General features: G+C 64.9%; 421 protein-coding genes, 9 tRNA genes, 5 pseudogenes and 1 riboswitch (2 of these 436 running past the window's edge). Of the genes and pseudogenes, 261 read left to right on the top strand and 174 right to left on the bottom strand.

Features of this window, described 5'->3' with window-relative positions:
• The 12 genes from C380_RS16430 to C380_RS16375 all read left to right on the top strand — a co-directional run.
• On the top strand, nt 1–1,168 hold the 3' portion of the coding sequence (locus tag C380_RS16430; RefSeq protein ID WP_015014954.1) for a tripartite tricarboxylate transporter permease. 338 nt of this gene lie to the left of the window's left edge; 1,168 of the gene's 1,506 nt are visible here — the last part of the coding sequence; its start codon lies off the left edge, out of view; its stop codon occupies nt 1,166–1,168.
• A 203-nt stretch (nt 1,169–1,371) separates the two neighbouring features.
• Nucleotides 1,372–2,001 carry a DUF2325 domain-containing protein gene (locus tag C380_RS16425; RefSeq protein WP_015014953.1) on the top strand — a complete coding sequence of 210 codons (630 nt, stop codon included), beginning with the start codon at nt 1,372–1,374 and terminating at the stop codon, nt 1,999–2,001.
• Between the two features lie 135 nt (nt 2,002–2,136).
• Complete coding sequence (locus tag C380_RS16420) at nt 2,137–3,648, top strand: sigma-54-dependent Fis family transcriptional regulator (protein WP_015014952.1); 1,512 nt, start codon at nt 2,137–2,139, stop codon at nt 3,646–3,648.
• Between the two features lie 151 nt (nt 3,649–3,799).
• Nucleotides 3,800–4,993 (top strand): substrate-binding domain-containing protein, encoded by a 1,194-nt coding sequence (locus C380_RS16415; protein WP_015014951.1) that lies wholly within the window; start codon nt 3,800–3,802, stop codon nt 4,991–4,993.
• A 327-nt stretch (nt 4,994–5,320) separates the two neighbouring features.
• Nucleotides 5,321–6,805: a PHB depolymerase family esterase gene (locus C380_RS16410; RefSeq protein ID WP_015014950.1), complete on the top strand. Its 1,485-nt coding sequence runs from the start codon at nt 5,321–5,323 to the stop codon at nt 6,803–6,805.
• An 82-nt stretch (nt 6,806–6,887) separates the two neighbouring features.
• Nucleotides 6,888–7,670, top strand: a complete 783-nt coding sequence (locus tag C380_RS16405; protein WP_015014949.1) for an ABC transporter ATP-binding protein — start codon at nt 6,888–6,890, stop codon at nt 7,668–7,670.
• Nucleotides 7,667–8,404, top strand: a complete 738-nt coding sequence (locus C380_RS16400) for an ABC transporter ATP-binding protein (RefSeq protein ID WP_043565547.1) — start codon at nt 7,667–7,669, stop codon at nt 8,402–8,404. Before C380_RS16405 ends, C380_RS16400 begins: the two co-directional genes overlap by 4 nt.
• 115 nt (nt 8,405–8,519) lie before the next feature.
• Nucleotides 8,520–9,506 carry a branched-chain amino acid ABC transporter permease gene (locus C380_RS16395; RefSeq protein ID WP_015014947.1) on the top strand — a complete coding sequence of 329 codons (987 nt, stop codon included), beginning with the start codon at nt 8,520–8,522 and terminating at the stop codon, nt 9,504–9,506.
• Nucleotides 9,507–9,522: 16 nt separating this feature from the next.
• Nucleotides 9,523–10,596: a branched-chain amino acid ABC transporter permease gene (locus C380_RS16390; protein WP_015014946.1), complete on the top strand. Its 1,074-nt coding sequence runs from the start codon at nt 9,523–9,525 to the stop codon at nt 10,594–10,596.
• 93 nt (nt 10,597–10,689) lie between these two features.
• Entirely contained in the window at nt 10,690–12,846 is a 2,157-nt protein-coding gene (locus C380_RS16385; protein WP_015014945.1) for a D-(-)-3-hydroxybutyrate oligomer hydrolase, read from the top strand.
• Between the two features lie 98 nt (nt 12,847–12,944).
• On the top strand, nt 12,945–14,111 hold the full coding sequence (locus C380_RS16380; protein WP_043565546.1) for an ABC transporter substrate-binding protein: 1,167 nt from the start codon (nt 12,945–12,947) through the stop codon (nt 14,109–14,111).
• A gap of 175 nt (nt 14,112–14,286) precedes the next feature.
• On the top strand, nt 14,287–15,162 hold the full coding sequence (locus C380_RS16375; RefSeq protein ID WP_015014943.1) for an alpha/beta fold hydrolase: 876 nt from the start codon (nt 14,287–14,289) through the stop codon (nt 15,160–15,162).
• 47 nt (nt 15,163–15,209) lie between these two features.
• Here C380_RS16375 and C380_RS16370 read toward each other — a convergent pair whose 3' ends face one another.
• Together C380_RS16370 and C380_RS16365 are read right to left on the bottom strand one after the other, a co-directional pair.
• Nucleotides 15,210–15,461, bottom strand: coding sequence for a DUF2789 family protein (locus C380_RS16370; protein WP_015014942.1), 252 nt, complete (start codon nt 15,459–15,461; stop codon nt 15,210–15,212).
• 249 nt (nt 15,462–15,710) lie between these two features.
• The gene (locus tag C380_RS16365) at nt 15,711–15,953 is read right to left on the bottom strand and encodes a glutaredoxin (RefSeq protein WP_015014941.1); all 243 of its coding nucleotides are present in this window, start codon (nt 15,951–15,953) and stop codon (nt 15,711–15,713) included.
• A 116-nt stretch (nt 15,954–16,069) separates the two neighbouring features.
• Here C380_RS16365 and C380_RS16360 point away from each other — a divergent pair, with 116 nt between their 5' ends.
• The 8 genes from C380_RS16360 (at nt 16,070) to C380_RS16330 (ending at nt 24,271) form a co-directional block, all read left to right on the top strand.
• Entirely contained in the window at nt 16,070–16,636 is a 567-nt protein-coding gene (locus tag C380_RS16360; protein WP_015014940.1) for a lipocalin family protein, read from the top strand.
• Nucleotides 16,633–17,667: an NAD(P)/FAD-dependent oxidoreductase gene (locus tag C380_RS16355; RefSeq protein ID WP_015014939.1), complete on the top strand. Its 1,035-nt coding sequence runs from the start codon at nt 16,633–16,635 to the stop codon at nt 17,665–17,667. The genes C380_RS16360 and C380_RS16355 overlap by 4 nt, the downstream gene beginning before the upstream one ends.
• A 38-nt stretch (nt 17,668–17,705) precedes the next feature.
• The gene (locus tag C380_RS16350; protein ID WP_015014938.1) at nt 17,706–19,277 is read left to right on the top strand and encodes an FAD-binding domain-containing protein; all 1,572 of its coding nucleotides are present in this window, start codon (nt 17,706–17,708) and stop codon (nt 19,275–19,277) included.
• Nucleotides 19,278–19,280: 3 nt separating this feature from the next.
• Complete coding sequence (locus C380_RS24595; protein ID WP_015014937.1) at nt 19,281–19,454, top strand: DUF2256 domain-containing protein; 174 nt, start codon at nt 19,281–19,283, stop codon at nt 19,452–19,454.
• On the top strand, nt 19,451–20,767 hold the full coding sequence (locus C380_RS16345; protein ID WP_015014936.1) for a DASH family cryptochrome: 1,317 nt from the start codon (nt 19,451–19,453) through the stop codon (nt 20,765–20,767). The genes C380_RS24595 and C380_RS16345 overlap by 4 nt, the downstream gene beginning before the upstream one ends.
• The gene (locus tag C380_RS16340; protein WP_015014935.1) at nt 20,764–22,326 is read left to right on the top strand and encodes a cryptochrome/photolyase family protein; all 1,563 of its coding nucleotides are present in this window, start codon (nt 20,764–20,766) and stop codon (nt 22,324–22,326) included. Before C380_RS16345 ends, C380_RS16340 begins: the two co-directional genes overlap by 4 nt.
• 47 nt (nt 22,327–22,373) lie before the next feature.
• On the top strand, nt 22,374–23,111 hold the full coding sequence (locus C380_RS16335) for an SDR family NAD(P)-dependent oxidoreductase (protein WP_015014934.1): 738 nt from the start codon (nt 22,374–22,376) through the stop codon (nt 23,109–23,111).
• A gap of 134 nt (nt 23,112–23,245) precedes the next feature.
• Nucleotides 23,246–24,271, top strand: a complete 1,026-nt coding sequence (locus C380_RS16330; protein ID WP_015014933.1) for a phosphotransferase enzyme family protein — start codon at nt 23,246–23,248, stop codon at nt 24,269–24,271.
• A 44-nt stretch (nt 24,272–24,315) separates the two neighbouring features.
• Here C380_RS16330 and C380_RS25330 read toward each other — a convergent pair whose 3' ends face one another.
• The 3 genes from C380_RS25330 to C380_RS16320 all read right to left on the bottom strand — a co-directional run bounded on the left by C380_RS25330 (nt 24,316) and on the right by C380_RS16320 (nt 25,859).
• Complete coding sequence (locus C380_RS25330) at nt 24,316–24,483, bottom strand: hypothetical protein (RefSeq protein WP_168162370.1); 168 nt, start codon at nt 24,481–24,483, stop codon at nt 24,316–24,318.
• Nucleotides 24,484–24,624: 141 nt separating this feature from the next.
• Nucleotides 24,625–24,861 carry a DUF2805 domain-containing protein gene (locus tag C380_RS16325; RefSeq protein ID WP_043565541.1) on the bottom strand — a complete coding sequence of 79 codons (237 nt, stop codon included), beginning with the start codon at nt 24,859–24,861 and terminating at the stop codon, nt 24,625–24,627.
• 116 nt (nt 24,862–24,977) lie between these two features.
• Complete coding sequence (locus C380_RS16320) at nt 24,978–25,859, bottom strand: LysR family transcriptional regulator (protein ID WP_015014931.1); 882 nt, start codon at nt 25,857–25,859, stop codon at nt 24,978–24,980.
• Between the two features lie 127 nt (nt 25,860–25,986).
• On the opposite strand from C380_RS16320, the gene C380_RS16315 reads away from it, so the two are divergent.
• The 4 genes from C380_RS16315 (at nt 25,987) to C380_RS16300 (ending at nt 29,143) form a co-directional block, all read left to right on the top strand.
• Nucleotides 25,987–26,685, top strand: coding sequence for a class I SAM-dependent methyltransferase (locus tag C380_RS16315; RefSeq protein ID WP_015014930.1), 699 nt, complete (start codon nt 25,987–25,989; stop codon nt 26,683–26,685).
• Between the two features lie 216 nt (nt 26,686–26,901).
• A complete protein-coding gene (locus C380_RS16310; RefSeq protein ID WP_015014929.1) occupies nt 26,902–27,327 on the top strand; it encodes a hypothetical protein in 426 nt (141 codons plus the stop codon).
• Nucleotides 27,328–27,386: 59 nt separating this feature from the next.
• A complete protein-coding gene (locus tag C380_RS16305; RefSeq protein WP_015014928.1) occupies nt 27,387–28,187 on the top strand; it encodes an alpha/beta fold hydrolase in 801 nt (266 codons plus the stop codon).
• Between the two features lie 71 nt (nt 28,188–28,258).
• Entirely contained in the window at nt 28,259–29,143 is an 885-nt protein-coding gene (locus C380_RS16300; protein WP_015014927.1) for an alpha/beta fold hydrolase, read from the top strand.
• 373 nt (nt 29,144–29,516) lie between these two features.
• Here the strand turns inward: C380_RS16300 and C380_RS16295 are convergent, their stop codons facing one another.
• Together C380_RS16295 and C380_RS16290 are read right to left on the bottom strand one after the other, a co-directional pair.
• Entirely contained in the window at nt 29,517–30,581 is a 1,065-nt protein-coding gene (locus C380_RS16295; RefSeq protein WP_015014926.1) for an alkene reductase, read from the bottom strand.
• Nucleotides 30,582–30,797: 216 nt separating this feature from the next.
• Nucleotides 30,798–31,811: a GlxA family transcriptional regulator gene (locus C380_RS16290; protein WP_015014925.1), complete on the bottom strand. Its 1,014-nt coding sequence runs from the start codon at nt 31,809–31,811 to the stop codon at nt 30,798–30,800.
• Between the two features lie 66 nt (nt 31,812–31,877).
• On the opposite strand from C380_RS16290, the gene C380_RS16285 reads away from it, so the two are divergent.
• Nucleotides 31,878–32,180, top strand: a complete 303-nt coding sequence (locus C380_RS16285; protein ID WP_007182542.1) for a putative quinol monooxygenase — start codon at nt 31,878–31,880, stop codon at nt 32,178–32,180.
• Nucleotides 32,181–32,691: 511 nt separating this feature from the next.
• Here the strand turns inward: C380_RS16285 and C380_RS24590 are convergent.
• Nucleotides 32,692–33,028, bottom strand: a pseudogene (locus C380_RS24590) (transposase); the annotation flags it as partial.
• A 195-nt stretch (nt 33,029–33,223) separates the two neighbouring features.
• Between C380_RS24590 and C380_RS16280 the strand changes: the two are divergent.
• The 11 genes from C380_RS16280 to C380_RS16230 all read left to right on the top strand — a co-directional run bounded on the left by C380_RS16280 (nt 33,224) and on the right by C380_RS16230 (nt 45,638).
• A complete protein-coding gene (locus C380_RS16280) occupies nt 33,224–34,102 on the top strand; it encodes an AraC family transcriptional regulator (RefSeq protein ID WP_015014923.1) in 879 nt (292 codons plus the stop codon).
• A 147-nt stretch (nt 34,103–34,249) separates the two neighbouring features.
• Nucleotides 34,250–37,255: a molybdopterin cofactor-binding domain-containing protein gene (locus C380_RS16275; RefSeq protein WP_015014922.1), complete on the top strand. Its 3,006-nt coding sequence runs from the start codon at nt 34,250–34,252 to the stop codon at nt 37,253–37,255.
• Nucleotides 37,252–38,067, top strand: a complete 816-nt coding sequence (locus tag C380_RS16270; protein ID WP_015014921.1) for a xanthine dehydrogenase family protein subunit M — start codon at nt 37,252–37,254, stop codon at nt 38,065–38,067. Before C380_RS16275 ends, C380_RS16270 begins: the two co-directional genes overlap by 4 nt.
• Nucleotides 38,064–38,567 carry a (2Fe-2S)-binding protein gene (locus C380_RS16265; RefSeq protein WP_015014920.1) on the top strand — a complete coding sequence of 168 codons (504 nt, stop codon included), beginning with the start codon at nt 38,064–38,066 and terminating at the stop codon, nt 38,565–38,567. The genes C380_RS16270 and C380_RS16265 overlap by 4 nt, the downstream gene beginning before the upstream one ends.
• A complete protein-coding gene (locus tag C380_RS16260; RefSeq protein WP_015014919.1) occupies nt 38,560–40,107 on the top strand; it encodes an AMP-binding protein in 1,548 nt (515 codons plus the stop codon). The genes C380_RS16265 and C380_RS16260 overlap by 8 nt, the downstream gene beginning before the upstream one ends.
• A gap of 60 nt (nt 40,108–40,167) precedes the next feature.
• A complete protein-coding gene (locus tag C380_RS16255) occupies nt 40,168–40,980 on the top strand; it encodes an enoyl-CoA hydratase/isomerase family protein (protein WP_015014918.1) in 813 nt (270 codons plus the stop codon).
• 68 nt (nt 40,981–41,048) lie between these two features.
• Nucleotides 41,049–42,218, top strand: coding sequence for an ABC transporter substrate-binding protein (locus tag C380_RS16250; protein ID WP_015014917.1), 1,170 nt, complete (start codon nt 41,049–41,051; stop codon nt 42,216–42,218).
• Between the two features lie 22 nt (nt 42,219–42,240).
• Entirely contained in the window at nt 42,241–43,134 is an 894-nt protein-coding gene (locus C380_RS16245; RefSeq protein WP_108499321.1) for a branched-chain amino acid ABC transporter permease, read from the top strand.
• Nucleotide 43,135: 1 nt separating this feature from the next.
• Entirely contained in the window at nt 43,136–44,185 is a 1,050-nt protein-coding gene (locus C380_RS16240) for a branched-chain amino acid ABC transporter permease (RefSeq protein WP_148279983.1), read from the top strand.
• A complete protein-coding gene (locus tag C380_RS16235) occupies nt 44,185–44,934 on the top strand; it encodes an ABC transporter ATP-binding protein (protein WP_015014914.1) in 750 nt (249 codons plus the stop codon). The genes C380_RS16240 and C380_RS16235 overlap by 1 nt, the downstream gene beginning before the upstream one ends.
• Nucleotides 44,934–45,638, top strand: a complete 705-nt coding sequence (locus C380_RS16230) for an ABC transporter ATP-binding protein (RefSeq protein WP_015014913.1) — start codon at nt 44,934–44,936, stop codon at nt 45,636–45,638. The genes C380_RS16235 and C380_RS16230 overlap by 1 nt, the downstream gene beginning before the upstream one ends.
• 63 nt (nt 45,639–45,701) lie before the next feature.
• On the opposite strand, the gene C380_RS16225 is transcribed toward C380_RS16230, so the two are convergent.
• Nucleotides 45,702–48,188, bottom strand: coding sequence for a Lon protease family protein (locus C380_RS16225; protein WP_015014912.1), 2,487 nt, complete (start codon nt 48,186–48,188; stop codon nt 45,702–45,704).
• A 207-nt stretch (nt 48,189–48,395) separates the two neighbouring features.
• Complete coding sequence (gene hemH / locus C380_RS16220; protein ID WP_015014911.1) at nt 48,396–49,508, bottom strand: ferrochelatase; 1,113 nt, start codon at nt 49,506–49,508, stop codon at nt 48,396–48,398.
• 202 nt (nt 49,509–49,710) lie between these two features.
• On the opposite strand from hemH, the gene C380_RS16215 reads away from it, so the two are divergent.
• The 12 genes from C380_RS16215 (at nt 49,711) to C380_RS16160 (ending at nt 59,658) form a co-directional block, all read left to right on the top strand.
• Nucleotides 49,711–50,382, top strand: a complete 672-nt coding sequence (locus C380_RS16215; protein ID WP_015014910.1) for an amino acid ABC transporter permease — start codon at nt 49,711–49,713, stop codon at nt 50,380–50,382.
• A gap of 11 nt (nt 50,383–50,393) precedes the next feature.
• Entirely contained in the window at nt 50,394–51,047 is a 654-nt protein-coding gene (locus C380_RS16210; RefSeq protein WP_015014909.1) for an amino acid ABC transporter permease, read from the top strand.
• Nucleotides 51,048–51,112: 65 nt separating this feature from the next.
• Nucleotides 51,113–51,919: a transporter substrate-binding domain-containing protein gene (locus C380_RS16205; protein WP_015014908.1), complete on the top strand. Its 807-nt coding sequence runs from the start codon at nt 51,113–51,115 to the stop codon at nt 51,917–51,919.
• 151 nt (nt 51,920–52,070) lie between these two features.
• A complete protein-coding gene (locus C380_RS16200) occupies nt 52,071–52,859 on the top strand; it encodes an amino acid ABC transporter ATP-binding protein (protein ID WP_369750456.1) in 789 nt (262 codons plus the stop codon).
• A 61-nt stretch (nt 52,860–52,920) separates the two neighbouring features.
• The gene (locus tag C380_RS16195) at nt 52,921–53,667 is read left to right on the top strand and encodes a sugar phosphate isomerase/epimerase (RefSeq protein ID WP_015014906.1); all 747 of its coding nucleotides are present in this window, start codon (nt 52,921–52,923) and stop codon (nt 53,665–53,667) included.
• On the top strand, nt 53,664–54,614 hold the full coding sequence (locus tag C380_RS16190) for a sugar kinase (RefSeq protein ID WP_015014905.1): 951 nt from the start codon (nt 53,664–53,666) through the stop codon (nt 54,612–54,614). Before C380_RS16195 ends, C380_RS16190 begins: the two co-directional genes overlap by 4 nt.
• Nucleotides 54,611–55,678, top strand: a complete 1,068-nt coding sequence (locus C380_RS16185; protein WP_015014904.1) for a D-glycerate dehydrogenase — start codon at nt 54,611–54,613, stop codon at nt 55,676–55,678. Before C380_RS16190 ends, C380_RS16185 begins: the two co-directional genes overlap by 4 nt.
• A 227-nt stretch (nt 55,679–55,905) precedes the next feature.
• The gene (locus C380_RS16180; protein WP_015014903.1) at nt 55,906–56,982 is read left to right on the top strand and encodes a LacI family DNA-binding transcriptional regulator; all 1,077 of its coding nucleotides are present in this window, start codon (nt 55,906–55,908) and stop codon (nt 56,980–56,982) included.
• 100 nt (nt 56,983–57,082) lie between these two features.
• Nucleotides 57,083–57,790, top strand: coding sequence for an HAD-IA family hydrolase (locus C380_RS16175; RefSeq protein WP_015014902.1), 708 nt, complete (start codon nt 57,083–57,085; stop codon nt 57,788–57,790).
• Between the two features lie 112 nt (nt 57,791–57,902).
• On the top strand, nt 57,903–58,766 hold the full coding sequence (locus C380_RS16170) for a DUF2189 domain-containing protein (RefSeq protein ID WP_015014901.1): 864 nt from the start codon (nt 57,903–57,905) through the stop codon (nt 58,764–58,766).
• Nucleotides 58,763–58,975, top strand: a complete 213-nt coding sequence (locus C380_RS16165) for a DUF2788 domain-containing protein (RefSeq protein ID WP_015014900.1) — start codon at nt 58,763–58,765, stop codon at nt 58,973–58,975. Before C380_RS16170 ends, C380_RS16165 begins: the two co-directional genes overlap by 4 nt.
• Before the next feature lie 251 nt (nt 58,976–59,226).
• Entirely contained in the window at nt 59,227–59,658 is a 432-nt protein-coding gene (locus C380_RS16160) for a nucleotidyltransferase family protein (RefSeq protein WP_015014899.1), read from the top strand.
• A 32-nt stretch (nt 59,659–59,690) separates the two neighbouring features.
• On the opposite strand, the gene C380_RS16155 is transcribed toward C380_RS16160, so the two are convergent.
• The 10 genes from C380_RS16155 to hpnC form a co-directional block, all read right to left on the bottom strand.
• Nucleotides 59,691–60,740, bottom strand: coding sequence for a tripartite tricarboxylate transporter substrate-binding protein (locus C380_RS16155; protein ID WP_051022727.1), 1,050 nt, complete (start codon nt 60,738–60,740; stop codon nt 59,691–59,693).
• A gap of 35 nt (nt 60,741–60,775) precedes the next feature.
• Nucleotides 60,776–62,164, bottom strand: a complete 1,389-nt coding sequence (locus tag C380_RS16150; protein WP_015014897.1) for a sensor histidine kinase — start codon at nt 62,162–62,164, stop codon at nt 60,776–60,778.
• A gap of 3 nt (nt 62,165–62,167) precedes the next feature.
• The gene (locus C380_RS16145; protein WP_015014896.1) at nt 62,168–62,836 is read right to left on the bottom strand and encodes a response regulator; all 669 of its coding nucleotides are present in this window, start codon (nt 62,834–62,836) and stop codon (nt 62,168–62,170) included.
• Between the two features lie 226 nt (nt 62,837–63,062).
• Nucleotides 63,063–64,073, bottom strand: a complete 1,011-nt coding sequence (locus C380_RS16140; protein WP_015014895.1) for a tripartite tricarboxylate transporter substrate binding protein — start codon at nt 64,071–64,073, stop codon at nt 63,063–63,065.
• 159 nt (nt 64,074–64,232) lie between these two features.
• Entirely contained in the window at nt 64,233–65,528 is a 1,296-nt protein-coding gene (gene hpnE, locus C380_RS16135) for a hydroxysqualene dehydroxylase HpnE (protein ID WP_051022549.1), read from the bottom strand.
• A gap of 51 nt (nt 65,529–65,579) precedes the next feature.
• Nucleotides 65,580–66,419 carry a presqualene diphosphate synthase HpnD gene (hpnD, locus tag C380_RS16130; RefSeq protein ID WP_015014893.1) on the bottom strand — a complete coding sequence of 280 codons (840 nt, stop codon included), beginning with the start codon at nt 66,417–66,419 and terminating at the stop codon, nt 65,580–65,582.
• A gap of 111 nt (nt 66,420–66,530) precedes the next feature.
• Nucleotides 66,531–68,042 carry a TRAP transporter large permease subunit gene (locus C380_RS16125; protein ID WP_015014892.1) on the bottom strand — a complete coding sequence of 504 codons (1,512 nt, stop codon included), beginning with the start codon at nt 68,040–68,042 and terminating at the stop codon, nt 66,531–66,533.
• Nucleotides 68,043–68,066: 24 nt separating this feature from the next.
• Entirely contained in the window at nt 68,067–68,600 is a 534-nt protein-coding gene (locus C380_RS16120; protein ID WP_015014891.1) for a C4-dicarboxylate ABC transporter substrate-binding protein, read from the bottom strand.
• Nucleotides 68,601–68,678: 78 nt separating this feature from the next.
• Entirely contained in the window at nt 68,679–70,088 is a 1,410-nt protein-coding gene (locus tag C380_RS16115; protein ID WP_015014890.1) for an L-serine ammonia-lyase, read from the bottom strand.
• A gap of 302 nt (nt 70,089–70,390) precedes the next feature.
• Entirely contained in the window at nt 70,391–71,299 is a 909-nt protein-coding gene (gene hpnC / locus C380_RS16110; protein WP_015014889.1) for a squalene synthase HpnC, read from the bottom strand.
• Nucleotides 71,300–71,542: 243 nt separating this feature from the next.
• On the opposite strand from hpnC, the gene C380_RS16105 reads away from it, so the two are divergent.
• The 10 genes from C380_RS16105 (at nt 71,543) to C380_RS16060 (ending at nt 82,826) form a co-directional block, all read left to right on the top strand.
• Nucleotides 71,543–72,766, top strand: a complete 1,224-nt coding sequence (locus C380_RS16105; RefSeq protein ID WP_043566693.1) for an efflux RND transporter periplasmic adaptor subunit — start codon at nt 71,543–71,545, stop codon at nt 72,764–72,766.
• Nucleotides 72,767–72,774: 8 nt separating this feature from the next.
• Nucleotides 72,775–75,957, top strand: coding sequence for an efflux RND transporter permease subunit (locus C380_RS16100; RefSeq protein ID WP_015014887.1), 3,183 nt, complete (start codon nt 72,775–72,777; stop codon nt 75,955–75,957).
• A gap of 90 nt (nt 75,958–76,047) precedes the next feature.
• A tRNA-Leu gene (locus C380_RS16095) sits at nt 76,048–76,134 on the top strand.
• Between the two features lie 75 nt (nt 76,135–76,209).
• Entirely contained in the window at nt 76,210–77,523 is a 1,314-nt protein-coding gene (gene tig, locus C380_RS16090) for a trigger factor (RefSeq protein ID WP_015014886.1), read from the top strand.
• Nucleotides 77,524–77,657: 134 nt separating this feature from the next.
• Nucleotides 77,658–78,266 (top strand): ATP-dependent Clp endopeptidase proteolytic subunit ClpP, encoded by a 609-nt coding sequence (gene clpP, locus C380_RS16085; protein ID WP_015014885.1) that lies wholly within the window; start codon nt 77,658–77,660, stop codon nt 78,264–78,266.
• A gap of 101 nt (nt 78,267–78,367) precedes the next feature.
• Nucleotides 78,368–79,633 (top strand): ATP-dependent Clp protease ATP-binding subunit ClpX, encoded by a 1,266-nt coding sequence (gene clpX / locus C380_RS16080; RefSeq protein WP_015014884.1) that lies wholly within the window; start codon nt 78,368–78,370, stop codon nt 79,631–79,633.
• A gap of 200 nt (nt 79,634–79,833) precedes the next feature.
• Nucleotides 79,834–82,275 carry an endopeptidase La gene (lon, locus tag C380_RS16075; RefSeq protein WP_015014883.1) on the top strand — a complete coding sequence of 814 codons (2,442 nt, stop codon included), beginning with the start codon at nt 79,834–79,836 and terminating at the stop codon, nt 82,273–82,275.
• A gap of 85 nt (nt 82,276–82,360) precedes the next feature.
• Nucleotides 82,361–82,436: transfer RNA gene (locus C380_RS16070), tRNA-Gly, on the top strand.
• 59 nt (nt 82,437–82,495) lie between these two features.
• A tRNA-Cys gene (locus C380_RS16065) sits at nt 82,496–82,569 on the top strand.
• Nucleotides 82,570–82,750: 181 nt separating this feature from the next.
• Nucleotides 82,751–82,826 (top strand) — tRNA-Gly (locus C380_RS16060).
• Nucleotides 82,827–83,589: 763 nt separating this feature from the next.
• On the opposite strand, the gene C380_RS16055 is transcribed toward C380_RS16060, so the two are convergent.
• The 3 genes from C380_RS16055 to C380_RS16045 all read right to left on the bottom strand — a co-directional run bounded on the left by C380_RS16055 (nt 83,590) and on the right by C380_RS16045 (nt 88,902).
• A complete protein-coding gene (locus tag C380_RS16055; protein ID WP_015014882.1) occupies nt 83,590–84,537 on the bottom strand; it encodes an IS481 family transposase in 948 nt (315 codons plus the stop codon).
• 154 nt (nt 84,538–84,691) lie between these two features.
• Nucleotides 84,692–86,569: a UvrD-helicase domain-containing protein gene (locus C380_RS16050; protein ID WP_043088344.1), complete on the bottom strand. Its 1,878-nt coding sequence runs from the start codon at nt 86,567–86,569 to the stop codon at nt 84,692–84,694.
• A complete protein-coding gene (locus C380_RS16045) occupies nt 86,566–88,902 on the bottom strand; it encodes an ATP-dependent endonuclease (protein ID WP_015014880.1) in 2,337 nt (778 codons plus the stop codon). Before C380_RS16045 ends, C380_RS16050 begins: the two co-directional genes overlap by 4 nt.
• Before the next feature lie 238 nt (nt 88,903–89,140).
• Between C380_RS16045 and C380_RS16040 the strand changes: the two genes are divergently transcribed.
• Nucleotides 89,141–89,878, top strand: a complete 738-nt coding sequence (locus tag C380_RS16040) for an HNH endonuclease (RefSeq protein WP_015014879.1) — start codon at nt 89,141–89,143, stop codon at nt 89,876–89,878.
• Between the two features lie 8 nt (nt 89,879–89,886).
• Here the strand turns inward: C380_RS16040 and C380_RS16035 are convergent, their stop codons facing one another.
• The 28 genes from C380_RS16035 to todJ all read right to left on the bottom strand — a co-directional run bounded on the left by C380_RS16035 (nt 89,887) and on the right by todJ (nt 114,567).
• Nucleotides 89,887–90,105 carry a DUF2274 domain-containing protein gene (locus tag C380_RS16035; protein WP_013721742.1) on the bottom strand — a complete coding sequence of 73 codons (219 nt, stop codon included), beginning with the start codon at nt 90,103–90,105 and terminating at the stop codon, nt 89,887–89,889.
• Nucleotides 90,102–91,388: a TrbI/VirB10 family protein gene (locus C380_RS16030; protein ID WP_015014878.1), complete on the bottom strand. Its 1,287-nt coding sequence runs from the start codon at nt 91,386–91,388 to the stop codon at nt 90,102–90,104. The genes C380_RS16035 and C380_RS16030 overlap by 4 nt, the downstream gene beginning before the upstream one ends.
• A gap of 2 nt (nt 91,389–91,390) precedes the next feature.
• The gene (trbG, locus tag C380_RS16025) at nt 91,391–92,374 is read right to left on the bottom strand and encodes a P-type conjugative transfer protein TrbG (protein ID WP_015014877.1); all 984 of its coding nucleotides are present in this window, start codon (nt 92,372–92,374) and stop codon (nt 91,391–91,393) included.
• Nucleotides 92,371–93,075 carry a conjugal transfer protein TrbF gene (gene trbF, locus C380_RS16020; RefSeq protein ID WP_013721745.1) on the bottom strand — a complete coding sequence of 235 codons (705 nt, stop codon included), beginning with the start codon at nt 93,073–93,075 and terminating at the stop codon, nt 92,371–92,373. The genes trbG (C380_RS16025) and trbF (C380_RS16020) overlap by 4 nt, the downstream gene beginning before the upstream one ends.
• Nucleotides 93,076–93,087: 12 nt before the next feature.
• Complete coding sequence (gene trbL / locus C380_RS16015) at nt 93,088–94,473, bottom strand: P-type conjugative transfer protein TrbL (RefSeq protein WP_015014876.1); 1,386 nt, start codon at nt 94,471–94,473, stop codon at nt 93,088–93,090.
• Entirely contained in the window at nt 94,470–94,790 is a 321-nt protein-coding gene (locus C380_RS16010) for a hypothetical protein (protein ID WP_013721747.1), read from the bottom strand. Before C380_RS16010 ends, trbL (C380_RS16015) begins: the two co-directional genes overlap by 4 nt.
• Nucleotides 94,791–94,802: 12 nt before the next feature.
• Complete coding sequence (gene trbJ / locus C380_RS16005) at nt 94,803–95,528, bottom strand: P-type conjugative transfer protein TrbJ (RefSeq protein ID WP_013721748.1); 726 nt, start codon at nt 95,526–95,528, stop codon at nt 94,803–94,805.
• Nucleotides 95,525–97,978: a conjugal transfer protein TrbE gene (gene trbE / locus C380_RS16000; RefSeq protein ID WP_015014875.1), complete on the bottom strand. Its 2,454-nt coding sequence runs from the start codon at nt 97,976–97,978 to the stop codon at nt 95,525–95,527. Before trbE (C380_RS16000) ends, trbJ (C380_RS16005) begins: the two co-directional genes overlap by 4 nt.
• 15 nt (nt 97,979–97,993) lie before the next feature.
• Nucleotides 97,994–98,266 (bottom strand): VirB3 family type IV secretion system protein, encoded by a 273-nt coding sequence (locus tag C380_RS15995; protein WP_013721750.1) that lies wholly within the window; start codon nt 98,264–98,266, stop codon nt 97,994–97,996.
• Complete coding sequence (locus tag C380_RS15990; protein WP_013721751.1) at nt 98,263–98,646, bottom strand: TrbC/VirB2 family protein; 384 nt, start codon at nt 98,644–98,646, stop codon at nt 98,263–98,265. Before C380_RS15990 ends, C380_RS15995 begins: the two co-directional genes overlap by 4 nt.
• The gene (trbB, locus tag C380_RS15985) at nt 98,643–99,710 is read right to left on the bottom strand and encodes a P-type conjugative transfer ATPase TrbB (protein WP_015014874.1); all 1,068 of its coding nucleotides are present in this window, start codon (nt 99,708–99,710) and stop codon (nt 98,643–98,645) included. Before trbB (C380_RS15985) ends, C380_RS15990 begins: the two co-directional genes overlap by 4 nt.
• Nucleotides 99,707–100,183, bottom strand: coding sequence for a ribbon-helix-helix protein, CopG family (locus C380_RS15980; RefSeq protein ID WP_015014873.1), 477 nt, complete (start codon nt 100,181–100,183; stop codon nt 99,707–99,709). The genes trbB (C380_RS15985) and C380_RS15980 overlap by 4 nt, the downstream gene beginning before the upstream one ends.
• A complete protein-coding gene (locus tag C380_RS15975) occupies nt 100,180–102,207 on the bottom strand; it encodes a conjugal transfer protein TraG (RefSeq protein WP_015014872.1) in 2,028 nt (675 codons plus the stop codon). The genes C380_RS15980 and C380_RS15975 overlap by 4 nt, the downstream gene beginning before the upstream one ends.
• 235 nt (nt 102,208–102,442) lie before the next feature.
• Nucleotides 102,443–102,721 carry an EexN family lipoprotein gene (locus C380_RS15970; protein WP_015014871.1) on the bottom strand — a complete coding sequence of 93 codons (279 nt, stop codon included), beginning with the start codon at nt 102,719–102,721 and terminating at the stop codon, nt 102,443–102,445.
• Nucleotides 102,718–103,662: a LysR family transcriptional regulator gene (locus C380_RS15965; RefSeq protein WP_015014870.1), complete on the bottom strand. Its 945-nt coding sequence runs from the start codon at nt 103,660–103,662 to the stop codon at nt 102,718–102,720. Before C380_RS15965 ends, C380_RS15970 begins: the two co-directional genes overlap by 4 nt.
• A 293-nt stretch (nt 103,663–103,955) precedes the next feature.
• Entirely contained in the window at nt 103,956–105,182 is a 1,227-nt protein-coding gene (locus C380_RS15960; protein WP_043565528.1) for an NAD(P)/FAD-dependent oxidoreductase, read from the bottom strand.
• Nucleotides 105,183–105,346: 164 nt separating this feature from the next.
• Nucleotides 105,347–105,751: an OmpW family protein gene (locus C380_RS25605; protein ID WP_083871620.1), complete on the bottom strand. Its 405-nt coding sequence runs from the start codon at nt 105,749–105,751 to the stop codon at nt 105,347–105,349.
• Complete coding sequence (locus C380_RS25600; protein ID WP_238544030.1) at nt 105,691–106,005, bottom strand: hypothetical protein; 315 nt, start codon at nt 106,003–106,005, stop codon at nt 105,691–105,693. The genes C380_RS25605 and C380_RS25600 overlap by 61 nt, the downstream gene beginning before the upstream one ends.
• 127 nt (nt 106,006–106,132) lie before the next feature.
• The gene (gene bphD / locus C380_RS15950) at nt 106,133–106,993 is read right to left on the bottom strand and encodes a 2-hydroxy-6-oxo-6-phenylhexa-2,4-dienoate hydrolase (RefSeq protein ID WP_015014867.1); all 861 of its coding nucleotides are present in this window, start codon (nt 106,991–106,993) and stop codon (nt 106,133–106,135) included.
• 36 nt (nt 106,994–107,029) lie between these two features.
• The gene (gene bphC, locus C380_RS15945; RefSeq protein WP_015014866.1) at nt 107,030–107,911 is read right to left on the bottom strand and encodes a biphenyl-2,3-diol 1,2-dioxygenase; all 882 of its coding nucleotides are present in this window, start codon (nt 107,909–107,911) and stop codon (nt 107,030–107,032) included.
• Nucleotides 107,912–107,925: 14 nt separating this feature from the next.
• Nucleotides 107,926–108,756, bottom strand: a complete 831-nt coding sequence (bphB, locus tag C380_RS15940; protein WP_015014865.1) for a cis-2,3-dihydrobiphenyl-2,3-diol dehydrogenase — start codon at nt 108,754–108,756, stop codon at nt 107,926–107,928.
• An 18-nt stretch (nt 108,757–108,774) separates the two neighbouring features.
• The gene (locus tag C380_RS15935; protein WP_015014864.1) at nt 108,775–109,104 is read right to left on the bottom strand and encodes a non-heme iron oxygenase ferredoxin subunit; all 330 of its coding nucleotides are present in this window, start codon (nt 109,102–109,104) and stop codon (nt 108,775–108,777) included.
• Nucleotides 109,105–109,121: 17 nt separating this feature from the next.
• Entirely contained in the window at nt 109,122–109,703 is a 582-nt protein-coding gene (locus tag C380_RS15930) for an aromatic-ring-hydroxylating dioxygenase subunit beta (RefSeq protein WP_015014863.1), read from the bottom strand.
• A 170-nt stretch (nt 109,704–109,873) separates the two neighbouring features.
• The gene (locus C380_RS15925) at nt 109,874–111,250 is read right to left on the bottom strand and encodes an SRPBCC family protein (protein ID WP_015014862.1); all 1,377 of its coding nucleotides are present in this window, start codon (nt 111,248–111,250) and stop codon (nt 109,874–109,876) included.
• A gap of 59 nt (nt 111,251–111,309) precedes the next feature.
• On the bottom strand, nt 111,310–111,720 hold the full coding sequence (locus C380_RS15920) for a BphX family protein (RefSeq protein WP_015014861.1): 411 nt from the start codon (nt 111,718–111,720) through the stop codon (nt 111,310–111,312).
• A gap of 18 nt (nt 111,721–111,738) precedes the next feature.
• Nucleotides 111,739–112,797 (bottom strand): 4-hydroxy-2-oxovalerate aldolase, encoded by a 1,059-nt coding sequence (dmpG, locus tag C380_RS15915; RefSeq protein WP_015014860.1) that lies wholly within the window; start codon nt 112,795–112,797, stop codon nt 111,739–111,741.
• 10 nt (nt 112,798–112,807) lie between these two features.
• Nucleotides 112,808–113,758: an acetaldehyde dehydrogenase (acetylating) gene (locus C380_RS15910; protein ID WP_015014859.1), complete on the bottom strand. Its 951-nt coding sequence runs from the start codon at nt 113,756–113,758 to the stop codon at nt 112,808–112,810.
• 2 nt (nt 113,759–113,760) lie between these two features.
• Nucleotides 113,761–114,567, bottom strand: a complete 807-nt coding sequence (todJ, locus tag C380_RS15905; RefSeq protein ID WP_015014858.1) for a toluene degradation hydratase TodJ — start codon at nt 114,565–114,567, stop codon at nt 113,761–113,763.
• A 511-nt stretch (nt 114,568–115,078) separates the two neighbouring features.
• Between todJ and C380_RS15900 the strand changes: the two genes are divergently transcribed.
• Nucleotides 115,079–116,044, top strand: a complete 966-nt coding sequence (locus C380_RS15900) for an IS5-like element ISPsp3 family transposase (RefSeq protein WP_015014857.1) — start codon at nt 115,079–115,081, stop codon at nt 116,042–116,044.
• Between the two features lie 339 nt (nt 116,045–116,383).
• Nucleotides 116,384–117,163, top strand: a complete 780-nt coding sequence (locus tag C380_RS15895; RefSeq protein WP_081033948.1) for a GntR family transcriptional regulator — start codon at nt 116,384–116,386, stop codon at nt 117,161–117,163.
• 107 nt (nt 117,164–117,270) lie between these two features.
• Here C380_RS15895 and C380_RS15890 read toward each other — a convergent pair whose 3' ends face one another.
• The 9 genes from C380_RS15890 to C380_RS15850 all read right to left on the bottom strand — a co-directional run bounded on the left by C380_RS15890 (nt 117,271) and on the right by C380_RS15850 (nt 124,684).
• Nucleotides 117,271–119,244: a relaxase/mobilization nuclease and DUF3363 domain-containing protein gene (locus C380_RS15890; RefSeq protein ID WP_015014855.1), complete on the bottom strand. Its 1,974-nt coding sequence runs from the start codon at nt 119,242–119,244 to the stop codon at nt 117,271–117,273.
• Nucleotides 119,245–119,704: 460 nt separating this feature from the next.
• Nucleotides 119,705–120,301, bottom strand: a complete 597-nt coding sequence (locus C380_RS15885; RefSeq protein ID WP_043565518.1) for a S26 family signal peptidase — start codon at nt 120,299–120,301, stop codon at nt 119,705–119,707.
• Nucleotides 120,298–120,831: a DUF2840 domain-containing protein gene (locus C380_RS15880; RefSeq protein ID WP_015014853.1), complete on the bottom strand. Its 534-nt coding sequence runs from the start codon at nt 120,829–120,831 to the stop codon at nt 120,298–120,300. Before C380_RS15880 ends, C380_RS15885 begins: the two co-directional genes overlap by 4 nt.
• Nucleotides 120,828–121,112 (bottom strand): hypothetical protein, encoded by a 285-nt coding sequence (locus C380_RS15875; RefSeq protein WP_015014852.1) that lies wholly within the window; start codon nt 121,110–121,112, stop codon nt 120,828–120,830. Before C380_RS15875 ends, C380_RS15880 begins: the two co-directional genes overlap by 4 nt.
• Nucleotides 121,109–121,747: a ParA family partition ATPase gene (parA, locus tag C380_RS15870; protein WP_015014851.1), complete on the bottom strand. Its 639-nt coding sequence runs from the start codon at nt 121,745–121,747 to the stop codon at nt 121,109–121,111. Before parA (C380_RS15870) ends, C380_RS15875 begins: the two co-directional genes overlap by 4 nt.
• Nucleotides 121,748–122,000: 253 nt before the next feature.
• Nucleotides 122,001–122,858 carry a replication initiator protein A gene (locus tag C380_RS15865; RefSeq protein WP_015014850.1) on the bottom strand — a complete coding sequence of 286 codons (858 nt, stop codon included), beginning with the start codon at nt 122,856–122,858 and terminating at the stop codon, nt 122,001–122,003.
• Between the two features lie 26 nt (nt 122,859–122,884).
• Entirely contained in the window at nt 122,885–123,166 is a 282-nt protein-coding gene (locus tag C380_RS15860; RefSeq protein WP_013721771.1) for an AlpA family transcriptional regulator, read from the bottom strand.
• Nucleotides 123,167–123,250: 84 nt separating this feature from the next.
• Nucleotides 123,251–124,024 carry a DUF2285 domain-containing protein gene (locus tag C380_RS15855; RefSeq protein WP_013721772.1) on the bottom strand — a complete coding sequence of 258 codons (774 nt, stop codon included), beginning with the start codon at nt 124,022–124,024 and terminating at the stop codon, nt 123,251–123,253.
• Nucleotides 124,025–124,333: 309 nt separating this feature from the next.
• A complete protein-coding gene (locus C380_RS15850) occupies nt 124,334–124,684 on the bottom strand; it encodes a DUF2958 domain-containing protein (RefSeq protein ID WP_015014849.1) in 351 nt (116 codons plus the stop codon).
• Between the two features lie 240 nt (nt 124,685–124,924).
• Between C380_RS15850 and C380_RS15845 the strand changes: the two genes are divergently transcribed.
• Nucleotides 124,925–125,230: a helix-turn-helix domain-containing protein gene (locus C380_RS15845; RefSeq protein ID WP_013721774.1), complete on the top strand. Its 306-nt coding sequence runs from the start codon at nt 124,925–124,927 to the stop codon at nt 125,228–125,230.
• 63 nt (nt 125,231–125,293) lie between these two features.
• On the opposite strand, the gene C380_RS15840 is transcribed toward C380_RS15845, so the two are convergent.
• Nucleotides 125,294–125,608 carry a DUF736 domain-containing protein gene (locus tag C380_RS15840; RefSeq protein WP_015014848.1) on the bottom strand — a complete coding sequence of 105 codons (315 nt, stop codon included), beginning with the start codon at nt 125,606–125,608 and terminating at the stop codon, nt 125,294–125,296.
• A 785-nt stretch (nt 125,609–126,393) separates the two neighbouring features.
• Here C380_RS15840 and C380_RS15835 point away from each other — a divergent pair.
• The 8 genes from C380_RS15835 (at nt 126,394) to C380_RS15800 (ending at nt 131,416) form a co-directional block, all read left to right on the top strand.
• Complete coding sequence (locus C380_RS15835) at nt 126,394–126,723, top strand: helix-turn-helix transcriptional regulator (protein ID WP_003116799.1); 330 nt, start codon at nt 126,394–126,396, stop codon at nt 126,721–126,723.
• A 13-nt stretch (nt 126,724–126,736) separates the two neighbouring features.
• A complete protein-coding gene (locus tag C380_RS15830; RefSeq protein WP_003107243.1) occupies nt 126,737–127,207 on the top strand; it encodes an ArsI/CadI family heavy metal resistance metalloenzyme in 471 nt (156 codons plus the stop codon).
• A 12-nt stretch (nt 127,208–127,219) separates the two neighbouring features.
• Nucleotides 127,220–127,717: an arsenate reductase ArsC gene (locus tag C380_RS15825; RefSeq protein ID WP_013721777.1), complete on the top strand. Its 498-nt coding sequence runs from the start codon at nt 127,220–127,222 to the stop codon at nt 127,715–127,717.
• Nucleotides 127,718–127,727: 10 nt separating this feature from the next.
• Nucleotides 127,728–128,813, top strand: coding sequence for an ACR3 family arsenite efflux transporter (arsB, locus tag C380_RS15820; RefSeq protein ID WP_013721778.1), 1,086 nt, complete (start codon nt 127,728–127,730; stop codon nt 128,811–128,813).
• A 17-nt stretch (nt 128,814–128,830) separates the two neighbouring features.
• On the top strand, nt 128,831–129,253 hold the full coding sequence (gene arsC / locus C380_RS15815) for an arsenate reductase (glutaredoxin) (protein WP_013721779.1): 423 nt from the start codon (nt 128,831–128,833) through the stop codon (nt 129,251–129,253).
• A gap of 98 nt (nt 129,254–129,351) precedes the next feature.
• A complete protein-coding gene (locus C380_RS15810) occupies nt 129,352–129,654 on the top strand; it encodes a PadR family transcriptional regulator (protein ID WP_003107234.1) in 303 nt (100 codons plus the stop codon).
• Complete coding sequence (chrA, locus tag C380_RS15805; protein ID WP_003107233.1) at nt 129,651–130,880, top strand: chromate efflux transporter; 1,230 nt, start codon at nt 129,651–129,653, stop codon at nt 130,878–130,880. Before C380_RS15810 ends, chrA begins: the two co-directional genes overlap by 4 nt.
• A gap of 5 nt (nt 130,881–130,885) precedes the next feature.
• Entirely contained in the window at nt 130,886–131,416 is a 531-nt protein-coding gene (locus C380_RS15800) for a GNAT family N-acetyltransferase (protein WP_003107230.1), read from the top strand.
• A gap of 207 nt (nt 131,417–131,623) precedes the next feature.
• Here C380_RS15800 and C380_RS15795 read toward each other — a convergent pair whose 3' ends face one another.
• Together C380_RS15795 and C380_RS15790 are read right to left on the bottom strand one after the other, a co-directional pair.
• Nucleotides 131,624–133,684: a ParB/RepB/Spo0J family partition protein gene (locus C380_RS15795; protein ID WP_015014845.1), complete on the bottom strand. Its 2,061-nt coding sequence runs from the start codon at nt 133,682–133,684 to the stop codon at nt 131,624–131,626.
• Nucleotides 133,685–133,762: 78 nt separating this feature from the next.
• Nucleotides 133,763–134,587, bottom strand: a complete 825-nt coding sequence (locus tag C380_RS15790; protein WP_015014844.1) for a DUF932 domain-containing protein — start codon at nt 134,585–134,587, stop codon at nt 133,763–133,765.
• A 527-nt stretch (nt 134,588–135,114) separates the two neighbouring features.
• Between C380_RS15790 and C380_RS15785 the strand changes: the two genes are divergently transcribed.
• Entirely contained in the window at nt 135,115–135,783 is a 669-nt protein-coding gene (locus tag C380_RS15785; protein WP_013721782.1) for a hypothetical protein, read from the top strand.
• Between the two features lie 30 nt (nt 135,784–135,813).
• Here the strand turns inward: C380_RS15785 and C380_RS15780 are convergent, their stop codons facing one another.
• Together C380_RS15780 and radC are read right to left on the bottom strand one after the other, a co-directional pair.
• Nucleotides 135,814–136,164: a DUF2958 domain-containing protein gene (locus C380_RS15780; protein WP_013721783.1), complete on the bottom strand. Its 351-nt coding sequence runs from the start codon at nt 136,162–136,164 to the stop codon at nt 135,814–135,816.
• A gap of 281 nt (nt 136,165–136,445) precedes the next feature.
• Nucleotides 136,446–136,952: a DNA repair protein RadC gene (radC, locus tag C380_RS15775; RefSeq protein ID WP_013721784.1), complete on the bottom strand. Its 507-nt coding sequence runs from the start codon at nt 136,950–136,952 to the stop codon at nt 136,446–136,448.
• A 412-nt stretch (nt 136,953–137,364) separates the two neighbouring features.
• Here radC and C380_RS24570 point away from each other — a divergent pair, with 412 nt between their 5' ends.
• Genes C380_RS24570 through C380_RS24565 form a run of 3 tightly spaced genes read left to right on the top strand, consistent with a single transcriptional unit; the run spans nt 137,365 to nt 139,625 of the window.
• Nucleotides 137,365–138,507, top strand: a complete 1,143-nt coding sequence (locus tag C380_RS24570) for a toll/interleukin-1 receptor domain-containing protein (protein ID WP_013721785.1) — start codon at nt 137,365–137,367, stop codon at nt 138,505–138,507.
• Nucleotides 138,508–138,510: 3 nt separating this feature from the next.
• The gene (locus C380_RS15770) at nt 138,511–139,098 is read left to right on the top strand and encodes a hypothetical protein (RefSeq protein WP_043565517.1); all 588 of its coding nucleotides are present in this window, start codon (nt 138,511–138,513) and stop codon (nt 139,096–139,098) included.
• Nucleotides 139,099–139,139: 41 nt separating this feature from the next.
• The gene (locus tag C380_RS24565) at nt 139,140–139,625 is read left to right on the top strand and encodes a TIR domain-containing protein (protein WP_011805825.1); all 486 of its coding nucleotides are present in this window, start codon (nt 139,140–139,142) and stop codon (nt 139,623–139,625) included.
• A 16-nt stretch (nt 139,626–139,641) separates the two neighbouring features.
• Here the strand turns inward: C380_RS24565 and C380_RS15765 are convergent, their stop codons facing one another.
• The 7 genes from C380_RS15765 to C380_RS15735 all read right to left on the bottom strand — a co-directional run bounded on the left by C380_RS15765 (nt 139,642) and on the right by C380_RS15735 (nt 144,634).
• A complete protein-coding gene (locus C380_RS15765; protein ID WP_011805824.1) occupies nt 139,642–140,304 on the bottom strand; it encodes a uracil-DNA glycosylase in 663 nt (220 codons plus the stop codon).
• Nucleotides 140,301–141,437 carry a nucleoside triphosphate pyrophosphohydrolase family protein gene (locus C380_RS15760; RefSeq protein WP_015014842.1) on the bottom strand — a complete coding sequence of 379 codons (1,137 nt, stop codon included), beginning with the start codon at nt 141,435–141,437 and terminating at the stop codon, nt 140,301–140,303. The genes C380_RS15765 and C380_RS15760 overlap by 4 nt, the downstream gene beginning before the upstream one ends.
• A 3-nt stretch (nt 141,438–141,440) precedes the next feature.
• On the bottom strand, nt 141,441–142,067 hold the full coding sequence (locus C380_RS15755; protein ID WP_011805822.1) for a hypothetical protein: 627 nt from the start codon (nt 142,065–142,067) through the stop codon (nt 141,441–141,443).
• Nucleotides 142,067–142,534 carry a TIR domain-containing protein gene (locus C380_RS15750; RefSeq protein ID WP_013721787.1) on the bottom strand — a complete coding sequence of 156 codons (468 nt, stop codon included), beginning with the start codon at nt 142,532–142,534 and terminating at the stop codon, nt 142,067–142,069. Before C380_RS15750 ends, C380_RS15755 begins: the two co-directional genes overlap by 1 nt.
• Before the next feature lie 88 nt (nt 142,535–142,622).
• Complete coding sequence (locus C380_RS15745) at nt 142,623–142,925, bottom strand: DNA-binding transcriptional regulator (protein WP_011805820.1); 303 nt, start codon at nt 142,923–142,925, stop codon at nt 142,623–142,625.
• Complete coding sequence (locus C380_RS15740) at nt 142,909–143,292, bottom strand: type II toxin-antitoxin system RelE/ParE family toxin (RefSeq protein ID WP_011805819.1); 384 nt, start codon at nt 143,290–143,292, stop codon at nt 142,909–142,911. Before C380_RS15740 ends, C380_RS15745 begins: the two co-directional genes overlap by 17 nt.
• Before the next feature lie 139 nt (nt 143,293–143,431).
• Nucleotides 143,432–144,634: a site-specific integrase gene (locus C380_RS15735; protein WP_011805818.1), complete on the bottom strand. Its 1,203-nt coding sequence runs from the start codon at nt 144,632–144,634 to the stop codon at nt 143,432–143,434.
• A gap of 250 nt (nt 144,635–144,884) precedes the next feature.
• Here C380_RS15735 and C380_RS15730 point away from each other — a divergent pair, with 250 nt between their 5' ends.
• A complete protein-coding gene (locus C380_RS15730; RefSeq protein WP_015014841.1) occupies nt 144,885–145,517 on the top strand; it encodes a DUF6806 family protein in 633 nt (210 codons plus the stop codon).
• Between the two features lie 159 nt (nt 145,518–145,676).
• Nucleotides 145,677–146,201 carry a M48 family metallopeptidase gene (locus C380_RS15725; RefSeq protein ID WP_015014840.1) on the top strand — a complete coding sequence of 175 codons (525 nt, stop codon included), beginning with the start codon at nt 145,677–145,679 and terminating at the stop codon, nt 146,199–146,201.
• 101 nt (nt 146,202–146,302) lie between these two features.
• On the opposite strand, the gene murI is transcribed toward C380_RS15725, so the two are convergent.
• The 3 genes from murI to C380_RS15710 form a co-directional block, all read right to left on the bottom strand.
• Entirely contained in the window at nt 146,303–147,181 is an 879-nt protein-coding gene (gene murI / locus C380_RS15720) for a glutamate racemase (RefSeq protein ID WP_015014839.1), read from the bottom strand.
• A gap of 133 nt (nt 147,182–147,314) precedes the next feature.
• Complete coding sequence (locus C380_RS15715) at nt 147,315–148,016, bottom strand: DUF6882 domain-containing protein (RefSeq protein WP_148279982.1); 702 nt, start codon at nt 148,014–148,016, stop codon at nt 147,315–147,317.
• 174 nt (nt 148,017–148,190) lie between these two features.
• On the bottom strand, nt 148,191–149,747 hold the full coding sequence (locus C380_RS15710) for a fumarate hydratase (RefSeq protein ID WP_015014837.1): 1,557 nt from the start codon (nt 149,745–149,747) through the stop codon (nt 148,191–148,193).
• A 170-nt stretch (nt 149,748–149,917) separates the two neighbouring features.
• Between C380_RS15710 and fumC the strand changes: the two genes are divergently transcribed.
• Complete coding sequence (gene fumC, locus C380_RS15705; protein ID WP_043566685.1) at nt 149,918–151,327, top strand: class II fumarate hydratase; 1,410 nt, start codon at nt 149,918–149,920, stop codon at nt 151,325–151,327.
• A 17-nt stretch (nt 151,328–151,344) separates the two neighbouring features.
• On the opposite strand, the gene C380_RS15700 is transcribed toward fumC, so the two are convergent.
• The 6 genes from C380_RS15700 to C380_RS15675 all read right to left on the bottom strand — a co-directional run bounded on the left by C380_RS15700 (nt 151,345) and on the right by C380_RS15675 (nt 157,127).
• Entirely contained in the window at nt 151,345–152,511 is a 1,167-nt protein-coding gene (locus C380_RS15700; RefSeq protein WP_015014835.1) for a DNA topoisomerase IB, read from the bottom strand.
• Nucleotides 152,512–152,699: 188 nt separating this feature from the next.
• Entirely contained in the window at nt 152,700–153,398 is a 699-nt protein-coding gene (locus C380_RS15695; RefSeq protein ID WP_015014834.1) for a response regulator, read from the bottom strand.
• On the bottom strand, nt 153,395–155,074 hold the full coding sequence (locus C380_RS15690; RefSeq protein ID WP_015014833.1) for an ATP-binding protein: 1,680 nt from the start codon (nt 155,072–155,074) through the stop codon (nt 153,395–153,397). The genes C380_RS15695 and C380_RS15690 overlap by 4 nt, the downstream gene beginning before the upstream one ends.
• 6 nt (nt 155,075–155,080) lie before the next feature.
• Nucleotides 155,081–155,359, bottom strand: a complete 279-nt coding sequence (locus tag C380_RS15685) for a hypothetical protein (RefSeq protein ID WP_015014832.1) — start codon at nt 155,357–155,359, stop codon at nt 155,081–155,083.
• A gap of 42 nt (nt 155,360–155,401) precedes the next feature.
• Nucleotides 155,402–156,316 (bottom strand): intradiol ring-cleavage dioxygenase, encoded by a 915-nt coding sequence (locus tag C380_RS15680; RefSeq protein ID WP_015014831.1) that lies wholly within the window; start codon nt 156,314–156,316, stop codon nt 155,402–155,404.
• Between the two features lie 211 nt (nt 156,317–156,527).
• Nucleotides 156,528–157,127, bottom strand: coding sequence for a TIGR00645 family protein (locus C380_RS15675; protein ID WP_015014830.1), 600 nt, complete (start codon nt 157,125–157,127; stop codon nt 156,528–156,530).
• 258 nt (nt 157,128–157,385) lie between these two features.
• On the opposite strand from C380_RS15675, the gene acs reads away from it, so the two are divergent.
• Together acs and C380_RS15665 are read left to right on the top strand one after the other, a co-directional pair.
• Entirely contained in the window at nt 157,386–159,380 is a 1,995-nt protein-coding gene (gene acs, locus C380_RS15670) for an acetate--CoA ligase (RefSeq protein WP_015014829.1), read from the top strand.
• Nucleotides 159,381–159,659: 279 nt separating this feature from the next.
• Entirely contained in the window at nt 159,660–160,133 is a 474-nt protein-coding gene (locus C380_RS15665) for a hypothetical protein (RefSeq protein WP_015014828.1), read from the top strand.
• A 168-nt stretch (nt 160,134–160,301) separates the two neighbouring features.
• On the opposite strand, the gene C380_RS15660 is transcribed toward C380_RS15665, so the two are convergent.
• Nucleotides 160,302–160,607 (bottom strand): c-type cytochrome, encoded by a 306-nt coding sequence (locus C380_RS15660; protein ID WP_015014827.1) that lies wholly within the window; start codon nt 160,605–160,607, stop codon nt 160,302–160,304.
• 115 nt (nt 160,608–160,722) lie between these two features.
• On the opposite strand from C380_RS15660, the gene C380_RS15655 reads away from it, so the two are divergent.
• Nucleotides 160,723–160,965 (top strand): TIGR04438 family Trp-rich protein, encoded by a 243-nt coding sequence (locus C380_RS15655; RefSeq protein ID WP_015014826.1) that lies wholly within the window; start codon nt 160,723–160,725, stop codon nt 160,963–160,965.
• A gap of 195 nt (nt 160,966–161,160) precedes the next feature.
• Here the strand turns inward: C380_RS15655 and ilvD (C380_RS15650) are convergent, their stop codons facing one another.
• A complete protein-coding gene (gene ilvD, locus C380_RS15650; protein WP_015014825.1) occupies nt 161,161–162,864 on the bottom strand; it encodes a dihydroxy-acid dehydratase in 1,704 nt (567 codons plus the stop codon).
• 411 nt (nt 162,865–163,275) lie between these two features.
• On the opposite strand from ilvD (C380_RS15650), the gene ilvD (C380_RS15645) reads away from it, so the two are divergent.
• Both ilvD (C380_RS15645) and lgt read left to right on the top strand, forming a co-directional pair.
• Entirely contained in the window at nt 163,276–165,135 is a 1,860-nt protein-coding gene (ilvD, locus tag C380_RS15645; RefSeq protein ID WP_015014824.1) for a dihydroxy-acid dehydratase, read from the top strand.
• A 255-nt stretch (nt 165,136–165,390) separates the two neighbouring features.
• Entirely contained in the window at nt 165,391–166,218 is an 828-nt protein-coding gene (lgt, locus tag C380_RS15640; RefSeq protein WP_015014823.1) for a prolipoprotein diacylglyceryl transferase, read from the top strand.
• 82 nt (nt 166,219–166,300) lie between these two features.
• Here the strand turns inward: lgt and C380_RS15635 are convergent, their stop codons facing one another.
• Nucleotides 166,301–167,218 (bottom strand): DMT family transporter, encoded by a 918-nt coding sequence (locus tag C380_RS15635; protein ID WP_015014822.1) that lies wholly within the window; start codon nt 167,216–167,218, stop codon nt 166,301–166,303.
• A 117-nt stretch (nt 167,219–167,335) separates the two neighbouring features.
• On the opposite strand from C380_RS15635, the gene C380_RS15630 reads away from it, so the two are divergent.
• From C380_RS15630 to C380_RS15605, 6 genes are all read left to right on the top strand, one after another.
• On the top strand, nt 167,336–168,253 hold the full coding sequence (locus C380_RS15630; protein WP_043566680.1) for a LysR family transcriptional regulator: 918 nt from the start codon (nt 167,336–167,338) through the stop codon (nt 168,251–168,253).
• A gap of 376 nt (nt 168,254–168,629) precedes the next feature.
• On the top strand, nt 168,630–169,298 hold the full coding sequence (locus C380_RS15625; protein WP_015014820.1) for a GntR family transcriptional regulator: 669 nt from the start codon (nt 168,630–168,632) through the stop codon (nt 169,296–169,298).
• Nucleotides 169,295–170,782 carry a malonyl-CoA decarboxylase gene (locus C380_RS15620; RefSeq protein WP_015014819.1) on the top strand — a complete coding sequence of 496 codons (1,488 nt, stop codon included), beginning with the start codon at nt 169,295–169,297 and terminating at the stop codon, nt 170,780–170,782. The genes C380_RS15625 and C380_RS15620 overlap by 4 nt, the downstream gene beginning before the upstream one ends.
• A 67-nt stretch (nt 170,783–170,849) precedes the next feature.
• A complete protein-coding gene (locus tag C380_RS15615; RefSeq protein WP_015014818.1) occupies nt 170,850–171,839 on the top strand; it encodes a tripartite tricarboxylate transporter substrate binding protein in 990 nt (329 codons plus the stop codon).
• Between the two features lie 296 nt (nt 171,840–172,135).
• On the top strand, nt 172,136–172,939 hold the full coding sequence (locus tag C380_RS15610) for an enoyl-CoA hydratase/isomerase family protein (RefSeq protein ID WP_015014817.1): 804 nt from the start codon (nt 172,136–172,138) through the stop codon (nt 172,937–172,939).
• Between the two features lie 82 nt (nt 172,940–173,021).
• Nucleotides 173,022–174,596 carry a malonyl-CoA synthase gene (locus tag C380_RS15605; RefSeq protein ID WP_015014816.1) on the top strand — a complete coding sequence of 525 codons (1,575 nt, stop codon included), beginning with the start codon at nt 173,022–173,024 and terminating at the stop codon, nt 174,594–174,596.
• Between the two features lie 171 nt (nt 174,597–174,767).
• Here the strand turns inward: C380_RS15605 and C380_RS15600 are convergent, their stop codons facing one another.
• A complete protein-coding gene (locus C380_RS15600) occupies nt 174,768–175,211 on the bottom strand; it encodes a universal stress protein (protein WP_015014815.1) in 444 nt (147 codons plus the stop codon).
• A gap of 108 nt (nt 175,212–175,319) precedes the next feature.
• Between C380_RS15600 and C380_RS15595 the strand changes: the two genes are divergently transcribed.
• The 9 genes from C380_RS15595 to C380_RS15555 all read left to right on the top strand — a co-directional run bounded on the left by C380_RS15595 (nt 175,320) and on the right by C380_RS15555 (nt 183,446).
• Complete coding sequence (locus C380_RS15595) at nt 175,320–177,827, top strand: cation-translocating P-type ATPase (protein ID WP_015014814.1); 2,508 nt, start codon at nt 175,320–175,322, stop codon at nt 177,825–177,827.
• Nucleotides 177,827–177,964: a cbb3-type cytochrome oxidase assembly protein CcoS gene (ccoS, locus tag C380_RS15590; RefSeq protein WP_010460651.1), complete on the top strand. Its 138-nt coding sequence runs from the start codon at nt 177,827–177,829 to the stop codon at nt 177,962–177,964. Before C380_RS15595 ends, ccoS begins: the two co-directional genes overlap by 1 nt.
• A 64-nt stretch (nt 177,965–178,028) precedes the next feature.
• A complete protein-coding gene (gene ccoN / locus C380_RS15585) occupies nt 178,029–179,468 on the top strand; it encodes a cytochrome-c oxidase, cbb3-type subunit I (RefSeq protein ID WP_015014813.1) in 1,440 nt (479 codons plus the stop codon).
• Between the two features lie 19 nt (nt 179,469–179,487).
• Entirely contained in the window at nt 179,488–180,120 is a 633-nt protein-coding gene (ccoO, locus tag C380_RS15580; RefSeq protein ID WP_015014812.1) for a cytochrome-c oxidase, cbb3-type subunit II, read from the top strand.
• A 16-nt stretch (nt 180,121–180,136) separates the two neighbouring features.
• Nucleotides 180,137–180,274 carry a CcoQ/FixQ family Cbb3-type cytochrome c oxidase assembly chaperone gene (locus C380_RS15575; protein ID WP_015014811.1) on the top strand — a complete coding sequence of 46 codons (138 nt, stop codon included), beginning with the start codon at nt 180,137–180,139 and terminating at the stop codon, nt 180,272–180,274.
• A gap of 24 nt (nt 180,275–180,298) precedes the next feature.
• Nucleotides 180,299–181,213 carry a cytochrome-c oxidase, cbb3-type subunit III gene (ccoP, locus tag C380_RS15570; protein WP_015014810.1) on the top strand — a complete coding sequence of 305 codons (915 nt, stop codon included), beginning with the start codon at nt 180,299–180,301 and terminating at the stop codon, nt 181,211–181,213.
• Between the two features lie 92 nt (nt 181,214–181,305).
• Nucleotides 181,306–182,751 carry a cytochrome c oxidase accessory protein CcoG gene (ccoG, locus tag C380_RS15565; RefSeq protein ID WP_015014809.1) on the top strand — a complete coding sequence of 482 codons (1,446 nt, stop codon included), beginning with the start codon at nt 181,306–181,308 and terminating at the stop codon, nt 182,749–182,751.
• Between the two features lie 64 nt (nt 182,752–182,815).
• The gene (locus C380_RS15560; protein ID WP_015014808.1) at nt 182,816–183,094 is read left to right on the top strand and encodes a FixH family protein; all 279 of its coding nucleotides are present in this window, start codon (nt 182,816–182,818) and stop codon (nt 183,092–183,094) included.
• A gap of 55 nt (nt 183,095–183,149) precedes the next feature.
• Nucleotides 183,150–183,446 carry a hypothetical protein gene (locus tag C380_RS15555; RefSeq protein WP_015014807.1) on the top strand — a complete coding sequence of 99 codons (297 nt, stop codon included), beginning with the start codon at nt 183,150–183,152 and terminating at the stop codon, nt 183,444–183,446.
• Between the two features lie 100 nt (nt 183,447–183,546).
• Here the strand turns inward: C380_RS15555 and fnr are convergent, their stop codons facing one another.
• On the bottom strand, nt 183,547–184,269 hold the full coding sequence (gene fnr, locus C380_RS15550) for a fumarate/nitrate reduction transcriptional regulator Fnr (protein WP_015014806.1): 723 nt from the start codon (nt 184,267–184,269) through the stop codon (nt 183,547–183,549).
• Between the two features lie 189 nt (nt 184,270–184,458).
• Here fnr and hemN point away from each other — a divergent pair, with 189 nt between their 5' ends.
• From hemN to C380_RS15530, 4 genes are all read left to right on the top strand, one after another.
• Nucleotides 184,459–185,841, top strand: coding sequence for an oxygen-independent coproporphyrinogen III oxidase (gene hemN / locus C380_RS15545; RefSeq protein WP_015014805.1), 1,383 nt, complete (start codon nt 184,459–184,461; stop codon nt 185,839–185,841).
• Nucleotides 185,842–185,846: 5 nt separating this feature from the next.
• Entirely contained in the window at nt 185,847–186,572 is a 726-nt protein-coding gene (locus C380_RS15540; RefSeq protein WP_015014804.1) for a sulfite exporter TauE/SafE family protein, read from the top strand.
• Nucleotides 186,573–186,793: 221 nt separating this feature from the next.
• On the top strand, nt 186,794–188,098 hold the full coding sequence (locus tag C380_RS15535; protein ID WP_148279981.1) for an HD-GYP domain-containing protein: 1,305 nt from the start codon (nt 186,794–186,796) through the stop codon (nt 188,096–188,098).
• Nucleotides 188,095–190,539 carry an EAL domain-containing protein gene (locus C380_RS15530; protein ID WP_015014802.1) on the top strand — a complete coding sequence of 815 codons (2,445 nt, stop codon included), beginning with the start codon at nt 188,095–188,097 and terminating at the stop codon, nt 190,537–190,539. The genes C380_RS15535 and C380_RS15530 overlap by 4 nt, the downstream gene beginning before the upstream one ends.
• Before the next feature lie 60 nt (nt 190,540–190,599).
• On the opposite strand, the gene C380_RS15525 is transcribed toward C380_RS15530, so the two are convergent.
• From C380_RS15525 to C380_RS15515, 3 genes are all read right to left on the bottom strand, one after another.
• Entirely contained in the window at nt 190,600–191,415 is an 816-nt protein-coding gene (locus C380_RS15525; RefSeq protein ID WP_015014801.1) for a sulfite exporter TauE/SafE family protein, read from the bottom strand.
• Nucleotides 191,416–191,819: 404 nt separating this feature from the next.
• Nucleotides 191,820–192,197 (bottom strand): cell division protein ZapA, encoded by a 378-nt coding sequence (locus C380_RS15520; protein WP_015014800.1) that lies wholly within the window; start codon nt 192,195–192,197, stop codon nt 191,820–191,822.
• Nucleotides 192,194–192,418: a hypothetical protein gene (locus C380_RS15515; protein ID WP_015014799.1), complete on the bottom strand. Its 225-nt coding sequence runs from the start codon at nt 192,416–192,418 to the stop codon at nt 192,194–192,196. Before C380_RS15515 ends, C380_RS15520 begins: the two co-directional genes overlap by 4 nt.
• Nucleotides 192,419–192,581: 163 nt before the next feature.
• Nucleotides 192,582–192,821, top strand: a riboswitch (cobalamin riboswitch).
• An 81-nt stretch (nt 192,822–192,902) separates the two neighbouring features.
• Here C380_RS15515 and C380_RS15510 point away from each other — a divergent pair.
• Genes C380_RS15510 through C380_RS15455 form a run of 12 tightly spaced genes read left to right on the top strand, consistent with a single transcriptional unit; the run spans nt 192,903 to nt 204,905 of the window.
• Nucleotides 192,903–194,786 carry a TonB-dependent receptor domain-containing protein gene (locus C380_RS15510; RefSeq protein ID WP_015014798.1) on the top strand — a complete coding sequence of 628 codons (1,884 nt, stop codon included), beginning with the start codon at nt 192,903–192,905 and terminating at the stop codon, nt 194,784–194,786.
• Complete coding sequence (locus C380_RS15505; RefSeq protein WP_043566673.1) at nt 194,783–196,165, top strand: cobyrinate a,c-diamide synthase; 1,383 nt, start codon at nt 194,783–194,785, stop codon at nt 196,163–196,165. The genes C380_RS15510 and C380_RS15505 overlap by 4 nt, the downstream gene beginning before the upstream one ends.
• Nucleotides 196,162–196,764 (top strand): bifunctional adenosylcobinamide kinase/adenosylcobinamide-phosphate guanylyltransferase, encoded by a 603-nt coding sequence (locus tag C380_RS15500; protein ID WP_015014796.1) that lies wholly within the window; start codon nt 196,162–196,164, stop codon nt 196,762–196,764. Before C380_RS15505 ends, C380_RS15500 begins: the two co-directional genes overlap by 4 nt.
• Entirely contained in the window at nt 196,764–197,687 is a 924-nt protein-coding gene (locus tag C380_RS15495; protein ID WP_015014795.1) for an ABC transporter substrate-binding protein, read from the top strand. The genes C380_RS15500 and C380_RS15495 overlap by 1 nt, the downstream gene beginning before the upstream one ends.
• Entirely contained in the window at nt 197,687–198,769 is a 1,083-nt protein-coding gene (locus C380_RS15490; protein WP_015014794.1) for an iron ABC transporter permease, read from the top strand. The genes C380_RS15495 and C380_RS15490 overlap by 1 nt, the downstream gene beginning before the upstream one ends.
• A complete protein-coding gene (locus C380_RS15485) occupies nt 198,770–199,576 on the top strand; it encodes an ABC transporter ATP-binding protein (RefSeq protein ID WP_015014793.1) in 807 nt (268 codons plus the stop codon). It abuts the gene before it with no gap.
• A gap of 21 nt (nt 199,577–199,597) precedes the next feature.
• Complete coding sequence (gene cobO / locus C380_RS15480) at nt 199,598–200,167, top strand: cob(I)yrinic acid a,c-diamide adenosyltransferase (protein ID WP_015014792.1); 570 nt, start codon at nt 199,598–199,600, stop codon at nt 200,165–200,167.
• A gap of 39 nt (nt 200,168–200,206) precedes the next feature.
• Complete coding sequence (gene cbiB / locus C380_RS15475; protein ID WP_043566670.1) at nt 200,207–201,184, top strand: adenosylcobinamide-phosphate synthase CbiB; 978 nt, start codon at nt 200,207–200,209, stop codon at nt 201,182–201,184.
• Nucleotides 201,181–202,245 carry an aminotransferase class I/II-fold pyridoxal phosphate-dependent enzyme gene (locus C380_RS15470; RefSeq protein WP_051022547.1) on the top strand — a complete coding sequence of 355 codons (1,065 nt, stop codon included), beginning with the start codon at nt 201,181–201,183 and terminating at the stop codon, nt 202,243–202,245. Before cbiB ends, C380_RS15470 begins: the two co-directional genes overlap by 4 nt.
• Nucleotides 202,242–203,036, top strand: a complete 795-nt coding sequence (locus C380_RS15465; RefSeq protein ID WP_015014789.1) for a HipA family kinase — start codon at nt 202,242–202,244, stop codon at nt 203,034–203,036. Before C380_RS15470 ends, C380_RS15465 begins: the two co-directional genes overlap by 4 nt.
• Nucleotides 203,023–203,415 carry a DUF3037 domain-containing protein gene (locus tag C380_RS15460; RefSeq protein ID WP_015014788.1) on the top strand — a complete coding sequence of 131 codons (393 nt, stop codon included), beginning with the start codon at nt 203,023–203,025 and terminating at the stop codon, nt 203,413–203,415. Before C380_RS15465 ends, C380_RS15460 begins: the two co-directional genes overlap by 14 nt.
• A gap of 35 nt (nt 203,416–203,450) precedes the next feature.
• Nucleotides 203,451–204,905 (top strand): cobyric acid synthase, encoded by a 1,455-nt coding sequence (locus tag C380_RS15455; RefSeq protein ID WP_015014787.1) that lies wholly within the window; start codon nt 203,451–203,453, stop codon nt 204,903–204,905.
• Nucleotides 204,906–204,936: 31 nt separating this feature from the next.
• Here C380_RS15455 and C380_RS15450 read toward each other — a convergent pair whose 3' ends face one another.
• Nucleotides 204,937–205,725 (bottom strand): class I SAM-dependent methyltransferase, encoded by a 789-nt coding sequence (locus C380_RS15450; protein ID WP_015014786.1) that lies wholly within the window; start codon nt 205,723–205,725, stop codon nt 204,937–204,939.
• Here C380_RS15450 and cobT point away from each other — a divergent pair.
• Nucleotides 205,724–206,788, top strand: coding sequence for a nicotinate-nucleotide--dimethylbenzimidazole phosphoribosyltransferase (cobT, locus tag C380_RS15445; protein ID WP_043566668.1), 1,065 nt, complete (start codon nt 205,724–205,726; stop codon nt 206,786–206,788). The genes C380_RS15450 and cobT overlap by 2 nt on opposite strands.
• 21 nt (nt 206,789–206,809) lie before the next feature.
• Here the strand turns inward: cobT and C380_RS15440 are convergent, their stop codons facing one another.
• Nucleotides 206,810–207,943, bottom strand: coding sequence for a GGDEF domain-containing protein (locus C380_RS15440; RefSeq protein WP_043565505.1), 1,134 nt, complete (start codon nt 207,941–207,943; stop codon nt 206,810–206,812).
• Nucleotides 207,944–208,192: 249 nt separating this feature from the next.
• Between C380_RS15440 and C380_RS15435 the strand changes: the two genes are divergently transcribed.
• The 8 genes from C380_RS15435 (at nt 208,193) to C380_RS15400 (ending at nt 214,816) form a co-directional block, all read left to right on the top strand.
• Nucleotides 208,193–209,254: an ABC transporter ATP-binding protein gene (locus tag C380_RS15435; RefSeq protein ID WP_015014783.1), complete on the top strand. Its 1,062-nt coding sequence runs from the start codon at nt 208,193–208,195 to the stop codon at nt 209,252–209,254.
• Nucleotides 209,255–209,326: 72 nt separating this feature from the next.
• Nucleotides 209,327–210,619: a PotD/PotF family extracellular solute-binding protein gene (locus tag C380_RS15430; protein ID WP_015014782.1), complete on the top strand. Its 1,293-nt coding sequence runs from the start codon at nt 209,327–209,329 to the stop codon at nt 210,617–210,619.
• A 175-nt stretch (nt 210,620–210,794) separates the two neighbouring features.
• The gene (locus C380_RS15425; protein WP_015014781.1) at nt 210,795–211,709 is read left to right on the top strand and encodes an ABC transporter permease; all 915 of its coding nucleotides are present in this window, start codon (nt 210,795–210,797) and stop codon (nt 211,707–211,709) included.
• A gap of 1 nt (nt 211,710) precedes the next feature.
• A complete protein-coding gene (locus C380_RS15420; RefSeq protein ID WP_015014780.1) occupies nt 211,711–212,598 on the top strand; it encodes an ABC transporter permease in 888 nt (295 codons plus the stop codon).
• 12 nt (nt 212,599–212,610) lie between these two features.
• Nucleotides 212,611–213,375, top strand: a complete 765-nt coding sequence (locus tag C380_RS15415; RefSeq protein WP_015014779.1) for a GntR family transcriptional regulator — start codon at nt 212,611–212,613, stop codon at nt 213,373–213,375.
• 23 nt (nt 213,376–213,398) lie between these two features.
• A complete protein-coding gene (locus C380_RS15410; RefSeq protein ID WP_015014778.1) occupies nt 213,399–214,145 on the top strand; it encodes an aspartate/glutamate racemase family protein in 747 nt (248 codons plus the stop codon).
• 54 nt (nt 214,146–214,199) lie between these two features.
• On the top strand, nt 214,200–214,424 hold the full coding sequence (locus tag C380_RS15405; protein WP_015014777.1) for an AbrB/MazE/SpoVT family DNA-binding domain-containing protein: 225 nt from the start codon (nt 214,200–214,202) through the stop codon (nt 214,422–214,424).
• A complete protein-coding gene (locus C380_RS15400) occupies nt 214,421–214,816 on the top strand; it encodes a type II toxin-antitoxin system death-on-curing family toxin (RefSeq protein WP_015014776.1) in 396 nt (131 codons plus the stop codon). Before C380_RS15405 ends, C380_RS15400 begins: the two co-directional genes overlap by 4 nt.
• Before the next feature lie 88 nt (nt 214,817–214,904).
• Here C380_RS15400 and nth read toward each other — a convergent pair whose 3' ends face one another.
• Nucleotides 214,905–215,543 carry an endonuclease III gene (gene nth / locus C380_RS15395; protein WP_015014775.1) on the bottom strand — a complete coding sequence of 213 codons (639 nt, stop codon included), beginning with the start codon at nt 215,541–215,543 and terminating at the stop codon, nt 214,905–214,907.
• Nucleotides 215,544–215,545: 2 nt separating this feature from the next.
• Nucleotides 215,546–216,511: a LysR family transcriptional regulator gene (locus C380_RS15390; RefSeq protein WP_015014774.1), complete on the bottom strand. Its 966-nt coding sequence runs from the start codon at nt 216,509–216,511 to the stop codon at nt 215,546–215,548.
• A 130-nt stretch (nt 216,512–216,641) separates the two neighbouring features.
• On the opposite strand from C380_RS15390, the gene C380_RS15385 reads away from it, so the two are divergent.
• The 3 genes and pseudogenes from C380_RS15385 to C380_RS15375 all read left to right on the top strand — a co-directional run.
• The gene (locus C380_RS15385) at nt 216,642–218,114 is read left to right on the top strand and encodes an amidase (RefSeq protein ID WP_015014773.1); all 1,473 of its coding nucleotides are present in this window, start codon (nt 216,642–216,644) and stop codon (nt 218,112–218,114) included.
• 79 nt (nt 218,115–218,193) lie between these two features.
• Nucleotides 218,194–218,670, top strand: a pseudogene (locus C380_RS15380) (Bug family tripartite tricarboxylate transporter substrate binding protein); the annotation flags it as partial.
• Between the two features lie 274 nt (nt 218,671–218,944).
• Nucleotides 218,945–219,442: pseudogene (locus C380_RS15375) on the top strand (Bug family tripartite tricarboxylate transporter substrate binding protein); the annotation flags it as partial.
• A 51-nt stretch (nt 219,443–219,493) separates the two neighbouring features.
• Here C380_RS15375 and C380_RS15370 read toward each other — a convergent pair.
• Nucleotides 219,494–219,973 (bottom strand): GyrI-like domain-containing protein, encoded by a 480-nt coding sequence (locus C380_RS15370; protein WP_015014772.1) that lies wholly within the window; start codon nt 219,971–219,973, stop codon nt 219,494–219,496.
• A gap of 125 nt (nt 219,974–220,098) precedes the next feature.
• Between C380_RS15370 and C380_RS15365 the strand changes: the two genes are divergently transcribed.
• Both C380_RS15365 and C380_RS15360 read left to right on the top strand, forming a co-directional pair.
• Nucleotides 220,099–221,289, top strand: a complete 1,191-nt coding sequence (locus C380_RS15365) for a PLP-dependent aminotransferase family protein (RefSeq protein WP_015014771.1) — start codon at nt 220,099–220,101, stop codon at nt 221,287–221,289.
• Nucleotides 221,290–221,296: 7 nt separating this feature from the next.
• Nucleotides 221,297–221,524 (top strand): SlyX family protein, encoded by a 228-nt coding sequence (locus C380_RS15360; RefSeq protein ID WP_015014770.1) that lies wholly within the window; start codon nt 221,297–221,299, stop codon nt 221,522–221,524.
• A gap of 24 nt (nt 221,525–221,548) precedes the next feature.
• On the opposite strand, the gene C380_RS15355 is transcribed toward C380_RS15360, so the two are convergent.
• Complete coding sequence (locus tag C380_RS15355; RefSeq protein WP_015014769.1) at nt 221,549–222,181, bottom strand: TetR/AcrR family transcriptional regulator; 633 nt, start codon at nt 222,179–222,181, stop codon at nt 221,549–221,551.
• Nucleotides 222,182–222,308: 127 nt separating this feature from the next.
• Here C380_RS15355 and C380_RS15350 point away from each other — a divergent pair, with 127 nt between their 5' ends.
• Nucleotides 222,309–224,363 (top strand): NADPH-dependent 2,4-dienoyl-CoA reductase, encoded by a 2,055-nt coding sequence (locus tag C380_RS15350; RefSeq protein WP_015014768.1) that lies wholly within the window; start codon nt 222,309–222,311, stop codon nt 224,361–224,363.
• A gap of 169 nt (nt 224,364–224,532) precedes the next feature.
• Here the strand turns inward: C380_RS15350 and C380_RS15345 are convergent, their stop codons facing one another.
• The 3 genes from C380_RS15345 to pstS all read right to left on the bottom strand — a co-directional run bounded on the left by C380_RS15345 (nt 224,533) and on the right by pstS (nt 227,924).
• Complete coding sequence (locus C380_RS15345) at nt 224,533–225,201, bottom strand: 3'-5' exonuclease (protein WP_015014767.1); 669 nt, start codon at nt 225,199–225,201, stop codon at nt 224,533–224,535.
• Nucleotides 225,202–225,221: 20 nt separating this feature from the next.
• Nucleotides 225,222–226,751 (bottom strand): CYTH and CHAD domain-containing protein, encoded by a 1,530-nt coding sequence (locus C380_RS15340; protein WP_015014766.1) that lies wholly within the window; start codon nt 226,749–226,751, stop codon nt 225,222–225,224.
• A gap of 102 nt (nt 226,752–226,853) precedes the next feature.
• Nucleotides 226,854–227,924 (bottom strand): phosphate ABC transporter substrate-binding protein PstS, encoded by a 1,071-nt coding sequence (gene pstS, locus C380_RS15335; RefSeq protein WP_051022546.1) that lies wholly within the window; start codon nt 227,922–227,924, stop codon nt 226,854–226,856.
• 326 nt (nt 227,925–228,250) lie between these two features.
• Between pstS and C380_RS15330 the strand changes: the two genes are divergently transcribed.
• Together C380_RS15330 and C380_RS15325 are read left to right on the top strand one after the other, a co-directional pair.
• On the top strand, nt 228,251–229,900 hold the full coding sequence (locus C380_RS15330) for a methyl-accepting chemotaxis protein (RefSeq protein WP_148279978.1): 1,650 nt from the start codon (nt 228,251–228,253) through the stop codon (nt 229,898–229,900).
• 85 nt (nt 229,901–229,985) lie between these two features.
• Nucleotides 229,986–230,189, top strand: coding sequence for a hypothetical protein (locus tag C380_RS15325; RefSeq protein WP_043566660.1), 204 nt, complete (start codon nt 229,986–229,988; stop codon nt 230,187–230,189).
• 60 nt (nt 230,190–230,249) lie between these two features.
• Here the strand turns inward: C380_RS15325 and C380_RS15320 are convergent, their stop codons facing one another.
• Entirely contained in the window at nt 230,250–231,512 is a 1,263-nt protein-coding gene (locus C380_RS15320; protein ID WP_015014762.1) for a sensor domain-containing diguanylate cyclase, read from the bottom strand.
• Nucleotides 231,513–231,602: 90 nt separating this feature from the next.
• Here C380_RS15320 and C380_RS15315 point away from each other — a divergent pair, with 90 nt between their 5' ends.
• Nucleotides 231,603–231,950: a DUF6172 family protein gene (locus C380_RS15315; RefSeq protein WP_015014761.1), complete on the top strand. Its 348-nt coding sequence runs from the start codon at nt 231,603–231,605 to the stop codon at nt 231,948–231,950.
• A 60-nt stretch (nt 231,951–232,010) separates the two neighbouring features.
• On the opposite strand, the gene C380_RS15310 is transcribed toward C380_RS15315, so the two are convergent.
• Nucleotides 232,011–233,291, bottom strand: a complete 1,281-nt coding sequence (locus tag C380_RS15310; RefSeq protein WP_043565500.1) for a DEAD/DEAH box helicase — start codon at nt 233,289–233,291, stop codon at nt 232,011–232,013.
• Between the two features lie 227 nt (nt 233,292–233,518).
• Between C380_RS15310 and C380_RS15305 the strand changes: the two genes are divergently transcribed.
• The 4 genes from C380_RS15305 to C380_RS25325 all read left to right on the top strand — a co-directional run bounded on the left by C380_RS15305 (nt 233,519) and on the right by C380_RS25325 (nt 234,843).
• Nucleotides 233,519–233,989 carry a DUF2721 domain-containing protein gene (locus C380_RS15305; RefSeq protein WP_015014759.1) on the top strand — a complete coding sequence of 157 codons (471 nt, stop codon included), beginning with the start codon at nt 233,519–233,521 and terminating at the stop codon, nt 233,987–233,989.
• Nucleotides 233,986–234,348, top strand: coding sequence for a translation initiation factor Sui1 (locus C380_RS15300; protein WP_015014758.1), 363 nt, complete (start codon nt 233,986–233,988; stop codon nt 234,346–234,348). The genes C380_RS15305 and C380_RS15300 overlap by 4 nt, the downstream gene beginning before the upstream one ends.
• Nucleotides 234,349–234,361: 13 nt before the next feature.
• The gene (locus tag C380_RS15295; protein ID WP_015014757.1) at nt 234,362–234,574 is read left to right on the top strand and encodes a DUF3820 family protein; all 213 of its coding nucleotides are present in this window, start codon (nt 234,362–234,364) and stop codon (nt 234,572–234,574) included.
• Nucleotides 234,575–234,669: 95 nt separating this feature from the next.
• The gene (locus C380_RS25325) at nt 234,670–234,843 is read left to right on the top strand and encodes a LiaI-LiaF-like domain-containing protein (protein WP_015014756.1); all 174 of its coding nucleotides are present in this window, start codon (nt 234,670–234,672) and stop codon (nt 234,841–234,843) included.
• A 44-nt stretch (nt 234,844–234,887) separates the two neighbouring features.
• On the opposite strand, the gene C380_RS15285 is transcribed toward C380_RS25325, so the two are convergent.
• Nucleotides 234,888–235,364, bottom strand: a complete 477-nt coding sequence (locus C380_RS15285; protein ID WP_015014755.1) for a group III truncated hemoglobin — start codon at nt 235,362–235,364, stop codon at nt 234,888–234,890.
• A gap of 17 nt (nt 235,365–235,381) precedes the next feature.
• Nucleotides 235,382–236,131, bottom strand: a complete 750-nt coding sequence (ytfE, locus tag C380_RS15280) for an iron-sulfur cluster repair protein YtfE (protein WP_015014754.1) — start codon at nt 236,129–236,131, stop codon at nt 235,382–235,384.
• A gap of 90 nt (nt 236,132–236,221) precedes the next feature.
• Between ytfE and C380_RS15275 the strand changes: the two genes are divergently transcribed.
• The gene (locus tag C380_RS15275) at nt 236,222–236,740 is read left to right on the top strand and encodes an Rrf2 family transcriptional regulator (protein WP_015014753.1); all 519 of its coding nucleotides are present in this window, start codon (nt 236,222–236,224) and stop codon (nt 236,738–236,740) included.
• A gap of 92 nt (nt 236,741–236,832) precedes the next feature.
• Here the strand turns inward: C380_RS15275 and serB are convergent, their stop codons facing one another.
• From serB to mfd, 6 genes are all read right to left on the bottom strand, one after another.
• Nucleotides 236,833–237,546 carry a phosphoserine phosphatase SerB gene (gene serB, locus C380_RS15270; RefSeq protein ID WP_015014752.1) on the bottom strand — a complete coding sequence of 238 codons (714 nt, stop codon included), beginning with the start codon at nt 237,544–237,546 and terminating at the stop codon, nt 236,833–236,835.
• 116 nt (nt 237,547–237,662) lie between these two features.
• A complete protein-coding gene (locus C380_RS15265) occupies nt 237,663–237,851 on the bottom strand; it encodes a DUF3149 domain-containing protein (RefSeq protein ID WP_015014751.1) in 189 nt (62 codons plus the stop codon).
• A gap of 101 nt (nt 237,852–237,952) precedes the next feature.
• Nucleotides 237,953–238,750 (bottom strand): type I methionyl aminopeptidase, encoded by a 798-nt coding sequence (map, locus tag C380_RS15260; protein ID WP_015014750.1) that lies wholly within the window; start codon nt 238,748–238,750, stop codon nt 237,953–237,955.
• Nucleotides 238,747–239,001: a ParD-like family protein gene (locus tag C380_RS15255; RefSeq protein ID WP_015014749.1), complete on the bottom strand. Its 255-nt coding sequence runs from the start codon at nt 238,999–239,001 to the stop codon at nt 238,747–238,749. The genes map and C380_RS15255 overlap by 4 nt, the downstream gene beginning before the upstream one ends.
• An 81-nt stretch (nt 239,002–239,082) precedes the next feature.
• Nucleotides 239,083–239,745: a hypothetical protein gene (locus tag C380_RS15250; protein ID WP_015014748.1), complete on the bottom strand. Its 663-nt coding sequence runs from the start codon at nt 239,743–239,745 to the stop codon at nt 239,083–239,085.
• Between the two features lie 72 nt (nt 239,746–239,817).
• On the bottom strand, nt 239,818–243,282 hold the full coding sequence (mfd, locus tag C380_RS15245; protein ID WP_015014747.1) for a transcription-repair coupling factor: 3,465 nt from the start codon (nt 243,280–243,282) through the stop codon (nt 239,818–239,820).
• A 97-nt stretch (nt 243,283–243,379) separates the two neighbouring features.
• Between mfd and C380_RS15240 the strand changes: the two genes are divergently transcribed.
• Nucleotides 243,380–244,294 carry a 2-C-methyl-D-erythritol 4-phosphate cytidylyltransferase gene (locus C380_RS15240; protein WP_015014746.1) on the top strand — a complete coding sequence of 305 codons (915 nt, stop codon included), beginning with the start codon at nt 243,380–243,382 and terminating at the stop codon, nt 244,292–244,294.
• A 120-nt stretch (nt 244,295–244,414) separates the two neighbouring features.
• On the top strand, nt 244,415–244,894 hold the full coding sequence (gene ispF, locus C380_RS15235) for a 2-C-methyl-D-erythritol 2,4-cyclodiphosphate synthase (RefSeq protein WP_015014745.1): 480 nt from the start codon (nt 244,415–244,417) through the stop codon (nt 244,892–244,894).
• A gap of 30 nt (nt 244,895–244,924) precedes the next feature.
• On the opposite strand, the gene C380_RS15230 is transcribed toward ispF, so the two are convergent.
• Nucleotides 244,925–245,962 carry a LacI family DNA-binding transcriptional regulator gene (locus tag C380_RS15230; protein ID WP_015014744.1) on the bottom strand — a complete coding sequence of 346 codons (1,038 nt, stop codon included), beginning with the start codon at nt 245,960–245,962 and terminating at the stop codon, nt 244,925–244,927.
• Between the two features lie 220 nt (nt 245,963–246,182).
• Between C380_RS15230 and kdgD the strand changes: the two genes are divergently transcribed.
• From kdgD to gudD, 3 genes are all read left to right on the top strand, one after another.
• Nucleotides 246,183–247,094 (top strand): 5-dehydro-4-deoxyglucarate dehydratase, encoded by a 912-nt coding sequence (kdgD, locus tag C380_RS15225; protein WP_015014743.1) that lies wholly within the window; start codon nt 246,183–246,185, stop codon nt 247,092–247,094.
• Nucleotides 247,095–247,179: 85 nt separating this feature from the next.
• Complete coding sequence (locus C380_RS15220; RefSeq protein WP_015014742.1) at nt 247,180–248,166, top strand: tripartite tricarboxylate transporter substrate binding protein; 987 nt, start codon at nt 247,180–247,182, stop codon at nt 248,164–248,166.
• Between the two features lie 50 nt (nt 248,167–248,216).
• A complete protein-coding gene (gene gudD / locus C380_RS15215) occupies nt 248,217–249,569 on the top strand; it encodes a glucarate dehydratase (RefSeq protein ID WP_015014741.1) in 1,353 nt (450 codons plus the stop codon).
• A 61-nt stretch (nt 249,570–249,630) separates the two neighbouring features.
• Here gudD and C380_RS15210 read toward each other — a convergent pair whose 3' ends face one another.
• The gene (locus tag C380_RS15210) at nt 249,631–251,160 is read right to left on the bottom strand and encodes a sensor histidine kinase (RefSeq protein ID WP_015014740.1); all 1,530 of its coding nucleotides are present in this window, start codon (nt 251,158–251,160) and stop codon (nt 249,631–249,633) included.
• Between the two features lie 6 nt (nt 251,161–251,166).
• On the bottom strand, nt 251,167–251,898 hold the full coding sequence (gene ompR, locus C380_RS15205) for a two-component system response regulator OmpR (protein ID WP_015014739.1): 732 nt from the start codon (nt 251,896–251,898) through the stop codon (nt 251,167–251,169).
• 217 nt (nt 251,899–252,115) lie between these two features.
• Between ompR and C380_RS15200 the strand changes: the two genes are divergently transcribed.
• A complete protein-coding gene (locus C380_RS15200) occupies nt 252,116–252,829 on the top strand; it encodes an SIMPL domain-containing protein (protein ID WP_043566655.1) in 714 nt (237 codons plus the stop codon).
• A 107-nt stretch (nt 252,830–252,936) separates the two neighbouring features.
• Here C380_RS15200 and C380_RS15195 read toward each other — a convergent pair whose 3' ends face one another.
• A complete protein-coding gene (locus C380_RS15195) occupies nt 252,937–253,719 on the bottom strand; it encodes a 3-hydroxybutyrate dehydrogenase (protein WP_015014737.1) in 783 nt (260 codons plus the stop codon).
• A gap of 115 nt (nt 253,720–253,834) precedes the next feature.
• Here C380_RS15195 and C380_RS15190 point away from each other — a divergent pair, with 115 nt between their 5' ends.
• The 5 genes from C380_RS15190 to rimO all read left to right on the top strand — a co-directional run bounded on the left by C380_RS15190 (nt 253,835) and on the right by rimO (nt 259,587).
• Nucleotides 253,835–254,803: an alpha/beta fold hydrolase gene (locus tag C380_RS15190; protein ID WP_015014736.1), complete on the top strand. Its 969-nt coding sequence runs from the start codon at nt 253,835–253,837 to the stop codon at nt 254,801–254,803.
• Nucleotides 254,800–257,013, top strand: coding sequence for a bifunctional (p)ppGpp synthetase/guanosine-3',5'-bis(diphosphate) 3'-pyrophosphohydrolase (locus C380_RS15185; protein WP_015014735.1), 2,214 nt, complete (start codon nt 254,800–254,802; stop codon nt 257,011–257,013). The genes C380_RS15190 and C380_RS15185 overlap by 4 nt, the downstream gene beginning before the upstream one ends.
• A 115-nt stretch (nt 257,014–257,128) precedes the next feature.
• A tRNA-Val gene (locus tag C380_RS15180) sits at nt 257,129–257,205 on the top strand.
• Between the two features lie 280 nt (nt 257,206–257,485).
• Nucleotides 257,486–258,046, top strand: coding sequence for a polyhydroxyalkanoate synthesis repressor PhaR (gene phaR, locus C380_RS15175; protein WP_015014734.1), 561 nt, complete (start codon nt 257,486–257,488; stop codon nt 258,044–258,046).
• 149 nt (nt 258,047–258,195) lie between these two features.
• Nucleotides 258,196–259,587: a 30S ribosomal protein S12 methylthiotransferase RimO gene (gene rimO, locus C380_RS15170; RefSeq protein WP_015014733.1), complete on the top strand. Its 1,392-nt coding sequence runs from the start codon at nt 258,196–258,198 to the stop codon at nt 259,585–259,587.
• Nucleotides 259,588–259,720: 133 nt separating this feature from the next.
• Here rimO and efp read toward each other — a convergent pair whose 3' ends face one another.
• From efp to C380_RS15155, 3 genes are all read right to left on the bottom strand, one after another.
• Nucleotides 259,721–260,275, bottom strand: a complete 555-nt coding sequence (gene efp / locus C380_RS15165; RefSeq protein WP_015014732.1) for an elongation factor P — start codon at nt 260,273–260,275, stop codon at nt 259,721–259,723.
• 140 nt (nt 260,276–260,415) lie between these two features.
• Entirely contained in the window at nt 260,416–261,564 is a 1,149-nt protein-coding gene (gene earP / locus C380_RS15160; RefSeq protein WP_015014731.1) for an elongation factor P maturation arginine rhamnosyltransferase EarP, read from the bottom strand.
• Nucleotides 261,561–262,463 carry a LysR family transcriptional regulator gene (locus C380_RS15155; RefSeq protein ID WP_015014730.1) on the bottom strand — a complete coding sequence of 301 codons (903 nt, stop codon included), beginning with the start codon at nt 262,461–262,463 and terminating at the stop codon, nt 261,561–261,563. The genes earP and C380_RS15155 overlap by 4 nt, the downstream gene beginning before the upstream one ends.
• Nucleotides 262,464–262,612: 149 nt before the next feature.
• On the opposite strand from C380_RS15155, the gene C380_RS15150 reads away from it, so the two are divergent.
• The 3 genes from C380_RS15150 to C380_RS15140 are packed head-to-tail and all read left to right on the top strand — an operon-like array spanning nt 262,613 to nt 265,689.
• Nucleotides 262,613–263,818, top strand: coding sequence for a CaiB/BaiF CoA-transferase family protein (locus C380_RS15150; RefSeq protein ID WP_015014729.1), 1,206 nt, complete (start codon nt 262,613–262,615; stop codon nt 263,816–263,818).
• Nucleotides 263,815–264,795, top strand: coding sequence for a hydroxymethylglutaryl-CoA lyase (locus tag C380_RS15145; RefSeq protein WP_015014728.1), 981 nt, complete (start codon nt 263,815–263,817; stop codon nt 264,793–264,795). Before C380_RS15150 ends, C380_RS15145 begins: the two co-directional genes overlap by 4 nt.
• A gap of 45 nt (nt 264,796–264,840) precedes the next feature.
• The gene (locus tag C380_RS15140) at nt 264,841–265,689 is read left to right on the top strand and encodes a tripartite tricarboxylate transporter substrate binding protein (RefSeq protein WP_015014727.1); all 849 of its coding nucleotides are present in this window, start codon (nt 264,841–264,843) and stop codon (nt 265,687–265,689) included.
• Here C380_RS15140 and C380_RS25065 read toward each other — a convergent pair.
• A protein-coding gene (locus C380_RS25065) for an IS5 family transposase (protein WP_128654794.1) occupies nt 265,686–266,449 on the bottom strand; the annotation gives its coding sequence in 2 pieces (ribosomal slippage) (nt 265,686–266,134 and nt 266,134–266,449; 765 coding nt in all). The two genes, C380_RS15140 and C380_RS25065, sit on opposite strands and share 4 nt — an antisense overlap.
• Before the next feature lie 49 nt (nt 266,450–266,498).
• On the opposite strand from C380_RS25065, the pseudogene C380_RS25060 reads away from it, so the two are divergent.
• The 10 genes and pseudogenes from C380_RS25060 to C380_RS15085 form a co-directional block, all read left to right on the top strand.
• A pseudogene (locus C380_RS25060) lies at nt 266,499–266,648 on the top strand (tripartite tricarboxylate transporter substrate binding protein); the annotation flags it as partial.
• Nucleotides 266,649–266,726: 78 nt separating this feature from the next.
• Nucleotides 266,727–267,707, top strand: coding sequence for a tripartite tricarboxylate transporter substrate binding protein (locus tag C380_RS15125; protein WP_015014724.1), 981 nt, complete (start codon nt 266,727–266,729; stop codon nt 267,705–267,707).
• A 114-nt stretch (nt 267,708–267,821) separates the two neighbouring features.
• A complete protein-coding gene (gene uvrC / locus C380_RS15120; protein WP_043566649.1) occupies nt 267,822–269,819 on the top strand; it encodes an excinuclease ABC subunit UvrC in 1,998 nt (665 codons plus the stop codon).
• A 45-nt stretch (nt 269,820–269,864) separates the two neighbouring features.
• Nucleotides 269,865–270,431, top strand: coding sequence for a CDP-diacylglycerol--glycerol-3-phosphate 3-phosphatidyltransferase (gene pgsA, locus C380_RS15115; protein ID WP_015014722.1), 567 nt, complete (start codon nt 269,865–269,867; stop codon nt 270,429–270,431).
• Between the two features lie 70 nt (nt 270,432–270,501).
• Nucleotides 270,502–271,596 (top strand): tartrate dehydrogenase, encoded by a 1,095-nt coding sequence (locus C380_RS15110; RefSeq protein WP_015014721.1) that lies wholly within the window; start codon nt 270,502–270,504, stop codon nt 271,594–271,596.
• 301 nt (nt 271,597–271,897) lie between these two features.
• Nucleotides 271,898–272,170, top strand: coding sequence for an HU family DNA-binding protein (locus C380_RS15105; RefSeq protein WP_008906675.1), 273 nt, complete (start codon nt 271,898–271,900; stop codon nt 272,168–272,170).
• Between the two features lie 15 nt (nt 272,171–272,185).
• A tRNA-Val gene (locus tag C380_RS15100) sits at nt 272,186–272,261 on the top strand.
• 60 nt (nt 272,262–272,321) lie between these two features.
• The gene (locus tag C380_RS15095; RefSeq protein WP_015014720.1) at nt 272,322–274,250 is read left to right on the top strand and encodes a SurA N-terminal domain-containing protein; all 1,929 of its coding nucleotides are present in this window, start codon (nt 272,322–272,324) and stop codon (nt 274,248–274,250) included.
• A gap of 49 nt (nt 274,251–274,299) precedes the next feature.
• Nucleotides 274,300–274,375 (top strand) — tRNA-His (locus C380_RS15090).
• 185 nt (nt 274,376–274,560) lie between these two features.
• On the top strand, nt 274,561–274,764 hold the full coding sequence (locus tag C380_RS15085) for a hypothetical protein (protein WP_015014719.1): 204 nt from the start codon (nt 274,561–274,563) through the stop codon (nt 274,762–274,764).
• 136 nt (nt 274,765–274,900) lie between these two features.
• Here the strand turns inward: C380_RS15085 and C380_RS15080 are convergent.
• Nucleotides 274,901–274,977: transfer RNA gene (locus C380_RS15080), tRNA-Arg, on the bottom strand.
• A 189-nt stretch (nt 274,978–275,166) separates the two neighbouring features.
• Between C380_RS15080 and ybaL the strand changes: the two genes are divergently transcribed.
• The gene (gene ybaL / locus C380_RS15075; RefSeq protein ID WP_015014718.1) at nt 275,167–276,906 is read left to right on the top strand and encodes a YbaL family putative K(+) efflux transporter; all 1,740 of its coding nucleotides are present in this window, start codon (nt 275,167–275,169) and stop codon (nt 276,904–276,906) included.
• Nucleotides 276,907–277,096: 190 nt separating this feature from the next.
• Here the strand turns inward: ybaL and C380_RS15070 are convergent, their stop codons facing one another.
• From C380_RS15070 to C380_RS15055, 4 genes are all read right to left on the bottom strand, one after another.
• The gene (locus tag C380_RS15070; RefSeq protein ID WP_015014717.1) at nt 277,097–278,971 is read right to left on the bottom strand and encodes a M14 family metallopeptidase; all 1,875 of its coding nucleotides are present in this window, start codon (nt 278,969–278,971) and stop codon (nt 277,097–277,099) included.
• Nucleotides 278,972–279,109: 138 nt separating this feature from the next.
• Nucleotides 279,110–280,198, bottom strand: a complete 1,089-nt coding sequence (locus C380_RS15065; RefSeq protein ID WP_015014716.1) for an endonuclease/exonuclease/phosphatase family protein — start codon at nt 280,196–280,198, stop codon at nt 279,110–279,112.
• A 45-nt stretch (nt 280,199–280,243) separates the two neighbouring features.
• Nucleotides 280,244–280,948 (bottom strand): nucleoside-diphosphate sugar epimerase, encoded by a 705-nt coding sequence (locus tag C380_RS15060; protein WP_015014715.1) that lies wholly within the window; start codon nt 280,946–280,948, stop codon nt 280,244–280,246.
• Nucleotides 280,860–282,644, bottom strand: coding sequence for a DEAD/DEAH box helicase (locus C380_RS15055; RefSeq protein ID WP_015014714.1), 1,785 nt, complete (start codon nt 282,642–282,644; stop codon nt 280,860–280,862). Before C380_RS15055 ends, C380_RS15060 begins: the two co-directional genes overlap by 89 nt.
• Before the next feature lie 298 nt (nt 282,645–282,942).
• On the opposite strand from C380_RS15055, the gene ettA reads away from it, so the two are divergent.
• Both ettA and C380_RS15045 read left to right on the top strand, forming a co-directional pair.
• Nucleotides 282,943–284,604, top strand: coding sequence for an energy-dependent translational throttle protein EttA (ettA, locus tag C380_RS15050; RefSeq protein WP_015014713.1), 1,662 nt, complete (start codon nt 282,943–282,945; stop codon nt 284,602–284,604).
• A gap of 59 nt (nt 284,605–284,663) precedes the next feature.
• Nucleotides 284,664–287,201, top strand: a complete 2,538-nt coding sequence (locus C380_RS15045; RefSeq protein WP_015014712.1) for a DUF1631 family protein — start codon at nt 284,664–284,666, stop codon at nt 287,199–287,201.
• A gap of 77 nt (nt 287,202–287,278) precedes the next feature.
• Here C380_RS15045 and C380_RS15040 read toward each other — a convergent pair whose 3' ends face one another.
• The 4 genes from C380_RS15040 to C380_RS15025 form a co-directional block, all read right to left on the bottom strand.
• Nucleotides 287,279–288,700 carry a TAXI family TRAP transporter solute-binding subunit gene (locus C380_RS15040; protein ID WP_015014711.1) on the bottom strand — a complete coding sequence of 474 codons (1,422 nt, stop codon included), beginning with the start codon at nt 288,698–288,700 and terminating at the stop codon, nt 287,279–287,281.
• Nucleotides 288,701–288,924: 224 nt separating this feature from the next.
• On the bottom strand, nt 288,925–289,284 hold the full coding sequence (locus C380_RS15035; protein ID WP_238544028.1) for an EF-hand domain-containing protein: 360 nt from the start codon (nt 289,282–289,284) through the stop codon (nt 288,925–288,927).
• A 147-nt stretch (nt 289,285–289,431) separates the two neighbouring features.
• On the bottom strand, nt 289,432–290,229 hold the full coding sequence (locus C380_RS15030) for a lectin (RefSeq protein WP_015014709.1): 798 nt from the start codon (nt 290,227–290,229) through the stop codon (nt 289,432–289,434).
• Between the two features lie 180 nt (nt 290,230–290,409).
• Entirely contained in the window at nt 290,410–290,643 is a 234-nt protein-coding gene (locus tag C380_RS15025; protein WP_015014708.1) for a hypothetical protein, read from the bottom strand.
• A 23-nt stretch (nt 290,644–290,666) separates the two neighbouring features.
• Here C380_RS15025 and C380_RS15020 point away from each other — a divergent pair, with 23 nt between their 5' ends.
• Nucleotides 290,667–291,188, top strand: a complete 522-nt coding sequence (locus C380_RS15020) for a GNAT family N-acetyltransferase (RefSeq protein ID WP_148279977.1) — start codon at nt 290,667–290,669, stop codon at nt 291,186–291,188.
• A gap of 83 nt (nt 291,189–291,271) precedes the next feature.
• Here C380_RS15020 and C380_RS15015 read toward each other — a convergent pair whose 3' ends face one another.
• From C380_RS15015 to C380_RS14980, 8 genes are all read right to left on the bottom strand, one after another.
• Nucleotides 291,272–292,282 (bottom strand): P1 family peptidase, encoded by a 1,011-nt coding sequence (locus C380_RS15015; RefSeq protein ID WP_043565492.1) that lies wholly within the window; start codon nt 292,280–292,282, stop codon nt 291,272–291,274.
• 77 nt (nt 292,283–292,359) lie between these two features.
• Nucleotides 292,360–292,731, bottom strand: coding sequence for a copper-binding protein (locus C380_RS15010; protein WP_015014705.1), 372 nt, complete (start codon nt 292,729–292,731; stop codon nt 292,360–292,362).
• A complete protein-coding gene (locus C380_RS15005; protein WP_015014704.1) occupies nt 292,728–293,276 on the bottom strand; it encodes a DUF411 domain-containing protein in 549 nt (182 codons plus the stop codon). Before C380_RS15005 ends, C380_RS15010 begins: the two co-directional genes overlap by 4 nt.
• A 16-nt stretch (nt 293,277–293,292) precedes the next feature.
• Nucleotides 293,293–293,799, bottom strand: a complete 507-nt coding sequence (locus C380_RS15000; protein WP_043566642.1) for a plastocyanin/azurin family copper-binding protein — start codon at nt 293,797–293,799, stop codon at nt 293,293–293,295.
• 14 nt (nt 293,800–293,813) lie between these two features.
• The gene (locus C380_RS14995) at nt 293,814–295,196 is read right to left on the bottom strand and encodes a multicopper oxidase family protein (RefSeq protein ID WP_015014702.1); all 1,383 of its coding nucleotides are present in this window, start codon (nt 295,194–295,196) and stop codon (nt 293,814–293,816) included.
• Nucleotide 295,197: 1 nt separating this feature from the next.
• On the bottom strand, nt 295,198–296,625 hold the full coding sequence (locus C380_RS14990; RefSeq protein WP_015014701.1) for a TolC family protein: 1,428 nt from the start codon (nt 296,623–296,625) through the stop codon (nt 295,198–295,200).
• Nucleotides 296,622–297,038 (bottom strand): hypothetical protein, encoded by a 417-nt coding sequence (locus C380_RS14985; RefSeq protein ID WP_015014700.1) that lies wholly within the window; start codon nt 297,036–297,038, stop codon nt 296,622–296,624. Before C380_RS14985 ends, C380_RS14990 begins: the two co-directional genes overlap by 4 nt.
• A 155-nt stretch (nt 297,039–297,193) precedes the next feature.
• A complete protein-coding gene (locus C380_RS14980; protein ID WP_015014699.1) occupies nt 297,194–297,697 on the bottom strand; it encodes a hypothetical protein in 504 nt (167 codons plus the stop codon).
• 267 nt (nt 297,698–297,964) lie between these two features.
• Here C380_RS14980 and C380_RS14975 point away from each other — a divergent pair, with 267 nt between their 5' ends.
• On the top strand, nt 297,965–301,489 hold the full coding sequence (locus C380_RS14975) for an EAL domain-containing protein (protein WP_238544027.1): 3,525 nt from the start codon (nt 297,965–297,967) through the stop codon (nt 301,487–301,489).
• Between the two features lie 12 nt (nt 301,490–301,501).
• Here C380_RS14975 and C380_RS14970 read toward each other — a convergent pair whose 3' ends face one another.
• The 3 genes from C380_RS14970 to C380_RS14960 all read right to left on the bottom strand — a co-directional run bounded on the left by C380_RS14970 (nt 301,502) and on the right by C380_RS14960 (nt 303,872).
• Nucleotides 301,502–302,140 carry a YitT family protein gene (locus tag C380_RS14970; RefSeq protein ID WP_015014697.1) on the bottom strand — a complete coding sequence of 213 codons (639 nt, stop codon included), beginning with the start codon at nt 302,138–302,140 and terminating at the stop codon, nt 301,502–301,504.
• A 184-nt stretch (nt 302,141–302,324) separates the two neighbouring features.
• The gene (locus C380_RS25590; RefSeq protein WP_015014696.1) at nt 302,325–303,206 is read right to left on the bottom strand and encodes a DUF3703 domain-containing protein; all 882 of its coding nucleotides are present in this window, start codon (nt 303,204–303,206) and stop codon (nt 302,325–302,327) included.
• Nucleotides 303,207–303,209: 3 nt separating this feature from the next.
• The gene (locus C380_RS14960) at nt 303,210–303,872 is read right to left on the bottom strand and encodes a cation transporter (RefSeq protein WP_015014695.1); all 663 of its coding nucleotides are present in this window, start codon (nt 303,870–303,872) and stop codon (nt 303,210–303,212) included.
• 73 nt (nt 303,873–303,945) lie between these two features.
• Between C380_RS14960 and C380_RS14955 the strand changes: the two genes are divergently transcribed.
• The 4 genes from C380_RS14955 to C380_RS14940 all read left to right on the top strand — a co-directional run bounded on the left by C380_RS14955 (nt 303,946) and on the right by C380_RS14940 (nt 307,131).
• Nucleotides 303,946–304,410 (top strand): Cd(II)/Pb(II)-responsive transcriptional regulator, encoded by a 465-nt coding sequence (locus tag C380_RS14955; RefSeq protein WP_043566638.1) that lies wholly within the window; start codon nt 303,946–303,948, stop codon nt 304,408–304,410.
• Nucleotides 304,411–304,567: 157 nt separating this feature from the next.
• Complete coding sequence (locus C380_RS14950) at nt 304,568–305,368, top strand: ABC transporter permease (RefSeq protein WP_015014693.1); 801 nt, start codon at nt 304,568–304,570, stop codon at nt 305,366–305,368.
• 51 nt (nt 305,369–305,419) lie between these two features.
• Complete coding sequence (locus C380_RS14945; RefSeq protein ID WP_015014692.1) at nt 305,420–306,445, top strand: MlaD family protein; 1,026 nt, start codon at nt 305,420–305,422, stop codon at nt 306,443–306,445.
• A complete protein-coding gene (locus C380_RS14940; protein WP_043565488.1) occupies nt 306,442–307,131 on the top strand; it encodes a hypothetical protein in 690 nt (229 codons plus the stop codon). Before C380_RS14945 ends, C380_RS14940 begins: the two co-directional genes overlap by 4 nt.
• Before the next feature lie 144 nt (nt 307,132–307,275).
• On the opposite strand, the gene C380_RS14935 is transcribed toward C380_RS14940, so the two are convergent.
• Both C380_RS14935 and C380_RS14930 read right to left on the bottom strand, forming a co-directional pair.
• Entirely contained in the window at nt 307,276–307,614 is a 339-nt protein-coding gene (locus C380_RS14935) for a hypothetical protein (protein ID WP_085944693.1), read from the bottom strand.
• 186 nt (nt 307,615–307,800) lie between these two features.
• Nucleotides 307,801–307,986, bottom strand: a complete 186-nt coding sequence (locus C380_RS14930; RefSeq protein WP_015014689.1) for a hypothetical protein — start codon at nt 307,984–307,986, stop codon at nt 307,801–307,803.
• 573 nt (nt 307,987–308,559) lie between these two features.
• On the opposite strand from C380_RS14930, the gene C380_RS14925 reads away from it, so the two are divergent.
• Nucleotides 308,560–309,144 (top strand): recombinase family protein, encoded by a 585-nt coding sequence (locus C380_RS14925; RefSeq protein ID WP_015014688.1) that lies wholly within the window; start codon nt 308,560–308,562, stop codon nt 309,142–309,144.
• A 690-nt stretch (nt 309,145–309,834) separates the two neighbouring features.
• Here the strand turns inward: C380_RS14925 and C380_RS14920 are convergent.
• The 5 genes from C380_RS14920 to C380_RS14900 all read right to left on the bottom strand — a co-directional run bounded on the left by C380_RS14920 (nt 309,835) and on the right by C380_RS14900 (nt 313,315).
• Nucleotides 309,835–310,398 carry a class I SAM-dependent DNA methyltransferase gene (locus C380_RS14920; RefSeq protein ID WP_015014687.1) on the bottom strand — a complete coding sequence of 188 codons (564 nt, stop codon included), beginning with the start codon at nt 310,396–310,398 and terminating at the stop codon, nt 309,835–309,837.
• Nucleotides 310,385–311,629, bottom strand: a complete 1,245-nt coding sequence (locus C380_RS14915; RefSeq protein WP_015014686.1) for a phage integrase — start codon at nt 311,627–311,629, stop codon at nt 310,385–310,387. The genes C380_RS14920 and C380_RS14915 overlap by 14 nt, the downstream gene beginning before the upstream one ends.
• 126 nt (nt 311,630–311,755) lie before the next feature.
• Nucleotides 311,756–311,845 (bottom strand) — tRNA-Ser (locus C380_RS14910).
• A gap of 85 nt (nt 311,846–311,930) precedes the next feature.
• Entirely contained in the window at nt 311,931–312,848 is a 918-nt protein-coding gene (locus C380_RS14905) for an SPFH domain-containing protein (protein WP_015014685.1), read from the bottom strand.
• Nucleotides 312,849–312,889: 41 nt separating this feature from the next.
• Nucleotides 312,890–313,315: an NfeD family protein gene (locus tag C380_RS14900; RefSeq protein ID WP_015014684.1), complete on the bottom strand. Its 426-nt coding sequence runs from the start codon at nt 313,313–313,315 to the stop codon at nt 312,890–312,892.
• A gap of 146 nt (nt 313,316–313,461) precedes the next feature.
• On the opposite strand from C380_RS14900, the gene C380_RS14895 reads away from it, so the two are divergent.
• On the top strand, nt 313,462–315,828 hold the full coding sequence (locus C380_RS14895) for an arginine/lysine/ornithine decarboxylase (RefSeq protein WP_015014683.1): 2,367 nt from the start codon (nt 313,462–313,464) through the stop codon (nt 315,826–315,828).
• 178 nt (nt 315,829–316,006) lie between these two features.
• Nucleotides 316,007–316,567, top strand: a complete 561-nt coding sequence (locus C380_RS14890; RefSeq protein ID WP_015014682.1) for a fasciclin domain-containing protein — start codon at nt 316,007–316,009, stop codon at nt 316,565–316,567.
• Between the two features lie 95 nt (nt 316,568–316,662).
• Here the strand turns inward: C380_RS14890 and C380_RS14885 are convergent, their stop codons facing one another.
• Together C380_RS14885 and fabI are read right to left on the bottom strand one after the other, a co-directional pair.
• The gene (locus C380_RS14885) at nt 316,663–317,526 is read right to left on the bottom strand and encodes a DNA ligase (protein WP_015014681.1); all 864 of its coding nucleotides are present in this window, start codon (nt 317,524–317,526) and stop codon (nt 316,663–316,665) included.
• 93 nt (nt 317,527–317,619) lie between these two features.
• The gene (fabI, locus tag C380_RS14880; protein ID WP_015014680.1) at nt 317,620–318,420 is read right to left on the bottom strand and encodes an enoyl-ACP reductase FabI; all 801 of its coding nucleotides are present in this window, start codon (nt 318,418–318,420) and stop codon (nt 317,620–317,622) included.
• A 104-nt stretch (nt 318,421–318,524) separates the two neighbouring features.
• On the opposite strand from fabI, the gene C380_RS14875 reads away from it, so the two are divergent.
• From C380_RS14875 to C380_RS14860, 4 genes are read left to right on the top strand one after another with little or no spacing between them, the layout of a single operon-like run.
• Nucleotides 318,525–320,351: an extracellular solute-binding protein gene (locus C380_RS14875; RefSeq protein ID WP_015014679.1), complete on the top strand. Its 1,827-nt coding sequence runs from the start codon at nt 318,525–318,527 to the stop codon at nt 320,349–320,351.
• 18 nt (nt 320,352–320,369) lie between these two features.
• On the top strand, nt 320,370–321,401 hold the full coding sequence (locus C380_RS14870) for a microcin C ABC transporter permease YejB (RefSeq protein WP_015014678.1): 1,032 nt from the start codon (nt 320,370–320,372) through the stop codon (nt 321,399–321,401).
• 13 nt (nt 321,402–321,414) lie between these two features.
• The gene (locus C380_RS14865) at nt 321,415–322,470 is read left to right on the top strand and encodes an ABC transporter permease (protein ID WP_015014677.1); all 1,056 of its coding nucleotides are present in this window, start codon (nt 321,415–321,417) and stop codon (nt 322,468–322,470) included.
• A 2-nt stretch (nt 322,471–322,472) separates the two neighbouring features.
• Complete coding sequence (locus C380_RS14860; protein ID WP_015014676.1) at nt 322,473–324,107, top strand: ABC transporter ATP-binding protein; 1,635 nt, start codon at nt 322,473–322,475, stop codon at nt 324,105–324,107.
• A 142-nt stretch (nt 324,108–324,249) separates the two neighbouring features.
• Here the strand turns inward: C380_RS14860 and C380_RS14855 are convergent, their stop codons facing one another.
• Complete coding sequence (locus tag C380_RS14855) at nt 324,250–324,849, bottom strand: lipocalin family protein (protein ID WP_015014675.1); 600 nt, start codon at nt 324,847–324,849, stop codon at nt 324,250–324,252.
• A gap of 277 nt (nt 324,850–325,126) precedes the next feature.
• Between C380_RS14855 and C380_RS14850 the strand changes: the two genes are divergently transcribed.
• Nucleotides 325,127–325,744, top strand: a complete 618-nt coding sequence (locus tag C380_RS14850; protein WP_148279975.1) for a hypothetical protein — start codon at nt 325,127–325,129, stop codon at nt 325,742–325,744.
• Nucleotides 325,745–325,901: 157 nt separating this feature from the next.
• Here C380_RS14850 and C380_RS14845 read toward each other — a convergent pair whose 3' ends face one another.
• Entirely contained in the window at nt 325,902–326,801 is a 900-nt protein-coding gene (locus tag C380_RS14845; RefSeq protein WP_015014673.1) for a LysR family transcriptional regulator, read from the bottom strand.
• Nucleotides 326,802–326,917: 116 nt separating this feature from the next.
• Between C380_RS14845 and C380_RS14840 the strand changes: the two genes are divergently transcribed.
• The 4 genes from C380_RS14840 to leuD are packed head-to-tail and all read left to right on the top strand — an operon-like array spanning nt 326,918 to nt 331,012.
• Nucleotides 326,918–327,943 (top strand): tripartite tricarboxylate transporter substrate binding protein, encoded by a 1,026-nt coding sequence (locus C380_RS14840; RefSeq protein WP_015014672.1) that lies wholly within the window; start codon nt 326,918–326,920, stop codon nt 327,941–327,943.
• A gap of 46 nt (nt 327,944–327,989) precedes the next feature.
• Nucleotides 327,990–328,889, top strand: a complete 900-nt coding sequence (locus C380_RS14835) for an alpha/beta fold hydrolase (RefSeq protein ID WP_015014671.1) — start codon at nt 327,990–327,992, stop codon at nt 328,887–328,889.
• Nucleotides 328,890–328,919: 30 nt separating this feature from the next.
• A complete protein-coding gene (gene leuC / locus C380_RS14830) occupies nt 328,920–330,338 on the top strand; it encodes a 3-isopropylmalate dehydratase large subunit (protein ID WP_043566630.1) in 1,419 nt (472 codons plus the stop codon).
• Entirely contained in the window at nt 330,335–331,012 is a 678-nt protein-coding gene (gene leuD, locus C380_RS14825) for a 3-isopropylmalate dehydratase small subunit (protein WP_015014669.1), read from the top strand. The genes leuC and leuD overlap by 4 nt, the downstream gene beginning before the upstream one ends.
• A gap of 383 nt (nt 331,013–331,395) precedes the next feature.
• Here the strand turns inward: leuD and C380_RS14820 are convergent, their stop codons facing one another.
• Entirely contained in the window at nt 331,396–332,289 is an 894-nt protein-coding gene (locus C380_RS14820) for a LysR family transcriptional regulator (RefSeq protein ID WP_015014668.1), read from the bottom strand.
• A 106-nt stretch (nt 332,290–332,395) separates the two neighbouring features.
• Between C380_RS14820 and C380_RS14815 the strand changes: the two genes are divergently transcribed.
• Genes C380_RS14815 through C380_RS14805 form a run of 3 tightly spaced genes read left to right on the top strand, consistent with a single transcriptional unit; the run spans nt 332,396 to nt 335,178 of the window.
• The gene (locus C380_RS14815) at nt 332,396–333,766 is read left to right on the top strand and encodes an acyclic terpene utilization AtuA family protein (protein WP_015014667.1); all 1,371 of its coding nucleotides are present in this window, start codon (nt 332,396–332,398) and stop codon (nt 333,764–333,766) included.
• Nucleotides 333,767–333,780: 14 nt separating this feature from the next.
• Nucleotides 333,781–334,143: a hypothetical protein gene (locus C380_RS14810; protein ID WP_015014666.1), complete on the top strand. Its 363-nt coding sequence runs from the start codon at nt 333,781–333,783 to the stop codon at nt 334,141–334,143.
• Between the two features lie 42 nt (nt 334,144–334,185).
• Nucleotides 334,186–335,178, top strand: coding sequence for a tripartite tricarboxylate transporter substrate binding protein (locus tag C380_RS14805; RefSeq protein ID WP_015014665.1), 993 nt, complete (start codon nt 334,186–334,188; stop codon nt 335,176–335,178).
• A gap of 168 nt (nt 335,179–335,346) precedes the next feature.
• On the opposite strand, the gene C380_RS14800 is transcribed toward C380_RS14805, so the two are convergent.
• Nucleotides 335,347–336,240 carry a LysR family transcriptional regulator gene (locus tag C380_RS14800; protein WP_015014664.1) on the bottom strand — a complete coding sequence of 298 codons (894 nt, stop codon included), beginning with the start codon at nt 336,238–336,240 and terminating at the stop codon, nt 335,347–335,349.
• 125 nt (nt 336,241–336,365) lie between these two features.
• Here C380_RS14800 and C380_RS14795 point away from each other — a divergent pair, with 125 nt between their 5' ends.
• From C380_RS14795 to C380_RS14785, 3 genes are read left to right on the top strand one after another with little or no spacing between them, the layout of a single operon-like run.
• The gene (locus C380_RS14795; RefSeq protein WP_015014663.1) at nt 336,366–337,232 is read left to right on the top strand and encodes an MBL fold metallo-hydrolase; all 867 of its coding nucleotides are present in this window, start codon (nt 336,366–336,368) and stop codon (nt 337,230–337,232) included.
• Between the two features lie 46 nt (nt 337,233–337,278).
• The gene (locus C380_RS14790) at nt 337,279–337,611 is read left to right on the top strand and encodes a hypothetical protein (RefSeq protein ID WP_238544122.1); all 333 of its coding nucleotides are present in this window, start codon (nt 337,279–337,281) and stop codon (nt 337,609–337,611) included.
• Nucleotides 337,612–337,614: 3 nt separating this feature from the next.
• The gene (locus tag C380_RS14785; protein ID WP_015014661.1) at nt 337,615–338,268 is read left to right on the top strand and encodes a DsbA family protein; all 654 of its coding nucleotides are present in this window, start codon (nt 337,615–337,617) and stop codon (nt 338,266–338,268) included.
• Between the two features lie 167 nt (nt 338,269–338,435).
• On the opposite strand, the gene C380_RS24770 is transcribed toward C380_RS14785, so the two are convergent.
• Both C380_RS24770 and C380_RS25890 read right to left on the bottom strand, forming a co-directional pair.
• Nucleotides 338,436–338,594 (bottom strand): hypothetical protein, encoded by a 159-nt coding sequence (locus C380_RS24770; RefSeq protein WP_193353830.1) that lies wholly within the window; start codon nt 338,592–338,594, stop codon nt 338,436–338,438.
• Nucleotides 338,595–338,694: 100 nt separating this feature from the next.
• A pseudogene (locus C380_RS25890) lies at nt 338,695–338,763 on the bottom strand (hypothetical protein); the annotation flags it as partial.
• 207 nt (nt 338,764–338,970) lie between these two features.
• Between C380_RS25890 and C380_RS25585 the strand changes: the two are divergent.
• Together C380_RS25585 and C380_RS25580 are read left to right on the top strand one after the other, a co-directional pair.
• Nucleotides 338,971–339,804, top strand: a complete 834-nt coding sequence (locus C380_RS25585) for a hypothetical protein (RefSeq protein WP_238544026.1) — start codon at nt 338,971–338,973, stop codon at nt 339,802–339,804.
• A gap of 3 nt (nt 339,805–339,807) precedes the next feature.
• Nucleotides 339,808–340,707, top strand: a complete 900-nt coding sequence (locus C380_RS25580) for a sensor domain-containing diguanylate cyclase (protein ID WP_238544025.1) — start codon at nt 339,808–339,810, stop codon at nt 340,705–340,707.
• A gap of 533 nt (nt 340,708–341,240) precedes the next feature.
• On the opposite strand, the gene C380_RS14775 is transcribed toward C380_RS25580, so the two are convergent.
• Nucleotides 341,241–341,597, bottom strand: a complete 357-nt coding sequence (locus C380_RS14775) for a hypothetical protein (protein WP_043565484.1) — start codon at nt 341,595–341,597, stop codon at nt 341,241–341,243.
• 324 nt (nt 341,598–341,921) lie between these two features.
• Nucleotides 341,922–343,379, bottom strand: coding sequence for a PLP-dependent aminotransferase family protein (locus C380_RS14770; RefSeq protein ID WP_015014658.1), 1,458 nt, complete (start codon nt 343,377–343,379; stop codon nt 341,922–341,924).
• A 141-nt stretch (nt 343,380–343,520) separates the two neighbouring features.
• On the opposite strand from C380_RS14770, the gene C380_RS14765 reads away from it, so the two are divergent.
• The 12 genes from C380_RS14765 to C380_RS14710 all read left to right on the top strand — a co-directional run bounded on the left by C380_RS14765 (nt 343,521) and on the right by C380_RS14710 (nt 360,255).
• Nucleotides 343,521–344,333 (top strand): c-type cytochrome, encoded by an 813-nt coding sequence (locus tag C380_RS14765; RefSeq protein WP_015014657.1) that lies wholly within the window; start codon nt 343,521–343,523, stop codon nt 344,331–344,333.
• 14 nt (nt 344,334–344,347) lie between these two features.
• The gene (locus C380_RS14760) at nt 344,348–345,628 is read left to right on the top strand and encodes a c-type cytochrome (protein ID WP_015014656.1); all 1,281 of its coding nucleotides are present in this window, start codon (nt 344,348–344,350) and stop codon (nt 345,626–345,628) included.
• A gap of 60 nt (nt 345,629–345,688) precedes the next feature.
• Entirely contained in the window at nt 345,689–346,090 is a 402-nt protein-coding gene (locus C380_RS14755) for a thioredoxin family protein (protein WP_015014655.1), read from the top strand.
• Between the two features lie 123 nt (nt 346,091–346,213).
• A complete protein-coding gene (locus C380_RS14750) occupies nt 346,214–349,642 on the top strand; it encodes a DEAD/DEAH box helicase (RefSeq protein ID WP_238544024.1) in 3,429 nt (1,142 codons plus the stop codon).
• A gap of 276 nt (nt 349,643–349,918) precedes the next feature.
• On the top strand, nt 349,919–350,515 hold the full coding sequence (gene rimP, locus C380_RS14745; protein WP_015014653.1) for a ribosome maturation factor RimP: 597 nt from the start codon (nt 349,919–349,921) through the stop codon (nt 350,513–350,515).
• An 80-nt stretch (nt 350,516–350,595) separates the two neighbouring features.
• Entirely contained in the window at nt 350,596–352,080 is a 1,485-nt protein-coding gene (nusA, locus tag C380_RS14740) for a transcription termination factor NusA (protein WP_015014652.1), read from the top strand.
• 24 nt (nt 352,081–352,104) lie between these two features.
• On the top strand, nt 352,105–354,972 hold the full coding sequence (gene infB, locus C380_RS14735; protein ID WP_015014651.1) for a translation initiation factor IF-2: 2,868 nt from the start codon (nt 352,105–352,107) through the stop codon (nt 354,970–354,972).
• 24 nt (nt 354,973–354,996) lie between these two features.
• Nucleotides 354,997–355,368 carry a 30S ribosome-binding factor RbfA gene (rbfA, locus tag C380_RS14730; RefSeq protein WP_008904004.1) on the top strand — a complete coding sequence of 124 codons (372 nt, stop codon included), beginning with the start codon at nt 354,997–354,999 and terminating at the stop codon, nt 355,366–355,368.
• 3 nt (nt 355,369–355,371) lie between these two features.
• Nucleotides 355,372–356,364 carry a tRNA pseudouridine(55) synthase TruB gene (gene truB / locus C380_RS14725; protein ID WP_015014650.1) on the top strand — a complete coding sequence of 331 codons (993 nt, stop codon included), beginning with the start codon at nt 355,372–355,374 and terminating at the stop codon, nt 356,362–356,364.
• Nucleotides 356,361–358,187 (top strand): translational GTPase TypA, encoded by a 1,827-nt coding sequence (gene typA / locus C380_RS14720; protein WP_015014649.1) that lies wholly within the window; start codon nt 356,361–356,363, stop codon nt 358,185–358,187. Before truB ends, typA begins: the two co-directional genes overlap by 4 nt.
• 101 nt (nt 358,188–358,288) lie before the next feature.
• Entirely contained in the window at nt 358,289–359,164 is an 876-nt protein-coding gene (locus C380_RS14715; RefSeq protein ID WP_015014648.1) for a DMT family transporter, read from the top strand.
• Nucleotides 359,161–360,255, top strand: coding sequence for an enoyl-CoA hydratase/isomerase family protein (locus C380_RS14710; RefSeq protein ID WP_015014647.1), 1,095 nt, complete (start codon nt 359,161–359,163; stop codon nt 360,253–360,255). The genes C380_RS14715 and C380_RS14710 overlap by 4 nt, the downstream gene beginning before the upstream one ends.
• Before the next feature lie 134 nt (nt 360,256–360,389).
• Here the strand turns inward: C380_RS14710 and C380_RS14705 are convergent, their stop codons facing one another.
• The 4 genes from C380_RS14705 to smpB all read right to left on the bottom strand — a co-directional run bounded on the left by C380_RS14705 (nt 360,390) and on the right by smpB (nt 362,896).
• Complete coding sequence (locus C380_RS14705) at nt 360,390–361,298, bottom strand: anti-sigma factor (RefSeq protein WP_015014646.1); 909 nt, start codon at nt 361,296–361,298, stop codon at nt 360,390–360,392.
• A 22-nt stretch (nt 361,299–361,320) separates the two neighbouring features.
• The gene (locus tag C380_RS14700) at nt 361,321–361,872 is read right to left on the bottom strand and encodes an RNA polymerase sigma factor (RefSeq protein ID WP_015014645.1); all 552 of its coding nucleotides are present in this window, start codon (nt 361,870–361,872) and stop codon (nt 361,321–361,323) included.
• Nucleotides 361,873–361,906: 34 nt separating this feature from the next.
• The gene (locus C380_RS14695) at nt 361,907–362,278 is read right to left on the bottom strand and encodes a hypothetical protein (RefSeq protein WP_015014644.1); all 372 of its coding nucleotides are present in this window, start codon (nt 362,276–362,278) and stop codon (nt 361,907–361,909) included.
• A gap of 144 nt (nt 362,279–362,422) precedes the next feature.
• A complete protein-coding gene (gene smpB, locus C380_RS14690) occupies nt 362,423–362,896 on the bottom strand; it encodes an SsrA-binding protein SmpB (RefSeq protein ID WP_015014643.1) in 474 nt (157 codons plus the stop codon).
• A 129-nt stretch (nt 362,897–363,025) separates the two neighbouring features.
• Here smpB and C380_RS14685 point away from each other — a divergent pair, with 129 nt between their 5' ends.
• Together C380_RS14685 and C380_RS14680 are read left to right on the top strand one after the other, a co-directional pair.
• Entirely contained in the window at nt 363,026–363,466 is a 441-nt protein-coding gene (locus C380_RS14685) for a type II toxin-antitoxin system RatA family toxin (RefSeq protein ID WP_015014642.1), read from the top strand.
• The gene (locus tag C380_RS14680) at nt 363,459–363,806 is read left to right on the top strand and encodes an RnfH family protein (protein ID WP_015014641.1); all 348 of its coding nucleotides are present in this window, start codon (nt 363,459–363,461) and stop codon (nt 363,804–363,806) included. Before C380_RS14685 ends, C380_RS14680 begins: the two co-directional genes overlap by 8 nt.
• Nucleotides 363,807–363,857: 51 nt before the next feature.
• Here C380_RS14680 and C380_RS14675 read toward each other — a convergent pair whose 3' ends face one another.
• A complete protein-coding gene (locus C380_RS14675) occupies nt 363,858–364,382 on the bottom strand; it encodes a DUF4124 domain-containing protein (protein WP_015014640.1) in 525 nt (174 codons plus the stop codon).
• A 108-nt stretch (nt 364,383–364,490) separates the two neighbouring features.
• Between C380_RS14675 and guaB the strand changes: the two genes are divergently transcribed.
• From guaB to C380_RS14640, 7 genes are all read left to right on the top strand, one after another.
• Complete coding sequence (gene guaB, locus C380_RS14670) at nt 364,491–365,966, top strand: IMP dehydrogenase (RefSeq protein WP_015014639.1); 1,476 nt, start codon at nt 364,491–364,493, stop codon at nt 365,964–365,966.
• 262 nt (nt 365,967–366,228) lie between these two features.
• On the top strand, nt 366,229–366,489 hold the full coding sequence (locus C380_RS14665; protein WP_015014638.1) for a type II toxin-antitoxin system Phd/YefM family antitoxin: 261 nt from the start codon (nt 366,229–366,231) through the stop codon (nt 366,487–366,489).
• Nucleotides 366,486–366,920, top strand: coding sequence for a type II toxin-antitoxin system VapC family toxin (locus C380_RS14660; RefSeq protein WP_015014637.1), 435 nt, complete (start codon nt 366,486–366,488; stop codon nt 366,918–366,920). The genes C380_RS14665 and C380_RS14660 overlap by 4 nt, the downstream gene beginning before the upstream one ends.
• Nucleotides 366,921–366,932: 12 nt before the next feature.
• Nucleotides 366,933–368,549: a glutamine-hydrolyzing GMP synthase gene (guaA, locus tag C380_RS14655; protein ID WP_015014636.1), complete on the top strand. Its 1,617-nt coding sequence runs from the start codon at nt 366,933–366,935 to the stop codon at nt 368,547–368,549.
• 301 nt (nt 368,550–368,850) lie between these two features.
• Entirely contained in the window at nt 368,851–370,107 is a 1,257-nt protein-coding gene (locus C380_RS14650; RefSeq protein ID WP_015014635.1) for a site-specific integrase, read from the top strand.
• Nucleotides 370,108–370,263: 156 nt separating this feature from the next.
• A complete protein-coding gene (locus C380_RS14645) occupies nt 370,264–371,085 on the top strand; it encodes a type IV toxin-antitoxin system AbiEi family antitoxin domain-containing protein (RefSeq protein WP_015014634.1) in 822 nt (273 codons plus the stop codon).
• Nucleotides 371,069–372,016 (top strand): nucleotidyl transferase AbiEii/AbiGii toxin family protein, encoded by a 948-nt coding sequence (locus C380_RS14640; RefSeq protein WP_015014633.1) that lies wholly within the window; start codon nt 371,069–371,071, stop codon nt 372,014–372,016. Before C380_RS14645 ends, C380_RS14640 begins: the two co-directional genes overlap by 17 nt.
• 172 nt (nt 372,017–372,188) lie before the next feature.
• Here C380_RS14640 and C380_RS14635 read toward each other — a convergent pair whose 3' ends face one another.
• The 3 genes from C380_RS14635 to C380_RS14625 are packed head-to-tail and all read right to left on the bottom strand — an operon-like array spanning nt 372,189 to nt 381,672.
• The gene (locus C380_RS14635) at nt 372,189–374,780 is read right to left on the bottom strand and encodes a phospholipase D-like domain-containing protein (protein WP_015014632.1); all 2,592 of its coding nucleotides are present in this window, start codon (nt 374,778–374,780) and stop codon (nt 372,189–372,191) included.
• Nucleotides 374,773–376,422 (bottom strand): hypothetical protein, encoded by a 1,650-nt coding sequence (locus tag C380_RS14630; RefSeq protein ID WP_015014631.1) that lies wholly within the window; start codon nt 376,420–376,422, stop codon nt 374,773–374,775. The genes C380_RS14635 and C380_RS14630 overlap by 8 nt, the downstream gene beginning before the upstream one ends.
• A 51-nt stretch (nt 376,423–376,473) precedes the next feature.
• Nucleotides 376,474–381,672 (bottom strand): RecQ family ATP-dependent DNA helicase, encoded by a 5,199-nt coding sequence (locus C380_RS14625; RefSeq protein WP_216845952.1) that lies wholly within the window; start codon nt 381,670–381,672, stop codon nt 376,474–376,476.
• Between the two features lie 146 nt (nt 381,673–381,818).
• Here C380_RS14625 and C380_RS14620 point away from each other — a divergent pair, with 146 nt between their 5' ends.
• The 5 genes from C380_RS14620 to C380_RS14600 all read left to right on the top strand — a co-directional run bounded on the left by C380_RS14620 (nt 381,819) and on the right by C380_RS14600 (nt 386,065).
• A complete protein-coding gene (locus C380_RS14620; RefSeq protein ID WP_043566625.1) occupies nt 381,819–382,961 on the top strand; it encodes a DUF3883 domain-containing protein in 1,143 nt (380 codons plus the stop codon).
• 6 nt (nt 382,962–382,967) lie between these two features.
• On the top strand, nt 382,968–383,360 hold the full coding sequence (locus tag C380_RS14615) for an HIT family protein (RefSeq protein ID WP_015014628.1): 393 nt from the start codon (nt 382,968–382,970) through the stop codon (nt 383,358–383,360).
• Entirely contained in the window at nt 383,360–384,421 is a 1,062-nt protein-coding gene (locus C380_RS14610) for an HNH endonuclease (RefSeq protein WP_015014627.1), read from the top strand. The genes C380_RS14615 and C380_RS14610 overlap by 1 nt, the downstream gene beginning before the upstream one ends.
• A gap of 48 nt (nt 384,422–384,469) precedes the next feature.
• Nucleotides 384,470–385,321 (top strand): abortive infection family protein, encoded by an 852-nt coding sequence (locus C380_RS14605; RefSeq protein ID WP_015014626.1) that lies wholly within the window; start codon nt 384,470–384,472, stop codon nt 385,319–385,321.
• Nucleotides 385,322–385,417: 96 nt separating this feature from the next.
• Nucleotides 385,418–386,065, top strand: coding sequence for a hypothetical protein (locus C380_RS14600; RefSeq protein WP_015014625.1), 648 nt, complete (start codon nt 385,418–385,420; stop codon nt 386,063–386,065).
• A gap of 37 nt (nt 386,066–386,102) precedes the next feature.
• Here C380_RS14600 and C380_RS24540 read toward each other — a convergent pair whose 3' ends face one another.
• Nucleotides 386,103–386,456, bottom strand: coding sequence for an AlpA family transcriptional regulator (locus C380_RS24540; protein ID WP_015014624.1), 354 nt, complete (start codon nt 386,454–386,456; stop codon nt 386,103–386,105).
• Between the two features lie 301 nt (nt 386,457–386,757).
• Nucleotides 386,758–388,263 carry a restriction endonuclease gene (locus C380_RS14590; RefSeq protein ID WP_015014623.1) on the bottom strand — a complete coding sequence of 502 codons (1,506 nt, stop codon included), beginning with the start codon at nt 388,261–388,263 and terminating at the stop codon, nt 386,758–386,760.
• Nucleotides 388,264–388,763: 500 nt separating this feature from the next.
• Between C380_RS14590 and C380_RS14585 the strand changes: the two genes are divergently transcribed.
• On the top strand, nt 388,764–389,114 hold the full coding sequence (locus C380_RS14585; RefSeq protein ID WP_015014622.1) for a DUF2958 domain-containing protein: 351 nt from the start codon (nt 388,764–388,766) through the stop codon (nt 389,112–389,114).
• A 52-nt stretch (nt 389,115–389,166) separates the two neighbouring features.
• On the opposite strand, the gene C380_RS14580 is transcribed toward C380_RS14585, so the two are convergent.
• A complete protein-coding gene (locus C380_RS14580; RefSeq protein WP_015014621.1) occupies nt 389,167–389,388 on the bottom strand; it encodes a hypothetical protein in 222 nt (73 codons plus the stop codon).
• Nucleotides 389,389–389,951: 563 nt separating this feature from the next.
• Between C380_RS14580 and C380_RS14575 the strand changes: the two genes are divergently transcribed.
• The 5 genes from C380_RS14575 (at nt 389,952) to C380_RS14555 (ending at nt 396,102) form a co-directional block, all read left to right on the top strand.
• On the top strand, nt 389,952–390,776 hold the full coding sequence (locus tag C380_RS14575; protein ID WP_015014620.1) for a DUF932 domain-containing protein: 825 nt from the start codon (nt 389,952–389,954) through the stop codon (nt 390,774–390,776).
• A 65-nt stretch (nt 390,777–390,841) separates the two neighbouring features.
• The gene (locus tag C380_RS14570) at nt 390,842–392,905 is read left to right on the top strand and encodes a ParB/RepB/Spo0J family partition protein (RefSeq protein WP_015014619.1); all 2,064 of its coding nucleotides are present in this window, start codon (nt 390,842–390,844) and stop codon (nt 392,903–392,905) included.
• 56 nt (nt 392,906–392,961) lie between these two features.
• A complete protein-coding gene (locus C380_RS14565) occupies nt 392,962–393,174 on the top strand; it encodes a hypothetical protein (RefSeq protein ID WP_043566623.1) in 213 nt (70 codons plus the stop codon).
• 340 nt (nt 393,175–393,514) lie between these two features.
• Complete coding sequence (locus C380_RS14560; RefSeq protein WP_015014617.1) at nt 393,515–394,870, top strand: hypothetical protein; 1,356 nt, start codon at nt 393,515–393,517, stop codon at nt 394,868–394,870.
• A 917-nt stretch (nt 394,871–395,787) separates the two neighbouring features.
• Nucleotides 395,788–396,102 carry a DUF736 domain-containing protein gene (locus C380_RS14555; RefSeq protein ID WP_015014616.1) on the top strand — a complete coding sequence of 105 codons (315 nt, stop codon included), beginning with the start codon at nt 395,788–395,790 and terminating at the stop codon, nt 396,100–396,102.
• 365 nt (nt 396,103–396,467) lie between these two features.
• Here the strand turns inward: C380_RS14555 and C380_RS14550 are convergent, their stop codons facing one another.
• Nucleotides 396,468–396,761 carry a helix-turn-helix domain-containing protein gene (locus C380_RS14550; RefSeq protein ID WP_015014615.1) on the bottom strand — a complete coding sequence of 98 codons (294 nt, stop codon included), beginning with the start codon at nt 396,759–396,761 and terminating at the stop codon, nt 396,468–396,470.
• A 223-nt stretch (nt 396,762–396,984) separates the two neighbouring features.
• Between C380_RS14550 and C380_RS14545 the strand changes: the two genes are divergently transcribed.
• The 9 genes from C380_RS14545 to C380_RS14505 all read left to right on the top strand — a co-directional run bounded on the left by C380_RS14545 (nt 396,985) and on the right by C380_RS14505 (nt 404,396).
• The gene (locus tag C380_RS14545) at nt 396,985–397,332 is read left to right on the top strand and encodes a DUF2958 domain-containing protein (protein ID WP_015014614.1); all 348 of its coding nucleotides are present in this window, start codon (nt 396,985–396,987) and stop codon (nt 397,330–397,332) included.
• A gap of 341 nt (nt 397,333–397,673) precedes the next feature.
• Nucleotides 397,674–398,423, top strand: a complete 750-nt coding sequence (locus C380_RS14540) for a DUF2285 domain-containing protein (RefSeq protein ID WP_015014613.1) — start codon at nt 397,674–397,676, stop codon at nt 398,421–398,423.
• Between the two features lie 83 nt (nt 398,424–398,506).
• Nucleotides 398,507–398,797 carry an AlpA family transcriptional regulator gene (locus C380_RS14535; protein WP_015014612.1) on the top strand — a complete coding sequence of 97 codons (291 nt, stop codon included), beginning with the start codon at nt 398,507–398,509 and terminating at the stop codon, nt 398,795–398,797.
• Between the two features lie 26 nt (nt 398,798–398,823).
• On the top strand, nt 398,824–399,675 hold the full coding sequence (locus C380_RS14530) for a replication initiator protein A (protein ID WP_015014611.1): 852 nt from the start codon (nt 398,824–398,826) through the stop codon (nt 399,673–399,675).
• Between the two features lie 253 nt (nt 399,676–399,928).
• Complete coding sequence (gene parA, locus C380_RS14525; protein ID WP_015014610.1) at nt 399,929–400,567, top strand: ParA family partition ATPase; 639 nt, start codon at nt 399,929–399,931, stop codon at nt 400,565–400,567.
• Nucleotides 400,564–400,827 carry a hypothetical protein gene (locus C380_RS14520; protein WP_003056186.1) on the top strand — a complete coding sequence of 88 codons (264 nt, stop codon included), beginning with the start codon at nt 400,564–400,566 and terminating at the stop codon, nt 400,825–400,827. Before parA (C380_RS14525) ends, C380_RS14520 begins: the two co-directional genes overlap by 4 nt.
• Nucleotides 400,824–401,357 carry a DUF2840 domain-containing protein gene (locus C380_RS14515; protein ID WP_015014608.1) on the top strand — a complete coding sequence of 178 codons (534 nt, stop codon included), beginning with the start codon at nt 400,824–400,826 and terminating at the stop codon, nt 401,355–401,357. Before C380_RS14520 ends, C380_RS14515 begins: the two co-directional genes overlap by 4 nt.
• Entirely contained in the window at nt 401,354–401,953 is a 600-nt protein-coding gene (locus C380_RS14510) for a S26 family signal peptidase (protein WP_015014607.1), read from the top strand. The genes C380_RS14515 and C380_RS14510 overlap by 4 nt, the downstream gene beginning before the upstream one ends.
• A gap of 460 nt (nt 401,954–402,413) precedes the next feature.
• Entirely contained in the window at nt 402,414–404,396 is a 1,983-nt protein-coding gene (locus C380_RS14505; protein ID WP_015014606.1) for a relaxase/mobilization nuclease and DUF3363 domain-containing protein, read from the top strand.
• A gap of 47 nt (nt 404,397–404,443) precedes the next feature.
• On the opposite strand, the gene C380_RS14500 is transcribed toward C380_RS14505, so the two are convergent.
• The 7 genes from C380_RS14500 to C380_RS14470 are packed head-to-tail and all read right to left on the bottom strand — an operon-like array spanning nt 404,444 to nt 411,974.
• Entirely contained in the window at nt 404,444–405,232 is a 789-nt protein-coding gene (locus tag C380_RS14500) for an enoyl-CoA hydratase/isomerase family protein (RefSeq protein WP_015014605.1), read from the bottom strand.
• A gap of 33 nt (nt 405,233–405,265) precedes the next feature.
• Nucleotides 405,266–406,048 carry an SDR family NAD(P)-dependent oxidoreductase gene (locus C380_RS14495; RefSeq protein ID WP_015014604.1) on the bottom strand — a complete coding sequence of 261 codons (783 nt, stop codon included), beginning with the start codon at nt 406,046–406,048 and terminating at the stop codon, nt 405,266–405,268.
• Nucleotides 406,049–406,078: 30 nt separating this feature from the next.
• Nucleotides 406,079–406,879, bottom strand: coding sequence for an enoyl-CoA hydratase/isomerase family protein (locus C380_RS14490; RefSeq protein WP_043565471.1), 801 nt, complete (start codon nt 406,877–406,879; stop codon nt 406,079–406,081).
• Nucleotides 406,876–408,057, bottom strand: coding sequence for a thiolase family protein (locus C380_RS14485; RefSeq protein WP_015014602.1), 1,182 nt, complete (start codon nt 408,055–408,057; stop codon nt 406,876–406,878). The genes C380_RS14490 and C380_RS14485 overlap by 4 nt, the downstream gene beginning before the upstream one ends.
• 28 nt (nt 408,058–408,085) lie before the next feature.
• Nucleotides 408,086–409,753, bottom strand: a complete 1,668-nt coding sequence (locus C380_RS14480) for a long-chain fatty acid--CoA ligase (RefSeq protein WP_015014601.1) — start codon at nt 409,751–409,753, stop codon at nt 408,086–408,088.
• Nucleotides 409,750–410,826 (bottom strand): CaiB/BaiF CoA-transferase family protein, encoded by a 1,077-nt coding sequence (locus tag C380_RS14475; protein ID WP_015014600.1) that lies wholly within the window; start codon nt 410,824–410,826, stop codon nt 409,750–409,752. Before C380_RS14475 ends, C380_RS14480 begins: the two co-directional genes overlap by 4 nt.
• 2 nt (nt 410,827–410,828) lie before the next feature.
• Nucleotides 410,829–411,974 carry an acyl-CoA dehydrogenase family protein gene (locus C380_RS14470; protein ID WP_015014599.1) on the bottom strand — a complete coding sequence of 382 codons (1,146 nt, stop codon included), beginning with the start codon at nt 411,972–411,974 and terminating at the stop codon, nt 410,829–410,831.
• Nucleotides 411,975–412,168: 194 nt separating this feature from the next.
• Here C380_RS14470 and C380_RS14465 point away from each other — a divergent pair, with 194 nt between their 5' ends.
• Entirely contained in the window at nt 412,169–413,209 is a 1,041-nt protein-coding gene (locus C380_RS14465) for an AraC family transcriptional regulator (RefSeq protein WP_015014598.1), read from the top strand.
• A 335-nt stretch (nt 413,210–413,544) separates the two neighbouring features.
• On the top strand, nt 413,545–414,594 hold the full coding sequence (locus tag C380_RS14460; protein WP_015014597.1) for an MBL fold metallo-hydrolase: 1,050 nt from the start codon (nt 413,545–413,547) through the stop codon (nt 414,592–414,594).
• A gap of 188 nt (nt 414,595–414,782) precedes the next feature.
• On the opposite strand, the gene C380_RS14455 is transcribed toward C380_RS14460, so the two are convergent.
• Nucleotides 414,783–415,214: a hypothetical protein gene (locus C380_RS14455; RefSeq protein WP_051022544.1), complete on the bottom strand. Its 432-nt coding sequence runs from the start codon at nt 415,212–415,214 to the stop codon at nt 414,783–414,785.
• A gap of 113 nt (nt 415,215–415,327) precedes the next feature.
• On the opposite strand from C380_RS14455, the gene C380_RS14450 reads away from it, so the two are divergent.
• From C380_RS14450 to C380_RS14325, 26 genes are all read left to right on the top strand, one after another.
• Entirely contained in the window at nt 415,328–416,695 is a 1,368-nt protein-coding gene (locus tag C380_RS14450) for an MFS transporter (protein ID WP_012436225.1), read from the top strand.
• 24 nt (nt 416,696–416,719) lie between these two features.
• Nucleotides 416,720–418,501 carry an acyl-CoA dehydrogenase gene (locus C380_RS14445; RefSeq protein ID WP_015014595.1) on the top strand — a complete coding sequence of 594 codons (1,782 nt, stop codon included), beginning with the start codon at nt 416,720–416,722 and terminating at the stop codon, nt 418,499–418,501.
• A 24-nt stretch (nt 418,502–418,525) separates the two neighbouring features.
• The gene (locus C380_RS14440; RefSeq protein ID WP_015014594.1) at nt 418,526–419,275 is read left to right on the top strand and encodes an electron transfer flavoprotein subunit beta/FixA family protein; all 750 of its coding nucleotides are present in this window, start codon (nt 418,526–418,528) and stop codon (nt 419,273–419,275) included.
• A complete protein-coding gene (locus C380_RS14435) occupies nt 419,276–420,208 on the top strand; it encodes an electron transfer flavoprotein subunit alpha/FixB family protein (protein ID WP_015014593.1) in 933 nt (310 codons plus the stop codon).
• Between the two features lie 17 nt (nt 420,209–420,225).
• Nucleotides 420,226–421,140 (top strand): LysR family transcriptional regulator, encoded by a 915-nt coding sequence (locus C380_RS14430; RefSeq protein WP_015014592.1) that lies wholly within the window; start codon nt 420,226–420,228, stop codon nt 421,138–421,140.
• Between the two features lie 25 nt (nt 421,141–421,165).
• Nucleotides 421,166–421,396 (top strand): EexN family lipoprotein, encoded by a 231-nt coding sequence (locus tag C380_RS14425; RefSeq protein ID WP_015014591.1) that lies wholly within the window; start codon nt 421,166–421,168, stop codon nt 421,394–421,396.
• A gap of 217 nt (nt 421,397–421,613) precedes the next feature.
• Nucleotides 421,614–423,614: a conjugal transfer protein TraG gene (locus tag C380_RS14420; RefSeq protein WP_015014590.1), complete on the top strand. Its 2,001-nt coding sequence runs from the start codon at nt 421,614–421,616 to the stop codon at nt 423,612–423,614.
• A complete protein-coding gene (locus C380_RS14415; RefSeq protein WP_015014589.1) occupies nt 423,611–424,075 on the top strand; it encodes a ribbon-helix-helix protein, CopG family in 465 nt (154 codons plus the stop codon). The genes C380_RS14420 and C380_RS14415 overlap by 4 nt, the downstream gene beginning before the upstream one ends.
• Nucleotides 424,072–425,109 (top strand): P-type conjugative transfer ATPase TrbB, encoded by a 1,038-nt coding sequence (gene trbB / locus C380_RS14410; RefSeq protein ID WP_015014588.1) that lies wholly within the window; start codon nt 424,072–424,074, stop codon nt 425,107–425,109. The genes C380_RS14415 and trbB (C380_RS14410) overlap by 4 nt, the downstream gene beginning before the upstream one ends.
• On the top strand, nt 425,106–425,489 hold the full coding sequence (locus tag C380_RS14405) for a TrbC/VirB2 family protein (RefSeq protein ID WP_043565466.1): 384 nt from the start codon (nt 425,106–425,108) through the stop codon (nt 425,487–425,489). Before trbB (C380_RS14410) ends, C380_RS14405 begins: the two co-directional genes overlap by 4 nt.
• On the top strand, nt 425,486–425,782 hold the full coding sequence (locus C380_RS14400; protein ID WP_015014586.1) for a VirB3 family type IV secretion system protein: 297 nt from the start codon (nt 425,486–425,488) through the stop codon (nt 425,780–425,782). The genes C380_RS14405 and C380_RS14400 overlap by 4 nt, the downstream gene beginning before the upstream one ends.
• 10 nt (nt 425,783–425,792) lie before the next feature.
• Nucleotides 425,793–428,231 carry a conjugal transfer protein TrbE gene (gene trbE, locus C380_RS14395; RefSeq protein ID WP_015014585.1) on the top strand — a complete coding sequence of 813 codons (2,439 nt, stop codon included), beginning with the start codon at nt 425,793–425,795 and terminating at the stop codon, nt 428,229–428,231.
• Nucleotides 428,228–428,956, top strand: coding sequence for a P-type conjugative transfer protein TrbJ (gene trbJ / locus C380_RS14390; protein ID WP_015014584.1), 729 nt, complete (start codon nt 428,228–428,230; stop codon nt 428,954–428,956). Before trbE (C380_RS14395) ends, trbJ (C380_RS14390) begins: the two co-directional genes overlap by 4 nt.
• Before the next feature lie 12 nt (nt 428,957–428,968).
• On the top strand, nt 428,969–430,312 hold the full coding sequence (gene trbL / locus C380_RS14385; protein WP_015014583.1) for a P-type conjugative transfer protein TrbL: 1,344 nt from the start codon (nt 428,969–428,971) through the stop codon (nt 430,310–430,312).
• Nucleotides 430,313–430,330: 18 nt separating this feature from the next.
• Nucleotides 430,331–431,035, top strand: coding sequence for a conjugal transfer protein TrbF (gene trbF / locus C380_RS14380; RefSeq protein ID WP_015014582.1), 705 nt, complete (start codon nt 430,331–430,333; stop codon nt 431,033–431,035).
• Nucleotides 431,032–432,024 (top strand): P-type conjugative transfer protein TrbG, encoded by a 993-nt coding sequence (trbG, locus tag C380_RS14375; RefSeq protein WP_015014581.1) that lies wholly within the window; start codon nt 431,032–431,034, stop codon nt 432,022–432,024. Before trbF (C380_RS14380) ends, trbG (C380_RS14375) begins: the two co-directional genes overlap by 4 nt.
• 2 nt (nt 432,025–432,026) lie before the next feature.
• Complete coding sequence (locus C380_RS14370) at nt 432,027–433,289, top strand: TrbI/VirB10 family protein (RefSeq protein WP_015014580.1); 1,263 nt, start codon at nt 432,027–432,029, stop codon at nt 433,287–433,289.
• The gene (locus C380_RS14365; protein ID WP_015014579.1) at nt 433,286–433,564 is read left to right on the top strand and encodes a DUF2274 domain-containing protein; all 279 of its coding nucleotides are present in this window, start codon (nt 433,286–433,288) and stop codon (nt 433,562–433,564) included. The genes C380_RS14370 and C380_RS14365 overlap by 4 nt, the downstream gene beginning before the upstream one ends.
• Before the next feature lie 255 nt (nt 433,565–433,819).
• Nucleotides 433,820–435,031 (top strand): ABC-three component system protein, encoded by a 1,212-nt coding sequence (locus tag C380_RS14360; RefSeq protein ID WP_015014578.1) that lies wholly within the window; start codon nt 433,820–433,822, stop codon nt 435,029–435,031.
• Nucleotides 435,032–435,033: 2 nt separating this feature from the next.
• A complete protein-coding gene (locus tag C380_RS14355; RefSeq protein WP_043565464.1) occupies nt 435,034–435,528 on the top strand; it encodes a three component ABC system middle component in 495 nt (164 codons plus the stop codon).
• Complete coding sequence (locus tag C380_RS14350; RefSeq protein ID WP_015014576.1) at nt 435,528–437,510, top strand: DUF3732 domain-containing protein; 1,983 nt, start codon at nt 435,528–435,530, stop codon at nt 437,508–437,510. The genes C380_RS14355 and C380_RS14350 overlap by 1 nt, the downstream gene beginning before the upstream one ends.
• A gap of 282 nt (nt 437,511–437,792) precedes the next feature.
• A complete protein-coding gene (locus C380_RS14345; RefSeq protein WP_142145392.1) occupies nt 437,793–438,818 on the top strand; it encodes a hypothetical protein in 1,026 nt (341 codons plus the stop codon).
• A gap of 46 nt (nt 438,819–438,864) precedes the next feature.
• Nucleotides 438,865–440,589, top strand: a complete 1,725-nt coding sequence (locus C380_RS14340; protein ID WP_015014574.1) for a hypothetical protein — start codon at nt 438,865–438,867, stop codon at nt 440,587–440,589.
• Nucleotides 440,590–440,617: 28 nt separating this feature from the next.
• On the top strand, nt 440,618–442,387 hold the full coding sequence (locus C380_RS14335) for a hypothetical protein (RefSeq protein ID WP_015014573.1): 1,770 nt from the start codon (nt 440,618–440,620) through the stop codon (nt 442,385–442,387).
• Between the two features lie 300 nt (nt 442,388–442,687).
• On the top strand, nt 442,688–443,275 hold the full coding sequence (locus C380_RS24070; protein WP_015014572.1) for a 2'-5' RNA ligase family protein: 588 nt from the start codon (nt 442,688–442,690) through the stop codon (nt 443,273–443,275).
• Nucleotides 443,276–443,380: 105 nt separating this feature from the next.
• Nucleotides 443,381–444,451, top strand: a complete 1,071-nt coding sequence (locus C380_RS14325) for a DUF6352 family protein (protein WP_015014571.1) — start codon at nt 443,381–443,383, stop codon at nt 444,449–444,451.
• Nucleotides 444,452–444,550: 99 nt separating this feature from the next.
• Here C380_RS14325 and putA read toward each other — a convergent pair whose 3' ends face one another.
• Nucleotides 444,551–448,297 (bottom strand): trifunctional transcriptional regulator/proline dehydrogenase/L-glutamate gamma-semialdehyde dehydrogenase, encoded by a 3,747-nt coding sequence (gene putA, locus C380_RS14320; RefSeq protein ID WP_015014570.1) that lies wholly within the window; start codon nt 448,295–448,297, stop codon nt 444,551–444,553.
• 127 nt (nt 448,298–448,424) lie between these two features.
• Here putA and C380_RS14315 point away from each other — a divergent pair, with 127 nt between their 5' ends.
• The 3 genes from C380_RS14315 to rlmD all read left to right on the top strand — a co-directional run.
• The gene (locus C380_RS14315; RefSeq protein ID WP_015014569.1) at nt 448,425–448,898 is read left to right on the top strand and encodes an Lrp/AsnC ligand binding domain-containing protein; all 474 of its coding nucleotides are present in this window, start codon (nt 448,425–448,427) and stop codon (nt 448,896–448,898) included.
• A gap of 92 nt (nt 448,899–448,990) precedes the next feature.
• Nucleotides 448,991–449,287 carry a hypothetical protein gene (locus tag C380_RS14310; protein ID WP_015014568.1) on the top strand — a complete coding sequence of 99 codons (297 nt, stop codon included), beginning with the start codon at nt 448,991–448,993 and terminating at the stop codon, nt 449,285–449,287.
• A 68-nt stretch (nt 449,288–449,355) separates the two neighbouring features.
• Nucleotides 449,356–450,231: the 5' portion of a 23S rRNA (uracil(1939)-C(5))-methyltransferase RlmD gene (rlmD, locus tag C380_RS14305; RefSeq protein ID WP_015014567.1), read on the top strand. 588 nt of this gene lie beyond the right edge of the window; 876 of the gene's 1,464 nt are visible here — the first part of the coding sequence; its start codon is at nt 449,356–449,358; its stop codon lies off the right edge, out of view.

Raw genomic sequence — 450,231 nt, 5'->3', positions numbered from 1 at the left:
GGCGATTGGCTCCTTCGTGGCGGGCACCATTGCAACAGTGGTCGTGACGCTGTTCGCTCCGGGCGTGGCGGAATTTGCCGTCAAGCTGGGGCCGCCGGAATACTTCATGCTGATGGTGCTGGCCTTCACGACCGTGAGCGCGGTGCTCGGCCAGAGCGCTTTGCGCGGCATGACGGCCCTCTTTGTGGGGCTGGCGCTGGGCTGCGTGGGCATGGACCAGATCTCTGGTGCCGCGCGCTACACCGCAGGCCAGATGGAGTTGCTGGACGGTATCGACATCGTGCTGGTGGCCGTGGGGCTGTTTGCCGTGGCGGAGGTGCTCTACGCTGCCATTTACGAAGGCAGCGTGAACGAGACGCAGAACAAGATGAGCCGTGTGCACATGACCGCACGGGACTGGAAACGGTCCTGGCCCGCCTGGCTGCGCGGTACCCTCATTGGCACACCGTTTGGCTGTATCCCTGCGGGCGGCACCGAGATCCCCACCTTCCTCAGCTACGCCACCGAGAAGAGGCTGGCCAAGGGCGAGGACAAGGCAGAGTTTGGGGGCAAGGGCGCCATTGAAGGCGTGGCCGGCCCCGAGGCGGCGAACAACGCCACCGTGACGGCTGCGCTGATCCCGCTGCTGACGCTGGGCATTCCCACCAGCAACACCACGGCCGTGCTGCTGGGCGCGTTCCAGAACTACGGCATCAACCCGGGCCCGCAGCTGTTCACCAGCTCGGCGGCGCTGGTGTGGGCGCTGATCGCCTCGCTGTACATCGGCAACATCATGCTGCTGGTGCTCAACCTGCCGATGGTGGGTCTGTGGGTCAAGCTGCTGAAGGTGCCACGCCCGCAGCTGTACGCAGGCATCCTGATCTTCGCCACGGTGGGCGCCTACGGCATGCGCCAGAGCGCGTTCGACCTGTTTCTGCTGTATGCCATCGGCATTCTGGGGGTGGTGATGCGCCGGTTCGACTTTCCGACCGCGCCGGTGGTGGTGGGCATGATCCTGGGCCCCTTGGCCGAGGCACAGATGCGCAACGCCGTGGCGCTGGGAGAGGGTAGCTGGTGGATCTTCCTGCAGCGCCCGATGTCGCTCACGCTGGTGGTGATCGTGGCGCTGGTGTTGATCGTTCCGCGCGTGATGCGCCGCATGGCGGCACGCAAGCTGGCGTCTTCATAGAGGCCCCTGCGTCTGCGCACTCGTGGCGCACGCTGCACGTAAAAAAACCGCGCTCCAGGGCGCGGTTTTTTCGTTTTCAGCTTGGGTTGTTATGGCAAGCCTGGCACCGGGTTGTAGATCCCGAGCCTTCCCACCAGGAGACTTGCTCAACGGGGCTGGATGATAACATAAAATGCGAATAATTCTTATTTGCAAGGTGGTGCATGGATTCACTTCCCCAGGAATTTATGGCGTTGTGCAGGCAGTGGGGTGAGGCGCAGCAACGCTGCTGCAAGCTGGTGGCCGCTCAGGCCGCGCAACTGGAAGCGCTGTCGGCGGAGGTGTTGCGCTTGCGTGCTGCTGTGATCATTCGGGACACGCGCCTGGCGTGGGCGCAGGATGCCCTGGCACAGTGGCAGGCGGCTCAGCCGGGCCTGCCGCGGCGACAGTCCATGGCCCGCCATATCGGCGTGCTGGCGGAACGCATCACTGCCTTGTCGCGCGAGTGCCTGCGATGGAAGCTGGCTGCATCGGCGCCGGGTGCGTCGTCTCTAGCCACTGCAGCACCCCAGTGCGCGCACCCATGCAAAGAGGTGGCTGTCGAGGAGGACGCGCCAGCCATCAGCGAAGCAGCACTGCATACCAGCCTGGCGGCCGCAGACTGGGTGATTTGCCAGACCGGCTGCATCAGCCATGACCAGTACTGGCGGGTACAGGACCATTGCCGCCGCACCGGCAAGACCTGCATCCTGATGGACCAGCCTCTGGCTGCGCAGCCGGTGCAGCCGCCGTCCGTCGTGGTGCTGCACTGGGGGCATGCCGAAGAGCGTCAGGCGGCTGACAAGGTGCAGTAAATGCTCGATAGCGCAGACAAATAATGCCTTAATTGCTATAAACAATGTAGCAGATCGCTGAGGGCTACGCGCTGTGCTGCCGGCGACCGTGGCTGGGACACGGACCCGCATGCACCTCCGCGCTACCATCCGCCCATGCCCTTTCTCACCGATGACGCCCCCGCCTTGCCGCTGGATGCCCAGGGCATTCTGGAACTGGCGGCGCGCTCCATGTTCCAGCTGTTCTCCAGCGTCAGCCAGGGCATGTTCCTGGTGGACCGCAGCGGGCGCATCGTGTGGGTGAATGAAGGGTATCAACGCTTTCTGCCGGACCTGGGTTTTTCGTCGGTGGACCAGTTCGTCGGCCGCACGGTGGAAGAGGTCATCCCCAACACCCAGATGCGCCGCGTGCTGGAAACCGGCCAGCCCGTGCTGATCGATCTGCTCACCAACAAGGCGGGTACCTTTGTGGTCAGCCGTATCCCGCTGCGTGACGATGCCGACCGCGTGATCGGCGCCATCGGCATCGTGCTGTTCGACCACCCTGAGACCACACTGCAGCCGCTCATCAGCAAGTTTGCGCGGCTGCAGCGCGACCTGGACGACGCCCGGCGCGAGCTGGCCAGCCAGCGCCGCCGCAGCCTTGCCGTGGCGGGCGATGGAGAGCGGCGGTCCAAGTACACCTTTGCCAGTTTCATCGGCTCCAGCCCTGCGGCGGCCGAGGTTAAGCGCCAGGCGCGCCGTGCAGCGCAGTCCACCAGCCCCGTGCTGCTGCTGGGCGAAACCGGCACCGGCAAAGAGCTGCTCGCCCACGCCATTCACGCCGCATCGAGCCGCGCCAGCGGCCCGTTTGTGAGCGTGAACATCGCCGCCGTGCCCGACACGCTGCTCGAAGCGGAGTTCTTTGGCGTGGCGCCGGGCGCCTACACCGGCGCTGACCGCAAAGGCCGCGACGGCAAGTTCAAGCTGGCCGATGGCGGCACGCTGTTCCTCGACGAAATCGGCGACATGCCGCAGAGCCTGCAGGCCAAGCTGCTGCGCGCGCTGCAAGAGGGCGAGATCGAGCCGCTGGGCAGCAACAAGCTTGTGCCCTTCAACGTGCGCATCCTGGCCGCCACCTCGCGCGACCTGGCCGCGCTGGTGCGCGAGGGCAAGTTTCGCGAGGATTTGTTCTACCGCCTGCATGTGCTGCCCGTGCGCGTGCCGCCGCTGCGCGTGCGACGCAGCGACATTCCTGCGTTGGTCGAAGCCCTGGGTGAAGACCTGGCCCTGCGCAACGGCACCGCACCGCCCGAGTTGCTGCCCGACGCCATGGCCCTGCTGGCGGGCCAGCCCTGGCGCGGCAACATCCGCGAGCTGCGCAATGTGCTGGAGCAGGCGGTCATGCGCAGCGACTCGCAGTCCATCGACGCCGCGCAGCTGGAGCGCATCCTGCGCGAGGCCGGCGTGGAGCCCGCCGCCCCCGCCCCGGTGCAGGACCCTGGCCACGCCACCGATGCCGACGACGAAAGCCGCTACCTGCGCCCGCTGGCCGAGCAGGTGGCCGAGCTGGAGCGCAAGGCCATTGCCGCCACCCTCAAGGCCCATGGCGGCAACAAGCTGGCCACCGCGCGGCAGCTGGGCATCTCGCGCGCCACGCTCTATGGACGTCTGGAAAACCCTGAATAAAAATCAGACAAATGTCTGATTATTGGACATTTAATGTGTATTGAAATCAGTCAGTGTTGCCAGGGTGTCAGTAAAAGTAGCTTTGAAATCAAGCACTTGGATGCTGGCACAGACTGTGCAATAAAGAAGCATCACAACAGGAGACATCGCCATGCAACGTCGCACTCTGGTCGCCCTCGCTTCCGCAGCCGTTACCGCCGCCACACTTTCTGCCCCCGCGTTCGCGCAGACCGGTGAAATCCGCATCGCCCACGTGTACAGCAAGACGGGCCCACTGGAAGCCTACGGCAAGCAGACCCAGACCGGTCTGATGATGGGCCTGAACTACGCCACCGGCGGCAGCATGACCGTCAATGGCAAGAAGCTCGTCGTGATCGAGAAGGACGACCAGGGCAAGCCCGATCTGGGCAAGAGCCTGCTGGCCTCCGCCTACTCGGACGACAAGGCCGACATCGCCGTCGGCCCCACCTCCAGCGGCGTGGCCCTGGCCCTGCTGCCCGTGGCTGAGGAATACAAGAAGATCCTGCTGGTGGAGCCCGCCGTGGCCGACGCCATCACCGGCGACAAGTGGAACAAGTACATCTTCCGCACCGGCCGCAACAGCAGCCAGGACGCCATCTCCAACGCCGTGGCCATCGACAAGGCCGGCGTCACGGTAGCCACGCTGGCGCAGGACTACGCCTTTGGCCGTGACGGTGTGAAGGCCTTCAAGGACGCGCTGAAGAACGCGAAGCTGGTGCACGAGGAATACCTGCCCACCACCACCACCGACTTCACCGCCGGTGCCCAGCGCCTGATCGACAAGCTCAAGGACGTGCCCGGCCGCAAGGTCATCTTCATCATCTGGGCTGGTGCGGGCAACCCGTTCAAGATCGCTGACATGGACCTCAAGCGCTATGGCATCGAGATCGCCACCGGCGGCAACATCTTGCCCGCCATGGCTGCGTACAAGAACTTCCCCGGCATGGAAGGCGCTACGTACTACTACTTCGGCATCCCCAAGAACCCCGTGAACGAAGCCATGGTGGCCGCGCACTACAAGGAGTTCAAGACCCCGCCAGACTTCTTCACGGCCGGTGGCTTCAGCTCTGCCATGGCACTGGTCACGGCCCTCAAGGCCACGAACGGCGACACCAACACCAACAAGCTCATCAAGACCATGGAGGGCATGAGCTTTGAGACGCCCAAGGGCAAGATGACCTTCCGCAAGGAAGACCACCAGGCCATGCAGAGCATGTACCACTTCAAGATCAAGGTGGACCCGGCCTTTGCCTGGGGCGTGCCCGAGCTGGTGCGCGAGATCAAGCCTGAAGAGATGCAAGTTCCGATTCGCAACAAGCGATAAGGCTGCGCTGGGCAGGTCTGAGTGATGGCGAGCACCCTGGTTTGGGATGAGCTGCAAGGCGTAAACCGCAGCCATAGCCCGTGCTATGGCGAGGATTTGCAACGCGGCAGATCGCCCAAGGCAGGGATGCTCGACACGCGAGAGACCTGTTCAGCGGAGCCTTAGGGTTTGCGTGGCCCCGCTGGCTGACGATTGTTCAGCCCAGCGGGGATCCATCATCGCGGGGGGGCGGCCGCCCTTTTTTTCCAGTGAATTGATGCATGAACCCCCGGGTGTACACGGGGGCTGGGTCGGTTTTTCTCAAAAATTATTTGGAGACAAGACAACATGGCTTTCAATTTCATCCGGGCGGCTGCAGCAGGGGCTGCGATGGCACTTTGTGGTGCGGGCGGTGTTCACGCTGCCGTCAACCTGCCAGCACTCAAGATCGACAAGACACAGACCACGGTGTCGGGCTTGTCCTCGGGCGGCTTCATGGCGGTGCAACTGCACGTGGCGTACTCGGCCACGTTTGCCAAGGGGGCGGGTGTGGTGGCGGGCGGCCCGTTCTACTGCGCCGAAGGGTCCATCGTCAACGCCACCGGGCGCTGCATGGCCAGTCCTGCGGGCATTCCCACCAGCACGCTGGTCAGCACCACCAACACCTGGGCCAGTCAGGGAGTCATCGACCCCGTGGCCAATCTGCAGAACTCCAAGGTCTACCTGTTCTCGGGCACGCTCGACAGCGTGGTCAAAACCGGGGTCATGGACGCGCTGCGCACCTACTACAACAGCTTCGTTCCCGCCGCCAACGTGGTCTACAAGAAAGACATTGCGGCCGAACACGCGATGGTGACGGACGACTACGGAAACGCCTGCTCCACAAAGGGCGCGCCCTACATCAGCGACTGCAACTTCGACCTGGCCGGCGCCATGCTGCAGCACCTGTACGGCACGCTGAACGCCCGCAACAACGCCACCCTGCCCACCGGCAATTACATCGAGTTCAACCAGAGCGAATTCATCACCAACCATGGCATGGCCACCACCGGCTGGGCTTACGTGCCCCAGGCCTGCCAGGCGGGTGGCACGGCCACCTGCAAGCTGCACGTGGTGCTGCATGGCTGCAAGCAGAACATCAGCGATGTGCAGCAGCAGTACGTGCGCAACACTGGCTACAACCGCTGGGCCGACACTAACAACATCGTGATGCTGTACCCGCAGACCAGCACCGCAGCCACCAACAGCTGCTGGGACTGGTGGGGCTATGACAGCGCCAACTACTCCAAGAAGTCCGGCCCGCAAATGGCGGCCATCAAGGCCATGGTGGATCGCGTTTCCAGCGGCACGGGCGGTACCACGCCCCCCGACCCTGTGGCCCTGCCTGCCCCCACGGGCGTGAGCACTTCGGGCGCCACGGCCAACAGCATGGCCATCGGCTGGGCCGCCGTCACCGGTGCGGCCAGCTACAACGTGTACCGCAACGCCAATAAGGTCAACGCGCTGCCTGTCACCGCCACCAGTTACACCGACACCGGCCTGGCTGCCTCCACCACCTACAGCTGGACAGTGCGCGCTGCCGATGCCAACGGGGCCGAAGGCGCCACATCGGCCGCGGCTTCGGGCACCACGCTGGCCGCATCGGGCGGTGGCACGGCCACCTGCACCACGGCCAGCAACTATGCACACACCCTGGCCGGGCGCGCGTACGCCGCCGGGGGCTACACCTATGCGCTGGGCTCCAACCAAAACATGGGCCTGTGGAACGTGTTTGTGACCAACACCCTGAAGCAGACCAGCACCAACTACTACGTGATCGGCACTTGTCCTTAAAGTGCCGGGGCGCGCTGCCGCAGGGCAGGGCGCCCCACCCATTCCATCGATTGACTCAGACCGTGAAAGTGAACCCCCACCCATGAGCACCTTGGCCACCAAGGACTTGACCATCCGCTTCGGCGGCCATGTGGCGGTCAACGGCGTGACCTGCTCTTTCGAGCCTGGCACGCTGACCGCCATCGTGGGCCCCAACGGCGCGGGCAAGACCACCTACTTCAACCTGATTTCGGGGCAACTCAAGGCCACCAGCGGCAGCGTGATGCTGGGCGGGCAGGACCTCACGGGCCAGTCCGTCTCGGCACGCACGCACGCGGGTCTGGGCCGGGCGTTCCAGCTCACCAACCTGTTCCCCAACCTCAGCGTGCTGGAGAACGTGCGCCTGGCCGTGCAGGCCACGCAGGAGGGCAAGCACCGCCGGGGCATGAACCTGTGGAGTATCTGGAGCGACCACAACGCGCTGACCCAGCGCGCCCGCGTGATCCTGCAGGCCGTGGCCATGACCGACCGGGCAGATACCCCGGTTGCCAGCCTGCCGCACGGCGACCAGCGCAAGCTCGAAGTGGCGCTGCTCATGGCGCTGGAGCCGCAGGTCTACATGTTCGACGAGCCCACGGCCGGCATGAGCCACGACGAGGCGCCCGTGATCCTGAACCTGATCCGCGAGCTGAAGAAGGACAAGACCAAGATCATCCTGCTGGTGGAGCACAAGATGGACGTGGTGCGCGAACTGGCCGACCGCATCATCGTGCTGACCAACGGCACGCTGGTGGCCGATGGCCCGCCAGCCGAGGTGATCGCATCGCCCGTGGTGCAAGAGGCTTACCTGGGCGTCTCCAAGGACGCAGAGAAGGAGGCCGCATGAGCACGACACCAATGACCAACCTGCTCGAACTCAAGGGTGTGCACACGCACATCGGGGCGTACCACATCCTGCACGGCGTTGACCTGGCTGTGCCCAAAGGGCAGCTCACCATGCTGCTGGGCCGCAACGGCGCAGGCAAGACGACCACGCTGCGCACCATCATGGGCCTGTGGCATGCGTCGCAGGGCTCCATCCACTTTGGTGGCAAAGACATCACCGCGATGAATACGCCTGCCATCGCGGGCCTGAACATCGCCTATGTGCCCGAGAACATGGGCATCTTTGCCGACCTCACGGTGAAGGAAAACATGCTGCTGGCCGCACGCAGTGCCCGCAACGCCGCGCAGATGGACGAGGCGCGCTTGCAGTGGATCTTCAAGCTCTTCCCCGCGGTGGAGAAGTTCTGGAACCACCCCGCTGGAAAGCTCAGCGGCGGCCAAAAGCAGATGGTGGCCGTGAGCCGCGCCATCGTCGAGCCGCGCGATCTGCTCATCGTGGATGAGCCCAGCAAGGGCCTCGCGCCCGCCATCATCAACAACATGATCGATGCGTTCGACCAGCTCAAGAAGAGCGGCGTGACCATCCTGCTCGTCGAGCAGAACATCAACTTTGCCAAGCGGCTGGGTGACACCGTGGCCGTGATGGACAACGGCCAGGTGGTGCATGCGGGCAGCATGGCCGCACTGGCGCAAGACGAAGAACTGCAGCGCTCGCTGCTGGGGTTGGCGCTATGAGTCGTATGAGCAATTTCAGGTGTTTTCGGGCGGTAGCGCAGGTATCTATTGCCGTGGCAGCTATCAAATATGTAGCTGATGTGCGTGGTGCGGCAGTGGCTGCTGGAGGTCGGGCATGAGCATCACCCGCGATTTCGACTGGAAGCCGCTGGCGCTGGTGCCGGCGCTGGCGCTGCTGGTGCTGCCCTTCATCGGCTCGCCCAGCACCTGGCTCACGCTCACGGTGGCGGGGCTGGCCATGGGCATGATCATCTTCATCATCGCCTCGGGCCTCACGCTGGTGTTTGGCCTCATGGACGTACTGAACTTCGGCCATGGCGTGTTCATTGCGCTGGGTGCGTTTGTGGCCACCAGCGTGCTGGGCGCCATGGGCGACTACACCCAGAGTGCCGAGCTGTGGCGCAACCTGATGGCCGTGCTGCCCGCCATGGTGGTGGCCATGGCGGTAGCGGGCGCTGTGGGCCTCGCGTTCGAGCGCTTCATCGTGCGGCCCGTGTACGGCCAGCACCTGAAGCAGATCCTCATCACCATGGGCGGCATGATCATTGGTGAAGAACTCATCAAGGTCATCTGGGGGCCTGCGCAGATCCCGCTGCCGCTGCCCCAGGGCATGCGTGGCTCGCTGCTGGTGGGCGATGCGGCCATCGAAAAGTACCGCCTGGTGGCGGTGGCCGTGGGCTTGCTGGTGTTTGGTGTGCTGGCCTGGACGCTGTCGCGTACCAAGGTCGGCCTGCTGATCCGCGCTGGCGTGCAGGACCGCGAGATGGTCGAAAGCCTGGGCTACCGCATCCGCCGCCTGTTTGTGGGCGTGTTCGTGGTGGGCTCGGCCTTGGCGGGCCTGGGCGGCGTGATGTGGGGTCTGTACCAGCAGAACGTGGTGCCCCAGATGGGCGCACAGGTCAACGTACTGATCTTCATCGTGATCATCATCGGCGGCCTGGGCAGCACGGGCGGCGCGCTCATCGGCGCGCTGCTGGTGGGGCTGATGGCCAACTACACCGGATTCCTGGTGCCCAAGGTGGCACTGTTCTCCAACATCGCGTTGATGGTGGCCATTCTCTTGTGGCGTCCGCAGGGCGTCTATCCCGTGGCCAACCGCTGATGAGGAGCCGACTGACATGCTGAACCGACTTCTCTCCGGCGACTATCCGCGCAGCAAGGTGCTGGCGGTGATTCTGGTGGCCATCTTTGTGGGCCTGGCGTTCGCGCCGTTCCTCTTCCCGGGTGTCAAGGCGCTGTCCGTGGCGGCCAAGGTGCTGATCTTTGTGGTGCTGGTCGCCAGCTTCGATCTGCTCTTGGGCTACACCGGCATCGTGAGCTTTGCGCACACCATGTTCTTTGGCATTGGAGCCTACGGCATTGCCGTGGCCACTACCCGCATGGGGCCCACGTGGTCGGCGCTGCTGGTGGGGCTGGCAGGCGCGCTCGTGCTCTCGCTGCTGCTGTCGCTGGCGGTGGGGCTGTTCTCGCTGCGCGTGCGGGCCATCTTCTTCGCCATGATTACGCTGGCCGTGGCGGCTGCATTCCAGACGCTGGCCTCGCAACTGTCGGACATCACCGGCGGCGAAGACGGCCTGACCTTCAAGGTGCCCGAGTTCCTGTCGCCCAGCTTCGAGCCGTTTGACGACCCCTTCCTGGGCGTGAGCATTGATGGGCGGCTGATCTGCTATTACCTGCTCTTCGTCACGGCCGTGGCGCTGGTGCTGGCGCTGCTGCGCATCGTCAACTCGCCCTTCGGCCGCGTGCTGCAGGCCATCCGCGAGAACGAGTTCCGCGCCGAGGCCATTGGCTACCGCGTGGTGGTGTACCGCACCACGTCCAGCGTGCTGTCGGCACTGTTTGCCACCATGGCGGGTGCCATGCTGGCGCTCTGGCTGCGCTACAACGGGCCGGATACGTCCCTGAGCTTCGAAATCATGATGGACTGCCTGCTGATCGTGGTGATCGGCGGCATGGGCACGATCTACGGCTCGGCCATTGGCGCCGTTCTCTTCCTGGTGGCGCAAAGCTACCTGCAGGATCTGCTGCGCCTGGGCAGCGAGGCCGCCTCAGGCCTGCCCTGGCTGTCTGCGCTGCTGTCGCCCGACCGCTGGCTGCTGTGGCTGGGCGTGCTGTTTGTTCTGTCCGTTTACTACTTCCCCACCGGTGTGGTGGGGCGCCTGCGCGCGGCAGCTGCGCGCAAGGTGGGGTGACTGGCCCGGCCGCGCCGGGTGACTGGCGTGGCCTGGGTGTGTGGGTGAGCTGTGCAACAAAGACGCAAAGAAAAAACTCCAGGAGACAAGCACATGAAGATGAGCATGAAGAACCCGCGTTTTCGTCCCTTTTCTCGTCCGTTCGTTCCCGCAGTGCTCGCCGCTGCGGTGTTGGCTGCCTGCGGCGGCAGTGACGGCGACAGCGCCGCACTCAACACCAAGCCCGCCTACCTGGGCGCCATCAGCGAGGCCACGTACGACGGCACCAGCAACGATCTGCTGACGGCTGGCCTGGGCGCCACGGGGCTGGCGGCTGCCGTACCACCGGCCTATGCCGACCCGCTCAAGCCCACCGCAGCCGAGCTGCGCCGCACGGCCATCCACACCAACTACCGCGCCATGCTCGACATGACGGCGGCTGGCGGCTACGGCACGCTCTATGGCCCCAATGTGGACGCGCAGGGCAAGGTCACCACCGGCGAAGGCAAGGTGGCGGGCACCGAATACATTGCATTTGCCGACGACGGCACGGGCCGCAAGAACGTCACCCTCATGGTGCAGGTGCCTGCCAGCTTCGACCCCAAGAAGCCCTGCATGATCACCGCGACGGCATCGGGCTCGCGCGGTGTGTACGGCGGCATCTCCACCGGCGAGTGGGGCCTGAAGAAGGGCTGCGCTGTGGCGTACTCTGACAAGGGCACGGGTGGTGCACCGCACGACCTGCAAAACGACACCGTACCGCTGATGGACGGCACGCGCACCACGGCCACGGCAGCGGGCAAGGCGGCAGCCTTCAACGCGGGCCTCACGGCTACCGAGCTGGCCGCCTTCAACACCGCCACGCCCAATCGCTTTGCCTTCAAGCACGCGCACTCGGGCCAGAACTCTGAAAAGGATTGGGGCACCACCACCCTACAGGCGGTGGAGTTTGGCTACTACGTGCTCAACCAACGTTATGGCGCCACCGATGCAGCGGGCCAGCGCCTCAAGACGCTGACCCCGGCCAACACCATCGTGATTGCATCCAGCATCTCCAACGGTGGCGGTTCAGCGATTGCTGCGGCCGAGCTGGACACGCAGGGCCTGATCAGCGGCGTGGCCGTGTCCGAGCCCGCCATCGAGATGCCTGCCAACCCCGGTGTCACCGTGCGCCGTGGCAGTGCTGAGGTGGCCGTCACCGGCAAGACGCTGGTGGACTTCACGACCTACGCCAACCTGTACCAGGCCTGCGCATCGCTGGCGCCATCGGTCAGCACCAGCCCTTACGCCGCCGCTTTTGCCGCCGGCTTTGGCAGTGCGGCCCTGCCGATTGCGCCCAATCGCTGTGCCTCGCTCAAGGCGGCAGGCCTGCTCACGGCCTCCACCACGGCCACGCAGGCCGAGGAGGCTTTGCAAAAGCTGCGCGCCTACGGCTGGGAGCCGGAGTCCAACGACTTGCATGCGTCGCTGGCTGCGTTTGAAGTCGCTCCGGCGGTCGCCGTCACCTTCGCCAACAGCCTGTCGCGCGCCAGCGTCAAGGACCACCTGTGCGGCTTCAGCTACGCGGCCACGGCGGCTACAGGCGCGGTGACAACATTGGCACCCGCAGCGCTCGCTGGCATGTTTGCCACGGGTAATGGCGTGCCCCCATCGGGCGGTATCAACCTGGTCAACAACCTGGGCAAGCTGGGCCCGGCACGCGACTTCCTGTCGGTGTCGGACGCGGGCGTGGCCGACTGGAACCTGAGCGGCGCGCTGTGCCTGCGCAACCTCGTCACCGGCAACGATGCCGCCGCCAAGAAGCTGCAGGCCGGTGTTCAGGAAACCCGCCGCAGCGGCAACCTGCGTGGCAAGCCTGCCGTCATCGTGCATGGCCGTGCGGATGCGTTGCTGCCCGTCAGCCACACCTCGCGCCCCTACGCGGCACTGAACAAGAAGGTCGAAGGCGCTGCCAGCAAGCTCAGCTATGTAGAGGTGGCCAATGCCCAGCACTTCGACAGCTTCATCGGCCTGCCCACCGTGCTGCCGGGTTATGACAGCCGCTATGTGCCCCTGCACGTGTATCTGAACCACGCACTCGACGCCGTGTACGACCACCTTGCCAGCGGCAAGGCATTGCCCGCCAGCCAGGTGGTGCGTACGGTGCCACGTGGCGGCACACCGGGCAGCGCACCAGCCATCACCGCAGCCAACGTGCCGCCGCTGGCCACCACACCCGCTGCCGCCAACGCCATTGCCATCACGGCGGGCGCCATCTCCATCCCTGACTGACCAGGACGCTGAACGACCTCCGTGGAAGCCCGGGACCCGTGCACTGCAGGTGCATGCCCCGGGCCATTCCAGGCGCAGTCATCACAAGGACGGAAGCAATGAACACTGTGAATAGTTGGGTACGCCGCATGTCGGCCACCCTGCGGTGGGGTGGACCGATGGCGTTGGCACTGGCCGTGGGGGCGTTGGCCCCCGCGCAGGCCGCCGAGGTGGTGGTGGGGCAGGTGGCCCCGCTGTCGGGCGTCCTGGCCAGCACCGGCGCGCAGATGGTGCTGGGCGGCAAGATTTACTTTGACTGGGTCAATGCACAAGGCGGCGTGCACGGCGCCAGCATTCGGCAGGCGGTGGCCGACGATGGCTACAAGGTCGCAGACACGGTGACCCGCACCCGCGAGCTGCTGGCCAAGCCCGAAGTGGTGGCCCTGTACGGCTTTGCGGGCACGGCCAACATCACCCAGCTGCTGGCCGATGGCGTGCTGGAGCAGGGCGGCGCCGCACTGGTGGCGCCGTACACGGGGGGCGAGTCGCTGCGCAACCCGTTCAACCCCTGGATCTTTCATGTGCGTGCCGGTTATGCCGACGAAACCGAGCACATGGTGCAGCAGCTCACCACGCTGGGCATGAACCGTGTGGCCGTGATGTACCAGGACGACGGCTTTGGCAAGGCGGGCCTCGCGGGGGTGGAGGCGGCGCTGGCCAAGCGTGGCCTCAAGCTCGTGGTGTCTGCGGGCTACGAGCGCAATACCGACAAGGTGGACGACGCCGTCAAGGCCATCAAGGCCGCCGATGTGCACGCGGTCATCATGATTGCGGTGAACAAGCCCGCGGCGGCCTTCATCCAGCGCTACCGCGAGCAGGGCGGCGGCGCGCAGCTGTACAACATCTCGGTGGTGGACCCGACGGAGCTGGTCAAGCTCGCGGGCCTCAAGAACGCGCACGGCCTGGGCATCAGCCAGGTGGTGCCCTACCCCTACCGGCCGCAACTGCCCGTGGTGCGCGAGTACCAGACGCTGCTGAAAAAGTACGCGCCCGACGCCGAGGTCAACTACACCAGCTTTGAGCAGTTTCTGGGGGCCAAGGTGCTGGTCGAGGCCCTGCGCCGCGCCGGGCCGGCGCCCACACGTGCCAAGGTCGTGAAGGCGCTGGAGTCACTGCAAAGCTATGACCTCGGCGGCATCACGCTGGGCTATTCGCCCACCAACCGCATCGGCTCGCGCTATGTCGAGGTCACCGTCATCGGCAGCAACGGCCGTCTCATGAAATGAGCGCGGCTTCAAAAACTCTCCTGGCGTCGTTGTTGCGTCTTGCCGTACTTTCAGTACTGTCTGCAACGCAACGCCTAGCCAGGACCGCTTCGCTGAGTTTTGTGAGCCGCTATCCGTCCACAGGTTGTTTTGTCCGCAGCCTGCATCTATCCACCGACTCACAAGGTTGACCACCATGACTCCGTTATCGCGCTACACCACCTGCGCTGGCTATGAAATCCATTACATGGAGTGGGGCGCGCCGGATGCCCCGGTGGTCATTGCGTGGCACGGCCTGGCGCGCACCGGCCGCGACATGGACCCGCTGGCCGCCCACCTGGCATCGCGCTACCGCGTGATCTGTCCCGACACATTGGGACGGGGCCTGAGCCAGTGGGCGCGCGCGCCGCAGGACGAGTACCGCCTGTCGTTCTACGCGCGCATCGCGGCCGACCTCTTTGACCAGCTGGGCATCGATAAAGCGCACTGGGTGGGCACATCGATGGGCGGGGCCATCGGTACGGTGTGCGCATCGGGATTGTTCGAGCCGCAGCTCAAGGGCCGCATCCAGAGCCTGCTGCTCAACGACAACGCCCCGCGCCTGGCCGATGCGGCGCTGGAGCGCATCAAGGCCTATGCCGGCCACCCGCCTGCGTTCGACACGGTGAAGGAGCTGGAGGCGTTCTTTCGGCAGGTATACAAGCCGTACGGCTGGCTCAGCGATGAGCAGTGGCGCCTGCTCACCGAGAGCAGCACCCGCCGCCTGCCAGACGGCCGTGTCACGCCGCATTACGACCCCGCCATGGTGCAGCAGTTCACCCACCACACCAACGACTACCTGATCTGGGATCATTACGACGCGCTCAACATTCCCGTGTTGTGCCTGCGCGGGGCCGAGTCCGACTTGGTGCTGCCAGACGTCACGGCCGAAATGTTGACCCGGGGCCCGGGATCACGTGGCCAGGCGCAGGTGGTGGAGGTGGCCGGCTGCGGCCATGCCCCGGCGCTCAATGTGCCGGAGCACTACGCGCTGGTGGACGGGTTTTTGGCCGGTGCGCAAGGCGGGCAATAGCCCGTTTGCCCGTTTGCCCGTCCGCAGACCCGCCCGCGCTGAGGCCGTTAGCGTGGCACGCCGGGCCCGCAGCCCAAGGCCTGGCTCAGCTGCTCGGCAGGGATGGCCCAGTCGGCATCCGCCGCAATCGCCTCACGCAAGAACTTGGCCTGGGCGGGCGACCACACCGCCACATCCGGCAGCGTGAAATTGACAGCCGTCGTGCGGTGCGTTGCGATGAACGTGGTCATCGACGCCTCGTCGGACGGCAGTCCCAGTTGGTCAAACAGGTCGGACATGGTGTGAATACCGGTTTCCATGGGTGCATCCTTGGTGTGTGGGGTGAAGATCGATCACGCGGCGGCTATCGCCCGCCTCCGTGGCCCGAGCGCTATTGCAGCATGGGCCGGCCCGGCGGAATGTAGGACGGTCTCGGAGTTGTTGGGCTGTCTCCATGCCGCTGAAGAACCTGTTCAAAGGCATAGGGCACATGAGGGGAGCTGGCCCACAGCCAGTGCCAGCACCGCAGCCGCCACGCTGCAGGTGCTGCCGGGGGCTTGCCCGGGCCTTCAGAGGCCCAGTTGTGTCAGCGCAGCTTGCAGGCCAGCCAGACCACCCACACGCTGGTCGTTGATGAAAATCTGCGGCATCTGCCGCACCGAGGGGCCGCACTTGGCATAAAACGCCAGACGCTCGGCCTCGTCATCGATCTTGATTTCTTCGTAGGGCAGCGAACGGGATTTGAGGAGCATCTTGGCCGACTCGCACTGCGGGCAGGCGGACTTGGAATACACGGTGATTTGAAGGGTCATGGTGCGAGTTTACGGGGCGTGGGGCGGGTGCCTCGGCACGGCAACTCACAGGTCCGCACCCTGACGTGGGTGGAGTGGTTTACCATTCGGTTTGTTTTGTGACTGATTGGTAATTTATGTCCTTGCTATTCCCTTGGGTGCGCCGTTCCGTGCTGCTGGTGTCCACAGCTCTGGTGCTCGCGTTGGTCGGTTGCTCCTCCACCACTCCGCCCTCCGGCATTACCCCCGTCACGCCATTTGACCTGGCGCGGTACGAGGGCCGCTGGTACGAGGTGGCCCGGCTTGACCACTCTTTTGAACGTGGCATGACCGATGTGTCTGCCACCTACCAGCGCCAGAGCGACGGCAGCGTGCGTGTGCTCAACCGGGGTTTTGACACCGCTAAAAACGACTGGCGCCAGGCCGAAGGCAAGGCCAAGTTCACCGGCGATACCAACACCGCGTCGCTCAAGGTCTCGTTCTTTGGCCCTTTCTACGGCGGCTACCACGTGGCCGCGCTCGATGCCGACTACCAATGGGCGCTGGTGGTGGGGCCAGACCGCAGTTACTGCTGGATTCTGTCGCGCACCAAGCAGTTGGCCCCCGCCGTGCGCGAGCAGCTCATCGCCCGCGCCCAGGCACTGGGCATCGACACGCAGGCCCTCATCTGGGTAACCCACGACCGCACCGAACCGCAGCCATGAGCGCACCCATTCCCAAACTTCCTATCGCCGTCATCGGCGCAGGCCTGGCGGGCCTGTCGTGCGCACAAGCCCTGCTGCAGGCGGGCCACTCGGTGCATGTGTTCGACAAGAGCCGCGGCCCCTCAGGCCGTATGAGCACGCGCCGTGCTGAAGACGCGGCAGGCCCCTGGCAGTGTGACCACGGCGCGCAGTACTTCACTGCACGCGATCCGCAGTTCCGCGCCGAAGTCGCCCGCTGGCAGCAGGCTGGTGTGGCCGCCCTGTGGGACGCACGCCTTGCCAGCTTTGACGGCGCAGTCTGGACCACGCCCGCCACCCCACTGGAGCGCTTTGTGGGCACCCCGCGCATGACATCGCCCGCCGGCTGGTTTGTGCAGGGCTTGCAGCAGGCGGGTGACCGGGCGCTGGCGCAGTGGCAAACCACCGTGCAAAAGCTGGAGCGCAACGCCGATGGCTGGTCGATCATCTCTGCCGAGCATGGCCTGCACTCGCAGCGCTACAGCGCCGTGCTGCTGGCCGTGCCCGCCCCGCAAGCCGTGCCCTTGCTGCAACCTGTGGCCCCCACGGGCGCTGCGGTGGCTGCCAGCGCACGCATGCGCGGCAGCTGGGCGGTGATGGTGCGTTGCCCCGCACCCGTGGCCTTGGCGTGGGACGGTGCCTTCATCAACACCGGCCCGCTGCGCTGGGTGGCGCGCGACAGCAGCAAGCCCGGCCGCACGGCCCCTGCAGGCACCGAAACCTGGCTGCTGCACGCCAGCCCCGAGTGGAGCGATGCCCACATCGAAGACACCGCCGACAGTGTGACCGCCACCTTGCTCGCTGCATTCCAGGCACTGGGCGGCCCCGCTCCTACGCAGGTGCAAGCCACGGCCCACCGCTGGCGCTATGCCGACACCGAACCCGCCCTCACGCTGGGGTACTGGTGGGATGCCGATGCGCTGCTGGGCCTGTGCGGCGACTGGATCAGCGGCGGCAAGGTCGAGGGCGCATGGCTCAGCGGCCAGTCACTGGCCCGCGCCGTGGCGGGCTGATCGCGGGCTAACGGGGCCAGAGCGGCGCAGGGCAGGGCATGAGCTACACCGTCGTCTGGTTCAAACGCGACTTGCGCGTGCATGACCACGCGCCGCTGCACCACGCTGCCGCCCAGGGCCCGGTGCTGTGTCTGTATGTGATTGAGCCCAGCCTGTGGGCCCAGCCCGATGCGGCCCTGCAGCACTACCACTTTGTGCAAGAAAGCCTGCACGACCTGGCCCAGGCCCTGCAGCGGCGCGGTGCCACGCTGCAGGTGGCCGTGGGCGAGGTGGTGGACGTGCTGGCCCGCCTGCACGCGCTGGCTCCCTTCCACACCCTGGTGGCCCATGAGGAAACGGGCAACGCCCACACCTACGCCCGCGACCAGGCCGTTGGCCGTTGGTGCCGCACGCAGGGCGTAGCCTGGCGCGAATGGCCCCAGCACGGCGTGGTGCGTCGCCTGCGCTCGCGCGATGACTGGCAACAGCAATGGCAGGCCTTCATGCACGCGCCCGTGGTGCCTGCCCCTGTGCCAGAGGCCCTGCACAGCCGCACGCTGCCGTGGCCCGCACAGCCCTGGCCCAGCGCGGCCGAGCTGGGTTTGGCGGCGCACGACCCACCCCAACGCCAGCGCGGCGGCCGCAAAGAAGGTCTGCGCGTGCTGCAAGATTTTTTGGCAGAGCGCAGCCAGGGCTACCGGGGCGGCATCTCATCGCCGCTCACCGCGCCCAGTGCCTGCTCGCGTCTGTCTCCCTATCTGGCCCTGGGCAGCCTGGGTATGCGCGAGGTGGTGCAGGCCACCCAGCGCCGCCAGCAACAGCTTAAAGGCAGCACTGAGCCTGGAGCCGCATGGCAGCGCAAGGGGCTCACCGCCTTCATGAGCCGCCTGCACTGGCACTGCCATTTCATCCAGAAGCTCGAATCCGAACCCGCGCTGGAGCACCACAACCTGCACCGGGGCTACAACGGCCTGCGCGAAGGCGAATGGAACCCCGCCCACTTCGAGGCCCTGGTCGCGGGGCGCACCGGCTGGCCCATGGTGGATGCCTGCGTGGCCATGCTGCGCGAGACGGGGTGGATCAACTTCCGCATGCGGGCCATGCTGGTGTCGGTGGCCTCGTACCCGCTATGGCTGCACTGGCGGACCGTGGGCGAGTGGCTGACCCGCCAGTTTCTGGATTACGAGCCCGGCATCCACTGGAGTCAGATGCAAATGCAGGCGGGCACCACGGGCATCAACACCACCCGCGTCTACAACCCCATCAAGCAGGCGCAAAACCACGACCCCCACGGCCACTTTGTGCGTCAGTGGCTGCCCGCCTTGCGCCGCGTGCCCGATGCCTGGCTGCTGGAGCCCTGGCGCATGCCGCCCGATGTGCAGGCCCGCTGCGGCGTGCGCGTGGGCCACGACATTGCCGTGCCGCTGGTAGACCTGGACACCGCCACCCGCACCGCTAAGGCTCGCGTGCACAGCCTGCGCGCCCAGCCCGCCGTGCGTGCCGCCCAGGCCGCGATTGTGGAAAAGCACGGCTCCCGCCAGTTTCGCGATGGCGGCAGCGCGCAGGCGCCTGCCCAGGCCCGCGCACGCAACGCCGCCCAGCACCCCCAGCAGCAAACCCTGGACTTTTGAACCATGCGCATGCGCAAAAAATCCGACCTTCCGCAAAAGACCTGCCAACACTGCGGCCTGCCCTTTGCCTGGCGCAAGAAGTGGGAAAAGGTGTGGGACGAAGTGAAGTACTGCTCTGACCGCTGCCGCAGCGAACGCAAGCGCAGCGACAAGTCCGCAGGGGAGGGCGCCGCATGAGCACCGTGCTGTTCTGGTTCCGCAGCGACCTGCGCCTGCACGACCAACCCGCGTTGCGCGCCGCACTCACCAGCGGTGCCACCCACCTGCTGCCCGTGGTGTGTTTGCCCGCACCGGATGAGTCCACCCCCTGGGGATTTGCCCGGGTGTGTGCACACCGCCGGGCCTTTACCGCCGCAGCACTGCGCGGTCTGCATCAGCGGATGCGCGCGCTGGGCAACCCACTGCTCATCTGCCAAGCCCCGCCCGCCACCGCCTTGCTGCAACTGGCAAAGGCCGTGGGTGCCACCACCGTGGTGTGCGAAGACATTGCCGCCCCCTACGAACAGGCCCAGGTGGCTGCACTGCGCGCCGCTGGCCTGCAGGTGCGCACCGTGTGGCAGAGCAGCCTGCTGCCCCCGTCGCGGATGCCTTGGCCTGTAGACCAGTTGCCCGGCGTGTTCACCAGCTTCCGCCAAAAGGTGGAGCGCGCAGGCATCACCCCCGCCGTGCCATTGCCTGCACCCGCCCGGCTGCTTCCGCCACCTGACGTACCCGTGTCTGTTTTGCAGGCGGTGGGTGCAGAGCAGGGCGCCGAAGCCATCCAGCTACCCGCGCCGCCGCAGGGCAGCGATGCCCGCTCATCCTTCCCATACGGCACGCCTGGCTGCGATGGCAGCGAGGTCGCCGCACTAGGCCACCTGGCACAGTATCTGGCCCGCAAGCTGCCCCACAGCTACAAGGACACACGCAATGGACTCACGGGGCTGGACTACTCCAGCAAGTTCTCGCCCTGGCTGGCCACGGGTGCGCTATCTCCGCGCCAGATTGATGCCGACCTGAAAGCCTTCGAGCGCGACCACGGCGCGAACGATGGCACCTACTGGCTGTGGTTCGAGCTGCTGTGGCGCGACTACTTTCGGCTGCTGCACCTGCAATACGGCGCGGTGCTGTACCGGGCGCGGGGCCTGTCAGAACTACCGCCCGCCCCGCACAACCCGCGCGGCTTTGAGCGCTGGTGCCGGGGCGATACCGGCCAGCCCCTGGTCGATGCCGCCATGCGCGAGCTGGCCGCCACCGGGTATCTGAGCAACCGCCTGCGCCAGGTGGCAGCCAGCTACCTCATCTACGACCTGCGGGGCGACTGGCGCGCAGGCGCGGCATGGTTTGAATCGCAACTGGTGGACTACGACGTGTACAGCAACCAGGCCAACTGGCTCTACATTGCCGGGCGCGGCACCGACCCGCGCGGGGGCCGCCGCTTCAACCCCATCAAGCAGGCGCAAGACCACGACGCCGACGGCAGCTACCGCCGCCTATGGGGCACAGCATGACCACGCAGCAACCCTCCACCCCACAGCGTGCCCACACGTTGCGCCTGCTGCTGGGCGACCAGCTCAACCCCGAGCATTCATGGTTTGCCACGCAGGACGACGGTGTGGTCTACGTGCTGATGGAAGTGCGGCAAGAGACGGACTACGTTCTGCACCACGCGCAAAAAATCCTCGCCATCTTCGCCGCCATGCGCGACCTGGCGCGCCACCTGCGCGAAGCCGGGCACCGCGTGCGCTATGTGGCCATTGACGATGCCAGCAACCGCCAGTCCATCCCCGGCAACCTGGCCGCCCTCATGGCCCACTACGGCGCGCGTACGCTGCAATACCAGCACCCCGACGAATGGCGGCTGGACGAGCAACTGCGCACATGGGGGTCAGAGCAAGCCTTTGCCGTGCAGGCCGTCAGCAGCGAGCACTTCTACACCACCCGCACCGAAATGGCCGAGGTGTTCAAAGGCTGCAAGCAGTGGCTCATGGAGCACTTCTACCGCCGCATGCGCCAGCGCCACAGCGTGCTGATTGACGAGGCTGGCGAGCCCGAAGGAGGGCAGTGGAACTACGACCACGACAACCGCAAGCCCTGGCCCGGCACACCGGCATTGCCGCCCGACGCCCGCCCCACGCACGACCACAGCGCCCTGTGGGCCACCATCCAGGCCGCAGGCGTGCAAAGCTTTGGCAACCCGCAGGCCCATGCGCTGCGCTGGCCGCTGAACCGGTCCGAGGCTTTGGCTTGGCTTGACCACTTCATCACCACCACGTTGCCCGACTTTGGCGCGTATGAAGACGCCATGAGCACCAAGAGCGCGCGGCTCTTTCACTCGCTGCTGTCCTTCGCGCTCAACACCAAAATGCTCCGCCCGCACGAGGTGGTGCAACGCGCCCAGGCTGCGTACCACGCGGGCACCGCGCCCCTGCCTGCGGTGGAGGGCTTTGTCCGCCAGATCCTCGGCTGGCGCGAATATGTGCGCGGCATCTACTGGGCCCACATGCCCGGCTACGACGAGCGCAACGCCCTGGGCCACCACACGCCGCTGCCTGATTGGTTCTGGACGGGCCAAACCCGCATGCGCTGCATGCAGCACGCCGTGGGCCAGTCGCTGGAGCATGCGTACGCCCACCACATCCAGCGTCTCATGGTCATCGGCAACTTTGCGCTTCTGGCGGGGCTCGACCCTGCCGCCGTGCACCGCTGGTACCTGGGCGTGTACATCGACGCCTTTGAATGGGTGGAAGTGCCCAACACCGTGGGCATGAGCCAGTTTGCCGACGGCGGCCTGCTCGCTACCAAGCCCTACGTCAGCAGCGCCGCCTACATCGACCGCATGAGCGACTACTGCAGCGGCTGCCACTACGACAAAAAGCAAAAAGTGGGTGAGCGCGCCTGCCCGTACAACGCGCTGTACTGGGACTTTTTTGCGCGCAACGAAGGCACGCTGGGCAACAACTTTCGCCTCGGCATGGTGTACCGCCAGCTGCAGAAGATGCAGGGCCCGCAACTGGATGCGCTTCGCGAGCATGCTGCCAGTCTGCGCAAGCGGCTGGATGCGCTGTAGCCCGCCTACCTAACAACCGAACGACACTCTCACCGCAGAGCCGAGCCATGTCTCAACCACAACCCGCCGCAACGCCGTTCACTTCTTTGCAGTCGCTGCCTGATGGCTACCGCGCCATCGTCATTGGCGCCACCGGCGCCATCGGCAGCGCCTTTCTCGCCCACCTGCAGGCCGACCCGCGCTGCGCGCTGGCTGTGGGGCTGGGCCGTCATACCAACCCAGCGGTGGACTTGGACGATGAAACCACCATCGTCGCCGCCGCCCAGCAACTCAAGGCCCAGGGCCCGTGGCACTGCATCATCCACACCGCAGGCCTGCTGCACGGCCCCCACGGCATGCCTGAAAAGCGCCTGGGCCAGTTGAACTACGCGCAGATGGAGGCCACCTTCCGCACCAACACCTTCGGCCCCGCGCTCGTGCTGGCCCACTTTGCACCGCTGCTGCCCAAGCAGGGCCGCAGCCTGTTGGCCGTGCTCTCGGCCAAGGTGGGCAGCATTGGCGACAACCGCCTGGGCGGGTGGTACAGCTACCGCGCCAGCAAGGCCGCGCTCAACATGCTGGTCAAAACGGCATCCATCGAAGTGGCCCGCACCCACCCGCAGGCCGTGCTGGTGGCGCTGCACCCGGGCACGGTCAACTCGGCCTTGTCAGCCCCGTTCAACGGCGCAGAAATTGGCCGCCCGGCAGTGGACGCGGCGGGCGACATGCTGCGGGTGCTGGATGGGCTAACGCCTGAGGAGACGGGCAGCTTCTACGCCTACAGCGGCGCGCCACTCCCCTGGTAAGCGTGGCGCGCGGTGCTATGGTTTTGATATTGCTGCCGCACCAGCAGTAAGCGCTGGCGGGCCTTTTGCTCAAAAGCATGCTATGCCCCACTGTCCATGCGCGCCCTTCGTATGGCTTGCATGCAGAATGCCGCATGCATCCAACCCCATCGCCTGACACGATCCTGTTTGCCTCCCACACCACGGCCACAGCCGCGTCTGTGGCGCAGTGGGTAGAGCGCCACTACGACCTGCCCGTGCAGCAGTGCTACCTGATCCGCCGCAACCTCAATGACAACTATGCGGTGCGAGCCGCGGATGGCAGCCGCTACGTGGCAAGGCTCTGCGCCATCCGACCGCGCGGTCCGTTCAATGTGGATTTTGAGGTCGCACTGCTGGCACATCTGGAAGCGCAGGGCGTGGGCGTGGCCTCTCCGGTGTTGGCTGCGAACGGCGCAACCAGCGTGGCTCTGCCGTTCCCCGAGGGCCCGCGTGTGCTGGTGCTCTTCCGCCACTGCGAAGGCTCCGTGCCTGACACACCCGAAGACCTGCACCTGACCGGCGCCACATTGGCGCAAATTCACAGCGCTGCGCAAAGCTACACCGGCCCCGCCAGCCGCTATGTGTTGGACGGCCACCATCTGGCAGGCCGCACGCTGGACTACCTTGCCGCCCATCCCGAGCTGGCCCCATCCGTGCTGGATGCCTACCGCGAACTGATCCACCGCCTTCTGGGCGAGTTGGCGAATGTTGAAGACACCTTGACCCGCGTGATGTGCCACGGCGACACGCATGGGTTCAACAACCATGTGTACTCTGATGCCGAAGGTGCGCGCCGCGCCGCGTTCTTCGACTTTGATGACGCCGGGCCAGGGTTTCTGGCCTATGACCTGTGTGTGTGGCTGTGGTCGAACCTGCCGCGCAAAGCCCCCATGGAGCCTGACGAAGCCTTGCTCCAGCGTTGGCAGCAGTACCTGGCTGGCTACCGCGCAGGCGGCGGCCATGTCACCGATGCCGACCTCGCCGCCTTGCCGCTCTTTGTGCAGTTGCGGCACCTGTGGAACATGGGGGAGGGCGTGGCGCGCATCCACCACTGGGGTGCCAACATGATGTCGGTCGACTGGATCAAGAAGCAGCTGGAGGTGATGGCCGCCTGGGCCCGCCTGGATTTGCCCGCTTGATGGGGCTTGTTCAGGCCCCCTGTGGGTTGCGTAGGCACCCAGGCTCAGGTCATGTGGCGTGGGGCTGTGGGGTGCGTCAGCTGCTGCGCATCGCTGGGGTCTTGCTCCAGGCTGTACGGCACCGAGACAAAGGCCACGCTCAACACAAAAAGCAGCGTGGCGGATACGGCCCGGGCGATGGGGAGCACAAAGTTCTTGAGGTCGGTGTTCATGGTGGTTCCTGCAGCGGCTAAAGGTGAAGAAGGGGCGGGGGTCACATGCCGCCTTGACCCTTGCCGCCATGTTGCCGGTACCAGGCTGAACGGGCGCTGAACACGTGCTGAAAAGGTGCGGAACGGCGCTTGCTCCATCGCCTACTTGTAGTTCTCCCGGCGCTCCCCAAACTTTCTCACCCGCTTGCGCCACGCCCGGTAGCTGCCCGGCGCCAGGTGGGTGCGCATCAGTGCCTTGACTTCATCGTGGTGCAGACCATGGACGGCGCGGATTTGCGCAAAGCTCACGTGGTCGCTCAGCGCCATCTGGATGATCTCGCCCACGGTAGCAGCGTCAAGTGAGGCGTGTGGCGGGTTCACAGAGTGCGGTGTCTTCATGTTTTTCGGGTGCTGGCGTTGTCCCGAGGGTAGTGCGCCGGCATTCACCTTGCGCTGCGGTGGCCCTTTCTCCGTTGCCTTGCTCGTCCTCCACAGGCTTCGGTGGGTGCGGACGTTTAGTGATCTACCGCCAGCCCCTCGGCCAGCGCCTCAAACACCACCCGAATCCGCCGTGATGTGCGCAGCTCTCGGTGCGACACCAGCCAGACGGGAAAACGCACCGGCGCCACATCGTCCAGCACGCGGACGATGCCCGGTGTATCGCGGGCGATCTCGTCCATCATGGCGCCGATGCCCATGCCCTGGCGCACCAGCGCCCAGTGGGTCACGGTGTGGTCTGCGTAGCAGGTGAAGTTGTCTTCGCTCAGGTTCAAGCCGTAATGACGCAGATAGGCAAGGTACCGGCCAGCGCGGTCTGAACCCACAAACTCCGCATTCACCGCGTCCTCTGCACTGCGCGGGTGGCCGTGGGCTTGCACCCAGCTCTCCGACGCGTAAAAGCACGCCCGGGCCTCGCGCACCAGGCGGGCAATCAGCTCGGGCTGCTCGGGCTGCACGTGGCGGATGGCAATGTCGGCCTCGCGGCGCTGCAGGTCGCTCAGCGCGTTGGACGAGATCACCTCCACGGCAATGCCGGGCGCCTGCGCCCGCAGGCGTTGCAGGATGGGCGGCAGCAAGTGCGTCGCTACGACATCGGTGGCCGACACCGACACCACGCCCCCCACCGCCTGCGACCGCCCGCTGGCGGCCAGGCCCAGGGCCTCGGCGGCGGCGCCCATGGCGCGGGCGTGTTCCAGCAGGTCCAGCCCGGTGGGTGTGAGCACCATGGCCTTGCCCACGCGCTCAAACAGCGTCACGCCCATCTGCTGCTCAATGGCGGCCACCTGCCGGCTCAGGGTGGGCTGGGTCAGGCCAAGCTTGCGTGCGGCGGCCGACAGCGAGCCGGTCTGCGCCGTTTGCAAAAAGGCCTTCAGTTGGTTCCAGTCGAGGTTATCCATGCGTAAACGTATATCTTCACTGCAATTTATCGCAGTTTCCTGCGCTTCAATGCATGGATAGCATCTGTGTGTTGCTCATTGCACCTCTGTACTTCGCTGCTTCAGCACTTCACCCGGTCTGCACACCATGTCGTCTTCTGCCATTGCTCCCGCCTCCCGCGCATTGCCCTCCGCCGCCAACCCGTCGGCTGCGTCCGCCAAGGCACGGTTCTGGGACCGCATTGCACCCAAGTACGCCACCGACCCCATTGCCGACCTCGCTGGGTACGAGGCCACGCTGCAGCGCGTGCAGGGCCTGCTGTCGCCCCAGCATGACGTGCTGGAGATTGGCTGCGGCACCGGCAGCACGGCACTGCGCCTGGCGCCCTTCACCCGCAGCCTGCTGGCCACCGATGTGTCGTCGCAGATGATCGCCATCGCCCACCAGCGGCTGGCCGCGCAGCCGTCGCCCGCCTTGCGTTTTGCCGTGGCCGACGCCGAGGCCATGGCCCCGGGGCCCGAGGTGTACGACGCAGTGCTGGCCTTCAACGTGCTGCACCTGATGACCGACCTGGACGACGCGCTCAGGCAGCTGGCAAAGGTGCTGCGCCCGGGTGGTTTGCTGATCTCCAAGACCGCTTGCGTCGCAGAGATGAACCCTCTGATCCCCTACCTGGCCGTGCCCCTGATGCGCGCCATTGGCAAGGCCCCGCCGGTGCTGTGCTTTGACGAACAGCGGCTGCGCTCGGCCATGGTGCAGCAGGGCCTGCAAATCGTCTGCACCGAGCGGCACGGCACGCGCGGCAAGGACATCCGCGCCTTCATCGTGGCCCGCAAACCGGGCTGATTTTTACCCACTCCCTGCACACAGGCTGGCGGCTTTGCAAGGTCGCCGGGCGGAGCTTTGCCCACGCATGCGCTACCGGTCCCCTGCGTTCATCCCATGGACTGCAGAAGGGCACCCTGGCATTCGCCCTGCTGCAGCCCCGCCGTCATCACCCACCTCATTGCCCACACGGCCTCGCCCGCTCACCCACCACCTCCCATCACTGCCACTCACACCATGAACCATCGCAACCACCCCCTGTCTCTCACATTCGCCGCTGGCTTCGTCGCAGCCGTGGCATTCCTCACCGGCTGCGCATCCACCCTCGACCAGGCGGGCCTGGAGCAGCGCACGGGGCAAGCCATTGGGCGCTCGGCAGGCCAGTTCACCATCACCGACCGGCAAGAGGAAACCGGTGGCCGCATCAACTACACCGTCAACACCCGCGACGGCGCCAGCTATCGGTGCTACGTGTACGGAGTAACGGGCTTTCAGAAGGCCATGACCTTCGGCCAGACGCCACATTCCGACGCCATCTGCACCGCCATGGTGGGCGGCGCGGGCAACGGCGGCGCCCAGGCCCCGGCAGCGGCCGCACAGCCGCAGGGTCGCGGTGCGGCCAAAGAATGCAATGCGCTGCTGCGCACGGCAGGGCGCTGCTGAATGGCCCCGCACCGCTTTAGCCTGCGGGCCACACCCCTGTCTGCAACGGGCCTTGCACCATGAAGCCATGGCACTGGGCCAGCCTGCTGCTGGCAGTCTGCTTGAGCGGTTGCGCCAGCTTGCCCGGCGCCACCACCGACACGGTGGACGGGCGCACGGTGGAGTACGTGCAGGCGGGGCAGGGCACCCCCGTGGTGGCGTTTGAGAACGGGCTGGGCGCCCGGCTGGACTGGTGGTCCAAGGTTTGGCCCGACACCGTGGCAGAAACCCGCGCGCTGGCCTACAACCGCGCGGGCTATGGCCGCAGCGACGCGTCCCCCCAGCCGCGCGATGGGGCGCAGGTGGTGCAAGAGCTGCGGGCATTGCTCAGGGCCCGCCAGCTACCGCCTCCCTATGTGCTGGTCGGCCACTCGCTGGGCGGCCTGTACATGCAGCTGTACGCGCGCCAATACCCCGCCGAGGTGGCGGCACTGGTGTTGGTGGACTCCACCCACCCCGAGCAGATGCGGGGGGCTGGCAACCCCGACCTGTGGCCGACATGGCTGAAAGTGGCCTTTCGCCTGGGCACCTCTGACGTGGTCAAACAAGAGCTGGCAGCGCTGGACGCCACGGGGCAACGCGTTGCCAGCCTGCCGGTGGACCCATCGGTGCCCGTGTTTGTGCTGAGCGCGCTGCAAACCCCAGGGGCTTCATCTGCACTGGCCGAAGACGTGCGCCAAAAGCGCGCCGACTTCGCCCACCTGTACCCCGGCTCCACCCAGGTGTGGGTGGACAGCGGGCACGGCATTCCGCTGGAGAAGCCCGAGGCCGTGGTCAGCGCAATTCGCTCAGCACTGCAGGCAGCCCGCGCGCTTCGCTGAAGGCGGAGGCGGCCACGCCAGTGGCAATTTCATCGTGGCGTGGCAACCAAACCCCGTGCCAGAATGAAACGATGAGCACCACCACATCCTCCTTTCAGTCCAACGCAGACGGCACCCAGGTCACCACCTACACCTGGGCCCAAACCCCGGGTCAACCAGTGGGCGTCGTTCAAATCTCCCACGGCCTTGCCGAGCATGGCGAGCGCTACGACCGCTTTGCGCGGGCCCTGAACGCCGCAGGCTTCATCGTCCACGCGGTGGACCATCGCGGCCACGGGCGCACGGCAGGTGGCAAGCTGGGCGACTTTGGCAGCGCTGGCTTCGGCGGCCTCATTGCCGACGTGGCCCAGTTCGGCGCACTGCTGCGCGCACAGCACGGGCCGCAACTGCCCGTGTTCCTGTTCGGCCACTCCATGGGCTCGTTCGCAGCGCAGGCGGCCATCCTGGACCATTCTTCCACCTGGTCTGGCGTCATCCTGTCAGGCTCCACCGCCCTCGACCTGCTCGCCGCCGCCATGGCCAACGCCCCCGCTGACGCGCCCGCCGGGCTTGCGGCCTTCAACGCAGGTTTTGAGCACCGCACCGGCTACGAATGGCTGTCGCGCGACGCGGCCGAGGTCGATGCCTACGTGGCCGACCCATGGTGTGGCTGGGACGTGCCACCCGATGTGATCCCCTCGCTCTTCGCCCCCGCACCTCGCTTGGCCGACCCAGCGCAACTCGCGCGCATCCGCAGCGACCTGCCCATCCTCATCGCATCCGGCGACGCAGACCCGCTGGCCGCGGGCGGGGTGTTGTTGGAGCAACTGGGGCAGCGGTATCGCGATGCCGGTGTGGCCGATGTGGCGGTCAAGCTGTACCCGGCCGCGCGGCATGAGATCTTGAATGAGACGAATCGGGATGAGGTGACGGAGGATGTTGTGGCGTGGCTGCGGGCGCATACGGGTCTGGCGTAGTCGGTACCCGATCCCTGTGAAATAGGCAGGTTTTGGGCAAGTAACCAGGGGGTAATGTCTGGCTGCTCCCGACCCAAAGCAGAAGATCACGTTTGCATCTTGAGCCGCCGGTAAGTAGCGGCGGCCAGCCGTTCGCGGCCTAACCGTCACATCAGGATGGGAGGATAGTGCGGCCTCGGTACTGTTTGAACCGGAAACGATGTACGTCGTACGAGTTCGGCGGGCGGCGAAGCAAACCGAGGCAACTTATCCATTAAAAATCGTGATGGCGCACAACACTCGGTAGACGCCATCGATTCACAGCTTCGCAAGATCGAAGGGCAGAGCCTTGGGTATAAAGCGGCTCGTTTCTTCGATCTGTTGGGGCGGTGATTTACGCGACCTGCAGTGTCGGATAGTCTGTATAGCCCTTGGCGCCACCTGTGTAGAACGTGTTGGAGTCAGGCGCGTTCAGCGGTGCCTTGGCCCTGATGCGTGCGGGCAGGTCCGGGTTAGCCAGGAAGGCGGTGCCAAAGGCCACAGCGTCAAGCTTACCTTCGGCAATCGCTGCCTCTGCCTCATCAGCGCTGTAACCCATATTGCCCACCAGCACACCCTTGAACTTTTCACGCGCTACGGGCATGACATCGGCCTTTTGCACGCCGAAGAAGTCGGCCCGCATCACGTGCAGGTAAGCCAGCTTGAAGGCGTTGAGCTTGTCAGCCAAGAAACCGATGAGGGCCAGCGGATCGCTGTCCTTCATGCTGTTGTAGCTGTTGAGTGGCGACAGGCGCAGACCCACACGCTCGGAACCGATGGCCTGGGTCACGGCGGTGAGTACCTCGAACAGCAAACGTGCACGATTTTCCAGCGATCCGCCGTAAGCATCGGTACGCTGGTTGGGCGTATCGCGAAGAAACTGGTCGATCAGGTAGCCGTTGGCGCCGTGCACTTCCACACCATCAAAGCCGGCGGCAATGGCGTTGCGTGCGCCTTGGGCAAACGCAGCCACGATGCCGGGAATCTCTTCGGCGGTCAGGGGGCGGGGCACCGCGTGCGGCACCTTGCCTTGGGGGGTGTGAATCTCACCCTCAATAGCGGTGGCGCTGCTGGAGACAATGGGGGCGCCATCGGCAGCGCCAGGGTAGGCTGCGCGGCCAGCGTGCCAGATCTGCATGAAGATGCGTCCACCCTTGGCGTGCACCGCGTCGGTCACCTGCCTCCAGGCTGCAATCTGCGCGTCGTTGTAGATGCCAGGCTCATTGACGAAGGCCGATGTACCGGGCGCCACCATGGTGCATTCGGAAATCAGCAGGCCGCCGGTGGCACGCTGGCCGTAGTACTCGGCCATCAGCGCGTTGGGCATGTGGCCAGCGTCGGCACGGGTGCGGGTCAGCGGTGCCAGAAGGATGCGGTTGGGCAGGGTGAGAGAACCTACTTGAAGTGGATTGAATAGCATGCGAATGAAAATCCAGGTTACTGGTTACTGAACAGAAAGCAGTGGTAAAGGTAACAGTTTCCCAATACTCAGACATTCGAGAGGTCACTGAAGACAGCTTTGGCACGGCTGGTGCTTTTGCACCCAACGCACGATGTAGTGGACACGGGTTGGGAAGGCTTCGCTACCGTCAGTTTCGCGGCGGTCTCCAGCCGTACATGCACCAAACGCCTTTGGTCACCCACCGCGTCGCAACTCCCTGACCCCCCGGCCCAGCTTGCGGCGCAACAGGGTCCGCAGCGTCACCCCATCCGAGTACCCGACCTGTGCGGCGACCTGGTCGACGCTGGCGTTGCCTGTGCGCAAGAGATGGACGGCATGCTCCACGCGCAAGTCCTGGAAATACGACAGCGGTGTCTTTCCCAAAACGCTTTGCAGCCGCCGCGCCAAGGTGCGCTCGCTTGTGCCCGCGGCGCTGGCCGCCTCGGCCAGCGAGAAACCTTGCGCGAGCCGACGTCTGGCCCAGCACTCGAAGCGCTCTACCATCGGGTCGGCATGCGCAAGGTGGTCGGGAATCACGAACTCGGCTTGCGAACTGCGTGTCTCGACCAGCAGATAGCGTGCCACCAGGGCCGCCAGCGCCGGACTGCGCCCGCGGATGATGCGCAAGGCCAAGTCGACGTGGGCCAAAGCGGCACCCGCGGTGGTGAAGCGTGTCGAGTTCACGATCATGCGTGACTCGTCCAGCGTGACGTTCGGATAGCGCTGCCGAAACATCGGCCCCAGCCACCATGACGTCGTCGCACGATGCCCATCAAGCAGGCCACTCTCTGCAAGCAAGAAACTACCGGAGCATGCGGCACCAAGGTGCGCGCCAGCGGTGGACCACTGCTGTAGAGCCACGACCGCATCGGGCACATCGGGGCGTGTGAGCCGAGCCGAGAGCGTGTCAGGCATCTTGTCGCCAAACGCGGGCACGAGCACGACGTCAGGTTCGGGCACACCACGCGCAGTGACCACGGGCACCGTCAAGCCTTGCGCAGTTCGGATGCGACGCCGCACACCCACCAGCGTGAGCTCTATGTGCCCGGGAGCCTGTGGCAGCGAGCCCGCCATCGCATTGGCCAAGCCTATTGTGTCAGTGAGCGCCGCAAGCCCCAGATCAAACACGCCATCACAAATAAGGAGGTGGAGTTTCATGGCAACAATGATACCAATGTTGTCATTATTGCCAATGGAGATGTTTGTCATGAGGCCCTAGACTGCAGTTTCGTCGATCCCTTCATCCACTTTTCCATTTACCCAAAGGAATACAGCATGACCAAGCTCGCCTTGTTTGTTCGCCTCGAAGCCAAACCCGGCCAGGAGGCTGCGCTTGCCGACTTCCTGGCCAGCGCACTGCCGCTCGCCAACGCCGAGTCCGGCACCACTGCCTGGTTCGCATTGAAGTTTGGCCCTTCGACCTTCGGTGTGTTCGATGCCTTCGCCGATGAGGCAGGTCGCCAGGCACATCTGAACGGCCAGATCGCCGCGGCCTTGATGGCCAACGCCGCGACCTTGCTGAGTTCTCCGCCCAATATCGAGAAGGTCGAACTGCTTGCAGCCAAACTGCCTGCATGACAACCCGGCCTTGACCCCATCAGGTCACGCTGCAGGATGGGTGTCACACGGCCCTGCGCGGTGCTACCCCTCGATTGACCGGTGGGGATCAAGGCATGGCCCAGGCTGCTCGTGGCGAAGGACTCAGTCCAGCGTTCGTAGCCGCTAACAAAACCATGTCACCGTCAAACACCTGATCGGCGTTTGACGCAGCATGGCGCGTAACAAAAACAATGAGGTCAGCGCAGCACTGTTGCCGCAGGAACTGGGCTTTGACAGCGGCATGACCTGCTGGCGGCGACTGCGCGATTGGCACGCAGCAGGTGTGTGGCACGAGTTTCACCTGACGAAAGCTGCTCGATGCACTGCGCAGGTCGAGAAGCTGGACTTCATCCGATTCAGCATGTTCGGAGCCAGCGTACTCAGCCCCGCCCGGAGGACTGTACACCGACCCCAAGCCGATGGATTGGGTCAAGCTGGGCAGCAAGCGTCACATCATCACGGAAACCCGAGGTATCGCCGTGATGCTCTGCGTCACCGGGTACAGTTTTCTCATCTGGTGACTCCAGTCGTACCTCGCAGCGTGTCCTGCGTGAAGTACGCCGCGGCTTTTTTGCGATGTCGCGCTCCATGCGAAGGCGAGCATTCTTAGCACGCAATTGGAGTATCTTCATCTGCTCGGGCGAGCGCCTGATGCTCTTGTCCCTACAGCCCGCACCGTCCAATTCTCCCTTGGCTGACACACGTACCCAGTTGCCCAGGCTGGCTTTAGGAATGCCCAGTACCTTGGCCATCACAACAATCGCCTAACCGGAGCGGACCTGCCGAACGGCCGCGTGATTGAACTCTGTCGTGTACTGCGCACGCACCTGCCGCGCAGACTCCTAATAGGTCTCCATCAGGCTCCGGAAAATTAATCGCCACTGTTAATGGCACTCACCGTTCCATGGGTCCGCACGCCAGCGCTTCGAACAGAGTTTTGCTGAATTGCAGGCCTCAGTAACTCCCCGACACTTTCCAAGGGATAGAACTCCGGGTATTGTTTAATCTGCAGGAGTTCGAACTTGTCCTCTGCGATAAAGATTTTTCAAGGCCGCTTCGGACGGGTCGCCCTTCTTGACATGGACGCCCCGCTGGTCGCGCACGCCCATCATCATTGCCATATTCTCATCAAGGCAGGAGGGGCTGACAGCGCCTTTATTGTCCGGGGGGAACGTGCGCCTATCACGGACGAGTTGGCCGTTCTGGTCAACGCTTGGGAGCCACACGCTTACGAGCATGTCGCGCCGACCGATGCGCACACGCTGATACTGGCGCTCTACATCGAGCCAGGCTGGCTCGCAGATCTGCAGCGCTCACTTGCTCTTTCAGCCCATCCACGATTTTTTCCGCAGCGCTGCGTACGCTTAAGTCCCGCAACCCGCAAGATGGTGGAGGAGTTCGTCCTGGAGCTTTGGTGGGACGACGAGGTTTCGCCTTCTCGGCTCGAAGACCTTTTGTTCAACCTCATCATTGCCGTGGTGGAGAGCTATACCGGCTGGCGTGACCTCTCCACCTTGCTGAAGAGTCGGCCGCCCGTTGCCATGGATCCGCGCGTACGCCGGGCAATTGCAATCATGCGTCAGGACGTTGCGCGAGAGCTTGATGTGGACATGCTGGCGACTTCGACAGGTCTGTCGCGGGCACACTTTTTCACGCTCTTTCAGCGCGATACGCAAGTCACCCCTCTGGTCTACGCCAACGTCTTGCGCTTTGAAGCAGCAATTCAACGGCTGACGAAGACGCAGGATGCCGTTGGAGACGTGTCTCACGAGTTGGGCTTTTCTGCGCCCAGCCATTTTTCGCGCTTCTTCCGCTCCCACCTGGGCATCACACCCACCGACTACCGTCGCAAAGTGAATCTTTTCGATCCCCCCTCCGACCGGCGCGTGGAAGAAATTTAGGTTCTATCGAAAAGTCACCAGACTATTTGGATAGTTACCCGACTGGCGGATCAATGGGTGGACTCAAGCGATAACGCTGAGCCGTCTCGTTTCCTGACACTGGCGCTGTAGAAAAAAAGCAGCTGCCAGACAGCTCAGGAGACAAAATTGCATGCAGACCCTTCACTCGCAGAGGCGGCCCGCCGGGCCTGGGTTGGTCAGCGTATCGAGCGCCTGGAAGATGACGCACTGTTGAACGGCAGAGGCGCTTTCGCAGATGACATCGGCGTTCGCCCCGGCACGCTCGAGGCTGCGGTTCTACGCTCTCCTCACCCCCATGCACGGCTGCTTAGGGTCGACGCAACCAAGGCTCTGGCACTTCCTGGCGTGCGCGCAGTTTTGACCGGAGAGGATGTCAAGGCGTGGGCACAGCCTTTCGTGGTGGGAGTGAAGCAACCCATGCAGCACTGGGTTCTCGCCGTGGACCGTGTGCGTCACGTCGGCGAGCCGGTCGCCGTGGTGGTGGCAGAAGACCGCTACATCGCTGAAGATGCTCTAGACCTCGTTCAAGTCGAGTATGAGCCACTGCCCGTGGTCTTGGAGATTGAACAAGCGCTCTCGGAGGCGTCTACGGTGCTGCATGAAGCCGTGGGCTCCAACGTCGTCTCGGACAGGGCGTTCCGATATGGCGACCCAGAGTCGGCGTTCAACGCGCCTGGTGTTCGCACCGTCGGCACCACGGTTCATTACCCTAGAAACACATGCGCTCCGATGGAGTGTGGTGTTGTCATCGCCGAGCACCTGCCGGGCGATGAGGGCTATGACGTCCTCTCCAATTTCATGGGACCGTTCTCCTTGCATGCGGTCATGGCGATGGCGTTGAAGGTGGCGGGCAACAAGCTGCGCCACCGCGTACCGCGCGACTCGGGCGGTAGCTTCGGCGTAAAGCAGGCTGTTTTCCCCTACGTCGTCATGATGTGCCTGGCATCCCGCAAGGCCGGCGCACCGGTGAAATGGGTGGAAGACCGGCTTGAACATTTGAGTGCGGCAACCTCCGCCACCGCACGGCTGACCCACATTGAAGCCGCGGTGACGCCAGAGGGGCGGATCCTGGCGCTCCGGTACGACCAGGCCGACGAGGTCGGGGCCTATCTGCGTGCGCCTGAGCCCGCCACGTTCTATCGTATGCACGGAGCGCTCACGGGTCCGTATGCCATCGACAACCTGTCCGTGCGAAACCGCGTTGTCGTCACAAACAAAACCCCCACTGGGCTCGTTCGCGGCTTTGGTGGGCCCCAGGTGTACTACGCCTTGGAGCGACTGATGGACCGCGTCGCGGTGGCGCTCGCCATCGACCCGGTCGAACTGCGCCTTCGCAACTTCGTGCCATCCGATGCCTTTCCCTACACCGCTGCTGCAGGCGCGGTGCTTGACTCGGGTGATTACACACGCCTTGCGATGATGGCCATTGCCGAAGCGGATGTTCATCAGCTGCGAGAGCGACAAGCAGCCGCCCGTGCGGCGGGAAAGCTGTACGGGATTGGAGTGGCGGCCATCGTCGAGCCATCGGTGTCCAACATGGGCTACATCAGCACTGTTCTCACGCCCGAGCAGCGGGCCAAGGCAGGCCCGAAGAACGGCGCGATTGCCAGTGCCACGGTCGCCATCGACCTGCTGGGCGGGATAAACGTTACCATCGCGTCCGCCCCTGCAGGCCAAGGCCACATGACGGTGTGCGCTCAGGTGGTGGCCGACGTGTTTGGTCTCGAGCCGTCACAGGTGGTGGTTAATGTCGAGTTTGACACCGCCAAGGATGCCTGGAGTGTGGCTGCAGGCAACTACAGCAGCCGCTTTGCAGGCGCCGTTGCCGGAACCGTGCATCTGGCAGCTCAACGCCTTCGCGACAAGGTCTCTCGCATTGCGGCGGCAGGCTGGGGATGTCCCGCTGAAGATGTGTGCTTCGAAGGCGGACAGGTCTTCAATCGTGAGCAGCCATCGCAGAGGCAGCCGTTCACCCGCATTGCCGCCAGCCCGCACTGGGCACCGGGGCTACTGCCTTATGGCGTGGAGCCTGGTCTGCGGGAGACCGCGTTCTGGACGCCGGAAACCCTGCGTGCTCCTGACGCGCAGGATCGTGTCAACACCTCTGCCGCCTATGGATTCGTCTTCGACGTCTGCGGACTCGAAATCGATCCCAATACGGGTGCTGTCGTGGTCGACCGCTACATCACTGCGCACGACGCCGGCCGACTTCTGAATCCGGCACTGGCCGACGGCCAGATCCGTGGTGCCTTCACGCAGGGGCTGGGTGCTGCGTTGCTCGAAGAGTTCCGCTACGGTGCAGACGGCAGTTTTCAGAGCGGGACGCTGGCCGACTACCTGATGCCAACGGCCTGCGAGACGCCTGACCCGGTCATCGTCCACCTGGAGACGCCAAGCCCTTTTACCCCATTAGGCGCCAAAGGTTTGGGCGAAGGCAACAACATGAGCACGCCCGTTTGCATTGCCAACGCATTCAGCGACGCGCTGCGGCCCTTGGGCGATGTGGAGGATGTGAGGCTTCCGCTGACACCTGCTCGTGTTCTTGAGCACCTTCAAACGCCTGACCCAGAGTCGACGAATCCGCTGGCTCGCAAAGCGGCGCCAGCACCCGCTGCAGCTGGCGAGGGGTTATCGCTGTCCGCTCAGGGCACAGTGGAAATTGCCGCCACGCCTGAGCGTGTGTTCGCGGTGCTGCTGGACCCGGTTGCACTTGCTAAGGTCATTCCTGGCTGCCACGAATTGAAGACCGACGGGGAGGGTCGATATCGCGCAGACGTGACCGTCGGCATTGGACTCATCAAAGCCAGGTACGAGGCCCTCATCAAGCTGTCGGACATCCAACCGCCGCACAGCCTGCGTTTGGCAGGCAGTGGCAGCTCAAGCCTTGGCACAGGTGCGGGGGATGGCCTGGTTCGACTGGAAGCAACACCCACAGGCACCCTTCTGCACTACGACTACAGAGCGCAAGTCGGTGGAAAGGTCGCCATGGTGGGAAGCCGGATGATTGAGAGCGCCGCCAGAGTCATCGTCGCTCAACTCTTCGAGTCGCTGGGTCGCCAGGCTTCGGGAGCGGGTGATGCAAACGTCTCATGGTGGCGTCGCCTGCTGATTCGCCTGGGAGTCACGAAATGAAACCACCACTCTTCGACTATGTCCGTGCCGACAGCGCTGAAGCTGCAGCGAAACTTCTGGAACGTTTCGGCGAAGGTGCCCGGATTCTTGCTGGCGGACAGTCGCTGATGGCTGTGCTGAACATGCGGCTTGCGCAGCCCTCTTTGCTGATTGACATCTCGCGCTGCGAATCCCTCTCGATGATTGAGGTCCGCTCCAGGGAAGTGAGGGTCGGTGCGGCAGTGACCCAGGCGCAGCTTCAGGCCCACCCGGATGTCCCCCCGCTGTTGAAGCTGGCCTTTCCCTACATTTCCCACTTTCAGATTCGAAATCGGGGAACGGTCTGTGGCTCGATTGCTCACGCAGACCCATCGGCCGAGCTGCCACTGTGCCTGCTCGCACTCAAGGGGGTTGTCCATCTGCTCAGCTCTCGTGGACGTCGCGATGTGCCTGCCTCCGAGTTCTTCACCGGGCTACTGAGCACCGCCCGCGCCAACAATGAACTGATTGAAGCGGTGAGCTTTCCGCGTCCGGTGGGCGGGCAAGGGTTTGGCTTTGCCGAACACTCGCGCCGCCATGGTGACTTCGCCCTTTGCGCAGTGGCTGTGGTGTCAGATGCAAAAGAACTGCGAGTGACCGTGGGAGGGCTTGGTGACAGACCTCACGCCGAAGTCATTCCTCAACTTGAGGGCGATGCACTTGACAAGGCGTTGAACGAGCTCGCCTGGTCTCTTGATGTGCGCGACGACCCGGCCACCCCAGCAGCGACGCGACGCCATCTGTTACGTCGCCTGGCTGTCCAGGCCATCCAGCAAGCACGGAGACAAACATGAATACCCCAATTCTCGACAAGGGAGGTTTGCACCTGGTCCAGCTCACCCTGAATGGGCGGAGCCGCTCGGGCCGCGCACAACCTCGAACCCTGCTGAGTGATTTTCTACGCCACGAACTGGGCGCAACAGGCACGCACGTGGGATGCGAGCACGGGGTCTGTGGCGCCTGCACGGTCCGGATCGATGGCGTGGCAAGCCGCTCCTGCCTGACGCTTGCGGTGCAAGTCGAAGGTCGTCGTGTTGACACGGTCGAAGACTCGGAGAACCAAGATGATTACCTCGTTCGCCTCAAGGCTGCGTTCAAGCGACACCACGCGCTGCAGTGCGGCTTTTGCACCGCAGGAATTCTGATGTCCAGCGCAGATTGGTTGAAGCGTCAGCACGACGCTGGCCACCAACCCAGTGAGCATGAAGTACGCGACATGCTCAGCGGCCACATTTGCCGCTGCACGGGATACACCCCCATCGTAAACGCCGTCCTGGAGGTGTCCCGTGCTTGACCTTGGAAGAACCTTTTTGCAGAGCGTTGACCGCTCTGCCAACACGACAGCACTTGTCGACGGCTCAGTTCGGCTCACCTGGGGTGAGTGGGCCCGCGCCATCGGCGGCGTCCAGCGTGGCCTGGCAGCCCTGGGATTGCGTCATGGGGACCATGTCCTCAGTGTGCTGCAAAACCGGTACGAAGCGGCCACCCTGCACTGGGCCTGTCAGTTCTCTGGCCTCGTGATGACGCCACTGAACTGGCGCGCCAAGCCCGAGGAGGTTGACTACGTGCTGCGTGACTCCGAGGCACGTCTTCTGGTGTTCGAGGCTGCGTCGGAAGAGTCGCTGGAGAGCTCCGTTCTCGGCAAGACCGTTACGCGCATGGCCGTGGGCACGGTGCATAGTGAGGCGCCCCGCTTTGATGACTTGCTCAAAGAACGCCGAGACCCCACACCTTTGGCCCGCGCCGAAGACCTGTCCTTGATGCTCTACACGTCGGGCACAACGGGCGCGCCCAAAGGCGTCCCACGGCGCCAGCGTACGGAGAGGGTGGCGGCACTCGCCCACGTGGCTCAAAACCGCTATGCGTACGGGGAACGCACCCTTGGCGTGATGCCGCTGTACCACACCATGGGTGTGCGTTCTCTGCTGACAATGGCCCTTGTCGATGGGCGCTTTGTCTGCATGCCCCGATTTGATGCCGCCACGGCGTTGAGAGCCATCGAATCGGAGCGGGTGAGTCATCTGTACCTCGTGCCCACGCTGTACCACGACCTCCTTGCGCACCCAGAGTTCAAGCGAACTGACACCCACTCGGTGCGCAAGCTCGGCTTTGCCGGTGCTCCCATGCACGATGCGCTGCTGCTGCGGCTTCAGCAGGCGTTCCAGCCCGAACTCTTCGTCAACCACTACGGCAGCAGCGAGATTTACACGTTCTCAATCAATCAGGACGCCGTGGGTAAGCCCGGCTCTGCCGGACGTGCAGGCATCAACACACGACTGCGTGTCATCAAGCTCGATGCCAAGAGCCCGGAAGACGTGGCAGCGCCTCTCGAAGAAGGCCAGATTGTGGCCGAGCTCCTCAGCGACGAAGCGTTCGAGGGTTATCACAACCGCCCCGAAGCGAACGCGCGGAGCCTGCGTGACGGCTGGTACTTCACGGGCGACACGGGATACCTCGATGCAGAGGGTGACCTCTTCGTGACCGGTCGCGTCGACGACATGATTATCAGCGGCGGCGAAAACATCTCACCCGTGGACATCGAGTCGGTGCTCTCTTTGCACCCCAGTGTCGATGAGGTGGCTGTAGCTGGCCTGAAGGACGAGCGATGGGGGCAGCGGGTGGTGGCGTTCGTGAAGGCCCATGACGCCGTGGGGGCTGATGCCCTGGATGCCCACTGCCGCGCCTCTGACCTCGTGAACTTCAAGCGTCCTCGCGAGTACGTATTTGTTCGCGAAATCCCCAAATCCCCCGTCGGAAAGGTCCTGCGCCGCAAGTTGGTAGCAGGCGAATTTGAAGCAGCGCGACCTCCGCTGCCTCAGGTGCCACCCGCTTGATGCGTGTCCATCAATCCATTCATTTCTTCAAACCCTCTTTAACCAGTCGCAAAGGAAATCATGCAACTCAATGACCTCAACCATCCTGCGCTCACGCTGAGCTCCACCCTGGACGGCTACCGCGTGGAGATAGACCCATCGCGTGAACGCGCTGACATCGTCCTGTGCCGTCCCCCGTTCAACGTGATCTCCATGACCCAGCGAGAGCAGCTGCGCATCACATTTGAAGCGCTGGATGCCAACGACAGCGTGCGCGTCATCGTCCTTCGCTCGGAAGGAGAGCACTTCTCCAGCGGCGGCAACATCAAGGGCTTCCTTGAGGCCTCTCCCGAGCACGTGAGCAAGCTCGCATGGAACGTTGCAGCACCCGCCCGCTGCAGCAAGCCTGTCGTGACCGCTGCCCGTGGCTACTGCTTTGGTGTGGGCTTTGAACTCTCCCTGGCGTGCGACTTCCGTCTCGTAACACCCACCACGCTGTATGCGCTACCCGAGCAAAAGTTGGGCCAGATTCCTGGCTCCGGCGGCTCTGCACGTTTGCAGAAGATGGTTGGTATCACGCGCACGAAGGACATCGTGATGCGCAGTCGTCGCATCACGGGCCCGCAGGCCTACGACTGGGGTGTAGCGACCGAGTGTGTGCCCGATGCGGAGCTGGAAGCAGCAACCGACGCACTGGTCGACGAGCTGCGTGGTTTCTCCCCACTTGCCCAACGTACTGCAAAGAAGCTGCTCAACGACACCGAGGACTCGCCCCTGTCGATTGCCATCGAACTTGAAGGCCACTGCTATTCGCGCCTGCGTAGCTCTGACGACTTCAGAGAAGGTGTCGAAGCATTCCATGACAAGCGTCGTGCCCGCTTCACGGGCACCTGAGTTTCCTGAATTCGTTCCCCAGCTTCCCCCTGCTGCTTGACCACTAACAACCCAACGAGGAGACATACGTGAAAACCAGAAACACTGCCATCGCCCTGTCGATTGCCTGTATTGCAAGCAGCGCTGCTGCGCAGAACCAGCCCATCCGCATCGGCGTCGTGACGCCACTGTCCGGTACCTATGCAGGCATTGGCCAGCAGGTGAAATGGGGCCTGGACCTTGCCGCGCGCCAAATCAATGCCGCCGGCGGAGTGGCCGGTCGACAGCTCGAGCTGGTCTATGAAGACGAAGAAGCCAACCCGGCTGTTGCTGTGCAAAAGGCAGAGAAGCTCTTCCAGGTCAACAAGGTCGACTTCCTGACCGGCACGGTCAATAGCGGCGCCACCCTTGCTGTGGGTCAGGTAGCAGAGCGCAACAACCGCCTCATTGCAACCACCGTTTCATTTGCCGACTCCATCACTGGTGACAAGTGCTCTCCTAATGTGTTCCGCGTGAACGCACGGGCAGGTATGCAGTCTGCTGCACTGGCCGACTGGATAGCTCGCACACGGCCCAATGCCAACGTCTTTTATCTCGGACCCGACTACGAAATGGGCCGTAGCACGGTGGCAGCATTCAAGTCTGCTGCGGAAGCCAAGGGCGCAAAATCAGTGGGCGAGGTGTTTGCTCCGCTGGACAACAAGGACTACTCCCCGTTCTTCGGTCAGATGCGTTCGTCGCGTCCTGCCGTGATTTACACCTCGGTTGCAGGTAACGACACGGTGCGCCTGTTCTCCCAGATGTCTGAGTTCGGAATCAACCGCAACGTTCAGGTGGTTGGGGCCTCCGGCACCGTGACCTCGCAAAACCTGCCCGCCATCGGCAAGAACGCGGACGGCTTTGTGACCGGCGTGGGCTATGCAACGAGCATCGACAGCGCCGAGAACCGCAAGTTTGTAGCCGACTTCGAAGCCGCCAACAAGAGCGCACCGGACCTCTACGGCGCCGACAGCTATGGCGTGTTGTTCTTCTACAAGGCAGCGGTCGAGAAGGCAGGCAGCACCGACACCGACAAGGTGCGGGCCGCCATGCGTGGGCTGCAGTGGAGCACCCCTCAAGGCACAAAGACCATGCGTGCCGGTGACCACCAGGCCATGCAGGACATGTACGCGATGCGTGTGACCAACGGCAAGTTCGAGCTGGTGGGCCAGGTCAAGGCCGACGCGGCCATCGGCGCCGACGTCTGCACGCGATTCTGAAGCCACGACCGAGTCCAACACCATGAGCAACGCCATGGAATGGCTGCAGTTCGTACTAGCACCACAGATGATTAACGGCCTGTCCATTGGCGTGGCCGTGGTGTTGATGGCATTGGGCCTGACCATCATCTTCGGTCTGCTGGATGTCATCAACATGGCCCATGGCGAGTTCTACGCCATAGGAGCCTACCTTGCCGTCGCCTTGTTGGCGACGGGCATGTCGTTCTGGTGGGCTTTGGTCCTGACGCCGCTCCTGATGGCGGTGTTGGGCTTCGTCACCGAGAGAGGACTAATCCAGCGGGTGTTTCACAGCAAGGACCGGCACACGCTGACCCTGCTCCTGACCTTCGGCGTGGCGGTGGTGCTGGAAGACGCGCTCAAGATTGCGTTCGGCGCCAACCCCCTTCGCCTGGAGGCGCCCATCAGCGGCGCCACCGAGATGCTGGGATTGTTCTTTCCCAACTACCGTCTCTTTGTCATGCTGTTCGGGGGGGCGCTCATCGCTGGGGTATGGCTGCTGGTCTTTCGCACCTCGCTGGGTGCCATCGTTCGAGCGGCCGCATATGACCGGAACATGAGCGCCTCGCTGGGTGTTCCGGTACAGCTCGTCTACGCGGGCACCTTTGCCTTCGGGGTGGCCCTGGCTGGTATCGCTGGCGTTTTGCTGGCCCCCATCTACTCGGTGTTTCCGACCATGGGAAAGGACTTCGTCCTGATCGCCTTCAGCGTGGTCATCATCGGCGGCATGGGCTCCATCAAGGGTGCTTTGCTGGCAGGCCTGTTGCTCACGCAGGTGCAGTCCATCTCCAGCCTTTACATCTCCCCGGTGTGGAGCGACCCCCTGTTGTTCGGCATCATGGTCCTCGTGCTGATGTGGCGCCCGCAAGGCTTGTTCGGAAAACTTGGGAGCGCCTGAAATGAGCACACCAGCATCTTCTTCGACGATTGGCCCACGTGGCGGCGCTGTAGCCACGGCGAGCAGCGAGCGGCCGCGCCGCTCTGCTGCCACCTGGCTAGCCATTTTGTTCTTCGCCGGTGCGCTGCTGTTTGGTGGCATCGCGCTGGCCCTGAGGGACGTCTTCTACCTGCGCCTGGCAACGGAAGCGCTGATTTTTGGAGGTCTGGCCCTGTCCGTGGACCTTCTGCTGGGCAGGGTTGGCCTGCTGCCGTTGGGACAAGCGCTGTTCTTTGGCCTGGGGGCATACGTCTCTGCGTTGGTGCTCAAGAACTGGAGCGATTCCTTCTGGCTGGCTTTGGGCGTCACCCTGGCTTTCAGTGCTGTGGTCGGTCTGATTGGTGGGCTGATTGCCATTCGCGCCAAGGGTGTCTACTTCGCACTCATCAGCTTCGGCCTCGCCCAGGTTCTGTCCAAAGTGGTCTACAACACCCGCGAGCTCGGTGCCTCAGACGGCATCATCGGCGTGCCCTCGGCCCACATCATGTGGGGCGTCAACTCGGCGACGCCATCGGGCTTCTTCCTGGTGGTGCTCGCCTTTATCGGCGCGCTCTACCTGGTGTTGCGCTATCTCATGGACACACCCGTGGGTCGCCAGCTCGACGCCATCCGAACCAACGAGCACCGAGTCTCCTTCTTGGGTGAGGACCCCTGGCGTTACAAGCTGGGGGCCTTCGTTGCAGCCGCGTGCATTGCCGGTTGCAGTGGTGCGCTCTATCCCATGCTGCGCGGCTTCGTCTCGCCTGAACTGATGTTCTTCCAGGTTTCTGGCAACGCGGTCATCAACGTCATCGTCGGTGGCACCGGAACACTTATCGGCCCGCTCTATGGGTCTGCCATCCTCACTGGCCTGCGCTCCGTGGTGGGCTCCTTCACCACGCATCACCACATCGTTATCGGCGTGTTGTTCGTGATGGTTGTGATTCTGATGCCGCGCGGCCTCATCGGCTATGCGATACCTGCCCTAGAACGCAGGCTAGATGCTCGACGCAACCAGAAGGAGAACCGTTGATGAACCCCATTCTGTCGGTCAAAGGCATCAGCGTTCAGTTCGGCGCCCTCAAGGCAGTTCAAGATGTGAGCTTTGAGGCTCAGCCGGGAAAAATCACGGCCGTGATTGGCCCTAACGGGGCTGGCAAAAGCAGCCTGTTCAACCTCATCAGCGGAGCCATACGTCCCTCTTCGGGGTCGGTGCGTTTCGATGGGGAGGATGTGACGGGCCGTGCTCCCCACCAACTTCTAAGATACGGCCTGTCCCGCTCGTTCCAGATTACCAATCTGTTCTTTGAGCTTCCGGTACGCGAGAACCTGCGCCTGGCAGCGCAGTTCCTTGAGCAGGGGCGCGGCCTGTTTCGCCCACTGGCCCGCAGCCAGACTGCTGCTGCGCGCGTGGACGAACTCCTTGAGCAGTTTGACCTTCGTAACAAGGCAGATGAGCTCGCTGGCTATCTGTCGCACGGAGAGCAACGTCGACTGGAAATTGCGGTGTCTCTGGCATCACGCCCGCGCATGCTGCTCCTCGACGAACCAACCCAGGGAATGAGCCACGGCGACACCCGCGAGACCGAATCACTGATTCGGGGGCTCTCCCACAACCATGGTCTTTCCATTTTGCTGGTCGAGCACGACGTGGACCTGGTGATGCAGTTGTCAGACTTTGTGGTGGTGATGCACCAGGGTCAGAAGCTCGCCGAGGGCACTCCGGCACAGGTGCGTGCCAATCCTGCGGTTCAGGCCGCCTATTTCGGGGAGAAACTCTGATGTTGGAACTCAAAGGCGTTCACACCCACTATGGGCTGAGCCACGTTTTGCAAGGAATAGACCTGCAGGTGGGCCATGGCGAAGTGGTTGGCCTGTTTGGCCGCAACGGGGTGGGTAAAACCACGGTGATCAAGACGATTGCCGGCTGGGTCTCGCCCTCCAGTGGGGATGTCATCTTTAACGGCGAATCAATTAACGGCGTCGGCGCAGACCAAATCTGCCGCCGAGGCATTGGCCTTGTGCCTGAGGACAGGCGCATCTTTCCTGGTCTGACCGTTGAAGAAAACCTGCATCTGGGTCAGATGCAGTGCCCGTCGCGCAGCCGCTTGGACGCGCGCAGGCGAATGGAGGAAATCTACCAGCGGTTTCCGCGCCTTGCGGAGCGTCGGCGTCAGATGGGGACCACCTTGTCGGGCGGCGAACAACAGATGCTTGCTATTGCGCGGGTGCTCGTTGGTGAGCCAAAGCTGCTGCTCATCGATGAGCCCACGGAGGGTCTGGCGCCCATGATTGTGGATGAGTTGTTCACCTTGATTGGCAACTTGGCGAGCGAGGGGATTCCCATCGTCCTTGTGGAGCAGAACGTCCATCGTGCCATCGGCTTGGTCAACCGTTTCTATATGCTAGAGCGCGGCTCGGTAGTACTCGATGGTGGCGCGAATCAAGCGGACCGCTCTGCGCTAATGGAACGACTGGCGGTCTGAGCTCAAAGCCCATTGGGCTGCCGATCACTCCAGAGATGGCGTCAAGACAATGGGGAGGCATCCCTAGCGTCTCCGAACGGCGCGCCCCCTGCGCGCACCCCCCGCCACCTGGCAAGCCCTCCGATACGCCCGCAGCGTCACCTCCGCCCGCTGCATCACCGTGTCCTCCACCGTGGCAGCACCTCCGGCCAATTCATCCGCCTGCGCCTGCAGCAACTCCGCCGGGCTCATCCCCGACGCCTCGCCCGTCAGCAACGCAATGCCTTCGCTCACATGCCCCATGGTGTAGACATGGAACAGCCCGCGCTCCACCGCGTCCAGCACGCTGCGGTCCAGCATCAGGTGGCGTTGGTTGCGGGCGGGGATCAGCACGCCGTGGGTGCCGTCCAGCCCTGCCGTCGCGCAGGCGCGGAACCAGCCTTCGATCTTTTCGTTGATGCCGCCCACGGGCAGCACTTCGCCGTGCTGGTTCAATGCGCCCGTCACGGCAATGCCCTGGCGCAGGGGCAGGCCTGACAGGCTGGACAGCAGCGCGTACAGCTCGGCGCACGAGGCGGAGTCGCCTTCCACGCCGCTGTATTCCTGCTCGAACACGATGGAGGCATTGAGCGCCAGCGGCGCCACGTGGCTGAACAGGGCGGTGAGGTAGCTGTGCAGGATGAGCACGCCCTTGTCGTGGATGGGGCCGGACATATCGACCTCGCGCTCGATGTTGAGCAGGCCCTCTTGCCCGGCGAAGGTGCGCGCGGTGATGCGCACCGGAAAGCCAAACCGGTAGTCGCCCAGGTCGATCTGCGTCATGGCGTTGATCTGGCCGGTGATGGAACCCTGCAGCGTGATCAGGCGCTCGCCTTCGGTGATGGATTCGTGCAGTTCTTCTTCGGGCTGGTTGTGGCGCAGGGTGCGGGCGGCCAGGGCGGCTTGCACGTCGGCGGCTTGCACCACGGTGCCTGCGCGGGCCTGGCACAGGGCGGCGCTTTCGATGGCGAGTGCTTCGGTGTGGGCAAAGCGGGCGCTTTGGCGGCCTTGGTCGTCGGCCTCGCGGTGTGATTGCTCCAGCAGCAGGGCCACGGCACCGGCGGCAAAGTGGGGCAGGCCGCGCTTTTTGCAGACTTGCGCGACCAGGATGGCCGAGGACTGGTGGGTGCCGGGAGTGGCGATGAACCGGTCTGAAAAGTCCACCTTCACGCGAAAGCGGCGGGCGGCGTCGGGGTCGGCCTCTTGCAGGGCGTAGTACTCCTCCACCGATCCGATCAGCACGATCTTCACGTCCACGTCCACCGGCTCGGGCTGCAGTGCACCGGCCCCGCCGGGCGCATGGGCGGGGCCGCCGCCGCCACTGCCGTCCTCGATCTGCAGGCGCCCACAGCGCAGAAAGCGGCGCAGGCGCGGCCACAGGCCTTCTTCGGCGGCCAGGTCGTGCAGGTGCAGCAGGATGAAGCCGCCATGCGCTTTGAGCAGGCTTCCCGCGTGGATGCTGGCGTGGTCGGCCTGCACGGTGTCGGCGTCGGCGCCGTGTTCAATGCTGCCAAACAGGGTGCGGGCCGTGGGGTTGTCTTCCACCACCACAGGGGCGCTGGTGCGGCCGTGGTTGTCCACCACCACGTTCACCTGGCAGCGGGCCAGCAGGTCGTCCAGCGCGTCCTTGCGGTCGTCTTCGGCGTCCTGGCCTTGGTCGGCGTCGCCGGGCTCAAAGAGGTCGATGTGGTCCAGCACGGCGCGCTCTACCTGGTCCAGCCACTGCGTGAGCTTGACGGCGTCTTTGATCTGCTTGCGCAGGCCCTGGCGGATGCCGTGCAGTGCGTGCTCCACCAGGGGCTTGATGGTCTGGCGGCGCAGGGCGGCCAGGGCGTCGTCGCGCGTGCGCTCCAGCGGGCGGGTGGTTTCCAGAAACTTGGCGATCTCGGCGCGCAGCTCCAGCTCGGCGGCGTCGATCTCGGCGCGGCGCTCGCGGGGCAGGGCGCGCGCTTCGCCTTCGGTCAGCGGCTGGCCCTTGGGGCCGGTGAGGGTGAACACCATGTGCCCGGCCTCGCGGCTCAGGCGGAACTGGCGCGCTTCGGCAAATGCGTCCAGCGCGGCAAAGGCTTCGTTTTCTTGCGCTTGCCAAGTCTTTTCGATGCGCTCGGCCTCGGCCTTGAAGTCGGGGCTGGTCAGGCGCTTGGGGATGTCGGCTTGCAGGCTGCGCGCCATGTCGGCCATGCCCTGGCGCAGCAGGCGGCCTTCGCCCGCTGGCAGGCGCAGCGCGCGGGGGCGGTCGGGCTGGTCAAAGTGGTGTAGGTAGCACAGGTCGGGGGGCACGGCGCGTTTCGCGGCTTCGGCCTGCATGGCCTGGCGCAGCAGCGATGCCCGCCCGCTGCCCACTTCACCCAGCACAAACAGGTGGTAGTCCGGCTGCTGCATGGCCAGACCAAATTGCGCGGCGGCCTGGGCACGCTCCTGCCCGATCCAGGGCAGGGGCAGGTCTTGCAGCTCGGCGGTGCTGGCAAAGCCCAGCGTGGCGGGGTCAATGGTCAGACGCAACTGGTGGGGGGCAAGGGCAAAAGCGGGCATTGATGTGGGTGTAGGAGGGGGCGGTGCGGAGTGCGTGGCAGGCAGCCGTGCAGCACCTGGCGACCAAAATATGAGCCAAAACGGGCAGATGCGCTAGTGCAATATGCCCTGGGTGCTATCAATAATGTAGTGAGTGACCATGGGCGCGCAGGCCGCTCCGTGCCATTCGCTTTTGCGTTCGCATGCGGAATGGCATGGGCATGCGCATCAGTGCGCCACCGGGCATACCCCGGCAGGTGCACCACCGGTCAGCGCGTGGCTGCGCGCATCGGCCAGTGCGGCGGCGGTGGGGGCCTCGGTGGGCCAGCCCGCCAGGTGCTGTTGGGCCACGCGGCTCAGCGCCGTGATCCAGTGGTGGTTGTCGTTCAGGCAGGGGATGTAGTGAAACTCCTTGCCGCCCGCGTGCAAGAAGGCCTCGCGCACTTCCATGTTGATTTCTTCCAGCGTCTCCAGGCAGTCGCTGGTGAAGCCGGGGCACACCACGTCCACACGGCGGGTGCCTGCCTTGCCCAATGCCTCGATGGTGGGCTGGGTGTAGGGCTCCAGCCACTTGGCCTTGCCAAAGCGCGACTGAAAGGTGATGCGGTAGCGCTCCTCGCGCAGGCCCAGGCGCTCGGCCAGCAGGCGGCCGGTCTTGCGGGCCTCGCAGTGGTAGGGGTCGCCCAGGTGCAGCGTGCGCTCGGGCACGCCATGAAAGCTCATCACCAGCTGGTCGGGCTGGCCGTGGTGCTTCCAGTGCGTCTCGATGGTGCGGGCCAGCGCGTCGATGTAGCCGGGGGCGTCGTGGTAGTGGTTCACAAAGCGCAGCTCGGGCACGTTGCGGGTGGCAGCGGCCCAGGTGTAGACGGCGTCGAACACGCTGGCCGTGGTGGTGGCGGAGTATTGCGGGTACAGCGGCAGGATGAGGATGCGCGTGGCGCCCTCGGCCTTGAGGGCATCGAGCTGGCTGGCGATGGACGGGTTGCCGTAGCGCATGGCGTGGCGCACCAGCACCGCGTGGCCTGCCTCACCCAGCCAGCCGCGCAGCAGCGTGGCCTGCTTGGCCGTCCAGTGCGCCAGGGGCGAGCCCTCGGGCGTCCAGATGCTGGCGTATTTGGCGGCCGACTTGGCCGGGCGGGTGCGCAGGATGATGCCGTGCAGGATGGGCATCCACAGCAGCTTGGGGATCTCCACCACGCGGTGGTCACCCAGAAACTGCGCCAGATACCGGCGCACGGCCGGGGCCGTGGGTTCGTCGGGTGTGCCCAGGTTGCACAGCAGCACGGCAGTGCGGTCGGCCTGGCCGTGGGTGAAAGGGGGTTCGGGGTGGAAGGAAGGCATGCGGCATTTTCACCCACGCGCCGAGCCAGTGCGGGCCGGGAGCCTATTTGCGGCCTGGCGCATCACCGCCGACGAGTTCAGCGCTGGGCATAGCGTCTTCAGGTGTTTTCAGCCCCTTTTTGGGGTGCATCGGGTATTCCCTAATGTGGTTATGAAACCGGTTTCATAAACTGGCGCCACTTTGGAATAACGACTGTCCACCGTGAATTACCAGTTCCAGTTCGATGCCGTGTTTGCCGCGTGGCCCTTGCTGCTCAAGGGCACCTGGATCACCGTGCAGCTGTCGCTCACCGCCACTTTGCTGGGGCTGGTGGTGGCCATCTTTTGCGCCTGGGGCAAGACCGGCGGGCCGGGCTGGCTGCGGTTTCTGATCAACGCGTACATCGAGGTCATCCGCAACACGCCGTTTCTGGTGCAGCTGTTTTTCTTCTTCTTTGCGCTGCCGTCCATCGGCCTGCGCTGGTCGCCCTACACGGCAGCACTCACCGCCATGGTGGTCAACCTTGGGGCGTATGCGGCCGAGATCGTGCGGGCGGGTATCGAGTCCATCCCCAAGGGGCAGATCGAGGCGGGCAAGGCGCTCAACCTCAAACCGTGGGAGATCTTTCGGTTTGTGATCCTCAAGCCCGCGCTCAAGGCCATCTACCCGGCGCTCACCAGCCAGTTCATCTTGCTGATGCTCAGCTCGGCTGTGGTGTCGGTCATCTCGGCGGACGACCTGACCTCGGTGGCGGCCAACCTGCAGTCGCAGACGTTCCGCAGCTTCGAGATCTACATCGTGGTGACGGCCATCTACTTGGCGCTGGCGCTGAGTTTCTCGGCGCTGTTCAAGCTGATCTATCAGCGCGTCCTTAACTACCCCGACCGCCGATAAGGAGACCGACCATGCGTACCTTCGGACTCTCCGAGTTTTTATTCATCGTGCAGGCCGCGCAGTGGACGCTGGCGCTGTCGGCCATTGCCTTCGTCGGCGGTGCGCTGCTGGGGCTGGTGGTGGCGCTGTCGCGCACCTCAGAGAACGCTGCGGCGCGCAATGCGGCGCGGGTGTTCATCCAGGTGTTCCAGGGCACGCCGCTGCTGCTGCAGCTGTTCCTCATCTTCTTTGGCGCGCCGGTGCTGGGGTTTGACATCAACCCCTGGGTGGCGGCGGGCGTGGCGCTGGTGCTGAACAGCGCGGCGTTTCTGGCCGAGATCTGGCGCGGGTGTATCGAGGCCGTGCCACGCGGCCAGTGGGAAGCCGCCCAGGCGCTGAACCTCAAGTACGTGGCCCGCATGCGGTTTGTGGTGTTGCCCCAGGCTTTCAAGATTGCGCTGCCACCCACGGTGGGCTACATGGTGCAGATCATCAAGGGCACGTCGCTGGCCGCCATCATCGGCTTCACCGAGATCACGCGGGCGGGCCAGATCATCAACAACGCCACGTTTCAGCCGCTGCATGTGTTCACCACCGTGGCCGCGCTGTACTTCGTGATCTGCTGGCCGCTGTCGCTGCTGGCCGCACGCATGGAGCGCAAGCGCGCCCGTGCTCTGGCGCGCTGACCCACGCGCCGCAACCCTCTTTTTTCTTTCTGTTCTCGTTCACACCAACCACCAGGAGACATGCGATGACTTTTTCTTTGCAACGCCGCACCGCCACCGCCGCTTTGGCCGCCTTGGGCCTGGGCGCCGCCCTCACGGCGTTTGCGCCGCTGGCCTCGGCACAGTCCGTGGCCGACATCAAGAAGAAGGGTGAGATCACCATCGGCATGCTGGTGGACTTTCCGCCCTACGGCACCACCAACGCACAAAACCAGCCCGATGGCTACGACGCCGACGTGGCCAAGCTGCTGGCCAAGGACCTGGGCGTGAAGGCCAACATCGTGCCCGTCACCGGCCCCAACCGCATTCCGTTTCTGCTGACCAACAAGGTCGATGTGCTGGTGGCCTCGCTGGCCATCACGCCCGAGCGTGCCAAGCAGGTGCAGTTCTCGCAGCCTTATGCGGCCGCCACCATCGTGCTGTACGGCAAGACCGGCGCCAACATCAAGAGCGCTGCCGACCTGAAGACCGTGCGCGTGGGCGTGGCCCGTGCCAGCACCCAAGACGTGGCCGTGACCAAGGCCGCGCCCGAGGGCACCGAAATCCGCCGCTTTGACGACGACGCATCGGCCATGCAGGCCCTGATCTCGGGCCAGGTCGATGCGATTGGCTGCTCGGTCACCGTGGCCGCGCAGATCGCCAAGCGCGTGCCCGCCAACACGTTTGAGAACAAGTTCAACCTGCTGCAGCAAGCCATGGGCATTGCCCTGCGCCCCGGCCAGGACGAGCTGACCAAGGCCGTGAACGACTTTGTGGCCCGCAACACCGCCAATGGCGAGCTGAACAAGCTGTATCAAAAGTGGCTGGGCGCCGACCTGCCCAAGCTGCAGTAAGAGCGGTTAATAAAACTCTTCTGGCGTCGTTGCAGCGTCTTGTCGTACTACCCGTACTGCCTGCGACGCAGCGCCTAGCCAGAACCGCTTCGCTGAGTTTTCTTATCCGCTCTCAGTCGAACAGAGCGAGACATCCCAGGAGCCTTTGACAATGACGGACGCAGTCACTACGACGATGACCACCACCGGTGCACCCCCCATCATCACGATGGAGGGAGTCAACAAGTGGTACGACAGCTTCCAGGTGCTCACCGACATCAACCTGTCGGTGCGGCCCGGCGAGCGCATCGTGATCTGCGGGCCATCGGGCTCGGGCAAGTCCACGCTGATTCGCTGCATCAACCGGCTTGAGACGGTGCAAAAGGGCCGTATTGAGGTCGATGGCATTGACCTGACCGCCGGCGGCAAGAACGTGGACGCCGTGCGCGCTGAAGTGGGCATGGTGTTCCAGCAGTTCAACCTGTTCCCCCACCTGACCATTCTGGAAAACTGCACGCTGGCCCCCATGCGTTCACGCGGCATGAGCAAGGCCCAGGCGGAAGAAGTGGCCATGAAGTACCTCACCCGCGTGCGCATCCCCGAGCAGGCGCACAAGCACCCGAGCCAGCTGTCGGGCGGGCAGCAGCAGCGCGTGGCGATTGCGCGGGCGCTGTGCATGGCGCCCAAGGTGATGCTGTTTGACGAGCCCACCTCGGCGCTCGACCCCGAGATGGTCAAGGAAGTGCTGGACACCATGATCAGCCTGGCCGAAGACGGCATGACCATGCTGTGCGTGACGCACGAAATGGGCTTTGCCCGCAGCGTGGCCGACCGCGTGATCTTCATGGCCGACGGCAAGATCCTGGAGCAGGCGCCGCCTCAGCAGTTCTTTGGCCAGCCGCAGCAAGACAAGACGCGGCAGTTCCTGGGCCAGATCCTGAGTTCCCACCACGCACATTGAGACCTGGCAGGTCGTGCGGTTGATGGCCTCTGCCCTGGTGGGCGGAGCCTGAAAGAAACACATGAAGGTATTGATTTCCCTGTCCTCCTTCGGCGCGGCCGAAACCGGTCGCCACGGCCAGTTGTGGTGCACCGACCTGGCCCAGCAAGCGGGTGCGGACGGCGTGGAGGTGCGTGGCGAACTGCTGCGCGATGCAACCACCGAGCTGCCCGCGCTGGCGGGCCGGGCGGCGGTGTACTCCAGCCCCGAAGGTCTGTGGACCCCGCAGGGCGCGCTGAATGAAGCAGCCCTGGCGCGTGGCGTGCAGGCTGCGCAGGTGCTGCGTGCGCCGCGCCTGAAGATGTCGATTGGCGGCTTTGGTCCTTCGTCGCATGCCTCGCTGCACCGCCTCAAGGACCTGCTGTTGGCCGCCCCGCAGGTGGAGCTGGTGATCGAGAACGACCAGACCGCCACTGCCGGTACGCTGGCCGCGATGCAGGCCTTTTTTGCAGCCCAGGAGCAGGCGGGGCTCGACCTGGGCATGACCTTTGACATGGGCAACTGGCACTGGCAGGGCGAATGCCCGCTGCAGGCCGCGCAGGCCCTGGCGCCCTATGTGCGCTATGTGCACTGCAAGGGCGTGCAGCGCTTGCCCGCCAAGTGGGTGGCGGTGCCGCTGGCCGATTCGGTGGCGCCCTGGCGCGCTGTGCTGCGTGCCTTGCCTGCCGATGTGCCGCATGCCATTGAATACCCGCTGGTGGGCGACGACCTGGTGACCGTCACGCGCGAGCAGGTGGCCATCATTCGCGCCGCACGGGAGGCTGCATGACCGCCCCGGCTTTTGACGTTGCGCTGTTTGGCGAGGCCATGCTGCTGCTGGTGGCCAACGAGCCTGGCCCGCTGGAGAACGCCACCGGCTTTCACAAGCGCACCGCCGGGGCTGAGACCAATGTGGCCATTGGCCTGGCGCGTCTGGGCCTGAAGGTAGGCTGGGCCAGCCGCCTGGGCACCGATTCGATGGGCCGCGCGCTGCTGGCTGCCATGCAGGGCGAAGGCATTGATTGCTCGCACGTGGTGTGCGATGCCACGCAGCGCACGGGCTTCCAGTTCAAGGAGCGTGTGATGGATGGCCGCGACCCGCAGGTGGAATACCACCGCAAGGGCTCCGCTGCCAGCCAGATGGGGCCCGGCGATGTGGATGAGCCCTGGCTGCGTTCTGCGCGCCACCTGCATGCCACGGGCGTGTTTGCCGCCATCTCCGACACCAGCCTGCAGGCCGCCATTCGCACGCTGGAGGTGATGCGCGCCGCAGGCCGCACCATCTCGTTCGACCCCAACCTGCGCCCCACGCTGTGGTCGTCGCCCGAGACCATGCGCCACTGGATCAACACCCTGGCAACCTATGCCGACTGGGTGCTGCCGGGCATGGAAGAGGGCGTGTTTTTGACCGGCGAAACCACCCCCGAGGGCGTGGCGCGCTTTTACCGTGAGCGAGGCGCCAAGCTGGTGGTCGTCAAGCTTGGCCCCGAGGGCGCTTACTACGACAGCGACGTGGCCGGCACCGGCCGCGTGCCCGGCGTGCCCGTGGCCCAGGTGGTAGACACCGTGGGCGCGGGCGACGGCTTTGCCGTGGGCGTGATCAGCGCCCTGCTGGAGGGCCTGCCGGTGCCCGCCGCCGTGCGCCGTGGCGCCTGGATCGGTGCGCGTGCCGTGCAGGTGCTGGGCGACACGGAGGGGCTGCCCACCCGCGCACAACTGCAGGAGGCGGGCCTGTGAGCCTGACGCTACCTTCAACAGACAGCAACACAAGCCCCGCGCGCAAGCAGGTGCTGGTGTTTCGCGAGCTGCCGCCCGACCAGCTCGCGCGGCTGACCGCCGTGCACGATGTGACCGTGGCCGACCCGCGAAAGCCCGATGAACGTGCGCGATTCGATGCCGCGCTGGCACAGGCGCACGGGCTCATCGGCTCCAGCTTTCCCATCGATGCCGCCGTGCTGGGGCGTGCGCCCCGGCTGCAGGTGGTGTCCAGCATTTCGGTGGGCGTGGACAACTACGCGCTGGACGTGCTGCAGTCGCGCGGCATCATGCTGTGCCACACCCCCGGAGTGCTTGACGAAACGGTGGCAGACTCGGTGTTTGCCCTCCTCATGGCCACCAGCCGCAGGCTGGTAGAGCTGTCGCAGCTGGTGCGCGAGGGCCGGTGGACCAAGAACATTGGAGAAGACCTGTTTGGCAGCGATGTGCATGGCAAGACGCTGGGCCTGCTCGGATTTGGCCGCATTGGCCAGGCGGTGGCGCGCCGCGCCGCACTGGGGTTTGGCATGCCGGTGATGTACCACGCCCGCCGCCCGGTGGACTTGGCCACCCAGGCTCCTGAATTGCAGGGCAAGGCCATCCACACGCCGCTGCCCGCGTTGCTGGCGCAATCGGACTTTGTGGTGGCCATGCTGCCCTTGTCGGACAGCACGCGGGGCATGGTCAACGCCGAACTGTTTGCGGCCATGAAGCCCGGCGCCATCTTCATCAACGGCGGCCGGGGCGCCACGGTGGTGGAGCAAGACCTGCTGCACGCGCTGGACCATGGCCCGCTGCGCGCAGCGGGGCTCGATGTATTTGCCACCGAGCCGCTGCCGCTGGCGTCGCCCCTGCGCACCCACCCGCGCGTGACGCCGCTGCCCCACATCGGCTCGGCCACGCACGACACGCGCCATGCCATGGCCGCGTTGGCCACCACCAACCTGCTGCAGGCCCTGGCGGGCGAACGGCCGGCCGCCGTGTACAACACCTTAGAACCTGTTCAAAATCTTTTCAGGGATCGCATTGGAGTGCAATCGGGATGAGTGGATGCTTCGGGTGCGCCGCATGGGCTCGTGCCCATGCAAGCGGCCGGGGCGTCCAATCGCCCGATTTCACTCCAACCCTCGCGGGCAAGTGCCTTGCCGGGCGGTCTGCGGCGTTGCGGCGCTTGCCAATAGCACGGGCTATTGGCTGCACCCCGCGCCTTGCACCCCATCCCGGCAAGGCACTTGTGCGACCCTGAAAAAATTTCGAACAGGTTCTTACCAGCATGAGCCCGCCGACACCCGCACCCTCCGCCACGCTGCGCGCCCGTCCCACCATCGCCGATGTGGCGGCCGAGGCAGGTGTGTCCAAGGCCACGGTGTCGCGCTACTTCAACCACCGCGAACGCCTGCTCAGCCCCGACATTGCGGCGCGCGTCGAGGCTGCCATCGCTAAGCTGGCCTACGTGCCCAGTCCCATGGCCCAGGCGCTGAGTCATGGCCGCTCGCGCCTCATTGGCCTGGTGGTGGCCGACATCACCAACCCCTATTCGGTGGCCGTTTTGCGAGGCGCCGAGAAGGCCTGCCAGGACGCTGGCTACCTGGTCATGCTGTTCAACCTGGGCAACGACCGCGAGCGCGAGCGCGCGGCCATCGACGCGCTGGCCAGCTACCAGGTGGACGGTTTCATCCTCAACACGCTGGGGCAGGGCGAGGGGCAGGCGGATGTGAACACCTTGCACGGCAAACCCGCCGTGCTGGTGGACCGGCGCCACGCCGGGCTGGCGGCAGACTTCGTCTCGTTGGACAACCAGGGCGCCATGCGCGAAGCCTGCGCCCACCTGCAGCAGCAAGGCTGGCAGCGCCTGCTCTACATCACCCAGCCCTTGCTGGGCGTGAGTTCCCGCATCGAGCGCACAGAGGCCTTTCGTGCGCTGGTGTCCTCCAAGCGCTCGGCGGTGCGCGGCACGGTGCTGGAGCTGGCGGCGGAGCAGGGCGACGAGGTGCTGGACCAGGCACTCACCGATCTGCTGCGGCAGGCCCTGCCCGGCGAGCGCTGCGCGGTGGTGGCGGGCAATTCGGTGGTCACGCTGCGGGTGGCTGCAGCCGTCTCGCGCATGGGGTGGACGTTTGGACAACAGCTGGGCTTTGTGGGCTTTGACGACCCTGAATGGGCGTCGCTGATCCGGCCTGGCCTGAGCGCGGTGGCCCAGCCCACCGATGCCATCGGACAACGCGCGGCGCAGTGCCTGCTGGAGCGCATCAACGGCCTGGAAGGCCCTGCGCGCGAGAGCCTACTGCCCGGGCTGCTGGTGGTGCGCGGATCGTCGTTGGGGCCTGCGGGCGCTCCAGACCCCGGTTGAACGCAGTGCACGGCGCAAAGGCCTGCGGTATGCTTTGCGGCCCTCGCCCCGGTGCATCGCCGGGGCCTCTTTTTCCGCCTTCATCCTTCAGGTGCGCCCTGTGCCAAACCCCTCTCTGGACACCTCCCGCATCCGCGCGATCTCCATCGATCTGGACGACACGCTCTGGCCCATCTGGCCCACCATCACGCGGGCCGAAAGTGTGCTGCTGGACTGGCTGACCCACCATGCGCCCGCCACGGCGGCATTGTTCTCGGACACCGAGGCGCTGCGCGCCATCCGCAACCAGATGGTGACCCTGCGCCCCGACCTGAAGGGCGACCTGAGCGCACTGCGGCGCGAGTCCATCCGGCTGGCGCTGACACAGGCCGGTGACGAGCCCGCGCTGGCCGAACCGGCGTTTGATTTGTTCTTTGCCGAGCGGCAGCGGGTGGAGCTGTTTGACGATGCGCACGACACGCTGGCTTTCTTGTCAGCGCGCTACCCGGTGGTGGCGGTGTCCAACGGCAATGCCGATATCCACCGCATTGGCATCGGCCACTACTTTCGCCACAGCATCAGCGCGTCGGACTTTGGCATCGCCAAGCCCGATGTGCGCATCTTCCATGCGGCCGCCACGGCCGTGGATGTGCTGCCCCACGAGGTGCTGCACGTGGGCGACGACGCCACACTGGATGCGCAGGGCGCGCTGAACGCGGGCATGCAGGCGGTGTGGATCAACAGTGCCAACCACCCCTGGCCGCACGACGACACACCGCCCCACGCCACGGTGGACAGCCTTACCGCGCTGTGCCGGCTGTTGGCCTGACGGGTTCTACAGGGTTCGGTTTCTTGCCTCAGGTCAAGGTTTGGGCGCGCGGCGGTTGAAGCTGCGGCCCGATCAGGTCACACTCCATCGTCGCTCAGCGACCCCTCTCACCATGCCCCGTACTCCCCCACCATTACCTGCCATCCGCACCATCGGCCTGATGCAGCCCATGACCTGGCTGGTGCTGGCCTGGCGCGACATGGCGCGGGCGGGCTGGATCAGTTTTGCGCATGGCCTGGCGCTCACCCTGTTTGGCGCTGCCATCTTTGCGGTGGCGCATCACCGCTTCTGGCTGCTGGCGGGTGCGCTGTCGGGGTTTCTGGTGGTGGCGCCGGTGCTGGCCACCAGCCTGTATGCGCTGAGCCGCGCGCTGGAGCGTGGCGAGGCCGCTAACCTGGGCGTGGTGCTCAAGACCTGGCTCAACTGGCAGAACAGCCATGTGAACAAATGGGGCAGCGACTACTGGTGCATGCTGCAGTTCGGGGCGCTGCTGGCGCTGGCCGCCTCGGGCTGGGTCATGACCTCGGCGGCGCTCATCACCTTGCTCGCGCCCGTGCCCATCGAGACGCCGCTCGACTTTCTGCGCCATGTGGTCATGGCGCGTGACGGCTGGTTGTTTGAAATCTGGCTAGCGCTGGGCAGCCTGATGGCTGCGCCCATTTTTGCGTCCAGCGTGGTGGCCATGCCGCTGCTGCTGGACCGCCGCGCCACGTTGCTGCAGGCCGTGCTCACCGGCTGGCAGGCGGTCATCACCAACCCGCTGCCGATGGCGTTCTGGGCTGCCATCATCCTGGGCTTTACCTTGCTGGGCCTGGGCTCGCTGCTGCTGGGCCTGATTGCTGTGATGCCCATGCTGGGCCACGCCAGCTGGCATGCCTACCGCGACCTGGTGGATGCCTCCAGCCTGCCCGAGCGTGACTTGGTGGCCCCCGCTGTACCGAATGCCTCTGTGCGTCGGCCAGGAGGGACATTGTGATTTTTGGATTTACCGAGGCGCAGATCTCGGGCTTCTTCCTCACCTACGGGGTGGGGGCGTTCATTGCCTACATGCTGTTCATCATCGGGCAGCTGGCCTGGGAATCGAAGGCCGGGCGCTTTGGCACGTTCGTGCTCTTCCTGGGCCTTGGCGTGGGTTTTCTGGGGTTCCTGGCCAAGGTGGTGATTCAGTGGTGGCTGGAGAAATGACCCTGCATCCACGTGTTCATGTTGGGCGGCACGTTGGCTCGTCCGCTGTCTTGTTCTGAACCACCGCACCTTCAGTCAGCGCGTGCCTTGTGAATCAGCAAAGTAGTTCCTGGACGGTAAAACATAGCCGTCTGACAGCCTTGGTAGGTGCATCGCCTAAGCTGATGGCAGCGCTGCGTGCGGTTCGTTCACTGGGGTTGGACTCATGGTGCATAGGCGCGGGAGCCGTGCGCTCCCTGGTCTGAGATGATTTGCACGGCTTTGCTGCGCCTACGCCCCTGGACGACGTGGACGTGGTGTATTTCGACTCTGGTCTAGTTCGTACGACGCAAGACGCAGAGTTCGAAAGCTATTTGAGGAAGGTAATGCCCTCCTTGGCCTGGGAGGTGACCAACCAGGCGACAGTACACCGCTGGTTTGCTGAACATCTTGGGCAGACAGTGGCTCCGTTGCTTTCGCTGGAGGATGGAGTGGCGACCTGGCCAGAGGTCGCTACTTGCGTGGGTGTCTTCCTGCGGCCGGATGACTCCATTGGCGTTGTGGCTCCTCATGGGGTGGACGATTTGTTTGGCCTGGTGGTTCGTCACAACCCCGTGCGTGCTGATGCGCAGACCTATCGGGAGCGTGTTGCGTCCAAGCGGTTCGCGGCGCGCCGGCCACTGCTCACTATCCACCCCGCTTGATGCGCATTGGGCGAACCGGCCCGCTGGCTGCTTCAACGCGGCCAGGACCGCAGCCCCAGGTCCTGCGCCAGGCGGCGATAGTCGGCCAGGCTGCGCTGCACATAGTCGTCCAGGGCCGTGCCACTCAGCGCAAAGGGGTACAGCCCATGGCGGGCGCACAACGCGGCATACCCGGGTGCCGCCTGCGCTTCCTGCAGGGCAGTCGTCCAGGCGTGGGCAACGGCGTCGGGCACGCTGGCGGCCATGTAGAGGCCGCGCACGGTGGTCCATTGCAGGTCAATGCCTTGCTCGCGTGCGGTGGGCAGAGCGGCCAGCGCACCGGCTAGCCGCGCGGGGGCCAGCACCGCCAGGATGCGCACCGGCAGACCTTCCGCAGCGGCCCGGGTGGCCTCGGCCGCGTCGCCGGTGAAGATGTCGATGTGTCGGCCACCCAGCGCCTTGAGCGCTTCGCCGCCGCCCTCAAACGACACAAAGCGCATGCGCTTGTGGTCTTGCCCCGCCGCGCGCACCAGCAGCGCGGCCTTCACCCAGTCCTGGCTGCCCAGCGTGCCGCCGGCACCAAACACCACGCGGCCCGAATCTTTTTGCAACGCGGCGACCACATCCTGCAAGCGCTGGTAGGGGGCGTCGCGGTGCACCGCCACCACACCGTAGTCGTTGCCCAGCGTTGCAATCCAGCGCACGGCGCTCACCGGGTGTGGGCCGAAGCGGCCCTGCGCCATGTTGAGCAGCGAGCCGCTGGAGAACGCCACCAGGGTGCCGGGTCCTCCCAGGCGGCCGGTGGCCACCTGGTCAAATGCCACGGCGCCAATGCCGCCGGGCAGGTAGCGGGTGCGCAGCGGCGTGCGGCCAGGGCGCACGGCCTGCAGTGCCTGCGAGGCCAGACCACAGGTCAGGTCAAATCCGCCGCCGGGGCGTGAAGGCGCAATGCATTCCGCCGGCTCACGGGATGCGTCGGCTGCCGCCGGGAAGGGAGCCAGGCCCGCGCCAGCGCTGGCGGCGGCCGCGAGCGTCTGCAGCAGCTGGCGGCGGCTGCAAGGCGCGGTCAGCAGGCGGTCCGTGGCGGGCAAGGGCTGCGGCATGGGGTGTGCAACGTTCAGTGGTTCAGCGGGCTGCGTCAGGCGCGGGGCCACCAGAGTATCGCCAGGAGCCCCGGTCCTTCAGCGCGCGCCTGCAGCCGCAGGCTGCCCCGGTGCCGCTCGGCAATCGACCGCGCAATCGCCAGCCCCAGGCCCGACCCGCCCGCCGTGGCCTGCGAGCCGCGCCGGTAGCGCTGGCCCAGGGCGTCGCGCTCCTCGGCGGGCAGGCCGGGGCCGTTGTCCTCCACGCTGATGCTCCAGCCCAGGCTGTCACCCGCTGCCGACACGGTGACGGTGCCCTGCGCGGGGGTGTAGGCGATGGCATTGGCTGCCAGATTGGTCAGGGCCTCGCGCAGCAGGCCGCTGTCGCCCACGGCCTCGATGCCAGCGGCGGGCGTATGGATGCCAAAGTCGATCTGCTTGGCGCGCGCCTGGGGCAGCAGCTCCAGCGCCACCGTGCGCAGCAGCGCGGCCAGGTCGAACGGCGTCAGCTCCACCGCCGCCGTGTCGCTGCGGCCCAGTGCCAGCAGTTGCTGTGTGCTGCGCGTGGCGCGGGCGATTTCGCCCCCAATGGCGGCCAGCGTGTGCTGCACCTGCGTGCTGTCGCCCTCGCGGCGCGCGTAGTCGATCTGCATCTGCAGCGTGGTGAGGTGGGTGCGCAGCTGGTGCGAGGCGTCGTCCAGAAACTGCCGCTGCTGCGCCACCAGGTCTTGCGTGCGCGCCATCTGCTGGTTGACCGCGTCCACCAGCGGGCGGATGTCGGCGGGCAGGTCGTGGGATGCCAGCGGGGTCATGTCGTCGCTGCTGCGGGCCTGCACTTCGCGCGCCAGCCGCGCCAGTGGGCGCAGCGCCACGGCCAGCAATGCCGCAGTGCCCAGCACCATCAGGGCCAGCACCAGCGCATCGCGCTGCACCGCGCGGCGCACAAAGCGGTCGGTGAAGTCCTGCCGCGACCGGGTGCTTTCAGCCACCTGCACCAGCACGGTGGATGTGGGCTCTGCACGGTCCAGCGCGCGGCGGTAGGCGGCCAGCCGCACGGACTCTCCAAAGTAGGTGGCGTCATAAAAACGTGGCACGCCGGGCTCCAGCGAGCCGGCGGGCAGGGGCAGGTCGGCATTGCCCAGCTCCACCAGCCCGTCGGACGACGCCACGCGAAAGTACACATTGCCGCTGGCCGTGAGTTCAAAGAATTCCAGCATGCTGTACGGCAACTCGGCCGACAGGCCGCCCGAGGCGGTGGAGATGTTGGCGTCGATGGACTTGAGCGCGCCGAGCAGCGAGCGGTCGTAGGCCGCGTTGGCGGCCTCCAGCGCATCGTGCCGGGTCATCCACAGCTCCACGCCCGTCACCAGGGCCAGCAGCGGCAGCAGCAGCATGGCCAGCAGCCGCCACAGGCTGGCGCGGCGCAGTCGTGCGGTCAGGCCCATCGGTCAGTCAGCCTCAAGCGCATAGCCCAGGCCGCGCAGCGTGGTGATGCGCACACCACTGCCATCCAGCCGCTTGCGCAGGCGGTGCACAAACACCTCGACGGCTTCGGGGTGCACGTCGTCATCGTCGGTGAACACGCGGTCCAGGATCTGCTGCTTGGAAAACGGCTCGCCGCTACGCTGCACCAGCACGCGCAGCACGGCGTGTTCGCGCGGGGACAGGGCCAGGGGCTCGCCGCGCAGGGTGAACTGCTTGCGGGCGCTGTCGTACACCAGCGCACCGCAGGCCTGGCGCTGGTGCTCGTTGCCACGCGCGCGGCGCACCAGGGCGTGCAGGCGTGCCTCCAGCTCTGCCAGCTCGAAGGGTTTGGCCAGAAAGTCGTCGGCCCCCGCGTTGAGCGAGCGCACGCGCTCGTCCAGCGAATCACGTGCCGTCAGGATCAGCGCGGGCAGGCGCTGGTCGCGGTCGCGCAAGCGCTGCAGCACTGCCTGCCCGTCCAGCCCGGGCAGGCCCAGGTCCAGCACCAGTGCGTCGTAGTTGTCGTGCTGCTGCAGCGCGCGGTCGGCCAGGCGGCCGTCGTTCACCCATTCGACCTGGATGCCCGCATGCTCCAGCGCACGGCTCAGCCAGGTGCCCAGGTTGTGGTCGTCTTCGGCCAGGAGGATGCGCATAAGGGGATGCTACCGTTTGTGCGGATGACGCAGGGCTTGCCTTCAGCATTGAGCCATTCAACGCGGAGCGGTCACGGCGCGCAAGCGCCAGCAGTCAGCTTGCGAGCACGCACTGCCCAGGCCAGGCAGCCGTGCAAGGGCCGCCCCGCCGCACTGGCTGCGTCCCCCTTCCCGCCCCGCGCAGCGGGGCGAGATAAAGGGGGAAGACGCGAAGCGGCTCAGGGGGTTAGTCTGGCTTCACCTTCGCGCGCAGCAGCACCTTCTTCCAGCGCTCCTGTTCGGACGCAATGAACTGCGCAAACTGCGCGGGCGTGCCGCCAATGGCCTCAGCCGCATCCGCGTTCAGACGCTCCAGCGAGCCTGGGGCCTTGACGGCCTTGGCGGTCTCGGCTGCCAGCTTGTCGAGGTTGGCCGGTGCCAGGTTGGCGGGGGCCAGCATGCCGTACCACTGCGTCATCTCAAAGCCCGGGAAGCCCTGTTCGGCCACGGTAGCCACGTCGGGCAGTTGGGGCAGGCGCTTGGCCGACCCGGTGGCAATGCAACGCACCTTGCCGGCCTTGATGAAAGGCAGCAGGGCGGCAGCGCCCACGGCAGCGGCATCAAGGCGGCCCGAAAGCAGGTCGGTCATCATGGGGCCGGTGCCACGGTAGGGCACGTGCAGCATGAAGATCTCGGCGGTCATCTTGAGGTATTCAAACGCCAAGTGGCCCGCGCTGCCGTTGCCCGCCGAGCCATAGCTGAGCTTGGCCGGGTTCTTCTTGGCGTAGGCGATGAACTCCTTGAGATTCTTGGCGGGCACGTCGGGGTGCACCACGTACAGGCTGGGCACCTTGGCCAGCAGGCTCACGGGCTTGAAGTCCTTGTTGGCGTCGTAGGGCAGCTTGTCGAAGATGAAGGGGTTGACGGCCAGCGTGCCGATGTGGCCCAGGATCAGCGTGTGCTGGTCGTCCGAGCGTGCCACTTCACCCATGGCGATGTTGCCGGCGGCGCCGGGCTTGTTGTCTACATACACGCTCTGGCCCAGCGTCTTGCCCAGCTCGGCAGCGGTGGAGCGGGCCACGATCTCCGAGCTGCCGCCCGGAGCGAACGGCACCACAAACCGCACTGACTTGGAAGGCCAGGCCGCCTGGGCCGATGCACCAGCGGGCAGCAGGCCGCCCAGGGCCAAGGCGCCGCTGGCGCCCAGCAGGTGGCGGCGGGTGGGGGACCAGAGGGCGGGGTGTTCGTGTGAAAGCATGGGGGTGTCTCCGTCAAAACGATAGGCCAGAAGGCAAAAAAGCGAACAAGGCGCATGCGATATGCGTGTGGCGCCATGGTGCCCGGGCCGTGCTTTCGGAATGCTGTCAGCGGGCTTGGTAGTTACCCGGGGGTGGCTGGCTGATCCTGTCGCTGGGTTTCAGCCCGCAGCCGCACGCGCCGCCACGGCGGTGCCGCTGAGCACCGCGCCTTCCAGCGTCGCCGGGTAGGGGCCGTCCACATAGTCGCCGCAGGCCGTCAGCCCCGGCAGCACCTGCATGGCGGGCCGCTGCAGGCCCGGGGTGCACGCAAACGTGGCGCGCTTTTCGACCACGGTCTGCACGGGGCGCAGGCCGGGCAGGCCCAGCTGCGCGGCGGCTTGCTGCAGTACCTGTTGCTCGATGAGTGCCCGGTCGCCATCGCTGGCGCTCACCACAAAGGCCAGCAAGCCCTGCTGGCCGTCAAGCTGGCCCCGGTCGAACACGAACTGCGCCGGGTGCTCTGCCGTGTTGCGCAGCGCCAGCATGGGCAGGGGCAAGCGCGCGCCGCTGGCGTGGGCGTACACGGTGGTGATGGCCTCAAAACGCAGGGCATTGGCGGTGGCGCTCCAGCGGGCGGCAGCGGCCAGGCCCGCCGTGCTGGCAAGGCCATCGACCAGACGCGCGGCCTCCCAGGAGGGGCAGGCCAGGGTGATGTGGTCAAAGGAGTCGGCTGCTTCGGCGCCCTGCGCTGTACCGACGGCGCCCACAGCCCCCACCAATTGCCAGCGCCCGCTGGGCAGGGGTTCAAGCCGCTGGATGCGTTGGCCGGTGACCACCTGGCCGCCTTGCTGCACCAGCCAGCGCACCGCAGCCTCGGGGAACAGCGCGCCCACGTCGGTGCGTGGCAGCAACAGGTTGGAGCCGCCGCGTCCGCTGAACAGGCTGTCCTGCAGCACCCGCAAAAACACCTGGCCGCTGGCCTCGCGTGCGGGGGTGTTAAGTGCCGACACGCACAGCGGGTCGATGAACTCGGCCATCAGCCGGGGCGTGAGCGGGGCACACAGGTCGGCCACCGAGGTGTGGGGCGCGCAGCGAAAGCCGCGCAGCTGCCAGGCGGTGGCAGTGCGCAACAGGGCGACCTTGTCTTGCCAGCCCCAGCCTTTGGCACGCACGATGCCCAGCAATGCATCCAGCGGCGGGGGCAGGTCGGGCAGTTGCAGGCCCTGGCCGTCGGGGAACTGCAGGGTCAGCGGCAGGCGCAGCAGCGCGGTGGTGGGGTCTACGCCCACCAGGCGCATCAGGCGCAGGCTCTCGGTGTAGGCACCGATCAGGATGTGCTGGCCGTTGTCCAGCGTGGCCGCTGTGCCATCGGGCAGCGCGCCCGGCACGGCGCGGGCGCGGCCGCCTACGGTGCGAGCGGCCTCGAACACGGTGACCTGGCGGCCAGCCTGCCGGTGGGCGATCGCCGCGGCCATGCCAGCCCAGCCAGCCCCGATGACAGCGACTTTCTGCAGTGCCACGCCGGGCTACATCCTGCCCAGGGCCTGCATCTTCCAGGCCAGCCAGAACTTGCGCAGCGGCGTGAGGCGGATGCGCTGGTGCAGCACCTGGAAGTTCTCGTGCTCGATCTCGCGCAGCAAGGTGCGGTAGATGCTGGCCATCATCAGGCCGGGCTTCTGGGTGCGGCGGTCTGCGTCGGGCAGCAGGGCAAAGGCCTCGTCGTACAGCCGGTGGGCGCGCTCGGCCTGAAAGCGCATGAGGGCGGTGAACCGGTCGGAGTACTGGCGCTTCAAGATCTCGTGCGCTTTCACGTCGAACTGCTGCAGCTCGCTGACGGGCAGGTAAATGCGGCCCAGCATGGCGTCTTCGCCCACGTCGCGGATGATGTTGGTGAGCTGGAACGCCAGGCCCAGCCGGTGGGCGTATTCGGTGGTGCGCGGGTCGGTCTGGCCGAAGATGCGCGCGGCCACTTCGCCCACGATGCCCGCCACCAGGTGGCAGTAGCCCTTGAGGCCTGCAAAGTCGAGGTAGCGGGTCTGCTCCAGGTCCATCTGGCAGCCGTCGATCACGGCCTGCAGGTGGCGCTGTTCGATGCCGTAGTCGGTCGCCAGCGGCATCAGCGCCAGCATCACGGGGTGTGTGGGCTGGCCCGCGTAGGCCTTGGTCACTTCGGCCTGCCACCAGGCCAGCTTGGTGCGGGCCACGCCCGGGTCGCTCACTTCATCGACCACATCGTCCACCTCGCGGCAAAACGCATAGAACGCCGTGATGGCCGCGCGGCGGGGCGCGGGCAGAAAGAGAAAGGCGTAATAGAAGCTGCTGCCCGAGGCCACGGCTTTTTGCTGTACGTACTGCTGCGGTGTCATGGGGCGAGATTGTCCCATGGCGCACCGGGGCGGTCCGGTTGTCGGGGTTTGAGATGATTTCGGGCGGATGCGCTAGTGCAGCATGCCCTGGTTGCTATTCAAATAATAGCTTTATGGAGGTGTTGCGGAGGCGGCGGGTGCAGGGGCAGGCGCCTCGGGTTGCGACATCTCGCGCATCAGCGCGTCCAGGTCGTCGCCCTGGATCGACATCTCGGGCAGCGTGGCGGGCGTGCTGCGCAGCCACCGCGTGGTGGCGGGCACGGCCATCACCAGGACGATCACGCCGGCCAGGCAGAGCAGGTAGGGCGCCAGCGCACGCGCCACCGCGCCCATGGCAGGCCGGGGCGCCACCTGGGCGCGGGAAAGCACCAGCGCGTAGCCCAGCGGCGGCAGCAGGAACCCCGCCTGCAGCACCAGCAAGGTGAGCGCGGCCACCCAGGCCGCGTCGTCCACCAGCGCCAGCAAAGGGGGCATGACGATGGGGATGATCAGGAAGATCAGCTCGAACGCATCGAGCACAAACGCCGAGCCCAGCAGCACGGCCAGCACCACTCCCATGGCCAGCAGGGGCTGGCCCTGCAGGGCACGCATCCATTCGGCCACCAGCACATCGGTGCCGTAGGCGCGCAGCACCAGCGAGAACGTGACCGCCGCCACCAGCAGCGCAGACAGCGCGCCGGTGAGCGCCATGGCGTCGTCCAGCACCTGTGCCAGCCGCCGGCGCGTGAGCTGGCGCGACGCCACGCCCCACACCAGCAGCAGCACCCCGGCGGTGGCGGCGGCCTCCACCGCCCGCACGCGGCCGGTGGTGACCAGTGCCAGCAGGGCCACGATGAGCGTAGGCACCACGCCCAGCGTCCAGCGCTCGCCGCAGGTCAGCGGCACGGGTGCTGAGGACGCGACCCCTTGATCTGCGATGCGGCCAGTGCGGGGCTGGGCGAGCCACCAGGTCACGCCCATCCACAGCACCAGCAGCAGCGCACCGGGGGCCAGGGCGGCCTGCAGCACGTCCTGGGTGTTGATGATGCGGGTGCCCGCGTGGGCGCTGGCCAGCCCCAGCTGCGTGGCCAGGGTCAGGCCCTCGGTGTGGGCGCGCAGCATGGCATCGCCCAGCAGCAACAGCACCAGCGACGGCGGCACGATGATGCCCAGCGTGCTGGCCACGGCGACCAGGGCGGTGCGCCGGGCGGGCGGCATGCCTTCGTGGGCCCAGGCCTGCCCGGCGGTGTGCGACAGGGTCACCAGGCTGGCCCCCACCGATCCGTTCATGGGCGCCATGAGCATGCCCACGCCCAGGCCCGCCATGTCGGGCGCGGCCCGCTGCCCCACCACGCGCGCCAACAATTTGCGCAGGCCGCTGTACAGGCCGTTGACCAGTGCCAGGTGGTTGAGCAGCGCACCCACCACGGCGTACAGCACCAGCGCCTGCAGCAGGTCGTGTTCGAGCAGGCCCACCACGCGCTCCGGCAGGCTGCGCAGCACGGCGCCATCAAACGCGCCCAGCGCCAGGCCTGCCACCGCGCCCAGGGTGCTGACGCCCAGCAGCACGGCGTAGGTGGCCCAGCCGGTGGTCATCATCAGCACCAGGGCCAGCACCAGCAGCAACAGGCCGATGGCGTTCATGGGATGGCGCTCATGGGACGGGACTCATGCAGGGTCCGCCGGTGCGCCAGTGGGCGCGCGCAGCGTGTGCACGGCCCGCCACAGGTCGGCCAGTGCTTGCAGGGCCAGCAGCACGGCGAGCAGCAGCAAGGCCAGCTTGATGGCGAAGTAGCCGGGGTTGGCGGTTTCAGGAAAGCTCTCCAGCCCCTGCACCGACCGCCATACCGTAGGCGCGGCGGTGATGCACACAAACGCCGCCCAGGGCAGCACGGCCAGGGGCGCGCCCAGCAGGCGCATGGCGCGCACCGGGCCCCGGCCCGCATGGGCAAGATCGGGGCGGCTGACCAGGTGGGCGCCGCGCCGGTCTGCATGGCGCAGGGCCATCGCCACATACAGCGCAAACAGCACCTGCGCGAGGTCGTTGGCCTGGCTGGACCCCGCGCCCCACCCGTCGCGCAACGGCCATTGCAAAAACAGCAGCAGCACGACCAGCAGCGCCAGCGGCATCACCAGTGTGCCCAGGCGGTTGAGCCAGCGCTCCAGTGGCAAGGGGGTGGGCAGGTCAGGCGGCAAATGCATGCAGGTTTAGGGGCTACGAAACGTGCTGCGGAGCGAGGTGCGAGAGGGATTGCGATAGAGGCCGGAGGGCGGCGCGATTCAGCATTCGACCACATTCACCGCCAGCCCGCCGCGCGATGTCTCCTTGTATTTCACCTTCATGTCTGCGCCGGTCTGCATCATGGTCTTGATGACCTTGTCGAGCGAGACCACGTGCTGCCCGTCGCCACGCAGCGCCATGCGGGCGGCGTTGATGGCCTTGATCGCGCCCATGGCGTTGCGCTCGATGCAGGGGATCTGCACCAGACCGCCCACGGGGTCGCAGGTCATGCCCAGGTTGTGTTCCATGCCGATCTCGGCGGCGTTCTCCACCTGCTCGGGCGTGCCGCCCATCACGGCGGCCAGTGCGCCGGCGGCCATGGAGCAGGCCACGCCCACCTCGCCCTGGCAGCCCACCTCGGCGCCGGAGAGTGACGCGTTCTCCTTGTAGATGATGCCGATGGCACCTGCGGTGAGCAAAAAGGTGGCAATGCCTTCGTCGTTGGCCGGGATGGGGCCCTGCAGAAAGTTGACGTAGTAGTGCAGCACGGCCGGGATCACGCCCGCTGCGCCGTTGGTGGGCGCCGTCACCACGCGGCCGCCTGCGGCGTTTTCTTCGTTCACGGCCATGGCGTACAGGTTCACCCAGTCCAGCATGGAGAGCGGGTCGCGCAGCGCGGCCTCGGGCGAGCGGCTCAGGTTCTTGTGCAGCTCGGCCGCGCGGCGGCGCACATGCATGGGGCCGGGCAGGGTGCCGGTACTGGCGCAGCCGCGCTGCACGGCGCCCGCCATGGTCTGCCAGATGGCCAGCAACTGGCGCCGCACCTCGGCCGGGCTGCGCCAGTGCTGTTCGTTGGCGGCCATGAGCTGGGCCATGCTCAGGCCCGTGGTGCGGCACTGCGCCAGCAGCTCGGCCCCGGTGCGGAACGGGTGTGGCAGGCCCTGGCTGTGGCCGGCGGTGTCGGCGCCCGTGCTGGCCGGGGTGTTAAGCACGCGCTGGCCGGCTGCATTGACCACAAAGCCGCCGCCCACCGAGTAGTACTCGCGCATGGCGACGTCGTTGCCCTGCGCATCCTGTGCATGGAATGCCATGCCGTTGGGGTGCAGCGGCAGGCTCTTGCGGCGAAACAGCAGGTGGTCCTTTTCGACAAACGGCACCACATGCTCGCCCAGCAATGCCAGCGTGCCGCTCTGGCGGATTTGTGCGATGGCAGGGGCGATCTGGTCGGGGTCGATATGGTCTGGCTCATGCCCGGCCAGGCCGAGCAGCACGGCGCGGTCGGTGCCGTGGCCCACGCCGGTGGCCGAGAGGGAGCCGAACAGCTCCACCGTGACCTGGTGCACGGCCGCCAGTCCGACGGTGTCGCGCACATGGCAGGCAAACTGCCGGGCAGCAATCATGGGGCCCACAGTGTGGGAGCTGGACGGCCCGATGCCGATCTTGAAGAGGTCGAAAACGCTGACGGACATGGTGGGGGTGACCCTGGCTCAAAAGAAGTGCCGCAGCGCTTGTGGCGCGCGGGCACGGGCCGGCAGGGTGGGGCGCTGGCCGCCTCCCTGCCACGGTGGCCGCGAGGCTAACCGGGTGCGGTGGCCGGGGCATGCTCGCTATCCCTGCCCCGGCCGGGCCGAGGGCGTGGAACATCTCAGCGGATCGCTATGAATTAGATAGCTGTTAGCGCATGTAAATCAAGCGCTACAGGCCATTTTTGCATTGCATGGCACTCTGGAGGGCGAGTGTGTGAGCCCGCCTTGCGGCCCATGAATCTTTCTTACATCAACAGCGCGCGGCCCAGCATCACGCACCAGTCCCACCCACGGAGCTTGGGTCGGGTGTGCAGGCTGCCCCCTTTGAGGGCATCGACCTTGTCGAGGATGCGCAGGCCGCCTTGCACGACCAGCCGCAGCTCCCAGCCGGCGCGGCCGGGCAGGCGGTGCACCAGGGGGGCGCCGCTCTGCATCATGGTGCGGGCCCAGTGGGCGCAGTCGGCAATCAGGCGGGCGTTCTCGCGGGTGCTTTGCAGCGCCAGCAGCTCGGACTGGCAGGCGCCATAGGTCGCGCAGTCGGCGCGGGGCAAATAGTGGCGGCCCCGGGGAATGTCCACGGACAGGTCCTGCCAGAAGTTGATGAGCTGGAGCGCAGTGCAGATGGCGTCGCTCTGGCGCAACGCCTGGGCGTCGTGCACGCCATACAGGTGCAGCAGCAGCCTGCCCACGGGGTTGGCCGAGCGCCGGCAGTAGTCCAGCAACTCGTCGCGGTCGGCGTAGCCCTCGCCGTCCCGGGTTTTTTCCACGTCCTGGGCAAAGGCGCTGAGCAGGTCTTCCAGCAGCGGCATAGGTAACTGGTGGCTGCGCAACACGCCTTGCAGCGGCAAAAACACGCTGGCCCAGCGGGGCGAGGGCGCCTGGCCCTGGGCGATCGCGCGCAGATCGGCAAGGTAAGCGGCCAGGTCTGCCAGCCGGGCGGCGGGCAGGGCATCGCCTTCGTCGGCCATGTCATCCGCCGTGCGCGCAAAGCCGTAGATGGCGGCTATCGGCTGGCGCAGGTGGGGCGGGCACAGCAGGGATGCGACCGGAAAGTTTTCGTAATGGGTCACGGGGGGCGCCACCGCATCGGTCGCAGTGGGCTGTGGCGCGGAGGCTGCGCCGGGGTGGGGAGAGGGGCTGGGACGGTCGTTCACACCCCGGATTGTCGCTTGACAAGCTCAAGGGCTTCTCATAGATTACTAACCGGTCAGTCAGTAATCATAAAAGCCAATCCAGTGGGGGACAAGGCGGCTGGCCCCTGCACCTGTTCACAAGCGCCCTGCATGGCTGCGGGTCGCCGGTTGGCGGGTGCCTGGTGTACCGTCGCTGCGCGGGCGCTCCGGCCTGCGTTTTGCTTGCTGATCCTTGTGGCCCCTTCTTTTTTCACCGGATTTCCCATGCGCACATCCTCCGCCCTGCGGCCCTTTTCACGGCATTCCAGGCTTTTGCTGGTGCTGGCCACCGCTACCGTGCTGGCCGGCTGTTCGCGTCCCGCGCCGCCCGAGGAGCCCGTGCGCTCTGTCAAGCTGATGACGGTGGGCGTGGGCGCGCTGCAGTCCAGCCTGGAGTATTCGGGCGAGGTGCGCGCGCGGGTGGAGTCGCGCCTGGGCTTTCGGGTGGCGGGCAAGATCGTGCAGCGCCAGGCCGAGCTGGGCCAGCGCGTGAAGGCGGGCCAGGTGCTGGCGCAACTGGATCCCAAGGACTACCAGCTGGCGGCTGACGCAGCGCGTGCGCAGGTGGCGTCGGCCACCACGCAGCGCGACCTGGCGGCGGCAGACCTCAAGCGCTACCAGGCGCTTAAAGACCAGAACTTCATCAGCGGTGCCGAGCTGGAACGCCGCGAGGCCACGCTCAAGGCCGCCCAGGCCACGCTCGATCAGGCGCGCGCGCAGCTGTCGTCCCAGGGCAACCAGGCTGCTTACACCACGCTGGTGGCGGATGTGTCGGGCGTGGTGACGGGCATCGATGCCGAGCCGGGCCAGGTGGTGTCGGCCGGCGCCCCGGTGGTGCGCATTGCGCAGGACGGCCCGCGCGACGTGGTGTTTGCCGTGCCGGAAGACAAGGTGGCGCAGATCACGACGGGCTCCGAGGTCGCCGTGCGTGGCTGGTCGGGCGGCACCACGCTGACAGGCCGTGTGCGCGAGGTGGCTGCGAGCGCCGACGCGGCGACCCGCACCTTCCAGGTCAAGGTCGCCATTGACGCGGCCGACGCCCCTGCGTTGGGCGCCACCGTGTACGCCACACCCAAGGCACTGAGCCACGCCGGCATTGCCGCCATCAAGCTGCCCACTAGCGCGCTGCGGCAAGAGGGCCAGTCCACCGCCGTGTGGGTGTACGACCCCGCGACCAGCACCGTCAAGTCACAGGTGGTGCAGATCGCCACGGCCGATGGCAACGATGCCGTGGTGGCCGGGGGACTGACCCCCGGCATGCAGGTGGTGGCTACCGGCGTGCATGTGCTGTCTCCCGGTCAAAAAGTGACGGTATACCAGCCAAAAGTGGCTCAGGCGCCGGTGAATAAAGCGCAAACAGCTCCTGAATCTGTAGCAATGCCAGCGGTGCCATCGGCTCCTGCAACCGCCGCTGCACCCGCCACCGCCTCGGCCTCTGCCGCCAACTGAGGCCCGTCATGACGCAAATCCAACCCAAAGAGGGGTTCAACCTCTCCAAATGGGCGCTCGACCATCCCGCGCTCACCCGCTACCTCATGGTGGTGCTGATGCTGCTGGGCTTTGCGGCCTACTTCCAGCTGGGGCAGGACGAAGACCCGCCGTTCACCTTCCGCGCCATGGTGGTGCGCACCTACTGGCCCGGCGCCACGGCCCAGCAGGTGGCCGAGCAGGTCACTGACAAGATCGAGCGCACGCTGCAAGAGGTGCCGTATGCGGACAAGATCCGCAGCTACTCCAAGCCCGGCGAGTCGCAGATCATTTTTCAGATCAAGGACTCCTCCAAGCCCGGCGACGTGGCCAATGTCTGGTACGGCGTGCGCAAGAAGGTGGGCGACATGCGCTACACCTTGCCGCAGGGCATCCAGGGCCCGTTCTTCAATGACGACTTCGGGGACGTGTATGGCGTGATCTACGCGCTGGAGTCCGAGGGCTTCAGCTACGCCGAGCTCAAGCAGTTTGCCGATGATGCACGCCAGCAGCTGCTGCGCGTGCCCGATGTGGCCAAGGTCGAGCTGTTTGGCGTGCAGGACGAAAAGCTCTTCATCGAGATCTCGCAAAAGCGCTTGTCGCAACTGGGCCTGGACATGAACCAGGTGCTCGCTCAGCTGGGCCAGCAGAACGCAGTGGAGAGCGCGGGCACCATTCAGACGCCCCAAGACCAGGTGCAGGTGCGCGTGCAGGGTCAGTTCAACGCCATCGAAGATCTGCGCGCGATGCCGATCCGCGGCCCCTCGGGCGCGCAGCTGCGGCTGGGCGATATCGCTGAAGTGCAGCGCGGCTACGTGGACCCACCGGGTGTGAAGGTGCGCCACCAAGGCCGCGAGGTGATTGCGCTGGGCGTCTCCATGGCCAAGGGCGGCGACATCATTGCGCTGGGCAAGGCGCTGCATACGGCCACCGACCGCATCGGCGCCACGCTGCCGGCCGGTGTGAAGCTGGTCAACGTGCAGGACCAGCCCAAGGCGGTGTCCACCTCGGTGAATGAATTCGTCAAGGTGCTGATCGAGGCCGTGGTCATCGTGCTGGCGGTGAGCTTCATCAGCCTGGGATTTCACAAACGCCCTGGCAACAACCCGCTGTGGAAGCGCTGGTACATCGACCCCCGCCCGGGGCTGGTGGTGGGCATCACGATCCCGCTGGTGCTGGCTGTCACCTTCCTGGCCATGTGGTACTGGGGCATCGGGCTGCACAAAATTTCGCTCGGCTCGCTGATCATCGCGCTGGGCCTGCTGGTGGACGACGCCATCATTGCGGTTGAGATGATGGTGCTGAAGCTCGAAGAGGGCTATGACAAGGTGCGCGCCGCCACCTTCGCCTACGAGATCACGGCCATGCCCATGCTCACGGGCACCTTGATCACGGCGGCGGGCTTCTTGCCCATCGGACTGGCCAAGTCCACCACGGGCGAATACACCTTTGCCATCTTTGCCGTGACGGTGATTGCGCTGGTGCTCAGCTGGTTCGTGTCGGTCTACTTTGTGCCTTACCTGGGCACGCTGCTGCTCAAGGTGCCTCCCCATGTGCTGGCCGCCCAGGCCAACAAGGGCATCACCGACGACCCGCATGAGGTGTTTGACAGTCCGTTCTATCGCAGCTTCCGCCGTCTGGTGGACTGGTGCGTGCAGCACCGCTGGATCACCATCGGGGCGACCATCCTCACTTTTGCCCTAGGCATCGTGGGCATGGGCAAGGTGCAGCAGCAGTTCTTTCCGGATTCCAGCCGGCCCGAGATTCTGGTGGACATCTGGTTCCCGGAAGGCACGTCGTTTGCGGGCAACGAGGCCGTCACCAAGCGCGTGGAGCAGCGTCTCCTCGCCGAGCCGGGCGTGAACACGGTGAGCACCTGGGTGGGCTCGGGCGTGCCGCGTTTTTATCTGCCGCTGGACCAGGTGTTCCCGCAGAGCAACGTCTCCCAGTTCATCGTGGTGCCGCAGGACCTGAAGGTGCGCGAATCGCTGCGGGTGAAGCTGCCCGCGCTGCTGGCTGAGGAATTCCCGGAAGTGCGCGGCCGCGTCAAGCTGCTGCCCAACGGGCCACCGGTGCCGTACCCCGTGCAGTTCCGCGTGGTAGGCCCCGACCCGCTGGTGCTGCGTGAGCGTGCCGACGAGGTCAAGGCCCAGTTGCGCCAGAACCCCAACATGCGCGGCGTGAACGACAACTGGAACGAGTCTGTGAAGGTGCTGCGCCTGGAAGTGGACCAGGCCAAGGCGCGCGCCCTGGGTGTGACGAGCCAGTCCATCGCCCAGGCGTCCAAGACCATTCTGTCGGGCACCCAGGTGGGGCAGTACCGCGAGGGCGACAAGCTCATCGACATCCTGCTGCGCCAGCCGCTGGATGAGCGCAATGCCATCACCGACATTGCCAACGCCTACCTGCCCACGGCGTCGGGCAAGTCGATCCCGCTCACGCAGATCGCCAAGCCCGTTTTCACCTGGGAGCCCGGCGTGATGTGGCGCGAGAACCGCGACTACGCCATCACCGTGCAGGGCGACGTGACCGAGGGCCTGCAGGGCGCGACGGTGACGGCGGCGCTGCTGCCGTCCCTCAAGGAGATCGAGGCCAAGTGGCGGTCGGCGGGCCAGACGGGTTACCGCATCGAGGTGGCGGGCGCCGTGGAGGAAAGCTCCAAGGGCTCGGCGTCCATCGCGGCGGGCCTTCCCATCATGCTGTTCATCACCTTCACGCTGCTGATGCTGCAACTGCACAGCTTCAGCCGCGCGATGCTGGTGTTCCTCACCGGGCCACTGGGCATGGCGGGTGTCGCGGCGGCGCTGTTGCTGCTCAACCGGCCGTTTGGGTTCGTGGCGCTGCTGGGGGTGATCGCGCTCATGGGCATGATCCAGCGCAATTCGGTGATCCTGATCGACCAGATCGAGCAGGACCGCGCCCGGGGCGTGCCCGCATGGGATGCGATTGTGGAATCGGCCGTTCGCCGTTTGCGCCCCATTGTGCTCACGGCCGCCGCCGCCGTGCTGGCCATGATCCCGCTGTCGCGCAGCGTGTTCTGGGGCCCGATGGCGGTTGCCATCATGGGCGGGCTGGTCGTGGCCACGGTGCTCACGCTGCTTGCGCTGCCTGCGATGTACGCGGCCTGGTTCCGTGTCAAGCGGCCTGCGCCAGAGGTTCCTGGGGCTGCTTGACCGGCAGGGCTTTCGCATCAGGTAAAATAAAAGGTTGACCGATTTCACACAGGCGGCAGCTCAGCTTGCCGCCTGTTTGTTTGTAGAACCGCGCGGGTGGCGAAATTGGTAGACGCACCAGGTTTAGGTCCTGACGCCAGCAATGGTGTGGGGGTTCGAGTCCCCCCCCGCGCACCACCCATGTGAGACTTTGCGGAACACGGCGCTGCTGCGCTGCAGCCAGCACGATCCACATTCATAAGAGGAATAGCCATGGCCGTTACTGTTGAAACCCTTGAGAAGCTCGAGCGCAAGATCACGCTGAGCGTGCCCGTCACCCTGATCCAGTCCGAAGTGGACACGCGCCTCAAGCGCCTGGCCCGTACGGTCAAGATGGACGGCTTCCGTCCCGGCAAGGTGCCCATGAACGTGGTCGCCCAGCGTTATGGCTACTCGGTGCAGTACGAAGTGCTGAACGACAAGGTGGGTGAGGCTTTTGCCGTGGCTGCGAACGAAGCCAACCTGCGCGTGGCCGGTCAGCCCCGCATCACCGAAAAGGAAGGCGCTCCCGAGGGCCAGGTCACGTTTGACGCCGTCTTTGAAGTGTTCCCCGAAGTCAAGATCGCTGACCTGTCGGACGCCGAAGTCGAAAAGCTGTCCTCCGAAGTGACCGACAGCGCCATCGACAAGACCCTGGACATCCTGCGCAAGCAGCGCCGCAGCTTCGCCCAGCGCGCCCTGGACGCTGCTGCGCAAGACGGTGACCGCGTGACCGTGGACTTCGAAGGCAAGATCGACGGTGAACCCTTTGACGGCGGCAAGGCCGAAGACTTCCAGTTCCTGGTCGGCGAAGGCCAGATGCTCAAGGAGTTTGAAGATGCCGTGCGCGGCATGAAGTCTGGCGAAAGCAAGACCTTCCCCCTGGCTTTCCCCGCCGAGTACCACGGCAAGGACGTTGCTGGCAAGACCGCCGACTTCCTGGTGACCATCAAGAAGATCGAAGCAGCCCATCTGCCCGAAGTGAACGACGCCCTGGCCAAGTCGCTGGGCATTGCCGACGGTTCCGTGGAAGGCCTGCGCGCTGACATCAAGAAGAACCTGGAGCGCGAAGTCAAGTTCCGCCTGCTGGCCCGCAACAAGGCTGCCGTGATGGACGCCCTGGTGTCCAAGGCCGAGCTGGATCTGCCCAATGCCAGCATCCAGGCCGAAATCGCTCGCCTGATGGAAGGCGCCCGCGCTGAACTCAAGCAACGCGGCGTCAAGGATGCCGATAAGGCAGAAATCCCTGAAGACGTGTTCCGTCCTCAGGCTGAGCGCCGTGTGCGCCTGGGTCTGGTGCTGGCCGAGCTGGTGCGCGCCAATGAACTGCAGGCCAAGCCCGAGCAGCTTAAGGCCCATATCGACGAGCTGGCTGCCAGCTACGAGAAGCCCGAAGACGTGGTGCGCTGGTACTTCGGCGACCGCCAGCGTCTGGCCGAAGTCGAAGCCGTTGTCATCGAAAACAACGTGACCGAGTTCGTGCTGTCCAAGGCCAAGGTGGTCGAGAAGGCCATTTCCTTCGATGACTTGATGGCGCAGCAGGGCTGATAGGCCCTCGGGCCGGCTGGCCTGCTTCGTGCGACTGCCCGGTTCTGGTCGTCAAGACACACCAGGGGCTTGTGCTTTCGTGCACAAGCCCCAATTCATTTCTGGGTACAGTACCTGCTTGACTGGAGAAATACATGAGCGCATTGGAAACACAAGGCCTGGGCATGGTCCCCATGGTCATCGAGCAGTCGGGCCGTGGCGAACGGTCCTATGACATCTACTCGCGCCTGCTCAAGGAGCGCGTGATTTTTCTGGTGGGCCCGGTCAATGACCAGACGGCCAACCTGGTGGTGGCACAGCTGCTGTTCCTGGAGAGCGAAAACCCCGACAAGGACATCTCGTTCTACATCAACTCGCCCGGTGGTTCGGTGAGTGCCGGCATGGCGATCTTTGACACCATGAACTTCATCAAGCCCGATGTCTCGACCCTGTGCACGGGCATGGCGGCCAGCATGGGCGCGTTCCTGTTGGCGGCAGGCGCCAAGGGCAAGCGTTTTGCGTTGCCCAATTCCAAGGTCATGATCCACCAGCCTCTGGGCGGCATGCAAGGCCAGGCCACCGAGATCGAGATCCACGCCCGCGAGATCCTCAAGACCCGCGAGCAACTCAACAAGATCCTCGCCGAGCGCACCGGCCAGCCGCTGGAGAAGATCCAGCGCGACACGGAGCGTGACTATTTCCTCTCGGCCGACGAGGCCAAGGACTATGGTCTGGTCGATCAGGTGATCAGCCAGCGCGCCTGATCGCCCGAGGGCGGCGAAGCGGCGTTTTCCCGAGGGGAAGACGCCGTTTTTATTTGGTTATCATCCCAACAACTTTCCGAAACAAGCAAGGCATTGCCCCCATGGCCGAGAAAAAAGGCTCTTCCAGCGAAAAAACCCTTTACTGCTCTTTCTGCGGCAAAAGCCAGCATGAAGTGAAGAAGCTGATCGCCGGTCCGTCGGTCTTTATCTGCGACGAGTGCATTGACCTGTGCAATGAGATCATCCGCGACGAACTGCCGGCTGGTGATCTGGCCCGCGAAGGCCGCAGCGACCTGCCCACGCCGGTCGAGATCAAGGCCAACCTGGACAACTACGTGATTGGCCAGGACGTGGCCAAGCGCACACTGGCCGTGGCGGTGTACAACCACTACAAGCGCCTGCGCCACAAGGACAAGGCCCACAAGGACGATGTGGAGCTGTCCAAGAGCAACATCCTGCTGATCGGCCCCACCGGCTCCGGCAAGACGCTGTTGGCACAAACCCTGGCACGCATGCTGGATGTGCCCTTTGTGATGGCCGATGCCACCACGCTGACCGAGGCGGGCTATGTGGGCGAGGACGTGGAGAACATCGTCCAGAAGCTGCTGCAGAGCTGCAACTATGAAGTCGAGCGCGCCCAGCGTGGCATCGTCTACATCGACGAAATCGACAAGATCTCGCGCAAGTCCGACAACCCCAGCATCACGCGCGACGTGTCGGGCGAGGGCGTGCAGCAGGCCTTGCTCAAGCTCATCGAAGGCACCATGGCCAGCGTGCCGCCACAAGGGGGGCGCAAGCATCCGAACCAGGACTTCCTGCAGATCGACACGACCAACATCCTGTTCATCTGCGGTGGTGCCTTCGCCGGGCTGGAAAAAGTCATCGAGAACCGCACTGAGGCGTCGGGCATCGGGTTCGGCGCGTCGGTAAAGAGCAAGAAGCAGCGTTCTCTCACCGAGGTGTTCACCGAGATCGAGCCGGAAGACCTCATCAAGTTTGGTCTGATCCCTGAACTGGTGGGACGGATGCCTGTGGTGACGGCGCTGGCCGAGTTGAGCGAAGATGCGCTCGTGCAGATCCTGACCGAGCCCAAGAATGCGCTCGTCAAGCAGTACAGCAAGCTTCTGGCGATGGAAGGTGTAGACCTCGAAATTCGCCCGGCAGCCCTGAAAGCCATTGCCCGCAAGGCGTTGGCTCGCAAGACGGGTGCGCGGGGGCTTCGCTCCATTCTGGAGCAAGCGCTGATTGGCACCATGTTCGACCTGCCCAATACCAGCAACGTCGAAAAGGTGGTGGTGGACGAGTCCACCATCGAAGAAAACAAGCCGCCGCTGCTCGTCTACCGCGAAGCAGCCAAGAAGGCCTGAAAAGGCCTAAAAAGAGGCGTGCAGGAGTCCGCTGGTGCCTCCATGGATCAGACGGATTTCTTCACGCGGTCTGAGATGACCGGAGCGGGCGCCCTGTGGCCGCCCTTCGAACCATCAACCCTTGTGCCAGCACGGCTGCGCGCGAGGGTTGAAAATCCCCACATGTGGACCCACTTCCGCAGAGCACTTTGAGGATTTCCATGTCCGGACATACCCCCCTGCCAGCTACCCCCCTTGACCTGCCGCTGTTGCCTTTGCGTGACGTGGTGGTGTTCCCCCACATGGTGATCCCGCTTTTTGTGGGCCGCCCCAAGAGCATCAAGGCTCTGGAGATGGCCATGGAGGCCGACCGCCGCATCATGCTGGTGGCCCAAAAGGCCGCAGCCAAAGATGAGCCTTCGGTGGCGGACATGTTCGATGTGGGGTGTGTCTCCACCATCTTGCAGATGCTCAAGCTGCCCGACGGCACCGTGAAGGTGCTGGTGGAAGGCCAGCAGCGCGCGCTGGTGACATCGATTGAAGATGCGGAGTCGCACTTCATGGCCACCGTGACGCCGGTGGAGGCCACGCCGGACGCCAACAAGCCCAGCGAAATCGAGGCCCTGCGGCGCGCCGTGATGCAGCAGTTTGACCAGTACGTCAAACTCAACAAGAAGATTCCGCCGGAGATTTTGACTTCCATTTCCAGCATTGACGATCCCGGCCGTCTTGCGGACACCATCGCTGCGCACCTGCCCCTTAAGCTTGAAAACAAGCAGGTGGTGCTGGACCTGTCGGATGTGAAGGTGCGCCTCGAAAACCTGTTCGAGCAGCTCGACCGCGAGGTGGACATCCTCAACGTCGACAAGAAGATCCGTGGCCGCGTCAAGCGCCAGATGGAGAAGAACCAGCGCGATTTCTATCTGAACGAGCAGGTCAAGGCCATCCAGAAGGAACTAGGCGAGGGCGACGAAGGTGCCGACATCGAGGAGATCGAGAAAAAGATCAAGCTCGCCAAGATGCCAGCCGAGGCGCGCAAGAAGGCAGAAGCTGAGCTCAAAAAACTCAAGCTGATGTCGCCCATGTCGGCCGAAGCGACGGTGGTGCGCAACTACATCGACGTGCTCACCGCGCTGCCCTGGAGCAAGAAGACCAAGATCAAGCACGACCTGGTGAATGCCGAGGGCGTCCTCAACGAAGACCACTACGGCCTCGACAAGGTCAAGGATCGCATCCTGGAATACCTCGCTGTACAGCAGCGCGTGGACAAGGTGAAAGCGCCTATCCTGTGCCTGGTGGGACCTCCTGGCGTGGGCAAGACCTCGCTGGGACAGTCCATTGCCAAAGCCACCGGACGCAAGTACGTGCGCATGGCCCTGGGCGGCATGCGCGATGAAGCCGAGATCCGCGGGCACCGCCGCACCTACATTGGCGCACTGCCGGGCAAGGTGCTGCAGAGCCTTTCGAAAGTCGGTACGCGCAACCCGTTGTTCCTGCTCGACGAGATCGACAAACTGGGTACGGATTTCCGGGGCGACCCGTCCAGCGCGCTGCTGGAAGTGCTTGACCCCGAGCAGAACCACACATTCGGCGACCACTATGTCGAGGTGGACTTCGATCTGTCCGACGTGATGTTCGTCGCCACGTCGAACTCGATGAACATTCCGCCAGCGCTGCTAGACCGGATGGAAGTGATTCGCCTGTCGGGCTACACCGAAGACGAGAAGACCAGCATCGCCATGAAGTACCTGCTGCCCAAGCAGCTCAAGAACAATGGCGTGAAGGACGAAGAACTGCTCATCACCGAGCCTGCCGTGCGCGACATGGTGCGCTACTACACCCGTGAAGCTGGTGTGCGCTCGTTAGAGCGCGAGCTGTCCAAAATTTGCCGCAAGGTGGTCAAGGGCTTGCAGCTCAAGAAGCTGGAACCTCAGGTCGTCGTCACCGCCGACAACCTGCCGGACTTTTTGGGCGTACGCAAGTACACCTACGGCCGTGCCGAACTGCAAAACCAGGTGGGGCAGGTGGTGGGCTTGGCCTGGACGGAGGTGGGGGGCGATCTGCTGACCATCGAGGCGGCCATCATGCCTGGCAAGGGTGTGATCACGCGCACGGGCTCGCTGGGCGACGTGATGAAGGAATCCGTGGAAGCAGCCCGTACGGTGGTGCGCAGCCGCGCACGCATGCTGGGCATCAAGGACGAAACGTTCGAGAAGCGCGACATCCATATCCACGTGCCCGATGGCGCCACACCCAAGGACGGCCCCAGCGCCGGGGCCGCAATGACCACGGCCTTTGTCTCGGCCCTCACCGGCATTCCTGTGCGCGGCGATGTGGCGATGACCGGCGAGATCACGCTGCGGGGCGAGGTAACGGCCATCGGCGGCCTCAAGGAAAAGCTGCTGGCCGCTTTGCGCGGCGGCATCAAGACGGTGCTGATCCCTGAAGAGAACGTGAAGGACCTTGCAGAGATTCCGGATAACGTGAAGAGTGGCCTGGAGATCGTGCCTGTGCGCTGGATCGACAAGGTATTGGAGGTGGCGCTGGAGAGCAAGCCTGTGCCGCTGACGGATGAAGAGGTCGCCGTGGCTGCTGCAGCGGTAGCTGTGTCGACAGACAAAGCCGCAGCGTCGTCTGCTGCCGTCGATGGATTGAAACATTGATGCAAATTTTTTTGGGAGCCCCAAAAAATGCGCTACAATTCACTCCATCGCAGCAAACGTTGTACAATGTAAGGCTTCGATAAATGCGGGAATAGCTCAGTTGGTAGAGCGCAACCTTGCCAAGGTTGAGGTCGAGAGTTCGAGACTCTTTTCCCGCTCCAATTTCCACAAAAAAGGGAAGCAATTGCTTCCCTTTTTTGTCAGAGGAATGAGGGTTCTTGGCGCGGTAGCAAAGCGGTTATGCCCCGGATTGCAAATCCGGTTAGTCCGGTTCGACTCCGGACCGCGCCTCCAGATACGGTCTGCAGCAGGTAAGTGACGAAGCCCTCAGGGCGAAGACGCAAGCAGAGATCGTCTCAAGGGTTGGTAGTTGGATAAAAATTTTTTGGCTTGCAATCGAACACGCTCAAAAAGAGTTATATAATTTGAGGCTTGCTGATAAGCACTAACGGAAACGTTAGAAAAATCAGTAAATGCGGGAATAGCTCAGTTGGTAGAGCGCAACCTTGCCAAGGTTGAGGTCGAGAGTTCGAGACTCTTTTCCCGCTCCATATTTGAAAAGGGAAGCTTAGGCTTCCCTTTTTTCTTGGTGGTACGGGGCGCGCTGTTTTCAAAACAGCGGTCCTGACCAGAGATACGACAGGGCATTGCGCGCATGCGCTGCCCGGGTTACGCTGCAACGCAGGTATGCGCTCAGCAGCCGGCGCCCCGATGGTGAAATTGGTAGACACTGCGGACTTAAAATCTGTTTTGTCAAGTCCTTTCTGCTTTCGCCACCAAGCCGGAAGGTCAATAGTGGCAAGGACTTGGGAGCATCCAAGGCGTAGCTTCGCGGCTCGGCTTGATGGTCAGGAGCCAACTAGGAGCCAGCAGGGAGAGGTGTAGGCTCCAGTGCATCATGTAATGCCCGAGTGGTGAAATCGGTAGACACAAGGGACTTGAACAATTTGAGCCCTCCGGGGGAAACCCCAGAGGTGAAGCCCGTCAAAGTCGGCGAACGCCCTGGATGCCCCGGCATCCGAGCCAACGCCGAGCCAAGCCCAGGCCCAATGCCTGGGAAGGTGTAGAGAGCAGACGGCGGGCACCTACGGCTGCAAGGCTATGGTGAAGGCGTGCTCCAGACCACGAACAGCGCACGCGCTGGCGGCGAAAGCCGAAGTGGTAAGAAAATCCCTCGCCGAAAGGCGTGCCGGTTCGATTCCGGCCTCGGGCACCAATTCAGGGGCCGCTTCTGTTGGCGCAGAAGCGGCCTTTTCATAGGGGGCAATGACACGGCTCATCCAAGCGCGTTCAGTCAAGGTTAACTCCGCTGCGCTAGATGTAGTTTCTCAACACGTTGTTCCCCTCGAAGCCAAGGCGAGTGATAGGAGGACGATGTGAAGTTGCCGAGTGTGGCCGATGGAAGTTGTAGTGGTACATCCACGGCTGCAGTTCCCGCGCTCGATGTTCCGAGGACGGGTAGACGAAGGCATAGGCCCACTCGCGCAGCAAGGTCTGGATGAAGCGTTCGGCTTTGCCATTGGTCCTTGGCGTGTAGGGGCGCGTGCGGATGTGCTTGATGCCCAGGCGACGCAGCAATTTGGTGAAGCGGCGTGACTTGTAGGCCGAGCCGTTGTCGGTCATCACTCGCTCAACGTTCACGCCCAGGCTCTTGTAGTAGCGCAGTGCGGCCAGCAGGAAGGCGCAGGCGCACTTGGCCGTCTCGTCGGCGAGCATCTGGCTGAAGCCCACGCGCGAATGATCGTCGATAGCCACATGCAGCGCTTGCCAGCCGGCACGCGGGGTGTTCTGTGTGCGATCGCCCGTGACACGGTGGCCAGGCTTGTCGAAGCGCCCAAGCTTCTTGGTGTCCAGGTGCAGCAATTCGCCCGCGCTTTGGCGTTCGTAACGGCGCACGGGCACCGTGTCTTGCAACGCGGGCAAGCGCGCCACCGCAGCGGCCTTGCAAGCACGTGCCACGACGCTTATGGACAGGCCCACCCGCTCGGCAATGCACGCGTAGGTCAGGCGCTGATTGCGGCGCAGCGCCACCGCCCGCTCGAGCTTGAGGGCATCGCTGCGTCGCGGACTGCGCTCGGGTCGGGAACTGCGATCAAGCAGGCCGGGCGCGCCCTGGCTGGCCCAGCGACGCTGCCACTTGCGTGCGGTGTGTGCGCTCAAGCCTGCGGCTGCAGCCGCAGGCTTGAGCCCGATGCGATCGATCTCGCGCACCAGATGCTCTCGACCTCTGGGCGTCATTGAGGCATTCTTGTGGATGTTCACACGGGGAGTCCTGAAGAAAGTTGGCCGGCTTGAGAACCTCCATCTTCCTTCACCTCGGGTGAACAACCTCTTGGGAAACTACAGCTAGATCGCGACAAGCCCAGGAGCAAGGTCCAGCGGCCTTCACCGATTGACTGCCCGATGTGTTGAAACCTCAGCCCAGATGCTCCGCACCTCGGATTACGGCCTCGGGGAATAGATTCTGCGCCACGATCGCGGTGCGAGCCGCTGCGACATCGGGCACAAAGGCCACGACTGCCAAGTCCTTCGTTGCACGCGAGCAGCACACATAGAAGAGGCGGCGGGTTCGATCGAGTACGGACTCTTCACCTGCCGCCAGGTTGGCTTCGTCCTTGTCCGAGAGGGGGACGTACCCGAGATACTTCCCGTAAGAATACTGCCGGAAGCCCGCTTCCTCATCGTCGATGACGACCAATACGCGCTCAAATTGGGCACCCTTCACCCCATGATGCGTCGCGAACGGTGACTCCTCTGTAAAGTAGCGCCGGTAGGCCCAGAGTTCGTCGACACCGCATGCCAGATAGGCTTGAACGTTCTCGAAGCCGCTGCTGCCGTCATCCACAGGCTCTGCAACCAGATGCATGGCGAAGCGATCATCGAGGCGCAGCAACTCGTTATCTCGCACATGCGTCAAGACGTCCCGGATAGTCGCCTGCGATCCTGCTGCCAACAGACCGACAAGCCCGTCGAGCGCTTGCTGTAGCGCTGTAAGAACGGGGGCCGTCGCTTGCCCTCGAAGCCGCGCTGGTTCAAGCCTCGGGCATTCGCTGCGCAAGGTCGATATCACTGTGAACCGATCACCCGCTTGCGCCGCGACAACGAGCGGAAGTATGTGCTGGACAAGTGGACGGAGCGGCCAGGCTGTGCCATCGCTCAGCCCTTCACTCAGACTCATGGGGGCTCGGTCATTGAGCGCAGCATACAGATTAGGGAACCCGAGCCGGTTGGCCGCCATGCGGTGCACCAGTACAAGCAGGCGGACATCGCCTTCCCGCACGTCGCTTAGCCACAGACCGTCGCCGGTTTCGGCGGCCAGCCACTGCCTAATGGCCGCGAGGCGCGCACTCCGCTCCGCGTCCGCCGGCAGGATGAACAGATTGGAGGTACCGGCAACCGGCTGCTCGATGCCATCAACGGTTATCGTCCGACCACGCACCTGCTCAAGACCGTCGCCAGGGGCGCGGATTGCATTGATGACCCCGAGCACCGATGTCGGGCACCGGAAGTTCTCGGGCTTTGTGATCTCCGCCCAGCCGTCGTTCAGCGGGACAGTGCCTGCTCCGCTCATATAGATCTTCTGCATCGGGTCTCCGAAGAACCCGACACACAGGCCAGGATGTTCGCCCGCAATGTGCCGTAACGCCTCGACGACCTCCGGATTGGTGTCTTGGCTCTCATCGACGAAGATGTAGGGAAAGCGCTTAGCGACGAGTTGTCTCAGCAGCGGATGCGCTGCGACGCAGGCTGGGGTGAGCTTGAGGATATCGTCATGGCCAAGGATGCCTTCAGCGTAGCTGCTGCCGGTGCCGTAGACGAACTTCTCTACTTCACTGATCGCAGCCAGATCGGCTTCGAGATCTGCGATCTCCTGTTCGAGGCGGGCCTTCGTTTTCGCCTGAGTCCGAGGCTTGTCGTAGTGTGCGCGTCGCTCCGCGATCTTCTCGTCGATGCGGATGGCTACCCAAGCCGCGATATCCGAATGGAACGGCCGGATGACTGACCACAGGAAACTGTGGATGGTCGAGATGTGGAATAGCGGCGAGGCCCCGACATCGGCCGAAATCTCACCGACGGCGACTTCGGTATATGTGATGCAGGCGATTTGTTGCCCGGCGCGGCGCAGGGCAGGACCGCGGGTCTCGGCTAGGTGCGCCATAGCCTTGATCAGCGAGGTCGTTTTCCCCGACCCCGCACCGGCGACCATGACAAACGAGCGTGGCGGCATCCGATCGAGACACGCTCGAACATCTAGATCGGCTTGTGTGTCAGGACTGCCGATCCGGCTTGTCATGCCGCTACCTCGTCGCCGGCGGCGACTGGTGCCCCCTGGGGCGCGTCCTCATGCGGCTGGCCCTCATGCGGCTGGTCCTCGTCCGGTTCCGGCGGCGCAATCTCGGTCTCAAGCCAGCTCAGGCCCTCGGCGATATAGGTTGGGACAGACCAACTGCTCGGATCTTCGGCTAACAAGGCGAGCGCGAAGTCGGTCTTGCTGAAGCTCTTAGCCTGCACGCGCTTGTGGATGCGTTCCGCAAGCGTGGTCAGGTTCTTCTCGTCGGCCTTGGCGATGCGGAGCTGAAGCGGCTTACGGTTCTTGTCCTGACACCATTCAAGATTTTCGAGTGCGAATGCTTCCTCCAGCGTGCGCCCGGCTAGCGCCAGGGTTTCTCCGCCCCAAGTGACATCGGTCCGGCACTGATAGGCAACGCGTACCAAAGCGTCATTGTCGTCCGTCCTCGCCTGGATCTTCTGCTCAGCCGTCGCCTCCCACAGGGCGGCGACCGTGTCGCATTTCGGTAGCCATTGGAGCAAAGTCTGATTGGACGTCGCCGCGCCCGGATGACCGGCTATGCACGCCTTCCCGGGCTTCTCCGCAGCCACAGGCAAATCCTCCTCGTCATCGTCAATGTCCTCAGCGTCAGCGCCGGCAGCCTGCGCGTTCTCGGCGGCTGGTTCCGCGGCTTCCGGTTGACCAGCGGGTGCCGCACCCTCGCCATCCTGCCCCAGTGGACCGAACACGCTGTCGAGATCGGTGATGATGAGCGTTGTCAGTCCGAGAAACTCGATCAGCGTTTTGAATCGGTAGCCGAACGCTCCGCCGATCTCTAGGACGGTGAGATAGGTCGATTGCAGCCGCGGCGCGGCATTGGCGATCATCTGCGGCAATAGCAGCCGTTCGACATTGCCTTCGACCAGCACGGCGCCATCGGCGAAGAACAGATCGCAGTGCGCGAGTTTCAAATAGCGCTCGAGGAAGCTTCGGATGTCCGGATCGGTGCTGTCGTAGAAAACCGAGAGGTTGAGCACATCGGAGGTCGACACATTCTGTGCACGGCTTCGACGAAAATAGCGGATCGGCCGGAAGCCTCGTTCGTAAAGGATATGAGTCGAATGGGTCGTGACGACGACCTGGCTCGTATAGTGCGTGCGGTCCTCGCCCTTGAGCGCTAGGATGTCCATCACCTTGCGTATGAAGGCCTGTTGAAGCTGGGCATGGAGGTGCGCTTCGGGCTCCTCGATGAAGATCAGGTGGACCGGCGGACGGTTTTCCTCGATCGCCAGCCATTGAGCGTGGAGGTCGAGCAGCTCAACGACCATGAAGATGAGGTTTTTGAAGCCAAGACCGTTATACCGATCGGGCAAGGTAGGCGGGTCGGGCTTCCCGTCATCGGCTCCCAACGCATAGTGAACGATCGCGCCATCTCGACCGCTCATGATCTGGGCAGGGTCGAGGGCCGAGCGGATCATCATGCGCGGGTTTGAGAGGCCCGGATAGCCGAGCTTCGACAAGCTCTTGAGCGTCGGTTCGAACACTCGTTCGAGATGCTCATTAAGCGAGACTTCGGATGCTGCGAGGGCGCGCAACGCTTCGATATCTTCGCCTTTCTGTTCGAGGTTGCGCCCGTAGAAGCGACTGAGTACACGGGAGAGATCCTCGGCGCGAGAGCCACCTGGGCCGTCCGAGAGATGGCGCTGTGCGTTCAAGAAGTCAATGTGGAGAAGGCCGTTCAAGATCTCACGGCCGCTCCGGTCGCGTCCGGTGAGAGTGGCTGGGTCATAGCCAGCCTCTGCGACCATCTTCGCATCGAACCGCGCGGGATCGAGTACGAAATAGCGCAGCTCATATTCGTCATGTAGCCTGTCGCGAAGGAACTCCCGCAGGTTACGTGGCGAGGGATCGAAGGCGGGTGCTCCGTCTTCACCCTTAGCGACCGCATCGAGCACGCGCTGGCGCACTTCGACATAGCGTGCATGCGTCGCCGCAGGATTGGTGGGCGCGTAGGCAACACGCATCCCCACCAGCTTGCCTTCCCAAGCAAGGCTGGGAAGAAGATCGATGACGCGGTGAACATCGTCCGGACCGATTTCGAACCAAACGTCGATTTCCATCGTGGGAAGGCTCGCCTCGCCATCGCCCTCACCAAACGCAACGATGTCGGCCCAAAGTTCGGCACTAAAGTCGTGAATGTTGAAGCGGCCACTGCCAGTGAATAACTGGAGTGCGTGCCCGACTGATGTCTTGCCGCTGTTGTTGGCACCGACAAAAATAGAGATGTCGGAAGCAAGATCAATTACAACGTTTCGCAGCCGCCTGAAATTCCGGACGGCCAACTTCTTCAAATGCATCCTAACCTCCCCCGGTTATCGGATCATCTGGCTGGTCAAAAGGCCAGCATTTTTATGCAGATTACTATAACTATAGCGTTTCCCTTAGGGCGACGAACTTGGCGGCCACTGGTTGCTGCCGATCCACAAGGACACTTTCGACTGGTGCTGCATCGGTGGAACGGCCTATCGAACGCGTCGCGGCGTTAGCCGCCCCGATTCGTAAGCTCCGCGATCCCCTTGCCCTTTGGAGGAGGAGATGCATTTCACTGCAATGAGTAGAAACTTGGAGCGCATGCGTGCCGCTCTTACCGAATGGATGATTAAAGAGGAAATCCTGGGGGATGCGTTCTTCGTCGATATCGAGGCTTGGAGAGCTCGAAACGAGCCCTATGGGAACGACTCGCTCTTAGTCTTGGTGTTCGACAGCAGCACGCTTCATACCATGTTGAACTACGGTGGCGACACGATGGAGTTCGACGATCTGGTTGAGTCGTTCGGATTCTGGTACGAGCTTGGTCACTCTTGGAACATGGGCTTCTACCCTATTGAGGGGTATGACTACTCACGGCTTTCAGGCACCTATGCATCCAAGCTGCAAGATGAAAGGTGGCGTAAGAAGGCAGCAACCGTGAAGAAGCGGGCAGGACATCAATGTCAGGACTGCGGAGCCACGAAGCCTTTGGATGCCCACCATTGCTACTACGCAAATATGCGAGAAGGCTTCGAGCCGTGGGAATACCCACTCAGTGCCCTGCGTGCTTTGTGTCGTGAGTGTCACATCCGGCGCGAGAGATCAGAGATCCGGCTACGTGCGTTTGCTGCGTCCCTGACGAGCGAAGAACTTGACGCGCTGCGCCCCGCCATCAGTCACGCCATCTATTGGCACCAAACCGCAGCGGTGTTCTCGTCCCTTTCCGCCCTGGGGCCAGAAGAACGACACCTACAGGCAGCGCTGGAGATTCTCAGAAACGGCCGAAACGATGCCGACCGCTGAAGGGGCGTCTACCTTGCGTGGCGTCTAAATCCCCGGTCCCCCGCCATGAACGCCTCCAGCATATGCGGGATCAGCGTCATGGCGTCGACCGTCTCGCCATACGTCTGTGCGTGCAGCGCGGCGTAACGATCGAGGTCTGCCTTGAGGCTGCCCGAGCAAACAAAGGTCAGCTTGACGCTCTCGGTCTTGGGCAGCGGCCCGAGTCGCAGCTTGCGGGTCGTGCTCATCTCGAACTCCCCCGGTTGAAGAACAGCGGCTGATAGGGGCGGAGAACCAGGTCGCGGTTGACGATGATCCGCACCGGCAAACCCGGCCGTTCGGTCAGCGTCGGCTGGATGTTGAGGTTGCGCCGGGTCATTTCCTGTCCGACCTGGTTCACGCTGTCCTGCAAGCTGTCGCGTCCGGCGATGATGACGCGGTCGCCGTTCTGGCGGTTCCCCGGCGAGGCCAACTCGGCACCGACGCCCAGCAGCGTCGTCAGGGCGGCGCCGGCGAAGATGCGATCCCAATGCCAATCGACACCATCCTCCAGGCCGGCATAGCCGGCCGGGTCGGTGCCGGCCAGGTTGTCCAGCGTCAACGAGGACGTGTCCGGCAGAATGATCCGGTTCCACACCACCTGCACCCGGCTCTGGCCGTAGCTGACCTGGCTGTTGTAGCGCCCGAGGATGCGCGCCCCCTGTGGAATCAGCAGATGCCGGCCCGTAGCCGTGTCGTAGACAGGCTCCGTCACCGTAGCGATCACGTCGCCCGGCAAGTCCGACTTGATGCCCGTCACCAGCGCGCCCGCGATCACGGTTCCGGCCATCACCTGATACGGAGACGCCGGCAGCGCCAGGTTGCCGGAGTTGCGGGTTTCCGTAGAACCGGCTTTCAGGAACGCTTCTTTCTGGTCTTGCCGGTTCTGCACGGTCGTCGGGTCGGCGGGCTGGGCCGCCGTCGAGGCAGGCCCGGCAGCGAGAGGAGCGAAGGCCGCGAGTGTGTTTGCAACACCAGGCGCACCCGGCGCAGCTTGCGCGACCGTGGTGGCGGCCTGGCCCTGGGCGCCCGAGCGGAAGAACACCGACGAGGCCGCCGCCGCGTCCGCCTCCTTGCGCAAGGCATCTTCGGGATCATGGCCTGGCGGCGAATAGCCCGGCGTCACCGGCTGCTGCGAAGCGACGATGGCCGGGCCAAGGTCGCCGGGCAACGGCGGCCCCAGCTCGGGCACATCGGGCGGCAAGGCTGGTGGCAGCTTCGAGTAATCCGTCGGCAGCGCATCCAGTCCTTCGGACTTCGAGACGCGATCGACGTTGTAAAGCTCGGTTTGCTCGCCCGTACCGCGCCGCTGCGGTTGCAGCGACCAGATCGTGGCCCCAAGCACGGCGACCGACAGGCCGCCGACGAGGATGGCCAGCGTGCGCCGGTTCAGGCCCGTGACCGGGCGCGGCTGGGCGCGCAGCGCCACCGCCTCGGGCGCGACCTTGCCCGCCTGCGGCGTGGCGAGGTCGGGGGTGTTGTCCTGGCTCATGGTCAGTTCCTCCGTGCCACGCCATCCGTGCGCTCGATCCGCACCACGTCGCCCTTGTCACCGCCCAGGCGCAGTTCGGCCGCGCCGAACAGCCGATCCACGATGTAGTACGGCGAGCGGAAGCGGTAGTTCACCAGTTGCCCGTCGCCCTGCGCGCCGATGACAAACAGCGGCGGCAGCTCGCCTTGCGCGATGCCCGCCGGAAACTGGATATAGACCTTTTCGCCGTCATCGAACGCACGCAGCGGCTTCCAGGGCGGATTGCTGCCGCTGATCGCGTAGCGGAAGCGCAGGTTCTCCAGCGCCAGCCCGGTATCGACAGGCGCGGCGGCATTGGCCGCCTGCGCCTGACGCTGTAGCGCCAGCATCCGGTCGCGCGGATACTCCCAGGACACGGACGCCATCCACGTCTTCTCCGTCGAAGCCAGCTCCAGCAGGTACGTCCTGCGGCTGGTGGTAATGACGAGATTGGTCTTGAGGCCCGAGCGGATCGGCTTGACCAGCACGTTCACGCGCAGGTCGGCACCGCTACCGCTGGACGTGTCGCCCACGATCCAGCGCACGGTATCGCCGGCGGCCACCGTCACCAGTTCCTCGCCCGGCTGGAGCGAAACCACGGTCACACGGCCGACGGCCGCATAGACCTGATACAGCGCGCCATCGGTGAAGGGCCAGACCTGAATCGCATTGACGTAGCCCTCGCGCGTGGGCGCGACGCGGGCCTCGGCATTGGCGCGCGAGACGCGCACCTTCTCGTCGGCCGGCTCCGGCGCGGGTTTGGCGTCCTCGAGCGGCTTCAACTGCGCCGGCATTGGCAGCACCTCGGGCACGGCCACCACTTCCACCGGCGCGGGCGGCTCCGGCAGCGGCTGCGCCTGCACCGGCTCATCGAGCGAGATGGTTGGCGGTGGCTTGCCCTGCGAGGCGCAGCCCGCGAGGGCGAGCAGGATCGCCGGCAAAGCGGATTTACGGAAAAGATCATTCATGGCTTGGCTCCTTCGGAAGAATCCAGTTCGCGGCTCCACGACAGGCCGTTGACGTAGATGCCCAGGGGGTTCTTGCGCAGGCGTTCTTCGGTGCGCGGCGGCTGGAGCACGATGGACACCACGGCCGTCCATCGCTCCAGCCCAGCCGCGGCGCCGTTGACGTAACGGCGTTCCGTCCAGCGCACGTTGAAAGAGGTGTCGCTGGCGCGCACGACGCTGGTGATCTGTACCGTCACAGACTCCTTGCCGATGCGCGCGAACGGGTCGTTGACCCGCGCGTAGTCGTTGAGCACGGCCGCGCCCTTGTCGGTCGTGTAGTCGTAGGCGTCGAGCCAGTTCTGGCGGACGACGATGGAGTCGATGGACAGCGAGCGCACCAGCGTCACGAAGCGCGCGATGTGGTGCGCGGTCTGCGCATCGTTGGGCCGGTATGGCGTGGCGGCTTCGCCCACGGCGCGTACCTGGCCCGCGTTGTCCACCTCCACGACGTAGGGCGTCACGATGGATTGCGCCGAGCGCCACACCAGCCCGCCGGCCATCAGCAGCGCAAGCGTCAGGCAACCGAAGGCCATCAGGCGCCAGTTCTTCGCCTGGACGCGCGGCGAGCCGATGCGCTCGTCCCACACCTGGCCGGCAGCTTGGTACGGCGTGGCAGGCTGCGGCGTGTCGGCGTAGCGCACCTGCGGTTTCTTGAATCGCATGGTCAGTTCTCCTTATGAATCGGAATCGCGCAGGCTCGGCCCCTGGCCGGAGCCGCCGCCATCGCCACCGCGCAGCGCGTGGGCGGTGGTGGTCGCGGCGTGGGTGAGTTGCTGGCGGCGATGCAGGCGCTTGGCCCAAGCGGGCTGTTCCTGTGTCTGCGCCGTAGCGGCGCCGGATGCGGCCTCGCCTGCGGCACCCTGACCGGATGCCGCGCCCGCGCCGCCATCGGCGGCAGCGCCGTTCCAGCCAGCGCGGAAGGGAGCGGCCATGCGTTGCCCGGCAGCGGATGCACGGGATGCAGCCGCACGTCCGGCGGACTGCGCGCCGGTCTTGGCGACGTTGCCCAAGCCCGCCATCGCGCCCTTTGCGCCGCCGCCAGCGGCGGCGGAGCCGGCCTGGAACGCCGATTTCGCACTGCCAGCCGCCGACGTGGCCGCACGCGCACCAGCGCCGGCCAGCTTGGCGGCAGCCGGTGCCATGCGCGCGCCAGCGGCCACGGCACCGCCTACGCCCGTCGCGGCAGCACCAACAGCCACCGCCGTCCCGGCTGCGCCGATGGCAGCGCCTGCCATCGCACCCGCGCCGAGCTGCGGCGCACCGGACACAAGGCCCGTGGCGATGCCAGGGCCGAAGATCCCCAGCGCCAGCAAGGTGAGCGAGGCCAGCATGATGACCAGTGCGTGGTCGAGCGACGGCTCATCGGGATGGACTTGGAACTGAGTGAACAGGCCCGAGCCGATACCGACGATCACGGCCAGCACCAGCACCTTGACGCCGGAGGCCACCACGTTGCCCAAGACCTTTTCGGCCAGGAACGAGGTCTTGTTCCAAAGCGCGAACGGCACCAGCACGAAGCCCGCGAGCGTGGTCAGCTTGAACTCGATCAGCGTGATGAATAGCTGGATCGCCAGCACGAAGAAGCAGAGCACCACGACCAGCCAGGCGAGGAACAACACCAAGATGGCATCGAGGTTCAAGAACACCTCGGGAAATCCCATCATGTCGTCGAGCTGGAGGAAGATCGGCCCGCCCGCGTCAAGGCCGGTTTTCGCCAGCCGGCCCGGCTGCAAGAAGTTCTCCATCGTGATGGCAGAGCCGGTGGCGGTGATGCCCAATCCCGCGAACGAGCGGAAGACGATGCTCGCCAGCCAGTTGAAGTTGTTGATGATGTAGGCGAAGGCGCCGACGTACAGCACCTTGCGCAGCAGCTTGGCGATCACGTCCTCGCCCTGGCCGGTGGCGTGGCTCATGGCCCAATACAGGCCGGCGATCGTCATGTCGATGACGATCAGCGTGGCCGTGAGGAACGCCACTTCGCCCCGCAGCAGCCCGAAACCCGAGTCGATGTAGGCAGCAAAGGTGTTGAGGAATTGGTCGATGATGGTCACGTCATTCATGGCGTGTCCTCCGGTTCGGCAGGAACGACCGGCGCCACGCCATCGGCCGGCTCATCAAAACTCGGCGGGATCGGTGGCAGCTCGGCCAAGGTCTGGTATTCATCCGGCCCGGCTTGGCCGGAGAAGAAGCGCCGCCGGAAGGCTTCGGCGGCGGCGCGGCAAGCGTCCTCGCCCGTGGCCTGCCGGTCGGCCGCGCATTGCGCGCGCAATGCCTTGAGCCGCACGGGATCAGCGGCCAGGGCATCGGCAAGGTGGTCGGCCGGCTGCTCGCCGCAAGCGGCCAGCAGCGCGGCACACAGGACGAGGACGCATCGCATGGCGGCCTCCCGTCAGTTGCCGTAGAAATCCACGCGCTGCGGCGTGTACGGCGTGCCATCGCCCATGAACCGCCGCCGTACTTCGCGCGCGCGCTCGGTGGCCGCCGCCTGCCGCGCCAGCTCCAGCGCGGCAGCGCGATCCTGCGTGATCTGGAGCCGCTGCGACTGGATCGACTGCTTGGCCTGCAAGGCGAGCAACTGGTTCATGGCCTGCATGGCTTGGAGCGCCCCTTCGGCCGACTGGCTCTTGCCCACGAGGTCGGCCAGCACGCTTTCGTCTTCGCCCAGGTTCTGCGACACCTGCGCCTGCATCTGCATCGTGGTCTGCAAGCCGTTGAGCGTGTTCCGCCAACGCTCCTGCGCGTCGCGGTACATCTGGTCGCCGCTGACGGTGGCGGCGTACTGCTCGGGATACAGGCGCGCGAACTCCCGATCCAGATTCGTCACGTCGTAGGCCAAGCCTCGGGCCTGGGCGATCAGCCGCTCGGTCGTTGCCAGATTCGCGCGCAACTGGCCGACCACGCTGGACGGCAGGCTGGCGAGGTTGCGCGCCTGGTTCATCAGCATCTGCGCTTCGTTCTGAAGCTGCTGGATCTGGTTGTTGATCTGCTCCAGCGTGCGGATCGCGGTCAGCGTGTTCTGCACGAGGTTCGTGGGATCGACCACGACCCATTGCGCATGGGCGGTGGCAGTGCAAAGCATGGCCGCAATGGCGGCGGCGATAAGGCGCTTTTTCATGACAGGTTCTCCAGGGGTTGGTCAGCGAGGGAACCCGGCGCGAGGCCGGGGAACGAGGGCAGCAGGTCGGCCGCCCAATCGAGGCCGCGATGGCGCAGCCAAGCGCCCGCGAAGCCGGGCACGCCGGCGTCCAGCAGCACGCGGCCTATGTCGCGCTGGTCTTGCGGCGTGGACGCGCCCGCGAAGGCCAGGGCCGCCGGCCCCAGGTCGAGGTCGAACAGGCGGTTGCCGAGGCGGGATTGGTAGTAGTAGTCACGCTTGGGCTGCGCGGTGGCGACGATTTCGATCTGCCGCCTGTTGAGGCCGAAGCCCTCGTAGATCGTGCGAATCTGCGGCTCTGTCGCCTGCGGGTTGGGCAAGAAAATCCGACTCGCACAGCTCTCGATGATCGCGGGCGCGATGCTCGAATCCTTGATGTCGGCAAGGCTCTGAGTGGCGAAGATGACGCTGACGTTCTTTTTCCTGAGCGTCTTGAGCCACTGCCGGATGCGCGCCGCGAACACCGGGTCATCGAGGAACAGCCACGCTTCATCGAGGATCAGCAGCGTGGGCGCCCCGTCGAAGCGTTCATCGAAACGCGCAAAGAGGTAAGGCAGCACGGCCATGACGGCGGCCTTGCTGTGCATCAGTTCCTCCATCTCGAAGCACTGCACGTCGGCCATGCCCAGCCGGTCGTGGTCGGCGTCCAGCAGCTTGCCGTGGGCGCCACCCAGCACATAGGGCGAAAGCGCCTGCCGCAGCGTGTTCGATTGCAGCAGCACGGAAAGTCCCGTCATCGTGCGCTGCTCCACCGGCGCACCGGCGAGACTTCCCAGCGCCGACCAGATAGCCGCCTTCTCGTCGGGGCCGACTGCCACGCCTTCGTGCAGCAAGCGGCCTTCGATCCATTCGGCGGCCCAGGTGCGGTAGCCCTCACTGTCGATGCGCGCGAGCGGCTGGAAGGCGATTTCGCCATCCGTGCCCAGGTCGTAGTGCTCGCCGCCCAGGCCGAGGATGGCGGCCCGCATGGAACGGCCCATGTCGAAGGCGAAGATGCGCGAGCCGCGATAGCGGCGGAACTGCATCGCCAGCGTGGCGAGCAAGACCGACTTGCCCATGCCGGTCGGGCCTGCGACCAGCGTGTGGCCCACGTCGCCGATGTGCGTCACCAGCCGGAACGGCGTAGCGCCATCGGTACGTGTCACGATCAACGGTGGGCCGTCCAAATGATCGTTGCGCTCCTGGCCGGCCCATACCGCCGACACCGGCATCATGTGCGCCAGATTCAGCGTCGAGACGATGGGCTGGCGCACGTTGGCGTAAGCATTGCCGGGGAGCGAGGACAGCCACGCATCCACGGCGTTGAGCGTTTCGGGGATGGTGACGAAGCCCCGACCCTGTATGACGCGCTCCACCATGCGCAGCTTCTCGTCGGCCACGGCGGCGTCCGCGTCCATGACGGTGACGGTCGCCGTCAGGTAGCCGAAGGCGACTTGATCGCTGCCCAGCTCCTGCAAGGCAGCATCGGCGTCGGCGGCCTTGTTGTTGGCGTCGGTATCGACCAGCGGGCTTTCCTGCTGGAAGATCGTTTCGCGTAGCAGCGCGATGACGTTCTTGCGCTTGGCGAACCACTGGCGGCGCAGGCGGGCGAGTTCTCTTTCCGCCTCGGCTTTGTCGAGGCAGAGAAAGCGCGTGCTCCAGCGGTACGCAAAGCCCAGGCGGTTGAGGTCGTCCAGAATCCCCGGCCAGGTCGAGGTCGGGAAGCCCCGCACCGACACCACGCGCAGGTGCTGGTCGCCCAGCATGGGCGCCAGGCCACCGACCAGCGGCGAGTCGGTCAGCAGCGCGTCGATGTGGAACGGCACTTCGGGCACGCCGACGCGATAGCGCCGCGTCGAGATGGTCGCGTGCAGGTAGGTCAGCGTCTGCGCGTCATCGAGCCAGTCAATCTCCGGCATCACGCCGTCGAGCAGGTCAAAGACGCGATCCGTTTCCGCGACGAAGGCTTGCAGCCGCTCGCGCCAGTCCACGCCATTCGTCGGCGTGTTCTCGTAGAGCATCTTGGCTGCACGGGCGCGGGATTCTTCCGGCGGCAGGTAAAGCAGCGTCAGGTGATAGCCGCTCTCGAAGTGATTGCCCGATTCCTCGAAGGCGGCCCGGCGTTCTTCCTCCACCACCCAGGAAAGCGGCTCGGGAAACTCCGAGTGCGGATAATCGGCCGCAGGCCGACGCTCGGCTTCGATGAACAGCGCCCAGCCCGATCCCATGCGGCGCAGCGCGTTGTTCAACCGTGCCGACGTGGCGATCAGCTCGCCTTGCGTCGCGCTGTCGAGGTCAGGCCCGCGAAACCGGGCCGTGCGCTGGAAACTGCCGTCCTTGTTCAAGACGACGCCCGGCGCGACCAGTCCGGCCCAGGGCAGCCAGTCGGCAAGCAAGGCCGGCCGCTGGCGGTATTCGGCGAGGTTCAGCATCGCGGCGTCCTCCCCTCACACGTCCAGCAGCGGGCGGTGCCTGATGTGCCGGGCGAACACGGCCATGAACTGCGGATCGACGCGCGCACCCCACACCGCCAGCGAATGGCCGACGATCCAGAACACCACGCCGGGAATCCACAGTTGCAGGCCCAGGCCGACAGCGGCGGCCAGCGTGCCGTTGGCGATCGCCACGGTTCGCGGCGCACCGCCCAGCAGAATCGGCTCGGTCAGCGAGCGATGCAGCGGTACCTCGAAGCCGTCCGCGAAGGTGTCGGGGGCACTCATACGACGGCCCCGCCGGAGAAGCTGAAGAACGACAGGAAGAAGCTCGAAGCCGCGAAGGCGATGGACAGACCGAAGACGATCTGGATCAGCTTGCGGAATCCGCCGGACGTGTCGCCGAAGGCGAGCGCGAGGCCCGTGGCGATGATGATGATGACCGCGACGATGCGCGCCACCGGCCCTTGAATCGACTCCAAGATCGACTGCAAGGGGCCTTCCCACGGCATCGAGGAACCGGCGGCCTGCGCGGTTCCGGCCAGGAACAGCAGCAGCGCGGCCAGCAGCAGCCCTTGCCCCGCAGGGCGGGCCAGGCAGCGCAGCCGCGCAAGACGCAAAGCCGGATTTGCAGAAAAACGGAAAGCAGGAACGTACATCTGCGTCATGGCAGTTCTCCAAGTGAGTGAGGGGATGGGGAAGTCGCCGCAGCGGGTGCGGCATCGGGAAGTGGCGGCAGCTCGGGAAACGGCGTTTCCAGCGCGTCCGCCAGTTGGTAGCCCACGCCGTCGAAGCCGACGACGCGGGCGATGCTCTCGATGCGGCGCTTGCGCCCGCGCCCGGCGATGTGGATCACCACGTTGACCGCCTCGGCGATCAGCGCACGCGGCGGGTTCACCGCCACTTCGAGAATCAGTTGCTCCAGGCGCAGCAGCGCGCCCAGCGCGGAACCGGCATGGATGGTGGAAATGCCGCCCGGATGGCCGGTGCCCCACACCTTCACCAAGTCCAGGGCTTCGCCGCCGCGCACTTCGCCGACGATCACGCGGTCGGGGCGCAGGCGCATCGTGGCGCGCACCAGCTCGGTCATCGACACCACGCCCGCGCGGGTGCGCAGCGGCACATGGTCGCGGGCCGCGCATTGCAGCTCAATGGTGTCTTCGAGCACCAGCACGCGGTCGCCGGTGGCAGCGATCTCCGCAAGCAAGGCATTGGCGAGTGTGGTCTTACCGCTGCTCGTCGCCCCGGCGATCAGGATGTTCTGGCGCTCGCGCACGGCGCGGCGCAGGAAGTCCGCTTGGCCTGTGGTCAGGATGCCGTCGGCGACGTAGCGATCCAGGCCGATGATGCTCACGGCGCGCTTGCGCAGCGCGAAGGCCGGGCCAGGCGCAGCCGGCGGCAAGATGCCCTCGAACCGCTCGCCGGTTTCGGGCAGCTCGGCGGTCAGCAACGGTCGGCCGCGATGCACCTCCGCGCCGACGTGCGCGGCCACCAGTCGGATGATGCGTTCGCCATCGTCTTCGGACAGTTCCACTCCCAGCGGCATGCGGCCCGAGGACAGCCGATCCACCCATAGGGTGCGGTCGGGGTTGAGCATGATTTCCACCACGTCCGGGTCGGCCAGCGCGGCGGCGATGACTGGTCCCATTGCCGTGCGCAGCATCTGGATTCGGCGATCCAGCGAAGCCGCGGTGGATGAGCGTTCGGGCGGGGTCTGCGGAATGGCGCTCATAGGGCACGCTCCCCAGTTCGTTCGTGGGCTTCGGCCAGCGCCGCTGCGTCATCCATCCGCACCGGGTCGGGGTGTAGTTCTTCCACCACGTCGCGCACCAGGCTTCGGCCGCGCAACAGGTGCCGACCCAACTGTTCGACGAACTGCTCGAAACGAGCCTTGCCCTGGGCGCGGGCTGCGTCCTGATGGGCTTCGGGAACCGGCGTGCTGACGGTCAGGAAGTAGCGGATGAACAGCGCCAGCGTTTCGATCTGGATGTTCTGGTCGCGCTCCAGGCGTTCGGCCTGGCGCGACAGGCGATCCAGACGCTTCGCAATCGCCGCCTCACGCTGGTCGCCGGCATCGGGCGACAGCCACGATGCGAGCGCCGCCGCGACGATGGATGACTTGGACACGCCTTTCTTGGCGGCCAGTTCTTCGAGGCGCTTGGCGTGCTCGGGCTGGATGAACAGATTGAGGCGGTACTGGCTCATAGGTCGATTCCGTCGTTGGGGTCGAGGGAAGCCAGCCGGGCCGTGCGCTGCATGGCCGGGTCGAGCTGGCCGGTGAGAGACGCAAAACCAGGCAGCGGCAGGTCGTCGTCGTCATCGAGCAGCGCCAGGTCATTGCCGGCGGGTTGCGGCTCGGAGCTGTATTCGGTGACTTCGGATAGCTCCGGCTGGCGGCGCGGGCCGCCGTCATCGGCGGTGCCGCCCAAGCCATTGGCTGCGGCACTGGTCGGCGCAGTGGGAACGGCGGGAATTGCTAGGCCGCTCCAGTCGTCAGACCGGGTCGGTGGCGCATCGGCATAACGTCCTGTGATTGGCCCGGCCGCGAGCGCGGGCGGCGGCAAAACGCGGTTCTTGAAATTCGCGTCGGCGTAGTAGCGCAGCTTCTTGGCCTTGATCGGTGCCACGCTGGACACCATCACCACGGCTTCGTCATTCGGAAGCTGCATCACTTCACCGGGCGTCAGTAGCGGGCGGGCCGTTTCCTGCCGCGACACCATGAGGTGCCCCAGCCACGGTGCCAATCTGTGCCCGGCATAGTTGCGTTGCGCGCGCAGTTCAGTGGCGGTGCCAAGCGTTTCGGAGATCCGTTTCGCAGTGCGTTCGTCGTTGGTGGCGAACGTCACGCGGACATGGCAGTTATCCAGAATCGAATGGTTCTGGCCGTAGGCTTTGTCGATCTGGTTGAGCGATTGGGCGATAAGGAAGCTGCGGATGCCGTAGCCCGCCATGAAGGCCAAGGCTGTCTCGAAGAAGTCGAGCCGACCCAGGGCTGGGAACTCGTCGAGCATCAGCAGCAGCTTGTAGCGGCGCTCAATGCCGTCACTGCCGTCGAGCGATTCAGTCAGCCGCCGGCCAATCTGGTTGAGGATCAGGCGGATGAGCGGCTTCGTCCGCGAAATGTCCGACGGCGGCACCACCAGATACAGCGACACCGGATGCTCGGATGCGATCAGGTCGGCGATACGCCAGTCGCAACGCGAGGTGACTTCGGCCACCGTGGGGTCGCGGTACAGGCCGAGGAACGACATGGCGGTGCTCAACACGCCTGAGCGTTCGTTGTCCGACTTGTTGAGCACTTCACGCGCAGCGGATGCGACAACCGGGTGTGGTGCATCACCCAGGTGCTTCGTCGTCATCATCCGGTGCAAGGTCAGCTCGAATGGGCTGACCGGATCGGACAGAAAATTGGCGACGCCGCGCAGCGTCTTGTCCTCGCCGGCATAGAGCACATGCAGGATGGCGCCGACCAGCAGCGCATGCGAAGTTTTTTCCCAGTGGTTACGCTTCTCAAGCGCACCTTCGGGATCAACCAGAATGTCCGCGATGTTTTGCACGTCGCGCACTTCATGCGCGCAGCGCCGTACCTCCAGCAGCGGGTTGTAGGCCGCCGACTTCGCATCGGTGGGGTTGAACAGCAAGCAATGCGAGAAGCGCGAGCGCCAGCCTGCGGTGATCTGCCAGTTCTCGCCCTTGATGTCATGGATGACCGCAGAGGCAGGCCAGCTCAACAAGGTGGGCACCACCAGGCCCACACCCTTGCCCGAGCGCGTGGGCGCGAAGGTCAGGACGTGTTCCGGCCCTTCATGTCGCAGGTACTGGCGGTCGTGCTGGCCGAGGAACACGCCGGCCGGTTGCGTGAGGCCCGCCTTGCGAATGTCCTGCGCGTTCGCCCAGCGGGCCGAGCCGTAGGTCGTGACCAAACGCGATTGGCGCGATCGCCAGATCGACATGCCGATGGCGACCGCCACCGCCAGCAAGCCGCTGCCGCCCGCGATGGCTCCGCCCGTGTCGAAGACACGCGGCGCGTAGGCATCAAAGAAGAACCACCACTCGAACAGCCGCCAAGGGTGGTAGATCGGCGTGCCAAGGAGATCGAACCAGGGCAAGCCAAGGCGTAGCTGATAGCCAAGGGCGGAAGCTGTCCATTGTGTGGCGCCCCACACGCCGGCGATCACGATGCCGACCACGACGGCGATCTGCCCGAACAGCACGTTCGTCCCTTGCATGACCTGGCCTCCGATTTCTCCTGCGCTGCTTCCTCTTGGAAGGAGCGGCACAAATGCGTGCCGCATGCCTCAGGATCGGTGCCCCGTCAGTGCCGGTCAAAGACCGTTTTGAGCAGAAAGGTCGAGGAAAGAGAAAGAATTAGTGCGGCGGCGAGCCAAAGAAAAACGCCGCAAGCGCAGGCGCGTTGCTGTGTGTCGGGCAGAAAATGAAGTCGATGAGGCGAGCTGCCAACGATCAGAACTTGGGCGATTCTTTCGGTGGTGTGTATGGCGTTTGACCATCGCCATAGAACCGCTTGCGTGTGGCTTCGGCGGCCCGGTTGCACAGCACGTCGCCCAGCTTGGAGCGGTCGGTCTTGCATTGATGCCGCAGTTCCTTGAGTCGTTCTGGGTTGGCTGCCAGTTCTTCCACCGTCGGGATTTTTGCCTCCGGGTCGGCGGCTTTCTGGGCTGTCTCGGATTGGCCGCATGCGGTCAATGCGGCCACCAGCAAGGGCAGGATGCTTATTTTCATTGCATCAGCTCCTGCGGGGGATCAGGGTTGTGGCCCCGCATGGGCCTGGGGGTTTCAGGTGAGTCGATGGCCTGCACTCGCTCAATAAACCTCGCCAGTTCATCAGATGGATCGCCCTCAAGGTGCAGCAGGTAGGTCGTCAGTGGCGGCACTCGCGATGCCAGCGGGCGGGCCACCACGCCCGATTCTCGGCTGGCGGCAATATGCGAAGCGCCTGCCAAGCCGAGTGCATACCCAGCCGACACCAACACCATCATGAGGTCGCAGGAAGCTACGCGCTCGGCAACCAATGGCTCCATGTCCAAGCGACGCAAGACGCGCTCCACATGTCTTGAATGGCCCTCGCAGACTTGCGGATCAGACAGCACCAAGGGATAGCGCAGCAGTTCTTCCAGGGAAATGCGCTTTTGGGCAAGCAACGTATGTCGCGCGGGCACCGCCACCATGAGCGCATCGCTCCAGGCGGGTATGGTGACGATGCCATCACCTACGTCTTCGGACTGCGCAAATCCCACGTCGTACAGATCGTCATGCAGACCCTTGATCTGCTGCGACAGCGGCACCTCGAAGAAGCGGATTTCGACCTCGGGTTCTTCTTGTCGGCAGAGGGCAAGCAAAGCGGGAAGGCGCGACGGCGTAATGCCGTCGGATAAGGCCACGCGCAGTTGGCCATGAAAGCCATTGGCCGCAGCTTTCACGCTCTCACGGGCTTGTTCAAGGGCCGCAAAAACTCGGCGCACGTGCTCCAAAAACAGCTTGCCGGCACAGGTCAGTCGCGTGCTACGCGTGGTGCGCGCAAATAGCACCACGCCCAGCTCTTCTTCAAGCTCTTTGATGGCTCGCGACAACGGTGACTGCTCGATATGCAGCCGCTCGGCCGCACGTGCGAAATGAAGTTCTTCGGCAACAGCCAAAAAGTATCGCAGGTGTCGCAGTTCCATGCATCGAGCTCCCGTTTGGGGGTACACGGAATGGCGGCGGCAGAGATACACCACCTGCTCGCGTACCCGGTCACGAACTTTTGTCGGAGCACTGCCACCAGCCACTCCGTCCTCCATCTGGCCCCACCTTTCGATCCGTTCGGATCCCCACTGAAATCGCCAACTATCAATGCGCGCATGGACACACGAGGTTGCGACTACGACTGCGGGGCATGCGCATTCTTGACACACCGAGCCGTGCCGTGCAGGGGCACGGCCTTTCTCTGAGCTATGCGCGCGTCATACGCAGGCACTCACGCGGCAACGGCGGCAGCGAGCTTGCGCAAGTCGGTGGCCGGGTCGGCGAGCGCGGCGCGGTCGGGCTTGGCGCCGACCGCGAGCAGGCGCCGCAGCGGTGCGAAGTCGCGCGCGTTGTTCACGCAGGTCGCGCCCACAATGCGGCCCTTTTGCAGCTCGATGAGCGTGAACTTGGGGGCGTCGAGTGAGACTTCGCCACGCACGATTTCCTCGTCGCCGCTCGCAAGCCCCGCCACCTGGATGCGCAGCGCACCCTGGTCGGACCAATACCACGGCAACTCGGCATATCCAGGCGCGGTTGGATCGACCAAGTGGCGCGCCACCGCGATGCCCTGGTTCTGCGCGTTCGACCAGGTTTCGATCCGCTCGAAACGCCCGCTTAGAGGGTTGCGCTGGCGCGTTACGTCGCCAAGAGCATAGACGTCGGGACAGGTGGTACGCCCATAGGCATCGACGAAGATGCCGTCGTCGCAGGCCAGCCCGGCTGCGCGCGCAAGCGCGTCGTTGGCCAACACGCCTATGCCCACAACCACCATGTCGGCCGCGATGCGCGTGCCATCGTCGAGCAGCACCACGCCATCGACAGAGCCCGTGACGCTGCGCTCAAAGCGCAGATCGACCCCTTGCGCCGCGTGGTAGCGCGCGACGAAGTCGGCCAGCGTGGCCGGTGCAGCGCGGCTCATGAGGCGCGGCTGAGTTTCGACAAGGCTCACGTGGACACCAGCAGTGCGCGCCGTGGCGGCGAGTTCGAGCCCGATCACACCGCCGCCTACGATCAAAAGTCGCGACTGCGGGCGCAGCCCGGCCTGGATGCGCCGCGCATCTTCCAGCGTGCGCAGCGTATGTACCGGCATGGTGGCGCCCTGCAAGGTCGGTAGCGCGCGCGGCGCTGCACCCGTGGCCAGCACCAGCGTGCCATAGGGAAGGGTGCGCCCGTCCGACAGCGCCACCGTGTGTGCCTGCGGATCGAACGACTGCGCCGTGACGCCCAGCAGCCATTCGACCTCAGGCGCGCGCTTGCAGTCAAGGCGGATCTTCTCGGCGTCGCCATGGGCCATGAAGTCCTTAGACAAGGGCGGGCGGTCGTAAGGTCGCTCGGCCTCATCGCCGACTACGGTGATCAGCCCCTGGTAGCCCGCCTGGCGCAGTTCGGCCACAAAGGAGACGGAGGCCAAGCCTGCACCGAGAACTACAACGGGGGCTTTCAATGCTTCTTGTGACATAGTGAGGTTACTCGACGACTCAATGGAAAAAAGGGCTGCCCAATTCAGCAGCAAATAGCACTAACGCATCACTTTGCATGTTTGTCGCTTTGCGCCGAACGCTTGCAGCGGAGCATCGAGCTGCAAGCGTTGCGGCGCAACAAAAATCGCTCTCCGGACCAGAATCAGAATTGCTTGCGCACGGCGAGGAAGCTTACCAGCGGGTCCAGTCGCACGTTGGCCGTGACCGGTTGGCCGCCCATGGTGCCGCTGGCAGTGGTCTTGAGGTAAAGTTTCTGCAGCGTGAAGGTGAGGCTGTAGCCGTCAGCCAAAGGCCAGTCGGCGCCGACGATGAAGGCGCCGCCAAAGTTGTCGTCCACCTTGAGGTTCTGCAGAGCACCGTTGCTGGTGCTGAATACCTTGAGGTAGGTCATGCCGCCGCCAAAGAATGGGCGGATTGGCCCCCACATGCCAGGCGAATAGGTGAGTGTCAGAATTGCCGGCCCGCCCTTCACGCCACCGAGACGCCCTAGAGCCCCGAGGTTGCCCGTGCCGGAAAGATTTGTCTTGACGGGTGTGCCGAGGTCCAGCCGAGCCGTGTCCAGTTAGGGTTAAAGGAATAGGCGATTTCCAGGCCCGCTATGGTGTCGCTGCTGGCGTCTACACCAGCACCAGGGACGGGCCCACCGGCATACAGGTCGGCCTTGGTGTTGAAGCCTAAATGCACGGCGCCCACAGCCAGCGACCAGGGCGAAGTTTGGACGTTAGGTGTGGTTTGGGCATGGGCACTGCCAAACAACGCAACGCAGGCCAGCGGTAGCAGGGTGCGGGAAAAGGGTTTCATGGGAGTCTCCTCGCGTTTTTTTAAAGAAATGGACCAAGAGGCCGGTTTTATGGAAAAGCAGGGCCGCGCCTCCCCCTGTGGGGAGGTGGCCTACTGGTTTGCTCTGCGGGAAAAGTGGAAACGGCGCTCAGCCGTTGGCCAGGAAGTCCAGCGTCAGCCGGTTGAAGGCGTCCGCGTGCTCCCACTGCGCCCAATGGCCGCAGCGCGGGAAGACGTGCAGCTGCGCATCCTGCATGTTCGCGATCAGCTTGAGGCCATGGTCCAGCGGCACGAAGCGGTCGTCGCGCCCCCAGGTGACCAGGGTCTTGGCCTTGATCTCGCCCAGACGCGCCGACACGTCCCAAGCCGAGAGCGGCACTTTTTGTGCGCTCAGGATGAAGTTCTTCAGGTGCTCGGGGTTGCGCTGGATGTTGGCCCAGCGTCCTTGCAGCAGCTCGTCGGTGATCACGCTCTGGTCGAACAGGAATACGTTGAGCATCTGCTTGAGCGTTTCGAGCGAGGGCTCGGCGTAAAGCTTGAACAGCAGCTTGATGCCTTCCATGGGCATGGCGGTGAACAAGCTGTTGCCCAATCCGCCCGGCCCCATGAGGATGAGTTTGCCGGTGCGCTCAGGGTATTCCAGAGCAAAGTTCAGCGCGCCTGCACCGCCCATCGAGTTGCCCACGAGGTGCGCTTTTTCGATGCCGAGCACGTCCATCATGCCCTTGACCGAGCGCGCATTGACCAGGCCGCGCTGTTCGTCCATCACGACGGTGTCGGACTTGTTGAAGCCCGGTGCGTCCGGGAGGAGCACGCGGTAGCCAGCCTCGACGAAGGGGCCGATGTTGCGGTAATAGTTGCTCCAGCCCCCCGCGCCCGGGCCTCCGCCGTGCAGCATGATGACCGCTTCGCCCTGGCCTGCATCGTTGAGGTGAATGCGGAAGTTGGAGAGGCCCTTCTCGTTGATGGTGACAAATTTGCTCGTCGAGCTTTCGTTGAGTTCTGACATGGTAATGTCCTGAAAAAGTTAAATAAATGACGCGGCTCAGCGCTGGCCGCGTACCGACTTGTGACCCCACATGGCCGTGCGGCTGTGTCGCGCCACCGTCCAGGAGGAATCCACTGTGCGCGGCCCCCAGCCGAACTCGACCTCGATCATGGGCGACGGCGTGTCGGCATAGAAGGAGAGCGTCTGGTCGTTGGTGTGGCGCCCGAGCAGGGAGGTGATGCGCCCGGCGGCGTCCAGCCGATCGAAGGCGTAGCCCACATCGTCGATGGTGTTGGCTTGCAGCATGAAGTGGTGGATGCGCTTCGGGATCGGGAAAGCAGCCAGGGCGATCGTGTGGTGACGGCCATTGCAGTGCAGAAAGTGCGCGGGCACGCTCGTTTCCGGCCCCATCTGGATGTCAATGATGTCCGACAGCACAAAGCCAAGCACCTCGGTGTAGAAAGCCATCGCCTTCGCCGTGTCGGGCACGCAGCGCACGAAGTGCCCGATGCCCTGGTCGCCCGTGACGAAGCCCGACACGGGGGCGCTAGGCAGGAAGGGCTCATGAAAGATTTCTGCCGGGCCGTAGTAAATCTCGAGCGGCAGGCCGAACGGATCTTGCAGACACAGCAGGCCCATGACCTTGCGCTGCTGCATGAGCGCTTCGTCACCGCGGGTGAAGGCCACCCCTGCCTGGCGCAGCTTGTCGGCCATGCGCTCGAGCGCGGCGGCGTCATCCACTTCCAAGCCTGCGTAGGCCAGGTCGTCGAGTTCGCCCGGCTGCACGGCGATGCGCCAGGCACGCTGATCGGCCCGGTACAGCGCAGCGTCGCCAGCCGAACCCGCAGCCATCAAACCCACGCTCTTGGTCAGAAAGTGGTCCCAGGCGGGTACATCCTTGACGGCGAAGCCGAGGTAGCCCAAACGTTCGATACTCATTGTCTTCTCCTTGGTTATGAAAGCCGCAGTTTCTGCGGCAGGTCTTTGCCCCCGGCAGCCTCGAAAAAGCCGCGCACGCCCATGCCACCATCGTGGTTGAGCAACGCGCCTGTCGTGGGGAAGGTGTCGCCGCGCGTGGCAAAGAACACGTAGGCTCCGGTGTATTCCGCTGCCACAGGCATGCGCCCCACGGGAAGCACAGAGGTCAGCATTTCACCCAGCGGCACGCTCGAAATGGCCTGGTTGGCCATGCCCAGCGAGGCCGGGCCGCGCAGGTCAGTGCTCATGCCGCCGGGCGCCACGCCATTGACGCGCACGTGTGGCGCAAGTTCGTAGGCGAGTTCGCGCACCATGCCCACCACGGCATGTTTGGCCCCTGTATAGAGCGGGCCGCCGCCGTTCGGGTAGAAGCCCGCGTTCGAGATCGTGAAGACCACGCTGCCGCGGCTTTGCACCAGCGCGGGCAGGCAGGCCTTGACGGCAAGCAGATAGCCCTTGACGTTGATGTGGAAGACCTCGTCGAAGGCGGCGTCGATCCTGTCGTCAGGGATGTCCACGAGCGGCATCGAATAATCCCAGATGCCCGCGTTGGGGATCAGGCAGTCGATCTTGCCAAAGGCGGCCACGCATTCGCGCGCGGCCTTCTGGTGGTCGGCCAGCACGCGCACGTCACCTTCGATGCCCAGCACTTTGGCGCCGTGCGCGGCCTGGAGTTCCTGGAGCCTGGCGGCCGATTTGTCGAGCACGGCCACGCGCGCGCCTTCGGCCACGAACCGGTCCACGATGGCCCGGCCCAGGCCCGAGCCACCGCCGGTGACCAGGGCTACTTCATTGTTGAGTTGCATGTTGTTCTCGCTTGGGTTTCAGGCATGCAGCGCGGCTGCAGAAAAATCGACCAGCACGTCCCGCCCCTCGATGCGAATCGGGTAAACCTTCAAAGGCTCGCAGGGCGGGGGCGACTTGACCTTGCCTGTGCGCACACAAAACTTTCCCATGTGCAGGGAGCATTCCACGACATCGCCGTCGAGGTAGCCACCTTCGGACAGCGACCACTCTCCGTGGGTGCACTGGTCCTGTGTGGCAAAAAATTCCCCATCGACATTGAAAATCGCCACCTTTTGCGCGTCATGGCTGACTTGCAAGGCTTCTCCGGGTGGAACCTCGTCCACGCTGCAGGCTTTGGTAAACGTCATCGTGCTGGTTCCTCCGCTTAGAAAAACACGCTGAGGTTGTTGGCCAGAATCGTGCTCTGGTCGATCAGGATGGTGCGGCGTGCAATTTTGAAGCCCAGGCCATTGTTGGCGCGGCGCAGCACGTCACGGCGTTCGCCGGCAAAAATGTCCACTTGCCGCTCGAGGCGGTTGCGATAGACCAAAAAGGCCGAGGCCACTTCGAGTGTGGCGGGTGTGTCGGTCTCGCGCACGATCACGTTCGAGACGATATGCCGCGTGCGCGACAGCGGGTCTTCGGCCCAGTTCAGTTCGGAAGTGCGCTGGCGGATGCGGCCACGCATGGTTTCATGGTTTTCGTCGAAGTGGGCGTTGGCGCCCGCTGGGATGTATTCCTTGTCGTTTTCACGCTTGATGCGCGTGGTGCGGATGGGCATCCAGTAGTGGATGTCCTGTTCGAGTAGGTCGAACCAGGCGTTGTAGTTGTGGTGGTCCAGCAACTGGGCTTCGCGGTAATAAAACTGCTCGACTTCGTGTTGCAGTTGCGGGCTCACGGGCTGGGCGGGCCAGGCAAATTCCTGGATCAATTCGGCCGTTTTCTGGGCCATGGCGACAGCGGTCATGCCATATCTCCTTGAATGGATTGGGGTGCAGGCGCTGCTCAAGGCATCCATGCAATCTGGATGATGAATGCCTGGAGCGCAGGGGCGCCTGCGGGGAGTCAAAACGATGCTGCTTGTTTTTGGCCAAACAGCGTGAAAAGGCTGAGAGTTGGTCTCGAAGCCATGAGAACTCAGGGCTTGAGCGTCTCCCAGTTCGGCTCCGACATCATGCGCGCCCAGTGGTGGTACATGCCCCGCGCGGCTTCTTCGGCATAGACATAGGCGGTCTTGCCGGGGAAATCCGGGTTGCTCTTGTTGGGTACGTTCAGGCCCATTTGTGCGCACAGGGGCGCGCTCTTGGCCTTGTGGCCGCGCAGCCCGCGCTGGATTTCGACCCAGTTCTCGCCGTCGTCCTGCTCGAAAGTGCCGCCGGCGTTGAAGGTGCGGATGTTCTGGCGGCGGAACTCTTCCTTGATGTCCTCGGGCGCATCGGCATCGACGACCACGAAGGCCCACACTTCCACCTCATTGGGGCCACGCGGGTGCCAGCTGCGAATGGTGTTGATGCCCGGCAGGAAGGAGCAGGTCGGAAACACCGTCATGTGCTGGCCGAACATGGTTTGCGTCGGCATCTGGTTCAGGCGCTTGGCGGCCTTCTCGGCAGCGGGCCCCTGCGTCCAGTATTGCGTGATCTTGGGGCCCATCACGGCCATCAGGATAGCTGCGTCGTTGATGAACCAGCCACTGCCATGGCCACCCCAGGCCGCCCGGAACTGCGAGCCATTTTTGGACATTTGCACTTGCGTCAGGTCCATCTCGGGCGGCAGGCTGGACAAAACGCCCGACAGGTGCGCCATCGTGCCTGCGTGGTACATGTCGCTGCAGAACTGCTCGGCGGCGAACTTCCAGTTGCAGGGGATGACCCACTTTTGCATGCCGCCGACGACGGTGGTGCCGGCTTCGGTGCGGTCGAGCATCACGTCCATGTAGGGCATGGCGTCGCTCAGGTAAGTCTTGAGATCAGGGGCCTCGGCGTCCCAGTTCGCGAAGATCAGACCCTTGTAGGTTTCCACGCGCGCCTGCAGCGGTCCCCAGTCGGCCTTGTCGAAGCCGCAATCGCCTTCTTTTTTGTCACAGAAAGCCTCTTTTTCGTAGGGCACATTGACCAGGTTACCGGCAATGTCATACGCCCAGCCGTGGTAAGTGCAGGTGAAGGCCTTGGCATTGCCCGCATCGGATCGGCAAATGCGCATGCCACGGTGGCGGCACTGGTTCAGGAAGACTTTGATGCTGCCGTCTTTCTGGCGCACCATGATCACAGGGTCTTCGCCCATGTAGGTGGTCAGGTAGTCCCCGGTCTTGGGGATGTGGGCTTCATGCCCCAGCAGCAGCCAGGAGCGTGCAAAGATGCGCTCGAGTTCGATCTCGTAGAGATCCTGGTCTGCGTAGATGCGCGGGTCGATCAAACCCTTGTCTTGATCGACCAGTGCGCGGATGGCTTCATCCGTCCAGCGACGCTTGAACGTCATTGGCACGGCTTGCACTTCGCGTTCCGAATATATACCCATGATGCATGTCTCCTAGTACCCAAACTGCCAACATTAAAAGGCCCGGCGAGTGCGCGTACTCACCGAGCCGACTTCAACACTGCACGCCTGGCGTACAGCGCCCAAACGATCCACACAGGGTGGATCACCAAAGTCGTCAACCCGAATGCCGTGGCCAGGTGGCTCCAGGTGATGCTGTAAAAGTCCCACAAGCCATCAACCACCTCGGTGGCAATGACGATGTCGAACACCGCCAGGTAGCGCAGCGGATCGCGCGCACCCCACAAGGCCACGATGCCGATGGCGCCCAGCTGCAGGCCCACAACGGCCCAGGCGTCGCTGAGCAACCGAAAGCCGGGCGTGGCCGCGTCAGGCACGAAGCCTGGGTACATCTGGCTGAACAGCGAGGCCGAGGCAAACGGCAGCGTGCCCAGCAGGTTCGCCAGGTAAAAAAGACCCAGCGCCCACAGAAAGATGCGTCCTTGCTTCATGCGTGCTCCTTGAGGATGTCATCCCGCTTCGCTGGAAACCGGCTGGGCATGGATGCGCTCATGTTCCAGCGACTTGAGCAGGTCAAGAGCGACATCGACGATCATGTCTTCCTGGCCGCCGACCATGCGGCGTCTCCCCAGTTCGACCAAGATGTCCATGGTCTTCAGTCCGTACTTCTGTGCCGCCGCCTCCGAATGGCGCAGGAAGCTGCTGTACACGCCGGCGTAGCCCAGCGCCAGCGTCTCGCGGTCCACGCGCACGGGGCGATCCTGCAACGGCCGCACGATGTCATCGGCCGCATCCATCAGCTTGTACAACTCGGTGCCGTGGTGCCAGCCCATGCGCTCGGCTGCGGCGATGAACACCTCCAGCGGCGCGTTGCCTGCACCAGCGCCCATGCCAGCCAAGCTGGCGTCGACGCGGTCACAGCCTTCCTCGATTGCCACGATGCTGTTGGCCACGCCAAGGCTGAGGTTGTGGTGGGCGTGGATGCCGGTTTCGGTTTCGGGCTTGAGCACGTCCTTGAAGGCTCGAAACCGCATCCGCACGTCATCCATGCTCAAGGCGCCGCCGGAATCTACCACGTAGCAGCAGGTGGCTCCGTAGCTTTCCATCAGCTTGGCCTGCTGGGCCAGGCCTTGCGGCGTGCTCATGTGGCTCATCATCAGAAAGCCGACCGCCTCCATGCCCAGGTGGCGGGCGTATTCGATGTGCTGTTTGGAGATGTCCGCCTCGGTGCAGTGCGTGGCCACGCGCACGATGCGCGCGCCGGCGTCGTAGGCCGCCTTCAGGTCGTGGATGGTGCCTATGCCCGGCAGCAGCAGGGTGGCGATCTTCGCGTGCTTGACCACGCTGGCCACCGCCTCGATCCACTCCAAGTCGGTGTGGGCGCCGAAGCCGTAGTTGAAGCTGGAGCCCTGCAGGCCGTCGCCATGGGCGACCTCAATGGAATCGACCTTGGCTTCGTCCAACTCTTTCGCGATGGTCCTGACCTGTTCCACGCTGTACTGGTGGCGGATGGCGTGGCTGCCGTCGCGCAGCGTCACATCAGAAATGTAGATTTTCTTTGTCGTCATGGGGGCATCCTCAGGCGGTCAGGGTAGCGAGCAGGCGCTCGGCCATCTTCTCGGCGGTGCGCAGCGCGGCGCTGGTCATGATGTCCAAGTTGCCGGCGTAGGCTGGCAGGTAGTGGGCGGCACCCTCGACCTCCAGGAAGACCGAGGTCTTCAGCCCGGTGAGCCGATCGCCCACGCCAGGGATGCGGATCGGCCGGTCGGCCTCGATGCGGTCAAACTGCACACGCTGCTTCAGGCGGTAGCCGGGCACATAAGCCTGCACTGCGGCGGCCATGCGCTGCACCGAGTCCTCGATCTTGGCGGTGTCGGCGAAATCGCTCAGGGTGTAGACCGTGTCACGCATGATCAGCGGCGGCTCGGCCGGGTTCAGGACGATGATGGCCTTGCCCTTGGCGGCGCCGCCCACCACTTCGATGGCCTTGGAGGTGGTTTCGGTGAACTCGTCGATGTTGGCGCGCGTGCCCGGGCCGGCGCTCTTGCTGGAGATGCTGGCGACGATTTCGCCGTACTGCACCTTGGCCACGCGCGAGACGGCCGCCACCATGGGAATGGTGGCCTGGCCACCGCAGGTGACCATGTTCACGTTCAGCGCGTCCAGGTGGTCTTCGCCGTTGACCACCGGGATACAGTAGGGGCCGATGGCCGCGGGCGTGAGGTCGATCACGCGCATCGCGGGTTTGTGATGGCGCAGCAGGGCATCATTCTTTACGTGCGCGCCCGCACTGGTGGCGTCGAACACGATGTCAATGTCGGCGAATACCGGCAGTCGCGTCAGGCCTTCAGCACCCTCGTGGGTGGTGGCGACGCCCAAGCGCTGCGCGCGCGCTAGGCCGTCGGAGGCTGGGTCGATTCCGACCATGGCGCCCATTTCGATGAATCGGCCGTGCCTGATGATCTTGATCATCAGGTCGGTACCGATGTTGCCGCTACCGATGATGGCAGCCTTGAGTTTGCGGGTCATTGTCATTCCTTCGCGAAGACTGCGGTTACCGAACCAAGTCCGGCGATGCGCACATCGAATACGTCGCCTCCAGCCACGGGCACCATTGGCCCCAGCGCACCGGAGAGCACAGTGTCGCCAGCACGCAGCGGACGACCGGCCCGAGCCATGACCTTCGCCAGCCAGAGCGTTGCGTTGAGCGGCGAACCCAGGCAGGCCGAACCCACGCCGGAAGACACCGGCACACCTTGCCGCTCCATCACCATGCCCGCCTGACGCGCATCGAAATCGCACAGCCGTTTCGGCGTGGAGCCCAGCACGTACAGGCCCGACGAGGCGTTATCGGCAATGGTGTCGGTGATATGGATATCCCAGTTGGCTATCCGCGATCCCACGATCTCGATCGCGGGAACCGCGAACTCGATGGCGCGAAAGAGATCTGCCACCGTCAATTGATCGCCTTCAAGGTCACGGCCGAATACAAAGGCTATCTCGGCCTCGACCTTGGGCTGAAGCACATCCTTGAGGGAGACCTCTTCACCCTCGGTACGTGCCATGTCAGCGAACAGCATGCCGTAGTCCGGCTGCCCAACCCCGAGCTGCTTTTGGACGGTCACGGAGGTCAGCCCGATCTTGCGGCCCGACAGGCGTCGTCCCGCCGTCAGCGCCCGCACGGTATTTATCTCCTGCACCGCGTAGGCCACATCAAGATCCTTCTCGCCGATCAGGTTACGTACCGGCGCCACGGCCACCCTGGTGTGGGCGGCCTCATACAACAAGTCGGCAGCTTTACTTGCCGCGCTGGTCGAAACCGTATCTGGTTTGCTCATTCGAGATTTCTCCTTGGTTCATGGTTTCTGCGATTTCCGTGCGCACTGCCCGTCGGTTGTGATCGCATGCATATGCGTGTGCAAGCGAAGGTCAGCCTGGCCCCTGCTTGGCTGATCGCTCATGCAGGCACCCAAAAACTTGTGTCCCCAGATACTGATGCGGTCGTTGCGCACGACCGCATCAGGGAAAAGGGACTGTTGCCGAACACCGCCAAGTGATTGCATGGATGAGCACCGAAGGCGCATGATTGCCCCTGCGCGAACAATCTTTTTTTGAACATATTGTTGCCATTGATTTTAAATAACGTTATTTTTATATAAAATAGATTATATGCATGCCATAATTTTTAAACACTCGTGAAAACCCTATGTTTCACTCACTTCACTCCGCGCACTTGCGCCGGGCTGACACATTGATGCACCTCTCAACGACGACCGCGTTAGGGATGGTGTTCAAAACTCCGGTCAAGCCCGGATGGCGTGAGCGAGTTACGACACGAACAATGGCGTCATGACCCAACAAGACCTCGGCCTGAACCTGAGCACGCGGCGTACTCGCAAAACCGTGTTCCTCGACGAGATGAACCTGGTGGTGCCGTGGACGGAGTTGCTGTCGTTGATTGCGCCGCATGTACCTCGCGCCAAGACCGGACGCCCGCCGTTTGAGCTGGTGACGATGTTGCGCATTCATTTCTTGCAACAGTGGTTCGGCCTGAGTGACCTGGCCATGGAAGAAGCCCTGTTCGAGACCACGCTGTACCGCGAGTTCGCGGGACTCTCCAGCGCCGAGCGCATCCCTGACCGGGTCAGCATCCTGCGCTTTCGCCACCTGCTCGAAGAACACCAGTTGGCCCCGCAGATGCTGGCCGTGGTCAACGCCACCCTGGCCGACAAAGGCTTGATGCTCAGACAAGGCACGGTGGTGGACGCCACCTTGATTGCTGCGCCCAGTTCGACCAAGAACCAGGATGGCAAGCGTGATCCCGAGATGCACCAGACCAAGAAGGGCAACCAGTGGCATTTCGGCATGAAAGCGCACATCGGCGTGGACGCTGACTCGGGACTGGTGCACACCGTGGTCGGTACAGCAGCCAACGTCAACGACGTGACACAGGCCAGTGCGTTGGTCCATGGCGAAGAAACGGATGTGTTCGCTGACGCCGGCTACCAGGGCGTGACCAAGCGCGAAGAAGTCCAAGGCATCGATGCCAACTGGCATGTGGCCATGCGTCCGGGCAAGCGCCGCGCGATGGACAAGAACAGTCCCATGGGCGCCGTGCTCGACCAGCTTGAACACGTCAAGGCCCGAATCCGGGCCAAGGTGGAACACCCGTTTCGGGTCATCAAACGGCAGTTCGGCCACATGAAAGTGCGCTATCGGGGACTGGCCAAAAACACGGCACAGTTGCACACGCTGTTTGCACTGAGCAATCTTTGGATGGTGCGACGCCGACTGTTGCAAGGGCTGCAGGCGTGAGTGCGTCCGCAAGCAGCCGAAGGGCCGCCGCCGAACGGAAAATGGCCTGTGAAAACGCAGAAACTGGGTCGAATTCGCCGATTCCAGGCCGCGCTGTTTCATGTCGTGGCAACCCGCCCGCTATCGGCTGGGGCCAAACGTGTTTTGAACACCATCCTTAGATGTGCAACGATGTGTGACGGTTGCCGCGGCTCCGCACCGGTGCGGGCTACGTTGGCCCTGCAGCACGAGCATGCAACACTATGGTGAGCACGTGGAGCGGGCCTGCGGCCAGCGGCGTCACGCGGACCGGGCTGTCACGTCAGTCCTTGATCGCACAATGCTGTCTACAACCAAACAATGAAACCGAAGACCATGACAAAGCAAGATCAAGCAGTTCTGCCTCGATTGATTGAGTCAGCAAGACTGCCCGAAGGGGCACTGGCAGAATTCAATGTCGGGCCGAAAGAGAAGAAAGCCGTAACCGCCATCGAATCCACCTATGCAACCCTCCGTGACGCAATCTTGAGGGGAAGCTACCCACAGAGCTCTAGGCTCCACCTCGAGACGCTCAAGTCATCGCTGGGCGTCAGCGGCAGCACTCTGCGGGAAGCATTGACGCGCCTGATTGGAGACCGTCTGGTCGTCGCTGAAGGACAGAAGGGGTTCAGGGTGGCCCCAATGTCGCTTTGCGATCTTGATGACCTGACGAGTGCGCGCATCATGTTGGAAAGCGCCGCCCTCGTCGAAAGCATCAACCTCGGTGGGGACGGCTGGGAAGACCAACTCGTCACCAGTTTCCGTCGACTGACGAGGGCGCAGGAACGAGTCGAGGCCAATCCGGCAGAGGCCTTCGACGCGTGGGAAGCGAGGAACTTGGAGTTCCACAACGCACTCATGGCCGCCTCTCCGTCCAAATGGCTCGCGAACTTCAGAGAAATCCTGCTTCGAAACTCTGAGCGCTACCGCAGGTTGTCCGGCACGCAAGGCCCACTTCCTGCCGAAGTGCACGAGGAGCACAAGACAATCTTCGACGCGGCGATGGCCCGTGATGTAGATCGGGCGGTTTCGGCCCTCTCGCAGCATATTCGCCGCTCCGCGAATGTGATTCGAGCAAATGGATTGCTGAGGAAGGTCTGACCTCGACCCGTTTCCCCATGCACCGGGACCTAATGGGCTTCGACTTCACCGCCTCGGTGGTGGACCCAAAGCTGGTTCAGCAACTCGCGACGCTGGAGGTCACCGCCTCAACTGATAGCTGGCCCGCGTGTACGCCCAATATCCCAAGACACCCCGCCACCGCGCACTGTGGCCGCGACTTGCTGCCCCAGCCGCTGTTCGATCACCGGCTTCCAGGGCACCAGGCTGAAACCCATGCCATCATCGACCATGGCGTAGCGTCCGCTGGCGAGCATGACGGAGCGCCGGTAGATGCCAGTCACGCGCTGGCCGTCGGACACGGGCCGATGCTCCAGGCCGGTTTCGGCGGTAATGTCCTTCGCGGCCTGCACCAGTTCCCGGCTTCGCAGCGTACCCAGCAGGTTGCGGGCGAGGATCACGCGCTGCCCGCGCCGCTGCGCCAGCCCCTGTCCTTCGAGGAAGTCGGCGCGCTGCTGCATGGCCTGCTTGGCGTCGCCGCCAAAGCCCATGTCGCCCAGCCCGCGGCCGCCGCCGATCAGTTGCTGGTCAAGCCAGGTGGCCCCGATCACGCGGGCCTGCCGCTCAATTGGAAGGTGCGATTTCAGCTCCACGGCCACGCCGCCCAGCCGCTGCGCGTCGCACTGGCGGCCACGCTCGGCCAGGTCGCCCGGCACCTTCCATAGTCCCTCGGCCACGCGCTCCACGATGCCCGCCCGGCGCAGGGCTTCCAGCCGGCGGACATGGGCCGCCACGACCTCCTGCGGATCGCGTCCGGGCACGGCCTGACCCTGTGCCACGGCCAAGTGATGGTCGGTGCGGTACAGGCCATCGCTCGCCAGCGCGGCGATGTTCCTGTCGGCCGCACGCACGTCGGCCGATCCCTTCACCTCCACCACGGCGCAGGTCGGATAGTTCGCTAGCTCGTCGCGGGCGTTGAGCGCGACGTAGTGGGCCTTGCCGTCCACCCCGTCGATGACCAGATAGCTCCGGTCGCGCAGCTCGTCGGCCAGCCCCTTCGCGGCCACGCGCCCCAGGATGGTTCGGCCATCGTCGCCCGGCTCGAACACCGCCAGTTCACGCGGCTCGCCGCGCATGGCCCGCTGCATGGTGCGGATGACGTCGCCGCGCTCGCCCAGGGCGCGCAGGGTCTTGTCGGCATCGGCGTGGATAGCCCAGGTGCCGGGCTGCGTCTCGTCGACCAGGCCCAGGCGCTGCAAGCGTTGCAGGCGGCCGATCAGCAGCAGGCGCTGGCGCTGCAAGCGGGGTTCGTTGAGCCGTTCGACATGCACCAGGCCATCGTCGCCGGCCTCGCGCTTCAAGGTGCGATCCAGGCTCGTCCACCGCTCTTGCTCCACCTCGCGCTGCAAGGTCTGCTGGATCTCCAGCTCGGTGCGCGGCCCAAGCCATTCGGTCGCCAGCTCGGCGGCGCGGTGGCGGAAGCCATCGGCGATGTAGTCGCCCGCGATGATGAGGTCTTTGCCTGTGTCGTCGCGCCCGCGCACGATCAGGTGGGTATGCGGGTTGTCGGTGTTCCAGTGATCCACCGCCACCCAATCCAGCCGCGTGCCCAGGTCGGCTTCCATGCGGTTCACCAGATGCCGGGTATAGTTGCGCAGGTCTTCCAGCTCCGCGCCATCCTCGGGCGAAAGGATGAAGCGGAAATGGTGCCGGTCGTCGGCGCAGCGTTCCTTGAAGGCGTCGAGGTCGGCGGTGTCGGTCTGCGGCCCGTAGGCTTGGCCCGGCTCGCCGTCGCGGCCCACGCCATCTCGCTCGATGTAGCGCAGGTGCTTGGCGAGCGACTGCGGGCTGGCCCGCTGGTGATTCACCAGCAGCGTCTTGATGGTCACGCGCCGCGACATGGGCGTCAGCTTCGCGCCCGCGAAGCGCGCCGCCGTGTGGCCGCGCCCCAGGCGCGAGCCGGGGCGCTGGCCAGTGCTCCGCGCCGATCCCGGACGGCGCACCGTGGACTTGCCGCTGCTGGCCTTGCCCGCCTGCTTGAGTACCTTGGAAACGAAGCCCTGGCCCCGGTTCTTCGGGGCGCTGGGGCGGATGCGGAAATCGTCATCGCGGCGGTTGGTCATGGCTGGGCTCCCTGCAAGCTCTGGCGTGTCCGGGCGTGCGAAGCACGTGGACATGACTGCATCGGCGCGGGCTTCGCGCCCCAAGCGGCACGGCGGCAAAGCCGCTCCGTGCCGCGCCACCCCCACGTGCAGACAGGCTTTCGACGCGGCCCGGTGCCGCGTCCTTTTGTCTTGCCTTCCGCCTTTGCCCCTCGCTGGCGCTCCGGGCCGCGGCGGCCCGGCGGCGCTGCTGCGCGAGCAGCCAGCGCGCCGGCGAACGCGCGAACCAGCGCGGTGAGGGCCGCAGGCCGGGCGCGTTCGAGGCAAGACGCCTGCACGTGGGACGGCTGCGCCGAAGGCAGCGCGAAGTGCGGCGCGGATGCGCTCGCACTGCACGCGCGACAGCATGGCGACGGACAGCAGAACGACACGCCCGATGGCACGATGAAATGCACGGCAACGTGCAGCGAGTCGGCGGCCATCATGGGCGAGACTCCAGCCAGACCGGATGCGCGACGCCGATCACGGCGGATGCGCTGACCGGCCCGAAATACCGGCTGTCGAACGACGCCGGGTTGGTCACACTGAGCAGGAACAGTTCGCCAGCTTCAAGGCGACGGCACTGCTGCCAGGATGGCAGCGGCCGGCCCCAGCGGTCGGCGGGCAGCGCGGCGGCCGAAGGCACGCCGTCGATGCGGACGATGCGGCCAGTGATGCACACCTCCTGCGGCGCGATGGCGCCCACGCGCTTGAGCAGCGGGACGCGCGCCGGCAGGTAGCCGCGCTGCGCGGCCAGCGCGGCAGCGTCTGGCGGCAGCGTGGTCAGGACGATGCTGCCCACGGACAAGGGGCGTGGCAGCGAGCCGGGCTTACGGCCCAGCGGATCGACGCGATACCAGCCGACCGCCACGCTGTCGGACGGGTTGTAGATCAGGCGCGGCAGCGGATGCACGAAGGACGCCCAGGCCAGCGCAGCGAGGCCCCAGGCGGACAGGCTCGCCAGCACGAGGCGAGCGCGCAAACGTGCGCGGGGCGCGCGAGGACGCGGCTCGGTGCAGGCAGGGGAAACGGCGGTCATGGCAGCGCCCTCCCGGTCAGCCAGGCGGCGTGCCGCTCGGCGGTGTATTCGGGCAACGGCAGGCGCGCGGCGAGCCGGTTGGCGAGCGTGCGCCAGTACGCGGGCGACGCACCGATAGGCGCGATGCCCAGCGCCTCGATGGAGTCGATGCGCTCCAGCACGGCGCGCACCTGGTTCTCCCCTTCGGCGTGCAGCAGCAGGCGCGCGCCAGGCTGCACGCCGGGGATGCGCTGCGCCGCATCGAACGGCGTGCAAGCCTGCATCACCATGAGCTGCCAGCGGATCGTGCCGTAGTCGTTGGCATGCCAGCGGATGCGGCAGAACATGGCACCCGGCAGGAACACCGCGCAGCGCCGCCAGCGGTCGAGCTGGAGCGTGCGCGCAGGTTCGCCGAAGCGCAGGTAGAGCTTGAAGCGCGGTTCGATGTAGGCCAGCGCCACGCGCGTCAGCGGTGCGCTGGCAGGCTGGCCGAAAGATGCTGCGAGCGCAGCCGTGGCCGCGCCAGCGACAGGCGAAGCGGATGTGGTCATGGGGTGTTTTCCCTGCGGTGTTCTGGAAACTCGCGCTCAAGCAGGCCGCGCAGCAGATCGGCCACCGTCACGCCTTGCGTGAAGGCCGACACCTTGATGCGCGCCCGCATCGCGGGCGTGATGTCGAGGGTCAGGCGGGCGGTGTAGAGGTCGCCCTTGCCCAGCGCATCGGCGTCGCCCTGGCGAATCCACGCCTCGGCGTGCGGATTCGCGGGCGGACGCGCGCCGATGCCGACGCGCTTGACCGAGCGTTTGCCGTTCGGTGGCGGCTTTGCGGTCATGGCGTCCACCGCAACAGTTCGTCCACCAGCGCGGTGATTTCGCGCGCGGCGGCGCTGTCCGGCGCCGTCTCGCGTGCAAGCCGTCCAGCGGCCACGCTGTCGGCGAACACGATGCGTTGATGCACTTCCGCGCGCAGCGCAGGAAGCGGCTGGTCGGCGAGTGCCTGGCGCGCTTCGCGTCCGATCACGGTGGTACTGACGCGCCGATTGATGACGAAGGCCGCGCGCAGCGCAGGCCGAAACACCTGCGCTTCGCGGATCAGCGCCACCATCTCCGCGCTGGCCCACAGGTCGTAGGGGCTGGGCTGCACCGGAATCAGCACGCGCTCGGCCGCCAGCAGCGCGGAGCGCGCCAAGGCGGCGATCCTGGGCGGCCCGTCGATGACGACGTGATCGGCCCGCCAGGCGAGTTCTGGCGCCTCCTGATGCAGCGTTTCGCGTGCGAGGCCCACGGCGCTGAACAGCCTTGGCAAGCCTTGCTGGCTTCTGCGCTGCGTCCAGTCCAGCGATGAGCCTTGCGGGTCGGCATCCAGCAGCACGACGTGCTGGCCGCGCATCGCCAACTCTCCAGCGATGTGCGTGGCGAGCGTGGTCTTGCCCACGCCGCCTTTCTGGTTGAGCAGAGCAACGATCATGGCGCGGCCCTCCGTGTTGGAAAGCCGGGCTGTTGCCGCTGCGCTTCGTGCCGCGTGGCGGTTGTCCACCGTGGCGCGGCGCTTCTACTACCAGTTAGAGGTTTTAAGTTAGGGAAGTTAGAGGGGCCGCAAACCCGCGCCGTTATTGGCTTTGCGGCCGATTCGTACTCCTGATAGCACGATAGCCGTACTCCCGATAGCACGATACCTCGTACTCCTGATAGCACGAGCCCGTCCACAAGTTGCGCACCGTTTATCCCCGTGCCGTGTATGGCACGGGCCGAAAGGTCAGCAGCTCGGCGCCGTTGTCCGGCATCCGCTCGATGCCCAGGGCGTAGCCCGGCAGCGACTGCCGCGCGACCAGCGTGCGCAGGTCGTAGGCGAAGTCCGAGAAGCGCGTAGCGCTGCCCGATTTCCGATACAGGTGTCGGAAATCGAACTGCCAGCCGCCCGGCTGTCGGCCACCGTGCTTGCGCACCAGCCGGTACAGCCAGCGCTCGATGCCGCCCGTCAGCCGGAAATACGCCGGGTCGATGGTCAGCACCAGGGCGGCGTCCATGACGCCGGCATAGAACCAGTCCGGCAAGATCAGCTCCAGCCCCAAGGGCGTGCCCTTGGCATCGGCCAGTTCCTTCCACTCGTTGATCCACGAGAAGCGATGCAGGCGCCGTCCGGTCGTCTCGCGGATCGACGTGGCCACCGTGGTCGATTGCAGCCGGTCGAGGGCGGCCTTGAGGCGCTGGTAGTCGCGCAGCGACGTACCGCGCCCGATGAACCGCAGGATCTCGTAGGGCGTGGCCTGCATCAGCCGCGACGAGCGGAAGCCCGCGTCGCGGGCTTCCACGATCTGCGAGGCCGCCCATATCAGCACGTCCGCGTCCCAAATCGTGGCGATGCCATGCTCGGCCGTGCCTTCCACGCGGATCGTGACGTTCCCCGCCCGGAAGTCGATCGGCGCGACGCGCCGCGACTTCGCCAGCGAGAAGAACGGAAAGGCCATCAAGTCCTGGCTGTCGCGCGGCGCCATGTCGCCGGGCAAGGCGCGGAACAGGTCGAGCTGTTCGCGCTCTTGCAACGGCCGCTGCCGGGACGGCAGCGCAGGGCTGGACATGGCGATGGCCTCCCGCGCTCCAGTGGTCAGCGCGCACGGCTGTCGGCCGAGTGGTGCTCGGCGTATTCGGGATCGGAAGTCGTCTCGAAGCTGCGGTCGGCGGCCCAGGCATCGAGGTCGGCCACGGCGTACATGACGCGCCGGCCGAACTTGCGAAAGCGCGGGCCGCCGCCGATCACGCGCTGCTTTTCCAGCGTGCGCGGCGACAGGCGCAGGTATTCGGCGGCTTCGTCGTTGGTCAGATAGCGTTGGGGCTGCGCGGCAGCAGTTGAGACAGCGGCGGCAGGCCGCAAAGGAGCGGGACGCATGAGATGAACCTCCATCGGTTGCAAAGCTCCGGCCACACAGCGCAACCGGATGGAAGCCAGTCTCAGAAAACGAAGCTGCTCTGCTCAGGGACGTTTTGCGTCTCCATCAAAACGTCCCTTCTCAAGCGGCGACAGTTGTGCTAGGCGGCGGTAGCCGCCGCGCATCAACGCATCGCCGCGCCGCACCAGGCGGCGCACGCGGGCACGCAGATCGCCATCGGCGTGCCAGTCGGCGGCCACGGCATCGGCGCCGAACAGACCTTCGGCCACGTCGCGCAAGGACGCACCCGCCAGGGTCGCGTCGAGCGCCTGCAAGGTGTGCAGTTCCAGCAGCGCGGCAGGTGTCGGCCTACGTCTGGCATCGGCCAGTGCCGCGCCGAACACATGACCGCGCGCAGGCGCGGCAGCGCCGCCGCGGTGGGCATAGGCGACGGCCATGCCGTCTTCCAGTCCAGGCGCGAGCGCGAAGCGCAGGCAATGGCCGGGGCTGCGTGCGGTGAGCGCCAGCCCCTTGCCATCGTGGAGCAGTTGCTTATGGCCGGGGATACGCCAGAACGCGAAGGATTCGGCATCCACGGGCGGATCGGCATCGGGGTAGAGTTGCACCACGGCAGCGTGGCCGGGCTGCCAGGCCGGATGCGCGTCGCGCGCATCCAGGGCCGGGTCTTCCAGCAGGCGCAGGCCCCAGCGATGCGCCGCGTCCTGTGCTGCCTGTGACCGGCGACGATGGCGCAGCCAATCGAGCCGGTAGTCGGGGTGCCTGCGCAGGTACTCCCAGGCGAGCGCAAGGCTGTCCAGATGCAGCACGTACAGATACGCGGCAGTCGGATACCAAGACTCGGCGGCGCGATCGGCCATGACGCAACCTCCTGGGAACAGGAATCGCCGCCACGGCCGGGCTACGCGCTACATCGCCATCGTCAGAACGTCATGGGTAAAAATTGTGGCTCGGGTTGTCAAGACCAATTGGCTCCGATGCGTTGCGGTTTCCGTCTCAATGTGGCAGTGGCAGCGCCCCGACCGTGGGACGCCGTACAGGCCAGCCTGCCGCAGCCCAGGCCGGACATCATGACTGTTTCGATCAGATTTGCCGGGGTATGCCGCAAGAGTGCCGATTAAGACCTATCCGGCATGACACCAGACTGAGAAAGCCACAGTAGGCCGTACTCAGTCCGGGATGGCCCCGTCGCGCTCGGCCAGCCGGGTGTATTCCGACAGCGTGCGCGTGGGGCGGAAATAGAGGTCGCGCATCACGGGCTGCTGATGCGGCCCGACGATGCCAGCCAGCTCGGACAGCTTGACGGTTCCTTGCGCCGGCATTCCGATTCCCAGGTCGATGAGGCCCCAGGCGGTGTCGCCATCGGCGGGATCGAGCGCAGCCAGCAGCCAGGTCACATGCGCGTCCGGCGTGAACAGCCGCACCACGGGCACCGGGTCGATGGCCCGGCCAGCGGCGCGGGCCTCGCCGTTGGCGAGCAGTTGCGCGCGCTCCGGGACGGTGGCGAGTGGCTGGGGCATGGTCGGCAATCCCACAAATCCAATGATGCACGGATGCGGTTTCACGCCCAAGCGCAGAACCGCCAAACCGGATTTACGCCTTCGTGCGCAAGCGCGGATGCGCTTGCGTGGCTTTGCTGGAACCCGCCGATGCGGATTTCCGTAAAGGCACAAAAACGTAGAACACCAAATGAACACTATAGATTGTAGCTCTATAGGACGCAATGGGCTGTCATCTTGGTTTTTCGAGGGAAACCATAGGTGGCGGCTGGGAACTCATTGGCGAAGGCGTTGAAGACAGTTAGAAAGGCCCGTGGCTTGAGCCAGGAAGCCTTCTCTGACGTGTCCAGCCGTACCTATATGAGTACCCTCGAACGCGACCTGAAAAGCCCGACCTTGAACAAGCTGGCCGAGCTGTGCGAGGTGATGGAGATCCACCCGCTCACACTGCTGACGCTGGCCTATGCGGGCAATAGCCCGCACAAGGCCGACGAACTGCTGGCGCAGGTGCGCCAGGAGCTGGAGGCGGTGTTGAAGGAACGCGACGCGGCGAAGCCGCGCGCGTGACGTTGTGATGTGCTGCGACCAGCAGCACAGCGCCCCGCCGCGATGGGCGGGGCGCTGCGGCGGTCACGCCGCCTGGGGCTTGCTGCGCGACCAGATAAGGTCGTGCGTGCCGTCCTCGCCTTCGATCAGGCGGGCATAGACCGGAGCCGGGAACGAAGGATCGTCGAGGGTCACGGACAGGTAATCGCGCCCGGCCTCGCTTGTCTTCTTCCACGCCGCGCCGATGTCGTGGCCGGCGGCCTGGAGGCGGAAGTCGGGGGCGTTCTCGCTGCTGCCCTTGTCGTTGGGAACCAGCTTGGCCTTGACGTTGAGTGTCAGGGTGCGAAGCGTGCCGGTGAAGCCGTCTTTGTCTGCGGTGAAGGTGCCGATGTTGGCCATGATGTTTTCTCCTTTCGGTTGAACAAGGTTCGCGCCCATCGCGTCCTTGTTGTGATCCGGCCGGCAGGGGACGGGCTGGCCGCACCGCTTGCGGTCGAAACGCAGTGGAGAGCCGGGAGGCGAAAAGAATTTGCTGCGCGAGGAAGCCGTGCAGCGGCGGGGAAATTGTTTTCGCCGGACGGTTGCAGCCATGAAGCCCGAGGCGCAGCCGCGCCACCGCCAGGATTCACAACGAGACAAGGACGCCTTGGGTCGAACCGCTCCGAAAGGAGATAGGGCCTGCTCGGCATCCCCGCTCGAAGGCTTCTCCGGCTCGCCCGCTGACGCGGGCGAGGTCAACCCCGCAACGACAGGCGAGAACGCCTCCACCACACCTTGCGGCGCCGGTCTTGAGGCGTGGCGTGGAAGCTCCATAGCGATGCCGGGCGGGTTGTCCGTGAACCGTCCTTCGTGACGTGATGGGCAGGAACCGCCAGCGTTGAGGACGGCACGCACCTGCACAACCTGCCGCAGCAAGCGCCAGCGTGTTCGCCAGCGCCCCGTTCATCGCGGCGGGGCGCTGGACGGGCCGATCCGGCGCAGCCGGTTCGGCCACATCGAGGGGCGCCAAGCTGCGCGCGGCGGGGATAGCCCGCAGGGCTTTCCCCTGGAGGCAAGCGAAGCGCGCAGCGCCGCAGGCGCGAAGGCGTGAGCAACTGTCTTGAAAGTCAAGCCTCGCAAGCGCGCAGGCTCCATTCAATTGAAGCGTTTTGCCAATGATTCAATAAATGTTGTATTATCGAATCATGAACGAGACCCAAGCCATTTCCGCCCTCGGCGCCCTGGCCCATACCCAGCGGCTGCGCGTGTTCCGCGCCCTGGTGGTCGCCGGCCCCGAAGGGCTGACACCCAGCGTCCTCGCCGACCAGCTCGACGTGGCCCGCAACTCCCTGTCCTTCCACCTGAAAGAACTGGCCCATGCCGGCCTGGTCACCATCGAGCAGCAGGGCCGCAACCTGATCTACCGCGCCGACTTCACCCAGATGAATGGGCTGCTCGGCTATCTGACCGAGCACTGCTGCCAGGGCGGCGCGTGCGAGGTCACCGAATCCTCCTCTGCCTGTACTTCCTGCTGAAAGGATCACCCCCATGAAGCGCTTTCACGTCCACCTGCACGTCGATGACCTGAACCGCAGCATCGGCTTCTATTCCCAACTGTTCGCCGCGCAGCCCGCGCGCGTCGAAGGCGACTACGCCAAATGGATGCTCGAAGACCCGCCGGTCAACTTCGCCATCTCCACACGTGGCAACAAGCCGGGCATCGACCACCTGGGTATCCAGACCGACGATGCCGAGGAATTGGCGGTGCTGAAGGCCCGCGCCGAGGCGGCCGACATGACGCTGCTGGACGAGGGCACCACGACCTGCTGCTACGCGCGCAGCGAGAAGCACTGGATCACCGATCCGCAGGGCGTGGCCTGGGAGCACTTCCACACGCTGGGCAACATTCCGGTCTTTAACGAAGCGGCGCCTGCAGCGACTTCCGCCGCAGCGTGCTGTACCCCGGTGCGCGGCAAGCCGGTGGGCGTTGCGGTGAAGCCGGCTTCCTCCTGCTGCTGATGTGAGATACCCATGACCACCGACAAGACCTACAACGCCCTGTTCATCTGCACGGGTAACTCGGCCCGCTCCATCCTGGCCGAAGGCATCCTCAATGAATTGGGCCAGGGGCGCTTTCGCGCCTACTCGGCGGGCAGCCACCCCAAGGGCGAAGTCCACCCACTGGCGCTCGCCACGCTGGAGCGGCTGCACATGCCGACCGCCGGCTACCGCAGCAAGAACTGGGACGAGTTCGCGGCGCCCGGTGCGCCGGAGCTGGATTTCATCTTCACGGTCTGCGACAACGCCGCCGGCGAGGTCTGCCCCGTGTGGCCGGGACGCCCGATGTCGGCGCATTGGGGTGTGCCTGATCCCGCAGCCGTCGAGGGCACCGACGAACAGAAGCGCAAGGCATTCACGGATGCGGCGCTGACCTTGCGCCGGCGCATCGAGCTATTCCTGTCGCTGCCGATGCAACGCCTGGATGCCATGTCGCTGCAGCACGAGCTGCGCAGCATCGGCACGAAGTGAGGTCTGCGCGATGAGTGTTGGAACCCAAACGGCCAGCCGCGTGCCGGCCGCCCCCACCATGAGCGTCTTCGAGCGCTACCTGAGCGTGTGGGTACTCCTGTGCATCGTCGCCGGTATCGCGCTCGGCCAGTTCGCGCCCAGCGTGTTCCATGCCATCGGCCGCATGGAGATCGCGCAGGTCAACCTGCCGGTGGGCCTGCTGATCTGGGTGATGATCATTCCCATGCTGCTCAAGGTGGACTTCGGCGCTCTCGGCCAAGTCAAGCAGCATTGGCGCGGCATCGGCGTGACGCTGTTCGTCAACTGGGCCGTCAAACCCTTCTCGATGGCGCTACTCGCCTGGATCTTCATCCGCCAGGTCTTCGCGCAGTGGCTGCCCTCCGACCAGCTCGACAGCTATGTCGCGGGCCTGATCCTGCTGGCCGCCGCACCCTGCACGGCAATGGTGTTCGTCTGGAGCCGGCTGACCGGGGGCGATCCTGTGTTCACGCTGTCGCAGGTGGCGCTGAACGACACCATCATGGTCTTCGCCTTCGCCCCAATCGTGGGCCTGCTACTGGGCTTATCGTCCATTACGGTGCCGTGGGACACCTTACTGGTATCGGTCGGTCTGTACATCGTGATTCCGGTCATCCTGGCCCAGCTCTGGCGCCGCGCGTTGCTGAGCAAGGGCCAAGCCGCCTTCGACCGGGCGCTGGAGCGCATCGGCCCTCTGTCGATCGCGGCGCTGCTGCTCACGCTGGTGCTGCTGTTCGCCTTCCAGGGCGAGGCCATCATCCGCCAGCCGCTGGTGATCGCCATGTTGGCGGTGCCGATCCTGATCCAGGTGTTCTTCAACTCCGGGTTGGCCTACTGGCTCAACCGTCGGCTGGGCGAGCAGCACAACATTGCCTGTCCCTCGGCGCTGATTGGTGCCTCCAACTTCTTCGAGCTGGCCGTGGCCGCCGCCATCAGCCTGTTCGGCTTCCAGTCCGGCGCGGCGTTGGCCACCGTGGTCGGCGTGCTGATCGAGGTACCCGTGATGCTGCTGGTCGTGCGCGTGGTCAACCGCTCGCGCGGCTGGTACGAATGCGGCCCGAACTCCGCCACCCGATAACCAACCAGGTCACTCCCATGAGCACCGTCACGATCTACCACAATCCCGACTGCGGCACCTCGCGCAACGTGCTGGCCCTGATCCGCAACAGCGGCGAGGAGCCCACGGTCATCGAGTACCTGAAGACCCCGCCCGATCGGGCGACGCTGATGGTGCTGATCGCCGCAATGGGCGTATCGGCGCGCGCCGTGCTGCGCGAGAAAGGCACGCCCTATGCCGAACTGGGCCTGGGCGACCCGCAGTGGGGCGATGACCGGTTGATCGACTTCATGCTCCAGCATCCCATCCTCATCAACCGGCCCATTGTGGTCACGCCGCTGGGCACGCGCCTGTGCCGGCCTTCGGAGGCCGTGCTGGACATCCTGCCGCAGCCGCAGCGCGGCGCGTTCCGCAAGGAAGACGGCGAAGCCGTGGTGGATGCGGAGGGTCGCAGGGTCTGAGACCTCCCGCACAAGCGGCAGGCAATCTGAAGTGAGGCTGGTATTATCGAATTTCGTTATCGATATTCGATATGAAAGAGAAACCTACTCCACGTGCCATGGAGCACCACGACCTGCTGTCGGGGCTGATCCGCCTGCATGTGCTGCACCACGCAGCCGAGCAGGAGATCTACGGGCAATGGATGATCGACGAGCTGGCCCACCACGGCTACCGCCTCTCCCCCGGAACGCTGTACCCGATGCTGCACAAGATGGAGCGCGACGGCTACCTCGTCTCCCGCCAGGAGCGTGAAGGGCGCACCGTGCGCAAGCTCTACACGATCACGCCCAAGGGCAAGGAAGGCTTGGCGCTGGCCAAGGACCGCATCCGGGAGTTCACCGGGGAGGCGATGCACAAATGACAGATTCCACCAACACCTTGCAGCATGAGGCCGCTGCCGCGCGCGGCTCACCCGTCGAAGTCTTCGGCGCCTTCCTCAAGCTGGGGCTGACCTCCTTCGGCGGGCCGATCGCGCATCTGGGCTATTTCCGCTCGGAGTTCGTCGAGCGTCGCCGCTGGCTGGATGACCGCAGCTACTCCGATCTGGTCGCCCTGTGCCAGTTCCTGCCGGGGCCGGCCAGCAGCCAGGTCGGTATGGCGCTGGGGTTGGGCCGCGCGGGCTGGCTGGGGCTGCTGGCGGCCTGGGCCGGATTCACCTTGCCATCGGCGATTGCGCTGATCCTGTTCGCCTTTGGCATCGCCGAGTACCAGGGGCTGGCCCAGTCCGGCTGGGTGCACGGGCTCAAGGTCGTCGCCGTGGCCATCGTGGCGCAAGCGGTCTGGGGGATGGCCAAGTCGTTGTGCCCGGACCGGCCGCGCGCCGCGCTGGCCATTCTGGCGGCGCTGCTGACCATGGTCCTGCCCTCGGCCGCGGGACAGCTTGCCGCCATCGCGGTGGCAGGGCTGCTGGGCTGGTGGACATTGAAGATCGCGCAACCCGGCGGCGGCCACGCCCACAGCTACCCCGTCTCGCGCAAGCTGGGCATCGTGGCGCTGCTGCTGTTTGCCGCACCGCTCGTCGGGCTGCCCCTGTGGGCGGCAGCCACGGACTCGTCCACGATAGCCCTGCTGGAAGGGGTGTACCGCTCCGGTGCACTGGTCTTCGGCGGTGGACACGTTGTGCTGCCGCTGCTGCAGGCCTCGGTGGTGCCCAGCGGCGTCGTGAGCAATGCCGACTTCCTGGCCGGCTACGGTGCGGCGCAGGCCGTGCCGGGGCCGCTGTTCACTTTCTCGGCCTACCTCGGCGCGGTCGCCCACGGACCGCTGCATGGCTGGATCGGCGGGCTGGCACTCCTGGGCACGATCTTCCTCCCCGCTTTTTTCATGCTGGTCGGTGCACTGCCGTTCTGGGAAGGGCTGCGCCACCGCGCGGGCATCCAGACGGCCATGGCCGGCATCAACGCCGGCGTGGTCGGTATTCTGGTGTCCGCCCTCTATGACCCGGTATGGACGAGTGCCATCCACAGCAAGGCGGATTTTGGGCTGGCGCTGCTCTCGTTCGGACTGCTGACGGTGGGGCGCGTGCCGCCGGCGCTCGTGGTGCTGTTAGCCGGGCTGGTGGGCTGGGTCATGGCAATGGGCGTCTGAATCTCATGTGGCACACCCTGACCATCCAGCTCCGACACGAAACCGCCGACGACATTGCCGCCATCGAAGCGGTCACGACCGCCGCCTTCGCTGATGCACCACACACCAGCCACACCGAGCAATTCATCGTGCGCGCCTTGCGTGCCGCCAACGAACTGACGCTTTCCATCGTGGCCGAAGAACATGGGCGCGTCGTCGGTCACGTCGCGCTGTCGCCAGTAACGATCACCCATGAGCACAGGCGAAAGACCGAGGGCTGGTATGGGTTGGGGCCGATCTCCGTCCTGCCGCCAAGGCAGGGGCGAGGCATCGGTTCGCGCCTGATGGAACAGGCGCTGTCTGAACTGCGGGCTATGCAGGCCGCAGGCTGCGTGCTGCTGGGAGATCCAACGTACTACACGCGCTTTGGCTTCCAGGCCCATGCGGGCTTGCAACTGCCGGGCGTGCCGCCCGGCTATTTCATGGCGCTGGCCCTGCATGGGACAGTGCCGGAAGGCATCGCGCACTACAGCGATGCCTTCAACGCCGCCGCCTGAGCCAGCGCGAAGGCGGCGGCGTTTTAATTCGGCTATTGGCCTTGAACACCGGGCGCGGCCACTGTCGCACCCGGATTTCGCGTCCACCGCGCCCAGGGCGGAACGGCCTGGGCGCGGTGCTGATCGCGGTTATTCCTTCGTCTCGATGCGCCACCACACAAAGCGAAGCGCCCCGGTCGAGGCCGGGGCGCTTGCCTTCGGCGCGGGTCAAGCGGCCAGTGCCTCGGCGGGTTCATCCGCCATTGCCTCGGTATCCTCCGGGGCGTCCTGCTCCGGGCCTTCTTCCTGCGCGGCCTCCTGCGGGCCTTCGGCCTTGAAGATGGCGGGCATCCAGCCGGTGCCATCGGCCAGCCGCTCGGCCTCACTGGCAATGTCGGCCTTCTTGAGCTTCGCCAGCCGGGTGACGAATTCCGGTGCAAACGCGCCCACGGCATCCAGAATCACGGCCTTGGAAACGTGCTTGAAGTAGCCTTCTGCGGTCGGCTTCCACCATGCGGCCATGTCGAGGCCCACGGCCTGCGCCAGTTCCTTGCCGGGCTGGTGCGGCGTGGCACGGGGCGTCACCACGTCCACCGTGGAAGCCACGCACACGGCCAGCAGCCGCACCAGTTCGTCTTGCGACTTCGCCAGCAGCGCGGCGAACAGTTCGGCGCTGTCCTCCGGCAAGGCTTCACCGGCTACCTGTTGCAGTTCGCGCAGCGCCACGGCGGCAGGCGATTCCGGCCAGTCCGGGGCCATGCCTTCCAGCCGGTCTTGCGCCGTGAGGCGCACGCCGAGTGGCAGTCCATCGCCGTAGGCGTCGGGCTGCAAGACCTTCTGCACCATGCCATGCACCAGCGCGGCCAGCGCGACGTGCGGATGCCGTGCGACTTCGATTTGCAGCGCCGCCGTGCGATGGGCGCTCAACCACTGCGCCAGCCGGTCGGACAGGCTCGCGGCCTTGGGCGCGTCGTCGGCGTCCTCGTGCTCGTCGTTGGCGGCTTCGCCTTCGGTGCTGCCGAAACCGCGCCGCAGCTTTTCAAGCGTGCGCAGCGCCTTCGCCTCGGCTTCGCGCAGCAGGCCGCGATGAATGACGGCCTCGCCGCTGCGGTCGATGGTGACGATGGCACCGGCCACCTCGCGCACTTCGGGGGCATAGCCTTGTAAGGCGTCCTCCGCGTCTTGCAGTTCCCCGACCACCTGATCGCGCCGCTGTTCCAGTTTCTCGGCCTTGGCCTCGTCCTCGCTGCTTTCAACTTGGCAGGCTTCTTCCAGTTCGGCTTCGATCTTTTCGAGGCGGGTTTCCAGCGAGGCGATGCGGCGAGCCTCGCGGCTGGTCGGCTCGCGGCGGTGGCGCGGGGCGTTCTGGAACGCCTGCCGTTCCTCGTAGGCCAGATGCGGCACGGCCTCCACCCATGCCCATCCCTCGGCGCGCACGTCCTCGGCCAGCATTGCCAGCTTGTCGCGCACCAGCGTTTCCAGCACTGCGGTATCGGTGAGGTAGGTTCCGGCATCGCCTTCTGCGAACAGGTCGCGGCGGATGCCGCCGCCTGCCTGCCGGTAGGCGTCCAGCCCGACGAAGCGCACCAGCGCGTGCGCGGCGTCGATTTCGCGCTCGGTCAGGCGCTCGCGCAGCTTGGACGGGCTGCGCTGCCATTCCGGCGCACCATAGAACGCGGCTTCCTGCGCGGTGTGGTCGTCGGTGATGGTCAAGGCCATCAACTGTTCCAGCGTCGCGGCTCCGGCGCGGTAATCGGCCAGCAGGCGCGGCGAGACGTTCGCCAGCTTCAAGCGGCGCTGCACCACCAGCGGGGACACGCCGAAGTCTGCGGCAATGTCCTCCACCGAGCGGCCTTCCTTGACCAGCGCGGCGAAGGCCGCGAACTGGTCGGCGGGGTGCATGTTCTCGCGCTGCACGTTCTCCGCGAGGCTGACGGTGCGGGCGGACGCATCGGCCACCAGCAGGCACGGCACTTCGTAGTCGGCGGGGATGCGCTTCTTCTTCGCCAGCAGCTTCAAGGCGGTCAGGCGACGGTCGCCTGCGACGACTTCGTATTGCTCGCCATCGGCGGCGAGGATGACGATCAGGTTTTGCAGCAGGCCGATGCGGGCAATGCTCGCGGCCAGTTCGGGGATGGATTGGCGCGGGGTCGTGCGGACGTTGCGCTTGGAGCGGCGCGGCAACAACTGCGAGAGGGGGACCAAGATCAGGTTCTTGGTCGGGTCGGCCACTTCCAGCGGTGCGGCGGCTTCGATGGCGACGGCTTCGGTTTTGAGTACGGCGTTCATGGTGATAACTCCTTGCGGTTGGGGTGCAGCAGCGAGAGAAGCGGCAAGGGCTGCTGCCTGCCCCTGCCGCGTGGGGATTCAGGCTTTCAACTGGCGCAGGCCATCGGCCAGCAGCCACAGGGCGCGGTTCAGGCGCACGCTTTGGTCGATGCCCTGCACGGGCCGGGTGGTCTGGCGGCGGCCATTCGCGGCGCGGGCGGACAGGCCGCCTTTGGTCAAGTTCTCCTGCGTGCGGTTGAACACGCTCCACAGGTCGCGGCGGTCGTCGTCATGGCGGCGCGGCCTCAGGATTTGCGATTCCGTGATGGGCGCGGGCTTGTCCTCGTCGTACTTCAACGCCAGCGCAGCGCGGGCGAACACTTCCGATTCCCCGGCGTCCAGCGTGATCGCGCGCATGGCATCGCGCGATTCCTGCGCCCGGTCGAAGCCGTGCAGGACTTCGTAAGCGCCTTCGATCACCTGCGCCGCCACGTCGCCCTTGTGCGGTACGCGCACGTCGGCCACGGTGTCACCGCAGACAAGGCCATTGCTGCAAACGAAGCGGAACATCCCGGCCAGCATCTGATAGCTGCTGGTGCCGTCATGGGAGTTCAGCAGGATGATTTCGTTGGCCTCGCGGCCGTTGATCTGGCTGGCGTGGCGCAGCCGGATCATGTGCTTGGTGTAGTCACGGCGGTCGTCGTGGCGCACGCGGGTTTGCGTCACCATGAAAGGCTCGAAGCCTTCCCCGCGCAGTTCTTGCAGCACGGTGGCGGTGGGGATGTAGCTGTACCGCTCGGAGCGGCTTTCGTGCGGGGCTTCCGCGTAGATGGACGGGGCCACGGCCCGGATTTGGTCATCGGACAAGGGACGTTCCGAACGCAGCACCGGGGAACGGGAAGCGAAGCGGGATGCGAGTTGCATGGCATTTCTCCTGACAAAGAAAAAAGGGTTTGCTGTTCACCGCATACCGGATTCCTAGATTCGGAAGCCCAGCCTTTCGGCTGTTCGGTGCGGTCGGCACGAGGAACCCGGTTGGCCCTGTTGCCACCGTCTTTCCTGAGTTCATCGCCCGCGACGGTCAGGAGCGCGCGGACGGGGGCCGTCAAGGAGGCAAGCGCAGGGTGGGTGCGGCCCGCAGGCGCAGCCGAGGACACGGCCCTGCGCGCCTTGACGGCACACGGCCGCGGGCTACAGTCGCGGTGAAGGTGATGAAGTCAGGGGAGACGGCTGGACATGGCCACGGCCCCTCAATACGCCGACCGCACGGCAAGCGAAGCGCGCAGGCCCGGATCTAGGAATCCGGGCCGGAGGCGTCAGCCGAGCGGAGCGAGGGAACGATGGAAGCCCGAAGGGGGCGAGACTCGCGTAGCGAGGCTCGATGCGCAGCACGACAGCGCGACCGGCCATGTTTCTTGGCCGGGGACGCACGACTGTCCTACGATCCCTCTATGGAGGAAACCATCATCAACAACGACGATCGTTTGGAGCACATGCTCCACCGCTCCAATGCCTTGCACGAACGTCTGGATGAACTACTGGGCGACGCCGATTTCGATGGATCGCCCCGTGGCGAGTCAGCTCTTGGCATGTGCCTGGTCGCTATGGAGCATGCAACAGCGATGCGAGCATTGATGGCGCTGCGACTACCCTCGTCCGCCGTCGGCCTCATGCGCCTGCAGTTCGAGGCCCTGACGCGGGCAATGTGGCTGCTCTACGCAGCCAGCGACGCAGCGATCGACAAGCTGCTGGCGCCACTGACGCTGCAGAGCGAACAGGCGGCCAAGAACTTGCCTGGCGCCAGCGAAATGATTGAGCAGATCGGCAAGCGAGTCGGACAAGGCGCGCCGGCGGCTGCGCACCAAATGCTTTCGCATTTCAAGGATGTGACCTGGCACGGCATGAACTCGTTCGTGCATGGCGGCATTCATCCACTGCGGCGCAGTGCCGACGGCTTCCCGGTCGATCTTGCGCTACAGGTACTGCGCAGCTCGAACGGTCTGACGACCATGACCGGCATGACGATGGCAGTCCTCACCGGCGACGAGGCCGTGGCCAAGCCCGTGAGTAAGATCCAGCCGGCATTCGCCGACTGCCTGCCGGATCTCCTGAAACCTTGAACGAGGCATCTTGCGACGCCCCGCGCGAAATCATTCGATGATCCGCCCGGCCAGCCGCGCATCGCGCGCATAGGCACTCAGGCGCTTCTCGGCACGGAAGTGCAGATCGCGTTCGACCGGCAACCCGAGCCGCCCGCGCACGGCCGCCAGCTCCTGCAGGCTGACCCAGCCGATTTCCGGCATCCCCAGGCCCAAATCGCACAGCCCAAAGGCGTGGTCGTGGTCATCGGGATCAATCTCGGTCAGCAGCCAGGTCGCGCCGGCGTCCGGCGTGAACAGCTTGACCACGGGGGCCGGATCGAAGTCCGGGTTCTCCAAGGATTCGCGGCCGTTGGCCAGCAACACGATGCGCTGCTCGTCGGTGATGAGTGCGTTGTTCATGGTGAACTCCTGAAAGGAAGCCGGGCGGAATTGCCCGACCCTTCCGGGGCACGGCGCAGCGCAAGCAGTCAGGGGTCAACGACGGCCGCCAGGACGCAAGCGCCATCGGCGCGCAGCCCTTGACGGCGAGAACGCCGTGGCACGATGAAGGGAACAGCAAGACCGCCTCCCTCGCACCTCCACGCACCCGGGTTTTCGGCAAGTGCGCAGCACGCGCAGGCCCGCGAGGGCCGGAGTTGCGCCGCCGGGCGCAGCAAAAAGGGGGCCGAAGCCCCCAATGGTCAAAGCAGGCCGCGTTCGGCGAATGACGTGGTGCGAGTCCCCGCAACGATGACGTGATCCAGCGTGCGAATGTCCACCAGCGCCAGCGCCTGCCGAAGCTGCGAGGTCATCGCCTTGTCGGCCGCGCTCGGCTCGGAGTTTCCGCTCGGATGGTTGTGCGAAACGATGACCGCCGCCGCATTGAGCCGCAGCGCCTGCTTCACCACCTCGCGCGGATGCACCTCGGCGGCGTCGATCGTGCCGCGGAACATCTCCACGTAGTCGATCAGCCGATGGCGCGTGTCGAGGAACAACACCGCGAAGACTTCGTGCTCGAAGCCGGCCAGCTTGGCGCGCAGGTAGTCCTTCACCGCCTCCGGCGAAGTGAACGCCTCGCCGCGCTGCATCTTCTGTTCGATGACCTGGCGCGCGGCTTCCAGAATCTGGTCGGCGTCCGCCAGCCGATAGCGCCCACGGCCATCGCGCACCATCAGCGGGGTGTCGAGAGTGAGGGTCAGTTGCGACATGATCGTGCTCCGGTTGCTCGGGCGGAATTGCCCGGAACCGGTGCCAGCACGGCGCAGCGCAAGCAGTCAGGGGTCGCAGACGGCCGCCAGGACGCAAGCGCGCATGGCGCGCGCCGCCCTTGACGGCGAGAACGCCGTGGTACGGTGAAGGGAAACAGCAAGACCGCCCCATGCCATACACGAACCCTGGCAAGCGGAGCGCGCAGGCCCAGCAGGGCCGGAGGCGTCAGCCGAGCGTCGCGAGGGAACGATGGAAGCCCGCAGGGGCGAGACTCGCGCAGCGGGGCTTGATGCGTAGCACGACAGCGCGGCCCGACCGGGGACGCCCGAAATCGGCTATCTTTGAAGGAGATTCCCGCATTGGGTTTCGTAAGGTCAGATAGGCGAGAACACTGAAATCACAAGGAAGAGCATGGCCGCCCTCTATCAACTTGCAGTGCTTGGTTCGCCAACCGACGCCCAGATTTCTGAGCTTGAAGAAATCGTCGGAACTGCCGTAGGCATGTTCAACTTGCGACTAGGACATGAAGTTGGATGGGAGGTGCGCCCGGAAGCGTTTAACCCCGACCAACAGCGCTCATCCGCTGCAGTATTTTTCGGGGGCGACAATCCACCTCTCGCCAACGTGGCGAAGTTGCTGGAGCGAGGCATCCCGCTACTGCCGATAGCATCCGACGTCAATCGAGTTAACGCAGAGATTCCTGAATTACTGCGACCTCTCAACTGCTTAGCCTATGCCGCCAACGGGTCACAGCGTGTCGCGACCGCTTTACTTGAGTGTGCGGGGTTGCTACCTCGCCAGCGTCGAGTGTTCGTAAGTTACCGCCGGGGCGAAGCCCGTGAGGCAGCCTTGCAGCTCTTTGACGCCTTATCTGCTCGGCTATTCGATGTGTTTCTCGATACGCATGGGATTCCACCTGCGGAAGATTTTCAGACGATGCTATGGCATCGCCTTTGCGATTCCGACGTTCTTGTGATGCTTGACACGCCAGGCTACTTTGAAAGCCGCTGGACAAGCGCAGAGTTCGGACGCGCTCTGGCGAAAGGCATCAGCGTCTTACGGGTTGGCTGGCCAGACTGCACGCCATCTGCGCGAACAGCCACCGCCAGTCGCGCAGAATTGTTGCCCGACGAAGTGGATGCGGCCACAGGACGCCTCGCGGACAGCGCTGTGGAGCGAATCTGTCTACAGCTCGAAGAAGTTCGCAGCCAAAGCCATGCGGTCCGTTCCGTCAATCTAGTGAGCAATTTGCGCAACGCTATTCAAACGATTGGCGGTCAACTTGTCGGCGTTGGACCGAACAAGGCGGTCTATATCCGACTGCCGGATGGCCGGAATGTCGTCGTCTACCCAACAGTTGGTGTCCCCACGTCGACCACGTTGCATGACGCATCCACCAATTCGCCAGATCAATCGGTTGCCGTCGTTTACGATCATGTTGGCTTGCATCCCCGGTGGCTGGGGCATTTGGACTGGCTGGGCCAGCATATCCACTCTGCGCGGTGGGTCAAAGCCAGCGAGGCTGGATGGCAATTTGCGGACTGGGAGGCCTGAATCGTGAGCGCAATCTTCCTTTCAGCCAGTGTCCCACTTGTCGGCCGCGGCTCGTATCACGAGACCGCCAATCCATTCCTCATCCAATGCGCTGTGAGGGAACTGGTCATGGCCGTCATTCGTCAGCACAAGATCGTGTGGGGAGGCCATCCCGCTATCACGCCTATGATCTGGAGCATTTGTGAGGATTTGGGTGTCGATTATTCTGGGGCCGTGGTTCTGTATCAGAGCACGTTCTTCAAGGATCGTTACCCGGAAGAAAACGACCGTTTTCACAATGTAGTATTCACCAATGCAGTTGCCGGTGACAGAGAGGCGAGCCTGCTGCTAATGCGGGAAGAAATGCTGTCGCGCGATGATCTCGTTGCCGCTGTTTTCATCGGCGGCATGGAAGGAGTGGAAGCCGAGCATGAACTCTTCAGGAAATTCCACCCCGCCGCCAAAGTTCTGCCCGTACCGTCGCCAGGCGGGGCGGCCTTGAACTTGGCCAAAGATCAAGGTTATTTCGCCGATGCGGATCTTGGTGATGTGGACTTCGCGCAACTCTTTCACACGCACCTCGCATTGAACATTCAAGGTGCAGCGAGTTGAGTCTCCTCTGCAGATTTACATGATCCAACAAAGGACTCGCCATGCCACGGAAAATCTTCTATAGCTTCCACTATCAACGCGACAGTTGGCGCGCCTCCAAGATACGGAATATTGGTGTTGTTGAGGGCAACCAACCAGCAAGCGATAACAAATGGGAAGAAGTGAAGCGAGGCGGCGAGGCCGCAATCAAGCGCTGGATCGACGATCAGCTGCAAGGACGGACATGCACAATTGTTCTGGTCGGAGCCGAAACGGCGAATCGCCCCTGGATTCGATATGAGATTGAGCAGTCATGGAATAGTGGCAAGGGACTCTTGGGGATACGAGTCCATAAGCTGCTGGACCACAACCAGCAACCATCAGTTGCCGGGGCCAATCCATTTGACTCATTTACCTTGAACGACGGTAGAAAGCTATCCACCGTCGTCCGCATGTACGATCCACCAGGGGCCACGAGCAGTGCGGCCTATAACCACATCAGTGACAACCTGTCGGGCTGGATTGAAGCGGCGATCGCTGCGCGCTAAGAAGCCAAGCCTCTCGTCAAAACAACGACCCAGTGCTCATGGGGCGCCCATAGAGCTCCGAGATTTGCCTCTGGAACTGGGTCTGTCCTCCATAGCTAGGATGCCTCACGCAAATCACGGGTACGGAATCCGTGATGCGATGGGCCGCAGCGGCGGCATCGTTGCCGATGGCGACGATGCGAGAGGGACGTAGCAAGACAATGAGCTGTTGGAGCAGTTCTTCGCCGGCTCGCCTCTCACGCGCGTTGTGCTGCCGGTTGGTGAACGGATCTCCTGATTCGTGCGGATGCAGAGGGAAAACGTTCCAGAGGAAGATGCGGGCATCAATATGTTCCAGCATGCCCCATATGACCGCGGCGGTTCGTTCGGCCACAGCACTGCCTATCGTCGGCCGTTCGGCGACCTGGTCGAGATTCCAACGCCTAGCGTGCTGGCTTATGTGAAGGTCGTCGGTCAGGGCTAACCCAGTGCGGCGTCCTCCGCGATATCCGAGGTCTCGTCCAATCCATATCGCGTCTACGGGTTCCTCGGTTGCACGACGCAACATGGCGGACAGTGCAGCAGCACGGCGACGTGGTGCATCGCGTCGATCATGAACTTCACAACGATCCGAATACGGATTGAAGCAGTCTTCGAACTGCAGAGAAGCAACTGCATCAACGAACGGGTGGATCTTCATTTTTCAGACTCAAGTGGCATGTATTTGATGGTGCGTTGTTCTCGGTTTCCAATGATCCAGCCGCCTTGATTTTCCTTGAGCTGGCGAAAGACAGCATAGCCATCCAGGATTGCCTTTTCCCAGAGCTTTAGCGGACATTTCTCCACTTCGTAACCACTCACGAACTCACCAATGGTCTTGAGAACCCCAAGTGAGACCTTTTCCTGATTCTCGAAGAAATTCAGCTCCTTGGCTCTGGAGAAAATCCACGCTGAAAGCCCTTCTTCCACGACGATGGCCCGACCACTGTCCTGCTCTTCATCGTATTTCGGATTGCTCTTTCGCTTGTGCTTGATCAATGCCCGCATCACAGGTGACCAGTGCAGGATTGCTGCATAAGAAAAGTGGAAGACATCATGGAACCGGTAGCCATCGCGATCGGCAATGTTGTCCGTCAGAGGGTCTCCAATGAATACGCCCTTCCATTGGAGGTAACTCTTGCCACTGCCTCGCTGATTGACCCGGATTTTGAAATCCCTGGGTAGCTGTTCCTCAATTCCAAACTCACTGTCGAAATCAAGGCCAGCCAGGTCTTCTGCCTGCGGCTCCAAGAACGCGCCGCGAGCTTTCCGGAGATTTCCGCGAGCCACCTCAGAGAACGCAAGTTCGGCCGCATGAATTGCATCCAGGTAAGCCCGTGCGAAAGCAATCAAGTCTGCGCGTGCAGGCGTACTTCCAAGTAGCGCTGCCGCTGACTGCCCCAAACGCACCAAGGTGGCATCCAACGAAGCAGTCGCGGCGACAGGCACAGCGATATAGGCTAACGCACCTTCGGTGATGTCACTTGCAGCGCCCACATTCTTGAAGTTTCCGTGGTTCGCAGCTTCCGAGAATATCTCTTCGAGAGGAATCTGCAGGCGCCTGCAGATTGCAGCCAAATACCAGAGGGTGTCGCCAAACTCTTCTTCTGCCGCCTTCTTGAAACCCGGGTAAGCCGTTCTCTCTCGAACACTTTTCTTGGCCGTAGCCATTATGCCGCCGACTTCTCCGTATAGACCTTGGAGGACAGGATTGAAGTCATTCGGGTTGAGTACGTCTGTGGCTGCAATTTCCGCAGCGTAATCCGAGAGCAAGAGGGAGCCTTCCTTTTTCATCGGTCACCTGCGAAGAGTCAGCCATTCGAATGGAGCGCCCTGATAACCGCTCACGTCAAAGCTGCGAATCCATTTCTCAAGGTTCGCAATCAGTTGCGCATCGTCAAAGGTGGTTAGACCTATTCCCGTTTTGCATAAGGGCCGATCTTGCTGGTCTTTCAGTTCCTCGGGAAATTCCGGACCCTCGCCCCCGAAGTACACAAAATCATTACTGATCAGGACCCTGTTGACGCCCGTATCACGGGCAACATGGTCCGGGTTGAGCGTGCCATTGGGGCGGGAATGAAATGAGTCTCGCTGCTGCCAAGCGGCTCCAGGCGCGGCCCTGAAGTAGATGTTGTCCCCGCAACTTTGCTTCCGACTCCCATTGCGGTACGGCATCTTGTATTCAAACCGTGGATCTGCGCCATATTCGTCGAATGTCATCGCCTCGGTAACGCGCATCGCGTACACGAGACGCCCGCCACGTCGGACAGTTCTATCATTGCTGCCACTGCCGACCACCCAATCACCGATGTCAGCGGATCGGCGGATATTGGGTTTGCAGGTCGCAAGCGTGCAGTAGCCATAGAAAGGGTTGGGCGCGAAACCACTGTCGTATCGCACCACATAGGAGTGAATGCGAGCCATCAGCAGGGATGCCGCTTGAGTGGAACCGGGTCGCAGGCACCACCGTCTGGCTTTTCCCACGAGTCCTTCCCGTTGATCGCGTCAATGATCGCATCGCCGTTCCACCCAACCAAGGCGTCGGCATATTCTTTCAGGGCCTCTGGAAGGTCGCATTCCTTCTCGCCATGCTCCCAAACACCGACAATGCGCTTGCCCTGTTTGGCCGCATATTCGATTTCCCAGTTCACCCAATCGCTATTCTTGGTCTGGGGCGAAACGTAGCAAATGAACACTCCAGCCCAGTTGATGGCAGGGGCAAGGATCTGCGTCTTTATGTAGTGCTCATCGGTGGCATTGTTGAACTTCCCTGTATGGATGGAGGAATCCCTGACCTCGATCCCTTTTGGAGCTAACAGATCCTTCAGCTTCTGGAGTCCGTGATCGTCCTTATGGACATGGCTGATGAACACGTTCCTTTTCTCTGCCACCTGTCACCTCCATTGTTCTTACATGGTTTGAAGATCGTAACTGTGTTTTCGGCCGCTGTGGCAGGAAATGCTGACCCGTTTGCCTTGATCAAATAATTGCCTGCAAACCCTTGTCGGCGATGACGTTGAGCAGCTTGAGGGCCGGCCCGGTGGGATGGGTTTCGCCTTGCTCCCACTTTCGCACGGTCGACGCGGTGGTGTGCAGGTGAAGTGCGAACACCGGCTGGCTGAACTTCAACCGTTCGCGCAGGTGTTTGATGTCGGCAGCACTGAACTCCCGCACCGGCGGCGGGCAGATCGCGTCGAACTCGCGCATCGTCACCTTGCCGATCGCTCCCGCTTCGTGGAGCGCAGCCAGGTCGCCACGCAGGGATTCAATGATCTTGCTCACAATGCACCTCCAATAACACGCCCGAGTGCAACGCCTTCGACAAAGCCTCGGCGGACAGTTCCAGGAACACCTTGCCGGCGAATTGCAGCGCCTTCTTCTCGTCCTGCGTGATATTCGCCTTGTCGCTCTTGGGGAACCCATGCAGGAATACGTAGCGGCTGCCGATCCGGGCCGACAGCAGCGTGCGGTAGCCGCCGCTCTTGCCGCCGCCGGATCGGGCAACCCGCTTCTTGTAGAGGAAGCCGCCCAAGTCCGCGTCAATCAGACCGCTTTCCATCTCTTGAACCGCCTTGCACAAGGCAGCATCAGGCAGCTTTTCGCCCGCCTGCCACCGTGCAAAGTCCTTCCGCTTGAGGACGTGGGTCATCTTGACCTCCAAACTATACCCGTAACGGGCATACTTTTCCAGTCCCCAGTGCGATGCACGGGCGGGGAGGGCTGCCGAACCGATTGGCGTAACGGCGACACGGCAGTCAGGGCCGACATGCCGAGGCACTGGTCACCGATCATGCGGTCACCTCTTTGGGTTCTTGCCGCGTGCCGACGACCGACTTGCGCCGGCTGGCTACCAACTCGGCTGCCTTACGCACCGGGTCGTCCTCGGTGTGGACGTAGCGCATGAACATCGCCACGGTCTTGTGCGCGGTTAGCGCCATGCCGACCTTGACGGGGATGCCGGAATTGGCAATGTCGGTCGCTGAGCGGTGGCGTATGCCGTGGGTGCCAACCTTCGGCACGCCGGCGCGATCAAGGATTCGGCGCCACGCCTGATAGTAGGAATGGGGGCCGAGCGGCTTGTCATGGTCGAGGATGGCCGGGCATACGTAGGGCGAATTGCCGTAGCGAGGTGCATTCGTCAGCAACCGGCGGGCTTCCTCGCTCAACGGCTTGGACATATCGCCCGTCTTGCTGTCCGGCCAGACAACCCGGCCATTGGGCAAGTCGAGCCAATCCCACTGCAACAGCAGGATCTCCGACATGCGGGCCGCGAACTCGAATTGCAGCCGGACGGCCAGCAGATAGATGGGATGTTCCAGGCCCTCGGCCTCGGCTTTGTCCAAGTAGGCGAACAGGCTGACCATCTGCTCGTCGGTGATAAGGCGGGTCGAGCCTTTCTCCGGGTACTTGGGTACGTGACGGCAAGGATTGGAGCCATCGGGCCGGTAGCCCCACAGTTCGGCCAGGTTGAACATCTTGCGGACGAGCGACAGTACGCGGTTGGCCTGCGTGGGGGACCTCTCCATGCGCTTCATCAGCGCGGTGATGTCGTGGCGCGTGACCTCGTGAACCTTCTTGCTGCCGAAGGCTGGGATGACGAAGTTGTCGATCTGGTACTGGTAGCTGGCCTGGGTGCTGGGCTTGTTGTGCGGCTTGGAGTGGTCATCCATGAACCGGCCGCACAGTTCCTTGACCGTCGGCGCCTTGCGGGCTTCGGCCTTGTCGAGTCCGGGATCGCCCCCGCGCCGGACTTCGGCCAGCCAGTCTTGGGCCAGCGACCGGGCCTGTTCGACCGTCAGCTCGCCGAACTGGCCGAGTGCCGGCTTGCGCCGCACGCCGGAGTTCGTGCGGTACTGAACCATGAAGACCTTGCGGCCCGTTGGTGTTATCTTGCACAAGAAGCCCGGAACGAGCGTATCCCGGAGTTCCACATCGCAGGTTTGCGCCTGCGCCGTGTCAACGACGGACTTGGTGAGTTTGATCTTCGCCATGAGGTGCTCCTGAAAGGCCCCGATTCCAGGGGCCGGCTAGGAGCCAGGCGGAGGGGAACCGGGGCGGTTTGCATCGCGCACCGGGATATGATCGAAGGCACTGGCCTCGGGGAAAACCTGCTACAGCAAGCCTCATCCAAGTCCATCGTTAGCCCGGTGCGGATGCCATGCTCTGGCTTAAAATCCGCCGCTTTCCTGAAAAGGGGCGTGCCGGTTCGACCCCGGCTCGGGGCACCACTACGATTCAATCATGTCAAGTTACAACGCTCCCTTTGAAATCCATGTCCACGGACAGGTCCTCCTGCGGGCTGATGTCGGTTTCGACCAGCTTCAAGAGGCGCTCAAACCGCTGTGGAAGTACGCTGGAGCACGTTCGCTGGCCGACGGTGCCGCCAGTGCCTACGAAGAAGAGCCAGGTATCAAGTACGACGCGCAAGAGCATTTGCTGCAGATGTGTTGGACGGTGCGTGGCGATGAGGATTTCCGCCAGTCGCTCGACGAGATGTGCATGAGCCTCAATGAACTGGCCGAGCAAGGTGCCGCCATTGAGGTCACTTTCTACGACACCGACTTTGATGAAGACGAAGAAGAGCAGGGTGCAGAGTCACGCGATGACTTCGTGATGCTTTTTGTCGGCCCCACGCCCGCTGCCATCATGCAGGTGCAGCGTGACCTGCTGGTGCAAGACGTGGTGAACATGATGGAGCGCCACTTTGATGGCGCCGAACTGGGCGGCGTGGTTGCCGAGATCGACAAGCTGTTCAGCCAGCGCTTCGACGCCCTGGTGAACTCGCTGGAGATTGGCAAGCCCCCGCGTGGCCCTGGCGGCCCCAGCGGTGGTCACGGCGGCGGTGGTGGCCGTCGCCCGCGCCACCTGCACTGATCTGCGCCGCCGGCTTGCGGCGCATGCGCTGCTTGTGGGGGCAAGCCCAGCGGCACACCTCACTCATTTCTTCCAGGCATTGGGTGATTTCTCTCGTCGCTTCAATGCGCATGTGCGTTCGCGCTACCCTATGTCCTGGCCATCGCCGCCTTGTTGCCCATGAGCACTGATCTTCCGTATCTGCGTTCCTACCCCGCTTCGTTGCAGGACCAGGCGCGTGATCTGTTGCAGCAGGGCAAGCTTGGCACGGTGCTGCTGCGCAAGTACCCGCAGGCGCATGCCGTGCGCAGCGACAAGGCGCTGTATGACTATGCGCAGGAGCTCAAGGCTCGCTATCTGCGCAACGCAGGCACGGTCAACAAGGTGCTGTTCGACAACAAGATCCACGTAGTGCGCCATGCACTGGGTTTGCACACCGCCGTGTCACGCGTGCAGGGCAATCGGTTGGCCGCCAAACATGAGATTCGCATTGCCGCGATGTTCAAGCAGGCGCCCGAAGAGTTCTTGCGCATGATCGTCGTCCACGAACTGGCCCACCTTCGCGAGAAGGACCACGACAAAGCCTTCTACCAGCTCTGCACCCACATGGAGCCTCAGTACCACCAGTACGAATTCGACCTGCGCCTGTACCTTACCCATGTGGAGCAGGCGGGTACGCGGCTGTGGGGCTCTGACGCTTCCTGAGGATTCAGGACTGTCAGCGCATCAGGTGCACCAGCTGATGGTGCTCCAAAAAAGATAGCTATCAGCGCATATAAAACCTGCGCTAGCGGTCTTTTTTCCCATCAAGGCACTGACACGCTCTGGCAGAGTCTGGCAGGCAGGTTCAGCCAGCGCTGGGCTGCTGCCTGCATCATGGCGACAGGGCCGGTGGTGAGCAGTTGTACGGGCTCCGAGCCCATAGGGGATGTGGGCTGGCCGGACGGTGGCAACGCGAGGAGACCGGCCGCCTCCAAGAGGCGCCGCGTCTGGCGTGCCACAGGTTCACCCGTTTCGATGAACTGAACGTCCGGCCCCACCAGTGCGCGCAACTCATGGGCCACAAAAATGTAGTGCGTGCAGCCGAGAACCAGGGTGTCCATCTGCCCGGGTCCGGTGCCAAAGCTGCCCATGGCCTGCACATAGCGTTCGCACAGCGCACCGGTCTCTGTGGCATGGACAGGGCTGCCAGGGGCAGCGGCGGGCAGGGCGACGCTGCGCTCAATGGCGTGTGCCAGACCATCGCAGGGCTGCACCACAAAATGGGCCTGGTCGGCCAGCGAGGTCATGAGCTTGCTGAACTTGGCACTGGTCAGCGTGCCCCGGGTGCCGATGACACCCACATGCCCTGTTTTGGTCACCGCCAAAGCAGGCTTCACGGCGGGCTCCAGGCCCACCAGGGGCAATTCTGGGTGGCTGCTTCGCACCTCATGGATGGCGGCTGCCGTGGCGGTATTGCATGCCACCACCAGGGCCTTGATGTGGTGCTGCTGGCACAGATACTCGGTGATGGCGTGTGTGCGGGCCGCCACAAAGGCGTCGCCGCGCTCGCCGTAGGGGGCATTGGCACTGTCGGCCAGGTACACGAAGCGCTCGTGGGGCATGGCGGCCAGCAGGGCGCGGAGCACGCTCAGCCCGCCGACGCCGCTGTCAAACACACCGATAGGAGAAGAGGCCTGCGGCATCAGGAAGCCCGTGATTGGACAAAAGGCTGGATTGTAGGAAAACAGGAAATGCCTGCAGCGTTGGCTTTGGAGCTACGCCTCGGGCTGCGTCGCCGACCGCGCAGCTGCAGAGCACTGGGGGAAAGCAAAAGGCTCAGCGTGCGGGCGACTGGGTCTTGCTGGTGACACCGGTGGGGGCGTCCGTGACTTTCGGGTGCGACAGCAGGTAGTAGCGTTTGACCACGGTCTTTTGCCCTTCTGAGCCCCCTGCGACCAGCTCGCTGCTGATGCTCACCAGCACGCCACTGGCCTGGTTGAGCTGCGCGGTGAGTGCGCACAGATACCAGGCGGCCTCTTCGCTCGCCAATTGCGTGGTATCGGTCTGCAGGATGTCGATGCCGTGCTCACGACCATACAGGCGCGTGAGTGCGCTGCCCGTGGCAAACGATTTGCGCTTCGGGTTTTTCAGGTCGGGCACCCGTTCTACGGCTTCCCATGCCCAGCGCTTGCTTTCGGGCCACCACGTGCCCAGCAGCTCTGCATCAAACACCGTGCGCTTGCCGCCACGGAGCACGGTGAAGGTCTTGTTGAAAAAGTCCAGGGTGCGCAGTTGGCTGCCCGCCAGGTGCTGGCTGTTCAGCAGCTGTTGGCGTTCGATGTGGAATGCGATGCTGGCGTCCAGCAGCGCGGCGTCGCGGGCCGGCAGCGCGCCGCCAAAGGCGGTTTGCGCGTCATGCTGTGGAACCATGGGCGGGTTGGCGCTGGCCGCCAGGGGCAGGGCGCTGATCAGTGTGGCCAGCAGCAAGGTGCGCAGAGGCTGCTGAAGGGGCTGTGCAAACCCGTGGTTCAAAAGCATGGTGGGGGCGGCCAAGGCCGAGAAAGAGGAGTCGGATCGAACCAGCATTTTTGCCGAAGCGGGTGTAGGGATGTGTGTCGGGGCGGCCACAAAAAAACCGCCCGAAGGCGGTTCTTTGTCATTGCACCTTGTGTTGCAGCGGGCACCGTGCGGGCCCTGCCACACCAACGCGCATCAGGCCGCAGCGACGCCGATGCCCTTGAACTCGCCCGAGGCGATGCGCTTTTGCCACTCGGCCGGGCCGGTGATGTGGGCGCTGGTACCACCGGCATCCACGGCCACGGTCACGGGCATGTCCACCACGTCAAACTCGTAGATGGCTTCCATGCCCAGGTCTTCAAAGCCCACGACCTTGGCGGTCTTGATGGCCTTGGAGACCAGGTAGGCGGCGCCGCCCACGGCCATCAGGTAGGCGCTCTGGTGCTTCTTGATGGCCTCGATGGCGACCGGGCCGCGCTCGGCCTTGCCCACCATGGCGATCAGCCCAGTCTGGGCCAGCATCATTTCGGTGAAACCGTCCATGCGCGTGGCGGTGGTCGGGCCTGCGGGGCCCACGGCCTCACCCTTCACCGGGTCTACAGGGCCCACGTAGTAGATGACGCGGTTGGTGAAGTCCACAGGCAGCTTCTCGCCCTTGGCCAGCATGTCCTGGATGCGCTTGTGCGCGGCGTCGCGGCCCGTCAGCATCTTGCCGTTGAGCAGCAGCGTGTCGCCGGGCTTCCAGCTGGCGACTTCTTCCTTGGTCAGCGTGTCGAGGTTGACCTTCTTGCTCTTGTTGTAGTCGGGCGCCCAGTCCACGTTGGGCCACAGGTCCAGGCTGGGGGGCGTGAGGTACACGGGACCCGAGCCGTCCAGCACGAAGTGCGCGTGGCGCGTGGCCGCGCAGTTGGGGATCATCGCAATCGGCTTGCTGGCCGCGTGCGTGGGGTACATCTTGATCTTGACGTCCAGCACGGTGGTGAGGCCGCCCAGGCCCTGCGCGCCAATGCCCAGGGCGTTGACCTTTTCGTACAGCTCCAGGCGCAGCTTTTCGACATTGTCGAGTTCGGCCCCGCTGGCTTGCTTGGCCTGCAGCTCGTACATGTCCAGGTCGTCCATCAGGCTTTCCTTGGCCATGAGCACGGCCTTTTCAGCCGTGCCGCCAATGCCGATGCCCAGCATGCCGGGCGGGCACCAGCCAGCGCCCATGGTGGGCACGGTCTTGAGCACCCAGTCCACCACGTTGTCGCCGGGGTTGAGCATGTACATCTTGGACTTGTTCTCAGAGCCGCCGCCCTTGGCTGCCACGGTGATGTCCACGGTGTTGCCGGGCACGATCTCGGTGAAGATCACGGCGGGGGTGTTGTCCTTGGTGTTCTTGCGGGCGAACTGGGGGTCTGCCACGACCGAGGCGCGCAGTGTGTTGTCGGGGTGGTTGTAGCCACGGCGCACGCCTTCGTTGATGGCGTCGTCCAGGCTGCCGGTGAAGCCTTCCCAGCGCACATCCATGCCCACTTTCAGGAACACGTTGACGATGCCGGTGTCCTGGCAGATGGGGCGCTGGCCGGTGGCGCTCATCTTGCTGTTGGTCAGGATCTGGGCGATCGCATCCTTGGCCGCCGGACTCTTCTCGCGCTCGTAGGCTCGGGCCAGGTGGGCGATGTAGTCGGTGGGGTGGTAGTAGCTGATGTACTGCAGTGCGCCGGCAATGGATTCGATCAGGTCTTCTTGGCGAATGGTCGTCGTGGTCATGGCGGTGGGGGTTTTAGGGAAAACGCGAACCCCGAATTATCTCCCGGCGGGCTTGCGCGGGCCTGTCAGGGGCGATGGGGGGTGGTAGCGCGCCATGGCCTTCGGTGGGTATGCTGCGGGCTGGTGTTTCATTCATTCCCATCCGCTCACCGAGCGCGCAAGGCCCCACCGTGAAGACCTCTACCCCCGACGCGACCGCATACCGCACCGAAAAAGACACCTTCGGCCCCATCGATGTGCCTGCCCAGCGCCTGTGGGGGGCGCAGACACAGCGCTCGCTGCACCACTTCGCCATCTCGGGCGAGCGCATGGCGCCGGAGCTGATCCGGGCGCTGGCCCAGGTCAAGCGGGCCAGCGCCTATGTGAACAACGCGTTGGGCCTGCTCGATGCGGCCAAGACCACGGCCATCGTGGCGGCGGCAGACGAGGTGATCGAAGGTGGTCACCTGCAGGAGTTTCCGCTGGTGGTGTGGCAGACCGGATCGGGCACGCAGACCAACATGAACATGAACGAGGTGCTGGCCAACCGGGCGAGCGAGCTGCTGGGTGGCCCGCGCGGCGAAGCGCGCCTGGTGCATCCCAACGACGAGGTGAACAAGAGCCAGTCAAGCAACGACGTGTTCCCCACCGCCATGCACCTCGCGGCGGTGGATGCGCTGATGCACCGCCTGCTGCCCGCGCTGCACGGCCTGCGCACCACCTTGGCGGCCAAGGCCCAGGCGTTTGACGGCATCGTGAAGATTGGCCGCACCCACCTTCAGGACGCCACGCCCCTCACACTGGGGCAGGAAATTTCGGGCTGGGTGGCGCAGCTGCAGCATGGCGAAGAGCATGTGCGCACCGCGCTGCCGCACCTGTGCGAGCTAGCCCTGGGCGGCACGGCCGTGGGCACGGGGCTCAATGCCCCCGCCGGTTATGCGCAGGCCGTGGCCAAGGAATTGGCCGACCTGACCGGTCTGCCGCTGGTCACCGCCCCCAACAAGTTCGAGGCCCTGGCCAGCTGCGATGCGCTGGTGCATGCCCACGGTGCGCTCAAGACCCTGGCGGCCAGCCTGATGAAGATCGCCAACGATGTGCGCTGGCTGGCCAGCGGCCCGCGCAGCGGGCTGGGCGAGATCACCATCCCCGAGAACGAGCCGGGCTCGTCCATCATGCCGGGCAAGGTCAACCCCACGCAGTGCGAGGCGCTGACCATGCTGTGCGCGCAGGTGCTGGGCAACGATGTGGCCATCAACATCGGCGGGGCCTCGGGCAACTTCGAGCTGAACGTGTTCCGCCCGATGGTGATCCACAACTTTCTGCAGAGTGTGCGCCTGCTGGCAGACGGCATGGCCAGTTTCAACGAGCACTGCGCCGTGGGCATCGAGCCCAACCAGGCGCGCATCAACGACCTGGTGGAGCAGTCGCTGATGCTGGTGACGGCACTGAACCCCCACATCGGCTACGACAAGGCCGCCTTCATTGCCAAGAAGGCGCACAAGGAGGGCACCAGCCTGCGTGCCGCCGCCGTGGCCTCGGGCCATGTGACGGGCGAGCAGTTTGACCAGTGGGTGGTGCCGGGGGATATGGTGGGGCGCTGATTTCCTTGATGCAGGCCCTATGCCCGAGGCTTGCTCAGAAACGCCAGCAGTCTGCGCTCGGCAGCGCTGAGGCCGCGGGGTGATGTGCCGCCGCCAAGGCGGGCCCACACCTGCTGGCTGCGTGGGCTAGGGTCGGACGCGATCTGTGCGCCCAGCGCCAGGACGGCGGGGTGCACGTACGACTTTTTGCACACAGCGGGCGTGTTGCCCAATTGGTAGGCCACCTCGGCCAGGACGGCCTGGGCGCTGTAGCGCAGGCCCTTGTCCGAGGCGTTGGCTGCATCGGTGCCGGTACCGTTACCGGTGCAGGCCAGCCGGGTCAGCTCCAGCGCCTGCGTGGTCCCGTGCCAGGTGCGGAAGTCCTTGGCGGTAAAGCGTTCGCCGGCGGCCTTGCCAGCGGTGCGGGTGATCTCGTTCAGGTAGTCATTCACGTCGCCAGAGCCCAGGGTGCGCAGGTTGCCGTCTTCGTCCGCATACTGAAAAAGCTCTTGCCCCGGCAACTGCTGGCAGCGGCGCACCACTCGGGCCACCTGCGGGTCGTTCAGGGTGGTCTCTTGCTGCACCCCGCTCTTGCCGCGAAAGCGCAGCCGCAGCTCGTTGCCCTGCAGCCGCGCATGCCGCGTGCGCAGCGTGGTCAGGCCATACGAGCGGTTGGTGCTGGCGTATTCCTCATTGCCGACGCGCAGAAAAGTGGTGTCCAGCAGGCGCACCAGCGTGGCCAGCAGCCGCTCGCGCGTGAGCACCGGGCCTCGGCGGGGTGTGGTCAGGTCGCGCGCCACGCGGGCCCGGATGCGCGGCAGCGCCCTGCCAAAGGCCTGCATGTGCTCGAACTTGCCTTCGTCCCGCTGCCGGCGCCATAGGGCGTGGTAGCGGTACTGGCGCCGCCCGCGTGCATCGAGCCCGGTGGCCTGCAGGTGTCCGTTGGGCAGGGGGCAGATCCACACCTGGGTGTAAGCCGGCGGGATGGCCAGGCGCCGGATGCGATCGATCTCGGGCGGGTCTTGCAGCCATTGGCCATCAGGCAGGCGGTAGCGAAACGCCTTGGCGCCGCAGCGTACCCGGGTAATGCCCGGCAGTGTGGGGCTGACGTACACCAAGCCACCTTGCAGTCCGGGTGATGGGGAGGGCGCGGGTTCGGATGAGCGGGCCGAGGATGGGGTGCCGGGCTTGGGGGATGCGGGCATGAGGGGCAGTGGATAAAGCCGGTGAGTGGGCTTTGATCACACCCGCTGGTGCCCGCGAGCGGTGTAGGCCTGTGGCGTGCGCTGCGGTGAGCGACCCGCGCAACCGTGCTGTGGAATCCGTGCCGCGATGTGGTGCAAAAGAGGCTGTAGCGCATATTGAATATGCGCCTGCTGCTATCAAAATCGTATCAATCTGGCGCCGTCGGATCCAGCGCAAAGCCCACGCCATACACCGACCGGATCCAGTCGCTGCCGTCTGTGCTGGCGGCCTTGAGCTTCTTGCGCAGGTTCTTGATGTGGCTGTCGATGGCGCGCTCGTTCACATCCAGCGTGTCGTCATAGGCCTGGTCCAGCAACTGGGCCCGGGAGAAGATGCGCCCGGTCTGCCGCGCCAGCACCTGCAGCAGCTTGAACTCGCGGCGGGTCAGTCCCAGCGGCGTGCCGTGCAATGTGGCTTGCCAGTGCGATTCGTCCAGCATCAAGGCGGCGGTGGTTGTCTGGTGGGCTGGCGGCTCTTGTGCGGCAGCGGTGCGGCGCAGCACGGCCTTGACGCGGGCCACCACCTCGCGCGGCGAGAAGGGTTTGCAGATGTAGTCGTCGGCGCCCAGCTCCAGACCGATGAGGCGGTCCAGCTCTTCCACGCGGGCCGTGAGCATGATGATGGGGTGCTGCGTGTGGCGCCGCGCCTGGCGCAACATCTCCAGGCCGTCCATGCCGGGCAGCATGATGTCCAGCAGCGTGAGGTCGGGCGGCGTGGTGAGCATGCTCGCCAGCGCGGCGCGGCCCTCGGCCTGGTGCTCCACCGCATAGCCCGCGTGGCGCAGGTAGTCCACCACGATGGCGGCGATGTCGGGTTCGTCTTCGACGACAAGGATGCGGGGGCTCATGAAGGGTTGTCCAGCAAGGGCAGTTGCAGTGTGATGCGCAGGCCGCCGAGGGGGGAGGGTTCGGCCGTCAGCGTGCCGCCGTGGGCGAGCACGATGGTGCGGCAGATCGCCAGGCCCAGGCCCGAGCCGCCGTGGTCGCGGTTGCGCGAGGTTTCTGCGCGGTACAGGCGGTCAAAGATGCGGGGCAGCTCGTGCGCGGGCACGCCGGGCGCGCTGTCGTCCAGCTGCACCTGCAGCTGGGGGGCTCCATCGGCCGGTGGCAGCACGCGTGCCGCAATGCGCAGCAGGCCGCCCGCGTCGGTGTAGCGCAGGCTGTTTTCCAGCAGGTTCAAAAACACCTGGTGCAGCTGCTGCGCGTCGCCGCGCACCAGGGGCGCGGGCTGGGCAGTGCCCTGTACGGTCAGGGCATCCAGGCCGCTGGTGTCCACATCGATGCCCGCCTGCGCCAGACGGGGGCGCATGGACGCCAGCGCCTCGGCCAGCAGCGACAGCGGGTGCACGGGCACCTGGGCTGAGGGCGCGCTGGTGCCCGCTGCATCCAGGCTGGCGCGCAGGTCGCCCACGAGCTGGATCAGGCGCATCACCTGCCGGTGCAGGCGCAGCGCGGTCTTGTCGTCAAAAGGGCGGATGCCGTCCTGCACGGCCTCGATCTCGGCGCGCATGGCGGCCAGGGGCGTGCGCAGCTCGTGGGCCACGTCGCCCAGCCACTGGCGGCGGCTGGCCTCGATGCTGCCCAGCTGTTCGGCCATGGTGTTGAAGGTGCGGGCGAGCTGGGCCAGCTCGTCGTTGCCGTGCACGGGCACGCGGGTGTGCAGGTGGCCTTGCGCGATGCCGCGCGCGCCGGTGGCCAGGGCCTCGACCGGGGCCAGCCAGCGCCGCGCGAGCCAGCCCGACAGCAGCAGCGCCAGGGCCAGACCGGCGAGGCCCGTCCACGCCACAAAGCCCAGGTGCTGCGCCAGAAAGGCCTGGTCGGCCTCGCTGCGCACGCCCTGGGGCGGTGCGAGCACGAGGTGGCCAATGACCTGGCCGCTGGCGCCGCGCAATGCCAGGCGGGCGCCCCCGGGCTGGGGCGCGGTGCCTGCGACCAGCTGATCTTGCGCGTCCAGCAGGCCCAGGCGGGGGTAGATGTCATCGGGGTGGCGCTGGGGCGGCGCAGCGCCACGGTCCATGGGGCGCAGGTCGTCGTTGGGCGGGCGCGGGGGCGGGCCATTGCCCGGGTCGGTGCCGCGGGCACCTTGGCTGTCGTTGGCCGCAGGGGCACTGGCCGGGCTGGCAGGCTGCATCAAGAGGCCAGATTGCGCGGAGGGGGGCGGGGACGCAGACGGCGCGGCAAAGGGATTGCTGTGGTCCGGTGGCGGGCCACCGGGCGGGCGGGAACCGCCGGGCCCGCGCGGGCCGCCGCTCGGGTGGGTGAGCCGTCCCCACAGGGAGGGCTGCCCGCGCAGGCTGTCCCAGCCGCCCGTCTGGGTGTGGTGGGCTTGCAGGCGCTCGGCCAGCCAGTCCATGCGGGCCAGCTCGATCTCGGCGACATACGGCCCCAGGCCCCGCTGCAGCCCCAGGCGTGAGAACCCCACAAAGATCAGCAGCAGCGCCAGCAGCAGCGCGGCCAGGGCGATGAAGGCTTTGCGGTGCAGCGTCAGGTGGGGCACGGGGACGAGGGAGCGCAGGGGCGGCATGGTGGGTCAGCGGGCGGGGGGCAGGCCACCCGCGCCGGGGCCACCGGGCCCGCCAGCGGGCATGGCCACCAGGGTGCCGTCCATTGTGCGGCAAGTGCCGGCCAGGGTTTTGCCGTCGGGCATGGTGAGCGTGACGGAGGCGCCTTCGGTCTTGCCCTTGCAGGCGGCGTAGGCCTCTGGAGGCGGCGCGGGCGGTGTGCCGCGGGCGGGCTGGGCGTGGCTGGGGGGTGCAGCGGCCAGGGAGATCAGAGCCAGGCTGGCGAGAAGGGTGTGCATCTGTTGCATGGTGTGCCTTAGAAATGAGCGGAAGAAGCGATGGGGAGGGGCTCAGACCGCGATGGAGATCGTGATGCTGGCGGAGTAGCCACCGCCGGAGTTGGCCTGCATGGTGGTCATCTCCAGATCGGTGCCGTCGCTGAACACGTTGTCAGTGGCGAAGGTGATGGAGGCCAGGTTGCGCACGCTGGCGCTGTAGCCGGAATTGGCGCTGTATATGCTGCTGAGCAGCGCGGTGGGAAAGGCCAGCTGCGTGGTCTTGATCTTGTTGGCGGCCTTCGTCGCCGATGCCAGCGTGGGGTAGATCTCCAGGTGCATGTGGGGCATGCGGCCTGCATAGCAGCCCGGCACGATGGTGGTGAAGGTGACGGTGCCGTTGGCATCCGTGGCCTGCACGCCGCGCAGGTAGTTGTCGGCGATGTTGTTGGAGGAATAGACGGAGTAGTTGCCGTCTTGCGTGCAGTGCCAGAGGTAAATGGCGTACCCCGACAGCGGTGCGCAACTGGCCTTGGTGTTGGTCAAAGTGATGGTGATGGACAGCGGCACACCGCTGACCTGGGTGGACGAACCCACCGAGCTGCGGATGTCCGAACGCACGATGCCGCTGAGCGCGAGCACGTTGTAGGTGTTGTTGCTGGCCGTGGAGCCGTCGGCAGGGTAGGGGCCGGCGGTTTCCTCGGGTACGACGGAACAGGTGGTGGTTGTGCCGGTGCCCGTTCCCGTGCCGGTCCCTGATCCGGTGCCGGTGCCGCTGCCCGTGCCCGAACCGGAGTCTGTGCCAGTGCCTGCGTCGGTGCTGGTGCTGTCTCCACCTCCGCCGCAGCCCCACAGGGTGGCAACGCCCAGGGAGCCCAGTGCGCTCAATGCCAGGCGGCGGCTGGTGGCGGTGGGGGGGGTGAGGGGGGCTGCTGCTGCGGGTGCTGGCGCCGTGGCGGCGGTTGGGACGAGAGAGTGCAGAGGGGGCATGGATTTCTCCTTCGGTTGGGTCTGCACCGCACTGTGCCTACCGATTGAGGAGAAATCTGGGAGCGCCGCCGGGCGCTGCCTGTTGAAGTGTGCTCACTTCAAATTTGATAGCTGTCAGCGCATATTCCACTAGCGCTATGGGCAGTTTTGACTGATATTTTGCCCTGGGCAGGCGCAGCGGCGCCGGGCCGCCCAGGGACTCCCGCTGTGCTCAGTGGCTGTCGGACGAGTGCGACATCAGCCGGTCGGTCAGCGCAATGGCCAGGGCGCTGAGCAGGAACACCACATGGATGATGGTTTGCCACATCAGCACCTTGAGGTCGTAGTTGGCGGCGTTGATGAAGGTCTTGAGCAGGTGGATGGAGCTGATGCCGATGATGGCGGTGGCCAGCTTGACCTTGAGCACCGAGGCGTTCACATGGCTCAGCCACTCAGGCTGGTCGGGGTGGTCTTCGAGGTGCAGGCGCGAGACAAAGGTCTCGTAGCCGCCGACGATCACCATGATCAGCAGGTTGGAGATCATCACCACGTCGATCAGCGCCAGCACCACCAGCATGATGATGGTCTCGTTGAGCGCGGTGACCTGGAAATCGCTTTTGTAGCCAATGCTGGACACCAGGCTTTGCAGGGCAGCGGTGTTGCCGAATGCCGCCTCGATCAGGTGCACCAGCTCCACCCAGAAATGGAAGACGTACACCGCCTGCGCCAGAATCAGGCCCAGATACAGCGGCAATTGCAGCCACCGGCTGGCGAAGATCATCGAAGGCAGGGGGCGCAGTGGCGCGGGGGGCTTGTGTTGGGGAGAGGACATGGCACTCGCAAAGGGTTGCAGGACGCGCGATTTTAGGGGGCGCGAATGTCTTCGCGATGGCATCCTGGGCGGAGTCTGTCGTGCCCGGGCCCGTCGCCGGGAACGACCTCACCGCTGGCGTGGGGGAGGCCGCGCAGCCTGCGCCCGGCGGGCCGCGATAGCGTACTCTGTAAGCTTCGCGCCAGTCAGTGGCCTGTAAGTGCCGCACCCGACAGTACCGCCCAATTCCAATTCCCATTAGATCCAGGAGACAACACCATGAGTGCGCCCACATCCGCCATCGAGTCCGTGCTGGTTGAGAACCGTGTGTTCCCGCCCTCGGATGCCATTGTCAAAGCCGCACGTGTGTCCGGCATGGCGGGCTATGAGGCGCTGTGTGCCGAAGCCGAGAAGGACTTCGAGGGCTTCTGGGCGCGCCAGGCACAGGCCAACCTGCAGTGGACCAAGCCTTTCACGCGCACCTTGGACGGGTCCAACGCGCCGTTCTTCCAGTGGTTTGCCGATGGTGAACTCAACGCATCGGCCAACTGCCTCGACCGCCACATCGGCACCCCCACCGAAAACAAGACCGCCGTCATCTTCGAAGCCGACGATGGCACCGTCACCAAGATCACCTACAAAGAGCTGCTGGCCCGGGTGAGCCAGTTTGCCAACGCGCTCAAGGCCCACGGTGTGGCCAAGGGTGACCGCGTGCTGATCTACATGCCCATGACCATCGAAGGCGTGGTGGCGATGCAGGCCTGCGCGCGCATTGGCGCCACGCACAGCGTGGTGTTTGGCGGCTTCAGCGCCAAGGCCGTGCACGAGCGCATCATCGACGCCGGTGCCGTGGCCGTGATCACCGCCAACTACCAGATGCGCGGCGGCAAGGAGCTGCCGCTCAAGGCCATCATCGATGAAGCCCTGGCCATGGGTGGTTGCGACACCATCCGCAACGTGTTCGTCTACCAGCGTACGGCCACGGCCTGCAACATAGTGGCCGGGCGCGACAAGACCTTTGCCGAAGCCTTGGCTGGCCAAAGCACCGAATGCGCCCCGGTGGCCGTGGGTGCCGAGCACCCGCTGTTCATCCTGTACACCAGCGGCTCCACCGGCAAGCCCAAGGGCGTGCAGCACAGCACCGGCGGCTATCTGCTGTGGGCCAAGATGACCATGGACTGGACGTTCGACCTGCGCGCCGATGATGTGTTCTGGTGCACGGCCGACATCGGCTGGATCACGGGCCACACCTACGTCGCCTATGGCCCGCTGGCGGCAGGCGCCACGCAGATCATCTTTGAGGGCATCCCCACCTTCCCGAACGCGGGTCGCTTCTGGCAGATGATCGAGCGCCACAAGTGCACCATCTTCTACACCGCCCCCACGGCCATCCGCTCGCTCATCAAGGCCGCCGAGTCCGACGAGGCGGTGCACCCCGCGCGCTCCGACCTGTCGAGCCTGCGCATCCTGGGCAGCGTGGGCGAGCCCATCAACCCCGAAGCCTGGATGTGGTACCACAAGAACGTGGGTGGCGAGCGTTGCCCTATCGTGGACACCTTCTGGCAGACCGAAACCGGCGGCCACGTGATCACTCCGCTGCCCGGCGCTACGCCTCTGGTGCCCGGCAGCTGCACGCTGCCACTGCCCGGCATCACGGCCGCCATCGTGGACGAAATGGGCAACGACGTACCCAACGGCTCGGGCGGTATCTTGGTCATCAAGAAGCCCTGGCCCAGCATGATCCGCACCATCTGGAACGACCCCGAGCGCTTCAAGAAGAGCTACTTCCCCGAAGAGCTCAAGGGCTACTACCTGGCCGGTGACGGCGCGGTGCGCAGTGCCGACCGGGGCTACTTCCGCATCACGGGCCGCATCGACGACGTGCTGAACGTGTCGGGCCATCGCATGGGCACGATGGAGATCGAATCTGCCCTGGTCGCCAAGACCGACCTCGTGGCCGAAGCCGCTGTGGTGGGCCGCCCTGATGATGTGACCGGCGAGGCCATCTGCGCGTTTGTGGTGCTCAAGCGCTCGCGCCCCACGGGCGAAGAAGCCAAGCAGATCGCCAACGAGCTGCGCAACTGGGTGGCCAAGGAAATCGGCCCCATTGCCAAGCCGAAGGACATCCGCTTTGGCGACAACCTGCCTAAGACCCGCAGCGGCAAGATCATGCGCCGCCTGCTGCGCAGCATCGCCAAGGGCGAGGCCATCACCCAGGACACCAGCACGCTGGAGAATCCGGCAATTCTGGATCAGTTGGCCCAGACCAACTGATCCAGAAGGCGCCGTGCAACGGCGCCAGCGCGCAGCGCTTGCCGGATTCGGGGACACTCATATCGCGCAGCGATGTGATGTGGCCCCAAAACCCGTTGATCATCACCCCGGTATGTGATCGAAACAGCGGGTCCGCTCACCCGGCGGGCTCGCAGCGCGCTTTGTAGGACGCAATCTCCAATTACTCCTCTGGAGCGTGTGAATCCCTGCGCATGCGTTACAACGACAGCATGGCGTGGCCGGTCATCGTGGCCGGGCGCCGCTGACCGGAGATTTCACATGCAACTGCGTTCCTTCGTTTTGCTGCTGACCGTGCTGGCCATCGCCGCACTGGCCGCCCTGAACTGGCCCACGCTGGCGGCTCCCTCCCTCGTATCCCTGGGTGTGGTGTCGTTTGAGGCACCCTTGGGCTTGCTGATGCTGGCACTCACCACCTTGTTGGGCATCTTCTTTTTGGCGTATGTGTTGTCGCTGCAGGGCTCGGTGCTGCTCGAAACCCGTCGCCACACCAAAGAGCTGCAGGCGCAGCGCGAACTGGCCGACAAGGCCGAGGCGTCCCGGTTCACGGAGTTGCGTGCCTTTCTGGAGGCCCAGCACCGCCAAGCCCACGCAGCCGTGCTGGCGCGTCTGGACCACCTGGAAGCTCGCCTCGCCGCGCGCGCCGAGGAGTCTGACAACACCACGGCGGCCTATGTGGGGCAGCTGGAGCAGCAGCTGCGCTCCCGCCATGCGCTGGGGACGCCTGTCGTTTAGTCCCGCGCTACTGCAGGAACCGGCGCAGGTTCCTGCGCTCTTGGTTCCACCGCTGCAAGCGTCTGAGCACCAAAGCGTCCGGGCACAAAAAAGCCGCGTCACATGGTGCGCGGCTTTTTTCATGGGTTCTATCGGGCGTCAAACCCGGAACCCTTGGGCTTCAGCCAATTACTTCTGCGTCAGCACCCAGGCGGCCAGCTTCTTGGCTTCGGCGTCATTCACTTGGGCATTGGCTGGCATGGGCACCGGGCCCCACACACCAGAGCCACCCTTGATGATCTTGGCTGCCAGCTTGTCCACAGCGTCCTTCTGACCAGCGTATTTGGCTGCCACATCCTTGTAGGCGGGGCCCACCAGTTTCTTGTCCACTGCGTGGCAAGCCATGCAGTTCTTGGAGGTGGCCAAGGCCAGGTCGGCCATCGCGGGTGCCGCAACCGACAGCGTCAAGGCGAGGGTGATCAGGGAACGCTTCATGGTGGGAATTCCTGTGGTTGAGTTACAGTGCTTTTAATGCGATTGTAGTGACTTGGGTTGACACGCAGTTGTCCTTGGTCAATCCCGCTTTTCGCGGCATTTTTTGGAGAGAGCGATGTATCTGCTGGGTCTGTCCCTTCTCATTCTGGCACTCAAGTATTTCGAGATCGGCCCTGTGGCCACATGGTCGTGGTGGTGGGTGCTGGCACCCTTTGCTGCCACGGCGCTGTGGTGGGCCTGGGCTGATTCCACCGGCTACACCAAGCGCAAGGCCATGGAGAAGATGGACCAGCGCAAAAAGGACCGCATCAACAAGCACAAGGAAGCCTTGGGCATTCGCCCACGCAAGCCGCGCTGACACTGGCGCTGGTCCCGCCTCAAGGGGCTCATGGTGGTTTGCGCGATGAGTTTGTTCTCGTCGTCTATTCAACAAAAAGCCCGCAGTACATCGCGTACTGCGGGCTTTTTGTTGTGAACCGACCCCCTGAGGAAAGACGCTAGCCGAAGCCGGAACCGTCTTCTCGCCTCCGGCCGGTGTGCAACCGCAGCGCCATCAATAGGCGTCCAGCACAGCCCCCTTGCTCGCGCTCGACGCGTTGAACGCAAACTTGGCTTGCACACCGCGGGTGTAACGCGGGGCAGGTGCCGTCCAGGCGGCGCGGCGCTTGGCGATTTCTTCGTCCGGCACATTCAGTTGCAGCAGCAGCTGGCGTGCATCGATGGTGATGCTGTCGCCCTCGTTGACGAAGGCAATGGTGCCGCCCGCGGCGGCTTCGGGCGCCACGTGGCCCACCACCATGCCCCAGGTGCCGCCGGAGAAGCGGCCGTCGGTGATCAGGCCCACGCTCTCGCCCAGGCCCGCGCCGATCAGCGCGCCGGTGGGCGCCAGCATCTCGGGCATGCCGGGGCCGCCCTTGGGGCCCAGGTAGCGCAGCACCATCACGTCACCGGCCTTGATCTTGCCTGCCAGGATGGCTTCGAGCGCCGACTGCTCATCGTCAAACACGCGGGCCGGGCCGGTGATGACAGGGTTCTTCAAGCCGGTGATCTTGGCCACCGACCCCTCAGGGCTCAGGTTGCCCTTCAAGATGGCCAGGTGGCCTTGCGCGTACATGGGGTTGCTGATGGGGCGGATCACGTCCTGGTCGGCGCGCGGCTGGTCGGGTACGTCCTTCAGCACTTCGGCAATGGTCTTACCCTCGATGGTGAGGCAGTCGCCATGCAGCAGGCCTGCATTCAGCAAGATCTTCATGACCTGCGGGATGCCGCCTGCGCGGTGCAGGTCCACAGCCAAGTACTTGCCGCTGGGCTTCAAGTCGCACAGCACGGGGGTCTTCACGCGCACGCGCTCGAAGTCGTCAATGCTCCACTCCACACCCGCTGCATGGGCAATCGCCAGAAAGTGCAGCACGGCATTGGTCGAGCCGCCGGTGGCCATGATCACGGCAACGGCGTTCTCGATGGACTTTTTGGTCACGATGTCGCGCGGCTTGATGTCCTTCTTGATGGCCTCGATCAGCACCTTGGCCGACTCCTTGGCCGAGTTCATCTTCTCGTCGTGCGGGTTGGCCATGGTGGACGAATAGGGCAGGCTGATGCCCAGGGCCTCGAACGCGCTGCTCATGGTGTTGGCGGTGTACATGCCGCCGCACGAACCCGTGCCGGGGATGGCGCGCTTCTCGATCTCCTTGAGGTCGAAGTCGCTGAGCTTGCCCGCCGCGTTTTCGCCCACGGCCTCGAACACGCTCACGATGTTCAGGTCCTTGCCCTGGTAGTGGCCGGGCAAGATGGTGCCGCCGTAGACGTAAATGGCGGGCACGTTGGCGCGCAGCATGCCCATCAGGCCGCCGGGCATGTTCTTGTCGCAGCCGCCGACCACCAGCACGCCGTCCATCCACTGGCCGCCCACGCAGGTTTCGATGCAGTCGCTGATGACTTCGCGGCTCACCAGGCTGTATTTCATGCCTTCGGTGCCCATGGCCATGCCGTCGCTGATGGTGGGGGTGCCGAACACCTGGGCGTTGCCACCGGCTTCTTCGATGCCTGCAATCGCCGCATCGGCCAGCTTTTGCAGGCCGCTGTTGCAGGGCGTGATGGTGCTGTGGCCATTGGCCACGCCCACCATGGGTTTCACGAAGTCGCCTTCCTCGTAGCCCATGGCGTAGTACATGGAGCGGTTGGGTGCGCGCGACTTGCCCTGGGTGATGTTGGCGCTGCGGCGGTTGATGGGCGCGGAGGGCTTGCTGGAGTCGGTCATCGTGGGGCGTCCTGGTGTCGGGGTTGGTGGGGCTGGAGCGGAATGGGTCATTCTGCCAGCGCCGTCGCACGCCGTGCGGTCTGCCCCCGCAATCCCCAAAGCCGCCGCCCCGTGGGGACCCAAAGGGCTGGGCGATAATTGACAGGTTTGCCCCCGGCACTGCTCAAGAGGTTGGTTGCACGGGAGCGAGGGGTGCTCTTCACGAATCGAGCGGAAAGTGAGCACTGCGGATCGGGATGGGCTGCAAGGCGCAAAGCGCAGCAATAGCCGGTGCTATTGCGAGCATTTGCAACGCTGCAGACCGTCCGAGGCCGCGGATGCACACGGCGCGATGGTGCGTGAAGAGCATCCCAAGGGGCCTTTATTCCTGCGGCCCGCTTCCTTTTCAGCGATTTTCCAGAAGCCAGCACGATGCCCATCTACCGTTCCAAAACCTCCACCGCCGGTCGCAACATGGCAGGCGCGCGTTCCCTGTGGCGCGCCACCGGCATGAAAGACGATGACTTCAGCAAGCCGATCATCGCGGTGGTCAATTCGTTCACCCAGTTCGTGCCCGGCCACGTGCACCTGAAGGATCTGGGCCAGCTGGTGGCCCGCGAGATCGAAGCCGCTGGCGGCGTGGCCAAGGAGTTCAACACCATCGCCGTGGACGACGGCATCGCCATGGGGCACGACGGCATGCTGTATTCGCTGCCCAGCCGCGACATCATTGCCGACTCGGTCGAGTACATGGTCAACGCGCATTGCGCCGACGCCATGGTCTGCATCTCCAACTGCGATAAGATCACCCCCGGCATGCTGATGGCCGCGATGCGCCTGAACATCCCGGTGATCTTCGTCTCGGGCGGCCCGATGGAAGCGGGCAAGACCCGCCTGGCCAACCCGGTCACCAAGGTCATGGAGTTCAAGAAGCTCGACCTGGTGGACGCGATGGTGATCGCCGCCGACACCAACTACTCCGACGCCGATGTGGCCGAGGTCGAGCGCTCGGCCTGCCCCACCTGCGGTTCGTGCTCGGGCATGTTCACCGCCAATTCCATGAACTGCCTGACCGAGGCGCTGGGCCTGTCGCTGCCCGGCAACGGCACGGTGGTGGCCACCCATGCCGACCGCGAGCAGCTCTTCAAGCGCGCGGGCCGCCGCATCGTGGATCTGGCGAAGCAATACTATGAGCAGGACGACGAACGCGTGCTGCCCCGCTCGGTGGGCTTCAAGGCGTTTGAAAACGCCATGACGCTGGACATCGCCATGGGCGGCTCCACCAACACCATCCTGCACCTGCTGGCGATTGCCAAAGAGGCCGAGATCCCCTTCACCATGGCCGACATCGACCGCCTCTCGCGCGTCGTGCCGCAGCTGTGCAAGGTGGCGCCCAATACCAACAAGTACCACATTGAAGACGTGCACCGCGCGGGCGGCATCATGGCCATCCTGGGCGAGCTGGACCGCGCGGGCAAGTTGCACACCGACGTGCCCACGGTGCACGCTCCCACGCTCAAAGACGCGCTGGACCAGTGGGACATCGTGCGTACGCAGGATGACGCCGTGCGCACCTTCTACATGGCCGGCCCCGCCGGCATCCCCACGCAGGTGGCATTCAGCCAGAACACCCGTTGGCCCAGCCTGGACCTGGACCGCGCCGAGGGTTGCATCCGCTCGTACGACCACGCCTTCAGCAAGGAAGGCGGCCTGGCCGTGCTGACCGGCAACATCGCAGTGGACGGCTGCGTGGTCAAGTCGGCCGGTGTGGACGAAAGCATCTTGGTGTTTGAAGGCACGGCCCACGTGACCGAGTCGCAGGACGAGGCCGTGGCCAATATCCTGGCCGACAAGGTCAAGGCCGGTGACGTGGTCATCGTGCGTTATGAAGGCCCCAAGGGCGGCCCCGGCATGCAGGAGATGCTGTACCCCACCAGCTACATCAAGTCCAAGGGCCTGGGCAAGGCCTGCGCGCTGCTGACGGACGGGCGCTTCTCGGGCGGCACCTCGGGCCTCTCGATCGGTCACTGCTCGCCCGAAGCGGCCGCCGGCGGCGCGATCGGCCTGGTGCAGAACGGCGACCGCATCCGCATCGACATCCCCAACCGCACGATCAATGTGCTGGTGAGCGATGAAGAACTGGCCAAGCGCCGCGAAGCGCAAAACGCCAAGGGCTGGAAGCCTGCCCAGCCACGGCCCCGCAAGGTGTCGGCTGCGCTCAAGGCCTATGCCAAGCTGGTGATGTCTGCCGACAAGGGCGCCGTGCGCGACTTGTCGCTGCTGGACGACTGAGGGGGTTTTGCGGGGCCGGGTGCCCTGCTGCCGCTTGGAAGCCGCGCCCAAAGGGCGCGGCTTTTTTATCGGCGCTCTACTTTTGATAGCTGTCAGCGCATGATGGACTAGCACTTCCTCGGCTTTTTATTCAAAAACGGGTTCTGTGGGTCCTGCGGATCGTTCTGGCGCGGCAGCGGCCACCCGATGGTCTTGCCCGGGGCAAGCGGCCCTGGGTGCGGGGTCATCCCCAGCGCGGGCACAATACCCGCCACCATGTTGACCTATCCCCACATCGACCCCGTCGCCCTGCAGATCGGCCCGCTGGCTGTGCACTGGTATGGCCTGACCTATCTTGCGGCCTTTGGCCTGTTCATGTTGCTGGGCATCCGGCGCCTGCAGCACCCGCCCTTTGCTTCCATCACAGGGCCCGGCGCCTGGACGCGCAAGGATGTCGAAGACATCCTCTTTCTGGGAGTGGCGGGTGTGGTCATTGGCGGGCGGCTGGGCTACTGCCTGTTCTACAAGCCGGGCTATTACCTGAGCCACCCGCTGGAGATTTTTGCCGTGTGGCAGGGCGGTATGGCCTTCCATGGCGGTTTGCTGGGCGTGATCGTGGCCATGCTGTGGTTTGCGCATTCGCGCCAGCGCCCCTGGCTGCAGGTGGCCGACTTTGTGGCGCCCTGCGTGCCCACGGGTCTCGCGGCCGGGCGGGTGGGCAACTTCATCAACGGCGAACTGTGGGGCCGCTTTGCCAGCCCTGATCTGCCCTGGGGCATGGTGTTTGCGCACAGCGGCTCCATGCAGCCGCGCCACCCGTCGCAGGTCTACCAGTTCCTGATGGAAGGGTTGTTGCTGTTCATCCTGCTGTGGCTGTATGCGCGCAAAGAGCGCCGCCCCGGCCAGGTGGCTGCCGCCTTCCTGTTTGGCTACGGCGTGTTCCGCTTCATTGCCGAGTACTTCCGCGAGCCCGATGCCTTCCTGGGCATCCTGTCGCTGGGCATGAGCATGGGGCAATGGCTGTGTGTGCCCATGATCGTGGGGGGCGCTGCGATGTGGCTGTGGGCACAGCAGCGGCCGGTGGGGGCGCTGGTTTCGAGATAAAAAGGGCGATAGCGCCGGTATTATCTGCCCAAGCAGCTATCAAAATGGTAGTGCTGGGGGCGAGGGGCAGGTGGGCAGAGCATCAGTGCTGCGCATCCCCCCGCCGCGCCATCGTCCACAGGGCGGCGCCCACGATGAGCGCACCGCCCACCCAGCCCGTAACGCTGAGCTGCTCGCCCAGCCAGAACACCGCAAACAGCGCCCCAAAGGCGGGCTCGCTGCTGGTCAGCAAGCCCACCCGCGTGGGCGAGCTGTGGCGCAGTGCCCAGTTCTGGGCCACAAACGCAAACACCGTGCAGCCCGCCACCAGGTAAATGCAGGCCCACCAGAAGGCACTGGCCTGGGTGAGCGACGGCAGCGGGGGCAGCGTGCCCGGCAAAGCCAGCGCCAGCAGCAGGCAGCCCACCCCAATGACGCCCGACTGCACCGCCGTGAGGGCCAGCACCGGCGCATTGCGGCTGCGGGTGAGCCGCGTGGTTTGGCACACCGTGATGGCGCGCAGCACAGCCGCCGCCAGCATCAGCGCGTCGCCCCAGCCCCACCGGCCCGTGTAACCCCCACTGAGCAGTGCCGCGCCGAGGAGCGACACGGCGGCAAAAGCAAACATCGCGCGCTCGGGCCGCTGGCGCAGCAGCCACCACTCGGCAAACGGCGTGAACACCACACACAGGCTGATCAAAAACGCTGCATTGCTGGCCTGCGTGAGCGCAAGGCCAAAGGTCTCGCACAGAAAGATGCCCAGCATCAACACGCCCAGTGGCAGCCCGGCCACCAGCCCATCGCGCCGCTCGGGCGCACTGGCGCGCAGCAGGGCCGGGAGCAGTACGGCAAAGGTCAGGAGGAAGCGCACGGCCAAAAAGCCCAGCACCGGGTAGAACACCAGGGCCCCCTTGGCCACGCCGTAGCTCGTGCCCCACACCACGGCCACCAGCAGCAGGGCCAGGTCGGACAGGCGCGGGGCCAGCGGGGAGGGGGTGGACAGGGGCAGGGTGTGTGACATGGGATGCAGACTGGGGTGGAAGCAGTGGGGCGCCGCTCTGGGTAGCGATGGCTGGGCAAATTATCAATTTGCGTCGCTGGATTGATAATCGCTGTCAAAGCACTGCACTTGTTCACCATGCGCATCAATCAACCCATGGACAGCCTCCCCGACATGGCGGTGTTTGCCCGCGTGGTGGACGCAGGCAGTTTCTCGGCTGCCGCCCGGCAGCTGGGCATCACCCCCTCAGCGGTCAGCCGCCAGGTGGCCCGGCTGGAGGGGGCGCTGCGCGTGCGCCTGCTGGAGCGCACCACCCGCAAGCTGCGGCTGACCGATGCGGGCACGGCGGTCTACAGCCGCTGCCAGGACATGGTGTCTGCCGCGCGCGAGGTGTGGGCGCTGAGCGACACGCACTCTGCCGCGCCCTCCGGCATGGTGCGCATGAGCATGGCCAAGGCGGTGGGGCGCCAACTGGTGCACCCGCTGGTGCTGCCGTTTTTGCAGAAATACCCCCAGGTCGATGTGCAGCTGTTGATCACCGACCGCACGGTGGACCTGTTCGAGGAGCCCATCGACCTGGCCCTGCGCGTGACCGACACCCCGCCCCCGGGACTGGCCGGACGGCCGCTGGCCACGTTGCGCCATTTGATTTGCGCCAGCCCGCGTTACCTGGCCGAGCGGGGCCACCCCCGGCACCCGCGCGACCTGGAGCAGCACGCCTGCATCACCCTGGGCGAAGACGAGCGCGACCGGCACTGGCGCTTTGAGCGGGCAGGCGAGACCGCAACGGTGGCCGTGCGCGGCCGCTATGTGGCCAACCACAGCGAGGTGCGGCTGGAGGCCGCGCTGAGCCACCTGGGCATTGCCAGCCTGCCGGGCTTTACCGCGCGCGCTGCGTTGGAGCGGGGTGACCTGGTGACCGTGTTGCCCGACTGGGAGCACAAGACCTCGTACGCGGGCACGGCCTGGGTGCTGTACCCGTCCCACCGCTTTCTGCCCGCCAAGCTGCGGGTGTGGATCGACCACCTGGTGGAAGGATTTGCGGGCGTGGAGTGAAGCGGGAGAGGGGCGCGAGGGCAGGGTGAGCCTGCGGTGGGCTCAGCGGGGGGTACACCCTCGACAGCTCATTTGGCCCGGGGCGGATCAACAAATGACGGCGCCTTAGGGCCAACAGCAAGGTTCGCCACCCTGGCCGTTCTCTGGCACGCGGCGTTGCGCAAGCACCGCAGTTGCCATCTTTTGTGTAACCAAAGCCTCCAAAACAGGGTTTTCATCTTGTCATTTCGCATAATTATGAGAAATTACACACATGGCGAGGCAATCGCCACTGTTGTCAGCTGATAGCGGGGTGTTACAGGCATTCGACCTGCGCAATCCACTAGGAGTTGGCTGCTGATGCCTCGCGGGTTGGTGCCCTGGAGCCTTGTTTCACATGCGTCCTGTCCCGAATTCACTGCACGACGAAGTCGCCTCCCGGCTGCGGGAGCAGATTTTTGCGGGCACCTTGCCGCCCGGCAGCTTTCTGGACGAAGCCGCCCTGTGCGAGCGGCTGGAAATTTCTCGCACCCCGCTGCGCGAGGCGCTCAAGGTGCTGGTAGCCGAGGGGCTGCTGCGCCACGAGCCGCGCCGGGGTTGTTTTGTGGCCGAGGTCACCGAGAGCGACCTGGACGAAATCTTCCCGGTCATTGCGCTGCTGGAAGGCCGTGCCGCGCACGAGGCCACGCGCAAAGCCGTGGCGGCCGACATTGCCGCGCTGGAGCAGTTGCACGATCGCCTGCAGCAATGCGCGGCTGACGGGCTGGTCACCGACTACTACGAAGCCAACTACGCCATCCACGAGGCCTTCATCACGCTGGCCGACAACCGCTGGCTGGCCCAGGTGATTGGCGACCTGCGCAAGATCCTGCGCCTGGCGCGCCACAAGTCGCTGCACGCCCCCGGGCGCATGCAGCAAAGCCTGGCGGAGCACTTGGCCGTGTTTGCTGCCCTCAAGGCCCGCGACTGCGATGCCGCCGAAGAAGCCATGCGCACCCATTTGTTGCGCCAGCGCGATGCGCTGCGCGACGTAGCCCGCAACCAGCAATCGAGGTTGACCCCATGATCAGCAGCACCCCCGAATGGATCGCCCGCAGCGTGTCACGCCTGCGCACTGCCGCACCCGCCGCCGACAAGGCGGGTGACAAGCTCGCCAAGGCCGCGCTCGACAAAACCGTGACCGATGTGGTCGCCAAGGTGGCGGTGCCGCGTTCCACCCACGAGCGCCTGCAGGCCACCCTGCGCCGCGGCCAGGAGGCGCTGTCTCCCCGCGCGCTGCGCCGCCTGCTGGCCGACCTGCAGGAGGTGGTGGCGCCGCAGGTGAGCGAGATCGAAGGTGGCCGCCGCGCCCAGGTGGTGGCCGAGTGGTATGCCAAGGCCGAGCCCGAGGAGCGGCGCGACATGTGGCTGCTGATGTGCGAGCAGTTTGCGCCCGACGCCACGCGCTTCAAGTCCGCCCGCCAGCGCTACGAGGCAGCAGCGGGCACGGCCGAAGAAGGACAGGCCGAGATCAGCCTGCGCCGCGCTTTGGTGTCGCCCCGCACGCGGCTGCTGCAGCGGTTTTCGGCGTTCCCTGAAGGCATGCGCTTTCTGGTGGACATGCGCGCAGAGATCCTGCCGCTGCTCAAGGCCGACAAGCGCCTGCTGCCGCTCGATGCCGAGCTGGAGCACCTGTTCTCGACCTGGTTTGATGTGGCGTTTCTGGAGCTGCGCCGCCTGTCGTGGGACTCGCCTGCATCCCTGCTTGAAAAGCTCATCAAGTACGAGGCCGTGCACGACATCCGCAGCTGGGCTGACCTGAAGAACCGGCTGGACAGTGACCGCCGCTGCTACGGCTTCTTCCACCCGCGCCTGCCCAACGAGCCGTTGATCTTCGTGGAGGTGGCGTTGCTCGACAAGATCTCGTCCAGCATCACGCCGCTCCTGGACGAGGCCGCTGCGCCCGTGGACATCACGCGAGCCACCACGGCCATCTTCTACTCCATCAGCAACACACAAACCGGCCTGCGCGGCGTGAGCTTTGGCGACTCGCTGATCAAGCATGTAGTGGAGACGCTCACGGCCGAGTTTCCGCGCCTGCGCACCTTTGCCACGCTGTCGCCCATCCCGGGTTTCCGTGCTTGGCTGGGCAAACACGCGGGTGCGATGCTGGACCGCCTGGACGATAAGCGCCGCAGCGAACTGGGCCGCGCGGTGGGGTTCGAGCCGCCGCAGGCCACGCATTTTCTCGGGGCGTTGGACAAGGCGCTGGAGCTGGACGCTAAATCCCCTGTGCGCCAGATGCTGCTGGAATGCGCCGCGTACTATCTGGGCCGCGAGCTGCAAGAAGGCAAGCCGGCAGACCCCGTGGCCCGCTTCCACCTGGGCAACGGCGCGCGGGTAGAGCGCCTGAACTGGGCGGGTGATCCGTCCAGCAAGGGGCAAAAACAATCGTACGGGCTCATGGTGAACTACCTGTACGACTTGAAGCGCATCGACAAGCATCGCAGCTTGCTTGCGCAGGGCAAAGTGCCAGTGTCGGGGGACATCGACAGCCTTTGCCGCGACTGACGGGGCGGACGGCATGATGCCGGGTGAACCAGTGACAGCGTATTTTTACAACGACAGGAGACAAGGAATGACTGATTCGCGAATCCAACGCCGGGATGTGTTGCTCGGCGCAGCGGCTGCAGGTTTGGGCCTGGCCAGCGGCAGCAGCTGGGCCGACAGCAACTGGCCGACCAAGCCGGTGACGGTGGTGGTGCCTTTCCCCGCCGGTGGCGGCACCGATGCCTTTGCCCGGCCGCTGGCCGCGCAGTTTTCCAAAAGCACGGGCAAGACGCTGGTGATCGACAACCGGGGGGGCGCCGGTGGCACGCTGGGCGCCAGCATTGCCTCCAAGGCTGCGCCCGACGGCTACACCCTGTTCATGGGGGCGGTGCACCACGCCATTGCACCGTCGATGTACCCCAAGCTCGACTACGACATCGAAAAAGACTTCATCCCGCTGGCACTGTTGGCCAACGTGCCGCAGGTGGTGGTGGTCAACCCCAAGACGCCGTCGGCCAACTTCAAGCAGTTCCTGGACTACGTCAAGCGCAACCCTGCCAAGCTCAACTACGGCTCGGCCGGAGCCGGCACCTCGCACCACCTGGCGGGCGAGCTGTTCAAGCAGCAGACGGGCACCTTTATCACCCACATCCCGTACCGGGGCGCGGGCCCGGCGTTGCAAGACCTGATCGGCGGCAACGTGGACATGATGTTCGACGGCCTGGGGTCTTCCGCCAACCACATCAAGAGCGGCCGCATCAAGGCGCTGATGGTGTCGGGCCCCAAGCGCAACCCCGCGTTCCCCGACGTGCCCTGCGCCTCCGAAGTGGGCCTGCCCGACTACACCGTGACCACGTGGTACGGCCTGTGGGCGCCCAAAGGCACGCCGGCTGATGTGCAGGCCCGCATCGTGGACGAAATCAAGCGCCTGGGCACGGCCGAAGAGCTCAAGGCCGTGTGGGCCAGCAACGGCGCGGACTACGGCGGCATGACGCAGCAGCAGTTTGGCGCGTTTGTGAGCAGCGAGGTCAAGCGCTGGGCGGCCGTGGTGAAGGCGTCTGGCGCCAAATTGGACTAACCCCCAAGATGTTGCAAACAAACCCGCCATGCCCGCTCGCTCCGCAAAAGCGCACACCGTCGTTGTTGCAAATGCTGGCCATAGCCGGTGCTATGGCTGCGCTTTGCGCCTAGACGGAGCACGCTTATGCGGCGCGCTCGGGCACGCCGGGCTTATTCGCTCCGTCTGCGCTTTGCGCCATCCCCCGAGGGGGACGCCACCCGTGGCCTGGCAAAGCCCGTTCCACGGTGGCGCGGCCAGTGGTGCATCGCGGGTGCGAAGGTCGTAGGCGGTATGTGAAGGAAATGGATACCAGGATGTCGGGTGATGTGTTGATGAATGCTGGTGAGGGCGGAGTGGTGCATGTCACCCTGTGCCACACCGGGCGGCTGAACGCCATGTCGCGGCCCATGTGGCGGCAGTTGCGTGCGGTGTTTGAAGACGTGCAGCGCCGTTCCGATGTGCGCTGTGTGCTCATCGCGGGCGAGGGCGGGGCGTTTTGTGCGGGCGGAGACATTTCAGAGTACCCCGGCTTCCGTTTTGATGCGGCGGCGCTGCGCGACTTTCATGAAAACGACGTTTGGGGTGGGCTCAACGCCATGCTTCAGTGCGACGTACCCATCGTGGCCCAGATCAGCGGTGCCTGCATGGGCGCTGGCGTGGAGATTGCCAGCTGCTGCGACATCCGCGTGGCGGGCAGTGGCGCGCGCTTTGGCGCGCCGATTGCCAAGCTGGGTTTCCCGATGGCCCCGCGTGAGGCGCAATTGGTGGCCGGTGCGGTGGGTGACGTGACTGCACGCCAGATGCTGCTGGAGGCCGCCACCTTCAGCGCCCCCGACATGCTGGCCCGTGGCTTTCTGAGTCGCGTGGTGGCTGACGACATGGTGGCCACCGAAGCCCTGGGCAGTGCCCAGCGCATTGCCGCATTGGCACCCCAGGCCGCCCGCATGAACAAGCAGACGTTTCGGGCACTGAAAGCGCCTGTAGCGCTAGAAAATCATGCCCAGTCTGCTATCGAAAACATAGTTAATGGACCTGCCGACCCCTATGCCTACGCCGCCAGTGCCGAGCACCGCGAAGGGATCTCTGCCTTTCTGGACAAGCGCGCGCCGGTGTTCTGACCGACGCCGTCGTCCCCGGCTTCTCCCATTCAGTCCGTCCCAAACTCTCAACCCAGCTACCCAGCCCATCGAAGTCTGAGCCATGAGCCAACAAAACCTCTTCAGCGCCCTGCGCGCCGCGTTCCCGTCTGACCTGGACAGCACCGCCGTCGAGACCACGGCGGCGGACGGTACTCCGCTGTACTACACCTGGCGCGACCTGGACCGCGCCAGCGCCCGCATCGCCAACCTGCTCGCATCGCTCAAGCTGCCCGAAGGCAGCCGCGTGGCCGTGCAGGTTGAAAAATCCGTCGAAGCCATGGCCCTGTACCTGGCCACGCTGCGCGCGGGCTACGTGTTCTTGCCGCTCAACACCGCCTACCAAAGCGCCGAGATCGAATACTTCATCGGCAACGCCGAGCCTGCCGTGGTGGTGTGCAGCCCCGGTAACTTCGGCTGGGTCAGCAAAATCGCCTTCACCCTCGGTACGCAGCATGTGTTCACCCTGGGCGACGACCGCACTGGCAGCCTGCTCGATCGCGCTGCCCACCACAGTGACGAGCACCAGGCCGTGGCCCGCAGCGCCGACGATCTGGCCGCCATCCTCTACACCAGCGGCACCACCGGCCGCAGCAAGGGCGCCATGCTCACGCACGGCAACATGCTCAGCAACGCGGTCATGCTCAAGGACTACTGGGGCTGGACCGCTACCGGGGGGCCTGATGGCCGGGGCGACGTGCTCATCCACGCGCTGCCCATCTTCCACGTCCACGGCCTCTTCGTCGCCATCCACGGCGCACTCATCAACGGCAGCAAGATGATCTGGATGGCCAAGTTCGACCCCAAGGCCGTCATCGCCGCCATGCCCCGTGCCACCGTGTTCATGGGTGTGCCCACTCTGTACGTGCGCATGCTGGCCGAGCCAGGCCTGACCAAAGAGGCGGTGAAGAACATGCGCCTGTTCATCGCAGGCTCTGCGCCGCTGCTCATCGAAACCTTCAAGGAATGGCAGCAGCGCACCGGTCACACCATTCTGGAGCGCTACGGCATGAGCGAAACCATCATGCTCACCAGTAACCCCTACAGCGCCGATAAGCGCTACCAAGGCCAGGACGAACGCCGTGGCGGCACTGTCGGCTTCCCACTGCCGGGCGTCAGCCTGCGCGTGCAGGGCGACGACGGCAAAGACCTGCCCGTGGGCGAGATCGGCGGCATCCAGGTCAAGGGCCCCAACGTGTTCAAAGGCTACTGGCGCATGCCCGAAAAGACGGCCGAAGAGTTCACGAAAGACGGTTACTTCAAGACCGGCGACGTGGGCAAGGTCGATGAGCGCGGCTACGTCCACATCGTGGGCCGCAGCAAAGACCTGATCATCAGCGGCGGCTACAACGTCTACCCCGCAGAGATCGAGGGCTACATCAACGAAATGCCCGGCGTAGCCGAAAGCGCCCTGGTCGGTGTGCCGCACCCGGACTTTGGCGAAGTGGGCGTGGCCGTGGTCATTGCCAAACCCGGCGCCCAACTGGATGCCGACGCCATCGTGGCCCAGCTCAAGTCGCAACTGGCCAACTTCAAGATTCCGAAGAAGTGCTTTGTGGTGGCGGAACTGCCGCGCAATACGATGGGGAAGGTGCAGAAGAATCTGCTGCGGGATCAGTACAAGGGGTTGTTTGCCTGAGCAACTGCGCAGCGGGATGCGCACATAGACAAAAAGGGGCAAGTTGCCCCTTTTTTGTTGGCGGACGCAGACGCAAACTCAGGCGCTGCGTTTGCTCTGATTTTGATAGCTGAAGGCGTTTTCAATCAGACGTCATCAGCATATTTTGGGCTGCTTTAGCAGGTGGTCTCTTCAGCGCAGCACCAGCACCGGAATGTGCGAGTGCGTCAGCACATGCTGCGTTTCGCTGCCGAGCAGCAAACGCTTGAGGCCCTTGCGGCCGTGCGAGGCCATCACGATCAGGTCGCACTTGTGCTTCTTGGCGGCAGCAATCACGGCTTCGGCCACCAGGTCGGACTTGGCGACGACAGCCTTCACGGTCACGCCTTGAGCGCCGCCTTGGGCTTTCACGCCGTCGACCATGGCCTGTGCGGCGTCGCCCCACTGGGCTTCGATGCGTTTGACGTCGTTCATGTCCACCGGCATGCCGCCTTCAAAGTAGCTGCGGGGGTAGCGGGGCACCACCTTGAGGGCGACCACGGTGGCGCCTGACAGGGCGGCCAGGGACAGGCCATGTTCCACCGCTTTGTCCGACAGAGGGGATCCGTCTGTAGCGATCAGGATGCGTTTGTACATAAAAGGGCTCCTCAAAGTGATGGAACAAGCTTAGGATGAATCATGTTCCGGGGCTTGATCCAGGTCAATGTAGTTGTCATGCCCCACAGATAGGCTTGAACCATGTCCATGTTTCAACCCAGTGCGCCGGCTTCCTCTGCGGTGCATCCTTCTGACAGCGTGGCAGATCCGTTGCCGCCGCAGCGGGTAGAGCTGCTGGATGACCCACAGGAATGGCTGGCGTTCGGCCGACCCTGCACCCCTGCAGGTAGCCCCTTGCCGGGTGGTGCCGCTGACCCTGCCACAGCCGACGCTGCAGCCACCGCGTGGGACTCCCATGTGGTGCTGGAGGGCATGCACTGCGCGGCCTGCGCCCTCACGATCGAAGACGCCTTGCGGGCCGTGCCGGGCGTGTTGCAGGCCGATGTGAGCGCCGCCACGCGCCGGGCCCGCGTGGTGTGGCAGCCTGGCCAAGTGAAGCCGTCGCAGTGGATGGAAGCCGTGCGCCACGCGGGTTACCGCGCCATGCCCGCCATGGATGCGTTTGCGCGCGACCAGCGCCTGCGCGAGAGCCGCCGCGCGCTGTGGCGCTGGCTGGTGGCGGGCTTTTGCATGATGCAGGTGATGATGTACGCGTGGCCCGCCTACGTGGCGCAGCCTGGCGACCTGTCGGGCGAGATGGAGCAGCTGTTGCGCTGGGCCTCCTGGGTCATCACGCTGCCCATGGTGGTGTTTTCCTGCGGTCCCTTTTTTACCAGCGCGCTGCGCGACATTCGCCTGCGCCGCGTCAGCATGGACCTGCCCGTGGCGTTGGGCATGGCCATCACGTTCGTGGTCAGTACGGCGGGCACTTTTGACCCTGCAGGCATCTTTGGCGAGGAGGTGTACTACGACTCCTTGACCATGTTTGTTTTCTTCCTGCTCACCGGCCGCTGGCTGGAGCTGCGCCTGCGGGATCGCACGGCGGGTGCGCTGGAGGCCGTGATGAACCGCCTGCCCGACAGCGTGGAGCGGCGCGCGGCGGATGGCAGCTTCGCCCGCGTAGCCACGCGGCGCATTGGGGTGGGGGACACCATCCGTGTGCTGCCCGGCGAGGCGTTTCCGGCCGATGGCCGCATCACGGCAGGCAACACCCATGCTGACGAGGCTTTGCTGACGGGCGAATCCACACCCGTTGCGCGCCCCGTGGGCAGCAGCGTGACGGCGGGCAGCTACAACCTGCAGGCGCCGGTCGAGGTGCTGGTGGAAGGCACGGGCGGGCAGACCCGCTTTGCGCAAATCGTGGCGCTGATGGAAAGCGCTTCACTGCAAAAGCCCCGGCTGGCGCAGCTGGCAGACCGCATTGCGCGGCCTTTTCTGGTGGCCGTGTTGTTGGCAGCGGCGCTGGCCGCCGCCTACTGGTGGCCGTCGGACCCAGGGCATGCGCTGATGGTGGCGGTGGCGGTGCTCATCGTGACCTGCCCATGCGCGCTGTCGCTGGCCACCCCGGTGGCCATGCTCACCGCCGCGGGCACGCTGGCGCGCCATGGCGTGTTGGTGCGCAACCTTCAGGGGCTGGAGGCGCTGGCGCAGGTGGACACCATGGTGTTTGACAAGACCGGTACGCTGACCCGCGACGGTATGGCGCTGCAAGCGGTGCACCCTGCGGACGGTTGCAGTGCACAAGAGGTGCTGGACCTGGCGGCAGCGCTCGCGCGCCAGTCGATGCACCCGGCTTCGCGGGCCTTGGCTGCAGCAGCTTCTGCACGGCAGCTGCCGTTGGGGCGTTGGCAGGTGATGGGCCTGCAAGAGGATGCAGGGCAGGGGCTGACCGCTACGGTGGAGGACGCCACCGGGGCAGTGGCTGCTCGCACGATCCGCCTGGGCTCTGTCCGCCACGCGGGCGTTGCCAACGATGCTGGCGGTGCCGCGCTGCAAGTCGTGCTCTCTGAACAAGCGGCAGACGGAGCCCTGAACGAGCTGGCCCGCTTCGACCTGGTGGAGGACCTGCGGGCCGAGGCGTCGGCCGTGGTGCGGGCCTTGCAGCAGGACGGCGTGGCCGTGCAATTGCTGTCGGGTGACCGCCGGGGCGCGGTGCAACGGGTGGCCACGCAGGCGGGCATTGCCCATGCCCAGGGCGAGTGCACTCCGCAGGGCAAGCTGGCAGCGCTGCAGGCACTGCAGTCGCAGGGGCACCACGTAGCCATGGTGGGCGATGGCCTCAATGATGGCCCGGTGCTTGCGGGGGCCCATGTCTCTTTTGCCTTTGGCCGTGCCGTGCCGCTGGCGCAGTCCCGGGCGGACTTTGTGGTGCTGGGCGACAGCCTGGCGCTGGTGCCGCAAACCGTGCTGCTGGCCCGCCGCACCCTGCGCGTGGTGCGGCAGAACCTGTGGTGGGCCGCTGCCTACAATGCGCTGTGTGTGCCGCTGGCGGTGCTGGGCTGGATGCCCGCCTGGCTGGCCGGGCTGGGCATGGCGCTGAGTTCGCTGCTGGTGGTGCTCAATGCCGCGCGCCTGGCGCGCGACCTGCCTTCCTTGCCAGGCTCGCCCAGCGCGCCGTTGCCAACAGCTGCTTTGCCTGCGCGCCCCGACATCACGGCCGGCGGCACGTCGCAGCCGCCCCTTGATCTTTCGAAGACCCCACTGGAGCCCGTCTGATGGACATCCTTTATTTGCTGATTCCTTTGTCCGTAATGCTGGTGCTCCTGATTCTGGGAGGCCTGTGGTGGGCGGTGTACCACGGCCAGTTCGAAAGCGTCGAACAAGAGGGGGAGCGCATTCTCCGAGACGGTTGACTTGTGTCAATGCCCGATAGCCGCGACTGCAACAAACTCTTACTGCAATATAAAGAGGTGTCCGATGGATTTTCCAAAAACAAATGCTGCGCACTACAACGACACTGTCGTGCGGCAGTTCTCTATCCTGGCCGTGGTGGTGGGGGTGGTCGGCATGCTGGTGGGCGTCATCATCGCCGCCCAGTTGGCCTGGCCAGAACTCAACTTTGGCATTCCGTGGCTGAGTTATGGCCGCTTGCGACCTTTGCACACCAATGCGGTGATCTTTGGTTTTGGTGGTAGCGCGCTGTTTGCTACCAGCTACTACGTGGTGCAGCGCACCTGCCAGGTCCGGCTTTTTGCGGGCCCTCTGGCCGCATTCACCTTCTGGGGCTGGGTGCTGGTCATTGCGGCTGCGGTGGTGAGCCTGCCCATGGGCTACACCCAGGGCAAGGAATACGCTGAACTCGAATGGCCCATCGACATCCTGATCACGCTGGTGTGGGTGTCCTATGCCATCGTGTTCTTCGGCACCATTGGAACCCGCAAGGTCAAGCACATCTATGTGGCCAACTGGTTCTTTGGTGCGTTCATCCTGGCCGTGGCGCTGCTGCACCTGGTGAACAGCGCAGCCATCCCTGCAGGCATGATGAAGAGCTACTCGGCCTACGCCGGTGTGCAGGACGCCATGGTGCAATGGTGGTACGGCCACAATGCCGTGGGCTTCTTCCTGACCGCTGGCTTCCTGGGCATGATGTACTACTTCATCCCCAAGCAGGCGGGCCGTCCGGTGTACAGCTACCGCCTGTCGATCGTGCACTTCTGGGCGCTGATCTTCACCTACATGTGGGCCGGCCCACACCACCTGCACTACACCGCGCTGCCAGACTGGACGCAATCGGTGGGCATGGTGTTCTCGCTCATCCTGCTGGCTCCCAGCTGGGGCGGCATGATCAACGGCATCATGACCCTGTCGGGTGCATGGCACAAGCTGCGTGACGACCCCATCCTGCGCTTCCTGATCGTGTCGCTGTCGTTCTACGGCATGTCCACGTTCGAGGGCCCGATGATGTCCATCAAGACCGTCAACGCCCTGAGCCACTACACCGACTGGACCGTCGGCCACGTGCACTCCGGCGCGTTGGGCTGGGTGGGCCTGATCTCGATGGGTTCGCTGTACTACCTGGTGCCCCGCTTGTTCGGCAAGGACAAGATGCACTCCGTCAAGGCGATCGAGCTGCACTTCTGGATGGCGACCATCGGCATCGTGCTGTACATCGCCGCCATGTGGATTGCCGGCGTGATGCAGGGCCTGATGTGGCGCGCCATCAACCCCGACGGCACACTGACCTACACCTTCGTTGAAAGCGTGAAGGCGACCTATCCCTTCTACGTGATCCGTGTGGCCGGTGGCCTGCTGTACCTGGGCGGGATGATCGTGATGGCATGGAATGTGTGGATGACTGCGATCTCCGGCCGTTCGGTCAAGGTGGCAATCCCTGCCGTGAACGCGGCACACGCCTGAGTCCGAAGGAGCTTTACCCATGTCCAACAACAACACATCTGCTTCGACCGGCTTCACCCACGAAAAGGTGGAAACCAACAACTTTCTGATGATCGTGCTGATCCTGATCGTGATCGCCATTGGCGGTCTGGTCGAGATCGTGCCCCTGTTCTTCCAGAAGTCCACGACCGAGGCGGTCAAGGGTGTCGAGCCATACAACGCTCTGCAGCTGGCAGGCCGCGACATCTATATCCGCGAGGGTTGCTACAACTGCCACTCGCAGATGATCCGCCCCTTCCGCGCCGAGACGTTGCGCTACGGCCACTACTCGGTGGCGGGCGAGTTTGTGTACGACCACCCCTTCCAGTGGGGTAGCAAGCGCACAGGTCCCGACCTGCACCGCGTGGGTGGCAAGTACAGCGACGAATGGCATCGCATCCACCTGAACAACCCCCGTGATGTGGTGCCCGAGTCCAACATGCCCGCATACCCCTGGCTTGAAAAGAACCAGGTGGACCCCGCAGTGATGGCGCCCCACATGAAGGCCCTGCGCACCGTGGGCGTGCCTTACACCGACGAGCAGATCACGGCTGCGGCGGGCGAGGTCAAGGGCAAGACGGAGCAGGATGCGCTCATCGCCTACCTGCAAGTCATGGGCCGTGCGCTCAAGTAAGCAAAGGAGATATCCCATGGACATCACCACCATGCGCATCGTTGCCACCCTGGCATCGATGGCCTGCTTCATTGGCATCTGGGTCTGGGCCTACCGAGGCCGCAACAAGGCCCGGTTCGACGAGGCAGCCCAGCTGCCTTTCGAGACAGATTGACCTTCACCAGAACGAGAACACCCCATGAGTGACTTCACCAGCAATTTCTGGTCGGTCTTTGTGACCACGCTGACCCTGGTCGGCATCATCGCCTGTGGCATCCTGCTTTGGATGGCGGGCCGCAAGAAGGTGGTGGCCACCTCCGACAACACCACTGGCCACGTTTGGGATGAGGACCTGGTCGAGATGAACAACCCCCTACCGCGCTGGTGGGTGTGGCTGTTCGTCATCACCATCGTCTTTGGCCTGGGCTACCTGGCCGCCTATCCGGGCCTGGGCAGCTTCACCGGCAAGCTCAACTGGACGCAGAAGGGCGAGTACGAAGCCGAAATGGCCAAGGCGAAGACGGAGCTGGAGCCGCTGTACGCACGCTTTGCCTCCATGAAGCCTGAAGACGTTGCCGCCGACCCCCAGGCCCATGCCATTGGCGAGCGCTTGTTCATGAACAACTGCGCACAGTGCCACGGCTCGGATGCGCGCGGCAGCAAGGGCTTCCCCAACCTGACGGACAACGACTGGCTGCACGGCGGCACGCCCGAGAAGATCCGCGAGACGCTGGAGAAGGGCCGCATCGGCAACATGCCTCCCATGGCAGCCGCAGTGGGCTCCCCGGAAGACGTGCGTAACCTGTCGCACTACGTGCTGAGTCTGTCGGGCAGCCCCCATGACTCGCTGCGCGCATCGCTGGGCAAGGCCAAGTTTGCCGCCTGCGCAGCCTGCCACGGCATGGACGGCAAGGGCAACCAGGCGCTGGGCGCGCCCAACCTGACCGATGACATCTGGCTGCATGGCTGGGGCGAGGCCGCCATCACCGCCATGATCAACAACGGCAAGGTCAACCAGATGCCTGCACAGGCCGAAAAGTTGACCGAGGCGCAGATCGGCGTACTCTCTGCCTATGTGTGGGGCCTGTCGAACAAGCAGGTGGCTGCACGTTGACCTGGCTGCCGGGCGGTGCGTGAGACGCACTGCCCGGGTTTCCGTTTGAAGGCATCCCTTTTACGCCTTATCTCCGTTCACAAAGCGACACCATGAGCACACCCAGCGAGCCGGCTCGCAAGGTCATCCCGATTACGCCAGTCGCGGCAGATGCGTCTTCTGCGGGCGAGATCATCTCGCTGTACGAAGCGCAAAAGAAGATCTACCCGCGCTCCATCAGCGGCCTATTTGCGCGCTGGCGCTGGGGCATGGTGTTTCTCACACAGCTGGTGTTTTACGGGTTGCCGTGGTTTGAGTGGGGCCAGCGCCAGATGGTGCTGTTTGACCTGGGGGCTCGCAGGTTCTACATCTTTGGCCTGGTGCTGTATCCGCAGGATTTCATCTACCTCACCGGCCTTCTGATCATTTCGGCGTTGTCGCTGTTCCTGTTCACTGCAGTGGCCGGGCGTCTGTGGTGTGGCTTTGCGTGCCCGCAGACGGTGTACACCGAAATGTTCATGTGGATCGAGCACAAGATCGAAGGCGATCGCAGTGCCCGGCTCCGCCTGGACAACGGCCCCTGGACGTTCGAGAAGATCCGCAAGAAGTTTTTCAAGCAAGTGGTGTGGATCGCGGTGGCCCTGTGGACCGGGTTTACTTTTGTGGGGTACTTCGTCCCCATTCGAGAGCTGGGCAGCGAGCTGCTGGCGTTCCAGGGCAGCTGGCAGATTTTCTGGGTGCTGTTCTACGGTTTTGCCACCTATGGCAATGCGGGCTTCATGCGCGAGCAGGTCTGCAAGTACATGTGCCCTTATGCGCGCTTTCAAAGCGCGATGTTTGATAAAGATACGCTGATCGTTACCTACGACCCTGAACGTGGCGAGCAGCGTGGTCCGCGCAAGAAGAACATCGACTACAAAGCCCAGGGGCTGGGCGATTGCATTGACTGCTCGCTGTGTGTGCAGGTCTGTCCCGTGGGCATCGACATCCGCAAGGGCTTGCAGTACGAATGCATCGGCTGTGGCCTGTGTGTGGACGCCTGCAACACCGTGATGGACAAGATGCAGTACCCGCGTGGGCTCATCCGTTATTCGACCCAGAACGGCGTGGCCAAGCACTGGACGCAGTCGCAGATGTTGCGCCGCGTGCTGCGCCCCCGCGTGCTGATCTACAGCGCCGTGCTGGTCACCCTGTGCGTGGCCATGTTGGCCAGCCTGGTGGTGCGCACGCCGCTGAAGGTGGATGTGGTGCGGGACCGCGCTGCGCTCTCGCGCATCGTGGCAGGTGGCAAGCTGGAGAACATTTACCGGCTGCAGATCATGAATGCCACCGAGGGCGAGCAGCGTTATCGCATCAGTGCGCGGGGCCTGGAGGGGCTCGAAGTGGCTTCCGAGGCTGAAGTGGACATTGGCGCGGCAGAGTCTCGCTGGGTGGCCGTGCGGTTGCAGATTCCTTATGGTTCCGCCACGCCCGGATCGCACGCCGTTCAGTTTGATGTGCAGGCCGTAGGAGCAGCGGCCCATGTCACGGAGAAATCCGTGTTCCTTGTACCGCGCTGAGCGGTATTCCGGTGGGGCCCTTCAGGGCCGCACTTTGACCGATATTGTTGAGGAGTAAAGCACCATGTCTTCAAACCCTGCCATTGCAACCCCGGCGGCAACCGTACCCTGGTGGAAGTTTGGCCATGTGTGGCTGGTGATTGCCGGGCCTCTGATCGTGATCGTGGCGGGCTTTGTGACGCTGTGGCTGGCGATTTCGCGGCCCGACCCCGTGGTGGCGGAGGACTACTACCGCCAAGGCATCGAAATCAACAAGACACTGGTGGCGCCGGAAAAGAGTCTGGCGCCGGCCCTCAAGGCCCGCAACCATGCGGCCACCCCTGTGCAAGACCAACCACGCTGAAACCCCAGGGTCGCACACGCTGGCGACCCCGGCAGCACCAGGAGACAGAACCTATATGTGGACGCAACGCCTGATGTGGATTGCATGGCCCGCCTTTTTGATGGCGGGTGTGCTGGAGATGCTGGTTTTTGCCATGGTGGACCCCCAGGACCTGCACTGGTTCGGGCAGCCTCTGGCGCTGTCGAGGCAGGGGGTGTACACCCTCGCATTTTTTGTGTTCTGGGCCATCACCATGGCCACCAGCGCATTGACCACGCTACTGTCCATGTCCCCGTTTGAGGTCAACCGCTGTCCCGTGCCCGACGGGGAGCGCCCTGACGATTGCCGCAAGACATCGTCGTCTTGCTCCTGAGCCTTTTTCGCCGTTCATGCGGGCATGCGCTGCATGCCGTTTTAAAAGGGACCGGCGGACTTTGGTACGGCCCCGACTCTCAGCCGACGAGGGGCCGTAATCAGTGGCAGGTCTGCTGGCTGTTCACAATGCGTCGCAGGGCATCGGTGTCGAGGATGCGCACATGGCGCTGTTTGACTTCCACGATGCCTTCTTCCACAAACTTGGAGAAGGTGCGGCTCACTGTTTCAAGTTTGAGGCCCAGGTAGCTTCCGATCTCTTCGCGCGTCATGCGCAGCACCAGTTCTGATTGCGAGAAACCCCGTGCATGCAGGCGCTGCACCAGGTTGAGCAAGAAGGCCGCCAGGCGCTCCTCGGCACGCATGCTGCCCAGCAGCAGCATCACACCATGTTCGCGCACGATCTCGCGGCTCATGATCTTGTGCACGTGGTGCTGCAGGGCCGTGACTTCGCGGGAGAGTTCTTCTATGCGGTCGAAAGGCATGACGCAGACCTCGGCATCCTCAAGGGCCACCGCGTCACAGGTATGGTGGTCGTTCACGATGCCGTCCAGCCCGATGATCTCGCCCGCCATCTGGAAGCCCGTGACTTGATCGCGCCCGTCTTCGGTGGCTACACAGGTCTTGAAAAAACCGGTGCGGATGGCGTACAGGGACGTGAAGGACTCGCCATTGCGAAACAGCGTGCCGCCGCGCTTGACCTTGCGGCGGACAGCAACGACCTCGTCAATGCGCTGCAGTTGCTCTTCGTTCAAGCCCACGGGCATGCACAGCTCGCGGAGGTTGCAGTTGGAGCAGGCGACTTTGATGGTGAGCGGGTTCATAGACACATGGGCTTGGGTTAGCGGTCAAGCATATCGCGCTTGCCGTACACGAACCTGAATACAGAGCGCGGGCAAGCGGCTGACCTTCATCAAATTGTCGCCGTATCGCTTGCGGGTTCACTTGATGCAGGTCAAGGACATGTCCCGGAGCCTACGGCACAGTCAAGGTGTACGCAAGGAAATTTCCCCATGACTGCTGTTTCGCCAGACCTTCTGCGCCGCTTTGACGTGCCAGGGCCCCGCTATACATCCTATCCAACTGCCGACCGTTTCGTGGAGGCGTTTGGTCAGGAAGACTATGTGCTGGCGCTGCAACAGCGCCGCTCGGGCACGCTGGCCAAGGCCATGCCGCTGTCCCTGTACGTGCACATCCCGTTTTGCGAATCCTTGTGCTACTACTGTGCCTGCAACAAGATCATCACCAAGCACCATGACCGCGCCGAGGTCTACTTGCGCTACCTGAGCCGCGAGATCGACCTGCACACCGCGCACTGTGGCGTAGGACAGGTGGTGAGTCAACTGCACCTGGGCGGTGGCACGCCCACCTTCCTATCCGATGATGGATTGCGGGAGCTGATGGCCATGCTCAAGCGCAGCTTCACGCTGGCGCCTGGGGGGGAATACTCGATCGAGGTGGATCCTCGCACCGTCAATGCAGAGCGTCTTGCACTGTTGGCTGAGCTGGGTTTTAACCGGCTGAGTTTTGGCGTGCAGGACTTTGATGCCGAAGTGCAGAAGGCTGTGCACCGCATCCAGCCTGCCGAGCAGGTGTTTGCGCTGGTCGAATCTGCGCGTTCGTTGGGCTTTGACTCGGTGAATGTGGATCTGATCTACGGCCTGCCGCGCCAGACGCCCGAGTCTTTTGACCGCACGCTGGCCCAGGTGGCGCAACTGCGGCCTGACCGCATCGCGCTGTATGCCTACGCGCACCTGCCAGAGCGTTTCAAGCCACAGCGCCGCATCATCTCTGCGGAGTTGCCCACGGGCGCGAGCAAGCTCTCCATGTTGTCGCGCTCGCTCGATGCCTTCATGGATGCTGGATACGTGTACGTGGGCATGGACCACTTTGCGCTGCCCACCGATGCACTGGCCGTGGCCAAGCGCCAGGGGCGCCTGCACCGCAATTTCCAGGGCTACAGCACGCAGCCGGACTGCGATTTGATCGGCCTGGGCGTATCGGCCATTGGCCGTGTGGGGGCAACCTACAGCCAGAACTCCAAGACGCTGGATGAGTACTACGACTTTCTGGACCAGGGGCGGTTGCCCGTGGTGCGGGGGCTGGCGCTCACGCGCGACGACCTGGTGCGCCGTGCGGCCATCATGGCCCTGATGTGCCAGGGGGAACTGCTGTTCGAGCCGATGGAGCAGGCATGGCTGATCGACTTCCGCCAGTATTTCGCGGCGGAGTTGGCCCAATTGGAAGGCATGCAGGAGCAAGGGCTGGTGCGCGTTGGGCCAGAGGGCATTGAAGTGACTGCGACCGGTTGGTTCTTCGTGCGGGGCATCGCCATGGTTTTTGACCGCTATCTGCAGGCAGACCGCAACCGCGCCCGGTTTTCGCGCATCATCTGATACCTATGCTTGCCACGGTCGGCTGGACTGCTCTGCTCATGGGACTCGCTGGCGGGTCCCACTGCCTGGCCATGTGCTCCGCGCCCTGTGGAGCGCTCGTGGGGCAGGGCGGCGCGCCACTGGCGGAGGGCAGTGCCGAGCGGGTGGTGCGCTGGGCGCCGCGTGGCGGCGTACTGCAGCGCACCGTGGCCTTTCATGCGGGGCGCCTGGTGGGCTATGCCAGCGCCGGTGCATTGGCGGCCTTGGCCATGGACAGTCTGGCATGGCTGACCCAGCAGACCACCGCGCTGCGTCCCGCCTGGACGCTGATGCACGTGGCGGTGATGGCCTGGGGGCTCATGATGATGGTGCAGTCGCGCCAGCCCGCCTGGGTGGAGCAGGCGGGTCGCTCCGTGTGGGCGCGTGTTCGACCGCTGGTCGGAGCGCCAGGCGGCGTGATGGCGGCGGGGGGCCTGTGGGCCCTGATGCCTTGCGGGTTGCTCTACTCGGCTCTGTTGGTCGCGGCGTTCAGTGGAGGGCCGCTGGAAGGTGCTCTGACCATGGCCCTGTTTGCCGTGGGCAGCGGGGTCTGGCTGGTGGGTGGCCCCTGGGCTTGGAGCAGCCTTCGCAACCGGCTGAATCTCGCACGGGCTCAGTGGGGCACGAGGGCCGCAGGCGCCATGCTGTGCGCGGTCGCTGCCTGGGCGTTGTGGATGGATCTCATTTACAAGCCATCACTCTGGTGCCGCTGAGCGGGCGGCGCTGATCCGTCCACATCCCCCCAGTCGCCCCGGGGCTGGAAGGTGGGCGATGCCTTTGTCGCGGGGACTGGGGCGGTCCAGCCAGGCCCGCTTTCAGTCAAGTGTTGCCGGATCGCTGCGCGGCCTGTCGGTTCTTCGCCACGTCACTGGAACTGGTGATAATCTGCGTAACTATTGGTGGCATTGATGTCGCCATGTATCGTGCGCCTGACGTGAACTCATCCATCCTCATCGACATCAGCCAACTGCGTGTCGGCATGTACATCCAGCTCGACGTGGGCTGGATGCACCATCCGTTCCCGATCAGTAGCTTCCGGGTGGCGTCGTCGGAGCAGATCGCCACCTTGCGCGAGCTGGGGTTGACCGAGGTGCGTTACGTCCCCAAAAAGAGCGATCCAGAACTTCAGGAGCTGGTGCCTGCTGCCTGGAGCGTGCCCGAGATGACAGCCCCACCGCCCAACGGCCTGGATGCGCCCGGGCCTGGGACGGCCACTGTCGTGGACCCTGAGGCTCAGCGTCGCCGCGAGCTACTGGAAGCACAAAACCGGACCTTGGCCGCCTGCAATCAGCGTTTCTCAGAAGCCACGCGGCAATACCAGTCTATGGAGCGTACGGTCTCTGAACACCCGGACCAGGCCAAGGCCAAGGGGGAGGCGCTGGTCTCTGGATGCGTGACAGAACTGCTGGAAAACGGCGATTCCGTCATCCGGCTGCTGTCCGAGGGCGTGGGCGAGCGCAACGGACTGCATTCGATCAATGTGATGGTGGTATCGCTATTGCTGGGGCGATCCTTGGGCATGAAGAGCGAGGAGCTGCACGATCTGGGTGTGGCTGCATTGATCCACGACATTGGCAAGCTCAAGCTGCCGCCCAATCTGCGCCAGCCCACCCCTTCCATGATCCCCATGGAGCGGACACGCTACGAGACCCACGTGGCGGAATCCGTTGCCCTGGCCAAACGCATGGGGTTTGCCGATGCAGTGCTGATGGCCGTGGCGCGGCACCACGAAATGTGTGACGGCAGTGGTTTTCCCCAGCGTCTGAAGGGGCCCGATCTGGGGCGCATGAGCCAGGTCCTGGCGCTGGTCAACCAGTACGACCGCATGTGCAACCCGGCCATGGGAGTAACGGCGCTGACGCCCCACGAGGCGCTCTCCGTCATCTTTGCCCAGCTCAAGGCCCGTTTTGATTCGGTGGTCCTGGGGGCTTTCATTCGCATGATGGGGGTCTACCCGCCCGGCTCCATCGTGCAATTGGTCAATGACCGGTATGCCATCGTGGCCTCGGTCAACTCGTCGCGGCCGTTGCGGCCCAAGGTCATCGTGCACGACCCACGGGTGCCCAAGGAAGAGGCGCCGATCCTGGATCTGGAAACTGTCCCTGAACTGGGCATACGGCGCAGCCTCAAGCCCGCACAACTGCCGCGTGACGCGTTGGACTACCTGTCACCCCGGCAGCGGATCTGTTACTTTTTTGAGCGAGCGGTCAGTCCCGGCCCTGACGAGGCTGCGGCGTGAACGATCTCCAATCGCTCGGGTGGCTGGATGGCCTGCAGGAGGCCGTGTGGCTCCTGGATGAGGCCGGCCATCACATCCTGCAAGCCAATGCATGCGCCGAGCGCCTCACCGGGTTGTCTGCCGCCGCCATGCGAGGGCGGTCTGTGCTGGACTTGGCCAGTACGCCCCAGGAGCTGGCGTTCTGGTCGGAGCCTGTCGATGTGATTGCGCAGGGCGTGACTGCCCACACCAGTTTGTTGCGTGCTGATGGCAGCCTGGTGCCGGTGCAGCGTTGTGTCCGGCGTGTGCCATGGGGGGAGGGTGGTAGCACGGTGCTGCTGCTGACCATGCTTGACCGCAGCCTCCAAGAAACTACTGAGCGCGAGCTGGAGACACTGTTGTCCGAGCTGCGTGCCACGCTGGACTCTGCCGCCGATGGCATGCTGGTGTGTGGACTGGATCGCCGTGTGCGTGCATTCAACCAGCGCCTGGCCCAGCTCTGGAACCTGCCGCGCCAGTTGCTGGTCGAGCGCGACGATGCGGCGGTGTACGCCTTCATGGCGGACCAGGTGTCGGACCCTCGTTTCTATGCCGAGCGCCTGGCAGCCATTGACCGCGAGCCCATGGAGGAGAGCACCGACATTGTTGAGCTGCGCAACGGCGTGGTGCTGGAGATGCGCACGGTGCCGCAGTTCAGTCAGGGCCGCGCAGTGGGGCGTGTGTATTCGTTCCGGGACATCACCCGGCAGACCGAGACGCAGGCCAGCCTGCGTTTGGCCGCGCGCGTGTTTGAGTCCAGCCTGGATGCGATCTTCATCGCCGACAGCCAGCACCGCATCATGCGGATGAACCCCGGGTGTGAGCGGCTGGTCGGCCCTACGGCCAAGGGTTTTGAAGGCTGTGTGGCTGCCTCGCTTTTTGGAGGAGGCTCGGACGCCTCGTTCATGGAGCAGGTGTTGCAGGGCTGGGCCAAGGATGGCTTCTGGGAGGGTGAGTTGTGGCTGCCCCGTGACAACGGCGCTTACTGCGCTGTGCAACTGTCGTGGGTGGCTTTGCGTGATGATGAGGGGCGGCTGGTGCAGAGCATCGGCTTCATGCGAGACCTGACACTGCAGCACGCCGCGCAAAAGCGCATTGAAGAGCTGGCTTACAGCGACGCACTGACCGGTCTTCCCAACCGCCTGCTGCTCTCGCAACGCGTGGATACCGCCATCCAGGGGGCGCGTCAGAGCGATACCGGTTTCGCGATCCTGTTCCTGGATATGGACCGCTTCAAGATCATCAATGACTCCCTGGGGCACCCTTTTGGAGATCGGGTGCTGCAGCTGGTGGCTGAACGCCTGCAGACCTGCTTGCGGCAAACCGACATGCTGTGCCGTCTGGGCGGGGATGAATTTGTCATCTACCTGCATGGGGGTGATGCATCGGTGGCCGAAAGTGTGGCGCGCCGGATTCTGGACGACATGCTCAAGCCCTTCATGCTCGACAGCATGGGCTTCTCGATCCAGTGCAGTATCGGCATTGCGCTGTACCCGCAGGATGGCGCCACGCTCGATGACCTCATCAAGCAGTCCGACACCGCGATGTATAGGGTCAAGGAGCGTGGGCGCGGCAGCTACGGCTTTTACCAGCCGCAGATGAACGCCAACCTGCTCGCGCGCATGCAGATGGAGCATGCGATGCGCCAGGCGCTGGGTCTGCAGCGCATGGCCGTGCACTACCAGCCCCAGGTCAATATGGCGACCGGGCGCATCACCGGGGCCGAGGCGCTGCTGCGCTGGACGGACCCCGAGTTTGGCGCGGTATCCCCTGCGGTGTTCATTCCGCTGGCGGAAGAATCGGGCTACATCGTGACCTTGGGCGCCTGGGTGATGGAGCAGGCGGTGCGCGAGGCTGCGCTCTGGATGCACAGCGGCTCGCCCATCATGATTTCTGTGAACGTTTCAGCGCTGGAGTTTCGCCAGCCCGACTTTGTGGACCGCATTACGCGCCTCTTGGCGGTGCACCAGTTGCCACCCACCTTGCTGGAACTGGAGCTGACGGAAACCATCCTGCTGCAGGACGCACAGGAGATGGAGCAGCGTCTGCGCGTGTTGGCCGAACTGGGCATCGGCCTGGCGATCGACGATTTCGGCACAGGCTATTCCAGCCTGGCCTATTTGAAGAAACTCCCCATTCACAAGCTCAAGATCGACCAGTCCTTTGTGCGTGGCTTGCCCGATGACGATGGCGACCGGGCCATTGTCAGCGCCATCATCAGCATGGGCCGTGCCATGCACATCGAAGTGGTGGCTGAAGGGGTCGAGACTGAAACCCAGCAGGCGGTGCTGCAGCAAATGCAGTGCGAGCACTACCAGGGCTTTTTGTGCGCGCCCGGGCTGCCGGCCGACCAGTTCCGCGCCCTGCTGAGCAAACCCTTGCCGCTCAAGGCCCAGGGGCGCCACCGGCCTTTGAACACCTGACACCGAGCGCGCAGATGTTGCGACGCGGCGGGCTGCAAAGAGTCCGCCTCTGTGTCGGCCTCAGGCGGCCGAAACGCCTTTCCACAGCATGTAAGCAGCCAGGCCAAACAGCAGCGACGCAAACACGCGCTTGAGTTGCTTGACCGGCAGGTTATGGGCCGCTTTAGCACCCAGCGGGGCCGTCAGCACGCTGCAGCTCGCAATCACGCCCAGTGCTGGCAGCCAAATGTAGCCGAGGGATGCCGGGGGCAGGCCGCTCACGTTCTGTCCGCCAATGGCGTAGCCGATCACGTTGGCGAGCGCGATGGGGAACCCCAGCGCAGCGCTGGTGGCCACCGCGTTGTGGATGGGCACATTGCACCAGGTCATGAAGGGCACGCTGACAAAGCCGCCGCCCGCGCCGACCAGGCCCGACAGAAATCCGATCACGCCGCCCGCCGCCACCTGGCCTGCGCCACCCGGCATCTGGCGCGTGGGAGCAGGCTTCTTGTCCAGAAACATCTGCGTGGCCGAGAAGCTCACAAACAGTGCGAAGAAGATCGCCAGAAACGAGCCCTTTAGCAGCGCAAACACACCCAGGCTGGCGATGAACCCTCCCAGCACGATGCCAGGCGCCAGGCGCGTGACGATGTCCCACCGCACTGCACCGCGCCGGTGGTGGGCGCGCACGCTGGAGATGGAGGTGAACATGATGGTGGCCATGGAGGTGGCAATTGCCATCTTCACCGCCAAGTCGGGCGACACCTGACGCGCGCCCAGGATGTAGGTCAGGAATGGCACCAGCAGCATGCCCCCGCCAATGCCCAGGAGTCCTGCCAGAAAGCCTGTGGCCAGGCCGAGCACACCGAGTTCAACAATCAGCAGGGGATCGAGCATGGCGGGATGTCAGTCAAGAAAGAACAACAGAGCACGCGGGGAGCCGCGAGAAAATGCCCTGCCACGGGAGCACCAGCGGGTGCTTGCGATAACAGGGCATGGGGAAGAGGGTGTCTGCGAATGCCACCGAACTCTCATCCTGAACCGGGGGTTCAGGTGGGCGAGGGCAGCCTGGCGTTGGGTTCATCTGACGCGAGATGATCACGCTCACCGGACGATGTACCAAGCCCGAGCTCAATGAGCATTGGTTCAAGGAAATATAAAGCCCGACAGCTTCGCAGACCCGTCCATTGTAGGTGCTGCCAGCGGGCGCTGTGCGCTCGGGGGCATGTAAAGCCCGCAAGCGGCTGTGACGAGTGGGTAAGAGGTGCAGCGTGCCTCAGCACACCCACAGCACGCAGGGGCTAGAGCAAGCGCCCGTCATCGCCCAAGGCGTCGTCCAGGCGCTGGACCAGGCTTTGCAGACGCTGCTGGTCGGTATCTGGCAACAGGCTTTCCTGGTGTCCCGCCATGGGGGCGCCAGGGCTGGGGCTTGCGGGCGGCGTGGCCACTGGCTGGGTTGCAGCCGCAAGGTCTGCCGCTTCACGGTCGGCGATCTCGAAAGCCAGGTTCAGGGCCGCCAGCACAGCGATGCGTTCGCGTGCCCGGACCTTGCCTGCATCGCGGATGCGCGTCATGGCGGTGTCCACGCGCTCCACGGCGTCGAGCAGGCGACTTTCGTGGCCCTCGGGGCAGGACAGCAGATAGCTTTGCTGCAGGATCTGCACCTCGATTTGCTTCATTCGGCTTCTTTCGTGAGCGGCGCGGCAGCGGGCAGGCGTTCGAGCAGGGCATCCACCCGGGCGCGTGCGGCGCTCAAGCGGGATTTGAGCGAATCGCGCTCCTGCGTCAGTGCCGCAACTTGATCAGCCAACAGGGCATTGGTGCGCTGCAACTCTGCATGTCGCAGCAGCAGGCGCTCCACGCGCTCGGCGATCTGGTCGGTGGGGGACGGTATTGCCATACAGCCTTGGATTGTAGGCTGTGTGGCTCCGAGCGGACCCTGGCCCCGGTCTGCGGTGGTGTGCGACACGCAACACAGAACAGATCACCGTGCACCACTGGCCGCGCGGGTTCCCTGATGAGTTGTTTGCCTGTTCCGCCGCAAAAATGACGCTTGTAAACGGTCGTAAAATCCCGCTGTTGGTGCTCGCGGCGTGGTTCACATGCCGCAGTTCAACGGGAAGCAGGAAGGCGCGGTACCACCGGTACCCGCCCAGCCTGCGCTGCCCCCGCAACGGTCAGCGGACGAATCGCCCGATTCTCTCTCCATCCATAAGCCACTGGGCGCCTTGAACAAGCGCCTGGGAAGGTATTGGGGGGATGTTCCGCCAGCCCGGATACCGGCCAACACGGTGGCTGCGTGCGCCTTTTTTTTGCGCTGCGCGGCTGTATCACCCACATGCTGGCGGGAGGCCGGCCCGGGTTGTTTGTTGACCTTGATCCCCATGAAAATCCGTACCCTTCGTGCGCGCCCTGTGGCGTCGTTGCGCCTGCCCGCCCCACGCCTGGCCCTGCTGTCACTGTTGGCTGGCAGCGCCTGCGGCGCTTTCGCACAGACCGCCCCGGCCACCGGCGAGCTGCTGGCGCAAAACCTGCGCGCACCGTCGTTGTCTGAAACGGTGGTGGCAGCCACGCGCACCCCGCAGCCGCTGGCCGACCTGGTGGCCGACATCTCCATCGTGGACCGCGAAACCATCGAAAGCAGTGGCGCCACCGGTCTGGCCGACTTGCTGGCCCGTATCCCCGGTGTGGAGTTTTCGCGCAACGGTGGCCCTGGCACCACCACTGGCGTGTTTCTGCGTGGCGCGGAATCGCGCTTTACTGCGGTGTACATCGATGGGGTGCGCATCGACTCGCAATCCACCGGTGGCGCGCCCTGGGAGAGCATTCCGCTGGGCCTTATCGACCGCATTGAAGTGCTGCGCGGTCCAGCGGGTGCTGTCTATGGCTCGGACGCCCTGGGCGGCGTGGTGCAGATCTTCACCAAGCGCGGTGAAAACGGCACGGCGCCTTACGTGGGCGTGGGCGTTGGGAGCCATAACACCACCAAGCTGGAGGCAGGGATCAGTGGTGCCAGCGGCACGCTGGACTACGCCCTGGGACTGGCGCGTGATGACAGCAAGGGCTTCAACGCGCGCCCCATCGCTGGACAGAACCCCGACCGTGACGGCTACCGCAGCACGGCAGGTCACGCGCGGGTAGGCCTGCAGGTGAACGCAGTGCATCGCCTCGAAGGCACCCTCATGCTGAACGACACCAACAGCGGCTACGACAGCGGCCTGGGCAAGGACGACCGCAACCTGCACACCATGCACGCGTTGGGCCTCAACTGGATCGCGCAGTGGAGCAGTGCCTACAAGACGCGCTTTTCCATCACCGACTCGCGCGACGAATACGAAACCCGCCCCTCGCCGTACCTGAGCGACACGCGCCTGCGTGGCTACTACTTCCAGAATGAATGGCGCCAGGGCGCGCACCTGGTCACGGCGGCCCTGGAGCGCCGTGAAGATCGTCTGGAGAACAAGCCCATCGACGCCAAACGCTCGCAAGACGCGCTGGCGCTGGGCTACGGCTACAACGCTGCAGGCCACACGGTGCAGCTCAATCTGCGTCACGACTCGGACAGCGAGTTCGGTGGCAAGAGCACTGGCAGCGTGGCCTACGGCTACGCCATCACCCCGCAGTGGCGCGCTACGGCGTCGGTGGGCACGGCCTTCCGTGCGCCCACGCTGTACCACCGCTTCAGCGAATATGGCGTGGCCACGCTGCGCCCCGAAAGCAGCCGCAATGCCGAAGTGGCGCTGCGCTACGCCCAGGGCAACAGCACCTTCTCTGCCACGCTGTTCCGCAACCGTGTCAGCAACCTGATTTCGTTCTCTGGCCCAGGCACGTGCCTGTCGGACTTCGGCTGCTACGCCAACACGGCCCGCGCCGAATACAAGGGCGTGACGTTTGCGGGCTCGCACCGCGTGGGCGACGTGCAATTGCATGGCTCCATTGACCTGCAACGCCCGCGTGACCTGGACACCGGCAAGCAGCTGGCGCGCCGTGCCAAGCAGCACGCCACCTTCGGCGCCGACACCCGCCTGGCGGGCTGGACCGTGGGCGCCGAAGTGCAGGCATCAGGCCGCCGCTTCGACACCGTGGCCAACACCAATGTGCTCGGCGGCTATGCGCTGGTCAACCTGTACGCCAGCACGCGCATTGCGCGCGATTACACGCTGCTGGCCCGCATCGACAACCTGGCCGACAAGGACTACCAACTGGCGCGCACCTACGCCACCGCAGGCCGTACGGTGTACGTCGGTGTGAAGTGGGCGCCGCAGTGACCCTTGCGACGGCCACTGCTGCCCGCTGCCCGGCGCTGCTGATCGCGGCCCCGGCCTCCGGGCAGGGCAAGACCACCGTCACTGCCGCCCTGGCGCGTCTGCATGCGCGCCAGGGCCGGCGGGTGCGGGTGTTCAAGTGCGGGCCGGATTTCCTGGACCCGCACTGGCACCAGCTGGCCAGTGGTGCGCCGGTGCACCAACTCGATTTGTGGATGAACGGTGAGGCCGACTGCGCGCACCGTCTACACGACGCTGCGCGCGAGTCGGACCTGATCCTGATCGAAGGCGTGATGGGTCTGTTTGACGGCAACCCCAGCGCAGCCGACCTGGCCCGGCACTTTGCGGTGCCGGTGCTGGCGGTGGTCGATGCCTCCGCCATGGCGGGCACGTTTGGTGCGCTGGCCTATGGCCTGCGCCACTACCGCCCGGGCCTGCCCTGGGCCGGTGTGCTGGCCAACCGCGTCGGCAGTGCCCGCCATGCCGACATGTTGCGTGACGGCTTGCACGATGTGGATGACTGGATGGGGGCGCTGATGCGGGTGCAGCCTGGTGCTGCCTCTGCTGCGGGCAACGCTGGCGCCGCGCTGCTGCCCGAGCGCCACCTGGGCCTGGTGGCCGCGCACGAGCTGCACGACAGCCAACAGCGGCTGGACGCAGCGGCCGATGCCCTGGCCGCTACCCCCCTGGGCCAGATGACGCTGGAGGACATGCAGCGCTGGGCCGTGGACTTTCCGGTGCCCGCCTCGAAGATTGCTGCGCCAGCGCTGCTCGCGGGCCGCACCGTGGCCGTGGGGCGTGACGCGGCGTTCTGTTTTACCTACGCCGCCAATGTGCAATGCCTGGAACAGATGGGCGCCCGCGTGGCGTTCTTCTCGCCCCTGCAAGACACGGCGTTGCCGGACTGCGATGCCGTGTGGCTGCCCGGCGGCTACCCCGAGCTGCACACCGCGCAGATCGCGGCCAACACCGGCATGTTGGCCAGCCTGCGCGCCCATGTGGCTGCGGGCAAACCCCTGTGGGCCGAGTGCGGCGGCATGATGGCGCTGTTCGATTCCATCACGCTGGCCGATGGCAGCGCGGCTCCGCTGTGGGGCCTGCTGCCGGGCCGCGTGACCATGCAAAAGCGCCTGGCGGCCCTGGGGCCGCAGCAGCTGACCGTGGCAGGACATACGCTGCGCGGCCACACCTTCCACTATTCGACCAGCGACAGCAGCGCCCCCGTGGTCGCCCGCACGGCGCGGCCCCACGAGGCGGTTGCGCCGGATGAGGGTGAGGCTCTGTACCAGCAGGGCAGCATCCATGCCAGCTACTTCCATGCGTGGTTCCCGTCCAGCCCCGAGGCGGTTGCGCATCTGCTGGGTGGCCAGAGCAAAGCATGACATCCGCGTCACACCCCATCACTACCGAACTCATCCTGGGCGGCCAGAAAAGCGGCAAATCCCGCCGCGCTGAGCTGCTGGCACGCGACTGGCTGGCGCAGTCCGCCGATCACCGCGCGGTGTTGATTGCCACCGGCGAAGCCTGGGACGACGAAATGCGCGAGCGCATCGCCCGCCACCAGCGCGACCGCGCCGAGCGCGTGCCCGGCCTGCAGACGGTGGAAGAGCCGCGCGACGTGGCCGCGGCCCTCACGCGGCTCAGCACGCCGCACACCCTGGTGGTGGTGGACTGCCTCACGCTGTGGCTGACCCAGTGGACCATGCCGCTGGGGTTCGAAACCATGAATTCAGAGCACAAACAGGCGCAAGCGATAGAGTGGCATGCCCAAGCTGCTATGTTTTTAGAAGCGATTCGGCAACCCCCCGGGCCCGTTGTTCTGGTGGGCAACGAAATAGGCCTGGGGGTCATCCCGATGGGGCGCGAGGTGCGCGCCTTTGTGGATGCGCTGGGCACCCTCAACCAGCAGGTGGCGCAGGTCTGCCCCCGCGTTACGCTCATGGCCGCAGGCCTGCCGTTTACCTTGAAAGAACCCCGTTGATGAAACCCACCCCCGTGCGCCGCATCCTCTGGGTGATCGCCATCCTCATCGTGCTGGGCCTGCTCATGGCCGGGCTGGCGCGGGCGCAGCCGGTGCAGGTCACCGACGACCGGGGCCGCGCGGTGACGCTGCCGCGCCCGCCACAGCGCATCGTGAGCCTGCTGCCTTCGCTCACCGAAACGATCTGCGCGCTGGACCAATGCCACCGCCTGGTGGGCGTGGACCGCTATTCCAACTGGCCCGAGTCCGTCACCCGCTTGCCGCAAGTGGGCGGTGGGCTGGACCCCAACATCGAGGCCATCGTGGCCCTGCGGCCCGACGTGGTGCTGATGGCCACATCGTCCCGCGCATCGGCCCGGCTGGAGCAGCTGGGCCTGGCTGTGGTGGCGCTGGAGCCCAAGACCCACGCCGACGTGCAGCGCGTGATGGGCAAGCTGGGCCAGGTGCTGGCCGTGCCCGATGCCCAGCGCGTCTGGCGCCATATCGACGCAGCGGTCGAGGCCGCCGCACAGTCCGTGCCGCCAGCGGCACGGGGCGTGCGCGTGTACTTCGAGGTGAACCGGGGGCCGTACGGGGCAGGGGCCTCGTCGTTCATTGGCGAGACGCTGACCCGGCTGGGCGCGCGCAACATCCTGCCCGCGTCGCTCGGGCCGTTTCCCAAGCTCAACCCCGAGTTTGTGGTGCGGGCCGACCCCGACCTCATCATGGTGGGCGCGCGCAGCGTGGAGGGCCTGACCGAGCGGCCGGGCTGGAGCAGCCTGCGCGCCCTGCGCGAGCAGCGGCTGTGCGTGTTCCCGCCCGAAGACGCCGATGTGCTGGTGCGGCCCGGCCCGCGCATGGCTGAAGGCGCGCGCATCATGGCCCGCTGCCTGGCCAGCAAGGCCGCGCCCGGTGCCAAGGCGCCTGCGGCGGTGCGCCCATGATGGGATCGGTGGTGCTGCGCGGTCGCTGGCTGGCGGGCCTGCTGCTGCTGGTCAGCGCGCTGATGGTGCCGCTGGGCACCGGCGTGGGCAGCGTGGGGCTGGAGAATCTGTGGCCCGCGCTGTGGGATCACAGCACCGACCCCGCCGGCCACGCCGCACGGGACATGGCCTGGCAGATCGTGTGGGAGATCCGGCTGCCACGCACGCTGGGCGCGTGGTGCGCCGGTGCGCTGCTGGGGTTGGCCGGTGCCGTGGCGCAGGGCCTGTTCCGCAACCCGCTGGCCGACCCGTACCTGCTGGGCAGCGCCTCGGGCGCCTCTCTGGGCGTGGCCACGGCGCTGGCGATGATGGGCGGCGCTGCGGGCATGGTGGGCAGCGCCAAGGGCGCGGCGGTGGCCATGGTGTTCTCGGGCCACTGGCTGGTGCGCCTGGGCCTGACCGGCGCGGCGTTTGCCGGGGCCGTGCTGGCGGTGCTGCTCACGCTCGCGCTGGCGCGCGGCGTGCAGCACACATTGCGCCTGCTGCTGGCCGGGGTCATCGTGGGCGTGGTGCTCGGCGCCTTCACCTCACTCATCCTGCTGCTGTCGCCCGATTCCTTGCAGGCCATGCAGGCGTTTTTGCTGGGCTCCACCGGCTTTGTGGGCTGGACCTCGTGTCTGCTGATGGCCGGGGTGTGGCTGCTGTGTGTGGTGGCCGCCTGGGCGCTGTCGCGGGTGCTGGATGGGCTGGCGCTGGGCGAATCCACGGCCCACAGCCTGGGCTTGCCGCTGGCACCGCTGCGCGCCGCGCTGGTGGCGGTGCTGGCCCTGGCCACCGGCACGGCCGTGGCGCAGACGGGGCTGATTGCTTTTGTGGGCCTGGCCGCGCCCCACCTGGTGCGGGCCGTGGTCAAGGTGCCGCACGGCCGCCTGATGGGGCTGGCCAGCCTGATGGGTGGTGTGCTGCTGGCCGGCGCAGACCTGCTGGCGCGGGGGCTCATCGCGCCGCAAGAGCTGCCCGTGGGCGTGCTCACCGCCGTGCTGGGTGGCGGCTACCTGCTGTGGCTGATGCACCGGCGCACCGGACCAGGAGGCGTGCTGTAAATGCGCAATGCTCCTGAAAACATAGCTGTCAGCGCAGAGGGAATCAGCGCCAGCATCGGAAAACACCCCATATTGCACGGCATCACGCTGCACCTGGCGGCGGGCCGCTGGACGAGCATCGTCGGCCCCAACGGCGCCGGCAAGTCCACGCTGCTGCGGGCGCTGGCGGGCCTGCTGCCTTGCACGGGCAGCGTGCAGTTGCTGGGCCGCCCGCTGGCCGCCTGGCACCGCAGCGACCGGGCGCGGGCGCTGTCGTGGCTGGGGCAGAACGAGGTGGCCGCTGATGACCTGCTGGTGTACGACGTGGCCATGCTTGGCCGCCTGCCGCACCAGCCCTGGCTGTCGCCCCCCAGCGAGGCCGACCACGCCGCCGTGGAGCAAGCCCTGCGCGCTACGCAGGCCTGGGACTGGCGCCACCGCGCGCTCTCGCAACTCTCCGGCGGCGAGCGCCAGCGCGTGTTGCTGGCCCGCGCGCTGGCCGTGCAGGCCCAGGTGCTGTTGATGGACGAGCCGTTGGCCAACCTGGACCCGCCCCACCAGTCCGACTGGCTGCTGCTGGTGCGCGAGCTGGTGGCCCAAGGCAAGACGGTGGTCAGCGTGCTGCACGAAGTCTCGTTTGCGCTGCAGGCGGACGATGTGGCTATCGTTGCAGCCGGCCGCCTGTGCCACCATGGCTCCACCCAGGACACGCACACCCACCGCGCGCTGGAGCAGGTGTTTGACGACCGCATTGCCATCCACCCGGTGGAGGGCCAGTGGCTGGCCTTACCCCGTTTGCTGCCCCGCCGCACCCCGGCGGAGCAATGACCTCTGATTGAAAGACAAGCTATGCAGATCGAAGCCGCCCCCACCGAAAAACGCTACGAGAAGGCCGAAGGCGAACGCCGGGGCCTCATCATCGTCAACACCGGCGACGGCAAGGGCAAAAGCACAGCCGCCTTTGGCTTGGCGCTGCGCGCCCATGGCCGGGGCAAGGCCGTGAAGATTTTCCAGTTCATGAAGGTGCCCACCGCGCGCTTTGGCGAGCACCGCATGTTCGAGCAGATCGGCCTGCCCATCGAGGGCCTGGGCGACGGCTTCAGCTGGAAGAGCAAGGACCTGGAGCACTCGGCCCAACTGGCACGCGACGGCTGGGAAAAGGCGCGTGCGGCCATCCTGTCGGGCGAGCATTTTCTGGTGGTGCTGGACGAGATCACCTACCCGCTGATCTACGGCTGGCTGCCGCTCGACGGCGTGCTGCAGACGCTGCGCGAGCGGCCCCGTGACGTGCATGTGTGCCTCACCGGCCGCCGCTGCCCGCCCGAGATCATCGAGCTGGCCGACACCGTGACCGAGATGCAGATGGTCAAGCACGCGTTCAAGGCGGGCATTCCCGCGCAGCGCGGCATTGAAGACTAGGGCCTGGCCCTCGTGTCCACCCCCTGGCTTTTCCTGCTGATGCCCACCTGGGCCTGGCCGGCTGCGGCCGTGGGCCTGGGCGTGCCGCTGTTGGCGCTGGCCATCGACTGGTGGCTGGGTGAGCCGCCAGCGCGCTGGCATCCGGTGGTGTGGATGGGCTCGGCCTTGCACCGGGGGGGCGAGTGGGTGGCCCCGCTACAGCCTGTGGCACGGGACTTTCGGCGTTTTTGGCTGGGGGCGCTAGTGTGGATTGCCCTGGCTGCTATTGTTTTGATAGTTTCCTGGTGGCTGCAGCATGCGGCCTTGATGCTGCTGGCCTGGCTGGCTGTGGTGATGCTGGCGTTTTTGCTCAAGCCCCTGCTGGCCTGGCGCATGCTGCACGACGAGGTGCTGGCGGTGGAGGTAGCGCTGGGCCAGTCACTGCCCGCCGGGCGCGCGCAACTGGCGCGCTTGGTGAGCCGGGACGTGAGCGCACTCACCGCCGTGCAGGTGCGCGAGTCGGCCATCGAGTCGCTGGCCGAGAACCTCAACGACTCGGTGGTGGCGCCGCTGTTCTGGTTTGCGCTGCTGGGCCTGCCCGGCGCTGCGCTGTACCGCTTTGCAAATACGGCCGATGCCATGTGGGGCTACCCCGGCATGCGCAGCGGGCGCTACTGGCAATGGGCGGGCAAGTGGGCGGCGCGGGCGGACGATGTGCTGTCGTGGGTGCCTGCGCGCATCACCGCCTTGTTGCTGGCCGTGGTGGCCAAGGGCCTGCCGTTTTCTGCCCTGGCCCGCCAGGCGCGCAAGACGCCATCCCCCAACAGCGGCTGGCCCATGGCGGCCATGGCGCTGGCGTTGAATGTGCGCCTGGCCAAGCCCGGTGTGTACACGCTGCACAGCAAAGGCCGCAGGGCGGGGCCGCTGGATACGCGGCGCGCTGCGCGTCTGGGCACGCAGGTGGTGCTGGCCATGGTGCCGGTGGTGGCGGCCTTGCAGCTTTTGGTGTTGGTGGTGGTTGCCTGGGCGCACACATGACGTCTCCCCGTTGTTCCTCCGCACCTGTGCATGGCGGCCCCGACGCTGCGGGCGTCCCTCTGTTTGATTTCTCGACCAACAGCAATGCCTGCGGGCCATGTCCCGAGGCGCTGCACGCCGTGCAGGCGGCCGACGCGACGCGTTACCCCGACCCGGCCTACACGGCGCTGCGCGAGGCCCTGGGCGCCTTCCACGGCGTAGACCCCGGCCGCATCGTGCTGGCGGCCAGTGCCAGCGAGTTCATCCACCGCATCACCGCGCTGGCCGCGCAGCAGGGCTCCGTGAAGGTGGTCGTGCCACCTCACAGCTATGGCGACTACGCCCAGGCCGCGCAGGTGCGTGGGCTGGAGGTGCTGAGGGGCGATCGGTCGGCTGCAGGTTTGCAGTGGGCTTGCGAGCCCTCTAGTCCTTTGGGCCTGACAGATCCAGCTTTGCACGCCTGGCGGCAGGGGGACGCGGACGCTGCCTGGCGTGTGCTCGACTGCGCGTATGTCCCCCTTCGGCTGGACCCTGAGGGCACATGGACGGGCGCGCCGTCGCGGCGCACGCCCTCGGCCTGCTGGCAGCTCTGGACCCCTAACAAGGCCCTGGGGCTCACCGGCGTGCGCGCCGCCTATGCGATTGCTCCATCGGACTGCGAGGAGCAGGCGCGTGCGCTCACAGCCCTGGCGCCATCCTGGCCCGTGGGTGCCCATGGCGTGGCCCTGCTGCAGGCGTGGATGCAAGCCAGCGTGCAGCAATGGCTGGTGCACAGCCTGCGCACGCTGAGCGGCTGGAAGGCACGCCAGCTGGCCTTGTGCACCGACCTGGGCTGGGCCATGCACGCGGGCAGCCTCGCCAACTACTTCTGCGCGCAGCCCGCCACCACGACGTTGCAGAGCGATCTGGTGGCGCTGCGCTCCTGCGGCATCAAGCTGCGGGACGCCACATCGTTCGGCCTGCCTGGCACCGTGCGCCTGGGGGTGCTGGCGCCCGCCGCACAAGACGCGCTGCGGGCTGCATGGCAGGCACTGCCGGGCCGTACCATCCCGCATTCCATCGGATCGAGGGAGACCTTGTGAGAACCATCACCGTCAATCGCTACGTCACGCCGCTGCGTGAAGGTGGCTCCATGCCTGCCATCGTCGAAGGCGACGACCTGGGTACCTACGTGCTCAAGTTCCGCGGCGCCGGGCAGGGCGTGCGCGCGCTGCTGTCCGAGATGATCGCGGGCGGTATCGCCCGTGCGCTGGGCCTGCCCGTGCCCGAGATCGTGCTGGCCCAGCTCGACCCCGCACTGGCGCAGACCGAGCCCGACCCCGAGATCCAGGACCTGGTGCGCGCCAGCGGTGGCCTGAACGTGGGGCTGGATTACTTGTCGGGTGCGCTCAACTTCGACCCGGCGGTGGATGTGGTGTCCGATGATTTCGCCTCCCGCCTCGTGTGGTTCGACGCGCTGGTGGGCAATGTGGACCGCACTGCGCGCAACACCAATCTGCTCATGTGGCACCGCCAGCCTTGGCTCATCGATCATGGCGCGGCGCTGACCTTTCATCATGCGTGGAACGGCACGGTGGCGCAGCCCGCGAAACCCTTTGCACCGATTGCCGACCATGTGCTGCTGGCGCGTGCCGCGCTGCTCGCGCAGGTGGATGCGGAGCTGGCCGCACGCCTCACGCCCGAGGTGGTGGCTGGCATCCTGGCCGAGGTGCCCGACGAGTTCTTGTTGCTGGCCGGCGCAGACCACGAAGAAGGCCTGCTGACCGCCGCCGCGACCCACCGCCAGGCCTATGTGGACTACTTCTGCGCCCGCTTGGCCGGGCGCGCCACCTGGGTGAATGCGTTGAAGGAGGCCGTCGATGCACGCGCCTGAGGTGTATGACTACGCCATCGTGCGCGTGGTGCCGCGCGTGGAGCGCGAAGAGTTCATCAACGCGGGCGTGATCCTGTCGTGCCAGCGCACCGGCTTTTTGCAGGCCGCCATTGCTCTCGACGAAGCGCGGCTGCTGGCCTTGGACCCGCACGCCGACATCGACACCGTGCGCCGCCACCTGGCTGCCATCGTGGCCATCTGTGCGGGTGACGAAGCCTGTGGTCCCATTGCCCGCCTGCCGTACCGCCAGCGCTTTCACTGGCTCACCGCCAAACGCAGCGCCATCATCCAGACCTCGCCTGTGCACACCGGCCGCTGCACCGATGCGGCGGCAGCCCTCGAACACATCATGGACCGCATGGTCCGCCCACTGCCGTGACTTTCTCCACCTCTTCCCCACGAGCCCGCTGCGTGATGGTGCTGGGCACCACCAGCGGCGCCGGCAAAAGCTGGCTCACCACTGCACTGTGCCGCTACTACAGCAACCTGGGCCTCAAGGTCGCGCCCTTCAAGGCGCAGAACATGAGCAACAACGCGCGTGTGGTGCCGGGCCCTGCGGGCTTGATGGGCGAGATCGGCAGCGCGCAGTATTTCCAGGCGCTGGCAGCCCGCGCCGAGCCTGAGGTGCGCATGAACCCGCTGCTGCTCAAGCCCGAGGCCGACACGCACAGCCAGGTGGTGCTGATGGGGCAGGTGAGCGCCGAGCTCACGGCCATGCCCTGGCGCGGCCGCAGCGAAAAGGTGTGGCCGCAGATCGCCGCAGCCCTCGATGCACTGCGCGCCGAAAACGATGTGGTTGTGATCGAGGGCGCAGGCTCGCCCGCCGAAATCAACCTGCACGCCAGCGACATCGTGAACATGCGCGTGGCCCGCCATGCCGATGCACGCTGCCTGCTGGTGACCGACATCGACCGGGGCGGCGCGTTCGCCCACCTGTACGGCACCTGGGCGCTGCTGCCCGAGGACGAGCGCGCGCTGATCCAAGGCTTTGTGCTCAACAAGTTTCGCGGCGATGCCAGCCTGCTGGCGCCTGCGCCGCAGATGCTGCAAGACCTCACGGGTGTGCCCACCGTGGCCACCATCCCCATGCAATGGCGCCACGGCCTGCCCGAGGAGGACGGTGTGTTCGATGACCGCACGTTGTCAGCGGGCGCGGTGCACACCACCGTGGCCGTGGTGGCCTACCCGCGCATCAGCAACCTGGACGAGTTCCAGCCACTCAAGAATGTGCCCGGCGTGCGCCTGCTGTGGGCGCGCAGCCCGGCCGACCTGGCGGGCCTCAGGCCCACCGACTGGGTGGTGCTGCCCGGCTCCAAGTCCACCGCCGCCGACCTGGCCTGGCTGCGCGCGCAGGGGCTGGACCAGGCCATCGCCCAGCATGCGGGGCAGGGCGGCACGGTGCTGGGCGTGTGTGGCGGCCTGCAGATGCTGGGCGAGGCGCTGATCGACACCGCAGGTATTGATGGCAATGCCCCGGGCCTGGGCCTGCTACCGCTGGTCACCACCTTCGAGGTCGCCAAGACCGTGCAACGCACGCAGACGCAGTTTGGAGCAGCGCAGGGCGCCTGGGCCGCGTTGGCCGGTGTACCCGCCACCGGCTACGAAATCCACCACGGCCAGACCGCCCAGCACCCGGCCATGGCTGCCAAGGGCGATGTGGCGCGCGAGGTCATCCCTGGCATTGCCTGGCAGAACCCGGCGGGCAATGTGCTGGGGGTGTACCTGCACGGCCTGTTCGAGGACGCGGCGGTGCTGCACGCGCTGTTTGGCGCGCAGGCGCCCACGCTGGACAGCGTGTTTGACGGACTCGCAGGCTTCCTGGGCACCAGCTTTACACCGGGTGTGCTGGATGCGCTGGTGGCGCCTTAGCACGCCGGGCACCGTGGCGCCATTCAGCCCCTCACACCCGTTCGCAGTGGCAGGCGAGGGTGGTGTACGGAAAGCGCACGGTGTCCTGCCCGCGCAGCGCGGGGTGTCGGGCTATCAAAGCCTCGATCTGGGCGCGCACCTTGGCGCGTTCAGCATCCGGCAGGGCCGCGATGAAACTGATCGACATGAAACGGTCCACGATGACCTGCTGCGGTGGCCCCACATGCGCATGGGTCAGCTGGGTCTCGACCAATGGGCCGAAGCCGGGGTGCGGAAAAGGCTTGCGCCAGTCGCCCTTGTAGAAGCGCGGGGCATCGCCCTCGTAGGGCGTGATGATGGTGGTGAGCTCGGCCACCCAGTCCACCGACTCATCGCGCACATTCCACACCAGCCCGAGCTTGCCGCTTGGGCGCAGCATGCGGTGGAATTCGTCCAGGGCTTCGCGGGTGGCAAACCAATGGAAGGCCTGCGCACAGACCACGGCATCGAGTGTGCCGGATGGCAGCGGAATGGCCTGGGCTGTGCCCGCCACGGCGCGCACCGTGGGCAGTTGCAAGGCTTCGATCTTGGCGCGCATGGCGTCCACGGGCTCCACGCCCACCACTGTGGCCCCGGTGGTTGCGAGCAGGGCTGTGAACTTGCCAGTACCCGCACCCACATCGGCCACCTCGCGGCCGGGGCCCAGTCCCAACGGCTGTGCCAGCCAAGCCGACAGCGCCGCCGGGTAGTCCGGCCTGCCGCGCGCATAGGCCTGTGCCTCTTTTTCAAAACCCTGCTGTGCCGCTTTGTGCACGGCGTTCTTTGTGTTTTCCATCACCATGACCTCAGCATTTGTGATTCCCACCGTTGATGACCTGCATGATGCCGCGTTGGCCAGCCGCCTGCAGCACGTCATTGACCACAAGACCAAGCCCTTGGGCTCGCTGGGCCTGCTGGAGCGCCTGGCGCTGCGCTTGGGCGTGATCTTGGGTGCCGAATCCCCCGTGCTGCATGCTCCCCAGATGCTGGTGTGTGCGGGCGACCATGGCCTGGCCGCGCGTGGTGTCTCGGCGTTCCCGAGCGATGTGACTTGGCAGATGGTGGAGAACTTTTTGGCGGGTGGCGCGGCAGTCAGCGTGCTGGCCCGCCAGCATGGCCTGGGCCTCACGGTGGTGGACTGTGGTGTGGCCAGGCCCATTGCTGCGCGCGATGCGGCACCCGGCCAGCCCCGCTTGTTGCTGCGCAAGGTGGCAGCGGGCACGCAGGATGCCTCCGTTGGCCCGGCCATGAGTGCCGAGCAATGTGCCCAGGCGCTGGCCAACGGGGTGGAGGTGGTGCGTGGGCTGCCGGGTAACGCCTTGCTGCTGGGCGAGATGGGCATTGCCAACACCTCGGTGGCATCGCTGCTGCTGGCGCGCCTGGCAGGGCTGCCGCTGGCCGAGGTGACGGGCGCGGGAACCGGGCTGGATGCCGCAGGCATCGAACGCAAGCGCGCGGTGTTGCAGCAGGCGCTGGACGCCAATGCCGGCGCCACCAGCCCGCTGGATGCCCTGGCCGCGCTGGGCGGCTATGAAGTGGCCACGCTGGTGGGCGCGGTGCTGCAGGCAGCGGCCGAGCGGCGCGTGATTGTGGTGGACGGTTTTATCACCAGCGCGGCCGTGCTGGTGGCCAGCCGCATCGCGCCGCAGGTGCTGCAGCGCTGTGTGTTCGCCCACCGCTCGGGCGAGCGGGGCCACAGCCTGATGCTGGAACAGATGCAGGCCGAGCCTCTGCTGGACCTGGGCTTGCGCTTGGGCGAGGGCTCGGGCGCGGCGCTGGCCTGGCCGTTGCTGCGATCGGCCTGTGCCGTGCTGCGCGAGATGGCGAGTTTTGAATCGGCCGGTGTGGCCACGCAGACGGCCTGAGTCGCCTTACTGGAAGAGATTTCAGCCCACCACAGTGCGGTTGCGGCCTTCTTCCTTGGCGCGGTAGAGGGCGGCATCGGCTCGGGAGAGCATGGCGTCCAGGGTTTCTTGTGGCCCGGTCCAGCTGGTCAGCCCTATGCTCACCTCGCAGTCCAGCGGGTGGCCCGTGGCCAGCGTGGCGTGGATGCGCTGGGCCACACCCAGGGCTGCCTCGGCGTCGGCTCCCGGCAGCAGCACCAGGAATTCCTCACCCCCATAGCGGCCCAGGCGGTCGGCGCGGCGCAGCACCTGGCGGGTGCGCTCGGCAAAGTGCACCAGCACCGCATCGCCATGCTGGTGGCCGCGTGTGTCGTTGACTGCTTTGAAGTTGTCCAGGTCCACCATCATGATGGACGGCCCGTTGCCGTAGCGCTGCGCGCGCTCCAGCTCGTCCGCGCAGCGTTGCAGCAAGGCTCGGCGGTTGAGGGCCTGGGTCAGCGAATCGTAGGTGGCCAGGTGTTCCAGCTCGGTGCGCAGGCGGTCCGTGGCCATCAGCACCGCGCCGATGGACAGCATCAGGACGGTGAGCGCATAGGCCCCGATGTACAGGGTCTGGAACAGCGATGGCTCCATCAGGTCATTGCCTGCATGCCCAGCCAGAATAGATCCCAGCCGCATCCCCAGCACCAGCATGTGCAGGCCCAGCATCACCTCCACCAGCCGTACTGGGAAGTTGCGCCCGCCGTGGCGCAGCATGAAGCGCAGTTGCGCGGCATACAACGCCCCCATCACCACGGTGAAAAACCCCACCCGCACCGCATAGTTGGGCCACCCGTAGGTCAGCCAGGCAAACACGACCGTGGTGCCCGCCATCACCCAGTTCCAGGTGCGCCAGGTGGCGGGCTGGCCCATGAACTGTCGCGTGCCCATGTAGTAGGTGACCGAGCCCAGCACCAGCAGCTGGTTGGCCAGCACCAGGCCCAGCCAGTCAGGGATGGCGCCGCGCGCGCCAAACAGCACGGTGGACAGCAGCCATAGCAGCGGCGCCGCTGCCCAGCCCCCCACACCGCGAATGCTGGGCGGGTAGTGCCGCCGCATGAACAGCAGCACCATGGCCATGACGGCAGACATGAAGCCCGCCAGGGCGATCATGGAGCGCGGGTCGAGGTTCGTCATGCGGCAGGCAGGAGAAGGGGGAGGAACGCGCTGACGTAATAAATTGTTTCAGATGCGAAGCCAGTATAGCCACGCACCTGAAAGGCAAAGCGCTGTTTCGGTGCATGGTTTGCCCGGGGTGGAGGCGGAGGCAGGACGGGTGTGGGCCGGTATGGGGCGGCAATCTGCGCCGTGTTGGTGCATTTTGTATGCAATGTGACTAAAAAATTGTGTACAAAGTTGGCATGGGCTTTGCGTAGGGCATACCCCATGCAAAGCACCCACCCTGCGCCTACCCCCGCCGCCATCGAAATCATCGCGCTCACCAAGCGCTATGCCAGCGGCAAGCCTGCCGTGGATGCCATCAACCTGCGCATCGCCAATGGCAGCTACTGCTGCCTGCTGGGGCCCTCGGGCTGCGGCAAGAGCACCACCTTGCGCATGATTGCGGGGCACGAGTCGGTGACCAGCGGCGACATCCTGCTGGAGAACCGCAACATCACCGACCTGCCCGCCGCTGCGCGCGGCACGGCCATGATGTTCCAGAGCTTTGCGCTGTTCCCGCACCTCTCGGCGCTCGATAACGTGGCCTTCAGTCTCAAGATGAAAGGCGTGGCCAAGGCCGAGCGCCAGACCAAGGCGCGCGACCTGCTGGAGCGCGTGGCGCTGGGCCATTTGGCCGAACGCAAACCGGCAGAACTCTCAGGCGGGCAGCAGCAGCGCGTGGCGCTGGCACGGGCTCTCATCACGCAGCCGCGCGTGCTGCTGCTGGATGAGCCACTGTCCGCCCTCGACCCCTTCCTGCGCATCCAGATGCGTGCCGAACTGCGCCGCTGGCAAAAGGAGCTGGGCCTGACCTTTATCCATGTGACCCACAGCCAGGAAGAGGCCATGGCCCTGGCCGACACCATGGTGGTGATGAACCACGGCGTGATCGAGCAGGTGGGCAGCCCGCACGAGGTCTATAACCGGCCCGCCAGCGAATTCGTGGCGCGCTTCATGGGTGGCCACAACGTGATTGACACGCCCGAAGGCAAGGTGGGAGTGCGCACCGACCACCTGCAGATCGCCCCCGCACAGGCCGAGCTGCCTTGGGGCGCCCAGCGCATGCTGGCCGTGGTGACCGATGTGGAGTACCAGGGCACCTACGTGCTGGTGGGCCTGCAAAAGCAGGGCGTGGCCCTGTCGGCCAACGCCACAGCAGCTTATTCGGTGATGGTGTCTGAAGCCGCCTTTGCTGCGCAGCCCTACCAGGTGGGGCAGGGCGTGCAACTGCACTGGACGCCTGAGCAGGCGCATCCGCTGTCTTCAGCCCAGGCCGCCGCCGCCTGATCGCACTGATCTTCCGCTTTTCATCGATTCATCGTTTCCCCGTTCCCTGTCCGCAACCCAAGGAGTTTTCCCATGTCCGATGCTTCCCGTGCTGATTCCCCCGTCGTCGTTCCTGAAGCCACTGGTGTGGCTCGCCGCTCGCTGCTCAAGGGCACGGCCGGCATCCTGGCTGCTGGCATGTTCCCGGCCGTGCATTCGCAAGAGAAGATCGTGCTGCGCTACCTGGGCACGGCGGTGAACCAGGACAAGGCGATTGCCGAAAAATTCAAGGCCGACACCGGTATCGAGATCCAGTACGTGGCCGTGACCACGGACGACGTGACCAAGCGTGCCGTGACCGCGCCCAACAGCTTTGACCTGATCGACACCGAGTATTTCTCGCTGAAAAAGATCGTGCCCACGGGCAACCTCAAGGGCATTGACACCAAGCGCATCAAGAACGCCGACAAGATCACCACGCTGTTCACCACCGGCATGGTGGCGGGCAAGGCCGTGGGCGACCAGGGCACTGCACCCAAGAAGGTGATCTACCTGGAAGGCGAAAAGTCCAAGAAATTTGCGACCGCGCCCACGCAGTTCATGAGCCTCATCCCCACCGTGTACAACGCCGACACGCTGGGCATTCGCCCCGACCTGATCAAGCGCCCCATCAACTCCTGGGCCGAGCTGCTGAACGCCGAATTCAAGGGCAAGGCCGCCATCCTGAACATCCCGAGCATCGGCATCATGGACGCTGCGATGGTCGTGGAAGCCATGGGCATCTACAAGTACCCCGACAAGGGCAACATGACCAAAAAGGAGATTGATCTCACGATCAAGACCCTGATCGAAGCCAAGAAGCAGGGCCAGTTCCGCGCGCTGTGGAAGGACTTCAACGAGTCGGTGAACCTGATGGCTTCGGGCGAAGTGGTGATCCAGTCGATGTGGAGCCCGGCCGTCACCGCCGTGCGCACCAAAGGCATCGCCTGCAACTTCCAGCCCCTTAAGGAAGGCTACCGTGCCTGGGCTGCGGGCTTTGGCCTGCCCACCACGTTGAGCGGCCGCAAGCTCGACGGCGCGTACGAGTTCATCAACTGGTTCCTGGACGGCTGGGCCGGTGCCTACCTGAACCGCCAGGGCTACTACAGCGCCGTGCTGGAGACCGCCAAGTCCAAGATGGAAGCCTACGAGTGGGCCTACTGGATGGAAGGCAAACCCGCCACGCAAGACATCAAGAGCCCGAACGGCGACGTGCTGGCCAAGGCCGGTGCGGTGCGCGACGGCGGCAGCTACGAGTCGCGTATGGGCGGCATTGCCTGTTGGAACGCGATCATGGATGAGAACAACTACATGGTCCAGAAATGGAATGAATTCGTCGCGGCGTAGGGAGTGCACCCCCTGAGGCGCTTTGCGCCTTCACCCGTCTCTCGAACCGCTGCGCGATTCGGGGGGGGACGCCCCCGGTGCGGCGGGGCGGCCCTTGCACGGGGGCACTGGTCTTCGGCCGCGCCAGTTTCGACGACCGTCGTCCGATGCGATGGATATCTGATTTGCAAACACCATGAGCACTACCTCCACACCGTCCTTACCTGCTGCAGCTGTCCCCGGCCGCAGCATTGCCGCCTGGTGGCAGGCCGCACCTTTCACGTTGGTGTTTGCGCTGTTCTTCATCATCCCGCTGGCGCTGATCGTGATGGTCAGTTTCTGGGACTTCAATGAGTACGAGTTGCTGCCCGGCTTCACGTTCAAGAACTACGTGTCAATTTTTGCGGGCTGTGGTGATGCGTCAGAGGGCCTGTGCGTCACGCTCAAGACGTATTACTCCACGCTCAAGTTCAGCGTGCTGGTGTGGCTCATCACGCTGGTGATTGGCTTCACCGTGGCCTACTTTTTGGCCTTCCATGTGCGCTCGTCCGGCATGCAGACGCTGCTGTTCGTGCTGTGCACCATTCCGTTCTGGACGTCCAACGTGATCCGCATGATCTCGTGGGTGCCGCTGCTGGGCCGCAATGGGCTGGTGAACCAGACCTTGATGGGCATGAACCTGGTCGAGACGCCCATCGAGTGGCTGCTTTTCTCGGACTTCTCGGTGGTACTGGCCTTTGTGCACCTCTACACCATGTTCATGATCGTGCCCATCTTCAATAGCATGATGCGCATCGACCGCAGCCTGATCGAAGCCGCCAGCGACAGCGGCGCAAGCGGCTGGCAGACGCTGTGGAACGTGATCGTGCCGCTGTCGCGCACCGGCATCATCATCGGCTCCATCTTCGTGCTCACCATCGTGATGGGCGACTTCGTGACCATCGGCGTGATGGGCGGGCAGCAGATTGCGTCCGTGGGCAAGATCATCCAGGTGCAGACGTCGTACCTGCAGTTCCCGCTGGCGGCGGCCAATGCCGTGATCCTGCTGGCCGTGGTGCTGATGATCATCTGGGGCCTCACGCGCCTCGTCGATATCCGCAAGGAGCTTTGAGATGAGACTGCGCGAAACCCGTCCCGCCAGCTTCTGGCCCCTGGCCATCTTCTTTGCGCTGTTCGTGCTGTTCATGTACGGGCCGATGTTCGTCATCTTCATCCTGAGCTTTCAGGGGCCGGAAGGCGGACTCACTTTCCCCATGCGCGGCGTGTCGCTGCACTGGTTCGCCAAGCTGGCCGAAGGCCTGGGCGTGGTGGACATTGGCGCGGCGCTGTGGCGCTCGCTGGGCCTGGGCGTGGCCGTGATGCTGTGCACGGTGGTGCTGTCGGTGCTGGCCGGGCTGGCGTTTCGCAAGCGGCTGGCGGGCGGTAACACCTTGTTCTTCATCGTGGTGGCCAGCCTCATCATGCCGTCCATCATCGTCTCGCTGGGCATCGGGCTGGAGTTCCGGCTCTTCGACAACGGCATCAAGGCCGTCGTCGAATGGTTGGGCATGGAAAGCGCGCTGGAGGGCTACGGCACATCGCTCGGCCTGTTCACCTCTGCCCTGGGCGCGCACCTGACCTGGACGCTGCCGTTTGGCCTGCTCATCATGTTTGCGGTGTTCAACCGCTTCAATCCTGCGTATGAAGAAGCCGCTCGCGACCTGGGCGCCACGCCCTGGCAGGGCTTTGCGCATGTGGTGCTGCCGCTGATTGCGCCCTCGGTCGTGGGCATTGGCATGTTCGGCTTCACGCTGAGCTGGGACGAGATTGCCCGCACCTCGCAGGCCATTGGCGATGTGAACACCTTGCCGCTAGAACTGCAGGGCCTGACCAGCACGGTGACCACGCCGTCCATCTACGCGCTGGGCACTGTCACCACCGTGGTGTCGTTTGCCGTGATGGGTATCACGCTGGCGCTGGTGTGGGCGCTGGGCCGCAGGCGCAAGGGCCGTTCGGGGTAAAACGGCACCCTTATGACGACCACCCTCCCCAAGCCCCGGCGCACGCGCGCTGCGGTTACCGAACCGCCCGTGCAGCCCGACACCACTGGCCAACTCAGCGACAACGACATGTACGACCGCATGGTGTCGGCCATCCTCGACCACCGGCTGCCCCCCGGAACCAAGCTGGTGGAAGACAAATTGGCTGCTGCATTTGGCGTGTCACGCACGCGGGTGCGCCCTGTGCTGGTGCGGCTGGCCAATGAACAGGTGGTCACCCTCACACCCAACCGGGGCGCCTCCATCGCCCAGCCCACACCGCAAGAGGCGCTGGAGGTGTTCGAGGCCCGCCGCCTGCTGGAGCCGCGTCTGGTGGAACTGTTCATTGCCAACGCCACAGACGCCGACATCGCCGCGCTGCGCACCTGCATCGACGACGAAGAGGCCGCGCGCGCCAGTGGCGACATGCGCCGTGCCATCCGCCTCTCGGGCGACTTTCACCTGCACATCGCTCAGGCAGCAGGGCACCAGACGCTGGGGCGCATCCTGCGCGAGCTGGTCTCGCGCACCTCGCTCATCCTCATGACCTACAGCCCCAGCCATGCCCAGACTCGGGAAGAGGCCACGGCCTGCGGCTGCCGCGAGCACCGGGCGCTGATCGACGCCATCCGCCTGCGCGATGCGCGCGAAGCCCCCCGGCTGATGCTGGCCCACCTGGCGCGCATTGAATCGCAGCTGGAGTTCACGCCGCCTGCGGCGGAGGCGCCTGATCTGGCGCAGTTGCTCGGCGAGGCTTGACTCGCTTTTCACATCCTTCCTCCATGCGCCAACTGCTCGTCATCAACCCCAACATGTCGGCCCATGTCAGTGCCTTGCTGCAGCGGCATGTGCAAGGGGCTGCGGGCTCGCATGTGGCGGTGCGCACGGCCACGGCCCGCTTTGGCGCCCCGTACATCGCGTGTGAGGCGAGCTACGCGGTAGCGGCCCACGCCGCGCTCGATGTGTGGGCGCATGAGATCGCACAGCAGCAGACCGCGCCCGACGCGGTGCTGATCGGCTGCTTTGGCGACCCCGGCCTGATGGCGCTGCGCGAGAGCAGCCCCGTGCCCGTCACCGGCCTGGCCGAGGCGTCATTCATCGAGGCCGCGCGCCACGGCCGCTTTGCCATCGTCACCGGCGGCGAGCGCTGGGGCCCCATGCTGCAGCGCCTGGCCCAGGCGCTGGGCCACGCCCACGCACTGGCAGGCATTCACACCGTGGCGCCCACCGGTGCCCAACTGGCCGCAGACCCCGAAGCGGCCCGCGCATTGCTGGCCCAGGCGTGCCGCGATGTGGTGCGGCAGATGGGGGTGCAGGCCGTCATTTTGGGTGGGGCGGGGCTGGCGGGCATGGCTGCCGCCGTGCAGCCGCAGGTGTCGGTGCCCGTGATCGACAGCGTGGTCGCCGGTGCCACCTGGGCGCTGCGCGCGCACCCCGTGCCTCCGGAGCGCAAGGTGGCGGGGTTTGATGTGGCCTGGGTGGGGGTGTCGAGGGAGATGGCGGCTTTGGGGCTGGCGGGGGTGATTTGACTGCGCCCAGGGGGAAGTTTAGTATTACGTTTGTAATTACTCGGAGTTCTTCCTATGCACATGCTCAAGCTGACCCAGATCGGAAATTCTGTGGGTGTTGTTTTGCCGAAAGAAGCTCTGGCGCGTTTGAAGCTGGGCAAAGGCGAATCCATCTTCCTCACGGAAACGCCCGATGGCTATGCGCTGACGCCGTATGACCCCATTCTTGAGGAAGAGATCAAGGCTGGCCGTGAATTCATGCACGACTTTCGTGACACCTTTCACCAGTTGGCCAAATGAGCTGGCGCTGGGTGAGCAAGCAAGCGCTGGTGCTACTCCACGGTGAGAGTCTTGCCACGCACGGCGGGCGCGAAGGCATGCGCGATGAGGGGTTGCTGGACTCTGCATTGATGCGGCCGCAGAACATCTTGGCTTATTCGGATGCCGACAATCCTCCAGACACAGCGGCTTTGGCCGCAAGCTATGGAGTGGGCCTGGCCAAGAACCATCCTTTCGTGGACGGGAACAAGCGGGCTGCCTTCCTGGCCGTGGGCTTGTTCCTGTACCTCAATGGCTTGCGTTTGCAGGCCACCCAGACAAACGCGACGTTGACCATGCTCGCCGTCGCCGCCGGCGACATCACCGAAGAGGCGTTTGCTGCATGGCTGCGGGAGCACGCGGTAGCCCGTTGAGTGAGGTTTGAAGCTTTTTGGGCTCTACCGCCTATCCAGAAAGCGCTATAAGCTATAAAAATAGTAGCTAAATGCCGCGCCTGCTGACTCAGGGCGCAGGCGTCTTCGGCCGGTACTCGCAATACTCGCTCACCACACATTCCCAGCAGCGCGGCTTGCGCGCCTGGCACACATAGCGGCCCAGCAGGATCAGCCAGTGGTGCGAGTCCACCGCGTAGGCGGCGGGCACGCGCTTCATCAGTTGCAACTCTACGGCCAGCGGGTTCTTGCCCGGTGCCAGGCCCGTGCGGTTGCTCACCCGAAAGATGTGCGTGTCCACCGCCATCGTGGGCTGGCCAAAGGCCACGTTGAGCACCACATTGGCCGTCTTGCGGCCCACGCCGGGCAGGGCCTCCAGCGCTTCGCGCGTGCGGGGCACCTGGCTGTCGTGCTGCTCCACCAGGATGCGGCAGGTCTCCATCAGGTTCTTGGCCTTGGTGCGGTACAGGCCGATGGTCTTGATGTAGCCCTCCAGCCCCTCCAGCCCCAGGTCCAGGATGGCCTGCGGTGTGCCCGCCACGGGGAACAGCCTGCGCGTGGCCTTGTTCACGCCCACGTCGGTGGCCTGGGCCGACAGCAGCACGGCGGCCAGCAGCTCGAACGGCGTGGTGTATTCCAGCTCCGTGTTGGGCATGGGGTTGGCCGCCTTGAGGGTGGCGAAGAAGGGCTCGATCTGGGTGGTTTTCATCATCATCGTTGGCGGGGCGCGGCGGGAGGCTTGCTTCTGGTGGCGGGCGTGGCCGGTGGCGCATTGTCCCGCAGCTGCGCTTGCAGAAACTCCAGAAAAATGCGCACCCCAGCGGGCAGCGTGCGGCCGCTCAGGGTTTGCAGCTCGGCGGCGCGGGCGCTCATGCCGGGCTCGCGGATCTGGGCGGCATGCAATTCGCCGCGCTGCACCCGGTCGCGCACCGTCACCTCGCCTGAGATGGACAGGCCGCCGCCATGCAGCACAAAGTGCATCAGCGTCTCGAAGTGGTTGCACACCAGGGCGGGCTCAAAGACCAGGCCCCACTGGCTGCAGCCGATGTCGAACAGCTGGCGCACGGTGTTGTCGCGCTCGGGCAGGGCGATGGGGTAGGCGTGCATCTGCGCCAGCGTGATGGAGTGCAATCGCGCCAGCGCGTGGTCCGGCCGCATGATGGCGATGACGGGTGCGGCCTGGCGGTGCTGCACCGTGATGTCCCGTTCGGCCGAGCGGCTGTACGTCAGGCCAATGTCTGCATCGCCGTTGAGCACCGCCACGGTCACGGCCGCCGGGCTGGCCACGCGCAGGTGGAACTGGATGCCGGGGTACTGCAGGCGGAACTGCGCCATGACGCGGGGCAGGAACTCGATGGCAAAACCCGCAGAGCTGCAAATGCGCACCAGCCCTGTGCGCAGGCCCTGCAGTGCCTGGATGTCGGAGACCACGCGGTCGGCCTCCAGCGCGCCGCGCCGGGCATGGGCGGCCAGCAGCTCGCCCGCCGCGCTGGGCGCCATGCCGCGCGGGCGCCTGTCAAACAGCGGCACGCCCAGCAGGTCTTCGAGGGCGGCCACCTGGCGGCTTACGGCCGAGGGCGACACATTGAGGCGCGTGGCGGCCTCACTGACCGAGCCGCTGCGCACCACCTCCAGAAAGTAGCGCAGCGCGGTGTCCTGCAAGCGGCTGGAAAGCATGGGAGGCCTTTCGGGCTGTGGATTGCGTAAAACGCAAAGATAACCCCAGTAATCGTTGATTGTCGAAACGCAGAGGGCTGCTTATGCTGACTTGCAAATGACATATTCAACGTCAACGGCCACAGCATCCATGGCTTCTGCAAACCGCGCCACCCCGGGCGACATCCCCAGCCGCATCGTGGACTACACGGCCACCAGCCTGTCACGCTCCATCCATGCACGGGAGGTCTCCTGCACCGAGGTGCTGGATGCCTACCTGGCCCAGGTGGATCGGCTCAACCCCGTCGTGAACGCCCTAGTGGCGATGGTGGACCGCGACGCCCTGCGCGTGCAGGCCGCAGAACGCGATGCGCAGCTGGCACGTGGCGAGAGCCTGGGCCCGCTGCAAGGGTTTCCGCAGGCGCCCAAGGACATCATGCCCGCCGCGGGCATGGTCACCACGCGCGGGTCGCCCATCTTTGCGGGGCAGGTCTCGGCAACGGATGCGGTGGTGTTCGAGCGCATGCGCGCAGGCGGCGCGCTCTTCGTCGGCCGCAGCAACTCGCCCGAGTTTGGCCTGGGCGGCCACACCTACAACCCGGTGTACGGCACCACACGCAATGCCCACAACCCGGCCGTGTCGGCGGGCGGCAGCAGCGGTGGCGCGGCGGTGGCCGTGGCGTTGCACATGCTGCCGGTGGCCGACGGCTCGGACATGATGGGATCGCTGCGCACGCCTGCGGCCTTCAACAACGTCTATGGCCTGCGCACCTCGTTCGGCCTGGTGCCGCACGGGCCGACGGAAGAGGTGTTTTTTCAGCAGTTCAGCGTGGCCGGCCCCATGGCGCGCAACATCCCGGACCTGGCGTTGCTGCTGTCGGTGCAGGCGGGCTTTGATGCGCGACTGCCGCTCACGCGCCGGCACGAGGATGTGGCCCTGCTGGGCCAGCCGCTGGAGCGCGACTGGCGCGGTGCCCGCATCGGCTGGCTGGGCGACCTGGGCGGCCATTTGCCCACCGAGCCCGGACTGCTGGCCACCTGCGAGCGGGCGCTGGCGCACTTTCGCACCGTGGGCTGCACAGTGGAGGCGGTGGTGCCCGCGTTCAATCTGGAACAGCTGTGGAACGCGTGGATCGACCTGCGCAGCTTCAGCGTGGCGGGGGCCAATGCGGGCCTGTATCGCGATGCTCAGACCCGTGCACTGCTCAAGCCCGAGGCGGTGTGGGAGATCGAGCGCGGCATGCGCCTGACGGCCCAGCAGGTGTACGACGCGGCGCGCGTGCGCAGCGCGTGGTACCAGGCGCTGCGCGGCCTGTTCGAACAATTCGACTTTCTCGTGCTGCCCGCTGTGCAGGTCTTCCCCTTCGATGCCCAGCTCGACTGGCCCCACGAGGTCGGAGGCCGCGCCATGGACACCTACCACCGCTGGATGGAGGCCGTGGTGCCCGCCACCATGGCCGGCCTGCCCGCGCTGGCAGCCCCCGCAGGCTTCGGCTCTGGCGGCCTGCCTGCGGGTCTGCAGATCATCGGACCGGCGCAGTCAGACGCGGCCGTGCTGCAGATCGGCCACGCTTATGACCAGGCCAGCGGGTATGCGCGCCAGCGCAGCCCGCTGCTGGATTGATGGGCGCCTGGCCGCTCGCCAGTGCGTCCCACTCCGTTAACCCCTTGTTTCGTCAACGTGCTTTCTGGAGAGCTTCACCATGCTGCGTTCCCGCTTCGTATCGAGTCTTCTGCTCAGCGCCCTGGTGCTGGCCGCGCCTGGCCTGGCGCAGGCGCAGACCTATCCCGACCGGCCCATCAAGCTGGTCGTGCCTTTTGCCCCAGGCGGAGCCACCGACATCCTGGGACGTTTGCTGGCCACGGCCCTGGGGGAGCGGCTGGGGCAGCCCATGGTGGTCGAGAACCGGCCCGGCGCGGGCACCGTGGTGGCGGCGTCCATGGTGGCCAAGGCGCCCGCTGACGGCTACACGCTGCTGCTCGGGTCCAACACCACGCTCACGATGAACCCGGCCATCCGTACTAACCTGCCGTACGACCCCATCAAGAGCTTCACGCCCCTGGCCCTGGTGGCCGACATGGGGTTGCTGCTGGTAGCCCACAACGACACCCCGGGTCAGTCGCTCAAGGACATCGTGGCCCAGGCCAAGGCCGCGCCGGACAAGTTTTCGTATGGCGCTTAGAACCTTTTCAAGGTCTTTTCGGGGATCGCATTGGAGTGCAATCGGGATGAGTGGATGCTTCGGGTGCGCCGCATGGGCTCATGCCCATGCAAGCAGCCGGGGCGTCCAATCGCCCGATTTCACTCCAACCCTTGGGGCAAGTGCCTTGCCGGGCGGTCTGCGGCGTTCCGGCGCTTGCCAATAGCCGAGCTATTGGCTGCGCCCCGCGCCTTGCATCCCATCCCGGCAAGGTACTTGTGCGACCCCGAAAAGACCTTGAACAGGTTCTTCTGGCACGGGCTCGTCGGTGCACTTTGGCGCCGAGATGCTCAAGACCACCGCAGGTTTTCCGATGATGCACGTGCCTTTCAACGGCAGCTCGCCCAGCCTCACGGCGCTGATGGGCGGGCAGGTGCAACTGGCGGTGGACACCGTGGTGGCGTCCACGCCGCTCATCAAGTCCGGCAAGATCAAGGCGATTGCCGCACTCAGTCCGCAGCGCCTGGCCCTGCTGCCCAATGTGCCCACCGTGGCCGAGAGCGGCTACCCCGGCTTTGACATGGGATCGTGGTTTGCCTTTGTAGGCCCGGCGGGCCTGCCCGCGCCCGTGTAGAAGAAGCTGGAAAAGGCCCTGGCCGAGACCCTGGCCTCGGCGGAGTTCAAGAAGAAGATGGTGGACATCGGCCTCACGCCCTTGGGCGGCAACGGCGAAGCGCTGCGCGCACGCATTGAACGCGAGCTGCCGCTGATGCGCGCGGTGGCGGCGCGGGCGGATATCCGGGTGGATTGACGGTTGGCGCTGAAAAGGGCTACCCGGCCCGTCAGCGCAACCCTTTGGGAGTCAGCGCGTCCGTTTGACCGGAATACAGAGCCAGCATGGAAAGCGCCCCGTGGCCGGGTTCACCGCAAAGTCCTCGTCGTAGATCTCCAGCGCGGCGCGGGGCTCCCATTCCCAGCCTTCGGGAATCTGGCCCGGCGCGCTCATCTGCGCCCAGGCGGCGGCGATCTCGGGCCCTGTGCCCACGAAGTGCATGCAGGCGTAGTCGCCCCCTTCGTAGTCCATCACCTGCACATCGGGCCCGGTGCGCAGGCCCACGCCAATCTGCACCGCTGCGTCATAGCGGCACCGCTCGGGCGGCGTGCAGGCCGGGTCGTCGTGGCTGAAGCCGTAGAACTTGGGGCGCGGATCATTCAATCGGTTGGCGGCGCACCACGCGCCAAAGCGCTCCCACAACTCAGTCAGGCCCGGGTGGCCGTAAGCGCCGGTGTGGCGCATGGTGGCAAGGCGCATGCGGGGCAGGGTGCGGATGGTCAGGGTCATGGCGGGCGGGGCTATGGCGGTGGAGGGAAAACCCAGTTTAGAGCCTCTCGGGCGGACACCGCATGAATCCTGCGCCGCAATTGGCGACAATGCACGGTTTGTTGCCAACCACTTCTGTCCACGCCATGCAATTTGCCGACCGCCTGAACAACGTAGAAACCTCCGCCATCCGCGAGCTTTTCAAGCTGCTGGGCAAGCCCGGCATCATCAGCTTTGCAGGCGGCTTCCCCGACAGCGCGATGTTCGACGTGGAAGGCATTCGCGCCGCCAGCAATGCTGCCCTGGCCGAAGAACCCGGCGCAGCACTGCAGTACGGCGCCACAGAAGGCTACAACCCGCTGCGCGAGCAATTGGCCTCCTTCATGACCAGCAAGGGCGCCAAGGATGTCGCGGCCGACCACCTCATCGTCACCACCGGCAGCCAGCAGGCGCTGGACCTGCTGGGCAAGACGCTCATCAGCCCCGGCGACAAGGTGATCGTGGAAGGCCCCACGTTCCTGGCCACCATCCAGTGCTTTCGCCTGTACGGCGCCGAACTCATCAGCGCGCCCATCGACGGCAACGGCGTGAAGACCGACGAGCTGGAAAAGCTCATCGCCAAGCACAAGCCCAAGTTCGTCTACCTGATCCCCACCTTCGGCAACCCCAGCGGCGCCATGCTGAGCCTGGAGCGCCGCAAGGCCGTGCTCGAGATGGCGGTGAAGCACAACACCCTGATCGTCGAGGACGACCCCTACGGCGACCTGTACTTTGGCGATGCGCCTCCTCCCAGCCTGCTCAACCTGTCGGCCAGCGTGCCCGGCAGCCGTGAGCTGCTGGTGCACTGCGGCAGCTTGAGCAAGGTGCTGTCGCCTGGTCTGCGCGTGGGCTGGATGATTGCCCCGGCTGAACTGTTGGGCAAAGCCACCATGTGCAAGCAGTTCAGCGACGCACACACCAGCACCTTTGCCCAGGCCACGGCCGCGCAGTACCTCAAGGCCGGCCGCATGCCCGGCACGCTGGCCCATGTGCGCAAGGTGTATGCCGAGCGTGCCCAGGCCATGGGCGATGCGCTGCGCAAGGAATTGGGCGACGCCATTGAATTTGTGCAGCCCCAGGGCGGCCTGTTCGTGTGGGCGCGCCTCACCGGCGCGGGTGGCAAGGTGGCCGACGGCAACGTACTGGCCAAGCGTGCCATTGAGAAGGGCGTGGCCTTTGTACCCGGCACGCCGTTCTTCTGCGCCAACCCCGACCACGCCACCTTCCGCCTGTCGTTTGCCACGGCCGATGTGGACAAGATCCGCGAAGGCGTCGCGCGCCTGGGCCAGGCGATCTGACGCCTCCATGTCCGACGCCAACGATCTCGCCAACGTTCTCCAGCGCCTCGAAAGCCTGGAGATCAAGGCCAGCTTTACCGAAGACCTGCTGGACCAGCTGAACATGACCATCTACCAGCAGCAGCAACTGATCGACCGGTTGACGCACGAGGTCATCCAGCTGCGCCAGCAGGCGCCCGAAGGCGGCTCGAACGGCCCGCGCAACCTGCGCGACGAGCTGCCGCCGCATTACTGATCGGAGCTGATCCGATCGCTCGATCTACGCCCTGACGGACCGCCAGGCAGCCTCGGCCAGCTCGGTGCGGTAGGTAGTCGGCGAGGGCAGGCCGCCCTGGGCCGCATTGCCCGACAGCCAGGCCCTGCAATAGCTCTGCACCGGCCCCATCACCAGCGATGGCATCAGCTCGCACGGCAGGTCGCGCAGCGCGCCGGATCGGCGGTGCGGCTCAAACCAGGCCACCAGTGCCTGGTTACGGCGCCGCGCGGCCTCGGCCAGGTCTGGCGTGCGCGGGCCGGCGGCCACGGCGCCCCGCGCCTGGAACAGAAAACGCGCCCGCTCAGGCTGTGCCACCACCCAGTCCAGATAGCCCGTGACCAGGGCCTGTACGCCCGCCTCCACGCCCTGGGCGGCATCCAGCTGCGCCTGCACGCTGCGCGACTGGTCGTGATAGATCTCGAAGAACAGCGCCGCCACGATGCCGTCGCGGTTGCCAAAGTGGTGGTAGATGCTGCCCACGCTGGCCCCGCAGCGCGCGCGCACGCCGTCGATGGTGACTGCGTCCACGCCGCCTTCGGCCGCGCAGGCCAAGGCAGCGTTCAGGATGTCCTGGCGGCGGTCGGTGGGTGCTTCGGCCGGGGATGAAGTGAGGGGTGGGGAATTGCGGCTTGCCATGGAATGGGATTCTAGAATAAAGTTCTAGAAAAACATTCTAGTCCACGATCCTCCCATGCATTCCTCTCCTCCAATGGCCGCTCCTGCCGCTCCTGCCGCTCCTGCCGCCCCTGCAGCCGCTGCCTCCATGCCCGGCGCCGCCTTGTACCCGCACCTGCTCGCCCCCCTCGACTTGGGGTTCACCACCCTCAAGAACCGCGTGCTGATGGGCTCAATGCACACGGGGCTGGAGGACGGGCGCGACCTCTCGCGCATGGCGGCGTACTTCCGCGAGCGGGCCGAGGGGGATGTGGGCCTGATCGTTACGGGGGGCTTTGCACCCAACATTGCGGGCTGGGCCAAGCCGTTTGCAGGCACGCTGGCAACGTCTGGCGCGGCCAAGCGCCACCGCGTGGTGACCGAGGCCGTGCATGCAGCGGGCGGCAAGATCGCGCTGCAGATCCTGCACACGGGCCGTTACGCCTACCACCCGCTGGCCGTGGCGCCATCGCGGCTGCAGTCGCCGATTTCGCCGTTCACGCCGTTTGCGTTGTCGGCACGCGGGGTGGATCGCCAGATACGCGCGTTCGTCAATTGCGCAGTCAAGGCGCGCGAGGCTGGCTACGACGGCGTGGAGGTGATGGGCTCCGAGGGCTATTTCATCAACCAGTTCCTGTCGCAGGCCACCAACCTGCGGCGCGATGAATGGGGCGGCGACTACAGCCACCGCATGCGCCTGCCGGTGGAGATCATCGGCCGCATGCGCGAGGCCGTTGGCAAGGACTTCATCATCATCTACCGCCTGTCGATGATCGACCTGGTGCCTGGCGGCAGCGCGTGGGACGAGATCGTCACCCTGGGCAAGGCCGTGGCCACGGGCGGCGCCAACATCGTCAACACCGGCATCGGCTGGCACGAGGCGCGGGTGCCTACCATTGCCACCAGCGTGCCGCGCGCAGCGTTTGCGTGGGTCACGCAGAAGATGAAGGCCGAGTTCGCGGCTGCGGGCATCACCACGCCGCTGGTCACGTCCAACCGCATCAACACGCCCGAGGTGGCCGAGCAGGTGCTGGCCGATGGCTGCGCCGACATGGTGTCCATGGCGCGGCCGCTGCTGGCCGATGCCGCGTTTGTGAAGAAGGCTGCGCAGGGCCGGGCTGACCGCATCAACACCTGCATCGCCTGCAACCAGGCCTGCCTGGACCATGTGTTCCAGAACAAGACCAGCAGCTGCTTGGTCAACCCACGCGCCTGCCACGAGACCGAGCTGGTGTACCGCCCGGTGTCGTCGCGCAAGCGCGTGGCCGTGGTCGGCGCCGGACCCGCAGGCCTCACTGCCGCCACGGTGGCGGCCGAGCGTGGGCACGAGGTGCACCTGTTTGACGCTGCACCCGCCATCGGCGGCCAGCTCAACATGGCCAAGGTGATTCCGGGCAAGGAGGAGTTCCATGAAATGCTGCGTTACCTGGGTACGCGCGTGGAGGACACAGGGGTGCAGCTGCACTTGAATCAGCGTGTGGAGGCCGCCGACCTTGTGGGCTTTGACGAGGTCATCGTCGCGACTGGCGTGGAGCCGCGCGACCCGAAGATCCCCGGCCAGGACCACCCCAAGGTGCTGAGCTACATCGACGTGCTGCGCCATGGCAAGCCGGTGGGCGAGCGCGTGGCCATCATCGGTGCGGGCGGCATTGGCTTTGATGTGGCCGAGTTCCTCACGCACGGCGAGCACCCCTCCACCACGCTCGATTTGGCCGCGTGGAAGGCCGAATGGGGCATCACCGACCCGGCCGAGGCGCGCGGTGGCCTGGCCACCAGCGGCCCGCGCGTGACGGCCCCTGCACGGCAGGTGACGCTGTTGCAGCGCAAGAAGGGCAAGCTGGGCGGCGGCCTCGGCAAGACCACAGGCTGGATCCACCGCACCGTGCTGAAGATGAAAGCGGTGGAGATGGTGGGTGGCGTGAACTACGAGCGCATTGCCGACGAAGGGCTGCTGGTGTCGTATGGCGAGAAGCGCGAAGACCCGACCTGGATTCCCTGCGACACCGTGGTGCTGTGCGCGGGCCAGGTGCCCTTGCGCAGCCTGGCACAGGACCTGGAGGCCCAGGGCCGCAAGCCCCACCTCATCGGCGGTGCGCTGGAGGCGGGTGAGCTGGACGCCAAACGCGCCATCGATCAGGCGGCGCGGCTGGCGGCCCGGCTGTAGGTCGGTGCGTACATCGCCTGCAGGGGCTCACAGGGCCTGTCAGGCGTGTTGTTGAGGTCTTTTTGGCTGGTGGCGCTAGTGGAATATGCCTGAGCAGCTATATTTTTGATAGTGATTATAGGATGGCGACTGCCGTGATGGGTCACGGCGGTTGTGCCCTCCTTATCCCTCAGGCGGACAGATTCAAGGCGTTGAACACCCGCAGCGCTGCCCACGCGTCGTTGGCCGCGTAGACCAGCTGGGCCTCGCTCAGCCGGGCGTTGGCCCAGTTGGAGGTGGCGGCTTTTTTGGACTTGATGAAGCGCCGGTTGAACAGCACCGCCACAGCCCCTTTCACGCCCATGTCCTTGCGGTAGCCGCGTTGGCGGAACACGGTGTTCAGCTCCAGCACATCGGCTGGTTGCACGCCCAGCTTGTGCTGGATGCGCTTCGTGTCGTCGCCCAGCCCAAAGCCAGCCTTGGTCACACCGCGCAAGGCCAGCAGCTCGGCCACGCGCGCGCGGCAGCCGGGTTCGTGCAGCTGGAATACCCAGGCCCGCTCCAGCGTGGCCAGTTGCACGATGTGCGGGCCGTCCGACGCCTCGCCCTGCACAAAGGTGGGTTTGGATTCGGTGTCAAAACCCCAGGCGCTCGCACCGGCCAGCGCATCGCAAGCCTGGTCGGCCTGGGCAGGCGTGGAGACGAGGGCGATGCGGTCCAGGCCCAGGCGTTCAAAAGGCTCCAGCAGCGCGATCTGGTCTTTGTCGGGTGTGGGGCGCTGGGCGGTGCGCGCAGAGGGGTGGCGGGGTGTGGAGGGCGACTGGCGCCGCGAAGGGGGAGAGTCCGTCATGCGGGCCATTGTGCCGTGCAGTTGGCCCTTCAGCGTTTGCCGGTTTTGCGCAGGCGGGGCGCTTGCTCCATCTGCGCCAAGGCCTGCTCGCAGGCGGCCACCGACTGGGCCTGCCGCCCCGCCAGCCAGCCTGCGCCAAACCAGGCCTTCAGGTCGCCGGACTCTGCAAGCTCGCGGTACAGCGCTGCCGCCACACGCTCGTCGTTGAGGCGGCCCAGGGCGGACAGCGCAGGCTGCAGGCTGTCCAGAAACCGGGTGCTGTGCGCATCCAGCGCGGGCTCCACGAACTCTGTGAGGTAGCGCAGGCGTTTGAGGCGTTTGCGCAGCCGGTGCTGTGCCTGGGGCGTGCGCGTGGCAAAACCCCGTGCGCCTTTTTGCACCTGGGCGTGCAGTGCGCGCAGGCGCTGCTGCAGTAGGCGGCGCGTGGCACGGGCGTCCAGGCCTTCTGGGGCATTGCCCGTGGCATCCAGCCCTGGGGTGGTAAAGGCCATCAGATGCACCAGCGCTTCCTGAAAGGCCGCATCGCGCACGATGTGCTGTGCCGCCTGGGCCTCCAGCCCGGTAGCGCCGTTCGGGTGGGTGGACAGGGGCGGCGCTCCGGCATCGCGCAGTTCGGCACCGATGCGCTGCATCACCTGGCTGCGGTCCCGCAGGTGGCCGAGCTGCTGGAACACATGAACCAGGGGCGGCTCCCGGGCGGGGTCCAGGTGGCCCGGGGCCAGGGGCGCCAGCTCGCGCAGGGCGGTGCGAAGGCGGCGGATGCCGATGCGCAACTGGTGCAGTTGCTTTTCATCGTTGGACCCTTCAGCCAGGTCGCTGGCAGGGCCCAGGATCTGCTGCAGGCACTGCGCCACCACGGCGCGCTGCAGGGCCAGCCCGGCGGGCAGTTGCTGGTACAGGGGGGCCGGGGGCCGGGCCTTGCGGGGCGAACTGCGATCGGGTGCGGCCAGCAGGCGCTCGCCCCGCTCGGCCTTGGACACGGTGCTCAGATACAGCCCATGCCGCGTGGCCCACTGCGCGGCGAGTGCTGCAAGGCCCGTCACGGGCCCGGTCTTGAGTTCCAGCTCCAGCTCGCAAATGGGGGCTTCGGCCTGCCGGGCTGTGCCCCGGTGGGCCACCACCCGGCCGGTGTCCAGCGCCAGCTCGACCACGGTTCCCTGGCGGGTGATGTCGCGGGTCAGCCGGTCCATCTCGGTGCCATAGGTCTCGACGAGGGGGCTGCCTGCGGCTTGCAGCGCCTGCTGCAGCCGCGCGCCCGCCACGGTGCCACTGTGCAATTGAGGTTGGGGCTCGGGCGCGCTGCCTTCGGTGGCGGTGCCGCGTGCGACGTTGTGCTCCTGCCGGTCCAGCGGGCCATCGCCCAGCGCCTTGACGGTCTGCACCCACTGGTCGCCTTCGCGGCGCAGGCGAAACGCAATGCCGCGTGACGCCAGTGCGCGGTCGGGTGTGTCGAAGTAGCGGGCCTCCATGCGGATGGCGGTACACCGGCCCCGGCGCAATGCCGCTTGCACAGCGGCCAGGCGCTCGGGCGGGATGCAGAACTTGAATTCGATTTCCATGGTGGCGGCATTATCCTGTGGTATCCCCTTCACAGGGCGATGCCGGATCAAGATGGTGCGCTGGTTATCTGTGAATAATCAATGATTCACGCGAAAGCGGATTTATTGCGATGAGCGATTGAAAGACGATATCAAGCTCATGCCCAACGGTTTTCCTTGATTATCTCGGATGGAGGTAATAATTTTGAATGCCGAAGCCTGAACCCGGTCGGGCAGGCGCACAAAGTTATTTTCTTGCACCAAGGTGTCGCCATTGAGGAACGACCACAGAATGAACCGCAAGGCCTGGGCCGTCTGGTCGGGGTTCTGCGTGACCTTGGGGAACACCACAAACGTGCCCATGGTGATGGGCCACACCGATTTGCCGGGCCGCTGCGTCAAGGTGCTGTTGAAAACCCCGGTGGCCGACCAATCGCTGTTGGCCAGTGCTGCCTTGAAAGCGTCGATGGAGGGTTTGACGTATATGCCGTCGGCATTTTTCATCTGCACGGTGGTCAGTCCGTATTCGGCCACGTAGCCGTGGTCCACATACCCGATGGCGCCCACCGTGTCGCGCACGCCCTTGGCCACTCCGTCGCTGCCCTTGAAGGCCAGCATCCCTGCAGGCCAGGCAATGCTGGTTTTGGCGCCGTAGGTTTTTTTCCATTGCGGGCTCACCTTGCCCAGGTAGTCCGCAAAGTTGTAGGTGGTGCCCGAGCCATCGGCGCGCACCACCACCTTGATCGGCAGGTCAGGCAAGGGCAAATCGGGGTTCAGCGCCGTGATGTCGGCCGCATTCCAGCGGGTGATTTCGCCCATGAAGATGCGACTGAGTACCTCGCCCGTCAGGCGCAGCTGCGCGTTGGATACCTTGGGCAGGTTGACGATGGGGCTGATGCCGGTGATGGCCACGGGCAGCGCCAGCAGGCCGTGCTCCAGCAAGTCCTTCTCTGCGGGGTACACGTCCGTCGCGCCAAAACCGACGGCCTGTTGCTGGATTTTTTTCATGCCCGCGCTGGAACCCACCGGGTCGTAGTCCACCGCGCTGCCAGTGGCCTTGGCATAGGCCTTGGCCCAGCTGCGGTAGATGGGCGCCGCCGCCGACGAACCAGCGCCCGTCACGGTCTGTGCGCTGGCCAGGCCCGCCTGCACAAGGGCCACGGTCGCCAACAAAAGAAAGTAAATATATTTCATGTGTTTTATGTAATGGTTTTTATGAATAACGATATGCCATGCACGATTTCAGGTGCTGTGAAATTCACGCGTGTTCATTGAGTAGACGGATAGATTTCGGTGCCGATCCTAGCAAAATGACAGCGATTTGAAGCATTGGCCTGAACGGCGAAGGTTTCTTGCTGAGTCACTAATCTGTCATTTGAAACAATTAGTATCTTTCGCATCCCATCGGGGGCTTGGTGCACGGCGGGTGGTTGGCTTACCCCCTGCAGCAACACGCGTTCGCTCCCACAAGGCGGCGGCGCCCTGGTGGACCTTCACGAAAGATTCAGATGCTTCAAAAAATGAAAATTGGTACCCGCCTGGCCCTGGCCTTTGCCGTGCTGCTGTTGCTGATATCGGCCCTGGCGGCGGGCGGCATCAGCGGGGCCAAGCGGTTGACCGAGCGCAGCGCTGCCCTGTATGGCGACCGCACCGTGCCCATGGGCGTGCTGGCCGAGATCAGCCACCTGACGCAGCGCAACCGCGTGCTGGTGATGGACATGCTGATGGACCCCGGAACCAGCAACCTGGAGGCCAGCCACGCGGCCCTGACCGCCAATGTCGAGCGCATCCAGGCCCTGTGGAAGGACTACGCCGCCAAGCCCCTGGGGGCCGAGGAGCAGGCCCTGGCGCAGGCCTTTGCCGATGCCAACGCCACCTATCTGGACAAGGGCCTGATCCCGGCGTCGGCCGCGCTGGTGGCCGGCAAGTACGACGACGGCTCGGAGCTGTACATCACCCAGATCCGCCCCAATGCGCTCAAGGTGCAGGACGCCATCGAGCGCCTGGTGGCGCTGCAGATCAACGTGGCTGCGGCAGAGTTTGCCGGGGCGCGCGCCATGAGCGACACCATCCACTGGTGGATGCTGGCCGCCACCGCCCTCGCATTGCTGGCAGGTGCTGCGATGGCCTGGGTCATCACCCGTTCCATCTCGCGGCCGCTGCGTCAGGCCGTGGTGCTGGCACGCACCGTGGCGGGGGGCGACCTGACGGCGCAGATCGATGTGCGTGGCAACGACGAGACCGCCGAGCTGCTGGGGGCCCTGCGTGAGATGAACCACCAGCTGGTGCGCGTGATCACCGAGGTGCGCGCCAGCACCGAAACGGTCGCCCACGAGGCCGTGGTGATGGCGGGCGGCACCGAAGACCTGGCACGCCGCACCGAGGTGCAGGCATCCAATCTGCAGGAGACGGCCGCGTCGATGGAGCAGCTGACCATCACGGTGCAGCACAACACCGACAACGCCCAACGTGCCACCGCCCTGGCGCAGGAGGCCAGCAGCGTGGCCAACGAAGGCGGTAGCGTGATGCGCGACGTGATCGCCACCATGCAGGAGATCAAGACCCAGTCGCAGAAGATCACGGACATCATCAAGGTGATCGACGACATCGCTTTCCAGACCAACCTGCTGGCGTTGAATGCAGCGGTGGAGGCGGCGCGCGCTGGTGAGCAGGGCCGGGGCTTTGCCGTGGTGGCGGGCGAGGTGCGGGGCCTGTCGCAGCGCAGCAGCATGGCGGCCCGGGAGATTCGCGGCCTGATCTCGGCCAGCGTGCAGGGCGTGGAGCGCGGGTCTACCCTGGTGGGGCAGGCGGGTGAACGCGTGGCCAACACTGTGCACCATGTGAACCAGGTGGTATCGCTCATCACCGCCATCAAGGAGGCGGGGCAAGAGCAGGCCCGCGGCATTGCCCAGATCGGCGAGGCCGTGCGCCAGCTGGACGCGGCCACGCAGCAGAACGCTGCGCTGGTGGATGACAGTTCGTCCGCCTCGACCGGCATGAAGAATCAGGTAAGGCGCCTGCTGGAGGTGATTCACCAGTTCCGCCTGACGCCAGATATGCCCCTGCCTGCTGCAGGCGCACCCTTGCTGGAAACGGCAGGGTTGCCCCCTGCTGTGGCTCTGGAGCGCGGGGCTGGCAGTCACGCGCAACTGGCCATCTCGGCCCGCTAGCCCGGCGGCGGCGTGGTCTCTGCATCGCGTGGCCTATGCCGCCAGTGACAGAGACATTGCCACCCACCACGCCAAGTCCTGCGCCATGAACCGCACCGATGTATTGATCGCGATTGCCGAGGTGGCGCGCAGCGGTGGCGCGACCGCGCCCGAAGACGCCATTTCGCAGCTGGCGATGATCATTGATGATCTGGAGTTGTCCTGCAGCGGCTCGGAGCAGGTGATGGAGATGCTGCTGCGCATTGCCGCCTGCCTGTGGAACCTGCAGCAGGAACGCATGCGCCTTTGAATACTGGCCTCGGGATTCGGCGCCGCCCTGATCCGTCGCCGCTCAAGGCGACAGACGCGCTCACTCGCCCAATGTTTCGAGCGAAGCCACCTGGTTGCGTCCCCGGTGCTTGGCCAGGTACAGCGCCTGGTCGGCGCGGTCGAGCATGTCACGCAGGCTGCGGTCGCTCTGGCGGAAGGTGCTCACACCCAGGCTGGTGGTGACGCGGTAGCTGTGGCCTGCATCGTCCGTCAGCTCCAGCGCGCGAATGCTGTGCAGCATGCGCGTGGCAACCTCCAGGCCCTCAGCCAATGTAGTCACCGGCAGCAGCACGCCAAACTCTTCGCCGCCCAGCCGGCCCACGGCATCGCTGGCGCGCAACTGGCCCTTGATGGCCTGCGCAAACGCCATCAGCGCACGGTCGCCCTCCAGGTGGCCAAAACGGTCGTTGATGGTCTTGAAGTGGTCCAGGTCCAGCATCAGCAAGGTCAGGGGCTCGCCGTTGCTCCGTGAATGGGCATAGGCCGACTCAGCACATTCCAGAAACGCGCGGCGGTTGGCAATGCCCGTCAGCATGTCGGTGGTGGCCAGGCGCTGCAGTTCGCGCTCCAGGTTCTTGCGCTGCGTCACGTCGCGGTAAATGCCCTCGACCCCCGCAAAATTGCCGGCATAGTCGTACAGCGCGTGGCTGCTGATGGAGATGTCGATCACCGTGCCATCGCGCCGCACCATCTGGCCCGGAAAGTCCGACACCTCGCCGTGCTCCATGATCGCGGCCTTGAACGCGTCGCGGTCCTTGCTATGGGGGTAGTACGACTCGGCGGTGCGGCCTTCGATTTCATGCGGTTCGTAGCCGAGCACGCGGCGCACGCCAGGGCCTACATGCTGCACGATGCCCTGCGCGTCGGTGCGGTAGTACACGTCCTGCATGTTGTCGAACAGGCGCCGGAAGTTCTGCTCGCTCTCGCGCAACTGGGCCTCGATCTCGCTCTGGTGCGTCATGTCCATGCCGCACATGAGCACGGCGGGCGCACCGTCCCATTCAATGGCCACGCTGCTGATCAGCACCATGCGCAGGTTACCCCGCTCGGTGCGGATGCGGAACTCGGACGACTTGTTGGGCCGTCCGGCATGCTCGGGCACGGCCACCTGCTGGATGCGGTTGGTGGAGCGCACCTGATCCAACGGATGCACAAAGTCGCCGGACAGCCGCCCGATCAGGCTGTCGATGCTGGGCGCCTCCAGCAGCTCCATGCTGGCGGCGTTGGCAAAGCGGATGGCACCCTCTTGTGTGACAAGCACGGCCGCTGGCAACAGGTGCAGCAGGCGCAGGTCGTGGTTCATGGGCTGGTGGGTAACCAAAAGTAATGCACCATTGTGGCACCGGGAAGAGGCGCCATCAAAGATCATCTGTCGCAGGCGGTACTATCGCCCATGAGAAAAACTTTCCAACTCCACGTTGAAGGCAAGAACCGCGACCGCGTTCTCGATGCCGTCAAGCACGAAATCCGCAAATACATCAAGCGCGAACGGCGCCGCGACCTGCCGGAAGGTGCCGACTTCTGGGACTTTGACTGCCGGTTTGGCCGCACCAAAGAAGACGCCGCTGTGGCGCATCTGTCGGCCTTGACTGGCTTGATCAACGGCGTGGCGGCCGAGGGTGGCGCCCAGTTCTATGTGGAAATTCTGGCCAAACCCGCCAAGCGCACACCCCGGCTCTCAGGGCAGGCACCGCAGGGCGGGGCCGATGACTTGGGCGGGGACGAAGAAGACGTCGTGTGAGCCCGGGCCCTGGGTGTGTACCACCCGTGCCCACTCTGTATCCCTACACTGCAGGCCCCTTCAGGGGCCTTTTTTCTGGTCGGCTGGGGTTTGAGCGGCTTGCGCTGCTGCGGCCGCGCGCAGCTTGTCCTTTTTGCTGGGGCGCTTGCCCTTGATGCCACCGGTGCCTTGAGGATCTGCGGGGGGTGCGAGCTGGGGCGTTTCGGTCGGCTCAAAGCCTGTGATCTGCTCACGCGGAATGGTGAGGTGCTGGCGCTTTTCGATCAGCCGGAAATGCGCCTCGGCATCGGCCGTCACAAAGCTCACAGCCATGCCGCTTTCGCCCGCCCGGCCGGTGCGGCCGATGCGGTGGACGTAGTCCACTGCAGAACGGGGCAGGTCGTAGTTCACCACGGCGGGCAGCTGTGCAATATCGATGCCGCGCGCGGCCAGGTCGGTGGTGACCACCACCTGCCAGCGCTCGTCCTTGAACTCCTGCAGCACCTGGTTGCGCGCGCCCTGGCTCAGCCCGCCGTGGAACGGCGTGGCGTAGATGCCCGCCTTGTACAGTTTTTCCGCCACATGCTCGGCAGCGTACTGCGTGGCCACAAACACCAGCACGCGCGACCAGTTGTGCTCCTTGACCAGATGGCGCAGCAGCTGGGTGCGGCGGCTCCCATCCACCGCAATGGCGCGTTGTTCGATGGCAGGCTCGTTGCCCAGGGTGTGAGGCACCTCTACCCGCACGGGGTTCTGAAGAAGGCCATCGGCCAGCGCCTGCACTGCAGCGGGAAAGGTGGCCGAGAAGAACAGGTTCTGCCGCCGGGCAGGCAACAGCGCCAGCACGCGCTGCAGTTCCTCGGCAAAGCCCAGGTCCAGCAGCCGGTCGGCTTCGTCCAGCACCAAGTGCGCCACGGCCGACAGGCGCAACGCGTTGTGGTCCACCAGGTCCAGCAGGCGCCCCGGCGTGGCCACCACAATGTCGGCACCGCCGCGCAAGCCCAGCATCTGCGGGTTGATGGATACGCCGCCAAACACGATGGCGATCTTGAGCGGTTGCTGCAGGTGCTGCGCCAGGCTACGCAGCACTTCGCCCACCTGCGCGGCCAGTTCACGCGTCGGTACCAGCACCAGGGCACGCACCCGGCGCGGCCCGCCGGTAGCGCTGAGCTGCAGCTGCTGCAGCAAGGGCAGTGCGAAGGCCGCCGTTTTGCCCGACCCCGTCTGCGCCGCCCCCAGCAGGTCTACCCCTTGCAGGATGGCCGGAATGGCGCCCGCCTGAATGGGCGTGGGCGCCACAAAGCTCGCCTGGGTGGCAGCGTGGAGAAGGGCGGGGGAGAGACCGAGGGAAGCAAAAGGCATGGAAAGGCGCAGGGGACGCGTTGAGGGAGACACGCGAGGCAGCGCAGACAAAGCAGTAATGGCCCGCATTGTCGCCGCAGTTGCCCGATGCGCTCTTCCTACAGGCCTGCAATGCGTGGTTAGCACCTGCCGGATTGCAGGGAATGCGATTGCCCGTTCTCTGCGTTGGGCAACCGATAATCGGGCCGCTTCGTTTTTCGTTGACAGTTTTCCCGGACCCGAACCCCATGGCTTTGCCCCTAGATACCTCCGCCATCACCCACGGCATCCAGCTGGCGGTGGCGCCCGTGTTTTTGCTCACTGCGGTGTCCGGCATGATCGGTGCGGTGGCCGGCCGACTGGCCCGCATCATCGACCGGGCGCGTGTGGTGGAAGACCGCGCGCGCGTCAACACCGAACCCGAATTCCTGGCCCGTGCCTACAAAGAACTGGGCGACTTGCGCTTGCGCGGACGGCTGGCCAACGGCTGCATTGCGCTGCTGACGTTCTGTGCCTTCCTGATCGGCACGACCATCATCCTGCTGTTCCTGGGCGAAACCACGGACTTCCAGTCCAGCCGCCTCGCGGTGGGCGGGTTTCTGGCGGGCGTTGCCTGCTTTTTGCTGGCGCTGGTGTGTTTTCTGACCGAGACGCTGCTGGCCACGCGCCTGCTCGACTTTCACATGCTGCAGCAAGAAGTGGAGGGGAAGAAGCCATGAAGTCTTTTGCCGACCTGGGTGGCCTGGTGTATTCCACCGAGTCGGGCCGCATGTGCCCCGCCTGCCGGCAGCCGGTGGCGCAGTGCGTGTGCAAGCAGAACAAACCGCTGCCCACGGGCGACGGCATCGTACGCGTATCGCGCGAGACCAAAGGGCGCGGCGGCAAGGCGGTCACCTTGGTCAAGGGCGTGCTGGTGGACGAGGCCGCGCTGGAGCAGCTGGGCAAACAGCTCAAGACCGCGTGTGGCAGCGGCGGCACGGTGAAGGACGGCGTGATCGAGGTGCAGGGCGACCATGTGGAGCGTGTGATGGCCGCGCTGCAGAAGCTGGGCCACAAGGTCAAGCGCGCGGGCGGCTGAGCGGGGCAGGGCAATGGACGCAGAGAAACTGCAGCGCCTGGTCACCACCGAGATGCCGTACGGCAAGCACAAAGGCACGCTGCTGGCCGACCTGCCGGGCAATTACCTCAACTGGTTTGCGCGCGAAGGGTTTCCCAAGGGCGAGCTGGGCCAGTTGCTGGCGCTGATGCACGAGATTGATCACAACGGGCTGTCGGACCTGCTGCGGCCCTTGCGCGGGCGCTGAGAGGCCTGCACCATTGCAAAAACTGGGGCGTTCCTTTGGTTGCTGGCGACCATAATGAACGTCGTCAGACCAACAACCACACCGAGGGAATGCACATGAAGGGCAATATCGCTGCGATCGTTCTGGTCGTACTGGGCGTGTTTTTTCTGCTGACCAACCTGGGACTGATCAGCATCAGCCTGCGCGAGCTGCTGCGCGTGTGGTGGCCGGTGGCGCTGATCGCGGTGGGCGTAGCGCTGTTCTTCACGCCGGGCAACAAGAGCAAATAATCCGGGGAGGGCGCGGACCCTGCTGGCGCGCGATGTGCCAGTCCTCAGCCCTGCTGGGCCCCTTCGCTGCCGCGGGGTTGGGCGCCGTGCCCGCCATGCTCCTCGCGGGGCTGCACAAAACCAGGGTCGTTGCCAAAGTAGCCCCGGAACAGGTTGCGTGCAATGCCATGGGCCGCCACCTGCAGGTCGTGCGCCACCTCCGGCGCAAACAAGCGATTGGTGTGCTGTTGCCACAGCGCCACCCAGGCCGCAAAGTGGGCGGGCGTGACGCCCTCCAGCGCCATGTGTTTGCCGAAGACATCGCCTTTGAAGCTGCGGGCGCCCAACGCGACGGTGCTCCAGAAGTCCACCAGGCGCTGCAGGTGGGCGTCCCACTGGCCGTGCAGGGCCTTTTCAAACACCGGGCCCAGCAGTGGGTCGCGCCGCACATCCCCGTAAAAGCCGTGCACCAGTTGCGTGATGCTCTCCGCGCTGGGGGCGAGCTTGCCGGCGGTCTGTGGAGGGTGGGCTTCTTCGGTCATGGCGGCAGTGTGCCGGCTCACTGGCAGCCGCAGGCTGACGTGGCACAAGCTTGCGCGGGTGCAGCGCTGGCTTCGAACCGTGGAAACAGCACGTTGTTTTCCAGGTGGATGTGGTTGATGAGGTCGTCGCCCAGCTGGGCAATGCCCGCGTAGAGCGCGCGCCAGGTGTTGCATGCACCTTGGGGGGGCGTGGCGTCATTCGTCAGCGCGTTGAGCTTGTCCAGCGCCTCGCCATGGTCCACGTGTTCGGCGCGCATCATGCCGATGGGCTGACCCACAAAGGGATTGCCGCCGTTCTTGAGCATGGGGAACAGCACCTGTTCTTCCTTGAGCATGTGCGACAGCAGCTCTTCGTGCATGACCTCCAGGTGGTCGGCCAGGCCGGCCGGCACCTGCGGGTGGTCGCGGTGCACAGCCTCCACGCGGCGGGCCATGCGGATCAGCTCGGGCAACTGCTGGCGGTGCACCTCGTGGTAGCGCGCCAGGATGTGGTCGATGAGCGCGCTGGGCGACGCTGCCTCGGGCACGGCGTCGCTGCGCTGCAGGGCCGCCAGCTCGGCCAGCACGGCGTCGGCGTCCAGCCCCTTGTCGGCAGCCGCCTTGGCCAGACTCACTTGGCCGCCGCAGCAAAAGTCCAGCTTGAGGCGCCGAAACACCGCCGTGGCGCCCGGCAACTGCACGGCGATCTGGCCGATCTGCTGCTCGGCGCTCAGCGGCAGTGGGGTGGTGGGGGCTGTGGCGTGCAGGGTGTCGATGCGGGCGTTCATGGTGGTCCTTTAAAGATTCATATCGTGTGAATATTTTAGCGAATAAAATTCAGGCTGTATGCATCTTTTTGATTGATCTGCGGCAAACCCATGCGACTGACCCAATGGACCGACTACACGCTGCGCGTGCTGATGTATTGCGCCGCCACCGAGGGGCGGGCGCAGCCCGTCACCATCACGGAGGTGGCCGAGGGCTACGGCATCTCGCGCAGCCACCTGATGAAGATCGTGCAGCAGCTGTCGGCCCAGGGCCTGCTGGAGACCACGCGCGGGCGGGGCGGTGGCATGCGGCTGATGGTGCCGGCCTCGTCCATCCACATTGGCGCAGTGGTGCGTGCCACCGAGACGGACTTCAACCTGGTGGAGTGTTTTGACCCCGCCTCCAACCAGTGCCGCCTGAGCAGCCACTGTCGGCTGAAAGGGGTGCTGGGCCAGGCCATGCAGGCCTATCTGGCGGTGCTGGATGGCGTGACGCTGGCGGACCTGGTGGCGCCCACGTCACCGCAGGGTGTGGCGCTGCAGGCCACGGTGGCCGCCCCGCGTGCCGGCAGTGCCCGCCGCAGGGCCTCGTTGGTGCCCGGATTGCCCGATGCACCTGGGTTTGAATAAAAACGGCGTGATGCGCTAGTGCTACATGCCTGTATAGCTATCAAATTAATAGTGTCCAGAGGCGCCCTGTACGTACTGAGGCGTCACGCCGCTCAGCGCAGCACTTCCAGCAAACGGTCGAGCCCGCCCTGGTTGATGGCCACCTTGGCCTGTGCACGCACGGCGGGCTTGGCGTGGTAGGCCACCGACAGGCCGGCGGCACCCATCATCGGCAGGTCGTTGGCGCCGTCGCCCACGGCAATCGCCTGCTGCGGCGAAATGCCCATCAGCGAGGCCACTTCCAGCAGCGTGCGGCGCTTTTCGGCTCCGTCGCAGATGTCGCCCCAGGCCTGGTCCACCATGCGGCCCGTCAGCTGGCCGTTCTGCACTTCCAGCATGTTGGAGCGCGCAAAGTCGATGCCCAGGCCCGCCTTCACGCGGTCGGCAAAGAAGGTGAAGCCGCCCGAGACCAGCAACGTGGTCAGGCCTGCGGCCTTGGCGGCGGTGATCAGCTCTTTGGCGCCGGGGTTGAAGCGCAGGCGCTCGGTGAACACCTGCTCCATGTGCTGCACCGTCACGCCCTTGAGCAGTGCCACGCGCTGGCGCAGGCTCTCCTTGTAGTCGGTGATCACGCCCTGCATGGCCGCCTCGGTGATGGCGGCCACCTCGGCCTTGCGGCCGGCGGCATCGGCGATCTCGTCCACGCACTCGATGTTGATGAGGGTGGAGTCCATGTCAAAAGCGATGAGCTTGTAGGCAGACAGGGACAGCGGAGGCTCGATGCCCTGGATGACGAGGCCAGGGGCGAATTCGGTTGCGTGGGTCATGGCAGAAAAAAGGGGAACAAATGCGGGGTAAGAACCCGCAATGGTATCCCTGGCGGGCTTCTGCTCCCGCCTTGCCCGTCGTGCTTCGCGCGCAGGTTCTCGTCAGATCCCTTACCTCAGCGCGGATGCGGCAGGTTCTGGCTGCCGCCTTTCAGCGCCTTGGCGGCCGGATTGGGCTGGGGCGGCTCGTTCATCTTGACCAGGAACATGCGCACAAAAAATGCAGCCATGCAGATCATGAACCCGATGCCGATGATGCTCATCAGGCCGTAGTCGGTAGAAAACAGATCGTTCAGCAGCTTCATGGAGACCCTCCTCGTTGTGGTGGTGTTCACCACTATCCGGCGGTCCCTGCGGCGGCTGCTTGTGCTGTGTCAAAGACTGCGGCGTGTGGGCCAGATGCAGGTCAAACCATGGCGGGATAGCGGCCGGTGCCTTCGGGCCAAGGCGTGAGCACCTCGAACCCGTCGGCCGTCACGGCCACCATGTGTTCCCACTGGGCAGAGAGCGAGCGGTCGCGGGTGACTACGGTCCAGCCGTCGGCCAGCTCCTGCGTGTCGCGCTTGCCGGCGTTGATCATGGGCTCGATGGTGAAGACCATGCCTTCCTCCAGCCGCAGGCCCTGGCCGCGCTGCCCGTAGTGCAGCACCTGGGGCTCGTCGTGGTAGATCTGCCCGATGCCGTGGCCGCAGTATTCGCGCACCACGCTGAACCGCTCGCGGTGGGCCACGCTCTGTATGGCATGGCCCACATCGCCCAGCGTGGCGCCGGGACGCACCTGGGCAATGCCCGCGCACATGGCTTCGTAGGTGGTGTCCACCAGTCGGCGCGCCAGCGGGCTGGGCTCGCCCACAAAGTACATGCGGCTGGTGTCACCAAACCAGCCGTCCTTGATGATGGCCACGTCGATGTTGATGATGTCGCCCGACTTGAGCACTTGGCCGGGCGACGGAATGCCGTGGCAGATCACGTGGTTGACCGAGGTACACACCGTTTTGGGATATCCCAGGTAGCCCACGTTGGCGGGGGTGACCTGCAGTTCGTTCACGATGTAGTCGTGGCAGAGCCGGTCCAGCGCCTCGGTGCTGACGCCGGGCTGCACGTGTGGCGTGATCATGTGCAGCACGCGGGCGGCCAGGTGGCCGGCCTCACGCGCCTGGGCGATTTCGGCGGGGGAGCGCAGGGTGACGCGGGACGACTTCATTGAACGCGCCGCCCGCTGTGGCCCGGCTTGGCGGCCACAGAGGCCGCCACCGTGTCCAGATCGAAGCCTCCGGCCTGCTCGGCGCGGATCAGCAACTGGCAGATGTCGCTGTGATCGAGGTTGGGATGCAGTTCGGCCAGCATGCCGATGCGCATCCAGTGCTCTGCCTGTGCGTTGATGGAGCGAGACAGGGCGTTGCTGGCAACGCGCAGGTTCTCGTGCATTTGGTCTGAAATTTTGACAATACCCATGCAGTGAATTGTATGCGAAACATATATGTTTCGTATCGCTGCGTGTCTGCAGTCCTTGTGGTGTGCGTTGGCAACGCTGCGCTACTGCGGCGGCCGCTTCAGATAGAGCTGGTCCGACCAGGTGGCCAGCCACTCGGGCTTGAAGGCCACAAAGATGGCCGCGAGCATGCCCGTCACAAACCCGTCGCCCCAGGCCATGAGCCAGCGGGCCACCAGCGACAGCTCGTTGCCCACACCCGGCAACAGGTGCCCGGTCCATTGCGAGAGCACACCGGCGGCGAACACGCAGGCCACGGTGCCCAGAAAAGCCCGGCCCAGCACGTACACAAATGGCTGGGTGCCCACCCAGCGCCGCAGCAGTGCGCCCAGCGCCAGCGCTAGCGTGGCGGGCACCACACCCAGCCAGATGGCGGCGCCCAGCGCGTCGGCCCAGTCCAGGGCGGGTGAAAGCAGGCCCGCAATCGCGCCCACCGCCAGCAGCACGGGGATGGCCAGCGGCCAGCCCAGCATCAGCACCACCAGACACGCGCCCGACCATTGCAATTGCAGCGGCATCGCATGCAGGGTAGGCAGGGCCCACATCCAGGGCAAAAACACCAGCGTGGCCAGCAAAGGCGTCCACAGCGGAGACGCCGCACCGTGGGACTTATGCACCAGCGGCTTGCGGCTGGCCAGCAGGCGCCAGGGCCGCGTGGCCAGGGCGGCCGTCAGCGTCACCAGCGCGAGAAGAGACTCCAGCCACATTGTTTGCTTCTCTTTTGATAGCTGTCAGCGCATGATTCACTATCGCTTGCAGCCTCTTTGGCTTGTAAAACGCTATGCAGCCACCACGGGTTGCCCCAGGCTGCGCAAAATGTCGCGCACCATCTGTGCGCGGTCCTTGGGCTCCTTCAGCTCGCGCTCGATGCGCAGCTTTTCGTTGCCCGCCAGCTTGATGTGCTTGTTCTTCTGGATCAGCTCGATGATGCGCATTGGGTCGATGGGCGGCTGGGGCTTGAAGGTGATGTTGATGACGCCCGGGGCCGCATCCACCTTCACAACGCCATAGGGCTGGCTCAGCACGCGCAGGCGGTGCACGTCAATCAGGGTCTGGGCCTGCGGCGGTAGCTTGCCGAAGCGGTCCACGATCTCTTCGAGCAGGCCGTCGATCTGGTCGGGCGTCTTGGCGGTGGCCAGCTTTTTGTAGAACGACAGGCGCAGGTGCACGTCGCCGCAGTAGTCGTCGGGCAGCAGGGCGGGGGCGTGCAGGTTGATGTCGGTGGTGACGGACAGGGGCGAAAGCAGGTCGGGCTCCTTGCCCGCCTTGAGCGCCTTGACGGCCTCGTTGAGCATCTCGTTGTAGAGCTGGAACCCGACTTCGAGCATGTTGCCGCTCTGGTTCTCGCCCAGCACCTCGCCCGCACCGCGGATCTCCAGGTCGTGCATGGCCAGGTAGAAGCCGCTGCCCAGTTCCTCCATCTGCTGGATGGCGTCGAGCCGCTGCGCGGCCTGCTTGGTCAGGCCCTCGGTGTCGGGCACCATCAGGTAGGCATACGCCTGGTGGTGGCTGCGGCCCACGCGCCCGCGCAGCTGGTGCAGCTGCGCCAGGCCGAACTTGTCGGCGCGGCTCATGATGATGGTGTTGGCCGTGGGCACGTCGATGCCGGTCTCGATGATGGTCGAGCACAGCAGGATGTTGAAGCGCTGGGCCACGAAGTCGCGCATCACGCGCTCCAGCTCGCGCTCGGGCATCTGGCCGTGGGCCACGGCGATGCGGGCCTCGGGCAGTATCTCTTCGAGCTTCTGGCGGCGGTTCTCGATGGTCTCCACCTCGTTGTGCAGGAAGTAGACCTGCCCGCCGCGCTTCAATTCGCGCAGCACCGCCTCGCGGATCACGCCCGTGCCCTCGTTGCGCACAAAGGTCTTGATCGCCAGGCGCCGCTGCGGCGCGGTGGCGATCACGCTGAGGTCGCGCAGGCCTTCCAGCGCCATGCCCAGCGTGCGCGGGATGGGCGTGGCCGTGAGGGTGAGCACGTCCACCTCGGCGCGCAGGGCCTTCATCTGCTCCTTGTGGCGCACGCCAAAGCGGTGCTCCTCGTCGATGATCAAGAGGCCCAGGTTGTGGAACTTGGTGGATTCGGAAAGCAACTTGTGCGTGCCCACCACAATATCCACCGTGCCGTCGCCGATGCCCTTGATGGCGGCGGTGATCTCCTTGCCCGAGCGAAAGCGCGATACCTCGGCCACCTTCACCGGCCACTTGCTGAAGCGGTCCACCAGGGTCTGGTAGTGCTGCTCGGCCAGCAGCGTGGTGGGCGCGAGGAAGGCCACCTGCTTGCCCCCCGTGACGGCCACGAAGGCCGCGCGCAGGGCCACCTCGGTCTTGCCGAAGCCCACGTCGCCGCAGACCAGTCGGTCCATGGGGCGGGGGCTGATCATGTCCTGGATCACCGCGTGGATGGCGGCGTTCTGGTCGGCCGTTTCCTCGAAGCCGAAGTCGTTGGCAAAGGTCTCATAGTCTTGCGGGCTGTAGCGGAAGGCGTGGCCTTCGCGCGCGGCGCGGCGGGCGTAGATGTTGAGCAGCTCGGCGGCGCTGTCACGTACCTGCTCGGCGGCCTTGCGCTTGGCCTTTTCCCACTGGCCGCTGCCCAGCTTGTGCAGCGGCGCCTCGTCGGCGCTGACGCCGGTGTAGCGGCTGATGAGCTGCAGCTGGCTCACCGGGACGTAGAGCACGGCCTTGTCGGCGTATTCCAGGTGCAAAAACTCCTGCATGGCGGGCGTGCCATCGGGGTTCTTGTTGCCCACGTCCATGTTGATCAGGCCCCGGTAGCGGCCAATGCCATGCTGGCTGTGCACCACCGGGTCGCCAAGCGTTAGCTCGGCCAGGTCTTTGATCAGCGCCTCGACATCGCTGACCTGCTCTTGCTTCTTGCGGCGGCGCGTGGTGGGGCCTGCGGCAAACAGCTCGGTCTCGGTGACGAAGTCGATGCCGTCTTCGATCCAGCTAAAGCCCACGGTGAGCCCGGCGGTGGCGATGCCCACCTTTTCGTCGGCGGTGCCCTGGAACTCGGCCAGCGAGTCGAAGGCCGGAGGGTTCACCCCGCTGGCACGCAGAAAGTCGAGCAGGCTCTCGCGCCGGCCATCGCTCTCGGCCAGCAGCAGCACGCGGTGCTGCGTGTTGCGGATGTGGGCATGCAGGCGTGCTAGTGGGTCCTCGGCGCCGCGCACCACCGACAGGTCGCCCAGCTTCTGGAAGTGCGGGTTGTCATCCACATCCTCCACACCGGGGCGGATGGACAGCTGGGCATGCTCCTTGGCGCGGGTGTAGAACTGGTCGGCCGACAGGAACAGCGCCTCGGGCGGCAGTACCGGGCGCTCGGGGTCACCCTGCACCAGGCGGAAGCGGTCCTTGGTGTCCTGCCAGAAGCGCTGGAAGGCCGGTTCCAGGTCGCCGTGCAGCACCACGGTGGCTTCACCACCCAGGTAGTCGAACACGGTGGCCGTATCGTCAAAGAACAGCGGCAGGTAGTACTCGATGCCCGCCGTGGCGACGCCCGCGCCCATGTCCTTGTAGATGCGGCTCTTGGTCGGGTCGCCCTCCAGCATTTCGCGCCAGCGGCTTCTGAACTTGGCCCGCGCGTCGTCGTCCATGGGGAATTCGCGGCCGGGCAGCAGGCGCACCTCGGGCACGGGGTACAGGCTGCGCTGGCTGTCGGGGTCGAAGGTGCGGATGCTGTCGATCTCGTCGTCGAACAGGTCCACGCGGAAGGGCACCAGCGAGCCCATGGGGAACAGGTCGATCAGCCCGCCGCGCACGGCGTACTCGCCCGGGCTCACCACCTGCGAGACATGGCTGTAGCCCGCCAGCGTGAGCTGGGCCTTGAACTTGGCCTCGTCGAGCTTTTGTTTGACTTTGAAATGGAAGGTGTAGCCCGCGAGGAAGGAGGGCGGAGCGAGCCGGTACAGCGCGGTGGTGGCGGGCACCAGCACGACATCGGCTTCGCCCTGCGAAATGCGCCACAGCGTGGCCAGTCGCTCGCTGATCAGGTCCTGGTGCGGGGAGAAGGTGTCGTAAGGCAGCGTCTCCCAGTCGGGGAACAGTGCGCAGCGCAGGCCGGGCGCAAAAAAGGCCATCTCGTCGATGAGCCGCTGCGCGTCGGTGGCGTCGGCCGTGACGATGGCGGTGGTGTGGCCAGAGGCCTTGTCGCGCTCGGCTAAGCGGGCTAGCAGCAGGGAGTCGGCACTGCCCACGGGGCGGGGCAGGGCAAAGCGTTTTCCGGGGGAGAGTTTGGGGAGTTCCATGCGGACGGTGTCGTCAGTGGGCCCGCCGCATCCCCAGGGGCGCGAAACACGCACGGGTTGGATCGGGGGCAACGGGAGATTTTAGAATGAGCGCTCCATGACTGCTCCTCTGTTGCACCCTTCGCTCACCCCCTTGTCGGCCCAAGGGCGTTTTTGGGCGCTGGTGCCCTGCGCAGGGGTGGGGTCACGGGCTGTGCTGGCAGGTGCAGGCAGCCCCCCTCCAGCACAGCCCGTGCAGGCATCGACCGTGGCGGCGTTCTCGCCTGCCGCAGCGCTGTCTGCCAGCGCTCCTGCAGTGGCGGGCCCGCTGCCCAAGCAATATCACCTAGTGGCAGGCCACCCGATGGTGCTGCACACACTGGCCGCCTTTGCCGGTGTCGGGCGCCTGCTGGGCACGCTGGTGGCTGTGGCACCGGGGGATCGCTTTCTGGATGCCCATGCCCACCCTGCATTTTTTGTGGTCGAGTGTGGGGGGGCCACGCGTGCCGACACGGTGCTGGGCGGCCTCAAGGCGCTGCTGGAGCGTGGTGCGCAGCCTGGCGACTGGGTCCTGGTGCATGACGCTGCGCGCTGCCTGGTGACCTCGGAGCAGATCGATGCGCTCATCGACCAGTGCGCGGGCGACAGTGTGGGCGGGCTGCTGGCGCACAAGCTGGCCGACACGCTCAAGACTTCCATCGACGGCCCGGGCGGCGTGCGCGTAGCTTCTACTGTGGACCGCAGCGACAAGTGGCTGGCGCAGACGCCCCAGATGTTCCGCATCGGCCCGCTGATGGAGGCGATTGACAAGGTGGGCTCCAATGTGACCGATGAAGCCAGCGCCATGGAGGCCATGGGGTTTCATCCCCGGCTGGTGCCCGGGGGGGCACAGAATTTCAAGGTCACCTACCCGGATGATTTCGCGCTGGCGGCTGCCGTGCTGGCCCAGCGGGCGCACAGCACCACGCTGGAGCGTTTTGGGGGCAAGCGGGGGCAGGTGAACACGGCCCCCGGCAAGAAGAATCTTTTTTAAGCCCATCGCACAAGGGCTGCCGGCATCACCGGTCTGCTGCCAGCATTGCGCGGCTTGGGAGTCTGACGGACGGCACCGGCGACCCAATACTCAAACATTCACAAAGACAAAGGCAAGCAGATGAATTTCAGGATTGGAGAAGGCTGGGATGTGCATGCCTTGGTGCCCGGCCGCCGGTTGGTGATTGGCGGGGTGGAGATTGCCCACCCCACGGGCCTGCTGGGCCACTCGGACGCCGACGTGCTGTTGCACGCCATCACCGATGCCTTGCTGGGGGCCGCAGCGCTGGGGGATATTGGCAGCCACTTCCCCGACACCGACGCTGCGTTTCGCGGCGCCGACTCGGGCGTGCTGCTGGCCGAGGCGGCACGGCGGGTGCGCGCTGCGGGCTTTGAGATCGGCAACATCGACAGCACGGTCGTCGCCCAGGCCCCGCGCCTGGCGGCGCACATCCCCGGCATGCGGGCCGCCATCGCCCGGGCGGTGGGCGTGGCCGAGGGCCAGGTCAATGTGAAGGCCAAGACGGCCGAGCGCCTGGGCCCGGTGGGGCAGGGCTTGGCCATGGAGGCACGGGCCATCGCGCTGGTGTACCGGGCATAACCCCGCCTTTTGCCACGGGGCCTGCAGCGCTCAGCTGCTGCCGCGCTCCACGATGGAAAAGCCGATGTCCACCACGGGCTGGGCGACTGCTTTGCCTTCGGCCCGGTCGGCAATCCATCCGGCAGCCGTCTGCCCCATGCGCGTGCCGTCAATGCGCACCGTGGAAAGGGCCGGAGTGACCGTTTCGGCAAAGTCGATGTCGCCAAATCCCACCACCGCGAGTTGCTGTGGTACCAAGATGCCGCGTGCCCTGGCTTCGGTCAGCACGCCCAGGGCCAGCATGTCCGAGCTGCAGAACACGGCGTCGATGTCGGGAACGTCGGCCAACAGGGCAGCCAGCCCGGCACGGCCATCTGCGTGGGTGGTGGGCGATTTGCCCAGTCGCACGGCGGGCGGGCGCAGACCCAGGCGCGCGGCGGCGGCGGCAAAGCCCTGAGCGCGCCGCGCGGCACGCTCATCGCCACCGCTCAGTAGCGCCAGCCGTCGCCGTCCCCTGGCGAACAGGTGCTCGCACACGGCGGCGCCGAGCGCTTCATGGCGCAGGCCGACGAGCATGTCGATGGGGGTGTCGGTGAAGTCCCAGGTTTCAACCACCGGAATGCCCGAGGCCATCAGCAAGCGCCGTCCTTCGGGCGAATGCATGACCCCCGTGAGCACGATCCCGTCAGGCCGCCGGCCCACGATGGCGCGCAGCAGCGCGTCTTCTCTGGAGCGCGCATAGCCCACCTGGCCCACCATGACCTGAAAACCACGCAGTTCCAGAGCATCGGTGAGGGCCTGCACCATTTCACCGAACAGTGGTCCCGTGAGCGTGGGCACCAGGGCCGTCACCACATGGCTGCGCGCCGAGCGCAACCCGCCTGCTACCAGGTTGGGCACGTAGCCCAGGGCCGACACGGCCTCCTGAACCCGTTCTCTTGTCCGTTCAGACACCTGCTGCGGCGTGTTGATGGCGCGAGACACGGTAATCATCGACACGCCCGCCCGTTCGGCCACCTCGCGCAGCGTGACCGCTGAGCGGTCGCGACCGGAGGGCGGGGCGGGGCGGGCCGGATCAGGAGCTTGCATGGGGGTGGAGTCTAAGCGCGTGTGACTTGAGGCCGACAGCGTCTGCGCCCCCGTGTAGCGGCACGTCTAAAAAATTCGAAGAAATAAGGGTTTCTACCGTGTTGTCTGATGATGTTAACGTTAACATTATCGTAATTCGCAAGAATTTACAGTTATCAAGTCAAATTTTTGCGACTTGTATGACCTGTTGAGACGCCGCAACCAACGCCCGCTATTCACCATGACCCCTCAAGAACTCAAATCCATCATGGGCTCCGGCCTGCTCTCGTTCCCCATCACCGACTTCGACGAGCAAGGCAACTTCCGCCCCAAGACCTACATCGAGCGCCTGGAGTGGCTCGCCCCCTATGGCGCCAGTGCCCTGTTTGCCGCTGGCGGCACGGGCGAGTACTTCTCGCTCTCGGGCCCCGAGTACAGCGAGGTCATCAAGACGGCGGTGGAGACCTGCCGGGGCAAGGTGCCGATCATTGCCGGCGCCGGTGGCCCCACCCGCACGGCCATTGCCCATGCACAAGAGGCCGAGCGTTTGGGCGCCCACGGCATCCTGCTGCTGCCGCATTACCTGACCGAAGCCGGGCAGGAAGGTCTGATCGCCCATGTGGAGCAGGTCTGCAAGAGCGTGAAGTTCGGTGTGATCGTCTACAACCGTGACCGCACCAAGCTCACGGCCGAGTCCCTGGCCATCCTGGCCGAGCGTTGTCCGAACCTGGTGGGGTTCAAGGACGGGGTGGGCAATATCGAGACCATGTCTTCCATCTACATGAAGCTGGGGGACCGCTTCTCGTACCTGGGCGGCCTGCCCACGGCCGAGGTGTATGCGGCGGCCTACAAGGCGCTGGGCACGCCGGTGTATTCGTCGGCCGTCTTCAACTTCATCCCCAAGACGGCGATGGAGTTCTACCAGGCGGTGGCGAGTGACGACACGGCCACGCAGCACCGGCTGCTCAAGTCGTTCTTCATGCCGTATCTGGCCATCCGCAACCGGGTGGAGGGCTATGGGGTGTCGATCATCAAGGCGGGGGCGCGCATCGTGGGCCATGACGGTGGGCCGGTGCGGGCACCGCTGGTGGACCTCAAGCCCAGCGAGATGGAAGAGCTCAAGGCGCTGATTGACAAGCTCGGGCCGCAATGAGCGCGGCCTGCTGATTCATTTCCCTCCCCATCCACACCCAAGGCCCCGCAGAGGGTCTGCCATCACCACTTTCGGAGACATCCTCATGTTGATTGCCAAGAAACTGTTGCTCGTTGCTGCCGCTTGCGGCCTTGCGTTTGCCGCGTCCGCTCAGACCAGTGCGCCCGCCGCCACCTGGCCCGATAAGCCCGTGACCATCGTCGTGCCGTTCCCGGCCGGCGGCTCCACCGACATGGTGGCCCGCGCCATGGCCCAACACATGGGCGACAAGCTGGGCCAGAACTTCGTGGTGGACAACCGCCCCGGTGCCACGGGCACGCTGGGGGCGGGGATGGTCAAGCGCGCACCGGCCGATGGCTACACGCTGCTGGTGTCGTCGCTGGGCGCCTTTGTCGTGGCTCCGCACCTGCTGAAGACCGTGCCGTACGACGCCCTCAAGGACTTTGACTACATCACCGTGCCGGTACAGGCGCCCAACGTGCTGGTGGCCGCCCCCGGCCAGAAGGCGCGCACCGTGAAGGAGGTGATCGCCCAGCTCAAGGCCAACCCGGGCGAGGTGAGTTTTGCCAGCTCGGGCAACGGCTCGTCGGACCATCTCTCGGCCGAGGTGTTCTGGCAGCAGACCGGCACGGAAGGCCTGCACATCCCCTACAAGGGCGGCGCGCCGGCCATCAACGACCTGCTGGGCGGACAGGTGGAGTTCTCGTTCCAGAACGTGAACGCCGTGCTGCAGCACATTCGCGCGGGCAAGCTGCATGCGATTGCTGTAACGGGTGACAAGCGCAGCCCCGTGCTGCCCGATGTACCCACCTTGGCTGAGGCCGGCGTGACTGGTGCCGAGGTGTATTCGTGGCAGGGCATGGCCGCGCCCAAGGGCCTGCCCCCTGCGATCAAGAAGAAGCTGTCGGACGCCGCCATCGCTGCCATCAACGACCCCGCCGTGAAGAAGCGCATGCTGGACCAGGGCCTGGAGATTGTGGCGAGCACGCCCGAAGCCTTCACCGCCTACCAGGCGCGCGAATTCGCCCGTTGGAAGACCGTGATCGAGACCCGAAAAATCACCGCTGATTGAGCCCTGCCACGAGGCGCCGGGGTGCGCCTCATCTTCGTTTTCTGACCACCATGACCAACTCTTCCCATCCTTCTGCCACCAGCACCCCCGTTATCACCGAGCTGCGTGTGGTGCCCGTGGCGGGCCACGACAGCATGCTCATGAACCTGAGCGGCGCGCACGGTCCGTACTTCACCCGCAACCTGCTCATCCTGCGTGACAGCGCGGGCAACACAGGCGTGGGCGAAGTACCCGGCGGCGAGAAGATCCGCCAGACCATCGAAGATGCGCGATCGCTCATCGTGGGCCAGCCCGTGGGTCAGCACAACGCCGTGCTCAATGCCATGCGCGCCCAGTTTGCCGACCGCGACGCGGGCGGGCGCGGCCTGCAGACCTTTGATCTGCGCATCACCATCCATGCCGTGACGGCGGTGGAGTCGGCCTTTCTCGATCTGTTAGGCCAGCACCTGAACGTGCCCGTGGCCGCGCTGCTGGGCGAAGGGGTGCAGCGTACCTCGGTGCAAATGCTGGGTTATCTGTTCTACGTGGGCGACCGCGAAAAGACTGACCTAGCCTACCGCGCCGAACCCGGTGCTGATAACGACTGGTTCCGCCTGCGCAACGAAAAGGCTATGACGGCCGAAGGCATCGTGCGCCTGGCCGAAGCTGCATACCAGCGCTACGGCTTTGCGGACTTCAAGCTCAAGGGCGGCGTGCTGCGTGGCGAGGAAGAGGTCGAGGCCATCCGCGCGCTGCACGAGCGCTTCCCCGAAGCGCGCGTGACGCTGGACCCCAACGGCGGCTGGCTGTTGAAAGACGCCATCCGCCTCACGCGCGACCTGCATGGCGTGATGGCCTATGCCGAAGACCCCTGCGGCGCCGAAGGCGTGTTCTCGGGCCGCGAGGTGATGGCCGAGTTCCGCCGCGCCACCGGCCTGCCCACCGCTACCAACATGGTGGCCACCGACTGGCGCGAAATGGCGCACAGCCTGGCGCTGCAGTCGGTGGATATTCCGCTGGCAGACCCGCATTTCTGGACCATGGCCGGATCAGTGCGTGTGGCGCAGATGTGCCAGGCCTTCGGCCTGACCTGGGGCTCGCACTCCAACAACCATTTCGATGTTTCTCTGGCCATGTTCACCCACGTGGGCGCCGCTGCCCCGGGCCGCGTGACCGCGATCGACACGCACTGGATCTGGCAGGACGGCGAGCGCCTGACGAAGCAGCCGTTCCAGATCAGGAATGGTTTCATTGACCTGCCCGAGAAGCCCGGTCTGGGGGTAGAGCTGGACATGGACGAGGTTGAGCGCGCCCACCGCCTGTACCTGCAGCACGGCCTGGGCGCACGCGACGACGCGATTGCGATGCAGTACCTGATCCCCGGCTGGAAGTTCAACAACAAGTCACCTTGCATGGTGCGCTGAGGCGGTTCCAAAACACAAAGCCCTCCAGTGGAGGGCTTTGTGTTGGGGGCAGGGCAGGGGATCAGGCCATCCGGTCTTCCGCCCGTCGCCGGGGCAGCTGGCGCTTGACGGATGGGCGCTGCAGGCGCTGCTTGGGGTCCACGCCCTCGGGCAGGCTGGTGGCACGCTGCAGTTGCAGGTGGGCCACCAGGCCGCCGGTGCTGGAGTTGGCCAGCGCAAAAATGCCGCCCATGCGCTGCACCGTCTTGTCCACAATCGACAGCCCCAGGCCTGCACCTGCCGCCGCCGTGCGTGCCGAGTCGCCCCGGAAGAACGGCTTGGTGAGGTTGGACAGTTGCTCGGGCGGCACGCCCGGGCCATGGTCGCGCAGCTTGATCAGCACCCAGTTTTCGCGGCTCTTGGCGGCGATGTCCACGTTGGTGATGCCCGTGTCCTCGTTCTTGCCGTAGCGCCTGGCGTTCTCCAGCAGGTTGGAGATCACACGGGCCAATTCCACCTCGTCTGCCAGCACGTTCAGGTCCTCAGGCACCGCCATGGTGATCTGCAGCTCGCGGTGGTCCTGCACCGCGTACACACATGACGACACCACCGCATGCAGGTTCACCGGCGTGAGCGTCACGTGGTCGGGCCGTGCGTAGTCCAGAAACTTGTCGATGGTTGCGTCTAGCTGCACGATGTCGGCCACCATGTGCTCGCGGGCCACTTCGTCGGTAACGCTCATTTCCGTTTCCAGCCGCAGGCGCGCCAGCGGCGTGCGCAGGTCGTGCGAAATGCCTGCCAGCATCACGGCGCGGTCCTGTTCCAGCTTGGCCAGCTTTTGGGCCATGCGGTTGAAGCCGATGTTCACCTCGCGGATTTCGCTGGTCACCACTTCTTCGTCGAGGTGGCTGGCGGCAAAGTCACCGTCTTTGACGCGGTTGGCCGCATAGGACAGCTGCTTGAGCGGGCGGTTGATCAGCCGGGCAATGGCTGCGGCACCGGCCAGCGACAGCGCGGCGGCCGTGATCAGCCAGATCAGCCAGGTGCGTCCCCCTGCCGGGCTGAAGCGCGAGCGGTCCATCAGCAGCCAGTTGGGGTCGCCGTTGATGTTGAAGCCGACCCACAGGCCGTTTTCCCCGTTCACGCTTTGCGCCACGATGGTGTCCGGGCCCAGGCGCATGGTCAGCTCGTCGGTCAGGCGGTTGCCCAGGGCCGTCGGATCGAGCAGTGCGTACTTGTCCTTGGGCTCGCGCGGCAGGATGCGCACCCCCTCCTGGTCGGCCATGGTCTTGATCAGCGACACGCGCGCGATGGCGTCGGAATGCACCAGCGCCGCGCGGCTCAGGTTGACCAGCGATGCAATCTGCTGCGCGGTCTGCAGCGTGCGCGGTTCAAACTCCAGCGCGCGCAGGGTCTGCAACCACGCCAGGATGCTGCCCACCAGCAGCAGGGCCAGCAGAAAAAACGTGCGCCAGAAAAGGTTCAGACCGACGCGCGCACGCTGCTCCCGCGCCCGCCGAATGGCCTCCAGCGGGGCAGGGCTGGTGGCGTCGGAGGGGGCGGTGACATGCTTGCGGGACGAAGATCTGGGCTTGCCCTCAGTGTTGGCCATGAACTATCAGCTCGTTCCGTCCGGTACGAACACGTAGCCCACACCCCAGACGGTCTGGATGTAGCGGGGCGCTGCGGCGTCTACTTCCACCAGCTTGCGCAGGCGAGAGACCTGCACGTCCAGGCTGCGGTCAAAGGGCTCGAACTCGCGGCCGCGGGCCAGCAGCGCCAGCTTTTCGCGCGACAGGGGCTGGCGCGGGTGGCGCACCAGGGCCTTGAGCATGGCGAATTCGCCGGTGGTCAGGGGCAGCTCTTCGCCATTGCGCTGCAGGGCGCGGGTGCCCAGGTCGAAGGTGAAGGGGCCGAAGGTGACCACTTCGTTGTCGCCCGAGGGGGCGCCCGGGGCTTCCTGCGCAGGGCGGCGGCGCAGCACGGCGTGGATGCGGGCCAGCAGTTCGCGGGGGTTGAAAGGCTTGCCCAGGTAATCGTCGGCGCCCACTTCCAGGCCCACGATGCGGTCCACGTCCTCGCCCTTGGCGGTGAGCATGATGATGGGGGTGCGGTCATTGGCGGCGCGCAGGCGGCGGCAGATCGACAGACCGTCTTCGCCGGGCATCATCAGGTCCAGCACGATGATGTCCACCGTTTCGCGCAGCAGCAGGCGGTTGAGGGCCTTGCCGTCTTCGGCCACCATGACTTCAAAACCCTCTTGGGTGAGGTAGCGGCGCAGCAGGTCGCGGATGCGGGCGTCGTCGTCCACTACCAGAACTTTGTCGGTGCGATTGGGTGTTGTGGCCATGTTGATCTCAAGTCCAATTTGTAACAGAGCCAATTCTGACCAGTTGGAACGCCGAAGTTCGGGTTTGAAGGCCGGGTTTGACCAACTGTTACAACATTTGCCCAGCTTCGCACCTCGTGCGACATGGCTTTGTCAAGGGCGTCGCGCACAGCGGTTAAGGTGGTGCCCCGCACTCCTGGCAACCAGGACGTGCACCGATGACAAGGACCGCGTGATGATGAAAAACACTACCAAATTGATAGCTGCCAGTGTATTGATTGCCTGCGCTAGCGCCGCTTTTGCTCAAAATACACCCACCCCAGAGCTGCGCAATGTGGTGCAGTTGTCGGCCACAGGCACGGTGGAGGTGCAGCAGGATCTGCTGGTGCTCAACCTCGCTACCAGCAAGGAGGCCGCCGACGCTGCCACCGTTCAGACCCAGCTCAGGCAGGCGTTGGACGCGGCTCTGACGGAGGCCAAGCGCAATGCGCAACCCGGCCAGCTGGACGTGCGCACTGGCCCGTTCGGGTTGTTCCCGCGCTACGGCAAGGACGGCAAGATCAACGGCTGGCAGGGTCGGGCCGAGCTGGTGCTGGAGGGACGTGACTTTGCACGCATCACGGCCACTGCCGGCAAGATCCAGACCCTGGCGATCAGCCAGGTGGCGTTTGGGCTGTCGCGCGAAGCCCGCGCCAAGGTGGAGTCGGAGGCACAGACCCAGGCCATCGAGCAGTTCAAGGCCCGGGCCGCCGAACTGGCCAAGGGCTTTGGGTTTGCCAACTACAGCCTGCGCGAAGTGGCGGTGAACAGCAATGAAATGTCGCCCGGCCCCCGGCCCCGCATGATGGCCGCCGAGGCCAAGGTGGCGTCGTTCTCGGACTCTGCTGTGCCGGTGGAAGCGGGCAAGGCCCAGGTCACGGTGAACGTGTCGGGCTCAGTGCAGATGCGCTGAGGGCGCCCGGGCCGCTGATTTGCCCTGGTTGAGGTGAAAATGGCTGCAAGCGCTAGTGCAATAAGCGCTGGCAGCTATCAAAAGCAGAGCGATTGCTCAGCGCTGGCTTACTGAGCAGCCCAGCCGCCGTCCATGTTCCACGCTACGCCACGCACGTTATTGGCGGCGGGGGAGCAGAAGAACACGGCCAGCTCGCCCAGCTCTTCGGGCTTGGTGAACTGCATGGAAGGCTCCTTTTCGCCCAGCAGCAGCTTCTTGGCCTCTTCGTTCGAGATGCCATGTTCTGCGGCCTTGGCGTCCACCTGCTTTTGCACCAGTGGCGTCAGCACCCAGCCGGGGCAGATGGCATTGCAGGTCACGCCGGTGGTGGCGTTTTCCAGCGCGGTGACCTTGGTCAGGCCCACGATGCCGTGCTTGGCCGCCACATAGGCGGACTTCTGGGCCGATCCCACCAGGCCGTGCACCGACGCCACATTGATGATGCGGCCCCAGTTGGCGCTCTTCATCGCGGGCAGGGCCAAGCGCGAGGTGTGGAAGGCGCTGGTCAGGTTGATGGCGATGATGGAGTCCCAGCGCTCAACGGGGAAGTTCTCCACATTGGCCACATGCTGGATGCCTGCGTTGTTGACCAGGATGTCCACGCGGCCGAACTGGCTGGCGCTGTACTTCATCATGTCTTCGATGTCGGCCACACGGCTCATGTCCGCGCCGTGGTACGCCACCTGGGCCCCTGCGGCCTCACCGGCGGCCAGCACTTCGGCACGCGGGCCATCCACATCGCCAAAGCCGTTGAGCACGATGTTGGCGCCCTGGCGCGCCAGGGCCTTGGCGATGCCAAGACCAATGCCGCTGGTGGAGCCGGTGACGAGGGCAGTTTTGCCTTTCAGCATGGGAGTCTCTCCGAATGAATTACGATGCAACGCAAGAAAAAGTCGGTACCCAAGGGCAAGCAATGGGTGCCAACGACCACGGCATTATCGAGCGCTGCCCCCGGATTTCGCACCCATGATTGAACCTACGCTGAACTACGTACTGTGCCCAGGCCCCGCGGCCGCGCCGGAGACTCCAGACCGCGCACCCGCTCCCGCACAGCAGCACCGCATGGCGTACTGGGAGTGGAATGCCACCGGCAACCCGGCGCACCCGCACGTCATCGTCTGCGTGCATGGCCTGTCGCGCCAGGGGCGGGATTTTGATGCGCTGGCCCGTGTGCTGAGCCAGCATGCGCGGGTGATCTGCCCCGACGTGGTGGGCCGGGGCCGCAGCGACTGGCTGGCCGACCCCACGGGCTACCAGATTCCCCAATACGCGGCGGACATGCTGGCATTGCTGGCGCAGTTGCACCAGCAAGCCCCGATCACCACGCTGGACTGGGTGGGCACGAGCATGGGCGGGCTTATCGGCATGGGCATCACCGGCCAGCCGGGCCTGCCTTTGCCGGTGCCTGTGCGCCGGTTGGTGCTGAACGATGTGGGGCCCGTCATCCAGTGGCAGGCGCTGCAGCGCATCGGGCAGTATCTGGGGCAGCCCGCGCGGTTTGCATCGTTGCAGCAGGCGGCCGATGCGATGTGGGCCATCTCCACCAGCTTTGGCCCCCACACGCCCGCCCAGTGGCTGGAGCTGTCACGCGCCATGGTGCGTGAGCTGCCGCAGTCCGCCGGAGGCGGCTTGGCGCTGCACTATGACCCGGCGATTGCCGTGCCTTTCAAGACGCTGACGCGGGAGGCAGCAGTGGCGGGCGAGGCGGTGCTGTGGCAGCTGTATGACCACATCACGGCCCAGACGTTGCTGTTGCGCGGTGCGCAGTCCGACCTGCTCTCGCGCGAGACGGCGCAGGCCATGGCGCAGCGCGGGCCCCGTGCCCAGGTGGTGGAGTTTGACGGTGTGGGCCACGCGCCCACGCTCGTGGCTGAAGACCAGGTCGCCGCAGTTGTGGATTTCTTGCTGGCGGCAGAAGGTGCTGTGGCCGGATGAAAACCAACCCTCCTGCGCCAGCGTCTCTCACCCCCCAGACCGACGCCGTCCCTCAGCTCATCGCCGCCACGGCGCACACCCTGCCGGAGCAGGTGAACGCACTGGCGCGTGCGCGCGCGTTTGCCGAACCGCTGATGGCGGGCGAAACGCTCGACTCCGGCGAGAACACGCTGGCCCACGCCGATGCGGTGGCCGCCATCCTCAAGGGCATTGGCGGCTCTGAAGCCATGCAGGCGGCCAGCTATCTGGTGCATGCCTGCATCCACCTGAACAAGCCCGAAGAAGTGATCGCCAAGGCGTTTGGCGCCAACTTTGCCGCGCTGGCGGTGGAGACCACCAAGCTGATGCGCGTGCAGCAGCAGGCCCGCGCGGCTGCGCCGCTGGACGACCCGGCCGTGCAGACGGAGAACGTGCGCAAGATGCTGCTGGCGTTCTCGCGCGATCTGCGTGTGGTGATGCTGCGGCTGGCCTCGCGCTTGCAGACGCTGCGCTTTCACGCGGCCAGCAAGCGCCCCGTGTCGCCCAGTCTGGCGCGCGAGTCGTTGCAGGTGTTTGCGCCGCTGGCCAACCGCCTGGGCATCTGGCAGGTGAAGTGGGAGCTGGAGGACCTGTCCTTCCGCTTTCTGGAGCCCGACACCTACAAGGAAGTGGCCCGCCTGCTCGACGAAAAGCGCGGCGAGCGTGAGGTCTACATGGAGCAGCTGCGCGCGCGGCTCGAATCCGATTTGCGCGCCCGCAGCATCAGCGCCACCGTCGCGGGCCGCCCCAAGCACATCTACAGCATCGTCAAGAAGATGCGTGGCAAGTCGCTCAACTTCGACCAGGTGTTCGATATCCGCGCGTTGCGGGTGGTGGTGCCCACGGTGAAGGACTGCTACGCCGCCCTGAGCTGGGTACATGAGCAGTTCAAGCCCATCGTGGAGGAGTTTGACGACTACATCGCCAAGCCCAAACCGAACGGCTACCAGTCGCTGCACACCATCGTGCGGGACGACAACGGCAAGCCCATCGAGATCCAGATCCGCACCCAGGCCATGCACGAACACGCCGAGCATGGCGTGGCAGCGCACTGGGCCTATAAGGAGGCCGGTGCCAAAGGCTACGCAGGTGTGTCTGCGACGGGCGAGTACGACGCCAAGATTGCCGTGCTGCGCCAGCTGCTGGCGTGGGAGCGGGACCTGGCGGGCGCGTTGCCCAACCGTGGCCTGTTTGAAGACCGCATCTACGTGCTGACGCCCGATGCGGCCGTGGTGGAGCTGCCTCAGGGCGCCACCCCGGTGGACTTTGCCTACTCCGTGCACACCAGCCTGGGCCACCGTTGCCGGGGGGCCAAGGTCGATGGTGTGATGGTGCCGCTCAACACGCCGCTGCAGAACGGGCAGACGGTGGAAATCTCCACCGTCAAGGAAGGGCGCCCCTCGCGCGACTGGCTCAATGCGGAACTGGGCTATCTCACCAGCAACCGCGCCAAGGCCAAGGTGCGCGCCTGGTTCAACGCCCAGGCCACGCACGAGACCATTGCCCGGGGGCGTGAGGCGGTCGAAAAGCTGTTGCAGCGCGAAGGCAAGACTGCCGTCAAGCTCGACGACCTGGCGGTGCAGCTGGGCTTCAAGTCGGCCGATGCACTGTTCGAAGTGGTGGGCAAGGACGAGTTTTCGCTGCGCAACATCGAAACGGTGCTGCGCCCGCCCGAGCCCGTGCTGCAGCCCGACGACTACCTGCTGCTCAAGAAAACCCGCACCAACGATTCGGCCCCCAAGGGGGGTGTGCTGGTGGTGGGCATTGATTCGTTGATGACGCAACTGGCCAAGTGCTGCAAGCCGGCACCGCCAGATACCATCCGTGGCTTTGTCACGCGCGGCAAGGGGGTGAGCGTGCACCGTGCCGACTGCAGCAACTTCCGCGAGATGGCGGCACGCAATGCCGAACGCGTGATCGATGTGGAATGGGGAGCGCCCAAGCCTTCAGCATCGACCGCTGTCTACCCGGTGGACGTGGCGGTGGAAGCCGCCGACCGCCAGGGCCTGTTGCGCGATATCTCGGAAGTGTTTGCGCGCGAAAAAACCAATGTGATCGGCGTGCAGACCCAGTCAGTCAAAGGCACGGCCTGGATGACCTTCACGGTGGAAGTGTCGGACTCGGGCCGTCTGAACAAGGTGCTGGGCATTGTGGCGGGCGTGCAGGGCGTCCGCTCTGCCCGCCGCCGTTGAAGTAAGGCGCGCGCGGGCTTGCCTGTGAGCCCGTTCCCCGCGCATTGTGTGATTTGTAGCGCGTCGAGTCTGAAAGGCTGTTTTTTATGGCTATAATCGTGGTCTTGATAACGACAGGCGCGTAGCTCAGCTGGTTAGAGCACCACCTTGACATGGTGGGGGTCGTTGGTTCGAGTCCAATCGCGCCTACCAAGTTTTTTCTGAAAGAGACCAGCTTTCAGTCTGATAAAAACTTGGCACAGCACCGCAGCCGGTGTTCACGCAGCAAGCCACCGCAAGGTGGCTTTTTCGTTTCCGCTTTTACCTTCTTGCGCCCTGGGCTTTTGTTGGGGCACGGAGCGCAAAAGGTTGCACGACATACGGTGCCTCGCGCATCAGTCGCCCACGCGACACATTGGTGCCCGACATCATCAGGGTATTCCTTTGCCGCTGCCGCGCAGCAGTCTCCCTAGAATGTGCTGCACTGCAATACATGGGTTTTGAGCCCGAGGAGTTCGTTGTGTCCGAACCGAAAAGCGCTGCGTCCAAATCGACCCAGCGTGTCATCAAGAAGTACCCCAACCGCCGTCTGTACGACACAGACACCTCCACCTACATCACGCTGGCCGAGGTGCGCCAGCTGGTGATGGACCACCAGAACGTGGTGGTGCGCGACGCCAAGACGGGCGAAGACCTCACGCGCAGCATCCTGCTGCAGATCATTCTGGAAGAGGAGGCGGGCGGCGCCCCGATGTTCACCGAGGCGGTGTTGGCCAACATCATCCGCTTCTATGGTCATGCCATGCAGGGGTTCATGGGCGCGTATCTGGAGAAGAACGTCCAGGCCTTTACCGATGTGCAGGCCAAGCTGGCTGAGCAGTCGCAAAGCGTGACGCCCGAGATGTGGTCGCAATTCATGAGCCTGCAGTCGCCCATGCTCAAAGGCATGATGGGCAACTACGTCGAGCAATCTCAGACCATGCTGGCCCAGATGCAGGAGCAGATGCAAAAGCAGACGGAGCAGATGCTGGGAGCATTTGGCATCAAGCGCTGACCCACTGAGCCGCCGACCCGCAGAGGCAATCTTTCCGGGGTCGCCGCCGCGATTTCACGGGTGCCCCGCCCACGCTCCGACGGTGGCCAGCAGGGAACTGAATGGATCACCTTACCGGCCTTGCGCGGGAACTGGGACAATACGGGGCTATGAGCGAAGCAATTGCCCCCACCAAAACACCCAAAGTCGGATTCGTCAGCCTGGGCTGCCCCAAGGCTTTGACTGATTCCGAACTGATCCTCACGCAATTGAGCGCCGAGGGTTACGAAACTTCCAAGACTTTCCAGGGCGCGGACCTGGTCATCGTCAACACCTGCGGCTTCATTGACGATGCCGTGAAAGAAAGCCTGGACACCATTGGTGAAGCCCTGGCCGAGAACGGCAAGGTCATCGTGACGGGCTGCCTGGGCGCCCGCACCGGTGACGATGGCGGCAACATGGTGCGGCAGATGCACCCCAGTGTGCTGGCCGTGACGGGCCCGCATGCGACGCAAGAAGTGATGGACGCCGTCCACCTGAACCTCCCCAAGCCGCACGATCCGTTTGTGGATTTGGTGCCGGGCGGCTTTGGTGTGGCGGGCATCAAGCTCACACCCAAGCACTACGCCTACCTCAAGATCAGCGAGGGCTGCAACCACCGCTGCACCTTCTGCATCATTCCCTCCATGCGTGGCGATCTGGTGTCGCGCCCGGTTGGCGACGTGCTCAGCGAGGCCAAGGCCTTGTTCGAGGGCGGCGTGAAGGAGCTGCTGGTCATCAGCCAAGACACCTCGGCCTATGGCGTGGATGTGAAGTACCGCACCGGCTTCTGGGACGGCAAGCCCGTCAAGACCCGCATGCTGGAGCTGGTGCAGACGCTGGGCGAGATTGCTGAGCCCTACGGCGCCTGGGTGCGCCTGCACTATGTGTACCCGTACCCTAGCGTGGACGAAGTGATCCCGCTCATGGCCACGGGCAAGGTGCTGCCGTATCTGGACGTGCCTTTCCAGCACAGCCACCCCGATGTGCTCAAGCGCATGAAGCGTCCGGCCAGCGGCGAGCGCAATTTGGAGCGCATCCTGCGCTGGCGCGAGGCCTGCCCAGAGCTGGTCATCCGCAGTACCTTCATTGCGGGCTTTCCGGGCGAGACGGAAGAAGAGTTCCAGCACCTGCTCGACTTTGTGCGCGAGGCGCAGATCGACCGTGCCGGCTGTTTTGCTTACAGCGATGTGAACGGCGCCGCTGCCAACGAGCTGCCCGGCATGCTGCCCATGGAAGTGCGCGAAGAGCGCCGCGCCCGCTTCATGGCGGTGGCCGAGGAAGTCTCGATTGCCAAGCTGCAGCGCCGCGTGGGCGCGACCATGCAGGTGCTGGTGGACCATGCGCCTGCCATGGGCAAGAAGGGTGGCCGAGGTCGCAGCTACGCCGATGCGCCCGAGATCGATGGCGTGGTGCACCTGCTGCCGCCCGAAAAGATCAGCAAGCAGCTCAAGGTGGGCGAGTTCACCAAGGCGCGCATCGTCGGTACGCAGGGGCACGACTTGGTCGCTGTGCCGGTGTGACGGCGCTGTAGGGGCTAAATGCTACTTTTTTGATAGCTTGAGGCGCTTGTACGTCAGGCGCCTGGACCTAAAAATGACCCATAAAAAAGGCTTCCCGAGGGAAGCCTTTTTTGTGGCTGGGACAGAAGGAGCCTCAGACGCGCTTGCGGTATTCGCCGGTACGCGTGTCGATTTCGATCTTGTCGCCCTGGTTCACGAACAGGGGCACGGCCACTTCGAAGCCGGTGGCGATCTTGGCAGGCTTGAGCACCTTGCCGGACGTGTCGCCCTTGACGGCAGGTTCCGTCCAGGTGATTTCACGTTCGATGCTGGTGGGCAGTTCCACGGAGATGGCCTTGCCGTCGTAGAACACCACTTCCAGCGCCATGCCGTCTTCCAGGTAGTTCAGCGAGTCGCCCATGTTTTCGGCTTCCACTTCGTACTGGTTGTACTCGGTGTCCATGCACACGTACATGGGGTCGGCGAAGTAGGAGTAGGTGCACTCCTTCTTGTCCAGGATCACGTTGTCGATCTTGTCGTCGGCCTTGAACACGACTTCGGTGCCGAAGTTGCCGATCAGGCTCTTGAGCTTCATGCGCACGGTGGCTGCACCGCGGCCGCCGCGGGCGTATTCGGTCTTCAGGACCACCATGGGGTCCTTGCCGTGCATGATGACGTTGCCGGCGCGGATTTCTTGAGCGATTTTCATAGCAAGTTGCTTGGGTTGGGGCCGCTCAACGCGCGGGCTGGCAAACCGCCTGGTTTGCGCGCCGGTGCATGTTCTGCGGCGAAAGTGCGCAGGGCGTGGGCACTGACATGCCGCGCCTGATTTGCGCAAAGCCTCGGATTTTACCGTTTTTCGGCGACAAAGCCCAAAAGTTGCGCTACAAGGTTGTCCTGCGTCAGCAGGCGCGCACGGGCTGCGTGGGTGCAAGCGGTCCACTCGGCCAGGGTGTCGTCATCGGGCCATTGCAGGGGCGCAGCGTCCAGCCCGTTCCAGGTGGCATGGAATCGCCGCAGCGACTCTGGTGCCTGCAGCCAGTCCAGAAACGCCCAGAGCTTGTCGTGGTGGGCGTTGTCGTGCTGCGGATAGATGTGCCACACAAAGGCCTGGCCCGCCCACAGCGCGCGCACCAGGGAGTCCTCGCCCCGCACTGCGTTGAAGTCGCAGGCCCACAGCATCTCGTCAAACTCTGGCTGAGGCCGGTGGGGCAGGTAAGACAAGGAAAGTTGCCCCCGCTTTTCATGTTGGCGTGGTGCCGTTGCGCTGTTCACGGGTTCGGCCAAGGCAGCCCGCACTGCGGCGGCCGGGCGGCCGGGCGTGACCAGCAATTGGGTGGGCCGCTGCGCGCACTGCTGCAACAGGTCGGCGAGTGCCGGCGGCTCGTAACAGAACAGCGACACCCAGCGCGTGCCCGGCGCTTCGTCCCCCGCCCCGAACAGCGCCCGGTGCTCTGCACGCCATGTGCTACGGTCAAACGCCTCGCGCTGCTCCATCAGATGGTGCTCGCGCAGCAGGCCGCCGGTGCCGGCGGTAAAGCCGGGGTAGAAAAACCAGCGCGTCCACCCCGACGCCGGGCCCGACAGGATGGGCGAAGGCAAGCGGTGGGTGCGCTCCACGTAAGCCTCGGCAGACAGGTATTCCAGGTTGATCCAGACCGGTTTGGGGCGTTTTTGCCTAGAAGTGCTAGTAGAAATTGCGCTATATGCTATGAATTCAGGAGCGATGTCGCAGCCGAACGCCTCCACCATCACATCGGGGGGGGACTCGTGGGGGCCCGGTGGTGGCGCGCCCCAGGGCCGCACCTCCACGCCAGGGCTTCCTGCAGGGGCCATCCATTCCAGCGCCGAGGCATCGTCCACCCACAAGCGCACGCGGTGCCCCAGGCCTGCAAGTTGCGCCACCAAGCGCCAGCACACGCCAATGTCGCCAAAGTTGTCGATCACGCGGCAGAACACATCCCATTGCAGGGCAGGGAGGGGGCGGGGCTTGGTCATGGGACAGTTGTAGGTGGTTGCGCGCGCAGGTGGTCCACCAGCAGCCGCGCCACGCTGGAGAGAGATTCTTCCGAGCGCACGCACAGCACCAGCTGCCGGTGCGCCCAAGGCTCGTTCAGCGTGACCACGCGGATGGGCTGCGAGCCCTTGTACAGCGCGGCGCTGCCACGCGGCATCACGCCCACGCCCAGGCCGGCGGCCACCATCAGGCACAGCGCGTCGTAGCTGGTGACCTGCATGCGCAGGCGCAGCGGCAGGCCGGCTTCGGAGGCGGCGCGGGTCAGCTGGTTGTTGATGGCGCTGCCCGGGTGCGCGCCCACAAAGTCGTAGGGCAGGGCGTCGGCCAGGCGGGCCGACTTGCGGCGCGCCAGCGCATGGCCCGTGGGCACCACCAGCACCAGCTCGTCGGTGCGGTAGGGCAGCTGCACCACGCGGTCGCCGTACTGACCCTGGTTGAGGATGCCCACGTCGGCCGCGTTCTCGGCCACCGACTGGGCGATGGCCGTGCTGATCTGCTCCTGCAGCCGCACGTCCACCTGCGGGTGCAGCGCCATGAAGCTCTGCAGCTGCGCGGGCAAAAACTGCGTGATGGCCGAGATGTTGGCCACCACCCGCACATGGCCGCGCACGCCCGCGCCGTAGTCGCGCATCTGGCTGGCGATGCCGTCCAGGTCGTTGAGCACACCACGCGCCAGGTTCAGCAGCGCGTAGGCGGCAGCCGTGGGCTCGGTGCCCTTGTTGCTGCGGGTGAACAGCGCCACACGCAGCGCGTCTTCCAGGTCGGCCAGGCGACGGCTCACGGCCGATGCGGCGATGTGCTCGCGCGCGGCGGCGGCGGCGATGGTGCTTTCTTCCATCACGGCCACAAACAGGCGCAGGGAGACGGGGTCAAGTTTCATGGGGGCCTGATGGTAACAAGCGCAGCCACTGCCATGCCGGTTTGCGATGGCATCTTGTTGCTTGAGCGATTTACGGCCCCGCGCGCCCTGCGCATCATTCGCCCCGAGCCGCCCCGGCGTGGGGCTGGCCGCAGGAGACAACCCCACCCATGGATTCCATTGCTTCCCCCGCCGCACTGCAAGGCGTGCGCGTCATCGAAATGGGCCAGCTCATTGCCGGGCCGTTCTGCGGCAAGACGCTGGGCGAGTTTGGCGCCGACGTGATCAAGATCGAGGCCCCCGAGACCGGCGACCCCCTGCGTAACTGGCGCATGATCAAGGAAGGCACCTCCGTCTGGTGGCAGGTGCAGTCGCGCAACAAGCGCTCGGTGGCGCTAGACCTGCGCCAAAAGGAAGGCCAGGACATCGCCCGTCAGCTGATTGCCGAGGCCGATGTGCTGGTCGAGAACTTCCGCCCCGGCACGCTGGAGGGCTGGGGCATGTCGCCCGAAGAGTTGCACCAACTCAACCCCGGCCTCGTGATGCTCCGCATCTCTGGCTACGGCCAGACGGGGCCCTACCGCGACCTGCCAGGCTTTGGTGCCATTGGCGAGGCCATGGGCGGCCTGCGCCATCTGACGGGCGAGCCCGGCCGAGTGCCGGTGCGGGTGGGCGTGTCGATTGGTGACACGCTGGCGGCGCTGCACGGCACCATCGGCGTGCTCACGGCGCTGTACCACCGCAAGGTCAACGGCGGCAAAGGCCAGGTGATTGACGTGGCGCTGCACGAGGCCGTGTTCAACGTGATGGAAAGTCTGATCCCCGAATACAGTGCCTTTGGCGCCGTGCGCGAGGCGGCAGGCAGTGCGCTGCCGGGCATTGCACCGAGCAACGCGTACCCCTGCACGGACGGCTGGGTGCTGGTGGCGGGCAATGGCGACAGCATCTTCAAGCGGCTGATGGACGCGATTGGCAGGCCCGACCTGGGCGCCGCACCCGATCTGGCCAACAACACCGGCCGCGTGGCGCGTGTGGAAGAGATTGACGCTGCGATTGGCGCCTGGAGCGCGCGGCGCACCGTGCAGCAGGTGCTGGATGCATTGGGCGCCGCCCGCGTGCCTGCGGGCAAGGTCTACACCGCCAAGGACATCGCCGAAGACCCGCATTACCGCGCCCGCGACATGCTGCTGACCCAGCAGACGCGTGACGGCTACAGCGTGGAGGTGCCGGGTATCGTGCCCAAGCTCTCGGCCACGCCGGGCACCATCCGCAGCAGCGCGCCGCACCTGGGCGATGACACCGATGCGGTGCTGGCAGAAATGGGGCTCAATGCCGAGCAGATTGCATTGCTGCGCAGCAAAGGAGTCGTGCAATGAACGCACCCAGCACCGTTTGGCAAGGCGCAGGTCGCCGCATCCACATGCAGGAAGTGGGGCTGCGCGATGGCCTGCAGATGGAAAAGGCCTTTGTGCCCACGGCTGACAAGATCGCGCTGTGCAATGCACTGTCTGCAGCCGGGCTGTCCAAGATCGAGGTGACTTCGTTCACATCGCCTACCGCCATCCCCGCGCTGAAAGACGCCGAGATGGTGATGCGCGAGATCACGCGCCGCCCTGGCACGGTCTACACCGCGCTGGTGCCCAACCTGCGCGGCGCCGAGCGTGCCATCCAGTCGCGCACGGATGAACTGAACCTGGTGATGTCCGTCAGCGCCACCCACAACCTGGCCAATCTGCGCATGACGCAGGAACAGTCGTTCGCGGCGCTGGCGCAGGTGGTGGCCCTGGCGCAGGGCGCCAACGTGGCGGTGAATGTGTCGCTGTCGTGTGTGTTCGGCTGCCCCATGGAAGGCGATGTGGCCCAGGCCGATGTGTTTGGCTGGGTGCAGCGTTTTGTGGACGTGGGCGTGTGCGGCATCACGCTGTGCGACACCACCGGCATGGCCTACCCCACGCAGGTGCACCAGCTCACGGCGGCAGCCCGCGCGCGCTGGCCGGGGGTGGAGTTCACCCTGCATTTCCACAACACGCGCGGCATGGGGCTGGCCAATGTGCTGACGGCCATCGACGCGGGTGCTGACCGGTTTGATGCGTCCTTGGGCGGCCTGGGCGGTTGCCCCTACGCGCCGGGCGCCAGCGGCAATGTATGCAGCGAAGAGATCGTGCATGCGCTGGCGCTGATGGGCTATGACACGGGCGTGGACTTGGCGCAATTGGTGGCCGCTGCGCAGCAGTTGCCTGCGCTCATCGGCCACGACATTCCGAGCCAAATCGCCAAGGCGGGGCCGCGCTTGACGCTGCACCCGGTGCCTGCCGATTTCGATGCCATCCGCGAAAGAGCGCTGTCCCGCTGAATGCGGACGCGCCAGTACCCCCCCATCACAACAGGAGACAAAACCATGAGCTTCACCACCCCACTGTCCCGCCGCCTCTTCACGGCCGCTGTGTTGTGCTCTGCCGCCTTCGCGGCGGGCGCGCAGGACAAGTACCCCTCCAAGCCCATCACCGTGGTCGTGCCCCAGGCCGCAGGCGGTGCCAACGATGCCATTGCGCGCGTGGTGGCGCAAAAGCTGGGTGAGCAACTGGGCCAGAGCGTGATCGTGGAGAACCGCCCTGGTGCGGGCGGCACACTGGCGACCGGCGCCACGGCCCGAGCTCGCAACGACGGCTATACGCTGCTGCTCACGGCTGACAGCGCCCACGTGATTGGTCCCGCGCTCTACAAGAACCCCGGCTTTGATCCCGTGAAGGACTTTGCCCCCGTGGCACCCGTGGCGACTGCGGGCTATGTGCTGGTGGCACACCCATCCTTCCCCGCCAATACCGTGGCCGAAATGGTGGCCTTGGCCAAGGCCAACCCCGGCAAGTATTCGATTGCCTCGGCGGGCAATGGCACGCTGAACCATCTGATTGGCGAAATGCTGCAAAAGGCCGCAGGCATCCAGTTGCAACACATTCCCTACAAGGGCTCCGCTGCTGCCGCCACCGACGTGGTGGGCGGACAGGTGCCGCTGTCGGTGCAAAGCCTGCCGTCGGCCATTGCGTTCATCAAGGCGGGCAAGCTCAAGGTGTTGGGCGTGGTCAATGAAAAGCGCGTGGCGGCGCTGCCCGACGCTCCCACCATTGGCGAGACGATCAAGGGCTTTGGCCAGGCGCCCTGGTATGCGCTGTTTGCCCCGGCGGGCACACCCGCGCCCATCGTCGCGCAACTGCAGGCCGAGGTGGCGCGTGCGGCTAGGGCCTGTTAACACATCCGAAGTCCATCAGCGACAAGGACGAAGCTGATGAAGCCCAGGAACATGAGGTCGAGTTTCTCGAACCGCGAGAAGATGCGGCGATAGCCCTTGAGCCGACGGAACAAGCGCTCGACCTCGTTGCGACGCTTGTACATCTCGCGGTCGTACTCCCAAGGTTCGATCCGAGTCCTCATGGGTGGCACAACCGGAATGAAGCCCAGATCAAGTGCCAGCTGCCGCGTCTCGTTGCCTTCGTAGGCACGGTCCATCAACAAGTGCACTGGTCTGCTGGTCGGCCCAAGACTGCTGAGCAGGCGCCGGCCTTCAGGCGCGTCGTGCGCCTGACCAGGCGAGAGGCAGAACGTCACGGCCGTTCGAGCATCCGCGGCAACCATATGAATCTTGGTGTTCCATCCGCCTCGGGACTTTCCGATGGCTTGTGGGCCGTTTTTTTTAGTGCCCCCGTGCCGTCGGGATGGACCTTGATGCTTGTGGAGTCCAGCGAGACCGCCTCGATCTTGATGCGCACGACCTGCGCGCGCTGTAACTCCTCGAACATGCGATCCAGGACGCCTGCTTTGGTCCAGCGGTTCATACGCGTGTAAATCGTGTGCCAGTTGCCGAAGCGCTTGGGCAGTCCGCGCCACTTGCAGCCATGCTCGGCCACATAGAGGATCGCATTGACCACCTGCAGGTTACTCAGGCTGACGTTGCCACGCTGCTTGGGCAGGCAGTGCTCAATAGTGGCGAATTGTGCGGGCGTGATCTCCATGCCCGAGATTGTCCGATGCAATCGCCACGATCGCCATTAGTGTTAACACGCCCTAGAGCACAAGGATGTGGTGGACAAACTAGCCACCGTGGGCTGCGAGCCCTTCAAGGGCACGGCGGCGCAGTTGGCCGCGCTGGTGCAGTCCGACCTGCCCAAGTGGAGCCGCGTGGTCAAGGAGACGGGTGCCACGGTCGATTGACCGCGCACCTTTCTGGGCACCCAACGGTTCCTCGCTTTTCAGATTTTTGACAACAACGACAACGGAGACATCGCTTTCATGAAAACCACCCGCAAGCAGTTCACCACCCTGGCCCTCGCCGCTCTGGCCACGGGCTTTATCGGCCACGCAGCAGCGCAGGGCGCCTACCCGTCGAAGAATGTCACCCTGGTGGTGCCCACCGCCGCCGGGGGCACCACCGACCTGTCGGCCCGCATGCTGGCGCAGGCCCTGGCGCCGGTGCTGGGCCAGTCGGTCATCGCAGACAACAAAGGCGGGGGCAACGGCAACATTGCGGCCAGCGCCGTCAAGCGGGCCGAGGCCGATGGCTACACGCTGCTGATGCAGTACTCGGGCTACCACGTCATCTCGCCCCATATCACCAAACAAAAGCAGTGGGAGCAGAGCGACTTCCAGCCCGTGGCCAATGTGATCTCGGCCCCGCAGATCATCGTGGTGCGGGCCGACCTGCCGGTGAAGACGCTGCCCGAGCTGATCGCCTACGCCAAGGCCAACCCCGGCAAGCTCAACTACGCCTCGTCGGGCAATGGCTCGCTGCAACACGTCACGGGTGCCATGCTGGAGCAGCAGGGCGGCATCAAGATGGTCCACGTGCCCTACAAGGGCACGGGCCCTGCGCTGCAGGACCTGCTGGGCGGCCAGGTGGACCTGACCTTTGGGACAGCGCCGCCCTTCATGCCCCACATCGCCAGCGGCAAGCTGCGCGTGCTGGCCGTGACGGGCAAGCAGCGCCTGCCCAGCCTGCCCGATGTGCCGACCACGGCCGAAGCGGGCTACCCCAAGGTCGATGCCACCTCGTGGTTTGCGGTGTTTGCCCCGGCGGCCGTACCCAAGGCCGTGGTGGACAAGCTCACGGCCGATATCCGCACCGTGGTGCAGAACCCAGCCTTCCAGCAGAAGGCGCAAGAGCAGGGCGCCACGGCCGACTACCAGACCCCGGCACAACTGGGCGATAAGGTGAAGGCCGATCTGGCCAACTGGGCGCAGGTGGTGAAGACCTCGAAGATCGAGGCGGAGTGATCGGGGTGCAGAGGTTTTGATCAAAATGGCTTCTAGCGCTTGTTAGATAAGCGCTGGCAGCTATTTATTTGGTAGTGAATGGGCAAGGCCGTGCCCGAGGCCACAATACGCGCCATGTCCCATTCCGAAGAACTCCTGGCGCAGGTGGCTGCGCTGCCCGCGCTGCCGGGCGTGTACCGCTATTTCGACGCGCAGGATGCGCTGCTGTACGTGGGCAAGGCGCTCAACCTCAAGCGCCGGGTGTCCAGCTACTTTCAGAAGAACCATGGCGGCACGCGCATCGGGCACATGGTCAGCAAGATCGTGCGCATGGAGACCACGGTGGTGCGCTCCGAGGCCGAGGCATTGCTGCTAGAGAACAACCTCATCAAGACGTTGAACCCCAAGTTCAACATCCTGTTTCGCGACGACAAGAGCTATCCCTACCTCAAGATCACCGGCACGACGGGTGCCCACACACGGGGCGATGCGCCGGGGCAGGTGTTTCCGCGCATGGCTTACTACCGGGGCGCGGTCGACAAAAAGCACCGCTACTTCGGCCCGTACCCCAGCGCCTGGGCGGTGAAGGAAACCATCCAGCTGCTGCAAAAGGTGTTCCGGCTGCGCACCTGCGAAGACACGGTGTTTGCCAACCGCACGCGGCCCTGCCTGCTGTTCCAGATCAAGCGCTGCACGGGGCCCTGCGTAGACCTGATCTCGCCCGAGGCCTATGCGGCTGATGTGCTGCACGCCGAGGCGCTGCTGCGCGGCGAAACGCAGGAGCTGCTGCAGGCGCTGGAGGCGCGCATGATGGCGCATTCCGACAAGCTCGAATTCGAGCAGGCTGCTGAGGTGCGCAATCAGATCCAGGCGCTGTCGCGCGTGCTGCACCAGCAGTCCATCGAGACGGTGGACGACAAGGATGTGGACATCCTGGCTGTGCGCGTGCAAGGTGGACGCGCCTGCGTGAACCTGGCCATGGTGCGCGGTGGCCGCCACCTGGGGGACCGGCCGTACTTTCCGGTGCATGTTGAAGATGCGGCGGCGGTGTTTGAGGAAGAGGGTGGCGATGGCGCAGACGAGGCGGTGGCAACCCCGTCTCGCCCCGCGCGCCCGGTGGAGGCGCTGGTGCTCGAAGCCTTCATCGCCCAGCACTACATCGGCGTGCCCGTGCCGCCGTTGCTGGTGACCAGCGTGCCGGTGGACAAAGCCCTGCTGGACGCGCTGACCGAACAAAGTGGCCTGCGCGTGAACGCCATCCACCAGCCCCGCGAACAGCGCCGCGCCTGGCTGGACATGGCGCAGAAGAACGCCGACCTGCAACTGGCCCGCCTGCTGGCCGAAGAAGGCTCGCAACAAGCCCGCACGCGGGCGCTGGCCGAGGCGCTGGACTTGCCGCCCGAAGACCTGGACCAGCTCACCATCGAGTGTTTCGACATCTCGCACACGGCCGGCGAATCTACGCAAGCGTCCTGTGTGGTGTTCCACCACCACAAGATGCAGAGCAGCGAGTACCGCCGCTACAAGATCGAGGGCATCACCGGCGGCGATGACTACGCCGCCATGCGCCAGGTGCTCACACGCCGCTACAGCAAGGTGGTGGAGGCGCAGCGCGAGGAGGGGGGCATCGACTTTGCCGCACCCGACGCGGAAGCTGGCGCGCCCACCCGCAAAGGGGCTGCGCGCCTGCCCGACCTGGTGCTCATCGACGGAGGCAAGGGCCAGGTGGGCGTGGCGCGCGAGGTGTTCACCGCGCTGGGGCTGGATCTGACCCGTATCGTGGGCGTGGAGAAGGGCGAGGGCCGCAAGGTGGGGCTGGAAGAGCTGGTGTTTGCCGATGGGCGCGAAAAGGTCTATCTGGGCAAGGACTCGGCCGCGCTGATGCTGGTGGCGCAGATTCGCGACGAGGCGCACCGCTTTGCCATCACCGGCATGCGCGCGGCACGGGCCAAGGTGCGCGTGGGGGGCGGGCAACTGGAAGAAATTGCGGGGGTAGGGCCCAAGAAGCGAGCGCGCCTGTTGCAACGTTTTGGCGGGGTGCGTGGTGTGGCATCCGCGAGCGTGGAGGACCTGGCCACCGTGGATGGCATCTCGCATGAATTGGCAGAAGAAATTTACAAGGCATTGAGATAAGCCCCATGTGCCGTTCCACGGCCGCGCCGTGACACAATCGCCGCCATGTTCTGGACTATCCCCACCTTGATGACCTGGACGCGCATCGTCGCGATACCTTTGATCGTGGGGGTGTTCTACGCGCCGCTGGAGCCCGCCACGCGCAACCTCATCGCGACGGTGATGTTCATCGTGTTTGCCGCCACCGACTGGCTGGACGGCTATCTGGCCCGCAAGCTCAACCAGACCTCGTCGTTTGGCGCGTTCCTGGACCCGGTGGCCGACAAGTTTCTGGTGTGTGCGTCGCTGCTGGTGCTGGTGCATCTGCAACGTGCCGATGTGTTCGTGGCGCTCATCATCATCGGCCGTGAGATTGCCATCTCTGCCCTGCGCGAATGGATGGCGCAGATTGGTGCGAGCAAGAGCGTGGCCGTGCACATGATCGGCAAGGTGAAGACCACGGTGCAGATGCTGGCCATTCCCTTCCTGCTGTACGACGGGCGCCTGTTCGGCGTGATCGACACGGGCGTGTGGGGCACCTGGCTCATCTGGGCCTCTGCGGTGCTCACTGTCTGGTCGATGGTGTACTACCTGCAGAAGGCGTTGCCCGAGATCCGGGCGCGCGTCAAATAATTTTCAAGTCTTTGATGTCTGAAGCGCTAGTGAGATAAGCGCGGACAGCTATATTTTCAGGAGCATCTGAATGGCGAAGCATCGCATTGCAGTCATTGCCGGTGATGGCATTGGCAAAGAGGTCATGCCCGAGGGGCTGCGTGTGCTGGACGAGGCTGCGCGCAAGTTTGGCATCGACCTGTACTTCGACCACTTCGACTTCTCGAGCTGGGACTACTACGAAAAGCACGGCAAGATGCTGCCCGACAACTGGAAGGACCAGATCGGCGGCCATGAGGCTATCTACTTTGGCGCCGTCGGATGGCCCGAAAAGATTGCGGACCATGTCTCACTCTGGGGTTCGCTGCTGCTGTTCCGCCGCGAGTTCGACCAGTACATCAACCTGCGCCCCGCGCGCCTCATGCCCGGCGTGATCGCCCCCGTGGTGCGCCGCGACGGCAGCCCGCGCCTGCCCGGCGAGATCGACATGTTGATCGTGCGCGAGAACACCGAAGGCGAATACTCCAGCATCGGCGGCCGCATGTACGAAGGCTCGCCGCGCGAGATCGTGATGCAGGAGACGGTGATGTCGCGCCACGGTGTGGACCGCGTCCTGAAGTTTGCGTTTGAGCTGGCCCAGTCGCGCCCCAAGAAGCACCTGACCAGCGCCACCAAGTCCAACGGCATCGCCATCACCATGCCCTACTGGGACGAGCGCGTGGCCGAGATGGCCAAGGCCTATCCCGATGTGAAGGTGGACAAGTTCCACATCGACATCCTCACGGCCCACTTCGTGCAGCGCCCCGACTTTTTTGATGTGGTGGTGGCCAGTAACCTGTTTGGTGACATCCTTTCCGACCTGGGCCCGGCTTGCACCGGCACCATCGGCATCGCGCCCAGCGCCAACCTCAACCCCACGCGCACCATGCCGTCGCTGTTCGAGCCCGTGCACGGCTCGGCGCCTGACATCGCAGGCAAGGGCATCGCCAACCCCATCGGGCAGATCTGGTGCGGCGCCATGATGCTGGACTTCCTGGGATACCGCGCTGCGCACGACGCTGTGCTGGCCGCGATTGAGGCCGTTTTGCAACCCGGTAGTGGTGCTCCTCGCACCCCGGACTTAGGTGGCACGGGCAGCACGCAGGATGTGGGCAAAGCCATCGCGCAGGCGCTCACAGCCCGTTGAGTACGGCTGGCTGCGGGGTGTCAATACGGAGTGCTGCCGATACGGCGTGTTTGAGACAAAAACCCCCGCCAAGCCCTGTCGCAGCGTGAAATACGACTAGAATTCAAAACAACGCTGACGCAAAACAGCGTGTTGTATTGACACTCTGAAACTCGATGGCTTTAATCTGATGCAGCAGCCACTGCTGTGTATGCCAGTCATTCCCCCGCTTGTTCTCCACCAGCCCCCGGCTGTGCTTGCAAGCGTGTGAAGACCAGATATCCGCGAGACATTCCGTTAACTCTTTACCGAGAGGCTTCTTGTGAACAAAACCGAATTGATTGAGCACATCGCTACCAACGCCGACATCTCCAAGGCCGCTGCTGCGCGTGCCCTGGAATCCACGATCGAGGCCGTCAAGAAGACTCTCAAGAAGGGCGGCACCGTGTCGCTCGTCGGTTTCGGTACTTTTGCCGTGGGCAAGCGTGCTGCCCGCACCGGTCGCAATCCCCGCACTGGCGCTACGATTAAAATCAAAGCTGCTAAAGTTCCAAAGTTCCGTCCTGGCAAGGCATTGAAAGACGCCTTGAACTGAGGATCAGTTTAGGTAGGGTCCTTAGCTCAGTTGGTAGAGCGGCTCCTTTACACGGAGTAGGTCGGCGGTTCGAGACCGTCAGGACCCACCACCACCGAACAAAGGCGAACGCAAGTTCGCCTTTTGTTTTTTGTCTTCTGAAAGATCGACCATGTTTGAATCCATCCGCAAGCACTCCAAGATCGTGATGATCTTCTTGTTCTTGCTGATCATTCCTTCGTTTGTGCTGGTAGGCATCGACCGCAACTATTTCTCTGAAAAGAGCCCGGTAGTGGCCCGTGTCGATGGCAACAACATCAACCAGACGGACTGGGACAATGCCCATCGCATGGAGACCGACCGCATTCGTGCCCAGTCTCCCTCGGTCGATCCCAAGTTGCTGGACTCTCCCAGTGCCCGCTATGCCACGCTGGAGCGGCTGGTGCGTGACCGCGTGCTGGCAGCTGCGGCGCAAAAGATGCACCTTGTGACCAGCGATGCCCGCCTGGCCCGCAGCCTGCAGGAAATCCCTGCGATTGCAGGGCTGAAGCGCCCGGACGGCACGCTCGATGCTGACGCCTACCGCGCCCTGGTGGCCGCGCAAGGCCTGACACCCGAAGGGTTTGAAGCCAATGTGCGCCGCGACATCTCGGTGAACCAGGTGATGGGTGGTGTGATGAGCACTGCATTTGGTACCGATGCCCAGGTCAAGCTCGCGCTCGACGCTTTGTACGAGCGCCGCGAGATCCAGGTTGCGCGCTTCAATGCCACCGACTTCGCCAGCAAGGTTACCCCCACGGATGCGGACCTGGAGGCTTACTACAAAGCCCATCCTGCCCAGTTCCAGCAACTGGAACAGGCAGCCATCGAGTACGTGGTGCTCGATCTCGACAGCGTGCGTGCCTCCATCACCCTGGGTGAAGACGACCTGCGCACCTACTACAAAGAGAACGTGGCTCGCATGACGGCGAAGGAAGAGCGCCGCGCGAGCCACATCCTGGTGAATGCTCCCAAGGATGCATCCGCTGCAGATCGCGAGAAGGCCAAGGCCCGTGCCACCGAGCTGCTGGCCCAGGTGCGCAAGGCGCCAGGCACCTTTGCCGAAGTCGCGAAAAAGTCCTCTGACGACAAGGGCTCTGCCACTGCGGGCGGTGACCTGAATTTCTTTGCCCGGGGTGCCATGGTCAAGCCCTTCGAAGAGGCTGCTTTTGCGCTGAAGAAAGGCGAAATCAGCGACCTGGTGGAGACCGAGTTTGGGTACCACATCATCCAGCTCACCGATATCAAGACACCTCGCCAGCCCACGTTTGAAGAACTGCGCCCCACCATGGAGGCAGAGCTCAAACAGCAGCAGGCGCAGCGCAAGTTTGCCGAGGTGGCAGAAGCCTTCACCAACGGTGTGTATGAGCAGGCGGACAGCCTCCAGCCCGTGGCGGACAAGCTCAAGCTGAAGATCCAGACGGCCAAGGGCGTGACGCGGACCCCTGCCGCAGGTGCCAAGGGCCCGCTGGCCAATGCCAAGTTCCTCGAAGCGCTTTTCGCCACCGACTCGCTGCAGAACAAGCGCAACACCGAGGCGGTGGAAGTGGGCCCGAGCCAGATGGCTGCTGGCCGTGTGACCGCTTACACCCCTGCGCTGACACTGCCGTATGACGAAGTGAAGGCCCGTGTCCGCACTTTGTATGTGGCTGAGAAATCTGCCGAACTCGCACGCAAGGAGGGCGAGGCCAAACTTGCCGCATGGAAGGCCGCCCCGTCTTCTGCCACTGGCTTGGCTGCATCGACCGAGGTTTCTCGTGAACAAACCCAGAACCTGCCGCGCGCCCTCATCGACGCCGCGCTGCGAGCCCCCGCCGAGACACTCCCCGGCTGGACGGGCGTGGATTTGGGGACTGCCGGTTACGCCGTGGTCAAGGTCAACCGCGTGGTGCCGCGCCAGGCGCCGGATGCACAGCGTGCGCAGCAGGAGCGCCAACAATACGTGCAGTGGTTGGCCACGGCCGAAGGGCTGGCTTACTATGAATTGCTCAAGCAGCGCTTCAAGGTGCAGATCAAGGCGCCGCGCCCTGAGGCTGTGACGGCAGTCACTGCAGAAAATTAAGCGATTTGATGTCCGGGGCCAAAATCCCGGGCTATAATACAAAGCTACGGTGGCTGTAGCTCAGTTGGTAGAGTCCAGGATTGTGATTCCTGTTGTCGTGGGTTCGAGCCCCATCAGCCACCCCAAAACAGCAAAGCGCTGCAACAGAAATGTTGCAGCGCTTTTTGCTTTGGGGCTCAGGTTGTTGTCGTGCGCTTATCTATTTGCAGCCTCGCGGACTAAATAGGTTTTCTCCATCAATAACCCAGCCTTCAGCGCACCACAGTCCCGCACGGCGCATACTGCGTGCTTAACCTTTCGGGAGTTTCTGATGAGCCTTGTGATTCGCGACGCGTCGCCCAGTGAAAAACGCGGCAACGCCATGTCTGCGGCCTTGGCCAAAGAGCAACTTCAATACGCAGTCCAGATCGTGCGCGACGTGTTGCCGCAAAGCGCCGGCGATACGGCTCTGATCGGCGCCCTGGTCCAGGCCATCGCCATGAATTACGCTGCTGTGCCGCAGCCCAATCGCTAGGGTTGGGGCTGAGCGCGACGAAGTGTTTGATCCGCATCCGTCATCCAGCGGACGCGGGCATTGCCCGGCCGTTCCACGCTCGTCAGAACGGCTTGATTGGTACGTAAGAGAGCTTGAAAGCTGCCAGCCAAGAGGCTGGCCTGCCCGGAGGGACTCGAACCCCCGACCTATAGCTTAGAAGGCTATTGCTCTATCCAGTTGAGCTACGGGCAGATGGAGGTGGTCGGCCGTGTGGCCGACCGGCTTGCGGAGTGTCCGCAACTGCTTGGCGCAGGGCGCTAATCATACCCGCCCTGACCGGTGCTCCTGGCGCTGCCGCCGGGGCGATTTTGCTGCCGGGACGGTGATGCGGTTATAACCGGGTCATCCCCCCGTTTTGCCTGCCCTCTGGAGCATTTTCCCATGCCACACAGCGTCACGCTGATCCACACCATTGCTGCCGCCTTGGGCTTAGCGCTGGTGCTGGGCTTTCTGGCCGCCCGTTTGCGGCTGCCAGCCCTGGTGGGGTATTTGCTGGCGGGGGTGGCCATCGGCCCGTTCACTCCTGGTTTTGTTGCCGATGCAGCCTTGGCCAGCCAGTTGGCGGAGATCGGCGTGATGCTGCTGATGTTTGGCGTAGGGCTGCATTTTTCTTGGGGCGACCTTCTGGCGGTGCGCAAGATTGCCGTGCCGGGCGCCGTGGTGCAGATGATGGTGGCGACGTCGCTCGGTATGGCATTGGCCCTGTGGTGGGGCTGGGGCATGGGGGGGGCTCTGGTGTTTGGTTTGGCGCTGTCGGTGGCCAGCACGGTGGTGCTGCTGCGTGCGCTGGAGACGCTGGGGATTCTGGACAGCTACACCGGACGCATTGCGGTGGGGTGGCTGGTGGTGGAGGACCTGGCCATGGTGCTGGTGCTGGTGCTGCTACCACCGCTGGGGGGATGGCTGGGAGGCGGCTCCGGGGCCGACCTGGATGCTGCGCAGCTCTGGCGCACGCTCGGGTGGACGCTGCTGCAGGTGGGCGGGTTTGTGGCGCTGATGCTGCTTGTGGGGCGCAGGTTGTTTCCTTGGCTGCTATGGCAGGTGGCACGCACCGGGTCGCGTGAACTGTTCACGCTGTGTGTGGTGGCTGCGGCGGTGGGCATTGCGTTTGGGTCGGCTGCGCTGTTTGGCGTGTCGTTTGCGCTTGGGGCCTTCTTTGCAGGCATGGTGATGCGGGAGTCCGAGTTCAGCCACCGTGCGGCGCACGAGTCGCTGCCGCTGCGCGATGCGTTTGCTGTGCTTTTTTTCGTGTCCGTCGGCATGCTGTTCAACCCGGCGGTCTTGTGGGAGCGTCCGCTGCAGGTGCTGGCGGTGGTTGCCATCATCATGCTGGGCAAGACCGTGGCCGCAGCGGGTCTGGTGCTGGCGTTCCGGTATCCGCTCAACACGGCGCTCACTGTGTCGGCCAGTTTGGCGCAGATTGGGGAGTTCTCGTTCATTCTGGTCGCACTGGGCTCCTCTTTGGGCCTGTTGCCGCCGGAAGGGGCCAGCCTGGTGCTGGCGGGCGCTTTGTTCTCCATGGCGCTCAACCCGTTGTTGTTCCGTGCCATTGCACCGTTGCAAGATTGGCTGCGTGCCCGGTCCGCGTGGGCCAGACGGCTGGAGCAGCGTGATGATCCCCTGGCCGAGTTACCCACGACCACCGATTCACGCTATCTCGCGCGGCAGGTTGTGCTGGTTGGTTACGGCCGGGTGGGGCGGCGCGTGGCGGCGACTCTGGCGGCCAACGATATTCCGTTTGTGGTGGCCGAGCAGAACCGGGAACTGGTGGAGGCCTTGCGTGCCGATGGCGTGGCCGCAGTGTTTGGCGACGCGGTGGAGCCCGCCGTGCTGATACAGGCGCACATCGCGCGGGCCGCGATGCTGGTGGTGGCCACCCCCGACGCATTGCAGGTGCGCCAGATGATCGAGACCGCGCAGACTTTGAACCCGGGTGTGGACATTGTGGTGCGCAGCCACAATGAGGACGAGGCCCAGCGGCTGGTGCAGGAATGCAGCCACGCCCAGGTGTTCCTTGCAGAAGATGCCTTGGCGCAGGCCATGACCCGCCACGTGCTGGAGCGTGCCCGGGAGCGTCAGTCCCGCGCCACGCGACCTGCGCCACTGCACGGACCGGCATGATATGAGCCAAATCTGCCGGTTGCGCTAGAAGAATATGCCTAAGCAGCTATTTGATTGATAGCAAATTGATGGCGGCACTCAAGGGGGCAGCGTAGCTTCCGGACGGCGTCTTCACGGAGTGCCCCATCTACCCCCGCCTGGGTGACAAGCCCCGGCATCACGCCGCCAGAGGCCTGCCTCACGGCGAGGGTCAATCCGTTTCTTCAAACACCAGAGAGGGCACAGCCATCACGCGTGCGCTCTGGCCCAGCTCCTGGATCAGATGGTTGGCAAAGTAGCTGTTTTGCGTGTCGGGCTCCAGCGCAGCCACGGCCAGGTTCGCACGCGGCTGATTCAGCGGCACATAGAAGCTGCCAGCGGGCGCGTCGATGGCGCTGCGCAGTGTGGACACCTGCACGCGAACGATGTCGCCGCTGCCAGCAATGGTGCCGATCACGTCCTGGCGGTTGCCGGCTTCGCGCGTGGTTTCGCGGTAGCTCTCGGCCAGCACGGAGCCAGGCTCTGCCACCCGCATGACCTGGATGCCCAGTTGGCGCAGACGTTCCACGGCCGCACTGGCGTCCGCCGACAGCCAGTAGCCGCAGGGCCGTGCACGCACCTTGGTGTTGCGCAGCGTCAGCGATGAGTTCCAGTCCACACGAATACTGCGGTCTGCGCCGGTCTCGGGGTCCAGAAAATCCAGGTCGCGCTGGGTGGGGGTGGCCTCGGCCTCGATGACCACCTGGTCACGACAGGCCATGGCACTCACGTCACGGGCCACGAACGAGCGCACCTGCTCCAGGTTGGCGGCGCGTTCAGCGGTGGTGCGCAGGGCGCTGGTGATGGCCGTGACCTGCGCATGCACGCGGCGCTGGATGTGCATGCGGCCAATGCCCACACCCCGGGTCTCGATCAGCAGGCTGACCGTGTTCTTCAGGCCGTGGACGTTGCGCCCCGTGTCGGGCTGGGTGCCGCCCATGGAGATGCGCTTGTCCTGCAGGTTGGTCGAGGTGGTGTAGTACCAGTCACTCGTCAGACCCTGGGCCTTGAGGGCGGCCACCATGGGCTGGTGAAACCACTCTTGCGACGCCTTGGTGAGGAACTCGGGGTAGTTGGCGGTGGTGGTGTATTGCAGCAGCGCGTCGTAGCGCTGGATGGCGTTGAACTTCTGCAGATAGCGGCCCACCACGGTGTACTCGTGGGCGTCCACGACGAGGATGGGGCGGTAGTCGTTGATGACCTGCGCCAGGGCGCGGGCTTCGGGGGTATTGAGCAACAGGTGGTCGCGGTTCATGTCCACGCCGTTGGCAGTAACTCGCGTGCCCACCTCAGCGCCATCCGGGTTGGCGCGGGGCACCACCACCACGTTGATGCGGTCCAGCAGCGGTTCGAGCAGGCCCTGGGCCAGCTCGCGGCTGATGACCAGCAGGGCTTCACTGCCGGCAGGTTCGTCGCCATGCTGCTGCCCGATCAGCACGACGGTGGGGCGGCCGCTCTTGTCCAGGCTGGCAGGGTCTGTGCCGGCGGCACGTGTGACCAGCAGGCCCTGTATGGGCTCGCCGCGCTGCGAGGTGCCGATCTGCAGCAACTGGGTGCGCGTGCCGCCACGGGGCGCACTGTCGCTCAGGCTGCGCAGCCATTGGCCCACCTCTGCATTGGTCGTGAAGGCCCTGCGGTCGGTCCCCAGACCGGGGGTGCTGTAGACCACTGACGGGTTGGGGAACCGCGCGGCCACTGCATCGCCATAGGGCGGCGCCATGGGCGCTTCGTCGCGCACCAGAAGCGGTGCGGATTGGGGCAGGGGGCTGGCCACCACGGTGGCGCGCTGTGGAGGCACCTGCGCGGGTGTCTGTTGTCCCAGCGGCGCGGGGACCACAGTGCCTTGCTGGACGCGCGGCAGGGGCGCGGGGGCGCTGCGCTGCTGGGCGGTTGGCGCGGAGGGCCAGGGCGGCAGCGGGGTGCTGCCGCAGGCTGTCAGCAGCAGCGCTGCCAGTGTGGCCGGAGCGGCCCAGCGCGTGATCCGTGGTTCAGGGCGTGAAAGCGGGGTGGCATCGGCGCGGCCGCGCTGGAAGTGGTGCTGGGTCATGGTGTGGGCTGCCAGAGAGAACCCCGGACGTGGGGCGAGTAGGGCGCTTTGTACGTGGATGTTACCTGCGCGCACCCGACTCTCCTTGTCAGCGTACATCCCGTTGCAAACGCATGGCGGCTTGGGCTGTCGCGGTGATCAGCGAGGGATGTTGCTGGGTGCAGTGGCGTCAGTGGGCGAAGGGGATGCGCTCTGGATCGGAGGCGAACTGGGCAGCTTCAGCCGCAACAGGGCGCGCACAAAGCCGTGGTCCGAGCGCGTGCGGTCGCGTCCTTCATGCAGGTGGTCATTGAAATAATCCACCCGGCGCACATCACCCACGCTGTTGCGCCCGTTGGGCAGGAACTCCTCGCTGACCAGGATCTGGTCCAGCACATAGGGGGCGCCCTGGTGGATGTGGGAGTAGGCCACGTCCTTTTTCAAGGCGAAATCTCCCTGCAGGTCGTACGCATTGAACAGTGCCACATCGCGGGCCGTCCGGTCGTAGGCAATGTCGTTGGTGGCGCAGATCAGTTGCGTGGTGACGCTGTCGGGGGTGTCGTTGAAGTCGCCCAGGACCACCAGGGGCACGCTGGTGCGGTGCAGCAGATCGATCACCAGGCAGCGCAGGGCCATGGCCTCGGCGCCACGCATGATCAGTGAGCGCAGCGAGGCCAGTGCGACCACCTTGCGGTCGTCCCGGTCCTCGGTCGGCTGGCCCAGGGCATCCTGCAGAAACTTGGGGCGCTTGGATTTGAGATGGGCGGTGAGGACGTTGAGGGTCTGGCCATGTTTCATCCGCAAGGTGGCCACAAGGGGCGGACGCTCAAAGCGCGTGTGTTGGCCAATGCCGGGCACGTCCACCTGAAAACCCGGGGGGAAGTCGGCGAAGGACTGCACAGCCTCCACCTTGAGCCGCGTAGCCAGGCCCACCCGGGGTGTGCCCTGCGCACCTTGCTGGGTGTCGTTGTTCTCGGCTCCAGGTACGGCGACGAAGTCGTAGCGCATGCCGCCCCGGCTCAACGCCCCCTTGAAAGCCGCTTCGTCCCAGACCTCCTGCACGGTCAGCACATCGGCGTTCAGTGCCCGAAAGCGCTCGCCCAGCCAGGTGATCTTGCGCTCAAACTCGGTCTGGCTGTAGGGGTCCTGGTTCTCGTAGAACAGGCGACCCGGGTTGGCCAGGTTGAGCACATTGCAAGTGGCCACCATGAGGGTGTCCAGCGGTTGGGGGAGTTCGTTGGGGCGCATGAAGGGCGTACAGCGTAGGCGGGGTCACGACGGCTGCACCCTGTATCAACTGGCCTGCAGCGCGCGGCCGGACAGCACTTGCAGCCCGGGTCGGCCCAACTGTACGGCACGGACGAGCGCACGGGCCACCTCCGCCCCGGGGCGGGCACGGTAGTTGGCGGGCAGGACCGGGTTCAGCCACTGAAACAGTTTGAGCGACAGGGACTCTGCGGGCCGGTGGGCTTGTTGCAGCGCCCGACGTTCGCCCATAAGCAGGGATGGGCGTGCAATGACCAGCGTCTCAAAACCCAGCTGCTGAAGGTCGCGCTCGACCTCGCCTTTGACGCGGTTGTAAAAGATGCGCGATTGCGCATTGGCCCCCATGGCGGTGACCACGCCACAGCGGGTGGCGCCCGCCGCGCGCGCTGCGCGGGCCGTGGCCATCACGGCGTCATAGTCCACCGCACGGAACGCGCTCTGGCTGCCGGCTGCAGCCATGGTGGTGCCCAGGGTGATGTAAACATCATCGACGTGCGGCAAGGCGGGCATCGCCGCAAAATCCACCGCGTGCAGTTGCAGGCGGGGATGGTTCAGCGCTGGCGCACGCCGCCCTTTGGCGTGCAGCACATGGATGCTGGCGCCCGCTGCGTCCGTGGTGTTGGCAGGGGGCGCTTTGCGCGTATCAGCGGTTAAAAGAGCCGCGAGGACCGCCTGGCCCACGAGGCCCGTTGCCCCGGCCACCACCGCCACCCGCGCCTGATCCGCCGCCATAGCCACCACCTCCAGAGTTGCGATACCCACCGCCACCACCACGGCGACCGCGTTCAGCCATGCTGTCCACGCTGGTGCGCATGGGGTCGGGCTGACCGCCCGCACCATGGCCCGAGCTGCGATGGCCTGGATTGCTGTGACCCAGGTGGGTGCCCAGGTGCGCATTGGCGCGGGGGGGTTGTGCGTCATCGTAGCGATGGCCGCCACCGCCCTCTGGGCGTGGGCCCCGGCTGCGTGCTGGTGCCTGGGATGCGCCGTCGCGCGGGCCGCCGCGACCACCACCTTGTCCGCCACGGCCGCCACCGGCCGGGCCCTGGGCGTTGCGGGGCGCGCCGCCGCCGGAGCGGCCACCGCCGCCATTGCCGGCGCGGGGGCCGCGCTCACCGCCACCCTGGCCGCCGCCTTGGCTGGCCTTGTTGGTGCGGATGCGTTCCATCATTTCGGTGCGGGCGGCCTTGGCGGCCGCCTGCATCACGTCGCGGCTCGGGGGCTTGCCTGCGCCGCCCCAGATGGTCTGGCGGCCCATGGCGATGGGCTCGGCCTTTTCACCAGGCTCGGGGCCAAAGCCTTCGATGACTTGCACGGGGATCTGCTGCTTGGTGAAGCGCTCGATGTCCATCATGAAGCCTTCTTCGTCCATGCAGACCAGGCTCACGGCCTCGCCGGTAGCGCCAGCACGGCCCGTGCGGCCAATGCGGTGCACGTAGTCTTCAGGGACGTTGGGGATTTCGTAGTTGACGACGTGCGGCAGGTCATCAATGTCGATGCCGCGCGCAGCGATATCGGTGGCCACCAGGGCGCGGATCTCGCCGCTCTTGAAGCCTGCCAAGGCCTGCGTACGGGCGCTCTGGCTCTTGTTGCCGTGCAGTGCCATGGCCTGCACACCGTTCTTGGTCAGGAACTCGGCCACGTTGTTGGCGCCGAACTTGGTGCGCGTGAACACGAGCACCTGGCTCCAGTTGTGCTGCTGGATGATGTGCAGCAGCACCTGCTTTTTCTTGCCGCGGCCCACGGGGTGGATCACCTGCGAGATGCGTTGCACCGTGGTGTTGCGCGGGGTGACCTGAATGCTCTGGGGGTTCTTGAGCAGGGTGTTGGCCAGCTCGCGGATCTCATCGCTGAAAGTGGCCGAGAACAGCAGACTTTGCTTGTCATTGGGCACCAGGGCCAGCACCTTCTTCACGTCGTGGATGAAACCCATGTCCAGCATGCGGTCGGCTTCGTCCAGCACCAGCACTTCTACCGTGGACAGGTCCAGGAAGCCCTGTTGCTGCAGGTCCAGCAGGCGGCCGGGGGTGGCCACCAGGATGTCCACGCCACGCTTGATACGGTCGATTTGTGGGTTCATGCCCACGCCGCCAAAGACCACCGTGGAATTGATGTCCAGGTACTTTCCGTATTCGCGCACAGATTCTTCGACCTGGGCGGCGAGTTCGCGGGTGGGGGTTAGCACCAGGGCGCGGATGCCCTTGCCACCAAACTTGTTCTTGGGTGCCGTGCCTTGCGAGAGGCGGTGCAGCATGGGCAGGGTGAACGCGGCGGTCTTGCCGGTGCCAGTCTGCGCGCCGGCCAGAAGGTCGTGGCCTTCCAGAACAGCGGGAATGGCCTGGGCCTGAATGGGCGTGGGGGTTTCATAGCCCGTTTCGTGCACGGCCTTCAGGATGGCAGGAGCCAGGTTCAGTTCGTCAAATGTCATGTCATTGGATGCGCCCGTCCGGGGCGCTGGGTATCCGCCTGTCGTGCAACCGGGAGGTTGCCGAGCCAGTCTCAGGCTGATGAGGTTCAGGATTGGGAGCCCGGAAGCGTGGCTTCCTTCGTCCCCAGCAGTGTGCTGATGTGGCGGGCAACTGGAGCCCACAACGGGGGTATTGTCGCATGGACCGATAATCCAAGGTTTGAGAGCGCGTTCGGCGTCCTTTTGGATTGCTCCAAATGGTCCTCCAAACCCGCTCGGATGCAGACTTCCTGCCCACTTTCGCAAGCTAGAACCCTCCATGGCCCAATACGTTTATTCGATGAATCGCGTCTCCAAGACCGTGCCGCCCAAGCGGCAGATCTTGAAGGACATCTCCCTGAGCTTTTTCCCGGGCGCCAAGATCGGCGTGCTGGGTCTGAACGGCTCGGGCAAATCCACGCTGCTGAAGATCATGGCGGGCGTGGACAAGGAGATCGAGGGCGAGGCCATCCCGATGCCGGGCATCAAGATCGGCTACCTGCCCCAGGAGCCGCAGCTCAACAACGAGCACACGGTGCGCGAAAGCGTGGAAGAGGCCATGGGCGAAGTGTTTGCCGCCAAGGCCAAGCTCGAAGAGGTGTATGCCGCCTACGCCGAGCCCGATGCCGACTTTGACGCCCTCGCTGCAGAGCAGGCGCGCCTGGAAGCCATCATCGCCACGGCCGGCACAGACTCCGAGCACCAGCTCGAAATCGCGGCCGACGCACTGCGCCTGCCCCCATGGGATGCAAAGGTCGGCCTGCTGTCGGGGGGCGAGAAGCGCCGCATCGCACTGTGCCGCCTGCTGCTGTCCAAGCCCGACATGCTGCTGCTGGACGAGCCCACCAACCACTTGGACGCCGAGTCGGTCGATTGGCTGGAGCAGTTCCTGCACCGTTTCCCGGGCACCGTGGTGGCCATCACCCACGATCGCTACTTCCTGGACAACGCCGCCGAGTGGATTCTGGAACTGGACCGGGGCTACGGCATCCCCTACAAGGGCAACTACAGCACCTGGCTGGACCAGAAGCAGGCCCGCCTGGAGTCCGAGCAAAAGGGCGAAGAGGCCCGTGCCAAGGCCCTGAAGAAGGAACTGGAGTGGGTGCGCCAGAACGCCAAGGGCCGTCAGGCCAAGAGCAAGGCGCGTATCGCCCGCTTCGAAGAACTGAGCGACTACGAATACCAAAAGCGCAACGAAACGCAGGAAATCTTCATTCCTGTGGCCGAGCGCCTGGGCACGCAGGTCATCGAGTTCAAGAACGTCACCAAGTCATTTGGCGACCGCGTGCTCATCGACAACCTGTCCATGAACATCCCAGCCGGCGCCATCGTCGGCATCATTGGCCCCAACGGTGCCGGTAAATCGACCCTGTTCAAGCTCATCGCGGGTCGCGAACAGCCGGACAGCGGCGAGGTCGTGATCGGCTCGACCGTGAAGATGGCCTTTGTGGACCAGCACCGTGATGCCCTGTCGGACGACAAGACCGTGTGGGAAGACATCTCCGGCGGCCTGGACATGATCAACATCGGCAAGTTCACCATGGCCAGCCGCGCCTACGCAGGGCGCTTCAACTTCAACGGCGGCGACCAGCAAAAGAAGGTGGGCATGCTGTCGGGCGGTGAGCGCGGCCGACTGCACCTGGCCAAGACGCTGATCGCGGGCGGCAACGTGCTGCTGCTGGACGAACCCTCGAACGACCTGGACGTGGAAACCCTGCGCGCGCTGGAAGACGCTTTGCTTGAATACGCGGGCACAGTGTTGGTTATCAGCCACGATCGCTGGTTCCTGGACCGTATTGCCACGCACATCCTGGCCGCCGAAGGTGACAGCCAGTGGACGTTCTTTGACGGCAATTACCAGGAGTACGAAGCCGACAAGAAGAAGCGACTCGGTGAAGAGGGTGCAAAGCCCAAGCGGATGCGTTTCAAGGCCCTCAAATAAGGGCCGAGGTCAAGTAGGATTGCATCTGGAAACCTCTTGCCCGATTCCTCCCTCCCACCATGTCCCTGCCCGCCTCGCGTCTGAGAACCGTTTTCCGCGCCTGCGTTGTCAACGCCGTTCGCGGGGGCGAGGCACTGATGGGGCAGCTCGTCAAGGTCACCCAGAGTGCCTTGACCAGCGAGGAATCGGCTAGCCGCAACATCCAGCATCGCAATTTGCTCAGCGATGCGCTGCGCCTGCTCAACGAGCACGAGGCAGCGCTGGTCAAGGGCTATCCCATGGCCCTGCTCGAAATCTTTGCCGAAGGCCCTGCAGTCGCTAAAGGACGCAGTTCGGCCGACGACACCGGCATGGACTTTGGCGAGCTTTCGCTCATGGACGAAAGCGAGATGCAGGCCCAGGTGGAGCTATCCAAGGCCCAGCAGTCTGCGCTCCATGCCACAGACGCCGTGCTGGCGGAACTCAACACCCTGGTGAGTGCTGCCCAAGGTTTGCGCAGTGTGCAGCCTGAACGCAACCCGCTGCGGCCCGAGAGCTACATCCGCGCGCTGCAGCAGGTGGTGGGTGAGACCGGCGTTTCCGCAGAGGTCCGCCAGCTGTGGATGCAGCACATGCGCGACCTGTTGGGCAAACTGCTGGCCGAGGAATACAAAAAAACCGCCCAGAGCCTGCGCGAGCATGGCGTGCAGCCGGTGGGCTACGCGGTGCTCGGCACGCCTTCGGGCGGCGGACGCGGCGCAGGCCCGGGCACCGGTTACGGCGGGTCTGGCTACGGTGGCCCCGGCACGGGGTACGGGGGCGGTTATTCGGGCTACGGCCCGTCAATGAATGCGCCCATGGGCGACTACGGCAACACCGGCTACGGGCGTGGCATGGGCCCCAGCACGGGCTGGAGCGGCGAGTCGCAGCAAGGTGCCATGGTGCCCATGCCTGTGGATGCTGCCGAAGAGGCGCTGCTCACCGTCGGCATCCTGCGTCAGATGCTGGCGGGGGGCGATCCCTTTGCCCCTCCTCCGGTCTATGGAGCCGTGCCGGCTCAGGCGGTGGTGGTGCCCAGCGGTGCGGGTCAGCCGGGTTGGGTGGACCCCCGTGCGGGAGCCGTCAGCGCCCAGTCATCGCTGGCCGGGGGCTACTACCCGTCGGGTGCGGCTGCTGAAGCGATTGAAGACATGGCCCAGCTGGAGCGGCTGGTGGGCCGACTGGCCGGGGGCGGCACGGTCAGCCAGCCCGGGTCCTTGCCCGTGCCCTTGGCCGGCTGGCGTGGGCCTGGCGTGGCACCGGTGGTCTATGCCGCCATGCCCATGGAGGCCGCAACCCAGTCCAGCGCCATGGCGGTGGAGGTGGTGGGGCGCATGATGGCCAACATCGCGCAGGACGCCCGCTTGTTGCCTCCCGTGCAGCAGGCGGTCAAGAGCCTGGAGCCCGCGCTCAAGCAACTGGTGCACCACGACGGACGGTTTTTTACCGACAGCAATCACCCCGCGCGCCGCCTGCTGGACGAGCTGACGCAACGCAGCCTGGCATTCACTGCAGAGACGGAGCCTGGTTTCAGTCGTTTCATGCGGCTGGTGACGGAGGCGGTGGGCCACCTGTCCGCCCATGAGGTCAAGGATGCGGGGCCCTTCGATACCGTGCTCAAGGCGCTGCAGTCGGCCTGGGACACCCAGGAGCAAAAGATCAAGGCCCAGCAGGAGGCCGAACAGAAAGCCAAATTGCAGGCCGAGCAGCGCGAACTGCTGGCCGAGAAGATCGCAGCCGATATCCGCAAACTGCCCGATGTGGACAAAGTGCCGTCGGACGTGCTGGATTTTGCGGCGGGCCCCTGGGCTGACGTGGTGGCGCTGGCGCAGGTGATGCGCGGTGACGATAGCCAGGACGATGACCCCAGCGGTTACCTGGCGCTGGTCCCGGTGCTGCTGTGGACGGCGCAGCCGGACCTTACCCGCCAGGAGACGGACCGCCTCAACGAGGCCATCCCTGGCCTGCTGGCCAAACTGCGCAAGGGCCTCAAGACCATCAACTACCCAGCGGTGCAGACCAGCGCGTTCTTGCAGCGGCTGGTGGCGTTGCACCAGGCTGCTTTTGAAAAGCCGGCGCCAGCCGCCCCCGCACCGGCCCTTGCGGCCGAGCCCGAAGCGGTCTCCGAGGTGGCAGAACTGGCTGAACCGCCCGAGGCTTCCGCTCCTGCCCCGCAGGACAGCGCCCAGACCCCGCTGGACACCCCCGACCCTTATGCTGACTTTGTCATCGGGGCGTGGGTTGAACTGGTGACCAATGGCCGGGTGGTGCGCACCCAGCTTACGTGGGCCAGCCCGCATGGCACCCTGTTTTTGTTCACTGCGCCCGATGCCAGCACCCAGTCCATGACCCGCCGCATGCGCGACAAGCTGGCGGCTGAAGGCTCGCTGCGCGTGGTGCCGGCCCAGCTGCCCAAACCCGCCAAGCCTGCGGCCCGCGCTTTGGGCGTTACAGAGACGGGTGGAGCAGACCGCAAGTCGTCTGAGGGTCGTACGGGCTCCAGCTCCAGAATGGCGCCGCTGTCCAAGTCCGCGCCTCTGGCACCGGCCTCGGGTGCCAAAACCCCCAAGAATCGCTGAGCGGAAAGACACCTGCGCTGCGGGCGGCGCTTGGAGTGCTGCCAGCGGCCTCGCGCCACTGGCCAATGAAGCCTGGGTCAATGCCCAGTTCCTGCTGCGCTTCCTGTTCCCTTCATGCTGTTTTCAGTCATCCCCTCGCCCGGGGTGCTGTGGTCGGTCGATCCGCCAGCCCCCTCCGACGCGCGCAGCAGCTTTTTGCGCACCAGGTGGATGTGGTTGCGCAGGGCATACAGCTCGTCCGCATACGACAAAGGCACGCTCACCTTTTCGGCCTGGGCTTCCAGGCTGTCCAGGGTGCGCAGCAGGCTTGCAGGGTCGCTCTTGCCCATCTCCAGGTCGTTCTCGATCTCGCGCAGGCGGCCATACCAGCGGAATACCCGTGATCGCACCCGGAACTGGTAGAGCGGCGGGACGATGCGCGACAGCGGCAGCATGATGGCCAGCAAGATGCCCAGCACCAGCCACATGCGCTCGATTAGGTTGGCCAGCCAGAACGGTAGGTAGCGTTGCAGCATGGGCACCGGCTCGTTCATGGCCCGGTCGCCCTCCTTGGCAATCGGCAGCTCGCTGCCGCGCGTGTTGGGGAACTCACGCGCACGGTTGAACCAGCCTGCGCCGCTGTGCAGCTTTTGGGCGTTCTGGGCAAACAGGGTGAGCAAGGCGGGGTGCGTGCCGTCGCGCGCCAGCAGGGACGTGGTGGTGGCCACGAGCCGGACATCGCGCTGGGGCACGTTGGCTGCAAGGTCCACCACGCCGCGTGGCAGCGTCACGGGGGTGAGGAACGGAAAACGCCGCGCGTAAGCCTCGTGCTGCGCAAAATCCAGCAGTTGCACACCAGGTGTCTGCAGCAGCATCTGCACCATCAGCGATTCGGGCGCCGAGGCAAATACCAGGGCATCGAGCCGGCCCGCGAGGAACTCCACCGTGGCAGGCGTCTGCTCCAGTCTCGACAGCTTGACCGACCCTGGCTCTACCTTGTTGGCCTGCAACAGGCGCTCAATCAGCGTGGGAACGCCGCTGCCCTCTGATCCCACATTGACCCGCCAGCCGCGCAGCTGCCTCAGGCTGTCGAGCCTGGGGGCGTTGTGCATGCGCTCTGCTGCGTCGGTGCGGTAGAAAAGCCACAGCGGCTCCACAAACAGGCTGCCCAGGGACACGAGGTTGTCCGGGTCATCGGGCTGCAGCTCAGCCGTACCGCCCTGCACAAAGGCCACGTCAGCCTGGCCGTCCCTCAGCAGCTGCAGGTTGTGCGACGAGCCCTCGCTGGGCAGCAGTACCACATCAATCCCGTCGACAGCCAGTGCCTTCTGGTAGCGCTTGCCAAACTCTTCATAGGCACTTTGGGCGGGGCCGGTGGCCACGGTCACCGTCTTGGGCGGATTGGGGTTGAGCCACCAATAGGCCAGCACCAGCAGCCCGACCGCCAGGAAGGCGAGGGGGCCCGCCGACACAATCAGATCGCGCAGGGTGAGAAAGGTGTTGCGAAAGGCCTGGGGCATGGGGGATGGACCAACGGGGCGAAAACAGGGCGAAAGTGGCGCGGCAGCCAACCGGGATGACCCGCCAGCGCAACAGGGTCGTTCCGGAGCCCTGTCACGCAATCAGCTAGCCGGTGGATTATCCGGGCAGGAGCTATAGCGCCGCGTATCAGCACTTGTCTTCACGCCCCGGGAGTCGCTCCGACCTGGAATACCTGGGGCGTTGAAGTTGCCAGCCGGGTCGCTTACTGCGGCAGGCGCCTGCGCTGGCGCTCGTAGGCCATGCATTCCTGCAGCGAGAGCATATCGTTCTGGTCCACATCTGCCGCTTCGAAGTAGGCCATGCGAGCCTGCACCACCTCGGTGAACGACAGCCTTCCGTCCCCATCCTTGTCAGCTGCAGCCAGCCGCCTCAGCTGGCCTTTGCTGATGCGGGGCAACTGGCTGAGGTGGGATAGATGGACGTAGCCCTCTGCATCGGGCCCTAGGCTGTGCCAGCCCCGCACGATGTCCTGGTGAAACTCGTCCAGCGACACGTTGCCGTCGTGGTTGAGATCGGCTGCCGAGCAGATGGCTTGCAGCCTGTGGGTGAGGGTTGAGGTCACCGGTTTGTGGGCCTTGGCAGGGCGGGGTGGCGTGGTGGGTGACGATACCGCCGTGTCGGCTGCGTTGGCTGTGTGGGCTGCCATTGCCAGCACGAGGGAGCAGGCGCTTGCAGAGATCCGTTGCAGATTTTTTTGCATGGGGGCTCCTTACCACCACCAGCGTTGGCTGGGGCTGCGGTTGCAGGGCCACACCATCGTGTGCGCCCCGGGGCGAACCTGGCCGGCATCCACATCCAGGCATTTGCCGGTGAGCTGGCTCACGATCTGCCCACCCCGTGTCGACCAGCTCTGGCTGCGCGAGCCCGAGCAGGACCACAGCACCACCCGAGCGCCATCCCGTGGGTCGCCACGGTCCACATCGACGCACAGGTCGCGTACGCGGATCTCGCCGCCGCGCCCCACTGTAAAACGCTGGGATGCCGTACCGTTGCATTCGTACACCTGCAAGGTGGTGCCAGGCTGGAACTTGCCACCCCGCACATCGAGGCACAGGCGGCCATCCACGCGGATCTCGCGCCCCCAGTCGCCACCCTGGCCGGGGTAGCCAGGGTACTCGGGGCGCCGGTCGTCGTCGTGACGGTTGTGGTTGGCCAACAGGGCAATGCCTGCAATGGCGGCCACGGCCGCTACCGCCGCACCGGCATTGGAGCCGCTGTTGTTGCCAGAGGCATAGGTCCGCGTAATCTTGAAGCGACCGCCGCAACCACCGTTGGTCCACAGCTCGCGGTTGGTCAGGTCATAGCCCCAGGTGCGGTTGAAGCGGCACGCTCCCTGGGTTTGTTCCACCAGGTCCACCTGGGTCACATCGTCCGCCAGGCGGTAGGAGGCGTAGCCGCCGCTGGACTGCAAATCCACCAGCTGGTCCTGCGCCAGTGCGGGCGGCGTGCCCACGAGCAAGGGCAGGCACAGCAGCCATGCAAGGCTCTGAAACGAATGGTCTCTCATGGGTTGACTCTCCTTGTTCCGATCCGGGGCCATGGGGATGAGGGTGGGGCAGACGGCCCCGCCCCCTGGGCACCGCCCACCATCTGCATCATAGGGCGGTCAGCCGCCCTTGCGGTGGGTTGTCGGCAGCGCCAACGGTGGAAATACTTTCGTAGCAGCGGTACCTGTTGGGCATGTCGTTCAATCTGCAAGGCATGGGGCGGTGAGGCTCAGGGCACTGGTCTGCAACACCCTCAGCACGGGCGACAGATTGCCGAGGGCGTTGAGGCGCAGGACCAGGTGGTCTTCCTGATCGCTCGGTGCGCGCGCCATGCCCTTGGGTGATCTGCTGCCGCAGCTGCGCGGGAGCGGCCGCGCAATGAAGGCGACCCAGGCACCGGTGTGGCCGGGGTCGCAGCGCTTTTTTATCAGCATAGGCAGCTTGCAAAATGTGGCGCATGCACATTGCGCTTGTAACCCCAGCCCAGCACGAATCCCTGGCAGACCTGCTGTGTGAACTCCATGCCCACTACCGCGCGCCCGACGACCCGCAGCCAGCACCCGCGCGCGAACAAATCCGGGTCCATCTGCGGGAGCGGCTGCTGTCCGAGACCTCACCGCTGCGCCTGGTGGTGGCGGTGCGTGCAGACGGCCGGGCGGTTGGCCTGGCCGCCATCGTGCTGCAGCACTCCCTGGTGGACCCACACCCGCACAGCAGCGGGCAATGCCAGGTGAAAGAGCTCTATGTGGGTGAGCAGGCCCGCAACGCGGGTGTGGGGCACGCGCTCATGGCATGGGTCGCACGCTATGCGCTGGAGCAGGGTTGCGCCCGCATGGACTGGAATGTGAAGGCCGGTAACCACCGCGGGCGGGCGTTTTATGAGGGGCTGGGCGCGACCCGGGTGGCTGACCGACTCAGCTACCGGCTGGAGCGTGAGGGCATGGACAAGCTGGTGGGCGCGACGGGCACAGCCCGTTGAATCTCCCAGGGCGTTGCTCGCGGCAGGGCGACTGCGCAGGCGTCCGGCGAACCTTATCGCATCGCCCCCATGCGGTGGATAGCTTATCGGCCCAGTTCCGCCGCCGATGGCAGGTACAACCCCTCGGCTGTGGTGATCGCGCGCGCAGCGCGTGCTGCCCGCGCCGTGGCGATGGCCGTGGCCTCGGCTGCCATGGTGGCCAGCACCATCATGCCCAGGCTCTTGCCGCTGCGGCCCGTGCCCAGGCTGAAGAGGGTGTCGCCGTCGGACATGGTGTGCACGGGGTTGATGCTGCGCGCCAGCCCGTCGTGCGCGGCCACGGCCAGGCGGTGGGCCTGCACCTTGGTGATCACGGCGTCGGTGGCGACCACGCCGATGGTGGTGTTGGTGCCCGCCAGCAGGGGCTGGGGCGGGTCGCCGCGCAGCAGGGCGCGGCGCGTGTCGCGCAAACGCAGGCCGTCGTCGGTGCGGGCCCCGGCAATCACTTGCGCGGTGTCGGGGTCGATCACGTCGCCCAGCGCATTGCAGGCGATGAGGGCACCTACCGTGATGCCGTCCACGGTGACGGAGGCGGTACCGATGCCACCCTTCATCGCACGCTGAATGCCGAAGATCTTGCCCAGCGCCGCACCGGTGCCCGCGCCCACGTTACCTTCGGCCGGGTCTGCGGTGGAGGCGGCCTCGCACGCCGCGTAGCCTGCCGCGGCATCGGGGCGCACGCGCATGTCGCCCACCAGCAGGTCGAACAGCACGGCGGCGGGCACGATGGGCAGGCGGCCCACGGCCACGTCGAAACCCACGCCGCGCTCTTCCAGCCAGCGCACGGCGCCGGTGGCGGCATCCAGCCCCCAGGCGCTGCCGCCTGCGAGCATGATGGCGTGCACCTTGTCCACCAGGTTGGAGGGGTGGAGCAAATCCGTCTCGCGCGTACCGGGTGCGGCACCGCGCACATCCACCCCGGCCACAGCGCCCTCGCGGGTGATGATGACGGTGCAGCCCGTGGGGCGGCGGGTTTCGGTGAAGTGGCCGACCTCGATGCCGGCCACGCGGGTGATGCTGCCAGCGTCGCCAGCCATTGCGTGTGGAGAACTCATGGCTGGTGATTATGGTGCCCTGGGGCCGGGCGACAGTTGCGCAGCATCAGGGCCCTGGCGCTGCACGTGGAGCCGCGTCAGGGCGCTTTCTCGATCCGTTGGACGTGGTAGGCACCGCTGACCTGTTCGGCCCGAAAGCGCACCTTGTCGCCGGGTTTCAGGTCGCCCACCACGCCGGCGTCCGCCACGCGGAACACCATGGTCATGGGCGGCATCTCCAGGTTCTTGATCTCGCCGTGTTTGAGGGTCAGGCGCAGGGTGCGCGGGTCCCAGCGGGTGATTTCGCCTTCGCTCAGATCCGCCGGTGGCGCGGACGGTGCGGTGGCGGCGGGGTGGTGGCTGCTGTGGCTGTCTGCGGCAGCCCCTGCGGGCGCCTGCGCCAGGGCGGGCCCTGCAACCAGGACGAGCAGGGCGGCAGCCAGCGGGATGGAGAAGAAGTGCTGGGTCATGTGGATGCCTTTTTGTTGTAGCTGTTGAAGATGCGCGTGCTGCCGTCGTGGGCCACCAGCAGCACGTCGTACGGGTCGCGCCGGTCGCCATACACGGCGCCGTCCATGCCTGGCGATCCCACGGGCATGCCCGGCACGGCCAGGCCCAGGGCCTTGGGCTTTTGATGCAGCAGCTTGCGCACATCGCTGGCGGGCACGTGGCCTTCCACCAGGTAGCCGCCCACCAGCGCGGTGTGGCACGAACCCAGTTTTGGCGGCAGTCCCAGGCGGGCACGCACGGCGTTGTTGCCGGTGGCATGCACCTTCACCGCAAAGCCGTTGGCTTGCATGTGGTCCACCCAGTCCTGGCAGCAGCCGCAGTTGGGGTCTTTCCACACTTCCAGCGGTGTGGGCGTGTTGGTGGCGGCGCGGGACCCAACCGGCAGCAAAGCGACGGCCAACCCCGCGCCCAGCAGAGGCAGAGTGGTGGCCAGCCATTGGCGGCGGGCAGGGCTGGGGAGCGCGGTCATGGATGCGGATGCAGCCCGAGGGCGTTGTAGGGTCATGGTGTTTCTCCTGGCGTTATGGATGGCGGGGCAGCACGGTGATGGTGCCGGTCATGCCGGCCTGGTAATGGCCGGGGATGAGGCAGGCAAAGTCAAAGCTGCCTGCGCGGTTGAAGTGCCACACGATGTCGCCGGCCTTGCCCGCCGCCACATGGGCCATGTAAGGCTCGTCGTGTTCCATGCCCGGGTGCTTTTTCATCATCTCGGCGTGCTGGTCCAGCTCCGCCTTGGTGCCGATCACGATCTCGTGCAGCACCTGGCCTTTGTTCTGTGCGCGCAGCCGCACGGTGTCGCCCTCGCGCACTTCGATGTGGCGGGGGCTGAACCGCATGTCGTCGCCCATGCGCACGGTGATCGTGCGGCGCACCTGCTGGGCATCGCCTGCAATGCCCCAGTCTTTTTGCTCTTTGACCACGGGGGCTGTGGAAGTGCGGTGGGGCATGTTTTCATGCCCATAGGCAGCAAAAGTGCCGAATGCGCTAGTGCATATTGCCCAGGCAGCTATGAATTTAATAGTGTTCATGGTGATCGTTGGCATCAATGTTGGTGGCCGCTGGCAGCGGGCTTGCGTGCATTGGCCGCGCCTGGGGCGGTGCCTGGGGTGTCGGTGCGTGCAGGGCGTGGTGTGGCGGCCGGTGCGCCTTGCCATTCAAAGGCCTGGGTGCCGCGTGGCTGCCTGTAGTCGCCGGGGTCGGCGTAGCTGCCTGCGGGCTGGTCGGCACGCACCTTGAGGGTGGTGAACATGCCGCCCATTTCCAGCGGGCCAAAGGGGCCGGTGCCGGTCATCATCGGGAAGGTGTTGGCGGGCAGCGGCATCTCCATGGCACCCATGTCGGCCATGCCGCGCTCGCCCATCACCATGTAGTCGGGCACGATCTTCTGGATCTTGCCCACCAGTCCGCGATGGTCCACGCCGATCATGGTGGGCACGGCGTGCCCCATGGCGCCCATGGTGTGGTGGCTCTTGTGGCAATGCAGGGCCCAGTCGCCGGGTTCGTCGGCAATGAACTCCACCTGCCGCATCTGGCCCACCGCCACGTCGGTGGTTACCTCGGGCCAGCGTGCGCTTTTGGGCACAGGGCCGCCGTCGGTGCCGGTCACTTCAAACTCGTGCCCGTGCAGATGGATGGGGTGGTTGGTCATGGTGAGGTTGCCCACGCGTACGCGCACCCGGTCGCCCTGCCGCGCCACCAGCGGGCTGATGGCGGGGAACACCCGGCTGTTCCAGCACCAGATGTTGTGGTCCAGCATGGTGTTGACCTTGGGGGTCATGCTGCCGGGCTCCACGTCGAAGGCGTTGAGCAGAAAGGCGTAGTCGCGCTGGACCTTGGCGATCTGCGGGTGACTGCCCTTGGGGTGGGTGATCCACAGGCCCATCATGCCCATGGCCATCTGCACCATCTCGTCGGCATGCGGGTGGTACATGAAGGTGCCGGGGCGGCGCGCCACAAACTCATACACAAAGGTCTTGCCCGGCTGGATGGCGGGCTGGGTGAGTCCACCCACGCCGTCCATGCCATTGGGCAGGCGCTGGCCGTGCCAGTGGATGGTGGTGTGCTCGGGCAGGCGGTTGGTGACAAAGATGCGCACGCGGTCACCTTCGACCACCTCGATGGTCGGCCCGGGGCTCTGGCCGTTGTAGCCCCACATGTTGACCATGAAGCCGGGCGCTACTTCGCGCACCACGGGCTCGGCCACCAGGTGGAACTCCTTGACACCCGCATTCATGCGCCAGGGGGCGGTCCAGCCGTTCAGGGTGACCACGGGGTTGTAGGGCCGGCCCGTGGGCGGGTGCAGCGGCGGCGCGGTGTCTGCGCTGGACTGCATTGCGGGCTCGGGCAGCGCGGCCAGGGCCACGCGGCTGACGGAGGCTGCAGCCACGGCCGTGGCGGCGCCAGAAAAGAAATTGCGGCGGTTCATGTCAATGGCCTTGTGGGGTGGTGGAGGCTGCGGCGCCGGATGTGAGGCCCTGCAGGGCACCGGGCGAGGTACCCGTCAGCGCCAATTGCAGGTCGGTCTCGGCCAGCCAGAAGTCGCGCTGCGCTTCGATGGCGTTGGCCACGGCCTGCGTGCTGTTGCGTGCTTCGGCCAGCATGTCCCACACGCTGGCCAGCATGCCGTTGTAGCGCAGCGTGGTTTCGTCGCTGATGAGCTGGCGCAGGGGCACGACCTCCGCCTGCTGTTGGCGCGCCAGGTCCAGGGCGGTGCGGTAGGTGAGCCAGGCGGCACGCACCTCGCTGCGGGCGCGCACGGCGGTGTCTTGCAGCTGGGCGGCGCTTTGCTCCACCTCGGCCTGGGCGCGGGTACGGGCTGCGCCGCCCCAGTCGAACAGGGGCAGGGGCAGTTCGATCTCCCAGCCGCGCTTGATGTCGCTGCTGCCGGTGGCGCGCTCGGTTGCGGTGTTGCGGCTGTAGGCCAGTCCGATGTCGCCAAACACGGCGCTAGCGCGGCTCCAGCCCTGGCGCGTAGCCTGGGTGTCGAGCTGGCGGCGCGCGGCCTGCACATCCAGCCGCTCGCGCAGTGCGGTGGCTTCGATGCCGTCTGCGGGCAAGGCGGTGGCGGGCAGAGGGGGCAGTTGCGGTGCCAGCTGGTATTGCGCCTGCGCGCCCCACACGCCCAGGCGGCGGTTCAGGTCTTCGCGGGCGGTGGCAGCCGCCAGCCGGGCGCGGGCGCGCTGGCTGTTGGCCTCGTGCAGCACGGCTTGCTCGCGGGCCTGCTGCAGGCGGCTCCAGTTGCCCACCTGCGCCATGCGGCGTGCCAGCTCGGCCCCTACCTCGGCGGCTTCGACCATGCGGTCGTGCGTTGCGGCCACCTGCTCGGCCGCTACGGCGCGTAGCCAGGCACGGCGGGTGTCTGCGGCCAGTTGTACCACGTCCTGCGCGGCTTGCAGTGTGGCGATCTGCAGGCGCTCGGCCTCGCGCTGGGTGCGCCAGGGCAGGGTGATCAGATCCATCAGGCCAAAGGCCAGGGTGCGTTCGATCTCACGCTCCTGGCTGTTGGTGAAACGCCCCAAGGTCAGGTGCGGGTTGGGCAAGGTGATGGCCTGCACCCGCTCGGCATCGGCCACGCCCAGTGCGGCCAGCCGGGCTTGCAGGCCGGGGTTGTTGAGCAGGGCAATGCGCACGGCGGCGTCTTGTGTCAGGGGCCGGGCGAGCCAGCCGTCGATGGACTGCTGGGCCTTTGCGCGGGCGCTCGATTCCATCGCGGGCAAGGCCGCCTGCGCCACACCGGCGGTACGGCCTGCAGTCAGCTCTGCGACATCACTGCGCAGGCCGTCGGGCGACACGCTGGCGCAGCCCGCCAGCAGGGCGGCGGCAGCCAGCGCGGAAAGGCGGTGGGTGCTGATCATGGCTTGCCCTTCTGTTCGGGGTGGTGGGCGGGGTGGGCACTCCCTGCGCTGCCGTGGTGCATCTCATGGGCTGTGCCAAGCGGCTTTCCATGGGGCATGCCGTGTTGCATTCCCTGATGGTGGTGTGGCATGGGGGCCGCTGCTGAGGATGCGGGCGCGGGGGGCGGTGCGGAACCGCGCTGCGCCTCCCAGGCCACGATGTCCGCATGGCCGCGCGGGAACGCGCCCACGGCCTCGTGTGCCTGGCGCCAGGCCTGGGGAGTGGGCAGGGCGTCCACCAGCGGGGGCTGCGGTGGCATGGCCGTGTAGGGCAGGGGGGCGGTGGGTGCATCGGCGCGGGTAGCGTCGGGTGCAGATGGGCTCTGGGCTTGCGCCAGCAAGGGCGACAACAGGGCGAGACAAGCCAGTCGCATGGGCCGATGGCCCGGGCGACGGCGAGGAGAGAAAAATAGCAGGGGCGCGCATGGCGATCTCCAGACAACGAACGAAAAACACGGCGCTGCCGCCCGATGGGCCCCGTGTCTCGGGGTCAGTCAGGCAATGGCAGACGCACTTCGGGCGTCGGAGATCAGGCGATGGGTGGTTTGATGGCCAGCGCTGCGGGGGCGCTGTCAAACTGCGCGGAGGCCAGGGGCAGCAGGGCTCCGGCGGGCAGGGGGGTGGGGGTCAGCGATGCGGGCAGGCCCAGCATGGCCGAATGGCAGATTTCGCAGGCCGAGCAACTGGCGCTGTGGTGGTCATGGTTACTGTGAGCCGGACAGCCCGTGCCGTGATCCTGGCACGCTGCAGCATGGCTGGCACTGTGGTCGAGGGCGGGTTCGGCGGCCGGGCTGCCATGGTGTGCATGGGTGTCGGCGGGTACCAAGCCCTCGGCCTGGGCAAGGGTTGCGGAATGATCGTGGGGGTGGCTGTGGTCGTAGGCCATGCCTTCCGCCATGGGCTGATGCGCCGCAGTGTGCTGCGCCGGGCCTGCAGGCAGCAGCGGCGCCACAATGCCCGCCGCCATGGCCGTGCCTGTCAGGCCCCGAAGGACCAGCACCACCATCAGCAGGAAGAAAAAGCCGCGACGCATGCTTCAATGATACGGCGGGGCGGCCCAAGGTTCCACTGGCACGCCCTTTTCTGGCCCGGCGCGCCGGGGCAACCGGCCAAGGACCGTGAGGGCAAACCCGCGCAAATCGTGCATGCCTTTTTGGAACATGGGCAGTACCATGTGATGAAACACGTCGGTTCCCCCCTGTCCATTTTTTCGCAGGTCCCGGCCACTGTGTTTCCAAGCGTCTTTCTCTTGCACAGAAAGGTCGGTATGCCCCCATGGGTCGCTGGAATGTGGAGCACCTTGTCCGCGCGGATTCGCTGGCTGGTGCTGTGGGCCACGCTGCCGGCGGTGCTGCTGGTGGTGTACCAGGCACGGACCCACCGCACAGACGCGATCGCTGCCGCCGAAGAGCGCGCGCTGCAGACCCTGCAGTCGGTGGCCGGTACCCAGCAACGGCTGATTCAGAACACCCGCCAGTTTCTGCAGCAGCTGGCCGCCATGCCGCGGGTGCACGACCCCTCCGCCCCCCAGTGCGGGCGCTACCTGGCCGAAGTGCTGTCGCTCAACACCACCTACGTCAACATTGGCGTGCCTCGGGCGGATGGCGAGCTGCTGTGCAATGCGCGGCCGCTGAAGGCGCCTGTCAATGTGGCCAACCGCCCGTATTTTCAGCAGACGATCTCGGGGCGGGACTTTGCGGTGGGCAGCTTCCAGGTAGACCGCGCTGCCCAGGTGGCCAGTGTCAACTTTGCCTACCCAGTGATTCCGCCGGGCACGCAAGACGTGGTGGCCGCTGCCGTGGCGGTGGTGTCGCTGGAGTGGTGGAGCCTGCGGCTCACCGATCTGGGGCTGCCGGACGGCGCGGTGGCCCGCGTGTCCGACCCCGACGGCCGTGTGTTGGCGCGCTACCCGCCCGATGCCAGCGAGCTGGGGGCTCCGTTTGCCGATGGCGAGTTCCGCGCCCTGGTGCTGCAGACCCCGCAGGGCCAGCGCCAGCGCACGCGCGCGGATGGCACCCCTGAGCTGGTGGTGTTCCAGCCACTCATCGAGGCGGGCGGGAAGCCCGTGGCCACCATGAGCCTGGCCGTGCCGCTGGACAACCTGTACGCCACAGCCAACCGCCGCATGTGGACCGAGATGGCGTTCTTGCTGGGTGGCATGGTGCTGTCCTTTGCCGTGGCGCAGGTGGGGGTGCGGCGCGGCGTGATGCGGCCCCTGCGGCGCCTGCTGCACGCCACGGACGAGCTGGCCGAGGGACGCTATGTGTCGCGCGTGCCCGCCACGGGCCTGCAGGAGCTGACCGAGCTGGGCCGCCGGTTTGACCGCATGGCCCTGACGCGACAGAAAGCCGAGGCCGAACTGCGCCAGAGCGAAGAAAACCTGGCCATCACGCTGCTTTCCATCGGCGATGGCGTGATTGCCACCGATGCGCAAGGCCGCATCACCCGCATGAACGTGGTGGCCGAGCGCCTGACAGGCTGGCCCCTGGCGCAGGCCACGGGGCAGCCCTTGCCCGAGGTGTTTCGCATCGTCAACACCGGCACCCGCGAGCCGCAGGTAGACCCGGTGCAGCTGGTGATGGACCGGGGCCAGGTGGTGGCGTTGAGCAACCACACCACGCTGCTGGCCCGGCACGGCGCCGAGTACCACATTGCCGACAGCGCCGCCCCCATTCGCAACGCACAGGGGCAGATCGTGGGCGTGGTGCTGGTGTTCAGCGACGTGAGCGAGTCCTACCGGGTGCGCCGCAAGCTGGAGGACAACGAGGCGCGCTTTCGCACCCTCACGGCGCTGTCGTCCGACTGGTACTGGGAGCAGGACGCGCAGTTTCGGCTCACGCATGTCGAGGGCCGGGCCGATGACCGGCTGGTGCAGGAGGCCGCGCTGCACATGGGCAAGACCCGCTGGGAGCTGGCCGCACCGGGCATGAGCGATCCGCTGTGGGAAGAGCACCGCTCGCTGCTGGAGCGCCACCAGGAGTTCCGCGACTTTGAGTTCGAGCGCCGCGACCAGCAGGGCTGCTCGTACTGGGTGTCCATCAGCGGCACGCCCGTGTTTGACGACGACGGTGTGTTTTGCGGCTACCGGGGCGTGGGCAAGGACATATCGGCCCGCAAGCGCGACGAGAACGAGCTGCGCATCGCCGCCATTGCGTTCGAGTCGCAAGAGGGCATGATCGTCACCGACGCGGACACGCTCATCCTGCGCACCAACCGCGCGTTCAGCCGCATCACCGGCTACAACGCTGATGAGGTGGTGGGCCGCCGCACCAGCCTGCTGGCCTCGGGCCACCATGACAAGGTGTTTTTTGATGCCATGTGGGCCAGCCTGGCCAGCACCGGCGAGTGGAAGGGCGAGCTGTGGAACCGCTGCAAGAGCGGCGAGGTGAACTTGCACTTCATGGCCATCACCGCCGTCACGGACCAGCACGGGGTGCTAACGCACTACGTGGCCACCCTCAGCGACATCACACAGCGCGCGGCGGCGGCGCGGGAGATCGAGCACCTGGCGTTCTACGACCCGCTCACCCACCTGCCCAACCGCCGCCTGATGATGGACCGCCTGCAACAGGCGTTTGCCACCAGTGCGCGCGCGGGCCTGCAAGGGGCGCTGCTGTGCCTGGACCTCGACCACTTCAAGACCCTCAACGACACCCTGGGCCACGACATGGGCGACGTGCTGCTGCAGCAGGTGGCCCAGCGGCTCACGGCCTGCGTGCGAGAGGGCGACACTGTGGCGCGGCTGGGCGGCGACGAGTTTCTGGTGCTGCTGGAAGACCTGGGCGCCCTTGCCACCGATGCGGCCGAGCAGGCGCAGACCGTGGGCGAAAAGATTCTGGCCGCGCTCAACCAGCCCTACCAGCTCGCATCCCACCATGTGCACAGCACCACCAGCGTAGGGGCGGTGCTGTTCAGCGGCCAGGGGCAGACGGTGGAAGATGTGGTCAAGCACGCCGACCTGGCCATGTATGCCGCCAAGACCGCAGGGCGCAACGGCATCCGCTTTTTTGACCCCCGCATGCAGGCTGCCGTAACGGCCCGCGCGGCGCTGGAGAACGACCTGCGCACGGCGCTGGAACAGGGCCAGTTCACGCTGCACTACCAGGTGCAGGTGGGCTGCGGCAAGCACGTGGTGGGGGCCGAGGTGCTGATCCGCTGGAACCACCCGGCACGTGGCATGGTGCCGCCGTTCGAATTCATCCCGCTGGCCGAAGAGACCGGGCTGATCCTGCCCATCGGCCTGTGGGTGCTGCAGACTGCCTGCACCCAGCTGCGCCGCTGGCAGGACGACCCGGCCACGGCCCACCTGCAACTGGCGGTGAACGTGAGCGCCCGCCAGTTCCGCCAGGCCGACTTCATGGAGCAGGTGGTAGCCGTGCTGCGGCAGACCGGGGCGCGGCCCGACCGCCTGAAGCTGGAGCTGACGGAGAGCCTGGCGCTGGACAACGTGGACGACACCATCGCCAAGATGAACGCGCTGCGCGCGCTGGGCCTGCGCTTTTCGATGGACGACTTTGGCACCGGCCAGTCGTCGCTGTCGTACCTCACGCGGCTGCCGCTGGACCAGCTCAAGATCGACCAGAGCTTTGTGCGCAACATCGGCATCCAGCACACCGACGCGCTCATCGTGCAGACCATCATCGGCATGGCGCAGAGCCTGGGCATCGACGTGATTGCCGAGGGCGTGGAGACCGAGGCGCAGCGCGCGTTTCTGGAGCGCCACGGCTGCACGCTGTGGCAGGGCTACCTGTTCAGCCGCCCGGTGCCCATCGAGGCGCTGGAGCAGCGGCTGCACAGCGGGCTGGGCTGGCAGGTGTCGTCGTAGTACTACACCACCCTAAACCGCCATGTAGCGGCCCGGCCGGTGGTTCATGGCCAGCACCAGGTTGAGCGCCACGGCACCCGCAATGGACCAGGCCACACGTAGGGGCTCCACCGTCCACAGGGCCAGCAGCACGATGACGCAGTCCACAGCCATCTGCACCTTGCCCGCGCGCCAGCCGTAGCGGTCCTGCAGGTACAGCGCGGCAATGCCCACGCCGCCCAGGCTGCAGCGGTGGCGGAACAACACGAGGAAGCCCGTTCCCGTGATCAGCCCGCCCGCAATGGCCGCATACAGCGGCTGCAGCTGCGCAAACTGCAATAGTTGCGACTGCAGTTCGGTCAGCAGCGACAACAGCAGCACCGCGATGAAGGTCTTGACCGTGAACGTCCGGCCCAGCTTGAGCAGCGCCAGCCAGTAAAACGGCAGGTTGAGCACAAAGAAGATCTTGCCAAAGCCGATGCCCGTGGCGTAGTGCAGCAAAAACGCCAGCCCAGCCGTGCCACCTGTAAGCAACCCCGCGCTGGTGAAAAACGCCACCCCCACCGAGATGAGCAACACCCCGGTGAAGATGGCCACGGCGTCTTCCGTCAGGCTGTGGGGCACGACCAGCGGGGCAGGGGTTGCGGGGGCGGCAGGGGCGCGGGAGGGCATGGGCGACAAGCAAAAGGAATGAAGGCTGTGCCTGCAGCCCCCGGGGCAGAGGGCGGCGCACAGGCAGTGGATTGGACCATGCAAGCCCCATGCCGGGCTTGTCGTGCGTCAAATTCCGGGTGCCCGGCGGCAGCACTGTTCGTGGTTGTTTACTCCTGATTTGATAGCTGGTAGCGCTTATAGATCAAGCGCTATCGCCAGTTTTTTGCAGAAATGGGACGAGCTGCAGGCGCGCAGCGGCCATGGCCCCGTCAATCAGCCGCTTGATGTGTGGCTGCGGCCCCATGGGCGCCAAGGCACTCACCCGTGCCCGGCCCGTGTTGCCGATGGGCAGCCGCGCCAGCGCATGGCCCAGCGGCACCAGGGCCAGCCGCAGCACCTGTCCACCGGCCTCGCGCAGGTCGCGCAACTGCAGGGCGTAGCGCAGCATGGCTGAGTGTGACCGCCAATGCAGGGACAGCGTGGTCTGCCCCAGTACATGCGCGGCCTCCAGCCAGCGCCAGCGGGTGGCTGGCGGTGCGCCGGCATCGCTCGCAAATGCTGCCAGCAGGTGGTCGAACGCGCGCTGCGTGTGCAAGGGGTCAGCTATGGGGTCTGCCGCGTGGCGCGCCGCCAGCTGGCGCCAGCGCCGCTGTCGGTGCCGGTAGAACAACTGGGCAAACGCCGCGCTCAGGGGCGTCATCAGCCAGGGCAGGTAGCGCGCGACCACGTCGATGTCGTCGGTATAGAGCGTGCGGCCGTCCAGCATGGGTTGCAGCGTGATGCGGTGGTCCCAGCGCCGCATCAGCGTGCCCTCGCCGTTGTCGCGCAGCGTGGGCCATGCGCCGTCCTGCGCGGCGGGCTCGATGGAGATGCGCACGGTTTGCGAACCCAGGGGCAGCAACCCCAGCAGCCACATCTGCAACAGCAGATCCCCGGGAGACCAGTGGCTGGGCCAGGGCGCGCCGCCGGGGCGCGTGAACCGCACCAGCGGCGCCGTGATGTGGCGAAAAACGGCAGTGCTTTGCAGTTGCGCAGCCACCCATTCGGGCGGTGCATGGAGCGGGGTGGACAGGCGTACGCGCACGGCTCAGTGCCCTTGGGCTGCGGAGGCGCCTGCGGTGCTGGCCAGCTCCTGCCGAGCGTGGCGGATCACGCTCCAGCCGCCGCTGATGGCCAGGCCCGCCATGACGGCGGCCACCACCAGATCGGGCCAGGCCGTGCCCGTGCCCAGCACTCCCAGCGCAGCGGCCATCACGGCCAGGTTGCCCAGCGCGTCGTTGCGCGTGCACAGCCACACGCCGCGCATGTTGGCGTCACCCTCGCGCCATGCGTAGAGCAGGGCGGCCACACCGAGGTTGGCCGCCAGCGCCAGCAGGCCCACGCCACCCATGGTGAAGGGCTCGGGCGGCACCCCTTGCCACACCCCCCACGCCACCCGGCCGATCACGAACACGCCAAAGGCCAGCATGCTGGCCCCCTTGAGCAGCGCGGCGCGTGCGCGCCAGGTCAGCGCCATGGCCAGCACCCACAGCGACAGGCCATAGTTGGCCGCATCGCCCAGAAAGTCGATGGCGTCGGCCAGCAGCGACGCCGAGCCCGAGTGGGTGCCCGCGCCCAGTTCCACCACAAACATGGCGGCGTTGACGACGAGCGCAATCCACAGGATGCGGCGGTAGCGCGGGTCTGCGGTGGCGGGGGCATCGTGGCTGTGGCCGGGGGCGCTGTGGTCGTGATGGCAATGGGCGGACATGGTGTTTTCTCCTGGCGGTTTTGGAAAGCGATGGCATCATTGGAAACCTTGAAGTCACTTGAAGGTCAAGCCCATGGAACCCCACGCTGCACAGTTCCGGATTGGCGAGGCCGCCCAGCAGTCCGGCGTGTCGGCCGCCAACATCCGGTACTACGAAAAAGAGGGGCTGCTGCCGCCCGGTGCGCGCGGCGACAACAGCTACCGCCTGTACAGCAGCGCCGACGTGCACCAGTTGCGGTTTATCCGGCTGTGCCGCGCCATGGACATGTCGCTGGACGAGGTCAGAACCTTGCTGGCGCTGGACTGGGACAGCAAGACCGACTGCCATGCCGCCTGCGACACGCTGGATGCACACCTGGTGCATGTGCGCACCCGCCTGGCCGAGCTGCAGGCGCTGGAGGCCGACCTGCAGGCGCTGCGCAGCCGTTGCGATGGCGCGGACGCCACCTGCCACATCATCGAAGCGCTGCATGCGCGGGCTGACGCGCAGCCCGTGGGCGTCAACGCCCCTCCCAGCCAAGGCAAGCGCCATGTGTGAGCAGTTGTTGTACGGCGCGGCTGCGTGTGTGCCATTTGCTATTTAATTGATAGCTGCTTGGGCATATGTTTGTAGCGCTACTGCCCGAAAATGGCCCAAATATCTCCAGAAGCCTGCCATGGGCTGCCCTGGCGCATGCCCCCGCTATGATCCGCCCATGATCTCGCGCCTTCCCGGCCTCTCCCTGCCCGAACGTGTGTGGAACACGGCGCGGCGCTGGGCGGTGGCCTGGTGGCGCATCCTGTATCTGGGCGCGGTGGTGCTGGTGCTGGTGTTGTCGCCGTCCAGCTACGGCAAGGGCACCCGCCGCGCGCTGGCCCGGCACCTGTACCTGGACACGGCGCCTGTGCTGCTGGGCTTCACGGTGCTGGCGGCGCTCATCAGCCTGGTGCTCACGCGCATTGTGGTGGTCACGGCGCTGAGCTACGGGTTGTCGCGCTATGCGCTGGAGATGGTGATCCGCGTGCTGGTGCTGGAGCTCATCCCGCTCACGGCCGCCTTGTTTGTGGCCATGCGCTGCACCATTCCCAACGGCTCGCAACTGGCTCACCTGCGGCTCACGGGCCGGTTCGAGGCGCTGCGCCGCCAGGGCTCTGATCCGGTGCGCATCGAACTGCTGCCCCGCGTGATTGCCGGGGTGTTTGCCTGCGTCACGCTGGCTGCGCTCAGTTGCGTGGTGGCGCTGGTGCTGGCGTACCTGGGGGTGTACGGCTTCAATATGGCGGGGCTGCCGAGCTACACGCGCATGTTCGGACAGGTGTTTTCGCCCAGCGTGACCATGGTGTTTGTGCTCAAGACCCTGTTCTTCAGCCTGGCCGTGGCGCTGATCCCCATGGCTGCCGGGCTGTATGACAGCGGCGAACGCACCCAGCCCGACTCGGAACTGGGCGGCCTGGCCCGCATGTTTGCCGTGCTGCTGCTGATCGAGGTGGCCTCGCTCATGGGCAACTACTACTGACGGCCTGCGCCAGTCGCACCCACTCGCACCCCCCCCGCACAACCCCACGACATGAACGACCACTCTCCCAAGCCGTCGCAAGGCCCCGCTGCACCTCCCGCCGGGGCTGGCATTCCCCCGGTCGAGACCCTGCGCCCGGTGGCCTATCTGGAACTCAAGGCTGCAGCGCTGCTGCTGTTCACCCTGGCCCTCATCGTGGGTTCGGGCCTGTACCTGCTGTATGCGCGGGGCGCTTTCGAGCCCACGCAGACGCTGGTGCTGACGGCCGATGACTCCGAAGGCGTGGTGGTGGGCATGGACATGACCTTCTCGGGCTTTCCCATTGGCCGCGTGCGGCGCATCGAGCTGGCCGAATCGGGCAATGCCCGCATCCTGGTGGACGTGCCCCGCAAGGACGCACACTGGCTGCGCGAGTCCAGCGTTTTCACGCTGGTGCGCGGTCTGGTGGGGGGCACCAACATCCGGGCGTACTCCGGCATCCCAACCGACCCGGCGCTGCCCGATGGCGCCGTGCGGCCCGTGTTGCGCGGCGACGCGACGGCGGAGATCCCGCAGCTCATGGCCACCGCACGCGAGCTGCTGACCAACCTGAACGCCCTCACGTCGCCCGACGCCGCGCTGGGCAGCACCCTGACCAACGTCAAGGCCCTCACCGAGCGGCTCAATGGCCCGGGCGGTGCCTTGGGCGTGCTGATGGGCAACGAAACCGATGCGAAAAAGATCGTGGCCACGCTGGAGCGCACCAACGCGCTGCTGGCGCGCTTGGACGGCATGGCCGCCCGCGCCGATAAACAGGTGTTTGGCAGCGAGGGCAACAAGGACGCGCTGGTGCCCGAGGTGCGCGCCACCGTGGCACAGCTCAACGGCTTGCTGACCGACACCCGCACCAGCCTGAAGAAGGTGGACGCGGTACTGGTGGAGGCCCAGGCCATCGGTGCCAATGCCCGCGAAGCTACGACGGACCTGGGCGCGCTGCGGGCTGAGGTTGAGAGCAATCTGCGCAAGGTGGAAAGCCTGGTCAACGAGATCAACCGCAAATGGCCCTTTGCACGCGACACGGAGCTGAAGCTGCCATGAAACCCTCTGCTGCACCTCGTTTGCGGGCTGCGTTGCGGCTCCTGTCCATCGGCTGCGCCTTCGCGTTGGCTGCGTGTTCCAGCCAACCCCCAGTGCCTGACTGGCAGATGAACGCCCAGGGCGCGGCTCAGAAGGCCATCGAGGCCTACTTGTCTGGCAATGCGCGCGTGGAAAAGCTCGAATGGGACCGCGCTCGCGCCGAAGTGGCGCGCACGGGCCGCCCCGATCTGCTCGCCCGCCTGGAGCTGATGCGCTGTGCGGCCCAGGTGGCGAGTCTCGTCACCGAACCCTGCGAGCGTTTTGAGGCCTTGCGGGCCGATGCCGCAGCGCCCGAGCAGGCCTACGCCGACTATCTGGCGGGCCGCGTTCAAGCCGGTCAGGTGGCTCTGTTGCCACCCGCACAGCGTGCCGTCGCCACGGCAGGCAACGCTACCAGCTTGGCGGGCATTGCCGACCCTCTTTCACGCCTGGTGGCGGCGGGCGTCTTGTTGCAGACAGGGAAGGCCAGCCCCGCAGTCATCGCCGCAGCCACCGATACCGCGTCGGCACAGGGCTGGCGCAGGCCGCTGATGGCGTGGTTGCTGCTACAGGTGCAACGGGCTGAAGCCGCTGAAGACACAGCTGCTGCCGAAGCCTTGCGCCGCCGCGTGAGGGTGGTGGAGCAGTCGGCGGGCTTGCCCCGTTAGCCAGTCACGCCACGCGGGGGCGATGGGTAAGGCATTGGATACCGGGAGCGAGGCGCCGTCAAAGTGGCTGCTTCAACAGGCGTGCTCGCAGTGACTTTGGGCCCGTAGCAGGGCTCTGGTCGCCGCTGGTAGCAGCCGCTTCTATCAACGCAAGCGAGCCTGCAATTGGGTCTCGATGTCGTCCCGCTCCATGGCGAACTGCTGGGGGCTGATTTCGTTGGACTCCAGCTTGCGGGCTACAGACAGCAGCAGCACGGTGTTTTCAAGGCGCGTGTCCTGCTGCAGCGAAGGGGGCAGGGCGGTCAGGCGGTCAAAGCTTTGCTTGTAAAGCTCGCTCCAGCTCATGGCCCCTGCCTGCGCCTGGGCCCTGGCACCGTCATACCAGCGCGAGAACTCATCCAGGGCGTTGTCGCGGGGGCTGGAGCAGCCAGCCAAAACGGCCAGCAGCGCAATCGATCCCCAGAATTTTGGGTAATGAATCAAGGAAAAACGGTTTGCAGAGATGCGAAAACGTGTGGTCACGATCGTCCTCCATTCCAGAATGCCACCGAAAACTACCGGTGTGCAGCGCCGAATGGTACTCCGATGCTATGCTTTTTGCTACTGTGTTGCTCTTTGGACCCACACACGCTGCAGCGCAGCGCCAACGATGCCGGCTCGCTCCGGCGCTCAGTGGTCCAGAAAGCTGGTGGACAAGATCTGATCCAGCCCCGTGAGCCCGTTCGACATCGAGTCCACAGACTGCACGGCCACGTCCGGCATCAACAACGACACCGCCGCCAGCACTGCCAGCACCACGGTGCCGATGAACGCGACCAGCGCGCGCGCTCCCGGCGGTAAGGAATGGCGTTTCATGATGAAGTCCTTTTCAGCAAAAAGGGGTGAGGGGCCGCAATGACCTCCCAGGGCAACCTCAATGGCTGCTGGCTAGGATTTCAGCAAAGTGCCGCAGTTCCGCGTGTAAGACAAGTGCGATACCGGGTGTCTATGGGCAACTGTTACGGGCTGTTGCCTTTACAAAGAATCCAGAAACCTTCTGCTCCGCCCAACCTGGGGAATTTGCGGTGAAGAGGCCCGCTCACCGGCGGCGGGAGCGCACTGTGGACCTGCTGCGAGTGAGGCCATTGGAGCAACCCACTCGTGTCCTCCCCGCCGGATAGGGTTCAAGGCTTTGGCGCCTGAACCGAGAAGAAAGAACTGGAGCCTGACCGTGACCACGTGAACATGCGGCAATTTGAGCGCGATGCAGCCCAGAAGCGACTGGCTTTGTCCATCAGGGGGTAGCCCACCTTGGCTCAAAAGCCTCTCCCTGTGAGCTACCCATCAACCCGCCCGGATCAAGTGGATCATTGCTGTTGACTTTCATTGAGTCACCCCATACGATATGAGCCATACCTTGTGATCCATATCAAACAGGAGCCAATGCCCATGTCCTCAGTCATCGCTTACGTCCGGGTCAGCACCGATGAGCAAACCACCGAGAACCAACGCAGGGCTATAGAAGCCCGCTACAACGTCTCCAAGTGGTTCGTGGAGGAAGGGGTGTCTGGCAGCATCCCAGCCTCTCAGCGACCCGCTATGAGGGACTTGCTGGCCTATGTGCGTGAGGGTGACACCGTGGTGGTGGTTGCCATTGATCGACTGGGTAGGAACACCATCGACGTACTCAACACGGTGGAGTTCCTCCAGGCCAAGAAGGTCTCGGTGGTCTCGATGCGTGAGGGTTTCGACCTCGCCACCCCTGCTGGCAAGTTCATGCTCACCATGCTGGCGGCGGTGGCCGAACTGGAACGGGAGAACATCAAAACCCGTCAGATGGCAGGGATCGAGAGGGCGAGAGCCGAGGGCAAGAATCTGGGCCGGGAGAAGGTGATCAACGACGATGAAGTGCGTCAGTGGCGACAGGTCAACAGCGCCAGCATCAAGGCCACAGCAGAACACTTCGGTATCTCCACGGCCTCGGTCAAAAGGGCATTCCAGGGGTGCTCAGGAAGGGCCTTGGCAGCCTCATAGAGGCCCCTATAAGGGGTGGTGAAGGGTTGGAGTGTCCAGTCACTTATCACGGGTTCTGGCGTGGTTTTTCACCTTGAGAATCCCCAGAGAGTCCAAGTGAAAAATCCAATGAAATCAACCACTTGCAGATTGCCCGCAGTCCTGGAGGAGATGCAAGTCTCCCCGGAGGAACTCAAGGGAGCGGCTCAGGTGAAAACCGACGACTTCTGCCTCCGTACCAACGATGTTAAGTACCGTGGACAGGACTGCTCTGGATCGCTGGTCATTCACCCTTCACTGGGTGGACGACCCACCGGAGTGAGCTGAACATCCACCAAGACGGTTCAGGAAGTGATGCACCCTGGATGAGGTCGGTACCCTTGATCACCACCCCCAAAGGTGGGGAACTTGGCTCATCGGTGGATGCGGAGGAATCTAAGGGAAACAGCTAGGTGAATACTTAGTTGTCTCCCTCGATGAAATCATCCTTGATAGAACCATAGTGATCTGCACTCATGGGACTACTTCAGTTGATCTTCAGTGAACTTCCATGCACCACACCAGTGGTCACGGAAGACCAGACTGAATGCATGGCTGAAGGGATGCTGGTGATGTGATTCATTCTGGTCACTCCTACCAACACTGACTAAGTCACCGACCGCCCTGGTGGTACAGACCATCCTGGTCACTGGTCGCGATCAAGACCTTGCGTCAGAAAAGCTGAATCCATCTTCCGATGAACTTCCAGGAACCACGGCAGTGGTAACGGAAGTTGGCGTTGTCGGTGCTGGGAATGCCGTAGGAGAACCTGGGATCGTCACTCAACCGCTCCTTGTCCACGCCTGAGACGTTGAACGGCGGATTCGCCATGACAAAGTCAAACTTGCCAAGAGCCTTGTGGGGGTCTTCGTAGTAGGTGTTGGACTCCCGGATGTCACCAGACAGGCCATGCACGGCGAGGTTCATCTTTGCCAACTTCACCGTGTCGTTGGCCTTCTCGGTTCCGAAGACCGTCAGTTCCTCGGCTGCCCGCTTCTGGTGACGGCCAACGAACTCCGCGCTCTGCACGAACATCCCCCCCGATCCACAGGCGGGATCGAAAATCTTCCCGTGGTACGGCTCGATGATTTCCACGATCAGCTTGACGATGCTGGATGGGGTGTAGAACACGCCACCCTTCTGCCCCTCAGCCATCGCAAACTTGCCCAGGAAGTATTCGTAAATCTTCCCGAAGGCATCTCCCTCGATCTCCCCCAGGCCATTAAGCACGCGCATCTGATTCCGAAGCCTCCGTGATGTCGAACACCCAAATGCCATGCTCCTGGCGTATGTCGCACTGCGGGTTCAGCTGGCACACCTCGTTAATTCGTGCCCCGGTGTACAAGCCGATCAGCGGGAGCCAGTAGCAATGGTGCTGCGTTGGATCAGCTGCAAATTGCTGGTACTCGGCGCCGCAGAACAGCCGCTCCAGTTCGCTCTGCTTGAAGGGACGCTGCGCATGGTCACGCTCCTTCCGGTCACCCGTGTACTTGATGCCCTCCACGGTGAGGGCGGCAGGGAAACCCTGGTCACGGAACGTGCGGATAGAGGCGCTGAGGAACGGTCGAAATGCCGCAAGGTAGCCGTCCTTGAAGGTCTTGTAGGAGATGCACTTGTCCCACTCCAATGCCGCCAGTTCTTGCGCGGTGGCCTTGCGAATTCGCTTCTCGTCAAACCAGCGTGGCGGCAGCTTACATAAGAGGTCGAAATAGTTCTCGATGTCCATCTGCCTGATCTGATCGACCGGGCGATCTCCCATGAACTCTAGGAAGAGGTCAAGGGCGGGGCGGTACTTCTTGAACATCGGGACTGAGGAGTCCTGCTTGGAAATGAAGTACTCAATCACCCGCGACAGTCTCGGTACTTCGGGCTTCTGTGTGACGGTAGGCAGTGCAGGCGGTGTTTCGACCCATTCCCCCTCTGACCGTGATTGCATGGTTTGAGTAGCCCGCTGCGTCCTTCTGAAGAACTCGACGGCGAACTGCTTGAACTCCGTGGACGACCGATCCAGGTCGTACCCAGAGGCCAGGAGCCACTCATGGGCCATATCCTCTGCCTCCGCGTCAATTTGGCCTCTGGCGATGACACGCTTTTCCCGTTCTCGACGCGCTGCTATGGACGAATCAAGGCGCTCGAACATGAAGTCGTCTAACCCACTCTGGCGGCTCTCTTCATCTGCGCTGAGTGCGCTACGAATGGCCGCATGAATGATCTCGTCAGCGGCCCCTGGGGGGAGTACGCGTTTGAACTTGGAGCCAGTCTCCCGAACCCTGGTGAATTCTTCTTCCAGTGTTCCCAGCCACACCCAAGCCCTTGAGGCCGCAGCGCGGCGGTCGCTCTCGTCGGTCTTGAGCGTTAGGAACTGGGAGGGGTAGAGGTCAGGGTGCTTGCGCAGCAGGTCTTGCGGAACCCGCTTCTTGATGCGCCATTTGGAGCCATGTAGCTCCATTCCAGGCGGGTAGGCCATGTCGCTGTCGTGAGGTGTACTTGTGCCGGTTGTTCCCAGCTTTGTTCCCATGACGACCTACCGCAAGTGCCTGATTCGCAAAAAACCCTTAAAAAACAACGGCCCACAAGGGGCCGATGTTGAATATGGCGGAGAGGGCGGGATTCGAACCCGCGGTGGGGATTAGCCCACACACGCTTTCCAGGCGTGCGACTTAAACCGCTCATCCACCTCTCCGAAGCCCTCGATTATAGCCACAGGATTGAGGGCATTCCGGTCAGAGGTCGGTATCGCCTGAAAATTTCCGCTGACCGATGCGCCGTCAGCCTGCCTTTTGGGATGTCTGCACCATCTTCATGGCCGAGCCGATCAGCGCTGACACCTCGGTCATGTTGCTGGGCACGATGAGGGTGGTGGTGGCATCCGACGCGACCTGGCTGTAGGCATCCACGGCTCTTTCGGCCACCTTGAGCTGCACGGCCTGTTCGCCGCCGGGCTGGCGGATGGCGGCTGCCACGCGTTCGATGGCCTGGGCGTTGGCTTCGGCCACGGCCTTGATGGATTCGGCCTCGCCCTGGGCCTTGTTGATGACCGCCTGTTTTTCGCCCTCGGAGCGGGCAATGAAGGCCTCACGCTCGCCGGTGGCGATGTTGATCTGCTCCTGGCGACGCCCCTCAGACGCGGCGATCAGTGCGCGTTTCTCCCGCTCCGCCGTAATCTGGGCCTGCATGGCGTGCAGGATTTCCTTGGGTGGGGTGAGGTCCTTGATTTCGTAGCGCAGCACCTTCACACCCCAGTTCAGGGCGGCTTCGTCGATGGCCTGCACCACCTGCGCGTTGATGATGTCGCGCTCCTCAAAGGTTTTGTCCAGCTCCAGCTTGCCGATGACCGAGCGCAGCGAGGTCTGCGCCAACTGCGTCACAGCCATGATGTAGTTGCTGGAGCCGTAGCTGGCGCGCATCGGGTCGGTGACCTGAAAGTACAGGATGCCGTCCACCTGCAACTGCGTGTTGTCGCGCGTAATGCACACCTGGCTGGGCACGTCGAGCGGAATTTCCTTCAGGCTGTGCTTATAGGCGACCTTGTCCACGAACGGAATCAGAAAGTTCAGGCCCGGGGTCAGCGTACCCGCGTATTTGCCCAGGCGTTCTTTCACCCATGCATTTTGCTGGGGCACGACCTTGACCGAGCGGGCGATGAAGATCACGGCAATGATCAGGAGGACGATGGCAATTTCCATGAGAAGCCTTTCTTGACGGTTCGGTGAAGGATTTGCAGTGCTTACAGCGGGTCCACCAGCAGGCGGTTGCCCACCAGTTCGGCGACCCGGTGCATGCCGGTCGAGGGGGTGACCCCGGGGCGGTGGATGGCCGTCCATTGGGCGCCCCGGTACTTCACGGTGGTGGTGCCGTCGGGGCTCCAGCTCTCGATGAGGATGGTTTCGCCCACATCCATGTTCACGCTGCGGTCCGCGCGTGCCGACGGGTCGCCAGGTCGCTTTTTGCGCACCAGGTAGCAGGCCACGACAGCCCCGCCGCCCACGATAGCGGCCGACACTATCTGCAGCGCGGATGCCAGGCCCAGATGGGCGGCCAGGGCGGCGGCTACCAGGCCCAGGGCCACCATCAGCAAATAGAACGTGCCGGTCAGCAGCTCTGCCACGACCACGGCCCCCGCTGCCAGCCACCAGATGGTGGATGCCTCCATGTCGAACCTCCTCGTGTGGTTGTGTTTGTTGCACCACATTCTGGGTCAAAAGAATGGCAGTTCAAAGGCGCGTCAACGTTATTCCTTACACTTCGCGCCTATTTCGTTTTTTGGCCGGGCAGGCCACGGCTCCCTGGAGGCTGCGCATGAAGTTTCGCTTTCCCATCATCATCATCGATGAAGACTACCGTTCCGAGAACACCTCGGGGCTTGGCATTCGTGCGCTCGCGCAGGCCATCGAGGCCGAGGGCTTCGAAGTGGTTGGTGTCACCAGCTATGGCGATCTGTCGCAGTTTGCCCAGCAGCAAAGCCGGGCCAGCGCTTTCATTCTGTCCATCGACGATGAAGAGTTCACGGTGGGCGAGGGGCTGGACCCCATCGTGCTGAGCCTGCGCAACTTCATTGGCGAAGTGCGCCGCAAGAACGCCGATGTGCCCATCTATGTGCATGGTGAGACCAAGACCAGCCGCCACCTGCCCAACGACATCCTGCGCGAGCTGCACGGCTTCATCCACATGTTCGAGGACACCCCCGAATTTGTGGCGCGCCACATCATTCGCGAAGCCAAGAGCTACCTCGAAAGTGTGCAGCCCCCGTTCTTCAAGGCGCTGCTGGACTACGCCGAAGACGGCTCGTACAGCTGGCACTGCCCCGGCCACTCGGGCGGCGTGGCCTTCTTGAAAAGCCCCGTGGGTCAGATGTACCACCAGTTCTATGGCGAAAACATGCTGCGCGCCGACGTGTGCAACGCGGTGGAAGAACTGGGCCAGCTGCTGGACCACAACGGCGCCATTGGGGAATCGGAGCGCAATGCGGCACGCATCTTCAATGCCGACCACTGCTTCTTCGTGACCAACGGCACGTCCACGTCCAACAAGATGGTGTGGCACCACACCGTGGCCCCTGGCGACGTGGTGGTGGTGGACCGCAACTGCCACAAGTCCATCCTGCACAGCATCATCATGACCGGCGCCATCCCGGTGTTCATGAAGCCCACGCGCAACCATTTCGGCATCATCGGTCCGATTCCGCAAAGCGAGTTCGAGCCCAAGGCCATCGAGGCCAAGATCAAGGCCAACCCCTTGCTCAAGGGCGTGGACGCCAAGAAGGTCAAGCCACGCGTGCTGACCCTCACGCAATCGACCTATGACGGTGTTCTGTACAACACCGAGACCATCAAGGGCATGCTCGACGGCTATGTCGACAACCTGCACTTTGACGAGGCCTGGCTGCCGCACGCCGCGTTCCACCCGTTCTATGGCAGCTACCACGCCATGGGCAAGAAGCGCACGCGCCCCAAGCATTCCGTGACCTACGCCACGCAGTCCATCCACAAGCTGCTGGCCGGCATCAGCCAGGCATCGCATGTGCTGGTGCAGGACTCGCAGACCACCAAGCTCGACCGCCACCTGTTCAACGAGGCGTACCTGATGCACACCAGCACCAGCCCTCAGTACAGCATCATCGCCAGCTGCGATGTGGCCGCCGCCATGATGGAGCCGCCCGGTGGCACCGCGCTGGTGGAAGAAAGCATCCTGGAGGCGCTGGACTTCCGCCGCGCCATGCGCCAGGTGGAGGAAGAGTTCGGAAAGAACGACTGGTGGTTCAAGGTCTGGGGCCCTGAAAAGCTCACCGACGAAGGTATTGGCCGGGCGGAAGACTGGATCATCCGCAGCGACAGCAAGAGCAAGAAGGGCAGCAAGTGGCACGGATTCGGCCAGCTCGCCGACGGCTTCAACATGCTGGACCCGATCAAGTCCACCATCGTCACGCCTGGCCTGAGTCTGGACGGCAAGTTCGACAAGACCGGTATCCCTGCGTCCATCGTGACCAAGTACCTCGCCGAGCACGGCGTGGTGGTGGAGAAGACGGGCCTGTACAGCTTCTTCATCATGTTCACCATCGGCATTACCAAGGGCCGCTGGAACACGCTGCTCACGGCGCTGCAGCAGTTCAAGGACGACTACGAGAAGAACCAGCCCATGTGGCGCATCCTTCCGGAGTTCTGCCAGCAGCACAAGCGCTACGAGCGCATGGGCCTCAAGGACCTGTGCCAGCACGTGCATGAGATGTACGCCAAGTACGACATCGCGCGCCTGACCACCGAGATGTATCTGTCGGACCTCACGCCCGCCATGAAGCCCTCGGACGCGTACGCGCACATCGCGCACCGCACCACAGAGCGTGTGGAGATCGACCACCTGGAAGGCCGCATCACCGTGGGCTTGGTCACGCCGTACCCGCCGGGCATTCCGCTGCTGATTCCGGGCGAAGTGTTCAACAAGAAGATCGTGGACTACCTCAAGTTCGCCCGCGAATTCGCCAAGCTGTGCCCCGGTTTCGAGACCGATATCCACGGCCTGGTCGAGGTGGAAGACGAGAACGGCCAGGTGCGCTATTACGCCGACTGCGTGGCAGAGCAAGGCAAGGCCGGCAAGAACCCCAAGCCGCTGGCAACTGCCAAGAACCTGGTGCAGGTGGGCGACGACGGCCCGTACGGACGCAACGTGTAAGCGCTGGTCTTCGCGCTGGTGCTTGGGTGCACCAGCCCCTCAAAAATCGCTCCCCCGGCTTGGCTGGTGGAGCGATTTTTTATGCGCTTGAATCCGTTGTGGTGTTGAGGTCGTATTGACTATCAGCCGCGTGATTCTCATGCGGTGACTGTCTTCACAACCCCCTCAGGAGATCTTCATGACCCTTCGATTCAACGCCCGCTTGGCCACCATCGCTCTGACCGCTGCCATGGCAGCTGCTGCAATGCCTGCCATGGCGCAGGTCATGGTGGGTGGCGCGCCCATGCTGGCCAGCAAGGACATCATCGACAACGCTGTGAACTCCAAGGATCACACCACCTTGGTGGCTGCGGTCAAGGCGGCGGGCCTGGTGGAGACGCTCAAGGGCCCCGGTCCGTTCACGGTGTTTGCGCCCACCAATGCGGCATTTGCCGCACTGCCCGCCGGCACGGTGGACACGCTGCTCAAGCCCGAGAGCAAGCCCACATTGACCAAGGTGCTCACCTACCACGTGGTCGCAGGCAAGTACGACGCTGCCGCGCTGTCGAAGATGATTGCCGATGGCAAAGGCATGGCCAGCCTCAAGACGGTGGCGGGCGGAACACTCACCGCCAAGGCCAGCGGCAATGCCGTCATGGTGACGGACGAAAAGGGCGGTACGGCGACGGTGACGATTGCCGACGTGTACCAGTCCAACGGCGTGATCCACGTCGTGGACAAGGTGTTGTTGCCCAACTGATTGGGCAACGGATAGGAGCGAGGCGGCATGCGCTGCCGCGCTCAGCTCGCGTATCGCCACCTCGTCGAAATCAGCTCGGGTTTGCGGTGGCCCCGTCAGCGGGTGGGCGGCATGTCGTCTCGCACCCGCACAAAACTCGCGAAGCGTGGCACGCCGCTGTCGTGGGTGCCTCTGAAGCGGTACGTCACCCAGCTGCCCACCGGCGGCGGGTGGTCGCGCTCCGCGTCGGTCAACCCTGCGCCCAGTCGAAACCGCTGGCCCGAAGGCATCTCCACCACCAGCGCACCCAGCCGCCCGGCGTGGCGGCCCTGGCCAGGCAGATGGGCGACCACCTTGGCCTCGGCGTCTTCGTGGGTCTTGACCTTGATGAGGTCGTCACTGCGCCCTGCGCGGTACATCGATGCGCCCCGGTGAAGCATCAGCCCCTCGCCACCTGCGCGCACTGTGCGCAGCAGCAGCTTTTGCAAAGCGGCGTCGCTGGCTACGCGCTGCTGGGGCACCGCCTGCACCCATGGCTGGTCCAGCGACTCTACGAGCTTGTTCAATTCGGGCAGACGCTGGTCAAACGTGCCGCCGTGCGCAGGCAGGTCAAACACCATGAAGCGCATCTCGCGCCAGGCGGCATCGTCCGGCTGCTGCTGGCGTACGGTGGACTGGGCGTGGCTGAACCGGCCGCGTCCTGCCCACAGCTCGCCGTCCATGGGCGTGTCGGGCCAGCCGGCGGTGAACCATGCCGGGGCCGTCACGGTCTCTCCACCCCGCGTGCGCAGCGTGTGGCCGTCCCAGTAGCCGCGCACGCCGTCGTATTTTTCGCTCACCCAGTAGTCCGCGAGGCGCATGCCGGGGCGGTACACGTTGGCCAGCAACAGGGCGGGTGCGTCGGCGGCCCAGGCCTGGGGGGTGGTCAGTGCGGCCAGGGGCGCGAGGCCCAGCCAAGCCAGGCAGTGTCTGCGGAGCATTCGATTTGCTATCAAAAAAATAGCTTCTAGCGCATTTTCTATCAGCGCTAGAAGCCTGTTTGGTTCAAAAATGCGGTGAGCCCGCTTGGCGGATTACACCTGGTCGGCGCTCAGGCCAGCGGTCTGGCTGAAGCCGCCGTCCACGTAGGTGATCTCGGCCGTCATGCCCGATGCCAGGTCCGACAGCAGGAAGGCCGCCACATTGCCCACGTCTTCAATCGTCACATTGCGGCGCAGGGGCGAGGCGTCGGCCACACGGCTCAGCAGCTTGCCAAAGTCCTTGATGCCGCTGGCAGCCAGGGTCTTGATGGGGCCGGCACTGATGCCGTTGGCCCGGATGCTGCGGCCGTCTTCGGTGCGGCCCACGGCCTCGGCCAGGTAGCGCACGCTGGCCTCCAGGCTGGCCTTGGCCAGGCCCATGGTGTTGTAGTTGGGGATGGAGCGCAGCGCGCCCAGGTAGCTCAGGGTCAGCAGCGACGACTTGTCGTTCAGGTAGGGCAGGGCGGCCTTGGCCATGGCCGGGAAGCTGTAGGCGCTGATGTCGTGGGCAATGCGGAAGCCTTCGCGGCTCAGGCCGTCCAGAAAGTTGCCCGCAATGGCCTCGCGCGGTGCAAAGCCGATGCTGTGCACAAAGCCGTCAAACTTCGGCCAAGTCTGCGACAGGTCTGCAAACATGCGCGCGATCTGCTCGTCGCTGGCCACGTCGCAGTCAAACACCAGCTTGGAGTTGAACTCGGCTGCAAAGTCGGTGATGCGGTCCTTGAAGCGCTCGCCCACGTAGCTGAACGCCAGCTCGGCACCTTGCTCGTGGCAGGCCTTGGCAATGCCGTAGGCGATGGAGCGGTTGGACAGCACGCCCGTGATGAGCAGCTTCTTGCCGGTCAGAAAACCCATGTGAAATCTCCTTGTGGAATAGCGGAATGCAGGCTTGGCGCCCGGTGCATGTGGATATGCGGCTTTGGCTGCAAGCCCCTGCGAACGTAGTGCAGAATTGTCGCATGCGGTTTTGGCTGGCTTTGTTGCTGATGGGGAGTGCTGTTCCAGCGTGGGCAGCACATGCGTATGCCTTGTGGGGCGCGCCGCGCTATCCGGCGGGCTTTGCGCATTTCGACTATGTGAATCCCGAGGCCCCCAAGGGCGGTGAGTTGCGGCTGGTCAGCAACTTGCGCACGTCCACCTTTGACAAATACAACCCGTTCACCATCAAGGGCAACGCACCGGCCTACCTGTCGTCGCTGATGTTCGACTCGCTGCTGGTGGGCTCCATGGACGAGACCGCAACCGGCTATGGCCTGTTGGCCGAAGATGTGGAGGTCGCCCCCGATGGACTGACGGCCACCTTCCGGCTGCGGCCTGAGGCGCGCTTTCACAACGGTAAACCGGTGCTGGCCCAGGACGTGAAGCACAGCTACGAAACGCTGGTGGGCCCCTTCACCTCACCCTCTTACAAGACCTTGCTGATCGAAGTGGCGGGCGTGGATGTGATCAACGACCGCACCGTGCGCTACCGCTTCAAGCAACCCAACCGCGAGCTTCCCATCACCGTGGGCGGCTTGCCGGTGTTCAGCCGCGACTGGGGCGTGGAAAACGGCAAGGCCAAGCCCTTTGACCAGGTGGTGATGGACATCCCCATCGGCAGCGGCCCCTACAAGATCGGGCCCGTGCGCTTCGGCAAGGACATCACCTATGTGCGCGACCCCCAGTACTGGGCACGCGACCTCAACGTGCGCAAGGGCACGGCCAACTTCGACCGCATCCTGGTCAAGATCTACAAGGACAACACCGCGCGGCTGGAGGCGCTGAAAGCGGGCGAGTTCGACCTGATGCGGTTCTTCAGCGCGGGCGACTGGGCCCGCCGCGTCACGGGCAAAAAGTTCGACACCGGCGAGCTGGTCAAGGGCGAGTTCAAGCACAAGCTGCCGTCGGGCTTTCAGAGCTACGTGCTCAACACCCGCCGCCCGCTGCTGCAGGACGCGCGGGTGCGGGAGGCCCTGGGCCTGGCGATGGACTACGAGTGGATGAACCGCCAGATGTTCTACGGCGCCTACCAGCGTGTGAACGGCCTGTTTGGTAACACCGCCTGCGAAACCAGGGGCAGCCCGTCGCCCGAAGAGCTTGCGCTGATGGACCCCTATCGCAAAGACATTCCTGCGGCCGCCTTCGGTCCCATGACCGTGCCCCCGCGCACCGACGGCGATTCGTCACTGCGGGCCAACCTGCGGCGCGCGCAGGCACTGCTCAAAGAGGCGGGCTGGGAGGTGCGCTATGGCGCCCTGCGCAACGCGAAGGGCGAGGCCATGGTGCTGGAGTACATGGACAGCAACGAAGGCGGCGTGCGCACCATCACCCCCTGGATCCGCAATCTCGAAAAGATCGGCGTCACGCTGCGCTTCCGCTCGGTGGACTTTGCGCTGTACCAGCAGCGCCTCCAGAAGTTCGACTTTGACATCACCACGATTGCCTTCCAGGGCACCAACAACCCCGGCCAGGAGTTTGCCGACATGTTTGGCAGCCAGGCCGCCGACACGGAAGACTCCGGCAACTTCGCGGGTGTCAAGAACCCGGCGGTGGACGCCATGATCAAGGCCATGACCTCTGCCAAAACCGAGGCGCAACTGCTGCCTGCCTGCCATGCGCTGGAGCGCATCATTGCGCACAGCCATTACCTGATTCCGCAGTGGACGGCCGGCACCCATCGCATGGCGTACAACGCCTGGCGCCTGGCCAAGCCCGCCACGGTGCCACCGTACTCCAGCGGTGAAAGCTGGGTCATCGACACCTGGTGGGCACGCATTCCACCGCAGACCGCGCCCGACAAGAAATAACCACCCGCCAGCCCACCCATGTTTGCCTACATCCTCAAACGCGTGTTGCTGATGCTGCCCACCCTGCTGGGCGTGTTGCTGCTGACCTTTGTGGTGATCCAGTTCGTGCCGGGCGGCCCCGTGGAGCAGTACATGGCCGAGGCCAAGGCCGGCGTGGGCGGCGGAGGTGCCGAAGGCGGTGGCCTGAGCTACCGGGGCGCTCAGGGCGTGGACCCCAAGCGGCTGGAGCAGATCAAGGCCCTGTACGGCTTTGACAAGCCGGCGCATGAACGCTTCATCCAGATGCTGGGCCAGTTCGCGCGTTTTGATCTGGGCAAGAGCTTTTTCCAGAACAAGGACGTGTGGCAACTGGTGGCAGAGAAGCTGCCGGTTTCCATCAGCCTGGGCCTCTGGACCTTCTTCATCAGCTACCTAGTCGCCGTGCCGCTGGGCGTGGCCAAGGCGGTGCGGGCCGGGTCGCGGTTTGACCTGGTGACCACGCTGCTCATCTTGCTGGGCTACGCCATCCCCGGCTTTGTGCTGGGCGTGGCGCTCTTGGTGATCTTTGGCGGGCAGCTGCAGTGGTTTCCGCTGCGGGGGCTCACGTCGGCCAACTGGGACGAACTGGGCTGGGGCGCGCGCATCGTGGACTATCTGTGGCACATCACGCTGCCCGTGATCGCCATGGTGCTGGGCAGCTTTGCCGTGACGGCCATGCTGACCAAGAACGCGTTCCTCGAAGAGATCCGCAAGCAGTATGTGCTCACGGCCCGCGCCAAGGGCCTGAGCGAGCGCCAGGTGCTGTGGAAGCATGTGTTCCGCAATGCGCTCATCCCCATCATCACCGGGTTTCCCGCTGCCTTCATCGGCGCGTTCTTTGCAGGTTCGCTGCTCATCGAAACCCTGTTCTCGCTCGACGGCCTGGGCCTGCTCAGCTACGAGAGCGTGATCCGGCGCGACTACCCGGTGGTGCTGGGCACGCTGTATTTGTTCACGCTGATCGGGCTGGTCACCAAGCTCATCAGCGACCTTTGTTATGTGTGGGTGGACCCGCGCGTGAAGTTTGACTAGCCCGAACGCACCGATGGCCCCGATGAGTCCTGCTGCTACCCCCATTTCACTCTCCCCGTCCCGCCGTGCCTGGCTGCGCTTCAAGCGCAACCGCCTGGGGTACTGGAGCCTGCTGATCTTCTGCGCCCTGGTGCTGGTGAGCCTGTGCGCCGAGCTGGTCAGCAATGACAAGCCGCTCATCGTGCGCTACGAGGGGCAGACCTACTTCCCTCTGTTCAAGGACTACCCCGAGAAGACTTTCGGCGGCGACTTCGAAACCCCCACCGACTACCTGGACCCTTTCATCCAGCAGCGGCTGAGCACCGGCAGCAACTGGGCGCTTTACACCCTCAACCGCTACGGCCCCAACACGCTCAACTACTTTGCCAAGGCTCCCAACCCCTCGGCCCCCACGGGCGACAACTGGCTGGGTACGGACGATCGGGGGCGCGATCTGCTGGCACAGCTGCTGTACGGCTTTCGGGTGAGCGTGCTGTTTGGCCTGGCGCTCACCACCACGGGTGTGTTGCTGGGCGTGATCACAGGGGCCATCCAGGGCTTCTTTGGCGGCAAGACCGACCTGGCGTTCCAGCGCTTTATCGAGATCTGGGGCTCCATGCCCGAGCTGTACCTGCTCATCATCTTCAGCGCGGTGTTTGCGCCCAGCATTGCGCTGCTGCTCATCTTGCTGAGCCTGTTTGGCTGGATGGGCCTGTCGGACTATGTGCGCGCCGAGTTCCTGCGCAACCGCCAGCTCGACTACGTGAAGGCAGCCCGCGCCCTAGGCGTGAGCAACAGCCAGATCATCTGGCGCCACATCCTGCCCAACAGCCTCACGCCGGTGGTCACCTTCTTGCCATTCCGCATGAGCGGCGCGATTCTGGCGCTGACCTCGCTCGATTTTCTGGGCCTGGGGGTACCGCCGGGCACGCCCTCGCTGGGGGAACTACTGAGCCAGGGCAAGAACAGCATTGATGCGTGGTGGATCTCGCTGTCCACCTTCGGCGTGCTGGTGGTCACTCTGTTGCTGCTGACCTTCATGGGCGATGCGCTGCGCGATGCGCTGGACCCCAGAAAGGCGGATCTGTGACCATGACGGCATCGGCCATGAAACCCGCGCTGCTCGAAGTCTACGACCTGCATGTGCGTTTTGGCGCCAAAGAGGTGGTGCGCGGCGTCAACTTCTCGTTGGCCGCGGGCGAAAAGCTGGCGCTGGTGGGCGAGTCAGGCTCGGGCAAAACCATCACCGCGTTGAGCCTGCTCCGGCTGGCGGGCAATGCCGCCATCACCGGCCAGGCCCTGCTGCAGGGGCGGGGCGACCTGCTGGCGATGACAGAGCGCGAGATGCGCGGCGTGCGCGGGGGCGACATCGCCATGGTGTTCCAGGAGCCCATGACCGCGCTCAACCCGCTGATGACAATTGGCCAGCAGATCGCCGAGATCCTGCTGCTCAAGAAAGGCCTCACCGGTGCCCAGTGCGCGCAGGCCGCCATCGATCTGCTGGCGCAAACCGGCATCCCAGAGTCCGCGCGTCGCGCCAACAGCTTTCCGCACCAGCTCAGCGGCGGCCAACGCCAGCGCGCCATGATCGCCATGGCCCTCGCCAGTTCGCCCAAGCTGCTACTGGCCGACGAGCCCACCACCGCGCTCGACGTGACCTTGCGCGGCCAGATCCTGGACCTGCTGAGCGACCTGCAGCGCCAGACCGGCATGGCGGTGCTGCTGATCACGCACGACCTGAACCTGGTGCGCCGCTTTGCCGACCGCGTGGCGGTGATGGAGCAAGGCGTGCTGGTAGAGCAGGGGCCGGTGGCCGAAGTCTTCGGCGCACCCCAGCATGCCTATACCCGCCGTCTGATCGCCAGCCAGCCACGCCGCGATGTGATCGAGGCCGACCCGCCCGCAGGCACCGCGCCCGTGGTGCGGACGCAAGACCTGCGCGTGGTCTACCCCACGCCGCTGCCGGGCATCAAGGGCTGGTTCAAAAAAGGCGAGTTTGTGGCGGTGCAGGGCGCCACCTTGCAATTGCTGCCCGGTCAGACGCTGGGCGTGGTGGGCGAATCCGGCTCGGGCAAGTCCACGCTGGCCCAGGCCATCCTGGGGCTGTTGCCCTCGACGGGACAACTGCAGGTGGGTGGGCAGGCGTGGCAGCAGCCCGCCATGCGCAACACGCCCACCAACCAGCAGTTGCGCCGCCGGGTGCAGGTGGTGTTTCAGGACCCGTTCTCGTCCCTGTCCCCCCGCCTCACGGTCGAAGAAATTGTGGGCGAGGGCCTAAAGGTGCACGAGCCCTCACTCAGCGTGGCCGAACGCCGTGCGCGCGTGGAGGCGGTGTTGGCCGAGGTGGGCCTGGCCGAAGCGCAATACCCGCGCCTGCTGGAGCGCTACCCGCATGAATTTTCCGGCGGCCAGCGCCAGCGCCTGGCTGTGGCGCGCGCCCTCATCGTGCAGCCGCAGGTGCTGGTGCTCGACGAGCCCACCAGCGCGCTCGATGTGACTATCCAGCAGCAGGTGCTGGGCCTGCTGCAGCGCCTGCAAAAAGAAAAGGGCCTGAGCTACCTGCTCATCACCCACGACGTGGACGTGATCCGCGCCATGGCGCACGATGTACTGGTGATGAAGGACGGCGCGGTGCTCGAAAGCGGCAGCGTGACAGAAGTGCTGGATGCACCCCAGCATCCCTACACCCAACGTTTGGTGGCAGCCGCCACAGTGCCTGGCGGATAGTTTTTGGGCTCTATGGGCTACAGGCGCTAGTGGAATATGCGCTGGCTGCTATCAAATTTGAATGTTTTGCGTCCGCGTCCCGTGGCGCAGTTTGGTGGGTGAACCATGCATGGGGCCATGCCCCTTATGCTGCGTACGGTGATCAGGTTCTGACCGCTGGGCGCCGCGCATGTTGCTCCACGCCGGGCTGTGCCCAGACGAGCTTGCGCACATCCACGCCCAGGGCCTGCGCCCGCTCCATCAGGTGCTCGCGCACATGCCAGGGCAGGGTGGGTGTGCGGGACAGCACCCACACATACTCGGTGCTGGAGCCCACCACCAGGGCCCACTGGTAGTTCTCATCCAGCGCCACCACGTTGTAGCCGCCGTAAAACGGCCCGAAGAAAGACACCTTGAGCGCTGCGCGGTCGGGGCTGTCCACAAACTCTGCGCGGCCCTCCGCTTCCTTCCACTGCTTGCGCACCGGGTCGTAGCCTCGGTTCACCACCTTGATGGTGTTGTCTGCGTTGCGGCTGTAGGTGGCGGTGGCCTGCGTCAGGCCGCGTTCAAACGAATTTTCGATGCGGGCCACCTCGTGCCATTGCCCTGTGTAGCGGCCCACGTCAAAGCCCGAGACGGGCTGCACGCCTTCGGGTGTGCGCGGCGTGGAGCAGGCCGACAACATCATCACCCCCATCAACGTGGCTGCACCCACGATCCAGGGCCAGGGGGAGCGGCGGGGCGTGGTGTGGATGGCTGGCATGGTGGTTTCTCCTGAGGGCTGTTGTTGTGGGGAGGGGCGCTGGCTGCAGCGCCTGCCTGGCAACCGACTGTAGGTACGGCGCCTGATGCCCGGTGTAGGAAGGCGCTGGCGCGTGGTGTCGGCGGCGCGGTGAACCTCGCGCGGCAGGCACGTCCCTCTGTACCCTTTGAATGGTCACTCGTGCTGCCTGAACCGTGCGGGGTTAGAGTGCAGCAAGGCAATCGCGGGGTGCCTCAGCTCCCTGGCGCATTTGTCCGTCCAGCCGTCAAGGAATCTCGTGAACCATTCCAGCTCTTCATCCCCTTCTGCATCGGCCTCGGTGCAGGCGCTGCGACAAGACCTGCTTGCCGATGACCCGGCAACCCGCAGCTACCTGCAGGCACGGCGCCATGCAGCGCCCCGCGCATGGAGCAGCGGCTTGCATCTGGGGGCGCAACAGGTGCTCTGGGCGGCGGGTGCCGATGCGCCCGAACCTTCCGTGAAGCTGAGCCTTTCCTTGGGCGGCGCGCGCACAGCACGCCAGTTCTTCCGCCATGCCGTGCCCACCCCCCTGGAGCTGGAAAACGCCATTGCGGTCGTGGAGGATGAGGTCTACGTGGCCCATCGGCAGCTACAAGGCTTGTTGCCCGAGGGGCAGGGGTGGGCCCCATGGTCTGCAGATACAGCCCTGCATGAGCTGGCCACCTTGGCAGGCGTGCCGCCGGGGGCTCAACGCGTGCTGACGCTGGAGGCCATGGAGCGCCTGTTCAATCGGCTCGCCGCTGTGGCCGAGGGTCGCCCTGCGGCGCACGAGGGCCTGCCGGAAGACCCCGTCTTTGCCGGCACGCTGCTGGTGCTGCGCGAGCTGATGCACCACCTGCCGTTCGCCACCATGACATTGGTGGAGACGCCGTAGTCGCCATTCTGAAATTCGCCTGAGGGGTGAGGCACCTGGCATGGGCTTGCACGGTGCCAGGGCATACAGCGAAGGTATCGGCGGGCCCTTGCAACCCAGGCAGGCGCCGTGACGCGTCAACGTGATGATCGGCAAAGGCAGCTGGGCCTGTCGTCGGTCATGTGCGCGGCAGTGCGGCGAACCAGTCCCGCAGAAAGTCAGCCAGCGCCCGCGTCTTGGCCGACAGGTCGCTGCGCGTGGGGTAGACCAGCGTCACATCGGCGGCGGGCAGCGACCAAGCCGGCAGCACGCGCACCAGGCGGCCCGCAGCCAGGTGGGCCGCCACGTCCCATTCGGAGCGCATCAGCACCCCGTGGCCTTCCAGCGCCCAGGTGGTGGCGGCCGCGCCGTCGTTGGTGCTGAGCATGCCGCGCACCTTCACGGTCTCCTGCCGCTCGCCCTGGTGCAGGTGCCAGGTGCCATAGGTCTCGTCGCTCTCGCGGATCACGATGCACTGGTGGGCCAGCAGGTCGGACGGCTGCTCGGGCTCCCCGGCCTGGGCCAGGTAGGCGGGCGATGCGCACAGCACGCGCCGGTTGGCCAGCAGCCGCCTGGCCGTGAGGCGCGAGTCCGGCAGGTCGCCAAAGCGCACGGCCGCGTCAAAGCCTTGCTCCACCAGGTTCACGGGGCGGTCCGTCAGGTGCAGCTGGACCTCCACCTCGGGGTAGGCGCGGGCAAAGGCCGACAGCGCGGGCGCGATGTGCACGCGGCCGAAGCCCAGCGTGGAGGCCAGCTTGATCAGCCCTCGGGGCGAGCTGCGTGCGCCAGCCACCGTGCGTTCCAGCGCCTCCAGGTCGCCGAGGATGCGGGCACCGTCCAGCAGATAGGTCTCTCCCTCGGGCGTGAGGCGGATGCGCCGGGTCGTGCGGTGCAGCAGGCGCACGCCCAGGCGGTGCTCCAGCTGCGCCAGGCGCCGGCTGACCGCGGGCGGGGTGATGCCCATCTGCTGCGCGGCTGCGGCCAGGCTGCCCTCCTTCATGAGCAGGGCGAAAAAGCGCAGATCCGAAAAACCGTCCATGAAGATGCCTGATTCGTGCTTTGAATTTATGAATGAAGTAATTTTGACGGTATTTATGGCTTTGAACATCACTCCTAAGATCACATCCACAACAAATATCTGCAGGAGACAAACCCATGACCGCTGCTTTCACCACCACCCACCCGTCCCGTCCGCACCGCGCGTTCCGTCGCCTGGCGGCCGCCGCCGCGGCACTGGCCGCTCTGGCCCTGCTGTCGCCGGCTGCAGCCCTGGCGCAAGCGGCCGGTTATCCCAACAAGGCCATCAAGCTCGTGGTTCCATACGCGCCGGGCGGCAGCGCCGACATCGCGGCGCGCCTGGTGACGGACGAATGGGGCAAGGCCCTGGGTGGTTCGCTGTTCATCGAGAACAAGGGCGGCGCGGGCGGCAACATCGGCGTGGACATGGTCGCCAAGGCACAGCCCGACGGCTACACCATCGGCCTGCAGACGGTGTCGCTGGCCATCAACCCGGCCCTCACCACCAAGATGCCATATGACACCTTGAAGGACCTGGCGCCCATCGACATGGTGGCCAGCTCGCAGCACGTGCTGGTGGTCAACAACGCGGTGCCGGCCAAGGACCTCAAGGAGCTGCTCGCACTGCTCAAGGCCAAGCCAGGGCAATACTCTTACGGCTCGGCGGGCCCGGGCAGCACCTTCCACATGTCGGCCGAGCTGTTCAAGGCTGTGGCGGGAACGCCCATCGTGCACATCCCCTACCGTGGCGGCGGCCCGGCCATGATCGACACCATATCGGGCCAGGTGGCCATGAGCTTCCCGGTGCTGTCGGCCGCACAGCCGCACGTGCAGGCCGGCAAGCTGCGCGCCCTGGGTGTTACTGGCACGAAGCGCTCGGCGCTGATGCCCGATGTGCCCACCATTGCCGAGGCAGGCCTGCCGGGCTACGCCTTCGAAACCTGGTTCATCGTGTTCGCGCCGGCTGGCACGCCCCGGCCCATCATCGACAAGCTCAACGCCACGCTGAACCAGGCCCTCAATACTGCGGCGCTCAAGGAGCGCATGGCCAAGGACGGGTTCGACCCCATCCCCTCCACCCCCGAGCAGGCCCGTACACGGCTGGAGCAGGAAATGCCCCAGTGGGCCAAACTGATCAAAGAGCGCGGCATCACTGCAGAGTGAGCGGGCTCGCCTTCCACATCGCCTCACGGCCATGACCACCTCGCCCATGACCACTTCACTTTTTCCCGGCTTCACTCCTCACCGCGTGCCCACGCCCGACGGCCAGCACATCCACACGCTGGTCGGCGGCACGGGCACTGCCCTGTTGCTGCTGCATGGGCACCCGCAGACCTCGGCCATCTGGCACAAGGTGGCGCCCGTGCTGGCGCAGCACTTCACGCTGGTGCTGGCGGATCTGCGGGGCTACGGCGACTCGGCCAAGCCCGACGGCGATGCCGAACACCTGCGCTACAGCAAGCGCACCATGGCCGCCGACATGCTGGCCGTGATGGCGCACCTGGGCCATGCGCGCTTTGCCGTGCTGGCCCATGATCGGGGCGCCCGCGTTGCGCACCGCCTGGCGGCCGACCAACCCGAGGCGGTCTCGCGCATGGTGCTGCTGGACATCGCGCCCACCCTGGCCATGTACGAGCAGACCAGCAACGCCTTCGCCCGTGCCTACTGGCACTGGTTCTTCCTGATTCAGCCCGCTCCACTGCCCGAGCGCCTGATCGAGGCCGACCCCGCTGCTTATGTGCGCGACGTGATGGGCCGGCGCAGTGCAGGCCTGGCCCCGTTCGACCCGCGTGCCCTGGCCGAGTACGTGCGCTGCCTGGCCCTGCCGGGCACGGCCCACGGCATCTGCGAGGACTACCGCGCCGCCGCTGGTATTGACCTGGTGCACGACCGCGCCGACCGCGATGCGGGTCGCCAACTCGCCATGCCTCTGCTGGCCTTGTGGGGTGAGCAGGGTGTGGTGCATCAGTGCTTTGAGCCGCTCAAGGAGTGGCAGCGCGTGGCGACTGACGTGCGCGGCCATGCGCTGCCCTGCGGCCACTACATCGCCGAAGAAGCGCCCGACGCGCTGCTGGAATCTGCCCTGCCTTTCCTGCTGGCGGGCCAATAGCCCATTCCCCTCACACCCATCACGATGACCATGACCACACACGCAACGCTCTACCAGAAGCTGGTGGCATCGCACACCGTGGCCGTTCTGGACGAACAGAACGTGCTGCTCTTTTGCGACCTGCACCTGATGAACGAATACACCAGCCCCCAGGCCTTCGCTGGCCTGCACGAGGCCGGGCGCGGCGTGCCCGTGCCGGGGCAGAACGTGGCGGTGGTGAGCCACATCATTCCCACGCACCCGGTGCGCCACCGGGTCATTCAAGACCCCCCTTCAGCGCTGCAGGCCAGCAACCTCAAGGCCAATTGCGACCGCCATGGCATCCCGCTGTTCGACACCAACGACCCGCTGCAGGGCATCGAGCACGTGGTCGCGCCCGAGCACGGCATGGTGCGCCCCGGCATGGTCATCATCTGTGGCGACAGCCACACCACCACCTACGGCGCGCTGGGCGCGCTGGGCTTCGGCATCGGAACGTCCGAGGTGGAGCATGTGCTGGCCACGCAGACCCTGGTCTACCGCCGTGCCCTGGACATGCGCATCCGCGTGGACGGCACGCTGCCCACCGGCACTACGGCCAAGGACCTGATCCTTCTCATCATCAGCCGCATCGGCGCACAGGGAGCGCGCGGCTATGTGGTCGAGTTCTGCGGCAGCGCCATCAGCGCGCTGTCGGTAGAGGCGCGCTTCACCCTGTGCAACATGGTGGTGGAAGCGGGTGCGCGCGGCGCACTGATCGCGCCCGACGCCACCGCCACCGACTACGTGCTGAGCAAGGCTCCGGACATCACCGGCGGCGTGCGCGCGCAGGCCCTGGCCCACTGGGCCACGCTGCACAGTGACGAAGATGCCGTGTTCGACGTGGAGCATGTGTTCGACGCGGCCGAGGTGGCCCCCTTCGTCACCTGGGGCACCAGCCCCGACCAGGCCATGGCCATCCACGCCACTGTGCCCCGGCCCGAGGACATCACCGACGCCGTGCAGCGCAGCAGCGCCGAGCAGGCCCTGCGCTACACGGCCCTGTCCGCCGGGCAGCCGCTGGCGGGCGTGCCTGTGCAGCACGTGTTCATCGGCTCGTGCACCAACGCCCGCATCGAGGACCTGCGCGAGGTGGACCGCGTCGTTGGCAGCCGCCGCGTGGCCCCGGGCGTGCGCGCGATGGTCGTGCCCGGCTCGGGCGCGGTGAAGGCCCAGGCCGAGGCCGAGGGCATTGCCGCGCGCCTGGTGGCGGCCGGCTTCGAGTGGCGCCAGCCCGGCTGTTCCATGTGCCTGGCCATGAACGACGACGTGCTGGCCCCTGGCCAGCGCTGCGCATCCACCACCAACCGCAATTTCGAAGGCCGCCAGGGCAGGGGGGCGATCACGCACCTGATGAGCCCGGCCATGGCCGCCGCCGCGGCCGTCACGGGTTGCATCACCAACGTCCGCAGCCTGGAGACCACCGCATGACCACCGACAAAAACACTGCCGACCACCGCGTGATTCGCGGCCAAGCCGCCGTGCTGGCCACGCCCAACCTCGACACCGACCAGATCATGCCCAAGCAGTTCCTGCGGGGCATCGACAAGGCGGGCCTGGCACCGGGCCTGCTGTACGACCTGCGCTTTGATGGCGCGGGGCAGCCGCGCGCAGACTTTGTGCTAAACCGGCCCGCCTTCGCTGGCGTGGACGTGCTCATTGCGGGCTCCAACTACGGCTGCGGCTCCAGCCGCGAGCACGCCGTATGGGGCATGCAGCAGTACGGCTTCAAGGCCGTGGTGGCGTCGAGTTTTGGCGAAATTTTTTACTCCAACGCCCTCAACAACCGGCTGCTGCTGGCCATGGTGGACGAGGCCGACGTGCAGGCCTTCATGGCAGAAGCCGCTGCGCTGCCGGGCCCGCTGGCACTGTCGATTGACGTGCAGCAGCGCGTGGTGTGCAGCGCAGGCCACAGCGCACCCTTCGTGCTGTCGGACCGGCACCAGCGCATGTTCCTGCAGGGGCTGGATGTGATTGGTGCATCGCTGTCGTATGCCGATCAGATAGAGGCGTTTGCAGAAAAGCACTGGGCCGCCCAGCCCTGGGTGAAGGACGTGGCACTGCGCACGCGGGCGCGGCTCAGCGCTGCCAGCCAAGGGGCCTGAGCCGCTTTTGTTCCGCAGGCTGATCTTGCCCCCTGGACCACCTGCGTGGCTTTGCGGGGGGGGGGGCGGGCCACCCTCCCAGGTGATCCCCTTAGAGCCTGTTCAAGATCTTTTCAGGGATCGCATTGGAGTGCAATCGGGATGAGTGGATGCTTCGGATGCGCCGCATGGGCTCGTGCCCATGCAAGCAGCCGAGGCGTCCAATCGCCCGATTTCACTCCAACCCTTAGGGCAAGTGCCTTGCCGGGCGGTCTGCGGCGTTGCGGCGCTTGTTGATAGCCGAGCTATCAACTGCACCCCGCGCCTTGTATCCCATCCCGGCAAGGCGCTTGTGCGACCCCGAAAAGATCTTGAACAGGTTCTAAAAGATCATGAATGGGTTCTCAAGGCCGCTGCGCCATCACCAGCGCATACAGCGCCTGCGCCGCCACCGACAAGCTCTCGTCCCGCCGCCGCACCAGGTAGATCTGCCGTGTCAGCCCCGGCAGCGACAGCGGCCGCGTCACCAGCCCCGGCTGCTCAAAGTGAAACAGCGTGAGCGCCGGCACCACGCTGATGCCCAGCCCGGCGCGCACCATGCCCATCACGGTGGCCAGCTGCTCCACCTCCATCAGCGTGTGCATGGCCTGCGGGTGCAGGGCGGCCTCCAGGTACTGGCGCACGCTGCTGGTGCGCGCCAGGTGGATGAAGGGCCAGGCGGCCAGGTCCTGCGCGGTGATGGCCTTGCGCCTGCGCGCCAACGGGTGGTCGGTCGGGCACACCAGGTAAAAGTCGTCGCTGCAAAACGGCTCGGCCTGCAGCGCGGGCGTGTCGGCGCGGATCGCGGCCAGTGCAAAGTCGGCATGGCCGCTGGCCACGCGGTCGATGCAGGGCTCGGACAGCACATCGGCAATATCGATCTCGATGCCCGGGTGCGCCGTGCGGTACTGCGCCAGCACGCCCGGCAGCCAGCCCGCCGCCAGTGATGGCAGCAGCGCCACGGCCACACGCCCGCGCTGCAGTGTGGCGGCACTGCGCACGGCGGCCAGGGCGCTGGTGATTTCGGCACGGATGCGGCGGGCCGACTCCAGAAAGTTCTGCCCCTCGGGCGTCAGGTCCACATGCCGCGTGCTGCGGTCAAACAGGCGCAGGCCCAGGTCGTCCTCCAGCGCGCGGATGAGGGCGCTGAACGCAGGCTGCGACAGGTGGCACAAGGTGGCGGCGCGCGTGAAGCTGCGCTGTTCGGCCAGCGCGAGGAAGGCGTCGAGCTGGCGGCTGGAGAGGTGAGGGGCGCTCATTCGGGGTGAATGTGATTCATCTGCATTTCCGATGGATTCATCGTAACAATCGATTTCACAGAATACAGCCATATTCCTACAGTCACGCTCAGGAGACAACGGATTCATGCCGAACGACCATAAAACCAAGCTGCTGGTGGGCTGCGCCGCCGGCTTCTCGGGCGACCGCACCGACGCGGCCCTGCCCGTGGTGCAGGCGCTCATCGCCAGCGGCCAGCCCGCGGTGCTCATCTTCGAGACGCTGGCCGAGCGCACGCTGGCGCTGGCCCAGCTCGTGCGCCGCACTGACCCCGATGCCGGTTATGAACCCCTGCTGGTGGACCTGCTGCGCCCCGTGCTGGCGCAGTGCCTGGCGCACGGCGTGCGCATCGTCAGCAACTTTGGCGCGGCCAACCCGCACGGTGCCGCGCGCCGCATCCACGCCCTGGCGGCCGAGCTGGGTCTGGCCCGCCCGCGCATTGCAGTGCTGCAGGGCGACGACCTGAGCGGCCCCGAATACCGCGCGCTGCTGCAGGGTGCGCTGGGCAGCGCCATGCCCACCGAGCCCATCGTCAGCGCCAACGCCTACATCGGCGCACAGGCCATTGCCGATGCGCTGCGCGCGGGCGCCGACATCGTGGTCTGCGGCCGCGTGGCCGACCCCTCCCTGGTGCTGGGCCCCGCGCTGGCCCACTACGGCTGGGCGCTGGACGACTGGGACCGGCTGGCCCGCGCCACCCTGGCCGGGCATTTGCTCGAATGCGGCGCGCAGGTGTCGGGCGGCTACTTTGCCGACCCCGGCTACAAGGATGTGGCGGGCCTGGCGCACCTGGGCTACCCCATTGCCGAAATCGACGCCGACGGCCACTGCACCATCACCAAGCCCCCGGGCACAGGCGGCTGCATCACCGAACGCACGGTGAAGGAACAGCTGCTGTACGAGCTGCACGACCCGGCGGCGTACCTCACGCCCGATGTGGTGGCCGACATCACCACCGCCCGCGTGACCACGGTGGGCGCTGACGCGGTGCGGCTGGAGGGCGTGCAGGGCCATGCGCGGCCCGCCACGCTCAAGGTCAACGTGTGTTTTGAATCGGGCTGGTTTGCCGAGGGCGAAATCTCCTACGCCGGCCCGCGCGCTGAGGCCCGCGCCCGCCTGGCGGGCGAGGTGCTGCGCGAGCGCCTGCAGGGCCTGGGCCCGCTGCGCATCGACCTGATCGGCGTGACCAGCATCTTTGGCGACGACACCAGCCGCTGGCAGGACGACCCCGCAGCGGGCGATGCCCACAATGACAACCGCGATGTGCGCCTGCGCGTGGCCCTGCAGCACCGCGACCACGCCAGCGCCCAGCGCCTGGTGCGCGAGGTGACCGCGCTCTACACCTGCGGCCCCGCGGGCGGTGGTGGCGTGCGCACCGCCATGCGCCCACGCCTGGGCACGGTGTCGTGCCTGGTGCCGCGCGAGGCCGTGGCCGTGCGTTTTGAGATGGTGGATTGAGGAGTACACACACCATGACAACCACCATCACCGTTCCGCTTTATCGAGTTGCTCATAGCCGCACCGGCGACAAAGGCAACCGCTCCAACATCAGCGTCATCGCCTGGCACCCCGCGCTGTGGGATGTGCTGGTCGAACAAGTCACCGAGGCCGCCGTGGCACAGCAGTTTGCTCAGCGCCGCCCGCGCCAGGTCACACGCTACCTGCTGCCCCAGCTGCAGGCCATGAACCTCGTGCTGGACGACGTGCTCGACGGCGGCGTGAACGACTCGCTCAACCTCGACAGCCATGGCAAGGCACTGAGCTACCTGCTGCTCGATATGCCTGTCACCGTGCCCGCACACCTCGCAACGCACTTTGGCGGCCCTTCTGTGTAGCACCGTTTTTCTTTTCTATCCATACCAACACCAGGAGACAACATGACCCCTTCATCCCCCCGCCGCGCTCTGCTCGCCACTGCCGCCGCACTGGCGCTGGGCGCATTGCACGCCCCAGCAGCCTTGGCCCAGGCGGCCGGTGCCTACCCGGCCAAGGCCATCACCTTTGTCGTGCCCTTTGCCGCAGGCAGCGCCACCGACCAGCTGGCGCGCGCGCTGGGCCAGTCCATCACCAACGATACCAAGCAGCCCGTGGTCATCGACAACAAGGCGGGTGCCAGCGGCATGATCGCGGCGTCGGCCGTGGCCAAGTCGGCGGCCGATGGCTACAGCGTGCTCATCACCACCAACACCACCCACGCCGCCAACGAGCACCTGTACAAAAAGCTCTCGTACGACCCGGTGAAGGACTTTGCGCCGGTGACCGGCCTGGGCAAGGGCGGCCAGGTGCTGGTGGTCAACGCCAGCGCACCGTACAAGAACGTGGGCGAGCTGCTGGCCTTTGCCAAGAAGAACCCTGGCAAGCTCAGCTTTGGCAGCGGCAGCTCATCGAGCCGCATGGCGGGCGAAATGCTCAAGCAGCTGGCGAGCGTGGACATCCTTCATGTGCCCTATAAGAGCAACCCGCTGGCCATCACCGACCTGCTGGGCGGGCAGATCGATTTGATGATCACCGACACCTCCACCGGCGTGCCGCAAGTCAAGGCGGGCAAGCTGCGTGCGCTGGGCTACTCCACGCAAAAGCGCAGCGCGCAATTGCCCGATGTGCCCACGCTGGATGAAGCGGGCGTGAAGGGCTACGACATGGGCTACTGGTTTGCGGCCTACGTGCCCGCCAACACACCCGCGCCCGTGGTGGCGCGCCTCAACGAGCTGCTGACGGCTGCTACCAAGAGCGCCGCTGCCAAGAGCTTCTACGACAACGCAGGCTCCGAAGCCTGGACCACCACGCCCGATGAACTCGCCAAGTTCCAGGCCGCCGAAACCCAGAAGTGGGGCAAGGTGATCAAGGCCGCTGGTATCGAGGCGGAGTGAGTTGCGGGTCCTGCATCAGTAGGGGCCACGCCCTGTTGAACCGGGCCGTGTTCTTCCTTTTGCCAGGGGTGGGGGAGATTTCTACCCAAAGTGGCCGGATGCGCTAGAGGAACATGCCTGAGTAGCTATCAAAAGCGTAGTGGCTGTGTGTGGCCTGGCCAGCCACCCTCACCACGGCGCCCCCGCAAACCGCTCCACCAAAAAGTCCAGCAACGCCCGCACCGCAGGCGACAAGTGCCTGCGCGATGGGTACAGCGCATAGATCGTCATCACCGGCAAGTCCCACTGTGGCAGCACGGCCTGCAGTTCGCCGCTGTGCAGATACGGGTTGACCAGATACGTCGGCTGCATCGCAATGCCGCCGCCCGCAAGCGCCGCGCGCATCAGCGTGGTGGCCTCGTTGGCGCTGAAATGGCCGCTCACGCCCACGCGCTCCACCACCTCGCCGCGCGTCAGCTGCCACACGCTTTTGCCAAAGTTCGCATAGCTCAGGCAGCGGTGCTGCGCCAGGTCGGCAGGCAACTTGGGCACGCCGTGCGCGGCCAGGTAGGCGGGCGATGCCACCAGCGCCGAATCGCACCGCGCCAGCGGCCGGCCGATGAGCAGCGGGTCGGGCTCGGCGCTGATGCGGATCGCCAGGTCGATGCGCTTTTCGACCAAGTTCAATGATCCCTCGCTTGCGTCCAGGTCGATCTTGAGCTGCGGGTGCTGCGCCAGAAAATCCGCAATCGCTGCGCCCATCTGCGCAAACGCAAACGACACGCTGCAGGTCAGCCGCAGCTGCCCGCGCAACGCGCCCTCGGTGGTGGTAGCGGTTTCTTCCTCCAGGTCTTGCGACAGCGCCAGCATCTGCTGGCAGCGGCGCAGCGCGTGCTCGCCCGCATCGGTCAGCGTCACGCTGCGGGTGGTGCGCTGCAGCAGGCGGGCCTGCAGCCACTGCTCCATCTCGCCCACGTAGCGCGTGACCATGGCCCGCGACATCTCCAGTTTGTCGGCCGTGGCACTGAAGCTGCCGCTGGTGGCAACTTCGGCAAAAACATGCATGGCGGTCAGGCGGTCCATAAGGGGTTATTTGATCGATTGGTGAAACAAATATGCGCGGATTATCGGGTTTATTAGATCGATTGGTGCAAATAAACTTCATTACGTCCTCTGCACAAACGCTTAAAACCCCTGGAGAAACCACCATGTTCCGCACCACCCTCATCGCCGCCACCCTTGCCGTTGCCTTCACCGGCGCCCAGGCCGCCCAGCCGCTGCAGGTCAAGGTCTACAACGCCGACGGCAACAGCTTCAACGTCAACTCCACGCTGGTCTATGGCGAGAAAGAAGCCATGGTCATCGACGCAGGCTTTACCCGTGCCGATGCGCTGCGCATTGCCGCCAACGTGCTCGACACCGGCAAGGAGCTGAAGACCATCTACGTGAGCCAGGCCGACCCCGACTATTACTTTGGCGTCGAGACGCTGAAAGAAATCTTCCCCCAAGCCGACGTGGTGACCACGCCCGCCGTGCTGGAGAAGATCAACGCTAAGCTCGCCGGCAAGCTCGCCTTCTGGGGCCCCAAGATGGGTGCCAACGCACCGCGCACGCCCGTGCTGCCCAAGGCGATTGCTGGCAACACGTTGAGCGTGGACGGCCAGACGGTCGAGATCCGTGGCACCACCGGCCTGCTGGCGCACCGCCCGTATGCGTGGATTCCGTCCATCAAGGCCGTGGTGGGCACCATCGGCGTGTTTGGCACCAACTCCCATGTGTGGACGGCCGACACCCAAACCGTGGCCGAGCGCAGCGCCTGGGTGGCCCAGCTCGACGAGATGGCAGCCCTGCAGCCCACCGTGGTGGTGCCCGGCCACATGCCCGCCGGCGGCGCGCTGGATGCCGCCAACATCAGCTACACCAAGGTCTACCTGCAAGCGTTTGAGAAGAACGCCGCCGCCACCAAGACCAGCGCCGAACTCATCGAGGCGATGAAAAAGGCCTACCCCGCAGCGCCCATGGGCCTGTCGCTGGACATCGGCGCCAAGGTCAACAAGGGCGAGATGAAGTGGTGAGATGACGTGTTGAAAGCTGTCAAAGCAAGTTGTTGAAAGGAACCAGATCGTGACCACGCACCCGCTCCAACAAGTCCTGCAGCACCTGCACGCCGGGCGCTGGAATGCGGCGCACGATCTGGTGCAGCACGACGGCTCCATGCTCGGCGCCTGGCTGCACGGCATCCTGCACCTGCAAGAGGGCGACCTGGAAGACGCCGAAAACTGGTACGACCGCGCCGCCCGCCATTTCCGCAGCCGGGGCACGCTGGCCGAAGAAATTGCAGCGTTTGAAGCTGCGCTGGCCGCACACCTTACCCAGCTTGCCCAGGCTGCACCCGCAGCGGTACCGGCCGCCGCCACACCGCCTGATCCTGAAGATTCTGAAGAGAGACCCTGATCCATGTCCTCCACGCCCACCGTCACCGTGACGTACCTGTTCGACCCTCTGTGCGGCTGGTGCTACGCCGCCGCACCCGTGCTGGCCCGCTTGCAGGCCACGCCCGGCGTGCAGGTGGTGCTGGCGCCCACCGGCCTGTTTGCAGGCCCCGGCGCCCGGCCCATGGACGCGCAATTTGCCGGCTACGCCTGGGCCAACGACCAGCGCATCGCGCAGCTCACCGGCCAGCCATTCAGCCAGGCGTACCGCGAGCAGGTGCTGGCCCAACCCGCCGGGCGTTTTGACTCAGGCCACGCCACGCTGGCCCTCACCGCCGTGGCGCAGACCGAGCCCGTGCGCGAGCTGGAGGTATTGCAGGCCTTTCAGCGTGCACGCTACGTGGACGGGCGCGACACCACAGCGCCCACCGTGCTGGCCGATGTACTGGGCACCCTGGGCCTGCACGCCGCTGCAACCCTGGTGCGCGACCCCACCGACGCCCTGCGCGCCGCCATGCTGCAGCGCGTGGCCGCCGCCCGGGCCGACATGCAAGCCCTGGGCGCACAAGGCGTGCCACAACTCGCAGTGGGCGACGCCGCCACCGGCCGCCGCGTGCTGGGTGGTCAGGCCTTGTACGGCAACTTTGATGCGCTGTTGCAGCAGGTGACTCGGGCCTGAGCGGCGCGGTGGGGACGGTGCCGCATCGAGGACGCCTTTCCCGTTCAGCACAGCGCTCCTGCCAACGCGCGCCCTCCGCATCGCAGGGCGTTGCGCATACACCACCATGGTGTCTGCCCGCACCCCTCCAATGCGTGCATGAAGCGCCTCGCGCAGGCGCTGGTGAGTCAGGCCCCTTGCCTTGGTCCCCACGCCTTTCGGTTGCCAAACACCAGCGCTTGGTACTCCCCCATACCCTCCAGCACCCCTTCGGTTGACGCCAGCGTGGCGTTGTGCCGCGTCATCGTCAGATCGCCCGCGGCATACACGCCGGGCACGATAGTCATCGTATTGGCATCGGTGCGGATGCCTGGGGCCGTGGGGACCTTGCACCGTACGGATGTCGGTGCCAGATCGCAGCAGGTGCATCGCAATTGCGTCGCGTTGGGCATTTGGCAAGGCCGGCTTGTTGATGCCTGCGGCAGAGACTGCGCGCTTGAAGGCAAGCTGGAACATCTGGTGCGGTATGGGGTGTCGCCGCACAAGACCGCCGACCGGGGTAGTGGTGTGGGCCGCTTTAGGGAATTACCTAGAGCCACGGCCAGGCGGTGACAAACAGTGCAGCCGAGAGCAGGAGAACGGTGCGAAAAACATGCTGGGCGGGAAAAATAGCCGGCATGCGCAAGTACAGGCGCAGCGGCAGCGCCGACAATATTTGCCACCATGCGCCTGATCCGTCTTTTTCTTTGCACCACCGTGCTGCTGCTCGGTCTGGTCTCCTTGATGCTGGTGCGCACGATGTGGACGGACTGGCAGGGCGTGCGCCGCGCTGAATCCGGTCTGGAGGCGATGGAGTTGGCCTACTCGGCCATGCAGGTCGCCGAACACGCATCGGCTGAGCGCGGCCCAGCCATCCCGGTACTTAACTACCCGCCCTCGGACGCGTTGCGCCAGCGCCTGACGCAGTTCCAACAGGCAACCGATGCTGCCTTCGATGTAGCGCTGACGCGGCTGCGCCGACGCGAGGAGGCTGAGCTGCAGACCGCTCTGCCTGTGCTGGAGCGGGCGCGCGCGCAGATGCAGGCGGCACGGCAGGAGCTCGAACGCGTGGCGGCACTACCGCATGCCGAGCGCGCGGCCGTCGACAAGCGCAGCACCCGGCAGGTCATCGACCAGATGTTTGGGGTCGTCGATACGGTGCTGGAGACGGTCACCCTGCTGTCGGCCAGCGCCGAGCGTATCCACCCCAGTCTGTCGCTGCCGCTGGTCGGCGCGCGCTACGCGACCGAGCTGCGCGAGCATGCCGGCCGCCTAGGCTCGCAATTCACCGCGCCGCTGGCTAGCGGCTCGCCGCTCGGCCCGCAAGAGCGTGACGGCATTCCCCGCCTGCTCGGCCGCATTGAGCAGCTCAAGGCCCTGCTGGACGTGAAGGCGCGCACCAGCCTGTCCGACCCGCGCATCGATGCCGCGCTGCAGACCCAGCAGGAACGCTATTTCGGTCAGGGCCTGCCCTTCATCGCCGAGATTACCGCCCGCGGCCTGGCCGGTCAGCCCTAGGGCATGGATTCGGCTCAGTTTGTCTCCCGTTATGTCCCGGCGATGCGCAGCATCGTCGAGCTGCGCGACACGCTGCACGAGGTCGGCCGTGAACAGGCACTTGCGGAGGTGGCAGCAGCCTGGCAGCGGCTGCGCGTTAACGCGCTGATCGGCTGCTGTATCTTGGCGCTGGAGGTCGGCGTGTTCATCACGCTGCGTCGCCGTGTGCTGTCGCCGTTGCTGCTCAGCACCCGGCACATGGTGGAGCTGATGCGAGGCCAGCTGAACCAGCAGCTGCCCGTCATCCAGCGCAGCGACGAGATCGGCGAGCTGCAGGCCGCAGTACATGCATTGCAGGCCAGCCTGCAACGGACCCAGGAGCTGGAGGCCGAGCGCCAGACCCTGATCACCGAGCTGCGCCAGCTCAGCCACCGCGACCATCTGACCGGGCTCATGAACCGCCGCGCCTTTGACGATCTGGCGCCGGCCCAGCTGGCCCAGTCCGAACGCCACCGTTGGCCGCTGGCGCTGCTGCTGTTCGATTTAGACCATTTCAAGCGCATCAACGATCAGCATGGCCACGAGACCGGCGATCAGGTGCTGCAACATGTGGCACAAATCGCGCAGGCGCAGCTGCGCAGTGGCGATCTGCTGGCCCGCTATGGCGGCGAGGAGTTCATCGCGCTGTTGCCCGATTGCGATGACCAGGCGGCGCTGTCCCTGGCCGAGCGCATGCGTCAGGCCCTGCAGCAGCAGCCGCTGCACCTGCCCGATGGCAGCATATTGAACCTGAGCGCCAGCTTCGGTCTGGCGGTGCGGTCGGCCGGCCTCCAGGCCTCGCTGCCCGATCTCTTCGCACGCGCCGACGCCGCACTCTACGCGGCCAAGGCCAAAGGCCGCAACCAGGTGCAGTTGGCGGCCTGATCCGGCTGCTTGTTGCTGCACGAGTCAGTACAGCGTGGTTGGCTCCGGGCGATGGTGCTCGCAGTGGCGTGCAACGCCATGCGGTGCTGGCTGGGGCAGCCGGCCGATGGCTTGCACTATGGGCTCGGGAGGTGGTGAGCCGGAGCGGTCTCAAGCCGTGCGCTGCTCATCCATTGCCCAGAGACCGGCCACTGATGTGTGCCCTCCGACGCAGGACCACCTTCGGCTGTGTCACTTTTGCTGGACTAGGTGGGCCTGCAGGAGTCTTCTGGCGGGCGGCGTGCCGAAGCCCCGGGCGTGGTGATTGGCGCCGACCTGGGCGCCACCAGCATGCGAGTAGCCAGGATGCGGCCCGACAGGATGGTGCTGGCGCGACACCGCGAGCCCATCGATGTGCGCCAGGGGCCAGGCGTGACTTGGCGCGGGTACGGGGCTTATGCGCGAATTGGTGGGCCGCGCTGCGGGCCACATCTGCGTGGATCAGCACAGCCCGTGCGTCCACTGGGGCAACCAGGGCTGCCGGAGGAAGGCAGTCAAGGGTAGCCGTCAGCCAGCTGAAACCGCTGGTCAAAATTCATCTTGCCCAGCAGGCTTAGCGCCGCGTTGCGGGTGGCTTTGTCCACCTTGCTGATGTCCAGGCTGTAGCGCTTGGCGGTGGATACCACGTCCACACATTTGTGGCCCCATTGCACCGCCACCAGCAGGGCGGGGCGCTGGCCGGCCTCGGCGCCGACGGATACGCCGCGTTGCTCGGGCCGCAGCATGAATTCGAGGTGGGGGGTACGCACCAGGGTGAGGCGGTCGGCACCTTGCGGGCCCAGGGCGAACGAGACCACCCAGTCGTCTTCGTCTTCCACCATCACAAACGGTACATGCTGGGGTGCGGCCATGGTGCTGGGCGTTGGGGTTAGGGGGCGGGGCGGGTGGGCCGCCGTGGTGCATTGCCCGGGGTGCGAGCGGGCGCCAGTATGCCGCTGCAAGCGCCATGCCTGCTGCGGGAGAACCCGAGGTTGGGCCTTTCCAACGTGGTGGGTGAGGTGTCAGCGTGGTGCAAGGCTGGCGCGGTGTGGGCTGGCGGGGGTAACGCGGTCAAGTGGCGCCAGGGCCGCGCGCCGTGTGCGGATGCCAGGGTTTTGATGGAAATGGGCCTAAGCGCTACATCCGTATGCCTTTCATGCTATCGTTTTTGATAGTTATTTTGTCTTTGCTGCGCTCTACGGAACGGCTGTCGCCAAATCCGTGGCCAGTTGGCCCACGGTGGCCAGCGCGGCCTCCAGCCGCCCCTGCGCCGGATGCCCGTAGTTGATGCGCACGCAGTGCGCAAACCGCTGGTCGGCCGAGAAGATCTGCCCCGGCGCCAGGCTGATGCCCTGCTGCAGTGCCAGGCGGTGCAGCTCCAGCGCATTCACCTGGGGTGGCAGTTCCACCCACAAAAAGTACCCCCCCTCAGGCTGCGACACGCGGGTGCTGGGCGGGAAGTGCTGCGCCACGGCCGCCAGGGCAATCGCCTGTTGTTGTTCCAGGCTGCGGCGCAGGGCGCGCAGGTGCCGGTCGTAGCCGCCCTGGGCCAGGTATTCGGACAACGCCTGCTGCGACGGCGTGGCGGCCGAGAGCGTGGTCATCAGCTTGAGCCGCTGCACCGCTGTGGCTTGGCGGCCCGCTGCCACCCAGCCCACGCGGTAGCCGGGCGCCAGGCTTTTGCTGAACGAGCTGCAGTGCATCACCAGCCCCTCGGTATCAAACGCCTTGGCAGGCGGCGGCCGCTGGGGGCCAAAGTGCAGCTCGCCATACACATCGTCTTCGATCAGCGGTATGCCGTGGCGGGCGAGCAGGGCGACCAGTTCGCGTTTTTTGCCCTCGGGCATCAGGCTGCCCAGGGGGTTCTGAAAGCTGGGCATGAGCCAGCAGGCCTTGATGGGCTGGTGGGGCTTGTGCGAGGACTGGCGCTCCAGCGCCTCGGCCAGCGCGGTCAGGTCAATGCCATCGCGCGGGTGGGTGGCGATTTCCAGCGCCTGCAGGTTCAGCCGCTCCAGTGCCTGCAGCGCGGCGTAGAAGGTGGGCGATTCGACCACCACCACGTCGCCGGGCTGGGTGACGGCCTCCAGGCAGAGGTTGAGGGCCTCCATGGCGCCGTTGGTGATGATGATTTCTTCCACGTCCACCGCCATGCCGTGTACGCCGTAGCGCAGCGCGATCTGCTGGCGCAGGCGTTCGTCGCCGGGTGGCAGGCTTTGCACGATGTTCCACGGGTCGAGCTTGCGCATGCCGCTGGCAAGGCACCGCGCCAGGCGCTCCAGCGGAAACAGCTCCAGCCCCGGAAAGGCCGAGCCTAAGGGCACCAGGTCGCGGTCGCGCGCCAGACCCAGCACCTCGAACACCAGGTCGCTGATAGCCACCTCGGTGGAGGTGACTGCGGGCTGGGAGGGCTGGGGCTCGGCCGGGCGGGCCTCGGCGGCGCCGGGCAGCCGGGTGCTGACGTAGTAGCCCGAGCGCGGGCGGGCGTGGATCAGGCCCTGGGCCTCCAGCAGGTAGTACGCCTCGAACACGGTGGACGGGCTGATGCCCCGTGTGCGGCTGGCCTCGCGCACCGAGGGCACGCGGTCGCCGGGGCGCAGCGCGCCGCTGTGGATGAGCTGGGCGATGGCGTCAGCGTGGCGTTCGTAGCGCTTCATGGGCGGGGCGAGGTTGATACAGGGCAAACTGATCTGTATTTTTAACTCGAAACTGAATCTGTACTGTTTTTATGGTCGGGCGTAGAGTGGCGGACTGTGTGGGCGTACGCCCACCGACAGTTTCTCCAGAGATAAAAAGCCATGATCGATTGCTTGCGCAGCCTGCTGCGCCCCGTTGTCTGCCTGCCTTCGGCCGCTGCCGTGCTGGCGCTGGCCTTGAGCGCTGGTGCCGTGGCCCAGACGGCGCCTCCCACCACCGCCCCTGCAGCGCCGGTGGCCACCGCATCCGCTGCGGCCACGGTGCCTGCGTCGTCCATGGCATCGCGCGTGCTGGCCTGCACCGCCTGCCATGGCAAAGAGGGCCGCGCCACGCCCGATGGCTACTTTCCGCGCATTGCGGGCAAGCCAGCGGGCTACCTGACCAACCAGTTGCTCAACTTTCGCGATGGGCGGCGCAGCTACCCGCAGATGGGGTACCTGATCGAGCACCTGACAGACGACTACCTGCGCGAGATGGCTGAGTACTTTGCCGCGCAGGACCTGCCGTACCCGCCGCCGCTTGCGCCGCAAGTGCCACCCGCCGTGCTGGAGCGCGGGCGCGTGCTGGTGCAGCGGGGTGACGTTGGGCGCAACATCCCGGCCTGCGTGGCCTGCCACGGTGCGGCCATGACGGGGGTGGCACCGTCCATCCCCGGCCTGCTGGGCCTGCCGCGTGACTACCTCAACAGCCAGCTGGGTGCCTGGAAGACCGGCCAGCGCCGCGCGCATGTGCCCGACTGCATGGCCGACATTGCGCGCCAGCTCACGCCCGATGACGTGAGCGCTGTCTCGGCCTGGCTGGCCGCCCAGCCCGTGGCGGCGGGTGGCAAGCCGGCCCGCACGCTGCCCGCCGCCATGCCGGCGCGTTGCGGCGGTGTGGCGGAGGTTCCCGTCGCTGCTGCAGCTGCACGCTGAGAAGGGATGCACCGATGAAACGCATCCTTTGGACGATTTCTTCCGTTCTGGCCGGCTTGGGCATTGCTGCTGCAGCGCTGATCTCCCTGAACCTGCGCGGCGAAGAGCCGCTGCCCGCCACCGAGACGCTGCAATCCACGCCTGCACTGGTGCAGCGCGGCGAATACCTGGCCCGCGTTGGCAACTGCATGGCCTGCCACACGACCCCAGGCGGCGCGCCGTTTGCGGGCGGTCGCGGTATCGAGACGCCGTTTGGCGTGGTGCACAGCTCCAACCTCACGCCCGACAAAGCGCAAGGCATTGGCAGCTGGACCTCGGCCGAGTTCTGGCGCGCCATGCACCATGGCCGCAGCAAGGACGGGCGGCTGCTGTACCCGGCGTTTCCGTACCCCAACTACACGCAGGTGACGCGCGAGGATTCGGACGCCATCTTTGCCTATCTGCAAAGCCTGCCCGCTGCGCCAGACGCCAACCGCGCCCACGCGCTGCGTTTTCCGTACAACACGCAGGCGGCCTTGGCGGTATGGCGTGCGCTGTTTTTTGCACCCGGAGTGCCCGCCGCCGAACCCACGCAGACGGCCGAATACAACCGGGGCGCCTATCTGGTCAACGGCCTGGGCCACTGCACCGCCTGCCACACGCCGCGCAATGCACTGGGCGCGACATCGGACGCCAAGGCCTTCACTGGCGGCCTGATTCCGGTGCAGAACTGGTATGCCCCGGCGCTCAATGCGGCGCACGAGGCGGGCGTGAAGGAATGGCGTACCGATGACGTGGTGGCGCTGCTCAAAACCGGTGTGGCCCCGCAGGGCTCGGTACTGGGCCCCATGGCCGAGGTGGTGTTCCGCAGCACGCAGTACCTGAGCGACGCCGATGCGCGCGCCATGGCCGTCTACCTGCAAGCCCTGCCGCAGCAGGATCACAAGGCGCCCGCCTCCGTAGCCCCGCCGCCTGCCAGCGCAATGGCACGGGGCGGCAAGGTGTACGAGCAGCAGTGCGCACAGTGCCACGGCGACCGGGGGCAGGGCGAGCCCGGCGCGTTCCCGGCGCTGGCGGGCAACCGCGCCGTCACCTTGGCCGACCCGACCAATCTGGTGCGCGTGGTGCTGCAGGGCGGCTACCTGCCCGCCACGGCAGGCAACCCGCGTCCGCATGGCATGCCGCCGTTTCAGCAGACCCTGTCGGACGAAGAAGTGGCGGCGGTGACCACCTTTGTGCGCAACAGCTGGGGCAACCAGGCGCCGGGTGTGGGTACCATCGAGGTCTATCGCGCGCGCGAGCGGCGCGGCATGTAGCGCCAGGCCCCGGGGCCAGCGCCCGCCGCCCCGCAGCGCGGCCCTCCAGGAGCCTTTTTGATGTCCAGTCCCGCCGCACTGCCCGAACCCACCCCCACGAGCCCGGGGGGCGCCACGCCCAGCGGCTGGTGGGCCGTGTGCCTGTGCGCAGCGTGGTGCGGCACCTGCGGCATCTACCGCCCCTTGTTCGACGAATTGGCCCGTGCGCACCCGGACGTGCGGTTTGAATGGGTGGACATTGAAGACGAGTCCGATCTGGTCGGGGACCTGGACGTGGAAACCTTTCCCACCCTGCTGATTGCCGACGGCGAGCGGGCCCTGTTCCTGGGGCCGCTGTTGCCGCAGGCGCCGGTGCTGACACGGTTGTTGACCAGCCTGCAGGGGGCGGCGCCCGGGGGGGCTGGGGTGGGGGGCGACGCCCAGGGCGTTTTTGACCGGGTGCGTGCTGCGCGCGGCGGCTAGTGGGCGGTCTTGCGGCCTGGTAGCGGTCGTTGCCGTAACTCCGCTCATTGTCTGAATGCTCTTTATTTGATAGCTGATAGCGCATGATTCATTAGCGCTACAGCCACTTTTTGCTCGAAATCCGTGTCCACACCCCGCCCACCCTGGTTCCCGCTCAATTCACTGCAGGCCCAGTGCGACAAGGGCGCGTGGGAGCGGGGCATGGAGCTGTACCGCCAGGCCGACGTGGTGCGCGTGGGTATTCGGCAGCCAGCCGAGGGGCGCTGGGCCCTGGCGGGGGAAGTGCAGGGCAGCTTGCCCCACCCGTATGAGGTGTCTGTGCAACTAGTGCTTGCGCCCAACGGCCAGGTCAAGCAATGGTCGGGCGATTGCAGTTGTCCCGTGGGGGCGGACTGCAAACACGCCGTGGCCCTGACCCTGGAGGCCGCGCACCGTGATCCGGCGCAAGGCCCGTCGTCTACACGCGCTGCCGATGCGCTCAAGGCCATGCAGGAGCGCAAAGAGGCCCTGGCCCGCGCCGAGGCCGAGGCCCGCTTGCTGCACTGGCTGCAGGAGTGGGACCGCGCCCTGGGCGTTGCGGTGCCGCAAGACCCGGTTGCACGGCCCGGGCGGCCCGAGTGTTATCTCTATCTGGTCTCCACCGTAGGGCGGGCGCGCACCAGCGTGCCGCAGCTGCAGCTGGAGGCCGTGGTGTCGTACCCCAAGCTCACGGGCGGCTGGGCCAAGCCGCAGCAGATCCGCACCCAGCCGGCACCTGGCCAGGCCGTGTACGACCGCGCCAGCGATGCCGACCGCCAGGTGCTGCAGCTGCTGCGCGCCATGCCGCGCAGCGTGGGCTACTACTCGGCCTATAGCGTCGCGCCCATCGGGGTGCTGGAGGGCGCGGTGGGCCTGCTGGCGCTGGAGCAGGCAGCGGCCACGGGCCGCCTGTTTGTGGATGCGGGTGGGTCCACTGTGGGCGCGCCTTTGCGATGGGGCGACCCGTTGCCGATCACGTGGGCATGGCAGACGTCTACGCCTGCGCAAGGCGGCGAGGCTGTCTGGGGGCTACAGGCACGGCTGCCGGGCGACACCGCCATGCTGTGCGACAACCACCCGCCGCTGTACCTGGACGCCGTCCAGGGCGTTTGCGGCCCGGTGCACGCCGAGGGCCTGAGCCCTGCGCAGGTGGCCATGCTGCTCAAGGCGCCCGCGCTTGCTGCCGCCGCCCTGCAAAAGCACCATGCCGAGGTGGTGCGCCGCATTGGCGGCGTGTTGCCCTTGCCTCCGGCGCTGGGTCCGCTCACGCTGGTGCGGGGGGTAAAACCCGTGGCGCGCTTGCATTTGGCCCCGTCGCCTGCCGACAGGGTGGCAGAAATGGGGCTCATCACCGCGCACTTGCGTTTTGACTACCAGGGCCATGTGGGCTGGTGGGCAGGGCAGGAGCTCGCGGTGCTGGTGCCCGGTGCCGACGGCGGCGAGGTGCTGCTGCAGCGCGATGCGGTGGCTGAGCGCCATGCTGTCGAGCGTCTGGAAGGTCTGGGTCTCCTGGCCACCGACGACGGCCTGTTCGGCATCCCTGGCGAGCGTGCGCAGGATGACTGGATGCATTGGGCAGACAACGGCTTTGCAGGGCTGCGCGACGCGGGTTTTGATGTCACGCTGGACGCGGCGCTGCAGGGCTGGGTGCAGCACGCCGACCGGCTGGATGTGGTGCTGCAGCCTGAGGGGGATGACGCGACCACATCGCCCTGGTTTGCGCTGTCGCTGGGCATGGAGATCAATGGTGTGCGCCACAACATCCTGCCCTGGCTGCCCGATCTGATTGCCGCCGCAGCGGCGCAGCCGCTGGACCCTGCGACGGGCTTGCCCCAGCTGCCGGGACATGTCTACATGCCCTCGTTGACCGGTGCCGGGTTTGTGCGCCTGCCGACAGATACCCTGCGGCCCTGGATGGCCGCGCTGCTGGATCTGGCGGGCGACCGAGCGCGCGACTTCAACGCCGACAGCCTGAAGCTCTCGCGCCTGGATGCCCTGCGCACCAGCGCTGCGCTGGGCGAGGGCGCGGTGTGGCGGGGCGCCGCTGCCTTGCACGACATGGTGGCCCAGCTGCGTGGCGCCAGCGCCTTGCCCGAGGTGCCGCTGCCCGCCAGCGTGCGCGCCACGCTGCGCCCGTACCAGCAGCAAGGGCTGAACTGGCTGCAGTTTTTGCGGGCCCACGACCTGGCCGGTGTGCTGGCCGACGACATGGGCCTGGGCAAGACGCTGCAGACCTTGGCGCACATCCAGGTCGAAAAAGACGCGGGGCGGCTGACTGCCCCCGCCCTGGTGATCGCCCCTGTGAGCCTGATGGGCAACTGGCAGCGTGAGGCCGCCCGCTTTTGCCCGGGCCTGCGGTGCCTGGTGCTGCATGGCGCGGGTCGGCACGAAGTGGCCGATGAAGTCACCTTGCACGACCTGGTCATCGCCCCGTATTCCCTGCTGCAACGCGACCGCGAACGCTGGCTGGCACACCATTGGCACCTGGTGGTGCTGGACGAGGCCCAGAACATCAAGAACGCCAGCAGCCAGGCCGCGCAGGTCGTGGGCGAGCTGCAGGCGCGCCACCGGCTGTGCCTGTCGGGCACGCCCATGGAAAACCACCTGGGCGAGATCTGGAGCCTGTTCCACTTCTTGATGCCGGGTTTTTTGGGCGGCGCGACGCGCTTCAAGGAAGTGTTTCGCACACCCATCGAAAAGCAAGGCGACAGCGCGCGCATGGCGCAACTGCGGGCGCGCATCACGCCCTTCATGCTGCGGCGGACCAAGGCCCTGGTGGCGGGTGAGCTGCCGCCCAAGGTGGAATCGGTCATGCCCGTGGAGCTGAAGGGCGCGCAGGCCGATCTGTACGAAACCATCCGCCTGGGCATGGAAAAGACCGTGCGCGAGGCGCTGCAGTCCAAGGGGCTGGCGCAATCGCAGATCGCGATCCTGGACGCACTGCTCAAGCTGCGGCAGGTGTGCTGCCACCCGCAGCTTGTGCCGCTAGAGGCTGCTGCCAAGGTCAAGACGTCGGCCAAGCTCGACCACTTGATGGCACTGCTGCCTGAAATGTTGGCCGAGGGGCGGCGCGTTTTGGTGTTCTCGCAGTTCACCAGCATGCTCACCCTGATCGAGGCCGAGCTGAAGGCGCGCAACCTGCCTTGGGTCAAGCTCACGGGGCAGAGTGTCAAGCGCGACGCGATCATCGAGCAGTTCACCAGCGGGCAGGTGCCCCTGTTTCTCATCAGCCTCAAGGCGGGCGGGGTGGGGCTGAACCTGCCGCAGGCCGACACCGTAATCCATTTCGATCCCTGGTGGAATCCGGCAGTAGAGGACCAGGCCACCGATCGCGCCCACCGCATCGGCCAGACGCAAAGCCTGTGGGTGATCAAGCTGGTGGCGCAGGGCACGATTGAAGAGAAAATCCTGGCGCTGCAGGAGCGCAAGGCCGAGCTGGCAGACAGCCTGTACAGCGGCGCGGCCGCCCGCAAGGAGCCGCTCTTCACCGAAACCGATCTGGCAGAGTTGTTGCAGCCGCTATCAGTGTCATAGCTGGTAGCGCATGTGGGACAAGCGCAAGACGCTGATTTGGTGCGCTGCGGCCCCGCAGGCCGCATGAACACTGGCTGGGGCCGGTTGACAACAGTTTTCCGAACCCGTGCCTTTGCAAATCAACAGTTTGCACGCTACAATACGACTCTCACGACCAAACGGGCGGGTACCAACCGCCCGTTTTTTTTGGTCGAACGCTTTTGGAGCTCGAAGCTGTCGGGGAAGAGTCTCCGGGGGTTATCGGGTTTTTTGTTTTTCCGGGATTGAACTGAGCACGTGGCACTACAGCAAGTCGTTGAACAAATTGTGACGGGACTGGGATATGACCTGGTGGAGATCGAGCGCTCTGCCGGCGGCCTGTTGCGCGTCACCATCGACTTGCCCTGGGGGCAGCCAGCCGCTGATGCCCCCCAGCCCGTGATCGAGCAGTTCGTGACGGTCGAGGATTGCGAGAAGGTCACCCGCCAGCTGCAGTTTGCGCTGGAGGTCGATGGCGTCGAGTACAAGCGCCTCGAAGTGTCATCCCCCGGTATCGACCGGCCCCTGCGCCACGAGCAAGACTTCGTGCGCTTCGAAGGTTCGGTCATCGACATCACCCTGAAGGCGCCCATTGGCGCCGCAGCAGCGGGAGGGCAAGTCAATGCCACCCGCAAGAAATTTCGCGGCACGCTGGAGCGGGCCGAGGCTGGTGGCTGGCAGATCGTCTGGAGCGACGAGCCGCCGGTCAAGCCAGGTCAAAGAGTCAGCAAGAAACGCGTGCCCGCCCCTTTGCAGGCCATGGGCTTCACCTTGGACGAGTGCCGGGATGTGCGTCTGGCGCCCATCGTGGACTTCAAGGGGCGTGCAGGCAAGGCCGGGGCAGCACCTGCCTGATTTGCTGCAGAAAATTGTGGGGTGGGTGGTCGCAGCGCGCAGCCCCCGCCCTCGGGTGATTGAAATAGGAGAGTCGTCGCATGAATCGCGAATTGTTGATGTTGGTTGAGGCCATTTCGCGCGAGAAGAACGTGGAGCGTGATGTGGTCTTGGGCGCCGTGGAGTCGGCCCTGGCCCAGGCTACCAAGAAGCTGTACCAGGGCGAGGTGGACATTCGCGTGTCGATTGATCGCGACAGCGGCAATTACGAGACTTTCCGCCGCTGGCTGGTGGTGCCCGACGACGCCGGTCTGCAGAACCCCGAAGCCGAAGAGCTGCTGATGGATGCCAAAGAGCGCATCCCGGACATCGAGGTGGGTGAATACATCGAAGAGGGCGTCGAGTCCGTGCCCATCGGCCGCATCGGTGCCATGGCTGCCAAGCAGGTCATCCTGCAGAAGATCCGCGACGCAGAGCGCGAGATGCTGCTGAACGACTTCATGTCGCGCGGCGAAAAGATCTTCACCGGCACCGTCAAGCGCATGGACAAGGGCGACATCATTGTCGAATCCGGCCGCGTGGAAGGTCGCCTGCGCCGCAGCGAAATGATCCCCAAGGAAAACCTGCGCAGCGGCGACCGCGTACGGGCCATGATCATGGAAGTGGATCTGACCCTGCGTGGCGCGCCCATCATCCTGTCGCGCTCGGCACCCGAGTTCATGATCGAACTCTTCCGCAATGAAGTGCCCGAGATCGAGCAAGGCCTGCTGGAGATCAAGTCCTGCGCCCGTGACCCCGGCTCGCGTGCCAAGATCGCCGTGCTGAGCCACGACAAGCGTGTGGACCCCATCGGCACCTGCGTCGGCGTGCGCGGCACCCGCGTGAATGCGGTGACCAACGAACTCGCTGGCGAGCGCGTGGACATCGTGCTGTGGTCTGAAGACCCGGCACAGTTTGTGATTGGCGCACTGGCCCCGGCCAATGTGTCCTCCATCGTGGTCGATGAAGAAAAGCATGCCATGGACGTGGTCGTGGACGAGGAAAACCTCGCCATCGCCATCGGCCGTGGTGGTCAGAACGTGCGCCTGGCGTCCGACCTGACCGGCTGGAAGATCAACATCATGGACGCCGCCGAAAGCGCGCAAAAGCAGGCCAACGAGACCGACACGGCCCGCAAGCTGTTCATGGAAAAGCTGGATGTGGACGAGGAAATCGCCGACATCCTGATCTCCGAAGGCTTCAACAGCCTGGAAGAAGTGGCCTATGTGCCGCTGCAGGAAATGCTGGAGATCGAAAGCTTCGACGAAGACACCGTGAACGAGTTGCGCGCCCGCGCCAAGGATGCGCTGCTCACCATGGAAATCGCCCGTGAGGAAAGCGTGGAAGAGGTCTCCCAGGACCTGCGCGATCTCGAAGGCCTCACCCCCGAGCTCATTGCCAAGTTGGCTGAGGGTGGTGTGCACACACGTGACGACCTGGCCGACCTGGCCATTGATGAACTGACCGACCTGACCGGACAGTCTGCAGAAGAAGCCAAAGCCTTGATCATGAAGGCGCGCGAACACTGGTTCGCGGGGCAAGAGTAAAGGTCAGGGAGGCACGAACCACATATGTCCAGTAACACTGTCGCCGAGTTCGCCACCGAACTCAAAAAATCGCCTGAAACCCTGCTCGACCAGCTCAAGGCTGCGGGCGTGGGCAAGGCTGCCCCCTCCGACGCATTGACCGAGTCGGACAAGCAAAAGCTGCTGGCTTACCTGCAGGCCAGCCATGGCACGGCTTCGGCCGACCGCAAGAAGATCACACTGGTCAAAAAGTCCACCAGCGAGATCAAGCAGGCCGATGCAACGGGCAAGGCCCGCACCATCCAGGTGGAAGTGCGCAAGAAGCGCACGTTCATCCAGCGCGACGAAGGCGCAGAGGCCACGGCCGAGTCCCAAGCAGCGGCTGCGGTGGAAGAGCCCGCCGTGTCGAGCGAAGACCTCGAACTCTCCCGCCGCGAGGAAGAAGCCCGCCGCCAGGCCGAGCTGATCCGTCGCCAGGAAGCGGAGTTGGCCGAGAAGCGTGCAGAGCGTGAAGCCCGCGAGAAGCGCGAGCGCGAAGCCGAAGAGCGCGCTGCCGCCTACGCCGCCCAGGAAGCTGAAAAGAAGGCCCAGGCCTCGGCTGTGAAGCAGGAAGCCACGCGTGAGCAGGCGGCCGAAGCTGCTGCGCGCGCCGCCGCCCAGACGGAAGCCCGCGAAAAGGCCCAGGCAGAAGCCAAGGCCCGCGCGGACGAAGAGTCTGCCCGTGCCCGCGATCTGGAAGAGCGCCGCCGCAAGGCCCTGGCCGAGGCAGAAGCCATTCGCGCCATGATGGCCACGCCCAAGAAGGCGGTCATGGTGGCCAAGAAGCCCGAGGAACCCAAGCCAGCGGCCAAGCCTGCTGTCGTGGGCGACGCCAAGAAGGGCACGCTGCACAAGCCCGCCGTTGGTACCGGTGGTGCGCGTACGGCGGCGGCTGCCCCTGCCACTGCAGGCGCTCCCGGCGCTGGCAAGGAAGTCAAGTCGGCCAAGCTGTCGTCCAGCTGGGCCAACGACACGGCCAAGAAGAAAGAAATCAAGACCCGCGGCGACAGCAGCGGTGGTGTGGGCCGTAACAACTGGCGTGGTGGCCCCCGTGGCCGTCGTGGTGACAACCGCGACCAGCGCGATGACCACCAGAACGCAGCCCCGGCAGAAGCCCGCATCATTGAAGTGCATGTGCCTGAAACCATCACGGTGGCAGAGCTGGCACACAAGATGTCGATCAAGGCTTCTGAAGTCATCAAGGCCTTGATGAAGATGGGCCAGATGGTCACCATCAACCAGCCGTTGGACCAGGACACCGCCATGATCGTGGTGGAAGAAATGGGCCACAAGGCGGTGGTGGCGGCGCTGGACGATCCAGAAGCCTTCACCGACGACGATGCAGGTCAAAAGGACGCCGAGCTGCTGCCACGCGCGCCGGTCGTTACCGTCATGGGCCACGTGGACCATGGCAAGACCTCGTTGCTGGACTACATCCGCCGCGCCAAGGTCGCTGCAGGCGAAGCCGGCGGCATCACGCAGCACATTGGTGCCTACCACGTGGAAACGCCACGCGGCATGGTGTCGTTCCTCGATACCCCCGGTCACGAGGCCTTCACGGCCATGCGTGCCCGTGGTGCCCAGGCGACCGATATCGTGATTCTGGTGGTGGCTGCCGACGACGGCGTCATGCCCCAGACCAAGGAAGCCATCAAGCACGCCAAGGCGGCCAAGGTGCCGATCGTGGTGGCCATCACCAAGGCGGACAAGCCCGATGCCAACCCCGACCGCGTCAAGCAAGAGCTGGTGGTGGAAGAGGTGGTGCCTGAAGAGTACGGTGGCGATTCGCCCTTTGTGGCCGTGTCTTCCAAGACCGGCATGGGCATCGACGACCTGCTGGAGCAGGTCCTGCTGCAGGCCGAAGTGCTGGAACTGAAGGCGCCGGTCGAAGCCATGGCCAAGGGCCTGGTGATCGAAGCCCAGCTGGACAAGGGCCGCGGCCCGGTGGCCACGGTGCTGGTGCAGTCCGGTACGCTGAAGGTGGGCGATGTGGTGCTGGCTGGCCAGACCTCCGGCCGCGTGCGCGCCATGCTGGACGAAAACGGCAAGCCCGCCAAGACGGCTGGTCCGTCGATCCCGGTGGAAATCCAGGGTCTGTCGGATGTGCCGCAGGCCGGTGACGAGTTCATGGTGCTGTCTGACGAGCGCCGTGCGCGCGAAATCGCGACCTACCGCGCGGGCAAGTTCCGCAACACCAAGCTGGCCAAGCAGCAGGCCGCCAAGCTGGAGAACGTGTTCAACGAGATGACTGCGGGCGAGGTGCAGACCCTGCCCATCATCATCAAGGCGGACGTGCAGGGCTCGCAGGAAGCACTGGCAGCCTCGCTGCTCAAGCTGTCCACCGACGAGATCCGCGTGCAGCTGGTCTATGCCGGCGTGGGCGGTATCAGCGAGTCCGACGTGAATCTGGCGATTGCCTCCAAGGCCATCGTGATCGGCTTCAACGTGCGTGCCGATGCCGGTGCGCGCAAGCTGGCCGAGTCGAGCGATGTGAACCTGCATTACTACAACATCATTTACGACGCCGTGGATGAGTTGAAGGCCGCCATGTCCGGCATGCTGGCCCCCGAGCAGCGCGAAGAGGCCCTGGGTACCGCCGAGATCCGCACGGTGTTCGTGGCTTCCAAGATCGGTACGGTGGCGGGTTCGTACGTCACCTCCGGCCAGGTCACGCGCAACTGCAAGTTCCGCCTGCTGCGCGACAACGTGGTCATCTACACCGGCGAAGTCGAGTCTGTGCGCCGCCTCAAGGACGATGTCAAGGAAGTCAAGGAAGGCTTCGAGTGCGGTATCAAGCTGCGCAACTACAACGACATCAAAGAGGGCGACCAGCTGGAGTTCTTCGAGATCAAGGAAATCGCGCGGACGCTGTAAGGCGAACGGGATACAAGCGACAACATGGCTGCGAAGAAATCATCCACCCCCAACCGTGCCTTCAAGGTGGCCGACCAGATCCAGCGCGATCTGACGGAGCTGATCGCGCGCGAGTTGAAAGACCCGCGCGTGGGCATGGTGACGCTGCAGGGCGTGGAAGTCACTCCCGACTACGCCCATGCCAAGGTGTTCTTCAGCCTGCTGACGGGCGACCCGGTGGAAACCCAGGCAGCCCTCAACCAGGCTGCCGGGTTCCTGCGCAACGGCTTGTTCAAGCGTTTGCACATCCACACCGTGCCTACGCTGCATTTTGTGTTCGACCGCACCTCCGAGCGTGCGGCCGACATGAACGCCTTGATTGCCAAGGCGGTGTCTTCGCGCGCGAAGGAGGACTAGTCCATGCACGCGCCACGCACCAGGGTGCAGCGGCGCCCTGTGCATGGGGTGTTGCTGCTCGACAAACCGCTCGGCCTTTCGAGCAATGACGCCTTGCAAAAGGCGAAATGGCTGCTGCGCGCCGAAAAGGCGGGCCATACCGGCACGCTCGATCCCCTCGCAACGGGCGTATTGCCGCTGTGCTTTGGCGCGGCCACCAAGTTCAGCCAGCTGCAGCTGGATGCTCCCAAGACCTATGAAGCCGTGGCGCTGCTGGGTGCCACGACGACCACCGGCGATGCCGAGGGCGATGTGGTCGAGCGGCGTGAAGTGCTGCCCGAGCAGGTGACGCCAGAGCGCCTGGCCGCCGTCCAGCAGCAGTTCACCGGCCCCATTCGCCAGGTGCCTCCGATGCACAGCGCGCTCAAGAAAGACGGCAAGGCGCTGTACGAGTACGCACGCGCCGGTGTCACGGTGGAGCGTGAAGCGCGCGATGTGGTGATCCATGCACTCAAGCTCACGCTGGTGCAGACAGATCAAGCGCAGCCAGCTATCAAAATAGTAGTGACCTGCAGCAAGGGCACCTACATCCGCACGCTGGGTGAAGACATCGGCGCCGCACTGGGCTGTGGTGCGCACCTCACCTTTCTGCGCCGCATCGACACCGGTGGGCTGGGAGTGGAGCGCTGCGTCACGCTGGCGCAGCTGGAGGCCATGCCCGAGGCTGAGCGTCTGGCCGCCCTGGAGGCGCCCGAGTCGCTGCTGGCACAACACATGCGTGTCACGCTGGACGGTGAGAATGCAGCCCGATTCCTGTCGGGCGTGCGTCGCCGTGGCAACTGGCCCGATGCCAGTGCCGTGGCGGTGTTTGGCGAGAGTCCTCCGGCGCTGCTGGGGGTGGGCCACATCGTGGGCGGGGAGCTGGTGCCGGACAGGCTCCTGAGTCCGCTGGAAATTCAACAAATTTTGGAAGGCATGCCGCACCCTCAAGCCAGCGGCACATTGGAAAAACTATGACGACGAAACAAATCCGCAACATCGCGATCATCGCCCACGTTGACCACGGCAAAACCACCATGGTCGACCAGCTGCTGCGCCAGTCCGGCACCTTCGCCGACCACGAAAAGGTCGTCGACACCGTGATGGACAACAACGCGATCGAAAAAGAGCGCGGCATCACTATCCTAGCCAAGAACTGCGCCGTGAGCTGGAAGGGCACGCACATCAACATCGTGGACACCCCCGGCCACGCGGACTTCGGCGGCGAAGTGGAACGTGCCCTGTCCATGGTCGACAGCGTGGTGCTGTTGATCGACGCGCAAGAAGGCCCCATGCCCCAGACGCGTTTCGTGACCAAGAAGGCTCTGGCCCTGGGCCTGCGCCCCATCCTGGTCGTGAACAAGGTGGACAAGCCTGGTGCCAACCCCGACAAGGTCGTGAACGCTGCGTTCGACCTGTTTGACAAGCTGGGTGCTACCGACGAGCAACTGGACTTCCCCGTGGTGTACGCCTCGGGCATCAATGGCTGGTCTTCGCTGGAAGAGGGCGCGCCTGGCGAGCAGTGGGGCCCCGACATGTCGGCCCTGTTCGACACCATCCTCAAGCACGTGCCACCAAACTCCGGCAACCCTGACGCCCCCCTGCAACTGCAGATCTCGGCGCTGGACTTCTCCAGCTTCGTGGGTCGCATCGGTGTGGGCCGCATCAGCCAAGGCACGCTCAAGCCCGCACAGGACGTGCTGGTGATGGAAGGCCCCGATGGCAAGACCACCAAGGGCCGCGTGAACCAGGTGCTGACCTTCCAGGGCCTTGACCGCATGCAGACCCCCCTGGCCGGCCCGGGCGACATCGTGTTGATCAACGGCATTGAAGACATCGGCATCGGCGTGACCGTGACCGACCCTGCCAACCCCGCACCGCTGCCCATGTTGAAGGTGGACGAGCCCACGCTGACCATGAACTTCTGCGTGAACACCAGCCCGCTGGCCGGCCGCGAAGGCAAGTTCGTGACCAGCCGCCAGATCTGGGACCGCCTGCAAAAGGAACTGCAGCACAACGTGGCACTGCGCGTGAAGGAAACCGACGAAGAAGGCGTGTTCGAAGTGATGGGCCGTGGCGAATTGCACCTGACCATCCTGCTGGAAAACATGCGCCGCGAGGGCTACGAACTGGCCGTGTCCAAGCCCCGCGTGGTGTTCAAGGACATCGACGGTGTCAAGCACGAGCCTATCGAGCTGGTGACGGCCGACATCGAAGAAGGCCACCAGGGCGGTGTGATGCAAGCCCTGGGCGAGCGCAAGGGCGAGCTGGTGAACATGGAGTCCGACGGCCGTGGCCGCGTGCGCCTGGAATACCGCATCCCGGCCCGTGGCCTGATCGGTTTCACCAACGAATTCCTGAACCTGACGCGCGGTTCGGGCCTCATCAGCAACATCTTCGACAGCTACGAGCCGCACAAGGGCGATATCGGCGGTCGCAAGAACGGCGTGCTGATCTCCATGGACGACGGTGAAATCTTCACCTACGCCCTGGGCAAGCTGGACGACCGTGGCCGCATGTTCGTGAAGGCCAACGACCCCGTGTACGAAGGCATGATCGTCGGTATCCACAGCCGTGACAACGACCTGGTGGTGAACGCCACGCGCACCAAGCAGCTGACCAACTTCCGCGTGTCCGGCAAGGAAGACGCGATCAAGATCACGCCCCCGATCGACCTGACGCTGGAATACGGTGTGGAGTTCATCGAGGACGACGAACTGGTCGAGATCACGCCCAAGTCCGTGCGCCTGCGCAAGCGCCACCTGACCGAAAACGAGCGCAAGCGCGCTGCCCGTTCCTGATGGATCGGCGGGTCGGTCCATCGATGGATCGATAGACTGACCGTTTCCGACAAGGGCCACTGCAGCGCAGTGGCCTTTTTTCCGTCTGCAAGTTGGAACCCATGTTGAAACTCACACATTCCCGTGCCGTGGTGCTGATGGTGGCCGTGACCCTGATGTGGTCCATCGCCGGTGTGGTCACGCGCCACCTGGAGCATGCGGCGAGCTTTGAGGTGACCTTCTGGCGCAGCTTCTTCACGCTGCTGGCGCTGCTGGTCATCCTGCCCGTACTGCAGGGCAGGGCGGTGTTTGCCTCGATGCGCCATGGCGGGCGGGCGCTGTGGATCTCGGGTGTGTGCTGGAGCGTGATGTTCACGGCCTTCATGGTGGCACTGGTGCTGATGCCGGTGGCCAATGTGCTGGTGACCATGTCGGTGGGCCCCTTGCTCACGGCGCTGTTGGCACGGGTTTTCATTGGCCACCACATCGCTCCCCGCACCTGGGCAGCCATTGCGGTAGCAGGGCTGGGCATTGGCTGGATGTACGGTTCGCAAATGGCGGGCCTGCCGCTGCTGGGTACCCTGGTGGCCTTGTGCGTACCTGTGGCGGCGGCGGTGAACTGGACGGTGGTGCAGCACTCGCAGCGCCATGGCCATGCGGTGGACCTGGTGCCGGCGGTGCTGGTGGGTGCGGTGATCTCGGTGGTGGCGACCCTGCCGCTGGCGTTCCCGTTTCAGGCATCTTTTTACGACCTGGGGCTGCTGGCCCTGCTGGGCGTGGTGCAATTGGCGATTCCCTGCGTGCTGGCGGTGCGCTGCGGCAGGGTGCTCAAGGCGCCCGAAATGGCGCTGCTGGGTTTGCTGGAAGTGATTTTCGGCATCCTGCTGGCATGGCTGGGTGCGGGCGAGAAGCCTGCGCCTGCCGTGCTGACCGGAGGCGCACTGGTCATCGGTGCGCTGGTTTTCAATGAACTGTTGGGTTGGAAGGAACAAAAATGACGGAGACGGTTGTGTCTGAAGTGTTGAGCGAGGTGCGGGGCCAGGTGGGCTTCATCACCCTGAATCGTCCACGGGCGCTCAATGCCCTGTCGCTGGGCATGGTGCGTGACCTGATGGGCATCCTGCTGGCATGGCAGAACGATGCGCGGGTGCTGGCGGTGGCCATTCGTGGCAGCAACAAGGAGGGCCCGTTTGGGGCTTTCTGCGCGGGCGGCGATATCCGTTTTCTGCACCAAGCAGGCAGCCAGGGCAACCCGCTGATCGAGGATTTCTTCACCGAGGAATACGCGCTCAACCATCTGATCCACAACTACGCCAAGCCCTACATCGCCTTCATGGACGGCATCGTGATGGGCGGCGGCATGGGTATCAGCCAGGGCGCTGCGCTGCGTGTGGTGACCGAACGCACCAAGATGGCCATGCCCGAAACCGCTATTGGCCTGTTCCCGGATGTGGGTGGTGGGTACTTTCTGAGCCGTTGCCCCGGCCGGGTGGGCGAGTGGCTGGCCCTGACGGGCGACACCATCGGCGCAGGCGATGCCATTGCCTACCAGCTGGCCGATGGCTGCATGCCGTCAGACCGGCAAGTGGCGGTGTGGGACGCCCTGGCCATACAAAGCTTTGCAGATGGCGCGGCTATCAAGGCCTATGTTGCTTCTCAATTTGTAGCAGCTCAGGCAAGCTGTTCTAGCGCTCAGGCCGATATTGACCAATATTTTGCGCTGCCGACCGTTGGCGAGATCGTGCGGGGGCTTGAAGCGGCTGGCAGCGACTGGGCGCGTGCCACCGCCGCCACGCTGCGCAAGCGTTCGCCACTGATGCTGCATGTGGTGCTGGAACAAATCCGCCGCGCCCGCACTATGGGCCTGGCCGACGACTTGCGCATGGAGCGCGACATGGTGCGCCACTGCTTCTTCCTGCGCCCGGGGCAAAGCGAGACCGTCGAAGGCATCCGCGCCCTGGCTGTGGACAAGGACCATGCGCCCCGCTGGAATCCAGGCCGCATTGAGGACGTGACGCCGGACATGGTCACTCCGTTCTTTGCCAGCCCCTGGCCTGTGCACGCCCATCCGCTGGCCCATCTGGCCTGATCGGCGAAGGCTGTAGTCGGGCGTTTGGGTTGCGCACCAAGCGCCTGTTCAAGACCTCCTCGGGCGCACGCATCGGTGATCGCGGGCCGGGAGACCTGCGATCTGCCTGCTGTGCGGCTGCGATGTTCCCGCTTTTATGGGTTCAATTGCTGGTACACGGCAGTGGCCAGGGCCAGCAGATCAGGCCGCGAGAGCTGCCCGCTCAGCGCATAGCCAAAGCCCCCATCTGTCCAGTAAAAGCCGGGCACAGGGCCTTCCTGCGTGAACTGGAACGCGGTAGCGGGGGGCGCCGCCAGTGTCGTTTCCTTGCTTCGTGGTGCGCCGCCTTGGTTTTCGCCCGCAGGGCGGGGCGAGGACGGCGCCAGAGCGCCTAGGTACAGCGTGATGCGCTGACCGGTGCCGTTCTGGTACATGAACTGCGCGCGCGCGCCCGTGTCGCCAGGCAGCAAGCGGCCACCCACCAGTTCATAGCCTTGCGCTCCGAGCGCGGGGACTTTGAGGGGGCGATCCAGGCGCTTGGACAACCACTGCACCAGGTGGTCTTGCTGGGCGGCAGTGACCTCTACCGGGTGGCGCACCTCGGGTTGGTACACCGCGTGGGCCACCGAGGCCTGTTGTGCAAAGCGCTGTGCCGGTTCGGCGGCCAACAGCGTGGTGCCCTGGCCCGCAGCGATGGTTTGACCAGGCATCCCGGCGGGCCAATGGCTGCGCCCCGTCCAGCCCAGCACAAAGGCCAGCAACACGGATGCAGCCATACCACCCCAGCGCCACCATTGCGCGTATTGCTCGCGTCGGTCGGTGGCACGCCGCGCTGCGGCCAGCAGGGCGTCGGGCACGGGGGCGTGGAGCAGGTCCTGGTGCAGGGCCTGCAGCCGCTGCCGCTGCGTCTGCCAGAGGGCCAGCGTGGCCTGGGCCTCCTCATCGTCCCGCAGTTGCTCGCGCAGCGCCTGGGCCTGCGCAGGAGTCAACTGGCCGTCCACAAGGGCGTGCCAGGCGCTGGTTTCTTCAGCGCGCGGTGGAGGGGCAGGGTGCTTGGGGGCCATGGCGGGGGATCGGGTCTGGGGGCTATTTGAGGCGACGCAGCACTGGTGTGGTACTGCCTGCGGCCGTCACGGAGCTTGGCTGGGTGGCGGCTGTAGGGCCTGACGCGGGTTCGCGGTCCATGAGCGCCCGCAGGCGCGTGCGGGCCCGCGACAGGCGTGACATGACGGTGCCCACCGGAATGCCCAGGATGCGTGCCGTGTCTTCGTAGCCCATGTCCTCCATGGCCACCAACAGCAGCACGGCCCGCTGGTCGGCGGGCAGGCGCTGGAGACAGCGCTCCAGGTCCAGCGCATCGTCCGACCGGGGCTGCGTGCCGGGCAGCTGATCTTGAACTTCGTCGATGTCCAGGGCTTGCAGCGGGACCAATGCGCGGCGCTGGTTGAGGTACAGGTTGTGCATCAGGGTGAACAACCATGCGCGCAGGTCGCTTCCGGTGCGCCACAGCAGCCATTTGCTGCAGGCACGCTCCAGCGTGTCCTGCACCAAGTCATCGGCCGCCCAGGAATCGCCTGTCAGCACCCGCGCGTAGCGGCGCAGGGCGGGCAGCTGTTCGATGACCTGGGAGCGGTTCATTCCGCGCGAAGCCTGGGGTGCGCTGACCGGTTTGTTACGGCCGCGCGGTGCGCCAGACCTGGTTCACGCCGTCGCCCGTCTTGTCCCCGGGCTTGGCGTCTTTGGCCCAGTAATACAGCGGTTTGCCCTTGTAGGCCAGCTGGGTCTTGCCATCGTCGCGGGTGATCACGCTGTAGTCAGCGCCCGGGGCCTTGCTGGCCATCAGTGGTGGCCAGTTGGTGGCGCAGGGGCCGTTGCACACCGATTTGCCGCTGCCGGCCACATCGCGGTCAAACGTGTAAAGGGTCATGCCGTTTGCGCCGACCAGCACGCCGTCCATGGTCTTCACGGGCGAGGTGTCCATGGTGGCGCAGCCAGCCAGGGCGATGGCTGCGACGAGGGTGGTCATCGAGATCAGTTTCTTCATGGGTTTCTCCAGAGGGTGGTGCAGGCAAAGGCGAATGCTGCCTTGCACCGGGACAAACACATGGACGCAGCGGTTTATTCCACAGCGTCGCAAAAAAATCTCAAGGGCGGTCCGTGTACGCAGAGACCGCACCGTGCACCGGCCTCAGCGGCTGCGGCTTTTCATGGCGCGTTCCACCTCGCGCTTGCCTTCGCGGTCCTTGATGGTGTCGCGCTTGTCGTGCTCGGCCTTGCCCTTGGCCAACGCGATTTCGCATTTCACGAAGCCGTTCTTCCAGTGCAGATTGATGGGTACCAGGGTGTAGCCCTTTTGCTCGACCTTGCCAATCAGCCGTTTGATGTCATCCTTCTTGAGCAGCAGCTTTTTGGTGCGCGCCGATTCCGGATTGACGTGTGTGGACGCTGTCTTGAGCGGGTGGATCAGGCAGCCGAGCAGAAACAGTTCGCCATCGCGGATCAGCACATAGCCATCGGTCAGCTGCACCTTGCCCTCGCGCAGCGCCTTGACCTCCCAGCCGTGCAGCACCATGCCCGCCTCGTGGCGCTCCTCAAAGAAGTAGTTGTAGGCCGCTTTCTTGTTGTCGGCAATGCGGGATGTGGGATCGGGTTTTTTGGCCATGTAGTTCAGATGCGGCGCCCTGCGGGAGATAAAAGGTCTCCCTACATACAATTGTGGCCGTTCAGAGACCCGTGATTCTAGTTTCCCTGGCCGCCTTTCCCTTCTGAAAGCCGCGCGCCCATTGCCTGCATGAAAACCGTCCACAAGTCCGTCCTCATTTGGTACAGCCCCGAAGAGATGTTTTCCCTGGTCACCGGGGTGGAGCATTACCCGCAGTTTCTGCCTTGGTGCGACCACGCTGCGGTGCTGGAGCAGACCAGCGAGGGCATGACCGCTGAGGTGGGCATTGCGTTCAGCGGCATTCGCCAGACCTTCGTCACGCGCAACACGCACGAGGCGGGCAAGCGTGTGCAGATGCATCTGGTGAAAGGACCGTTTTCACGACTGGACGGGGACTGGCACTTTCATCCCGTAGGAGACGGCACGCAGCGTGCGTGCAAGGTAGAGCTGCTACTGAACTACGGGTTTGACAGCGCCGCATTGGCCGCGCTGGTGGGGCCGGTGTTTGACCGCATTGCGGGCAGCATGGTGGATGCCTTCGTCAAGCGCGCGGAACAGGTCTATGGGTGAGAAAGGGCCCGGCGCCCCGGCGACCCTCGCCATCACCGTGGTTGCCTGCTTGGCGCAGCGCGAGGTGCGCGAATGGGTGCTGGATTTACCGGTGGGCGCTACCGTGGCAGATGCCTTGCGCGCCAGCTGTGGGGTGGAGGCGGGTGATGAGCCGTCGGTTGGCATCTGGGGCCGTGCCGCCAAGCTGGATGCAGTGCTGCAGCCCCTGGACCGTGTGGAAATCTACCGCCCCTTGAAGGTGGACCCCAAGGTGGCGCGCCGGGAGCGTTTTGCCCGCCAAGGCGCTCGCACCACCGGGCTGTTTGCGCGGCGCAGGCCCGGGGGCAAGTCGGGCTACTGAATCTCAACTGCTGGTCGGCGGGGGAGGCCGAAGCAGCACGTCACTCAGAACTCAGCGTACGCAGTCGCTTACGACGATCTCGTCGATGCGCTTGGCCTCTGCCGCACGGGCGGGGCCGTCCAGGAAGATTTTTTCGCCCTGGGCATTGGCTTGCGTGATGGGCTTGCCCGCGTCGAACGCTGCTTTGGCCGCACGGGCGCGGGTGCAGTTTTCGGCTTTGGCCTTGGCGATCTTTTCGTCTTCAGCCTTTTTCTTGGCGGCTTCTGCGGCCTCCGCCTGGGCCTTCTTTTCTTCCAGCTCCTTGTCCTTGCCCGCGCCTGCAGCGCTGGCTGCGGCCTTGGGCGCTGCTGCCACGGCAGGGGCCGCATCGGAGGCTGCGGGTGCGGCTGGGGTCACTGCACGTGCCGGGCGGTTGCCGCCGGGCTGCTTCAGGATGCTTTTTTCAGGGATGTCGGGTGGCGGGGGGCGGTCGCTGAAGACCTTGCGTCCGTCTTTGTCTGTCCACTGCCATTGCGCCGCCGCGCCCATGGCCCAGGTGCAGGCCACGGCCAGCAGGAGAAGCTTGTGCATTTTCATTCGGACAAGTTTATCCATGTGATTCCCCCCCCGCCAGTGCGTTGGAGATGGGTGGGCGCGTTTTCGCCACATGCGGCGCGGGTACAATCCGTTTTTTGGAGCTTTCTCATGCGCCTTCTTGGAAAAGCGCTCACCTTCGACGATGTGTTGCTGGTGCCAGCGTACTCCCAGGTCCTGCCCAAGGACACGTCCCTCGCGACGAAACTCTCCCGCAATATCCAGCTGAACCTGCCGCTCGTGTCCGCCGCCATGGACACCGTGACCGAAGCGCGCCTGGCCATTGCCATTGCCCAGGAGGGCGGCATTGGCATCGTGCACAAGAACCTCACGGCGCAAGAGCAGGCCGCCCACGTGGCCAAGGTCAAGCGTTACGAGTCCGGCGTGCTGCGCGACCCGGTGGTCATCACCCCCGAGCACACCGTGCTGCAGGTGCTGCAGCTGTCCGAACAGCTGGGCATTTCGGGCTTTCCCGTGTGCGACGGCGGCAAGGTGGTCGGCATCGTCACCGGTCGCGACCTGCGGTTTGAGACGCGCTACGACGTCAAGGTCCACCAGATCATGACCCCGCGCGAGAAGCTCATCACGGTCAATGAAAAAGAGGGCACCACGCCTGCACAGGCCAAGGCGCTGCTCAACAAGCACAAGCTCGAACGCATCCTGGTCGTGAACGACGCCTTTGAACTCAAGGGCCTGATCACTGTGAAGGACATCACCAAGCAAACCAGCTTCCCCAACGCCGCGCGCGACGCCGCTGGGCGCCTGCGTGTGGGCGCTGCGGTGGGCGTGGGCGAGGGCACCGAAGAACGCGTCGAAGCACTGGTCAAGGCCGGTGTGGACGCCATCGTGGTGGACACGGCCCACGGTCACAGCAAGGGCGTGATCGACCGCGTGCGCTGGGTCAAGCAGAACTACCCGCAAGTGGATGTGATCGGCGGCAACATTGCCACCGGCGCCGCTGCGCTGGCACTGGTTGAGGCAGGTGCCGATGCAGTCAAGGTCGGCATCGGCCCCGGCTCCATCTGCACCACCCGCATCGTGGCCGGCGTGGGCGTGCCCCAGATCATGGCCATCGACAACGTGGCTACGGCGCTCAAGGGCACGGGCGTGCCGCTGATTGCCGACGGCGGTATCCGCTACAGCGGCGACATCGCCAAGGCCCTGGCCGCTGGCGCAGGCACCGTGATGATGGGTGGCATGTTTGCAGGCACTGAGGAAGCGCCCGGCGAAGTCATTCTGTTCCAGGGCCGCAGCTATAAGAGCTACCGCGGCATGGGCTCCATCGGCGCCATGCAGCAGGGCAGCGCCGACCGCTACTTCCAGGAATCGAGCACGGGCAACCCCAACGCCGACAAGCTTGTGCCCGAAGGCATTGAAGGCCGCGTGCCCTACAAGGGTTCCATGGTCAGCATCGTGTACCAGATGGCAGGTGGCGTGCGTGCCTCCATGGGCTACTGCGGTTGCGCCACCATTGAAGAGATGAACAACAAGGCCGAGTTCGTCGAGATCACCACCGCCGGTATCCGCGAAAGCCACGTGCACGACGTGCAGATCACCAAGGAAGCGCCGAACTATCGCGCTGACTAAGTGACAACCCCCTGAGTCGCTTCGCGCCTTCCCCCTTCTCTCGAATGGCCGCGCCATTCGGGAAGGGGGACGCAGCCAGTGCGGCGGGGCGGCCCTTGCACGGCTGCCCTGGCTTGTGCTGTCGATGTTCGCAAGCCATGGGTTTGCTCGACCCTCGGAGATTCGGAGTCTGGCCTGATTGAAAAAATCTGGTCATAATGATATAGTCTGGTCTGAATTCATTGTTCAGGCCAGACTTTTCTTTTTTAGTGTCCGCGTTTCCATGCAGTCCGTCGGTATCTACGAAGCCAAGAGCCGGTTCTCCGCCCTGATCGAGCTGGTCGAGCAGGGCGAAGAAGTGCGCATAACCCGTCACGGCAAAGAGGTGGTGCGCATGCTGCCCGTGCGCCGTCGCCCCGTCATCACCGACGAGCAGATCGCCCGCGAGCTGGGCCAGATCGATGCGCTGCATGCCAGCATCCGCTCCGTGGCCGAAGCCGCGAATCCTGATACGTTGCGCCGCCAGGGCAGGGCTACTACATGACCGCGTTCGTCCTCGACGCCTCCGTCACTGCCGCCTGGCTGCTGCCCGACACGGCCAGCGAACATACCCGCCGCCTCTACACCCTGATCCGCCGTGACGAGGTTGAACCCCAGGCCCCCAACCTCTGGCAGTGGGAATGCAGCAACCTCATCAGCAGCGGCGTGCACAGCGGCCGCATCCCGGCCGCCTCGGTCGAAGGTTTGTGGAGCGTGCTGGAGGCGATCCGCCACCGTGTGGAACTGCACGACCTGGCCCCCGCCCAGCACAAGGCCGTGATGGACGTGGCGCTTGACACCGGCCTGCCCACCTTCGATGCCGCCTACCTGTGGCTTGCGCGCTCGCTACGCCTGCCGCTGGCCACGTTCGACCCCCAGCAGATCGCTGCCGCCCAGCGCAGCGGAGTCCCGCTTCTTGATCTCTCCAGCCTCTGACGGACCACCACCATGCAACACCAGAAAATCCTCATCCTCGATTTCGGCTCGCAAGTCACCCAGCTCATCGCCCGCCGCGTGCGCGAGGCCCATGTGTACTGCGAAGTGCACCCCTGCGATGTGACCGACGAATGGATCCGTGACTACGCCAAGGACGGCTCGCTCAAGGGCGTGATCCTGTCGGGCAGCCACGCCAGCGTGTACGAGGTGGACGACAAGGCGCCCAATGCAGTGTTCGAGCTGGGCATCCCCGTGCTGGGCATCTGCTACGGAATGCAGACCATGGCCCAGCAACTGGGCGGCAAGGTCGAGGGTTCCAATACCCGCGAATTTGGCTACGCCGAAGTGCGAGCCCATGGCCACACCGAGCTGCTCAAGGGCATCGAAGACTTCGCCACGCCCGAAGGCTACGGCATGCTCAAGGTGTGGATGAGCCATGGCGACAAGGTCACGGCGCTGCCGCCGGGCTTCAAGGTCATGTGCTCCACACCGTCGTGCCCCATTGCTGGCATGGCCGACGAAAGCCGCCACTACTACGCCGTGCAGTTCCACCCTGAAGTCACACACACCGTGCAGGGCCGCGCCTTGCTGGAGCGTTTTGTGCTGGGCATCTGCGGCACCCGTGCCGACTGGGTTATGGGCGACTACATCGAAGAAGCCGTCCAGAAAATCCGCGAGCAGGTCGGTGACGAAGAAGTGATCCTGGGCCTGTCTGGCGGCGTGGATTCGTCCGTGGCTGCCGCGCTGATCCACCGCGCCATTGGTGACCAGCTCACCTGCGTGTTTGTGGACCACGGCCTGCTGCGCCTGAACGAAGGCGACATGGTCATGGACATGTTCGAGGGCAAGCTGCACGCCAAGGTCATCCGCGTGGACGCCAGCGACTTGTTCCTGGGCAAGCTGGCGGGGGTGAGCGAGCCTGAGCAAAAGCGCAAGATCATCGGCGGCCTGTTTGTGGACGTGTTCAAGGCCGAGGCCGCCAAGCTCAAGGCAGGCACCGGTGGCCACAAGGGTGCCACCTTCCTGGCCCAGGGCACGATCTACCCCGACGTGATCGAATCCGGCGGCGCCAAGAGCAAGAAGGCTGTCACCATCAAGAGCCACCACAACGTGGGCGGCCTGCCCGAGCAGTTGGGCCTGAAGCTGCTGGAACCCCTGCGCGATTTGTTCAAGGACGAAGTGCGCGAACTGGGCGTAGCCCTTGGCCTGCCGCCCGACATGGTCTACCGCCACCCCTTCCCCGGCCCCGGCCTGGGCGTGCGCATCCTGGGCGAGGTGAAGAAGGAATACGCCGACCTGCTGCGCCGTGCCGACGCGATCTTTATCGAAGAGCTGCGCAACTTCCGTGACGAAGCCACCGGCAAGACCTGGTACGACCTCACCAGCCAGGCCTTCACCGTGTTCCTGCCCGTCAAGAGCGTGGGCGTGATGGGCGACGGCCGCACCTACGACTACGTGGTGGCGCTGCGCGCCGTGCAGACCAGCGACTTCATGACCGCCGACTGGGCTGAGCTGCCTTATGCGCTGCTCAAGAAGGTGTCGGGCCGCATCATCAACGAAGTGCGCGGCATCAACCGCGTGACGTATGACGTGAGCAGCAAGCCGCCAGCGACTATCGAGTGGGAGTGAAATCGAGTCCTTCGGGGACTATCGCCAGTAATCGAAAAATCGCCGTAAGTCGTTGATTCATAGGAATTTTTGTTTCGGCGGCTATCGGTGGCTATCGCCGACCAGCGAAACTGGTTGACGGTAAAACTGGCGGTAAGAACCGGGGACTGGATTAAGACCCTCCCGTTTACTATTGAGACCAAATCGGTCTTTGACGGTAAAAGTCTCCTCTGGAAAGCTTATTTCATGCGGCTTTCCGGGTATCAGCAGGTCTCCTGACCCTTGACGGTAAAAGCCGTCACCAACAGGAGGAAAAACCTCGATGCTTACCGACACAGCACTGCGCAACTTGAAGCCTAAGTCCTTGACTTATAAGGCTTCTGACCGGGATGGGATGTACGTGACGGTATCGACCGCCGGTACCGTCACCTTCCGCTACGATTACCGTCTCAATGGGCGCCGCGAGACCCTGACCATCGGCCGTTATGGCGCTGGTGGCATCTCGCTGGCGCTGGCCCGAGAAAAGCTGCTCGATGCCAAGAAGACCCTCGCCCAGGGCCGCTCCCCGGCGCTGGAGAAGCAGCGTGAGAAGCGTCGGCTGACCGCGGCCAAGAACTTCGGCGACATGGCCGTCAAGTGGCTGGCGGACGCCAAGATGGCCGACAGCACGCGGGCGATGCGCAAGCATGTCGTCGATCGCGACATCCTGCCGGCCTTTCAGAACCGGCTGCTCAACGAAATCACCGCCGATGATCTGCGCGCCCTCTGCAACAAGGTGAAGGCGCGCGGTGCGCCTGCCACGGCAGTGCATGTCCGCGACATCGTGAAGCAGGTCTATGCCTTCGCCATCCTGCACGGGGAGAGGGTGGACAACCCGGCCGAGGGTGTGGGCGCGGCCTCGATCGCAACGTTTGTGCCGAAGGATCGCGCCCTGTCGCCGCTGGAAATCCGGCTGGTGGCGCGGCAGATGGAGTCGGTGGCCACCTATCCGACCATCCGGCTGGCGCTGCGCATGATCCTGCTGACGCTGGTGCGCAAGAGCGAGCTGATCGAGGCGACCTGGGACGAGGTGGATTTTGAGAAGGCAACCTGGACGATCCCGAAGCAGCGGATGAAGGGGCGCAATCCGCACGTGGTCTATCTGTCGACCCAGGCGCTCGACATCTTCGTGGCCCTGCATGCCTGTGCGGCGGGTTCCAAGTTCGTCCTGCCTTCGCGCTACGACGCCAACCGTTGCATGTCGAAGGCGACCTTGAATCGCGTGACGCAGCTCGTCGCCGAGCGGGCCAAGGCCGCTGGCCTCCCGCTGGAGCCTTTCACCGTCCACGACCTGCGCCGTACCGGTTCCACGCTGCTGAACGAGGTGGGGTTCAACCGCGACTGGATCGAGAAGTGCCTGGCGCACGAGGAAGGGCGTTCCTCGCGCTCGGTCTACAACAAGGCTGAGTACGCCGAGCAGCGACGCCACATGCTGCAGGAGTGGGCCAGCATGGTCGATGCCTGGATCGATGGGCAGACTTACATGCCGAAGCTGATGCCCGAGAACGTGGTGGTGCCGGTGCTGAGCGCGACCACGTGAGAGGGGGATGGCATGAAGATCCTCCTGGTACATGCTGCCGATGGGCGGCGGGCGGTTTGCCGTTGTCGTAAAAAGATCACTGTCGGTGATCGAATTTCTCATTTGTCGAACCAAAGAGTCTTGGCAGGAGTTCGAGAAATCTGTATTTTGAGCACTATGGGTGAGCAAAATGCAGGAAAACTGAACCGCCTACTGGCCGAGCTGGGCGACACGAGCCTGGTTTCCAGCCGCTGGCTGCGGGCGCACGGCTACTCGAACAGCCTCGTCGCACGCTATGTCGGCAGCGGCTGGCTCGTGTCGCCGGCCCGCGGCGCATACATGCGCCAAGGCGGGCGTCTGCAATGGGAGGGGGTGGTGCGCAGCCTGCAGGCCTGGGAGGAAATGCCGCTGCATCTCGGGGGGCGCTTCGCACTGACGCTGCAGGGGCACGAGCACTACCTACGTCTGGGCGATGCCGGGACGATCACCCTCTATGGGCCGGAGCGGCCGCCAGGCTGGGTGGGCATGCTGCCGTTGAAGGAGCGCTTCGCGTTCCTGGGCAAGGGGCCGTTCGATCTGCCTGCCGTGCCATTCGCAGCCGAGGTGTCTGAGTCCGTACTGGCCGGGCAGGGATTGGTTTGGCATCGAGCCGGCTCGGGTGCCGAGGCGCTGGTGTGCTCGACGCCCGAGCGCGCCATGCTGGAACTGTGCGATGGCGTGTCGGACGCGGCGCGGGTCTATGAGGCTGATGCGCTGATGCAGGCCATGACCACGCTGCGGCCGCAGCGCGTCGGTCTGCTGCTGCGCCACTGCCGCAGCATCAAGGCCAAGCGGCTGTTCCTGGCCCTGGCCGAGCGCCATCGGCATGCGTGGCTGTCTCACGTGCCGCTAGAGGGAGTCGACCTGGGCCGGGGCAAGCGCGCGCTGGTGCCCGGCGGGCGCCTGCATCCGACCTACCAGATCACCTTGCCGCGAGACCTTGATGAGCACCTGGCTTGAGTCCTGGGATGGGCGCTATACCGACCGGGTGCGGCTGCTGGTCGAGATCCTGCCGGTGCTCGCGAAGGAGCCGCGCTTCGCGCTCAAGGGCGGCACGGCCATCAATCTGTTTGAGCATGACCTGCCGCGTCTGTCGGTGGACATCGATCTGGCTTGGCTGCCGGTGCATGGCTACGCCGAGGATGCGAGGCTGATCGCCGAAGCGCTGGGGCGATTGGCTGATGTACTGCGCGCCCCGCCTCTGCAATTGCAGGTGCAGGCCTCGGCGGGCGAGGGCGGGGCAGTCACCCGCTTGGTGGCCAGCCGAGGTCGTGCGCGTGTGCAGATCGAGACGACGCCGGTCATGCGCGGCGCGGTGCATCCGGTGCGTAGCATGGTCGTGCGTCCGAGGGTGGAGGAGGCGTTCGGCTTCGCCGAGGTGCAGGTACTGGATTTCGCCGACCTGTATGCCGGCAAGCTCGCGGCGGCGCTGTCACGGCAGCATCCGCGCGACCTCTTCGATGTGGGCTTGCTGCTGGAGGACGAGCGGGCGGATGAGATGCTCTGGCGCACCTTTCTCGTGTACCTGACGTGCAGCCCCAAGCCGGCCTGGGAGATGCTGGCGCCACGCGCGCCTGCAGGTTTCGAGGCCATCTTTGAGACCCATTTCAAGGGGATGACGTCCGAGCCCATTGACGTGGCGGCCTTGCTGGAGAGCCGCGAGCGCTTGTTGGCGCGGGTGGCGCAGTGGCTGGACGAACCGTCGTGCGCGTTCCTGCGGTCCGTGGAGGGCGAGCAACCGGACTTCGGCTTGATCGGGCTCGCGCATGCGGAGGAACTGCCGGGTGTGCGGCGCAAGCTGCACAACCTCGCACAGCGCACGGCCGCCAAGCGTGCGGAAGATCGCCGGCAGCTAGAAGAAGCGCTGACGCGGATCGCCGGTGCCAGATGACCGAGCAGGCCGACGCGATGGTTCACGATTTCACAGTGGTCGATGAACTGGACTCGGGCATGGGGGCGCCGGAGGAGCCTTCGAAGTCCTCGCAGAGCGGCGCACTGTGTGGAATGCGCGGCCGGGATCCCAACCGAAAAGTGTCCATCGCCGACAGTGATGGATCTGTTTATCAACTGGCTTGCGCCGCGCGAGCCCGGCTCGCTGGACGCCAGGCGAAGCGCGTAAACCTGCGCTCTGCGTCCAGTTCACTCAAGCAAATGTCCTGTGCGGTCGCATCAACAACGACCCTGAACTGGGGTGGGCTGGAATGGGGAACATGCATCAGATCGCCGGCCTTGATGCCTTCTCGGTCCAGGTAGGCCGCGGCAGGGGCTGTGGCGACTTCCAAGCCGGTCGTGATGTGATGCGCGAGCCAGCTTTCGCCATGAGCGCTTTCGTCAGCCGTTGGCGTATTGGTCAATCGCACGCTGGAGGCAAGTTGCGATGTGTCCTCGTCATCGACGGCGATGGCCGGGAGCAGGTCGTAGAGATATGCGTACGTCGCAACCAAATAGTCCTTTGTTGCTTTTGGCGCCATGGGCTCAATGCGCTTCAGGAGACTGTGACCAATGTCCCAGGCGAGCCACGCCAGCAGTGCCCGCGCTTGGCCGAGTTCCGCGACTTCGTCGGCCTCGCCGTCGTGGACGCGGATATCGCGCGCGATGCCCTGCGCATGCCCGAAAAGGATGACCATCGACTGCGACAAGAGATCCTGACGGGTTTCCGAGTCGATGAAGCCCCCCATACGGCGCCATTGAGGCAGGTGCCGAAGGCGCCTGAACTCCCTCACCAGTGACAGCACGGCAACGAGCTGGACCACGCCGGTTCGTGCCTTGGCCGCACGCACGTCAGGCTTGGTCTCACTTTGGGCCGCTTTGAGCTGCCTGACCATGCGACGAACAACTTGTTTGAGGCGCTTTCTCACTGCTTCAACGGCTTGCTGGGTCAGCGCAGCGGGAAGCTCTTGGCTGGCCTCTTCATTTTCAGTTCCTACAAGCTCCTCTTCCGAGAGGGGCGAGGTCTCAGTGACCGATGTGGCCGATGTGGCCGATCTTGGCAGTCCCTGGCCCAAGCGGTAGAGGAGGGCGTCGAGGACGTCAAGCAGGCTGCCCGCTTGCAGAAGGCGCTTCTTTTTACTCTTCCTTGTGCTGGCACTTTCGCCGATGTGGACAGCGAGCGATGCCGGGCGTGCCGCAATTGGGGTTTGTTCATCCGCACCAGTCCGCACGGTGCCTGGCGGTGGCGACACCACTTGCTCCGGATCGTCGAAGATGGCCTTCTCGATTTGCTGAATGAGCGATTCGATGTTGGCACCGCTGAAGTCCAGGCCGGCCAATGCATCCTGAAGCGCGGCTCTGTGCGAGCGCACCACTCCACGGCCCAGAGCCGAATCGTGGTGGATGATTACGCGAAGGAGCTTGCTACCGCGGCCACTCAGCTCCAGCCAGCGCACTTCAGACGCCCTCTCACCCAGCTCAACGATCGCGCCCCCATCCTCTGAACGTCCAAGACTCACAGGTGCGGTGTGGGAACCATCCTGCAGGTGCATGACGAAATCCGCGAATCCCGCAGAGTCCGACGCGGGGATCGGGACTGCAGAAGTACCCGCAGCAAGAACGGCGATCCGCATCGGAGCGCTCGGTGCTTCAGCGTCGTTCTCGTCATCCTGATGTGTGATCGGAATCGAGCGCAGGTCGGCGTCATCCATTGCGCGGGCTGCAAAGCCCTGAGCAAGATCGCTGGCGAAGCTGGAGGTTGCCACTTCAACGTTTGGCCGAACAAGCATGGCCTCGAAGTTGGCGCGCGTGCCTCCAAGCCACGCTGGCCGGCTCGGGTTCGCGCTGCCTGCAACAAGCATGTGCGAGTCGCCGAAGTCGAGAAGGAGCGCCTTCGCGTGAAGGTAGTGCTCTGCCTTCTCCATCCAGAGCTTTCGCGCATCGACGAACTGCGAACGAATCCCCTTGGGGCGGCCACCGATCTTGACGGTCTTGGGGTCGATGATCACCTTGATCGAGGCGCCGGGCCAACGGGTCTCCAGCGCTTTCAGGAAGGTGTGTTGGGTGTCGAAGAACGCTCCTGTGATCACCACGCGCCGGGGCGTCGACGGGATCGCGTGGCCGAGTTGTTCGAGCAATGACGGACCGCTGCTGGATTGTCCGAGCAGTCGGATGTCGGAAAGCTTCGATTGGGCGCCATCGGCTCCCGGAACAAGCTCACCGATCCTGTGCACGGCCTCCAGCACGGAGGGCGCCAGAGCCCCCTCCTGGGTTCGAAGCCATTCGCGGACCAGGCTCCAGACGTGGCTCAGAACCAGCTTGTGAGCAGGGGCGCTGTCAGGGCGCACGTCGATGTGCGTGGTGACTTCCCGGTTGAAACCGAAGCCGGAAAGCGTGAGGTTGTGGCTGCCAATGAACAGGACACAGCGCTTCTTGCTGGCAAGTAGGCAGATCTTCGGGTGAAAGGCTCCAGGCGCGGCCATGGGGATGAGCGCATACGCCGAACCGGCCAGGCGCGGCCTCAAGGATGGCGTGGCCCACGAACGCGCGCATTGGACGGCGTCCATGAGCACCACGTTGTGCCGCGAATCGGCCGCCTGCAGGCGCCTCAGTACGACCTCCTCATAAAACGGGAGCGTGGCATTGAAGGTCGTCACCAGAGACGCCTCGAATTTCGCACCTTTGAGGGCGGCCAGCAGCGAGATGTCGTCGTTGGTCTCACGCATGGGCGGCTTCGAAGAGCTGGATGCCAAGCTCGGTAGCCCGCAGATCTCCGCTGCCATCAGGCTCACGGGTCAGGGCGCCGACATCCCACAGCATCTTGATCGCTTGCCGGATGCGAGGATTGGTCTTGGCGGGCACGGGCACGTCACCGTGAGCCTCGATTCCCCGCTCGGTGGGGTGGATTCGGAAGGTGGCGGTCGAACTCTGTCGTAGCTTGCGCAGTGCGACTCGCAGATGGGTCTCCAGGATCCAGCCAACCAGGTCCGCGACGACGGCTGAAAGCGCCATGTTGTTCCATTTCACGCAGCGCTCCCGAAACGATCTCAGGTTGATCGGGGAGTCTTGGAGCTGCGTCGGGTCCATGGCCAGATGGCCATAGGCGGGCGCACCGTGGTTCTCGCGCACCCGAAGAAGCGCCAGCACGTTCACGACGGACGCCAGAAAGGCAGGCTCCCGGTCCAGTTGCTGACGCTCCCTCGAAACGCGGGCAGCAGCCCAGGCCAGTTCGTGCCCGTCGGCCATGAAGTCGCCGAGCGCCGGCGCGCCCGTTTCCAGAGAACTGCACAGCGCGCCAAAGGTCTTCGCCTTCAACTTGTCCAGTGCCTTGACGAGTTCAGGGCGGCTCGCCAGAGACTGGCTGAACTCTTCGATGGAGGCCGGCGGAGCTGGTTGTGTTGCCAGTGCGGTGAGCGAGATGGCGAAGGCCTTCTGCATCGCTATCGACATCAGGTCATTCCGGACGTAGTAGGCCCAGGCCGACCGAGTGTGGGCCAAGGAGGCTGGCGGGCACCATGTCGTGCCGTCCGCTAGGGTTTCCGTGTAGACAGCGGCGCGGAAGGTCGGTTCGTCGACAGCGGAGAGTTCTACCGCCTGCAAGGCGCCGGCCAGATGCAGCAAGAGCGCCAGGCTCTTGCGCCGCTGGACCCCTTCTGCCTCGAACTCTGACTTCCGGTCGAAGAGGATGTCGAGCAAGGCATCGCGTTCGCCTTGCCGGTTGGGCAGGCAACAAGGGCAGAAGTCTTGGAGCGCATCCAGCGTCCGCGCCGAAACGGTATCGGCGTCCACGGCTTGCCAGAAGGAACGGCCGTCGACGCCCATGTCGAACGCCTGTGCGATCGGCCCGCCGCGCTCATGCGTGTAGCTCAGCCATGGCTTGTCGACTACGGCCAAAATGTCGAGTTGCGTCAGTGTTCCCGCATAGTACTGGCCGAGGCCGCCAAGCTTGTTGGCAAAGTAGCGCTTGTCGGAATCCTCTCGGGTCGCGTAGGTCGAGAGACGGACCGACTTTCCTTCGCCGATCAACCTGACTGCATCGTTGAGCGTGTCTCGCCCGACCATCGCGGGCCCGTGGCGTGCTGCGTCGTCACCCATGACTTGCGCATGACGCTCGGCAATCATCGTGAATAGGCAATCGGCCTTTCGGTAGGCCTCCAGGAATGCGTTGAAGTTCTCGCGGTGGCTGTCACGCTCCGCGTAGGATCGGATCAGCCATGGATAAAAACTGTAGTACCGGGCTCTGTCGGTGACGTTTGTTATGCCGGGGAGCAGTTGCGAGTAGATCAGGATGCAGGGGCCTTGCGTACCGATGTGGTCTAGACCACCTATGGTGTGCGGAGGCAATACCCAGCTGGTTTTGATTGCCATGGATTCTCGGTTCAAATTCAACACTGATGGTCTAAAGAGAAGTCGCCTTCGCTACTGGCGACCAAGTGCCTGCAACTCGTCAACAGCCGACGTCGCGCTTGGATCAGCTAGCCGGACTTCCGCAAGCGGCGTTTCCCAGTGATCTGCCTGTAGGGCTGGCCAGTACTCCTCGGGCGTCTGAGATCGCGTTCGCACCATGACCGCGACCACGGATGCGACCCCTCGTTGGAGATGCGTCGCATCTATGCTTGCGGCCAGCCGGCCAACGATTTGTCCAGAGGTCGAATGGACGAATCGTCCTTTCACCTCGACTACATCTCCGATCCGCAAAGCGGCGATTGCGCGATGAATTGGCTGCGCCAACGACGCGCGTCCAGCAAATCCAATGTCCATGCTTGCCGGCCCCAGCATGACGTATTGGCGCTCAAGATCCGCGCGGTGCTTTGGCCGGGCGCGCGGCAGCTGATCCTGTACTCCATCTATGGTCCCAAGATCAACGAGATAGGGGTTGCGTCCACCCTCTGCGCGCATCAAGCTCAGCGACTGTCGAGCGCGCGTCATGGTCACGTAGAGAAGTCGTCGTTCATCTTCTTCATCCCAGCGCCAGTCGGCGCAGTCCATCACGATGACGTGGTCAAACTCCAGACCCTTGGCAGCATGTGCAGTCATCAGCTTGATGGCGCTGTCGCGGCCATCCCGCCGCATTTCGCCAGCAGCTTCGTAGAAAAGGTCCAGCGCTTCGGCTGCGGGAACGATGTCTGCTTGCAGCGAGGAGGCGACGTCATCGACGATGTCTAGGAGATCCAGTAGCGCGGCGTTTCTGGGCTGAGCGCGCTGCAGATAGGTCAGGGATCTGCGAAGGGCGCTGAGGCGCACCATACGCAACTGGCGCCGCCGCAGTGCCTGGGCCAACGCCCAGCCTTCGCGGGTCCGCATCAGCGCGATCTGTCCTTTGGCCGCTTCTGGACCGGTGACTTCGCAGGGCAGTCCTTCGACATCGCAGATGGCCCTCATCTTTTCTAAAGGGGCGTGCGTGCGGCAGAGCACAGCGATCTCTGAGAGCTTGACCGTCGGATCGATGCACCGGATGCGCTCGATCTCTGCGTGGACCAGTTGGGCCTGAAGGTTTGGGGCAGCTGGGCTGGTGATCAACCGTACGGCGCCGCGGCCTTCCTTGTCGAGCGCTGCCCAGCGGCCGCCCGGCAGATCATCCTTGCGTCTCTCGTCGATCCGGATCGGGTGATCGACCTTCATGCGGTCGGCGCCGCGCTGGATCACGTGGTTGGCGGCCGAGATGATGTTCTGGGTGGAGCGGAAGTTCTCCACCAGGTAGGTGAGGTCGCCCTCATAGTCGGCCCGAAAACGCCGAATGAACTCGATGTTCGCGCCTTTGAAGGAGTAGATGTTCTGGTCATCGTCTCCCACGGCCATGATGCTCAGCTTGGTGTCGGCGTCCGCTCGCCGGCGACCGGCAAGGGCGCTGACCAGGGCGTACTGCTGCGCGTCGATGTCCTGGTACTCGTCAACAAAGATGTATTCGTAGCCTTGCAGTAGGCGATCGCGGACTTCGTCCGCGTCGATCAGCGCCGAGCTCTTGCCTTCGAGCAGGTCGATGGCGTCCTGCAGCATCTTCTTGAAGTCGACGTTGCTGGAGGTGCGTTCGGCGCCCGCCAAGCTGGTCCCCGTCAAGCGCAGCGCCATGGCGTGATAGGTCATGACCAATACGCCCCGTGCGTCGTCTCCGGCGAGCGTTAAAAGTCGGCGGCGCAGCTGGACGGCCGCGCCTCGGTTGTAGGCCAGCGCGATGATGCGCCCCGGGTTCACGCGCTGCACTCGCAGCAAGTAGGCGATGCGGTGCACTATCACCCGCGTTTTGCCGGATCCCGGTCCCGCCAAGACCAAGTGATTCCCCGTCCGCGGTTGTGTGACCAGGGCCTCCTGTACGGGATGCTGCAGGTCATCAACGATGCGCTGGTAGGACTCGTCGGTGGTCTTTCGCTCCAGAAGGTCAGTGCGTCCCCGGAAGAATTCCTTGATGAATTGCTTGTGCGGCAGTGTGAAGTACGCTTTGACCAGGTCGAGCGCTTTCGCCGGATCTTCCGCGCCCAGCTTGGCGTACTCGTGCATGACGTGCGTCTGCAGCGTCCGCTCCTTGTAGAACTCTTCCAGGGGCGCGAACGAGGCTTGACTGAATCGCCGGGACGTGTCCTCTTCCATCTGGATGGTCATCGCCGAGCGGAAAACGGATCGCCCTTTGTCCAGCTCGAGCACACGGGTCTGGTGAAGGTAGAGCAGCGCATTCTCCAGCGCTACGTCGGGCTCGCGCAGCTGGGTCTTGAGAACGAGGTCGTCGGACAGTGCATCGATCAGTGCCTGGGCCTTGCACTCCACCAGGCATGCGCCTTTGACTCCGTCTGGGACCTCTGCAAGTAGCCGCGTGAGGGTGACTTGGGCAACGGCACGGCGCAGCTCGCAGATTCTGCGAATCTGAGACCAAGGGCGACGCAAGGTAACGCGCAGGGTGTCATCACCCAGTGACTGCAGCTGGATCATGCTGCGTTTGTCGTTACCAGAGCCGAATCCGTCGGCCATGGATCGCAAGCAGGCTCGGACCTGCGTAGGATCGAGATGCCCCTTCTCGTCGTCGAGGTTCAGACGGCTGCGCAGTTCGGTGCAGACCGCTCGAAGATTCAGATGTTGTTGCGCATCGTCCTGGTCGGCGTCTGGGGCGTTCTCCGCCATGAGTTCGACCAGCTCCTTCTCCATGGCACTCAGATATTCCAGACGGGAGACGGACGCGCCCCTGACGCCACGCATCAAGCGCACCGTCAGTCCGAGATCGTTGACCAGGATGCCCAGCTTGGCCAACTGGTGCACGATGCGGAAGCATTCCTCAGGTCGGATGCCCGCATCGAGCATGAGCTCGTCGGTGCTCAGCCCCTCAGGGGTCTCGGAGCGGAACAAGGCTGTGGCGACGGCGAGGAATTTCTGCCGCACATTGGCAGAGAAATCCGCCTTGGCGATGCGTTCCTTGGCCTCCTGCAGTGAGGTCACCCGAAGACTTGCAGGGAAGACTTTGGTGGCGTTCTCATTGCGCGTCAAGAAGCCGTGGCGCTCCAGCCACGACAAAGCGGTGGTGACCTTGGTCGATGCGTCAGGGGCATCGAGCTCGATGCTGGTACCGACGCTTTGCGCAAGCAGTTCTTTTGCAGAGATGACGATCTCACCTTTGCCCAGCTTCTTGGCCTGGAATCGCAAGGCGCGGAGCAGTCCGATGAAGTCTCGCTGGGACAACTGAGACGTGGAGGAGAGGCGGAATTGGGTCTCCACGTCCTTCGGGTCGAACAACAGGACGCATTTGGCTTCGTTCCCATCGCGCCCAGCTCTGCCGGCCTCTTGAAGGTAGTTCTCCAGCGAGCCGGGGATTTCGGCGTGGATCACCAGCCGGACATTGGGCTTGTCCACCCCCATGCCGAAGGCATTGGTGGCGGCGATCACCTGCAGTTCGCCGTCGAGAAAGCGACGCTGCGTCTCCTTGCGCAGATCGGCGGAAAGACCACCGTGATAACAGGCGCACGCCACGCCTTGTTGCGTGACGATCTGTGCGATGGTCTCCGCGCTCCTGCGTGTGGCGCAGAAGACCACGGCGGCATCTTCGCGCCGTAAGCCATCTCGCAGCAGTTCCACGATGCGCTGTGGCTTCTCGCCTCCCGAGGTGGGTACAACGGCATAGGACAGGTTCGTGCGCTCGTGGCCGCCGAGGAATGTCTTCAGTTCGACCTGAAGGCCTTCCTGAAAGTGGTCGCACAGGTCCTCGATGACGTCCGGCTTGGCGGTGGCGGTGAAGCAGGCGATCGGTGCCTGTCCGGGAAATTGTTCCCGGATGAAGCGCGAGACGTACAGATAGTCCGTGCGAAAGTCGTGGCCCCACTTGGAGAGACAGTGGGCTTCGTCGAAGACCCAGGCCGCGATCTCCCGAACACGGATGGCTTCAACAAAGGTTTTGCTTCGGAACTGCTCGGGTGAGACGAGCACGATGCCGACGTCACCGAGGCGAATGCGGTCCAGCACATCACGCCGTTCCAGTGGGGTCAGCATTCCGTTGACGGTCGCCGCGCACTGGATGTCGGCCTTCATCAGATTGTCCACCTGGTCGCGCATCAGCGACTGCAGCGGCGAGATGACGATGGTCAGCCGGCCTGAGCGGCGGTAGTGGACGAGGGCAGGGAGTTGGTAGCAAATGGATTTGCCGCCGCCGGTTGGCAGGACGGCCAACAGGCTCTCGCGCGTTAGCCCAGCACTGACGATTGCGCGTTGCAGCGATGAGCCGTCGGTGGTCGTCGGCTGTGCCCGGAAGCTTGGCTTGCCGAACAAGGAGGACAGCAGCGCTTCGGGGTTGTGGTTCTCGCGGCAGTAGGGACAGTTGGTCTGACCGCAGTCGATCTCTCGTAGCTCTGCGATCAATTGCCTCACGGCGGGAAGTTCGTGGAACACCCAGTGGGGGAGGGTGGAGTTGCCTCCCGCAACGCGGATCCAGCCCAGGGCAAACGCGACCGACCAAGGGTCGTGGCCGTCGAAGGACGTCACGATTTCGGCAACCAGTGCCTCCAGACGGGTGGCGCAGCAACGATCCGCAAACCGGCTGGCAACGATGGGGCCGATCGCCTCGCGAGCGGGTGTGGTCTCCTCGCGCACCTGGGCCAGCAATGTCGCCATGCTTTCGTCGTTGCGCAGCAGGAAGTGCAGCACGGTGAGCCACCAGGGCTCTTGATCGTTCGTCTCCAGTAGGGCTTCGACGGCCTCTTCGAACACGTTGAGTGCGACCCGGGCGTCTTTGGTGGGGTTGTTGCGCTCGTCCGAGAGCAGCTTGTAGCCTTTCACCAGTCGGTGATAGGGGTTGCTAGGGAAGGCGAGGGCGGACAACTCGAGCGTGTCCAGCACGGGCCATTGCAGGCACTCCAACTGCGGCAGCTGGGCGCGCATCAGAGGAATGTCGTGGCGCTTGAGGTTATGGCCCAGCAGTACTTGACCGTCACGGGCAAAGCTGTTGAGGGCTGTCGCTACTGACGCTGCTTTGGCTGGGGAACAGGTGCTGCGGAAGGTGTCCTGTCCGTCGGACCTGACGGCGCCGACGGCGAAGATCTGGTCGTCCTTTTCAGGGTGGGCTTCGACGTCGACGGAAACAATTCGACCCTCGGCGGCGATGCGCCGAGCACGTGCGCGAAAGGAGTCGAGTACAGGCGTTTCCAATGAAGGCCAAGCGAACCGCAGCAAGTGTGACAGAAGGCCGTTGTAACATAAAGTGTTTCATGTGCGCGATTCGGTCATCTCTTTTACTGTGATCCATTGCCTCTGCACCGATGTTTGTTCCGCTGAAACGGATGTCTAAAACCCTGATGGCTGTTGAACTCTCGCGCCTCCAAAGTCCAGCGGCCATTCAGGCCGCATTGGATGAGTTTTCTCGGCTGGGCCGGACGACATTTCTGGCGCGATACGGGTTTGGAAAGTCCCGTGACTTTCTGGTGCGCGATGGAAAAACAGGGCAGCTGTGCGACTCCAAAGCCATCGTCGGGGCCGCGTTTGGTTATCAATTTCCTGACGAGGGGCCGCTCAAGCCGGCTGATTTTTCCGGTGGGGAGGCCACCGTCGTTCCCAAGTTGCAGCATCTCGGCTTCGATGTCGTGCGTATCGGTGAGGACTGGACCTCGGACGAGGTGCAGGCCACGGTCGCTTCGTACTTCGAGATGCTCCAAATGGAGGCTGCGCAGCAGCGCTACATCAAGACGGAGTTCAATGCGCAGCTTCGCCAGCAGCTGCGCGGGCGCAGCAAAGGTTCGGTTGAGCTGAAGTATCAAAATATCAGCGCCGTTTTGCACGACCTGGAGCTGCCTTTCATCCGTGGCTATAAGCCTCGTAGCAACGCTCAACTTCTGTTGCGGCAGGCGGTCCAGCAGTTCGTCCTGGATCGGCCGAGCCTGGTATCCCAGGTTGTGGACGCGATGGAGGATGTCAAGACGCCTGACCAGCAGGCCTTTCATGCCTCCTTGGTCGAACCGCCTGCCGTCGAAACGGTGGTGCAGCTAGCGAAAGAGGGGTCTAAGGTCAGACTTCCCCGCAAAACGAACTGGGCCCAGCGTGATGAAGCCAACCGAAATCTTGGTCGCGCCGGTGAGCAGTGGGTCATCGGGTTCGAGCAGCGGCGACTCATCGACGCGGGGTATCCGGAGCTTTTCCAGCAGTTGGACTGGGTCTCAGATCGGCTTGGCGACGGGATCGGCTACGACATCCTCTCGCACGAGCGGCCCGGCGAGCACCGTTTCATTGAGGTCAAGACCACGAACGGTGGCCATGCCTCCGCTTTCATCATCAGTCGGAACGAGCTGGATTTTGCGGACGAGGCAGAGGATGCCTTCCATCTCTACCGTGTCTTCCAGTTCCGCGAGGAGCCGAAGCTCTACATTCTCAAGGGGCGACTGGCAGACCAGCTTCACCTGGAGCCCATCGACTATCGGGCGTCGTTTCGGCGCTTGATGGGGTGACGTGAAATGACGACCAAGTCTTGTCCATTCTGTTCGCTGCCGGCGGAGCGGGTCTTGGGGCAGAACGCCCATGCGCTCTGGATCCGCGACGGCTTTCCCGTGTCGCCGGGGCACAGCTTGGTTATCCCCAAACGGCACATCGGGTCGTTCTTCGAGACTAGCCCGCAGGAGCGCGCAGGGTTGTTGGAGTTGCTGGATCAAGCCCAGGCGGCAGCAGGTGCTGAATTTCATCCGGATGGATTCAACATCGGGATCAACGACGGTGCCGCCGCGGGCCAGACAGTGCCGCACCTTCACATCCATCTCATCCCCCGCTTCCGGGGCGATCAGCCGGACCCCCGAGGTGGAGTGCGCTGGGTGATCCCAGACAAAGCCGACTACTGGAGTTCACGCAATTGATGGCGAACGCGCCCCCTTCTGCAGAGCAGCAACTGGCATTTTTGACCAAGCTGCAGCGCCTCTTCGCTGAGGGCGATTTCACGGCGACCTACAAGTTTGCGCTGCTGATCGCGCTTTCAGACCTTGCCGTGGAGCTGGGAGCAGACGATGGGGGCGAGTTGCCATTGGCGACTCGGCAGATCGCCGAGCGATTCGTTCAGCAGTATTGGCGGCAAGCACTGCCTTATTGCGCCGACCAGATCCATGCGACACCGGGAGTGCTGGCTCAGAATCTGGGAGCGCAGGCGGCCGTGCTCACGGCTATCGAGGAGTTTCGATCGACCTCGAGTTCGACGACGTTACAGCAAGCGCGGGGTGAAGTCGGCTATGGGCCCTTGCTGTCGAAGGTGGCCGCAGTTGTTTCCGCGCAGCCTCTAACTTACCTGCAGAACTTCGGCGGTATGACCGACCCGTTCCTTTATGAGAGGCCAGGTCGAGGCATCGTGGTCCTCAGGCCGGGTATCGCGTACTGCTTGCGCCGGTTTCATCCCCTTGTCCAGCAACTGGCCCGCAATCACTGGGTGGGGCACATCAAAGCCAATCGCCGGAACCATGCCATCTTGGGCGACGCCGGGGACTTGGAGGATTTCCTCTTTGGTATCTCTCGGCAGTCACTCGCCATTATCGGTGCCGGCCTGCGGAAGTTGGATGGCTCGCGGTGCTTCTACTGCGGGCAAGGGCTGCAGGAGGCCGATGTTGATCACTTCGTTCCGTTCGCTTTGTATCCGCGTGACCTCGCCCACAACTTTGTGTTGGCGCATCCCCAGTGCAATCGGAGCAAGTCCGACTCTTTGGCGAGCAAAGGTCATCTGGAGCGATGGCTGGAGCGGTTGACGACGAAGTCGGCACCGCTCGGTGAGATTGGGATGGCCGCAGGTGTAGCGACAGACGACAAAACCGCACATCGCGTCGCGGCCTGGGGATATGCCAATGCGCACGCGGCGCAGGGAAGGGCTTGGATCAAGGCCTCGGACTACGAAATGGTTGGTTCCGACTATCTAGCGCAGTTGACTCCCAGATGATCTCTCTGGTTTGTTCGGATTAGCCCGTTTGGCAAGAGGAAAGAAAGAATGTCTCACATCCCGGTGACAGACACGATCGCCCACGCGCTTATGCAGCTTGTGGACGATTCGAACAACAACGGCGTCTACCGAGAGCCTTCGCACGCCGACATCGAGTTTCACGTCAACCAGGCGGGCCTTGCGGAGCATGACCCCAAGCAGCAGGGGCAGATGATTGGAAAGGCGAAGCGCGTGCGCGCCGTTCTCTACGCGGTTATGGACTCAAACCCGGTTGCGGCAAGCCGGTTCACTTCCGGTTTGCTCGCGAAGGTGCGCGCGTGCGGCGGATTCCGAGAGGCGTCTACCAACTATGTGGGTCGCGAGGCGATTGACAATGCGAAGGCAGCCTTCGACGCGGAAGGTTTTGTATTGGCCGACGACGGCACGCTGTCGCCCAAGGTGCTCTCCTCTTTGCGCGGTGTTGCGCTCACCGATGCGTTGGCCGCCTATGCCCGACGTGCCCAAAAAGGCGCCGAGGATGCTGCCCTGATCGCGGGAGCCGGAAAGGACTTGATGGAAGCCACGGCCGCCCATGTCCTCGAAACGCTGCAAGGAAGATATCCGAGCGGTGCCAACTTCCAGTCACTGCTCGGCATGGCCTTCATAGCCCTGGACCTCGCCGTCCCGGAGATGCTTGAGCAGCCCGGCGAGCCGGCGGTCAAGTCGATGGAGCGGGGGCTGTTCCTCTCGGCCTTGGGCGTCAATCGAGTTCGCAACAAGCAGGGCTCTGGCCATGGCCGGCCATGGTTGCCGACACTCGCTGATGAGGAGGCCAAGGCCGCCATTGAAGTTGTGGGAACAGTTTCCGCCTACTTGTTATCGAAGCTCGCAAAGCGCGAGCGCCGCGTTCCGCAGTCCTGAACAATCAGCGCAGTCTGCGAGGCATAAAACGGGGGGCATGGCAGATGACTGAAACACCACTCCTGTCGCGACCCAATTCACCTCTTGCACTGCAACATGACGATTGAAGAGTTTTACTCCGCGCCTCGCGGGACTTACGGGAATGCTTTGCTGAACTGGAGCAACCATGCCGCCAGCGATGTGGTCTCCTATGCGGTGAGTTATCGGAATGCAGCTCACGGCCTGATCGCCGGTTACGAACGCAGGGATGTTGGTGATATTGACTACGGTGCCTGCCCCGTCATCTTTCTCTTTCGCCATGCGATCGAGCTCTACCTCAAGGGGATGGTGTACCGCTTGGCCAGGCTCAGTGTCGACGATCAGGAGCTTCGCCAGGTATTGCCAAGACTGTGGAGAGAGCATTCGCTTATGAAGCTGCTGGGCATGGCTCAGCCCGTCCTTGCCGCTATGAGAGACAGGCTTCCCCTTGCTCTGCGAGCTATCGACGAGGACGAACTGCAGTTCCTGTCCGATCTGGATCGAGTCGATCCTGGCTCGTACTCATTTCGCTACCCCGTGGCTTCCACGGGTGGGTCTGCGCTGCAGGGGCTGTTCATGACGAACATCTTTGTGTTCGCCCAGATGGCGGACCGGACATTGGACTCGCTCAATGCGATCTGTCGGCATCTCATCATCGAAGTGCATGCCCTTGAGCCGCAGATGCGCCTGAATCTCGGGACCATGGATTCACGGCAAAGGGGCTGACGACCGCCTGTCAAACGGGTCAGTGGTTGAGCGGTGGTTATCGTACGGGGCGGTATTGGCGTAGCCTGACGTCCGGACCCGGAGGTGCACCGGTCTTCGCTGAGCGCGAGGCGTCCTTTCTCGCCTCGATCCAGGCCTCGACCTCTTCCAAATCCCAGACGACACAGCGTGCGGTGAGCCGGAAGCGCTGCGGAAATTCGCCGCGCTGCTCCATCTCATAGATCGTGGTCTCGGCCAGGGGAACGATCTGGTGCAGTTCGCGTCGACGAATGGTGCGGCGAAAGGGCAAGGGCGGCTTCGAGAGAAATTGGGGTGTTTCGTCATAGTCCGTCGTGCCAGGGGTCGGCAAGGGCGAATGTCTGCCCAGAGGGGGCGGTGAGGGTGTCGGCATGGCATTGACCGTGAGCGGATCTGTTGTCGCTCATGGTGGCTACCGAAAGCGATCAGCACAACCTGTTGGAGCGCAGCCCGGAGTAGGGCGCAGTTGATCGGATTCCCATGCGCATAGTCGCTTTGATGGCGATATTCACTGAGCAGCGAGTCTTTGCCGAATCCAGGCTTCGCGGCGCATTGACGTGCCGGAGTTTTCACGCAGCCTCGACCCACAGCGGACTCCGCTGCTGAGCTGTGCGCGAGAGCCAGTGAAGCGTGCCAGGAACGGTGGCGGCCGTTTCTCTCCAGCGGCGGTGGTTTTAGATCAAAGGGCGGTTCTGATCAATCTGCCATTCATAGATGGCGACGGCTTCGACCACTCGAACCTTTTCTGAAGCCTTCAACGCGCGCCCGATCTGGCGCTCCATGTCGTGCAGCATGGTCGGGTTGTCTTTAGACTGCTTCAACAGAAGCTCAGCTTTCATCGTCCTGATGTTTGTCACCTTGATGTACAGCTTTTCGGCAGAGCGCGAGGTTTGCCCATCGACCAGGGCGACGTCGGTCGGCTTCAGATGGCCGTATTGAGTGCCGAGACCGTAAAGAGTGACCTCCTGGCGTCCCTGCTGCAACATCGAACGCGTCGCCTCATCAATCGCCAGGGATTGGCCGGTGTGGATTGTGCCGAATCCGGGTACGGAGAACTTGTCGGGAAAGATAGTCTTACGGGTCAGCCCCTCCAGCGAAGCGTGCGTGTGCTGATTGATTTCCAGACATTCGTAGTAGCCGGAGAAAGGGCCGCGCTTCGGGTCGTACAACACATAGATGTGCGGCATCTTGAAGTCGCCGTCACCCTTGTCGTCGATGTACTCGATATTGTCGAAACGGATCAGCTCGCGGTGGACCCATATCGCACGGCTGGCCCGTGGCAACAACTCCCAGATGCCCTTGACTGCGAGGCGCTGCGCTTGTAGCTGTTGCTCCAGGGCCTCTTGGTGGTCCATGGGGAATGGGTCTTCGTCTACAACCTTTGTGTAGTCCCACTCCCTGCTGTCGCGATCAAAGTAAGCGAAATGCCTGGCTACCGTCACGACCAAGCCGCGTGGGTCGAACGAGTGCACCTTGTATTCCTTCCATCGGGGATTCCTGTCGAAGTCCGGGTAGTCATCCTCGAATGGATAGTTTTCATCGCTCAGGTCGCGGACAAGGATGTGCCCGGTTGGTTGTTCACCCAATACCCGCATTAGCTTGTTCTTGGCCAATACCGTAGAGCGAACGGAAGCGGCTTTGGATCGCCGCTTGGTCACCAGTGAGATGCCGAAGAACGCGAACAGGATGTGATCGTTCTTTGGCTGGAAGAGCATGTCCTCAAGCTCGCCAGCGCCCCACAGATAGAACTCCATAACTCCGCGGGATCGAAGCTCCTCGCGGAAGCGATCATGCGCAGCCTTGGAGAAGTGCACGGGCGCTGCCAGGATGTAGCCATAGGGCGACATCTGTGCCGTCACCGCATCCGAAATGATCGTGGCAACCTTCTTGGGTCCCACTTCCTTTTCGCGCTTGCACTGAATCATCCAGAGGTTGCCCTCCATCGGATGGGGTGCATCCTCCGCGTCTACCTCGTCTTCGGTAAAGGCCGTTGGCGTTCTCACCTCCTCGAATGCTCGGACATCGAATCCATCGTCAGCGCCGCCACGACCCGTGGACTCGATCGACTTCCATGACCGGAAGTCGTAGGCGAGCTGGCGAACCAAGTCCTCAAAGCGGTGAGGATCGAGGTCCTCGAAATGGATCGGTCCGACGGTTCGCGTGACGTGTGGTTTCCCCATGGGCCTTTGCCTTCCATTGTTGTTTAGCGAATCTAACTCACGGTCGTACGACAGGGGCAAGTGACGCCTTATGGCCGGGAAGCAGGGCTAAGGTCTGGTCGCCCGCGCTTTGCCAGCCATTGCGTTGCACTCAACCTCACGCCCCTGGCTCACGGGCCTGGCGCTTACGAACCCGAACCAGGGGATCACGAAGTTCCGAAGCGCGCGATCAGCGCCGGCCGAGTGGCGTGGTTCCATGTGCCCGACATGTGCAGCGCTGGATGGCGCAGCTTTGGCACTCACGGGCTGCGCATGCTGCGCACTTGGCGAAAGGGCAAGGTGAATGGTGGGGCGTGGCGGCTTGCTGTTCCCTTCATCGTGCCACGGCGTGCTCGCCGTGCAAGGGCTGCGCGCCGTTGGCGCTTGCGTCCTGGCGGCCGTCGTGGACCCTTGACGGCTTGCGCTGCACCGTGACCCGGAGGGGGTGGGCAATTCCGCCCGGCATCCTTCAGGAGTTCACCATGAACAACGCACTCATCACCCACGAGCAGCGCGCGCTGCTGCTGTCCAACGGCTGCGCATCGCTGCGGGACCCAGACTTCGATCCCGTGCCCGTGGTCAAACTGTTCACGCCCGATGCGAGCGCGACCTGGCTGTTGGGGGCCATTGATCCCGACGACCATGACCGTGCCTATGGGTTGTGCGATCTGGGTCTGGGGCTGCCTGAATTGGGCTATCTCAGCCTGGAAGAGCTGGTGGGCCTTCGCGGTCGGATCGGCCTGCCGGTCGAGCGGGATCTGTACTTCCGCGCAGACAGGCGCTTGAGCGCCTATGCGCGCGATGCGCGGCTGGCGGGGCGGGTCATGGTCTGATTCTGCCGCGGTGTCGTGGGGCGCCCTACGCCTTCTCTCGGCCCTGGTGCGTTCACCAGGGCTTCCAGCGCCGGTGGGCCGTCTGCGGCAGAACGCCCAGCAGGCGCACCTGCGGCAAGGTCTGGGATACGTCGTTCCTGGGGAAGCGCCGGCGGACTTCGCATTCCAGTTCGTGCGCGAAGCCGCGCGCGTCTTTCTCACCGCGCAGTGCCCGTTGCCGCCATTCCCTGGCCTGGGCCATCAGTTCATCGTCCGTTAGTTCGCGTAAGTCCATGGCAAGTGTCATTGTGCCGATGCCGGGACCTGCTGTGATCGTGGGGGATTGTGCTGCGGGGATTCGGGCGTCCCCGGCCCCCTGGGAAATGGCCGGTCGCGCTCTCGTGCTGGCGCATCGAGCCGCCTGCGGCGTCTCGCCCCCTTCGGGCTTCGATCGTCCCCTCACTCCGTTCGGCTGACGCCTCCGGCCCGGCTTCCAGCTTCGGGCCTGCGCGCTTCGCTTGCCGTGCGGTCGGCGTGTGGAAGGGCCGTTGCCTTGTCCAGCCGTCTCCCCTGACTTCATCACCTTGTCCGCGACTGTAGCCCGCGGACGGGGGCCGTCAAGGCGCGCAGGGCCGTGTCCTCGGCTGCGCCTGCGGGCCGCACCAATCCTGCGCTTGTCTCCTTGACGGCCCCCGTCCACGGGCTCCATTTCGTCGCGGGCGATGAACTCAGGAAAGACGGTGGCAACAGGGCCAACCGGGTTCCTCGTGCCGGCCGCACCGAACAGCCACAAGGCTGGGCTCCGAATCTAGGAATCCGGTGTGCGGTTTTCTTCAACAGCCAAGTCAGGAGAAAGACATGCTCGCATCCCGTTTTGCAAACCATTCCTCCGCGCTGCGTTCCGACTATCCCCTAACGGATGACCAGATCCGGCGCGTGGCCCCGTCCATCTTCGCGGACGCACCGCATGAGAGCCGTTCCGAGCGGTACGCCTACATCCCCACCGCCACGGTCTTGACCGAGCTTCGCAAGGAAGGCTTCCAGCCCTTCATGGTGTGCCAGACCCGCGTGCGCAACGAGGGGCGGCGCGAGCACACGAAACACCTACTGCGCCTGCGTCATGCCAGCCAGATCAACGGCGCGGAGGCCAATGAAATTGTGCTGCTGAACTCGCACGATGGCACGAGCAGTTATCAGATGCTGGCTGGTCAGTTCAGATTTATCTGTGCCAATGGGCTGGTGTGCGGCGACACCTTTGCCGATGTGCGCGTGCCCCACAAAGGCGACGTGGCGGGCCAAGTCATCGAGGGGGCCTATCAGGTATTGAGCGGCTTTGAGCGCGTGAAAGAGTCGCGTGACCTGATGCGCGGCATCACCTTGGACGATGGCGAATCGGAAGTGTTCGCCCGTGCCGCGCTGGCCCTCAAGTACGACGACCCGGACAAGCCCGCGCCTGTCACGGAAAGCCAAATTCTGATGCCGCGCCGGTTTGAGGATCGACGCCCCGACCTGTGGAGCGTGTTCAACCGCACGCAGGAAAACCTGACCAAAGGCGGATTGCATGGCCGCGCCGCCAATGGCCGCAGGCAGCAGACCCGCCCCGTGCAGGGCATTGATTCCGACATTCGCCTGAACCGCGCCCTGTGGCTGCTGGCCGATGGCATGCGCCAGCTCAAGGCCTGACCGTTCCCCCGTCGGAGGGGCGGTTTCCCCTCCATCCCCTTGTTTCACTCGATTAGAGATACACCATGAACGCCATCACTCAAACCGAAGCCCGCGCCGTCAACACCGCAGCCAGCAGCGCCGCCAATGTGCTGCAAGCCGCCGACCCGAGCAAGCACATGATCCTGGTGCCGCTGTCGCGGCTGGTGCTGCGCCCCACGGGCCGCAACGTGCGCAAGACCGTCCCGCGCATGTCCATCCCCGAGCTGGCCGCGAGCATCCAGCGCGTGGGCCTACTGCAAAACCTGATCGTGATTCCCTCCAGCGATGACCAGCATTACGAGGTGGTGGCTGGGGGCCGCAGGCTGGCCGCGTTGAAGCTGCTGGCAAAGAAGCACCGCATCGCCAAGGATTGGAACGTGCCTTGCCTGCAGGTGGCCGATGGCACGGCCCGCACCGCCAGCCTCACGGAAAACGTGCAGCGCGAAGCCATGCACCCGGCAGACCAGTTTGAAGCCTTTGCGGCCTTGGTGGCCGAAGGCCGACCCATCGAGGACATTGCGGCGGATTTTTCCGTTACGCCGCTGGTGGTGCAGCGCCGCTTGAAGCTGGCAAATGTCTCGCCGCGCCTGATGGCCGACTATCGCGCCGATGCCGTGAGCCTTGACCAGTTGATGGCCCTGGCCGGGACGGATGACCATGCGGCGCAGGAAGCCGCCTACTACGACGCCCCGCAATGGCAGCGCCACCCCTCGCACTTGCGCGAACGTCTGACGGAGCGCGAGATTGACGCCTACCGGCATCCGCTGGTGCGCTTCGTCGGACTCGACGCCTACGAGCAGGCAGGCGGCGGCATCCGCCGTGACCTGTTCGCGGAAGGTGATGCGGGCGTGTATCTGACCGATGCCGCGCTGCTGGAGCGGCTGGCGCAGGACAAGCTGGCGGGCATCGCCGCCGAGGTAAAGGCCGAGGGCTGGGCCTGGGCCGATGCCACGCCGAGCGTGACCCATGCCGACCTGCACGCCTTCCAGCGTGCGCCGAGGGAGCGGCGCGAACCCAACAAGCGCGAAGCGCAGCGCATCGAGAAGCTGCAAGCCAAGATGCAGGAGGTGGCCGAAGCCATTGATGCCGCGACGGATGCCGAAGACGAGGACAAGGCCGATGCCTTGCAGGAGGAAGGCGAAGCCCTGGGCGAGCAGTTGCAGGCGCTGGAAGAAGGCTTGCAGGGGTACGACGCGAACGTGAAGGCCGCAGCCGGTGCCATCGTCACCATCGACCGCAACGGCGAGGCCGTGATTCATCGCGGGCTGCTGCGCGAGGCCGAGGCCAAAGCATTGCGCACGCTGGAAAAGCTGCGCCAAGGTTTCACCGACCCGGACGCCGCGAACGATGACGAAGGCGAGGAAGACGAGCAGCCCAAGGCCGCAACGATTTCCGACCGACTGACCCAGCGCCTGAGCGCCCACCGCACCGCCGCGCTGCAAATCGAGGTGGCCCAGCATCCGCAGGTGGCGCTGGCCGCGCTGGTGCATGGCATGGTGCAGACCGTCTTGCAGGGCCGCTATTACGGCCACGATATGCCGCTGGGCGTGGGCCTGAAAGTGCAAGATCGGCTGGACGGCATGGCCCCGGACTGGCCCGAGTCGCCCGCCGCCGTGGCCTTGCGCGAACTGCAAGAGGCGTGGGGCGGCAAGCTGCCCGAGGACAGCGCCGAACTGTTCGCCACGCTGCTGGCGATGGAGCAAGGCGAACTGGTCATACTGCTGGCCGTTTGCGTGGCTTCGACGGTGGACGTGGTGACGCCGCGCGCCACGGCGCAGCAGCCCGGCGCGGAACTGGCGCAGGCCGTGGGCCTCGACATGGGCGCATGGTGGCAACCTACGGCGGAAGGCTATTTCAAGCACGTTCCGAAGCCGGCGGTTTTGCAAGCCGTGGGCGAGTTCGCGCCCGACAGCGTCCACCGGCTGGCAAAGCTCAAGAAGGCCGACATTGCCAGCGAGGCCGAGCGGTTGGTGAGCGGCACGGGCTGGATGCCTGCGATCTTCAAGGCCGAAGGCCAGGAAGCCGCGCCGGAAGAATCGCAGGCGCAGGACGCCCCGGAGAATACCGAGGCAATGGCGGATGAACCCGCCGAGGCATTGGCCGTTTGACCCATGCCGAAGGCAAGCGCCCCCGGCCGGGGCGCTTTGCCGCAGGGAGCCGAACCATGCCCACCATCAACACCACCAACCGCCCGCGCATGGCGGCGATCTACGCCCCCGGCACCGTGCGCGCCCGCCGCTGGCACGGCGATGGCGACGTGCGCGGCTACCGCCCGCCCTCGGGCTGGACGGCCCGCGCCGACCTCACCGACATTCACCCCATCGCGGGCCGCGCCTTGCAGCGCGCCGTGTGGTGGATCATCGAGACGAAGGAATAACCACCGTCGGCACTGCGCCCAGGCCGTTCCGCCCTGGGCGCAGTGAACTTAAAAATCCGGGCGCGGCGGTGGCCGCGCCCGGTGTCAAACCACGACCCACAGTCACCCCACGGCCGCCTTCGCTGGAATTCCAGCGACGTTGACATGCGCGGCCGATATTCCAGACAGCGACAGCACCTTGCTTCTGCCGCTCACTCATGCGGCATAGTGCATGCATGTGCAACTGGCCAGGGGAAATTCTGGGCCTATCGAGCCTTCTATCGGATATGTGCTTGCAGTTCTGAATGGACTGAAATTCGATATCTGATCGGAGCACACCGCCGTCATTTGGGAGAGAGGAATGAAAGATATCAAGCAGGTTCGCTTCGAGGCGCTTGCTGCGTACTGCCGGCAGCCAGGCGCACTCATTGCGGCAGAGGAGGTGCGATGGCTTGAGGCATACGACGAGGAGGTGCTGGTCGTTGTGATTCGGGACATCACGGATGGCGACTACTCGGCGATGCTCCTTGCGCGAGATCTCAAGGAGCGCTATCGCTGGGTCGAGATGACGAAGTTCTTCGAGACGATGGGCGAGGCTTTGGCTATGGCGCCTGCACTTGTCGAGAAGATTCACAATGACTTCGGAAGACAGCGAGCGCAGGGCGACGAGAAGGGCAAGCCCGTTGATTTCTTCACCCCCATCGTGGCGGAAGCAAAGCTCAATCGCGATTTCGCGACCATCAGATCGCTTGAGGGCTACTCACCCGCCGTTGAGTTGATGAAACCCATGATGCGCTGGTATGAGGACGCGGACGGCAATTTCGTTGAGCAGTTTCAGACAACTGGCTTCGACAGCAGACTGTGGGAGTTGTACCTGTTCGCCGCGCTGGTCGAGTCCGGCTACATCTTTGACAAGACGTTCGCCATGCCGGACTTTTGCGCAAGAAGTGCCTTCGGTGAGTTTTGTATTGAAGCCACCACCGTGAATCCCAGTCGCACTCCCGCCGGCGAACTTGTGCCGCCTCCGCCTCTGGATACGAATGAGCAGATACAGGAATTTCAGAGGCAGTACATGCCTATCCGATATGCGGGACCGCTGACCGCCAAACTCGGCAAGAAATACTGGGAAAAGGAGAACGTCAAGGATCGTCCGCTCGTATTCGCCATCCAGGACTTCCACGCTCCTAACTCCATGGTCATGAGCAGGACGGCGCTACCTATCTACCTGTACGGAAGGGTGTGGGACTGGCATAAGGATGCCGAGGACAAACTCGTCATCACCCCAACGAAGATCGCAACCCATGTCTGGGGGCCGAAGACCGTGGCATCCGGCTTCTTTGCGTTGCCTGGTGCAGAGAACATCAGCGCTGTGATTTCCAACGCAAGTGCCACCATCTCCAAGTTCAACCGCATGGGAGTCCTTGCGGGCTTTGGTTCCAATCGTGTCCAACTGGTACGCGAAGGGACTGCCGCCAACCGTGATCCGAACTCGGAGCTGCCGACGACCTTTATTCACAATGTGAACTCTCCTGACTACAGTGAGACTTGGATGGAGGGAATGGACGTGTATCACAATCCAAATGCTGCGTACCCACTGCGCCCTGAAATGCTTCCGGGGGCTGCGCACCACTGGCTGCGGGGCGACGGACAACTTGTGTCGCGCGTCCCCGAGTGGCAACCATTCGGCTCCGTTACTCTGATTTCAGTCAAAGAATAGAACCGAGGCGAATCGCGACCGAGAGTTGCCCCTCGTAGGTCAACTCATCGAGCAACAGGTTTGACCTGCTGTGAGGGGCAGCATGGGCCGTTCTCTGGCGTCGTGCTCCCTGTGGCTTTTGATACGGCGCCCAAGATGATTGAGCGTGTCGGTGCGATGCACCGCCGGGCTTTCGGGCTGCGCCCCGTGCCGACTTCGCCGTCACGGCCATCCGGCTTCAATCCACTCACATCTTCGCGCCTGCGGCGCTGCGCGCTCCGCTTGCCTCCAGGGGAAAGCCTTACGGGCTATCCCCGCCGCGCGCAGCTTGGCGCCCCTCGAATACCGCCGAACCGGCGTTGCCGGATCGGCCGGGCCAGCGCCCCCGCCGCAACCGGCAGGGCGTGACGGGTACGCCGAGGCTTGCTGCGGCAGGTTGTGCGAATGCGCGCCGTCCTCAACGCTGGCGGTTCTTGCCCATCACGTCACGAAGGACGGTTCATGGACATCCCGCCCGGCATCGCTATGGAGCTTCCACGCCACGCCTCAAGACTGGCACCGCAAAGTTCGGCAGGGGCTTTCGCGCCTGTCGTTGGGGTCTTGACCTGGCCCGCGTTTGGGAGCGAGCCGGTGCAGCCTTCGTGCGGGGATGCCGAGTCGGCCCCATCTCCTTTTGGAGCGGTTCGGCCCAAGGCGTCCTTGTGTTGTTGTGAATCCTGGCGGTGGCGCGGCTGCGCCTCGGGCTTCATGGCTGCAACCGTCCGGCGAAAACAATTTCCCCTGCGCTGCGCGCATTCCTCGCGGGCCAAATTCTTTTCGCCTCCCGGCTCTCCACTGCGTTTCGACCGCAAGCGGTGCAGCCCGCCCGTCCCCCGCCGACCGGATCACAACAAGGACGCGATGGGCGCGAACCTTGTTCAACCAAAAGGAGTTTCATCATGGCCAACATCGGCAGCTTCACCGCAGACAAAGACGGCTTCACCGGCACGCTTCGCACCCTGATGCTCAACGTCAAGCTCAAGCTGGTGCCCAACGACAAGGGGGACAACGAGAAAGCCCCGGACTTCCGCGTCCAGGCCGCCAGCCACGACATCGGCGCGGCATGGAAGAAGACCAGCGAGGCCGGCCGGAGCTACGTATCGGTGACCCTCGACGATCCTTCGTTCCCGGCCACGGTCTATGCCCGCCTGATCGAAGGCGAGGACGGCACGCACGACCTGATCTGGTCGCGCAGCAAGCCCCAGGCGGCCTGACGGCCGCCGCGCCCCGCCCTTTGCGGCGGGGCGCAGTGCTGTTTATGTAGTGCTGCTCAGGGGCAAGGCCAGGAGATGTCTGGCCCGCCATAAATCGCCTGGCGGCAGGTTCGCGATTTGAGTTTGCAGATGTAGATGCGGGCGGGTCGGTGCTGCGCACCACGGGGCTTTGCGGGCTGCGCCCCGTGCCACCTGCGGCGTCACGGCCATTCGGCTTCAATCCCTCCCGCCTTCGCGCCTGCGGCGCTGCGCGCTTCGCTTGCCTCCGGGGGAAAGCCCTGCGGGCTATCCCCGCCGCGCAGAGCTTGGCGCCCCTCGACACCCCGAACCGGCTGAGCCGGATCGGCCATGCCAGCGCCAGCGCGCTATGGCCTGTCACTCTTTTTCGCCACAGTCTCCAACTCCTGGCGCACCTGCGCCAGAAGCTGATCGGCCTGCTGCAGGTTGTCGCCCGCATAAGCCAGCGTCAGCAGCGTGAGCGGATGCACTTCCATGACTTCGCACAGCTCGGCCAGCTTGCTCAACGTGGGGCTCTTCAGGTCGCGCTCCAGCGTGCTCATGTAGGTGCGGCTGGACACGTCAGAGAACGCTTCCTGGCTCAATCCACGCGCTTTCCTGATGGTCTTTAGTGCCTCCGACAATGTATGTTTTGCTGCCAACCCTGGATCTCCCCAAAATCCAAGATGACAGTCGATTGCGCCCTATAGGGCTACAATCTATAGTGTTCATTCATGCTGGCCTGCCGCTTCTGTGCTTTTACGGAAATCCGTAGCTGCGGTTTTGGACGGAAGCGCAAAGCCGCTTCCGTGGCTTTCCTTAAACCCGCCGATACGGTTTTGCGGTTTCGCGCTTCGGCGGTTTTGTGCGAATGAGGGGGTGCCCATGAACAGGCTCATCACCGAGGACGAGCACAAGCAACTGCTGGAATACGGCCGGGTCCGGGCCGCTGGCCAAGTCATCGACCCGCTGCCCGTGGTGCGGTTGTTCACCCCGGACGCGCACGCCACCTGGCTGCTGGTGTCGCTCGACCCCGCCGATGGCGACACGGCCTATGGCCTGATCGACCTGGGGTTGGGGATGCCCGAGCTGGGTGAGATCAAGCTGTCCGACCTCGCTTCCATCGTCGGGCCGCGCCAGCAGCCCGTGATGCGGGACCGGTATTTCCGGGCGGTGCGCCCGTTGTCGGAATACCTGCGGCTGGCCCAGGAGAACGGTTCCGTCCTCGATTGAGCCGCTCGCGCCACGGCCAAGCCGGGCGCATTGAGACTATTTCGGTCTTGCTCCAGACCTGTTAGGTCTTAGTCCGCACTGTTGCACCAAACCAGTGCTGCCCTGACGCAAACGGTCATGACGCCGGCCGCGCCATGAGGCACGGTGGATATCGCAGGAGGCCGCATTTCCTCGCGCGCCACCGTCGCATTCAGACGATCCACGCAATCCATCGGATGCTTTTCGTCTTGACACGCAAGTTACTAATCTACCAGCTTATTCACGATTGGATGCTAGTTCGATGCGGTGACGTTTGCATGTGAACCCTGTGACGGCAGTCCTGCTCTACGGGAGTTTTCGTCATGGCCGAGCCGCACCACCTCGCGCACTGGTATCCGACCGCCGCCTACCTCTACGTCCTGTGCTTGGACACGCTCGCGCTGGCCTGGGAGTACCTGCGCCGCCATCCCGACTACCGGCTCGACTGGCTGCGCCATGCAAGCCGCCCAGATGCTGCGCACCACTGGGGCTTGCGTCTGCTGGAAGACCCGGCCCTGGATGCGCGTGAGGCGCATCCAGCCTGGCTCCCCGGCCATGAGGCCGTGGTGCAGCTCTACCCCGACGCCGATCCGCCGCAGGATGCCGCTACCTTCGCCTTCTGGCGCATCCCCGGCCACAAGCAACTGCTCCACGACGGCAAGGGGCTGGCGCTGACCGCGCGCAGCCCCGGCCATTGCCTGCGCTTCTCGCTGGCGCCTGGCGTGGAGGACGGGATGGCCGTGGCCCATACCTATCGTGGCCGTGGGGCCACGCATGTGCTTGACACGCCTGCGCCGATGGCACGGCCCAGGCCGCCCCCTGCAGCGCTGCGGGAGCTGCACACCTTGCAGGCGCTCGACGCGACCCTGGCGGGCGCGTCCTTGCGCGAGGTGGCGGAGGGCTTGTTCGGTACCGATGCCGTGGCCGGTTGGTACAGCGACGGCGGCCTGCGCTCCAAAGTGCGCCGCCTGGTACGGCGCGGCGATGCACTGATGCGCGGCGGCTATCGCGCCTTAGCACACCTCCCACCGCTTGAGAAGGGTCGTTTTGAAGGGGACGCAAAACGACCCTGAGCAGGAGCGCTTCGTTTTCTGAGACTGCCTCCATCCGGTTGCGCTGTGTGGCCGGAGCCCTGCAACCGATGGAGGTTCTCACCATGCGTCCTGCTCCCTTGCGGCCTGCTGCCGCACTCGCAACCAACCCGGCCGCTGCCGCGCAGCCACAGCGTTATCTGACCAACGACGAAGCCGCCGACTATCTGCGGCTGTCGCCGCGCACGCTGGAGAAGCAGCGCGTGCTAGGTGGCGGCCCCAAGTTCCGCAAGTTCGGCCGCCGCGTTATGTACGCCGTGGCTGACCTCGATGCTTGGGCCGCCGAGCGCAGCTACGAAACCACGTCCGATCCCGAATACGCCGAGCAGCACTCGGCGGACGGCCGTGCGCGCTGACCGCTGGCGCGCGGGTGGCCTTCGCCATGTCCAGCTCTGCGCTGCCGTTCCGGCAGCCGCCCGTGCCGGAGCGCGAACAGCTCGACCTGTTCCGCGCCCTGCCGGGCGACATGGCGCCGCGCGACAGCCAGGACTTGATGGCCTTTCCGTTCTTCTCGCTGGCGAAGTCGCGGCGCGTGGCGCCTATCGACTTCCGCGCCAGCGGCATCACGATCCGCGTGGAGGGCACGCAGGAGCATGGCATCGCGACGATTTGGGACGCGGACGTGCTGATCTGGGCGGCCTCGCAGATCGTGGAGGCGCGCGACGCGGGCTTGCGCCCATCGCGGCTGATGCAGGCCACGCCCTACGAGATTCTGCGCTTCATCGGGCGCGGTACGTCGCTGCGCGACTACCAGCGCCTCAAGGCCGCGCTGGATCGTCTTCAGTCCACGACGGTGGCCACGTCGATCCGCGAGACCACGGGAAGACGGCTGCATCGCTTCTCGTGGATCAACGAGTGGAAGGAGCTGGCCGATGCCAAGGGCACGCCCTTGGGACTCGAATTGATCCTGCCGGACTGGTTCTTTGCCGGCGTCATGGACGCCGCCCTGGTGCTGACCATCGACCCGGCGTATTTCCGGCTGACGGGCGGGATCGAGCGATGGCTGTACCGGCTGGTGCGCAAGCACGGTGGGCGCCAGCCGGGCGGCTGGCAGTTCGACTTCAGGCACCTGCACCGCAAGTCGGGCAGCACCGCGAAGCCTTACGACTTCGCCTGCGACCTGCGTGCGCTGGTCGCGCGGCAGTCGCTGCCGGGCTACGTGCTGGGCATCGAGCGACTGGATGGCGCCGAGCTGCTGACCTTCCGGCCCGTGCCGCAAACGGCACGGGGATAACCGGGACAAAGCCTGTGGACGGGCTCGTGCTATCAGGCGTGCCAGGTATCGTGCTATCAGGCGTGGGACTGTCGTGCTATCAGGCGTGTCTATCGGCCGCAAAGCCAATGCTGGCGCGGGTTTCGGCGTCCCTTAACTTCCCTAACTTAAATTCTCTAACTTTTAGTAGAAGCGCCGCGCCTCGGTGGACAACCACCACGCGGCACGAAAACCAGCAGCAACAGCCGGACTTTCCAACGCGGAGGGCCAGGCCATGATCGTCGCGCTGCTCAACCAGAAAGGCGGCGTGGGCAAGACCACGCTTGCCACCCACATCGCCGGCGAGCTGGCGATGCGCGGGCAGTCGGTCATCCTGCTGGATGCCGACCCGCAAGGCTCCGCGCTGGACTGGACGCAGCGCAGAAGCCAGCAAGGCTTGCCAAGGCTGTTCGGCGCCGTGGGCCTGGCACGCGAAACCTTGCACCAGGAGGCGCCAGACCTCGCCAGGCGAGCCGATCACGTCGTCATCGACGGGCCGCCGCGCATCGCCGCCTTGGCGCGCTCCGCGCTGCTGGCGGCAGAGCGCGTGCTGATTCCGGTGCAGCCCAGCCCCTACGACCTCTGGGCTTCTGCCGAGATGGTGGCGCTGATCCGCGAGGCACAGGTGTTCCGGCCTGCGCTGCGCTCGGCCTTCGTCATCAATCGGCGCGTCAGCACCACCGTGATCGGGCGCGAAGCACGCAGCGCGCTGACCGAGCAGCCGCTTCCTGCGCTGCACGCGGAAGTGCATCAGCGCATCGTGTTCGCCGACAGCGTGGCCGCTGGCCGGCTCGCACGCGAGACGGCGCCCGACAGCTCCGCCGCGCGCGAAATCACCGCGCTGGTCGATGAACTGCTGCGGTGGCCGTCATGAGCACTCCTGCCAGCAAGCGCACGGGCAAGCGCATCGGCATCGGCGCCCGCCCGCCCGCGAATCCGCACGCCGAGGCGTGGATTCGCCAGGGCAGTGCCGATGACCTCCAGAAAGGCGACCTCTACACGGCCCGCCTGACCCTCGACATCACGCCCGCCATGCGGGCGCGCATCAAGGTATCGGCCTTCACGCAAGGCGTGACGGTGGCCGATCTGTTGCGCGCGCTGCTGGAACGGGAATTCCCGGAGAAGTCCTCATGAACACACCCGCCTCGACGGCTTCGATTGCATCGGCGGTGCCGTCCATCCCGCCTGTCGGCGTGGCCGACGGCGTGCCGCTGACGCGCGTTGCGCTCGCATACATCGACCAACGCTTCGACCTCTACCTGCGCTTCGGTGATCCTGCCCGCATCATCCGGTTCGACCGCTGGCGCCGCTGCGCGGTGTTCACGCCGAATGCGGTTCTCTGCCGCATCCGCTGGCAGGCCAACGACTACGGCACGATTCGCTGGCAGCTCATGGTGATGCAGGCGTGCATGCCTATGGATGGCGCACAGCGCATCCCCGGTGTGCAGCCGGGCGCGCGCCTGTTGCTGCACGCCGAGGGTGAGCAATCGGTGCGCGCCGCGCTGGAGCGCATCGACGGAATCGAAGCGCTGGGCATCGCGCCCGCTTCCGCCTCGCCCGCCTACTGGCGCACGCTGGGCAATCGGCTCGCGGCGCGTCTGCCGCTGCCCGAGTACACCGCCGAGCGGCACGCCACCTGGCTGGCCGGGAGGGCGCTGCCATGACGCTCCCATTCGCCGTTGCCGGTGCAACCGGCATCCAGCCGCGTCCTCGTTCGCGCCTGTGCGCTCGCATCGTTCTGGCGGGTCTATCCGCCTGCGGCCTCGCTGCCCTGGCCTGGGCGTCCTTCGTGCATCCGCTGCCGCGCCTGACCTACAACCCGTCCGACAGCGTGGCGGTCGGCTGGTATCGCGTCGATCCGCTCGACCATCGCACCAGCTCGCCGCCACGTCGGCTGGAAGTGGGCAGCATCGTGCTGGTTCCGCTACCCGCCGAAGCTGCCGCGCTCGCTGCGCAGCGCGGCTACCTGCCGACGCGCATCCCGCTGCTCAAGCGCGTGGGCGCGGTGGCGCCGCAAGAGGTGTGCATCGCCGACGGCAGCGTCCGCATCAACGGCGTGCCTTCGGCCGCCGTGCTGCCTGCCGATCGCTGGGGCCGACCACTGCCATCCTGGGAGCAGTGCCGCCACCTTCGGCCTGGCGAGCTGTTCCTGCTCAGCGTCACCAATCCGGCGTCATTCGACAGCCGGTATTTCGGACCGGTCAGTGCATCCGCCGTGATCGGCGTCGCGCGCCCGGTCTGGCTGGAGTCGCGCCCATGATGGCCGCCGATTCGCTGCACGTCGCCGTGCGTCCTGTCGTGCTATCCGGCGTGTCATTCCGACTGCTATTGCCATGTCGTCGCGCGTGCAGTGCGAGCGCATCCGCGCGGCACTTCGCGCTGCCTCCGGCGCAGCCGTCCCACGTGCAGGCGTCTTGCCTCGAACACGGCTGGCCTGCGGCCATCGCCGCGTTCGCCGGTGCGCTGGCTGCTGGTGCAGCCTTGCCACCGGGCCGCAGTTGCCGGGAGCGAAAACCTGGAGTGCTAGGGGAGGCAAATGCGGAAGGCAAGACAAAAGGGTGCGGCACCTGTCGGCCCGCAAAGCCAGTCTGCACATGGGGGTGGCGCGACACGCAGCGGCTTCGCCGCCGTGCCGCGTGAGGCGCGAAGCCCGCGCCGATGCGGGCATGTCCGCGTGCTTCGCACGCCCGGACACGCCAGAACTTGCAAGGAGCACAGCCATGACCGACCGCCGCGACGACGATTTCCGCATCCGTCCCAGCGCCCCGAAGAACCGGGGCCAGAGCTTCGTCTCCAAGGTACTCAAGCAGGCGGGCAAGGCCAGCAGCGGCAAGTCGGCGGTGCGCCGTCCTGGCGGCAGTAGCAAGAGTGCCGGCTCCGGCCAGCGGCCCGGCTCACGCTTGGGACGCGGCCACACGGCGGCGCGCTTCGCGGGGGCGAAGCTCACGTCCATGTCGCGGCGTGTGACCATCAAGACGCTGCTGCTCAATCAGCACCGAGCCAGCCCGCAGTCGCTTGCCAAGCACCTGCGCTATATCGAGCGCGATGGTGTGGGCCGCGATGGCGAGTCGGGCCAAGCCTACGGGCCGCAGACCGATGCCGCCGACCTCGATGCGTTCAAGGAACGCTGCGCCGACGACCGGCATCACTTCCGCTTCATCCTTTCGCCCGAAGATGGCGCGGAGCTGGAAGACCTGCGCACCTATACCCGGCACCTCATGGGTCGCATGGAGGCCGACCTTGGCACGGGCCTCGATTGGGTGGCCGTCAATCACTGGAACACCGACAACCCGCACACGCACATCGTCGTGCGCGGGCGCGACGACACCGGCAAAGACCTCATCATCGCGGGCGACTACATCGCCGATGGGTTCCGCCATCGCGCCGCCGAACTGGCGACCGAATGGCTGGGCCCGCGCACCGAGCTGGAGATCCAGCAGACCTTGCGGCGCGAGGTGGATCAGGAGCGGTGGACGAGCCTGGATCGCACCTTGAAGCGCGAGGCCGGCGACGATGGCATGGTGCATGTCGAACGGCTCAACGAACCCCGACTGCAACGCCAGCGTCTGCTGCTGATCGGCAGGTTGCAGCGTTTGCAGCGCCTGGGCCTGGCCGACGAGGCCAAGCCCGGCACGTGGACCGTCCACAACGATGCGGAAAAGACCCTGCGCGCCCTGGGCGAGCGCGGCGACATCATCCGCACCATGCAGCGGGCCATGCGCGGCGAGCCGCGCGAACTGGCGGTGTTCGAGCCTGGGGACGATGGCCGAACCATCCTCGGCCGCGTGGCCGCGAAGGGGCTGGCCGACGAACTGCACGACCGGGGCTATCTGGTCATCGACGGCGTGGACGGCATGGCCCACTACGTTGCGCTCAACGCCCGCGACGAGCTGGCGAACTATCCGACCGGCGCTGTGGTGGAGGCAAGGAGATCGGCTGACGTGCGCGCGGCCGACAAGAACATCGCCGCGTTGGCGAGCGATGGCCTGTACCGCACCGACCACCACCTTGCCATCGCGCAGGGTCAGGCCCTGCCCGGCCGCGATCCGCAGGAAGTGGTCGCGTCCCACGTCCGCCGGCTGGAAGCCTTGCGCCGTGCCGGTATCGTGGAACGGGTGGCCGAGGGGCTATGGAAGGTGCCGGGCGACCTGCCCGAGCAGGGCCGTCGCTACGATGCGCAGCGCCTGGGCGGCGTGGCGGTGGAGCTGAAATCGCACCTGCCCATCGAGCGGCAGGCCCGCGTGATCGGAGCCACCTGGCTCGACCAGCAGTTGATCGGCGGCGGCTCGGGCCTGGGCAACCTGGGCTTTGGCAGCGAGGTCAACCAGGCGATGCAGCAGCGCGCCGAATTCCTGGCCGAACAGGGGCTGGCAGAGCGGCGCGGGCAGCGCGTAATCCTCGCGCGCAATCTATTGGCGACACTACGCGATCGGGATGTGATTCGGGCTGCCAAGGATATTGCCACCGAAACCGGGCTGAAACACCGTCTGGCGGCCGATGGCCAGCGCGTGACCGGCATCTACCGACGCAGCCTCATGCTCGCCAGTGGCCGCTTTGCCATGCTCGATGATGGTATGGGGTTCAGCTTGGTGCCATGGACGCCTGTCATCGAACAACGACTCGGCATGCTGATTTCTGCGCAGGTACATGGTGGCACCGTATCCTGGCAAATCCGACGGCAGCAGGGTTTATCCGTTACCTGACGCCAGCAGCAATTAAGCACCCACCGACCGGATGCGTCTACAGCCGTTCAGCGTCCGGCAAACTGCGGGACTTGCTTTGCGACGAACGCGCGGACCGCTTCCAGCGAATCTGTGGTTTTCGAGGCTCGATTCATTTCGGCCGCCTCCAGCCTCAATGAGGTCGCCAGATCACTCTCGAAGGCAGCGAGTTGCAGGCGCTTGGCGCCCGCATAACCTTGCGTTGGTCCGACCGAAAATTGCACCGCCATACGCCGCGCTTCGTCCAGCAGGCTCTCGCCAGGAACCACTTTCTCGACCAATCCCCAGGCCAAGGCCTCGTCCGAACTGACTACGCGATTGGTCAAGATCATGTCTCGTGCGCGTCGTCCACCCACTGCGCGTGGAAGTAGCCAGCTGATGCCGAAATCCCCCGCGTATCCGAGGCCGGTATGGGCCGCCACAAACTTCGTCCCACTTGCGGCAATCAGGTAGTCAGAGACCAAGGCAAGCCCGAGACCGCCTCCGGCTACCGCGCCTTGTACAGCGCAGACTACCGGGAACGGCAGGCTGGCGAATTGAGGAATCATGCTTTCGGCCACTCTCAGTTCGTCATCGACCAAAGTAGACAACGCATCGCCCGCGGCCACCATTTCTTCGATGTCACCTCCGCAACTGAACATCCGGCCCTCACCGCGCAGCAGTAAAGCTCGAATCGAGCCATCGCGTTCGACATCTGCAATGACACCAGCGAGCACGTTTACGACCGACGTGCTCAACGCATTCATTTTTTTTGGCGAGTTGAGTGTTATGGTCGCGACGGCACCATTCTTTTCGAGAATTACCGGATTTCCAGGCATGCTGACGTTCCCTGATTGATCAAAATTTCAGCGTCAGCGCGGCGCCATGCGAATGGCACCATCCACACGAATGGACTCGGCATTCATGTAGCCGCAAGTAACGAGAAACTCGACGGCCTGCGCGAATTCATCGGGGTCGCCTAAACGCTTGGGAAAGGGCACGCTGGCCGCCAGCGCCTGTTTGACGTTGTCCGGCAGGCCCAGCAGCAACGGTGTACCGAAGATCCCCGGCATGATGGTGTTGATCCGGATCCCTTCGTCCATCATGTCGCGCGCGATTGGCAGGGTCATGCCCACGATGGCTGCCTTGCTGGCCGCATAGCTGGCCTGGCCGACCTGGCCGTCCTGCGCGGCGGCCGAAGCGGTGTTGACGATGGCGCCGCGGTCGCCATCGGCCAGCGGCGCGAGCGTCAACATGCCCGCAGCTGACTTGGCGATGCAGCGGAAGGTGCCCACCAGGTTGATCTGAATGATGCGATTGAAACGATCTGCCGCGCATGGGCGGATTTCGCCGGTTTTCTTGTCGCGGCTGACAGTCTTGACGGCATCGGCAGTGCCGGCGCAGTTGACCAGAATGCGTTCCTGCCCAATGGCCGCGCGGGCCTTGGCGAAGGCGGCGTCCACCTGCTCCTCGGACATCACGTCCACATTGCAGTAAACGCCGCCGAGTTCGCTAGCCAACGCCTGGCCGACGGTTTCGTTCATGTCGAAGATGGCGACTTTGACGCCATGGCTGGCCAAACGCCGGGCCGTGGCGGCTCCCAGGCCGGAAGCGCCCCCGGTGATGACGGCAGAGATGTCGGAGTTCAGTTGCATGGTTTTTCCTCGATGGGTGAGAAACAGGCGCTATTGGCCGGTAAAGTTGGGTGTGCGCTTGCCTAGGAATGCCGCTTGCCCTTCCAGGTTGTCGGCCGAACGCAAAGCGACGAGGAAATTGCGCTTCTCATGCTCCAGGCCTTGCGCGAGCGGAGTTTCAAAGCTGGCCAGTGCCGCATCTTTCGCCAGCGCCACGGCCAGCGGCGAATTGGCTGCAATCCGGTTGGCCATCGCCAACGCCGTCGGCAGGGCCTGGCCATCAGCCGTCACTTCGGCGACCATGCCTGCATCGCAAGCCATGCGGGCGTCGATGAAATCGCCGGTCAGCAGCAGGGCCATGGCCTTGGACTTGCCGATAGCGTGGATCAGGCGCTGCGTGCCCCCGGCACCCGGAATGGCGCCCAGCTTGACTTCCGGCACACCGAAATTGGCGGACTCGCCAGCGATCGCGATGTCGCAGGCCAGCGCTAATTCTGTGCCGCCGCCCAGCGCGAGCTTTTCCACCGCTGCGATGACGGGCTTGGGGAAGCGCTCCAGTTCCGACCAAAAGTGGCCGCCTGCCGCCGCACGATCGCCCAGCAGCGGCTCGGCGCGCAGCGCATCGAAGGCCGTGATGTCGGCCCCGGCGCAGAACACGCCCTCGGCGCCGGTGATGATGACCGCGCGCACGGTATCGTCGTCGCGCAGTTGCACAAGCTGCGCACGCAGGCCATCGAATACCGCGCGGTTCAAGCTGTTCTTCGCGCGCGGGCGGTTGATGGTCAAGGTGGCGATGGCGCCATCGCGGCTGACGAGCACTTCGCTGGCTTCGCTCATGGTGGCCCCGCTCATCCAAGCCGCTCGATGATGGTGGCGTTGGCCGTGCCCGAGGCCTCGCAAATCGTCTGCAGGCCATAGCGGCCGCCCCGGCGCTCCAGCTCGCACAGCAGGTCAGTGAGCATGCGCGCGCCGGTAGAGCCCAGCGGATGGCCGATGGCTATCGAGCCGCCGTTGACGTTGAGGCGGTCGTCCAGGATGCCGAACTCCTGCTGAAACATCAGCGGCACGCCTCCGAAGGCCTCGTTGACTTCGAACAGATCGATATCGTCGAGGGTCAGACCCGATTCCTTCAGTGCCTTGCGGGTGGCGTCGAGCACAGCGGTGAACTGGATCACCGGGTCGGCGGCGGCCACGGCGGTGCTGACGAAGCGCGCACGCGGCTTCAGGCCGTGTTGCTTGGCGTAGGCACGGCTGGCGATCAGCAGCGCGGCGGCGCCGTCGCTGATCTGCGATGAGTTGGCGGCCGTGGTGGCGCCGTCGGCGGCAAACACGGCTTTCAGCGTGGCCATCTTCTCGGGGTTGGGGTCCGCGCGCACGCCCTCGTCGGCGGCGACGACCGGGCTGTCCGGATCGGCCGGATCCTCGGTCAGCCGCACCAGTTGATCCTTGACGCGGCCAGCCTGCGAGGCCTCGGTGGCCCGCCGATGGCTACGCACGGCGAAGGCATCCAGGGCCTCGCGCGTGAGGCCAAAGCGCTTGTTCATCAACTCCGAGGAAGCGCCCTGCGGTATCAGCGGGTTGTCCTGGTAGCGCGCCAGTTCGCTCGGGCTGTATTGCGCGCCAAGCGGCGCACCAGGCTTGAATGACGGCGGCATGGGCGCCTGCGACATCGACTCCACCCCGGCGCCGATGACCAACTGGTAGGCACCCGCTTGAATACCGTGCACAGCAAAGCTCACCGCCTGCTGGCCGGAGCCGCATTGCCGGTCGACCGTCACCGCCGGAACGGATTCGGGCAGCCCCGCCGCCAGCACGGCATGCCGGCCCAGGTTGCCGTGCTGCTGGTCCCACTGCAGCACGCAGCCGACGATCACATCGTCCAGATCGGCCGGGTTGATGCCGGAGTGCTCGACCAGTTGGCGCAGCGTCTCGCCCAACAAATCGACGGGATGCCATTTCTGCAGGCGCCCGCCGCGCTTGCCCACGGGGGTGCGCAGCGCACCGACGATGACGGGTTCATGGTCTTTCATGTTGTTCTCCTGGATAAAAAAGCCGGCGTCACTCGGCGTAGCGATCCGCGTGCTCGGCGCGTATACGCTTCTTGTCGAGCTTGCCGACGCTGGTCTTGGGGATGGCCTCGACGAACAGGACCTGATCCGGCAACTGCCACTTGGCGAAGGCGCTGGTCAGGTGTTCCTGCAGTTGTTCCTGGGTCGCCTGCTGGCCAGGCTTCAGCACCACCAGGGCCAGCGGCCTCTCCTGCCACTTCGGATGCGGAACGCCGACAACTGCGGCGTCGCGCACGGCGGGGTGACCCATGAGCAGGTTTTCCATGTCGATGGAAGAAATCCATTCGCCGCCGCTCTTGATCACGTCCTTGATGCGGTCGGTGACCTTGAGGTAGCCGTTCTCGTCCACCGTGCCGACATCGCCCGAGCGCCACCAGCCGCCTTCCAGGAAGCGGTCTGCGGAGTCGGGCATGTCGTGGTAGCTGGCCGTGATCCAGGGGCCGCGCACGCAGATCTCGCCTGCCGACTTTCCGTCATGCGGCAAGTCCTTGTCGTCGGCATCGACGATGCGGATGTCCACCCCGGTCAGCACCAGACCTTGCTTGCGCTTCAGGTTCCAGCGCTCTTCCTCGGTCAGGCGCTTCTTGAGCGTGGACTTGAGGCGGTTCATCGTCACCAGCGTCGTGGCTTCGGTGGCGCCGTAGCCATGCACCACCTCGGCACCGGTGAGTTTGTAGAAACCGATCATCATCGACAGCGGCGGCTCGGAGGCGCCGGACAGCATGCGCATGCGGCTGAAGTCCGGCTTGACCGGCATCGTCTCGATGTACTGCAGCATGGGCTGGAAGATGGCCGGTGCGCCGTTGGCGACCGTCACGCCCTCGGCGATCATGGCGTCAACCAGGGGCTTGGTGTCCTCGGCGACATAGCGGCCCGGCAGCACGATCTTGTCGCCCAGCAGCGTGGCGGCCTGCGGCAAGCCCCAGCATTGCCCGTGGAACATGGGGGTGATGAGCATCACACAGTCGTCCAGCGTCATGCCCAGATTGGTGGCCATGCCCGTGGAATGCATGTAGATGCCGCGGTGCGAGTAGTACACGCCCTTGGGCCTGCCCGTGGTGCCGGTGGTGTAGCAGGCGCTGTAGGCCGAGGTTTCGTCGATCTCGGGCCAGTCGATCTGGGTGTCGGCGGCGGCCAGCAGGTCTTCGTAGTGCAGCAGCGGTTTCAGCGTGGTCTTGATCTGGTCCAGCGGCTTGTCGGTCATGACAATCCAGCCCTTGATCTGGGGCGAATTCGCTGCGACGGATTCGGCAATGGGTAGTAATGACTCGTCCACGCAAACGTAGGACACCTTGCTGTGGTCGACCACGTAGCCCAGGTCCTCTGGGCCCAGGCGCAGATTCATCTGCAACATGACAGCACCCAGGCCGGGAATAGACCAGTACAGCTCGAAGTGACGTCGGCTGTTCCAGTCCAGGATGCCGACCCGGTCGCCGGGCTCGACACCGAGCGCGCGCAGCGCATTGGCGCTGCGGCAGACGCGCGCGTAGCAGTCGGCATAGGTGTAGCGATCCCAGCCGCCATCGGGTGTGCGGTAGACGATCTCCTGGTCCCCATGGGTGCGCGCGGCGTGCCGGATCAGCGTCGTGGTGTTGAGCTGGCGGTCGTTGCCCGTGGTGGACGGGCAGCCGCGGACGATGTGGGTGGTAGCAGTCATTTCTTTGTCTCCTGGGTGGTGGTTGCGTTGAGTGCCTGGAACCGTGGGGCCGGGGCCGCTTCGATGGCGCCGAAAGAGGTGGTCTGGTAGATGCCCCGTACCGCGTTGTGCGGATGCCGCACTGCCTCGGCCAGGCTGAGAACGGGTGCAAAGCAGGCGTCGCTGCCTTCAAGCAGCGCGCACCAGTGCGCCTGGGGCTGGGTGCGGATGAGGGCCGCGATGCGCTCCTTCAACGCCGGCCACGCCGCCGTGTCGTACTGGTCTGCAGGGTTCACGTCCGCCAGGCCCAACTTGGACAACAGCAATGCGTAGAACGGCGGCTCGATCGCGCCGAGGCTGATGAAGCCACCGTCGGCGCAGACGTACACGTCATAGAACGGCGAATCGTGGAACGGGCTCGGCTGTGCGCCGTCGATCTGCCCGTTGGCGCGAATCCAGTGCACCAGCGTGCCCAGCATGGCCACGATGTCCACGATGGCTGCGTCCACAACCCGGCCACGGCCGGTGGCCCGTGCATCGACCAGCGCGCAGGCGATGCCAAAAGCCATGCCTAGCGCCCCGGCACCGTCCCCGAGTACCGAGGGCGGCACGATGGGCGCCTGCCCCCTGTGCGCCGACAGCGACAGCAGGCCCGTCAGCGCGACGTAGTTCAGGTCGTGGCCCGCGGCCTGGGCAAGCGGCCCGTCCTGGCCCCAGCCCGTCATCCGGCCATAGACCAGTCGGGGATTGCGCGCCGCGCAATCTGCGGGGCCAAAGCCCAGCCGCTCCATCACCCCTGGGCGAAAGCCTTCGATTAGGGCGTCGGCCTGGGCAATCAGCTCCAGTGCGCGCGCCTTGCCACCTGGCGACTTCAGGTCGATGACCTCGACCTTCTTACCGCGGTGCAGCGGGTTCTCCACCGTCCCGCCCAGCCGCTGCGCCCCAGCAGCCTGCTCGGCCCGTGCCAGCGCGATCACCTCGGCGCCCATGTCGACCAGCATCCTGGCGGCCAGAGGGCCTGGACCGATGCCCTCAAACTCCACCACACGGACGCCGTGCAGCGGCAACTGCAGCGTGTGCGACGTGTGCGGCATGTTCACAGCTTCCTCGAAACCAGGTCTTTCAGGACCTCGTTGGCACCGCCGTAGATCTTCTGCACTCGCGAAGCGGCATACATCCGCGCGATCGGGTACTCGGCCATGTAGCCGTAGCCGCCGAACAATTGGAGACACTCGTCCACCACGCGGCACTGCTGTTCGGTGCACCACCACTTGGCCATGTAGGCGGCCTCGTTGTCGAGTGTGCCGTCCAGCAGTCGCTGGGTACAGTCGTTGACGAAGCTGCGCACCACATGCGCGATGGTCGCCATCTCGGCCAGCTTTTGGCGCGTTGTCTGCATGTCGAACAGAGGCGCGCCGAATATCTTGCGCTGCTTCGTGTATTCGATGGTGAGCTCCAACGCCCGGTCGATGACGGCCGCCGCCGGCACTGCAATGACCATGCGCTCGTAGGGCAACGCGCCCATTAGTTGCCCAAAGCCTTGGCCTTCAACGCCCCCCAGCAGTTGGTCGGCTGGAACGCGCACGCTGTCGAAGAAAAGCTCCGCCGTGTCCGAGGCCTGCATGCCGATCTTTTCAAGCAGGCGGCCCACACGAAAGCCTGGCAGGTTCTCGGTCTCCAATACGAACAGCGACACCCCTTTGCTGCCCGCGCCACTGGTGCGCGCCGCGACGATCAGCAGGTTTCCGGTGAAGCCGTTGGTGATGAAGGTCTTGGCGCCGTCGATCACGTAGTGGTCGCCGTCGCGCCGGGCCCGCGTGGAGATGGCCTTCAGATCCGAGCCGCAGCCCGGCTCGGTCATCGCGATTGCGGCCAGCATCTCGCCGTTCGTCACCTTGGGCAGCCAGCGCTGCTTTTGCGCTTCGGTGCCGAAGTCCAGGATGTAATGCGACGCGATGGTGTGCACCGCGATATTGACCGGCATCTCGGCCTTGGCCAGTTCGTCCTGCACCACCAGCTGGTAGGCGAGGCTGGCGCCGGCACCACCATAGGTCTCGGGCATCTCGGGCAGCAGAAAGCTCATCTCGCCGAACGGACGCCAGACCTCGCGCGGGATGTAGCCCTGGCGGCGCCATTCGTCGAGCCGGGGAGTAAATTCGGCGGCAACGTAGCGGCGCACCTGCTCGCGAAAGGCGTCGATCTCGCCGTCCATCCAGGCGTGGCGATACAGCTGTGGCAGCATGAGCGTGTCTCCTTGTATGTTGGCTTCTGACCCCGCGCCGGGCGTTCCGCACAGCGCCACTGCCGAAGTGCTTTGGGGGATGCGACAATCGTAATAATTGGCCCCTGCAAGGGCGATGGCGGATTGCCTCAATCAACTGACAAATAACTTCGTTCGGCCCGTGCGACCGGCGTTGACCCCTTCGATCACACGCCATGCTGCAACCCGTCTTTACTGCTCCTATCTTCGCCGTGCATGGCCTGCTGGACGGCGCGCGCGGCAAGGGGCTGGCCACGCAAGAATGGCTGGAGGGCGTGCTGGGGCGCGCAGGCATCAGCGAATCGCTACTGGATCTGGAGGATTCGCGCGTAACCGTGGAGCAGTTCAACGCGCTGTTTATCGCCGTCAAGGACAGCCTGAACGACGAGTGCCTGGGCTACCTGCATGGGCGGCCCATGCGCCCGGGCAGCTTCGCGCTAATGGTGCGCAGCGCGTTCACTGCCCATTCGTTGTCATACGCCCTGCGTCGCCTGAGCGAATCCTTCGCCCTGCTGCAGGACGACGTGGCGCTGGTGCCCGTGACCGAGGGCGCGCTGGGGGGCTTCGCGCTGGAGATGCGCGGCGGCGCGGGCGCACATGCCGAATTCCTTCACGCACATCTGCTGCGCGTGTTCTGGCGCTTGCTGCTGTGGCTGCACGGCGGCCGGCTGGTGCCGCAGCGATTCGACTTCAATTTTGCGCAGCCGCTCCATGCGATGAGCTACGGGCGCATCTTTTCCGGTACGCTGTGCTTCGGGCAGCCGCGCACGGCCGCCTGGTTCGACGCCGACGCCTTCAAACAGCCGGTGCGGCGCGATCGGGACGCGCTGCAGTCCTTCCTGCGCGCCACGCCGGGCAACGTGGTGGGTCCGCACCTGAACGAGCGCAGCGCCAGCGCGCGGGTCCGCATGGTGCTGCAGCGGGCCAGCCCCGAATGGCCCGACCTGGCCGTCACCGCGCAGCGCCTGCACATGTCGGTGAGCGCGTTGCAGCGGCACCTGGCCACCGAGGACACTTCCTTCCAGGCACTGAAGGACCAACTGCGGCGCGACATGGCGATCGTGCGCCTGACCAGCAGCGAAGCCTCGCTCATCGCCATCGCCGCCGACCTGGGCTTCACCGACAGCACCGCCTTCCAGCGCGCCTTCAAGGTCTGGACCGGCAGCGCGCCGGGAGCCTACCGCGCCCGCTCGCGCAGCGGGCAGCACCCTACATAGAGGCATTCGACCAATTCCGGCACGGCCACGAGGCTGTAGCCGACCACCGAGAAGATCGGCGCCTTCATAGCTGCCGGGCCTTGGCCCACATCGAGCGAGGCTCTCGTGCGCTCAAGAGACTGTTTGCAGCCCTTGAGGCAGTTGCACCGACGGCAGCGCAGCGACAGGCTGCGCCAGGAAGCAGATGTTTTCCGTCAGCCTATCGAGGTCATTCGTCATTGCCACCCGTTGAGGCTGACTTCTAAGCTTCCTAAGCTAAAACTGAACTCGCACTGCATAGGAGTGATGGCTGTGTGCCATTTGGAGCGGCACTGCCAGAATGTAAATCAAGCATCATGACCGACGCAGCCCCGGCACTCTCGTATCCGTTCTCGGATCTCCCACTCCCTGGCCAAGCCACGGAAATCAAGCCTGGTGTGCTGTGGCTGCGCATGCTGCTGCCGTTTTCCCTGGATCACATCAACCTCTGGGCATTGAGCGACGGTCCTGGTTGGGCGGTCGTGGACACGGGCATTCGCAGCGTGGACGTCAGGAACGCGTGGCTCGCCTTGCTCGCTCCGCAGGGGCCGCTAGCCGGCCGTCCCATCTCCCGTGTGATAGCGACGCACATGCACCCGGATCATGTGGGCATGGCGGGATGGTTGACACGTCGCTTCGAATGCGCGCTTTGGATGACACGAGACGAGTATTTGAGCTGTCGGGTGATGCTTGCCGATACGGGGCGGGAAGCGCCAGTCGATGGCGTTCGCTTCTATCGGAGGGCCGGATGGAGCGACACCGAGGTGGATGAGTACCGCACCCGGTTCGGTGACTTCGGTAAGATGATCCATCCATTGCCTGACAGCTTTGTGCGGCTCACGGATGGCCAGATGTTGCGGATCGGGGACCAGGAATGGGAAGTCATCGTCGGCACAGGACATTCCCCCGAGCACGCGTGCTTCTACTCGCGCGAACTGGATTTGCTGATATCGGGGGATCAGGTTCTTCCCAGGATCAGTTCCAATACCTCCGTGTACGCCACCGAGCCGCATGCGAATCCTCTGCAGGGCTGGCTCGATTCCATCGACCGGTTGATGCAACGCGTACCTGGGAGCGCCCTGATTCTGCCTGCCCACAACGAACCTTTCCATGGCCTGCACCTACGGTTGGAGCAACTGCGTGCGAGCACCGTCAGAGGCACCGACCGCGTCAGGCAACAACTTGTGCAGCCTCTGAGGGTCATCGACCTGGTTCGCGCCCTGTACCGTTCGTCCATTGTTGCGGAGCAAATGCACCTCAACCTCGCGACCGGAGAGACGCTCGCCCACCTAAACTATCTCGACCAGCGTGGGGAAATCGTGTCTGCAGAAGACGAAGACGGTGCAATGCGCTATCGGCTCGCCTGATGCACTAATTTGCCCTCAAGGATATAGAAGTAACCCAATCAAGCCTGTCATTGACTGGGTTCTTTGCTGATGTGTTTCGAGAGCAATGAGTCCTTGCACCAGCGCGTCGTGTACGGCCTCCAGTTCTTTGAACACCGTGTTGGCAAACCAATCCTGGCACGGCACCTTCCACAGATGCTCGACCGGGTTCAGCTCAAGGCTGGCAGAAACTCTAGGCGCATATTCTGTGGCACATCCAAGTGACCCGCGATGTGCCAACCCGCCTGATCCATGACCATCATGATGAACTCGACGGCATGGCGTCGCGCCATCTCGGCCAGGAACACCTGCATCGTCTCAGCGTTGGCCCAGGGCAGCACCAGAGAGTCAATCACGCCATCGTGCGTGCTGACGGCGGCGAAGGCGTACAGGGTCTGGCGTTGAGGCGTGCGCCGACGATGGGGCGTGAGCCCCTGGGCACCCAACACTGCCGGGGTGTTCCCAGCAGGCAGAAGCGCCCTTCGTGCTGGAATATCAGCCGCACGGGCGACCATATTCAGCTTGACGCCTGACCTCTTGGCGCACTTGAACAGTGCTCTCAGAAAGGGGCCGTTTGTCATTCGATCGGGGCGCTTCGTCATCGCGGCTCGCAGCACCGGCACCTAGGATTCCTTGTGTGCGCTGGACGACATGTAGCGGAGCGGCGATGACCGCCGCCCCACGATCCAGAGCCTAACCCAAAGGAGACAAACACGTGTGCCAAATCGACATGCAGAAGCTCGCCGACGACGCTCGCTTCAACCGCTTTCATGCCAAGGTGCTTCTGTGGTGCCTGTTGATTCTCATCATCGACGGCTATGACATCGCCGTGGTGGGCATCGCCCTGCCGTCCATCATGCAGCAGATGGGCGTGAACGCATCGACTGCCGGTTTCATGGCCAGTTCGGCCCTGTTCGGCATGATGTTCGGCGCCATGGTTCTGGGCACGCTGTCCGACCGGATTGGTCGGCGCTGGGCCCTCTCCATTGGCGTCATGCTGTTCAGCGTGTTCACCGCGGCCGCCGGATTCACCAAGGATCCCATCAGCTTCAGCGTGGTGCGCTTCATCGCGGGCCTGGGGATTGGCGGTGTGCTGCCGGTCATCGTGGCACAGATGGTCGAGTACTCGCCCAAGAAGATCCGCAGCCTGATGACGGCGCTGATGACTTCGGGCTACGCACTGGGCGGCATCCTGGCCGCGGTGCTCGGCAAGCAGCTGATCGGCGAGTACGGCTGGCAGGTCGTTTTCATCGCAGCGGGTGTGCCGGTCCTGCTGATTCCGTTCATCCTGAAGCTGGTGCCGGAATCAATGACCTACCTGATCTCGCGCAGCCGCAACGGCGAACTGGCCGAAGTGGCCCGTAATCTCCAGCCGGGAGTCAAGCACCCGGCGGACGCCCAGTTCGTCGTGCCCACCGCCGACCGCGTGGCGGGTGCGCCGGTCTCCCGGCTGTTCCAGGACGGGCGAGGCCCGAGCACGGTGCTGTTCTGGATCGCCTTCTTCTCGGGCCTGTTCATGGTCTATGCGCTCAGCAGCTGGCTGACCAAGCTGATGGCTATGGCTGGCTACAGCCTGGGGTCTGCCCTCAGCTTCGTGATCGCGCTGAACGTTGGCGCCATCATCGGTGCCGTGGGAGGCGGGTGGCTCGCCGACAAGTTCAACATCAAGTGGGTGCTGGTGGGGATGTATGCGCTGGGCGGCGTGCTGCTGTACCTGATGACGTTCCAGACCTCGACCGAGCTGCGTTATCTGATCATCGGCGCGGTCGGCGCCTGCACCACCGGCGCGCAATTGGTGGCCTATGCCTACTGCGGGCAGTTTTACCCGATGTCCATCCGCTCGACCGGCATCGGCATGGCCTCCGGCGTGGGGCGCCTGGGCGCGATCGCGGCGCCGCTGCTAATCGGCCAGATCGTTGCGCTTGAGCTGCCGCTGGAGCAGAACTTCCTGGTGATCGGGGCTTTCGGGATCATCGGCTCGATCGCCCTGGCGTTCATCAGGCATGGCGGCCCGGCGTCGGTGGGCCCGCAAGAGGCTGCACGCGAGTTGCGCCCGTCGCAACAGACGCCGCAAAACGCCTGATCGTAGCCATCAAGGAAATTCGCTGTGTCTGTCTACATAGCCCCCCTGCGCGAAATGCTGTTCGCCATGAAAGAGGTCGGCGGCCTGGACGCGATCTGCGCCCAGCCGGACCATGAAGAAACCACGCCCGACCTGGTCGAGGCCATCCTGCGGGAGGCGGCTAATTACGCCGCTGGCGTGCTGGATCCGCTCAACCACCCCGGCGACGTGCAGGGCGCGCGCTGGCACGATGGTCGGGTCACGCCCGCCGACGGCTTTCGCGAAGCCTGGGCCAGCTTCTGCGAGAACGGCTGGAACGGCATGCCCGCTGCCACCGAATGGGGCGGCCAGGGCCTGCCCACGCTGGTCTCCACCGCCGTGCTGGAGATGTGGAAGTCGTCCAACCTCGCGTTCAGCCTGTGCCAGATGCTCACGCTGGGCGCGGTGGAGGCCATTGCGCACCATGGCAGCGACGCACTCCAGCGCCGCTTCCTGGCACCCATGGTCGAGGGCCGCTGGACGGGCACCATGAACCTCACCGAGCCCCAGGCCGGCTCCGACCTGGCCGCGCTGCGCAGCCGTGCCGTACACGAGGGCGACCACTACCGCGTCAGCGGCAACAAGATCTTCATCACCTGGGGCGAGCACGACATGGCCGAGAACATCGTGCACCTGGTGCTGGCGCGCCTACCCGATGCGCCACCGGGGGTGAAAGGCATCTCGCTGTTCCTGTGCCCGAAGTACCTGGTCAACGACGATGGCACCCTGGGCGAACGCAACGACTTGGCCTGCACGTCGATTGAGCACAAGATGGGCATCCACGGCAGCCCCACGGCGTCGATGAGTTTTGGCGACAGCGGCGGCGCTATCGGCTACCTGGTCGGCGAGCCGCACCAGGGGCTGGCCTGCATGTTCACCATGATGAACCACGCGCGGCTGAACGTTGGCCTGGAAGGCGTGGGCATTTCCGAGCGCGCCTACCAGCGCGCACGCGCCTATGCGCTGGAGCGGGTGCAGGGCAAGCCGCTGATCAGCGGCAGCACCGCCATCGCAGGCCACCCGGACGTGCGGCGCATGCTGATGGACATGAAGGCCCGCACCGAGGCCATGCGCGCGCTGGCCTACTTCTGCGCCGGTCAGATGGACCGCGCCGCGGGCCACGCCGATGCGCAGGAGCGCGCGCAGGCGCAGGCCCTGGTCGGCCTGCTGATACCGGTGGTCAAAGGCTGGTGTACCGACAGCGCGCAGGGCATCACGTCCGACGGCGTGCAGGTGCATGGCGGCATGGGCTACGTCGAGGAAACCGGCGCCTCGCAGCACATGCGCGACGCGCGCATCACGACCATCTACGAAGGCACCACGGGCATCCAGGCCAACGACCTGATCGGCCGCAAGCTGGCACGCGAGGGCGGGCGCACGCTGAAGGCGCTGCTGGGCCGCATCGACGGCGATGCGCGCCGGTTGGTCGAATCGCCCGATGCAGTGCTGGCGCAGATCGGCCGCGCGTTGGCAGCCGCTGCCCAGGCGCTGGACGAAGCGGCCGACTGGCTGCTGGCCCACGACGGTCAACCCGCGCAGTGCGCGGCGGGCGCCGTGCCCTTCCTGCGGCTGGCGGGCACCGTGATCGGCGGCTGGCTGTCGGCGCGCATGGCCGAAGCCGCTACCGCGCAACTCGCGGCGGGCGCGGGCGATGCGGGCTTTCTCGGTACCAAGCGCGCCACAGCCAGCCATTACGCGGCGCATGTCCTGGTGCAGGCGCCGATGCTGCGCGACATCGTCACGGGCGGCGCCGCCAGCACGCTGGCCCTGGCGGACGATCAACTCTGAATGATCCTGAAAGGAAACCCTCCCATGAAAATCCTGGTTCCCGTCAAGCGGGTGGTTGACTACAACGTCAAGGTCCGCGTCAAGAGCGATGGCAGCGGCGTGGACATCGCCAATGTCAAGATGAGCATGAACCCCTTCGACGAGATTGCCGTCGAAGAGGCTGTGCGGCTCAGGGAGAAAGGCGCGGCAACGGAGATCGTCGCCGTCTCGTGCGGCGTGTCTCAATGCCAGGAGACGCTGCGCACCGCCATGGCCATCGGTGCCGACCGCGGCATCCTAGTCGAGACCAATGAAGAACTGCAGCCGCTGGCCGTGGCTAAGCTGCTCAAGGCCCTGATCGACAAGGAACAGCCCGGCCTCGTGATCCTGGGCAAGCAGGCCATCGACGACGACTGCAACCAGACCGGCCAGATGCTGGCGGCGCTGGCCGGTCTGCCGCAAGCCACCTTCGCCTCCAAGGTCGAGCTCGCCGGCGACAAGGCAGCCGTGACCCGCGAAGTGGACGGCGGCCTGGAAACCCTCAGCCTCACGCTGCCCGCGGTCATCACCGCCGACCTGCGCCTGAACGAACCGCGCTACGTCACCTTGCCCAACATCATGAAGGCCAAGAAAAAGCCGCTGGACACCATCAAGCCCGAAGACCTCGGCGTTCAAGTCGCCCCACGCCTGAAGACCCTGAAGGTGACCGAACCCGCCAAGCGCGGCGCCGGCGTGAAGGTGGCTGACGTGGCCGCCCTGGTCGAAAAACTCAAGAACGAAGCGAAGGTGATCTAAATGTCGGTACTCGTTATTGCTGAACACGACAACGCATCCATCAAGGGCGCAACCCTGAACACCGTGACGGCCGCAGCCGCTTGCGGTGGCGACGTGCACGTGCTGGTGGCCGGTGAAAACGCCGGTGCAGCCGCCCAGGCCGCAGCGCAAATCGCCGGCGTCGCCAAGGTCATCCACGCCGACGGCGCCAGCCTGAAGAACGGCCTGGCCGAGAACGTCGCCGCGCAAGTGCTGGCCATCGCCGGCAACTACAGCCACATCCTGTTCCCGGCCACGGCCGGCGGCAAGAACGTGGCCCCGCGCGTGGCCGCCAAGCTCGACGTCGCCCAGATCAGCGACATCACCAAGGTGGTGAGCGCCGACACCTTCGAACGCCCCATCTACGCCGGCAATGCCATCGCTACCGTGCAAAGCTGCGACGCCACCAAAGTCATCACCGTGCGCACCACCGGCTTCGACGCCACAGCGGCGACCGGAGGCAACGCAGCAGTGGAAACGCCAACCGCAGCGGCAGACACCGGCAAGAGCAGCTACGTGGGCAGCGAAATCGCCAAGAGCGACCGGCCCGAACTGACGGCGGCCAAGATCATCGTCTCCGGCGGCCGTGCGCTGGGCAGCAAGGAAAAATTCGACGAAGTCATCACCCCGCTGGCCGACAAGCTGGGCGCGGCCATCGGCGCGAGCCGCGCGGCGGTGGATGCGGGCTACGCGCCCAATGACCTGCAGGTGGGCCAGACCGGCAAGATCGTGGCGCCGCAGCTGTACGTGGCGGCGGGCATCTCGGGGGCGATCCAGCACCTGGCGGGCATGAAGGACTCCAAGGTGATCGTGGCGATCAACAAGGACCCGGAGGCGCCGATCTTCAGCGTGGCCGACTACGGGCTGGAGGCGGACCTGTTCGCGGCTGTGCCGGAACTCGTCAAGGCCTTTTAACTTGGATGAGATACACCATGGAGCTTCGGCATTTGCGTTGCTTTATAGCGGTGGCCGAAGAACTTCACTTTGGCCGCGCAGCGGAAAAGCTGCACATCGATCAGTCCCCTTTGTCGCGCACCATCAAGGAGATAGAGGAAGAGCTCGGGGCGCAACTGTTCACGCGAACCACGCGAAGCACCCGCCTGACCTTTGCCGGAATGGCATTCCTGGAGCGGGTGCCGCGAATCTTCGAAGCTCTGAAACAGGCGTGTGACGGCGTCAAGTCCGCCGCCAGTGGGTTTCAGGGACAGTTGCGCATCGCTTTGTCCGATGGCATCACGCCCTCGCGAATGCCGACGCTGCTGGCACGGAGCCGAGAGGAAGATCCAGAGATTGACATTCGGTTATTTGAGGTGCCGTTGGACCAACAGATCAAGGGTCTGCACGATGACCTGTATGACGTCGGCTTTTCGATGGCCGAAGAGGTGGGCGACGGCATTGTGGTCAGGCCTGCGTGGGAAGACGAGCTGATGGTGGCGGTCCCAGCTCGCCATCCTGTGCTGGCCCACAAGCACGTTCCGTTGGAAGAAGTGTTGCGCTATCCGCTGGCGCTATGCGATCCGGCGATATGCGAAGGCCATGCACGCCAAGTTGATCGCGTTTTGCAGCGCTACGAGCAACAGCCACTGATCGCCCAGCGCGTGGCGTCCTATGAGGTGATGATGACCTTAGTCTCCGCCGGATTGGCACTTGGTTTGGCGGGCGCCGCGCACATTGCATCCGGCCGTGGGCCAGGTGTTGTGGCCCGGCGCTTGGCGGGCAAGTCGCAGATGCTGGCCACGTATCTGCTGCACCGTGACGTGGAGCCCTCCGAAATGCTGGCTCGGTTCATCGCACGAGTGGACTCCATTGATTCGGCGGATGGCTCCAGCGCCGCCGAGGACTCCTGATCCACCTGCTGAAAGGACCCAAGCCATGCCCCGATTCCTGCCGCTGCTGATGGCCGCTGCACTGACAGCCTCCTGTGGGCCATCCCAACCGACGGAAACCGTGGACTTCCTCGTGGCCCATCCTGAGCGTCTCAAGGAAGTCCAGCGCCTGTGCAAGGAAGAGCGCGCGAAGGCCGGCGAAGAACTCTGCCGACGTGCCGCCGAGGCCGCGAATCGCCGCTTCTTCGGTGATCGGCCGGAGCAGAAGCCTCAATAGGGCACCCCTCCGTCGCGGCGCGGCGACGAAGGTCTCACTGTTACCTCATCACGCCGCAGCGCGCTCGCGCATGCGGCATTTTTATTGTCTTCGCCACAGCAATAAGTCTGGCTCTTTTGGCCTGAATCCCCGCCACAACGGTCTTTGACCGACCTGCACGCTCGCCTTGATCCTCGGCACTACGGCACGTTCCTGTGCCGTAGTGGGAGGTTGATCAATGCAAGGAACGAACGTGCTGTTCGGTCAGATTGCCGTTGTCTTCGGCATCGTGATCGCTGGCGTATGGAGCGCTACGCAATGGACGGCCGCCGCCCTGGGCTACCAGCTACGCCTGGGCTCGCCGTGGTTCGATTTCTTCGGCACGCCGGTCTATCACCCCTGGCGCCTGTTCGAGTGGTGGTTCTTCTTCGACGCCTACACGCCGCATGTCTTTGACGTGGGCGGTGCCATTGCCGCAGGCAGCGGCCTGATCGCGGTGGTGGTTGCCATCGGCATGTCGATCTGGCGCTCGCGCCAGTCCAAGCTGGTCACGACCTACGGGTCGGCTCGCTGGGCCAACGCGGAGGACATTTGCAAGGCGGGGCTTGACCAGCCTGCGGGCGTGTTCCTCGGCCAGCATCGCCAGCAGTACCTGCGACATGAAGGCCCGGAGCATGTTCTGACCTTCGCGCCTACCCGCTCGGGCAAAGGCGTGGGCCTGGTGGTTCCCACCTTGTTGAGCTGGCCTGCATCGGCCGTCATTCACGACATCAAGGGCGAGAACTGGAGCATCACCGCCGGCTGGCGCTCGCGCTTCTCGCATTGCCTGCTGTTCAACCCGACCGATGCGAAGTCGGCGGCCTACAACCCACTGCTGGAGGTGAGGCGCGGCGCGCACGAAGTGCGCGACGTGCAGAACATCGCAGACATTCTGGTCGATCCCGAAGGAGCACTGGAGCGGCGCAACCATTGGGAGAAGACCTCGCATGCGCTGCTGGTTGGGGCCATCCTGCACGTGCTCTACGCAGGCGAAGACAAGACGCTGCGCGGAGTCGCCAACTTCCTCAGCGACCCGGCCTGTCCCTTCGAGCTGACCCTGCATCGGATGATGACCACGCCGCACATCGGTGGTGGGCCGCATCTGGTGGTGGCATCGGCAGCGCGCGAAGTCCTGAACAAATCGGACAACGAGCGTTCCGGCGTGTTGAGCACCGCCATGTCATTCCTCGGCCTGTACCGCGACCCCACGGTGGCCGAAGTCACCTCGCGCTGCGACTGGCGCATTGCCGACCTGATCGCGGCCGAGCATCCGGTGTCGCTGTACCTGGTGGTGCCGCCTTCGGACATTTCGCGGACGAAACCGCTCATTCGCCTGATCCTCAACCAGATCGGGCGACGCCTCACCGAATCACTCGATGGCAGCGACGGCATCGAGCGCCGCCACAAGCTGCTGCTGATGCTTGACGAGTTCCCGGCGCTGGGGCGCCTGGATTTCTTCGAGACGGCGCTGGCCTTCATGGCGGGCTATGGCATCCGTAGCTTCCTGATCGCGCAGTCGCTCAATCAGATCGACAAAGCCTATGGCCAGAACCATTCCATCCTCGACAACTGCCATGTGCGCGTGACGTTCGCCACCAACGACGAGCGCACGGCCAAGCGGATTTCCGAAACCCTTGGCACTGCCACTGAGTTGCGCGCGCAGCGCAACTACGCGGGTCACCGGCTCGCCCCATGGCTGGGGCACTTGATGGTGTCGCGACAGGAGACCGCCCGACCTTTGCTGACGCCAGGCGAAGTGATGCAACTCCCGCCCGACGAGGCGGTGGTGATGGTTTCCAGCGTCGCGCCGATCAAGGCCAAGAAGGTGCGCTACTACTCTGACGCGAACTTCCAGCGGCGCGTGCTGCCGCCCCCTGTGCTCATTGCGGGGCGCTACGCCGACGTGCCTTCCTTACGGCCCGACGACTGGAGCGGGCTGACGGTTCCTCCCGTTCCGGTGGCGCCTGCAACCGAAGCCGTTGAAGGCTTCGCCTCTGCCGCTGACGACGGTGGCCCGCGTCGCCAACCCGAACTCTCCGAAGCCGTCGCCTACGACCCCGACCTGGTTGTGCCTGTCGCCGACCTCGGGCTGCTCGATGACGACGACATGCCGCTTCCCTTACCGCGCCAGCTCGATCCGACCCTGCAGCGCACGTCCCGGCTGGCATCCCTCGACCCTGACGACGGAATCGAGCTATGAGCCAGCACCGCTTGAATCTCTTCATCCAGCCCGAGCACGCCAAGCGGCTCGATGAGCTGGCTGCCAAGAAAGGCGTGTCCAAGTCCAGCATCGTTGCGGCGGCCTTGGCATCCTGGCTGTCGCCCGACGCGGCCGACCAGCGCGAGGCGGCGATTGCCAAGCGTCTGGATCGCCTGTCGCGCCACGCCGAGCGCCTGGAGCGCGACCAGAACATCCAGATCGAAACACTGGCCTTGTTCATCCGCTACTTCCTGACCGTGAGCACACCCGTGCCAGAGGCGCATCAGGACGCAGCGCGCGCTCAAGGCAAGGCGCGCTTCGAGCAGTTCGTGGAGCAGTTGGGCCGGCACCTGCTGCGCGGGCGCAGCCTGGTGCGCGACGTGGTGGACGAGCTGAATCCCGATCCGATGCGGACGGACGACGCGCCAACCCCGGCCGAAGCGCAGGAGCGCGCGTTATGAGCACCTCGGCTTCCTCCTTTACCGCCACGTCGCTGGATCGCCGCATCCAAATGCTGCGCACGGCGATGGGGCCGCTGATCGCCGCCGCGCTCGAAGACCCGGACGTGGTGGAAATCATGCTCAACCCGGATCGAACCTTGTGGATCGACCGGCTTTCATCGGGCCGTGCACCGATGGGCGTGGAGCTGTCCGAAGCGGACGGTGAACGGATCATCCGGCTGGTCGCGGCCCACGTCGGCGCCGAGGTACATCGCGGCCAGCCGCTCTTGACGGCAGAGCTGCCCGAGACGGGCGAACGCTTCGAGGGCATCTTGCCGCCCGCTGCTCCGGGGCCGGCCTTCGCCTTGCGAAAGCGCGCCGTGGGCGTGATCCCGCTGTCGCGTTATATCGAGGACGGAATGATGACCGCTGCACAGGCGGGCCTGCTGGTGCGTGCGGTGCGCGAGCGCCAGAACATTCTGATCGCGGGTGGAACGAGTACCGGCAAGACCACCTTGGCGAATGCCCTGCTGGCTGAGATCGCCGCCACCGGCGACCGCGTGCTGGTGCTCGAAGACACGGTGGAGCTGCAATGCGCGGCCCGCGACCACGTGCCGCTGCGCACGCGCCAGGGTGTCGTGTCCATGACCGAGCTGGTGCGCTCGTCCATGCGTCTGCGCCCGGATCGCGTGGTCGTCGGCGAGGTGCGCGGCGCCGAGGCGCTGGATCTCATCAAGGTGTGGGGCACCGGCCATCCGGGCGGCATTGCCACGATCCACGCCGGCTCCGCGCTGGGCGCATTGCTGCGCCTGGAGCAACTGATTCTCGAAGTGGCGGTGAATCCGCCCCGTGCGCTGATCGCGGAAGCGGTCAACGTGGTCATCCACATCGCCGGGCGCGGGCGCAAGCGCCGCATCGAGAGCATCGCCCGCGTCGTCGGCTTCGATGGCGTGGGCTACCAACTGGCGGATGCGCTGGAAGCGCCGTTTCCCGAGCTGCTGCCGCAGTCCGACCTTTCCTCCCTGTCCCTCAACCACCCTGGAGAACTGCCATGACGCAGATGATCGTTCCTGCTTTCCGTATTTCCGCAAATCCTCTTCGCCGGCCCGCACAGCTGGAGAGCCTGGCTCGCCCGGCCATGCAGGGCTTGATGCTCGCGGCGCTAATGCTGCTGCTCGCGGGCACCGCGCAGGCCGCGGGTTCCTCGATGCCCTGGGAAGGCCCGCTGCAATCCATCCTGGAGTCCATTCAGGGGCCGGTGGCCCGGATCATCGCGGTCATCATCATCATCGCCACGGGCCTGGCGCTGGCCTTCGGCGATACCTCGGGCGGCTTCCGCAAGCTGATCCAGATCGTCTTTGGCCTGTCCATCGCGTTCGCGGCTTCGAGCTTCTTCCTGTCGTTCTTCAGCTTCTCGGGTGGGGCCGTCGTATGAACACGGCCCACGATGGCGTGCAGGGGTTCGCTTCCGGCTTCGCCCCTGGTTTCGAGATTCCGCTGCATCGGTCTCTGACCGAGCCGATCCTGATGGGCGGTGCTCCGCGCACCGTGGCCATCACCAACGGCACCTTGGCCGCTGCCGTGGGCCTGGGCTTGCAGATGTGGATTCCGGGCATCGTGCTCTGGATCGTCGGCCATGCGCTGGCGGTCTGGGGCGCACGCGTCGATCCGCAGTTCATGCAGGTCTTCGCCCGCCACATCAAGCACCGGCCGCTGCTGGACGTGTGAGGGGAATGCCATGCTGAACCTTGCCGAATACCGCCAACGCCCGGCCTTGCTCGCTGACTGGCTGCCGTGGGCCGGGCTGGTCGCGCCGGGCGTCGTGCTGAACAAGGATGGCTCGTTCCAGCGCACGGCGCGCTTTCGGGGGCCAGACCTCGATAGCGCGACGCAGGGCGAGCTGATTTCTACGTCGGCGCGGCTGAACAACGCGCTGCGCCGGCTGGGTTCGGGCTGGGCGCTGTTCATCGAGGCCGAGCGCCGGCCCGCCGCCAACTACCCGCACTCGGAGTTTCCCGAGCCGCTGTCGTGGCTGGTGGACGAGGAGCGACGGGCCGCCTTTGAGGACTCGGGCAACCACTTCGAGAGCGGCTATCACCTGACGCTGGTGTACCTGCCGCCGGAGGAAGCCCGCGCCCGTGCGGCCGGAATGCTGTACGAGAACCGTCCGACCGAAGGCGTGGACTGGCGCGAGCGGCTGACTGCCTTCGTCGCGGAGACGGATCGCATCTTTGACCTGCTCGATGGCGTGATGCCGGAGATCGCCTGGCTCGACGACAGCCAGACGCTGACTTACCTGCATGCCACCGTGTCAACGCGACGCTACCGCGTGGACGTGCCCGAGGTGCCATTCCACCTCGATGCACTGCTGGCCGACGCGCCGCTGATCGGTGGCCTGGCACCGATGCTGGGCGACCAGCATCTGCGCGTGGCGACGGTACGGGGATTTCCGACCTCCACCTGGCCAGGGATGCTGGACGACCTCAACCGCCTCGGCTTTGCGTACCGCTGGAGTACGCGCTTTCTCTGCCTTGACAAAGCCGATGCGGAAAAAGAACTTGCCCGCCTGCGCCGCCAGTGGTTCGCCAAGCGCAAGAACGTCATCGCCTTGCTGCGCGAAACCATCTTTCAGCAGGAAAGCCCGCTGGTCGATACCGATGCCAGCAACAAATCCGCCGACGCCGATGCGGCCTTGCAGGAACTGGGCAGCGATCAAGTCGCCTTTGGCTACCTGACAGCAACCGTCACCGTCATGGACGCGGATGCCGCCGTGGCCGACGAGAAGCTGCGCATGGTGGAGCGCGTCATCCAGGGGCGTGGCTTCGTCACCATCCCCGAAACGCTCAACGCCGTGGATGCGTGGTTGTCGTCCATTCCGGGCCATGCCTACGCCAACGTCCGCCAGCCCATCGTCTCCACGTTGAACCTGGCGCACCTCATGCCGGTGTCCGCCGTATGGGCTGGCCCCGAGCGCAATGCCCACCTCGACGGCCCACCGCTGATCGTGACCCGCACGGAGGGCGCGACGCCGTTCCGGCTGGTCACCCACATCGGTGACGTGGGGCACACCTTGGTAGCCGGCCCGACCGGCATGGGCAAGTCGGTGCTGCTCGCCACACTGGCGATGCAGTTCCGCCGCTACCGTGGCTCGCGCATCTTCGTCTTTGACATGGGGCGCTCGATGCGCGCCACCATCCTGGGCCTGGGCGGCGAGCACTACGACCTTGGGATGGATGGCGACATCGCCTTCCAGCCGCTCGCCCGCATCGATCGTGAGGGCTACCGCACCTGGGCGGCCGAATGGATCGAAGGACGCCTGCGGCATGAGGGTGTGGCCGTCGGCCCCGATGAGAAGGTGGCCATCTGGTCGGCGCTCGGCAGTCTCGCCGGCGCGCCCGTGGAGCAGCGCACGATGACGGGGCTTTCCGTCCTGCTGCAATCGAACGCACTTCGGCAGGTGCTCGCGCCCTATGTGCTCGGTGGCGCACACGGCAAGCTGCTGGATGCGGATTCGGATCGCCTGGGAGCTGGTTCCGTGCAGTGCTTCGAGATGGAGGAACTGATGCACAGCAAGGCCGCTGTCATGGCCGTGCTCCATTACCTCTTTGCGCGCTTCGATGAACGCTTCGACGGTGCGCCGACGCTGCTGATCCTCGATGAGGCGTGGTTGTTCCTCGATGACCCGGTGTTCGCGGCACGCATCCGCCAGTGGTTGAAGACCCTGCGCAAGAAGAACGTCAGCGTCATCTTCGCCACGCAGAGCCTGGCGGACATCAAGGATTCGAGCATCGCGCCGGCCATCATCGAGAGCTGCGCGAGCCGCATCTTCCTGCCGAACCCGCAGGCGACCGAGCCGCAGATTCGAACGATCTACGAGGGCTTCGGCCTCAACAGCCGGCAGATCGAGATCGTCGCCACCGCGCAGCCCAAGCGCGACTACTACTACCAATCGCGCCTCGGCAATCGCCTGTTCGATCTCGACCTGGGCGCCGCGACCTTGGCCTTCGCGGGTGCGTCCACGCCGCAAGACCAGCGCGACATCGACGCGGTGCTTGCCGCCTCGCATTCCGATGCCTCTCCCTTCGCAGCCACCTGGCTGCGCCATCGCGGCCTGCATTGGGCCGCCGACCTGCTGTCCTCGTTCCCGTCCACCCACCTCCAGGAGAACCCATCATGAAAAAGCGTCTTGTCGCCGCCGCCGTCGCGGCCATGCTTTGCACCGCTACCGCCGTGCAGGCGCAGTGGGTCGTGATCGACCCCACGAACCTCGTGCAGAACACGCTGACCGCGATCCGCACGCTGGAGCAGATCAACAACCAGATCAAGCAGCTCCAGAACGAGGCGCAGATGCTCATCAACCAGGCGCGCAATCTGACGAGCTTGCCGTCCAGTGTGGTGGGCCAGTTGCGCACCAATCTGGCGACCACCCAGCGGCTGATCGCTCAGGCCAGGGGCCTGGCCTATGACGTGACGAATCTGGATCGGGAGTTCCGGCGCCTGTATCCGGAGCAATACGCTGCCACGGTGAGCGGCAATCAGATGTACCGCGACGCGCAGGAGCGCTGGAAGAACACGCTCAATGGCCTGCAGACCACCATGCAGATGCAGGCCCAGGCCTCGCAGAACCTGAGCGACGACGAAGGCGTGCTGGCCGACCTGGTGGGCAAGAGCCAGTCGGCCGTGGGCGCTTTGCAGGCGATGCAGGCCATGAACCAGTTGCTGGCCCTGCAAGCCAAGCAGTCCATACAGACGCAGCGGCTGCAGATCACGCAGGACCGCGCGGCCTCGCTGGAATTCGCGCGGCAGGCCGCCGCCGTGGAGCGTGGCCGCGAGGTAAACCGGCGCTTCGTGGGAACCGGTACGCCGTACACGCCGCAGCCCGTGAACTTCTACAGCCGTTGACGGAGCCGGGCCATGAACGACGTTTCGGTCATTGACCGCTTCCTCGACGTTTTCTCGCGCTACATCGACTCGGGCTTCGGCCTGCTGCAAGGCGAGGTGGCGTTCCTGACCGCAACGTTGATCGTCATCGACATGACGCTGGCCGGGCTGTTCTGGGCGATGGGGCATGCCACCGGCCAGGGCGAGGACGTGATCGCCAAACTGATCCGCAAGGTGCTGTACGTCGGTGCCTTCGCCTACATCATCGGCAACTTCAACATGCTGGCCAGCGTGGTGTTCCGCTCCTTCGCGGGCCTGGGCCTGACGGCCAGCGGCTCGACCCTGAGCATGGGCAACTTCCTGCAGCCGGGACGGTTGGCCAAGGCCGGTATCGACGCAGCGGCCCCGATCCTCGACCAGATCAAGGAGCTGTCGGGCTTCCCCGAGGTGTTCATCCACCTCGCGCCCATCGTCGTGCTGTTCTTCGCGTGGCTGGTGGTCATCGTCAGCTTCTTCGTGCTGGCGGTGCAACTCTTCGTCACGCTGATTGAGTTCAAGCTGACGACGCTGGCGGGCTTCGTGCTGGTGCCGTTCGCCCTGTGGAACAAGACGGCGTTCCTGGCTGAAAAGGTGCTGGGCAACGTGGTGTCCTCGGGCATCAAGGTGCTGGTGTTGGCCGTGATCGTGGGCATCGGCTCGGGGTTGTTCTCCGAGTTCAACATTCCGGCGGGCTCCGAGCCGTCTATCGACCGGGCGCTGGTCATCATGCTGGCCTCGTTGTCCCTGCTGGCCCTGGGCATCTTCGGGCCGGGCATTGCGACCGGGCTGGTGTCCGGTGGGCCGCAGCTCGGTGCAGGCGCGATGGCCGGTGCTGCCATCGGCGCAGCCGGAACCGCTGTTGCGGTTGGTGCCGCTGCTACGGGCGTCGGCAGCGCCGTGGCGGCCGGGGCACGCATGGCACCTGCCGCCGCCCGCTCGATGGCATCGACCGCCAGCAGCGCCCGGTCGGCGTACCAGGCGGGCTCCGCTTCGGCCGGTGGCGGCCTCAAGGGCGCCGCTGCTGGCGTGGGCAATGTGGCCAAGACCAGCGCGCAGGCGGCGGGGCAGAAGGTGGCCAATGGAGCGCGCTCGATGAAGGAGCGCATGGCAGCGGCTTTTCGACCCGATGACGCCGGATCGGCGTCGGGGGGCGGCGCCGCACAGGCCGTAAGCGAGTCTCCCGCCACAGCCACATCCACCGAACAACCCGCCTGGGCCAAGCGCCTGCATCGCAGGCAGCAGCTCACCCATGCCGCAACCACCGCCGCCCACACGCTGCGCGGCGGCGACGGCGGCAGCTCCAGCCAGGGGCCAAGCCTGCGTGATTCCGATTCCTGATCTTGAAGGAGAACTCCCATGCGATTCAAACGACCGCAGGTGCGCTACGCCGACACGCCGCAGCCTGCTACCCCGTACCAATCCGCCGCCCAGGTGTGGGACGACCGCATCGGCTCGGCCCGCGTGCAGGCGAGGAACTGGCGCTTCATGGCCTTTGGTTGCCTCACGCTGGCCGTGCTGATGGCGGGCGGGCTTGTCTGGCGCTCCGCGCAATCCATCGTCACCCCTTACGTCATTGAGGTGGACAACGCGGGCCAGGTGCGCGCTGTCGGCGAAGCCGCCACGCCGTACCGGCCCAGCGATGCGCAGATGGCCTACCACCTGGGCCGCTTCATCGGCCTGGTGCGCTCGCTGTCCATCGACCCGATCGTGGTGCGGCAGAACTGGCTCGATGCCTACGACTACACGACCGACAAGGGCGCCGTGGTGCTCAACGAGTACGCCCGCACCAATGACCCGTTCGCGCGCATCGGCAAGGAGTCGGTGACGGTGCAGATCACCAGCGTGACCCGCGCCAGCGACACGTCTTTCAACGTGCGCTGGACGGAGACGCGCTTTGTGAACGGTGCGCTGGATCGCACTGAACGCTGGAACGCCGTGGTGTCCATCGTGCAGCAGACGCCGCGCACCGAGCAGCGCGTGCGCAAGAACCCCCTGGGCATCTACGTCAACGGGCTGTCGTGGAGCCGCGAACTGGAAGGAAACGAAGGAGCAAAGCCATGAATGATCTTTTCCGTAAATCCGTCTTGCCGGTGATGCTGCTGGCTTCGACCGTGCTGTTCTCTGGCTGCGCTACGCAGGGCAAGCCGCCGCCGTCCATTTCGCTCGATGAACCGGTGCAGGCCCAGCCGCTGCCGGAGCCACCTGCACCGGTCGAAGTGGTGGCCGTGCCGCAGGTGCTGCCGATGCCGGCGCAGATGAAACCTGTGCCGGATGCCAAGCCCGCCGCAGAGCCCGCCGATGAAACCGTGCGCGTGTCCCGCGCCAACGCCGAGGCGCGCATTGCGCCGACACGCGAGGGCTACGTCAATGCGATCCAGGTGTGGCCCTTCACGGATGGCGCGCTGTATCAGGTCTATGCGGCCGTGGGCCGCGTGACCGTGATCGCGCTCCAACCGGGCGAGGAACTGGTGACGGTGGCGGCGGGCGATACGGTGCGCTGGATCGTCGGGGACACGTCCAGCGGCAGCGGCGATGCGCTGCGCGTCAATGTGATGGTCAAGCCGATCCGCTCGGGCCTCAAGACCAATCTGGTTGTCACCACCAGCCGACGCACCTACCTGCTGGAGCTGACCTCGACCGAGAAGACGTGGATGGCCTCGGTGTCCTGGGAGTATCCGAAGGACAAGATGCTGGCCCTGCAGCGCCAGGCGCAAGCGGCCAGCGCCGCCGCGCCGGTCGATGTCGGCTTGTCGCTGGAGAAGATCCGTTTCCGGTATGCGGTCAGCGGCAGCAATCCGCCGTGGAAGCCGCTGCGCGCCTTCGATGACGGGGAGAAGGTCTACATCCAGTTTCCGCCGGGCATCGCCCAGGGCGAGCTGCCGCCGCTGTTCGTGGTCGGCGCGCAGGGCGACGGGCAACTGGTGAACTACCGCTTCCGCTCGCCGTACTACATCGTGGATCGCCTGTTCGGCGCGGCCGAGCTGCGTCTGGGCGGAGACAAGGGCGACGTGGTGCGGATCGAGCGCACGGACGGCACGCGGAGGAACTGACCATGAGCCAGGACGATTCCCCTGATCTTGCGGCGCAGGCGGGCAAGGTTGCGCCCGAGGCGGTGGCGTTGCGCGCCCAGCCGCGCGCCGTCACGCGCCTGAATCGGCGCACCTTGGCCATGCTCATCGGCGGCCTGTCGGTCGCCGTGCTCGGGGCCACGATCTGGTCATTGCAGCCGTATCGGCGCGGCGCGGGCGAGCAGACCGAGCTTTACAACGTCGATCGCGTCTCGAAGTCCGAAGGGCTGGATGGCCTGCCTTCGGATTACTCCAAGCTGCCGCGAAAGGTGCCCGAGCTGGGGCCGCCGCTGCCGGGCGACCTGGGCCCGGCCATCGTGAAGGCACAGCAGCCGGTGACGCCGACGTATGCGCCGCCAGGCCACGACCCAGACGATGCTCGGCGCAAGGAAGCCGAAGCAGCCGCGGGTTCCTCGGTGTTCTTCCGTTCGGGCACTCCCGGCAAGACCGCAGCGCCAGCGACTGCGCAAGCGGCTGGCCCGGCATCGGCTTTGGCGGGCTTCGACCCGCTGGCCGCTGGCCCGGCCTCGACGGCGGCCCAGCCATCCGACCCCACCGCCGTGCAGAACCGGCAAGACCAGAAAGAGGCTTTCCTGAAAGGCGGTTCTACAGAAACCCGCAATTCCGGCAATCTGCAAATGCCGTCCTCGCCGTACCAGGTGATGGCCGGGACGGTGATCGCTGGGGCGCTGGTGACGGGCATCAAATCTGACCTGCCAGGCGACGTGATTGGCACGGTGACAGAGCCGGTGTATGACACGGCGACGGGGAAGTTCCTGCTGATCCCGCAGGGCTCGCGCCTCCTGGGCAAGTACAACAGCCAGGTGAGCTACGGGCAGAGCCGCGTGCAGGTGGTGTGGAGCCGCATCATCCTGCCGGACACGTCTTCGCTGAAGCTCGACAACCCCGCGGGCACTGACCCGGCCGGCTACTCCGGCCTGGAGGATGGCGTCGATTGGCACTGGGATCGCGTCTTTGCCGGTGCGGCGCTGACGACACTGCTGGGCGTGGGCGCAGAGCTAGCCGAGCCGGAGAACCGGCAGAACGGCAATCGCATCGTGATCGCTGGGCGTGACAGCGCGCAGGACAGCATCAATCAGGTGGGCCAGGAGATGACCCGGCGCAACATGAGCATTCAGCCGACGTTGACAGAGCGGCCGGGCCTGCCGGTGCGGATCATCGTCAACCGCGACCTGGTGTTGCGGCCGTACCAGCCTCTGTTCTTCAACCGGGGAACCGCGAGATGAACACCTCCAAGAAGCTGCGTCTTGGGCCGCTGCCCAAAACCGAGAGCACGAAGCTCACGTTCTCTTGTCCGACCAGCCTGAAGGCTGAACTCGATCGCTACGCCGCACTGCACGCGCAGACCTACGGCGAAGCGGTCGATGCGGTCACGCTGATCCCACACATGCTGGAGGCGTTCGTGGCCGGAGATCGAGGATTCCGGCGAGCGAACGTCAGGCGAAAAGCTTCCGTCGCCTATGCCAAATCGTCGCTCAGTGCTGGTGGTGTGCCGGAATGACTTCACCCGCTAACTTTCTATCGATGCCGCGGATAAGTTGAACTACATGCCCATCAACGCTTGTCCTATGGGGCTACTTGAACCTGGCAGCCCCATGCGTTGATATGCAAGGGCAGGGCTACATACCACGATCTGCAGCTTTTGAAAAAGGCTTTCTGGCACGGTTGCCCCAGCCTCGGGTACCAGGTAGATAACCACTTGCTTCTTGTAAGATGTAACAGGATTGGTTGGGGGGATTTCTATCGGGGGAACCGAATGGCGTCATCAAAAGCGAAAGGCCCATCCCGGACTAAGCGGAAGACCGAGGTTCCGGGGCAGGCATTAGGGTACAGCCTTCAATTTACGCGGCTCACTCATCTGTTGCTTCAAGCACCGGAGGGGAGCGTTTGCAGCCTCGAACTTCTTGACGATGTAGCGCAGGATGACGGTGCTGGTGCCGTCAAGCTGGTCCAAAGCAAGAGCGCGCTTACGGCCAATCCTGTCGCGGACCGCGCAAAGTCGCTATGGAAAACTCTTTCCAATTGGGTCGAGCTTGCGGCGACCCCAGGGTTCGAAGTAGAAAAAGCGATTTTCGAACTCTACGTTTCTCGTCCGGTCGAAGGAACGATCGTTGGGGGTTTCGCCCGAGCGAATACGCTGGAAAGCGCCCGAGCGGCCATTGCACAGGCACGGACTGAGCTGTGGGGGTGCCCTCCGGAGTTTGACCTGAAGCCGGGAGTCGCTGCGGAGATTTCTTCGTACGTCGAGAAGGTATTCACTGCCGATCAAAGTCTTTTGGAACGACTCATCTGCAATTTCCGACTGACCCTGGGCAGTGGCAGTCCCCAGGCTGATCTGGAAGCGCTCGTCCGAAGCCACCCCGTTTCACCCTCTAAGGTCCAGGACATCACCAATCACCTCTGCGGAGTGGTAAAGCGTCACATCGATCTATTGCTTGAGGTCGGAAAACCGGCTGTCATCGCGCGCGATGACTTCCATGGCTGGTACACGTCCTACGTCCAAAAGATTGACCGTCAGACAGTGCTTTCGAGTCGTGCTCCGGCTCCGTCGGAGGCGGTGTCGCGGGGATATCTCCCCGACAATTTCATCCGGCAACTGGACATCATTGGGTTGTCATTCGAAGAGATGCTCGGGGCTGCGAGCGACTACTTCATGGCCTCGTTCGACCGGACTGATTGGGCTGCCCGGGGCGAAGTTGACGAGACCTCCTTTGACGACCTGGACGGTGTCCTGAAGCGAGCGTGGAAGAACAAGCAGCGAACCTGTGGATTGAATCACGGTAGCAGATCCGAGCAGCATCAAGGGCAGGCACTGTACTTTGACTGCATGCAGTTCACTGCGCCAGTTCAGGCGATGTCGCCCCCGAGCCATTTCATCCCCGGTTGCTTCCATATGCTGGCCGACGACTTGCTCGTAGGCTGGCACCCGAACTATGAAGCACACCTGAAGCTCAAGAAGGTGGCGTGACGATGCTGGCAAGAGAGGCCCAAAACGTCCAAAACCCTGCGTTGGGTGCTGCGCTCGTATGGCGATTTTGTTGTGGATACGTCGAGGCTCATCGCGTCAACGCCCCGCCGCCGTTGCCGCTTCTCTTTCTTGTGCTGCCTATCATTCTGCATCAGGCGACCTCGGAATTTGTGAAGCGCACTTACAAGAGTTCGGGCTTGCGGGCGTTCGCCGCAAAGTTCGGAGATTCGTCAGTGTCCAAACAGGATCTGCTGATTCAGATCCATGACCGCTCAGTTCGATGGCGCAAGCTCAGCCTGCAATCCATCGAGCTCGCCGTCGCGGGAAGCCTGCTCAAACTCGCCGACAACGGCGAGGCCATTCCGCTGTCGAAAACCAAGGCGAGAGGGTTGTCAGACGAGGTAAAGCACCTCATGGACCTGGCGGAAAAACTCGGCGCCTGGTTCGGTGAACTCACAGTGCACGAGATCGTGACAACGCTGAAAGTGAAGCTCTAATGTTTTTTCAGATTCGAGGGATCGTGCTCTGGCCGCGCAATGGGAAATTTGAACCGCGGACGTTGAAGTTTGAGCTTGGGAAAGTCAATGTCATCAGTGGCGCCTCACGGACTGGAAAATCAGCAGTCATTCCTATCATCGATTACTGCCTCGGTTCCAGCACGTGCTCGATTCCTGTGAACACAATCCGCAAATACTGCGAGTGGTTTGGCGTCGTTGTAGCGACGGCTCAAGGTGAAAAGCTATTGGCTCGAAAGGAACCGGGGGCTCAGCGCAGCACCGACGAAATGTTTCTGTTGGAAGCCGAGAAGATATCCAAGATCCCCAATCGCCTCACCAAGAATACCAACGCTACTGCAGTCAAGAGATTGCTCGATGATCTAGCCAACCTCTCCAATCTGGACTTTTCAGGCGGGGAGGAGGCTTCAGGGTTCGACGGGCGCCCAGCTTTCCGTGATTTGGCTGCTTTCACGTTCCAACCCCAGAACGTGGTCGCCAATCCAGACGTCCTGTTCTTCAAGACCAACACTTACGAGCACCGGGAAAAGCTGAGAAAAATTTTCCCCTACGTGCTCGGTGCGGTCACTCCGACATTGATGGCGAAGCAGTTCGAGTTGAACCGCACTCGGCAAATCTTGCGTCGGAAAGAGAAGGAGCTTAAGGACGCGCAGGAAGTCTCGGCGCGGTGGCTTGCCGACTTGAGGTCCAAATTCAGCGAGGCTCAAGAACTTGGGCTGATTCCGAAGCTGGAGGAGGACATTTCTCGGGAGCAAATGATCGAGTTGCTTGAGGAAGTCATCACAAGAACCGACCTAACTTTGGCGGTCAGCACCACAACAATTTCGGAAGCGTTGCGCGAGCTGAACAGCCTGGAGGGCGAAGAGCGTGAAGTTTCCCGCGAACTCACCACCTTGCGCCATCGATTGGAAGAAATGAACAGGATGCGTGTCGGCGTCGAGCAGTACGAAGCTGCGCTCTCGGTGCAACGAGGTCGGTTGCAGCTGTCGAGTTGGCTGGTCTCGCATGCAAGCGATGAGTCGGATTGCCCCATGTGCGGCAGCCACACGGATTCGGCCAAACGAAAACTGCAGGTTCTAGCCCAGCGTCTGGAAGAGGTGGAGACGGCAGCGGGCGCAGACAAAGACAGAGAAGTGCCAGCAGCGTTCGATCGAGAGTTGCAGCGAGTCACAACAGATGTTGGGAATGCGACCGAACGTCTGCGCGCAGTTCAGATTCGCAAGCGAGCGCTGACGGGCAGATCGAAGGAAGCTAGTGAACAGCAATTTTCCGCGAAGCGTACGGAGCGTTTCATAGGAAATCTCGAGTCGTCACTGGGCCTCCATCGAAAATTGGGCAGCGACAGCGAGCTCGTCGAAGAGGTTCGAACGCTCAAGGAAACGGTATTGGCGCTGGAAGGAGAACTGCGCGGACAGGATGTCGAAGCTCGGAAGCGCCGAGCTCTGCGGACTGTCAACACCAATGCCGGAAAGCTCCTGCCGCATCTCGATATCGAGAATCCGAACGATCCCATCTCGCTGGAGACCAACGACCTGACCATTAAGGTACTTGGGTCTGAGCGGGATGACTATTTGTCGGAGATCGGAAGTGGGTCGAACTGGCTCTCCTATCACCTAGCCGTGCTGCTTTCTCTTCATCAGTTCTATCTGAGTCAAAAGAACAGTCCTGTCCCCGCGTTTCTCGTACTTGACCAACCGAGCCAAGTCTACTTTCCCAAGCACGTGGTCTCCAAGGACGTTGAGGTGGAAGAAGACCCCAAGGTGCGCGACGAAGACGTGGATGCCGTTCGCAAGGCGTTCGAAGTGATGGGTAGCGTCGTGCGTAGTGAAAAGGGGAGGCTCCAACTCATCGTTCTGGACCACGCATCAAGCGAAGTGTGGGGGGGCATCGACGAAGTCGTCGGCTTGCCGGAATGGCGTGGCGGAACCAAGCTAGTTCCAATGGAGTGGATTGATGAGGCTTAGCGCACGTCCTGCGCCCTTAATCATGAGTTTTATTTGCCCAGCCTGTGTTGGCGACGCGCTGCCCTTCTGAGGCAGGGTACATAGATGCCTGCGCAGTTCGTATACGGCCGCCGTAACGGCCAATGGACCCATATCCGGGACTTGGATCCGGCCATCCATCGCGGCAGGCTGTGCGGCTGTGTCTGCCACGGATGCGGCCGGGCACTCCAAGCCCACATGGGCGAGTCAAAGGCCTGGCACTTCCAGCACGATGTAGATGACGGAAACTGCAACCCGCAGCCGATGACACTCCTGCATGCTTTTGTACGCGATCGTCTGGCTGAGCGCCGCCAGCTCTGGCTGCCGGGAGGAGCGGTCGAGGTCGTTGCAGACGTGTGGGGCACTCGCAGAACGGAGTTCGTGGAGATCCAAGACCGGGTGTACGAGTTCAGCGAAGGCAAGTCAGAGCACCCCGTAGGTGATTTGCAACCGGACGTAGTGTTCACGATTCCAGGTCGGTGGGATCTCGCTCTCGAAGTTCGCAAGACCCACGCCGTCGATGCTGCTAAGGGCGAACGTCTGCGCTCTCTGTTCAAAGATGCCATCGAGTTTGACGTGTCGGACCTACCGGCGGCAGGCATTACGGAGTCTGAGCTCGATCAAGCTTTGAAAGAGCGTCACCGCTGGAAATGGGTGTCTTGGATGGAGCATCGCCAAGCTGAAACACGCTTCAGGAACCGGCTATCCTGGGAACTGAAGGAGTGGAGGGTCGACATCGGCTTCTTCACTCGGGCTATGCCGTATAAGCCGGTCGCGGCAGCCAAGCTACGGCAGGCACAAAAGCGTTTGGTGTGGGCAAAAGGCGAACTCGCAAGGATCAAGTTGGCCTGGAGTTCCAAGAGGGAACGAGCGGAGGCGCTTGGCGCGTTGGAACTTACCGATCGCTTCGCTGTAGCCTGCGCTGCGATGGAACTGCAGCCGGAGGACCTTCCCGTATTCTTCGCTCAGCGGGTACAGCTTGGCATGCAGCATCATCCCTACGCGTGGCAACTGCCCGTGTTCGCTGCCTTCGGCCTTGGTGACAAGGCTTTCGGTTCGGATGTGGTTGCGGCCTGGGCTGAAATCGCACTGCCTGACTGCGTGTGGTCCAAGCCTGATGAGCGGACTCGGAATGGTTTTAACCAGACGCGGGCTGCACTTCATGGCTACCTCGCGCAGTTGGTTGCCCAGGGGTTGTTGCTCTGGAATGGCAGGGCAAAAGCCGAGGACCAGGTGTTTCAGCCGGTCTTTGCGCGCCGCAGCGACTTCCTCGCATTCCTGTCCGAGTAGGGGCGGTTGTTCGACGCGAGTGTGCTGAAATTGAATTGGAGGAAGCGTGCTGCAAATTTCCACTGGAAAACTGTTTGCTAGACCCGTCGGTAGGGAAAACCTCCTGCGAGGCATGCTTTATACGAATGCCATCCTCGCTAGAGAGGAGGCTGTCGAAACAGTCGCAGGGCGACTGTCTGCGTCATCGAGCTATTCGATACGTCCAACGGTCTTGGTCTATGAGCTCACTGAGCGCATGGAAGCAGAAGAGCAGGGGCCGGGAGTGCTCGTCTCCTCGGGCGTCGAACCCTATCTTCAAGACTATTCTGTGGCAGTTTCATTTGCGTTGAATTGTGTTTGTACGCCCGACGTTGATCTGGCCCGGAGGCTGACGACGGGGCAGCGTGGATTGGCTACAAGGGTCGCTCCTCAAACGCTGGTCCACCGATTCTTCGATGGGGAGATCTGGTGCAAGCCGGATGAACTGACCTTTCTGGCAGAATTTCTTGGGAAGCTCATTGGCCTCCCTCGACATACCTTTTTAGGGGTCATGCGCGCGCTTCGGACGTACGTCAACGGAATGCATCGCATTGCTGATGATTTGGAACTGGCCTACACCTTACTCGTTGCGTCCGTAGAGTCACTGGCCCAGGACTTCGACGGTCATGAAAGCGACTGGGATTCGTTTGATGAGCGAAAGCGTAAGGCGGTCGATGAGGCGCTTTCTGGGGCAGAGGAAACGATTGCTCAACGTGTCAGGGAAGCCCTACTAAGAGTAGAGCATGTCGCACTGGCTCGGCGCTTCAGAGAGTTCGCAGTTGCCAATATCACGCCCGCGTATTTTCGTCAGACTTTCAGTGCTGGGAATGGCCTTCTGCTGGGTAGGTCGGACCTTGTGGAGGCGCTCGGTACGGCCTATCAATCGCGATCCAAGTACGTACATCAGCTCCGGCGGCTACCGGATGCCGTGACCCTGGGACATGGTCATGGCGAGATCGCAATCGAAGGTCGAACCACGCATCTGACCCTGCAGGGACTTTCGCGTTTGATGCGTAGTGTCATCATTGAGTTTGTTCTGCGCCAGCCTTCAGTGGAGCGTGAGCCGTATAACTATCACATGGAACGAAGCGGCGTTGTTCAAGTGCGCATGGCACCTCAGTTCTGGGTCGGTCGTGCCGAAGGTGACATCACGAAAGCAGGACGTGACAAGCTGGAGGGTTTTCTGCAGCAACTTGCATCTTGTCTTCTGAAGGAGCCCGATGCTGTCGTGACTGATTTGAGGCCTGTGCTGCGCGCTGCGTGTGAGTTTGTCCCGCGCCTGGAGAAACGCCTCAGATTGCCGTACTTGGCTTTGCATGCGTTGTTCAATATGCATGTTGCGAGACAGGATTTGGCCGAGATGTCTTCGGCAATCGAGGCGCTGATTCAAGAGGAGCTTGGAGAGCCTTCCTCGGAAGCGCTACTTGCTCACGCGGTCTCTGGACAAACTGTACCTTGGTCGTTGGAAGCCCATCGAGCGGCACTGAGCAACTACTTGCGTCGGCGTGCTGCCGCAAACGGTCTGAGGTTCCCGCGGCTGTTTGAGGCTGCGCTTGCCCTGGAGTTGGCCGAGCGACTTCGGGGCGTTGGCGACATGGAGGGATGTCGCGAAGTCGTTGCGCTAGCTGTGGAGAACCACCCCGGACATCCTGGGCTGTTGGAGGCCGAGACGAATTTGTTGCTCGCTTCTCCGATTCGTTGGCACGACATCATGCTGCCTGCCGCAGAAGATGCGCAGGCGCAGAGAGCCTGATCACTTTGAAAATCCTACAAAAAGAATCATGCCGTTTGACTATCTAGCAGCATTTCCCATCCCGGCTCATGCCTTGCCACCAAGGCTGCGTGGCCTGCTGGAACCTGTCGGCTTGTCGCCTAGCCAAGCTGTGGAGGTGGCCGCGATGCAGGAATCCGATGCGCATGTAGGGCAAGCTGAGCATCTGCATTTGCTGATGGCAGTGGTTCCCGGAGTGGAGGATGGCCCCATCGAAGTTCTTTCTGAGGCGGGCGATGGCGTGGTCGAGTTCTCTGTTCCTACCGGCGACATGCGTGGTTGCTCGACCGACTTTTCTCCGTCGATATCGGGTTATGACTACATCGTTGCGGCTTGGGGTGACAGCTCGTTCTACACCTTCAACCTAGCCGAGAAAGTCTGGATGACCCTTGGATTGACTCCCCGTTGTGTCGGCAACGATCAGCAACGCCTTGTCTACGATGACTTGGGGCTTCCGGAGTTCGGCGTGGCCGAGGGCGAGGTGTCCAGTGACTACCACTGGAACTTGAAGAGGTCGGTCAATTGGCACATGTCGAATGAATACCTTCGCCGCTACCTTTGGCTGCGTGGTGCGCGGGGTGTGCGAGCTTTCTACTATTCAGCCCAGTTGCAAGATCTACCTGAAGTACGCGCGATCATGGGAGGGGAGACTCATGTGAGCCGCAAGCCCGCTGACGGGATTGCTTGGTATGACTTGGATATCCGCGAGCACGAAGGTGGGCTTCTGGTCCAGCTCTGGGCTTCCGTCGAAGCGGTGATGCCGGAACTATGTCAAGAGCAGACTGCTGAGGGCATTCTGTGGCCTGGTGACGCGCAGGCCATGACTCACGCGCGTGCGAATGCCCTGCTGGGGGTGGATCCGGTCTACCTCCATGATCGATTCCTCCAGAAGTACGAACAGAGCACTTTCTACGACACGACTCCGACTCGTATTGGGGGACAGTGGTACTGCAGTCCGTCATATAGAGGGCAGTGGAGTTTCACCGAATGCCGTCGGGTCGGAAGAAATTTGATCCAAGTGCCAATGCGTGAGCTGTACAAGCCGAAGCCGGATCGCGAGGTCATTCACGCCCGATCATTTGCAGTCGATCCGGCCGACCTTGCCTATGCAGACCTGAACGAAGAGCATGTGGTTGCCAAGGTGCAGCGGCTGCTCGATGTGCTTCTACGATTGGGCGATGGTCTTTCCGCACTAGGCGTGACTGTGGGGCTGAACAAGTCGGCAGTAGAACTGACTGGTTTTGATCGTGCAGAGGTTGTGGCCAATGGTTGGATGGCCTATCCGACGCTCAGTCGGTTGGCCCAGGTCGCACCATTCGACCTGTCACAACAGATGTTCTTGGCTCGCTGCAAGAGTTTGCACGAGGTATGGCAACGCGTTCCAAATGGCTACCTCAAGTCATTGTTGGAGGGCGCCGGATGTCCGAGAACTGCTGTCAGGGATCTCGGAAGCCTCAAGCTGCTGCAGGCGCTTCTAAATGTCATCGAAAGACTGAATGCTCACGAGGAGGCAAGCGATGCCTTTGCCTCGGCGACAGAGCCGGAAGGTTGGCGCGACCGCAGTGAAGCCATGGCGCCCCTGTTCCTCAACAACGACCTTCGAATCGCCGACGCTCACGAAACCGTGGAGCAGTGCCTCGCGACCCTGCAGCGCCTTGGTTTCGACACAGCGAACGTCAACGCAGGCTACGGTCGGGCCCTCGATTTCGTCATGGACGGCGTCATCAATGCTCTGGAGACAGTGGCCGTAGCACTCGGTAAGCTGTTGAAGCTGCCGTAGACAGCCAATCAGCTGGCAAAGGACACTGCGTTTTGTGTATCCTATGTCCTGATTGACGATGGTGTCGCAAGAGTTGCTTCCCCGCGAATCGCTCCATTTCCCGCGTCAGCAAAAGATGTGCGGTGTTGACGGTAAGAGTGACGGTAAGGCCCCATGTTGATCACAGTCAATCCCTTTAACCACGCGGGTTTGGGCGTCTTGTTGATGATGGAGTGGGAGTGAGTGGGGGTAAATCATAATACTGTTTATTTAAACAGTATTGGCGCACAATGCGACGGATTTTCCGGAGCTTTCTGTGCCATGTTCCAGCTTCACGATATCTACTATTTTCTCTTCCCTACGCCGCTTGCCGCCGAGACGGCCAAGGAGTTGCTGCGGCGCCTCCAAGGACCCCGTGGGGCGGGCAGAGGCGAGCCCATGTCCTTGGATCGGCTGCACATCACGCTCCATTATCTGGGGCGCTTCCTGAACAGCATCCCCCGAGGGGTAATCGACTTGGCGCTGGCGACGGGTAGCGCCATGGACTACGAACCGTTTGGGGTCCGCCTTGACGTGCTGCAGTCCCGGGGCGGCTTTCAAAAGGGGACTTTCGGCACCGTCGAGCTGGCGCTACAAGCGGGCGCTGCGCGCGAATTGCGAGGTTTTCAACATGCGCTGGGCAACACGATGCGTCGCATGGGGTTTGCAGAGACTCAGATCCGCAGCCATTTCAACCCGCACATGACTTTGCACTACAAGCACGAACGCATTGACCGGATGGTGGTCGCTCCCGTGGCGTGGACCGTGACGCAGTTTGCCTTGGTAGACAGCCTCTACGGCCTGGGCAGGCATGATGTGCTCGCGCGCTGGACCTTGAAGGCACGGCAACAGGTCTTTCTTGATTGGTGACCTTGCGAAGCAAGCGGATACCCATGTGGACTTGCTGTGCTGCATCGTGGTGCGGAAGCTTCCGCAGCTACCATCCTCTGAGGTCATTGGCTCTCTCATTTCTACATGACGACATTTCACGATTTCTGGCCCGGTTGTGGTTTCCAAACGCTGGATCGCGATGCCCGTGGCTGGCTGCCCCCCACCGACGGATACCTGCGTTGGCTGCTGGCCCGACCAGAGCTGGCGCTGGTGCCAGAGTCGTGCGCTGCTGAGATCGCACTGCATGAATCGCTCAAGGTGTCACCTGCTCGGGTGGTCACCTCTGCGGAGCTGGCTGCATTGCAGGACGACGACGCGCGCGAGAACTACACCGTGTTCCTGCGCTTTCGCGATGGCCTGCTGGCCGCCGGCACGCTGGAGGCTTATTTCCTGCAGCTCATGCGCAGTGGGGCGGTGAACGTGCCGGCCGTGTTCATCGACGCCGTGGTGCAGGCCCTGTTGCGCAACGTGTTGGATGACTGCAACGATGCATTTGAAGCCCGCGCGGCGGAGATGCTGTTTCGGCCGCAGCGCATCACCTTGCAAGAGGGGCAAATGCTGGCAGGCGACCGGGAGACGCTCGACATGCTCAACGAGACTGCGGGTCTGGGCGACGTGGGGCGCTTGCTGCTGCAAAGTGGCGCGCTGCAGCCCACAGCGCAGGTCAAGGTGCTGTCGGCCGACAATGCGGGGCAGTATTGGCAGGAGAGCGATCGCCATCACTTTCTGCTCGATCTGACCCACGAGCTGACGCAGGACCTGAGCCATGGTCTGACCTTCAAGATGACCCGTGCGCGCTCGGGCCTGAAAGCCCTTGCCCGTGTGCTGGAGCGCTGGGTGGCAGATCTGCTGGGCGTGCAGGTGCAGATCGAGCCAGTGCACCAGGTCACCGACAGCGCTTGGCGCTGGCATGTGGGGCTGGATGTGGAGTCCACCGCCATCCTCAACGACCTGTACCAGGACCGGCCCGTGGAGCCGGAGCGCATGTCGCGGCTAGTGAGCCTGTTCACGCTGACCTTTGCCAACCCGGCCGAGATGCGGGCCGATGTGGCGGGCAAGCCGGTGTACCTGGGGCTGGCGACCAACGCCGAGGGCGTGGTGCGCATCAAGCCGCAGAACCTGTTGCTCAATCTGCCGCTGGTGTTGCTCTCTTGATTGCTATTGAATTTATAGCTGCTGGCGCATGATGAATAAGCGCTAGCGGCCAATTTGATTCAGATTTTTTCGAATGAGCAGCGCTGCTGTACAGGGCCCTCATCCAATCGTCATCAGGCTCGCATTGCCACCTGCGGCCGCGGTGTTCACGCTGAGTGCCCGCTCGATCAGCAAGCGCTCCAGCGGGATATCGGTGGCGCCAGGCCGCAGCGCGGTTACGCCCACGATGGGGCCGGGGCGGCGGGCGAGGGTGGTGCACGCTGCCTGCAGCGATGCGGCGTCGCCATGGTGCAGCACGGCGTCCAACTGCAGCGTGCCGTCGCTCAGTGTGTGGTCCTGCAGCAGCACCTGCGCCTGCACCAGGGTGGGCAACTGCGTGCGCAGGCTGGCCTGGTCGGTAGGCCACACGGCCGTGCCGCCGCTGGCAAGCACGGCGGCTGTCTGTGCCAGCAGGTCTTCCACGCTGTGCGCCAGGCACAGCACGCGGGCGCGCGGGGCCAGGGTGTAGACGTTGCGCTCACCCGTGGGGCCGGGCAGGGTGCGGGAGGTGCCGCTCTGCGTTTCGTTCGCCAAACGCTGGCAGGTAGCGGCTAGCGTGGCGTTGCCCTGCGTGTGGGCCCATTGCTGCAAGGTGGCCAAGGGGGCCAGTTGGCGCTCGCGCCGCTCCGTGTCGGGAGGACTGGTGCGGTCGGCCTCTGCAAACGTGCGTTTCAGCGCATCGGCCGGGCGCTGCGACAGCAGACGCAGCAGATACAGCGGCCCGCCCGCCTTGGGGCCCGTGCCCGACAGGCCTTCGCCACCAAACGGCTGCACGCCCACCACGGCGCCCACCATGTTGCGGTTCACGTACACGTTGCCGGCATGGGCGCGGTTGACCACGCGGGCAATGGTTTCGTCGATGCGGGTGTGCACGCCTTGTGTGAGGCCGTAGCCGGTGGCATTGATCTGATCGAGCAGGCGGTCCAGGTCGCTGCGCGCATAGCGCACCAGGTGCAGCACGGGGCCGAAGACTTCTCGCTGCAACTCGCCGATGTGGTTCAGTTCGATCAGGGTAGGGGGCACAAAGGTGCCCGATGCGCTGACGGCAGAAACGTGATTCGGGTGCTGGAACACGCGGTGGCCTTGGGCCTTGAATTTTTCGATGTGCCGGGTGATGCCTGTCTGCGCTTCGGCATCAATGACGGGGCCCACGTCCACGCGCAGCTCAGCGGGGTTGCCCACGCGCAGCTCGCCCATGGCGCCTTGCAGCATCTCGAGCACGCGGTCGGCGGCTTCTTCCTGCACGCACAGCACGCGCAGGGCCGAGCAGCGCTGGCCCGCGCTGTCAAACGCGGACGACACGGCATCGCCCACCACCTGTTCCACCAGGGCGGACGAGTCCACGATCATCGCGTTCTGCCCACCCGTTTCGGCAATCAGCGGTATGGGGCGGCCTGCGGCATCGAGCCGACCGGCCACAGTGCGCTGCAGGATGCGCGCTACTTCGGTGGAGCCGGTGAACATCACGCCCATCACGCGGGCGTCGCCAATCAGGCGGGCGCCCACGGTTTCGCCCTGGCCGGGCAGCAGTTGCGCAGCGGCACGCGGCACGCCCGCCTGCCACAACAGGCGCACGGCCTCGGCGGCGATCAGCGGGGTTTGCTCTGCCGGCTTGGCTAGCACCGGGTTGCCTGCGGCCAGGGCGGCGGCGACCTGGCCCATGAAGATGGCAAGCGGGAAGTTCCAGGGGCTGATGCAGGCCACGGGGCCCAGCGGGATGTGGGTGGTGTTGTCGAAGGTGCTATGCACCTGCGCGGCGTAGTAGCGCAAGAAGTCCACGGCTTCGCGCACTTCGGCCACGGCGTTGCTGGCGCTCTTGCCCGCTTCACGCATCAGCAGGCCCAGCAGGGGCTGCATGCGCTCTTCCAGCAGGTCGGCGGTGCGCAGCAGGGCGGCGGCGCGCTCGGCGGGTGGCGTGGCGGCCCAGGGGGCTGCAGCGGCCTGGGCGTGCGCCAGGGCCTGGTCTACGTCGGCGGTGGTGGCTTCTTGCACCTGGCCCACCACGTCGTGGTGGTTGGCGGGGTTGCGCACGGGCTGGGTGGGGCCTGTGGGCACATCAGCGGCCAGCAGGGGCGCTGCCGTCCAGGCGTGGCTAGCGGTGGCTTGCAGCGTGGCGGCCAGCTCGGTCAGCGTGTTTTCGTTCGACAAATCCAGCCCGCGTGAATTGCTGCGGTGGACTCCGTACAGCGCCGCTGGCAGGGGGATGCGCGGGTGGGGCAGGCCGGCAGTGCCTTCGGTGGCGGCTTGTTGATCCACTACCTGCACGGGGCTTTTCACCAGCTCATCCAGCGCAATGGTTTCGTCGGCAATGCGGTTCACAAACGAGGTGTTGGCGCCGTTCTCCAGCAGGCGGCGCACCAGGTAGGCCAGCAGGGTTTCGTGCGTGCCCACGGGGGCGTAGATGCGGCAGGGGCGGCCGAGTTTGCCTGCGGTGACGGCGCCCACCACCTGCTCGTACAGCGGCTCGCCCATGCCGTGCAGGCACTGGAACTCATACTGCCCCGCGTAGTAGTTGCTGCCCGCCAGTTGGTAGATGGTGGCCACTGTCTCGGCGTTATGCGTGGCGAACTGGGGGTACACAGCCTCGGGTGCTGCCAGCAGTTTCTTGGCGCAGGCGATGTAAGAAATGTCGGTGTGCACCTTGCGGGTGTAGACGGGGTAGTCCGTGAGGCCATCAACCTGGGCGCGCTTGATCTCGCTGTCCCAGTACGCGCCTTTGACCAGGCGCACCATCAGGCGGCGCTGGGTGCGGCGGGCCAAGTCCACCACGTAGTCGATGACGAAGGGGCAGCGCTTTTGGTAGGCCTGGATGACGAAGCCAATGCCGTTCCAGCCCGCCAGCGTGGGCTCGTGGCACAGGCGCTCCAGCAGGTCCAGCGACAGCTCCAGCCGGTCGGTCTCTTCGGCGTCGATGTTCAGGCCAATGTCGTACTGCTTGGCCAGCACCGTCAGGCGCAACACCAGCGGGTACAGCTCGTCCATCACGCGGCCAAACTGTGCGCGGCTGTAGCGCGGGTGCAGGGCCGAGAGCTTGATGGAGATGCCTGGCCCTTCGTAGATGCCGCGCCCGGCAGAAGCTTTGCCAATCGCGTGGATGGCTTGCTCATACGAGGCGTAATAGCGCTTGGCGTCTTCGCTGGTCAACGCAGCCTCGCCCAGCATGTCGTACGAATAGCGAAAGCCCTCGGCCTCCATCGTGCGGGCGTTGCGCAGGGCTTCGTCGATGGTTTCGCCGGTCACAAACTGCTCGCCCATGATGCGCATGGCCATGTCCACGCCCTTGCGGATCAGGGGCTCGCCGCCCTTGCCGATCAGGCGGCTGAGCGAGCTCCCCAGGCTGCTTTCGCTGTGCGTGGCTACCAGCTTGCCGGTGATGAGCAGGCCCCAGGTGGCGGCGTTGACGAACAGCGAGGGGCTCTTGCCCAGGTGCGAATCCCACTGGCCATTGCTGATCTTGTCGCGGATGAGCGCGTCGCGTGTGGCTTTGTCGGGGATGCGCAGCAGCGCCTCGGCCAGGCACATCAGCGCCACGCCTTCTTGCGACGACAGCGAGAACTCTTGCAGCAGCCCTTGCACGATGCCCGCGCGCCCGGCGCTGGCCTTGCGTTCACGCAGCGCCTTGGCGATTCGGAGGGCCAGTTGCTCGGCCGCTGCGGCCTGATCAGCAGGCAGGCGGGCCTGGGCCAGCAGTGGGGCCAGGGCCTCGGGCTCGGGGCGGCGATAGGCGGCGGTGATGGCGGCGCGCAGCGGGTTGTTCAGCGGTGTGCGGGGCGCGAAGTCTGCAAACGGGGCGGAGGGCTGCGTCATGGCGATGTCTTTCGGTGGTTTGGAGGGCCAAACAAGGCGTTGGGCGTGTTACTGGCGATGATCCTTGGGTTGCTGGTGAATAAATGTTCGAAAATGGCGGTTTAGGCAGAATAAATCGCTAATACAAATGCAAACAGAACCCGATCTGGACCGCATCGACCGCAAGATCCTGTCAATCCTGCAGGAGGACGGACGCATTGCCAACCTCAAGCTGGCCGAGGCCGTGGCCCTGTCGCCCACGGCCGTGCTGGCACGGGTGCAGCGCCTCACGCGCGATGGCTTCATCCTGGGCTACGAGGCGCGGCTCAACCCGCTCAAGCTGGGCGCGGGCATGCTGGTGTTTGTGGAGGTGCTGCTGGACCGCACAACGCCCAACGTGTTCGACCAGTTCAAGGCGGCGGTGCAGGTGCACCCCGAGATCATGGAATGCCACATGGTGGCGGGCGGGTTCGACTACCTGCTGAAAACCCGGTCCGCCGACATGAACGCCTACCGCGTGTTTGCGGGCAATGTGCTGTGGCAGCTGCCAGGAGTGCGCGAGACACGCACCTATGCAGTGATGGAAGAGGTCAAGCACACCAACCACCTATACCTGCGCTGACCGCACACGGTGCGCTTGCACCCACCGGATTGGCGGTGCTGGCAGAAGCCCGCATAATTCCCTGCAGATTTGCTTGCATGAGGAGCCACACCATGACGACCGCTTTTCCCTATGCCGCCGCAGCCCTGGTGGCTGCCCTGTTCAGCCAGACGGCCGCTGCATCCTGCTACGTCGTCTATGGCCCCGACAAGGACATCGTGTACCGCGCCCCGGAGCCGCCGGTGGACATGTCGCGGCAGATCCACGAAACCCTGCCCTTGGTGGCCCCAGGCTCGACCCTGGTGTTTTCTCCCGACAACTTTGGCTGTGAACTCACCATCAACAAGCTGCCGCTGACGGCTGTGTCCGCGCCCGGTGGCATGCGGCCTGCGCGCGCTGACCGGGGCTGACCGGGCCTGACATGGGCAGTTCGCCCGGGTGCGGCCAGCGGGCATGCCGCGCCTGAGACAATCGGGGGATGAGCGCACCGAAAGAACTATCCCCCTCGTTTGAACCCACCGAGCAGAACGCTCAAGACAACCTGCCTGAAGGCTGGCTGCATGTGCAGTCCATGGACCTCGACGCCCAGGGCGTGGCCCGCAAGCCTGACGGCAAGGTGGTCTTCATCGATGGCGCCCTGCCATTCGAGCTGGTCACCGCCAACACCCACCGCAAAAAGAACAACTGGGAGCAGGCCAGCCTGGTGGCGATCCACCGCGAATCGTCCCAGCGCGTGCGGCCGGATTGCCCGCACTTTGGCCTGCACGCAGGCGCCTGCGGCGGCTGCAAGATGCAGCATCTGCACGTCGGTGCCCAAGTGGCCGTCAAGCAGCGGGTGCTGGAGGACAACCTCTGGCACCTGGGCAAGGTGAAGGCCGAGACCATGCTGCGTCCCATTGAAGGGCCCGCCTGGGGCTACCGCTACCGTGCCCGCCTGGCCGTGCGCCACGTGATCAAGAAGGGGCAGGTGCTGGTGGGCTTTCATGAGCGCAAGAGCCGGTACATCGCCGACATGCAGACCTGCAAGATCCTGCCGCCGCATGTCGATGCCATGCTGATGCCCCTGCGCGCCCTGATTGCCAGCCTGGACGCCCGCGACACCTGCCCGCAGATCGAACTGGCCTGTGGTGACACCGTGACCGCGCTGGTATTGCGCCACCTGGAGCCGCTCTCCGCCGAGGACATCGCCCGGCTGCGCGCCTTTGCCGCAGAGCACCACGTGCAATGGTGGCTGCAGCCCAAGGGCCCGGACACCGTGAAGCTGCTGGACGAGGGTGGTGAGCAGCTGTCGTACGCACTGCCGGACTTTGGCATCACCATGCCTTTCAAGCCCACCGACTTCACCCAGGTGAAC

The sequence above is a fragment of the Acidovorax sp. KKS102 genome (genome assembly GCF_000302535.1).
In the GTDB taxonomy this organism is placed as follows: Bacteria; Pseudomonadota; Gammaproteobacteria; order Burkholderiales; family Burkholderiaceae_C; genus Acidovorax.
This window is presented reverse-complemented; position numbering and strand designations above follow the sequence as displayed.

Excerpts from the sequence above, each read along its gene's own strand:
- C380_RS16425 (WP_015014953.1), top strand. The coding sequence starts at position 1,372 with ATGGATTCACTTCCCCAGGAATTTATGGCGTTGTGCAGGCAGTGGGGT.
- C380_RS16420 (WP_015014952.1), top strand. The coding sequence starts at position 2,137 with ATGCCCTTTCTCACCGATGACGCCCCCGCCTTGCCGCTGGATGCCCAG.
- C380_RS16415 (WP_015014951.1), top strand. The coding sequence starts at position 3,800 with ATGCAACGTCGCACTCTGGTCGCCCTCGCTTCCGCAGCCGTTACCGCC.
- C380_RS16410 (WP_015014950.1), top strand. The coding sequence starts at position 5,321 with ATGGCTTTCAATTTCATCCGGGCGGCTGCAGCAGGGGCTGCGATGGCA.
- C380_RS16405 (WP_015014949.1), top strand. The coding sequence starts at position 6,888 with ATGAGCACCTTGGCCACCAAGGACTTGACCATCCGCTTCGGCGGCCAT.
- C380_RS16400 (WP_043565547.1), top strand. The coding sequence starts at position 7,667 with ATGAGCACGACACCAATGACCAACCTGCTCGAACTCAAGGGTGTGCAC.
- C380_RS16395 (WP_015014947.1), top strand. The coding sequence starts at position 8,520 with ATGAGCATCACCCGCGATTTCGACTGGAAGCCGCTGGCGCTGGTGCCG.
- C380_RS16390 (WP_015014946.1), top strand. The coding sequence starts at position 9,523 with ATGCTGAACCGACTTCTCTCCGGCGACTATCCGCGCAGCAAGGTGCTG.
- C380_RS16385 (WP_015014945.1), top strand. The coding sequence starts at position 10,690 with ATGAAGATGAGCATGAAGAACCCGCGTTTTCGTCCCTTTTCTCGTCCG.
- C380_RS16380 (WP_043565546.1), top strand. The coding sequence starts at position 12,945 with ATGAACACTGTGAATAGTTGGGTACGCCGCATGTCGGCCACCCTGCGG.
- C380_RS16375 (WP_015014943.1), top strand. The coding sequence starts at position 14,287 with ATGACTCCGTTATCGCGCTACACCACCTGCGCTGGCTATGAAATCCAT.
- C380_RS16370 (WP_015014942.1), bottom strand. The coding sequence starts at position 15,461 with ATGGAAACCGGTATTCACACCATGTCCGACCTGTTTGACCAACTGGGA.
- C380_RS16365 (WP_015014941.1), bottom strand. The coding sequence starts at position 15,953 with ATGACCCTTCAAATCACCGTGTATTCCAAGTCCGCCTGCCCGCAGTGC.
- C380_RS16360 (WP_015014940.1), top strand. The coding sequence starts at position 16,070 with ATGTCCTTGCTATTCCCTTGGGTGCGCCGTTCCGTGCTGCTGGTGTCC.
- C380_RS16355 (WP_015014939.1), top strand. The coding sequence starts at position 16,633 with ATGAGCGCACCCATTCCCAAACTTCCTATCGCCGTCATCGGCGCAGGC.
- C380_RS16350 (WP_015014938.1), top strand. The coding sequence starts at position 17,706 with ATGAGCTACACCGTCGTCTGGTTCAAACGCGACTTGCGCGTGCATGAC.
- C380_RS24595 (WP_015014937.1), top strand. The coding sequence starts at position 19,281 with ATGCGCATGCGCAAAAAATCCGACCTTCCGCAAAAGACCTGCCAACAC.
- C380_RS16345 (WP_015014936.1), top strand. The coding sequence starts at position 19,451 with ATGAGCACCGTGCTGTTCTGGTTCCGCAGCGACCTGCGCCTGCACGAC.
- C380_RS16340 (WP_015014935.1), top strand. The coding sequence starts at position 20,764 with ATGACCACGCAGCAACCCTCCACCCCACAGCGTGCCCACACGTTGCGC.
- C380_RS16335 (WP_015014934.1), top strand. The coding sequence starts at position 22,374 with ATGTCTCAACCACAACCCGCCGCAACGCCGTTCACTTCTTTGCAGTCG.
- C380_RS16330 (WP_015014933.1), top strand. The coding sequence starts at position 23,246 with ATGCATCCAACCCCATCGCCTGACACGATCCTGTTTGCCTCCCACACC.
- C380_RS25330 (WP_168162370.1), bottom strand. The coding sequence starts at position 24,483 with ATGAACACCGACCTCAAGAACTTTGTGCTCCCCATCGCCCGGGCCGTA.
- C380_RS16325 (WP_043565541.1), bottom strand. The coding sequence starts at position 24,861 with ATGAAGACACCGCACTCTGTGAACCCGCCACACGCCTCACTTGACGCT.
- C380_RS16320 (WP_015014931.1), bottom strand. The coding sequence starts at position 25,859 with ATGGATAACCTCGACTGGAACCAACTGAAGGCCTTTTTGCAAACGGCG.
- C380_RS16315 (WP_015014930.1), top strand. The coding sequence starts at position 25,987 with ATGTCGTCTTCTGCCATTGCTCCCGCCTCCCGCGCATTGCCCTCCGCC.
- C380_RS16310 (WP_015014929.1), top strand. The coding sequence starts at position 26,902 with ATGAACCATCGCAACCACCCCCTGTCTCTCACATTCGCCGCTGGCTTC.
- C380_RS16305 (WP_015014928.1), top strand. The coding sequence starts at position 27,387 with ATGAAGCCATGGCACTGGGCCAGCCTGCTGCTGGCAGTCTGCTTGAGC.
- C380_RS16300 (WP_015014927.1), top strand. The coding sequence starts at position 28,259 with ATGAGCACCACCACATCCTCCTTTCAGTCCAACGCAGACGGCACCCAG.
- C380_RS16295 (WP_015014926.1), bottom strand. The coding sequence starts at position 30,581 with ATGCTATTCAATCCACTTCAAGTAGGTTCTCTCACCCTGCCCAACCGC.
- C380_RS16290 (WP_015014925.1), bottom strand. The coding sequence starts at position 31,811 with ATGACAAACATCTCCATTGGCAATAATGACAACATTGGTATCATTGTT.
- C380_RS16285 (WP_007182542.1), top strand. The coding sequence starts at position 31,878 with ATGACCAAGCTCGCCTTGTTTGTTCGCCTCGAAGCCAAACCCGGCCAG.
- C380_RS16270 (WP_015014921.1), top strand. The coding sequence starts at position 37,252 with ATGAAACCACCACTCTTCGACTATGTCCGTGCCGACAGCGCTGAAGCT.
- C380_RS16265 (WP_015014920.1), top strand. The coding sequence starts at position 38,064 with ATGAATACCCCAATTCTCGACAAGGGAGGTTTGCACCTGGTCCAGCTC.
- C380_RS16255 (WP_015014918.1), top strand. The coding sequence starts at position 40,168 with ATGCAACTCAATGACCTCAACCATCCTGCGCTCACGCTGAGCTCCACC.
- C380_RS16245 (WP_108499321.1), top strand. The coding sequence starts at position 42,241 with ATGAGCAACGCCATGGAATGGCTGCAGTTCGTACTAGCACCACAGATG.
- C380_RS16240 (WP_148279983.1), top strand. The coding sequence starts at position 43,136 with ATGAGCACACCAGCATCTTCTTCGACGATTGGCCCACGTGGCGGCGCT.
- C380_RS16235 (WP_015014914.1), top strand. The coding sequence starts at position 44,185 with ATGAACCCCATTCTGTCGGTCAAAGGCATCAGCGTTCAGTTCGGCGCC.
- C380_RS16230 (WP_015014913.1), top strand. The coding sequence starts at position 44,934 with ATGTTGGAACTCAAAGGCGTTCACACCCACTATGGGCTGAGCCACGTT.
- C380_RS16225 (WP_015014912.1), bottom strand. The coding sequence starts at position 48,188 with ATGCCCGCTTTTGCCCTTGCCCCCCACCAGTTGCGTCTGACCATTGAC.
- hemH (WP_015014911.1), bottom strand. The coding sequence starts at position 49,508 with ATGCCTTCCTTCCACCCCGAACCCCCTTTCACCCACGGCCAGGCCGAC.
- C380_RS16210 (WP_015014909.1), top strand. The coding sequence starts at position 50,394 with ATGCGTACCTTCGGACTCTCCGAGTTTTTATTCATCGTGCAGGCCGCG.
- C380_RS16205 (WP_015014908.1), top strand. The coding sequence starts at position 51,113 with ATGACTTTTTCTTTGCAACGCCGCACCGCCACCGCCGCTTTGGCCGCC.
- C380_RS16200 (WP_369750456.1), top strand. The coding sequence starts at position 52,071 with ATGACGGACGCAGTCACTACGACGATGACCACCACCGGTGCACCCCCC.
- C380_RS16195 (WP_015014906.1), top strand. The coding sequence starts at position 52,921 with ATGAAGGTATTGATTTCCCTGTCCTCCTTCGGCGCGGCCGAAACCGGT.
- C380_RS16190 (WP_015014905.1), top strand. The coding sequence starts at position 53,664 with ATGACCGCCCCGGCTTTTGACGTTGCGCTGTTTGGCGAGGCCATGCTG.
- C380_RS16180 (WP_015014903.1), top strand. The coding sequence starts at position 55,906 with ATGAGCCCGCCGACACCCGCACCCTCCGCCACGCTGCGCGCCCGTCCC.
- C380_RS16170 (WP_015014901.1), top strand. The coding sequence starts at position 57,903 with ATGCCCCGTACTCCCCCACCATTACCTGCCATCCGCACCATCGGCCTG.
- C380_RS16155 (WP_051022727.1), bottom strand. The coding sequence starts at position 60,740 with ATGCCGCAGCCCTTGCCCGCCACGGACCGCCTGCTGACCGCGCCTTGC.
- C380_RS16150 (WP_015014897.1), bottom strand. The coding sequence starts at position 62,164 with ATGGGCCTGACCGCACGACTGCGCCGCGCCAGCCTGTGGCGGCTGCTG.
- C380_RS16145 (WP_015014896.1), bottom strand. The coding sequence starts at position 62,836 with ATGCGCATCCTCCTGGCCGAAGACGACCACAACCTGGGCACCTGGCTG.
- C380_RS16140 (WP_015014895.1), bottom strand. The coding sequence starts at position 64,073 with ATGCTTTCACACGAACACCCCGCCCTCTGGTCCCCCACCCGCCGCCAC.
- hpnE (WP_051022549.1), bottom strand. The coding sequence starts at position 65,528 with ATGGCCGCGGCGATCGCCCACCGGCAGGCTGGCCGCCAGGTCACCGTG.
- hpnD (WP_015014893.1), bottom strand. The coding sequence starts at position 66,419 with ATGACACCGCAGCAGTACGTACAGCAAAAAGCCGTGGCCTCGGGCAGC.
- C380_RS16125 (WP_015014892.1), bottom strand. The coding sequence starts at position 68,042 with ATGAACGCCATCGGCCTGTTGCTGCTGGTGCTGGCCCTGGTGCTGATG.
- C380_RS16120 (WP_015014891.1), bottom strand. The coding sequence starts at position 68,600 with ATGCATTTGCCGCCTGACCTGCCCACCCCCTTGCCACTGGAGCGCTGG.
- C380_RS16115 (WP_015014890.1), bottom strand. The coding sequence starts at position 70,088 with ATGTCCGTCAGCGTTTTCGACCTCTTCAAGATCGGCATCGGGCCGTCC.
- C380_RS16105 (WP_043566693.1), top strand. The coding sequence starts at position 71,543 with ATGCGCACATCCTCCGCCCTGCGGCCCTTTTCACGGCATTCCAGGCTT.
- C380_RS16100 (WP_015014887.1), top strand. The coding sequence starts at position 72,775 with ATGACGCAAATCCAACCCAAAGAGGGGTTCAACCTCTCCAAATGGGCG.
- tig (WP_015014886.1), top strand. The coding sequence starts at position 76,210 with ATGGCCGTTACTGTTGAAACCCTTGAGAAGCTCGAGCGCAAGATCACG.
- clpP (WP_015014885.1), top strand. The coding sequence starts at position 77,658 with ATGAGCGCATTGGAAACACAAGGCCTGGGCATGGTCCCCATGGTCATC.
- clpX (WP_015014884.1), top strand. The coding sequence starts at position 78,368 with ATGGCCGAGAAAAAAGGCTCTTCCAGCGAAAAAACCCTTTACTGCTCT.
- lon (WP_015014883.1), top strand. The coding sequence starts at position 79,834 with ATGTCCGGACATACCCCCCTGCCAGCTACCCCCCTTGACCTGCCGCTG.
- C380_RS16050 (WP_043088344.1), bottom strand. The coding sequence starts at position 86,569 with ATGACAAGCCGGATCGGCAGTCCTGACACACAAGCCGATCTAGATGTT.
- C380_RS16045 (WP_015014880.1), bottom strand. The coding sequence starts at position 88,902 with ATGCATTTGAAGAAGTTGGCCGTCCGGAATTTCAGGCGGCTGCGAAAC.
- C380_RS16040 (WP_015014879.1), top strand. The coding sequence starts at position 89,141 with ATGCATTTCACTGCAATGAGTAGAAACTTGGAGCGCATGCGTGCCGCT.
- C380_RS16035 (WP_013721742.1), bottom strand. The coding sequence starts at position 90,105 with ATGAGCACGACCCGCAAGCTGCGACTCGGGCCGCTGCCCAAGACCGAG.
- C380_RS16030 (WP_015014878.1), bottom strand. The coding sequence starts at position 91,388 with ATGAGCCAGGACAACACCCCCGACCTCGCCACGCCGCAGGCGGGCAAG.
- trbG (WP_015014877.1), bottom strand. The coding sequence starts at position 92,374 with ATGAATGATCTTTTCCGTAAATCCGCTTTGCCGGCGATCCTGCTCGCC.
- trbF (WP_013721745.1), bottom strand. The coding sequence starts at position 93,075 with ATGCGATTCAAGAAACCGCAGGTGCGCTACGCCGACACGCCGCAGCCT.
- trbL (WP_015014876.1), bottom strand. The coding sequence starts at position 94,473 with ATGAATGACGTGACCATCATCGACCAATTCCTCAACACCTTTGCTGCC.
- C380_RS16010 (WP_013721747.1), bottom strand. The coding sequence starts at position 94,790 with ATGCGATGCGTCCTCGTCCTGTGTGCCGCGCTGCTGGCCGCTTGCGGC.
- trbJ (WP_013721748.1), bottom strand. The coding sequence starts at position 95,528 with ATGAAAAAGCGCCTTATCGCCGCCGCCATTGCGGCCATGCTTTGCACT.
- trbE (WP_015014875.1), bottom strand. The coding sequence starts at position 97,978 with ATGCTGAACCTCGCCGAATACCGCCAGCGGCCGGCCTTGCTTGCCGAC.
- C380_RS15995 (WP_013721750.1), bottom strand. The coding sequence starts at position 98,266 with ATGAGTGCCCCCGACACCTTCGCGGACGGCTTCGAGGTACCGCTGCAT.
- C380_RS15990 (WP_013721751.1), bottom strand. The coding sequence starts at position 98,646 with ATGACGCAGATGTACGTTCCTGCTTTCCGTTTTTCTGCAAATCCGGCT.
- trbB (WP_015014874.1), bottom strand. The coding sequence starts at position 99,710 with ATGAGCGCCATTCCGCAGACCCCGCCCGAACGCTCATCCACCGCGGCT.
- C380_RS15980 (WP_015014873.1), bottom strand. The coding sequence starts at position 100,183 with ATGAGCCAGTACCGCCTCAATCTGTTCATCCAGCCCGAGCACGCCAAG.
- C380_RS15975 (WP_015014872.1), bottom strand. The coding sequence starts at position 102,207 with ATGCAAGGGACGAACGTGCTGTTCGGGCAGATCGCCGTCGTGGTCGGC.
- C380_RS15970 (WP_015014871.1), bottom strand. The coding sequence starts at position 102,721 with ATGAAAATAAGCATCCTGCCCTTGCTGGTGGCCGCATTGACCGCATGC.
- C380_RS15965 (WP_015014870.1), bottom strand. The coding sequence starts at position 103,662 with ATGGAACTGCGACACCTGCGATACTTTTTGGCTGTTGCCGAAGAACTT.
- C380_RS15960 (WP_043565528.1), bottom strand. The coding sequence starts at position 105,182 with ATGTCACAAGAAGCATTGAAAGCCCCCGTTGTAGTTCTCGGTGCAGGC.
- C380_RS25600 (WP_238544030.1), bottom strand. The coding sequence starts at position 106,005 with ATGAAACCCTTTTCCCGCACCCTGCTACCGCTGGCCTGCGTTGCGTTG.
- bphD (WP_015014867.1), bottom strand. The coding sequence starts at position 106,993 with ATGTCAGAACTCAACGAAAGCTCGACGAGCAAATTTGTCACCATCAAC.
- bphC (WP_015014866.1), bottom strand. The coding sequence starts at position 107,911 with ATGAGTATCGAACGTTTGGGCTACCTCGGCTTCGCCGTCAAGGATGTA.
- bphB (WP_015014865.1), bottom strand. The coding sequence starts at position 108,756 with ATGCAACTCAACAATGAAGTAGCCCTGGTCACCGGCGGTGGCTCGGGC.
- C380_RS15935 (WP_015014864.1), bottom strand. The coding sequence starts at position 109,104 with ATGACGTTTACCAAAGCCTGCAGCGTGGACGAGGTTCCACCCGGAGAA.
- C380_RS15930 (WP_015014863.1), bottom strand. The coding sequence starts at position 109,703 with ATGACCGCTGTCGCCATGGCCCAGAAAACGGCCGAATTGATCCAGGAA.
- C380_RS15925 (WP_015014862.1), bottom strand. The coding sequence starts at position 111,250 with ATGGGTATATATTCGGAACGCGAAGTGCAAGCCGTGCCAATGACGTTC.
- C380_RS15920 (WP_015014861.1), bottom strand. The coding sequence starts at position 111,720 with ATGAAGCAAGGACGCATCTTTCTGTGGGCGCTGGGTCTTTTTTACCTG.
- dmpG (WP_015014860.1), bottom strand. The coding sequence starts at position 112,797 with ATGACGACAAAGAAAATCTACATTTCTGATGTGACGCTGCGCGACGGC.
- C380_RS15910 (WP_015014859.1), bottom strand. The coding sequence starts at position 113,758 with ATGACCCGCAAACTCAAGGCTGCCATCATCGGTAGCGGCAACATCGGT.
- todJ (WP_015014858.1), bottom strand. The coding sequence starts at position 114,567 with ATGAGCAAACCAGATACGGTTTCGACCAGCGCGGCAAGTAAAGCTGCC.
- C380_RS15900 (WP_015014857.1), top strand. The coding sequence starts at position 115,079 with ATGACCCAACAAGACCTCGGCCTGAACCTGAGCACGCGGCGTACTCGC.
- C380_RS15895 (WP_081033948.1), top strand. The coding sequence starts at position 116,384 with ATGAAACCGAAGACCATGACAAAGCAAGATCAAGCAGTTCTGCCTCGA.
- C380_RS15890 (WP_015014855.1), bottom strand. The coding sequence starts at position 119,244 with ATGACCAACCGCCGCGATGACGATTTCCGCATCCGCCCCAGCGCCCCG.
- C380_RS15885 (WP_043565518.1), bottom strand. The coding sequence starts at position 120,301 with ATGACCGCCGTTTCCCCTGCCTGCACCGAGCCGCGTCCTCGCGCGCCC.
- C380_RS15880 (WP_015014853.1), bottom strand. The coding sequence starts at position 120,831 with ATGACCACATCCGCTTCGCCTGTCGCTGGCGCGGCCACGGCTGCGCTC.
- C380_RS15875 (WP_015014852.1), bottom strand. The coding sequence starts at position 121,112 with ATGACCGCAAAGCCGCCACCGAACGGCAAACGCTCGGTCAAGCGCGTC.
- parA (WP_015014851.1), bottom strand. The coding sequence starts at position 121,747 with ATGATCGTTGCTCTGCTCAACCAGAAAGGCGGCGTGGGCAAGACCACG.
- C380_RS15865 (WP_015014850.1), bottom strand. The coding sequence starts at position 122,858 with ATGTCCAGCCCTGCGCTGCCGTCCCGGCAGCGGCCGTTGCAAGAGCGC.
- C380_RS15860 (WP_013721771.1), bottom strand. The coding sequence starts at position 123,166 with ATGCGTCCCGCTCCTTTGCGGCCTGCCGCCGCTGTCTCAACTGCTGCC.
- C380_RS15855 (WP_013721772.1), bottom strand. The coding sequence starts at position 124,024 with ATGGCCGATCGCGCCGCCGAGTCTTGGTATCCGACTGCCGCGTATCTG.
- C380_RS15850 (WP_015014849.1), bottom strand. The coding sequence starts at position 124,684 with ATGCCCCAGCCACTCGCCACCGTCCCGGAGCGCGCGCAACTGCTCGCC.
- C380_RS15840 (WP_015014848.1), bottom strand. The coding sequence starts at position 125,608 with ATGGCCAACATCGGCACCTTCACCGCAGACAAAGACGGCTTCACCGGC.
- C380_RS15835 (WP_003116799.1), top strand. The coding sequence starts at position 126,394 with ATGAACGAGACCCAAGCCATTTCCGCCCTCGGCGCCCTGGCCCATACC.
- C380_RS15830 (WP_003107243.1), top strand. The coding sequence starts at position 126,737 with ATGAAGCGCTTTCACGTCCACCTGCACGTCGATGACCTGAACCGCAGC.
- C380_RS15825 (WP_013721777.1), top strand. The coding sequence starts at position 127,220 with ATGACCACCGACAAGACCTACAACGCCCTGTTCATCTGCACGGGTAAC.
- arsB (WP_013721778.1), top strand. The coding sequence starts at position 127,728 with ATGAGTGTTGGAACCCAAACGGCCAGCCGCGTGCCGGCCGCCCCCACC.
- arsC (WP_013721779.1), top strand. The coding sequence starts at position 128,831 with ATGAGCACCGTCACGATCTACCACAATCCCGACTGCGGCACCTCGCGC.
- C380_RS15810 (WP_003107234.1), top strand. The coding sequence starts at position 129,352 with ATGGAGCACCACGACCTGCTGTCGGGGCTGATCCGCCTGCATGTGCTG.
- chrA (WP_003107233.1), top strand. The coding sequence starts at position 129,651 with ATGACAGATTCCACCAACACCTTGCAGCATGAGGCCGCTGCCGCGCGC.
- C380_RS15800 (WP_003107230.1), top strand. The coding sequence starts at position 130,886 with ATGTGGCACACCCTGACCATCCAGCTCCGACACGAAACCGCCGACGAC.
- C380_RS15795 (WP_015014845.1), bottom strand. The coding sequence starts at position 133,684 with ATGAACGCCGTACTCAAAACCGAAGCCGTCGCCATCGAAGCCGCCGCA.
- C380_RS15790 (WP_015014844.1), bottom strand. The coding sequence starts at position 134,587 with ATGCAACTCGCATCCCGCTTCGCTTCCCGTTCCCCGGTGCTGCGTTCG.
- C380_RS15785 (WP_013721782.1), top strand. The coding sequence starts at position 135,115 with ATGGAGGAAACCATCATCAACAACGACGATCGTTTGGAGCACATGCTC.
- C380_RS15780 (WP_013721783.1), bottom strand. The coding sequence starts at position 136,164 with ATGAACAACGCACTCATCACCGACGAGCAGCGCATCGTGTTGCTGGCC.
- radC (WP_013721784.1), bottom strand. The coding sequence starts at position 136,952 with ATGTCGCAACTGACCCTCACTCTCGACACCCCGCTGATGGTGCGCGAT.
- C380_RS24570 (WP_013721785.1), top strand. The coding sequence starts at position 137,365 with ATGGCCGCCCTCTATCAACTTGCAGTGCTTGGTTCGCCAACCGACGCC.
- C380_RS24565 (WP_011805825.1), top strand. The coding sequence starts at position 139,140 with ATGCCACGGAAAATCTTCTATAGCTTCCACTATCAACGCGACAGTTGG.
- C380_RS15765 (WP_011805824.1), bottom strand. The coding sequence starts at position 140,304 with ATGAAGATCCACCCGTTCGTTGATGCAGTTGCTTCTCTGCAGTTCGAA.
- C380_RS15760 (WP_015014842.1), bottom strand. The coding sequence starts at position 141,437 with ATGAAAAAGGAAGGCTCCCTCTTGCTCTCGGATTACGCTGCGGAAATT.
- C380_RS15755 (WP_011805822.1), bottom strand. The coding sequence starts at position 142,067 with ATGGCTCGCATTCACTCCTATGTGGTGCGATACGACAGTGGTTTCGCG.
- C380_RS15740 (WP_011805819.1), bottom strand. The coding sequence starts at position 143,292 with ATGACCCACGTCCTCAAGCGGAAGGACTTTGCACGGTGGCAGGCGGGC.
- C380_RS15735 (WP_011805818.1), bottom strand. The coding sequence starts at position 144,634 with ATGGCGAAGATCAAACTCACCAAGTCCGTCGTTGACACGGCGCAGGCG.
- C380_RS15730 (WP_015014841.1), top strand. The coding sequence starts at position 144,885 with ATGTCAAGTTACAACGCTCCCTTTGAAATCCATGTCCACGGACAGGTC.
- C380_RS15725 (WP_015014840.1), top strand. The coding sequence starts at position 145,677 with ATGAGCACTGATCTTCCGTATCTGCGTTCCTACCCCGCTTCGTTGCAG.
- murI (WP_015014839.1), bottom strand. The coding sequence starts at position 147,181 with ATGCCGCAGGCCTCTTCTCCTATCGGTGTGTTTGACAGCGGCGTCGGC.
- C380_RS15715 (WP_148279982.1), bottom strand. The coding sequence starts at position 148,016 with ATGCTTTTGAACCACGGGTTTGCACAGCCCCTTCAGCAGCCTCTGCGC.
- C380_RS15710 (WP_015014837.1), bottom strand. The coding sequence starts at position 149,747 with ATGACCACGACGACCATTCGCCAAGAAGACCTGATCGAATCCATTGCC.
- C380_RS15700 (WP_015014835.1), bottom strand. The coding sequence starts at position 152,511 with ATGCCCGCATCCCCCAAGCCCGGCACCCCATCCTCGGCCCGCTCATCC.
- C380_RS15695 (WP_015014834.1), bottom strand. The coding sequence starts at position 153,398 with ATGAGCCCCCGCATCCTTGTCGTCGAAGACGAACCCGACATCGCCGCC.
- C380_RS15690 (WP_015014833.1), bottom strand. The coding sequence starts at position 155,074 with ATGCCGCCCCTGCGCTCCCTCGTCCCCGTGCCCCACCTGACGCTGCAC.
- C380_RS15685 (WP_015014832.1), bottom strand. The coding sequence starts at position 155,359 with ATGCAACAGATGCACACCCTTCTCGCCAGCCTGGCTCTGATCTCCCTG.
- C380_RS15680 (WP_015014831.1), bottom strand. The coding sequence starts at position 156,316 with ATGCCCCCTCTGCACTCTCTCGTCCCAACCGCCGCCACGGCGCCAGCA.
- C380_RS15675 (WP_015014830.1), bottom strand. The coding sequence starts at position 157,127 with ATGTCCTCTCCCCAACACAAGCCCCCCGCGCCACTGCGCCCCCTGCCT.
- acs (WP_015014829.1), top strand. The coding sequence starts at position 157,386 with ATGAGTGCGCCCACATCCGCCATCGAGTCCGTGCTGGTTGAGAACCGT.
- C380_RS15665 (WP_015014828.1), top strand. The coding sequence starts at position 159,660 with ATGCAACTGCGTTCCTTCGTTTTGCTGCTGACCGTGCTGGCCATCGCC.
- C380_RS15660 (WP_015014827.1), bottom strand. The coding sequence starts at position 160,607 with ATGAAGCGTTCCCTGATCACCCTCGCCTTGACGCTGTCGGTTGCGGCA.
- C380_RS15655 (WP_015014826.1), top strand. The coding sequence starts at position 160,723 with ATGTATCTGCTGGGTCTGTCCCTTCTCATTCTGGCACTCAAGTATTTC.
- ilvD (WP_015014825.1), bottom strand. The coding sequence starts at position 162,864 with ATGACCGACTCCAGCAAGCCCTCCGCGCCCATCAACCGCCGCAGCGCC.
- ilvD (WP_015014824.1), top strand. The coding sequence starts at position 163,276 with ATGCCCATCTACCGTTCCAAAACCTCCACCGCCGGTCGCAACATGGCA.
- lgt (WP_015014823.1), top strand. The coding sequence starts at position 165,391 with ATGTTGACCTATCCCCACATCGACCCCGTCGCCCTGCAGATCGGCCCG.
- C380_RS15635 (WP_015014822.1), bottom strand. The coding sequence starts at position 167,218 with ATGTCACACACCCTGCCCCTGTCCACCCCCTCCCCGCTGGCCCCGCGC.
- C380_RS15630 (WP_043566680.1), top strand. The coding sequence starts at position 167,336 with ATGCGCATCAATCAACCCATGGACAGCCTCCCCGACATGGCGGTGTTT.
- C380_RS15625 (WP_015014820.1), top strand. The coding sequence starts at position 168,630 with ATGCGTCCTGTCCCGAATTCACTGCACGACGAAGTCGCCTCCCGGCTG.
- C380_RS15620 (WP_015014819.1), top strand. The coding sequence starts at position 169,295 with ATGATCAGCAGCACCCCCGAATGGATCGCCCGCAGCGTGTCACGCCTG.
- C380_RS15615 (WP_015014818.1), top strand. The coding sequence starts at position 170,850 with ATGACTGATTCGCGAATCCAACGCCGGGATGTGTTGCTCGGCGCAGCG.
- C380_RS15610 (WP_015014817.1), top strand. The coding sequence starts at position 172,136 with ATGTCGGGTGATGTGTTGATGAATGCTGGTGAGGGCGGAGTGGTGCAT.
- C380_RS15605 (WP_015014816.1), top strand. The coding sequence starts at position 173,022 with ATGAGCCAACAAAACCTCTTCAGCGCCCTGCGCGCCGCGTTCCCGTCT.
- C380_RS15600 (WP_015014815.1), bottom strand. The coding sequence starts at position 175,211 with ATGTACAAACGCATCCTGATCGCTACAGACGGATCCCCTCTGTCGGAC.
- C380_RS15595 (WP_015014814.1), top strand. The coding sequence starts at position 175,320 with ATGTTTCAACCCAGTGCGCCGGCTTCCTCTGCGGTGCATCCTTCTGAC.
- ccoS (WP_010460651.1), top strand. The coding sequence starts at position 177,827 with ATGGACATCCTTTATTTGCTGATTCCTTTGTCCGTAATGCTGGTGCTC.
- ccoN (WP_015014813.1), top strand. The coding sequence starts at position 178,029 with ATGGATTTTCCAAAAACAAATGCTGCGCACTACAACGACACTGTCGTG.
- ccoO (WP_015014812.1), top strand. The coding sequence starts at position 179,488 with ATGTCCAACAACAACACATCTGCTTCGACCGGCTTCACCCACGAAAAG.
- C380_RS15575 (WP_015014811.1), top strand. The coding sequence starts at position 180,137 with ATGGACATCACCACCATGCGCATCGTTGCCACCCTGGCATCGATGGCC.
- ccoP (WP_015014810.1), top strand. The coding sequence starts at position 180,299 with ATGAGTGACTTCACCAGCAATTTCTGGTCGGTCTTTGTGACCACGCTG.
- ccoG (WP_015014809.1), top strand. The coding sequence starts at position 181,306 with ATGAGCACACCCAGCGAGCCGGCTCGCAAGGTCATCCCGATTACGCCA.
- C380_RS15560 (WP_015014808.1), top strand. The coding sequence starts at position 182,816 with ATGTCTTCAAACCCTGCCATTGCAACCCCGGCGGCAACCGTACCCTGG.
- C380_RS15555 (WP_015014807.1), top strand. The coding sequence starts at position 183,150 with ATGTGGACGCAACGCCTGATGTGGATTGCATGGCCCGCCTTTTTGATG.
- fnr (WP_015014806.1), bottom strand. The coding sequence starts at position 184,269 with ATGAACCCGCTCACCATCAAAGTCGCCTGCTCCAACTGCAACCTCCGC.
- hemN (WP_015014805.1), top strand. The coding sequence starts at position 184,459 with ATGACTGCTGTTTCGCCAGACCTTCTGCGCCGCTTTGACGTGCCAGGG.
- C380_RS15540 (WP_015014804.1), top strand. The coding sequence starts at position 185,847 with ATGCTTGCCACGGTCGGCTGGACTGCTCTGCTCATGGGACTCGCTGGC.
- C380_RS15525 (WP_015014801.1), bottom strand. The coding sequence starts at position 191,415 with ATGCTCGATCCCCTGCTGATTGTTGAACTCGGTGTGCTCGGCCTGGCC.
- C380_RS15520 (WP_015014800.1), bottom strand. The coding sequence starts at position 192,197 with ATGAAGCAAATCGAGGTGCAGATCCTGCAGCAAAGCTATCTGCTGTCC.
- C380_RS15515 (WP_015014799.1), bottom strand. The coding sequence starts at position 192,418 with ATGGCAATACCGTCCCCCACCGACCAGATCGCCGAGCGCGTGGAGCGC.
- C380_RS15510 (WP_015014798.1), top strand. The coding sequence starts at position 192,903 with ATGAAAATCCGTACCCTTCGTGCGCGCCCTGTGGCGTCGTTGCGCCTG.
- C380_RS15500 (WP_015014796.1), top strand. The coding sequence starts at position 196,162 with ATGACATCCGCGTCACACCCCATCACTACCGAACTCATCCTGGGCGGC.
- C380_RS15495 (WP_015014795.1), top strand. The coding sequence starts at position 196,764 with ATGAAACCCACCCCCGTGCGCCGCATCCTCTGGGTGATCGCCATCCTC.
- C380_RS15490 (WP_015014794.1), top strand. The coding sequence starts at position 197,687 with ATGGGATCGGTGGTGCTGCGCGGTCGCTGGCTGGCGGGCCTGCTGCTG.
- C380_RS15485 (WP_015014793.1), top strand. The coding sequence starts at position 198,770 with ATGCGCAATGCTCCTGAAAACATAGCTGTCAGCGCAGAGGGAATCAGC.
- cobO (WP_015014792.1), top strand. The coding sequence starts at position 199,598 with ATGCAGATCGAAGCCGCCCCCACCGAAAAACGCTACGAGAAGGCCGAA.
- cbiB (WP_043566670.1), top strand. The coding sequence starts at position 200,207 with ATGCCCACCTGGGCCTGGCCGGCTGCGGCCGTGGGCCTGGGCGTGCCG.
- C380_RS15470 (WP_051022547.1), top strand. The coding sequence starts at position 201,181 with ATGACGTCTCCCCGTTGTTCCTCCGCACCTGTGCATGGCGGCCCCGAC.
- C380_RS15460 (WP_015014788.1), top strand. The coding sequence starts at position 203,023 with ATGCACGCGCCTGAGGTGTATGACTACGCCATCGTGCGCGTGGTGCCG.
- C380_RS15455 (WP_015014787.1), top strand. The coding sequence starts at position 203,451 with ATGGTGCTGGGCACCACCAGCGGCGCCGGCAAAAGCTGGCTCACCACT.
- cobT (WP_043566668.1), top strand. The coding sequence starts at position 205,724 with ATGACCTCAGCATTTGTGATTCCCACCGTTGATGACCTGCATGATGCC.
- C380_RS15450 (WP_015014786.1), bottom strand. The coding sequence starts at position 205,725 with ATGGTGATGGAAAACACAAAGAACGCCGTGCACAAAGCGGCACAGCAG.
- C380_RS15440 (WP_043565505.1), bottom strand. The coding sequence starts at position 207,943 with ATGACGAACCTCGACCCGCGCTCCATGATCGCCCTGGCGGGCTTCATG.
- C380_RS15435 (WP_015014783.1), top strand. The coding sequence starts at position 208,193 with ATGCAAAGCACCCACCCTGCGCCTACCCCCGCCGCCATCGAAATCATC.
- C380_RS15430 (WP_015014782.1), top strand. The coding sequence starts at position 209,327 with ATGTCCGATGCTTCCCGTGCTGATTCCCCCGTCGTCGTTCCTGAAGCC.
- C380_RS15425 (WP_015014781.1), top strand. The coding sequence starts at position 210,795 with ATGAGCACTACCTCCACACCGTCCTTACCTGCTGCAGCTGTCCCCGGC.
- C380_RS15420 (WP_015014780.1), top strand. The coding sequence starts at position 211,711 with ATGAGACTGCGCGAAACCCGTCCCGCCAGCTTCTGGCCCCTGGCCATC.
- C380_RS15415 (WP_015014779.1), top strand. The coding sequence starts at position 212,611 with ATGACGACCACCCTCCCCAAGCCCCGGCGCACGCGCGCTGCGGTTACC.
- C380_RS15410 (WP_015014778.1), top strand. The coding sequence starts at position 213,399 with ATGCGCCAACTGCTCGTCATCAACCCCAACATGTCGGCCCATGTCAGT.
- C380_RS15405 (WP_015014777.1), top strand. The coding sequence starts at position 214,200 with ATGCACATGCTCAAGCTGACCCAGATCGGAAATTCTGTGGGTGTTGTT.
- C380_RS15400 (WP_015014776.1), top strand. The coding sequence starts at position 214,421 with ATGAGCTGGCGCTGGGTGAGCAAGCAAGCGCTGGTGCTACTCCACGGT.
- nth (WP_015014775.1), bottom strand. The coding sequence starts at position 215,543 with ATGAAAACCACCCAGATCGAGCCCTTCTTCGCCACCCTCAAGGCGGCC.
- C380_RS15390 (WP_015014774.1), bottom strand. The coding sequence starts at position 216,511 with ATGCTTTCCAGCCGCTTGCAGGACACCGCGCTGCGCTACTTTCTGGAG.
- C380_RS15385 (WP_015014773.1), top strand. The coding sequence starts at position 216,642 with ATGGCTTCTGCAAACCGCGCCACCCCGGGCGACATCCCCAGCCGCATC.
- C380_RS15370 (WP_015014772.1), bottom strand. The coding sequence starts at position 219,973 with ATGACCCTGACCATCCGCACCCTGCCCCGCATGCGCCTTGCCACCATG.
- C380_RS15365 (WP_015014771.1), top strand. The coding sequence starts at position 220,099 with ATGCAATTTGCCGACCGCCTGAACAACGTAGAAACCTCCGCCATCCGC.
- C380_RS15360 (WP_015014770.1), top strand. The coding sequence starts at position 221,297 with ATGTCCGACGCCAACGATCTCGCCAACGTTCTCCAGCGCCTCGAAAGC.
- C380_RS15355 (WP_015014769.1), bottom strand. The coding sequence starts at position 222,181 with ATGGCAAGCCGCAATTCCCCACCCCTCACTTCATCCCCGGCCGAAGCA.
- C380_RS15350 (WP_015014768.1), top strand. The coding sequence starts at position 222,309 with ATGCCCGGCGCCGCCTTGTACCCGCACCTGCTCGCCCCCCTCGACTTG.
- C380_RS15345 (WP_015014767.1), bottom strand. The coding sequence starts at position 225,201 with ATGGCCCGCATGACGGACTCTCCCCCTTCGCGGCGCCAGTCGCCCTCC.
- C380_RS15340 (WP_015014766.1), bottom strand. The coding sequence starts at position 226,751 with ATGGAAATCGAATTCAAGTTCTGCATCCCGCCCGAGCGCCTGGCCGCT.
- pstS (WP_051022546.1), bottom strand. The coding sequence starts at position 227,924 with ATGAAATATATTTACTTTCTTTTGTTGGCGACCGTGGCCCTTGTGCAG.
- C380_RS15330 (WP_148279978.1), top strand. The coding sequence starts at position 228,251 with ATGAAAATTGGTACCCGCCTGGCCCTGGCCTTTGCCGTGCTGCTGTTG.
- C380_RS15325 (WP_043566660.1), top strand. The coding sequence starts at position 229,986 with ATGAACCGCACCGATGTATTGATCGCGATTGCCGAGGTGGCGCGCAGC.
- C380_RS15320 (WP_015014762.1), bottom strand. The coding sequence starts at position 231,512 with ATGAACCACGACCTGCGCCTGCTGCACCTGTTGCCAGCGGCCGTGCTT.
- C380_RS15315 (WP_015014761.1), top strand. The coding sequence starts at position 231,603 with ATGAGAAAAACTTTCCAACTCCACGTTGAAGGCAAGAACCGCGACCGC.
- C380_RS15310 (WP_043565500.1), bottom strand. The coding sequence starts at position 233,291 with ATGCCTTTTGCTTCCCTCGGTCTCTCCCCCGCCCTTCTCCACGCTGCC.
- C380_RS15305 (WP_015014759.1), top strand. The coding sequence starts at position 233,519 with ATGGCTTTGCCCCTAGATACCTCCGCCATCACCCACGGCATCCAGCTG.
- C380_RS15300 (WP_015014758.1), top strand. The coding sequence starts at position 233,986 with ATGAAGTCTTTTGCCGACCTGGGTGGCCTGGTGTATTCCACCGAGTCG.
- C380_RS15295 (WP_015014757.1), top strand. The coding sequence starts at position 234,362 with ATGGACGCAGAGAAACTGCAGCGCCTGGTCACCACCGAGATGCCGTAC.
- C380_RS25325 (WP_015014756.1), top strand. The coding sequence starts at position 234,670 with ATGAAGGGCAATATCGCTGCGATCGTTCTGGTCGTACTGGGCGTGTTT.
- C380_RS15285 (WP_015014755.1), bottom strand. The coding sequence starts at position 235,364 with ATGACCGAAGAAGCCCACCCTCCACAGACCGCCGGCAAGCTCGCCCCC.
- ytfE (WP_015014754.1), bottom strand. The coding sequence starts at position 236,131 with ATGAACGCCCGCATCGACACCCTGCACGCCACAGCCCCCACCACCCCA.
- C380_RS15275 (WP_015014753.1), top strand. The coding sequence starts at position 236,222 with ATGCGACTGACCCAATGGACCGACTACACGCTGCGCGTGCTGATGTAT.
- serB (WP_015014752.1), bottom strand. The coding sequence starts at position 237,546 with ATGACCCACGCAACCGAATTCGCCCCTGGCCTCGTCATCCAGGGCATC.
- C380_RS15265 (WP_015014751.1), bottom strand. The coding sequence starts at position 237,851 with ATGAAGCTGCTGAACGATCTGTTTTCTACCGACTACGGCCTGATGAGC.
- map (WP_015014750.1), bottom strand. The coding sequence starts at position 238,750 with ATGAAGTCGTCCCGCGTCACCCTGCGCTCCCCCGCCGAAATCGCCCAG.
- C380_RS15255 (WP_015014749.1), bottom strand. The coding sequence starts at position 239,001 with ATGGGTATTGTCAAAATTTCAGACCAAATGCACGAGAACCTGCGCGTT.
- C380_RS15250 (WP_015014748.1), bottom strand. The coding sequence starts at position 239,745 with ATGTGGCTGGAGTCTCTTCTCGCGCTGGTGACGCTGACGGCCGCCCTG.
- mfd (WP_015014747.1), bottom strand. The coding sequence starts at position 243,282 with ATGGAACTCCCCAAACTCTCCCCCGGAAAACGCTTTGCCCTGCCCCGC.
- C380_RS15240 (WP_015014746.1), top strand. The coding sequence starts at position 243,380 with ATGACTGCTCCTCTGTTGCACCCTTCGCTCACCCCCTTGTCGGCCCAA.
- ispF (WP_015014745.1), top strand. The coding sequence starts at position 244,415 with ATGAATTTCAGGATTGGAGAAGGCTGGGATGTGCATGCCTTGGTGCCC.
- C380_RS15230 (WP_015014744.1), bottom strand. The coding sequence starts at position 245,962 with ATGCAAGCTCCTGATCCGGCCCGCCCCGCCCCGCCCTCCGGTCGCGAC.
- kdgD (WP_015014743.1), top strand. The coding sequence starts at position 246,183 with ATGACCCCTCAAGAACTCAAATCCATCATGGGCTCCGGCCTGCTCTCG.
- C380_RS15220 (WP_015014742.1), top strand. The coding sequence starts at position 247,180 with ATGTTGATTGCCAAGAAACTGTTGCTCGTTGCTGCCGCTTGCGGCCTT.
- gudD (WP_015014741.1), top strand. The coding sequence starts at position 248,217 with ATGACCAACTCTTCCCATCCTTCTGCCACCAGCACCCCCGTTATCACC.
- C380_RS15210 (WP_015014740.1), bottom strand. The coding sequence starts at position 251,160 with ATGGCCAACACTGAGGGCAAGCCCAGATCTTCGTCCCGCAAGCATGTC.
- ompR (WP_015014739.1), bottom strand. The coding sequence starts at position 251,898 with ATGGCCACAACACCCAATCGCACCGACAAAGTTCTGGTAGTGGACGAC.
- C380_RS15200 (WP_043566655.1), top strand. The coding sequence starts at position 252,116 with ATGAAAAACACTACCAAATTGATAGCTGCCAGTGTATTGATTGCCTGC.
- C380_RS15195 (WP_015014737.1), bottom strand. The coding sequence starts at position 253,719 with ATGCTGAAAGGCAAAACTGCCCTCGTCACCGGCTCCACCAGCGGCATT.
- C380_RS15190 (WP_015014736.1), top strand. The coding sequence starts at position 253,835 with ATGATTGAACCTACGCTGAACTACGTACTGTGCCCAGGCCCCGCGGCC.
- C380_RS15185 (WP_015014735.1), top strand. The coding sequence starts at position 254,800 with ATGAAAACCAACCCTCCTGCGCCAGCGTCTCTCACCCCCCAGACCGAC.
- phaR (WP_015014734.1), top strand. The coding sequence starts at position 257,486 with ATGGGTTTTGAGCCCGAGGAGTTCGTTGTGTCCGAACCGAAAAGCGCT.
- rimO (WP_015014733.1), top strand. The coding sequence starts at position 258,196 with ATGAGCGAAGCAATTGCCCCCACCAAAACACCCAAAGTCGGATTCGTC.
- efp (WP_015014732.1), bottom strand. The coding sequence starts at position 260,275 with ATGAAAATCGCTCAAGAAATCCGCGCCGGCAACGTCATCATGCACGGC.
- earP (WP_015014731.1), bottom strand. The coding sequence starts at position 261,564 with ATGACCAAGCCCCGCCCCCTCCCTGCCCTGCAATGGGATGTGTTCTGC.
- C380_RS15155 (WP_015014730.1), bottom strand. The coding sequence starts at position 262,463 with ATGAAACTTGACCCCGTCTCCCTGCGCCTGTTTGTGGCCGTGATGGAA.
- C380_RS15150 (WP_015014729.1), top strand. The coding sequence starts at position 262,613 with ATGGATTCCATTGCTTCCCCCGCCGCACTGCAAGGCGTGCGCGTCATC.
- C380_RS15145 (WP_015014728.1), top strand. The coding sequence starts at position 263,815 with ATGAACGCACCCAGCACCGTTTGGCAAGGCGCAGGTCGCCGCATCCAC.
- C380_RS15140 (WP_015014727.1), top strand. The coding sequence starts at position 264,841 with ATGAGCTTCACCACCCCACTGTCCCGCCGCCTCTTCACGGCCGCTGTG.
- C380_RS15125 (WP_015014724.1), top strand. The coding sequence starts at position 266,727 with ATGAAAACCACCCGCAAGCAGTTCACCACCCTGGCCCTCGCCGCTCTG.
- uvrC (WP_043566649.1), top strand. The coding sequence starts at position 267,822 with ATGTCCCATTCCGAAGAACTCCTGGCGCAGGTGGCTGCGCTGCCCGCG.
- pgsA (WP_015014722.1), top strand. The coding sequence starts at position 269,865 with ATGTTCTGGACTATCCCCACCTTGATGACCTGGACGCGCATCGTCGCG.
- C380_RS15110 (WP_015014721.1), top strand. The coding sequence starts at position 270,502 with ATGGCGAAGCATCGCATTGCAGTCATTGCCGGTGATGGCATTGGCAAA.
- C380_RS15095 (WP_015014720.1), top strand. The coding sequence starts at position 272,322 with ATGTTTGAATCCATCCGCAAGCACTCCAAGATCGTGATGATCTTCTTG.
- C380_RS15085 (WP_015014719.1), top strand. The coding sequence starts at position 274,561 with ATGAGCCTTGTGATTCGCGACGCGTCGCCCAGTGAAAAACGCGGCAAC.
- ybaL (WP_015014718.1), top strand. The coding sequence starts at position 275,167 with ATGCCACACAGCGTCACGCTGATCCACACCATTGCTGCCGCCTTGGGC.
- C380_RS15070 (WP_015014717.1), bottom strand. The coding sequence starts at position 278,971 with ATGACCCAGCACCACTTCCAGCGCGGCCGCGCCGATGCCACCCCGCTT.
- C380_RS15065 (WP_015014716.1), bottom strand. The coding sequence starts at position 280,198 with ATGCGCCCCAACGAACTCCCCCAACCGCTGGACACCCTCATGGTGGCC.
- C380_RS15060 (WP_015014715.1), bottom strand. The coding sequence starts at position 280,948 with ATGGCGGCGGATCAGGCGCGGGTGGCGGTGGTGGCCGGGGCAACGGGC.
- C380_RS15055 (WP_015014714.1), bottom strand. The coding sequence starts at position 282,644 with ATGACATTTGACGAACTGAACCTGGCTCCTGCCATCCTGAAGGCCGTG.
- ettA (WP_015014713.1), top strand. The coding sequence starts at position 282,943 with ATGGCCCAATACGTTTATTCGATGAATCGCGTCTCCAAGACCGTGCCG.
- C380_RS15045 (WP_015014712.1), top strand. The coding sequence starts at position 284,664 with ATGTCCCTGCCCGCCTCGCGTCTGAGAACCGTTTTCCGCGCCTGCGTT.
- C380_RS15040 (WP_015014711.1), bottom strand. The coding sequence starts at position 288,700 with ATGCCCCAGGCCTTTCGCAACACCTTTCTCACCCTGCGCGATCTGATT.
- C380_RS15030 (WP_015014709.1), bottom strand. The coding sequence starts at position 290,229 with ATGAGAGACCATTCGTTTCAGAGCCTTGCATGGCTGCTGTGCCTGCCC.
- C380_RS15025 (WP_015014708.1), bottom strand. The coding sequence starts at position 290,643 with ATGCTGATAAAAAAGCGCTGCGACCCCGGCCACACCGGTGCCTGGGTC.
- C380_RS15020 (WP_148279977.1), top strand. The coding sequence starts at position 290,667 with ATGCACATTGCGCTTGTAACCCCAGCCCAGCACGAATCCCTGGCAGAC.
- C380_RS15015 (WP_043565492.1), bottom strand. The coding sequence starts at position 292,282 with ATGAGTTCTCCACACGCAATGGCTGGCGACGCTGGCAGCATCACCCGC.
- C380_RS15010 (WP_015014705.1), bottom strand. The coding sequence starts at position 292,731 with ATGACCCAGCACTTCTTCTCCATCCCGCTGGCTGCCGCCCTGCTCGTC.
- C380_RS15005 (WP_015014704.1), bottom strand. The coding sequence starts at position 293,276 with ATGACCCTACAACGCCCTCGGGCTGCATCCGCATCCATGACCGCGCTC.
- C380_RS15000 (WP_043566642.1), bottom strand. The coding sequence starts at position 293,799 with ATGAACACTATTAAATTCATAGCTGCCTGGGCAATATGCACTAGCGCA.
- C380_RS14995 (WP_015014702.1), bottom strand. The coding sequence starts at position 295,196 with ATGAACCGCCGCAATTTCTTTTCTGGCGCCGCCACGGCCGTGGCTGCA.
- C380_RS14990 (WP_015014701.1), bottom strand. The coding sequence starts at position 296,625 with ATGATCAGCACCCACCGCCTTTCCGCGCTGGCTGCCGCCGCCCTGCTG.
- C380_RS14985 (WP_015014700.1), bottom strand. The coding sequence starts at position 297,038 with ATGCGACTGGCTTGTCTCGCCCTGTTGTCGCCCTTGCTGGCGCAAGCC.
- C380_RS14980 (WP_015014699.1), bottom strand. The coding sequence starts at position 297,697 with ATGCGTCGCGGCTTTTTCTTCCTGCTGATGGTGGTGCTGGTCCTTCGG.
- C380_RS14970 (WP_015014697.1), bottom strand. The coding sequence starts at position 302,140 with ATGCCCTCCCGCGCCCCTGCCGCCCCCGCAACCCCTGCCCCGCTGGTC.
- C380_RS14960 (WP_015014695.1), bottom strand. The coding sequence starts at position 303,872 with ATGTCCGCCCATTGCCATCACGACCACAGCGCCCCCGGCCACAGCCAC.
- C380_RS14955 (WP_043566638.1), top strand. The coding sequence starts at position 303,946 with ATGGAACCCCACGCTGCACAGTTCCGGATTGGCGAGGCCGCCCAGCAG.
- C380_RS14950 (WP_015014693.1), top strand. The coding sequence starts at position 304,568 with ATGATCTCGCGCCTTCCCGGCCTCTCCCTGCCCGAACGTGTGTGGAAC.
- C380_RS14945 (WP_015014692.1), top strand. The coding sequence starts at position 305,420 with ATGAACGACCACTCTCCCAAGCCGTCGCAAGGCCCCGCTGCACCTCCC.
- C380_RS14940 (WP_043565488.1), top strand. The coding sequence starts at position 306,442 with ATGAAACCCTCTGCTGCACCTCGTTTGCGGGCTGCGTTGCGGCTCCTG.
- C380_RS14930 (WP_015014689.1), bottom strand. The coding sequence starts at position 307,986 with ATGAAACGCCATTCCTTACCGCCGGGAGCGCGCGCGCTGGTCGCGTTC.
- C380_RS14925 (WP_015014688.1), top strand. The coding sequence starts at position 308,560 with ATGTCCTCAGTCATCGCTTACGTCCGGGTCAGCACCGATGAGCAAACC.
- C380_RS14920 (WP_015014687.1), bottom strand. The coding sequence starts at position 310,398 with ATGCGCGTGCTTAATGGCCTGGGGGAGATCGAGGGAGATGCCTTCGGG.
- C380_RS14915 (WP_015014686.1), bottom strand. The coding sequence starts at position 311,629 with ATGGCCTACCCGCCTGGAATGGAGCTACATGGCTCCAAATGGCGCATC.
- C380_RS14905 (WP_015014685.1), bottom strand. The coding sequence starts at position 312,848 with ATGGAAATTGCCATCGTCCTCCTGATCATTGCCGTGATCTTCATCGCC.
- C380_RS14900 (WP_015014684.1), bottom strand. The coding sequence starts at position 313,315 with ATGGAGGCATCCACCATCTGGTGGCTGGCAGCGGGGGCCGTGGTCGTG.
- C380_RS14895 (WP_015014683.1), top strand. The coding sequence starts at position 313,462 with ATGAAGTTTCGCTTTCCCATCATCATCATCGATGAAGACTACCGTTCC.
- C380_RS14890 (WP_015014682.1), top strand. The coding sequence starts at position 316,007 with ATGACCCTTCGATTCAACGCCCGCTTGGCCACCATCGCTCTGACCGCT.
- C380_RS14885 (WP_015014681.1), bottom strand. The coding sequence starts at position 317,526 with ATGCTCCGCAGACACTGCCTGGCTTGGCTGGGCCTCGCGCCCCTGGCC.
- fabI (WP_015014680.1), bottom strand. The coding sequence starts at position 318,420 with ATGGGTTTTCTGACCGGCAAGAAGCTGCTCATCACGGGCGTGCTGTCC.
- C380_RS14875 (WP_015014679.1), top strand. The coding sequence starts at position 318,525 with ATGCGGTTTTGGCTGGCTTTGTTGCTGATGGGGAGTGCTGTTCCAGCG.
- C380_RS14870 (WP_015014678.1), top strand. The coding sequence starts at position 320,370 with ATGTTTGCCTACATCCTCAAACGCGTGTTGCTGATGCTGCCCACCCTG.
- C380_RS14865 (WP_015014677.1), top strand. The coding sequence starts at position 321,415 with ATGGCCCCGATGAGTCCTGCTGCTACCCCCATTTCACTCTCCCCGTCC.
- C380_RS14860 (WP_015014676.1), top strand. The coding sequence starts at position 322,473 with ATGACGGCATCGGCCATGAAACCCGCGCTGCTCGAAGTCTACGACCTG.
- C380_RS14855 (WP_015014675.1), bottom strand. The coding sequence starts at position 324,849 with ATGCCAGCCATCCACACCACGCCCCGCCGCTCCCCCTGGCCCTGGATC.
- C380_RS14845 (WP_015014673.1), bottom strand. The coding sequence starts at position 326,801 with ATGGACGGTTTTTCGGATCTGCGCTTTTTCGCCCTGCTCATGAAGGAG.
- C380_RS14840 (WP_015014672.1), top strand. The coding sequence starts at position 326,918 with ATGACCGCTGCTTTCACCACCACCCACCCGTCCCGTCCGCACCGCGCG.
- C380_RS14835 (WP_015014671.1), top strand. The coding sequence starts at position 327,990 with ATGACCACTTCACTTTTTCCCGGCTTCACTCCTCACCGCGTGCCCACG.
- leuC (WP_043566630.1), top strand. The coding sequence starts at position 328,920 with ATGACCACACACGCAACGCTCTACCAGAAGCTGGTGGCATCGCACACC.
- leuD (WP_015014669.1), top strand. The coding sequence starts at position 330,335 with ATGACCACCGACAAAAACACTGCCGACCACCGCGTGATTCGCGGCCAA.
- C380_RS14820 (WP_015014668.1), bottom strand. The coding sequence starts at position 332,289 with ATGAGCGCCCCTCACCTCTCCAGCCGCCAGCTCGACGCCTTCCTCGCG.
- C380_RS14815 (WP_015014667.1), top strand. The coding sequence starts at position 332,396 with ATGCCGAACGACCATAAAACCAAGCTGCTGGTGGGCTGCGCCGCCGGC.
- C380_RS14810 (WP_015014666.1), top strand. The coding sequence starts at position 333,781 with ATGACAACCACCATCACCGTTCCGCTTTATCGAGTTGCTCATAGCCGC.
- C380_RS14805 (WP_015014665.1), top strand. The coding sequence starts at position 334,186 with ATGACCCCTTCATCCCCCCGCCGCGCTCTGCTCGCCACTGCCGCCGCA.
- C380_RS14800 (WP_015014664.1), bottom strand. The coding sequence starts at position 336,240 with ATGGACCGCCTGACCGCCATGCATGTTTTTGCCGAAGTTGCCACCAGC.
- C380_RS14795 (WP_015014663.1), top strand. The coding sequence starts at position 336,366 with ATGTTCCGCACCACCCTCATCGCCGCCACCCTTGCCGTTGCCTTCACC.
- C380_RS14785 (WP_015014661.1), top strand. The coding sequence starts at position 337,615 with ATGTCCTCCACGCCCACCGTCACCGTGACGTACCTGTTCGACCCTCTG.
- C380_RS24770 (WP_193353830.1), bottom strand. The coding sequence starts at position 338,594 with ATGACTATCGTGCCCGGCGTGTATGCCGCGGGCGATCTGACGATGACG.
- C380_RS25585 (WP_238544026.1), top strand. The coding sequence starts at position 338,971 with ATGCGCCTGATCCGTCTTTTTCTTTGCACCACCGTGCTGCTGCTCGGT.
- C380_RS25580 (WP_238544025.1), top strand. The coding sequence starts at position 339,808 with ATGGATTCGGCTCAGTTTGTCTCCCGTTATGTCCCGGCGATGCGCAGC.
- C380_RS14775 (WP_043565484.1), bottom strand. The coding sequence starts at position 341,597 with ATGGCCGCACCCCAGCATGTACCGTTTGTGATGGTGGAAGACGAAGAC.
- C380_RS14770 (WP_015014658.1), bottom strand. The coding sequence starts at position 343,379 with ATGAAGCGCTACGAACGCCACGCTGACGCCATCGCCCAGCTCATCCAC.
- C380_RS14765 (WP_015014657.1), top strand. The coding sequence starts at position 343,521 with ATGATCGATTGCTTGCGCAGCCTGCTGCGCCCCGTTGTCTGCCTGCCT.
- C380_RS14760 (WP_015014656.1), top strand. The coding sequence starts at position 344,348 with ATGAAACGCATCCTTTGGACGATTTCTTCCGTTCTGGCCGGCTTGGGC.
- C380_RS14755 (WP_015014655.1), top strand. The coding sequence starts at position 345,689 with ATGTCCAGTCCCGCCGCACTGCCCGAACCCACCCCCACGAGCCCGGGG.
- nusA (WP_015014652.1), top strand. The coding sequence starts at position 350,596 with ATGAATCGCGAATTGTTGATGTTGGTTGAGGCCATTTCGCGCGAGAAG.
- infB (WP_015014651.1), top strand. The coding sequence starts at position 352,105 with ATGTCCAGTAACACTGTCGCCGAGTTCGCCACCGAACTCAAAAAATCG.
- rbfA (WP_008904004.1), top strand. The coding sequence starts at position 354,997 with ATGGCTGCGAAGAAATCATCCACCCCCAACCGTGCCTTCAAGGTGGCC.
- truB (WP_015014650.1), top strand. The coding sequence starts at position 355,372 with ATGCACGCGCCACGCACCAGGGTGCAGCGGCGCCCTGTGCATGGGGTG.
- typA (WP_015014649.1), top strand. The coding sequence starts at position 356,361 with ATGACGACGAAACAAATCCGCAACATCGCGATCATCGCCCACGTTGAC.
- C380_RS14715 (WP_015014648.1), top strand. The coding sequence starts at position 358,289 with ATGTTGAAACTCACACATTCCCGTGCCGTGGTGCTGATGGTGGCCGTG.
- C380_RS14710 (WP_015014647.1), top strand. The coding sequence starts at position 359,161 with ATGACGGAGACGGTTGTGTCTGAAGTGTTGAGCGAGGTGCGGGGCCAG.
- C380_RS14705 (WP_015014646.1), bottom strand. The coding sequence starts at position 361,298 with ATGGCCCCCAAGCACCCTGCCCCTCCACCGCGCGCTGAAGAAACCAGC.
- C380_RS14700 (WP_015014645.1), bottom strand. The coding sequence starts at position 361,872 with ATGAACCGCTCCCAGGTCATCGAACAGCTGCCCGCCCTGCGCCGCTAC.
- C380_RS14695 (WP_015014644.1), bottom strand. The coding sequence starts at position 362,278 with ATGAAGAAACTGATCTCGATGACCACCCTCGTCGCAGCCATCGCCCTG.
- smpB (WP_015014643.1), bottom strand. The coding sequence starts at position 362,896 with ATGGCCAAAAAACCCGATCCCACATCCCGCATTGCCGACAACAAGAAA.
- C380_RS14685 (WP_015014642.1), top strand. The coding sequence starts at position 363,026 with ATGAAAACCGTCCACAAGTCCGTCCTCATTTGGTACAGCCCCGAAGAG.
- C380_RS14680 (WP_015014641.1), top strand. The coding sequence starts at position 363,459 with ATGGGTGAGAAAGGGCCCGGCGCCCCGGCGACCCTCGCCATCACCGTG.
- C380_RS14675 (WP_015014640.1), bottom strand. The coding sequence starts at position 364,382 with ATGAAAATGCACAAGCTTCTCCTGCTGGCCGTGGCCTGCACCTGGGCC.
- guaB (WP_015014639.1), top strand. The coding sequence starts at position 364,491 with ATGCGCCTTCTTGGAAAAGCGCTCACCTTCGACGATGTGTTGCTGGTG.
- C380_RS14665 (WP_015014638.1), top strand. The coding sequence starts at position 366,229 with ATGCAGTCCGTCGGTATCTACGAAGCCAAGAGCCGGTTCTCCGCCCTG.
- C380_RS14660 (WP_015014637.1), top strand. The coding sequence starts at position 366,486 with ATGACCGCGTTCGTCCTCGACGCCTCCGTCACTGCCGCCTGGCTGCTG.
- guaA (WP_015014636.1), top strand. The coding sequence starts at position 366,933 with ATGCAACACCAGAAAATCCTCATCCTCGATTTCGGCTCGCAAGTCACC.
- C380_RS14650 (WP_015014635.1), top strand. The coding sequence starts at position 368,851 with ATGCTTACCGACACAGCACTGCGCAACTTGAAGCCTAAGTCCTTGACT.
- C380_RS14645 (WP_015014634.1), top strand. The coding sequence starts at position 370,264 with ATGGGTGAGCAAAATGCAGGAAAACTGAACCGCCTACTGGCCGAGCTG.
- C380_RS14640 (WP_015014633.1), top strand. The coding sequence starts at position 371,069 with ATGAGCACCTGGCTTGAGTCCTGGGATGGGCGCTATACCGACCGGGTG.
- C380_RS14635 (WP_015014632.1), bottom strand. The coding sequence starts at position 374,780 with ATGCGTGAGACCAACGACGACATCTCGCTGCTGGCCGCCCTCAAAGGT.
- C380_RS14630 (WP_015014631.1), bottom strand. The coding sequence starts at position 376,422 with ATGGCAATCAAAACCAGCTGGGTATTGCCTCCGCACACCATAGGTGGT.
- C380_RS14620 (WP_043566625.1), top strand. The coding sequence starts at position 381,819 with ATGGCTGTTGAACTCTCGCGCCTCCAAAGTCCAGCGGCCATTCAGGCC.
- C380_RS14615 (WP_015014628.1), top strand. The coding sequence starts at position 382,968 with ATGACGACCAAGTCTTGTCCATTCTGTTCGCTGCCGGCGGAGCGGGTC.
- C380_RS14610 (WP_015014627.1), top strand. The coding sequence starts at position 383,360 with ATGGCGAACGCGCCCCCTTCTGCAGAGCAGCAACTGGCATTTTTGACC.
- C380_RS14605 (WP_015014626.1), top strand. The coding sequence starts at position 384,470 with ATGTCTCACATCCCGGTGACAGACACGATCGCCCACGCGCTTATGCAG.
- C380_RS14600 (WP_015014625.1), top strand. The coding sequence starts at position 385,418 with ATGACGATTGAAGAGTTTTACTCCGCGCCTCGCGGGACTTACGGGAAT.
- C380_RS24540 (WP_015014624.1), bottom strand. The coding sequence starts at position 386,456 with ATGCCGACACCCTCACCGCCCCCTCTGGGCAGACATTCGCCCTTGCCG.
- C380_RS14590 (WP_015014623.1), bottom strand. The coding sequence starts at position 388,263 with ATGGGGAAACCACACGTCACGCGAACCGTCGGACCGATCCATTTCGAG.
- C380_RS14585 (WP_015014622.1), top strand. The coding sequence starts at position 388,764 with ATGAACAACGCACTCATCACCCACGAGCAGCGCGCGCTGCTGCTGTCC.
- C380_RS14580 (WP_015014621.1), bottom strand. The coding sequence starts at position 389,388 with ATGGACTTACGCGAACTAACGGACGATGAACTGATGGCCCAGGCCAGG.
- C380_RS14575 (WP_015014620.1), top strand. The coding sequence starts at position 389,952 with ATGCTCGCATCCCGTTTTGCAAACCATTCCTCCGCGCTGCGTTCCGAC.
- C380_RS14570 (WP_015014619.1), top strand. The coding sequence starts at position 390,842 with ATGAACGCCATCACTCAAACCGAAGCCCGCGCCGTCAACACCGCAGCC.
- C380_RS14565 (WP_043566623.1), top strand. The coding sequence starts at position 392,962 with ATGCCCACCATCAACACCACCAACCGCCCGCGCATGGCGGCGATCTAC.
- C380_RS14560 (WP_015014617.1), top strand. The coding sequence starts at position 393,515 with ATGAAAGATATCAAGCAGGTTCGCTTCGAGGCGCTTGCTGCGTACTGC.
- C380_RS14555 (WP_015014616.1), top strand. The coding sequence starts at position 395,788 with ATGGCCAACATCGGCAGCTTCACCGCAGACAAAGACGGCTTCACCGGC.
- C380_RS14545 (WP_015014614.1), top strand. The coding sequence starts at position 396,985 with ATGAACAGGCTCATCACCGAGGACGAGCACAAGCAACTGCTGGAATAC.
- C380_RS14540 (WP_015014613.1), top strand. The coding sequence starts at position 397,674 with ATGGCCGAGCCGCACCACCTCGCGCACTGGTATCCGACCGCCGCCTAC.
- C380_RS14535 (WP_015014612.1), top strand. The coding sequence starts at position 398,507 with ATGCGTCCTGCTCCCTTGCGGCCTGCTGCCGCACTCGCAACCAACCCG.
- C380_RS14530 (WP_015014611.1), top strand. The coding sequence starts at position 398,824 with ATGTCCAGCTCTGCGCTGCCGTTCCGGCAGCCGCCCGTGCCGGAGCGC.
- parA (WP_015014610.1), top strand. The coding sequence starts at position 399,929 with ATGATCGTCGCGCTGCTCAACCAGAAAGGCGGCGTGGGCAAGACCACG.
- C380_RS14520 (WP_003056186.1), top strand. The coding sequence starts at position 400,564 with ATGAGCACTCCTGCCAGCAAGCGCACGGGCAAGCGCATCGGCATCGGC.
- C380_RS14515 (WP_015014608.1), top strand. The coding sequence starts at position 400,824 with ATGAACACACCCGCCTCGACGGCTTCGATTGCATCGGCGGTGCCGTCC.
- C380_RS14510 (WP_015014607.1), top strand. The coding sequence starts at position 401,354 with ATGACGCTCCCATTCGCCGTTGCCGGTGCAACCGGCATCCAGCCGCGT.
- C380_RS14505 (WP_015014606.1), top strand. The coding sequence starts at position 402,414 with ATGACCGACCGCCGCGACGACGATTTCCGCATCCGTCCCAGCGCCCCG.
- C380_RS14500 (WP_015014605.1), bottom strand. The coding sequence starts at position 405,232 with ATGCCTGGAAATCCGGTAATTCTCGAAAAGAATGGTGCCGTCGCGACC.
- C380_RS14495 (WP_015014604.1), bottom strand. The coding sequence starts at position 406,048 with ATGCAACTGAACTCCGACATCTCTGCCGTCATCACCGGGGGCGCTTCC.
- C380_RS14490 (WP_043565471.1), bottom strand. The coding sequence starts at position 406,879 with ATGAGCGGGGCCACCATGAGCGAAGCCAGCGAAGTGCTCGTCAGCCGC.
- C380_RS14485 (WP_015014602.1), bottom strand. The coding sequence starts at position 408,057 with ATGAAAGACCATGAACCCGTCATCGTCGGTGCGCTGCGCACCCCCGTG.
- C380_RS14480 (WP_015014601.1), bottom strand. The coding sequence starts at position 409,753 with ATGACTGCTACCACCCACATCGTCCGCGGCTGCCCGTCCACCACGGGC.
- C380_RS14475 (WP_015014600.1), bottom strand. The coding sequence starts at position 410,826 with ATGCCGCACACGTCGCACACGCTGCAGTTGCCGCTGCACGGCGTCCGT.
- C380_RS14470 (WP_015014599.1), bottom strand. The coding sequence starts at position 411,974 with ATGCTGCCACAGCTGTATCGCCACGCCTGGATGGACGGCGAGATCGAC.
- C380_RS14465 (WP_015014598.1), top strand. The coding sequence starts at position 412,169 with ATGCTGCAACCCGTCTTTACTGCTCCTATCTTCGCCGTGCATGGCCTG.
- C380_RS14460 (WP_015014597.1), top strand. The coding sequence starts at position 413,545 with ATGACCGACGCAGCCCCGGCACTCTCGTATCCGTTCTCGGATCTCCCA.
- C380_RS14455 (WP_051022544.1), bottom strand. The coding sequence starts at position 415,214 with ATGACGAAGCGCCCCGATCGAATGACAAACGGCCCCTTTCTGAGAGCA.
- C380_RS14440 (WP_015014594.1), top strand. The coding sequence starts at position 418,526 with ATGAAAATCCTGGTTCCCGTCAAGCGGGTGGTTGACTACAACGTCAAG.
- C380_RS14435 (WP_015014593.1), top strand. The coding sequence starts at position 419,276 with ATGTCGGTACTCGTTATTGCTGAACACGACAACGCATCCATCAAGGGC.
- C380_RS14430 (WP_015014592.1), top strand. The coding sequence starts at position 420,226 with ATGGAGCTTCGGCATTTGCGTTGCTTTATAGCGGTGGCCGAAGAACTT.
- C380_RS14425 (WP_015014591.1), top strand. The coding sequence starts at position 421,166 with ATGCCCCGATTCCTGCCGCTGCTGATGGCCGCTGCACTGACAGCCTCC.
- C380_RS14420 (WP_015014590.1), top strand. The coding sequence starts at position 421,614 with ATGCAAGGAACGAACGTGCTGTTCGGTCAGATTGCCGTTGTCTTCGGC.
- C380_RS14415 (WP_015014589.1), top strand. The coding sequence starts at position 423,611 with ATGAGCCAGCACCGCTTGAATCTCTTCATCCAGCCCGAGCACGCCAAG.
- trbB (WP_015014588.1), top strand. The coding sequence starts at position 424,072 with ATGAGCACCTCGGCTTCCTCCTTTACCGCCACGTCGCTGGATCGCCGC.
- C380_RS14405 (WP_043565466.1), top strand. The coding sequence starts at position 425,106 with ATGACGCAGATGATCGTTCCTGCTTTCCGTATTTCCGCAAATCCTCTT.
- C380_RS14400 (WP_015014586.1), top strand. The coding sequence starts at position 425,486 with ATGAACACGGCCCACGATGGCGTGCAGGGGTTCGCTTCCGGCTTCGCC.
- trbE (WP_015014585.1), top strand. The coding sequence starts at position 425,793 with ATGCTGAACCTTGCCGAATACCGCCAACGCCCGGCCTTGCTCGCTGAC.
- trbJ (WP_015014584.1), top strand. The coding sequence starts at position 428,228 with ATGAAAAAGCGTCTTGTCGCCGCCGCCGTCGCGGCCATGCTTTGCACC.
- trbL (WP_015014583.1), top strand. The coding sequence starts at position 428,969 with ATGAACGACGTTTCGGTCATTGACCGCTTCCTCGACGTTTTCTCGCGC.
- trbF (WP_015014582.1), top strand. The coding sequence starts at position 430,331 with ATGCGATTCAAACGACCGCAGGTGCGCTACGCCGACACGCCGCAGCCT.
- trbG (WP_015014581.1), top strand. The coding sequence starts at position 431,032 with ATGAATGATCTTTTCCGTAAATCCGTCTTGCCGGTGATGCTGCTGGCT.
- C380_RS14370 (WP_015014580.1), top strand. The coding sequence starts at position 432,027 with ATGAGCCAGGACGATTCCCCTGATCTTGCGGCGCAGGCGGGCAAGGTT.
- C380_RS14365 (WP_015014579.1), top strand. The coding sequence starts at position 433,286 with ATGAACACCTCCAAGAAGCTGCGTCTTGGGCCGCTGCCCAAAACCGAG.
- C380_RS14360 (WP_015014578.1), top strand. The coding sequence starts at position 433,820 with ATGGCGTCATCAAAAGCGAAAGGCCCATCCCGGACTAAGCGGAAGACC.
- C380_RS14355 (WP_043565464.1), top strand. The coding sequence starts at position 435,034 with ATGCTGGCAAGAGAGGCCCAAAACGTCCAAAACCCTGCGTTGGGTGCT.
- C380_RS14350 (WP_015014576.1), top strand. The coding sequence starts at position 435,528 with ATGTTTTTTCAGATTCGAGGGATCGTGCTCTGGCCGCGCAATGGGAAA.
- C380_RS14345 (WP_142145392.1), top strand. The coding sequence starts at position 437,793 with ATGACACTCCTGCATGCTTTTGTACGCGATCGTCTGGCTGAGCGCCGC.
- C380_RS14335 (WP_015014573.1), top strand. The coding sequence starts at position 440,618 with ATGCCGTTTGACTATCTAGCAGCATTTCCCATCCCGGCTCATGCCTTG.
- C380_RS24070 (WP_015014572.1), top strand. The coding sequence starts at position 442,688 with ATGTTCCAGCTTCACGATATCTACTATTTTCTCTTCCCTACGCCGCTT.
- C380_RS14325 (WP_015014571.1), top strand. The coding sequence starts at position 443,381 with ATGACGACATTTCACGATTTCTGGCCCGGTTGTGGTTTCCAAACGCTG.
- putA (WP_015014570.1), bottom strand. The coding sequence starts at position 448,297 with ATGACGCAGCCCTCCGCCCCGTTTGCAGACTTCGCGCCCCGCACACCG.
- C380_RS14315 (WP_015014569.1), top strand. The coding sequence starts at position 448,425 with ATGCAAACAGAACCCGATCTGGACCGCATCGACCGCAAGATCCTGTCA.
- C380_RS14310 (WP_015014568.1), top strand. The coding sequence starts at position 448,991 with ATGACGACCGCTTTTCCCTATGCCGCCGCAGCCCTGGTGGCTGCCCTG.